This window comes from Clostridium hydrogenum (assembly GCF_021432385.1).
Classification (GTDB): Bacteria; Bacillota; Clostridia; order Clostridiales; family Clostridiaceae; genus Clostridium_S; species Clostridium_S hydrogenum.
The window spans coordinates 1,175,858-1,637,230 of the sequence record NZ_JAEACT010000002.1 but is presented as its reverse complement, the minus strand read 5'-3'; the positions used below and the strand labels follow the sequence as shown (position 1 = coordinate 1,637,230).

The following is a 461,373-nucleotide window of genomic DNA, read 5'->3' as shown; positions in this document are numbered from 1 at the left end:
TTTATCTCCTTTAATACACCATCCATAGCCTCTGTTATCTTCAAGTCCTAAAGTATGATTAGTTGTCATAGCTCTAAAAGAGGCATAGGACATAAAATTATTTCCTTTATTTATAAGCATATTTGAAAATTTACACAAGTCCTCTATATTAGAAAATAATCCTGCATGACCTGATATTCCATCAAAAAATCTTCCATTTTCATCATGGCATATCCCAATAAAAGGCTTTTTAGTATTACTATCGATTTCTGTGGCGGCTATATTCGAGCCTTTAGGATTAAATGACGTTTTCTTCATTTTAAGAGGATCAAAAATGTATTTTTTGCACAAAACATCAAGTCTTGCACCACCTATTTTCTCAAGTATATATCCAAGCAAAATATAACTAAAATCACTGTATATACATCTTGTACCAGGTTTATAGTCAAGCTCCAGTTTACATATATAACTTATAGCATCCTTATAGTTACTGCAAAGTTCATATAAATTTCTAAAAGGTACAAAGCCAGCAGTATGTGTAAGCAGATTAAATATGGTTATATTCTCCTTATCTTTTCCTTTAAATTCACTTAGATAATAGTTTACATTATCATAAACTGAAATAAGTCCCTTTTCTAAAAAAAGCATAAATAAAGTATTTGTGGCGACAACCTTAGTCAAAGAAGCTAAATCGAACACGGTATCTTTATTCATAGGTAAATTTTCTGGGTATAAACATCTGTTTCCAAAGCTCTCTACTTTTATTATGCCCGCTTTATTTCCCACCGCTGCTACTGCACCTGGAAAATCTCCTTTTAAAACTCCATTCTTTATAAGATCAAAAGCCCTATTAAGCTTATCTGTATTAATAAACATAAAACTCACTCCATCCCTATCTAAGCCAAAAGTGCATAATTAAAAAAGATAGTAATACGAAAACTGCGAAAATAGCACAAAAAATAGGCAATAATATCTGAATAGCTGCAATAGTCAACGCTAAAAAATCTTTGAATCGGATTTTTCTTTTTTCAATAGGTATATTTTCAATGGCAACCTCTTTTTCATTACTTTTAAATTTAATAATAAACACCCCCTAATATAAATGACATGCTACAAAATGATTTTTATCAATTTCTTTATACTCTGGAATTTCCTTTGAGCATCTCTCCGTGGCATAATTACATCTTGTATGAAATTTACATCCTGCTGGAGGATTTGCTGGACTTGGAATATCTCCCTTTAAAATTATTCTATTTTTTTTAAATTTAGGGTCCGGTACTGGAACTGCTGAAAGAAGAGCTTTTGTATATGGATGCAGTGGATTTTTAAATAATTCTTCTTTACTTGCAAGCTCAACCATACTTCCTAAATACATAACTCCAACTTTTTGACATATATATTCAACAACACTAAGATCATGAGATATAAAAAGGCAAGAAAATCCTTTTTCTCTTTGAAGTTTAACAAGTAAATTTATAATCTGTGCCTGTATAGAAACATCTAGTGCTGATACAGGTTCATCCGCAACTATAAATTTAGGATTTAATATAAGTGCACGAGCTATTCCTATCCTTTGCCTTTGACCACCAGAAAATTGGTGTGGAAATCTCTTTATATGGTATGGAGCAAGTCCACATGCTGTTATCACTTCTTTAACTCTTTCATCAATTTCACTTTTGGTGCAAATACCATGATCTATTGCTGCTTCTCCAACAATTTCTCCTACTGTCATTCTTGGATTTAATGAGCTATATGGATCTTGAAATATCATTTGAATTTCAGGTCTTATCTTAAGCATACTGCTTTTATTCATGCTAAAAATATCCTTGCCATTATATAAAACTTCTCCATCTGTTTTATCCATAAGCCTTAATATGGTTCTACCCGTTGTTGTCTTACCACAGCCTGATTCACCAACTAATCCCATAATCTCATTTTTTCCAATATCAAAAGATACATCATCAACACTCTTTACATATCCCGTAGTTTTTCTAAAAAACCCACTTTTGATTGGAAAATATTTTTTTAAGTGTCTAACTTTTAAAACAGCCTCTTCCAATTATTTTCCCTCCTCATAAAGCCAGCATGAAACATAGTGTCCTTCTCCAACTTCTTTTAAGCTTGGTTTCTTCTTTTTACATATATCTTTTGCCATATTACATCTTGGATTAAAATAACATCCTTCTGGCATAGCTAATGGATTCGGAACCTGCCCTTTAATAGAATATAATTCATTTTGAAGTTTATTTATTACAGGTTTTGACTTTAAAAGTCCTATAGTATACGGGTGTCTCGGATTTTCATAAAGTTCCATAACAGGCGCCTTTTCAACTATTTTCCCTGAATACATTACAACCACATAATCTGCCATTTCAGCAACTACTCCTAAATCGTGAGTTATAAGTAAAATAGATGTATTTATCTTTTCTTTGAGCTCCCTCATAATATCCAATATCTGCGCCTGAATAGTAACATCTAACGCTGTTGTTGGTTCATCTGCTATTAAAAGCTTGGGTTTGCACGCTATAGCCATAGCTATTACAACTCTTTGTCTCATTCCACCACTTAGCTCATAAGGATAGCAATTTATTATTTCTTCTGCTCTTGGTACTTTTACCATTGAAAGAAGCTTTATAGCCTCTTCTTTAGCTTCCTTTTTGCCGATTTTTTTATGTAATATTAAAACCTCTTCTATTTGATATCCTATGGTAAAAACCGGATTCAACGAAGTCATAGGCTCTTGAAATATCAAAGCTATTTGATTTCCTCTTATATCCCTTATTTTATTTTTGCTCATAGCAAGCATATTTTCACCTTTAAATACTATTTCTCCACCTTCTATTTTGCCTATAGGTTTTGGGACTAAACTCATTATAGACATGGCAGTCATGCTTTTCCCGCAGCCCGATTCTCCAACTATTGCCACAGTTTCTTTTTCCTTAATTTTAAAACTAATATCGTCAATAGCCTTCACTATTCCTTCTTCTGTGTGAAAATAGGTTTTTAGATTTTTAACTTCAAGCAAATCCTTTGCCATTTTATGTCCTCCTATCTTTTTGACTTTGGATCTAGAGCATCCCTAAGTCCATCACCAAAAATATTTATAGCTACAACAGTAAAAAGTATACACACACCTGCTGGAACCCAAAGCCATGGATAATGCTCTAGTTTATATAAATCACTTACTGATTGAACCATATTTCCCCAAGATGGTGTTGGAGGAACAACCCCTAAGCCCAAAAAACTAAGGGAAGATTCTATTAATATTGCACTACCTATATTAAGAGTAGCTGACACAATAATTGATGGAATTGTATTTGGAAGAAGGTGTTTGAATATTTTTTTTCTATCCGTAAGTCCTAGGCAATTTGTAGCAAGCATAAACTCCTGTTCTCTTAAAGTAAGTATTTGCCCCCTTACAATACGGCTTAGTCCAGGCCAGGAAAGTATTCCTATTATGAACATTAAGAAGGGGACTTTATATTGCGCTTTTATATTTAAATCACTAAATAGTGCTGAAAGGGTAATTAATATTGGAAAAAATGGAACACACAAAAAAATATCGGCTATTCTCATAATTATGCTATCGGTTATTCCGCCATAAAACCCAGAAACGGCTCCAAGCACACTTCCAACAAGTATTTCAACAACAACAGCAGCAACTCCAACTGATAAAGATATCCTTCCTGCATACATAAGCCTTGTAAGTACATCCCTGCCAAGTTCATCTGTTCCAAGCAAATGTTTAAGACTTGGACCTATAGTTGGATTATTATAATCCATAGTTTCAGCAGTATATGGAGATATTACAGGTCCCAAAACTGAAAATAAAATCATGAATATAAGGATGCACATTCCTATTAGTGCAAGTTTATTCTTTTTTAATCTCCTCCAAGCCATTCTTGAAGGGCTTATAATTCTTTCATCAGCGTTTATCAGATTTGTATTAATATTCACTTTACTTTCCAATATAATCACCTTCTATTCTTCAAGTCTAATTCTAGGATCAACAATTGCATACGCAATGTCTGCGACCAAATTTCCAAGAAGAGTAAGTACTGCAATTAGCATATTGAAGCCCATAAGTAATTGATAATCTCTATGACTTACTGCCTGAAGTGCTACTCTTCCAATTCCCGGCCAAGAAAATATTTGTTCTGTTATTATAGCTCCACAAAATAATCCTGGTATCCACATTCCAAGTATTGTTATTACCGGAATCAAACTATTTTTAAGTGCATGTTTATATATAACAATACTTTCCTTCAAGCCCTTTGCTCTAGCTGTTACTATATAATCCTGCCTTATAACCTCAAGCATACTTGTCCTCATATACCTCATAAGGCTTGCAACACTCTCAAAGGTTAAAACAACAAGTGGCAAAAACATGTGATAAGCTATATCTCCTATTCTTTTTACACCTGTAGCATTACTACCAGAAGTAGTCATTCCCGATACCGGGAACAACTTAAGATCTACGCATAACCATTTTATAAGAAGTAAACCTGTAAAGAATGAAGGTATTGATATTCCTATAAGCGCTAATATTGTGAAAACTGAATCAAAAACAGAATACTGCTTTGTGGCAGATATAATTCCTATTGGTATTGCAATAAGTATTGCTACTATAAATGCCGCAAAGGAGAGGGCAAAGGAATTCCATATATAGCTTTTAATAACTGTGCTTACACTTTGCCTATAATCTAGTGAATATCCGAAATTACCACTTAAAGCATTTTTTAACCAATTTAAATACTGAACTGGTTTTGATTCATCAAGATGATACAAATGCCTTAATTGAGTCACCTTTGCTGCACTCATATGACTGTTTACACCCATGTTGTCAACTATATCTCCTGGTGCAAGTGAAAATACTAGAAATATAATTATTGAAACGCCTAGAAGTATAGGAATCATTTGTAGTAATCTTTTCACTATATATCGTGACATTTATAATTCTCCTTCCTACTTTACTTCAGCTTTAAATAAATAGTGAGCATAAGAATTATAAGGTAAGAATTTAATTCCGCTTACTCTAGCACTGCTTGCCCATACTGTTTGTGGCTGATAAGTAAATATAAATGGCAAATCTTCATTAATAATTTTATATATTTTTTGCTCTATAGCTGTCTTCTTTCCTTCATCTTTTTCTGCATAAGCTTGTGCTATAAGCTCATCTACCTTTGAATTTGAATATGACATATTATTACTTGGAGCTCCCGTTTTAAAATTTGCTGCTAAATCTGAAGATAATGCATCAGCGCCTAATGAGGTTCCCATTAAATATGCTTCAAAATCTTTTTCATCTGTCTTACTTAAAAGAGTATTAAGATCCATAAGCTGTGGTTCAACATCTATTCCAAGCAACTTATAGTTTGCTTTTATAATTGGTATTTCTAATTTATGTGCAGCATTAGTTGATGATGACATTAAATGAATTATAAATTTCTTGCCATCTTTTTCTCTTATCCCATCAGAACCTTTTTTCCATCCTGCCTCATCAAGTAGTTTATTGGCTTTATCAACATTGTATTTATATTGATTAACATCGTTTGTGTATGATGCATGTGCTTTAGATTGTGGTTCATTTATTATATATGCATTTCCCTTAAACACTGACTTAGCCATTTGTTCTCTGTTTAAGCCATATTCAAGAGCTTGACGTACTCTTTTATCACTAAACTTTGGATCTTTACAATTTACACCTATATAAAATATGCTTGAAGAAGGAAAAGTAGTGTAATCCATAAATCCCATTGATTTTACTTGATCTATATTTTCAGGCGTACCATTAAAGGTATCTATATCAGTTTCTCCAGAAGTTAAATTCTGCATTTTATTTTCCTCGGTTGTAGCTTTAAATATTAAATTTTTAATCTTAGGCGTACCCTTCCAATAATATTTATTAGCTGTAAGATCAACTTCTTGTCCTGGTATATATTTAGTAACCTCATATGCTCCACAGCCTATAGGTTTTTGAAGTTTTGCCTCAATACCTTTAGTATTTCCTGGCGTATAGTCACTTCCAAAATAATCTTTTGAAATAATAGTTGTACCTATAAGATACAATATTGAAGAGTTGGCCTTTTCAAGTGTAACTGATATTGTGTGTGGATCTTTAATCTTTATTCCTTCAATATCCTTAGCAGTTCCTGCTTTAAAAGCTTCTCCACCTTTAATTGGTATTGCTTTACAATCTACTGCTCCAGAAAAGCTAGGATCAAATACTAATTCTAATGAAAATTTAACATCCTCAGCTGTAAGCGGCTTACCATTACTAAATTTAACATCATCTCTTAAATGAAAAGTATAAGTTAATCCATCACTGGATATATCCCAGTTTTTAGCTATACCTGAAATTGGTTTTCCATTATCATCAAAGTCAACAAGACCATCACTAACTGCATCGCTAATATAAGCATCAGTAATAGTTTGAGCATAAAAGCTAACAAAATTTCCCCCTGGTACATCACTTCCAATTATTAATGTATCCTTCCTATTTTTAGCTGCATCTGGAATCTTACTGTTATCAGAAGCTTTATTTACTTTTATAACATTTTCTACTTTGGGTTCAGCATTATCCTTTGCAGTGGAATTACCAGTGGAACTACCTCCACATCCAGTAAGCCCTATTGAAGAAATCACAGCAGTTATTACAGAAAAAGTGACTAATTTTTTTTTCATATTTTTGCCCCCTTAATTTATTTATTTTTATTATTGGCTATGTTTTAAATAAGTGTTGATTTTCACACTTATTTAAAACATAGCTTCCTTTAATATGCTTAGCTATTTTTATTATTAAATTTTTTTATAGTTTTCATTTAGAATTTACTTCAATGGCCTTTGTTACAAATCCATTTTCTTCTTCTAACAATTTTTGAGCTTTATCTTTGTCAACACCAGCCTTTAGCATTACAATAGCAACTTTAGGATTAAACTCAGACTTTTCTAAATATTCTTTAGCTTTTTCCTTTTGTACATTTGTAGCATATTGAATTATTCTTACTGCTCTATCTAATAGTTTTTTATTGCTAAGTTGAAGATCAACCATAAGATTGCCATATACTTTTCCAAGCTTTATCATTGCTGCAGTAGTTATCATATTAAGAACAAGTTTTTGTGAAGTGCCAGCCTTCATTCTTGTTGAACCCATAATAACTTCTGGTCCTACAACAGGATTAATTTTAATATCTACTTCTTCATTTATTAATGAATTTTTGTTATTGCTTATTCCTATAGTTGCAATTCCATTTTTTTTAGCTTCTTTCATTGCCCCAATTACAAAAGGAGTTCGTCCACTTGCTGTTATGCCTATTAAAACATCTTTTGAATTCATACCTTTTTCTTTAATAATGCTTCTTCCCTTTTCTTCATCATCTTCAGCCCCCTCAATTGATGCAAAAATTGCTTTACTTCCACCAGCTATAATACCTTGTACTATTTCTGGGTCAGTGCTATATGTAGGAGGGCACTCTGAAGCATCTAATATTCCAAGCCTACCACTTGTTCCTGCCCCAACATAAAAAAGTCTTCCATTATTTTTTAGTTTTTCACTAACAACATCAACAGCTTTAGCAATACTTTGAATTTCTTCTCTAACAACATAAGCAACCTTAATATCCTCATTGTTTATAGAATTAAGTATTTCAACTGTACTCATGGTATCAATATTTTTTGTATTTTCATTTACCTGTTCGGTAATAAGACTTTCTAAATATGAACTCATTTTCACACCCCAAAACTGTAATATTTATTTTTAAAACTTTATTTCATGAATATATTAACATTCGTAAAACAAATTGTCAACACTATTAATAAATTTTTAGTCATTTTATTGACAATCTATTATTATGCAACGTATTATATTGATAATATATCATTATAGCGTGATTCCCATGTGTTTTATATTAATATATTGCAATAATTGTAAAATATACATTATTGTTTTTTGTATAGCTATGTTTTAAATAAGTGTTGAAAATTGATACATTATTGAACATATGCTATAATAAGGCGAAATATACAGTTTTATTGGTATATAATCGAATTTTAGAAAGTACATACTTGTAGTTATTCCAAAGTTAGTATTGTTTTTAGATTAGAAAGGAGGCTATTATGCTTAATTTTGAAATAAATTATCCTTCATCAAATTATAAAAATTATATTGAATCCGTTTATGAATTTTGTAAAAATAATAGATTTTCAATGATTTTAAAGGGGTCTTTAGCAAAAGGTACAGCAACAAAATTTTCTGACATTGACTTAATAATTTTAGGTAACATTGATAGTTATAAAGTTGATGGAATTATTTCACTCTATGGTAATCCAGTAATGACCAATTTTACTGAAAACCCTAAAGGTATATTAATCTTGGTTTATCAAGATAACATTTCTGTTGATTTGGACATAAGGGAAACAATTTCACAACAAGATTTGCAAAACAGTATAGTTCTTTTGAAATATGATACAAACTTTACTATAAATAACAAAGAAACTATAAGAAAACAAGTAGAATCTAATTACATTCCTAATAGACCAGAATGGTATAAGGTATTAAGGTTATTGCATAGAGGAACCATAAAGTATCTATCTAATAAAACTGATAGTGCCTATGGTTTATTAGAAGAAATTAAAGAGAGCCTTATTTCATTGAAAATTACTGATTTAAGTTTTAATAACAACTTTGAAGATGATATAAAATGTATTTTTGATAAACTCTGTAAAGAATTCGAAGTTAATTCGCAAATTGAAGTCCTATTTGACAATCTCTTCAAAGAATTTTAGATAAAGAATATTTTTTTAAGTTGGTTAGTTCCAACACTATTCTAAAACTCAGAATTATATAAAAATGGGTGTGGCAGTTCCACACCCATTTTTAACTTTACAAATAAACTCTTTCATTTATCAATTTAATAGGACTATACCCATTAAGAATACCTTCAATTATATTTTGCTTTAGCAAATCATACGCTTGAAAAATTACTTTGGCTTTTTCAATATCATGATAAACCTTCCAGTATCCTATCAATTTACATTCTTTATCAGGACAATCCACAAAAGTTACCACATCTTCTGTAGGATAGCCTAAAAAAATTCCAATTTCATGTGGACAAGCCTTTTGATATCTCTCACTTAAAAGCTGCATGCACTGCTGAAGGTTCATCTCATTATTATATCCAAATCTATTTAAAAACCTCATGTTTAATTTATCATTTAAATTAGATTTAAGCATTTCATAATTATAAAATATAACAATAGTGCTATTTTGATTTTTTTTCAATTCAAAATAATCAATGTTTAATTTTTCTTTTACTTTACTTTTATATTTATCCCATAATTTATTTAGCCTTCTTCCATTTTCATTAAAAATAATAAGGGAGGCTGTTTTCTGCTTTTTTAAAGTTGGTCCTGAATTACATATTATAATGGATAGTAGATGCTCAAAATCATTATAACTATTAATAATTTTAAAAAACTTATTTACTTTATCTTTGCTCATAAAACAACCTCCTATTAGGGCATCTTAAAAAAATAATATTTCTATTTTGAAGCTAAGTACGCACCTAATTTTTTACAACCTTCCAATCCACCGTCATCTGGTTCATTATTTATTATAAGACTTTCGTGAACAAGCTTTGCTCCATATCCTTCCATTTCATTTTCCCAGCTTGTCATCCAATCACCAGTACCCCAACCGTAAGAACCAAACAAGACAATATTTTTATTGTTAACTTCTTTTGAAACTGATTCTATAAATGGTTCCATTTCAGACTCTTCAAGTTGCTCATCTCCCATGGCCGGGCATCCAAAAGCCACCACATCAGCATTTATTACATCTGAAATTTCTGCTTCCCCAGCAGTAATAAGTTTAACCTCTGTATTTCCAGCTTCTATTCCTTCTTTTATTGCCTTTGCCATAGCTTCTGTATTACCTGTACCACTCCAATAAATAATTGATATTTTTTTCATAATTTAAAGCCTCCCATTAATTTTATTTTCAATGTGTGACCAAGCTCGCTTAGAAAAAATAAGCTTTATGCCTTGTCTTCTTGTTTCTTTTTTTATTATGTTCATTAAAGGGTGTTCTATATAATCTATAAGTACTAAGACTAAATCTATTTCATTTGATATTTTTATTTTTCTATCTCCATGTTTACGTCCTGTCACATGAAATATATTAGAAAATCCACTTTGGGATAATTTATCCTCAATATTTCCGAGCTTATCTCCTCCAACCACCAAAACACTCATTTTCATCTTTCCTTTTTACTTATTGATTATCATTCTCAATTAAGCTTAAAATTTTACACAGCTGCCCTTCCCTTTTCAGTAAGCTTCCATAAATCAATGTTTACATTATCTTTACCACTGCAACAACTCTTCTTTTTTCCTGAACTGCAACAGCCACAATCACAACCAGATGAGGCATTCATATTGTCCCTTTTTATATATCCAAGTCTTTCAAGCTGTGATACCATTTGTTCTACCATACCCTCATCTATTCCAAGCTCCTTTGCCATAATTTTGTTTGAATACAAACCGCCTTCTGAAAGCCTCTTTAAAATCTTCATCATCATAAAAAATCATCCTTCCTTGTTAATATCGTTTAAACAAATCCCATAAGTCTTCCAACTTGATATACTATTACTGCACATATCCATCCAATTCCACAAGTATATGCTACAGCAGCCCATGCCCATTTACTTGAATTTGTTTCACTTTTTATTGCCCCTATAGTTGCGACACATGGAACATATAAAAGGCACATTACCATAAATGACATTGCTGTAAGTGGTGTAAAGGTATTTTGTATTGCGTGAAAAAGATGTACTCCTTCATCTACCCCATAAATTGTTCCAAAGGTACCAACAACGGCTTCCTTAGCTGCAAATCCAGTTATAAGTGCAACTCCTGCCTGCCAAGTTCCAAAACCTGCTGGTTTAAATATAGGTGCTATTAATGCTCCCAATCTTGCTAAAATAGTCTTATCTTGCGCTACACCTGCTGGCAAATTAGTAAGTACCCAAACAATTATACATACTGCTAAAATAACAGTTCCTGCTTTCTTTAAAAAGTGACTTGATTTTTCCCACATGTGAATTAAAATTCCTTTAAGCGTCGGTATACGATAAGGTGGAAGTTCCATAACAAAATATGAGTTTTCGCCCTTAAACACTTTTGAACTTAAAAATTTTCCCATTAATATTGCAACTAAAATTCCTAAGGCATAAAGTATAAATACTATAAGTCCGCCTTCACTAAATATTCCTATTCTTTTATTTGCGAAAAACGCTCCAATAAACAATCCATAGATTTCAAGCCTTGCTGGACATGATATAAAAGGACTTATTAAAATAGCTATCATTCTATCTTTTTTATTTTCAAGTGTCCTTGCTGACATTATTCCTGCAACATTGCAGCCTGACCCAATTATAAGAGATACTGCTGTCTTACCATGAAGTCCAAGCGCATGCATAAGTCTATCCATTACATATGCTGCTCTTGCCATATATCCACTGTCTTCAAGAAGTGAAATTAAAAAGAACATTATCAAAATCATCGGCAAGAATCCCAGAACTGAACCAACACCACCGAAAATACCATCACGAACAAAATCACCTAAAAGCTGCGGTGCTCCTATCCCTCTGAGCGTAAAATCAATATTAGTTCCAAGCTGCCCTATCTTATCATTTACGAAATCTGAAAGTGTTCCATTACCAAGACCTATTGAAATTTGATAAACTGCAAACATAATAATTGCAAATATAGGTATTCCAAGCCATTTATTGGTAACCACTTTATCTATTTTATCAGACGCAGTTTCTTTAATAGCTACATCCTTTTCAACACTACCTTTAACTACTTCACTTATTTTTTCATATCTTTTATCAATTATAAATGCATCTGGCTCATAACCAATGGATTCAGTCAAACTTTGTATGCTGTTTTGCACTTGATTTTTTACAGCATTTGTTTTTGCCCTTTCTTGTACATATTTATTTACATATTCATCATTTTCTATAAGCTTTAACGCTGTCCATGAAGCTGGATAATCTAAAGCTGCGCCACTTTCTAAAAAAGAACTTTCAATTTCTTTAATTTCTTTTTGAACTTTAGGTCCATAATTAATTTTATATAGTTCCTTATTAGAAGAATCCCCAAGTTTAATCGCTTCACTTACAAGTTCATTTATCCCCTGTTTTTTAGGCGCTACAGTTGGAACCGCTGGAATCCCAATAGCCCTTGATAATTTCTCTATATCAATTTGTATGTTTTTATTTTTAGCTTCATCCATCATGTTTAATGCTAAAACAACTTTAGCTCCAGTTTCAAGAATTTGCATTGTTAGATATAAGTTTCTTTCAAGGTTGCAAGAATCAACAACATTGATAACTACATCTGGTTTTTCTTTAAGTATAAAATCACGAGCTACAACCTCATCTTCTGAATAGGCTCCTAGGCTATATGTTCCTGGTAAATCTACTATTGTTATATCTCTTCCTTGAAATTTAAGTTTTCCTTCTTTTTTTTCAACTGTAACACCAGGCCAGTTTCCTACATGCTGTCTTGACCCTGTAAGTTCATTAAATAAACTGGTTTTACCACAGTTAGGATTACCAGCTAAAGCAATTACCAAATCTTTACTCATCATCAAACCTCCAATGTATTTTAAACTTCTCTTACCATAACTTTTTGCGCCATTGATCTTCCAAGTACAAGTCTTGTTTCTCCAAGCTTTACTACTAAATGGCCTATGTCATTATTCATTATCTCTATTATGGTTCCTTTACTAAGTCCCATTTCCATTAATTTCTTACACATAATTTCGCCACCAACTACATCCTTAATTTCAGCACTTCTTCCCATTGAAACAGAATTTAATGGCATGTTTATTTCCTTCATAAAATTCCCCCCTATACAAATTTTTATATAACTTCAACTAAAATATCCTTTGCTTCATTTTTTCTTAAGCTCAAACTATATCCTCTTAATTGAAGCTCTATGGGATCCCCCATAGGTGCTTTTCCTGCTACAAAGATTTCTGTTCCCCTAACAATCCCCATATCCATAATTTTTCTTCTTACTTTACTTTCCGGAACTATTCCAACAACCTTAACCTTAGATTTAATTTCAACTTCATTTAGGCCTATTCCATTTGTCATAATATCACGCTCCTAAAATACTAATAAATTATTTTAATGATTTTGATTATCATTAATTGTTGATAATCATTATCACTGTCTTTATTCTATTACTTTCCAAATGATATGTCAATAGGAAACTTAATTTATAGTTAAGCAATTTGGAAAATTGAAATTGCTAATGCAAAATTCATCCTATTAAATTACAATTTAACACAGAGTACAGAGTACAACGAAGGATGATTTTTCTCCGTTAGCACTGCGAAAAATCTCAAAACTTATTTTTTTATTGCTGCGCAATTGCACCATTGATGGCGCTCAGCGAAGCTGACAACATTAAGTTTAAGATTTACCTGAGAGAAGCGAAAGGCAAATCATCCTTCACTCTACTCTCTACTCTTTACTCTGATTCAAATTATAATTTGCTTATTTCTATATAATCGTAATATAATAAAAATCAACGACACTGATTATTAATACAATAAAATGGGAGGATAAATTATGAGTGAACTTGCAAAAAGATTAAATCAATGTAAAAAACCAACTGGAGAATTAGGGAAAACTGTTGTTGACGATATGAATGTAAGACATTTTGAATTAACAAGCTGGGGCCTTAAAAAAGTACATATTAAAAATAACAATACTGTACTTGATATAGGCTGTGGCGGTGGTAGAACAGTATATGAATTAGCTTCTACAGTAACTTCTGGTAAAGTTTTTGGTATCGATTATTCCTTAGACTGCGTAAAATGGTCTAAAGATTATAACAAAAAATTTATAGATAATAATACAGTTGAAATTCTTCATGGAAGTGTGGAAAAACTTCCATTTGAAGATAATAAGTTTAACATTATAACCGCAGTAGAAACTATTTACTTTTGGCCCCATATACTTGAAAATTTTAAAGAAGTAAAAAGAATATTAAAACAATCCGGGAAATTTGTTATAATATGCGAAATGTATTCTAGCGAAAGATTTAAAGAAAGAAATGATGAACTTGTAGCTACATCAGATATGAAGATTTATACCCCAGAACAGTTAAAAGATTTATTAAAACAGGCTGGTTTTAGTGAAATAACTATAGACTTAGTAGAAGAGAAAAACTGGCTGTGCTGTATATGTGAAAAATAATGGAACCTTTTTTTCAGAGTACGGAGTACAGTGTACAGTGAAGGATGATTTTTCTACGCGAGCGTAGAAAAATCTAAAAACTTATTTTTTTATTGCTTCGCAATCGCGCCATACATGGTGCTCAGCGAAGCTCACAACATTAAGTTTAAGATTTACCTGAGAGAAGCGAAAGGCAAATCATCATTCACTGTACTCTGTACTCTGTCATCTGTACTTTCCTCGACAAATTGTACATCTATAGTACAACTTCCTTTATTATTAATTTTAATACTGTTTGCCTTTTAGCATTTCCGCATATTCTTTTGGACATGATAATAAATATCCACAATGTTTAAAGCCATTCTTTTTAATAATACGACTATATTTATATTTTTTTAAACGAAAAATGCATAAACGTGCTGGTTCTTTAGTACCATATAAAAATACAACAGATTTCTGTGCTGTTATATCTAATTTAGGCAGTGTAAAGCTATAACAAGCATATGCCAAATTTTTGACGTTTTCTTCCGTTATATGGCGGCATACTTCAATCATTTGATTACCTAAACCAGGAAAAATATTATCTAATTTTTCAATAGCATTTTCTGGGTTTTGACGTATATTACTGCAAATATTGCAGAATTTTTTTGCTGCGATTTTTTTTAATAATGGTCCAAATTTAAAAAATGGTCCCCCTTCTAAGTATACTTTATTTATAAGAATTTCATTTCGCTTATATATCTCAAATGCAATAATAGCCCCTAATGATGTTCCCAGTATAAAATCTAATTCTTTAATATTACTATCCTTTAAGTAAGCAAGTATTTTATCTGCTTCGTCTTCAACTGATAAAAATATAGAATTTTCATCTACATCATGTCCATCTAATGTTGGCATAATTATAAAATAGTCCACTTTTAAATATTCTGTTAAAGTCATAAAAATTCCTGGTGTCACAAACATGGCATGTATAAGCAAAATTTTGTGACCATTAGGATTCCCTGTAGTTTTAAATTTCATACAATATCATCCTTTCGAACGTGATATATCTCCTCCAATATTCTAGTTTTATGTTAATTCTCCTTTCATAAAAAAGATTAGTTAGTCTAACCTAACTAATCTGCCCTATATGTACTTTTATTTTGTTGTAATCCCTGCAATATATCTGCAGCAAATTTATCTGGAAATCTTAAGCAGTATTCTCCATGTCCAGAATCCATAATTTTTCTAAATTTTACATTAGTCCATATTTTCTTTACATACTTTATATCTAAGGCGCGGTCTTTTTCTTCTCTTTCACCATACCAATATTCTATCTTAGTATCAAGCATTGGTAATGGATCTGGCATTAAATAATTGTTACAAGATTCAAATACTCTCCAAATTGACTTTCCATTGTAATGACGCAGTGCTTTATAAAATCCATCAATTACTTCATTTGTGTACTTATCTGGTGGAAAAAATCTCTCTACTAATTTCTTGCTGCTTCGTCCCAATTCAAGCATAATAAAATCCCTAACTACTATAAATCTAGTAACAAGCCATGGTAATTCATATGGGGTCATACCTCCATCAATAACAGCATACTTTACTTTAATCCGATTATTAGCAAGCATGTGAATAGCTAATCCACCTCCCATTGATAATCCATAAAGACCATCAATTTTATCATATCCTTTATTAAAGAGCCAGTTTTCTGTCTCACATACAACCTCTTCTACACTTGTAAAATCTTCTTTTATAGATAAATCATGACCTGTTATCGCTGGTATTATTACATGAATTTTTTCTGCCATGATTTTTATTGATTTCTCATACATATCCCATGTCATACAAGAACCATGAAACATTAAAAGTATTTTTTCATTTTTGCATCCAAACTCATGAAATTTCATTCTGATTACCTGCCTTTCAAACAAAGTATATCAGATTAAAACGCAAGTCTCAAATTTTCCAAGACTTAGTGCTACTCTCTTCTTCTCTATTCATCATTTCAATCCAATTTATAACCGTATCCAGTAACAATTTTGTATTTCCCATATTACAATGATTTGCAGCATCTTCCTTTTCCGTAAATAGTCTAAATGTTAAAGAATGTACATTAGTTAGTGCATCCATTTCCTCTTTAAATAATTTATAATCTATAAAATGATCCTTATTAGCTCCTATAACCAAAACATCCTGTGTAAGCTTTTCTCCAACATCTATCATCTGAAATTTATTTAATTTCATAATATAATCATATGGTGTCTTAGCCTCATATGCGTACATTCCATGTTCTGCCCCCCACTTTACCATTTCATCTTTACTCATTGCAATTTTGAATGCAAAGTTAATAATTCTCTTTGCCTTTAATTTCATGCATATATGCAAAAATGACTTTTGACTTCTATTTGCCATAGCCATTATTACATGAAGAAAGTTAGGGAAAATTGACCATGCCACAACTCTTTTTATTCTCTTTTCAAAAGCAGCGGCACGAGGAGCTAGCATACCACCAAGAGATGCGCCCATTATTGTCACATCACAAAGCTTTAAATAATCCAAAATCGCACTTACTGGTTTTTCCCACTGATAAGTAAACGGCTTTCCTTGTACTCTCATAACTCCACCTTGACCTGGTCCTTCAAACAAGTAAACATCAAAGCCATGTTCAGCTAAATAAAGCATAGCAAAAAATAACTCTTCAAAATAAGAATCATTTCCACCATGAAGTATAATAGTATCCTTCTTTTCTCCAACGGCTTTAGTATACATAACAGGAAGTTCAACCTCTTCATAAGGCACTTCATATTTTTTAACTGTCCCGTCTTCAAAATACTCTTTATAATAATCATAAAAAAGTTTAGAAGCCTTCATATAATATTTCTTTTTATCTGAATCACCATCATACATAAAAAATTCACTCATTCTATAGTAGGCAATTGCTTCTTTAATTCTATCTTCTGATATAGCAGTATCCCCTAATTTAATCAATTCCTTTTTCCAAGTTTCGCTATTATGAATTTTACCTGCTACTTTTTTAATATCTTCTATGTCACCTTCATTCCACATAACTACACGATTTAATTGATAATTAAAATTTGGATCTTTATTTAAATTATATAAACCCCTTGAAAATGTTATTTTATTCTTTTTCATTTAAAACTCCTCCCATCAAAAAAAGACATTGCTAACTTAAAAGCTATGTCTTTATTTTAACTTCTGCATTCATAATTTACTTGCAAATAAACGCTATTCTATTATAATATAGTTCATGGTGTTTTTTAATTCTTTAGCTGTTACTCCAAACATTGTCTTATTTGTATTTGCAAAATGTGAAGAGCTATTAAATCCTGCCTTAATAGCAGCATCTGTAATATTATATCCCTTGTTCAAATATTCATAAGTCTTTCTCATTTTTTCAATTACTAAAAACTGATTTAAAGATATTCCAACCTGTTCCTTAAATAAATGCGATAACCGACTTTTTGATAAAAATACATGTTTTGCAAGTTCATCTAAAGTGCCCTCAGATATGGAATCTATACAATTTAAATATTCTACAACACTTTCTATTCTATCATCCTTCTTTAGAACTATTTTAACTTTAATATCACACAATTCCATAATTTTCTTAAAAGTTTTCTTATATTCACGTGCAATATTTTCTTTCTTAGCTTCAATAAACTTGCCCCATATTTTTACTATCTCTTTCACATTTTCTTTAGGCAATGCGGCAAAATGTTTTTCCGTAAAATATTGCTTTTGAAATTCTTCAGCAATATCTGAAGTTTCATCAAATAGGAAAACAACAACTTGCTGATTTTTACTATCTATAGTATGCATAACATTCGAATCAATTAAAATTCCATTGCAGCTTATAATTTTTTCTTCAACCCTGCAGCTTATTTCATCCTTCAAACTTATAATTAAATGTTTTGCAAAATGTCTATGCAAGTTAGGATCACTATAATCATCTAACAATAAAATATGATCCATGGAACTATATATTTCTGTCAATTTCATCACTTTCCAATCTAAAAATTCATTAATTATAAAAAATATAATTAAATTAAATCCGAACCATCTTTTCCTAAAAACCGTTTTATTTGAAATACATGTAAAGCAAAATTGCATGTATTGTACAAAAAGCTTGGCATTAAAAATTCTTCCTTTCTCTAACTATTTTTTATCTTATCATAATAACATCTTTGCTGTACATATCCTTATTGCAATTATCCCACCGGCGCTATTAATAATTCTATAAGCTTGTATACATATCTTTACAACTTTACAAGATGTGCTATAATATGGTTGTCTATAGATAATCATATTATACAACGGAAGGAGACTTAACCATATATGAAAAATTACAAAGAATTATCTAAAAATGAATTTAACAAAGAAGCAAAAAAATTCGATCATGCAAAAAGTACAGACATTTATAAAATGTGCCAGGAAAGCTATGGTTCCTTGCTTGAAGAAACAAATAAAGAATGTTTTCATTCATTACTTGATGTAGGATGTGGCACTGGTAATTCTATTGAGAAACTTTATAGCGAAAATTCAGAACGAAGCTATACAGGCATTGACCTTTCAGAAAATATGATAAAGATTGCCCGTAATAAAGAACTTAAAGGTGTAAACTTTCTGGTAGGAGATGCGGAAAATCTGGCTTTTGAAGAAAACAAATTTGATGTAATTATCTGTAAAGAAAGCTTTCATCATTATCCAAATGTAAATAACTTTTTTGAAAGTGCATATCGTGTTTTAAAACCAGGTGGACGTATGATTATTCTTGATATGACAATCCCTTTACTTGGAAGATGGATTGATAATCATATTATTCTTAAATTAATAAATACCGGAGATGTTCATATTTATGGACTCAAAGAAGTAGAGGAGTTATACAAAAATGTAGGATTCAAAATTGAACGTCTCGAAAAAATTGGTAAAATGAGGTTTATTAGTACAGGAAGAAAAAAATAATTCAAAGGTTTATTCATCAGAAGAACTCACATCCTTCCATTATAGCGCTTTTATCCACTCAATCGTCTTATTAAATGCATCCATACGGCTCTTTAAACATTCTTTTGGATATTTTCGTTCTATCTTAAACATTTTAGCTTTAGACGCTGATAAAGGGACAAGGATGTGGCTTGCTTTTTCACAGCAAATTTCTTCCGCTTCATATTTCCACTTCTTCGTTTTAAGACGATTCATCATATAACGTACAGAATCACTGCTTGGCCAACAAAGATCTTCTTTAGCATAAATAAACAATATATTGCCAATTTACTTTATTATTCTACACCTATACATTTCTTAATTGCTTCCACCCATTCATTTGGTTTACATGCTAGCAGTTCTTCATGCTTAAGATTATGCTTAACAATATGAGGATTTTTAAAATGCTGCTCATATCTTTTTAAATATATTTCTCCCATTTCTGCTGCATAAATGCAATGTACACTAGTACCACTAACATCTATACCATCTTCCATTTCCGTTATAAGATCATAATAAAATTGATTTTCCATACTTCGTTTTGTCACAAAATCCAGCTTTTGCCCTCCTGCTCCCAGCATAATATGCATGAATTTTTTCATATATTGTTCATCAGTATGCTTTTTCATGTACCAAGCAATTAGCTTATTAATTTTTCCTTTATGAATAATATACAATTGGCACAAATATTTTTGTTTGTATTTTTGCCTTAAATTTATCTTCTTGATCCAAATCAGAACTACCCAAAATTCCATGATTCATATGAATTTGTTTCCTTTGTATGAGTAATCCTACAAATGATCCTCCAAGCGAACATCCATATACAGCATGAACCTTTCCATTAAATTTATCTTTTATATAAGCTTCTATTTTTTGAGTTTCTGTAATCATATTAGGAAATTCTGTTTGCTCAGTTTCATCAAAACCATCATATGATACGCATACCACATAAAATGACTTTGTCAATAAATCTATAACATGATCATAATTATTTTTCCAATGGCAACATGTTCCTGGAAGCAAAAGAATAACTGGATTATTTTTATTGCCAAACTCATAAAATTTCATATTCTATTCTCCTATATGTTTTTATTGATAATGATAATCAACTTCAACTATATTTTACCATTCCTTAATAAAATCTTCAAGTTATTTTAAGTTATAGATATACCATTGTGAAAAAAGCACAATCGCTATAATAACGAATGTGCTTACGTTTACTTTAACTTATCTCTATTTTTTAACAAAAACATTTTGTGAAATTGAACTTTATTAGCTAATATTTTACACCTTTCCAATAAACAGGTGTAAAGACCTCAGCTATTTCAGGTAATTTTACCTCCTTAAGTGCCCATTTCTTAAATTCTTCAAAGCCTGTACGATCAACAATATATCCAATATGTTCTTTTCCACCTGGTGCACTAGGATCTATATAATGTTCTACATAATCATAAGTATTTAAAATAATTTTTATAATACTTTCTTCATCTACCCATTTTATAAAATCTTCTCCCAAACGAGGATTTTTCTTTCCCGTTCTTCCGAGGAGTGTAAGACGATAATACTTCTTCTCGCTTCTTGTCCATGCACCCATAGGACAATTTAAAACACATTCACCACAGCCAATGCACTTTTCAGGATTTCTTTCAACCTTATAGTTAACCTCTTTCAGTGCTCCTACAGACTTCTTTTTGCATACTCTAACGCAAGCACCACAGTCAACACACATATCTTTTTCATACTCTGGCTGGGTCATTCCCATAATACCAAAATCATGCATTCTAACCTTTGCACAATCATTTGGACATCCAGTTAATGCAATCTTAAAATGCAAATCATTTGGGAATATAGCTTTTTCGATTTTCTGTGCAAAAGCCGTAGTATCATAACAAGCATATGGACACACACGATTACCAACACAAGCTGTAATATTTCTCGTTCCTGATGCACTGTAGCCTGTCCCTTTATCCTTTTGATTTATATTTAAACCTTCAATAATTGGCTGCAAAAGTTCATTAACCTTGGTCATATCTTCAAATTTTATTCCTGGAATTTCAAAGCCTTGACGACTAGTAATGTGCAGCGTACCATCTCCATAGGTTTCAGATATATTTTGAATCATAGAAAGAAATTTAGCCTCTAAATGTCCCCCTGGAACACGTATTCTTGAAGCAGTAAAGCCTCTTTTTTTAGTAACACGGAATGCATTTTTCTTTAACTGTTTTGTGTTTATATCCATCCTTTTTCCCTCCTCACTTAATCAATTAATTCTTTACCCTTGGTAAAATTAAAAACAGGACCATCAAGACAAACATACACATCATCAATCTTACAGTGACCGCATTTTCCAATTCCGCAGCACATTTTTCTTTCCTGTGAAATCCATATGTTTTCTTCTTTAAAACCTACGTCTAAAATTCCCTTTGTACTAAACCTCATCATAGCTGGAGGTCCAACAACAATAGAAACTGCTTCACTTACATCTTTTAATTTTAGTTCTGGAATATATTTAGTAACAAGACCTTCTGGATACGTATTATCCCCATCGGCAGAATCAACAGTTAATATAACCTTTATATTCTTTTTCCACTCTTCAAAATCTTTTAAAAATAATATATCCTTTGGAGTTTTAAAACCTGTTATTAGTGTAACTCCTTTAGTTTCATCTATATGCTTAGAAAAGTAATCTACAACACCTCTAACAGGAGAAACTCCTGTACCACCAGCTATTATTACAATTTCTTTGCCTTTATAATTTTCTATATCAAAACCATTTCCATATGGCCCTCTTAAAAACAACTTGTCCCCTTCGTAATGCTCAAAAACTTCATTTGTAACTTTTCCAACGCGTCTTATAGTTAAATCCACAGTATCTTCACCTATGCCACTTACTGAAATTGGAGCTTCTCCATATTTAGGTATAGAAACTTCAAAAAATTGTCCTGGCTTTACTTCTCCTTTATAAGACATCCTAAAAGTATACTCTATATTTGTATGTTTAATTACCTCTTTAATTTCTGAAAGAAAAGGTACATACTCATTTTGTTTCATTTCCATCTACCTCCTTAACTGCTGCTTCTAGCTTGTTAATACAATTTGAAAAGGAAATATATTCAGGACAAATATCATCGCACCTTCCACAGCCGACACACATGTGATAGCCGTTTCTCTTTTTGTAATCATAAACCTTATGCATTACCTTGAATCTCATTCTTTGTCCATTGTTTTTACGGTAAGCACCTCCGCCAGCAACATTTGTAAAGCCGTCCACCATGCAAGCTGCCCATACTTTTCTACGCTCTCCAACCTTTCCATTATCAGTATAGAAGATATCCTGCATTGTAAAGCATGTACAAGTTGGACATACAAAATTACAGCGTCCACAATTAATACATCTGCTGTCATATTCATCCCACATTTTAGAATTGAATATCTTAGTTGAAAGTCCCTCGGGGACATTTATCTTTGTTTTAGTTTCCTTTACATAGGAAGGAACGACTTCAAGCTCTTTACATCCATCATTTGCAAGGAACTTATTCCAGCTGTCCTCACGACTATCTACCAAAAACTGTCCATCCTTTAGTTCTATACTTGCATCATAATTGTCACTTTTATTTGTTCCCATATCAACGCAGAAACAGCTTTCAAAAGCACTTTCACATGGCATTAAAACAAATTTCACTTTTTCACGAAGACGCTTATAATAATAGTCTTCAAAACCATTTTTTTAATACATTTCATCTAACCTTTTTACGGCATGAAGATCGCAACTTCTAAGAAAAATTATTGCTCCTTTTTTTGGCGCCTCTGCTTCCTTTATATTTTCTTCAGTAAAAAAGAACAAAGTTTGTGAAATAGGAAGTAAAACTTCTTTAAAGGAATAATCAGATTTAAAATCGAATACGATTTCTTCTGCTGTTTCTACCTCCCCATAACGAATCCTATCCGTATCAGAGAAAGCCCCTTTATCCTTAAGTCGCTTTGGTGCATATATCAAATATTCCTTTTTCCATTCTTTAAGCAAATCATTTAAATTTTCAGTTGTTAGACGATAACCCATAAACTTGCCTCCTTCTTTATTTCTTGTTAAAAACATAACAAAAAACAAAAAAAATTGCCGTGATTTTTATCACGGTTGCTTAAAATATTTCATAAGTTTATCACGTTCTGGAATAATAAATTCATTTCTTTTTACAATAACTAATTTCTTTTCTGTCAGCAATTTCAAGTGCCTTGATACAGTTTCCCTTTTTGAGCCAAGCATATCTGCTAAATAAGTAATGCTAAGTTCCATATTAATTCGAACTCCTTCCTTGCAAGGAACCCCATAATCACCGGACAATTTCCAAAGCTTAGCAGCTATCTTTTTATCACCTCTTATTGAATTAGATGTATTTTTTAACTGCCTGTATAACCTCCTTACTTTAACAGCCATAGAATCCATAATTGCTTTTGTTAGTTCAAAATCCTCTTTCATAATATCTATCAGTTTATCTTTAGGAAAATATAGTGTGATAGCTTCCTCCAATATTTCACAATTTATAGAAGAAGTCATATTTTGAAATATAGCCTCATTAAGCATTTTACCTTTTCCAAACACAAATATAACCTTTTTTTCTCCCATACTGTTGATTTTATACAAAGCAGCCAAACCGCTAATTACAATATAAATATATGGTACATATTCCTTATCCATAAAAAGCTGTTCACCTTTTGCTAACTTTCTTATTTTTCCACAAGCCTTTAAAGCACAAAAAGAACTTTCATTTACATTTTGAAATACTTCTGCAATTTTAAATGCCTCTTCTAACTCTATCATATGTATATCCACCTTTGAATCTCATTTTTCTATTTACAATTTAACATATTATACAAAAAATAAAAAGCACATATGTTACGCAATTAACAGGTTCATTTTTGAGGTGCAATTTATAAAATTACATGAATTTTCACAACAAAAGCGCAGATGTTCTCGCATCTGCGCTTTTACTATATAAATTAATACTTATTAGATACAAATATTTATTTTTTAAAAAATTCTATACCTGTCTTTGCTTCTTTCATGGTCTTCTTTATATAATTAATGCTTTCATTCAATTTTTCTGTTTCCCAATCGTCAAGCTCTGGTGCAATTCTTTTGATTATTCCATTTTTGCCAATTAAACATGGCATACTAAATGCTACATCACCATCATGTCCATATTCACCTTTAAGAGTTGTACTTGCAGGATAGATACTTCTCTCATCCAAAGCAATACATTTTGCCATAGTAACAGCAGCTTGTGAAACCCCTGCATTAGTCCAACCCTTAGCATTTAAAACATCATAAGCAGTCTTAACTACTTCTTTTTTTAGCTCATCTGCCGTAAGTTGTTTTACGTCATGGTAGTAAGATGCAAAATCTTTATAACTTATACCAGCAATATTAAGCTTACTTAAAACAGGAAATGCTGTCATACCATGTTCTCCCATCATGTAGCCTGTTACAGATTTAGGATCAATATTATAAAGATTTGCAACTGTCTTTCGTAATCTAGCTGAATCAAGCATCGTTCCTGTTCCAAATATTTTTCCATTTGGATATCCAAATTCATTTTCAGCAATATATACCATAGTATCAAGTGGATTTGTAATAAAGATAATAATAGCGCTCTTTGTATATTTTGTAATTCCAGTCATAACCTCACGAATTACAGCAGCATTGTTTGTAGTTAAAAGAGTACGGTCTTGCATTGCTTCAGGATTATTAGGATCTTTTAATATACTTGGTCCTGCTGCACATATAATAATATCGGCATCCTCACACTGCTCGTAGCCACCACTGGTTACGTCGATATTGTTCATATATGTAAGTGCTGTAGCATGACTTTGATCCAGCGCTTCACCTCTAGCTACTCCATTATCTATGTCTATAACTCCTATTGTTGCAAAAAGTCCAAGCTTCATAGCATCTGCAATAACATAAGATCCAACATGTCCAGCTCCAACAACTACTAATTTTAATGATTTCATACTCAATCATTCCTTCCAACTATTTTTATTTATGTAATTTTAATTAGTATAACATAAATCAAATATTTTATATTATTTAATTAGGAAAGATTTGCAATAAGAATAAACAAAGTTCTATTATTTAGTATTATATCATTTAGATAAAAAACTCCCACATAGCAGTGAGAGTTTTTGATTTTACTACTTTATTTAGTTTCCATAGCTAATAGTAAACATCCTGTAATACCTGCATTATCTTCAAGAGCTGGAGGTACAATGTATTCATCCAAATTAGGCATAGCAACATAATTTTCCATAAGTCTTTCTAATTCTTTTCTAACTAAAGGGAAAAGTTGAAGTTGTTTCATTACTCCGCCGCCTAAAATAATACGTTCTGGACTTAAAATTAGAGTATATGTCATAAGTGCTTGTGCAATATAATAAGCTTCCATTTCCCAAACTTCATTTTTATCGGCTAATTCATATGCCTTTGTTCCCCATCTTGCCTCTATAGCTGGACCAGCTGCCATTCCTTCTAGGCAAGTGCTATGGAATGGACAATTTCCTTCATATTTGTCATCTTTATGTCTTCTAACTAATATATGTCCCATTTCTGGATGTCCAAATCCTTCAAGAAGGTTGCCATTAACTACTGCTCCTCCCCCTATTCCAGTACCAACTGTCAAGTAAATACAGCTATCCAATCCTACTGCAGCACCTTTCTTTAATTCCCCTAAAGCAGCTGCATTTACATCTGTAGTAAAACCAACTGGAATATTGTATTTCTCTTTTATAGCTCCTACAAAATTATAATTAGCCCATCCTTTTTTTGGTGTGTTAGTTATATATCCATAAGTTTTTGATTTTTTATTTACATCAATAGGTCCAAAAGATCCTACACCTATAGCTTTCAATTGAAATTTATCAAAAAATTTAAATACTAATTCCATAGTTTCAGCTGGAACTGTTGTTTTAATGCTTACCCTTTCTAAAATATTTAAATTTTCATCACTTACAGCACAAACAAATTTTGTTCCACCTGCTTCAATAGCTCCATACATAAAATTAACTCCCTCTTTCGTTTTTGTTCATTATTGATTGTTTTTGTTCACTTTTTAAAATACCATCTTGGCAAAATATTGTCAATAGAATTTACTATTTAATAACTTGGATAATTATACGATAAATAAAGATAAACCATTGTAAAACTTGAAATTCATTTGTACCAAAATGCCGTCTTCTGGGCATTATGGTGCAAATGAGTTTTAATAGTTGAACTGGTATATCTATAACTAGAAACAACTAATAAGGAGGTAATGTTAACATGGATGTTAAAGAAATCAGAGGCTCAAGTCTACAAAATTATCGCAGCAAAGTTGTTACACAAAAAGGCCAAGATAAAACCAATGCTAAAAGCGTTGAACCTAAGTACTCAGGAGCAGATACCTTTGTCAAATCTACAGAGGATAAAACAGAGCCTTCAACTTACAAACTTGCAAAAAAGAAACTTTCAGCAAAAGAAGTTCAAGAATTAAAGGATGCTGAAAATAACTCTAAAACAGAATTTGTAAAGCAGTTTATAAATGATACTATAAATAATCAGAATAAATTGCTTGGAAAATCAACTGAAAGTGGAATACCTAAAATGTCAAAAGATACTTCAGACTTGCTTACTAAAATATTTGGCTCATTAGAAAATGCATATCCAGAAGTGGCAACAACACCAGAAGATGCAGAAAAAGCAATATCAAAAGGCGGTGCTTATTCTGTGGAAGCGGTATCAGATCGTATTATGACTATGGCAAAAGCTTTAGCTGGAGATGATCCAAATAAATTACAACAAATGAGAGATGCAGTTGAAAAGGGCTTTGCACAGGCAGGTTTGGATTTTAAAAGAGCAACTACTAATGATCTTCCTCAAATCTGCATAGATACACATACTGAAGTTATGAAAAGATTTGATGAACTTCAAGGAAAAACTAGCGCACCTAAAGACAATAATTCTAAAAACAATTAAACTAAAAAACAGTTCAAATAAGTGAAGGTTTTTAACGATTATACCGAAGTTAAACACCTTCACTTAAATTTTGTTACAACCTACTATAAAAAAGTCACTTTTTCTTTAAAAGAATCCGCAACCACCTTTCCATCCTTTATCTCTACAATTCTATCTGCTTTTTCTGCAATTCTATTATCATGAGTAATTACAATAAATGTTGTTTTCATCTTTTCATTAATTCCCCTTAATAATTTGTATACATTTTCTGTAGCTTCAGAATCTAAATTACCCGTAGGTTCATCTGCTAAAACAATTTTAGGATTATTAATAAGTGCTCTTGCAATAGCTGTCCTCTGCTGCTGTCCACCAGAAATATTATTTGAAAAATTGTTTTTTACTTTACTTAACCCAACCAAATCTAAAAGTTCATTAGCTCTTTCTAATATTTCCTTAGAAGGTTTTGAATTTCCAATCATATATGGCATCATAACATTTTCAAAAACAGTAAACTCAGGAAGCAAATAATGAAATTGAAATATAAATCCTATAGTTTTATTTCTAAGTTCTGAGAGCTCATTTTTTTTCATAGTATCTGTCCTTACTCCATTAATATAAATTTCACCTTTTGTTGGCTTATCCAAAGTTCCCATAATATTTAATAAAGTACTTTTTCCACTTCCAGAATCTCCTATTATAGAGTTAAAGGTTCCCTCCTCAAAAGAAATATTTATATCCTTTAGAACTTTTGTCTTTATAACTGTTCCATAAACTTTACTTACATCATTTAAACTAACTATATTAGGCATTTCTAATCACCTCTATCGGATTTAATTTTGATGAACCCTTTGCTGGAATAAGTGAAGCTACCACTGCCGATAATACTGCGACTATTGAGGATAAAATTATAAACTTATAGTCTATATAAAGTTCAACAAGTGGAGTACCATCTGGATTTAGTACAAATTTGCTAAACATATATCCTAAGCCAATACCTATAAGTACTCCTATTATTGCTCCCATAATACCAAGTAATAAACCTTCAAATAAAAATATAAAGCTTGCCTGCCTATCCTTAATTCCCATTGCTTTAAGTATCCCTATTTGCTTAGATTTTTGAACAACAGTTACAACTAATACACTAGCTATTCCTAAAACTACCGAAATCATAACAAAAACTTGAATCATTATGCTGGAAGCACTTTGACCACTTAATCCACTTAAAAGAGAAGCATTTTGAGCTTTCCAGTTATCTACCTTTACAGTCTTACCAATTTTTTTAGAAAGACTATCCGCTATTTCATCTGCCTTAAATACATCTGAAACCTGCATTTCTATTCCAGTAATCTTATCTCCTGAAGAAAACATATCAGCTGCAGATTTTATATTAGTAATTAACCAACTTTTATTTATGCTAGCTACCTTTAAATCATAAAATCCAGTTATTTTAAGTTTCTTTACTTGACCTGAATTTGTAATTATCTCTATATTATCATTTAAATTCAACCCTAATTCTGCTTTTAAATCTCTGCCTACTAATGTTTCAAATTTATTCGCAGGAAATTTTCCTTCATATATATTATTTTTCAAATTATAAATTTTATCAAAATCATCAATCTTAACACCTCTGATTAAAACAGAATACGTCTTATTTTCCAATTTTATAAGTGCTGGATTGTCTAAAACTGGAGAAATATTTTTTATCCTACTATCTGCTTTTTCCACTTTATCAATTACACTTTTATAATTTCCTATAAGATTATCCGGAAGCTTTGATGTTATGGTAATTTGAGAAGAGCTTCCAATTGTTTTATTTATAAGACTTTTTTGTAGTCCTTGTATTAATGAACCTATAAATATTTGTACTGATACTCCAACAGCTATGCCTAAAACTATGAGTACAGTTTGACTTTTTGTCGATTTTAAAAATCTAACAGCAATTTTAAATGGCAGTTTCAATTTATTTCCCTCCCTATTTCGGTCATAATAATAATTATTATTATATAATAATTATTATAGTTTAAATACATATATATTGCAACACTAAATATTTGAATATTTTCAGTTATGTAGTATATAATTAAACAAATAGACAATTGTAAATAAAAGTGTAGTAAAGACTAAACATAAAATGAGGTGTTTTGATATATGACCAGTATTACAGATGAGTTTATTAATAAAATTGAATCATATGGATTTAAAGCAGGAATTATTTCTATTAAGCACATAGAAGAAATACAAACAGATATAGCAAAAATAAATAAGGAATATAAAGATGTAAATACTTCCATAGGAAAATATTTAAAAGCATTTGATTATAATTCGATTAAAGAATTTTCAAAGGCAGCGTCAATTATAGTTATAGCAGTTCCTCAACCTATGAACAGAATATATTTTACATTGGGAGGTAAAAAAAGACCTGTGATAATGCCTCCTATGTATTTGTTAAATTCAAGTATCGAGTTAGAAGAAAAACACAAGAAAATAAGTGAAGTGACTTTAATTATTGAAAATATACTTTCAGATAGAAATTTAAAAGTAAAGAAAATTAACCTTCCATGTAAACTTATCGCATCAAGAAGTGGACTTGCTGAATATGGGAAGAATAATATTTGCTATATAAATAATGAAAGTAGTTTTTATTGGATGGGTGTATACATATCAGATATGCCATGTGAAAAGGATTCTTGGCAGAAATCAAAGGTCATGGATATATGTGAAAAATGCAATTTATGTTCAAAAAATTGTCCTACAGGAGCAATATCAAACGACAGATTTTTGATACGTGCAAGTAAATGTGTTACATTGCAGAATGAAAGTGAGAAAGATTTCCCAATATGGCTAAATATAAAAAGTCATAATTCTATAATAGGATGCATAAGATGCCAAATTGTTTGTCCTATAAATAGAAATCAAATTAAGGCCATAGAAGATTTAGTTGAATTTGATGAGAAGGAAACAAGAATGATATTAACAAAAGTTCCATTAAGTGAACTTTCAGACATAACATATAAAAAACTTGAATTAATTAATTTTGTAGAATACTATGATTTACTTGCTCGTAATTTAAATGTTTTAATAGGTAAATATATAAATTAATGCACAATTCACAGTTGTGAATTGTGCATCGTGAACTGTGAATTGAAAAATATTGCTATCAGGATAAACTTAGAATTTGCAATTTTTAAATTTGCAAATTGCCTATCTATAGATATTACTAAAACAAGTTTATTAGAATTTTATTAATCAAGTTGAAAGTTCTTTTTATCTCCTCATAATCATCTATTACTCCGTTAATTTCCATATACAATATTTTTTCATTAGGTTTATTTCCTTTTCGAATTTCCAAACAAAATAAATTTTCTAATTTTATTAATTCATCAATTTCCTTATCTTGAAATACTTTGTCAAACTTTTCCCTATTATTAGTTCTTATTATATATTTATTAAAGATATCATTATCTATTTTTATGCTTTTAAGTTTATTCAAATAAGCAACAGGTGTATATATGTCCCATTTTCTCCTTACTTTAAATACAAAGTCATTTTGGGTATTATAGGAAGCCGTTATTTGTGTATTTATCCCACTCTTATCATTTGCCCTTCTAAATGCTTTATAAATTATAGTTCCATTTTGATTTTCTATTTTTATACTTTGTTCTTTTATTATGCTTCCCTTCTCAAACACTCCGCCTTTCTCTAGTGCAAATTTTCTCCAAACGCTAGAACAAGTCCATCCAAACATATCTGATATACTAGGTTGATCAAAATCAGACATAAACCCATCTCCTCATTTTTTTAGTTGACACTAATATCCATTAGTTCCTTTTTTCAGTCTTATAATACATTAACGGTATTATATAACAAAATTATTGTCAAGTATAAGTTATGGGGATGTCGCACAAATTTATTTTATAAACAAATGTTAAATAATCTTAGGGCAAAAGCTCCTTGCTTTTTAAAATCTACATATATGTAAAAACACCCCCTATAATAAGCAGATTTCATTTTCTAATCCGCTTATTATAAGGGGAGCATGTTAATTTCTCCAAACTATTTTAAACTTTAAGTAATCCTTATCTATAGTTGAACAGCATGAGACTTGAAATTTGCAACTACCAAATTTATCCTGACAAATTACAATTTGTCGAGGAGAAACGGATAGTTGAAAATTGATAGTTAAGGAGGATTTACCTTTCGCTTCTCTCAGGTAAATCTTAAACTTAATAGTGTCGGCTTCGCTGAGCACCATGTATGGCGCGATTGCGCAAGCAATAAAAAATGAGTTCTTAGATTTTTCGTAGCGCTAGAGGAGAAAAATCATCCTTAACTATCAATTATCCACTATCAACTATCAACTGCATTAAATTGTAATTTAACAGGATAAACCTGCTATTTGCAATTTTCAAGTTTTACAACAGTATGTCTTTAGTAGTTGCTGTCAAAATAGCTTATAAGCTTGTCTACTTTTGGGCTTCCAATTCCTGTTACAAGATCATAACCGGCTTCAGCACTATAGTCACCATTACTTCCGCTTGTTATATCATGGTAGTCAGTATTATAACCTGAACTTGTGGCAGCATAAATATCTGTTAAAAAGTCATAGCTATCAAGAGAATATCCAAGACTTTGATCGATTAATGCTACAACACCAGCTAAACTTGGAGAGCTAAGGCTTGTACCACCAACTTGAAACCAACCACTTTCTCCTTGATCTGGTGTAGTATCATAAACAGCTGCTCCAGTATTAGGATCGGCTACCCATGATATATCAGGGTTACCACGGTAATCTCCAACTACACTAGATACACTTTGTTGATAATCAGGCATAGATACATAATCACTTACACCACCGCCTGAACCAGACCAACCAGATTCGCTTTCATATGTTCCAGTTGCATCCAAGTTTAATGTAGTTCCACCAGCAGAAACAACATATTGAGACGACGCTGGCCATTCTACTCCAGAACCATCATCACCAGATGAAGCTAAATAAGTTATTCCTGAATGATTAAAGTATGAATCATAATTGCTTTCACTATATGATTCAGAACCACCCCAGCTATTTGATACGACTTGAGCTCCATGAGAAGTAGCGTATTTAATAGCATCCATTAAATAAGTATTAGAAGGAGATTTTGCAACTACTAAAAGAATTTTAGCACCTGGAGCAATAGCATGAGCCCATTCAACATCCATAGAAGTTTCTAATGCCCATCCTCCATCAGTCTTTGTAGGTTTTCCATCAGGATAAGCAATTGTTAAATTAGCACTTGAAAGACCAAACTTAGATGAAAACGCATTTAAATCCTTTTGCATAGTAGGACTTCCATAAGCATCTACAATAGCTATTGTTTCTCCAGCTCCTGTATCAGAAACATTGCTTACACCATAAGCCTTTCTGATTTGGGAAGGGGTATAGCCTACAGGTCCTGAGGCTGATGCCCTCTTAATCTTTATTGTTGTTCTGCCTTCCCAGGAAGAATTTACTTTTGCGTTAGTTACCTTACTAGTTGAACTAGCAAAAACACTTTGTGGTAAAAGTATTGTACAAGAAATAAGCCCCAATAAAATAAGTTTTTTTAATGATTTGTTCATAATGAACGCCCCCTTTTTATTATTTTTTCTTAAAATTTATGTGGATACAATATTTTAATCTTTAGCAATTAAGTAAAATATATTTTTTATTTTAACTTCATTGGATTTTATTAAAATAATGTATTTATATGGATTGTATCACCATCTATTGCAAATTTCAATACATTTATTAAAATTTTTCTTACGTAAATATAAAATCATTAATAAACAAACTCAAACTATATAAATTAAATTATTTACTTAGATATACAGAAAGAGAATAATTTCTAAAATATAAAAAGCCTAAAGTAGAAATTTTCTTAAAATACATTTTCTACTTTAGGCTAAAATTTTTATTTCTTTATTTTGCATTTAAATTAAAACATCTAATTCTAAATCAAAACTAAAACAAGTTTCATTTTTACCATTGCTTTCCACTCGGATATTTCCGCCCATTCTTGTAATTACTTCCTTAGCTATGGATAAACCGAGTCCTGCACCTTCTTCCTTATGAGATATATCTACTTTGTAAAAACGATCAAATATAAATGGCAAATCTTCTTTTTTAATCATAGAACCTGTATTATGCACAAATACTAGGGCCCTTCCCTTTTCTTTTCTTGCAGATAGGGTAATAGTACTGTTTTCCTTAGCAAATTTCAATGCATTATCAATCAAGATGGTCAGTACCTGACCAATACGATCAATATTTCCTTTTACATATATAGGAGCTTCACTTTTATTTACAATTAATTGCATATTCTTTTCTTCTACTAAAATTTGAAACTTATCCTGCTGATCATATAATATATTTGAAACTTCAACAACTTGCATATCAAAAGGTGCATTACTTGATTGCAATCTCGACAATTCAAATAAGTCATTTACAAGTCTATTTAACCTTTCAACTTCATTATAAATAATTTCATAAAAATGATTTTTCTTTTCATCATCTTTAACCATTCCCTCTTTAAGTGGAATAATTAATCCTTTTACAGCTGTGAGTGGCGATCTTAATTCATGTGATACATTTGCTACATAATCCTTTCTAGTTTGTTCTAATCTTACAGCTTCAGTAATATCACGAAAAAGCAGTACTGTACCCACAATGCTGTTGTCTTCAGAACGTATTGGAGATCCTGAAATTAATATGCTTTTCTCTTTGAAGGAACACGTAGTTATTTCTGTTTTTTGATTTTCAATTGCTGCCAAAGATATTTCCTTCATCATTTCATACAATGGCTCTTCTAATTCTTGCAAATCACTTTTAATCTCAAACATCTTTTCAAAGGTTGTATTTTTCAAATTAACTTTTTGCTCCAAATCAAAGCCAAGCAATCCATCACTCATAGAATTAAGTATCTGCCTTAGCAAATCTCCTTCTATCATAAGTGAAGTAATTGTTTTAGAGAGCTCCCCTGCTAATTGATTTAGTGTAACTGCCAGTTGTCCAGCTTCTCCACTATAGTTACCTTTTGCCCTAACTGAAAAATTGCCTTCTGACATAGCAATTGCAACTTTTTTCATTTCCACCAAAGGGCTAGCCATTTTTCTAGATGCATATAAAGCTATAGGGCATACAACTACTAAGGTAATAAGCATAGAACAAAGAATTCCTGTATTCACTCCAAATATTATTGTATTAGTAATTTTTATTTTTTCTTCAATATAATTTCCATAAAGACTATAAAGCGCAATTGTTAGTCCTATTGACGCTAGTATGAATACTACCATGACAATAAAAATAATCTTAACAAATGAACTACTTATATTTAAATACTTTTCTCTTTTTTTCATACTCCTGCCTCAAACTTATATCCCACACCATAAACCGACTGTATGTGCTCCGCATAATCCCTAGGTAAATGTGAACGAATTCTGTTAATATGGGTATCTATCGTCCTCCTATCTACATAAGTATAGTCAGCTCCCCATACCTTATCTAATATCTCATCTCTTGAAAGCACTGTACCTGGATTTGATACAAGCATAAATAATATTTCAATTTCCTTTGGAGTAGCATTAATTGAAGTGTTATTTAAAAGTAACTTGTAGGTTGATACATTTATTTCTAAATCACGAAATCTAACAACAGATGCTACCTTTTTTACATTTATATCCTCTAACCTTCTAAGTACAGTTTTAACTCTCGCAACCACTTCTCTCGGATTAAATGGCTTTACTATGTAATCATCTGCCCCAAGCTCGAGACCTAAAAGAATATCAATTTCTTCACCTTTTGCAGTTAGCATAATAATGGGAATTTTAGATACCTTACGTATTTCTTTACACACATCAATTCCTGATAAATATGGCATCATAATATCTAAAATAACTAAGTCAAATTTTCCATTTAATGCTTTTTCCAAAGATTCTTTTCCATCATACACACTTGTATATGAAAAGTTATCTGCTTCTAAATATATACCAAGAGATGTGTGGACTGCTGTATCATCATCGCATATAAGAATATGTGGCATTTTAACTTCCCCCCATCCATTATTTTATAAGAACTGCAATTCCTATTAACCCTGGGCCTACATGCACTCCTAGCACCGGGCTTATTTGACCTCTTATTTTTACTATACAATCGGGAATCAACTCTTCTAATTTAGCTTTAATATCTGGCAATTCTGTTCTCTCTCCACTGCACATAAGTGCAATCTCTGCTTTTTTTCCAAGACTTGCAAATTGAGTTACCAGTTCAATAACCTTCTTAATGCATCTTTTAGTACCACGTTCTTTTCCAGCAATAATATATGTGCCCTCTTCATCACAGGTAATGATTGGTTTTATGCCAAGTGCTGAGCCAAGCATAGAGGCTACACGTCCAATCCTCCCACCTTTTCTTAAATATTCTAGTGTTTCAATACAAAAGAAAACTTTTGAATTACCATACTCTGACTCCAATAATTGTGTAGTTTCTTCATAGCTTTTTCCTTCTGCCAAATGATTTGCTGTTGAAATGGCATACATCCCACTTGCAATAGCTATATTCTTTGTATCGAATAGATATGTCTGAATTCCCTTTGCTTTAAAATCCTCACTGACTAATCTAATAAGATTAAAAGTTCCACTTAGCTTACTTGAAATACTGATAGATATAACTTTATTATACCCATCAGCAATTATTTTGTTAAATACTTCTTCTACATCAGCATATTCTGGAAGTGAAGTAGTTGGAATTTCTATACTGAGTTTTTTATATATTTCCTCCGGAGTAATGTCAATTCTATCTCTATATGATTGTCCTTTATAATTTATTCTAAGTGGTAATACGTAAATTGGGTACTTTTCCACATACTCTTCTGGCACATCACATGCAGAATCAACTAAAATTGCAAATTCATAATTTTTATTTTTTAAAGTGTCATTTTGTATTTTGCTATCCATTAAATATAACATTCCCTTCGTAAAATCTACTATAATTCTCATTTATTTTAATTATATTTAATATATAAAATAAATTCCACAAACTTAACATTTGTTCACATTTGTATATATTTATATTATGCTTTATTTAGTGAAAGGCTATGTTTTAAATAAGTGTGAAAATCAACACTTATTTAAAACATAGCCTAAAGAAAAAAATTTCATCTAAATTTGCTTCTTATTAAAAATTGAAATAGAACCTATAATACAACCTGCTATTAAAGCGCATGAAATAAAAATGGGATAATATAATTCTGATACCTTTACAGATTTCGTAAGCAACGCTGCATTGTAAGCCGTAAGAGAAAAAGGATTGTATTTTTGAAGTTTAGGGAAAGCATTAAGAAACATTAAAATTGCAAGAGCTATGCCCGTTATAAAAAGGCTTCCATAACTGCTTTTTACAAGAACCCCGCCTAATAAAATTACAGCTAATAAAAACACTCCAAAGAGCCATAAACAAAATATTGAAAAGAACAAATTATGCATTTCGTGATTTTTAAATAAATATGCTGTATATATGAAAGCCATTGCAAAGGCTAAGGTATAACTTATCGTCCAAATAATTATCATAGCAGTGAATTTTGACAATATAACTGTGCTTCTATTTAAACCCTTCGTAAGCATATTTATTAAAGTACCTTTAGATAGTTCATTTGCTAAAACACCACTAAATATTAAGGCGGCAACAATTAACCCCATCCCAGAAATATTTTTAAAAAATTGTTTCCAGGAATCAATTGCAGCTGGCTCTGGCATAGATATTTTCATTCCATCTTGATTAGCATAGGAAATAAGTTTGGGCATTAATTTTGCTGCAAGAGGACTCATCATTCCAAAGGCGAAAAAAACAGCTATAATAATAAAAAATTTATATGTCCTTACACTTTCTAGAAGTTCCTTCTTTAAAAATGCAATATAATTTTTCATTGTGTCACCTCCATAAACAAGTTCTCCAGTGTTGGTTCCATTATTTCAAATTTAATTGGTGTTATTTGCTTTTTTGATAATAAATCAATTAAAAATTGACCACCGCTTTTTATATTTGAAACTTTAACTATGATTTGATTTCCATCCCTTTTCACTTGTACTTTTGAAGCTTTTAATTCTTCACATTCATAAAAACAAATAGCATCTCTTTCACTTATAAAATCTATAATAAAAGAATCTCTTCTATATTTCTCTTTTATCTCCGAAAGAGTACCTGAAAGTGCAATTTCCCCCTTATTTAAAATAGCAACATGATCACAAATACGCTCGACATCAGAAAGAATATGTGTTGAAAATATTACTGTAGTTTTTCCTTTTACAGACAGCAAAATATCAAGAATTTCCTTTCTACCAATTGGATCAAGTGCCGAAGTAGGTTCATCACAAATTAATAATTTAGGCTCATTTAAAAGTGCCTGTGCAATTCCAAGCCTTTGCTTCATACCACGGGAAAAACCTCCAATTCTTCTATTTGAATTTGAAATTCCAACTAAGGAAAGAAGTTTTTCGCTTCTTTCCTTTATTTCATTTTTTGTAAGTCCAGTAATCTCACCGCAAAGCTTAAGATACTCCGTAGGTTTCATATATCCATAGAATTGAGGAACATCTGGAAGATAACCTATATTACGGTTAGTTTTTGTTTCACCATATTTTACTTCTTCACCACATACATAAATATTTCCACTGTTAGGCTTCAAGAGTCCAAGCACCATCTTCATAGTAGTAGTCTTTCCCGCTCCATTTTGCCCCATAAAACCAAATATTGAATGTTCCGGAACTTCTAAATCTAACCCATTAAGCACTGTATTACTTCCAAAGCTTTTATGAAGTCCTTTAATTTCTAAAATATTCATTATTCATCACCTCTGCCTATTGTAAAATAAACAATAGGACCTATAAATTCAAAAATTAGAACTACTATTATCCACATTACTTTATTTCCAAAACGATAATGGGGGTGCTTTAGTACATGAATCAGGGCTGTAACCGCCAAAGCAATTTCGATTATAGCAAGCGGAATTATAAATGGTAAATATTCTAAAAGATTACTCATTTTTATGCCTCCTCACAATTATTTTTTAGCTTTTCTACTATACTTTTAAAACGTGAATTATCCTTAAGCACTGCAAAATTGGCATTACCTATTACAGAATTAAGCATGTTTTCTTTTATAGTCTTTTCATCAGTTACAGGATTTACTCCAAGATCAAGCTGCAAAAACCAATCATCCAATAAATCAAAGAAATCATCCCCATGCAGTTTAATGGGATAAATATCGCCTAATGAAATTTCTGTGTATTTATTTAGTATATCCAAAGCTTTATCTTCTTCTCCTAAATTTGCATAGCCCTGCGCTGCACATATATAGACCTTTAATAAAAATGTTGGGTGAAGCTTTTCCATATTAAAAGCCTCTGTAACTTTAAACACCCTTCGGAATATTTCTTCATATTTGTCTTTATCATTAGTATAAAAAGTGCTGTAAAGATTAAAAGCATCAATTAAACTCAGTACATATTGGTACATGCTAATCTGCAAAGTTTCTTTGGCATTTTCATTTTTACCAAGCATTTGATATGCCATCGCTGTTATGGTTTCATTAGGCATCATTACCCTATTATTTGAATCTTCCAGTAATTCAAGTGCACCTTTTGGATCAGCAGTATATATACAACAGACAGCCTCTATTTTTAATGCATTTGTAGCTAATTCTACATCTCCACTTTCCAACTTTACTCTTACAAAAAGCTCCTTTACTTCATGCAATAAAGCCATTTGCTCTTCTCTATCTTTTAAAAGAAAACTATGATTGAGTAGAAGAATTCCCATTTGAAGCAAAAGTGGAAAACATGAATAATATTTTTTTATAATTTCGCGGCAGTGCTTTATAACTTCATCAAAGGGTTTCTCTGCAAAATCTGCTGCTAATTTATGATAAAGCTTATTTATATCTTCTTTTGTCATTTGTGGTTCATATCCAATTAATTCATCAACACTGATGTTAAAGTACGCTGCAAGCTGCGGCAGGAAAACAATGTCAGGATAGCTTGAGCCTGTTTCCCATTTAGAAACCGAAGCCTTTGAAACTCCAATATAATTTGCAAGTTCTTCTTGTGTTACTCTCTTTTCTCTTCTTTTATTTACAAGTACCTTTGCTAAATTTATTTCTTTCATAGGACCCTCCTTATAGGTATAGCAGTTTAAAGAGCAAGATTCCAAATACCAAATGTGTCATGTTAAATTGTAATTTAACAGGATAAACTTGATATTTATAATTTTGATTTTTCAGATAGTATCTCTATGCCTATATTGTATGCAAAAAAAATCAACCACTCAATGGATTTGTGGTTGATTTAAGTTAAAAAAGTCAACTAATAAGAAACAAAAAGACAAATAGGACAGCATAAAGCTGCCTTATTTGTCTTTTTTAAAAATTGCTTTTATTATATTTACAATACCCTTAATAATCCCTAGATATTCAGAAATATTATTCTTAGCCTCCACCGCAGATGCTGTTGTTTCTGTTACCACTTCAGCTACAAGCTTTGCATTTTCTGTTATATCCAACATATTTTCAGAAATTTTAGGAAGGTTGTCCATAACCTCTGAAATATTCTTTTCATTTTTATCAATAATTAAATTGACTTTTGAAACTATTTGAAATAATTTATGAATAAGAATAATTAAATATAATAAAACTGCTACAAATAACACGGCAAGGCAAACTAAACCTAAAGTTGATAATTTAATATACATAGCACACCTCTAGTTATTTACGGAATTATCCTCTTCAAGATTTTCTTCTTTATTAGAAACTTCCTCACTTGAAGTCTCCTCACACTGAGTGCAAGTTTCATCTTTTTTTGCTGCTTTTGATTTCTTTTCTGCAAGGTATGTTGATATTTTTTCTCTTGCTTCAGAAATATTTGATTTCACTTCACTATTCTTATCCTTAATGCTATTTTTTACATTAGCTGCATTTTCTTTAATTTTAGAATTTACTTCTGAAGTTTTTTCAACTATATCTTTACGTGCTTCTTTTCCAGACTTAGGCGCAAATAACAAGCCACTAGCTATTCCTGCTGCTATACCACTAAAAGCGCCTATAGCAACCTTTTTAGCTTCTTTTCTTCTTTGTTCCTTGATTTTTTTCATTTTTCTATTCTGTAGTATTTCTTTTAACATTCCAATCACCTCATTATTATATCTCGTGTAGCGTATGCTACACGGATTGATTCTATTTAATTTATACATTGATTATATATAATCAATGTAGTTTATATTTTGTTTATATCTTTTCATATAATTTTCCTCTGAGAACTTCTAATTCTCCTTTAAGTTTTCTGTTTTCTTCTTGAATTTCCTTAATCTTTTTATCTTTTGCAAGTATAATAATATCTTTCGACTTATCAGTTTTATTATATTTAAGTTTTTGTTTTATAACTTTTTCAGTTTGTTTGTATCTAAGTTCTTCAATTCTTTTCTTAATTTCTTCATTTTTATATAAAAAATTTTTAGATACTCCACTTAAATTAGATACACTATTAAAATTAATTTTATGTTCGCCAAGAGATAGTTCTCTAATGGCTTTATCTACTTTTTCTAATGTCATTTTAGTTTTATTTTGAGCATATTCTTTCAATCCTTTAGTATTTCCAGCCATCTTATGCTTCCTCCCTTGACTTACCATTTTTATGAATAATTTTCTGCTCTTTAACTCTTATCAATGTATCTTCTAATAATTTTAAATACGTCTTATTCTTTTCTGCCCATAGTTCTCTACCACATCTATTACTTACTTCTATTTGAGATTTTACTTTTTCAATTTCTTCCTCATATTCAGGAATATTTTCAACTGTAGTGCAGAAACTAGCACAAGTTAAACAATGATTCATTTGTTGTTTACAAGGTAATTTAGAAGGTTTAAAACATACTCCAAAAGGTACTCTAACTGCATCTAAATTCTTTTTAACATACTCATATCTTATTAAATTTTCACCTGCGTCAGAATTTAAATCTATTTTTTCAAGCTCATTAGTTTTAGTATCAACTTTAAATAGTTCTAAATCCTCCGTATTCTTCCACTTTTCATAAAGAACATTTTCTGTTACTGTTGCATAATGAACCGTCATTTGAAGACTCTGATGCCCTAATATTTGTTGTATAATGCTAATGCCCATACCTTGTTCTACATATTCTTTAGCCCTTGTATGCCTTAATGAATGAAGTCTAAAATGATATAACTCACCATTGACATCTAATATATTTTTCTGCTTAATTAACCTTTGAATTGTAAGCAGTAAAGATTGCTTACTTAATGGGATTCCTTTTAATTTTCCTTCATAAGTATTGAATAAATATTTCTTAGGATTATTTTCATCTGTACTTAATTCCTTAGCTTTATCATTGGCTTTTTGAACCATTTCAGCAACCTTATCTCTTATAGGTATTTTAAGTTGTGCTATGCCTGTTTTAGTTATTTCACCACAAAGGTAGTAGTTATAAGTTTGCTCTTTGTTATTCCAAATCTGTTCTAAACAATTATTAAATCTTAGATTTAATATATCAGTACCACGCCATCCTGTTTCCCTAAGCAAGATATAAATAGGTATAAACTGTGGTCTATCTAAATGCATAATATTATTATCTATTTGCTTTAATATAGGTTCTGGGATAAATTTAGTTCTATTTAAAGAATCTGCAAATTTCTCTATCTTTGGCATATCATCTTTAAATACGAGGTAATTTATTTCTTTTTGTGGAGCTGTTTCAAATTGAGCCAGTTGAATATATTCTAAAAAAATTCTTATTTGAGATAAATATCGATGTTTTTCGTGTGTTGAGGCGTTTGCTTTATCTTGATATAAAAAACTTACATATTTTTCAATATCTGTTCTTGTAAGACTTTCTATAAATCCATCTTTATATCCCAATGAATAATAAAATTTAAAAAAATATCTTAAATAAACTAAAATATTAAAACAATGGTCAAACGACTTCTTCCATATTATATGTCTAAAATACCGTTTTACTGTTTCTTTATAATACTCTGGAATTTCATTAAAGTTCAATGATGAACTCTTTCTATTTTGAGTAGCTCTTATCTTTAAACCTTTAATATTTTTTGAATACCATATATCTTTTTCAGTTTCTTCTCTGTCATCATAGTAATTTTGAATAAAATCTATAACATACAATATGTTATTCATCTCAGTAGCATTAATTTTTCCCTTATCTGATATCTTAAATCCTACATTCATAAGATAATTTTTAAATTTAAACTTAAAATCATCACCATTTATAATATTAAAAGTTATACATCTTAAATAATAACTATTAAGAAAATCACTAAAATGTTTTAATGTTGAAGCTAAACATACTATATAGGAATTTTTCAGTAAATTTTCTTTAAAACTATATATAATATAAAATTTCAATTCATTCTTTAGAGCTTCATTATTTATATTAGAAAAATTAATATTTTTATAACTTCTTATAACTTTTCCAACGAAAAAGTCCTTAGTTAAATCCCATTTATCATTTTTCAACCAATATCCATTATCTTGACTAAGATACTCAATGATTTCTTCATATTTACTTTGTTGATTACTTTTAATATCTTGTATCTTCACACTATTCATCTCCTTCGTTGTAAATATCTAAGTCCAAATTAGGTTGAGTTTTATTAAACTCTTCCGTTATTTCTTTTTCTGAAGGATGAATATATGTGTTTAAAGTAGTATAAATATTTTTATGACCAGCTCTTATTCTAAGTAACTCTGGTTGCCAACCTGCCATTCTAAGAATGGTTAATGAACTATGTCTAAACATATGTGGCGTAACGTATATACCAGTTTTCTTTTTAAGTGTTCTAAATAAATTATCAACGTCAATATAGTTCATTGGTTTATATTGATTATTACCACTTATCTTTATAAAAATATGATTAGTTTCAACTTCCTCAGTATGATATTCAGCTATATATTCCATAAACATATCAGCAAGATTTTGAGATATATCTATTCTTCTTGGACTTGATACCGTCTTTATCTCAGCATTATTTTCAAGTTCTCCTCTATCTTTAAGGTCGATTATCATATCACTTATATCAAAATCTTCAATCCATAAGGATAAGGCTTCGCCTATCCTAAATCCAGTCTCATATAAGAGTAATAACAAAAATTTATCTCTAAAATTATTGCAAGTATTTATGAGCATTGTAATTTCTTCTTTGGTTAAAGTTTTAGGTTTAGATTTTGGTATTTTAAGTTTTAATATATTACTTGTAACTTTTTTCTTATCATAGGCTATTCCATATAAGAATCCTTTAAAGTTTCTACTTGGAGTAGAAACGAATTTTTTAAGCCTTTCTGAAATATTATTGCTATACTCTTCATGCCTTAAAATATAGTCGTAGAACATTAAAACCGTATCTATTATAATATTTATAGTCCTTGGACTTCTTGCTGAATCTATTTTGTTAGTAGGTATTACTTTTAAACTCTTATAAGGATTCTGCAACCAATTAACAAACAATGATAAATCATCTATGGTTATATTTTGAAAATCTAATTTCCTTTGTTCTAAATATTCAAAATATAATTTTAAATGTTGACAATACATTCTTAATGTATTTCTTGCATAATTAGTGTTATCTTTAAACCTTATAAATTTTAAAATTGGTTCAATAGGTAACCCCTCATCATCAGCTACAAAGTATCTTTCCTTATCGTCTTCTGTTCTTACTCTTACTACTTCCATTTTTCTATATTCACTCCTATGATTTACTTATTTCAATCATAGTTTTTACTATAACAACTTTAATTATTCTAACTATCTATATAGTAATTTAAGTCATATTTTTATATAAAAGTAGTACATAAAATACTGTAAATACTATTTAATTTCCTACACTATATTCAATTGATCAAACAAATTGGGTTTTAGGCATAACTATATCAGAAGCAGAAATTTATAAACCGCTTCAAACTTTATTATATGCTTTAGTAATGCTAATAGCACTAATGATTATTTTAGTTTCAATTGATGTAATTATATTTAGCAATTATATAACCAAAAACATAAAAAAAGTTAATACCCTTTCCGAAACTATTTGCAGTGGAGATCTTACACAGAATATAACTATAAATTCTAATGATGAGCTCGGTTCAATGGCATTAAACTTAAATACTATGGCTGAAAATTTAAGAAATGTATTTAAATCTTTTGGAAACAATCTTGATAATATTGTTGGCACTGCAGAAGAATTAACTGCCAGTACTGATCAAACTGAAGCAGCTGCAGAGCAAGTTGCTTTAACAATGCAAAATATTTCTACCGAAGTAGAGTCTTTAGCAAACAGCACAAAAGAAATTTCTTCATCTGTAGATAAAATTCATTCTTCTATTGGAAATGTTAAAGATAATATAAATATCACTGCTAATCTTTCAAGTTCAGCTTCCACAACTGCACAAAATGGAGATAAAATTATAAATGAAGCCATTGATCAAATTAGTGAAATAGAATCATATGTAAAAGACACTGCTGAAATTATAAATACTTTGAGCGATAAATCCAAAAGAATTGATAGCATAACTGCTCTTATAAACGATATAGCTTCACAAACAAATTTATTAGCTTTAAATGCTGCAATTGAAGCCGCTAGAGCTGGAGAACACGGAAAAGGCTTTGCTGTTGTCGCCGAAGAAGTTAGAAAGCTATCAGAAGAATCAAGCAATGCTGCTCATGAAATTGAAAATTTGATTGGTGATATTCAAAATGAAATAAATAATACTGCCAAATCTATGGAGAATGGTACTCTTGCAGTTGAAAAAGGTACTCATTTAATTCAAAATGCAGGGAATTCCTTCCACGATATAGCAACATCAATAAAAACAGTTTCAACCAAAATAAATGAAGCTGCTCATGAAATTGATAGTATTTTTAATCACTCAAATGTAATGGCAAACAATGTATCAAGTATCTCAAATTCAGCAAATGTAACATCGGATAGCATTCAAAATATTGCAGCTACTTCTGAGGAGCAATCCGCTTTAATGAAACAAGTTGCTGAAGCAGCTGAAGCTTTAACCCAAATAGTTGTTGAATTGCAATCTCATATAAACAAATTTAAAATTTAGCATTCGAGCGCTTTATCTATAAAGGTATACCACCTTGAAACTTAAAATTTATTTGTACCACAATGCCGCCTTTTGGGCATTGTGGTACAAATAAATTTGATATATCTATATCAAAAAACCACTTACAAATTCAACTTGTGAGTGGTTTTTTAATAGTCGTTATTTCTGCTTTTTGATAACAAACATTCCAGGATAAGTTTCTTCAGTATATTTTGTCCTTTTTTCTTCATCTTCTAATATTTCATTCAATCCATCAATATCATCTATTAATTCTAAATCAACTTCTTTATCATCTGTATTAACATAATCATCATCATAATCGTTTAAAAGCTCATTTTCATTAACCAAATTAGTCTCTTCTGTTTCTTCTTCATCAAGTTCTTCTTCATATTTTTTAATTTCAGTCTCATCTTCTATTACATCATCTATTCTTATTGAACGCGTATCAAACCCATCAATATTTAAACATTTTCCGCAGTTGTTACATATTTTTTCTGGGTTTAAATCGCACTTATCACATTCACCGCAATCATCACATACTTTATTTGAATTAAGGACACAAATTTTTTCCATAAAATGCACTACCCTCTTTACAATTTAATATTTGGAACATAATATAACTTCGAGTTTCCATGAAATTATATTATAGCAAAACTAGTGAATTAATTCAATAGATTTTTTATAGAATATTATTTTCATCAATAAATCTTCCATCTTCTCTATCTGATAATATTTTGTTAGCAGCTTCAAGGGTTATTTTAGGAAAACTCATAAGTTGCATTATAGATGCAGTATTTAGATTAATCATCATAGCTTGAGTATTTAAATCTGAAAAAGAAATTTTAGGTGCAGTTACCCTCTTATTTTCAATCCATAATTCCTTTGGAACATTTTGACCAATGGATATCTCACCTTTTATAACTTTGCTGCATAAAGCTTTTATATGTTTTCTATATTGTAGTATCGAATTGCTCACAGCTTCTGCCATTCCAAACATTCCTTCAATTGCAATTTGCTCATATATCCTTCCTGCGTCATTTTCAATAGTTTTCCCAGCAGTTATATTTATAAATATATTAATAATTCTTTCCTTATCCTCTGGAAAATATTCACACCAATTTTCTATGAAATTAATTAGCACAGGTGAATCCTCTTTTATTCTATCAGCCAAATTATACATAACCCATAAAATTTTAATTAGAACATTTTCATATGGACTAAATACATCTTTAATATCTGCGTTAGCTGGCAGCGTTTTTATTAAAAATTTATTATAAATGTGCCTATAAGTATAATTTTTTTGCAGGATTTTATCCGTACATATATTATACAAGATAGTTGCCACAACTCCCTCGCATGAGAGCATTTCTGCCCCTGTTTTAAGCTTAGTTGCATCAAAATTGGGCGAAACCTGTTCAAGTAACAAGCTATTTTCTATACTTAAGTTATCAACTTTAGGCATAAATTTTTTATATATAAAATTATTTTTAAAAACGCCCTCATACCTTAAATCTTTATCAAAATTGCATATCCAAAGCTTCAAAAAATTACATTCAAAATTAAAATTGTTACGTTTTATTTCTAGATACCTTGGTACATTTTCGCATGTTACACGTTCAAATTGTTCTGCAAACCCTTCGTCAAAAGCTGTAAAATAATCTGTTATGCACTGAGAAAAATGAGGTATAGAGGATTTACCATGTGGAAAATTAGGCAATAAATTTTTTAACATAGTATGAGCCAATTCATGAGTATAAATGTACAATTCACCATTTAATACCCTCTCTTCATCAAGTACTAAATCAACATAATTAAGCTCTGGAAAATATTCATAAGACTCGCCTTCTTTTATATGTAATCCGGTTCTAGGAAAACACCCTTCATTTTCAGAAAGATATAAAACATTGGGGCCATAAACATTTTTAGATAAATTTCTGCTGCACTGGAGAATTTTTATCATAGATTTAAAAAAAGGATGATTAAGCTCTTCCATTATTATGTTATAAAGCTTTAAATCTTTGGAAAGCTTACTTCCTCTAAAGTTATTTGGATTTTCAGCTTTAACTATACAAATTTTCTCTTGCGGATTTGGAAATATAAATTCATCGTAATTTAACACGTTTTACCACCTTCTTATTTTTTTGCTTTTCCCAAATTATGAAGATTCTCTTTAAAACTTTCTCTATTATCATAAGAAAGCCTTCTATAGAGCGATGCTGCTGTTATATAAGCATTTATTCCAAAAGTAGTTGCCGAATATTTTCCTGAAGCTTCTTTTTCAATTAAACCAAGCGATAAAAGATCTCTTATATGATGATGAAGATGCCCTCCCGTCATACCTGTAACTGCAGTAAGTTCACTGCTGGCAAGTTTATTTCGTGATAATTGTTTAAGTATAAGGATTCTTTGTTTAGATGCTAAAGCACTACAAAGTTTTGCAATATCTTCATCATTTTCTTCTAAGCATAACGTTTTAAAACTTGTTAAATGAGCATTTACACCATGTTCTTCATCTGGAATAATAGCCTCAAACATAATCCAATCATCCAAGCTATATTTTAACTTTAAAGGTTCTAATATTTTTTCTATTTTATTCAGTGCATCTGTAAATTCATTTTTTATTTCATTTTGATTTTTTGTATTTTGTGGGAATACTGCTTTTTCCAATCTTTCTAATCTTTTAAGTATATCTTTTTCATCCATATAAAAATCTCTTTTCTTGTATATAATTTTATATCTAACTGTATATAATTATATACTTAAATATACATGTAGGCAATAAAAACTTATAGATATAGCAGTTTAACCAGGAAAATTGTCGGCACATTAAAAGTCACTTATAGAAAATATTTATAAAAAGAAAAATACAACCGTATGTAAAACATATATGGTCGTATCTTTCTTTTTAGGTATAACAGCAACATTACTATATATCTTAATAGAAAAATTTTTTCGTAATAAATTTTACTCATCTTTTAAATTTGAAAATAAATTTAGCGCATTATCACGATAAACAGCACGATGCTGATCATTATCAAGTAAATTAGTTTTATCTAAAGCATCAGCCAATACAATGCATCCAGCTTTTGACGTATAGGGATAATCACTTCCATATAGCAGATGATCAGCACTAACAAGTTGTAAAAGTGCATCCAATTGTCTAGGAAGACAAACCCCAGCTACATCAAAATATAAATTTTTTAAAGCATTATATATATCTACCTTATCTTCATTTGTCTTAATCGATGTCATTTGAATTGCACCAGCAATCCTATCAGCAAGTATTGGCAAAAAAGCACCAGCATGAGGAATAATAAATTTAATATCGGGAAACTTCTTTAATGTCCCTTTTAATATCATATTAATTACAGTACGAGTTGTATCAAAGAAAAATTCCATCATAGGAATAGGCAAATCTTCAACAACATTTTCAGGAATACTACTAGGTTTATTGGGATGAATAACAACCACAGCTTTATGCCTGTTTAACTCTTCAAATATAGGATCTAAACAAGGATTTCCTAAGTATACCCCATGAGTATTAGTAGGTAAAGCAAAACCATCCACATGTAAAATATCTTTTGCATATCGAATTTCGTCTATACTATCTTTTACATCAGGCAATGGCAAAGAAGCAAACAAACCAAATTTATCAGGATATCTTTTTACAAGTTCTGCTCCCTCCTCATTTACTTTTCTAGCTAAAATTTTAGCATCGGTTTTATCTCCAAAATTAATATGCGGTGATGATATTGATAGCATGGATTTAGATATACCAAGCTGTTCCATTGTTTTTAAATGCTCTTCTGGATCCCATTTAGGAATGGGAAATCCGTCTGGATTTTTTTTACCACTATTTAACAAGGCATCCTTATACGCTTGTGGCAGATAATGCACATGCATATCTATTTTAGGTATACCATCTCCTTTATAATCTCTTATTAAATTTTCTAAATTAATTTGCATAATTTTCTCCTCCTATATTTTAAATAATGTGAAAGAGTTTTGAATCATTTAAAAATTGCAGTATAAACAATTCATTAGCTTTCATTAGTATTTTTCAATATTTGATTAAAGTCAGCACTTGCAGCTCTTTCAGCCATTAACTGCAAACCACCCAAAATAGTATTCTTAGTTTTTATATCCATTCCTGTTGTGATAAAGTTTTTCCATTTTTCTAAAGATGAAAATATTTCTTCTTTGCAATCTCTTGCTTTATCAGTTAAGTAAAGTCTTTTAACTCTTTTGTCTGTTTCATATTGTTTTCTAATTAAAAATCCTTTTTGGCTAAGTGATTTTATTGATTTTGCAGTTATTGTTTTATCAATAAATAATAATGAGGATAATTCTTCTTGATTAATACCTTCATTATCATATAGATTTGATAGAAAAATGCATTCAGAATAACTAATATCAATATTTCTTAGAGCATTACTTATGTAAGCTTGAGACTGTCTGTTTAATACGCCTACAAATCTTTCAATATTCATTCTTTCCATGTTCACCCCCATTTTTTTATTTAGTTGAATAGTTCAACTATAATATAGCGTATTTAGTTGGATAATTCAACTATTTTTTCTTTAAATACAGAACATTAGTTTGCATGCAAATAATACTTATGGTATAATTTTTCATATAAATAAAATTTGTGAGGTGTAATAATGGCAGTGTATAAAGATAGAGACGTGCAGAGTGAAATTTATGAATTTATAAGGCAAGAAGTATTAGACAAAGGTTACCCTCCATCAGTAAGAGAAATCTGTGCCAAGGTAGGTCTTAGTTCAACTTCCACAGTACATAGTCATTTATCAAAGCTTGAAAAAAAAGGATTAATAAAAAGAGATCCTACAAAGCCTAGGGCTATAGAAATAATTAAAGATCCAATTGCGAAAAAAGAAATGATAGATATACCTATTATCGGAAAAGTTCAGGCAGGACAGCCTATTCTTGCCGTAGAAAATATAGAGGATTATTTCACTATACCTTTAAACTTTGTTAGAGGAAATGATGATTTATTTATTTTAAAAATCAGTGGCGAAAGCATGATAGAAGCTGGCATTTATGATGGAGATTTAGCTATCATTGAAAAGGCAAGTTATGCTCAAAACGGAGAAATAGTTGTTGCATTAATTGAGAATGAAGCTACAATTAAGAGATTTTTTAAAGAGGAAAATGTAATAAGGCTTCAACCTGAAAATCATACTATGAAACCTATTATAGTTAAGGACTGCAAAATTGTGGGCAAATTAAAAGCTATCTATAGAAAATATTGATTAAAGCAAAGATGCAGCCACATGTAAAGCATATGGTTGCATCTTTATTTTGAAGATTACTATATTTATAGATAGTAAGACAGTCTGAATTATTTAATGTATTGTTAGTAAGCTTTAGACATTCTAATTTTCTTTTAACATAAAATATTGGCGATATGCTTTTAAGTAGCTAATTCCTGAAAATGCACACATAATTAGTGGAAGCAATTTAATAATTACAAATGGTGTTTCAAATAAAAATGCTTTCCAAAATAGTGAGCTTTTCATATTCCAAAGTCCTTTATTATATAAACTATATAAACTTGAATCTTTGTATGTCATATAGCAAATTATCAAAAACATAACTATTAATGATAGTGAATAGTTCATTAATCGCTTATAATAATAAATTTTTGATTCCTGGTCAGAAAAAATATCCTCATGACCATCAGCTAACTTTTGCCAATATTGAATACTTCCAAATCTTGAACCTCTTATATGTTTCCATCCGAAATCTTCATATATTGCTTTGTATTCTTCAAACTTTTCTACTGACATATAATTTTGATAATCCAATCGTATAACATAGTCTTTGCTAGTATTTTTAAATGTATATACTCCTAGTGAGCTAATGTTTGAACAGAGATAACCCATTTGTAATTGGTTATTTAACCATTTCTCTTCCTTAATAATATTGAAGAACTGTTTAACTTTCTTCATCTCACTCTCTCCTTTCATACAAAGATATAATATTAAGTAATCTCTCTCGCTCAATTTTTAAAATTTCCATTCCTTCATCTGTGATTTTATAAACCTTTCTTCTATCAGTTTCACCAGCCACTGGCTCAATCCAACCATGTTTATTTAGATTTTCAATTGCGCCATACAAAGTTCCAGGGGCTAATTTTACAGTACCTTTGCTCATTACTTCAATCTTTTGCATAATTGCATAACCATGAAGTGGCTGACGCAAAGCTAATAAAATATAATGCATAGTTTCAGATAATGGTAACAGGGGATGTTTCATATTTTCACCTACTATTCAGTTTGACTATATAGTTTAACTGAATACTATTATAATACAGTTCAACTGTATAGTCAAACTGAGTAATAAATTTTATTCCTTGTTTTTCCTTTAGATATTCATCAGCAATTCCTTCCGCTGGCGCTGGAGAATAATTTCTCTTTCTAGCTCAGATACCACACCAAATATAATATAGTAAAAAATGTGACAAGTAATCATAATAATCCATCAATTATGTTAGCATATAGAATTGCAATATTATTTAGGACTACTATGTAAGATTTATATTGTTTGAAAGAAAGTAAGAAGTTGGAGGATAAGAAATGTGAAAAGTAGAAATCTAGAATATTTAAGAAACATAATTGATTAAAAATAGTAATGAGAAAAAATCCTCAACATTTTTTATAAGTTGAGGATTTTTCTTCTTAATTATATATTTTACAGCTCTCGTAATGTCTACGTCAATTTTCCTGTTTTTATAATCAATAGCTTTTATTTTGCCGATAACAATTTAGATAAAGCTATAAGTATACCTATTTTAGCGTGATCAAAAGTAAGTCCACCTTGAAGATATCCAATATAAGGTTCTCTTATAGGTGCATCAGCAGATAATTCTATTGAAGCTCCTTGAACAAAAGCACCAGCAGCCATTATAACTTGATCTTCATAACCAGGCATATCCCATGGTTCACATTCTGCAAAAGAATCTATTGGAGACCCCTTTTGAATTCCTTTTATGAAATTGATAAGTTTATTTTTGTCATTGAATTTAATAGATTGAATTATGTCACTTCTCTTATCATTGTATTTAGGCAAAACTTCAAACCCTGAAAGTTCCATTATTCTTGCACAAAATACTGCACCCTTAACTGCCTCCATAGCTACATGTGGAGCTAAAAATAGTCCTTCATAAAGCTGTCTCATGACACCAAAGGTTGAACCACACTCACCACCTATACCAGGTATTGTAAGTCTATAGGAAGCCTGAGTTACATATTCTTCTTTTCCTGCAATGTATCCACCTGTAGGAGCTATTCCACCACCTATATTTTTTATAAGTGAACCAGCAACAATATCTGCGCCAACATCTGTAGGTTCTTTCGTATCTATAAATTCACCGTAACAATTATCTACAAAAACTATAACCTCTGGGTTTACAGTTTTAATTTCCTTAATTATTTCACCTATTTCATCAACACTTAAAGATTTTCTCCATCCATAACCTGTTGAACGTTGAATATGAACTAGTTTAATACTCTTATCTTCTCTAAGCTCACTTTTTACTTTTTCTATATCTACTTTTTCGTTTTTTAAGGCTATCATTTTATATTTAACGCCATATTCTTTAAGTGAACCAACCTTCTTATCATCGTCACCAATACCAATTATATTATGAAGTGTATCGTAAGGAAGTCCGCAAACAGAAAGCATTGTATCATTAGGCCTTAGATTGCCAAACAAAGCAGCTCCTATTGCATGAGTTCCATTTACAAAGTGTGGTCTTACAAGCGCACTTTCTGTATTAAATATTCTAGCATATACTTTATCCAAAGAATCTCTACCTATATCTCCATAGCCATATCCTGAAGAATTTGTAAAGTGAGATTCACTTATATTTTCATCTTGAAGAGCCTTCAAAACTTTTAGCTGATTAAATTCTCTTATTTCATCATAAAATTTAAATTGATCCTTTACATCCTCTAAAGCTTTCTCGTATAAATTAAATACCTCTTCGTTTATTTTATATGTATCCATTAGCATTTGTTTTGTAGAATTTAACATGTATTTTAACCTCCAAATTTAACTAAAGATAAACCACTTGAAACTTCAAAATTAATTTGTATCAAAATGCCATCTTCTAGGCATTATGATGCAAGTTGATTTTAGTAGTTGAACTGGTTTTATCTAATATATGTTATCATAATAAAAAAAAATAGGCAAATTGTATTGCCTATTTTTAGGGGTATTTTTAGTCCTCTTGTGGCATTTGATTAAATAGTATTGGCTTTAAAGGTGTTATAGTTGAAACAGCATGCTTATATACCATCATCTGCTTATTATCACAATCTAAAATTATAGTAAAACTATCAAAACCTTTAACGTTTCCTCTTAATTGAAAACCATTAGCCAAGTGAATTGTAACTGGTATTTTGTTCTTTCTTGCATTGTTTAAAAATATATCCTGTAAATTATTTGTTGACTTATTATTGTTATTATTCATGTTATTCAACCTCCGCTTCGTTTTAATAATTTATTCTATAAAAGATCATAAAATCCTTTAATTTTAAAGTACTATTTAAAAATTATTTACAATAAATTCTATTATATCATCCTCAGTATCGTATAAATCTTTATTTATCCACTGTACTCTTTTATCTTTTCTAAACCAGGTAAGCTGCCTTTTAGCATAATTTCTGCTGCCTTTTTTAATAATTTCTATGGTTTCATCTAACGTAAATTTGCCATCTAAATAGTCAAGTACTTCTTTGTAACCTATGCCCTTCATTGACTGCATATTTGAATTATAACCCATATCTCTTAATTTTATAACCTCATCAATAAGTCCATTTTCAAACATTTTATCAACTCTTAAATTAATTCTCTTATATAGCTTTGCTCTATCCATGGTAAGGACAAAATATTTAATATCATAAGGTATATCATATATGTCTACATCCTTATTTATTTCACTTATAGTCTTTCCTGTGACTTTATATACTTCTAATGCTCTAATAACTCTCTTTAAATCATTTGGATAAAGCCTTTCATAAGATTCAATATCTACACTTTTAAGCAGCTCGTGAACATATTCTTTTCCTTTATCCTCTGCTATTTCTTTTAAATATTCTCTGTAAGTATCATCACGAGAAGCTCCAGTAAAATCATAATTACATATTAAGGAATTTATATACAGTCCTGTTCCACCTGCAACAATTGGGCATTTACCTCTTTCAATAATATCATCTATAGCATTAACTGATTTATCTTTAAACTCAGCAACACTAAATTCTTCTGATGGATAAACTACGTCAATTAAATGATGTATTACTCCATCCATTTCATCTTTAGTAACCTTTGCAGAACCTATATCCATATACTTATAAATTTGCATTGAATCTGCTGAAATTATTTCTCCATTTAACTTTTTTGCAACTTTAATAGATATATCTGTTTTTCCAACAGCTGTAGGTCCAGCTATAATAAGAAGTTTTTTCATAAACTAAAATCATCCTTTACTGAATTCTCTTAAATTTCTTTTCGAGATCTGTAACTGTAAATTTAATTATTGTTGGCCTCCCATGAGGGCAATTAAAAGGATCGTCTATAAATCTTAAATCATCAATTAAAGCTTTCATTTCCTCCATGCTAAGCTCATGATACGCCTTTATAGCAGCTTTGCATGCAGTAGTAGCTATCTTACCATACTTTACTTCAACAGTTTCTCCACTGCCCATGGCTTTTAAATTATCTAAAATACTTAAAAATAAATCTTTTACATAAGGCTTACCCAAAAACATTGGCACTTCCTTAATAAGTATGGTATTATCTCCAAACTCTTCACATTTAAAACCTGCATTTTGAAATATACTTTCATTCTCACTATAGTACAAAAAGTCATCCGGCAAAAGCTCAATCACAGCTGGTTCAAGTAAAACCTGTGAAACAACCTCCCCATTTTTTATTTGATTTCTATATTTTTCAAAAAGTATTTTTTCATGTGCAGCATGCTGGTCAATAATATAAAGTCCATCTACTCCCTCTGTCAAAATATAAGTGTTATAAAATTGACCAATTACTTTAAGTGGCTGAAATTTAGGTATCTTTTCTTCAAAATTATCTTCAACCTTTTTCTGAGGTAATTGTTTTATTTCAACGTCAGGTTTTTTAAAATTATTTTCAAAATTTGAAACCTTATTCAAATTATCATTATTTTTTATATAATTATTATCCTTAATGTATTTGGACTCATTTTCCATAACATTATAAGTTTCAACATCACTTTTTAAATCTATAGGGAGTTGAACTATAACCTTTTCTTTTTCCTCTTCTTTTTTATTATAATTCTTTAACTCGTCAATTGCGACTTCCTCTTCTTTTATTGTATCAGTTTCATAGCTTTGTTTTAAACTTTCGCGAAGAGCCTCATGTACAGTATCAAAAACTATTTTAAAAATTTCTCTTTCATTTCTAAATTTAATTTCTGATTTAGTTGGGTGAACATTTACATCGACGAACTCAGGGAAAATATCTAAAAATATAACGAAAAAAGGAAATTTATTTATCATCATAAAAGATTTAACAGCATTTTCTACAGCTGTAGTAATTAATCTATTCTTTATATATCTATTATTTACAAATATGCTTTGATTATTTCTACTTCCTCTACTAATTTCTGAATTTCCAACGTAACCATGAACAGATACTAAATCCGAGTGCCTTTCAAAGGGTATTACATTATCTGTTATCTTCTTTCCGTATATATCACGAAGGACGTCAATTAAGTTTGGAGAGGAATATGTAGTAATTACCTTCTTTTCTCCATTAGTTAGTTTAAAGGATACGTTACTATGTGATATTGCAAGTCTTGTCACAATATCAGAAATAACTGCCGCCTCTTTTTGAGGTGATTTTAAAAATTTTGATCTTGCAGGAACATTATAAAATAAATTTTTAACTTCTATTGTAGTACCTATACTGCTGCCACAATCTTTAACATAATTAATATTCCCTCCGCTTATAGAAATTTCCCTTCCAAAATCGCTTTCTAAGCTTCTAGATTTTAATATAGTGTTAGATACCGATGCTATACTTGGAAGTGCCTCTCCCCTAAAGCCAAGGGTGTTTATGGCATATATATCTTCAATTTTAGAAATTTTACTTGTAGCGTGTGGCATAAATGCTTTTTCAACATCATCTTTATAAATACCCGAGCCATCATCAACAATCCTTATGAGAGTTTCGCCACCATTTTCAATTTGTATATTAATAATCTTGGCTCCTGCATCAATACTGTTTTCTACAAGTTCTTTTACAACTGAGGAAGGTCTTTCAATTACCTCACCAGCTGCAATTTTATTAGAAGTTTCTTCACTTAGTAAATTAATTCTCCCCAAAGCTTTTACCTTCTTTACTTATAGATTCTTAGCACGTTTTACAAGTTCATATAACTTGTTCATGCTTTCCATAGGATTCATTTCCATAACCTCTAGTTTTGATAAATCCTTAATCAAATTATCCTTTTCTATAGAAGTAAAATCTAATTGAATTTTATCTTCAGCTTTAACTTTTTTAACATTTTTAGTTTCTTTTACTTCACTAGCTTCCTCCAAAGGTTTATTTTCACTTTTAATTTTTTCTATACAATCAAAGGCCGCTTCATTATTATCTGTCTCAAGTTCCTTTAATATTTCCCTTGCCCTTTTAATAACATCCTCTGGAAGACCAGCAATTTTTGCAACTTCTATTCCATAAGATTGGTCTGCTCCGCCCTTTATTATTTTTCTCAAGAAAATTATATCCTCTTCAAATTTCTTTACGGCTATTGAATAATTTTTAAGACCTTTTATGCTGCCTTCAAGCTTAGTAAGTTCATGATAATGAGTTGCAAATAAGGTTTTAGCTTTTATATTGGAATTTGTACATATGTATTCTATTACTGACCATGCTATACTTAATCCGTCATAAGTACTAGTTCCTCTTCCAACTTCATCAAGCAATATTAAACTTTTATTAGTCGCATTCTTTAATATATTTGAAACTTCCCACATCTCAACCATAAAAGTACTTTTACCAGCAGCCAAATCATCAGAAGCACCTATCCTTGTAAATATTTTATCGCATATTGATATTTCTGCTTTTCCTGCAGGAACAAAACTTCCTATTTGAGCCATTAGTACTATTAACGCAACCTGCCTCATATAAGTTGATTTACCTGCCATATTAGGGCCCGTTATGAGCATTAACATATTATCCTCTGTATCAATTTCAGTATCATTAGAAACAAATTCACCAGTTTTAATTACATTTTCTACAACAGGATGTCTTCCCTCTTTAATTTTAATAGCTCCGTTTTCTGTAATTATCGGCTTGCAATAATTGTTTTCACGTGCCACTTCAGCAAAGGAACTTAAGCAATCAATTTCAGAGAGAATTTTAGCACTTCCTTTAATTCTATCAATTTGCTTCTCAAGCTCATCCCTTACTCCTACAAAAATTTCATATTCAAGAATAACAAGTTTTTCTTCAGCACCTAATATTTTTTCTTCCATCTCTTTAAGTTCTGGAGTTATATATCTTTCACAATTAGCTAGGGTTTGTTTTCTTATATATTTACCTTCAGGAACTAAATTTAAATTAGATTTTGTAACTTCTATAAAATATCCAAATACTTTATTGTAACCTACCTTTAAAGATTTAATACCTGTTTCTTCCCTTTCCTTATTTTCAAGGGAAGCAATCCATTCCTTGCCATGAGCTTTTGCAAGTCTTAACTCATCAACTTCACTGTTATAGCCATCTTTAATTATATTTCCCTCTTTAACTGACAAGGATGGAGTATTTAATATGGCTGCATCAAGTAAGCTGTATATATCACTTAAATCATCAAGTTCATTTTCCATTTTGCAAAGAAGCTCTGAGCTAAAATTTTTTATTATGGCTTTTACTTCTGGAAGCTTTTTTATAGAGCTTTTAAGAGATAACATTTCTTTTGCATTTACACTTTTTGTAGAAATTTTACCAGCTAATCTTTCAATATCATATACTTCCCTTAAGGCATCTTTTAATTCAACATGATTTCGAGCATCATTTAAAAGCTCATCTACAGCTTCTAATCTTAAATTTATTTTATTTGTATCAATGAGGGGCTGCTCAATCCATTTTCTAAGCTGTCTAGCTCCCATTGCAGTACTTGTTTTATCTAAAACCCAAAGAAGAGATCCTTTTTTACTTTTGTCTCTTAAAGTTTCTGTAAGTTCTAAGTTTCTCCTTGAATTTGAATCAATGCTCAAAAAATCAACAATATTATAATATTGAATTTGATCTAAATGTGTCAAAACAACTCTTTGAGTATCCATTATATACTTTAAAAGTGCATTTGCTGAGTATTTAAGTTGATCATTAATATCTAATTCTGCATAATTAGAAAACTGTGCCTTTAAATGATTTTCAGCAAATTCTTTAAAATAATTATCTTGAAATTCCGTATTTGAAATAACAAATCTTTCTTTTATATCCTCTATTAATTTAGTATCAATATTTTCTTGAACTAAAATTTCCTTTGGTGAATACTTTGATATTTCATTTAATATAACATCTCTATCAAATTCAGTATACGTACAGTTAAATTCTCCTGTAGATATATCTGCAAAACACATGGCCGTTATATTGTTTTCTGTGTATATAGACATAATATAATTATTTTTTGTATCCTCTAAAAAAGAAGAATCCGTATATGTTCCAGGTGTTAATACCTTTATTACATCTCGTTTTACAATTCCCTTTGCTAGTGCAGGATCTTCAAGCTGCTCTGCTATTGCAACCTTATAACCTTTCGATATAAGTTTACTTGCATAAATTGCATAGGCATGGTGAGGTATACCACACATAGGCGCACGTTTTGGAAGTCCACAGTCTTTTCCTGTAAGTACAAGTTCAAGTTCCCTTGATGCAATTTCAGCATCTTCAAAGAACATTTCATAAAAATCACCTAATCTAAAAAACAAGATGCAATCCTTATAGTTTTCTTTTACACTTAAAAATTGCTGCATCATAGGAGTTACTGACATAATATTACCATCCCTTGTTTATATTTCTTCTCCCACTAAAGAAAAAGATTGTGCCTTCGTTATTTTTACATTAACAAGCTTTCCTACATTTTCAGCTGAGCCTTCAAAGTTAACGAGTTTTCCTGTCCTTGTTCTTCCCATTAATTTATTTTCATCAGTTCTGCTTTTTCCTTCAACTAAAACTTCAACAGTTTTTCCTTCATAATCCTTATTTATTTCTGCACAGATTCTATTTACCGTTTCAACTAATCTATTAAATCTATCATGCTTAACATCTTCTGGAATTTGATCCTTTAAATTAGCCGCTGGAGTACCTTCTCTTATTGAATATAGGAAAGTAAATGCAGAATCATATCTAACCTCTTCAATTAAACTTAAGGTTTCAAGGAAGTCTTCTTCTGTTTCGCCAGGGAAACCAACAATTATATCTGTAGTTATAGCAACGCCTTTTATTTGTTCTTTTATTTTTTTAACTAAGGATGAATAGTATTCTCTATCATAATGCCTATTCATATCCTTTAATATTTTAGTAGAACCTGATTGTACAGGAAGATGAATGTGTTCACATACTTTATCACATTCTGCTACTGCTTTAATAACCTCATCTGTAAGGTCCTTTGGATGTGATGTCATAAACCTAATTCTCTCTAATCCTGGTATTTCATTTACCCTTCTTAAAAGTCCTGCAAAATTAATTTCTTCTTCTAAGCCTTTTCCGTACGAATTTACATTTTGTCCAAGAAGTGTTACCTCCTTATAACCTTCTGCAACTAATTTTTTTATTTCATTTTCTATATCTTCCGGCTTTCTACTTCTTTCTCTTCCTCTTACATAAGGTACTATACAATAGGTACAGAAGTTATTGCAGCCATACATAATTGTTACAAAGGCTTTCATAGTACTTTCTCTATCAATAGGAAGTCCCTCAACTATAGATTCTTCCTTATCCCATATTTCTAATATAGCTTTTCTATCTTCTTTGACTTTCTTTAAGTATTCAGGAAACATTTGAATATTGTGAGTTCCCATAATAATATCAACAAAAGGAAATCTTTTTCTTATAGCCTTTGCCATATCATTTTCCTGCATCATACAGCCACATACTGTTATTATGAGTTCTGGTTTTTTATTTTTTAACTTTCTAAGTAATCCTAAATTACCATAAACCTTTAATTCAGCATTTTCTCTAACGCAGCATGTATTAAATATAATAAGATCAGCATCTTCTCTATTTTCAGTTTTAGTGTAGTCTAATTTTTTTAGCATACCAGATAATTTTTCAGAATCCTCTTCATTCATCTGACAGCCCCATGTTTCAATATAGAATTTATTCATATTTCCTCCTATTAGTTATCAAATTAAATTTATCTTTATTTACTATTCATTAATTTAAATATCAATGTAGTATTATACCATATTTAAGCTAATAAATGAATAACTAAAAAAGCTTAAGAGAATACTAAGATTGTAACTATAGAAAATAATAATTTCTCAAAAGGAGGTTTTTCATATGTATGATGCAAAGCTTCTAGAAAATGACGAAGACAATCAATCAAAAATTTTGACCGGCAATTGCATTAGTGATTTGTGTTACTTTGAAAAGTATCCAAATGAAAGGTTACTGTGTACAAAAACATCCTATGTACCAATAGAAGGGCTAATAAATAAAGGCTTAAAGTAAAAAGTAACAGAGAAGTAATAAATAATGTTTTGTTACTTCTCTGTTACTTTTTTCTCCCATAGGGAGCAGCTGCTTTTTTGAGTAAATCCTACACTTTTATATAGATTAATTGCTACTGTATTATCAGTATCTACTTTTATATAAGCTTTATTATAGCCTATTCTTTTTAAACAGTTTAAAATATATTTAAGGAAATACCTACCATATCCTTTTCCTCTATAAAACTTTAATATTCCAAAATTGACTACTGTAGGTTCACCATCTTTAACAATAAACTGCCCATAGCCAATATGAGAACCATCCTGCTTTATAAAAAATGAACCATCATCAACATAATAATCTTGAACTTCATCACAGTATATGTCATCCACAGTAATTGGTATACGACCATTTTTTTGAAAGACTTCATTTTGAATAAAACATCTAATTTCTTCTTCTTCTCTTTTTTTTAACTTCTCTATACTAATTGAATCAAGTTTTGGAAGTTCAAAATATTCCTTCAAATCAATTTCAAGTTCATAATTACTTTCTACTTGATAAAAATTAAGTTTTTTTAATATATCATAGTTGTATAAATTTTTTTCACATCTATATGATAACATTTTTGCATATTTAAATGAATTAATAAGTGATATATATGTGCTAATATCAAAAATATATTCTTTTGTTATGTTCATTGCATTAATTTCATATTGATATTTAGAAATTCCGCTTTTAATCCACATAAAACCTATATATTTATCATTTGATTTTAGCAAATGCACATTTTTCTTTATAATAAGTTTTTTCAGTAAGTTTTGCCTTTTAAATTCATCAACAAAATCTTGATTGAGTTCATTAAATGTACTTCGTTTTGAATTTAAATCTATTAAATATTTAAAATTATTTTTGTTTAAACTTTCACAAATATACATAGCTACCTCTTAATTTTTTCAATATAATTTATATAATAAGTATATAAAAAACTGGATTATAATGTCAAACCTTAAATCACATTTTTTTTAAATACTTAATATAATCATCTATGAATTTATCCTCACATTCACTATAAGTTATTACTTTATTGAGTTTCTTCATATATTTACTTTCTGTCCAACTTTTATGTTTTATATACCTCTTACTTCCAAGTTTCCAAAACTTATGTGGAAATATTATGAGAGAGAGCATTATCTCTAATTCTTCCTTGCTAAGCTTATTAATAGCGATATATGCATCAATTATTAATTTAGCTTTATTAAAATCCCAATTATATTCTTTTTTAAACATGAGTCTTCTAATCATTTTTCCTAAATCGCTAATTGCAAAATCTATTACAATACTATCTAAATCAATTATATAGTATTTATCGTCTTTTTTTATTATATTCTGATAATAAAAGCTGTTATGACATATATTTTTAACTTGTTTAGAGTTTTTAGCTAATTTATAATAAGAAGATTCGTTTAAAAGCTTTATTGAAAATAGTCCTCTTTCACAGCTTTTATCAATGAATTTTTCGTAATTTTCATCAAATTGATTTTTAATTCTTTTTTTGTTAATTGCATTTTTAAAATTATTCATATCTTTTATGCATTTCATAAAAAATGTAGGCCAATTTTTTGTATTGCTTTTTATATATAATTTCGATATATCTATTTTTTTTGATGCAGAATGAAAATTAGCTAAAAGCTTGGTACAATTCACAGCTTCATTAATATCATCCATATTACACTCAACACCATCAATCCACTCAGTAATATAAAATAGAAAGCCTTTATAATGTACAAAAAATTCATGATCAGTTGTCTTTATATATTGAGCTGTATTATAAAAATTGTTTTTTTTCAGTTCTTCTACTAAGTAGCTGCCATTTTGAGCCTTTTTTCTACCATGTTTCATTCTTTTTAAACAAACAATACCCTTATCTGTTCTTATTTGATATGCGCTTCTAGCTTTTCTTATATATATAATTTTAAAATTATACCTACATAAAACTCTTTTAAGCATTTTTAGCTCTTTATTTTTGATTCCATCCATATACTTAATTTCTTCAGAATCAACCATAATATTTCCTCCTAACTTGGAATATACACTAAAATATATTATGGTTTAATTAAGGTTATTACAAAATAAAGGGGATGCCGCACTAAATTATTTAATTTGTGCGACATCCCACTTTCTTTACCTAACGTATTCTCTTGCTAATTCCTTTACGGAAACTGGTTCATTAAATATACCCCTTTTTACCTCCGTGGCTATCATATTTTTTGCCTGTAAAAATTCAGTTAGATAATTGCAAGCATTCCAGGGGTTTATTTTATGGCCACAAGTAAATACATCAACTGCTGCATAACCAAATTCTGGCCATGTATGAATAGTTATATGCGATTCTGAAATAATTACTACACCACTAACACCTTGAGGGCAAAATTTATGAAATGCAACTTCTCTAATCTGTGCACCAGCTTTTATTGCAGAGTTAACCATTGCTTTTTCTATCTTCTCTTCATTGTCTAATACTTCTTCATTACAACCATATATTTCAGCTAATATATGGCGTCCTAATTCATTCATAAAAATCAACCTTTCCTGTCTTTTATTTATATAAAAAATGCGTGTAATATATATGAAAGATTTAACAAATCAAAACTAGCTTCTAAATCTATACTTATATTACACGCATTTTTCTTAATTATTCAATTTATACAAATTATTTTTTATTCTTCAACTTCTCTTATGCTTAAGCCTATTTTTTTATTTTCTGCATTTACATCAATTATCTTAGCTTTTATTTCTTCACCAATAGCTAAAGCATCAGATGGTTTTTCAATTCTCTTATGACTAATTTCAGATATATGAACTAATCCATCAACTCCAGGTTCAAGTTCAACAAAAGCACCAAAGCTTGCAAATCTAACAACTTTTCCAAGTACTACTGAACCAGAAGGATATTTTTCTTCTATATTTTTCCAAGGATCTTCAACTAATTTTTTTATACTTAAAGATAACTTGTGATTTTCTTTATCTACACTAAGAACATATACTTTTATTGTATCTCCTATTTTTAAAGCATCTGCTGGTTTATTAACTCTTCCCCATGATATTTCTGAAACATGTAAAAGTCCATCTACACCATCGATATCAACAAAAGCACCAAAATCAGTTAATCTTTTTACTTGACCTTCTAATGTCTGGCCTTGTTCAAGCTTATCCCAAACAGCTTTTTCTGATGATTCTTTTTCTTTCTTTAATATTTCTCTTCTTGATCCAACTATCTTAGTTTGTCTTCTCTTATCTACAAATTCAATTATTTCAACTTCTAAATCTTTGCCAACATATCCTTCAAGATTATCTACATGGAATAATTCAATGTGTGATGCTGGTATAAATACTCTTATTCCCTTAAATAAAGCTACTATTCCACCTTTTACAGTTTCTTTAACTCTTACAGTTAATTTAGTTTTATTTTCAAAGGCATCTTTAATTTCTTTATATCCTTCTTCTCTTTGTATTTCTTTTACGGATAATACTACATAATTGTCATCATCTTTTAATTTAATTACTTTTGCTGATATAGTATCTCCTACTTTATATAAATTTTTAAGTCCTTCATCTGAGTGTTCAATTTCACTTTTTGGTATAATACCATCTCTTTTATATCCTACATTTAAATATAATGCATTATCAGAAACCTGAATTATTTCTCCACTTACATGTGCACCAGTGTATACTGCATTTTCATTTTCAGCTATAAATTTCATAGCGTCAGCCATTTCATTATTTGTTTCATTTGTTATATTGTTTTCGTTCATTTTATTAATTGCCTCCTCGATAATCCAATCAGGTGTTGAAGCGCCTGCTGTTACACCTATTTTGATTTTATTAGTATTTTTTAATATTTCCACAGGTATTTCACCTGAATTTTCTACATGAATTGTATTTTTGCAGTTTTCCTTGCAAATTTCATATAATTTAGTAGTATTTGAACTTTGTTTACCGCCAATAACTACCATATAATCTACTTTAGCTGAAAGTTCTTTTGCAATTTTTTGTTTTTCGGATGTAGCATTGCATATTGTGTTGAATGCAATTAATTCTTTTGATTTATGCAATAACTTTAGTACAACCTTTTCGAAATTTACTATTTTTTCAGTAGTTTGTGAAACCACACAAACTTTTGATTTAACAGCTTCTAAATTTTCTCCGTTTTTTGATATAATAGCTTTATTATCACACCAACCATTTATTCCAACAACCTCAGGATGATTTTTATCTCCAACAATTACTATTTCATAACCGAGTTCACTATACATTTTCACCTTTTCGTGAATACTTGAAACAAATGGGCAAGTGGCATCAACAATTTTAATTTTCTTTGAGTTAAGTAATTCAATTGTTTGCTTTGGGACACCATGTGATCTTATAATTAATACATCATTTTCATTTAGTTTATCGATATCAGTCATTTCTATTGCATAAATATCATTGCTTTTAAGATATTCTACAACATCATTATTATGAATCAAAGATCCTAAAGTATAAATTTTTTTATTATACTTTTTTTGAGTCTCTATTGCCGTTTCAACAGCTCTCTTTACTCCGAAACAAAAACCAGCTTTTTTAGCAAGTATTATTTCACTCATTCTATAGTACCACCTTTTAATAAAAAGTTACATATTTTTAGTTATATAATTTGAAATATACAAAACCACTTCTTCTATATTCATAAATGAAGAATCAATTTCAACTGCATCTTCTGCTTTTTTTAGCGGACTTGTTTCCCTATGTGAATCAATGTAATCTCTCTTAATAATATCATTTAATATATTATTATAATCAACTTCCACATTTTTTGCTATTAATTCATTATATCTTCTCTTTGCACGTTCTTCTGGACTTGCAGTTAAAAAGAATTTAAAATCTGCATTTTTTAAAACTACAGTTCCTATATCTCTTCCATCCATAATAACATTATATTTTTCAGAAATTTGCTTTTGTAGACAAACTAACAGTTCTCTAACTTCAGGTACTGCAGAATAATTAGAAACATTCTTGCTTATATTAGGCATAACAATTTCTTCGCTAACGTCCTCTTCATTAACTATCAATTTATCTTTGTCAAAATGCATTTCTAAATTTTCAATAAGCTGACATAATTTTTGTGTTTCACTATAATTTATATTTTCTCTAATTGCCATTAAAGTAACAGCTCTATACATAGCACCTGTATTTATGTACATGAGGTTAAACTTTTTTCCAACAAGTTTTGCTATAGTGCTTTTACCGGCTCCGGCTGGTCCATCTATTGCTACACTTAACTTCAAAATCAATTCCGCCCTTCACTATAAATAAACCGTTAAAATTGAAATGGTTTATCGATATTAACTTAAAGCTATTAAAAACTTTCCATATTTATATATGCTATACATCTACCGAACTATATATTCTATAAAAATATATGAATTCCTTTATTTTTTTGACAAAATATAATTTTTATTTTAAGGCTATGTTTTAAATAAGTGTTGATTTAAAATATAGCCTATTTTAAAGAACTTCCTGCCAAATAGCCTGTAGATAATGCAATTTGCAAGTTAAATCCTCCAGTATATGCATCAACGTCAATAACTTCACCACCAAAATATAAATTTTCAATTAATTTTGACTTCATTGTTGAAGGATCAATCTCTTTTACATCTATGCCTCCTGCAGTAATTATTGCTTCATCAATTGACCTTAAACCCTTTATATTAAATTCAAGTTTTTGCAGCAGGTTAACTATTTTTTTTCTTTCTATTTTAGTGATAGAATTAACTTTTTTATCAGGATCTATTTCTGATAATTCAACTATAACCGGTATTAACTTACTTGGAAGTAAATCATTTAGTGAATTTTTAAAAGCTTTATTGGCATACTTTGAAAAATCACTTTGTATCCTTTTATCAAGTTCATTTTCAGACAATGCTGGTTTTAAATTTATAACTGCCTTTAAATTCTTGTTAAAATTAACTATCCTACTTCCGCTTAAAACAATAGGACCAGAAGCACCATAGTGAGTAAATAGCATTTCACCAAAGTTTTTATATAGCACCTTATTATTTTTTACAATGCTAAATTCTACATTTTTTAATGAAAGTCCCTGAAGGTCTTTTATCCATTTTTCTTCAAATTCAATAGGAACTAAAGATGGAACAGGTTTTATTATATTATGCCCAACTTTTCTTGCAAAATCATATCCATCTCCTGTAGAACCTGTTTGAGGATATGATAAACCACCTGTACATAAAATAAAATAATCTCCTTTTATAGTTTCACCTTTATCAGTTTTTACACTTTTAATTATATTATTTTCGCAGTTAATATTTACTACTCTTGAATTTAAAATTACATTAATTTTTTTATCTTCAATTTTTTCTTTAAATATTTTTATTATATCAGAAGACTTGTCAGATTCAGGGAAAACCCTATCTCCCCTCTCAACTTTTAATTTGAGTCCAGCCTTTTCAAATAAATCCATAGTATTTATATTAGTAAAAGTATATAATGCGCTATATAAAAAATTAGAATTTCCAGGTATATTTTCAAAGAATTCACTTATATCTTTATAGTTTGTTATATTACATCTGCCTTTGCCAGTTATAAACATTTTCTTGCCAAGCTTATCATTTCTCTCAATAAGCGTAACTTCATGCCCTTCTGAGGCAGTTATTGCAGCCATCATACCAGCAGGACCGCCGCCAACAACTATTACTTTTTTCATAAACTTCACCTCTTTATTTCTCTGTACATAAGTTTAAAGAGTAGATTATAAAGTTTATCTACTCTTTAAATTTAAATCTTATTATATTATAAACATATAGATAAGCCAGTTCAACTAATAAAATGACAAAGTTAATTTTAATGCTATTTTATTAATTAGATGATAAACTAGGTTGTCCACTTCTACCTATCCTCTATAGCTTTATATGAATACACTCTATATTCTTCCCATATACTTTCCAAATCACTAAAAGTGCTTGATATTTTATTCTTCTCTTTTAATCCAACAGCAACAATTAATGCATTAATTACGCTCAAGGGTGCCACTAAGGAATCAACAAAAGAAGCCATATTACTTTGTGCAATAAGAGTATAATCTGCTTCAGTTGCAAGTGGTGAGAGTAAACTATCTGTTATAGCAACTACTTTGGTATTCCTTGATTTTGCAAAAGTTAATGCTTCTATAGTTCTTGCAGCATACCTTGGAAAACCAATCCCTATTAATAAATCATCAGAGGATATATTTATAATTTGCTCAAAAATATCACTCATACCACAATTTATAACATGTACATTATCTAAGATTAAATTTAAATAAAATCCTAGAAATTCTGAAAGAGCAGTTGAGCTTCTAAGTCCAATTATATATATTCTCTTTGCTTCAAATATACACTTTATTACTTCATCAAAAGTCTTATGATTAATCTTTTCAAGAGTTACTCTTATGTTTTCCATATCTGATTTTAAAACGCCTTTAAGCGAATTTTCTTCTGATATAAATGCATTTGATAATTCAATTCTTTGAACAGTTGTAAGTTTATTTTTTATTAATTCTTGAAGTGCTTTTTGAAGCTTAGGATAACCACTAAATCCAAGCTCATTAGCAAATCTTACTACAGTAGATTCACTAACACCAACACTAATTCCAAGCTTTGCAGCCGTCATAAAAGCAGCCTTGTCATAGTGTTTTAATATATATTCAGCTATTAGCTTTTGACCTTTACTTAACCTCGGAAATTTCACTTGAATTGTTCTCATTAAATCGTGTTTTTCATTTTCCATAAATATCAAATCCCCTTCTAAGAAGTACAATGAATTTTAAGTAATCATAATAATTCATTTGATTGTAAAATGAATTATTTATTTCATTCTAACATTAAATTCACACATATTCAATATTTTATTCATTTTAAGATGACTTAATATCATAAATTCATTAAATAGTCTATTTCTTCATTACTTAAATATCTCCATTCGCCTTCTTTAAGATTGCCTAAATTAATTTTGCCTACAGAGGTTCTTTTAAGTTCAATAACATGATGATGAATTGCCCTGCACATTCTTCTAACTTGCCTTTTTTTACCCTCATGTATAACAATTTTAACTCTTGCATTTTTTCCTTCAATATTTTCAACACTGGCTTTTGCAAGTGCAGTTGTATATCCTCCAATATCTACTCCATTTTCAAGAGAATTTATTTCCGTATCAGTGGGTATACCTTCAACTAAAGCTATGTATGTTTTATTTACATTTTGTCTTGGATGCATAACCTTATTAAATATTTCTCCATCATTGGTTATTAGAAGTAAGCCTGAGGTTTCATAATCAAGTCTGCCTATGGGAAAGATTCTTTCTTTAAGCTTTAAAAGATCTATAACTGTTTTTCTTCCCCTATTATCACTTGAGGCAGTGATATATCCCTTAGGTTTATTTAAAGCAATATATACCTTTCTTTCTTCCATTTTAATTGGTTTTCCATCAAGTTCAACATAGTCCTTATTACAGTCTACCTTAAAACCAAGCTCAGTGATAACTATCCCATTTACTGTTACCCTGCCTTCTTCAATTAATTTTTCGCATTTTCGCCTAGACGCTACTCCACAGCTAGCCATAAATTTTTGTAATCTTTCATTCATATTAATTATCATCCTTACTCTAAAGCCATTTTTTTTTCTTAAAATATACTAGCATAGATACTACTATCGCAATCATAATAACCCATAAACCTTGGTATGCATAATGCCATTTTAGTTCTGGCATATTATCAAAATTCATTCCATACACGCCTACTAAAAAAGAAAGAGGAATAAATATTGTTGAAAAAATAGTTAGAAATTTCATAACTTCATTCATCTTATTGCTTACACTTGATAAATATGTATCTAGCATGCCCTCGATTATATCTCTAAATAGTTCTATAGAATCTATAACTTGTATAGTATGGTCATAAACATCTTTAAAATATACGCTAGTATCAGAACTAATAAAATCAGATTCGCCCCTTTGAAGTATATTGATAACTTCCCTAAGTGGCCATACTGATTTTCTTATAAAAATCATTTCTCTTTTCATATTATATATTTCTGTAAACACTTCATTTGTTGGATTTTTTAAAAGTTTTTCTTCAAAAGTTTCTATTCTATCCTCAAACTTTTCAAGTGCAACAAAGTAATTATCAACTATAGAATCAATAATAGCATAGGCTAAATAATCTGTACCAGAGCTTCTCAATTTATTGCCAGAAGTTCTAAGCCTATTTCTTAAATTATCAAAAACATCGCCTTTTAATTCCTGCTCTTGAAAGGTAATAACTACATTTTTCATACAAATTAAACTTACCTGCTCAACTACTGGTACATTTTTTGAATAATATATCATTTTTAAAACAACGTAAATATAATTATCAAACTCTTCAATTTTAGGTCTTTGATTGGTGTTTAGAATATCCTCCATTACAAGAGGATGTATTCCAAACTCTTTACCAAATTTTTCGTATAAGCCCATATCCTCAAGACCATCTACATTTATCCATGTTACGGAATCAGAATTTTTATATTTATAACTTTCTTCAATACTTTTTAAATTTCTCTCGTCAAATACTTCTCCTTTATAATCAATAACACTTATTTTTGAACCTTTACCTGTACTTTTCCCTACATGAACAAGACTGCCAGGCTTCAAGCCTCTTTTTTTTGAAATTCCTTTCATGTATCTATATCTTGCCAAATAAATCACCACCAACAATGCACTTTTTTGTTGCTAAATGCCTAAAACATATTTAGAATAATATTATACTATATTATTTTAATATTATCCAAAAAATATAAATGTTATAAAAATGGAGATGATAATTGGTGAAAAAGTCTAATATTACACTGGGAATTATTCTTATTTTTGTTGGAATAATATCAATATTACACAAACTAAATTATTGGGGCATATTCTCCTTTAGAATAACTTTGGGATTAGTTCTTTTATTTATAGGTTTTATTTTTGAATTGAGTTATTTTACAGGAAGATCAGGTTCTGGCAATTTAGTTCCTGGTGGAATATGCCTTACTTTAGGATTATTTTACAGCATTAAGCCATATATTAATTTTTATCATTTTGATTTTTCATGGCAAATATTTGCGTTAGCTGTAGCAGTTGGGCTGTATCAACTATACTATTTTGGAAATAAAGATAAAGGAACTTTAATTTCTGCAGTTGTTATAACAGTGCTTTCTATAGGCTCAACTGTGCTTCGTATATTTAATGCTGCAATGCCTGTTTGGTTAAATTCAGGCTTAATGTTATCAATATTCCTTGTTGTAATAGGCATTTATATAATATATAGAAGCTTTAAATAAAAGATTAAAAGTGAAAGGAGTTCTTTTTATGTCCCAAGAAGAATTGGTTTATAATGGATGGTTAAAAGTTTATAACAAAGAGGTTAATGGTAGAATCTATGATGTACTTCAAAATTATGATGCTGTCGCTGCTTTTATAACAGATGAATTTGGAGACATTTTGATGGTAAGGCAATTTAGACCAGCAGTTATGAAAGAAACCTTAGAAATACCTGCGGGCTGCCTTGATATAAAGGGAGAATCTCCTGAAGAATGCTTGGTTAGGGAGCTAAAAGAAGAAACAAATTTAATTGTAGACAAAACTGCTTTGAGTAAAATTATATCCTATACTCCCATGCTTGGTTTTAGTAAAAGCATTTTGCATTTATACCATGTAACCGTAAAAAAATCAGATTTAAAAACAAATATAACTCATGATGAAGATGTAAAAGAAGTTTTATGGATAGATAAAAATACTTTTAAAGAATACGTAAAATCAGGTAAAATTTTTGATGGTAAAACAATACTAAGTTATTTATATGTTATGAATAAAAATATATTTGATTAAAGCTTTGCTAGCTCAACTATAGTAATTTTATAAGGGTGGTATGTAAAAATGTTTAAATTTGATATTCCAAATGCATCTTGGATATGCAAACCTCAAAACTATAGTGCTTTAAAAGATAAAATTATAATTAAAACTGAACCCAACACAGACTTATGGCAAAAAACATACTACAATTTTGAGCATGATAATATACCAGCACTTTTAACTAGTACAAGTGAGAAATATTTTTCTTTTACAATAAAAACGTCTTTTGACAGCAAAAAGCAATTTGATCAATGTGGTGTGATTATTTATCAAGATAGTAACAATTGGTTTAAAGCCTCCATCGAATATGAAAATGAAACGTATCAAAGATTAGGAAGCGTAGTAACTAATAATGGATATTCCGATTGGGCAACTACAGATATTGATGCTAAGTTTAAAACTATGTACTACAGACTAAGTAGACGTGAAAGTGACTTTTGCATCGAAAATTCAAATGATGGTATTACCTTCAAACAAATGAGAATTTTTCACTTGTTCAAAGGAAACAGTGAAATTAAATTTGGCGTATACGCTTGCAGTCCATCAGATTCTTCTTTTACAGCCACTTTCACTGATATGTCAGTAACAGAATGTCAGTGGAAGAAACATCAATAATATAATACTTAAAAAATACGAATTAAATCAATTCACAATTCACGATGCACAATGCACAATGAAGGATGATTTTATGTAGCAAAGCTACATAAAATCTAAAAACTTATTTTTTTATTGCTTTCGCAATAGCACCATTTATGGTGCTATTGCGAAGCTTATAATATTTAAGTTTAAGATTTACCTGACGCAAGGAAGGCAAATCATCCTTCATTGTGCATTGTGAACTGTGAATTGTGAATTGATTAAATTAGTTCGCAATAATTATATATTTTCAAACAACTTAATACAGTGATTTTAATAATTTTGTTTATATTTTAGGCTATATTCTTATTTTAGAATTGATAATTTCATTTGCAGTATTCACTGCATTCTCAGTATCATTGAAGAAACAACCATGTCCGATGTCAGAAACCATTCCTGCACTTCTCATCAACTTCATAGGCTGCTCATTAATTTCTGAATAAAGTATTAAAATATGTTTTTCTTTACATTTTTCCTCCATTGTCTTTAAAACATTAAATGCTGTAGCATCCATGCTTGGTACATATCTCATTTTAAAAATGATAATTTTAGGATTACTTTCAATTTCATTCATAGTATCAATAAAGGTATTAGCAATTCCAAAGAAAAGAGGTCCACTAATTTCATACAACAATATCTCAGATCCCAAGTGCTCATATAATTTATCTGTTTGCTCTAAGATAAGTTCATCACCTTCAATTTCTTCCAAATTATCTTTATAGTACTCGCTGCTGTTTTCAATTTGCGTACTTTCAGACATCCTTTTAACAAATAAAAACATTGCAATTACCATACCAATTTCTATTGCTACTACCAAATCAAATACTACAGTAAATACAAATGTAACAATTAATACTGCCACATCGCTTTTTGTTGATTTTAATAGTCCTTTAAATGAACGCCATTGACTCATATTATATGACACAACAATTAAAATAGCAGCAAGTGTAGTCATTGGAATCAATTTTGCAAATGGCATAAAAATTAACATGATAGCTAAAACTACAATAGCATGTACTATTCCTGCTATTGGTGTACGTCCACCATTTTTTATATTTGCAGCTGTTCTAGCTATGGCCCCAGTTGCTGGAATTCCACCAAAAAGTGCTGATGCAATATTGGCTACGCCTTGTCCTATAAGTTCCATATTAGAATTATGTTTTTTACCAATCATACCATCCGCAACAACTGCTGACAGCAAAGATTCAATACTTGCTAAAAAAGCAATTGTAATAGCTGGTCTTATCAATTCTTTAATTATGTATATATTTATGTGAAATTTACTAAAATCAATAAACGTAATTGAATTTGAAATATGTCCAAATCTACTTCCAATCGTATCAACAGGCAAATGAAAAAACTTAACCACTAAAGTCGCAATTATTAATGCAATTAATGAGCCTGGAATTGTTTTATTAATTTTAGGCCACAATATGATAACTAAGAGAGAACCTAACCCTACAAGCATTGTAGTAATATCAATCTTTGAAATATTAGATAAATATGCCTGCCATTTACCCAAAAAATCAGATGGAACATTTTTAATTGATATTCCAAGAAAATCTTTTAATTGAGTAGAAAATAAAGTTACTGCTATACCACTTGTAAAACCAGTTGTTATAGTATATGGAATGTATTTGATTACACTACCGAATCTCATAAATCCAAAGAATATCATAAATATTCCTGCCATAATAGTAGCAACTACTAATCCTTCGTAGCCGTACTTTTCTATTATCCCAGAAAGAATAACTACAAAAGCAGCAGTTGGTCCTCCAATTTGAACTCTACTGCCGCCTAGAAATGATATAAAAAATCCAGCAATAATTGATGTAATTAATCCCTTTTCCGGAGTTACTCCCGATGCAATACCAAGTGCAATTGACAGCGGAAGTGCAATAATTGCAACAATAATTCCTGAAGTTATATCTTTCATAATTTGATTTTTACTTAATTCAACATTCCTATGTTTAATGATTGAAAAAAGTTTTGGTTTTAACATTTAATCACTCCTAATTCTGTGGAACTAAATTAAGTTTCACATTTATAAATCCTTATCTTTAGTTATGCTGTACCAAAAATTATGCCAAATGTTATCAAAATGCTGTTTTATATCTTTAGGATGATATATTAAAACACTTGAAAGTAATCCATGTATAAGTGAAAAAAACATTAAGCTAATTTCTTCTTCTGAGGCCTTTTTTATAATACCTGCTTCAATTCCATTTGATATAAGTTTTCTAACAACATCATATCTTTCCTTAGACATTAAATGAATTCTTTCTAGCAATTCAGGATCAATAGATTCAGGTGGAAATAGCAAAAGTCTTTTCCAAAAAAGCAGTTTTGTTTGAGAATTATTGAAATAATCTAAAATTCCCAAAAAAATTCTTTTTAAATCATCATTTTCTTGATTAATTTCAAAAAAGTATTTCTCCATTTCATTTTCTATTACCTTATGTATAAGCATTTCCTTATTTTCAAAATGAGAATATATAGAAGCCTTTTTTATTCCAACAGCTTCGGCTACCTCATTTAAAGAAAAGCTACTGCCTTGCTTTGAAAACAATTCAAAGGCCGAACTCATTATCTTTCTTTTTGTTTCCAAATGTATCACCTCTTTTCATAATTACTGCCTACCTAACGGAAGGTAGGCAGTAATTATATTAATCCTTTATTTATAGTTTGTCAAATGTTACTTAGCAATGTACATGTTTTTAAAGAAAAGATTCTATGCCAGAGGTTTGATGTACGACTCTATCTATGTTAGGAACCAAACCTTATCCTATCTTTATTTGTGGGAATACCGTTAACAACTTTTTTCCACTCACCATCTTGGAATACCTCATATTGTTTAAAAGCACAAGGCAATCCGTTTGCAGTAGACATATCACAGCTATCCATAAGCTGAAAATGCAGATGTGGCATATAAGAATTTCCTGAATCACCCACTCTGGCAATAACTTCGCCTTTTTTTACACTCTGGCCAACTGAAACCTGAATAGACCCTGTTTGAAGATGAACTAGTGCAGCATATACTTGGTCGCCGCATTTCATAATGATGTAGTTGCCGGCAACTGATTGCATGTCGTCTTTCTTCGGATTGAAATAATGAGCAATTTTATAAGCGTAAGACATATCTGCAAGCAAATTTGTTCGTTCTCGTTCTTTATAACCATCCTTTGCTTGGACAACGATTCCGTCGCAAGGTGCATATACTTCTTGGCCCCAACAATAATATTCATTTAAAGGAACACCAAAAAGTAGATATTGCGGTAAACTGACATGATAGGATGGTAAACCTTTCCTTTTCCAATCCACTTGTAAAAAGTCATAAGCATATCTTGTTCCTAACTTATTTGTACCGTGGCTCGGAATTTTTGTCCCCGGAGTATTGGGAGAAAGCCATTCTCCCCTCAAAGGGAACTCTACAATTATCGGTTTATGCGCTCCAAACATCTCATCACTCCTATCCACCTGTATTTAGCTACATTATTGAAAATTATTAGTGCAAAAAGAGTAAGTGCCAGTACGATACTTGTACTCATTAGCTTTACTCCTTGCTCTACTTATAGAAGATTTTTCTAAGTTCGTCAAAGTATTCGTCAAGTATTGTAATGATATGCTTATAATCCAAATTTGAAGTTTGCGAATTTCTAATATCCTCCAATATTTGATTAGTAAAACCTATATTAGACCAAAGGATAAACTGCTTGCACTTTTCTATATCCAGACCAGTCCTAAACTTAGAAACATCAATCATATCAAATATTTTATGGTCGCATGATGAGTGCTTTATTTTAGCTCTACTCTCAAGTGCTTTGTTGACTTCATCAGAGTTTGTCACAACAGAAAGTTTGTTAAAATCAAGAATCCAAGGATATTGCTTAATCAAATCAATTTGAAGTAGATAGGATTGGTGCAATCTTTCAAAAATATCTTTTTCCGAAAAATCCATTTTCGTAAAATACTCTTTATTAAGAAGTTCGGTAAAGTAATCATACACAAACAGAAAAAGCTCCTGTTTATTATTTACATAATGAAACATTAATGCTTTAGAAATCCCTGCTTCTTTCGCAATTACATTTGTTGAAGCGTTATCAAATCCTCTTAGCACAAATTCTTTCAAGGCTGCATTCAAGATAGCATCGCGTCTTTGAAATCCTAAATCCAACAATTTTGTAGGCATCTTAAGTACCCCCTTTAAAAATATTATCTATTATTTACCTAAAAGGTCAATATTATTGTACTGCTATTTACCTAAAAGGTCAATGGACTTTTGCCATTGATTTCCGATATTTTCATGTATCATTTTTCTACACTTGCCAAAGGTTCTTTGATTTTACACTACACTTTGGTTCACATTTTTTAATATTTTAGTATAAAATAATTTTACCTTGTCATGCCAAAAATAGCACCAGATATATATGGTATCAGCCAAATAAACCATACTAAAATGCTAAACTTATGAAAATTCATCTTTGCTTTTTCATCACCTTTAATTAAAACAAAGGTTGCCCAAATTGCATGGAAAGTCATTAATATAATTGCAATTAAACCTGTTATTCCATGAAAATTAAATTGAAAACCGCCTGAAGCTATTTTACTCATTAAGGTTGTACCTGCCGTATCAAAAATCAAACCAATCCAAAATATTGCTAAATGCCACGTTTTTAATTTTCCCTGTAGCTTTTCACTCCATACTCCTATTGTATAAAAAACAAGTGCTAAAGTAATAGATGTTATTGCATAAATTAACATACAAATCCCTCCTATCTCATTAGATTTTTTTAATTTAACTAATTATAATGAATTTAAATCCATAGTTTTTTTGCATTATTTTAGCATATTATAATATATAATAGATTCTTTGTAAAGTTATTATTTACAAAGAATTATTATCTACAATATAAAAACAGCCAGAAGTTTCTGGCTGTTTTTAATAGCTCCTTGATTTTAAATTTTTTTCACTAAAGATATACCAGTTGAAGCAGCAAAATTACAATACATTACACTTTGTCTTTATAAAAATCTTCTTTGTTATAAGTCATATTTCTCTTTTTTATCTTACTTTCTGCTGCTTCTTCAAAAGCATCTTCTGCTTTAACACGTTTTGTTTCTGAATCTGTTTTTTTAGCATTTTGACCCTTCATAGTATCACTTCCAAATCATTATTTATTTTGGCTATGTGTGCATAGTTCTTGGTGAAACATCTAAATTATTGAGCTTAGGTACTGATTCCTTGGCTCTTTTATCTTTGGTCTTAGCCATTTCTTGCTCTTTAGCTTTTTGCCTATCAATTATAGTTACTTTATCTTCGCTTTTCATTTAATCGCTCCTTTCTTGCTTTATTATTTCTTTTCTTGTACATAAATATTTATCTCTACTATTAGAAATTTAAATATTTTTCAGTATACTAAAACAAAATTAGTAAAAAATATTTTATATACTTTTAGTTTTTATGAAAAAATTATTGGAGTATTTATACAATGTATATAAAGCAATGCAAAACTTAAAAATGATTTAAGCTTGAAATTATTAAAATTAATATGTACAAGGAGGAAATTAAATTGAAAAAGGTTGTAAAAAGAGCTCTAATATTTTCCTTTATAATTATGTTAACAATTTTTTTTATCATTACAACAATAATTAAATCAAATGGCACTAAGCTCGATACATATATTTTATTACGTTTACAGATAAACAGAATATTTAATCCTAATTCCATCAATAATAAATCAATAAAGAAAATCAGAGCAACTTTAAATAATGAAGAAAAAAAATGGTCTAAAAAACCTATACAATTTTCTAACATAAAAAACTTTACAGTAGTAGCCAATTCAAAAAAAATACCGGTGCGTATATATACACCTATAAATGCTATTAATACGCCAATAATTATTTATTCACATGCTGGCTTTTGGGCTGCCGGAAATCTTGATACAGAAGATAGTGTTTGTAGAAAATTATCTAAAAATTCAAATGCAATTGTTGTATCTGTAGACTATCGTCTTGCCCCTGAGAATCCATTTCCAGCCGGAGTTAATGATGTATATAATGTACTTCAATGGACCTACAAAAATGCCAAAAATATAAATGGTGATGAAAAACGTATTGCACTTGTTGGCGATAGTTCAGGTGGAAATCTATCGGCAGCTGTTTCGCTAATGTCACGTGACAAAAATGGTCCACATATAACTTGTCAGGTGTTAATTTATCCTCCTACAAATATATATAAATTAAATAGTAACTCATGGTCTTATTTCGCTAATGATATTAGTATTTCACTAAAAGACATGCAAAAATATATAGCTTTATATGTTCCTAAAAAAGAAAATAGAAAAGATCCCTATGCATCACCTCTTTTAGCTAAAGACTTTAAAAACTTACCAGATGCACTTATAATAACAGCTGAAGTTGATCCACTTAGAGATGAGGGAAAGGCCTATGCTGAAAAATTAAAAAATGCAGGGGTTAAAGTAGTCTTTATACAATACAATGGGGTTTGTCATGGATTTATTACAATGGATAAAATTACAAATAAGGCTGACGAAGCCTTAAATCAAGTTTCAGTATATTTGAAAAGGGAATTTAGCAATCACAAATAATGCAGTAGCTAACCTATAGGAGCATGTGAAAAATATAGGTATTCTTTTTTATTATCAGCTCTATAGGCTTTATGTGCGGTATAGTAAAACCTATAGAATACCTTTTTTCACATCCTCCTATATATTATCAAAAGAGCTGTGTACTAATTTCTTAGATCACAGCTCTCTTTATGAAAATTATTTTCTTGTTCCTGCAAAACTTGGTGCAGTTGTGTTAGGCTCATTAAAATATTTTCCTGGCGTTGATAAGTCAAAATATAACTTAGAATCTTCTGTAACACCAAAATCTTTATTTGATCCTGTATCTTTAACTTTATTTAAAGCTTCTCTAAATAAAGCATTATGAGCTTCTTCACGATTTAACAAGAAATCTATAGTATTCCTTACTTCCTTGTCGTTTATTTGACGATATAAGTATTCATACACAACTTTAGCTCTCTGTTCCGATGCTATATTGGAAAGTATATCTGCTACAAGATCTCCTGTAACCGTTACATAATTTCCACTCCATGGTGCTCCAGAAGAATTCACTAAAACTGGAGCCAATCCAGCAAGAACATGAGTTTCAATTTCTCCTGCTCCAACACTTTCATGATTTACATTGTGACCATTTAGTAAATTAATAGTTTCAACAACTATTTCCATATGACTAAGTTCTTCAGTTCCTATATCCAGAAATAAATCTTTTATTGCTTGATCTTTTACTCTAAAGCTTTGCGATAAATATTGAAGTGCTGCCTTTAATTCACCATTTCCACCTCCTAATTGTTCTTGCATAAGAACTGCATATTGTGGATTTGGCCTCTCAACCTTCACTTGCAAATTATTTAAAAATTGCTTTTCATGTTTAAACAAACTAAAGCACCTCCCAAAGAATTATTCTCTTTAGTGTTTGTAATACTTATATATTTATACTTAATTAAAAATTAAGCTTATTTTAAATATAGATAAACCAGTTCAACTACTAAAATCAATTTGCATCATAATGTCCAGAAGATGGCATTTTGATAAAAATTAATTTTAAAGTTTCAAGTGGTTTATCTTTAGTAACATTATTTCATCATATTTCATAAAATATAAGTGGTTATATTCATTTGGAGGTTAATATGTATATACGTAATAATTATAGCTGCTGTCCATATATGATGGATTTTTTAAGAGAAAACAGTACTGAAGTCCAGGCAAACTTGGACCCTAGAATTAGTATCTGTGAACAATTTGCAAATATTCTTCAAGGTAAAATAACAGAATCTAAGCCAGGTTCATGTTCTGTAGAAAAAGATAGAAGTAATTTAAGGGTAACTATTTCAGGAATACCAGTAAAATCAGTTCTTAAAGGTGAATTTTCTTTTCAAGGTTTAAATGCATCAGGGAGAGCTTTAAATTTAGGCGAAACAGTTGTACTTGAAGATGAACTTAATAGGTTTTTAACTATTCTTAAAAGAAATGGAATTGAAATTTCAGCTGTACACAATCATTGGATATATGATAATCCTAGAATATTATATGTTCATTTTCAGTCAATAGAAAATCCTTTAAGCTTTGCAAGAAAAGTAGCAGAAGCTTTTAAAGTTCTTAAATAAAAATGTCAAATAACTTTACTTAGTATACAAATCTTAAAATGGATGAAAATTTAGTTTTCATCCATTTTTTGTATTAAAATCAACACTTATTTAAACCATAGCCTAATAAATAAATTATAAATTCATCTTTCTCATCAATGCTTAAACCTTCAACTAAATTTATGGCCTCTGCAGAATTGGTTTTATATGTATTTATAATATCAGCATATTTAGAAGAGGCTATTTTATTTACTTCTTTAGAGCTATTTGTGCTTACAACTTCGATATTCTCGCCACTTGTAGGTGCAACTTTAAGTATTTCTTCTTTAACACTTTCATTTAATACTTTAAGCTTATTTACTGAAAGCCATCGTGCTACTACTTTATCTGAAGCAAGTTTCACTTTTTCTTTGCATTTTTCATCTACAAGTTCATTAAAAAAGTCTCCTGTGTGACTATCTACTTTCACGAAAATAACCTCAATGCCCTTTTTCATAAGCTCATTCATTTTATTATAATAATTTATTGAAGATTCTTCTCTTCTTTCCCAAAAACCAGTAGCATGATGGCTTATACCTTCATAATCATGAAAAATGACTACTCTTTTTTCTCCATTTTCTAAAGCATATTGTGTAGCCTTTACTGCTGCTTCTAGTTCACCAGCAATTTGTCTTATGTTTTTTTCACTTTTATCTTTTCCAGAATTACTTTCAATGTATTCAACAACATTATTTTTAACTGCAACAAAGCCATAGGCATACTTTTCAGATTCAACATTATAACTGCCATCTACATAAATATGCAAGCAGTCCTTTGGATAGTTTTCTTCAGACTTTTTAAGCATTTTACTTCCTTCACTTAGATAAGCTTCGGCACTATCCCTGCTTTCAAAACTTTTATACTGTGCGCCTTTTACTCCTTTTACGTACTTTAAGCATTCAGCCCAGGTATTAACAATTTTGTCCTTTATCTTAGTATTATTTTGAAAATCAAAACCTTCTTTTATAGCATAAACTTTTTTACCCATATAACTTTTCTCCTTATAAAATAGTTAGGCATATTAAAAAAAATAATAGGTCCAAATTGAGAGATAGTTTTGTGTAATGCAAGGAACTGTAACACGTTAATACTGGTTGTCTTAACGTGCTACAGTGACGAAGTATTACGCAAAAATAGCCAAACGTTGGACTTGTTATTTTCTTTAAGATGCCTAAGCTTATTTTGCCCATTCATTGTTTGCCCATTCCCCTCTATTAAATAATACTTCTTTGTATATATCAAATTTTTCAGCTTCATAATTTTTTAGTTTTTTTACAAGTCCATAGCTTTTATTCAAGGATAAATCACCTTTTTGCCCTGTAAGTACCCATAAAATTCTCTTATTTTGTGGTTTGCAGGTTAAATCCTTTTCCCCCATTCCATCTGTAAAATATACTAGTAAATGGTCTCTCATATTGTGCTTGTTAATATATTCAAAAACTGGTGAAAAACTGGTTCCACCTTTAGTATCAATTTTCTTTTTTAAATCTTTTTTGCTATGAACTTTGTAAACTCGCCTAACAACATTATCACATTCTATTATGGTTAACTCATAATCATTTTTTGACATTATATTAATTATTTCTACAATTGCTGTATCAAATTCACCATCCGACATACTTCCACTGACATCTATTGCAACGGCAATTTGAATAATGTGATTTGACAGTTGCCCTCTTAAATCAAGCCTATCTTGCTGTCTTCTATTTCTCCTTGTAATAGTTTTTCTATACTTATGCGGAAGAGTTCCAACTATTCTTCTTAAATAATCCTGCCAAGATATTTCTGCCTTTTTATTAAGATTTTTAATAAACTCTTCTATTTTAGCGGGCAGCTTACCTTTTGCAGAATTTCTAACCATCTTAGTTGTCACTTCATCAATTTGCTCCATATCATATTTGCCTAATGATTCGCTCCAAATTTCATGCGAATGAGACGCATCAAACTTTTTATAAACTTGCCCGGAATTATTATTTTCTACCTTTTCGCCTTTTTCATTTATTCTATTATTTATACTTTTTTGAAGTTTTTCTGCATAATATTCAAGAGTCTTATCATATTTTAAATCTACATTATAAGCTAATCTTACATTTTCTATTGTTAAAGAAAATGGTGGGAGATTATTTATATATTGATTTATTGAAATATCCATGGCAGTATTTACGGCTGTAGTACTATATTTTTTTTCTAGGATGCTAGATTGCTTAATATGATTGTACATTATATGATATATTTCATGTTTAATTAGAGCCTGCATTTCATTCAAATTACACTGCAAAAAAATATATGGATTAAAATAAATAATAAAATACGAAAGCGAGGCTTTAGTTTCACATGCAGACGCAATATCTAATCTAATCTCCCTCTTTAGTTGTATTAAAAAAAGTGCAAAAAAGTTATCTTCTCCATTCATCATAGAAAATGTAACTTTTTCTATAAGCTTAAAGAAATCTTTTCTAAAGTCCTTATCTTCTTGAACCTCAGTACCAAGCTTCAAAGTTCTTTCATATAAATCTTTTATAGTAATATCTATTTCGCTATTCAATAAAATCAATCCTTTATTCTTCTATATACATGGAGAAAAAATCTTCAATAAAATCATCATCATTTAAAAAATCATTATACAAATTTTCATCAAAATCACTTTTTATGCTCTGCATTATACCCATTTTCAAGTCATTTGGATAACAGTTTAAAAACTTTGAAAAAATATTTACTTCTTTCTTTCTTTGAGTTAAATTGCTTAAATAGAACAAAGCATTTCTGGCAGTTAAATAGAGCCTTGAATGGCTTTCATTTTTTAGTCTATTCTCCAATTCTTCTGTTATATAGTCATTCTTAAATATTTCTTCTGGTTTTATTATAGGGTTTTTATTTTCTTCAATATAATTTAAAAAATCTTGTGAAATAGCAGCTCCAACATTTCCCTTTACAACATTATATAATATATTCAAAGATATATTTTCTTTTTCCTTTAAAAACTCCCTATATATATCCGAAACTCTAACCCAACTTCTAGGGGTAGCTTTAATTGATTCTTTGGAATTTGGCGTATGCAGGTATTCTGGAAAGCTAGCTATAAAATTTATTATATCTTCGTGAATTCTTGTTTGACCATTCACCCTTTCCATTCCCCACTTAATCCAGTTGTTCACATCAGATTCCATGTAAATCCATACAAATCTATCTTCTTGTGCTGGGTCCATATCTGAAACTTGATATTCAGTATCTTCAAATTCATCATATTTATTTGAAGGATTCATAGCAGCTATAACTGTAACATTATCCTGAAGCTTATATCCATTAATTTCTCTATTAAGTATTACATTCATTATTTCCTGCTGTACGCTATGTTCACACCTATTTATTTCATCAATAAATAAAAGTATTTTTTGATTTGGATTTTCTGTGAGTACCCTGTCTATTTCCACAAATTTAAAATATGCTGCATATACCGTAGCGATTTTTTCAATCTTTTTTCCATTGTCATTAACCGTATATTTTTCAACAGATGGTAGTCCACCTATTTCTCCTTCTTTTAATAGGTTTCCATCTATATTAACACAATAATAATTTTCTTTTTCTGCAAATAAATTAACTAAAGCAGTTTTTCCTATACCACTTTCACCAACAAGAAGAGGTACTGAATTGCTTTTTATAACTAATTTAATACTGTTCATCGCATCTGTAAAATTCATTTTTCTGCTCCTTACATTGACAATTTGAAATCAATTAAATACATTTTTGCTTTTTTACTTCCATATTCATGTATTAATTTTATCTTATTTAAATTTAAAGAATTCAACTTTAAAAAATCTATTATAAAATCCTTATTTACATTTTCATATCCTACTTTTTTAATAATTATATCTCTTATATTTTCATATTGTACATATTTAGCTGAATTAATATTTTCTGATATAAAAATCTCCTTTTTCTCTTCTGTTACATTATTTAAATATAATATTGCTTCAGCATTTTGCTTTACTGCAAGTTTTTCAACTTCTATGCTTGGACTATCTATGTATTTTATTGCTTTCCAATTTAATTTAACAGCTTCTATCATAACTTTTTCAGTTGGATTTTTAATATACTGCATTGCATCCCAATCTGAATTTATCGCAAGTAATTGCTGTTCTTCATTTGGATTTTTAACATATTGAATTGCCCACCCTTTTGAGGCTAAAGCTTTTTTTATAACTTCTTTTGAAGGCTTTTTTATAAGTTTCAATGTATTCCATGCATTTTCAACACAATATAAACACATCTCTTCATCAGGTTCATTTACTTCCCCAATAAACCAAGGGTCTTTTTTTATTTTATCCCATGTATCATTATTTGAATAACTTTCGCTCATAGTTAATTGCTCCTTGTATAATAAGTTTTAGACTTTGTTCTTTGGCTATGTTTTAATTAAAGTTTGGTTCAAGGTAATTATAACACATTCTTTACATAGGTATACTACTTGAAAAATCGAAATTGCTTATCTATATCTTTAATCCCATATATCTTTAAATTCATCTTCAATTTCTTTTTTTCTTTTTTGTGTATCAGCTTCATTTATAATTATTTTGCCACAATTTATATAGAGTGAATCACCAACCTTGGTTCCAGTTGGCAATTTACTTATTTCTATATTAATCATAGTTCTATTTTCTTTTTCACAAACTGCAAAGTTTTCTTCAAATCTATCTACTATAACAATCATTTAGTTTACCTTCTTCCATTATTATAACTTCCAGGTTTGCAATTAAATTTTATTGAAGTTCCATCACTTGTGCATACAATAGTTCCATCTTCATCAGTCCTATAAAGTGGTATATTTCTATTCTTTAGTTTTGTTACAGTCTCTTTATGGGGATGCCCATAGTCATTATCTTTTCCGCAACTTACTACCGCGTATTTAGGATTAACTTTATCTAAGAATTCATCCGATGTAGATGTGTGACTTCCATGATGTCCTAATTTTAAAACATCTGCACTTAAGTCATACCCAGCCTCAATCATATCTTGTTCATTGGAACTTTGGGCATCTCCTGTAAATAAAAACTTGTTATTCTTGTAAGTTAATTTTATTACAATAGAATAAGTATTAAAATCTCCCTTAATTCTATTTATAGGACCGTACACAACACATTTAGCATCTCCAACATTAAAAGTAGTTAAAGGATCTGGATCAGTTGCTTTTAAATTTTTAGCCCTCATTGCTTTTATAACATCTCTAAAAGTTCTAGTTGAGGTAGATACTTTAGGCATATAAATTTTACCTATATCAAAATCTCTAATGACAGCATCAGCACCACCTATATGATCTTCATGAGGATGAGTCAATACAAGATAATCTATTCTTTTAATCCCCTGATTTTTTAAATACGAAATTAATTTATCTGTTGAAGCATTAGTACCTGTATCAATAAGCATATTTTCATTATTTTTTTGAACTAAAATACTATCTCCCTGCCCTACATCTATATAATGAACCTTAAGTTTCGCATTATATGCATTAGTTACACTCTTACTCCCATTATTAACATTTATACTACAGCCCGAAAATCCAAATAGTAATATAAGGATAATAGAAATACCACAAAAAAGTTTTTTCAAAATTATCAATCCTTTTCTTTAATTTAGGCTTATTGTAGCAAAACTCTACATTTTTTTCAACTAAGGCAGCTTAAAGAAAATAACTAGTCTACCTTTCGGATATTTTTGCTAAATAAACTCTTAGCTTTCCCTTAACAATATTTATCTATACGTGTTTATTTTAAACCTATTTAAAACATAAACATTTTTTAATAATTGAAATTTATATGTTTAAGTTAGTAACAAATGTGTTATAATATAAATAAAGAAAGTCATTAGGCTTTATGTTTATTGAATATAAAACGTTATCTAAAACGCACTTAGTGGAATGGGTGCGTTTTTAGTTTTTTGAGTTTTTATTCTCAGCATTTACATCTGTTTCTATCTTAACTATATCTTTAACGTTTGTTTTACTTTTTACACTTATTTTGTCTTTTAAATAAGTTGCTATAAATACCATAGCTGTCATACCTGACGTTGTAATGCAAATCATTGCTACAAGAATAACTCTATCACTCAAATTATCACCCCCATGTTGTCAAATTACCTAGTGACTTCCTTTTGGATTAGAAAAACTTACTGGGAGTAATATTAACATCTTATACTGTTTTCCTATATCTATATTATTCCATATTTACATTTATATAATCATTTTTAAGGCAATAAATTATTACAAAATATTGTAAATCATTGAAAAAATATATATAATAATATCATGGTATATAAATCCATTTTTTATAATAAATCAAATTAATGAATAGAGGGATTTACTATGAATGAAATACTATATGCAAAGAATCTTACTAAAATTTATGACACGAAAAATAAAATAAAAGTTTTAAATAACGTTAGTTTAACAGTTAATAATGAGGATTTCATATGTATAATGGGTCCATCTGGATCAGGAAAATCTACTTTTTTAAATGTACTATCTACAGTAGACAACCCTAATACTGGAATACTAAAAATTAATGGAAAAAAAATATATGAAATGTCTGATTCCGAAATTGCTAGACTTAGGTATGAAAATATAGGTTTTGTTTTTCAAGATTTTAATCTTGTCGATTCCATGACTATAAGTGAAAATATATCTCTTCCCCTAGTACTCGCCAATAAAAACAAAAAAGAGATTAAAGAAAAAACAGAAGAGCTTGCAAATAATTTGCACATTTTTGAACTTCTCTATAAGTTTCCCAATGAATGTTCTGGAGGGCAAAGGCAAAGGGCAGCCGCCGCAAGAGCGCTAATTGCAAATCCAAAATTACTTATAGCAGATGAACCAACAGGAAACTTAGATACCAAGAATTCCCATGAACTATTAAAAATTTTTCAACAGCGTAATAAAATATGCGGTACCGCAATACTTATGGTTACACACGATTCAATGATTGCAAGTTACTCAAAAAAACTTATATTTTTAAGAGATGGTAAAATTGAACAAGTTCTTGAAAGAAATAATCTAACTCAAAAAGAATTTTTTTATAAAATTGTAGACATAACCTCTAAAGAATCACAAAACTTATTTGATGTTATATAATATGGGAGGTTTCACATATGGGCATATATTTTTTTGTTTTTAATAGACTGAAAAAAAATATAAAAGTCAATCTTTTATATTTGATATCTATAATATTTCCAATAGTAATTATATTTAATCTTATGAATGTAATTAACAACAGCAATCTTTTTGTTAATGGTGGGATAAAATCAGAAAATAGTTTATCTCAAGACATAATATTTTTGTTAGTACTACTTGTATGCATATTTACTTTTTACTCCAATTCGTATTTTGTTATGTCTAAAACAAAGGAAATGGGTATTATGGAACTAAGCGGTTCATCGTCAGGGAAACTTGCAAAAATATTGCTCTTTGAAAATACTATCATAGAGGTAATAGGTGGTGCAGTAGGAATATTGATTGGAATAGCCACAGAGCCACTTTTTCTTTTAATTATGTATAATGTGCTAAAAAAGTCTGGGCATTTATGGATGATATCTCCTACGGCAATTTGGGGAACTATAGCAATTTTATTACTACAGCTTGGCTATGTTACTTTAGGCGATTATTCTTATGCATCAAGTAGAGAAATTATTGATTTATTAAATGCACATAAACAAGTACGATCTCAATTTGCTCATGATAGTACTATTTTGATATCTTTTTCTCAATTTTTCTCTATGTTCAATTTAAAGAAAAAGGATACTGTGAAAAAAGCAAAAACTTTTAACTTAAAAATAGATAAATATTTAATTGTTTATTTATCATCAATAATACTTATTTTTTTATGTCCTAAATATATAAATCTCACTACTGCTGCAATAATTGGGATTGCATTTACTATATATGGTATACCTGCTCTTTTAATGAATTCCATACCCCAAAAAATATTAAAACTTAAAAAGGAAAAGTACCTGAATGATAAAATAAAGTTAGTATCACTTAGCAATTTATACGTTTCCCTAAAACAATTAAAATTTCTACTTATAACTTTAGCTCTTACTATAGAAGTTCTCTTATTTTTTATAGCAATCTCAGATTCACCTACTGTAAAAACTGTGTGTGTAATCGCATATATTACAGTTATAATATTAATTGCTGGAAGTATTCTATATAAAACTATTATTGAAAGCAACAAAAAATCTCATACCTTTATACAGTTGTCTTTAATTGGTTACACAAGCAAAGAAATAGACAAGATAATAAAAGATGAATTTAAAATATATTACTCTATAGTTATGGCACTTCCACTATTTCAAATATTAATATTTTTTATTTTATTTTCAGAAAACGCAATACTATCTCCATATTTGTTGTCAATAATGTTATGTTCTTTTATATTAGTATTCTTTGCTGCAGCTATAATTTCTTATAGGACATATAAAAAATTAGTTTTCCAAAAAGGAACCCTAAGATTTTTATAGTAAAATTAATAAAACGGAGTACAGAGTACAGTTAAGGATAATTTTTCTCCGCTATAGATATATCAGCTCAACTATTAAAATTTATTTGCACCATAATGCCTAGAATACAGCATTTTGGTACAAATAAATTTTAAGTTTCACAATGATATATCTTTATCGCTACGAAAAATCTTAAAACTTATTTTTGATTGCTTACGCAATCGTGGTATTACTGTCGTCAGTGAAGCTGACAACAGTTAAGTTTAAGATTTACCTGACGCAAGGAAAGGTAAATCATCCATCACTCGGATTGGCCCCCCAGAATGGGAATAATTTATTCAAATACTCGCTAATTCTTAGAATTTCATTTTTTTGATATGGTACTGATTTTCAGTACCATATCAATATTATAATCTTACAACTAAATTCTCTTTAAAATTAGAATTTTTTAGATTGTAAAAACCATCAGGTGTTTTATAACCTATTGCTGAATGTATGCGTTTAGTATTATACCCATTAACATAGTTCATAATGGTTTCCTCAGCCTCTTTAAAGTTTTTAAATAGTTTTCCTGCAAGACACTCATCTTGAAGATATCTATGATATGATTCTATGTGAGCGTTGTAATTAGGACTTTTAGCTGGTATTCGCTCATGTGTTATTTTTTCACTAATGCACAGTTTTTCAAAATCATGTGCAATAAATTGAGATCCGTTGTCAGTGCGGATTATTAAGCTTTCTGATTTTCCTTTGATTTTGCGCGAATATAAGGCTTTTAACACTGCTTCTTTAGCACTTTCTGAGTTAGGTGATAAAGATAATACACATGAAATAATACTTCTGTCAAAGATGTCTATTATAGATGCCAAGTAGGCTACTTGTCGTGTCTCGGCTATATAAATGTACTTCGTATCCATTTCCCACAAAGTATTTGAAGTTTTAATTTCATGGTTTTTACATATACGCTTATAATGTTGTATATGCTTTCTTTGTGCCCTTAAAACACCCATTAGAGCCATCAGTCTATACACTTTCTTTTTGTTTATTTTTAGATTATATGTTTCCCTTAATACTGCTGTGACTTTCTTATATCCATAAAACTTTCCATATTGATCATTCAGAATGTCCTTAATGTATTTTTGAATATGAATGTCATAGACTTTTTTACAAAGTTCGTTATTGATATAACTAAATCCAGGTATGACTCCGTCATTCCTTTTAATTGGTTTGAATGGTTGGTCTATCAGGCTTCGCCAACGATAATATGTTGATGATTTTAATCCAATAATATTAAGCAACATTAAAGTTGGAGCTCCTGTAGAAATCCAGTCATTTGCAAAGATAAATGGATCAAAAAGATTCAAATCTTTTTTTTTAACATATCTTTTAATACAGCAATTTCTAGTTCTAGTTCCCTTTTTTCTTTCGTAAGCAATGCACATTGCTTTTTGTAATCAGGTATTGGACCATCAAGTTTTTTAGGCTTTTTTTGCATTAATGTTTGCCCATACTTGCGATAGCAAGACTTCCACCTAGAAAGTAGTCCAGGATTAATATTATATTTAGCTGCCACCAACGAATTGCTACCATATTGGAGAGCCTCTTCTACCATGTTCACTCTTTCTTCTTCTGTATATTTTCTTGTAAAATTCATAAAGACCTCCTCTTAAAGCTCTAAATTAATTCTAAATTATCTGAGTGAATTATTCCAGCTTTATGAGGGGGCCTATGAGCACTGTACTTTGTACTCTGTACTCCGTACTCTATTTTTACTGTTTCCTTATTATCATATTCTTTCAACTACCAAAGTAGTTCCTTGACCTCCACCTATACATAATGTGGCAAGTCCTTTTTTAGCATTTCTATTTTTCATTGCATATAAAAGTGTAACTAGTATTCTTGCTCCAGATGCTCCAATTGGATGACCTATGGCAGTTGTTCCTCCGTTTACATTAACTTTACTCATATCAAGTTTTAAATCTCTTGCTACAGCCATGCACTGTGCTACAAAAGCTTCATTTGCTTCTATAAGGTCTATATCATCAACTGTTAAGTTAGCTTTCTCTAGTGCTACTTTAGTTGAATAATATGGCGCATATCCCATTATTGCAGGATCTAAACCTACTGAAGCATATGATACTATTTTAGCTAAGGGCTTAACACCTAATTCTTTTGCCTTGTCTGCACTCATAACGACTACTGCTGCAGCACCATCATTTAAACCTGAAGCATTACCTGCCGTTACAGTTCCAGCTTTTTTAAACGCAGGCTTCAATTTTGTAAGATTTTCAATAGTAGTACCAAATCTAGGTTGTTCATCTGTATCAACTACAATTTCTTCTTTTCTAGTTTTTACAGTTACAGGGACTATTTCTTCTTTAAATAATCCTGCTTTTATAGATTTCTCTGTCTTTTGCTGTGATTCTAATGCAAATTTATCCTGCTCTTCTCTTGATATTTTCCATTGCTCTGCAATATTTTCAGCTGTAATTCCCATATGGTAATCGTTAAAAGCATCCCATAATCCATCTTTTATCATTTCGTCAACTAACTTTGTATCTCCCATCTTGTTTCCCCATCTTGCGGATTCAACTAAAAATGGAGCTCTACTCATATTTTCCATTCCACCAGCAACAACTACATCTACGTCTTCAGCTTTAATCATTTGTGCAGCTAAACTTACAGCTCTTAAACCTGAACCACAAACCTTGTTAATTGTAAAAGCAGGTACATGTACTGGAAGTTCAGCTTTTACAGCCGCTTGCCTTGCAGTATTTTGTCCAAGTCCTGCTTGAAGAACGTTACCAAAAACGACTTCATTTACATCACTTGGCTTTATTCCTGCCCTATTTACTGCTTCCTTTATTACTATTGACCCGAGCTCTACTGCTGCTAAATCTTTAAATGCCTTTCCAAATGCACCTACGGGTGTTCTTACTGCACTTGCTATTACTACTTCTCTCATATTTTTCCTCCTTAGTATTTATTAGCTTATTAAAAATCAAGTTTCTCAAGTTTTAGTTTTTTCGTATTGCTGTAATTTATACATTGTAAATTTTAAAAAATTGGAACAAAAATATAAATTTCAAATATGTTAATAATAGATAGCATTTTATAATTGCTAAAATAAATTAGGAGGTTTTTCAATGGATTATGAAATTATAGATTGTATTGATAGTGGAACAGAATATTGCCCTTGCCATTTAGCTGAAACTGGTGACTGCATACTCTGTTCACAACTAAAGGGAAAAACTTCTTGTGACTGTGTAAATTGGAAAGGCGTATGCATATACCAAGAATACATTTGGAACGGAAATAAAGCTAAAAAAGAAAGAGAGTCATATCCTTGCAGTATTATAGATAAGAAATTAGTAGGTAATAGCTTAATCATATTTACAATATTTGCAAAGCATAAGCTAGTTAATGATTTATTATCCCCTGGAAGCTATGTATTTTTAAGAAATCCTACTCAAGATCAATATTATGATGTTCCCATATCAATAATGGAGGCAAATCAAGAAGAAAACACTTTAAAATTTGCAATTGAAATAAAAGGTATAAAGACAAAACACTTAGCCGAACTTAATGAAAAAGATACTATTTTAGTTAGAGGACCATATTGGAATGGTGCATTAGGAATAAAAAACATTAATAACTGCAAAGATAGCTCTGCTTTAATTATTGCAAGAGGCATTGGTGAAGCGCCGATGATTCCTGTAATGAAAAAACTTTATTCTAATGGCAACAAAATTTTACTTATAATTGACAAAGCAAATTACGATGAAGTATTTATTCAAAAGTACCTGAAAGAATGCAATGCCGAAGTGTATTACTGCAATATGCTAAGTAAAGGTAATCTTACTTATGAATTTATGACATTGCTTTTAGAATGCATAAAAAATAAAAATATAAATTTAATTCACATTTCAGGTGCAGACATACTTATAAATAGAGTTCTTACGGTTATAGATGATAACCTTAAAGTTTCTTGCTCAAATAATGCTAAGATGTGCTGTGGAGAAGGAATATGCGGAGCATGCACTGTGAGATACAGTGGTCATAAACTAAAAAGATTGTGTAAAATACAGATTGATCCAAGGTATTTATTTAAAAACAGGAGATATATCTAAAGTGAAACTACTGCGAAACTTAAACTATTTATGTTCCACAATACCAATATTCAAGGGATTATGGTGCATATATATTTTATAGTTGAGCTAGTTTCACTAAAGATAAACCACTTTGAAACTTGAAATTTATTTGTACCAAAATGCCGTCTTCTGGGCATTTTGGTACAAATGAATTTCAATAGTTGAACTGGTTTAGCTATATATATTAATATTATGGAGGAAAATTATATGAAGGTAATTATTATTGGGGCTGGATGGGCAGGTGCTGCTGCTGCAATTACAGCAAAAAAAGCTGGAGCTGATGTTACAATATATGAAAAAACCGACATGATTTTAGGTCTTGGCAATGTTGGTGGAATAATGAGAAATAATGGCCGTTATACAGCTTCAGAAGAACTCATAGCTCTTGGAGCTGGTGATTTAATTAAAATAACTGATCATGATTCTAGGCATAAAAATATCAATTTTCCGGGACACCAGCACGCCTGGCTTTACGATGTTAACATAATAGAAGCTGACGTCAAGAAATATTTATTATCCTTAGGAATAAATTTACAACTTATTAAAAGGGTAATTGATGTAAAAAAGAGTAATAACAAAATAGATGGCATTTATCTTTCTGATGGTTCCTATATTGAAGGTGATGTATTTATTGAAACAACTGGTTCTACAGGACCTATGGGCAACTGCCTTAGATATGGAAATGGCTGTTCTATGTGCATTTTGCGCTGTCCTGCTTTTGGCCCACGTGTAAGCTTAAGTCAAAGAGCTGGCATAGATGATCTTAAAGGGGAAAGAGAAGATGGAGCTTTTGGCGCCTTTAGTGGTTCCTGCAAACTTGCTAAAGAAAGCCTTGCTCCAGAGATTGTAAAAGAGCTCGATGAGAAAGGTGTCGTAATATTAAAGGTTCCACCTGAAGATATAAATTTAGATAAACTTAAAATAAAAGTTTGTCAGCAATATGCCTTAAAAGAGTTTGCAGAAAATGTAATACTCCTTGATACTGGACACGCGAAACTTATGACTACCTTCTATCCGCTTGAAAAGCTCAGAAAAATACACGGACTTGAAAGAGCTAAATATGTAGACCCTTACGCTGGTGGAAAGGGAAATTCTATAAGATATTTATCGGTTGCTCCACGAACAGATGATATGCGAGTTAAAGGTTTAGATAATTTATTTTGCGGCGGAGAAAAGAGCGGTCTTTTTGTAGGTCATACTGAAGCTATATGTACGGGAAGTCTTGCCGGCTGTAATGCTGTAAGATATGCATTAAATATGCCTCTAATGATTTTGCCAAAAGAAACAGCTATCGGAGACCTCATTTCTTATGCAAATTATAAACTTTTAACTGAGGACGGAATCAAGACTAGATATACCTTTGCCGGTGCAGAATATTTTAAGAGAATGAAGGAAATAGGATTATACACAACTGATATAGTTGATATAAAAAATAGAATTGAAAAACTCGGTCTTACTGGAGTATTTAATCAAAAATTACTTTAACAAAATAAAATTGCAAAGGAGATGATGTCCTTTGCAATTTAGTTATATATACCATTTAAATTCAACGATTCTTCTCCAAATCATTAATATTTACACTCCTAGTATGAAGTGTGTGACTCCACTCCTTATTATCGCTACTAAAAATTGCCTCTATACAAATTGGCAACCATGTTATCACATATAATGGCATTATTATATAATAAATTAATATTTTAAAATCAAATTTATTTTCAAAAATTAATAAAACTGGCACATATAAGTAAATTAGTGCAGCGACTACAAATGTAATTATATTGTATACATTAGTATCTGCTGAATATGCATTATAATTAAAATTACTCACATAATCATAAGATCCTAGACAAAAATTAGCCGCACCAACTAAAGTTGCTATGCCAAATAAAATAAATAAAATTGGTTGAATAGTATATAGCGCACAATCAATTGCTGTAAAACTTCTTTCTTTAACCCCTCTTTTTAAAAGTTTAAAGAAATATCTACTGCATACATCTGCGAAACCTTGCATCCATCTTTTCCTTTGTCTCCAAGATTGAGCTAATGTAAGCGGCTTTTCATCATATACAATTGCATCATAAGCAAAATCAACCTTATAGCCATTAGCTATTAATTTACATGTAAATTCTAAATCTTCTGTTAGGCAAGTTGCCTCCCAACCGAGTTTTTTTAGAATATCAATGTCTATGCAACATCCTGTGCCTCCTAATTGACTTGAAATTCCTAAATTATTTCTTGAAAGTTGCGCCATTCTATTATTTGCCCAAAAAGTTATAGAATAACTTCCTGTAATCCAAGTATCTCTAGGATTTTTACTATCCAAATATCCTTGAATTACTTTACAGCCTTCACAAAGCTTTTTATTCATTTCATTTAAAAAATTTTTAGAAACAAGATTGTCAGCATCAAAAATGCATACTGCATCGTACTTTTTATTCATTTGTGAAATTTTATGGAACATCCATTCTAAAGCATATCCTTTTCCCTTTTTTTTATTATCTACCCTTTTATAAACTAAAGCACCTGTTTCCATTGATTTTTGAGCGGTATGATCAGTACAATTATCCGCAATTACAAATATATCATACAAATTTTTAGGATAGTCTAGGCTATTTAAACTACTTAGTATATCATTAATGACTACTTCTTCATTATGTGCAGCTACTACTAACGCAAATCTTTTTTGAGGCTTAAATGAGTGCAAGCTCTTTTTTTTGTAAAGCCCAAAAAAAGAAATACCTAAATAATACAAAGAAAAAACAAAAACAGTTTCCGTTAGGATATGTAAAAAAACAATCATTAAATCTCTAAGTCCTTCCATCTTAATCCTCCTTAAATCAATGCAAAAATAACGCATTCACTTTTACAGTTATTACCATTAACTTAATTAAATCACTCTGGCATATAATTGTCAATTACATATATCTTTTCATAATATGTTGTTTTTTATACAAACAATTGTTATTTTATTTAAGATGCCTTAAAACCTTTTAACCGTTATATATAAGCATAGTGCTAATGCTAACATACCTATTAAATTATCTAAAAATGATCCTGTATGTACAAATTTTAAGGAGAACTTTTTTTTAATTGGATAGATAAGCTGAATTCCATTGTTAGTAAGCATATCTGAAAACATATGCGAAATAAAACCTAACGAAAAATATATAAACATATTTCCTATAACAAATCTTACCCCTAAAGAAAATAATATTAGTCCTAATAAGCTATGAGAAAAGCTTCTGTGTTTAGTTAATTTACTAAATAAAATAGACGTGCTAAGTACAACTAAACCATATGTTATTTTGTCACTTGGTTTATAATTAATCTTTATATTATTTATTGGAATACCGGCCTTATAAAATATAAATATAGCAATTAGAGATATAAGTACGGTATTAATAATAACTTTACTACTAAAATCACTTATTTTACTAGTTTTAATATCAATATCTGGTGCTAAAGCACCAATTAACCCGAGAGCTAAACCTGTTACTATAATTTCTGGTGATGCTTTATTTACAGAAAGCACAGTTGCCGAAGCTGCAAGTCCTATACTCATATGTGTTTTTCCTGTCATAATAAAACTCCTTTATATTTAGTCGTAGAACATTTGTTCTTACACTTCTATTATATCATAAAACCCGCTATTTTCCTAGCTTTTTGCGATAAAATATTATATTTTTTCAACTTTAATTTGATTAAAATAGCTTTAATTTTTAAAGTGTTTATTTGCATTAATACAAAAAAATTACAGAAGGTTTTTATATCCTCCTGTAACTTTTCTTAAATTAATTTAATCCAAATTCTAAGCCTTTTGAAATTACTTTTGCTATTTTATAAACTAATACCAATTTTGCTGTTTGCATTTGAACATAAAAATCACAATCATTGTCATAATCCTCATCATTTACTATTGCACTTATTGCAATATTACCAACCCTTATATTTTGAAGTAATTGTGATGGTACTGGATCCTTTTTTAAAATTATTTTACCTACATCCTTACTATTTCCAACCTCAGAAGCGATAACAATTATAAATGGATCATTATATCTTGATTTTATCCTAATTATATTTTTTATCACATTTTTTCTATCCGATGTTAAAATTACTCTTGTAGATGTAAGCGGTTTTTTATTTTCTTTTAAGAATCTTTCAACTAAAGGTGCTAAAAATTCGCCGTCGATATTATTAGACCCTATACATAAAATAACTATTTGCTTTGAATTTTTTATACAGTTTATATTTTTTATTATGAACTCACCAATTTTTATTTCAGCGTGCTCATCATTACTATTAATTTTTTCATATCTATTATTTACCATATTATTCATCCTCCAAAATTTAAAGTACGGCCGCATATAAAATACTTGTATGCGGCCATTTATATAATTCTCCTTGTAAATAATTGTTTTCGTAAAATTATAATGTATATTTATTTTACAAAAACTAATCATACGATTATTACAATTGATTTAACGCTCTTATAAGTGATTTAGCAATAATCTTTGACATATTGTAAATCATCCCCAAATCGGAGCTTTCCATTCTTTTTTGAAAGTTATAGTAACTTCCATATTCCACAATGCCAGTTATGCTTAAGTTGCCAACAGTAACAGCATTTTTTTTATCCCATGATCTTGCGGTCATTGACTTACTGTCTACCAGTATAGTTTTTAAAGCTTCAGGTTTTCCTATTAAATTTGATATGCTGATGTACACAGCTGCATCAATAGCAATTATATATGGATTATCATATTGAGATTTGATTTCATTAATTTTTTCTTTTAAGTTAATTGCATCAACAGGATTTTCAAGAGTTCCATATACATTTGAAATATTATTTTCTTCTAAAAATGTACCTACAGTTGGTCCAAGTGAATCTCCGTTTACCTTGTTTGTTCCTATACATAAAATAACTATGTTTTCTTTATCCTTTATTTGTTCATAAATGCTCCTTCCAATTTTATCTTCTGCCTTATAACTATAGTGCTTTGCATTAAAATTAATTTTCAACAATTCCATTTGTTTCTCCCCCTTTAATTTTGATTAAAACTTTTTTTTACAATTTTAAAAATTTTAACTTTCCTCCTTCCTTATAACTTTTTCATAACAAAAAAGCCGCACGCATTTTTGATTTGCATACAGCTTAGTCGGATTTAAAATTACTAAAAATAATAATCTTCTTAATCCAAAAACATATTAGTTACTTACAAAGTTAATTATTAATTGTGTCTACTATTTCTTATATGTATTTTTAAAAAAATATCTGAGGAATCTTAAAATTTTTTTTATTCCAGTTCATTAGTTTTATCATTCAACTTTCTAATCCAGGTTTTTATAGCACTTGGATTTCGTTCCCTTATAAGAAATACTCTAGCACCTCTTTCAAAGTCTATATTTGAAGGCGCATCGTATCCTGTACATCTTCCATACCCTAAGGCTATTTTGTTTTTTATTGTAATATAATCATTTGTGTGATCATGACCTACAAATATTGCCTTTACATCTCCCATTTCTAAAATTTTATTGAATAATCCTGTATTTAAAATTTGAGTGCACTCTTCCTCATTTCTTTCTCCACTGAGTACAGTTTTTGAAGAAGAATTTTTATATTCTTGTATTGGTATATGAAAAAACATTATTGCTGGTATATTTCCTTTAAGACTCATAGAAGTTTTTGTATACCAATTGATTTGATCACTACTTATAAAACCATAGCCTCCAAGTGCATAAGTTCCAGAATCAAGCATATACATATTAAAAATTGGATCAGTGTTATTAGAATTATTTACGAGTATATTATAATTGTAAGAACAGTCTATATTATATTTATATTTTTTATATAATTTCATCATTGCTTCCCTACTAAAATTATTGCTTTCATTATCATGATTACCAAGAACCGCTGCCCAATAAATTTTCCTATCTTCCATAGGTCTAACAATTTCTCGTATAACTTTTTTTGTATCCTTAAAAGAGCAGTATCTTCCGTCTATATTATCGCCAGTTAAAATAACAAAGTCTGGTTTTTCTTCATCTAAAACCTTATTCATAAGTTCTAGTGTTTTTACATTGAGTGGAACCTTTTCATGGATATCTGTAAATTGAACAATTTTAAAAGTTCCACTTTCCTTAAATTTCAATTTTGGTTTTACTAAAGAATTAGTGTATCCAACTAAATTTAAAGATAAAATACAGCAAATTAATATTTTTAAAAGCTTATTTATATTTTTTTTCTTTTGCTGTGTCATTATTTTATTCACTCTTTCCTTTTATCACCATCCTCATTTTCTCCATTAAGCTCATCATATAGTCCTTTAAATAATATTGGAGAATATAAGTTAGCCGAATTTTGGGGATTTAACATCATACTCATCATACTTAATCTCATTATTTTATTTTCAAGTTCTTTATCATTTTCTTTCATTTTATCACCCCATAATATTTTTTCCCCAATGGCTTAAAAATATTATTTTTTAGGATGTCTTATTATAAATTTAAACTACATTTATTTTTAGGTTTACATTAGATGCTATTTACATAATATTTGTTATGTAAACTAGTGCCAAAAATAATACTTTTTTTGATATTTTTATCATAAATGCAAAAAAAAGCATTAGAGTTCTATTCCTCTAAGCTTATTTAATACATAAATTTAAAATATTGCAGTGTAAAATCAAATATCCTTTAGTATGAGTAGTAAAATGATGCTAGTTCTTCATGCCACATTATCAAAATTCCGTAGGTACGGAGGAATTTTTTCCTTAAACCACTGTAATTGCTAAGTAAGAGCGTTTTGGAACAATTTAAATAATATCTTATAAATCTTAGAGGAATATTCTTAAAAGACTTAGAACTTTCAATCTGTTTGAACCTTAGTGAGTTATTGAAAGTTCTTAGGATTTTGAGAATATTCCTCTTAGATTTATTGATGTTATTTAATGTTCCAGAATGCTCTTACTTAGCAATATTTTTACTCTCCCAAATATGCTTTTTTAATGACATCACTATTTAAAAGTTCTTTTGCATTTCCTTCATTTACTATATTACCTGTTTCAATTACATATGCTTTATCTGCAATAGAAAGAGCCATACGTGCATTTTGCTCTACAAGTAAAACGGTAGTTCCAGCTTTGTTTATTTCTTTGATTATCTCAAAAATATCTTTTACAACTAAAGGTGCAAGTCCCATAGATGGTTCATCCAAAAGTAATATTTTAGGGTTAATCATAAGTGCTCTACCCATAGCAAGCATCTGCTGCTCACCACCACTTAAAGTACCTGCCACTTGCTTAGCCCTTTCTTTTAATCTAGGAAATTTTTCAAATACCTTTTCATAATCCTTTGCAATACTAGCCTTATCTTTTCTTATATATGCTCCAAGTTCAAGATTTTCCATTACAGTTAAAGGGGCAAAAACCCTTCTTCCTTCTGGAACATGTGATATTCCTAAATGCGGCATTTTATAGCTTGGAAGATTACTTATAATCTTATCCTCAAAACTAATTTCTCCAGATTTTATAGGCACCAAGCCCGATATAGCTCTAAGTGTAGATGTCTTTCCCGCACCATTTGAGCCAATAAGTGTAACTATTTCTCCCTCATTTACTTCAATGTTAATATTTTTGAGAGCATGAATTGCACCATAATATACATTTAAATCTTTAATTTTAAGCATTAGTGTCCTCCTCTCCCAAGTATGCCTCTATAACTTGTTTGTTAGTTTTTATTTCTGCTGGAACACCTTCTGCAATTTTTTTACCATAATCTAAAACAACAATTCTTTCACATAAGCTCATAACAAGCTTCATATCATGTTCTATAAGAAGTATTGAAATTTTAAATTCATCTTTTATCCACTTTATAAGTTCAGCAAGTTCCTGCGTTTCCTGAGGATTCATTCCAGCTGCCGGCTCATCTAATAAAAGTAGTTTCGGACTAGCTGCAAGTGCCCTTACTATCTCAAGCCTTCTTTGTTCACCATATGGAAGGTTTGCTGCTAATTCATCCTTTTTACCATCAAGCTTAAAAATCTTAAGTAAATCTAATGCCTTCTTTTCTATTTCTTCTTCTTCTTTAAAAAATCTAGGCAATCTTAAAATTGAATCAGCTATATTATATTTCACACGAAAATTAAAAGATATTTTAACATTATCAAGCACGGATATTTCCTTAAAAAGTCTTATATTTTGAAAGGTTCTTGCCATTCTCTTTTTTGTTATTTCATAAGGCTTTATATTAGTAATATCTTCTCCTGCAAATTCAATTTTTCCTTCTGTTGGGTTACGAACGCCTGTAAGCATATTAAATATAGTTGTTTTACCTGCACCGTTAGGTCCTATAAGTCCAATTAGCTCATGTTCCCCAATTTCAAGAGAGAAATCTGAAACCGCCACAAGACCACCAAAGCGCATAGTAAGATTTTTAGCATTAAGCAGTGGCATTTTTATCCCCTCCTCTAGTCTTTCTCTTCAATAATTTAGATGGTGACATACCTTTTGCATTTAAAATCATTATAACTATTAAAAGTATTGGATAAATAACCATTCTTAAATCTCCAAAACCTCTAAGACCTTCTGGAAGATAAGTAAGTACAGCAGTTGAAACAATACAGCCTGGTATACTTCCAATGCCTCCTAAAACTACATAGGTAATGAAGTCAACTGATTTAAGGAAATTAAAAGTTGTAGGTTCAATATACATCATATAGTGAGAATAAAGCCCACCTGCAACTCCTGCAATAAATGAACCAATAACAAAGGCCATTATTTTATATTTTGTTGTGTTAATTCCCATAGCTTCAGCTGCAATTTCATCTTCACGGACAGAAATCATAGCTCTACCTTGTGACGAATGAACTATATTATAAATTACAAGTATTGTTATAATCATTGCAAAGAATGTCCATGCAAATGTAGTTTTTGGTGGAATTCCTGTAAGTCCTTGTGCTCCACCAATCTGAGGAATATTTTGAATTATAACAACTACTATTTGGCAAAAACCTAATGTTGTAATAGCCAAATAATCTCCTTTTAACTTTAAGGTTGGTACACCTATTATAAAACCTATTAATCCAGCAATTATTCCACCGCCAAGAAGTGCAATAATAAAAGGTAAATTAAGCTTTATTGTTAACATTGCTGATGCATATGCACCTATTGCCATAAATGCCGAATGCCCTATAGTAAACTGTCCAGTAAAACCTAATATTAAATTTACACTCAATGCTAAAATTACATTAATACAAATCAATATAATTATTCTTGTTCCATATTGATCAATTATATTTTGATTAATAACAAAAGAAAGTATTACAAAAATAACTATTGAAGCCGCAATAAAAATTCCAAATTTTTTCAAACTATTTTTAAACATAATATTCACCTACACTTTCACATTTGGTTTTTTACCTAAGATACCTGAAGGTTTTATAAGTAAAATTACAATTAATATTGCAAAAGCTATAGCATCTGAAAGCTTAGATGATATATATACCTTTGTAAACGTCTCTGCAAGTCCCATTATTATGCCTCCAATTACTGCCCCAGGAATTACTCCAATACCACCAAGTACTGCTGCAATAAACGCCTTTAAACCAGGCATTATTCCCATATAAGGATCAATCCTTGAATAAAGAATACCAACCAATACTCCAGCAGCACCAGCAAGTGCAGAACCAATAGCAAAAGTTACTGATATAATATTGTCAATATTTATTCCCATTAAAGCAGCTGCATCATTATCAAAAGCTGTAGCTCTCATAGCTTTTCCAACTTTAGTTTTAAATACTATTATTTGAAGCACAACTGCCAATATAATCGAAATCAAAATAATAAGTAAATGAAGTGAATCTACTCTTAAAGACCCTATTTGTATAATTTTTTCAGGTAATAAATTTGATGGATAAGTTCTATAATCTGGTCCAAATATAAAATCCAATCTACTTCCATTTTCAAGAAGCAAGGACATTCCTATGGCTGTTATAAGCAAAGAAAGTTTTGGAGAATTTCTTAGTGGCTTATATGCAATTTTTTCAATTATTACTCCTAAAATAGCTGCTCCTATCATGCCTACAAGCAAGGTAGGTATAAATGGTAGTTTAAATTTTACAGCAGCAAAGAATCCAAAAAAAGCCCCCATCATATATATATCACCATGTGCAAAATTTATAAGTCCTATTATTCCATAAACCATAGTATAACCAATTGCAATTAACGCATAAACACTTCCAAGTGCTAGCCCATTAATAACTTGCTGTAAAAATTCCATCTGCTTTCCCCCATTCCTATCTTGTATAAAATTTTATTACATGGCATTATTTAAAAAATGCCATGTAATATATAAACTATGGTTGAATTTTCTTTACAAAATCAAAATCATTATTTTTAACATTTATAATTACTGCGGCCTTAACAGCATTTCTGTCTTTATCAAAAGTAATCTTACCAGATACTACAGTACCACTGTAATTTTTAAGTGCATTTTTTATACTTTCTCCGTCTGTTTTACCAGCTTTTTTAATTGATTCAATTAATACTTTGCCAGCATCATAATTTAAAGCTGCCATTGAATCTGGAGTAGTATTGTATTTTTTCTTATAGCTATCAATAAATGTTGTAACTTCTGGTGAAGTATCTTTTGCTGAATAGTGGTCAGTAAAGTATGCACCATTTACGGCATCTCCACCAACTTTAAATAAATCCGCTGAATCCCATCCATCACCACCAAGGAAAGTTGATTTAATTCCTTGTGCTCTTGCTTGTTTTGCAATCATTCCTACTGTTGAATAATAATCTGGTGCAAATAATACATCTGCATTTTTATCCTTTATTTTTGTAAGCTGAGCATTAAAATCCTGATCATTTGTATTATAAGTTTCAGAATCAACTATATTTCCGCCTGCTGCTTTAAATGCTTTTTGGAAATTATCTGCAAGTCCTTTAGAATAATCATTTCCATTATCATAAAGTATTGCTGCTGTTTTAGCTTTTAAATCTCCACTTGCAAATTTGGCAATTACAGTACCTTGAAAAGGATCAATAAAGCATGTTCTATAAATATAATCTCCAGCTTGTGTAATCTTAGGATTAGTACCAGTTCCTGTAACCATAGGTATTTTATTTTGCTGTGCTATTGGTGCAACTGCATTTGCACAAGTACTTGTAAGAGGTCCTACTATTGCAACAACTTTATCTTCATTAATAAGCTTTTGCGCAACATTTACAGCAGATGCTGGTTTGTTTTCATCATCACCATAAACAAATTCTATTTTCTTACCATTAATTCCACCTTTGTCATTGACCTCCTTTTGAAGCAAATCAAGTCCATTACGTGCTGACTTACCATAAGCTGAAATTGAACCAGTAAGTGGAGTTACAACCCCTATTTTTATTTCTCCACTTGATGAACCACCACTTCCAGCAGCACCACATCCTGAAAAAATACCAATTGACATTGCCAATGTTAATCCTAAAGCAATTTTCTTTTTTATCATAAAAAGCCCTCCCAATAAAATAATAAAATTTCACTTATAAATTTCGCAATATTGCAAAAATTAATAGTATGATTTTTTTTTGAATAAAAGTTTATTTTCCCCCCTAGCGAAATTTATAAATTTAATTAACTAATCGAATTTTCATTAATTACAAACTAGTTAATATTTTCTGAATTATTGTTAATAATAATATCACAATTTAATTACATATTCAATATTTTTTTGATATATTATTAATAATTATTTTAAATTTTATTAATATTTTTGATTATCTAACTATTTTTTAATAGTTTATCATTTAGCTTTTTTCTAAATATATGTAAAAAGCTCAAGTACTAGAACTTAATCCATGTATGTTATAATATTTACAAGATTCAAAAAATTGTATTGTTGTACTAAAAAAAATCAAAAAATAAAAATTACTACAGTAACCTTTTACTATAGTAATTTTTAATTGCTTTAATATGTTTTATAAACTTATTCGTAATTATTATCTTTTTACGAGTCTTCTTCATTAGCTAGTTTCTACTCTTAATATTTTTATTTTATTTATTTGGTACAATAGTTATAAAAGCTCTAGATATGTCTATGCCCCTTTCATTGATATAATATTAAAAATAAGTTATTATATATAATATGACAATTATATAGATAAGGAGTGTTTTGCCATGTCTTTACCAATAGAAAATAAAAAGTATACGTATGCTGAATATTTAACTTGGCCAGAGGAAGAAAAATGGGAACTTATTAACGGCGAGCCTTATATGCAAGCAGCTCCATCATGGCAACATCAATCTATATCAAGAGAATTAATGCTGCAATTTGGTGAATATTTACGTGATAAAACGTGTCAAGTATTTGCTGCTCCATTTGATTTAAGGTTGCCTTGTGAAAATGAAAAGGATAGAGATATTACTAACGTTTATCAACCAGATTTGCTAGTAGTTTATGATAAAAGCAAATTAAAAGGAACTGGATATTATGGTGTACCTGATATGGTTATTGAAATACTATCACCGGCTACGGCTAGGATTGATAGACTACTAAAATTTAATATGTACGAAAAAGCAGGTGTTAAAGAATATTGGATAGTAGAACCAGATACAAAACTTACAAGTGTATTCATTCTGCAAAGCAACAATAAATACGAAAGACCTGAAATATACACTGAAAATGATAATGTAAAAGTATCCATATTTTCTAATCTTGTTATTGAACTAGAAAAAGTTTTTGATTTTTAAAATTATGTATATATTAATTGTTCATAATTTTCATTGCCCGCTTGCTAATGCCTCTATTAATTTTTTAGAAATGTAGCAGTCGCAATAAGCTTATTTAATACGTAACTTATAATTAATGCGAACAAACTTAATCAATTCACAATTCACAGTTCACAATGCACAATGAAGGATGATTTGCCTTCCTTGCGTCAGGTAAATCTTAAATTATAAGCTTAGCTTAGCACCATAAATGGTGCTATTGCGTAAGCAATAAAAAAATAAGTTTTAAGATTTTCTGTAGCTTTGCTACAGAAAATCTACCTTCATTGTGAATTGTGCATCGTGAATTGTGAATTGATTTAATTCGGAATCTTTATTACTTGTGTATAAAATAATTTTTGTGCGACAGCCCCAATCGCTATTTTTCATCATCATTCAATTACCTTTATTATATTTAAAAATGTTTTGTTTACAGGTGTGTCTATGCCGTACCTTTCTCCAAGATCACATACAGCTTTAGAAAACATATCTACCTCTGTTTTTCTTCCAGCCAATATATCCTGACACATTGAGGTTTTCCCTTTTGGCTCACAGCTATCTAAAATTTTGCACCAATTTTCTATATCAGCTTTATTAAGGTTAACTCCTGTTTTTCGAGATACCTTTACAACCTCCTGCATTAATGACAGCATAAGCTCTCTTGCCTCTTTGCTTTTCTGAAACACTCCATAATCCGCTTTTAAAACTGCAGATGCCGTATTTATCCCTACATTAAACATAAACTTTGACCACTGTGAATGAAGCATATTTTCTGGTATTTCATAAGATACCCCTGCCCTTTCAAAAAACTCCTTCACAGCCTACTGCCCCCATTCCTATAAGTGCTGCATTTTCTATCCTTTTCATCATAAAATTTCGCCCCCCAATTAAAAAATATACAATTAATATTTTATTCTTAACATATGGATATTTCAACCAAAATTTGCTTTAAAGTGATATGAGTCAAATTATATAAAGTATGACCTTGTCACTAAATATCTCTTCTATTTGCTGCGTAAAAAATTCCTTCATGTCTTGCAAGGCTTCTTTGTTATAAACAAACTTTCCATATCCAAACTGTCCATGTTTGTATTTTCTCTCTTCATCTACCATTGGAAGCGTTGTTTCCGGAAATACCTCTGATATTATATTTTTTGCTCTCGTCGTATACCTATGTGATATAACTTCAAAGGTTACAGGATATTCTAAATCCTTTGGAAGCTTAGAATTTAAATCTAAAAGCATTTTCTTATAATCTTCCTTAAAGCCTTCATATAAAAATACTGGTGCTATTATATACCCTATCTTATATCCTGCTTTTGCTACTTTTACACTAGCTTCTATTCTCTTATTAATAGGGGCAGTTCTATTTTCGTATTCGCTTATAACTCTATCTGTGTTTATGGTAAATCTTACTTCCGTATTACCATTATGCTTTGCATCGAGCAGTGTATCTACATCATTAAATTTTGTAACAAACCTAAATCTTCCATTATTACTTTTTCCAAAAAACTCTATACTCTTTTTTAATATATTAGTATAAGGCTCAATAGGTATAGGATCTGATGTAGCAGACCCCTCAAATATGGTTGTTTCCGGCAGCCTTTCATTTATATATTTTTGAGCTTCATTTAGTATATCCTCAACATTTACATTAACCTTTATATATGGCTTATCACCTAAATTTGTGTTTAAGTAACAATACTCACATTGTCCAATGCAGCCAGATACAAGTGGCAATTGATAATGAGCAGAAGGCTTACAGGATTGAAATTTAAAGCCTTTTTTTACTCCAACCACTAAGGTATTTTTTCCTTCTCTATAAAAGTCATATAAATTTTCACCTGGAATATGCTGCTTTACTTTATTTGAGGATAGGTTTATTATCTCAATGTTTGGATTTTCCTTAAATCTACTATATATATTCTGACCTATTTCATAATCTAAAGAACTTTTTTCAAATATTACTCTTTTAGGAATAAACATATTTTTAGCCTCCCTTTTAAAATATATTTTTTCTTTTTATCAAATTTTATACATGCCATTCAATGTAAACTTAGTATCTTAGCTAGTAAAATGGAAATATTTTATAGCCGCTCTTGCCATAATATGTATAAGTGATATAATATATATCAAGATGATAGTTTAACTATCAGGTACTATTTTTTAAGGAACTACTTCATTGTGAATAATGAGGAGGTGCAAAAATGGATCTTATTGAAAAAAGAAAAAAAGAAACCGAGCAGCAAAAAGACAAAAGGAAAAAGCTTGTTGTAGCTGCCGCCGTTAAAGTATTTATAGAAAAAGGAATTGAAAACACCAAAATGACAGATATAGCTGAAAAAGCTGAAATTGGAATTGCCTCTGTATACAGATACTTTAAAACAAAAACTGAAATTGTCATTGAAGCGGCCATTAGCTTTTGGGACACGGAAATAAATATTTTTCACGATACTTTAGAAAACGATTACGATAAACTAAGTGGGCTAGAAAGAGTAAGCAAAATACTTGATATTTTTATTAAAACTTACACGAATCACAAGTACTTTTTTAGATTTATAGAGGACTTTGATAACTATGTAGTTAAGGAAAATATAGCAAAAGAACGACTTTCTTCATATGAAAAAAATATATTAAAACTCATGCCGGTAATGATAGACGCCTTAGAATTAGGCAAAAAAGACGGCTCAATAAATCCAAATATAAAAAGCGAAAAATTTTATATGACCATAAGTCACACTTTAATTAGCCTTTCTCAAAAACTAATTTTAAGAAATATAATATTAGACAGTGATAATTATTTTGAAGGAAAGGCTCAATTAGAATTAGTTAAAGATATGGCTTTAAAATATATTGAAAATAAAAATTATGGGGGAATGCAAAATGAATAAAAAGTTTTCACCGTATATTATTGGACTTCCAAACTTAGGCGTAGGTTTACTTTGGGCTATGAACATGACCTTAATTCCCATGTTAGTTGCTACCTTTAATGTTAGCAATTCAAAATCTGCTTTCTTAATAACCATGGGGTCATTTACAGGAATTTTTGTACAGTACCTTTCAGGCTTGTTAAGTGACAGATCCCACTTTAAAATGGGAAGAAGAAAACCTTTTATGATAATGGGTTCTATTGCTACAACTATAGCTATGTGCGCTATGCCATTTTCTAAAAGTTACTTAACGCTTTTTGTAATCGCTTTCATATTCTATTTTAGTTTGAATTTTTATCAAGGTCCCTATTACTCACTAATTCCTGAAACCGTAGAAGAAAATCAGCTTGGTCTTGCAAACGGTTTTTCTAAGGTTATAAGCGTCCTTGGTGGTGCCTTTATATTTGTAACTGGTCCTATACTTTGGTCAAGTTCAAGTTCTTTAAATAAAAATCATGCTCTTCCCTTCCTTGTTGCTGCATTTTTAGGTATAATTACTGTGATTGTCACGGTTCTATTAGTCAAAGAAAAGCCTATTTATACTGAAAAGAAAAATATAAAATTAGCTTTTGACTTTTATAAGTTTCCCTCTGCCATGAAATTATTCCTTGCTATGTTTTTTATATACATGGGCTACGGCGGCATAACACCTTTCTTTGTAAAATACTGCATTAATAATTTGCATATAAGTGAAGGTACGGCAAGCTTTTCACTTCTTTTACTAACTATGACCGGAGCTATCTTTGCCTATCCCCTTGGTGTGCTTTCAGATAAAATTGAAAGAAAGAAGGTCATGCTTTTTGGCAGCTTAATATTTACACTTTCTCTCTTGGGTGGTTTATTTGTAACTACTACTTCTGCTTTATATATAATGATGTGTTTTATTGGCATTGGTTTTATAGCAATACAAGTTACTTCCTATTCAATTCTTGCTGAAGTAGTGCCAACCGAAAGACTTGGAGAATTTATGGGGATTTTTAATTTCTTCGTATCCTTTTCACAATTTATCTCTGGAAACCTAATGGGTTTACTTCTCGATACTGTAGGTTACAAGGCATTTTTCCCACTATCAATACTTTGGCTCGTTATAGCCTCTATAATACTCTCAGTGAGCAAAATAAAAAAATATGACACTTCACTTTCTTTATAAAAATAAGCCTATATTTAGGTAAGCGTGAAAATCAATACTTATTTAAAATATAGCCAAAAATAAAATTGGAGATGACTTACATGGAAACTAATAATTTAAAGGAAGAATTCTTTTTTAAAGGCAATGAAATAGGCTGCTTATTAATACACGGCTTTAGCTCCACCCCTGCCGAAATGAGAGAACTAGGTGAAAAGCTTAAAACTGAAGGTTACTCTGTTTTAGGCGTAAAGCTAGCAGGTCATGGAACCTCACTAGAAGAATTTGAAACCTCAAAATATACCCACTGGATTAATTCTGTCAAAACAGCTTATGATAAGTTAATAGCTTCCTGCAGTAAAATATATATAATAGGTCATTCTATGGGTGGTGTATTAGCTTTAAACATAGCTGAAAATTATCCCGTAGACAAACTTGTATTATTGGCACCAGCCCTAGTAAACAAAAATAAACTCACAGTATTTCTCCCTATTTTAAAGCACTTTATAAAATACACCGAATGGCCTCCAGAAGAGCGACCCGAGGAAGAACGCAAATACTTGCTTGGTTACAACAAAATCCCTTTAGCCTCTGCCTGTGAACTAAGCAAACTTCAAAGGGCAACAAGAACTAACCTAAATAAACTTGACAAGCCTATACTTATAATTCATTCAACAAAGGATAACGCAATAGCTGAAAAAGGCATTGACATAATCGAAAGAGAAGTCTCCTCAAAAGAAGTTAAAAGAATACTTCTAAATAAATGTGCACACAATATCACAATAGAATGTGAAAAAGAAACTGTGTTTAAAGAAGTTATTAAATTTTTGAAATAAAGATAAACCATTTCAACTAACAAAATTAATTTGCATCATAAGCCCAGGAAACGGCATTTTGATACAAATTAATTTTGAAGTTTCAATTGGTTTATTTTTATTAACATCGAATGTTTATAAGGACATTCCTTTACAATAGTTGAAGTATCAACTGTTTCCAGGTCGAATTTTAAAGCATGATTCTGCCAAAACTTTAATGTAGCCTTTAAAGTAGTTATATCCTTTATAGTAGTATCTTCTGGCTCCCTCACCGTATATTCTCCCGGAAACATAGTTATTAAAAAGTATTCCTTGTTATTTGCCTGATTCTGCTTCAAACAAATTACACACTTATTTACTTCTTTGTTCTGTTTACCTACTACAAATTTTGTATAGATACTTCTTCCAATTCTTTTTGCATAAAACACCTCTTCATCCCCATTTATTTCTACCATTTCGCTAAATCCAATGTTATAAGGAAATTCAACTACAAATGCCTCCAAAGACTTTGTAAGATTTTGAAATGTTCCATCATTGTTGCAAATATCTATTAGCTTTGTATATGGTACTATAAAGCTATTCCTATGCACTTCCATATGTTTTATAAACTTATTTGTAATTATTATCTTTTTATGAGTTTTCTTTTTCATGAGCTAGTTTCCATTTTCTTCTTCAAATCTGCATTCTCAATCTTATTATTATCCATTTCACTCATCTCTTTCTAGTTGTTTTTCATTAAATATTATTGCCAACTAAGAAAGATTCATACAAACATTTGTTCTGATTTTGCAATAAAAAATACCTACAGCTGTTATATCAATTTATACTTTATAACAACTGTAGGTATAACTTATTTAATTGATGCTTCATAAATTTCATTAATTGAGTTTGCTAATATTTTATTAAATTCTTCTTCAGATTGCTCCACAGTTAAGTCTTGCAATAATGCCCTTGAAAAACTAGCAATTAATCCAGAGTTTTCAGCTAATTTTTTATTTGCTTCACTTTGGCTGTATCCACCTGATAAAGCAACAACACGAACAACATGGGAATCTTCCATTAGATCACTATAAAAATTATCCTCTGTTGGTATTGAAAGTTTAAGCATCACTTTTGTTTTTTCATCAAGTCTTGATAACTGTTTTAAAATTTCAAGCTTCAAAAGTTTTTCTGATTCTTTTTTGGAAGTACTATGGATATCTACCTCTGGTTCAACGATTGGAATTAACCCGGCATCAAAAATTTCTTTGGCAACTTCAAATTGCTGATTAATTAGTATTTTGATTCCATAAGGATCTGCTTCTTTAATAACAGAACGCATCTTAGTTCCAAAAATATTTTTTTCTACTGCCTCCTTTAAAATGTCCTTCAAATTATCTATTGGTTTCATAAGCTCTACACCATTTTGAATTTCTGCTAGGCCCTTATCTATTTTTAAAAAAGGCACAATATTTTTTTGTTTCCAAAGATAATCAGCAGTATATTCTCCATCAATAGTACGGCGCATTGTATCTTCAAATAATATAGCCCCCAAAATATACTTTGAATTAAAAGCAGGACTTTTTATAATACGCTTTCTCATATTGTGCACCAAATCAAACATATCCTTATCATTAGAATAGCTGCTATTTGCAATGCCATATTGCTGCAATGCTTTTGGAGTACTACCTCCACTTTGATCTAAAGCCGCTATAAATCCTTTACCTGTATGCATCCTAATCATTTGTTCTTCATTCATAATTTTTCCACTCCTATACATAGATAAACCATTTTAAGTTCCAAGGTGGTTTATCTTTAATCATTTATTTGCAATTTTAAAATTCTTTATCTTTTAAAAGAAGATTAAAATTATTAATAGATAATAATTATTAATTAATTATTATTCTATTACAAAAACAATCTTAATTCAATACTTTATTAAATAAATTATTGAAAATAAACATTTTAGATATACAACAAGAAATAGTAGAACTCAAATTTACTAATTCTATGTTATTTTGCTACGATATAAATAAAAAAATACTTATAATTTTGCATAATAAGATTTCAGTGGGCATCGAGCCCCATGAAACTTCGATGCACTTCTATCGAAGTCACGTTAACAAAAGACATGATACAAATGCACCATGTCTTTATACCAAGTTATTTATGATTTTGCCAATAGGTTTGAATTGTATCTATAAGAGTATTTCTATCAATTTCTCCAGCAAGATATTTCTTTAAGGCAACACCTACATTAGCTGAATTATCTGTAGGCAAATAACAATTAATCAGCTGCATTACTTTTCCCTTTGACTCATAATCAACTATAGATTTCGCTAAGGGATCTGTTTGCTTTAACTTGTTGTTTTTAAATACAGTAATAACTCCTGCCTTATTTACCATAAAATCTTGACCAGATGTACTATAGACCATCCAATTTAAAAATTTCTTTGCAGCTTCCTGTTGTTCAGTTGAGTTATCCTTTTTGTCTACAACTATATACTTTGTTACACCTGCAGTAATTTCACTATTTCCGTAATCTGAGCTATTGTTACTTATTGGCAAAGGAATAAATCCAAAATCTTTATTTCCATTACTATTGTCTAAAATTTCACTTGATGCCCAGTTTCCCATATACCAAAATCCAACATCCCCTTTTCCAATTATTTCTGCACATTTATTATAAGATGGCGAAAGAGGATTGCCTTTGTATATATTATAATTTTTCATTACATCAAAAGTATCTAAAAGTCCATTTATTTTAGCATCATTTTTTAATTGTGTACTTCCTGCTTTAATGCTATCAATATACTTATTTATACTTTTTGCGTCTTTTGCCTGAGCAGAGTATGCTGTTGATAGAAAATGATCTCCTAAAGACCAGGTTTCATTAGTTATTACTATGCCTTTTTTTCCTGTAGATTCTACTTTTTTAAAGGCTTCCTCTAAACTCTTGGTTGTATTAATTTTACTAACATCAATACCAGCTTCAGATATAACTTTTTTATTGTATATTAGTCCAATGCCCTCTAAGGCAAATGGGAAGGCTACAATTTTTTCACTACTATTCTTTGATATATCCGTAGCTCCACCTGAAATATCTTTAACCCAAGTTTCTTTTGATAAATCTGCTAGGTTATCCTGAATATTTTTAATATTGTTTGGATCAATTAGTGTCATAGTTGGGGCATTTCCACAGGCATACATAGAATTTAATTTATCGTAATAGGTCTCTGCTTGACTATATTTAACTATTTTTATATTTATTCCTGGGTTTTCTTTAGAAAATTTTTTAGCTGCAGCTTCTAATGCCACTTGAATTTCAGGTTTTGAATTTAATAAAGAAATATTTACAACTCCAGTATTGCTAGTATTTGTATATCCACAACCTGACAGCATAGACACAACAAGAACAACTAAAAATATAATATATAATATTCTCTTCATTATTGTATCTCCTCATCAATCTTAAATTTTTCTATATTTGCTTCCAGTTCCTTAACTATAGTTCCAATTCCAATGCTTGATTTTCTTAATTTTTCCACCATAGTTAATTGATCCTGTGTGGAGGCTGTAACTTCTTCTGTTGCTGCTGCACATTGCTCTGATATACTTGATAAGGTCTCAACAACTTCCAAAACATTATTGCTAAAAGTACTGATATATTCTATTAACTTATTAAAGGTTTGTATATTTTCCGTAATACTCTTATCTGCAAAAGTAATGTCACTAAACAAATTTATTGTTTTTGTTACTGTTTCTGATTGTAATTTCATAGCTTCAACTAAAGAATTCATTAAATTTGTAGTATTATTAGTCTTGCTCCTTATATCTTTTAGTATTGTTGAAATTTCATTAGCGGCAGTTTGTGATTCATTAGCCAGTTTTCCAACTTCTCCTGCTACAACTGCAAATCCTTTTCCACTTTCGCCAGCTCTTGCTGCTTCTATAGATGCGTTTAGTGCAAGTAAATTTGTTTGAGCCGCTATATCTCCAATAGTACCTATTATTTTATCTACATTTACTACAGAAGTTTCTAATTCATTTACTTCTTTTACCGTTTCTTTAACTATAGACTGCTGCCTATTTGTACTAGCTTCTAAAGATTTAATATCATTTTGTCCTCTATCTAACGCCTCTTCTGAATTTTTTAAAGCATTACTTATTTCTATTATTTTAATACTTAATTCATCCATTTTTGTATCTAAATCTTGTACATTAACTAATACTTCTTCCATTTTATTAGCTTGGGAAGTAGCACCAACTGCAACCTCTTCCATGGCTTTAGATATATCTTTACTAACGTCCTCCGTAGAACTTGAAATACTATCTAAATTTTCTGATGCTTCTTTTAAATAATCATTCTTTATATATATATCCGATGTCAAATTCTTTAATGAACTTATCATTGCATTGAAGCTATTTCCTATTTCAACAATTTCCTTAGCCCCATTAATATCAGCTTTAACCGTCAAATCCCCATCAGCAACCTTTTTAGTTAAAATGTTAAGTTCAGCTATAGGTGTTACAAGTTTTTCTGCATTCTTCCAAGCTATAACAATAATACCTGCTACTAAAATTATAAAAAGAGGTACAGCTATTTCTAACACATAAATAAACCCTGCATAAAGTTCGCTAGTTGGAATTGTAGTCATTGTTCCCCAGCCTAAGGATGGAATATAGTTGTAAACAGCTTCTTCCGATTGTCCTTTTATACTATAGGTTGAACTATTCATATTTCCTCTAAGTGCACTTTCAGCGGATTTTTTTAGTCCATCAGAACCGCTATCTATAATATTTTCTTTCATAATCTTTGTTTTATCAGGATTAAATGTAATATTTCCTTTTCTATCAAAAGTATATATCACTCCATGCTTCGCAAAGAAAATATTTCCTATAACTGAATCTATGCTTGATACATTCATTTCATTTACAATTGTTCCAATGACATGATTATCTTTTTTTACTGGTGCAGCAAATACAATAATAGGATTATTAGAGTTTTTATCAATAAATACATTACTTACATATGTATTTCCTTTAATTGCTTCATTAAAATATGATTGATCTTTAATGTTTAAATTTATAGAGCCTAGTCCATCGGTTAATACATTTCCTTGAATATCTGCATACATTATGTTTAGTATACTGGTATCCCCTGCTAATTTAGCTTTAAACTCAGTTTGAATATCGCTCAAATTTCCACTGCCAACTACTTGTGACCCAGCTAAATCCTCTGCCAGTAATATATTATCGTCACCCCACTTGTCAACGTTCTCTGTAGCCATACTTGAAATTTGTTTCATTGCGCTAATTTGATTACTATGAATTGAATTCTTAATTATTATAAAAAATATGAAGCTAAATACTGCTAGAGGAATAATTCCTATAAATAAAAAAGTTGTCAAAGACGTCCTCTTTAAGCTGATGTCTTTCTTATTAACTACAGTTTCTGTTTTGTTTCTTGCTGTATTAACCATAACTACTATTAGCCCCCTTTTCAATCACTTAATTATCTTAACTTTAATTTAGAATCAGCTTAATAGTGTTACCGACTCAACTATTAAGTTATGCATGTCTCATAATGCCCAGAACATGGTATTTTGAAACATGTATAACTTAAGTTTCGGTACGGTAACCCCTTATTCAAATTAATATAATTAAAGCTGATTAAAGATTAAATTCTGTAGATTTATCGATAGTAACTGTAATAGCTTTAGTTAAATTAGCTTTAAATACTTTTTACAATATTTAACTTGATGTTATTTAATATTTGTTTATTTTTATATAGATATATCAGTTCAACTATTAAAACTAATTTGCACCATAATGCCCAAAAGACGGCATTTTGGTACAAATGAATTTTAAGTTTCACAATGGTATATCTTTAATCACCTTAATTATAAAAAAATAATTATGACAACAATACGCCATAATTATTTTTCATTCAAACTTAATGCTTTTTTCTTTGTTTTCTAATTCACTTAAAATATTTTTCTAGTTCTTTTATATCCTTTAAATCAAAAATGTCTATTGCAATAACATCGATAGTTTCCTCAGGCAATTTCTTTATATTCTCTCTATATTCCTTTGGAACCGTGGTAAACTTTTTAACAAGTAATTTTATAAGAATTTCAGCCTTGCCCTCTGCTTTTCCTTCCTCTTTCCCTTCAGCTATCCCTTCTTCTCTTCCCTTAGCTCTTCCCTCTTCTATTCCTTCTTCTCTTAACATTCTGCCTATTTCGGTCATACTTATCACTCCCATAAATTTTTTCTTAGAATAGCTATCTCCGAACTTTTCAAATAGTGCATACAATAGAGATAAACATTGTAATTTTTCCGTATCCTCTGATATATTTTCTGCTAATTCTATACTTTTAATTGTTCTTTCACTTCTTGACTCTTTACCGCTCATTAGTGGTACCAATGTTAATGTTAAAATATCCTCATTAGTTAAATGTTCGCCGTTATTTATTTTTTCTGCTAAATATTTTAATTTAGCATCTCCATCTAAGTTCTTCATAAAAAATGCCTCAATACCATACTTTATACTTCCAGCATCAATATTAGTCTCTACATTTTCTATGTCTGCTGAATAGATAACTATTGTTCTAACTTTTCGCTTTTCTTTGTAAAATAAAGAAGCATCATAATATAGAAATCTTTTTATGTCATCCCTTTTATCTGTGGTTTGAAACTCAAAATGAAGATAATTTCCATCCTCCGTATAGAATAAGTAGTCCGTGTAATTTGTTTTTATATCTATATTTTTAATTTCCGTTTCAGCTGGTGCAGTTATTTTTGCATTTATTCCAAAAAACTTCACAGCATTATCCTTGAAAAATTCCATTGCCTTCTTCAAAACTGCATCCTCAATCTTATTATAATCCATTACACTCATCTCTTTCCAGTTGTTTTTCATTAAATATTATTTCCAACTAAGAAAAATTCATGCAAACATTTGTTCGTATGTTTTTATGATACCTACAATAATAAAAAATACCACATAATTCAAAGTTGAACTGTGGTATAACTTATAAATTTTTATTTTGATCCTTTTATTTCCGCTTTTAATCTATTGAAATATTGGTCCATAAACTCAAGTCTTTCTCTACCAATTTCTTTTGCTTTTTCTGTATATAATTTATTAGGAACCTTTTTAAATTTAACCTCATATTCAATAAAAGGTGTATGCTTGGAAACATCCTTAAGTCTTCCATTTTGAACTGTATTAGCTTGAATATATTCATCTAGAGAATCATTTACTGTTAATCTCTGCCCAAATTGTCCTGCAAGCATAAAGGTGCGAGCAATTCCACTTGCGCCTATAACATCAAGTTTATCAGCATCAAAGAGTATTTTGGCTTCTATTGTTTTAGGCTCATTTCCAGTTCTAAATCTATGAGTTATAATACAATGCTTTATCGCTTTAATCTGTTCTTCTTCATATTCTAATTTTCTTAATATATTTTCCGCAACAACACTTCCTAAAACAGCATGATCAATTTTGCCTGTTTTGTCCTCACTTTCTTCTACCCTTGCGATATCATGTAATAATGACGCCGGAATAAGAACTTCTAAATCAACATCTTTCTCATATTTTGCAAGTAATAAACAAAGATTATAAACTCTAAACACATGATCTAAATTATGTGCTGAACATGTAAGTTTATCTTGAACAATTTTTATGATTTTTTCATACTTCATCTTTGTAGTCAATATCCCCATCTCCAATTTGTAAAATACTTATAAGGATATACCACCTTGAAACTTAAAATTTATTTGTACCAAAATACCATCTTCTAGGCATTTTGGTGCACATGAATTTTAATAGTTGAAATGATATATCTATATATTGGAGTATATCAAACATATGTTCGTATGTCAAATTATTCTATAAGTTATTTTTTAATTCTATATCCTTTTGAAGTTCTTTTAGGAATAGGAATCAATTTATTATTTTCATAATACCTTAGTGTTTCCACATTAATGCCAGATATTTTGGCAATCTCGCCTCTTAAATAATACTTCATATCGCTTTCCTTTCCCCTTTTAATTTTTATTTATAAAAGTTTTAATGATAACTTTTATTATTAAAGATAAACCACTTGAAACTTCAAAATCAATTTGTATCAAAGTGCCGTCTTTTGGACATTATGATGCAAATTGATTTTGGTAGTTGAACTGGTTTATCTATATTTTAATACCACCTTAAAAAAATAATTATGACAACAATATGTCATAATTATTTTTCTTTCAAACTTACTGCTTGTTTCTTTGCTTTATAATTCACTTAAAATATTTTTCTAATTCTTTTATATCTTTCAAATCAAAGATATCTATTGCAATAACATCGATAGTTTCCTCAGGCAATTTCTTTATACTATCTCTATATTCCTTTGGAACAGTCGTAAACTTTTTAACAAGTAATTTTATAAGAATTTCTGCCTTGCCTTCTGCCTTACCTTCTGCCTTGCCTTCCTCTTTTCCTTCTTCTCTTAACATTCTGCCTATTTCAGTCATACTTATCACTCCCATAAATTTTTTCTTAGAATAACTATCTCCAAACTTTTCAAATAGTGCATACAATAGTGATAAACATTGTAATTTTTCAGTATCCTCTGATATATTTTCTGCCAATTCTATACTTTTGATTGTCCTTTCACTTCTGGACTCTTTACCGCTCATTAATGGTACTAGCGTTAGTGTTAAAATATCCTCATTGGTTAAATGTTCACCATTATTTATTTTTTCTGCTAAATATTTTAATTTAGCATCTCCATCTAAGTTCCTCATAAAAAACGCTTCAATATCATACTTTATACTTCCCGCATCAATATTAGTCTCTACATTTTCTATGTCTGCTGAATAAATAACTATTGTTCTAACCTTTCGCTTTTCTTTGTAAAATAAAGAAGCATCATAATATAGAAACCTTTTTATGTCATCCCTTTTATCTGTGGTTTGAAACTCAAAATGAAGATAATTTCCATCATCAGTATAAAACAAATAGTCTGTGTAATTTGTTTTTATATCTATGTTTTTAATTTCCGTTTCAGCTGGTGCAGTTATTTTTGTATTTATTCCAAAAAACTTTACGGCATTATCCTTAAAAAATTCCATTGCCTTTTTCAAAACTGCATCCTCAATCTTATTATAATCCATTACACTCATCTCTTTCCAGTCATTTTCATTAAATATTATTACCAACTAAAAAAGATTCGTGCAAACATTTGTTCTGTTTTTGCAATAAAAAATACCTACAGCTATAATATGAGTTTATACTTTTTAATAGCTGTAGGTATATTCTTATTCATATACTTTTTCTAGTACAATTCCTTCCTTAAAGCCTCCACGCTCTTCTCTTTTTCTAGCTCTTTTTTTCATCAAATCCTCTTCACTGTAGCCCATATTTTCAGCTAGTCCAAATAATACCTCCATGACATCTGCTAATTCCTCTAAATTCTTATCTTCTAAAAATTCATTTACTTCTTCTTTTAGTTTTGTCTCTAGCAATTTATAATGTTCTTCTTTGCTTACTTTTCTTATATCAAACTTCTTTCCTGACGCCTCTATTACAGCTGGTATTTTATCACGAACCAATTTGTTGTAAACTTTCATTGTAACTCCTCTTTTCCATTTCTATTTATAATTAGTTTTATTGATCTTTCTGCCTCAGCTTTTATAATCTTATTTACATGGGTTCTTTTTATCCATTCTAAAGTATCAATGCTTTCTTTATATGAAAACGCAGAAAAACACATTACACTTTTCCATACAATTATATAATCATCAGAATAAGCTTTTAAAATTTCTAATATGCTCTTGAATACTTTTAAACTTGCCAATTCTCTGTTATAGAAAATAAGAAATCCTATGGCATCTAGGACCTCATATATTTTATATTTTTCTTGTGAACTAAGTGCTTCCATAAGCACCTCAAAAATAGATTTATCCATTCTAGCTAAGCTTCTAGCAATAATATCTCTTGGTAATGGATAACTGACTTTTTTAGATACCCTATCAGGTAATTTTTTATATTGATTGCTTCCTATTTTGCCCAAATACTCTACCATAAGCTTTGCCGCAGTAGCATTACCTTTTTCAAGCACAGAGCATATTTCAAGCTTTGTGTACAAACTTTTTTCAATACATAGCCGCTCTAATAGTGTTTGTATAAGCTTTACATTACTGCATCCAAATTTCATATATAATACGCGAATAGCTGCGGTTCTTTTTGCTGGTAATTTTGTATTTATACCGTCAATTAATTCGTCGTAGGATAAATTCATTAATTCATCGATATCAAATTGATCTGCCACTCCTCTTTTCCTAAGCTGCTCTGCAGTGCTTTTCATAAAAACCCTCACTTATTGTTTTATATCCTTCAAATCAAAGATATTATTTAACAGTTTCTTAAATTCACAAATACCTGTTTTTCCTTTTGAGAATATGAGTTTAATCTTTTTCACTAATCTTGTATGGTAATATTTTACATTTTCTTGTATCCAATCAACAAAATTATACTGTTCAAAAGAAATTGTATTATCATAAATTGAAGATTTAGTAGAATAAATATTCAAAAATAACAACTTGTAATTTAGTGCTATATAAAATATTGAATATATTTATAATATTATTTAAAACATCTCTGAATTTTAATATTACTAGCAGGGAATGAAATTTCTATCAATTCTGACTTATTACTACAAAACAATAATATGCAAGCTCTTAATGTTATATTATCTATTCTGCTTTGAAAAACAAAATAACCTCCATTATCCTTACCAAAATCATTTTGAATTTGAAAGTTTCCAATATTAATTGTAACCTTCTTAAAATAAAGGTAGTCAAAAATATTTACTGTAACTGTATCATCTCTTACTATATATTCTGTATAAATTAAGCATTTACTTTCGCCTAAACTTGGAAATAATTCTTCAAGTAAGGATGTATTATTATTATCTATTAGTTCAGTAAATTTGTGGTTTAAAGAAAGTTTATTTAATTTTAGTATTTGATTCTTCATCTTTAAAAACTCAAAATCATTGAAGTAAGTTTTAGCAAACATAGGCATTAAAGTTTCATTAAAGTTTTTTTCACGCATCTCTTCATCCATAAATAGCAATCTATCTGGAAAAGCTCCTATTAAAACCTGCGTATTTTCTTTTGATTTATCATTAACTGGAATAACAAAAGAGTCCATAGGTGAATTTATAATAAAATTCCTTCCATTTCTTGTACATGTTAACAGCTTGCTACCATACCAAGTGCAATCTAACATAACAATAGTTTCCTTTTCTTTTAAATTAATGTTAGGATGAATATAAAAAAAGTTATCAATAAAAGAAACAAGATAAGGAATACTTTCTTCCGTTCTACCTTTATCAACTAAACAAAAATAAATTCCCTTTAATGCATCAACATTATTAATATTCGCATCTCCTAATGAAAAAAATTTCAAGTACTCCCTGTAGGCATCATCGATTCTACCAATACCTCTTAGAATATTTGCTTTTAAAAGATAAGCTGGTGAATAGGTATGTTTTAATTCTATTGCTTTATTTAAATGTGTAATTGATTGATCAAATGGTTTCAATTCACTTATCTCATAATGCACTTTGTAATCACTGTCATCCATTTTTAGGCAATATTCATAATATTCTAAGCATTCCTCTTTACTCTTGTGTATTTTTTTACAGACATGTCCTAAATAATATGATAATTCATAAGGCAATCCAGTTTTACACGCATTACTTGCTTTAATAAAGTTTTTATATGACTTATCATATTTTTTTAATTTATAATAAATCAACCCCAAATATAAAAATATATCATAATCATTTCTGTAATTTTTAATATATAAATAACTCTCTTCTTTCGCTTTATGATAGTCTTTATTTTGAATCATCAACCATATTCTATACTTAATAAAGTTATGATTGAAACATATTAGCTCATTTATTAAGCTTATAGCCTCATGGTAACTCCCCTGTTTAATATGTAAAATAATCAAATCTATTTTATCTTTTGCAATTGTATATTGCAATTTTTCTTTTTCTAGGCTTTGCAAAATATGTACAGTTTTACTTCTTTTATTTTTATCATCACCAACTATTATCTTTTCATTGCTAACACATTTGGAAACTAAATATTCTACTATTTCTTTATTTATTGATCCTCTGATTGGTCTTTCTAAAGAAATTTTTGCATAAATTCTTAAAAATAGTTGTCTTGAATCAATATCTTTATAAGAATTTTCTTGTAACCATTTGAAAATACTATATTCAGCAGTTTCTTCCTGATGCTGCGTTGTTATTTCATCGAAATTTACATCAATAATTTGTTCAAATGAAATCATATGTTTTGCAAGACATCCTTCTAGATTCTTCTTTATTGTTGTAATCTCCTTAAAACTCCTTCCTGCTTTCTTTGCATTTTTGTAGTCATCAATTTTATTTATTATATTTTTAAAATCTTGATTCCATGTTGATGATACAAAACAATATTTTTTTCCATCTATTATTTTTGTTGATTCCAATAACTTCTTTACATTACTAGGAGTAAACATATAATCTTTAACCTGAACACACAATTCAGTATGCTTAAATAAAATTGTAAAATCATTTATCGTTTCTAATGTCATTGAAATAAATTTGTTATCTTCTATATATTTAAATAGATAAAAAATTGACACACAATCCTGAAATAATATACCCCTACCATTAATAGGCCCCCCAGTATTTTCTTTATCGTAATAACTCATCTTTTTGCTAACCCCATTATAAAATTAAATTACTATAATAGGTATCCTCCCATTTTAATAGTTTTAATTTATAGTTCATTTCTCGATAGATGAAATTGCACAATCCAATTTCCTCTATCATAAAAAGCACTTGGTTTTCTCCAAATTTTGAATGTCCCTGAAATTCATTTCCATACACTATAATTTTATGATTCAAAAATAAATCTTCAAAAGTTCTTTTATACTGTTGAAAATCCTCTGCTATAATCTTAACTTCTGATTCCATTAGAAAAGCTGCTATTATGCCTATATACTTAGCTTGCATAATTGAGAACTTTAGCTGATGTAAAAGATGTTTGGTGTCGCCGATAATTCAGTTTAACAGTTACATTTTTATAAGTTATTAATTGCTTGAAAATCTTTTATATTCATTATATCTCAATTTATAAATAGAAATTATTACTCAACATTTAAAATGCAAATTGTTACATAAAATTTTCTTATCCGCTTGCTACAAAGCTCTTTCAGAATCATCAGTATGTTTCTCCCAAATAAGCTCCTCTAAAAACTCCTCCATCAACCTAGTAGCACTCGGCAAAAATGGTATTCCTCCAATATTCACTTTTTCAATACTCTTATATAATGGATGCTCCAAATACTCTTCTTCATTACCATAAGGGAAAAGCACAAATGCACCAACTATACATCTTTCAAATCTTCCTGTTTGCTTATTTTCATAAACTATAGCATCCCTGTACTTATGCATAGTGTTGATATCCTCTTCCTTGGGTCCTGATTTTTTTTCATACTGGCTGTCTTTTATAGCTCTATCTAGCTTATACTTAGCATCAAATATGTAATTATATTTTATCTTTTCACCAATCTTATCTATAGATAGTACATTGTCTGGCTTTTGCCCCACAGTTTCTGAGTTCATTTTCAAATTGTAAGAAAGCATAAATTTCTCGTGAGTTTCAGCATTCTCATATACCACTTTGGACTCTTCGCCTTTTTTTAAAGCTACAAAAATCCCATTGTTCTTTACTTTTACTGTATCATTAGAAATCAATGTATATTTCTTTCTAAGTAATGCATTTATCTTTATAAAGCACCAGTATTCATATAGCAACGGCAAATCTTTTACATTAAGCTTAAAGATTTCTCCTTTTAAGGTTAATCCCTTCCGCAGCATCAAATAATATTTGTAAACATCCTTATAACCTAATGCCATTTTAAAAACCATAGATGAATTTTCTCTAAACTCATATTCTCCTACATCCTTTAAAAATGTAGTATTTAAAAATCCCTGTATTGTCTTTATATAAACTTCTAATTGCTCTACAAAAGATTTATCTACATCTCTTCCAAGCTTTAAATATTTTTTTCTAAGTTCCATAAGCTTAAATAAGATTCCTTGAACAATATATTTTAAGAATCTATTTTCATTAGTATCAATAGTTACTCTTTTATTAATTTGTAAAGCTTCTACAGGAAGAAGCTTATTCCCTTTTTTAATAATCTTTTCTGGCTTCTTCTCTAACCACTTTATAGTTTCGCTTGTTACACTTTTTATCTTATGATAAGGAACAATTTGCCTTTCATTAACTAATGAATGATGAGGCATAATTGTAATAATATTTATTGATTTTTTTAATTTATCAAATATATAGCTTAAAATACTGTAATATTCACTTAATGATGTTCCCCTATTCTTACTTAATCCACTTATAGAATAAGTTCTTCTAAGAAAATCAAAGGCTAGATTATAAATTTCTTCGTTTACATCCTTTAAAATATTTATGTAATCTTTTCTATAATCTATTTTTGTAGGAAATACTTCTACTTGCATAATAAAATGATTTTTTCCATTAACCTTTATTACTAAATCAGAATAACCTATTTCTCCCTTAAAGCTTATAATACCGCTTAAACTACCACTCTTATTTTTAGTTATTCTATTTCGTATATCCTTATTTGCGTGATAAAAGCTTATGTCTATATCCTTATCTTTCTTTTCTATGATTAATTCATAATTTTCATATTCAAAGAAATAAGCTTTCTCCGTATCCAGTATTAAATTTATATTATCTTCTTCATAAGTTATTTTAAATCCATTACTATCCGTGTCCTCATTCTCTATTTCAAATTTTCTGTTTTTGCCTTTTATGGTGAAGTATATTTTATCTGTTTCTAAAACTATCAGTTCTTCTTTTCCATTACCAAAAGGTTGTGAATCCATCTTTATTAAACCTCCACAGCATTTTTAATATTTTTTCAGAGGATATAGGATATTTACATACACTTTCTTTTCTACTAACATCTTTAAGCTTTTTCTTATCATCTTTCATATAGTCATCCATTTTCTTTAAGGTTTCTTCTTCTACATAATCAGCACTAAGATTACTTGTATTTATATTAGAAAAATTTATAAACAGCTTAAATAAGCATTGTTCTGTCTCACTACTACTTCCACTAATTCTAGGTAGTATCTTTTGCTTTATAGCATAGTCTAAGGCTTCATGTAAATCCATTATTCCATCACTCACTGCATAAATTACATAAAATACCACCTCATCTCTAACTCTATAGGCAAATTGCATATCGCATTCCTCTAAAACAATATTTATTTCTTTAAGTTCATCTATAACTTCTTTAGCTATTTCCTTCTTTTCTTTACACTCCGCTATTTTTATGTATTCTGAAAGAAGAAGTTTGTTCGAGTAAATTTTAGGATTCATTTCTACTTGTTTTCTGTCAAAATCATAATCCATGTTAATTCCATTAAATTCTATAGTATTTGCTCTATCTAATACCTTTTTACTGAATGGGAAAGTAGTCTCATCCATATTTACTGTACCGACTATATACAAATTTTCTGGAATATACAACTCTCCATATTCTTCCACAGCATCTGTATCTCCGCCAAAAAGTTCTCTTCTTATAAGCTTATCTGTAATTACTTCTAAGGCTTTCTTATCCCTTGTTTCCATTATAGATAATATATCGCTAAAGTAATACTCCACTCTAGCTAAATTCATTTCATCTAAACAAACGAAGTAAGGCACTTCTTTATGATTCATAGCATTTCTAATTATATTTATAAATATTCCAGGCTGAAATTCGCCATCTATATTCCTATATCCTATTAATTCCGATGCATCAGACCAATCTGGTCTTACTGGTATTAAATTATAAGTTCCATCATCTTTTGAAGCTCCTATTGCCTCTGCAAATAGCCCTATAAGTTTACTTTTCCCTGTTCCAGAGATTCCATATAAAATAACAAATGGTTTAGTTTTCAAGCATAAATATAGGTTTTTTATAATATCAATGCTGTATTCATAACCCTTTGCTGATATGTAATTATGAATGAACTCAATTACCGTTTTAGTATCAAATTCTTCTTCTAAACTTGAAATTTTCTTTGATATCGCTGTTTTAAATATATCAGTTTCTTTATTATTTACTGCTGCAATTTCTCCCATGCTATCTGAAAAATCCAAGGAACTGCCCAATAATATATTTTTAATAATCTCTTCTGCATTCTCAAAACCTTTTTCAGTTAATTCACTAAAAGCTTTAATAGATTTTTCAACATTAGATTTTTGTTCTATCTTTGTATCAAAATCCTCAATGTATAAGGGATGACTTAATATATTAGTCCAGTTAACTCCTATTCTTTGATTAAAACTTCTAGTACTATCTTCTTTGTCTATATCCACCCCATTATAGACAAATTTATCTTTATCTTCTTCAACGTAATATTCTCTAATTACATCTCCAACTGCAACTATCTGTTTAGTTGGAGCATATGCCAGTATTTTAGAACCTATTTTAATTTCGCTAGCCGTTTTTAGCGTTTGATTTATAACATTTGTCCTATCTAAATTATTAATGTAACTTATAACAGCACATTTATTTTCCAAACAACACTTCCATACTTTAGGGTTTTTAGGATTAATGTTATAAAGATAATATTGTTTAGACATCTCATTTCCCCCAAGATTTTTTTCTAAATAATATCTTTCAAGCTTGTACTTTAATGTATCAATAAGTTCTTCCTTATCCTCATCAGTAAACTCATCCCAGAGTTCTTTGTTAAAGCTTAAATATTCAGTCTCATCTACATATTCTTTTAATATATAACCTTTTTTGCTTATAACAGCATACGGATTTTCATTCATTACATCTCTTACAATCTTTAAGCTTAAGCTATCTATACTTCTCTGGATTTCGGAGTCAGAAGTTTCCGCTGCAAAACCCTGCTTATACCTTTCAATATATATATCTTTAATGTAAGAACAAATCTCCTCATACACGGCTTTTCCTTCAAAGTCTGCAAGTTCTAATAATGCTATTAGTAGGAGTATTTTATAAGATTTCTGATAGTTTCTATTTATGCTTTCCTCTTTAGTTCCAATATATTTAAAGAAATCCTCTTTTAATAATTTATTATTCTTTTCTAAAACAACATTTTCTACGTTTTCCTCTTCATTAAATTTGTAATTATCATCAGTAATCAGTTCAACTCTAAAAGTATTTAGTTTATCTGTTTTATAAAATTCTATATACTCCTGTGGCTTTTCTATGTTTGGATTTTCGTTGTATTTAAATATGTATTTATAACTTTTATTTAGCTTTTCTTTTATATAGTTTTTAATCTCTTTTCTAAAAATGAATTGATATGTATCATCTCTTTTATCAGACTTTACATTTCTAAATAGTGCTTTAAATTCTTTACCATCAACTAATAAAATAACTACTTCATTCTCACCTTTTTTTAATTCTTTTCTATTTATAGCTCTAAAATATTTATATATTTCATCTTTAGGAAGCGTTGTACCATGTCTAAAAATTGATTTATCAACTACTTTTTTGCCTAATATATCTATATCTTCTTTGCCATTTACCTTTACCCATCCGCCTAATCGACCTTCCATAATTTCACCTACTTACAAAGTATATTTAATGTAATTATATTAATTGCTTATTTAGCATAAAATTTAAAATTATACCACTATATTATAATATTTTAGATATTTTTAACAGTAAAAAAATGGAGGTTAAAAAAACATAAACTGTACTTTCCAGAGCACATACAACAAGCATTAATTAAAAGAGTTTTCTTTATTTCATCCTAAAAAAATAATGCTCATATATTATTCCCCATCATTCTTAAATTTTAATCATTGCTACATTTCTTTACTTAATCCTTTATCCCTTCATCACTCCCACAACAACCCCCATTATCTTTGCCTCATCACTTTTTATCTGAATAGGCTCGTACTTCTCGTTTTCAGGGACTAAAAGTATTGTGCTGCCCATCTTTAAAAGCCTCTTAAGCGTAGCATTGTCACTATCAACCGCAGCTGCAACAATCTGACGGTTTTCAGCAGTGTTTTGCTTCTTTAAAACCACTATATCTCCGTTATTAATATCTGCTTTTATCATACTGTCACCTTTAACCCTAAGTGCAAAATACTCATCTAAGTCATTAAACCAAATCTTTGGAAGAAAAATTTTCTTATCACTTCTAGAATTCATGTGTATTGGAAGTCCAGCTGCTATATCACTGTAAACATCAATAGAGCGCAGTTCATTTTCTAAATAAGGAGTATCAATTTTATTTTCATTTATAGTTATTTCTCCGCTAAAATCAGAATCGCTTGTAATAGTACATTCTTTTCCACATTTCAAGTCAACATATTTTTTACTTTCTACGCTTTGAGGAAGCATGCTAGCATTAAACTCAGGTATATCATCTACCTCCTCAAAATCCTTGTTTATTATGGTACATTCATTTCCATTAGAAACAACTCCATATTGACATTTTGAGCAGTTGCTCATGTAGCTTTCAAGTTGGCTTAATGCTACTGAATCTAGTGTGCCCTGCCTTTTTATTTCAGCAAATATATATGGGACTTTAGTATTATTAATATAAATACTTACGCAAACATCAACAAAACCTAATTTAGAAAAACTGTTAACCTGATACTCTATATCAATAAGTTCCTTTGGATAACCATAGCTTTCCTGAAGCTCTTTTATAAACCATTGTCTTACAATTTCCTCATTTGAATATAAATCCGATATTTTATCTTGAAATGCATATTTTTCATGAGGTATATTATAAAAGCTGCTAAATCTAGAGCCATCTTCTATCCTTAAATATTTAGAATAAATATCACCGATAAATCTTGATGGTTTTCCTGAACTACATAAATAGAGCTTTTCTGTCGCTCTAGTCATCCCAACGTACAAAAGTTTTCTTTCTATGGATTCTTGAAGACTTTGCCCTTCATCCTCAGAATAAGTTATATACGGAATAACTCCTTCATTTATACCAATTAAAAATACTACCTTAAATTCCAATCCTTTAATAGAATGCATTGTAAGAAGTTTTATGTTGTTACTATCAAAATCGTCATTATTGCCACCTATTAATGTACAATTCAATTTATTGTTATTTAAATAATTTTCCACCCACTTAAGTTGATTCTTATTTTTTGCAGCTATTGCTATATCTCTTAGGCTATAAGTTTTAAGAAGCTTATTTATGCTTTTTAGAATATATTCACCTTGCTTCATCTCATCTTTAAAAGCTTTATACACTGGATAATCACCCTGTTTATCTATAAGTGATGGTTTTACAAAATTATCGTCTTCAACTATGTTTATATCATTTTCAATTAAGCTGTATGCAGCTTTTGATATCTGCGTTGTAGTTCTATAGCTTTTAGCTAGTATATTACTTTTACCCGTCATATCAAAACCCAATGATGTAAAACTTCTTCCTCTAACAAGCCACGCCTGTGGATAAATACTTTGAGCAGTATCAATAACAAACATGAAGCTAGAATATGCTTTTTTTAGCTGGAGACATTTTAAAAATTCCAATTGGACTCTCGTCAAATCTTGGCTTTCATCTACTATTACATGAGTATATTTGTGAATTTGTGATTTTTCAACTTCTTCTAATGCCAAAAGTGCCATATCTTCAAAATCAATAAAACCTTCTTTTTTTATTTTTTCACTGTAAAGTACCATTAAATTGTATATAGCTTCTCTTGTTTTTGAATTTTTAAGTAACTTTTGCGGTCCGTCATTACCACTTTTAGCTGCTCTACCAATTCTATCTGCGTTTTGATATTCTTCAAGTTCCATATAATTGCAAGCTTTTATCCACTCAATTTCATCCATCAGAAACTTTAAATTATTAACACTTAATACATTAACATCAGTATATTTTTTCTTAATTTCTGCAATTGCCTTGTTAAAAGTACTTCGCTTTAAATCATTTGATACAAGTTTATAATTTCTCTTACTACTTTTTTTGTAGTACTCAAATATTATTTTATGCAAATTATAAATATCAACTTTTGAATCATCTATTGCAAGCAAGTTCCCATATTGAAGCTGATTTTCTTCCTTGTGCTTTGTATATATATGATTAATATATTTTACTAGGGTTTTTGTGTATGTAACCATTAAAATCCTATCGTTATTTTCCAAACAATAATTATACAATAAGAAAGGTACCCTATTTACAGCAACTGTTGTTTTCCCCGAACCTGCTGCTCCTCTTATAAGTGTATGTCCAGATGGCTTGGACTGAATTAGCTTTTTTTGTTCTAAATTTAATTGCATAGCATTTGCCCCCTTTTAAGTCTATATAATTACAATATTTAATATTTATTACCATTTTTTATATTTATATTTTACTACAAATTTACAAAAAAATCTTATTAATCTACTAAATTGTAAATTATTTTTTTGTCAAAAAAAAGCACCTGACATTTTGCCAAGTGCATTTTAATTATTAATTTCCCCCAAATCTTTACGATTCACTCAAAAGACTATTTGCCGAAGCGGTTATTTCTTCGCTGCTTGCAGTTATTTCTTCAATAGTAGCAGAAATATTAGCTACAGATTCATTTACAGTTTGCATATCCTTCTGAAGTTTATTAGAAATTCCCAATATATCTGTAACTAAATTAATCATATGCGATTGATCCGTTTCAGTTGATGATGCTACTCTTTCTGATTCATAAGCCAATTTTTTAACCTCACCTGCTACTACAGAAAATCCTTTTCCTAATTCTCCTGCTCTTGCTGCTTCAATGGATGCATTTAATGCTAAAAGATTTGTTTGGCTTGCAATATCTACAATTTCTCCTGAAGCTTTTGAAAAATTATTTAGCTTTTCCTGCATATCACTAACACTATTTCTAAGTACTCTTGAAGTATTTAAAACTTCTTCCATACCATTAGAAATTTTATTTATCGCTGTTGTAGTTTCCTGATTTCCAGCAGTTACTTGCTCTATAGAGGAAATTATCTGTGCTACCTTTTCCTTTAGGAGCTCAGAGCTTTTTAATCTCTCTTCTGATAATTTATTAACTTTTTCAAGTAACTGCATTTGTTCCTTTTGGGAATCCAATTTTTCCTGCTCATTTTCAACTTCTTTTCTATTATAATCAATGCAGTTGTCTGGAACATTTAAACCATTAAAAATTGCTTTTGCCATATTCTTGCAAGTTCCATAGCCACAAGCGCAGCAATTTATATTTCTTTCCTTTTCCGTATGTTTATTTAAACCTTCAAATATTTCATTATACTCTTCAGCTGTTGGTTCATTAATATGGACAGAAACTTCACTTTTGCTGTATTGTCTTAAAAAATCCTCTACTTTAAGTTTTTTATCAAACATTTTGTATAAAGAATCTTTTCCTTTTTTAATTGAAAACTTATCTCTTTCACTTAATTTAATTTTTTTCAATTTATTAAATTTATTGTTGATACTATCAACTTCGCTCATTGTAGTAGCTGAAGTATTTGTAGTTGCAGTACCAAAATTGCAGCCATTAGAACAATTTAAAATATCAACAATAAAAGGGATTTCCTCACCTTTTATTGCACGCTCTTTAAATTGATCTAGGTATTTATAAGAATTGTGTTGTCCCTCTACTTGACTTATCCAAGCTCCATCAATTCTGCTTTCAACATTTTCTCTTAGGCCCCCAGGTCTGCTAAATAAAAATCCAAGTTCGCAGCCAATATCGTCAAAATTACAACTTTCAAAGCTATCTATATTTATATTATTATTTTTCAAATACTCAAATAAATTTTTAAAGGTTACATTGTATTTTACATTTCCATAGGTATTTTTATCATGAATTTCATCAGATTTGCTTACGCAAGGCGATAGAAAGGCAATATCATCTTTAATATTTTCGTAATTTTTCATATAAATTGCAGTACATAGCATAGGACTTTGAATTGGCGCTAAGTATTCTATTAATTCTGGCTGATATTTTTGTATGTAATTTACAACTGCTGGGCAGGGTTGAGAAATAATAGATTTTAATTTCTTATTTTTAGCAGCTTTTAGGTATGCCCATACGGTTATATCTGCACCCAAAGAAACATCATATATGTAATTGACACCTATTGATTTAAAATATCCAAATAACTTTTTATAATTGTCTATATCTACTTTTATGGCTGGAGCAACTATTATAGATATTTTTTTACCAGCTTTTAAATCATTAAAAAATTCTTCTGTGTCATCATTAAAGCCTCTTGCATTATGAGAACAGACCTTTATACACTCTCCACAATGTATACACTTTTCTTCATTAATTTTAACTCTATTTTTTCCATCTACTAAGTATGCAATATTTGCACCTATGACAGGACACTCCGCCACACATTTATTGCAGCCAACGCAGTCCTCTTCTTTTAAGTATATTAGATTATTAAAATCATACATGATACTCTTCCCCCTTATGTAAAAAATATATTTATACCATAGTTGTGTAGCAACTTACAAACAATCTTATATATTTATTCATTGTTACACGTTTACCCATTTATTTAACAATACAGCTAATATTTTCCCTCAAGTACGCAATATTGTCAATAAAATATTTTCTTTACAATTAAGGATTTTTATAAGAAGATATTCAGTATAACAAGCTTCCATCAGTTTGGAATTCTTACAAGCAGTTTTCTAAAGCTCTCCTCAAACCTCTCATCATCCTCTGCCGTTCTCTTTCTCGGCCCTTTCATGTGATTCTTAGAAGAAGCTCTCCTAGCCTTCTTTGCCAAATGTCTTTCCATTAACATCTGATCTATATTGTCATTTGTGTACCACTTTCCAGATTGATGAATAGCATATGCACCCTTTCCAAGTGCCATTGCCGCAACACCATAATCCTGTGTTACTACTGCATCACCCTTCCTCGCAAGATTAACAAGGGCAAAGTCAACAGCATCTGCCCCTGCTCCAATTATCTTAATATCGCTGTAATCAGAATGCAAAACATGGTTTGTATCACATAAAAGAGTAACTGGAATTTTCATTTCTTTAGCTACTTTCTCTACAATACGAACTACAGGACAAGCATCCGCATCAACATAAATTGTCATTTAGTCACATCCAATCAAAATTTTCTTTACTTCTTTTTATCAGAACAGTTTGCTGCATCTATTGCTATTACAAGCAGCAGGCCCATTATTTCATCTGCTGGATCATGAAAATCCATTACATAAGTATCTCCCCAATGTAAAAGTTCTTTTGAAATATGCATAACAACGGATGAGCCTCTATAAACATCATAATCCCAACCAAGAAAATCTCCATCCACACTCCAGCCACTGCAATCCACCTCATAGCTAGGTCTAAAAAAGGTAAGTTTCTTCTGAATTGAACCAACTATTCTGCCACCTATTTCTATTTCAAATCGTGGAAGGAAGGTTAAAAGCTTTTGGTGAATCACTCCAACTTCATTATCATATCTGTCATATACGTGTATGTGATGTCCAAGTGCAAAAAACTCAGCTTTTACAAAATATTTTGGTGTCTCACTATCATCATATACATCATAAGTATCTGTTAAGGAAAAGACACGCTGTTTTATCATTAATTGCATATTATTCACTTCCATTCTCAGTATATCTATATGTATATTTTACTATAAATTATAAGAAAAGCACATACTAAAAATGCCAGTAACAATTAAAATCGGCACTGGCATTTTTAAAATAATTTATTTTTTTAATGCTCCTAGTTTAAATCTCCCCAATCACTTTCTCCCGACACCTTAATAATCCCATCAAGCATTGCAATTAACTTTTCCTTTTCTCCACTCTCATTAGTAACGACTCTTAAAATAGGCAAATCTATCTCTTTTAATATTCTATCCTTAACAGTATCTCTTCTTCTTTGCTCACTGCTATTCATATGGTATTCGTATCCATCAACTTCTACAACAAGTACTGGCTCTTTGTCTAGCTTATTAAATATTAGGAAATCCACATGTGTCCACGGATTTTGAATAAATGTTTTTTCCTTATTATTAAATTTTGTGTAATCTTTCACTATAGAATTTAATGGTATGTGAAGAACACACTTAAATGAAGCATACTGAGGATAATTTAGTACTTCTTCTATTACACTGTACATTAAGTTTTCAGATTTATACTGAGAGATATTTTTTGTTGAACTCATTATTTTTAAAAGTCTCAGAGAATACTCACTATATAGCAAATCAAATACTGAAATCTTTTGGCTTTCAACCACAGCATTTTCTAAAGAATTATATTCTATGTATCTAATTAAATCACCAATATTACTCCCATGGCGTTTAAAAAGCTTATTTGATGTAACTATTATAAATTCCTTTACAGCACGTGATACTGCCACATTTATTAAGTTCTCATCATCCACAAATGGAGTTATATCATTTACTACTGTTGAAAATATTATTGTATCTTTTTCTCTACCTTGAAACTTATGTACAGTATCAATTTCTATATTTAAATTTTCAAAGTATTTTTTTGCTTCTACAGCTTGCTTTCTATATGGACATATAATTCCAACACTGCTGCAATCTCCATACTTATTCTTATTTGCATTAATAATCTCATCTCGTATAACTTCTATCTGTCTTAAATTATACCAACTGCCGCTGCCATTAAGTTTATCTTTACGTGCATGATTACCCGGAGCTGTCTTATAAATTTTTAAAGGAATATCCTTGTCTTTTTCTTTAGTCATAATTACAAGCTCATTATCATAAAACTTTTCATTGCAGAAACCTATTATCTTAGGATGACATCTATAATGCTCACATAATAAGGTTCTTGGCAGCTTATCTTTATAGAGTTTAATTAAAGATGATATAATGCTGTATTCACTGTAATTATAAGCTTCATTAATATTAGTCTCGTAGAAAAATTCATCACTTTTTTCCTTTATATCAGAAGGGACAATTTGCGGCAGCTGCTTTACATCTCCAACGATAACAACATTTTTGCAGCAGGCAAGTGCAAGTGATGCGGTTACTAAATCCACCTGCGAAGCTTCATCAATAATTAAATAATCAAACAAATAATTTTCTGGTATACATGTCATTATTGAGTTTGTAGTACTTAATACTATTGGATAATCCTTTATAAAACTTTTAAAATTGTACTTAAAGCTTTTTATTGTATATCTCCTTCTACTTTCTTTGGAGTACCTTTTTTCAATATAAGCTTTAAATAATTTTGAAGATTCATCTTTAAATTCCTTCATTAGAACATCATAACTTTTACCCTTTAAATCATTTTCTAAAGCTGCTATTTCTTTTTCTAAATCTTCAATAATTCTATTGTAATAATCTCTTTTAAGTGAATTTACTACTATATTTTGTTTTTCACTTATGTACTTAAATTTATAAATTCCATAATCAACAAACAGTATTGCTTTAATTAGTAAATTCATTTTTTTGTTTCTTAACATAATCCTCTCAAAATAAGGCAAAAAACTTAATATTAAATTGCTTGGCCACTTTCTAAAAACTGAATAGCTTGATGTAGTTATATATTCCTCATTAAAATTAGCTTTAAAATATTTTTGCTCAAGCTTAAATTTCGAAAGTTTTTCCTTTAATTTAACCATTTTATTCTGTTTTTCCAGCAGATCATCTAAAGTACTATCCATATTTTTTAAGCTGTCGCATAAACTTTTTTCTTCTTCAGTTTCTAATTTCCAGTTTCTTAAATCTGGCAAATCAACTTGCTTATTCTCAAAGAAATCAACTTTTTTATCATTTCTTCCAAGCAGTGCATTAATAAAACCATATCCATCTTTCTCTAGTTTTTCATAAACATTAGCTGTTGCAGAATTATTTCCAGAAACAACTCCAACATTTTTACCGCTATAAACAAGATTAGCAATAATATTTAATATAGTTTGAGTTTTCCCTGTTCCAGGAGGTCCTTCAATAATACTTATGGAATTTTGGAGTGCTGCATTTACAGCTTTCTCTTGACTTATATTAAACCCGAATGGAAATATTACAGCTTTTTTATTTTTATGGCTTTTAATATCCTTTCCTTCTAAATATTTAGAAAGTACACTATCAGAGCTAAGCTTGGCTATTTTCTTATATTGATCAAATAATAAAGTTCTTCCATCTTCCATTACACCTACATGCATTGATAATTTTTTTAAATACTCAAAAGCGGCTTTAGTTTTATTTGATTTTAGGCATGAATTTTCATATCTTACTTCTGATTTATGATGAATTTCCGTTTTCCCACCATCTTCAATTACCCTAACGTACTCTCCAAAATCAAGCACCTCAGCTGTTTCTCTTACTGGAATATCAGAAATATATACAATACAATCTTTCAAGCTAACTTTTCTAGGTGCTTTAAATATTTGTACATTAGAAGCATTATAGCTATACGACTTTTTTCCATTTGAATAAGCTATGTCCACTTTATCTTCAAAAGACTTTAAACAATCAATTTCTTTGGTTTTGTCTTCAAACTCTTTTGTTTTACTATTTTTAATTAAAATCACATTCGTGTATATGTCCATTTAGTTCTCCTTCAAGTCCATTGTCTAAGCAATGGTTCACAGTATTACTACCTTTTATACATCCTATCTATAAACCAATAGAATATATTTTACTTTGAGCTTTTTTAACATCATAGTTATATTTTACTACAAAATTATCAAAAATTAACAATAATATTACATCAAGTAAGTTAAATATTTTTTCAATAAAAAAAAACACACCTGACCACCGCCAAGTGCTAATTTAACTATTTTTTATAAGTAACAATCATGTGTTTAGACATAATCCTTCCAAGCAAATAAAACATATTTCCAAAAAGCCTTTTAAATATTGAGAGAGGCACACCAGCCGCATACGCTCTTTTAAGCCTATTTTCTTCCTGCCAAAATATTCCATCTTGTGTTTCATATTCTGAACCCTTAACATAGTCAAAGCTCATTCCTCTAAATAAATTATATGGTATCAAAATTGGATATGATGGTGCATGCAGCTTTTTACTTGCAGTATCTTCATAAAATTTTCTTGCAGCAAATTCTGCTTTTCTTTTATGCTTTTCTGTCGGTACATAATTGTTCCAGCTAACTGAACTTATGGGGAGCACATAACATCGATTAAAACCCAAGGCTTTTATAGTTCCTGCCATATTTTTTGTCGAATTTGCAGCTCCAACACCACCTGTCGTTGAAATTACTAACCCTTTTTTATTAAAATATCTAGGCCTATGAAGCATAAAGCATAAGTGATCTACAAAGTTTTTAGTAAGCGCAGGCATTTCAAGATTATAGGTAGGTGCTGAAAAAATGATGCCATCACTTTCTTCAATTTTATCCATGACTTTTTGAATAATTTCGTTGTGCGGGCAATAAATATGTCCCTTCCTAAAGCATAGGCTGCAGCCTGTACAAAATGGCAAATTCAAATCCTTTAAATGAATTTCTGTAAATTCTATTTGACTAGACATAGATAGTAAATTTTCTTTTACTAGGTTAGTTAGCTTCCAGGTGTTACCCTTTCTTGCTCCACCATTAATTATAAGTATTTTCATCCAAGCACTTCCCTCCAAACAATTTATCTATTATAAAATCAATAAAAGCTTCCCTTTCCTCTTTTTCATTAAAACCAAAACCCAAGCTTTCTTTACTAGTATCTTTCCTTAAAAATGCTGCCTGCAATATGGAGGTTAAACTAAACAGCAGCATTAATTTTTCTTCCTTAGTTATGTTGCAATCCCTTATAGAAAACGAGAAGCCCATGACTGTTTTCATTGTGTTGTCCAGCATACTTGGCATATTCATATCTCCCAATATAGAAATTTTAGAAACTGAAGGATTTTCAATTAAAAAATCTACAACTAATTTTGCAACCTTCTTAAGCCTACTAATTGGATTTGGTTCTTCCTTAATTTCTGGTTTAAAGGTTTTAATTACATTGCTTATAATCCTTTGAACACAAATTTCAATTAATTTATCCTTAGATTCAAAATGATAATTAACCAGACCTATGCCAACCCCTGCTTTTTTTGCAATTGTACGAGTTGTTATTTTAGTGACATCTCCATTTGCTTCTTGTATTAAATCTATTGTAACCGAAATTATTTTTTCTTTTGCTAATTCTGATTTATTCATATTCTTCTCCGTTTCTGAACAATGTTCAGTTTTATTGTATGCTAAAATATGGTTCTTGTCAAATAAAATGAACTATGGAACTAATATTGATTATTTAATACGGAATTTCGGCGTAGTACAGAAACAATACTTATTACTAAAATCATTAAAATTACTGCATTAATTGTTAGAAAATAATTATATATTGTGAATCAAAGATGCAGTGGATTAATCAAATAGCCTTTGGTAGGTGTAGGAAAAAAATGATGTTAGGGAATAGTGGCGAAAAAATTTCTAAAATAAAATTTGCCGCTTAGTTTTATTAATTTTATTTAGGATTTTGAGCCGCTATTCACTAACATCATTTTTCTACACATACCAAAGGCTATTTGATTTTGCACTACACTTTGCTTCAGAATATTTTAAGTTTAAATCTTAAATTTAACCATGTAATCATTCAATTCATTTGCAGAATTAGATAATCCCTCAATTGATTTTATGGTTTCTTCATTGGCTGCATTTTCTTGATTAACTGCTCTATCTACTTCACTAATTTGACCATATATTTCCTCTATAAGTTTGGTTGCAGCATTCATTGCAGTTATTACTTCATCAAGATCTTTGCCTTGAAGTTTAGAGCTATCGTACATATTCTTGGACAGATGCGCAAGAGTTTTAGTACTTTCAAGAATATTATCAAATTTCTCTTGTATTACACTAGACTGTAATTTTATTTCATCAATATTATCCACTGTCTTTTTAACAGCTAACTTTGAATTATCAGATTCTACCAAAATATCTTTAACAACTTTTTCAATATTTTCGCTTTCCTCACTGCTTCTTTCCGCAAGCTTTCTTACCTCTTCTGCAACCACTGAAAAGCCTTTTCCAGCTTCACCTGCTCTTGCAGCTTCAATAGCAGCATTCAATGCGAGTAAATTAGTTTGTTCTGATATTCCCTTTATAACATCTAGTATAGACATTATTTTTTGTGTTCCATCTACCAAAGTTTCAACAGCTTTATTTGTGGTAGAAGAATTTTCAACTGTTACTTCTATTATATTAGACATGACTGAAAGAGTATCTTTACCTAAAAGAACAGTTTCCTGAACTTGCTTTGAATTTGTATCTAACTCCTCTGAATATTTCAAAACTTCCTTGGTCACGCTTTGTACTCCAAGTGCTTTATTGTAAGTATCACCTATATGATTTGAAACGTCCATGGAATTATTTTTAATAACATCCGTACTAGCTGATATTTCTTCATTTGATGCAGATGTTTCTTCAGCTACAGCAGAAATATTATTTGTTGCATTATAAATTGAATTGACTGCTTTGGAAACTTTAGAAACAATTTCAGCCATATACTTTAAAACAACGTTAATATCTTTAACTGTTCGTCCAATTTCGTCTTCCATTTCTAGGTTTATTTCATTTGTTAAATCTCCTGCTATAACCTTTTTAGTTGTAGAACTTATCTCATTAAAATAACTTTTAAACATATCTGTATACATTTTAACAATAATTAAAGGAAGTATAACAGCTAACAATATAACCAAAAATAATTGTAATCCCTTAAGTTCAATATATTTATAGTTGTTCATGTAAAACATGCAAGTAAGCATCCCTGATGGACATATTATGGTAAATAGAAAAGCTGATAATAGTTGATCCACCATTTCTAAATGCAGTGGAGTTTTTTGAAGCTTAATATTCTTTATTTCTTTTACACTATTAAAAGCTACGGTTTCATTTTGTGATATTAAGTAATACATAGAAACCAAGGGCAATCCTGTTAATGCATATATTATCCATATAAATATAAAATTAGCTGTATTCTCTTTGCCTAACAAAAATAATGGCAAATCAGTAATCAAAGGCACTATAATTGACCATCTTATAAAAATAATTAAACATTCTACAAAGGGAAGCTTATACGAATTAATTTTTCCTCTTTTAAATAGCTCCTCATGGGCTTCACCATTATTTATGTATTTAATAGATTTAACCATAGGTGCCATGCAAATAAATTTTACTATAATACCGAATGATACAGCTATTAACCATGATACAATTCCTAAGATTAAAAGTAATCCTCTATTTTCTTTTCCCACTTTAAAGGTATAAAGCATTAAATAACTTAAAATTGGTGTTGGTATTAAATTAGTTATCAATTCTTCTTTGATTAAAGTTCTCCAAAACATTTTTTCAAGTTTCTCATTCATAATAATTCTGCTATTAAAACTTTTAGTACATAAAACGTTTTATATAGATTAATAGCATATTTTCACCCCTTTTTTATAATTTTATAAATACACTTAATATAATGGAAAATAATATGTCATAATACTTTTATCGTAATTATTACATTTTTTTGTAGTGATATATTTATAAAATCAACTATTTTTAAGTGAAATATAAATTTCTAATATTTAACTCTAAATTTTTTCTCTCCATCTACAACTTCAATCTTTCTACTAACCATATCTTCTACCCTAGCAAATCTATTTCCATTCCTTATTTTCGATAAAAATTCATCAACTGCAAACGCTTTTCCTTGAACTTCAATTTTAACTGTTCCATCCTCACAATTTTGTACATAACCTGTTACATCATAACTAACTGCTGTATATTGAACAAAATATCTAAAACCTACTCCTTGAACTCTTCCGCATACCTTCACTAAATATCTTTCCATAAAACTCGCCCCCAAATATATTGAAACTCTATATTAACTTTTTATTTTATATATTATAACATTTTCTACACATTTATATTATATAATTATGGGTATAATAAAGATATCTATTATAGCTAAAAGTAAATCTAGTATTGTAATTTTTTTAATTAAATACAAAAAAATATTAAATTTATTTTGCTACTATTAATTTCTTGTGATAAAATGTATACTTGTAGTAATAAATATAAATAAAAATAAAATTATTGGGAGGTCTTTATGGAAGATTTAAGATTAACTCACGAAAGACAAGAAGTACGCAGTTTCATTCAACAAGTTTATCTATGGATGACTTTAGCCCTTTTAACTACTGCTGGAGTTGCATTTGCAGTATCAGTTTCTCCATCTTTAGTTGAAGCACTTTTTGCAAATAGATCACTTTTCTTCGTTTTAGCCATAGCTGAAGTTCTTATTGTTGTATTTTTATCAAGAGCAATTAACAAGATGTCAGCACAAACTGCAACTGTAATATTTTTTGTATATTCAGTTGTTAACGGATTTACATTTTCATGGATATTCCTTGCTTATGATTTAGGATCAATTGCAAGTGTATTTCTAGTAACTGCAGGAACCTTCGGTGTTATGTGTGCATATGGATATGTAACAAAAAGAGATCTTACAAGTGTAGGCAATATATGCTTTATGGCATTAATAGGGCTCATAATTGCATCCGTAGTTAATATCTTTATAATTAATGATACTTTTTCATTAGTTATATCCTTTATAGGCGTCATTGTGTTTGTAGCCATTACTGCCTATGATACACAAAAGATTAAAAGGATGGCATTAAATCTAAGCTATACTGATGATTTGGAAGCCAAATCAAAAGGAAGTATACTTGGAGCTCTTACATTATATCTTGATTTTATAAATCTTTTTATTTATCTTTTAAGATTATTTGGAAAGAAAAGATAGAAATTTATCTAAATTTAAGGCAAGAACTTAATTATAATTAGGTTCTTGCCTTAAATTTTATTTTTATTTAAAACATAGCCATTTTATTGAATGTCAACTCGAAATATAGTAGCTGTGTTATGCATATCTTCATCCCACTTGGCAAACACTTCAAATATATATTGACCCCTTTTAACTGGAAATTTAAATTCATATCCTTTTCCAGCTCTATATATTTTACACTTTTTGTATTTGACATTATCACCTAAGATTTGATATATGGCCACACTTTTAGGATTCCATGGAACTGAAATATTAAGTATATCATTAGGTTTAGCCTCAAATTTTGTGGTATTCACTCCAACGGTATATTCACCTTGTGTTTCATAACTACTTCCGCCTTCTTTAGGTATCCAATTATGATCGCCAAGGGAAGTTGGAATCGATTTATCATTATACCTTATAGTAGTTTTAGGTGCCTTGAAAGGTATCTTTATAAATACGGGAGCCAAAATATGATACCCAGCCAAGATAAATAAAATAATACAAATCGTTATTATTTCCTTACGATATTTTTTAATTTTATTCATCTCCCCCCATACTAAAACTAAAATATTCCTTCATAATAATGTAATTTGTTATTTATATTCTTTTGCCAACTTTTCAAAAGCAGGTAAAGATCTTATAATTTGATCTGTAGTTACACAGTAAGAAATACGCACATGGGAAGGACATCCAAAGTCATCACCAGGAACTAAAAGCAAGTCATATTTTTTTGCTCTTTCACAAAATGCATATGCATCTTTTTCTAAAGCTTGAGGAAACAAGTAAAACGCCCCATCTGGCTTTACACACTTATAGCCAAATTTTATCAAATTATCATATAACAAATCTCTGTTTTTCTTGTAAATACTTATATCTGCTGTTTCGTTTGCACATTTTGCCACTACCTTTTGAAATAAGCTTGGTGCACATACAAAGCCTAGTGCTCTACCAGCTCCACAAACAGCAGCATATACCTTTTTAGACTCTTCCATTTCATTTGGAACAACTATGTAACCTATTCTTTCACCAGGAAGTGATAAAGATTTACTGTAAGAATAGCATACAAAAGTATTATCATAGTATTTTGTTAAATAAGGAACATTTACATCATCATATGCTATTTCACGGTAAGGTTCATCAGAAATTAAATAAATAGCATGACCATATTCCTTTGATTTACTTTTAAGCAATTCTGTAAGCTTTATTATAGTTTCTTCAGTATAAACTACTCCTGAAGGATTATTGGGAGTATTTATAATGACTGCTTTTGTTTTTTCATTTAAGTTTTTTTCAAACTCTTCAAAATCAATTTGAAAATTTTCTATTTGTGCAGGAACCACTACAAGTTTTCCGCCAGCAGCTTCTACAAAGCATCTATACTCTGGGAAATAAGGTGCAAAGGTTATAAATTCATCTCCCTTATTTGCTAAAGCTGTAAAACATATATGTATAGAAGCAGCAGCTCCTACTGTCATATATAAATTATTAGCATCAAAGTTTGTTTTAAATCTTCTATTTATAGATTCTGCTATAGTAGCCCTTACCTTTGGATCTCCTTGAGCACTTGTGTATCCATGAATATCTACAGGATTTTCATTTTGTAAAATATCTAAAATAGCATTTTTAACTACCTCTGGTGCGGGAACATTAGGATTTCCAATACTAAAATCATATACATTTTCTGCTCCTACTTCTGCTGCTCTCTTCTTTCCAAATTCAAAAATTTCTCTTATTACAGATTTTTTACTTCCTAATTCATACATTTTTTCTGATATCATATATAATTCCTCCTAAAATTTTATACACCATTTACAACGTTAATTGGCTTCTCTCCAGCCGAAACCCTGCTAATATTTTCCCACACACCTTGATGCATTCTTCTGAAAGCGCCTTCAGTTGTACCTCCAATATGTGGTGAAAATAAAATTTTATATTTTAATTCTTCTTTAATATCTAGCAGCGGATTATCCAGTTTTACTGGTTCTGGAGATAAAGTATCAAGACCTGCCCCTCCAAGCTCACCTTTTATTAAGGCATTCTTTAAAGCTTCACCATCTACTATTTCTCCTCTTGCTGTATTGATTAAAAAAGCTGTTTTTTTCATTTTAGCCAAAAATTTTTCATCTATCATATTTGTAGTTTCCGCTGTAACAGGAACATGTAAACTAATTATATCACATTCACTAGCAAGTTCATCCAAATTCTTGTATTCTACGTTATATTCTTTTTCTATTTCATCTGAAGCCTTTCTTCTACTGTAATAATAAAGCTTACATCCAAAGCTATTAAGTCGTTTAGCTGTTTCCTTAGCAATAGCACCAAATCCTATAAGCCCAACAGTGCAGTCTGCTAATTCTACAACACCTTCTAGCATCATGCGCTCTTTCGTCTCTATTTGCTTACCTATTCTTACCTTTCTATCGCCATCTAATACATTTCTTAACAATCCAAGCATTAAAAGTATAGTCTGCTCTGCAACTGCACCAGCATTTGCCCCTCTGTTATTGCAAACATAAACATTCAACTTTTTCGCTGTTTCAATATCAATTTTATTAAATGCCACACCTTCAGAATGGATAAGCTTTAAGTTAGGCATATTGCTTATCAATTTTTTGCTTACCTCTTTAATTGCATCTGCAAAAATAAAATCCGCATCTTTTGCTTTAGCAAGCACTTCGTCATCTGAAGTAGCTTGTTCCATAAATATAAGTTCCATATCTTTTGGCACTTTACAGTACTTTATATACTTTTCCACACGTTTTTTATTGCTAAATATCAATGTTTTCAGCTTAATCACCTTCTTAATCCTTATACGTATCAATTTATTATATTATATATTATTTTAATACTTTTTCATATACTTTCATATTATTATACCATTTTCATCCATGACATTATCATTGAAATTACAGTATTAAGTTGTTAGGAAATAATTATATATTGTGAAAAAAGCTGTAGTGGGTTAATCAAAGAACCTTTGGTAGGTGTAGGAAAAAATGATGTTAGGGAATAGTGGCGAAAAAATTTCTAAAATAAAATTGTATAAAACTTAGCGGAAAATTTTTTTAAGCTTTAGAGCTTTAGATTGTCCGAGCGTGTTTTTGCGAGTTATCGAAATCTCTTAAGCTTTAAAAAATTTGCTGCTTAGTTTTATTAATTTTATTTAGGATTTTGAGCCGCTATTTACTAACATTATTTTTCTACACCTACCAAAGATTCTTTGATTTTGCACTACACTTTAGTTCGCAATATTTATTAATCTTATTACATTTTCAGAGGCTTTTTCAATATTTTCCTCTCCAGCTTTAAGAGCCTCCTCAATAGAAGTAACTCCTCTCATTATTCCAAATATTGAATCTATACCATTGTCATATAAATCGTCTATATTATCTCCAACTTTTCCCGCAAGCGCAATTACAGGTTTTCCATATTTCTTAGCAACACTTGCTACTCCTATTGGAGTTTTTCCAAATTTAGTTTGATAATCTATGCTTCCTTCTCCTGTAAAAACAAAATCACAAAGTTTAACCTTTTCCTCTAAGCCTGAATATTTTATAACTAAATCAATTCCCTTTTTTAACTTTCCATCTAAAAATGCTACAAGTCCAGCACCAAGACCACCTGCTGCTCCTGCCCCGGGCATATTTATAACTTCTTTATTGAATTGCTCTTTTATAATAGCTGCATAATGTTTTAAATTTTCGTCCAAAATTTCAATCGTTTCTTTTGTGGCACCTTTTTGAGGTCCAAATATATTTGAAGCTCCATTTTCACCACAAAGAGGATTATTTACATCACAGGCAACTTCAATTTCTACCTTGCTTAATCTTTCGTCAAAGTCAGATAAATCTATTTTCTTTAACTTTCCAAGGCTGCCACCGCCAAAGCCTATTTCTTTTCCATCTTCATCCAAGAACTTTGCTCCAAGGGCTTCTATAGCTCCAGCTCCGCCGTCATTAGTTGAGCTTCCGCCTATACCTATAAGTATTTTTTTTACACCTTTATCAAGGCAGGCTTTAATAAGCTGACCAGTACCATACGTAGTTGTAGTTAATGGATTTCTTTTTTCTTTTGGAACTAAATGAATTCCACTAGCACTTGCCATTTCAATTACTCCAACTTCTCCATCTCCCAAAATTCCGTATTGTGCCTCCACTTCGTTTGAAAGAGGGCCAAGTACCTTCATTGTATATACTTGCCCATTTGTGGCATCAATAAGGGACTGCATTGTGCCTTCCCCTCCATCCGCCATTGGAACATGTACACAATTAATTTTATTATTAACCTTCTTTATTCCTTTTTCCATTGCTAAACAAACTTCTTTTGCAGTCATACTCTCTTTAAAAGAATCTGGTGCTAATACAATTGTAAAATTCTTCATAAGCCAATCTCCTTGAATATGTTATCCTTACTCTTTTATTAGTTTTCTTGTGCAGCAGTATCTATAGCAACTTCTAGTGCCTTTACCATATTTAAAAGACTCATACTAGGCTGATTTTTATAATTTAATGCTTGCTCTGGAAGATATGGTATATGTATAAAACCACCTTTAACCTTATTATATTTTGTGCTTATTATATGCATAAGACCATAGAGTAGTTGATTACAAACAAACGTATCTGCTGAATTTGATACAGAAGCCGGCACGCCAACTTTTCTTATATTTTCTACAATATCTTTTATTGGAATGGTGGAAAAATAAGCTGCAGGACCATTTGGTGCAATCAATGTATCAACTGGCTGATTACCTTCATTATCTGATATTCTTGCATCGATAATATTAATTCCAACCCTTTCAACAGTTATTTCACTTCTTCCTCCAGCTTGTCCAATACATATTACGACATCAGGTTTAAGCTCTTCCATAGCCTCTTCAAGTACTTTTATGGATTTATAAAATACTGTTGGTATTTCCTTAGTTACAAGTTCTACCTTCTCAAACTTTCTATTTTTTAATTCCTTAATAACTTCCAAAGCAGGATTTATATTTTCTCCTCCAAAAGGATCAAATCCTGTCACCAATACTTTTTTCATTTTGTTAATTCCTCCTTCTTTGTACTTTGTACTCTGCTCTACAAATTGTAATTTCATTGTTTCAACTGTATATCTATAAAAATTACTTGTCAAGTAAAAAAGACTGTACCACTAAAAAATTAATTAATATGCCTTAACTAATTTTTAGTGTTAAAGATAAACCACCTTGAAACTTAAAATTTATTTGTACCAAAATGTCGTCTTCTAGCCATTATGGTACAAATAAATTTTAATAGTTGAAATGGTTTATCTATACAATCTCTTCCAAACTAAAGTTCAAATTTTTGCATCATTTCATTAAGATTTTGTGCAAGCACTGCTTGGCTTTGTGCCGTTAATGCAACTTGCTCTATTCCCTTAGAGGTTTCGTTTATACTTTTCTGTATAGATTCAACATTCTTATATGAATTTTGAGTATTGCTTGTCATAGTTTGCATTGCTGAGGATACTTGGTTTACAGACACATTAATCTCCTTTACCATTAAAGATATTTTTTGTGACATTTCACTTACAAACTCTGAATCACTATTATATTGAGTTCCAACATTTGTAAACATATTAAATTGTGTATTTACATCATTTTGTATAAACTCCAGTATCTCCTTGCTGTTATTGGATAAATTCTCAAATGCATTTTGAACCTTTAATACAACGTCCTGAATTTCTTCTACAGCAGCACTGGATTCGTCTGCAAGTTTTCCAACCTCAGTAGCAACTACTGCAAAACCTTTGCCGCTTTCTCCCGCCCTAGCAGCTTCAATGGATGCATTAAGTGAAAGTAAATTAATCTGTGCCGCAATATTCTTCACTGTATTTGCCATTATTGTTATTTTGTCTACAACTTTGCCGTCTTGTATTGCTTTTAGTATCTTTTCCTCTTTTTCAACATATATATTATTTGATTTTTCAACTGCCGCTTTACTATTTTTTTGAACATTAAAAGCTCTTTCCTTAAATTCATTAGAATTTTTGCTACCTTCTTCTGCTTCTTTAGATAATTCATTTATATTGCCATTTACTTTTTCTACAGATGTATTTACTTCTTCCGATGCAGCATTTATTTCTTCTGTACCTTGTACTATTTTATTTATTTCCATATCTATATTTTGCATCATTGAATAAAATTCTTCAACTGCCGCAGAAAGCTCCTCACTTGAAGCACTTATTTCTTCCGAATCACCTACTATTTTACTAACTAAAGTACCTAAATCTTTTTGCATAATAGCCGCCTCACGAGCAAGTTCACCAATTTCATCTTTCCTACTTATAAGGTTACTAGAAATTTTAGCATTAAATTTACCATTAGCTACAAATTTAAAATGATCTACAACCTCTTTAAGTGGTTTAGAAATTCTTTTATCTACATAAATGTATATTATTATGCCAAATATCAATAATGCTATTATACCAACCTCAACATTATTTGTAATAAACTGATTTTTTACTATATCGCTTAGTGTTTTACTCTTTCCTGTAAATAGTATTCCTATTACCTTGTTTTCTGGTCCAATAATGGGAGTATAACGAGTTATATAGTTTCCTCCAAGTATATTTGCTTCACCAGAATAAATTTTATTTGAAAGCACAATTTTTGATATAGTGCTGTCAAGTTTAGTTCCAACAGCTCTTTTGCCATCTTTTTTTACTGTTGTAGCAATTCTAATATCCCCTAAAAAAATTGTAGTTTCACAACCTAAGCTTGATTTTATATAATCCACAACTCCATTAGAATCAAGCCTAAATCCTGTTGATATAACACCCACAATTTGTCCCTTGTCATTTTTTACTGGAACACCCGACCTAGCTGCCAATTTAACTGATGTTCCACTTTCAATTTGTGAATTTGTATTACCACTAAGTGCTTCTTTTACATTTTCTTGATTTGCAACGCTGTCTCCTTTTTTATTGGGATCATGAGTTCTAGCTAGAACCTTTCCACTTTCGTCAGTAACTGTAACAAAATCAATTCCTGCCCCTTTTACAAGCGGATTTAAAAGTTTTAATATATTTTCAGTATTCCCTTCTTCTATAGCTTTTGCTACTTCTCTATTATTTGCTAATTGATATCCTAAACTCAAGGATTGCTTTTTCATATCTTCAATCTTCTTACTAAATACATTGCTTGCTTTTGTAACATCATCCTTAAAATTCGAATCTACATAAGCATCAAATTTCAACACATTTTCAAATGCGATTATAGCTACAAGTATGCATATTATCAATGAAATGACAGCAACTATTTTAAGCTTTATTGATTTTAATTTCATCATAACACCCCCATATATACTCAACTCACGGGGCATTTTCTGCATTTTAAAAATTTTCAGAAAATGCTCTTTAAATATTAATTCGACATTATCATCCTAATTCCTTTATTTTTTAACATTTTACAACAATGTCACATACACGTGAATTATATTTATGGAGGGTTAACTATGCGATTAATTAATTTGTATAATCTATTTCCGAAGATTTTATATTTATGCTGCAATTACTAGTTGATTTTACAAAATTAAAAGTTATAGTCAATTTAAAATTATAAGCTACTTTTTTCAAAGAATCTTTTCCATCTCCTGCTATATGCCCTTCAGAACTCAAAGCCATTGGTATGGTGTATACAAGATTACAATTTACATTTGCTGCTGTTAAATCTACACTTGGCGCTAAAGTGGTAGCACTATATGTTAAACCCTTAATTATATAATAGCTATTTGAAGCAGGATTATTTATAAGTGCTGTTTTATCAGAACTACTTTTACTATTTACTGAGTTCAAAATATTATTTACATAAGCATTAACTTTTGAATCTAATTGGCTTTTTAAACTGGACTCATTAATTCCTTTTAAATTAACGCTTGCAAAATCATCAAGTTTAGAGTTTTGAATAATAGAGATAGTCCTTTCAAATCCAGATTCTGAAGCATAATAAGCTGAATTTATTTTATTATAAGCATTAACCTGTGTAGTTGTATTTATAGTCAAAGTAAGCAATGCCATCACAATTACCATTATAAATAAAGTTAAGACTAATGTTATAATTAATGCTGATCCTTTTTTTTTATTTCTCATAGCCTTTTTCCTTTCCACTTTAATTACTGCTTACTGTTTCAGCATCTAGTATAGAATTGATATCTTTAAGATTTCCATTATTATTATCAAAATTTATTCCACCATTACCACCATTCCAATTTTGGCGTTGAGGAGAATCAACGACAATTCCCTTTGAAATAATGATGCCTGTAAAGGCTGGTATAATGTCTTTAAAGGTTATAACGTCATCACAATATATTAGACCTTTAAAATTAAAGTTTTTATTCCAATCATAATTTCCATTTGAATCCTTTGAGCTTATTGTAAGTGGTCCGTGGCATATTATATATTCATAATTTGACAAACTTATACTGCAAGCTTGTACTGCTCCTTTATAATCAGGTAGTGGTTTAGGCACTCCCGCCGCTATTTCATTATTACTTAAGCCTTTAAAATAGTGAATAGAAGAAGCATTTATATTAGGATATTTTGAAAAGTCAATGTTTGGTTTTAAATTATTTAGCGACATAGCTTTTATGCTACTTTTATTGTTAGAATCAAACATACCGCTCCAAACATCACCACTACTAGGATATTGTGAAGTTTTATTTAAAACATAACTCCCACTTAAATTACTTGGTGCAGAATAATTATCATTATAATAAACTTTACAATTGTTTATTGGACCAGATGTACCAGAAAAACTAGGAACATCAAATACAGCTTCCTTACCGCATATAGCTATACCGCTATTTCCCCAATCCATGCTGTCAGCTTTTATTGCCAAATTTCCTTGAATATTGCTAGATGCTAAATCCGATCCAACAAAATTTTTACATTGAAAAAACAAGTTATCATTGGTTCCTGTATTAATTGCTACACCGTTTGTAGCCTTCAAATCAAAATCACCCGACGAAATTACATTGATTACATTTCTTTCAAGGAAGTCCAAATCCATATTAGAACTAGGCGTAGGAGTTGGTGTTGGTGCAGGAGGTGTTTTCACTGCTATTTTTTCATCACTTGGACGTTTTACACTTGATGATATAGTGAATTTTTCATAAGTATTTTTCTTTTGTGCCGTTAAAGTTACATATACTGTGCCAGGATCAGTTTTAGAATCAACTTTAAAAGCTATACTGCTTATATCATTTGCTATCTCCTTCCCTGATTTATCAAGTGTATTAGTAGAATTAGGGTCTAAACTATAGGTTGCCATAACTGAACCATCAGCATTATTTAAAATTAACTTATTAGAATTAGTACCTGTATCTGGAACTGAAGCGGCTGACCTTACATCCTGTGTAATTGAAGTCATTACCCTTCTTGCATCATATTCAATTGTTGTATTAGCCTCTTGAATATTATAAAGCTTAAGCATACTTTCAAAAAAGAGGCCCAATGTAGTTGTCAATATGGCAAATATGGCCACACAAGCCATTAATTCAATTAAAGTAAATCCTTTCAACTTTTTATAATTTTCCATAACTAATACCTCTTTAACGTTACATATTCAACCAGAAATTTGTCCTTGCTTTTACTGTCAAAAACTGTAGTATCTATAGTAATCATATTGTCCTTATAAGTAAATACTATTTTTATTACATGATCAAACTTTGTTGGCACTGACGAAAAATATGTCTTTACAATTCCATCATATTTTTCAGGAGAACTTGAGCCTATTGAACTTGGTATTTCACCACTTATTGCTGAAATTGTTGCTCCACTTTTCCCACTCTTACTTGTAAATGTGCCGCCTGAAGAATCATCTGAATAACACAGGTATTCATATTGTGGTTCTGATTTAATATCTGATAAAGCAGAAAAATCATATGTCTTGTAATATTCCATAACCTTTTGTGCAATAGCTGAATTTTTAATTTTACATCTCATATTAGAATTATAATCAGTTATTGTTATAATTACTGTTGAAACTGATACTAATACTATTACTAAAATTGCCATAGCCGCTATGATTTCAACAAGAGTTAATCCACTATACTTCTTATTTTTCATAGTTCCTCCTATTTTCCTGTGCCAAAGTTATATTGAATACTTTCTTTATCTTTACTAACAATATAAAAATAATTTGCAGTTACACTAAGTGTAAGTTTTTTATCTTGAGAATTGTTACTATCTTGAGTAGCCTCATTATTTAAAGTTATATTTGCATCATTTATTTCTGAAATTCTGTTAGTTGATTCAATACTGCTTAAAAATTTCATAATGCTGTCTTTATCATTTCCAGTTACATTTATGTTTACAGGAATTTCAATTAAATCCCCATTTTTTTCAGAACTATTATTACTACTTGCTTGATCTTTTTTATTATTAGAAACTTCTGTGAATGGTTTAGCATCTCCAAAAACTATACTTGACACAGTAACCTTGCTATCAGAGGCTATATTTTGTATATCATATTCAATCTCAGGATTTCTCTCATTAACCGGTAGTTTGCTTTTAGAATCATCATATTTCTTGGAAAGTTTTTTTAAGTTTTTTTTCATATTTACATTTTGTATTCTAAGCGAGTACATTTCGTCTACTCTTGATGATAAACTATCTATAGTTTGTTTGCTTTGACTTATGGAATTTAATGATGGCAAAAGTATAAATTGAAGGTATATAGCTGCCACAATAACTGCACATAGTACTACTAATATTTTTTTATCTCTTTGCGTTATTTTCTGCATCCGAACCATCTCCTAGATTTACAATAAAGTTATAAACATTATTATTAGCATTAGAATTATTATTTTGCGAATTTGTTACACTCATAAGTCTTGCATTTTTATAGTTATTTGACATTTGAAGATTTGCAACCAAAGCCGCTGGTGCTTTACTATCAGCAGTTTCTCCAGATAATACTATTCCATTATTATCATCAAAGGATATAGAATCAAATTTTATATCTGATGGAACATACTTGTTTATTTCATCAATTTTTTTATTTAGCATTACTTTACTTTTAGTAAGCTTATCCACAAGTTTAATTCTAGAATTATAAGTAGCAATCTTTTTCGTCAATGAATCATGCTCAGCTTGCAGTTTATTGAGTCCTTGAATCTTGAATTCATCATTTTTTTGCTTATTTGCGTAGCTATGCGCTACAGCTATTGGGATTGCACTTGCCGCAACAAACAAAACTATTAGGCCAGCAACTGAAGCTTTAAAGAAATTAGAATTTACAATACTTGTCTTAAATTTTCTTTTATTATCTGGTATTAAATTTAATTCCTTTTTACTTTTTCTTAAAATAGCTCCATAAACATTTGAATAATATTTAAACTTACTTCCATCCTTAAAGTTTATTTTTAAATTTATATCTTCCGCACTATCTATTACAGACACATCCGTATCCATAAAATCTTGAAGGTAAGCTTCTACTCCATATACCTTTGCACCTTCTCCAACAACAAATATTTTGTCCAAGGTCTTCTTTACTTTACCGGCAGTATAAAACTTAACAATTCTATCAAAAGCCCTAAAAATTTCATCAAAATTATTTATGATGTCTTCATACATTTCTCCAGAATAACTTTGTTTTGCAAAATTAAATTTTGACATAAAATAAAAATAGGCCTTCTCATAATCAATATTTAAATTTTGTGCAATTTCCTCTACTGCATTTGAAATTCCCTTATTGATTTCTTTTTCAATGAAAATTTTTCCATGATCAAGTATTACAATACTGCTGTTTAAATTTTCTATATCAATAATACCTATATTGTTTATTTCTTTATTTTTATCAAAATAATTTTTAAAGACTCTCGAAATACTTATTGGAAGTATATCTATAGCCTTTAATTTCATTCCAAGTTTTTCAGTAAGTTCAACATAGCCATTAACCTTTACTCTTGGAACCGCAGCAACAAGAACTCTAAATACTTTCTTTTCCTCCGTATTTATTTTATCTATAATTTGATAATCAATATAGTAATTTACTCCTTGCCTAGGAAGATACTGCCCTATTTCCATAATTGCAGCTTTTCCAACTTCTATTTCTTGCATTATGGCTATTTCTGTATGTCTTATTATGGTATCTTGTCCTTGAATTGTATATACTATCCCATCTGCAGTAATCTTATTAGAATTTATAAATTCCTTCAACACATCAGCAATGGCTTCTACATCAACTATCTTATCATCTTCCATTGCTCCTTTAGGTGTATTTATAATTGCACTTTGAGATATCTTTCTTATATCACCAACTAATATTTTTATGTATCTATTTTCTATTTCTACAGACATAATATCTTTTGCCATAACGCTCCCCCTTAATATAGAAAACTACCTGAAACATTGAAATTGCAAATACGAAATTCATCCTTTAGATTAGGACTTGAATCAGAGTACAGAGTACTCTTCTTTAAAATTTCCCTATATACCAGTTTACAATTCCGCTTCCAAATAATATGGTAAAAATTGAACTTATTGCTATAAACGGGCCAAAGGGTATGTAATCTTTTCTTTTCTTTTTTCCAAGTAAAATTAACGCAACTCCTATTACTCCACCTATTACTACAGATAAAAACAACATAAATATAATATTCTTAATTCCTAGGAAAAGTCCACAAACAAGGCATATTTCCGCATCACCAAAGCCCATTCCCCTTGTAAGAAGTATTATGATTAAAATAAAGCCTGCTCCAATGATGCCTCCTAATATATAATTTAAAATAGAAAATTCGTTTATAAACTTCATTTTAAATAATACAAAATTTAAGATAGATAATAATATAAAACTTATTATTCCTGTAATTATAGTTGAATTATATACATCTGTGGTATCCCTATCTATTAATCCTATAACTATAATTAGTGCAGCAAAAAAACAAAATTTAATTGTTTCATAGGTATAACCATATTTTAAATAAATAGCTAAAAAAATAATCCCAGTTACAAATTCAACTAATGGATATCTATAGGAAATTTTGCTTTTACAGTATCTACATTTTCCTTTTAAAATTATCCAGCTTATTATTGGAAACATATCATACCATTTTAACCTTTTACCACAATTCATACAGTGTGAAGGCGGAAAAGCTATAGACTGTTCTAATGGTATTCTAAAAATGCAAACATTTAAAAAGCTTCCAATTATAGTTCCGAGTACGAAAATAAAAATATATATTATAAACATAATTTCTCCTTAAGACAATTCACAGTTCACAATGCAGGTAAATCACCCTTCATTGTGAATTGTGAATAAAAAAAGTTGTTATAAAAATACATTTGATATTTGTAATTTCATTATTTCAACTTGTTTATATTTATTACTTTGCTGTTTTCATGAAATTTAATAATAACCAGAAAAATTTGCCCAAGTATTACTATTATCATTAATTAGATTTTCAAGGGTATTTTCATCTGCAGTTGCTAAGCCATTTGTCACACCACCACCAGATAATTTTAAATTTCCATCTGCATTAATTGCCGCACTATATGTTGTAATACTGCCACTATCTGAATTTGCTTGAGCTGTTTTTATAACATTAAGTACTGCTTTTGCATTACTTTTTACTGTTGCTATTTTTGATCTTTGCATATATCCTACTATGTTAGGAATTAAAATTGCTGCAAGAATTAATAGAATTGCAACTACGGCTATAAGCTCAATAAGAGTAAATCCTTTTTTCTTTTTTCCCTTTTTTATTATCTTCATTTTCTTTCCCCCATTTTGGTTTATATTTAACAGATTCAAAGGTAAATATTTTAACTGTCCCCCCTTTTTAGGAATTATAGATATACTACTTGAAAAATGGAAATTGCAAATACAAAGTTTATCCTACTAGCAATGTTTTTCAATTCACAGTTGACAATGCACAATTCACAATGAAGGATGATTTGCCTTTCGCTCTGCTTAAGGTAAACCTTAAATTTAAATATTGTCAGCGTCTCTCTGCACCATATATAGTGCGGTTGCGTAAACAATAAAAACATATGTTTTAAGATTTTTCTACGCTAGATAGAAAAATCATCCTTCATTGTGCATTGTGAACTGTGCATTGTGCATTTAAAAAATTGTTATAAAGCTACATCTGTTATTATCAATTTTGCTATTTCAACTGGTATACCTTTATAGATAAACCAGTTCAACTACCAAAATCATTTTGCATCATAATGCCAAGAAGATGGCATTTTGATACAAATTAATTTTGAAGTTTCAAGTGGTTTATCTTTATAAAGAGTTCAAATATGAATCTGCTATATGCAATATGAAACTTGAATTAGAAACACTATTATACATCTGGAAAATTGGAAGTATTATTGATACAACTATAAATCCTACAATAACTGCTAATAAAATTATAATTAATGGTTCTATAAGCGTTGTCATTTGTGCTACTGTTGTTTCAACTTCTTCGTCATAAAATTCAGCTACTTTTTTTAATACATCTTCTAGATTTCCAGATTCTTCTCCTATTTTTATCATTTGTGTGAGCATTGGTGGAAAAATATTTTTCTCCTCAAAAACCATTCCAATGCTGGAGCCTTTTTTTATATCTTCTTTTACGGCTTCAAGAGAATTTTCTATAAATTTGTTATCTACTATTTTCCCACATATCTCTATGCTTTTTATAAGTGGTATACCACTGGATACAAGCATTCCAAAGGTTCTTGCAAATCTTGAAGTTACAATTTTATAGATTACCTTTCCAACAATGGGCATCTTGATTTTAAATTTATCTAGTTTTTCGCTATTAAAACTATATTTTTTAGCTATTTTAAGTAAAATTACAATTACCGGAATACACAAAATTATAAAAATGAAATTATGTACTACAAAATCACTAAATCCCATTGAAACTTTGGTTGGCCATGGTATATCACTTTTACCAGAAATGTTAACAATATTACCAATAAGCATAGGAAGTATCTTAATGGCTAAAAAATTTACAATAATAAAAGCAAAAATAGCAACTACTATAGGATAAGTTAGAGCTTGTTTTACTTTTTGTCTCTGCTTAAATTCACTGAAATAATATTCAGACATTCTATTCATAATTTCATCCAGGTTTCCACTGGATTCACCTGCAGCTATCATATTTATAAGTAAACTTGGAAATTCCTTATATTTTTTCATTGAATCCGCTAGGCCTTTTCCTCTTTCCACTTCATCAAATACTTTTGAAATAACCTTTTTAAGTTTTTTATTTTCTGTTTGCGCTCCAACTATATCAAGTGCTTTATTTAAACTTATACCTGCATTTAGTACATAGGAAAGTTCCCTGCAAAATATTGATATATCCTTTATACTTACCTTTGAAAATATATCTATATCTGCATTTAGACCAACTTCATTTTCTTCTCTAATGGAAATAAGCCAGCAATCTTTTTTTCTTAAATAAGCTGCAACTCCATTTTCATCTTCTCCTTCTATTCTTCCCTTTTCTATCTTCCCTTTTATTGTTTTAGCTTCATACAAGTATACAGGCACAAAATATTCCCCCTTGATTATACCGTTTCAACTACTAAAACCAATTTGCATCATAATTCCCATAAGATGGCATTTTGATACAAATTAATTTTAAAGTTTCAAGTGGTATATCTTTATTAATTCTTTAAAAATGCTATTTTTACTAATTCATCTATAGTAGTTTTCCCACTATAAACAAGCCTTTCACAAGATTTTCTTATGGTATTCATTCCATTTTTTATTGCTTGTTTTTCAATAAAATCAATATCAGGATTTTCAACAATCTTTTCTCTCATTTCTCTTGTTATTTCCATTATTTCATAAACTCCAGTTCTACCTAGATATCCAGTACCATTGCACTTAGGGCATCCTCTTCCTCTATATAAAGTTACTTTCTCGCTTTCCTCGGCTCCAAGTATTTCCTTTTCATAGGCTTTTGCTTCATACTCTTCTTTGCATTCAGGGCATATTGCTTTGACAAGCCTTTGAGCTATTATTCCGCTGATGGAATTTGCCACAAGGTATGGTTGAATACCCATATCAAAAAGACGCATTATTGATGAAGCAGCATCATTTGTATGTATTGTACTCAATACTAAATGTCCAGTTATAGCTGCTCTTACAGCAATTTCTGCTGTTTCACTATCTCTCATTTCTCCAATCATTATTATATCTGGATCCTGTCTTAATATTGATCTTAGGCCAGATGCAAAAGTAAGACCTGCCTTCACATTTACGTTTACTTGATTTATACCATCAATCATATATTCTACTGGGTCTTCAACTGTAACTATATTTCTACGCTCATCGTTAAGTTCATTTAGAACTGCATAAAGAGTTGTTGATTTACCACTTCCTGTTGGTCCTGTAGCAAGTATAATTCCGTATGGACTTTTAATTATATTTTCTAGCTTCTTCATACTTTCCTCATCCATGCCCAAGCTCTCTTTACTTATATTTTTACTATCATTTTTTAAAATTCTTATTACAGCCTTTTCACCGAAAATAGTTGGCAGGATTGAAACTCTTAAATCAATATTTTTTCCATCAACAAACACTTTCATTCTTCCATCTTGAGGAAGTCTTTTTTCCGCAATATTTAAATTTGATATTATTTTTATACGTGTCATTATGGCCTGCAGTGATTGTATTTGAATTCTCTGCTTTTCATGAAGTTCGCCATCGATTCTATATCTTATTTTTATATATTTTTCAAAGGGTTCTATGTGTATATCGCTACTTTCAAGCCTTATTGCTTCTTTTATTATAAAATCAACAAGCTTAACTATTGGGGCATTGTCTATACTATTTTCCGAATTACTATTTATGCCCTCTATTTCTTTAACATTTATCTCATAATTTTTAGATGCCTCTATTGCTGCCTTTTCAATTTTTTGCGATGTATAGTAAGTTTCTATTGCTTTTTTTATTTCAGTTGATGTAGCAATCATTGGAACAACTTCATAACCAGATGCAATTCTAACATCATCTAAGGCAAACATATTCATCGGATCACTCATAGCTACATTTAGCTTGTCCCCATTAAATGATATTGGAATTACATTATATTTTTGTGCGAGTCCCTCTGGTATAGTTAAAACCGCTTTTTTATCTATAAAATATTCATCAAAATATGCTTTTGGTATCCCCATCTGCATTTGAAGAATGTCCACTATTTCTTCTTCTGTTACAATTTTTTCACTTACTAGTATTTCTCCAATTCTTTTTCCCCTATGTTTTTGCTTTTTAAGGGCACTTTCTAGCTGATTTTCTGTTATTACTCCATAATCAACTAACAAATCACCAAGTTTTTTTTTCATCATATATTTCACCTTCAACATTAAACGCAAATTAAATTCAAAACATCTTTTCCAATTAATTCATATGCACTTATTTTATTGCATATATTCATTATATATCTTTTTTATACAATTACAATATATGTAATTATTTTTTTACTTTAAATTAAACATTTTTACAATAATTTATACTTTTGGTTATAAAGTTTAATTTTATTTTTAATTTAGTTTAATTTTCCATTTTTAAATAATAATATATTGCGTTTTTTATGCCAATGCTATAATCTATAAATAAATATAGTAACCTTATACACAAAATGTAAAATATGTTTTTTGAAAGAGGTGTAATTTTTGACTTTTAACTTTATGAAAGAAAAAAACTCTGATGGCAAATTAATATTAAGCTTACTTTTTTTAATAGCTTGCATAACAGCCTTTTGCATTGGCGCAAATTTTAGTGTAATAAATGATGGCTTTTGGCACATAAAATCTGGAGAATATATCTTAAAAAATGGCTTTATACCAAAGACGGCTGTTTTTTCTTGGTACGGTATCTCAAATAATTTAAAATGGATAAATCATGAATGGCTTTTTGGAATATTTGCTTATCTAATATATTCCATTGATGGCTTTAAATCAGTAACTATATTTATGGGGCTGTTTAATTTTATTGTTTCAATTTTAGTTTATATCTATGCTTACAAAAGATGCAAAAAACCATTTATAGCCTTAATATGTATGTTTCTATACACTCTGTTTAGTTTTTACACAATGTCATTTAGACCTATGATGGTATCTAGAATAATTATTCTTCTTTTATGCATTTTTTTAGAGGATAAGAAATTCATTCCAGCAATTATAGTATTAATATTAGGAGTAAACATACAAGGTGGATTATATCCATTATATTTATTTATTTTTGGATGCTATTCACTTTTTAAGCATTATAAATACTTCCTTGTTTCATTTATATGCGTAATGTTAAATCCATATACATATAATATATATTTATATGATCTTAATTTATTTTCATCCTTCAAAAATAATCCTGTGATATCAGAATGGACATACACTCAAATTTATAATTATAAAACTTTATTATTTATAATCATTGTAAGTGTATTAATATACTGGCTTTCAAAAGTGTCTATTAGGAACGTAATATTTTCTGGAGGACTAATATTTCTATCCGTGACCGCAGTAAGACAAATACTATTTCTTTTTTTGCTGCTACCTGCCATTATTTCACCATATTTTGAAGACAGCATATACGTTTTTTGTAGAAATTATATATCAATCAAAAAATTTAAAATACCAGCTAAAAAAAGCACAAAACATTTTCAGCGTATTATAATTTTCTTAAAAAATAAAATTAACAAGCTCAATGCTTCTAAAGAAAAGGTAATTAGGAATATTTGTTATTTTGTAATATTAACCTTATGTTTTTTTAGTTCCTTAGCATTTTTAGATGACTATACAACTAAACTTTTTGTACTTCACCAAGATTTTTCCATTAAACTTTCTAGTATTGATTATCCTATAGAAGCCTGCAATTATATAAATAATCATCCAGAAATTAAAAATTCTAGATTATTTAACGACTATAATACAAGCCCTTATTTAATTTTCAGAGGGATTCCTACTTTTGTAGATACAAGAACAGATATATTTATAAATGGCTTTAATAAAACAAATTCCTTTATGGATCAGCACAATGCTTCGATAAATTATGAACAGATGCTGCTTGTATTGAAAAAATATAATATAGATTATGCTATTCTTGAAAACAATCAAATTAATACAAGAATACTAAAAAGAACATCTATACCAACTACAGTATATCAAGATGATTATTATGTTATTGTAGAAATAAATAAGGGACAGCTTAAAAAAGCTATAGATGGGAAAGACTTTTTTAATTAAGGAAAACTCTTATAAACCAAAGTACAAAGTACAGAGTACATAGTACAATGAAGGATGATTTGCCTTTCCTTACGTTAGGCAAATCTTTAACTTAACTGTTATCAGCTTTGCTGACAACAGCAATGCAGTGATTGCGTAAGCAATCAAAAATAAGTTTTAAGATTTTCTGTAGTAAAGCGGAAGAAAATCATCCTTCTTTGTACTTTATACTTTGTACTTTGAAAAAATAGTTTTAGCCTGCTAATTGTTTCCAAACAAGCTTATTACATTTTTAAACACAGCTTTATTTTCAAGTATTTTCTGTTCACTGCCAACTGCACAAATACAATTTTCCTCCATGCATTTGTGAATTAAATCGGAATACTTTCTAATATCAGAAGCATCAGTTCTTAATATTTCATCTCTTATATTTTGAACATATTTTATATCAGCTCCCGATAAATAATGTACAACTGTTCTCTCACATTTTGATGCATTACTTAAAGGCATATCAAGCCCACTTATAGTTCCAAGTATATATTTTGTAATTTCTCTGTCGTCTTCATTAAAACTATCTATATACTCATAAAAGCTATCAAAAGCTTCTATAGTTTGAGTCAAGTTTGGATCCCTATATGAGCAAAAACTCATGTTTCCAGTTGCCGAAAATGATGAAAACACGCCGTATGCCCCACCTTGAACTCTTACCTTGTTCCAAAGGTAGTTGTAATTGGCAATTGTTTTTATAACCGATAAAACTCCACTATTTTTAAACTTAAGTTTTTTAAAGTTATAGCCCTTTGCAACATATTGAACCTTAGAAGCCATAGTAAAACCTTCATTAAGCTTTTCTAATTTAAATTCATATTTATTTTTTTTAGGAGCATTGTTTCTAATATTTCCCAGAAAATTTCTTATTTGTTCTTGGACATTAGCAAAAGAATCCTTATCTCCAGCATAACCAACTAACAAATTATTTTTGTCAAATATCAACTCTGAAGTTTCTTTTAAATTTTTATATATATTGGCTTTCTTATCTTCAAAATTTTTATCTAAATCATGGATAAAATTATAAAAATCTATTCCAGATGATAATTCAACGTATTTAAAAGCCTGTGAATAATATGAGGCCACTCTAACTGAAGCTATTCTATGAGCTCTAGCTTGCATAGACATATCAAGTCTTGATTTTAGTTCACTAATTAATTCTCTAAGCCTACTAAAATCATCGTATATACTATTATTTATAATTTCCAGTAAAAGTTCAATAAGTTTTGGAACCTTGTTATCTAAAACCTTAGTTCGTACTGTAAACTCTGGAATATACTTATCTATTTCATTAACGCTGCCATATGGTTCAACGCTAAAATCTACTCCACCTATATGAGTATTAACTTCATTTGATAAATCCTTAAAGTCATATTTACTTGTACTCATTCTACCTATTAAAATTGATAAAAGTGAGACATAACCAATCATGTTGTCTGGAACTACAGTGGTATCAAAATAAAAATTTATATAACTTATACCTTTAGTGTTTAATGGAGTATATAAAATAGTTGTTCCTTTTTCATCATATTTTTCCCATTCACTATAATCTGCTTTAGGATTAATATCTTCAATGGAAAGCATAGGTATTTTATCTAAATCTTCCTTTTCATCAAGAGTTTCCTGCCTTGTTATTAAACTATCATTTTTTTCTATAATTTCTTTTAATTCATCTTTTGAAAGTTCATTCTTAAATTTTAACAATTCATTTTCTAAGTTTTGAATATTTTCTTCTTCAAGTCCCCTTTTAGGTTTTACTGTAATAAATACACTATGATTATTATTTAATAAATATTTTTCTATAAGCTTTTCAAAATAGTTATCTTTTATTCCAGCTTTAATCTTTGCAAGCATTTGCTCAAATTTTAAATTTTCAAAGGGTTCACCACCATGAAGCATTCTATCTAATATTTTTTCATTGTATTCAAGTCCCTTTGGGAAACCGTCATAATCAGCTTCACGCATTTCAAATTCTCTTGCATTTATAACCGCCTCAATTAGCTTTCTATCTATACCTTTAGTAGATAATTCTTTTAATACATCAAATACTAAATTTTTAAACTTATCCTTTTCAGGTAAATTAGAATCTTTTAATATTATACTAAAGGTTGGCTGCAATATGGAGTTATCAATTGCTCCAAATACGTCCTTCCCTATATTAGCTTCAATTATGGCTCTTTTAAGTGGTGAAGATGCTGTTTCTAAAAGGATACTTTCTAAAATCTCCAAGCCAAAATTAGTTTCGTTATCTAATATGTTACCTGTACAAAAACTCAAGCTGAAAAAAGTTTTATCAATTTCGTCTTCATTATTTGAAATAGAGTATTCAATTTCTCTTTCTTCCATCTTATCAAAAGCTTTCTGCATTTCAATATCATTTTTTATATCCATTTTATTGAAATAAGATAAGTACTCATCATTGATAAACTTTAATTCCTTTTCTAAGTCAACATCGCCATAAAGATATATTATGCTATTGGATGGATGATAGAACTTTTTGTGAAAATCAATAAATTCCTCATAAGTAAGTTTAGTTATTTCATCGGGATTACCGCCAGAATCAAAGCCATAAGTATTATCCTTAAATAATACTTCATCAACTTTTCTCAAAAGAACAGATATGGGTGAAGAATACACTCCCTTCATTTCATTATAGACAACACCCTTATAATGAAGTTTTTCATCTTCACCTTCTATATCATAATGCCAACCTTCCTGCATTAAAATTTCAGGATATTTATATATATTAGGATAAAAAACTGCATCAAGATAGACATCCATTAAATTTCTAAAATCCTTATGATTTCTACTTGCAACTGGATACATTGTTTTATCTGGATAAGTTGCTGCATTTAAATATGTGTTTAATGACCCTTTTAATATCTCTACAAATGGCTCTTTTACTGGGAATTTTCTAGACCCACACAAAACTGAGTGTTCAAGAATATGTGGTATGCCCTTACTGTTCTCAGGTAACGTTTTAAAAGTTATAGAAAAAGTTTTATTGTCATCTTCATTTTCAATACTTACAAGCCTTGCACCACTTTTTTCATGGTAAAAAACTCTACCTTTTGATTTAATTTCATCTATTTGCATTTCTTTTCCTAATTTAAAGCCACTATAACTTTCTCCAATTTTAAATTCCATTAAGTCTCCTCCAACTTTTCTTATTAAAGATATACCACTGTAAAGCTTAAAATTTATTTGTACCCAAATGCCGTCTTCTGGGCATTATGGTGCACATGAATTTTAATAGTTGAACTGGTATATCTATATATAATATATTGTGCCTAAAACTAATTGTATCATACTTTAAAATTATTGCGAAGTAAGTGTAGTCCATGATATTAAATAAAATTAATAAAACTAAGAGGGAAATATTTAAAAGCCTAACATGTTCCAATAACTCGCAAAAAGCGCTCAAACAATTGGAACATCTAAGTCTTTTAAATATTTCCCTCTAATTTTTATTAAAATTTTATTTAAACTACCCTGAACTACACTTACTTCGCATTTACAGTGGTTTAAGGTAAGAACACATACCAGAGGCTTGGGCTTAAGCCCATTAAGATTCTTGAACCTATATTATTAATTTATAGTGCTCCATTTCAAAGACATAAATTAATCAAAAGTATTAGTGTGCCTACGGAATTTTGGTGTAGTGCAAGAAAGTAGTTTTTAAATTGTTATAATTACTGTTTTGGGTTAGAAAACAATTATATATTGTGAAACAAAGATGTAGTTGGATTAATCAAATAACCTTTGACAGGTGTAGAAAAAAAATGATGTTAGGGAATAGCGTTGAAAAAATTTTTAAATAAAATTGTATAAAACTTAGGGGAAAATTTTTTGAAGCTTTAGAACTTTAGATTGTTTGAGCTAATCTTTGCGAGTTATCGAAAGCTCTTAAGCTTAAAAAAATTTGCCGCTTAGTTTTATTAATTTTATTTAAGATTTTGAAATGCCATTCACTAACATCATTTTTCTATACCTGTCAAAGGTTATTTGATTTTGCACTACACTTTGCTTCACAATATTTAACTGCTGTATATGTCGTAGCCAAACCATTTCTTTGATAGTTTAGCTAATGTGCCATCCTTTTTTAACTCATTAAATGCTTTTTGAAATCCATCTCTAAGTGATTTATCTTTTTTCCTAAAGGCAGCTCCAATTGGCTCCTTGGTTAAAGTTGTTTTTAATTTTTTATACACACCTTTTTCTTTTTGACTATAATAATCTCCTACCATTGGATCTGTAACAACTGCTGATATTCTACCACTTTTAAGATCTAAAAAAGCATCTGGTGTAGAATTGTATTTTTTTATATCCTTAATTCCAGAAATCTTACTTAAAACATTCTGTCCAGTACTTCCAGCTTCACAACCAATAATTTTTCCTGGAAAATCTTTTTCACTTTTAAGTTCATTATTGCCTTCTTTTACATAAACCGCATTTCCACCATATACTATTGGATCTGAAAATAGCATTGTATTCTTTCTTTCATCTGTAATACTAACTGTTGACATTATAACATCAAATTTTTTCGCATTAAGTGCTAAAAAAATTCCATCCCATGCATTTGAAACAAGCTTAACCTTAACTCCAAGTTTTTTACCTATTTCATTTGCAAGATCAACTTCAAATCCAACTGTATTATCTTTTTCATCTCTAAATTCCATTGGCGGATAATCATCATGCATTCCAACAAGAAGAGTACCTGACTTTTTTACTTTATCTAATGAATCCTCTGAACTACTGGAATTATTTTGCGTGCAACCTGAAAAAATAAGCACTGATATACATAAAACTAAAACTAAACTAAAAATTTTCTTAAACATTTTGCCACCCTCTACTTAAATAATTCTTAATGATTATTTATATTACCACAGAATGTTTAAAAATGCAACATAATGAATATTTATGCTTTAATTTTACTTCTAACAAACAAACTCATTAATTGCCCAATATACTGAATTTGAACAGTAGCAGACATTTTTGACTTTCCCGAATTTCTAGTATCGAATGTATACGGAACCTCTATTAATTTATTATAGTTACACAAAACCAGTATTTCCATAAGTATTTTCCAACCTATAGGTTTTAATTTAGCCCCACTTAGTATAGACTTTTTTATCATAAATATACCACTAGTTGGATCTGAAACTCTTCTTAGCTTCTTAAATAAAATTTTACCCATATATCTAGCTGAAGCTGATACAAATTTCCTAAATAAATTAAGTCCACCATCACTACCACCATTAACAAATCTACTTGGGATGACAATGTCAGCTCCCCTATAAATTTCCTCTAACATTTGTTTAAGTATTTCAGGTGGATGCTGCAAATCCCCATCCATAACAGCTATTATGTCTCCAGACGCAATATAAAATCCATCAATTACAGCTGAGGATAATCCTCTTTTATTTTCTCTATGCTTTAACTTAACTCTCCTATCTTTATTTGCAAGTTCCAAAATAATATTAGTTGTTTCATCTATACTATCGTCTACAAATATTATTTCATATTCAACATCATTTAAGTTTCTTTCTATCCTTTTTACAAGTTCAATAATATTGTTTTTTTCATTATATATAGGAATAACAACAGATAGCATCCCCCATGCCCCCCTTTTGTATTTTTTCCACTTTTTATATTATTACTTAAATTATACCTCACCTTAGTTTTTTTTCAATATTGTTTTACATGGATAATAAAAACATGAGATATTTCACTATAATTAATTGAAGTATCATTTAAAATTTTATATCTAGTTGTTCCCTTTCTCTAATTTTGTTACAATATCACTGTATACATAATTATGAGAGGAAGTTTTATTTTGGCTTTTGATTTTAGATCAGAAAAAGATTTACTTGGTGAAATTGAAATTCCTAAAGCTGCGTACTTTGGTATAAATGCTAAACGTGCAGCCTTAAATTTTAACATAAACAGTACTACGGTAAATTTAAATTTAATTTATGCTATTGTTACAATAAAAAAAGCTGCCGCTCTAGCACACAAAAATATTAAAGAAATGAAACCAGAAAAAGCAGACGCTATAATTAAAGCTTGTGATGAAATACTAGATCACAAATTTGATAATCAATTTATAACAAATTTTCTTCAAGGCGGTGCTGGTACATCAACAAACATGAATATAAATGAAGTGATTGCAAATAGAGCTATTGAGCTTTTAGGTGGTACAAAAGGAGATTATTCAATTGTGCATCCTATTGATGATGTTAATATGTCTCAATCAACTAATGATGTTTACCCAACTGGTCTTAGAATTGCAGCTATAAAGCTTTTAAGCCCACTAACTGATGCCCTTTCTTCCCTGCAAGAAGCTTTGCAAATAAAGGAAAGTGAATTTGCAGATAAAATTATGCTTGGAAGAACCGAACTTATGGATGCTCTTCCAATTATGGCAGGTCAGCAGTTTGGTGCTTATGCCAAGGCAATTGCAAGAGACCGCTGGCGAATTTATAAAGCCCATGAAAGACTTCGAGAAATAAATATAGGCGGCACGGCAATTGGAACTGGCTTAAATGCATCTGAAGCTTACATATTTGAAGTAACAGACATACTTCAAGATTTAACAGGGCTTGGAATTGCAAGAAGTGATTATTTAATAGATGTTACTCAAAATATGGATGTTTTTGTTGAGGTTTCTGGTCTTTTAAAGGCTGCCGCAGTAAACTTAATTAAAATATCTAATGATATTAGGCTTCTTGGAAGTGGACCTAAAGGAGGCTTTTCAGAATATATAATTCCTGAGGTTCAAGCTGGTTCTTCAATTATGCCTGGTAAAGTCAACCCTGTAATCTGTGAAATGATGGCTCAGGTTTCAATGAAGGTTATAGCAAATGATACTGCAATTACGCTTGCTGCTTCCTATGGACAGCTTCAACTAAATGCATTTTCCCCACTTATAGCTGAAGGAATTCTTGAATCACTAGAGCTTTTAACAAATTCAGTTAATATTTTTAATGATAAGTGCATTAAATTACTTAAAATTAACGAAGCTAAATGCAAGGAAAACTTATATAACTCTACTGCTGTAGTTACAGCTTTAATTCACCATATTGGCTATGATGCAGCTTCAAAGATTGCTAAAAAAGCTATTTTAGAAAATAAGACGATAAAAGAAATTTTACTTAAAGAAAATATTTTAAATGAAATTGAAATTGAAAAAATACTTAATCCCTATGAAATAACAAAGCCAGGCATGCCTGGAAAATAACTTATGAGGTGATTTTATGAGCACACTTAATTCTACTCCACAGGGTGAAAGAATACACATTGCCTTGTTTGGAAAAACAAATGTTGGTAAATCAAGTATTATAAATGCTTTAACAGGTCAAAACATAGCACTTGTATCTGAAATTAAGGGAACTACAACAGATCCAGTTTACAAAGCTATGGAACTTTTGCCTTTAGGCCCAGTCATGATAATAGATACCGCTGGACTTGATGACGAAACTACTTTAGGTGAACTTAGAAAAAAGAAAACAATTGAAGTTTTAAATAAAACCAATATAGCTTTACTTGTAGTTAACGCAGAAACAGGTTTAACTCCTTATGATAAAGAAATTTGCTCTGAAATAAAGGGAAAAAACATACCAATAATAGGCATCATCAACAAGATAGATAAAATCGATGTTCAAAAATTAAACATTGAAAAATATAAAAAGGAACTTGGAATTTCATTTATACCTGTTTCCGCAGCTACCAATACTGGAATATCAGAGCTAAAGGCTGAAATAATAAATTCAGTTCCAGAAAATGAAGATAAATTTAAAATTGTTGGAGATTTAATTTCTCCAGGAGATTTTGTAGTCCTTGTAACACCTATAGACAAGGCGGCCCCTAAGGGTAGATTAATACTTCCACAACAGCAAACCATAAGAGATGTACTTGAAAGTGATGCCATGGCAGTTGTAACAAAGGAATTTGAACTTAGAGAAACTTTAAATGATCTTGGCAAAAAACCAAAACTTGTTATAACAGATTCTCAAGTTTTTTTAAAGGTTGCAGCAGATACTCCAAAGGATATTTTGATGACTTCCTTTTCAATTTTAATGGCAAGGTATAAAGGCAATTTAACAGAGCTTGTGCGAGGTGCAAAAGCAATTGAAAACCTAAAGGATGGCGACAAAATTCTTATTGCAGAGGCTTGCACCCATCATCGTCAGTCTGATGATATTGGAAAAGTAAAAATTCCAAGATGGCTCAGGCAAAAAACAGGAAAACAGCTTGAATTTGACTTTGCAAGCGGCTTTTCATTTCCTGACAATATAACTGATTATGCACTTATAGTCCACTGCGCAGGATGTATGCTAAATAGAAAAGCTATGCTTTACAGAATTGATGAGGCAGTTAAACAAAATGTACCAATAGTTAATTATGGTGTTCTAATTGCTTACGTTCAAGGAATTTTACCAAGAGCACTAAAGCCGTTTCCTATGGCAAACCGTATATTTAATACCGCGAAGCATTAAATCAGAGTACAGAGTACAGTGAAGGTTGATTTACCTCTCCTTACGTCAGGTAAATCTTAAACTTAAATGTTGTCAGCTTCGCTGAGCACCATTAATGCCACGATTGCGTAAGCAATCAAAAAATAGGTTTTAGATTTTCTGTAGCAAAGCGGAAGAAAATCATCATTAACTGTACTCTGTACTCTGTCATCTGTACTCTGAAAAAAGGTTCGTATTTTTTATTTATTGTTGATTATCTCAAATGTGGTATAATATTCGTGTAACTTTAAGTGAAACAAAATTTTTCACTTACTCAAGGAGGATAAAAAATTGATAAAAATCGGAGAATATAACGAGCTAAAAATCGTAAGGAAATGTGATTTTGGCTTTTATTTAGATGCTGAAACTGGCAAGACTAGTGATGATGTTCTTATACCGCTAAAGGAATTTGATGAAAAAGAAGTATCTATAGGTGATGTTTTAAATGTATTTGTTTACAGAGATTCAAAAGATAGACCTATTGCCACTTTAAGAAAACCTTATGCAAAAGTTTCTGATCTTGCATATTTAAAAGTTATTTCAAATACAAAAATAGGTGCTTTTGTAGATTTTGGTTTGGAAAGAGATCTTTTTGTGCCTATGAAAGAACAGCAATATCTTCTTGAACCTGGCAAATCTTATTTATTTTATGTTTATGTCGATAAAACTGGTAGACTTGCAGCAACTACTGATATTGAAGAATATCTTGAACCTGCAGATGAAAGTTTCATAAACATGGAGGTAAGTGGAACTGCATATGGTTTTCAAACTAATGGCAGTGTAAAGGTTGCAGTGAATAACAAGTATATTGGTGTAATCTTAAAAAATGAATATTTTAATAGAATCTCTCCAGGTGAAGAACTTAATGATCTTAGAGTAAAAAAAGTATTTGAAGATGGCAAACTTTCTTTAACTCCAAGAAAGTCTCCTAAAAATGAAAGACTTGCTCTAGAAGATACAATTTATGAATATTTAAAGTCTCACAACGGTTTTATGGAGTTTAATGATAAAAGTTCACCAGAAGATATAAAAAGAGTTTTTCATGAAAGTAAAAATTATTTTAAAAATGCACTTGGTGGATTAATGAAAAAAGGCTTAATTATTCAAGATGAAACAGGAACTAGATTAAAGCAATAGTGTCCTTAGACATTAAATAAATTAATAAATCTAATGGCAAAATCCTTAAAATTCTAAGAAATTTCAATAACTCGCTGGTCGCTCAAACAAATTGAAATTTCTAAGAATTTTAAGGATTCCACCATAAGATTTATAGTAATTTATTTAAATCGTCTAAGGACACTATCACTTTAATCTTACAATTAACATTAAGGAAAAAATTCCTCCGTGCCTACGGAATTTGGGGTAATAGCAATATCCGCATCATCAGGGGCAAAGAAAATTGTGGCTTAACAATTTTCTTTTTTTACCTCAAATTCCTTTGTATCCAAATTTACAATTCGTGTTCTAATATCAGACTTTGATATGTATATTGGTTCTCCATCACTATTAATACAATAGGAGATTGGGATAGATATTCCGCAGTTTCTATATGAACCGTCTGCATGACTTGTGCCCATTATAATTGTATTATATGTTTTAGCGATGTTTTTGGCTTCATTTACCCACTGTTCAAACTGTTCATCACTAAACATTCCTACACCAATTGGATGAGCAATAAAATTAATATCTACTGCTTTATTTTTTAAATCTCGCATCCCTTTTAATATCTCCATACATAGCAAATATCCAATATTTATACCATTATAGTTGATACATAATGGTGTATTTAACTCCACATCTTCCTCTGGTAGAGTTTTGTGTCTTTCTAAAACTTTATCTCCAGTATTACTTATTATCACAGCCATATCTTTATTGTCCTTACGATATGATGTAATTATCATGACTTTACTTTCCTTTGCAATCTTACAAGCGTCCTCTAATACCTTTTCACTTGAAATATAGCCTTCTGGGTAAAGTATAATGTCTATTCCTTTATTAACTTTTATATCATTCTCAAGTTGAACTAATCCTTTTTCATGAATAGGTTGTCCTATTAAAATTCTCATATGCTCCCACCCTTTAGTTCTTATATTACCACATTTTAAATTTTTAGGTAACATCTCTTCCATAATTTAATATTATACTACTATAGTGTGCTATAAGGCATCTTAAAGAAAATAACAAGTCCAACTTTCGGCTATTTTCGCGTAATACTTCGTTACTATAACACGCTAAGACAACAAGTATTAACGAGCTATAGTTCCTTGTATTGCACAAAACTATCTCTCAATTTGGACTTATTATTTTTTTAAGATGCCTAAATTACTTTTTTCAAAATATTATGGATAAACCTTTTCAACAACTAAAGGTATACCATGTAAAATTTCAAAGGGTTTATCTCTAAAAGGAGATTATATTATGATTAACTGTTATGAAAATAAAAATGAAAAAACAGTAAACGAACACCCTTCTGATTCACTTTGTTGTGAATCTAGCATTCCTTTTCCTCCAATTGAGGTTGAACGTCCAAATACTTCCTATGCAAATTTATTATATGATGCTTATGCTTCCAGCGGAAACAGCGAACTTCAAGCTATAACACAATATATATATCATCATGAAACCATTGAAAACGAGCGTGTTTCTCAAGCACTCATGTGTATAGCTATAGTAGAAATGAAACATCTTGACGCTTTAGCAGGTCTCATAACGAAGCTTGGATGTAAGCCTGCCTTTTTTAATAGTAATAAAAGTTGGTTTTATACTGGCGAGTTAGCATATATAGACAATGTAAACTGCTGCAAAAATACTGAATGCGGTAAAAACTATGATCACCTATGTCAAAAAATCAAAGCTGATATACTTGGAGAAAAAGCCGCAATTAAAAATTACAAGGCTTTACTATGTCAAATAGGCGATATGAAAGTAAGAAAGGTCATTGAGAAAATAATTTCTGATGAAGAAGTTCATGTTTATATATTTAAAAGAATTCTTGAAGACTGCTGTGATCCGTGCTACTACACGAAGTAAGTGCATCGAAGGATATTAAATAAAATTAATGGAAATATTAGTGTGCTTGCGGAAATTTCAAGGTGGTTTATCTTTAGTGCAGAATCAATAATTTTTTAATTTGCTTATGCCTTAAATAAGTATAAAAATCAACATTTATTTAAGACATAAGCTTTAATTTCTCAATCAAAATAAAACAGCTCTTCAAATTTTTTATCCAAAGCAATACACAACAGTAAAGCAAGTTTGGCTGTGGGATTAAACTGCCCTGTTTCAATAGAACTAATTGTTTGACGTGATACACCTACTAATTTCGCCAAATCATCTTGTGAAATGTATTTTTCAGCTCTTGCAACCTTTAACCTATTCCGTAATATTAATTCATTATTCATATACTTGCCCTTCATCCTAAAACTTCACAAATATATCCTACCATTATAATTGTAGCCAATACACTAAAAACTATACCAAATATAATCTCATGTTTTTGATGTAGTTTGATACCTTTATAGAAATGTTGTGTTCCCATGCTTACTAAGCATATACTATACGCATCATACCAAGGTTGCTTTGCAATAATTTTTACAGTCATTAAAATTAAGCAAAATACCAAAATTGAAAAAACTGCTATCCCACTTCCCTTTTGTACTACCTGCAATTGCATCTCATCAAGAGTATTAGTTTTTTTACTTTGAGCTTTTCGAAGGATTTGCTCTTTATTCATTTCTATCACCTCATTATTATATCTCGTGTAGCGTATGCTACACGGATTGATTCTATTTAATTTATACATTGATTATATATAATCAATGTAGTTTATATTTTGTTTATATCTTTTCATATAATTTTCCTCTGAGAACTTCTAATTCTCCTTTAAGTTTTCTGTTTTCTTCTTGAATTTCCTTAATCTTTTTATCTTTTGCAAGTATAATAATATCTTTCGACTTATCAGTTTTATTATATTTAAGTTTTTGTTTTATAACTTTTTCAGTTTGTTTGTATCTAAGTTCTTCAATTCTTTTCTTAATTTCTTCATTTTTATATAAAAAATTTTTAGATACTCCACTTAAATTAGATACACTATTAAAATTAATTTTATGTTCGCCAAGAGATAGTTCTCTAATGGCTTTATCTACTTTTTCTAATGTCATTTTAGTTTTATTTTGAGCATATTCTTTCAATCCTTTAGTATTTCCAGCCATCTTATGCTTCCTCCCTTGACTTACCATTTTTATGAATAATTTTCTGCTCTTTAACTCTTATCAATGTATCTTCTAATAATTTTAAATACGTCTTATTCTTTTCTGCCCATAGTTCTCTACCACATCTATTACTTACTTCTATTTGAGATTTTACTTTTTCAATTTCTTCCTCATATTCAGGAATATTTTCAACTGTAGTGCAGAAACTAGCACAAGTTAAACAATGATTCATTTGTTGTTTACAAGGTAATTTAGAAGGTTTAAAACATACTCCAAAAGGTACTCTAACTGCATCTAAATTCTTTTTAACATACTCATATCTTATTAAATTTTCACCTGCGTCAGAATTTAAATCTATTTTTTCAAGCTCATTAGTTTTAGTATCAACTTTAAATAGTTCTAAATCCTCCGTATTCTTCCACTTTTCATAAAGAACATTTTCTGTTACTGTTGCATAATGAACCGTCATTTGAAGACTCTGATGCCCTAATATTTGTTGTATAATGCTAATGCCCATACCTTGTTCTACATATTCTTTAGCCCTTGTATGCCTTAATGAATGAAGTCTAAAATGATATAACTCACCATTGACATCTAATATATTTTTCTGCTTAATTAACCTTTGAATTGTAAGCAGTAAAGATTGCTTACTTAATGGGATTCCTTTTAATTTTCCTTCATAAGTATTGAATAAATATTTCTTAGGATTATTTTCATCTGTACTTAATTCCTTAGCTTTATCATTGGCTTTTTGAACCATTTCAGCAACCTTATCTCTTATAGGTATTTTAAGTTGTGCTATGCCTGTTTTAGTTATTTCACCACAAAGGTAGTAGTTATAAGTTTGCTCTTTGTTATTCCAAATCTGTTCTAAACAATTATTAAATCTTAGATTTAATATATCAGTACCACGCCATCCTGTTTCCCTAAGCAAGATATAAATAGGTATAAACTGTGGTCTATCTAAATGCATAATATTATTATCTATTTGCTTTAATATAGGTTCTGGGATAAATTTAGTTCTATTTAAAGAATCTGCAAATTTCTCTATCTTTGGCATATCATCTTTAAATACGAGGTAATTTATTTCTTTTTGTGGAGCTGTTTCAAATTGAGCCAGTTGAATATATTCTAAAAAAATTCTTATTTGAGATAAATATCGATGTTTTTCGTGTGTTGAGGCGTTTGCTTTATCTTGATATAAAAAACTTACATATTTTTCAATATCTGTTCTTGTAAGACTTTCTATAAATCCATCTTTATATCCCAATGAATAATAAAATTTAAAAAAATATCTTAAATAAACTAAAATATTAAAACAATGGTCAAACGACTTCTTCCATATTATATGTCTAAAATACCGTTTTACTGTTTCTTTATAATACTCTGGAATTTCATTAAAGTTCAATGATGAACTCTTTCTATTTTGAGTAGCTCTTATCTTTAAACCTTTAATATTTTTTGAATACCATATATCTTTTTCAGTTTCTTCTCTGTCATCATAGTAATTTTGAATAAAATCTATAACATACAATATGTTATTCATCTCAGTAGCATTAATTTTTCCCTTATCTGATATCTTAAATCCTACATTCATAAGATAATTTTTAAATTTAAACTTAAAATCATCACCATTTATAATATTAAAAGTTATACATCTTAAATAATAACTATTAAGAAAATCACTAAAATGTTTTAATGTTGAAGCTAAACATACTATATAGGAATTTTTCAGTAAATTTTCTTTAAAACTATATATAATATAAAATTTCAATTCATTCTTTAGAGCTTCATTATTTATATTAGAAAAATTAATATTTTTATAACTTCTTATAACTTTTCCAACGAAAAAGTCCTTAGTTAAATCCCATTTATCATTTTTCAACCAATATCCATTATCTTGACTAAGATACTCAATGATTTCTTCATATTTACTTTGTTGATTACTTTTAATATCTTGTATCTTCACACTATTCATCTCCTTCGTTGTAAATATCTAAGTCCAAATTAGGTTGAGTTTTATTAAACTCTTCCGTTATTTCTTTTTCTGAAGGATGAATATATGTGTTTAAAGTAGTATAAATATTTTTATGACCAGCTCTTATTCTAAGTAACTCTGGTTGCCAACCTGCCATTCTAAGAATGGTTAATGAACTATGTCTAAACATATGTGGCGTAACGTATATACCAGTTTTCTTTTTAAGTGTTCTAAATAAATTATCAACGTCAATATAGTTCATTGGTTTATATTGATTATTACCACTTATCTTTATAAAAATATGATTAGTTTCAACTTCCTCAGTATGATATTCAGCTATATATTCCATAAACATATCAGCAAGATTTTGAGATATATCTATTCTTCTTGGACTTGATACCGTCTTTATCTCAGCATTATTTTCAAGTTCTCCTCTATCTTTAAGGTCGATTATCATATCACTTATATCAAAATCTTCAATCCATAAGGATAAGGCTTCGCCTATCCTAAATCCAGTCTCATATAAGAGTAATAACAAAAATTTATCTCTAAAATTATTGCAAGTATTTATGAGCATTGTAATTTCTTCTTTGGTTAAAGTTTTAGGTTTAGATTTTGGTATTTTAAGTTTTAATATATTACTTGTAACTTTTTTCTTATCATAGGCTATTCCATATAAGAATCCTTTAAAGTTTCTACTTGGAGTAGAAACGAATTTTTTAAGCCTTTCTGAAATATTATTGCTATACTCTTCATGCCTTAAAATATAGTCGTAGAACATTAAAACCGTATCTATTATAATATTTATAGTCCTTGGACTTCTTGCTGAATCTATTTTGTTAGTAGGTATTACTTTTAAACTCTTATAAGGATTCTGCAACCAATTAACAAACAATGATAAATCATCTATGGTTATATTTTGAAAATCTAATTTCCTTTGTTCTAAATATTCAAAATATAATTTTAAATGTTGACAATACATTCTTAATGTATTTCTTGCATAATTAGTGTTATCTTTAAACCTTATAAATTTTAAAATTGGTTCAATAGGTAACCCCTCATCATCAGCTACAAAGTATCTTTCCTTATCGTCTTCTGTTCTTACTCTTACTACTTCCATTTTTCTATATTCACTCCTATGATTTACTTATTTCAATCATAGTTTTTACTATAACAACTTTAATTATTCTAACTATCTATATAGTAATTTAAGTCATATTTTTATATAAAAGTAGTACATAAAATACTGTAAATACTATTTAATTTCCTACACTATATTCAATAAGTTTACTCGACATTATGACAAGTTTTATTGTCACTTATATTTTATTCCTATTAATTGTTTCTGTCAAGTTTTCTTGTCAATAAAATAGAAAGGCAGAGAAATCTCCCTGCCTTTGAATGTAAAACTTATCCTTATAAATTACAATTTGTCGAGCAGAGTACAAAGTACAGAGTACAAAGAAGGATGATTTACCTTTCGTTTCTCTCAGGTAAATCTTAAACTTAAATGGTGTCAGCTTCGCTGGACGCCATCGATGGCGCCATTGCGCAGCAATAAAAAAATAAGTTTTCAGATTTTTCGTAGTGCTAACGGAGAAAAATCGTCCTTCATTGTACTCTGTACTCTGTACTTTGTACTCTGAATTAAATTGTAATTTATCAAGATACATTTGGAATTTATAATTTTGCTGTTTTCTTTCTAAATCCTTTAGTTAATGACACAGTTCTTCCTATTTTGCTTATTTTAAGAGAAATACATTGTCTGCAATGACCTGGTGTATCATTGACACATATCTTACCGGGATAAAGAGCATATAACTTCCTGTACTCTCCTTCAGTGACATTAGGCATTACAACATTAGCTCCTGCTTTTAATGCTATTGATCTTCCCTCTGGTACTAAGGATTCCATTGCAGTTGTAGCTGGTATATTTATATCTAGCATAAGCAATCTAATCAATGCCATTACTTTTACGCTTAAATAAAAGTCACCTTTTTTTTCATTTCCAAGCGGAGTGTCCTCATTTGGTATAAAAGGTCCAACCCCAAGCATATCAGCATCTATTTCTTTAAAAAATAATATATCATCAGCTAATGATTCTATTGTCTGATTTGGTAAACCAACAAGACATCCAGAACCAACTTCGTACCCTAGTTTTTTTAAATCAGCTAAACATCTCTTTCTATTTTCATGGCTCATTCCTGGATCTAAATCTTCATAAAGCTTTTTATCTGTAGTTTCAATTCTTATTAAGTATCTGTCTGAATTAACTTCTCTGTAAGCTTTATATTCTTCAAAGGTTTTCTCACCTATACTCAAAGTTATAGCTAAATCCAACTTTTTTATTTCACTAACTATATGTTTCATCCTAGAAACTGTGTAATAATCATCTTCTCCAGATTGAAGTACTACAGTTTGATAACCATAACCCTTAGCTTTTCTTGCAAAATCTATTATTTCTTCTTCAGTTAACCTGTATCTTTTAAGCTTTGAATTGTCCCTTCTGAGTCCGCAATACATGCAATTTCTTTTACATATATTTGAAAATTCAATAAGTCCTCTAAGTTCAACTTCATCTCCAACATACTTTTTTCTAACTCTATCTGCGGCAGAAAAAAGTTCATTCATATGTTCTTCATCTTTTAACAATTCTATTATTTCATCTCTTTTTAAATCATGTGTTTTTTCTGCTTTTTCTATTAGTTCAATTATTTTATCCATCTTTTCTCCTTTTAAAATTTACGGTTCAATTATTTGAATAGAAGGGTTAACTAACACCTTATTTACAGTTTTAATAATGAACTCTTCATCAATATCGCACAAATTATTAAAGGATACATCTTCTAAAGTTCCATACATAATTTCATATGTCGATAATTCTTTAGCAAACTGAATAGACCTTTCAAGCTCTAATGCTCTTTTAAGCTTTAAATTCTTGCCTATTAATTGTATTTTTTCAAAACTAAAATATCCAGATAGTTTTTTTACATCCGCTATTACATTAGCAATTAATTCTAAACTTTTATTAATATTTTGTTTTGAAGTACCCATACATATAGTATATAATTTTATGCCACCTTCATTTTTTATTTTACTATATACCTCATATGCGAGTCCATACTTTGTTCTTATTTCATCATATAAAAAACTACTTGTTCCTTCTCCAAAAATACTATTAAATATTCTGAGTGCTTTAATTTCTCTTTCGTTTAAATTACTAATTGGATATATATATTGTATTCTAGCACCTTCTATTTCTCTTTTACTATAAAAAGTTCCCGAATTATTTGTTTCATATTCATATTCCAAATGTGCTTTTTCATTTCTTTTAAAAGAAAGCATATATTTTCCAATGACTTCCATTATTTCATTTTCTGAAAGTGAAGAAACCACACTTATAACACAATTAGTTGGCAAATAATATTTATTATAAAATTCTTTAATGTCATCAATTTTAAAATTTTTAATCGTTTTTTCTCTTCCAATTATGCATTCTTTTATTCTTATTTTATTAAAGGCATTTTTTAAAAGTTCATCCTCGCAAAATTGCTCTTTATCATCTTTCCATTCCTTAAGTTCTTCACATATTATATTTTTTTCTTCCTCAAAGCCTTCTTTTGGGAAAGTAGGATTTATTAAAATATCACTATATAGTTCAAAACCTCTATGAAAATCTTTTGAAAGTGTAGTTCCATAATAAATTACGTATGGAAAATTCGTCATTGCATTATTAAAGCCAAAAATATTATCAAATAACTCATTTATCTCTTTTTCATTTCTAGTTTTAGTTCCTTTAAAAATGCAGTGTTCTACAGCATGGGCAATTCCATACTCACTTTCATTTTTTTCAACAGAAGCTCCTGCATTAAATGCTATACAAAAAGAAGTTATTTCTCCAATTTTATATTCATATACAACTTTTACTCCATTTATAAGTATGTTTTTTTTCATTCTTTATCACTCCGTTTCATATAAACAGAGTACAAAGTACAGATGACAGAGTACAGTTAAGGTTGATTTACCTTTCCTTACGTCAGGTAAGTCTTAAACTTAAATGTTGTCAGCTTCGCTGAACAACATTAATGCCGCAATTGCGTAAGCAATGAAAAATAAGTTTTAAGATTTTCTGTAGCTTTGCTACAGAAAATCATCCTTCACTGTACCCTGTACTCTGAACTCTGTACTCCTTATTCTCTACTCCTCAATAATATATGGTATTGTTGTTACTGCTATATTTCTTCTTTTAAGAAGGACACTCTTTACAAAAAGTGCTGTTTGGTTATGAAGAAAGTTTAGCCACCATTTTTTCACCACAAACTGAGGTATAACTACTGTTATAGTATCCCTTGGCGTTGTAACAAATTCTTCCGATTCAATAAATTTTACCAAAGGTCCTACAAGACTTCTATATGGGGATTTCTTTATAACAAGTGGTATATTTAAGTTATACTCATCCCATCTTTTCTTAAGCTTTTCTGTTGCACCATCATCAACAGACACATGAAACACTATTATATTATCTGAAATACATCTTGCATAATTTAGTGCCTTTAAAAATGACTTATTTAAAGTATCTATTGGCAATATCATATAATTTTTTTGAACAGCCATATCTATCTGTTTTGGTTTCTCATCAAGCGGCAACTTTAACTGGCCAGCAACTTTATTATAATGCTTCTTTATACTTAACATCATAAATACAAGCACTGGGACTAGTATTATAACTATCCAAGCACCTTCTTTAAACTTTGTAACGCCCTGCATTATAGCTGTTATTCCTGCTAATACTGCTCCAAGCCCATTTATAAAAGCCTTATGCCTCCATGCTCCTTTTTTACTTCTTATCCATTTCATAAACATTCCCGTTTGTGATAACGTAAATGATATAAAAACTCCTACAGCATATAATGGTACTAGTAAATGTGTATCCCCTTTAAATAGCAAAATAAGAATAATCGCTGCAATTGAAAGTAACACTATTCCATTAGAAAAACTAAGTCTTTTTCCTCTCTTAGTAAACTGTCTTGGCATATATCCATCTTTAGCTATAAGCGCAAGCAAAAGAGGACATCCAGCAAAAGATGTATTAGCAGCCATTACAAGTATTATTGCCGTCATTGCTTGAACAATATAATACATTATTCCCTTACCATAAACCATTGCTGCAACTTGTGATAAAACAGTTATATTTGAATTTGGCACACCTTTATACAAGGTTGTTAAAAAAGAAACTCCTCCAAATATTATTAGTATTACAACTCCCAGCAAAAGAAGTACTTTTTCCGCATTTTTTTGAGATGGTTCTTTAAAATTAGGTATTCCATTACTTACTGCTTCTATACCCGTTAAAGCTGTACATCCTGAAGTAAATGCTTTTATAAATATAAATAGGGTTATATCTCCTGTTACATTTGGAATTGATAATACTGGAGTTGGCCTATATCCAAAAACATAATATCTTACTATACCAGTAATTATAGTTATAAACATTACAGCCATAAATATATAAGCAGGTATACCAAACATATGTGAAGACTCTCTAAGTCCTCTTAAGTTTCCTATTGTCATAAAAATTATAAGTCCAATTGTTATTATAACTTTGTAATTTAAAAGCTCTGGCACAGCTGAAGCTATTGCTGCTGTACCTGCAGAAGTACTAACAGCGACGGTTAATACATAATCAATTGAAAGGGAAGCTGCTGCAATAAGTCCTGGTGCTACACCAAGATTATCCTTTGCAACTATATATGATCCTCCTCCATCTGGATAATTTTGAATGGTTTGTCTGTATGAAAAAACTAGTATACATAAAAGTAATACTATCAATCCTACAGCAAAAAGCATATATTTATATGATAATATTCCAAGTAAAGGTATGAGAACATAAAGTATTTCTTCTCCAGCATAAGCAACAGAAGATATCGCATCGCTTGCTAAAATGGGAAGTCCCCAAAAAACATTAAATTTCTCTGATTTTAATTCTTCGGTTTTAAGTGCCTGTCCTATTAATAAGTTTCTAATTTTCCCAAACATACTGCCACCTCTTATATTTAAATACACTACTTCAAAAATAGAAATTGCAAATACCATGTTTATTCTGACAAATTGGTATTTGTATGGCAGAGTACAGATGACGGAGTACAGAGTACAGTGAATGATGATTTACCTTTCACTTCTTTCAGGTAAACCTTAAACTTAAGTGTATCAGCTTCGCTAAACACCATGTATAATGGGATTGCGTAAGCAATAAAAAAATAAGTTTTAAGATTTTTCTACGCTCGCGGAGAAAAATCATCCTTCATTGTACTCTGTACTCTGTACTCTGTACTCTGTACTCTGTACTCCGTACTCTGAGTTAAATTCTAATTTAACAAAATACATTTTGCATTTGTAATTTCTATGTTCCAAACTATATATCTTTAGTATGTTTGACTATTTTAAAAACTTAGCCTTTTATTTTATTTTCAACAAAGTTTAGCATCATGCCTTCTTTAAGTTTATTTGATACAGCTTCACCCTTTATCTTTTCAACCAATTTAAGTCCAAAATAGATTGCAGTGGCTGGTCCTCTACTTGTTATAAGTTTATCGTCATCAGCAACTATTTCCTCTACATAATTACACTTTCCAAGTTCATCCTCATATCCAGGGTATGACGTTATATTCTTACCATATGTTATTTCTGCCCTTCCTAGAACAATTGGACCTGCGCAAATTGCGGCCACAATTTTATCTTCTGCTTGAAACTTTTTTACTATTGCTACAACTTTATCGCTATTTTTTAAATTTTCTGCTCCAGGCATTCCTCCTGGTATAACTACTCCGTCATACTCATTTTCATTTATTTCTTCAATTAATTTATCAGCTTCAACACTTATTTTGTGCGATCCAGTAACATTTTTTCCTTGAAGTGAACAAGTATCACAAACTATATCTGCTCTCCTTAAAACATCTACTACTGTAAGTGCTTCAATTTCTTCGAACCCTTCTGCAAGAAATAATAAAATTTTACTCATAACTATCCCTCTTCTTTCATTAAATGCTATGTTTTAAATAAGTGTTTATTTTCACTCTTATTTAAAACATAGCCTTCATTAAAGTAACTTTCTTAAAAAACTTATTCTATTTTAAGTTCATCAATAGAATCCTGCATGGCTATGGCAATAAGACTTTTACCTTTACCACCTCTATTTTGCATTTTTATATCTTCAATGCTAAATTCATTTTTATCATTCATTTTTGATGAAATTATAATTTTTTTCATATTTTCTCTAACAATAAAGCCATATTTCACAAAATCATCTTCACTTAAGCTAATTCCAGTTACACCTCCCGCAACTCTTCCCATTGCATTTACAGCATTTCCACTAAATCTAATGCATACGGCTTTTTCAGTAATTAAAATTATATCACTTTCTCCATAATTTTCAAATTCCACATTTACAAGTATATCATCTTCATTTCTGAATTTATAACATACAGTGCTTAAATATTCACCATTAAACTCACTTAAGGATGTTTTCTTTACAAAACCATTCTTACTAAAGAAATAAATAAATTTATTCTCATCAAATTCACTTACAGAAATAACCTTTAATATTTTGTCTTCTTCTTTAAAATCATCTATGATGCTTGAAATATTGATACCATCCTTTGGCAAGTTACAAAGCATATAAGAAGGAATTTGTATTACTGTGCCACTGCCTGTAAATACAAGTAGCTTTTCATTAGATGATGTAGTTACTGCTGCTTTATCACGTTTTGATGAATTTGTTTTAATTAAGCCTAACTTGTTTATCTTGACTTCAAAAGTACTATCTAAGCTTTCATCTATAAATTCATATTCTGTTACTTTATTTTTATTACTTAAATTAAATAGTAACATTGACTGAACATTTCTATCCATACTGTCAAGCTTAGGCTCTTTTAATGCAAAATCCATACCTGCATTAGTTTTTATTCTTAAGTATTTTTCTTCTCTTTTTCTATCTATAAGAATTGCTTTTAATATATTTTCATTTTTTCTAAGTTTCAAAGCTATAATTTTTGAATATGAAGAAATAAATTTATCCATACTTGTTTTTTTAATTCCGCCAAGATCAGTTAAGAATATTACATCCATGCACACGTTCATATCTCTTACAGAATAAACATTGACTATTTTTTCTTCATCTAAATTAATACTCTTTATTATAGTATCAATTTTCTCCCCTTTTTCCTTCCACCTACATTCAGGTATAGCATCTCCTTTTATCTTATACATATTCCCTTTATCAGTAAAAAATAATACATTATCTACTGTGTTAGATTCAAGTAAAAATTTGTTGAAATCCCCTTCTCTATACTCGATACCTTCAACTGCAGTATTGGATCTAGAATATGTTTTTTGAGGTATTCGTTTTATGTACCCTTCATTAGACATTGTTACTACTGTATCTTCTACTACTGCAAATTCTTCAACATCTATTTTGGCTTCTTCATCATTTTCAATTATCTCGGTACGTCTTTTTTCACCATACTTTTCCTTTATATGAAGAAGTTCTGATTTTATTACCTTAAACAATTCTTTTTCACTATTAAGGATACTATTAAGCCTTTTTATAGTTTTTTCAAGTTCTCTATGCTCTTTCTCAAAAGTCTTAATCTCAAGCCCTGTAAGCCTATAAAGCATGAGTTCTACAATTGCAGCTGCCTGCAGTTCTGTAAAACCATATTCTTTAGCAAGGTTTTCTTCTGAGTCCTTTTTTGATTTCGATGCTCTTATGGTTTTTATAATATCATCCATAATATCTATAGCTTTTATAAACCCCTCTACTATGTGGAATCTTTTCTCCGCTATTTCAAGTTCTCTCTTGGTCCTTCTTGTAACTATATCTTTTCTATGCTCTACATAGTGTCCTATAATAGTCTTTAACCCCATAGTTTCTGGTTTTCCGTCTGCTATTGCAACCATATTAAAGTTTATATTACATTGAAGTTCTGTCTTTTTAAACAAATACTTTAAGACTTTATCTGCTGTTTTTTCATCTGCTGCCTTTTTTAATTCAATTACTCCTCTTATACCAGTTCTATCAGATTCATCACGTATATCGGTAATACTTTCTAAAACCTTCGAATGCTTTTTATCCGCTGTCATTTCTGAAATTGTTTGAAGTAATTTTGCCTTATTTCTTTTGTATGGAAATTCACTTATTATAATAGCTAATCTCCCATTTTCAAGCCTTTCTATTTTAGTTTTCGCCCTTAAGGTTACCTTTCCTTCACCAGTAGCATAAGCTGCCTCCAATGAATTTCTTCCAATGAGTATCCCTCCTGTTGGAAGATCTGGGCCTTTTATATATTTCATTAAATCTCTTGTTGTCAAATTTCTGTTATCAAGACAAGCAAGTACTGCATCTATAGTTTCATTTAAATTATGAGGGGGTATATTAGTTGAAAGTCCAACTGCAATTCCAAAGGCTCCATTTACAAGTAAATTCGGATATGCTGCTGGTAAAACTGATGGTTCCTTTTCTGAGCCAGAGTAGTTGTCTACCATATCAACTACTCCTTTATCCAAGTCTTCTAACATTTCAAGTGCAATTGGAGTAAGTCTTGCTTCAGTGTAACGCATAGCAGCTGCACTATCACCATCTATACTTCCCCAGTTTCCATGTCCATCAATAAGTGGATGTCTTGTTGTAAAATTTTGTGCCAGAATTACCATAGATTCATAAACAGAAGAGTCTCCATGTGGATGATACTTTCCTAGAATATCTCCAACTATTCTTGCCGATTTAAAGTACGGTTTATCTGGAAATGCTTTTAGCATATATGTACCATACAATATTCTTCTATGCACTGGCTTAAGACCATCTCTTACGTCTGGAAGGGCTCTTTCTTTTGCAACCTCCACAGCATATGGAAGATAATTTTCTGGCATAGCTTCTTCTATTGGAATTCTCACTATATTATTGTCTTGTGGTATATTTATTTTCTTTGACATGTCTTACTTCCTTCCAATCAATTAAAATTCAGCGTATTTATACATATAATTTTTTCTAGGTTCAACTACGTCTCCCATAAGCAAAGATACCATTTTTTCTGCTTTTGCCGCATCCTCAATAGTTACCTGTTGAAGGGTTCTTGTTTCTGGATTTAAAGTAGTTTCCCATAGTTGATCTGGATTCATTTCTCCAAGTCCTTTATATCTTTGTATTAAATTTCCTTTTCCTATTTCTTTTCTTGCAGCATCAAGCTGTTCATCACTATAGGCATATTTCACAATTTCTTTTCCCTTTACGGATTTGTATACCTTGTAAAGTGGTGGAAGCGCTATAAAAAGATGTCCATTTGATATAAGCTGTCTCATGTATCTATATACGTATGTCATCCATAAAGTTCTAATGTGATATCCATCTACATCGGCATCACTCATTATTATTATTTTATTATATCTTAAATCTTCTTCTTTATAATTTTCAAGAACACCAGTTCCAACAGCAGCGTTAAAAATCTTAAGTTCTTCACTTCCTAGAACATTTTCAAGCTTTTGCTTTTCAGTATTCATTATTTTTCCCTTTGAAGGCATTATACTTTGAAATCTTCTATCTCTAGCTTGCTTTGCACTTCCTCCCGCAGAATCTCCCTCAACTATTATAAATTCACAGTACTCTGACTCTTTAATAGTGCAAACTGCTACTTTTCCTGCTAATGGTGAAGTTCCTCTTCCTATCTTCTTCTTTTCGGCATCATTTATTTTTTTTATTCTATCTCTTCTTGCCGCTGCATCTACTGCATTTTTCATTAGCATTGTTGATAAATCTTTATTATCTTCAATCCATTCGCAAAATTTTGTATAGGTTAAATCGTTCATCATAGTATAAGCTTCATTATTTCCAAGTTTAGTTTTTGTTTGTCCTTCAAATATTGGATTAGTCAGCTTTATTTTTATTATTGCCGTCATTCCTTCTCTTATATCGTCGCCTTCAAATTCTTTATCCTTTTCCTTTAATATGCCGAGTTTTTTTGCCCATTCTTTGAAAGCTCTAGTCATACCTGTTTTAAATCCGGATTCATGAGTTCCTGCTTCTGTTGTTGGTATATTATTTACGTAACTTGCAATGTATTCAGTAGTCGAATCTGTAAATTGAATACAAACCTCTGCATAAAGCTTTAACCCGCTTATTTCTCTTTCTCCTTCAAATAAAATTGGTTCACTATGAATAGGAGTTTTACTTTCATTTAAATATTCTATGAAGTCTAAAAGTCCTCTTTCGGAATGATATTCTTTTTTTATTTCTTCATCTTTTCTTCTATCGATTAAAATTAACCTTATTCCCTTATTTTGAAATGAAAGTTCTTTTAATCTTTCATCTATTATTTCAAATTTAAATTCTGTTGTACTAAATATATCTTTATCAGGTTTAAACGTAACTGCTGTACCTGTTTCATCTGTTTTTCCCAGTTTCTCAAGCTTAGTTACTGGTGTTCCAGGCATATTTCTCTTTAATGCTTTATCATATGCATATTCAAACCTCTGCTTGTATACATATCCATCTTGTTTAACTTCAACCTCTACCCATTCAGAAAGTGCATTTACAACTGCTGCACCAACACCATGAAGGCCTCCTGAGGTTTTATAATTTTTATTGTCAAATTTTCCTCCTGTATGTAATTCTGTATAAACCATTTCCACTCCAGATTTCTTTTTCACTGGATGTATTCCCGTAGGTATACCTCTTCCATTATCAGTTATGGTTACACTTTTGTCCTTATTTAATATTACAAAAGCTGTGTCCCCATAGCCATTTGTAAGCTCATCTATAGCATTATCTAATATCTCCCATATACAATGATGTAGTCCCTTACTTCCTGTTGAACCTATGTACATTCCTGGTCTTATTCTAACTGGTTCTAATTTTTCTAAAGATGTAAGTGATGTAACATCATAAGTATTATTATTCTCCATCTTGTCTTTCCTCCATTACCTACTGAATAACAAAAATAAAGTAATGAAACTAATTCCATTACTCTTGTTATTTTATATGTTTATTTTAAAATCGTAAAGTATTTTTTTATTTATTGTCTGAAATCATGAATACACAGCCAAGTCTAATGAGTGCTCTTATACTTTCATCATCTATTTTACTTTTAAGGTTAAGTTTTTTTATTTCACCCTTTGAAATCTCAAGTGCCTTGTTTTCTTTCAAATAATTTTTTTCTAATTTGTAGTTATTTTCAACAAAGTTTATACTTGATTTTATTATTTTAAGTATTTTTTTTATAATTTTCTCATTATATTCCTCTTTTTTTATCGTATGAAATACATTAAAATTTAGACCATAGTAATCTTCCTGTAGTTCTACATCTTTTTCTTTAAATAAATATATTATATATGAAATTCCTATAATTAAAACTACCAAGGCTGAATATATGAGTACGAGCACAACCGCATGATTCATATAATCCCCTCCAAAAATATTTCATGTGCTTATAATATTATATGCCGTTATGCCTATACCTTTTACGATAATATTTTTTTTAAAATCTCATCTTCATCAATAATCTTTTTTGCAAGCTCCCTATTTTCTTCAATATGCAAGTAAGTGTATCTTGATGGTTTTATAGTTGGTGCCATATCTACTGCTTTCTTAAAATCTGCTTTTTTTAATTTTAAAGTTTGAACATAATTGAAAAACCCTGTGTCATAAAGAACCTTTTTTATTCTTTCATACCGATGCATTTGAACTTTTGACATTATATATGTTGCTACTCCTACTTGTATTCCATGAAGATTTGGAGTTTCAAGAAATTTATCTAAAGCATGCGAGATTAAATGCTCCGCACCACTTGCTGGACTACTATCTCCTGCTATCTCCATTGCAATTCCATTCATTGTTAGTGAGTCTACAAGTTCTTTCAAAAACATGTCATCCTTTATGCCCTTAAATTCTGTTCTAACAAAACTATTTACTGCCTTTTTAGATATCATAACTGCAAAATCATCTACATACGTTTTACCATTTTCCTCTTCAAATTTCCAGTCCTGAAGTGCTGTTATATTAGAAACTAAATCTCCAATACCTGAATATATAAATTTTTCTGGTGCACCTTTTAATACATCTATATCTACTATTATCCCGTAAGGCGTTCTAGCTGGTACTGATGTCCTTTTTCCATTTAACATTAGTGACGCACCAGCACTTGAAAATCCATCATTTGAAGTTGATGTAGGAATGCTTATAAAAGGCATTTTTCTAAGGAAAGCCATGTACTTTACTGCATCAATAGCTTTTCCTCCCCCAACTGCAATTAATCCATCTATATCATTTGATATTTCAAAAGCTTTAATTCCTATTTCCTCAAAATCTATACTTGTAACTGCTCCCATATTTTTTAATTTAATTCCTGCAGCTAATATGGATTTTTCTATATCGTCCCCAAACAATTCGTATATTCCATCGCCATAATATAAAGCTACATTTTGAAATTCACCTTTTTTAATTATTTCTCCAATATTTTTGATATTCCCTTTTCCAACTTCTAGTATTGAAGGTATGGATATTCTATGATCTTCTTTTTTAGTCATTGTTTTCACCTCTTAATATATTTTCAACCTTATACCATATGTCATGAAAATTTTTAAATTCTATAAACTTTTTATTTTTTTCACGTAAAAGCTCTGAAAGATTGCCTCTTGCAAAAACAACATCAGAAATAAGTGCTGCTTTTAAATCTGGTTCACTGTCTCCTGCATAAAAAATTAAATCATATTTTTCTTTTAATTTTTTAACAACCTTTTCTTTATCTATTCCATATATGTTTGAATAAAATTCACTTGTTTCATCCAATTGAAAGTGCAAACCATTATCTTTAAATATTGACTTATTTGAATATATTGTAACATTCTTAATTTCTTTGCTTTCAAATAATCTTTCAATATAATAACTAGTTCCTGCACTTACAACTGCAAAATCTCCACCGCTTGCTTTTACATTATTAATAAATTCTTTTGCATATGGATCTATACTTATTTCCATGATATCGTTAAGGATTTCTTTTTCGCTCCTACCTATATTTTGAAATACATATCCTAAATAATCTATATCTCTTATCTTTTTATTTCTCCAATCTTTATATAAATTCCTGCATTTTTCTTTTAAATATTTATCCATTATTATTTTATAAAAATCTTTTTCAGTAAGCGTTCCATCAAAATCTGATACAAATATAAAATTTTTCATTAAACATTCCCCCCTTGTTTATGTATACTATTATATTATATTAATTATTGGCTATGTTTTAAATAAGTATTGATTTTCACACTTATTTAAAACATAGCCTTTTTATTAAGAAAGTGCTGCAAAATTAGTATTTAACTAATTTTACAGCACTCTCTTACTTATATAATTATTTTAAACCGTCTTCATAACTTTGAACCATTTTTTTAACCATTTGGCCACCAACTGAACCATTTTCTCTTGAAGTAAGATCTCCATTGTATCCTTGTTTTAAATTTACTCCTACTTCATTTGCAGCTTCCATCTTAAATCTATCTAACCCTTCTTTAGCTTCTGGAACTAACTGCCTATTTGATTTTCTTGACATATTAAACTCCTCCTCATTTATTTTGTATTATAAACTTAAACTTTCATTTAAATTTACGATATAAGTTTGTGTAGATATGAAATATATATCCTATAAACTTTAATACATTATTGTAACTTGTTTCAGCTAATTACTGATAGTACCATTTCTCGACATTATAGTATCCTTATATAGATTTTACTTATGTAATAGTTTTGTAACCATGTATTGTTTTTTTGTAACCATTTGCAGCTCATTTGGTGGTACATTATAAGTAACTTAATTATTTTATATTATTTTTTGTTAGGTGGTAGAAAAAAATGAGGAATGTCATTACTCGCAGCGAAAAAACTTACAAAAAAACTTTATATTTATGTATTGTTCTCATATTACTTTTCTTTACCAGTTTTTTTTGTTTTTACTTTCTATTTTCGAAGTTTTTGTTTCAATCAAATAATTCCAAGTCAATTTCATATAATAATGAAACTACAAAAGCTTCTATATCTAACTATAGTTTAGGCTTAGCTAAATCTGCTGTTTCTATAGATCAAAAAGCTTTTAATACTGTATCTAAAAATATCAAGTTATCTTGTTCAGCTAATGCAATTAACCAATTAAGTAATGATGGTATAAAGGCCGAAAATGCCTTTGTGAATGATGGCAAAAAAACAGTTTTTTTGACCTTTGATGATGGTCCTTCAACAACTGTTACTCCTCAAATTCTTGATACATTAAAAGCTTACAATGTACACGGTACATTTTTTCTAGTAGGTCAAAATATTCAATTAAATAACAACTCCGTAACCCTTGTTCATAGAATATATAACGAAGGGAATGCAATAGGAGACCACACCTATAGTCACGACTTAAGGGCACTATATCCACATAATAAGCTTGATGTTAATGTTTTTATGAATGAAGTTGACAAAACTCAAAATTTATTAAAGGGTATTTTGGGACAAGCATTCTTTACAAGAGTAATAAGGATGCCTGGCGGATATATGTCAAGAGTATATTATAAAGATCCTTGTTTAACAGCTTTTAATAATATTTTGAGGAAAAGAAATATGGTGAGTATCGATTGGAATTCATATGGTTTTGATGCAGAAGGTAAATGGAAAAATTCAAATGAAATATTCTCTTATATAAAAAGTACTATTGGTACAAAAAATAAGGTAGTGATCTTAATGCATGATACATATGGAAAGGAAGAAACAGCTAAGGCACTGCCAAGAGTTATAGAATACTTAAAATCCCAAGGATATGAGTTTAAAACCTTAAAGTGAAAGTTTTTAACTTTGGTAGGCGTAGGGAAAAAATGATGTTATAGATAAACCACTGCGAAACTTGAAATTCATTTGTACCAAAATGCCGTCTTCTGGGCATTTTGGTGCACATCAATTTCAATAGTTGAACTGGTTTATCTATAACATCATTTTTCTACGCCTACCAAAGGTTATTTGATTTTGCACTACACTTTGGTTCTCAATATTTAAAAATTGCCTTTTCTAATTTTATTATAATAATCAATCACATGTCTTTCATATTCTTCATCCATTAAATAAGATTTCAATGCAAAATCAGCTGTTGATTGATTCATTGCAACTGGAATATCATATAATACTGAAATTCTTAAAAGTGCTTTTACATCTGGATCATGCGGCTGTGCTGTAAGTGGATCCCAGAAAAAAATCATAAAATCAATTTTACCATCAACAATAGCTGCACCTATTTGTTCATCTCCACCCATAGGACCGCTTTTAAATCCTTTAACCTCTAATCCTGTTCTCTCAGAAATAAGCTTTGCTGTAGTGCCTGTACCACAAAGTGAATGCTTGTTTAAAATATCTTTATTTTCGCTTGCCCACTCTATTAAAGCTTCCTTTCTATTATCATGTGCTACAAGTGCAATTTGTTTTTTACGCTTAAGTATATCACTCATTATTTATCCCCCTAGCAAAATTAAAAATAAATCATATTCATGTTTATTATAGCATATTTTATAAAAGTTGGCATACCAATGCTTTAATATTTTTTATTGACAATTATATAAGTAGGTGATAACATTTAATTGATAATTGTTTTCATTTAGGAGGTATTTAATTTGAGCTTATGCGAATTAAAGACTGGTCAAAAAGGGATTATAAAAAATATAGTTGGAGATAAAAGTTTATCAAAAAGATTATATGCGCTAGGCTTCATTGAGGGAACTGAAATTATATTAAAAACTTCTGCACCTCTAGGTGATCCTATTGTTGTATCAATCAGAGGCTTTAAAATAGCAATAAGAAAAAATGATGCCAAAAATATATTTTTAATGGAGGCATGAAATGATAACAGCTGCACTTATCGGCAATCCCAACGTTGGCAAAACTACATTATTCAACATATTAACAGGTTCAAATCAGTATGTTGGTAATTGGGCAGGAGTAACTGTAGATAAAAAAGAAGGTTTTTTAAATAATTCCATAGAAATAGTAGATTTGCCTGGAATATATGCAATGGACACTTTCTCTAATGAAGAAAAAGTATCAAAAAACTTTTTACTAAATGAAAATGTTGATGTAATTATAAATATCGTTGATGCATCTAATTTAGATAGGAATTTATATTTAACAACACAACTAAAAGAATTTAAAAAACCAATAATACTAGTATTAAATATGATAGATGTAGCAAACAAAAAAGGCTTTGATATTGATTATAATAAATTATCTAAAGAATTAAATGTGGAAGTAGTTCCTATAATTGCTGCAAAAAACAAAAATGTAGATATAATTAAAAATTTATTATTAAGTGGAGATTTTTCGACTAATTCGGCTGATAATGACTATCATTTTCTGTCGGAAAAAGAAACTTACTCCTACATAGAATCTATTTTAAAAAAATGTGTTACTAAATCAGGATCATTATCAAATTCTTTTACAGAAATATTAGATAAACTATTTTTAAATAAAATTTTAGCTTACCCAATATTCGCCATTATAATTTGGTTGATATTTAAGTTTACTTTCTCATGGGTTGGTGGTCCTCTTCAAAATATAGCTGATGATTTAGTTAATAACTCTTTAATACCTGGCTTGCACATATTAATTTCTTCATCAAGTCCTTGGTTTAGTTCATTGCTCATTGATGGCATAGTTGGAGGTGTTGGCTCAATAATTGTCTTTCTCCCAATTATACTTACATTATTTTTTTGCATATCAATTCTAGAGGACAGTGGTTATATGGCAAGAGCTGCTCTTTTAATGGATATAATTATGAGAAAAATGGGACTATCAGGTAAAGCCTTTATCCCACTAGTAATGGGATTTGGTTGCAGTGTTCCAGCTATAATGTCAGCTAGAACTTTGGAAAGTGAAAAAGATAGAAAAATGGCTGCTTTAATCGTACCTTTTATGTCATGTAATGCCAAACTGCCAATATATGCTTTATTAACAGCAGCACTATTTCCAAAACATCAAGGTTTGATTATAGGATCATTATATTTATTTGGAATTATAATAGCATTCATTGTTGGAAAAGCTTTTAAAAACACACTATTTAAAAAAGGTGAAGAACCTTTAATTATTGAATTACCTGAATATAGGATACCGGAAATCAAAAATTTGCTCACTCATACTTGGGAAAAAGGCAAAGGATTTTTAAAGAAAACTGGTACAATAATTTTCTCAATTTCAATTATTATTTGGCTACTATCTCATTTTGGTTTTTCCGGCTTTGTTGATATACAAAACAGCTTTTTAGCAGAAATTGGACATGTTCTAATAATATTCTTTGCCCCACTTGGATTTGGCACATGGCAAAATTCAGTTGCTCTAATAAGCGGTTTGGCGGCAAAAGAAGTTGTTGTAAGTACTATGGGAGTCTTATATGGTTCAAATTTGCCTATTCTTCTTCCAAAATTATTTACTCCAGTTACTGCATATTCATTTTTGGTTTTCGTTCTTTTGTATCCACCTTGCATTTCTGCTCTTGGAACCATGAAAAAAGAATATGGCAATGCAATGGCTGCTTTCACTATTATTTATCAAATATGTGTGGCATGGATTGCTGCATTTATGGTATATCATATTGGAATTTTACTATAAAATTTAGGAAGGTGATTTTTATGTTAATTGAAATTATTATAACAGCTGCAATAGTTGTTGCTGCAGTACTTATCTTTGTTAGAAATATGAAAAAACAATCACAAGGCTGCTGCAATTGTAGTGCTTGCTCATCAAAAGATAAATCCTGCTGCTGCAATTCTAAAGTAACAAATAAATAAATGGCTATGTTTTAAATAAAAATAATATTTGACCTTAACCCATCATATTGTTTAATTGTAATAAATTTTTGAGGATAAACAATATGATGGGTTTTAATAATGCTTACGATAGAAATAATGCTGTAAAATATGCATTAACTTATGCTTTAAGACCAAATCCAAAATACAAATACTTTCCACTAATTAATGATAAAAGCGGTGACTGTGCTAATTTTGTATCCCAATGCCTTCTTGCAGGAAATTCTAAAATGAACTTTGATCATAATAACCAATGGTGGTATCGCTTCAGCAGCGCCTCTAATACAAACACTGATACCTGGTCTGTATCTTGGGCAGTTGCACATTCACTATATTATTATCTAAGAAACAATGAAAATTCCAAATCCCAATTTACAAAAGGATTAGAAGTTTCAAACCCAAGTGAGCTTGAAATTGGTGACCTAATCTTTTTTCAAGATAACAAGGGAACTATATTCCATTCATCAATAGTTACTTCTATTTATTATGGAAAACCTTTTATATCCCAGCACTCATTCCAGGCTAGAAACATATATTATATGAATTCCTACAAAGCATCAAAATACCATTATTTAAAGATAATTATTTAAATATTGCGAACAAAGGTGTAGTGCAAAATCAAATAACAAGGGACAGGTACATTAAAAATAATGTGGTCTACGAGTATCTCGAAATCTTAAATAAAATTAATAAACCTAAGTGGCAAATTTTCCGAAAACTTAAGAACTTTCAATAACTCGCTGAGAGGAAGCTCAAACAATTGAAAGTTCTAAAGTTTTCAAAAAATTCCCCACTAAGGTTTATACAATTTTATTTAAAATATTTCTTCGACACTCGTATACCACATCATTTTTTTAATGCACCTGTCCCTTGTTATTTTGATACTTGTACCACACCTTTATTTCCAATGTTTAAATAAGTTCGTATTACAAAGTTTAGATACAGGAACTTTTGGTAGTTGAGCTAGTTTAAATAGATATTAAAAACTTACCCAAACAAGGGTGTAGTACAAAAACTTAAATAATAAGTGGGAGCTCTGCATAAAAAAATGATGTGAGGAATAGCGTTGAAGAAACATTTAAATAAAATTTTATAAATCTTAGGGGCTAAATCGCAAAAGTCTTAGAAATTTCAATTGTTTGAGCTGCCTCTTGCGAGTTATTGAAAGTTCTTAGAATTTTGCGATTTAGTCTCTTAGATTTATTAATTTTATTTAAGGTTTCAAGATGCTATTAATCACATCATTTTTATGCAGAGCTCCCACTTATTATTTTGTTTTGCACTACACCTTTGTTCGCATTATTTTTACATTTTAAATTTTGATACAATTTCTTTTAATTTTTGAGCGCTTTGCTTATTTTCATTTACGCTTTCTTCAATATATTTCACCTTGTTTACTATATTAATTGATTTTTCAGCAATACTTGTAACTTCATTTGCACCATCATTTACAGTAACTGCTATTTCAGATATAGCTTTTGATATACCACCTATTGAAGCATCTAATTGTTTAGATGTTGTACTAAATTCATTCATTAAGGAATTTACTTCTTCAGAATCTTCATTATATTGTTTACCAGATTCTATGAATTTACTGTAATCCTTTGAAACATTTTCATCAACAAAATTTAAAAGTTTAGCTGACTGAACATTTAATTCATTAACTGAAGAATTAACTATTTGCACTACGCCTTGTATTTTATTTGCCATTTCTCCTGATTGCTCTGCAAGTTCTCTTACTTCTTCCGCAACTACAGCAAAACCTTTTCCCGCTTCCCCTGCTCTTGCTGCTTCTATAGCTGCATTTAAAGACAATAAATTAGTTTGCTCTGTAATTTCTAATATAGATTTTGCTAAAATATCTATTTGTTTTACTTGTTCAGACTTTTCCATAGCATCTTCAAGCTGTAATTTTACGTTATTATAAATATTATCTGCTGATTTTTTTGAATCAACTGAATCTTTTATAATTTCTCTTGACCTATTAAGAACATTATTAGCTACCTCATTGCCTTGCGCTGCTTTTTCTGTTATTGAATTTACTGAAGTTGTAATTTCAGCAGTTGCTGCAGATATCTCCTCAACTGTTGCTGAATTTTCCTCCATTCCTGCTGACAAGCTTTCTGTCTGCATTGAAGTTTCATCAGCATATCTTTTAAGTTCTTTAGTTAATTTTTCAACATTTTCAGCATTATTATTTAAAGCTTCTGAATTTTCTATAATACTTTTTAATATCTCTCTAAAGCTACTTCTAATTTGTATAACTGATTTAAAAATAGTTCCTATTTCATCTTTATGTTTTTCATATTTACTAAACTTACTGTTGTAAACAAGATTTAAATTTGCTGTATCATTAGCAAGTTCTGCTATACCTAATATTGGATTAGCTATTTTTCGTGAAACAAAAGCACCAAAAGCGCCAGCTATTACTATCATTATTAATGCAATTATGACAGTGCTCCTCATTGTATCATTAACCGGTCTCATTACTTCATTTCTAAATGCAACAAGTACTACAACCCAATTTAAATTTGGAATTTTATAATAATAAACAATCTTTTGCTGACCTTTATCTGTATATTCAACAAAATTACTGCTTGGAGCTGTTCCATTCATTACAGTTTTATAAACATCCTTCATCTTACCATTGCCAATAGGTTTTCCAATATCACCGCTTTTTTTCGCATTATATAAAATCTTTCCTGCCTCATCTATTATATATATATAACTTGATGGTGAGCTTGATGATTTTACATTTTTTAAAGACTTTGAAAAACTCTCCCCTGCAACAGACGAAGCTGTAACCCCTATAGTTTTACCATTATAATTAACAGGACTTGCAAAAACTATTACTGGCTTTCCAGTAGTATTTGAATATATGGTGTTACTAATTGCATCTTCACCACTAAGTGCTTTTTTTGCATAATCTCTATCACTATAGTTTTTCCCAATGGAGGACTCTTCGCTATCTGACACATCCTTCAAATCAGAATTTAAGATAAATGTATGCGAAATATTCCCAGCGTTCTTAACATAGTTTTTTAACCATTGATTATTGACGTCTACTTTATCTTTTGTTTGCAAATTAGCAGCATCCACTGTACCATTTCTTAAAGCCACCATATCATTAACAGTTTTTTCTTTTTCTACATTAGCATTAACCGTATTTACAACTTGGCCCATCAATGATTTTAATTCGCCTTTACCCTGCTGATTTATTGTATTTGACACTCTAGAATAAAAAATTAAAGAAGTAATTGTTATTGAACAAAAAACAAGTACTAAAATTGAAATAGTTAATTTTTTTTTGATTGACATTCATCTTCCTCCAATACTTTTATAAATTCCCAATACCATTTAGTTATATTTGTCGAAGCAGGCACATATTTGTCGATATATACACATTAAATTTACCACAAACTTAAATAATTGTATACATTGACTGTAATTATCCTCTCTTTTTCTCTATTGATAAAATAATAATTGTGCTTACAATGCACAAAATCCCCATTAATTCCACACAGGTAAATTTTGTATCAAGCCATAGTACAGCTAAAATAGTTGCTGATAAAGGTTCTGCACAGCTTAACACACCAGCTTCACTTGCTTTTATGTAAATTATACTTTCAAAATAGCAGTAAAATGGTATAAGTGTTCCAAGTAGAATCACAAAAAGCACAGCCAAAATTCCATTGATTGAAAAGTTTCCCTGAAAATTTAATGGAGAATGAAAAAAGCTAAATACAATTCCCCCAATTAACATAGCCCAACCAACGACAACTGTAGAGCCATATTTCAAAAGTAGTTTTCTTGGATATACTGTATAAAATGCCACAGTAACAGCCGCACTTACTCCCCAAAACAAAGCTGATTTTGATATGGACAATCTATGAAAATTTCCATTAGTTGCAAGCAGGAATGTTCCTATAAGTGCTAATATTACTGCTAAGGTTTCTCTTAAATCAGGAACTTTCTTACTTATTATTGCTGAATATAAAACTATAACTACAATTCCCAAATTTTGCAGTACTGTTGCTGTTGCAGAATTTGAATACTTTATTGACGTAAAATACGAATATTGAACTCCCAGCATACCCAAAATTGAAAATATAATCAATGAAAAAGCATAATGCTTATTTCTCCAAATTTTAAATACATTTTTGTCACCCTTAATACATGCGATTGCAAGTAATCCTAGACCTGAACATAATAATCTAATCTCTACAAGCCAATCGGTATTTACTCCTACTTTTTGAAATAAATACTGTGCAAATGTTCCTGAAACTCCCCATAAAGTTGCTGCAAATAGCACAAAAGCTATTCCCTTTACCCGAACCTTTGATTTTGCTGCAATTTCACCACTGTACATAATTATTCCTCACAATCCTTAAGTTTAGTTGTCTTTTCTATAACAATGTGCCCTTTCCATTTTCCTGTCTTAAATCTTATTAAATACAAAATCCCGCGTACAAGCCAATCTATATACATTCCCAAGAATATTCCAATTAGACCAAATTTAAAAGTTACACCAAGTAAATATCCAAGTGTAATTCTAAATGCCCACATCCCTATAATTGATGTTACCATTGTATATTTTGCATCTCCTGCTCCCTTAAGCCCTGCAGGCAAAACAAATGCAAGTGACCATACGATAATTGCAAAAGCATTTATTACTAGAACTTTTGAGCATAAATTAATAACTGCAACATTATTTGTAAACAGCCCTGGTACATGCTTTGAAAAAATAATAGATATTGCTCCAACTATTGTTAGAAGTACTGTAGAAAGTTTAACCAAATGGGATAAACATTTTTCAGCTTCTTTTTCATCACCTTTTCCCATATATTGTCCAACTAATGCGGTTGCCGCAATAACAAGAGAATTACCTGGTATATTAATAAAATTTGCAATTGAATTAGTAATAGTATTTGAAGCCATGGCTATAGTTCCCATATCAACTATAAAGATTTGCATTATAAGTTTTCCACCATTAAACAAAAGTGATTCAACGCTTGCTGGAACTCCTATTCCAAATATTGGTTTTAACAATGCCTTATCAAGCTTAAACTGCCTTAACTTCTTTAATTTTATTATTCTAGATCCCCTCAATAAAATTGTAATTATAATAATTCCACCTATTGTCCTTGCTGTTGCTATGCCAAGTGCTGCACCAGTAATTCCCATTCCACCAATAATTATTTTATTTCCAAATTTTAAGCCATTTATAAAAGTCCAACTAAATCCCACATTTAAAATATTCATAAATATAGATATTTTCATTGGAGTTTTAGTATCACCAGCTCCCCTAAGTATACCATTTGAAACAAGATCAATTGTTATAAGTGGATAAGTAAACAATGTTATTCCAAGATACTTATAGCCATCTAAAATAACTTCTTTTTCAGCAGCTCCAAAAAGCGCTGCAATAATTGGTTTTCTAAGTATTAGCATTATAATCGTAATTACAAGAGATATTCCAACACTTGAATAAAGAGCTTGTTTTGTAGCATCATTTGCTTTTTTTATATTTCCTCTTCCAATGTACTGTGCTACAACTACTGTTCCACCAACAGCCAGAGCTGAAAAAAAAGCTATAAATATATTGTTTATTGAGTCAATCATTCCTATGGCTGAAACCGCCTCTTTACCAATATGTCCAGCCATCATTGTATTAATCATTCCCATTAATGTTACAAATAGTTGTTCTGCAAATATAGGAAGTGTCAAATTCATAACATCTTTTCTTAACATTTTCATTTACACAAATCGCCAACCTTATCTTATATGTACTCTGCTCTATAAATGCCCTCCAATCCTATAAAATACGCTTACGTAGCAAGACATAGCAAAGCGATATGAAAATAAATTTACATTTCATATCGCTTTTATTTAATATTTTAGATTACCATGCCGTTATAAACTTAAATTACTACATTATGTACTGATTTATCCACGAGTATCATTATACTCCACTTATAATCAATTCTCAATATTTTAATATAGAGATATCTTTATAGATATATATCTGAAAATTCAATTTTTGTTTTTCTATCGCTTTCTTCAAAATTATTATCATTGTTAATAGAATTTTTTGAATTATCTTCTACCAATTTTGATGGCAATTGTACTATAAATTCACTTCCTTTATTTATCTCACTTTTTACAAAAATCTTACCACCTTGTATCTCAACTAATGATTTTACAAGTGATAAACCTATTCCACTGCCTTCTGCATTTCTTCTAAATGAACTATCCACTTGAACAAATGGGTAAAATATTTTTTGAAGCATATCCTCTGGTATTCCTGCCCCTGTATCCTTAACAGAAATCTCTACAAAATTATTTTTATCATGCAAATTTACAAGAATTTCTCCTCCTGATTCAGTAAACTTTATTGCATTTGATAACAAATTTAATATTATTCTTTCCATTTTTTCCACATCAATCGCTATTATTTTTTCTTCCACATCAGTGTCGAATATAATATTAATATTTTTTTGACGCGCAAACTCCACAACAGACAAGGTTATATCCTCTACTTTTTCAACAACATTGAAATTTTGCAAATTAACATCATAAAAACCTAATTCTATTTTATTCATATCAATTAAATTGTTTATCAATCTTATAAGCCTAAAACAATTTTGTTTCATGATTCCAGAATACTTGACAAAGGTATTAGTTGATGCTTCCATGCTGCCATCATCATAAAAACTTTCTAATAGCTGAACTGCACTATAAATTATGTTAATTGGTGTTTTTAATTCATGTGAAATAGTAGAAAATAATTGGGTTTTTAGTCTGTTATATTCGTTTGATTCTTTTAACAAAGTATCTTTCTCTGATACTTCAATTTCAAGATCTTTCGAAAGTTTTCTTAATTTTAATTCCTCGTATCCTATTTTCGAAAGTGAATTTGCAATAATAAATAACATTTCAGCAGCGGCTCTTATATTTCTAGTAGAAGTAATTTTTATTTTCTTTGATGCCTTTACAAAATTAGTTACATCTAAATTAAGTTCCTTAGCCTTTTCTATGTAAGTCTTTTTATTCTTATTGCGAATTAAAACTTGCCCACCTAAAATTGTTCCCATATGTTTTCCTTCAATTAAGATTGGAGCCGCAAAATCTATTAGACCGGCATGACATGTGTATATGTATGGTTTACCAAGCTTGGCAGCCTTTTTACCACCAAACTTATGCGAAAGTGCACATAGTTTGTCCCCTTCTTCTGTTGAATGTATAAAATCACTGCAAAAACTTGTGTACGAACTTGGCTTTGTAATAGGATTTCCATCCTTATCAACAGTTACACTAGCTATATCCATACTAACTGCAAAATTATCTTGAAACTTCTGCAAAAGTTCAATGTCAAGTACATCCATTAATTCAATATTATCCAAATTAGTATCATATGTACATTTATCCATAATCAAGATCTCCTATGCATATTTTAATTTTCATCATTATAAGTAAAATCAATATTCATATGCAGCTTATAATTAATTACCATATGTTGCTGTATATGTACACATATAATTATATTTGAATTTTTTTCCTTGCACAAGAGGTATTTCATTAATAATCATCTATTTAAGACAAAATTTCTGCATAATTTACAATTTTTTAGAAAATTCTTCCAATATCTTTGCGTTAGAATTAAGTTCTTGTATTGATGCATTAATTTGCTCAAACTCTGAAACTTGCTTTTCAAATAATTCACTAGTCTGATTAATATTATTTGATACCTTACCTATTGAGTTTTCAATACTTTTTAAAACTAAATCAATTTTTTTTATTGATTCAGCACTTGAATTTGACAACTTTCTTATTTCCTGTGCTACAACACCAAAACCTTTTCCTAACTCACCAGCCCTTGCTGATTCAATTGCTGCATTAAGACCAAGAAGATTTGTCTGTTTTGAAATGCTTTGCACAAAGCCTAGCACCTCATCTGTACTTTTAGCTGCTTCAATTGCAGCGACAACTTCAGCGTTTACATTTGAATTTAATTCAGCTAATTTTTGAACCCCAGCTACTAAATTAGAAACAAGTGTTGATATTTCCGTTAATTGAACTGCAAGATTTTCCGATAAATCGCTTACTTTCTTACTCTTCTCTAAACTTTTACCAGCTACTATAATGCCCTTAACTTCATTATTTTCCCCTTTAATTGGTACTGCATATGATTTAAAAGGGACACCATAAATCTCCTTCGGCACCCTTTTTATTACAGTTTTTCCGCTTGTCAATGCATCATAAACGGCTCCACCTTTAGGTATTAAAGCACCTACTTCAGATTTAATTGGTAAATTATCACTAGAAAAAACATACAAATACTTTTCCCTATCAGCTATTGCCACAGATATTTCACCATCAAAAATTACATTTAAGTATGGTATTAAAATCTCTAAAGCTTCTGTTTCCTTATTTTTTTCCATATTATTCTCCCCTTTTCTCGCCATTTTTACATAAGCGAAATTTCTTTAATTATAGCATATTCGGTATTATTTTTATATATTACAGCTTTCATTTTAAATGGTATTGCCACTAAGCTTTCACATTTCACACAAATACCCAAAAGCTATTTATTATTAAATTTTTATTAAATAAAACCACTTATTTATGTCAATATTTTATTGTTTATTAAGTCAATTTACAAATTCCATATAGAATACGCTGAATTTTTAAAAAATTACTACTCTTTTATCATATATCAATGTATAATAAATATATTGGGAATTATGTTATGTGCATCCTTAAAACATTTACGACAAAATTTAGGAGGTATATAATGAATTTAAAAAGCATAAAATCAAAAACATTAATTATTTTAACTCCTGCAATTATCATTGGTATGTCTATTTTATCTTCGGTAAGTTACTACACGAGTAAAAAGCAAATCCTAAATGATGCTTCAATAAAAATGAATAATAAACTGGATTTTGTTATTTCAGACATTAACGACAGATTAGATAGACATGCTAAAATAGCAGAAGCTTTAGCAAAAACCGCCGAAACAAATACAAATACTTTATCAAAGGAACAATATAAAAAATATATAATGAAAATGACTGCTACAAATTCTGAAACCTTTGGTACTGGTATATGGTTTGAACCATTTAAATACGATTCAAAATTAAAAAACTTTGCTCCATATGCTTTTAGAAATAATGGTACTATTGTATACTCCGATGATTATAATAACCCTACCTATGACTACACCAAAAACGATTGGTATCAAATAGGTAAAAATACATCCAAGAGTTATGTTTGGAGTGATCCCTATGTTGATGATGTTACTAAAGTTTCAATGGTAACAGCAACTGCACCATTTTATGACAGCAATAACAACTTTCTAGGTGTAGCAACAGGTGATATAAATTTATCTACGCTTCAAACAATGATTAAGAATATTAGGGTTGAAAAATCAGGGAAAGCTTTTCTAATTGACAGCAAAGGAACCTACATAGCTACTTCAGACTCAAAAAAAATACTAAAAGCTAAAATTACCGATGACACTAATGAAAGTATAAAAAATGCTGGTAAATTAATGCTTTCCAATAAAAATGGTGAAACTACATTCAATATTTCTAATGAAAAATTAAATGTGTATTATGCTTCTGTACCTGAAACTGGTTGGATTGCAGCTATAGTTGTACCACAAAGCGAGCTTGATGCTCCTGCAACTAATTTGCTTTTTAAATCAATTTTCACCACAATTGCAGTTATTTTAGTTAGTATTATATTAATTCTAATGTGCACAAACTATATTATTAAAAAACTAAAAAAGGTAAATATGTTTGCAAGTTCTATAGCCGCTGGCGATTTAACACATAGAATTAAGTTTGATTCTGAAGATGAAATTTCTACAATGGGAAATTACCTTAATAAAATGGCAGAGGATATGAAAGAAATTATACAAGCTATTCTTGCCAATACTTCTGGCATGAGTGCTAGTAGCGAAGAACTTTCAGCTACTACAGAAGAGCTGTCTGCAAAATATGAACTTATAAATTCATCTGTAGAAAAAATTAATACTTCCATAAGCGAATCAAGTAAATCTGCCATAGAAGTAAGTTCTACTATTCAAGAAATAAATACAACGATTGATAAACTTACAGGCGAAACAAGCTCTGGTAAAAACTTATCCAGTTCAATCAAAAATGAGGCTTTAAAGGTAAAAGAAATCAGTAAGACTAGGAGTTCAAACAGTACTATTCTATATAAGGAAAAAGAAGAAAAAATATTAGCTGCAGTTGAAGCTGGAAAAATAGTAAATGAAATTATAAATATGACTGATATAATTTCAAGTATTTCTGAACAAACAAACATGCTTGCCTTAAATGCGGCAATTGAAGCAGCTAGAGCTGGAGAGCAAGGCAAAGGTTTTTCTGTAGTTGCAGAAGAAGTTAGAAAACTATCTGAGCAAACTTCTGATACTGTTGTGCATATTAAAGATACTATATCAAAAGTTAAAACTGCCTTTGAAAATTTGTCACAAAACTCTAAGGACTTACTAAGCTTTATAGATGAAACTGTGACAAAGGATTATAGTAGTTTTGTTAAGACTGGTGAACAATATGAAAACAACTCAAACACAATAAATGAATTATACGAAAAAATTTCACTAAGAACTATTGAAATAAATAATGCAATCTCTGAGGTTAGTACTCTAATTCAAGATACTGAAGCTGTAACCTTAAATTCATCAGAAAGCTCAAAAGAAATACTTTCTAGTGTTCAAGAGTCAACTGCTGCTATACAGGAAGTTGCAAAAATGGCAAGTGAACAATCTGAAAGAGCTCAAGATTTATTTAATCTAGTTAATAAGTTTAAAATAAATTAGCAATATTTTAAAGAGAACATTAATGAGGCTGCTGCACTAAAATTATTTAGTGCAGCAGCCTCATTAATGTCCTCTTTTTTTATCCTTTTTCTTTTGCTGTTTTAATTGGAATCTTATTTTTTCAGCTTCTTCTCTCTTTATTTTTGCTGTTTCTTTTCTTTGCTTTTTATTATTTTCAAATTCCAATTTTAATGCGTTTTGCGCTTTAGTTCCTAAACCACAATTTTGGACTTGCTCTTTTATCTTTCTTTGAAGCTTCTTTGGATTAAGTTTTTTATTTTTAATACCTATATCCTTAATTGGAGAACTAAATTTAATTGAATTATATCTTCTCAATATAAATTCATATACTTCCCCATCCTTTGGTTCGCTGCCAAATACTACCTTAGCTACTTCCAAATTATCCTCAAAACTTTTTTCAAAAACACCTACCCAAAATGGGTCTTCGTAAAACACATTTAAAGTAATCTTCATTTCTTATTCCCTCGCTTAAATTTTATTTCAAGAGAATGGACAACCTCGAGGGCAGGTTACTTACATATAAAATGCGTTTGGACTACCAACCAAACTGTGTTTTTATCTCCTACTAAAGATATACAACCTGGAACATTGAAATTGCTAATACCAAATTCATCCTTATGTCAATATTTTTAATTCACAGTTCACAATGCACAATGAAGGATACACATACTAGGGGTTTGGGCGTAAAGCCCATGTAGGTTCTTTAACTTAGTAGAATTACTTTCAATAGTAGTGCAATAAAACTTTGTATATTAATAAACTTTCGTCAGGCAAATCTTAAATTATAAGCTCCGCATAGCACCATAAATGGTGCTATTGTGTAAGCAATAAAAAAATAAGTTTTAAGATTTTCTGCAGCAAAGCGGAGGAAAATCCTCCTTCATTGTGAATTGTGCATCGTGAACTGTGAATTAAAAAATATTGCTTTCAGGATAAACTTGGAATTTACAATTTTAACTTTTAAAATTGTTTATCTATACTATTATATACAATTCCTAGTTGAAATATCAACCTTAAAATCAACCTATAATAACATAAATATATAGGTTATTTCCTTTAACGGATATCATACAATTTATGTAAATTACAATTATGACTGTAGAATTGTACAATTTTTACGATAATTAATTATAACTATATCTATATTTTTAATTATAAAGGAGTTGTAACTATTGAACTTACTAAAAAAATTACAATCACACATAAGCTATAAAATAATCGCTCCAATTATAGCTTCTTGTGTACTGTGTATTTCTATTACTTCATTTGTTTGTATACAAAAAACTTCAAATTTATTAGAAAATGAATCTAAGTCTAAACTTATTGAAATATCGAAAAATAAAGGAAATGAAATAAATAGCTTACTCACAGATACAGAAAACTCGGCTAATAATATATCTAGTTTTATAACTTCATCTTACGATGAAAACAAAGCATCAACGGATTCAAATTACAGCAAACAATATATTGATTCAATAAATGCTTACATAAAAAAAATAGGTTTAAGTAATAATAAAACCTTAGGAATTACATTAATATTAAACCCTGAAATAACAAAAAGTTTATATCAAATTTGCTATGAAGGTGCCATTGGAAGTAATGATTTAAAAGAAAGAGATAAATTTAAAATAACTGATTTTGATGAAAGTAAGCCTTCAATGGGATGGTATTACAATCCAGTAAAATTAAAAAAAGCCATATGGAGTGATCCTCATCTAGATGCTGCTGGCAACTCTAATGCTAATAAAAAAGATATGAGGATTTCATATACAAAACCAATTTTTAAAAATGACAAATTAGTTGCTGTATTAGCTATAGATTTATTTTTTAATGATTATATGAAAATGATTAATGAAATCAAGGTTTTTAACAATGGCTATGCATCCTTATTAAATAATAACTTAAATTTTTTAGTCGACAAAAAGTACACACAAAAAAATAACCTTGAACAAATTGATAATGGTGCTTTAAAAGATAAATTAAGCATCATGAAAAATCAACCTGAAGGAACTGTGGAAGGCACTTTAAATGGTAAACAAACTTTACTTGCCTTTAGTAAATTAAAAAATGGAAACATCCTATTATTAAATGTTACCTTTGATGATATTTTTAGTGAACTATCTAATTTAAAATTTTTCATCATAGTACTTGCTATAATTTTAATTGCAATTTTCTCTTTCATTGCATTACTGATTGGAAAAGTAATTGCAAAGCCAATTGTGGCTACTACCTCTTTTGTTAATAAAACAGCTAAATTTGATTTAACAAATGATAGCAGTTATGACTTTCTTCTAAACTATAATGATGAAATTGGAACACTAATTAAGTCTTTTGTAAACATGAAAAAAGAGCTAATAGCTTTAGTGAAACAAATAATGGATTCTTCACAAAATTTGAGTGCTTCAAGTGAAGAACTATCTGCAACTGTTGAAGAAATGTCATCAAAATTTCAAGAAATAAATAATCAATCAAAGATAATATCTGAAGACGTCATGAGCACAAGTTCTTCTTCAGAAGAAATTACAGCATCAATTGAAGAAATAAATTCTCATATAAACGAATTATCGAATAAATCAACTGATGGTAAAAATACTTCAGATAGTGCAAAAGTACGTGCTTCTAAAGTTCAAAATGAAGTTAATTCTTCAATTAAAAAACTAAATAAAGTATGTGATGAAAAGAAACAAAATATTTTATTATCTATTGAAGATGGAAAAGTAGTTAAGGATATAACTATACTTACAAATACAATAGCTGATATAGCTGAGCAGACTAATTTACTTGCACTAAATGCATCAATAGAAGCTGCTAGAGCTGGTGAGCACGGTAAGGGCTTTGCTGTAGTTGCAGACGAAGTTAAAAAACTTGCTGAACAGTCCTCAAATACTGTTACTAATATTAAATCTATTACCGAAAAAGTTGAAAATGCATTTAAAAATCTATCAAATACTAGCAGTGATGTATTAGAATTTATCCAAAATGATATTTCTACACAATTTAATGAATTAAATACAATGGGAACTAGCTATTATAATGATGCAAATTTTATAAGTGGAATGTCCAGTACTATTGCCACAATGTCCCAAGAACTAAATGATACAATAGATCAAATAAGCCAAGCTGTTCAAAATACAGCTGTACTTGCCCAAAATTCTTCCGAAAATGCAAGTATAATTGATGATAGCATAAATGAAGTTTCTGAAGGCATAGATCAAATTGCTAATACCGCCCAAACTCAGGCAGAAATGGCATTATCCCTTAATGAAATGATTCAAAGATTTAAGCTTTAGAATACTACGAACAAAAAAAAAGAGTACGGAGTACAGAGTACAAAGTACAGTGAAGGATAATTTTCTGTAGCAAAGCTACAGAAAATCATAGAATTAATGCTGTTCAGCGAAGCTGACAACATTTAAGTTTAAGATTTACCTGACGCAAGGAAAGGTAAATCATCCTTCGTTGTACTCTGTACTCTGTACTTTGTACTCTGTTTTTTAAGTATTATGGTTGACATTTTTTGCTTGTTAATATATTATTGTAAATGCAAATAATTTGCAGCATAAATTTTAGGAGTGATTTAATGTTAAAAAAATTCTTTTTCTCACTTATACTTGTCGTAGCTATATTTTCTTTCACTGCATGTAGCACTGCTACAAATTCGAACAATTCAAATAAACTAAAAGTTGTCGTTTCTTTTAATGCAATGAAAGAACTAACATATGCAATAGGAAAAAATAAAATCGAAATAATTAATATGACACCTAATGGAACAGAACCACATGATTTTGAGCCAAAAACTAGAGATATATTAGCACTTCAAGATGCTAAAGTGTTTATATACAACGGTTTAGATATGGAATCTTGGGTAGATAAAACCTTGAAATCTATAGATAATAAAAATTTAATCAAAGTTGAAGCTTCTAATGGAATAAAGCCTATTAAAAATACAAGTTCAAATGAACACGGAATTTATGATCCTCATGCATGGCTAAGCTTAAAAGCTGCTGAAATTGAAAGCAAAAATATTAAAAATGCATTAGTTAAAGCTGATCCTAAAAACAAAAATTATTATGAAAAAAACTATTCAGATTTCAAAACACAAATTGATAATTTATATGACGAATATAATAATAAATTTAAAAATATAAAAAATAAAAGTTTTGTCACTGGACACGCTGCTTTTGGTTATCTTTGCAGAGACTACGGTTTAAATCAAGAAAGTGTTGAGGATGTTTTTGCAGAAGGTGAACCAAGTACAAAAAAATTGGCGGATTTGATTACTTATTGCAAAAAAAATAATGTAAAAACAATATTTGTTGAAGATATGGTAAGCCCTAAGGTTTCTAATACCTTGGCTAGAGAAGTTGGTGCAAAGGTTGAAAAAATTTACACTGTCGAAAGTAAGGAAGACGGAAAAGATTACCTACAATCAATGCAATATAATCTAGAAAAAATTTATAGTAGTTTACAATAAAAACATTTTGAAAAGGCTATATTTTAAATAAGTGTAGTGCAAAATCAAATAACATGGGGCAGGTACATAAAAAATACACCTGCCCCATGTTATTTTAATGGTTTCACTACATTTTTATTTCTGTGCAATGTTTTTCAATTCACAGTTCACGATGCACAATAATTGATGATTTTTCTCCTTTAACACTACGAAAAATCTTATAACTTATTATTTTCAAGATTTTCTGCTTCAGCAGAAAACCATCCTTAAGCCACTGTAATTGGGAAGTAAGAGCGTTTTGGAACGATTTAAATAGCATCTTATAAATCTTAGAGGAATATTCGAAAAATCCTTAGAACTTTTAATTTGTTTGAACTATAGTGAGTTATTGAAAGTTCTTAGGATGTTTCGAATATTCCTCTTAGATTTATTGATGCTATTTAATGTTCCAGAATGCTCTTACTTCCCAATTTTATTCTTCGATTAATCTATAGCCAACTCCAACCTCTGTGTATATATATTCAGGCTGCGCTGGATCCTTTTCTATTTTTCTTCTAAGGTTAGCCATAAAAACCCTTAAAGATTGAGTTTCATTTCCAACTGATGCTCCCCATATTTCACGTGTAATAAAATTGTGTGTTAAAACCTTTCCTGAATACTTGCAAAGCAGTGCCATTATTTTATATTCTATGGGAGTTAAGTGAACTTCCTTTTCATCTATTTTTACTTTTCTTTTAGTAAAATCAATGCTCAGGCCTTTTACATTAAATTTTTCTAACACTTTTTCCTTTTCGCCACTTGTTACCATACGATGCCTAAGCGATACGCGAATTCTTGCCAAAAGCTCACTTATGCCAAAGGGTTTTGTAAGATAATCATCTGCCCCTGCATCTAGCGCTTCAACCTTTTGCCTTTCATTTTCTCTTGCAGAAACAATTATTATTGGAATACTTGACCATTCTCTTACCTTCTGTATAACCTTAATTCCATCAATATCTGGCAGCCCCAAATCTAATATAATTAAGTCAGGATTATTGGACATTGATAAAGCTATTGCTTCATTTCCTTTATCTGTTTCAATATGCTCATAACCTTGTGCTTCTACGGCTGCAGTTATAAAATTTCTTATAGGTTTATCATCTTCAACTACAAGAATATATGCATTATTCCCCATCAACATTTTCCCCACTTTCTTTAGGTATATTAAAACTAAATATAGCTCCCTTGCCTTTTTTGTTTATAGCTTTTATCTTACCACCATGAGCCTCAACTATTGATTTACAAATGGCAAGTCCAAGTCCTACGCCCCTTCTTGAATCTGAAACTTTGCTTCCATTTGTAAAAAATCTATCGAATATATGTGGAAGTATTGACTCATCTATACCCGTTCCATTATCAATCACATCAAATATTACATCATCTTTTTTCTCATAAACTTTAATTTCTATAACTGAGTCATTTGGAGAAAATTTAACAGCATTATCAAATAAATTAATTATAACCTGCTCAATTAAACTGCCATCCATTGGAACCATTATAACTTCTTCTGGAATACTAACTTTAATTTTATGATTCTTAAAATATTTAGAACTTCTCTGAACCGCTTCTCCTACTACTTCTTCAACTAATTCTATATTCTTTTTAATTTCCACTTTTCCTTCATCAAACTTAGTCATGCTAAGTAAATTTTCAACTAATCTTATAAGCCACTCAGTATCATCATAAATTCCATTCAAAAGTTCTCCCTTAGTATATTCTGATATAAACTCGCCATTTTCTAAAATCGTACTAACTGCACCTTTTATTCCTGCAAGTGGACTCCTTAAATCATGAGAAATTGACCTTAAAAGATTACTTCTAAGCCTTTCCCTTTCAATTTCGACCTTAGAATTTTCCTGCTCACTTGAAAGAATTTCTCTATCTAGCGCAATAGATATTTGGCTTGTTACATTTTCAACTGTATATTTTTGTTCTGGAGTAAGAAAGCCTTCTCTGCAAGAAACACCAATGACTCCAAGTACTTTATTTTGAATTTTAATTGGAATATAGTAGCCCTTTGCTCTATAAAAAGTATCTGTACCAGCTCCTGATTCTTTACCATTTATGTAGCTCCAATAAGCAGTTGCATTTTCATCCTTATTTAAAAGTGACTCATCTTTTTCACCCGGATTTTTTGTATAGATAAATGGTGTAGATAATTTATCGTCTCTAACTAAATAACCAACTACTGTCCTATTTACAAGCCTAGATATATATTTTATACCTACAGAGACAACTTCGCAATCGCCCGAAGCCCTCAAAAGCTTACCACTAACTCTATACAAAGTTTGAGTTCTTTTCTCCCTAGCCCTTGTATTTTTAGCTTCCATTTGAATTTTATTAGTAAGTTTTCCAACAATAAATGTTACAACTAGCATAATAGGAAACGTTGCTAAATAGCTTTTATCGTAAACTTGAAAAGAATATCTAGGTTCTGTAAAAAGGTAGTTAAAGAGCATAACTCCAGCAAGTGATGATATAATGCCAATAAAATATCCTGAGGTAGTCATGTAAACAATTATAACACCTAGGATAAATACCATAATAATATTTGCTTCACTAAATCGCATATAATCCAAAAATGCTGCTACACTTGTTGCCATTCCCATAGTGATAATGGCTTTTATTAAATCTTTTATAGATATATTCGTTTTAGGCTTAATTCCTAATACTACTTTTTCTTCCTTTTTCTCATACTTGGAATTTGGTATAGCATAAACATCTATATATGAATTGCCTTCCATTAATTTATCAACTATATCCTTGGCATAAAAATGCAACAATTTGCTTGTTTTCTTATGATTTTTTCCTATTATTATTTTTGTTATATTTCTAAATTCTGCATACTGAATTATTTGTTCAACTAAATTATCTCCATATATAGTTACAACTTCTCCACCTAATTGTTCTGCCAAATTAAAATTTGAATTCAATCTATCTTTATCTTCTTTACTTAACTTAAGAGATTTTGTTGTTTCAACATATAGTGCAATCCATTTTGAATGATATACCTCTGACATTCTTGCAGCTGTTCTTATAATTCTTTGTGAAGATGGTGATGGACCAATGCAGGCCATTAGTTGGTCTGAAGTTGGCATTACAGTTATTTCTCTTTTGGATAGCCTAGCACTTTCCACCTCATAATTAACCCTATCTGCCGTTCTTCTAAGTGCAATTTCTCGAAGCGCATATAAATTGTTCTTTGTGAAAAAATTATTAAAAGCTCTTTTAGCCTGTTCTTTTTTATATATCTTACCATCGCTGAACCTCTTTAAGAGTTCATCAGGCTCAATATCAATTATCTCAACCTTGTCGGCTTCATCAAATACTTTATCTGGAATAGTTTCCCTTACGGCCACATGTGTTATACTAGCAACCACATCATTTAAACTTTCTATATGCTGAACATTTACAGTGGTATAAACATCTATACCTGCATCTAAAAGTTCTTCTATGTCCTGCCACCTTTTTCTATTTCTCTGCTCTTTTGCGTTTGTATGAGCAAGTTCATCAACTAATATTATTTCAGGCTTTCTTATTAAGGCTTTATCAATATCAAATTCATTTAAAGTAACTGATTTATAATTTATTACCTTAGTTTTTATTTTTTCTAAGCCTCTTGCTAAAGTCATAGTTTCAACCCTAGCATGAGGCTCAATATATCCTATCACTACATCCTTTCCTAGTTGCTTCATGTCATGTGCTTCCCTGAGCATTGCATAAGTCTTTCCAACACCTGCCGCATAACCGAAAAATATTTTTAACTTTCCCCTCATAGCTTTGTTTTCTTCCTTCTCTATTTGATTTAAGAGATAATATGGATCCGGTCTTTCACTAGAATACATTATTTTTACTCCCATTTTTATAATTATTATTAATATTCAATATAAAGTAAATTCTATTCTTTCATAAAGGTCAAATTTTCTTTATCATCAATATTATATAATTTTATTCTGTCCCCTTCAAATTTTCCCTTTAATTTTGATGCACCATAATAATTAATTTTTTTCTTATCAAAGTTTACTTCTATCCTATTATCCCTTATAACATATTTTCCGCTGGTATAAAATGCCTCTTTATAAGATTTAATTATCATGGTACACTTATTGTTTTTATATAAGACTAAATCCGTATTATCTTGTACACAATTGTACCTACCCAAATATGGATTACCATTATATCCATTATCCTCATTTAACCCGTGCAATATCCATGCTGCAATAATGACAACAATAATTATTGAAAAAATTACTTTCTTTTTCATAATAAACCACCCAATTTTATTAAATAGTTTAAACCCTAATTTCTATTTATTTAATATAGTTGCTACTTCCAAGTTTACTTTTAGTACATTTACTCTTGGTTCTCCAAGAAATCCAAAAGTCTTATTACTTGTGTATTCTTTAACTATTTCCCCCAATTTACTTTCACTTATTCCTGTTGCTTTAGAAACAGCTGGTATTTGTATTTCAGCTGCCTTAGGACTAATGTCTGGATCAAGACCTGAAGCAGAACTTGTAAGCAAATCAGTTGGAATGTCTTCCTTTTTAACTCCTGGATGAGTTTTTAAAAAATCTGCTATATCATTTTTTACTCTTTTAGCTAAATCCTTATTTGAAGGAGCTAAATTTTGAGAACCAGATGCTACTCCAGTATACGCTACTTTTCCATCCTTTCCAGGCTTTAGATCTTCTTTAGTATAAGTGTTGTAATTTACTGCTGAAACTCTCCCCCTAAAGAATCTCTTATCAGTAAAATCTTGACCAAGAAGTGCTGAACCAACTTCTTTTCCCTTATATTTTATAATACTTCCGTTTGCTTTATTGTTAAAAAACACTTGACCTATTCCTGTTATAAATAATGGATATATTAAACCACAAATTACAATTAAAACTATACTCAATCGAATTGCTTTTGTCATAGTTTTCATATAAAAAACTCCTTTCCCTAACCCAAATTAAAAATTCTAACTAATGGAGTAGTAATAATCATATCCAATAACTTAATTCCTATGAATGGTACAATAACTCCTCCAAGTCCGTATATTAACATATTTCTTAAAAGCATAGTTTCAGATTTCATTGGTCTGTATTTTACACCTTTCATTGCTATAGGTATTAAAAGTGGTATTATTATTGCATTAAATATTAAAGCAGATAGTATAGCACTATGTGGTGTAGAAAGTTTCATTATATTCATAACCTGCATCTGTGGTATAGTGGAAACAAATATTGCTGGTATTACTGCAAAATACTTTGCTACATCATTAGCTATGCTAAAAGTTGTAAGTGCACCTCTTGTTATTAGAAGTTGTTTACCTATTTCAACAACTTCAAGTACCTTTGTAGGATCTGAATCCAAGTCAACCATATTAGCTGCTTCTTTAGCTGCCGTAGTTCCGCTATTCATGGCAAGACCAACATCTGCTTGTGCTAGTGCTGGTGCATCGTTAGTTCCATCTCCAGTCATTGCAACAAGTTTGCCTTCAGCTTGTTCCTTCTTTATGGCCTCTATCTTATCCTCTGGTTTACATTCAGCTATAAAGCCATCTACTCCAGCTTCCTTAGCAATAGTTGCTGCTGTTAATGGATTATCACCAGTACACATTATAGTTTTTATTCCAATTTCACGAAGCCTTTCAAATCTTTCTACAAGTCCAGGTTTTACAGTATCTTTAAGATATATAACACCATAAATTTTGTTATCTACACATACAACTAAAGGAGTTCCTCCAAGTTTTGCTACTTTATTAACTGCTTCGTCTAAATCTATTGGTATCTCACCTTTAAGTCCAGTAACCCTATTTTTTATTGAATCATAAGCTCCTTTTCTTACTTCAGTACCATCCTCAAGATCTATTCCGCTCATTCTAGTTTGTGCCGTAAATTCTATAAAATCTATATCCTCATATTTCTTCTTATCAATTGAACTTCCTAGTTTATTTCCAAGCTCAACTATTGATTTTCCTTCTGGAGTATCATCCTTTAAGGAACACATTACAGAATAATCAATAAGCTTATTTTTATCTGCATTTCCTACAGTTATAAATTCTGCTGCAAGTCTATTACCAAAAGTTATTGTTCCTGTTTTATCAAGTATCATAGTATCAACATCACCGCAAGCCTCAACAGCTTTTCCTGACATAGCTATTACGTTAAATCTAGTAACTCTGTCCATACCAGCTATACCAATTGCCGATAATAATCCTCCTATAGTTGTTGGTATAAGGCATACTAAAAGTGCAATTAAAGTTGAAGTTTGAATTTTTACTCCTGTATATTGAGCCATAGGATATAAGGCAACTAAAACAATCAAAAATATTAGTGTAAGACTTACAAGTATTGTGTTAAGTGCAATTTCATTAGGAGTTTTTTGCCTTGATGCGCCTTCTACAAGGTTAATCATTTTATCAAGGAAGGATTCTCCAGGTGTTGCTGTTATTTCTACCTTAAGCCAATCACTTACAACCTTTGTACCACCTGTAACTGAAGCAAAATCTCCGCCTGATTCTTTCATAACTGGTGCTGATTCACCTGTTATGGCAGATTCATCTACAGAAGCTATTCCATCAATTACTTCTCCATCATTAGGAATTATGTCTCCATTTTCAACTAGAACTATATCACCTTTTTTAAGTTCATTTGCATTTATAATTTTTACTTTTCCATTTGAATCTAGCAATTTTGCTATAGTATCTTTACGCGTCTTTTTTAAGGTTTCAGCCTGTGCCTTACCACGTCCTTCTGCCACAGCTTCTGCAAAATTAGCAAACAGAACTGTTATAAAAAGTATTACTGCAACAATAAAATTATATATTCTTAAATTACTTCCTACATCTCCAAATATTTTAGGAAAAATAGTTAAGATTATAGATACAATGAATCCTATTTCAACTACAAACATAACTGGATTTTTCATCATATATTTAGGATTTAACTTTTTAAATGATTCTAAAATTGCTGAATTTAATATATCTTTTGTAACAAATTTTGATTTTTTATCTTTCATAATATCTCATCCCCCTTATAGTGTAAGATGTTCAGCAATAGGCCCTAGTGCTACCCCTGGAAGAAATGTTAATGCACCAATTATGAGCACAATAGCAATTAAAGTTATAGTAAATATTGCATTATCTGTCTTAAAAGTTCCTGTACTTTCTGGAATAGCTCTCTTAGCTGCTAAAGAGCTTGCCACTGCAACAAGTATTATCATTGATAAATATCTTCCAAGGAACATTACTACACCAGTTGTAGTATTCCAAAACATCGTATTACTACCTAAGCCTGCAAAATTAGATCCGTTGTTTGCAGCTGCACTTGTATACTGATACAATATCTGCGTTAAACCGTGAAAACCAGGATTTGATATTCCTGCCAGTCCCTGTTTTGTCACTAGTGCTAAAGAAGTAAACATCAATATTAAAAGTGGATGAATAATTATTGCAAATGCAACTAATTTAATTTCTTTACCTTCTATCTTTTTTGATAAAAATTCTGGTGTTCTACCAACCATAAGCCCACACAAAAAGACTGTAAGAATAGCATACATAATCATATTCATAAATCCAACACCTTTTCCACCAAATATGACATTAAGCATCATATTCATAAGTGCTGTAGCTCCACCAAGAGGTGTTAAGGAATCATGCATATTATTTACTGCACCAGTAGAAGTTGAAGTCGTTGCATTTGTATATAAAACTGACCCTGCAATACCAAATCTATCTTCCTTGCCTTCCATATTACCCATAGCTTGACTTAAACCTACACGTGCTAAAGCTGGATTTCCTGCCTTTTCCGCACTATAACATATTGGCAAGAATATCAAAAATAGTATACTCATTGCGACAAATATTGAAATAGCTTGCTTTTTCTTTTTAATCATATGTCCATAACAAACTACGGTTGAACCTGCAAATACTAGCATAGCGATTATTTGAACTGCATTTGTAAGTGGAGTTGGATTTTCAAATGGATGTGCTGAATTAGCTCCAAAAAAACCTCCTCCATTAGTTCCAAACATTTTTATAGATTCAAGGCTTGCAACTGGTCCAAGTGGAATATCCTGAAGCTTACCTTCTATAGTAGTTACTGTTTTATTTGCCGCTAAAGTTTGAGGAACTCCCTGTGAAATAAAAAACACTGCAAATACAATAGATACAGGCAATAATATTCTTGTTATTATTCGTACATAATCAACATAAAAGTTGCCCATTGTTTTTTTTCTTCCTGCAAGTCCTCTCATAAACGCAAGTGCTATAGCAAGTCCTGTTGCCGCTGCAAGAAACATAAAGAAAGTTATTACTATCATTTGACTGAAATATGAAACCCCAGATTCTCCACTATACCCCTGAAGATCTGTGTTAGTTAAAAAACTTATTACTGTATTAAAGGTTAAACCTTGTTCCATTCTACCTATGTGATTTGGATTTAATAAGCCAATTGATTGAATTCTTAAAATAATATAAGCAAAAATTGCTGCCACACCATTTGATGCAAGTAAAGCTGCAATATACTGTTTCCATGTCATTTCCTCTTTTGATATTCCAGCAATTTTATAAATACAGTTATCAACTTTATCCAAAACAGGATCTAAAAAAGTTTTTTCATGCTCTGCTACTTTATAAATATATTTTCCTGTTGGAATACAAACCAAAACAAATATAAATAGTATTATTGCCATTTGTAATATTTCCATAATATAAACCTCCACTAGCTAAAATTTTTCTGGATTGAATAATGCATAAAATAAATAAATAAACAACAAAATGATTACTATAACTAAAAGTATCATTATAATCCCTCCAAAATTATCATTTAAAATAAAATCAATTAACTTAACTTGAAATTACTTTTTCACACCAATCTATAAAAAATTTTAACAATACAAAGCCTAACACAATAGAAATTATAAATATTATATCTAGCATTTTATTTTCCCCCCCTTGCCTTTCTTTTCTACATATTATCATCATAAATATAAAATCGGAGTTAAGATTTGGAGGGTTGTATAAAGATTGTATAAAGATTTTTATGTAAACATATACATTTCTTTGAAGGTCAGATGGTATAAAAAAGAGGCTGCCATACAAAGTTATTTAATACATAACCTTGTATGGCAGCCTCTTTTTTATATATTCTAATAAACTGGTGTACAACTATCTGCATATTTAGGATTCTTAGCAATAGTCAATTCAAAGAACAATTCCTTTATCTTTGCGCACACATCTCCCTGCTTGCCCTCTCCTATTACTCTATTATCTACCTTAACTACAGGAGTAACTTCCATTGCTGTTCCACTAAAGAACATCTCATCTGAAGCATAAAGTTCTGTCCTTGAAATACTTCTTTCAACAACCTCAATGCCAAGTTCTTCTTTTGCTAGCTTCATAACTAAATCCCTTGTTATACCTTCAAGTATATTATCAGATGGTGGAGGTGTCACCAATTGTCCCTTTTTAACAATAAATAAATTTTCTCCTGGACCCTCGCACACATGATTTGTACTAGTTAAAAATATAGCTTCATCATACCCCGCTTCCGCTGCTTCAAGTGATGCTAGCGCTGAATTTAAATATGCTGCTGTAGCCTTTGTTCTAGGTGGAAGCATATTATCTTCAAGTCTTCTCCAAGATGATACACAAACACTTAATTCTGGTTTTCCAGCATATTTATCTAAAGGTTGACAATAGATTAGTATTCTATTATCGTCATCTAAAAGTGTAGGTCCTATGCCTTCCCCACCCTTAAAAGCAACTGGTCTTATGTACGTTGTTTGCTTGAAGTTGTTTTTCTTTAAAAGTTCGATAGTCCATTTACAAAGTTCTTCTACTGTATAATCCAAATTAATATTTAAAGATTTGCAAGATTGAAGAAGCCTAGTATAATGTTCCTTTAATTTAAACCCATAAAGCTGATTATTTTCCCCATCAAAATAAGCTCGAATTCCCTCAAAGCAACCCAATCCATAATTGAATACTTTAGATCTAATACTGATGCTAACTTCACCCTCTTTTACTATCTTTCCTTGGTAAAAAACATATGATTCTGACATTTAAAAAGCCCCCCTAAATTATTTATAATAAAAATGGAACAAACTTAAAGTCTATCCATTTTAATGCATAATATTTTTTTTAAAATTATACTACCAACTATATGTTAAGTCAAATTTTTCTCTTTTGACATACTGGTATAATTTTTTCTTAGTTTTTTTAATGCTAGGTATTTTACTTCTGACAATTTCTTAGGTGAAATATTGATTTCCTTTGATATACTTCTAATTGTATTATTTTCAATTATAGATTTATTAATTATATATTTTTCTAAATCTGATAAACCATTATTTAATTCTCTGCTAATAATTTCTAAATATAATCTATCTTCAACTTTTTTATAATTTAAATCTTCATAATTAATATTATCAAAAAATTCTAAATTTTCTTCAGTAAAAACATTGCTATTTAATGATAAAATATTATTTAAGTTGCTTAATCTTAACATTTCTTTTACGTCATAATTATTAATTTCAAAATTACTAATATTGGGATTATCTTTTATTATTTTAAAATTAACAACATGAGAAACAATATGTTCCGGAATCTTAACAAAGGTATATTTATTTTTTATCTGAGAAATCAAAGTATACTTTACAATATTGTAAGCATATGTAGAAAACTTAACTTTAATTTCTTTATTATAGCTATTTATAGCTTTTATTATCCCTATTATACCATCTTGCATTAAATCTTCTTTAGATAAATTCTTATTTTTAATGCAAAAATTCCTTACCATTTTACTTACATACTTAAGGCATTCTTCTATAACAAGACTTTTTGCCTCTTTATTTCCTTGTTTTGCTTTACGTACATTGTCCAATAACTCATCATCATTCATTTTATACCTCGCTTTTAAACACAAAGTACTTCACTTAAATAATTTAATAGCTTTTTACGTATTCTATAATAGCTTCTTTCTTTTATAAACATCCTATCTTGAATTTGCGTAACACTTAACTTACATTCATATTTTAAACTTACATATGTTTTTTCTTCATCTTCTAACCCATCAATTATTTCTTCAAAATGCTTATTTTTAAACTTTATTTCAGCTATTTTTCTCTCTATTTCTGCTATTTCAGCTTCAGCATCAATTCTTATTTTATTTTTATTTTCATTATAATATTTAAGTTTGCTCTGATATGCTAGCATGTTATGCAATTCTATATAATATTTAATTATAGCTTTTTCAATTTTTTTATCTTGAATTTTGTTTCCCATGATTACCACTCCTTACTTAATATGTAACTTAATATAAACATTATATAATATATTGTTTATATCATGCAACACATTTTTTATATTTTTTCCAAAATTTATATAATGAAAGCTTATCTGCTTTTGTATTTATAAAATATGGTATATAATATCTATACATAAGTAAATTATAATTATTTTAAGGGAGATGAACTATACTTGGATAATAAATTATTAAAGGATCCTCTAGAAACCTTCGGACAATACATAAAGCGAATTAGAGAATTACGAGGCTACTCCCAAAGAAAATTATCTACAATTACCTCCTTAAGCAATACAACCATTTCTAGAATTGAAAAGGGCGGAGAAAATGGTATTGAAAATCCTGATATATTCACTGTTATTAAACTAGCTGAAGGTTTAAAAATAAACAAAGAACAAATGCTTATAGCTTCTGGTTACCTCGATAAAAAGGAACCTGAAAATAGTCAAAATATAAAAGAAATTATTACTGCTGGACTTTTAAAACTTGGCTGGGCAAATTCTTATGAAGATATTAATGAACAAACCCTTACCTTCATTGAATTTACATTAAAAAATTATGGTATAAAAGATAAAAAAATTATTTAAAATGCCTATTGTTAAATTTTATTTTCAATTCACCGTTCTCATTAAATTCGCATTTATTTTCCTTTTTTCGTAATCTATCTTCTTTATTTTAACAACAAATTTTCCTCCTATGACAGGTGAAAAGTTCGTCCAATTAGGAAAAGGGCATAAGCAATTTATTCCTTTTCTTAATGTTAAAAATATACCATAATCTTGAATACCAGTTACTATACCTAGATACTCTCCTCCCTTGTTCAAAGATTTAATTAAAAAATCATATGGATCCTCTTTTGCTTCTTTTAAAGAAATTTTTATAATATTATTTTCTATGTCCATTTCTTTAATTATACCTAAAGCCTTATCACCTATCTGAACACATTTACTTATATCATCAATATATCCATAATCAATTTCATTTATTGGAACACTACTTTCAAGTCCGTAACAATCTACTATACAATTATTTTTTCCTATACCTGTAACTCTAACTTGTACTTTTTCTCCAATCTTATGCTTTATAAGTTCTATACTTTTTCTAAGTTCCATTGCTTCCTTCCTAGATGCCACAGCAATTTTGTTATCTTCATCAAGTTCTTTTACAATAAAATCAATTTCTGCCCCTATCATACTTCGTATTACTTTTTTGTCATTTCTTGAAATGTTCATATCAGTTGAAGGTATTATTATTTTATATTCTCCATAAAAAACAACTCCACAGTCTAATCTTTTATTATCATTTGTTTTAAATGATTCTGCTGCTGCTAACATGCCATTTAATATTTTATGACTTTGTTTTGACGCAATAATTTCATGTAAAACTTTATTATAATTAAAATTTGTCATTTCACTCAGCTCCTTTACCTCTTTAGCATAGATTCTACACTATTTAGATTACAAGAAGCTTACCAACTTTTTTACATATTTATGCCATACTTATTGACTAATATATGGTTTATCTATATCTAACACTGGATTCCTTTAAATATTCCATTACCTTTTCTTCTCTTTCACTTTCCAAATCTAACAGTTTTATTAGTATATTTTTAATACTAGGAGAGGACTCTACAATTCTGTTATAGAGATTTTCTTCTTTTTTATTATACTCATATATAGTATTTTTCTTTTTAAGCCACTGTAATTTTTCTATACCAATTTTTAACTTTTTATATTCATAAAAGGTTTCTACATCTTCAAGCCTATTATTAATAGTATTAATTATCACCCAAAATATGTCATCTTCTATTATTATTCCCCTGTTTATGTCTTTTTCTATTTCACTTATTAAACTTATAATTTCTTTATTACTAAGTTTTCCAATATTTTTATGCATTTTTTTACAACAACTAACATTGATAAAATTACTTTTTTCATTTAACATGTTATATATCCTCCTAACATTAACAATATTGTAGAATTTTTATGTATTTTTAGTATATCACCAAATATTTCTCTATTAGAGAAACAATACCTCATTTTATACTAATTTTTTTACCATATTTAAAGTATATGTCAAAAAGTTATTTTACACCGATTTATATTTTTACATTTTTGTATATTTAATTATAAATGTTATTAAATTTATCATTTTTTTGAAAGGAGACCTATGAGTCCTGAGATTGGAATTAAAATACGAAAATTAAGAAAACAAAAAAATTTAACTCAAAAAGAGCTTGCTTTTAGAATAAATAAGAGCAATGGTTATTTATCTGATATAGAAAATGGTAATAAGCTGCCATCAATTAATGTATTGTATAATATAGCTTACCATCTAGGGACTTGTCCTAGTAGCTTATTAGGTTGTAAAAAAATAAAGTGCCAATATTGCACTAAAAAATACAACAGATAATTCAGCTTTTACAGTAATTAAATATTACAAACCTTTATTCAGAGTACAGTGTACAGTGAAGGATGATTTTTCTCCGCTAACGCTACTAAAAATCTTAAAACTTAATTTTTTGATTGCTTACGCAATCGCGGAATTAATGTTGCTAGGCGAATCTGACAACATTTAAGTTTAAGATTTACCTGACGTAAGGAAGGTAAATCAACCTTAACTGTACTCTGTCATCTGTACTCTGTACTCTGGTTTAATGGTTCTCAAAAATTAATTACTAAAAAATTTTTTCGTGGCCTTATTCCCTTTAACCTCATTGGACAATAGGTAATCAACATATACTTTAACATCATTCTCAAAAATCTCAATTTTACCTATCTTATCATCCTTCTTTATTGGTGCATTTATGTCATTAGAAACTTTAATTTTTACTTTATAATTCTCATTATTCTTACATGGAAAAATAATGTCATGTGGAGCATATAATTTAAGCATATCTTTGCCATTACTTATTTTTTTTTCATATAACTTATCACCTTTTGAAACTATTTTCTTATAACTATAATTTTTAATTATATAATCATACATCTTCTTAGTTTCTTTCCATCTTGGAGTACAATTTAGTACAACAAAAATAACATCATGTCCTCCTATATCTACAGAGGTCACAAGGCATTTTCCAGCCTTGCCTGTATATCCTGTTTTAACACCATTAGCTCCTGGAATTTGATACAGTATCTTATTTATATTATGGTATCCTCTAGTAAAGCCATACTGTGACGCAGCAATATCTTTTGTACTAACTATATCATTGAATATTTTATTTTCCTTTGCTTTAGCTGTAATAAGTGCTAAATCATAGGCTGTACAATAATGAAATTCACGATCAAGACCATGTGGGGTTTCAAAGTGAGAATTAACAGCACCTATTTCACAGGCATATTCATTCATAAGTTTAATAAAATTATCAACATTTCCTCCTATACCTTCTGCTATAGTTATTGCTGCATCATTTCCTGATCTGAACATAAGTCCATATAACAATTCTTTCAATGTAATTTCTTCTCCTAGCTTATATCCTACTACAGATCCCCTTATTGCTGCTGCTCTTTTAGATACAGTAAATTTTCTATCTAAATTTCCATATTTAATTGCAACCAAAGCCGTCATTATCTTGGTAGTACTTGCCATAGGCACTATACTATTTGCATTTTTTTCATAAAGTACAGCCTTTGTATCACTATCCATTGCTATTGCACATCTTGCATCTACATTTAATTTTCCCACTGATACTGCTTTTACTGCTATTTGATTTGAAAAAATAATTATTGATAAAATTATTGATAAAATGAATTTATATTTGCAAGTTTTCAATTTAAACACTTCCTTTAATGGTTTACTTTAGTTTTTAATTTACATAATTCTAGTTATGTATACTCTAGTAGTCCTCTTGTTTTATTTTTTCTTTTTATGATTATAATTATGTATTTACTCATAAATTTAAATGATTAAAGTTAGGCAATTTTGGTTATAATTATTAATATATTTTCTTTGGAGGTTTAAAGCATGTACATTATTTTATTAATAGTTGCAATAATTTTTATACCATTTCCAATAAAATTAGGTTTTACCTATATAAATAATAAGATTACAGTAAATATATATAATTATAAAATTAATATCGATAGAGAAAAAAAAAGAAAAGCTAAGTTTAAAATAAAATTTGAAATTAATCTTAAAGAATACATACAAGAAATAAAGCATCTACATTTTAAAGCAAGTATGAAAACTAATATCGATGTAAATGTAGGATTAGATGATGCTGCCAAAACAGCTGAATTATTTGGTTTTATAAATTATTTTATTCCAGTTATATATATTGAATTGGAAAAGTTTTTTAAAATAAAAAAATATGATTACAATGTAACTCCTAATTTTAAAGAAAGTATATTTGAAATTAAAATTAATAGTATAATTTGGATAAGTATAGTAAAAGCTATATATATATTAATTCATATGCTGTTAGCTATGATTAAACTTCATACTGGACCTAAAAAAATTAATCACAATTTATTTAATTTTTCTAGGTAAAAGATGTAATATGAAGTTTAACATATATCCCTATAAGTCTATATCGAGGTATATGTTAAGCCTATAATCATATGCATATATTGCAAAATAAATTTTAAATTAATTGCGTAATTTAACTTACGCTAAATTTTAGGAGGAATTGAATTATGGATAGTCACCCTATTGAAAATTTAATGAAAAGTACAATGGAAAATATTAGAGAAATGGTCGATGTTAACACCATAATTGGAGATTCAATTACTGCAGACGATGGTACTCTTATAATACCTATATCAAAAGTTTCTTTTGGTTTTGTATCAGGCGGCACTGAATTTGCTGCTGAAGATAATAATAATAGTCATAATACTGAAGGATTAAAAAACTATCCTTTTGGAGGAGGTTCTGGTTCAGGAATTTCCATTAAACCAGTTGCATTTCTAGTTATTAAAAAGGATTGCATAAGATTATTGCCTTTAACTGAACAAACTACTTGTGATAAAATTGTTGATTTAGTCCCTCAACTTATGGATATGGTTAAAAATATGTCACATAAACATAAAAATTGCGAAGATGATAAAGAAAAAGATAAGTGCTGTAAATCAAAAAAAGATAAATACGATGATGATGATGAAATCATTGATTAAGGCATCTTAAAAAAAATAACAAGTCCAAATTGAGAGATAGTTTTGTGTAATACAAGAAACTGTAACTCGTTAATACTGGTTGTCTTAGCGTGTTATAGTGACGAAATATTACGCGAAAATAGCCGAAAGTTGGACTTGTTATTTTCTTTAAGTTGCCTAAAATTACGCTGTCACAATTATTTATGCGACAGCTTAATTAATTTTATTATTCATTATTTATATCTTCTTCTGTATTTAAAAAATTTTCTATATTAGGCAATTCATCTATATTACCAATAGAAAAATTCTTTAAAAATTCATCCGTTGTGGCATATAAAATAGGTCTTCCCGGGACATCTAATCTTCCACATTCTTTAATTAATTTCTTTTCCTGAAGCGTTAATATTGCCCTGTCACTTTTTACTCCTCTTATCTCATCAATGTCTATTCTTGTTATTGGCTGCTTATATGCAACTATTGCTAAAGTTTCAAGGGCTGCTTGGGAAAGTGACTGCCTTGAATTTGTTTTCAAAAGTTTACTAACAAATTCACTATTCTCTGGTTTTGTTACAAGTTGATAACAATCATTAATACATATTAATTTTATTCCTCTAAAGCTATCATTATATCTTACCATCATATCTTCAATAATTTCTTTTGTATACTTTTCATTACAATCAATTACAGAAGATATCTGCTTTAATTTCATAGGTTCTCCGCTCACAAATAAAACGGATTCTATTACAGACTCATAAAGACTTAAGTTTGAAACTTCCTCTATTTCAAGTTGATTTATATTAACTTTCTTCACTTACTTCAACCCTTTCTATATATATATCATTAAAATTGTTTTCCTGATATATCTTTACATTTCTTAATTTAATTAACTCTAAAAGAGCCATAAAAGTAACAACAATCTCTAATTTATTTGAGCATTTTTTAGCTACACCAGAAAAATAAATCGTTTTGTTTAAAGATAAGTTTTTTAATAAATCATCCATTTTATCTTCTACTTTATATGCATCAACAGATATTTTATTCAAATAGTTATTATCTCTATTTAATTTATTTTCATAATCATTCATAAGTTTACAAAATAAATTATAAAGCTCAAGCATAGTAGTTCCCTTAAAAATATCAGAATCTAAAGCAACTTCACTATTTTTTTCTTCTATTATCTCTGGTTTTTTAGAAAAAACTATTCCACTTTCACTTTCTTTTTCCCTTAAAAATTCTGCAGCCGCTTTAAATTTTCTATACTCCAAGAGCTTGGACACAAGTTCTTTTCTTGGATCCTCCTCTTCTTGTTCCTCTTCTTCTTTTTTAACTTTTGGTAAAAGCATTTTAGATTTTATTTCCAATAATGTGGCTGCAATAACAATAAATTCAGAAGTGCTCTCTAAATCAATATCTTTCATTTCATTAATATACTCCATATACTGATTTGTTATTTCATGTATCTTAATATCATATATATCCATTTCATTTTTTTTAATAAGATGAAGTAACAAATCAAATGGTCCTTGAAAGTTACCAATATTTATATTTAATATCATTTAATATCTCCCCTGGACATTCCCCAAAAGGTGGAATGCAAAAATAGCTGTGAAGTTTAACTTCACAGCTATTTTAACATATACTATATGGAATTATCAAATATCCTATTTAAATCCTTCTTTAAATTTTCTAAAAATCCACCCTTTTTTATATCCCTGTCACAATATATTTTAACTCTTCCAACAGGTTTGTTATTCATGTAGTATTCACAGTAACCTATAACACTATCTTTTTTTATAACCTTTGCTTGCTTATCTATTGTAAAATAGCACTTTTTAGTTATTTTACAATCCGCACCTTTTTGTGTTATAATGCTTAAATCATCTTTAGCTTTTGCAATAAAAAATTTATCACCTTTTTTATTTAAGCATACTTTTTCTACAGTTCCATCCTTACTTACAACTTTAGTTTGAGTAAATTTAGAGAATCCATAATTCATAAGCATGCTCGCATCTCTGTTTCTCACTTTAAATGTAGGTGCACCCATAATAACTGCAAGCATTCTAACGCCATCTCTTGTAGCTGTGGCACTTATACAATATTTAGCTTCATCTGTAAAACCAGTTTTAAGTCCATCACAGCCCTTAAAAAATCTTACAAGTTTATTATGATTAACAAGACCTATTGGACTCTTTCTTCCTTCACTAATTGTCTCCATATAAGTTCCTGTATATTTCAATATTTTTGTATGCTTCAAAAGTTCCCTTGACATAATTGAAATATCATATGCAGTTGTCAAATGCCCATCTGCACTTAATCCTGTACAATTTTTAAATTGAGTATCTTTCATTCCTAGCTCATTGACCCTTTTATTCATCATATTTACAAAATTATCTTGGCTTCCACCTAAATATTCTGCCATGGCAACCGCTGCATCATTTCCTGAAGCAATAGCTATTCCTTTTAGAAGTTCTTCAACAGTTCTAACTTCACCCGTATCTAAAAGCATGGAACTTCCGCCCATTTTTTTTGCATTTTCACTTATTGTAACACTATCTGAAAGTTTAATTTTACCACTGTCAACTGCTTCCATAGTTAAAAGCATAGTCATAATTTTAGTTACTGATGCTGGGGCAAATCTTTCATGAGAATTTTTTTCATAAATAATATTTCCACTACTAGGTTCAAGTAAAATAGCGGATTTAGCATCAACATTAATACCGCTTTGATTCTCAGTATTCTTTTCTGATTGATTACTTTTTTGTGGTTCAAATGCTCTCACCGATACTGGCAAGCAAATACTTTGAAGAAAAACCAAAATAAGAACTATAGTACACGTTAAAAATATTTTTTTTCTCATTTTATGTATCATCCTTTCTAGAGATTTCAATTTCAAATTTATTTTTACCATGTTATAAGAAATTATCACAAAACGAGAAAAAATATTTAACACCCTAATTGAAACACTATTTTCTAAAATAGCTAGTAAACATCAGCTTTTCCAGCATATATCAAAACTTATATTTCCTTAACAATCTCACTTACGAATCTAATAAATTTATCTTTAACTTTGTTTGAAGTTTCTATAACTTCTTTATGATTTAAAGGCTGTTCAAGTATTCCTGCTGCCATATTAGTAATACAAGAAATTCCTATAACTTTAATCTTGCAATGATTTGCTGCAATAACTTCTGGAACTGTTGACATTCCAACTGCATCTCCTCCAAGTACCCTAATCATCTTAATCTCAGCTGGAGTCTCATAACTAGGTCCTGTCATCATAAAATAAGTACCCTCAACAACATCAATACCTATTTTTTTTGAAACATTTTTTGAAAGCTCAAACAATTCCTTATTGTATGCACTTGACATATCTGGAAATCTTTCTCCCATTTCATCTACATTCTTTCCAATAAGAGGATTGTTACAAGCAAAATTTATATGATCTTTTATGAGCATTAAATCTCCAGGTTTAAATGAAACATTAACCCCTCCAGCAGCATTAGTTACTATAAGTTCTTCTACTCCAATCATCTTCATTATGTAAATAGGAAGTGCTAAATCTGCCATTTTATTGCCTTCATAATAATGAAATCTTCCCTGCATCATTACAACGTCTTTTTCACCTAATTTTCCAAAAACAAACTGACCTGCATGACCTTTTACTGTTGATACAGGCAAATAAGGCACGTCACTATACTTTACAATTATTTTATCCTTAACTTGATCTGCTAAATCGCCAAGTCCTGATCCAAGTATTATTCCTATCCTCGGAGTTGTTTTAATATGATTTTTTACATATTGTGATGCTTCTTTTATATATTCAATATTCATAATTTTCCTCCTTTATAATACTCTTAAAACTTTCTCCATATAAACTATTTTCTATTTTCAAGCAATCTAAAACTGTCTTTCCAATATCGCAAAAGCAATTTCTTATTCCAATGTTTTGTCCTGCTTTTACGCTGTCACCATATATAAGTACTGGTATGTATTCCCTTGAATGATCTGTACTTTTTGTAGTAGGATCACATCCATGATCAGCCGTAATAATTAATATATCCTCTTTCTGCATTTCATTCAATATTTCTGGTAACCTATTATCAAAATCTATTAAAGCCTTTGCATACCCTTTAACATCATTTCTGTGACCATACAGCATATCAAAATCAACTAAATTTGTAAATATTAATCCCGGTTTATTTGCTTTCATATACTCAATTGTCTTGTCGACACCATCCATATTGTTTTTAATATGTACAGCCTCTGTAATGCCTCTTTTATTATATATATCTTCTATTTTACCAACTGCCATAACATTTAAATTTTTTTCTTTTATATAATCAAGCATTGTTTTATCAAACGGATCTAGTGCAAAATCTCTTCTATTTGAAGTTCTTGTATATGATCCATTACCACCTGTAAAAGGTCTTGCAATTACTCTTCCAACAGTTCTTTCACCTGTAAGCATATTTCTTGCAACTTTACACATTTCATATAATTCATTTATAGGTATAACATCTTCGTGAGCTGCTATCTGGAAAACACTATCAGCAGAAGTGTAAATTATAGGAAATCCTGTTTTTACATGTTCATCTCCTAATTCATTTATAATTTCTGTTCCAGAAGCTACCTTATTCCCAAGTATTTTTCGTCCTATTTTATTTTGAAATTCATCTATTATATCCTTTGGAAAACCATTTGGATATGTGTTTAAAGGTTCTTTAAGAACAACTCCTGCTATTTCCCAATGTCCTGTTACCGTATCTTTTCCTTTAGAAAGCTCATTGCATTTTCCAAAACTTCCCGCAGGAGCCTCTGAAGCTTTAATTCCTCTACTTCCAGTTATATTTCCAAGTCCTATTTTACACATGTTAGGCAAATCAAGCCCACCTAACGAATTAGATATATTACCAATAGTATTACTACCTACATCGCCATACTTATTGGCATCAGGTAATTCTCCAATCCCGACACTATCAAGTACAATCAAAATTACTCTTTTAGCCATAAATAATTCTCCCTTCAAAGTAAAATTTAACATTTCAAAAGTTTTCATATATAGTATATCCATAAATCATTGTAAATGCAAAGTAAAAGTGTTTTGCAGCGATTTAAATAATATCTTATAACTCTTAGAGAAATATTCTTAAAAAACTTATAACTTTCAATTTGCCTGAACTAAAGATAAACCACTTCAACTATTAAAATTCATGTGCATCATAATGTCCATAAGATGGCATTTTGATACAAATTAATTTTAAAGTTCTAAGCGGTTTATCTTTATCGTTATTTTTAAGCTCTGGGATGTGTTCTTTTGTACACTTCAACAATTTTAGCTTTTTTATAAATTCCTGAATAAATTTGTGTAGTTGCCATATCTCTATGTCCAAGTAGTTCTTGTATTGTTTTAATGTCTGCACCATTCTGAAGTAAATGGACTGCAAAAGAATGCCTTAAAGTGTACGAATTAATTCTTTTATTTATATTTAACTCACTAGCATATAATTTAACTAATTTCCAAAACCCTTGTCTTGTCATTTTTGTTCCTTGAAGATTAAAAAATACAAAATCTAAATTATAACTATTTAATTTACCCCTAATTTTGTAGTAATTTTCCAAACATTTCACTGCATAAGATCCAATTGGAATAATTCTTTCTTTTTCTTTTATTCCCTTACACTTTATATATGATAACTTCAAATTAACATCGTATACAGTTAAATTAAGCATTTCAGTAACTTTTATTCCAGTTGCATACATTACCTCAAGCATTGCCCTATCTCTTATTCCTTTATCTGTTGATTGATCCGGTTTTGACAAAAGCTTGTCAACTTCTTCAGTAGTTAGTATTTCGGGTAAATTTCTTTTTATTTTCGGTGCTTCATACTGAATAACCGGATTATCACTCTTTATTCCAAGCTTAATTGCAAATTTATAAAGATTTCTAATTGAAACTATACTTCTTACAATTGAACTATTTGCACGTCCACTTTTTTGAAGATATTGTACATAAGCCATTATTGTAACAACTTCAACCTCTTCAATTTTTTCCTCTCTTGCTTTGACAAATTCATAGAACTTTTTTACATCTCTAATGTACGCATCAAGCGTATTTACACTTAAGTTTTTATTTTTTAATTCATCAAAGTATTTATCTACGAAACTACTCATATGTATACCCCCAGTAAACTTGAGTAAAGTTTTTATTTTTCCTTGTACATATATGTTATCAGCTACCAAAATCAATTTACTGCTTAAATTTACCTAAGTAGCATTTCAAAATAATACATAAACCTTAAAACAAACTGTCTACTATTAACCATATTGTATACAAAATCACTTCCACTACCTTCATTATGATTTAAAATAAAAAATACAATTATTTTATCAACTAATTCTGGCAGTAGCATTCCTATAATAATCAATATGAGAAAACACTTTATAAAATTTATAATAATTACATAGAGTTCATTTTCTTCTCTCAACAATTAGCACTCCAAACATTAATTGCTATAAACTTTATAACATTCGGTGTACAATAAGTCTCAAATAAAAATCCAACAAACATAATTAAAATTATAAAAGTAAATACTAATGAATATGATCCCAAATTTGAAAATAATCTTTTTCCAATGGGAGTATTAGAACTATCTTTTATAAGCTTAATAGAAAATTCCATAGCAATTACAGAAAGAAATAAAATGCATGGGATATAAATTAAATTTTGAGGTATTATAGCAAGCATTGCCATGCCTATGCCCTTAACACCAAAACCACTTATAAAAAATGAAACCGTAAATCCAAGTGTAAATCCCTTCAATACATCAATAACCAGTATTATTGGTATACCTATCATTGTTAATCCTAAAAACCATATAACTAGAATTAGCGGTATGTTATTTTTAATTGCTTCAAAAAAAATCCTCTTATAACTTCCAGCATCTATACTCTTATTTTTCGTAAAATCAATCAAATAACTTAATAAATTATTTTTTTCAGGAGATGACATATATTTAACAATATACACCCCTATTACAAAACCTATACCTATACATAATGCACTTAATATATACAGTAAAAAATTATCCTTAAAATGACCATTTATTAAATCTTTAAAATTAATTTTTTTCATAACACCACTCCTTTTGTTAATCACTTTTTGATAAATAAATATGACTAACAAAAGGATTTTATGCACACTTATTTTGTACTCATTAAAATCGACTCATTCTCCTATAAATTATTATATACATTATTGAAATATTTAGCAACTTACACCTTGGAGGGTTTTAATATGACTTACTTATTTCACAATTTTTTTAAGTATTTCATTTCTTTCATTTTGCATTAGAAATTCGACACCATCAATAGTAATTTCGTTTGAATCATTTATCATACCACTATTATCAAGTTCCTCCATAAGTATCCTAAATTCAGTTTGTTTTATTCCTTTTTCCTCAAGATATTTTTCGCTTAACTTAATATTGCTATTTATAGCCTCTAAAATAGTCAAAAACTTTTGAGATTGTTTCATAATTTATTCACCTATTTTATTATTCTTATATTTATAAGTATGAATTAGTTCATTAAGTTATTCTTATCTTTGAATCAAAAAAAGCAGAAGAATTTAATCTCCTACTTTAAATTAAAAAATGAAAAATTTTTAGCTCTTAGCATGGGATGACTATCAAGTTCTCCTAATTTATAGCCAACAACATGCATAATACTTGTAAATACAAACAAAAATGCTAATACAGCGCAAATTGATACCAATCTTTTTCTTAATTTTTTTCTTGTCATATTATAATCCCCCTTAAATTAACTTCAGTAAAAAGCTAGCTAACTCATTAACCACATTATTATCATTATTTTTAGAATAAAATGCTATAAGAAAAATTATTACCTTTTCGTTTATTTGTTCGTATTTATTTGCCATCGCTAAAATTTTATTTTTTACTTCTAGCATTTTACTTGTATTGTTTAATTTTGTATATAATTCTATTAAATCATAAACTATCTTATAAAATAAGCTGCAATTTTTTTGTTTTTCACAAAGCTCTAAAGCTTTAATATAATATTCTTCCTCTAGTTTTTCTTCACTAAGATATTTATAAATTTTACCAGTTTCATGATAAAACTCTGAAATATAACTATTGTTAGCATTAATCTTAGGTAAATCTTTAGTTAAAATTTCAAGATTTTTATTTATTTCTTTGGTGTCATTTAACTTGATATAATTGCTTATCATATTTATTCTTATATGAACTTGCTTTTCCAAATCATTTTTATATATAACTAATAGTTCATTAAAATTATATAATGAATCTTGAAATAAACTCATTCTATATAAGCAATTTGCTTTAACATTTTTTATCTTAAACATTTTATTTAAATCATTTCTATCGACAAGATTTTCAGCTTGATTTAATTTTTCTAAAGCCTTATCCCAATCGCCTAATTTTTTATATCCAAGTCCACTATTATATAAAAAGACAACAGAATATTCATTGGTCATATCTTTGAAATGTTCTAAAGCAAATTCACAACACTTAACAGATTCTTTGTAATTATCTACATAGGTGTAAACCATTGAAAGTTTCCTTAATAATGCAAGTAATGTTTCAGTTACTTCAGCCTTATTAATTAATTCTAGTGCTCTTTCATAATAATTAACACTTTTATAAAAATCATTTTGATTATAAAAATAATCTCCAGCCAGTTCATATATTACTATTTTCTTGTCTCTAATATCCCAATTAATTAAAAATTCTTCTGTTTCTTTAAGCTCTTTAACAAAGCTATCATCTTTACAAACAACTAAAGCTCTTAATTCACTTATGTATTTATCAATAACTTTGTTAGCTTGCTCTAATTCACTTTCTAACAGGTACTCAATAGTTTCAGTAACCTTAAAATGTTTTTTACGTGCTATTGCATTCAAGTTTTTTATAATTATCTCTGCTGTCTTTTTAGTTATGTTAGCCTTATTAGTTTCAATTTCACTAATTAAATTTCTCGTTATATCTTGCCCAGAAATCTCATCTTGCCTTAAATTATATTTTACTCTAATCGCCTTTAATTTGTCACCAAAAGTTAAAATAAATGTATTGCTAGAATTCAAAATGCATAACATCCCTTCCATTTTATCTTATATGGTTATAATAGCATATAATTCCATATAAGTAAATACGAACAATTACAAAATTGTTTGTATTTTATTCTCTGTATGCATAGTTACCGTAAGCTATACAATAGCTGAAACCGCTTCGTTTTCCCAATTTCCAACATACTTTATTAAACTATTTGTATCATCATATCTTTTCCATCCTTTTTCTGGACTATATAAATGATTTCCAACTTTAGCACTATTATCAGCAGTACCATTTAAATTGCTCGTTCCCACAACTCCACCATCATCTGTAGACACGCTATCAAGTAATTTAACATTCCCAATCTGCTTAACAATCCTATTTAATTTTGAATTTTGATTAGTTGCCGCAAATGCCTGTGAGAAGCACCCTAAAATAACAACTAAAAATACACTTAAAGTAATTTTAAATTTTTTCTTCATTTTGTTTCCTCCTAATATTATGTATTATTATGGTTTTAAACCCATATTATTATCGTATCTGAATATTTTTTCTTAATACTAAAATTTAATCATTTATTAAACTTATTTTTTTACTTTTCTCTCCACCTGTAATAATCCCATTTAGCATCTTTAATTGTTAATTATTGATTTTCCAAAATTAAATTTCTATCATCATTCTCACTCAAAGTTCAATCCATTTAATACTTTCTATAACTAATCTCAAAGCTTTTATTTTTTACGCAATAAAAAACCTCCAAAATTCATATTTAATGAACATTGAAGGTTTAGCTTTAAAGCATATATAATATTGGTTGGTTTGAAAAACAATTTGTTGCTACAGAAATATAGCTTTAATTGCAATCAAGTAATTGATTTCACTAACCTAGCTAACTTTATTTTGCAATCTAAGCTTGTCTGCAATCATAGCTATAAATTCGCTGTTTGTAGGCTTTCCTTTTCCGTTATGTATAGTATAACCGAAAAGCTTGTTAATTGTTTCAACTTGACCTCTAGACCAAGCTACTTCTATAGCATGTCTTATTGCTCTTTCCACCCTACTTGCTGTAGTATTATATTTTTTTGCAATTGATGGGTATAACTCTTTTGTTACTGCTGATAACAATTCCATATTATTTACTACCATTGTAATTGCTTCTCTTAAGTACATGTAGCCTTTAATATGTGCTGGCACACCTATTTCATGTATTATAGCAGTTATCTCTCCTTCTAAGTCTATAGGTGCATTAGAGGAATGCTCCTGTGTACTCATCATGGAAGAGTTTACATTTCTTATTCCTTGGTCTTGATATGGTATTGCTGATTTCTTTTCATTTGAATTTGATATAATGTTATTAAACATTTCTCTTATTCTTTTTATAAATACCTCCATATCAAATGGTTTTACAACATAATAATCAGCGCCTAAATTTATTGCCCTCTGAGTTATCTTATCTTGTCCTACTGCTGATAATACTATTATCCTTGGCAATTGACTTAAGTTCATATTATTTAGCCTTTCAAGAACTCCAAGACCATCTAAATGAGGCATTATTATATCCAGTACTACTAAGTCTGGTTTTTTCTCCTCTATTAATCTTAAGGCTTCAATTCCATCCTTTGCAATTCCTATTACTACAATATCACTTTGATTTAGCAAATAATCATTAAGAATATTACAGAATTCCTTATTATCATCTGCTATTAAAACACTTATTTTTTCATTTTCCATTGTTGACTCCCCTTCACATTAAGTTTACCATTATTTAACAACCCTATTATAATATATTCGACAAAACTATTATATTACCTTCAAGGGATTAAAAATTTTTACCAATACAAATACTTAAATTCAATTTATATCTTTTTTTCCATTTTATTACTAAAACAATAAAAAATCAAGTTGTAACTAAATATATTTGTATTATAAAATAGTAAAAATTCAATAAAAATAAGATTTAGTGCTGAATGATTTTAACTTTTCAGGACTAAATCTTAACAATAATCCATATATTATCAGCATATAACAATTATATACCTACTCTTTAAAATATTCCAGCATCTTTGAGCATCCATTCTATATATATTCCATATCCAACATCTGGCTTATTAATAAGAACATGGGTAACTGCACCAACAATCTTATTATTTTGTATTATTGGACTTCCACTCATTCCTTGAACAATTCCTCCAGTTTTTTTCAAAAGTTCAGAATCCGTTACTCTAATTAGCATACTTTTAGGTCCTGGAGACTCTTGTGGATATAATTTTTCTATATATACAGAATAAAGTTTTGGCTCATCGCCATCAATAGTAGTTAAAATTTTTGCTTCACCGGTTTTTATCTCGTTCCTAAGTCCTATTTCCATTTGTTTATTTAATTTGTTGCTGAAAACATTACTGGCACCCTTTCCAAAAATACCGCACATTGTATTGTTTTGCACACTGCCGATTGGATTATCTTCATTTACAAATATACCTCTTATTTCTCCTGGAGTTCCTTTAAATCCCTTCCTTATAGATACTATTGAAGAATTTAATAAATTACCACTATTTACTTTTAACATTGTTCCTGTATCCACATCTGTTATAGGATGACCCAATGCGCCAAATTGATTAGTCTTACTATAATAAAATGTCAAAGTTCCAACACCTGCTGTAGAATCTCTAACCCAAAGCCCAATTTTATAATTATTATCTTCACTTTTTACTCTTGTTATAACTTTAGTTATATACTTACCTTTTCTCTCTAAAGTTAAACTAATTTTGTTGTCTTTGGCCTTATTTATTTTATTGCCCAAATCCTGTATATCTAGTATATTTTCGCCATTTACTTTTATTATGCTATCACCAATTTGAACACCCTCTGCAGCCGCTGGACTTGGTATTTTACCATTAGAAGTATTAATATCACTAAATCCAACAATTAACACCCCTTTAGTATTTAATTTTATTCCAATAGGCTGTCCTCCAACATTAAGCTTAATCCTAGGAACAGATTTTACACTAACAGACTTTACAGGAAGTATTCCAAGTATACTTATGTCTACTTTTTTAATTTTTGATTCTCCTATACTTGCTACTTCTTTATATCTGTCAAATTCAAATAAACTTGTTTTTAAACCATTTTCTCCTTGCCTTACAAAAACTGTATTAGGTATATCTTTAACCTTTGCATAAGCTAATATACACATTATTATTATAGGAGTCAAAACACAGCATAATATTTTTATTACTTTTTTCATGTTTTTAACCTCCCTTTTCTTATGTTTAAAGATAAGCCAATTGAAATTACAAATTTATTTATACCAAATGCGATTTTCCTCACATTTTGATGGATATAAATTTCCGTAGTTAAAACGGTTTATCTTTACTCTTAAATTTCCCATTTTAAATTTTAATTATGCTATTATTATGTTTCATTTAAAGGCAACTGTTCTATTAAATTTCTCATAATTACAAAAAACACAAAAAAACATGAATTTAAAGTTCATGTTTTTTGTAGTATCGCTGTAATCAAATGCTTATTTTCACATTTATTTACATTACTATTTTTTAATAGCTATGTTTTAAATAAGTATTGATTTTAACACTTATTTAAAACATAGCCTTTTTATTTCAAAATTTGTTTTTTTCTTTTATCTGCTATAGCTATCATTTCAGCTGCATGATCAATTGTAAGCTTAGTAACTTCGCTTCCTCCAATCATTAAAGCTAAAACTTGTTTTTTCCCTTCTGAATCTAACTTTTTAATTGTAGTATATGTTTTACTATTATCAGTATTTTTAGAAACTAAAAAGTGTACATCAGACATACATGCAATTTGCGCCAAATGAGTTACACAAAAAACTTGATGTTTTTTAGATATAACATACATTTTTTCTGCAACACTTTGAGCTATTCTTCCACTTATACCAGTATCAATTTCATCGAAAATAACAGATGGAATTTTATCTTTGTCAACAAATACAGTTTTAATAGCAAGCATTATTCTTGAAAGTTCTCCACCTGAAACTACTTTTTCAAGCTGTTTCAAAGGTTCTCCTGGGTTAGTTGATATTAAGAACTGAACTCTATCAGCTCCGCTATTTGAAATGTTTTCCTCATTAAATTCAATATTTATTTTAAAAGTACTCTTTTCAAGACCTACATAATTCAATTCTTCTTTAACTTTTACCTCTAGCTCTTGTGCAAGCTTCACTCTTAATTCATGCAGTACTTTGGCAGCTTGTATAAGTTCATCATAAGTTTTATCTTTTTCAAGATTTAATTTTTTTAAGACTTCCTCTTTATTTACAAACTCATCATATTGTATTTGTAATTTTTCCTTATAATCTAAAATATCTTTAATTGTTTTACCATACTTTTTCTTGTAATTATCAATTTGAAATAATCTGCTATTTATATATTCAAGTTCTTTTTCATCATAAACCACACTATCTTTAATTGCTTTTATGTCTTGTGCAATTTGCTGTATACTATAATAGGTTTCTTCTAAGTCATCTGCAATCTTTTTAATTTTTTCACTTTTGCCTTGAGCACTTCTGAGTTTATTTATAATATATCCTTCAAGATCATAAATTGACTTACTATTTTCATTTCCATCATAAAGAATTTCTGCAGCTTCTGAAAAAATTTTAGATATGTTTTCACTATTTGATATAACAGAAAACTTCTCTTCTAATTCTTCATCTTCACCTATTTTGAGCTTTGCCTTTTCGATTTCATCTATTTGATACCTTAAAAAATCTGAAAGCTTTTCATTTTCTCCATTTTTTCCTATTAAGCTTTTAATTTTACTCTTAATATTTAATAATTTATCATAGCACAATGCATATTTGTTTTTGCTGTTTAATATAGACTCTTCTCCATAATTATCCAAATACTGCATATGATTATTAGAATCTAATAAATTTTGATTTTCATGTTGTCCATGAATATCTATTAAAGTATCACTTATATTTTTAAGCATAGAAACTAATATGGATTTCCCATTAACTTTTGTTATACTTTTACCAGATTTAAAAGTTTCCCTGCTTATTATAACTATATCTTCAAATTCTACATCTAGTTTTTTAAGTTCCATTTCTGTTCTATCATTTTCAATTGTAAATATAGCTTCAACAAAAGCTCTTTCCTCACCAGTTCTTATAAATCCCTTATTAGATTTTCCACCTAAAACATAATTAATAGCATCAATTAATATTGACTTCCCGGCACCAGTTTCTCCTGATAATATATTAAAACCCTTATCAAACGTTACTGTAATTTTTTCTATAAGGGCAAAATTTTCAATGTTAATTTGCAGGAGCATCCTTCAGCCTCCTATTCATTCATCATTTTTTTCAATTTTTGAACAAGTTCATATGCTTTATCCATTGATCTTACAAGTATAAAAATTGTATTATCACCTGCTATAGTTCCAGCAATTCCCTCAAAGTTTAAAGAATCTATAGCTTCTGCTGCTGCATTTCCCGATCCAGATATAGTTTTAACAACAATGAAATTTCCTATATTCTCCACATTGAGAACTGTTTGTGAAAAAATAGCAACAAGCTTGTTTGAAAGAAATCCTTCCGTTGGTGATATTGTAGCATATTTGTATCTTCCACTTGGTGAAAGTACCTTAATCAATTTTAATTCTTTTATATCTCTAGATACTGTGGCTTGTGTTATATCCATTCCGCTTTTTCTAAGTTCATCTGCTAGTTCTTCTTGAGTTTCTATATTTTTTGAATTTATAATTTCTAATATTTTAGCATGTCTAGATATTTTCATTATTAATCACCCTCACATTCATTAGTTTTAAGTATAATTTTTTTTCTTAAAACCTCAAAATAATCATAGTCATTTAATCTTATTAATTTACATTGATTTTCGAGACTATTTATCTCTACAAAATTAACATCACCTATTTCCATAGGCTTTTGACCATCCATTGATATAAATGTACTTTTATTTAAATTTATATCATAAACGTTTATATTACTTTTTCCATTTACTATAATTGTCTTCATGTTTGATAACTGAGGACAAATTGGTGTTATTGATATCAAATCAAGTTCTGGATAAACAACTGGTCCACCAGCAGACAAATTATACGCAGTTGATCCAGTGGGGGTTGAAATAATAATTCCGTCTGATTTAAAATCCATGTAATACTTTCCATCTACTTTTATCTTATACTTTAATATTCTTGACAAAATTCCTGTAGATAAAACAACTTCGTTTAAAGCATAAAATTCTTTTCTTATTTTATTTTGAATATAACTACATTTAAGCATCATCCTATTTTCAATATAGTATTCCCCATTATATATTTTTCTTACTGCTGTTTCAAATCTGGCTAATTCTACGGAAGTCAAAAATCCTAAGTGTCCAATATTCACACCAAATATTGGTACTTCTAAAGCAACTAAATTTCTAGCAGCACTTAAAATAGTACCATCACCACCTAGGACTATAAAAATATCTGGCACATCATTACAATAATTTTTAATGTTTTTTAAATTATCATAAAATTCCACTTCAACTTTACTGTTTTGTTCAGTTAATATTTCCTTAATATAATTTCGTATTTTTCTATCACTATCTTTACTATTATTAATATTAACTCCTATTTTTTTCATCAAAGTTTCTCCTAATCAAGATTTTTGTGTGCCTTTTCAACAATTAAATTGACTTCTTCATCATTAAATTCACCATTTAACAGATTTTTATTTTTAGAAAAGTATATTAAATATTCTATATTTCCTTCAGGCCCTTTTATAGGTGAATGATCTAATCCAATTATAGCAAAATTACTTTCTTTTAAAAACTGGACTACACCATTTATAACTTCTATATGAATTTCAGGCTCTCTTACTACACCTTTTTTGCCTACTTTTTCTCTCCCTGCTTCAAATTGCGGTTTAATTAATGCAACTACTTCTCCATCTTCATCTAACAAATTTACAACTGCAGGTATGACCTTTTTTAAAGATATGAAGGATACATCTATACTTGCAAAATCGCCATGCATTCCTATCTGCTCCTCAGTAACATATCTTACATTTGTTCTTTCCATACAAACTACCCTAGGATCAGTTCTAAGTTTCCAGGCAAATTGTCCATAACCAACATCAATGGCAAATACCTTTTCTGCACCATTTTGCAACATACAATCCGTAAATCCACCTGTAGATGCACCTATATCAAAACATATTTTTGAATTTAAATTAATATTAAAAGATTTCATTGCCTTTTCAAGTTTATATCCGCCTCTACTTACATATGGCATTTTTTCGCCTTTAAACTCTATATTTGAATCTTCTTTAACTTTTTCACCGCATTTATCTATTCTAATATTATCAACATATATTTCTCCTGCCATAATGCTGGCTCTAGCTCTTTCTCTAGATTCAAACATTCCCTTTTTAACTAAAAGTAAATCTAATCTTTCTTTGCTCTGTGACATATTTATCCTCTCTTCTTTATACAACCGTTTCACATAAAAGTAAGTATTTTATTGAATATGCTATCTACATCTAAACCATATAGTTTATATAAGATATCTGGCTTACCTTGAGTAACAAATTCATCTTTAAATCCTAGTCTTAAAACATCATTTTTATAATTTTTACTGTTTAAATATTCAAGTACACTGCTTCCTAATCCTCCATGAAGGACATTGTCTTCAACAGTTACAAATTTATAATTTTCTCTTGCTAAACTATCTAAAAGCACTGTATCGATTGGTTTAACAAAATCAGCACTTACTACAGTACATTTTATGCCCATTTTTTCTAGCTTTCTTTCTGCGAGTACAGCATGCTGAACCATTTTACCTGCAGCAATTATTGCAATCTCACTACCTTTAGCTATAATCTCCCATTTACCTTTAACTAATTCTGGTAAAGAAGAAAACTGAACTTCTTGTGAATCAGTTCCTCTTGGGTACCTAATTGCTATTGGATAATTTTGTGTAATCGACCAATTTAACATAGCCTTCAAGTCATTCGTACATTTAGGTGCCAGTATAGTCATATTTGGTATATGGCTAAGATAGGATAAGTCAAATATACCTTGATGAGTTTCACCATCTGCTCCTACAATACCTGCCCTATCAATTGCAAATACTACAGGAAGTTTTTGTATACATATATCATGAAGCACTTGATCATACGCTCTTTGAAGAAATGTAGAATATACAGCAAAAACTGGTTTATATCCTGCAACCGCAAATCCAGCTGCCATAGTAGCCGCATGCTGTTCTGCTATTCCAACATCAAAAAATCTCTTAGGAAATCTTTTTGAGAATTCACACAAACCTGTTCCATCTGGCATAGCTGCTGTAATTGCAACAACTTTATCATTTTTCTCCGCAATGTTAACTAAAGTTTCTCCAAAAGCTTTTGAGTAGGTATAACCTGAAGAAGAGCATAATTCGCCACTTTCACAATCAAAGGGCCCTATGCCATGAAATTTATTAGGATTTTTTTCTGCATAATTATAACCTTTACCTTTTCTCGTAATAACATGAATTATTACTGGCTCGTTAAATTCTTTTGCCTTTGTTACTACATCTGTTAACTCTTCTATATTATGTCCATCTATGGGTCCTAAATACTTTATTCCAATGTCTTCAAAAAACATTCCTGGTACAACAATTTTCTTTATTCCACCCTTTATTTTCTTTAAAGAATCAGCTACCTCTGATCCAATATTAGTTTTTCGAAGTTTAAAATTAACTTCTTCCTTAAATTTATTGTATTTTGGATCAATTCTAATTTTGCTCAAATATTTAGAAATGCTTCCAACATTCTTAGCTATAGACATTTGATTATCATTTAATATTACTATGACCTTAGTTTTTCTATCGCCAATATCATTTAAGGCTTCTAGGGCCATTCCCCCAGATAAAGCTCCATCACCAATAACCGCCACAACATCATATTTTTCATGAGACAAATCTCTAGCTCTTGCAATTCCAGCTGCTGCTGATAAAGAAGTACTGCTGTGACCAGTATCAAAAATGTCGTACGGACTTTCATTTCTTTTTGGGAATCCACTAATTCCACCATATTCTCTTAAACTATCAAATTTGTCTTTTCTTCCAGTTAAAATTTTATGTACATACGACTGATGCCCTACGTCCCATATTAACTTATCTTTACTAAAATCGAAAACTTTATAAAGACTTAGAGTGAGTTCAACTACACCTAAATTGGATGCAAGATGACCCCCTGTTTTCGAAACTTTATCAATTAAAAACTGTCTAATTTCATCTGAAAAATGATTTAAAGTTTTAATATCCATATTTTTAATATCATTAGTACTATCATATTTATCAAGTATTTTGTACATCATCATCTATCCTTTGCCACCAAACAAACTAATTTTGATACCTTGGAAACTATTAAATTGCTATTATTCATAGCATAAGTTTTTCCCATGGATTTTCCACATATTGTAGCCGAGGCTATAACAGCTCCAACAACAACACTTATAATCGCAGTTGGTGTATTTTTTAAATTCAAAATTATTTTCGTTGTAATAATAGCTCCCATTGAACCACTTACAATCCCACATATATCCCCAACAACATCATTACAAAAACTTGAAACTTTATCTGCATTTCTAATCATTCTAATTGCCACTTTTGCACCATGAATTTTTTTAGCCGCCATAGCATGAAAAGGTGTTTCATTTGCCGCTGTGACAGCAATTCCAATTATATCAAATGTTATTCCAATACAAATTATAAAAATTAGCAAAATAAAAGCTACTAATGTATTAACTCTATTTAGTAGCGAATCCGTTAAAAGAGAAATACTGCTACTTATACTAATTGACCATAAAAAAATTTTAAATAGCCATTTATTTCTATCTCTAGCATCTCTCTTATTTTTATTTTTTGCCACACCCATTCCTCCACATATAGAGATAAACCACCGTGAAACTTTAAGTTTCTTAAGTTAATGTATACAATTTTTAACTTAAACGTAGTTTCACTATATATATAAATTCAAATTTAACGTTTTACAATATGTGGTAACAAAATAAGTAAATCTTGCGGCATAGGTTCAGTAGGATTTCCCTTTTGATAACCTTACGTCGCCATAAGGCAGTTTCCTTTTACTATCAAAACTAAACTGTCACCAATTTTAGGACTGAATTGCCACTAAGTCCGCACTGCAATCCCTATTTTGCCTCATACAAACAGCCTAGGGGTTTTCCCCAACAGTTAGGCATTTCCATAGCCTCTTTTGCAACAGAGGTTTCAGAGTTCAATAAACTAAATATTTCGGCCTAAAATATTTAGCCTGTTTTATCTCCTCTCCCACTACCACTCAAGGCAGGCTACACTGCACATAGCTTTTCACCACATTGCAGGTTTAATCCAAAATCGTATATACAGCGACTAACTATATATACAAGAATTGGTCTCCACAAGAGTAGGGTCAGAATCACATGCCATTGTGAGTGCCCCAGCTCTCTTACTCCCAGCACAAGCCCAAGACTGGGCATTCCTAGGCCAGCACCAGAAACTTCATCGATGTGCCCTTTAGCGGATTTTTAGCCCCGCCTTCAAAAAATGCTTACCTGACTAGAATACTGCACCACATATATTAACTAAAATTATATCATATTAATTATAAATATTCAAAATCATCAAAGTTATTTAATAATAATTTTACTTTTTTCTTTCAAGCAAAAATTCAGTTATTTTCTTTAAGCCCTCTGTATCACCATTTATCTTGTCTAATATACTAATACATTCTTCAGTTAAATCTCTGCAAAGCTTTTTGCAAACATCTATACCATATGTAGTAACATAAGTTGTTTTATTATTTTCTATATCACTTTTAGCTTTTTTACCCATTATGCTTGAGTCACCAATAACATCTAAAATATCATCTTTTATTTGAAAAGCTAATCCTACTTTGTCTCCATATTCACTAATTAGTTTTACCTCTTCTTCTTTTGCTCCTCCTAAAACGGCACCACTTAATACTGCCGCCTTAATCAATTCACCTGTTTTTTTCTTATGCATAAATTTTAGTTCATCACTACTTAAGTTCTTTCCTGAGCTTAATATGTCTACAGTTTGACCGCCTATCATTCCAGATGCGCTGGCTGCCTTAGATATCAGATAGCACGCTTTTATTGCATTGTTATCTTTTTTATTGCAATACTCAAACATTAAATTCATAGCTTCATTTAAAAGTCCATCACCTGCTAAAAGTGCAATTGCTTCTCCAAACACTTTATGATTAGTTGGTTTACCTCTTCTTAAATCATCATTATCCATACAAGGAAGATCATCATGAATTAGAGAATACGTATGTATCATTTCAATTGCAGCTGCAATTTCTATAACATCCTTGTAATTATCTTTATATATGCTGTATGCATTTATAAAAAATAAAGGTCTAATTCTTTTTCCACCAATATTTAAGCTATAACTCATAGCCTCATATATTTTTTTATCATAACCTTCCCTGTTATTAAAATAAGTTTTTAAATAAGCTTCTACCTCACTTTTTAAAATCTCATTATTCATTTGTATCGCTCTCCTTCAAGAAATCTTTCTCACCATTTTCTGTAAGAACTTTGATTTTTCCTTCAGCTTCGTTTAATGTTTTATACAATTTATTATAAAGTTCCATTCCTTCTTCATAATGCTTTAAGGTTTTTTCAAGGCTTAAATTTCCATCTTCCATATCAGCTAATATCTTTTCTAATTTTTCCATCATACCTTCATAACTATCTTTTTTTGAAGCCAAACTAATTACCTCCCTTTATAATAGAGTACAGAGTACAGAGTAGAGAGTACAGTTAAGGTTAATTTTATGCTTACGCAGAAAATTTAAAAACTTAATGGGCTGCGCCCAAACCACTAGACTAAAGACAAGTTTTTATAAGTTTAAATATTTATAAAGCGCAAGTAGAATAAATCCACCTTCACTGTAATCTGTCAGTTGTACTTCGTGTTATTTTCCCTATAGACGTTTCTACTCTGCCGTCTTTCATTATAATTCTAACTTCACTATCTTCTTTAAGTTCATCAATACTGTCAATGCATTTTCCAAGATTATTTTCAATTATTGAATAACCTTTATTTAAAATATTATGAGGATTATTTGCTTTTAAAACAGACTGGCATTTTGTTAATTTCTGTTTTTCAATTTCAATTTTATTTTTAGTTTTTATAAGTAGCAAATTATATAACTTATCTATATTAGAATATCCATTTGCTATAAAAGCCTCTGGACTATACTTTTCAATTAATTTTCTTTTGATACTTAATTCATTATGCCTATTTTCAAAATAGTATTTAATTTCATTATCAAAATTCTTTTTCATGCTGCCTAATTTATCATTCAACTGTGATAAATCCTGCACCGCAATTTCTGCAGCAGCCGATGGTGTTGGTGCTCTCTTATCACTAACAAAATCTACGATTGTAAAATCAGTTTCATGTCCTACGCCAGATATTATAGGTTTATTTGAACTATAAACTGCATAAGCAAGTTTTTCATCATTAAAGGCCCAAAGTTCTTCTATAGAACCTCCACCCCTTGCCATTATTATAACATCTACATCATCTATTTTATTTAACTTTTCTACAGCCGCTACTAATTCCGTAGCAGCATTAATACCTTGAACTAAAACAGGGCATATAAGTAAATTTACATTCTTATTTCTTCTTGTAGAAACATTTATTATATCTCTTATTGCAGCACCAGTTCTAGAGGTTATTACTCCTATTCTTCTTGGATGCTTTGGTATAGCTTTTTTATGCACATCACTAAAAAGTCCTTCCTTAAATAGTTTTTCTTTAAGGTTTTCAAAAGCTATATATAATTCACCCATGCCTTCAAGCTCTATTTGTTTACAATATAATTGGTAAGCTCCATCCTTAATATAAACAGACACTCTTCCCTTAACATTAACCTTCATACCATTCTCTGGCATAAATTTTAAGTTTTCAGCATCACTTCGAAACATTATGCAATTTATTTTTCCACCATCATCTTTAAGTGAAAAATATATATGACCACTGCTATGAAGCTTAAAATTTGATATTTCTCCTTTTATGTATGCGTTACCCAAAATAAAATCACTGTCAATGACCTTTTTAATATAATTATTTAATTCTGAAACGGTTAAAGTCTTAATATACATTTATTTAAGCGCCTCACAAACATTTAAAGCAAGCATAGTTGTAGTCATTGAACCAACACCACCTGGTACAGGAGTGACAAATGCTGCTTTATCTATTACATCATTAAAATCAACATCACCTTTAAGCTTTCCATCAACAACAGTGGTTCCAACATCAATAACAATAGCACCTTTTTTAACAAAGTTTTTATTTACGAAATGTGGTTTTCCTATAGCTGAAACCAATATATCTGCAGAAGCACATACTTCTTCTAGGTTTTCAGTTTTCGAATGACAAACAGTAACTGTTGCATTTTCATTTAAGAGAAGCTGGAAAACAGGCTTACCAACAATATTGCTTCTTCCAATTACAACTGCATTTTTGCCACTTATATTTATACCAGTACTTTTTATAAGTTCTATTATGCCTTTAGGTGTACATGGTACAAAGGCTTTTTCACCTCTATAGAACTTACCTGTATTTTCATACGTAAGGCTATCAATATCCTTTTCTGAATTAATTGATGAAGTCACATTTTTTTCATTAATATGTTTAGGCAAAGGTAATTGCAACATAATTCCATCTACATTATTATCTACATTAAGTTTAGTAATTACTTCTACTATTTCACTTTCTGTAGTTTCTTCATTCATAGTTATACTTTCAAATTTAATGCCAAGCTTTTCACAAACTTTTCTTTGATTATCTAAATAAAATTTAGAACCGCCATCATTTCCAACCATTAAACTTACCATGCAAGGAACTCTAAGCCCATTTTTAATTCTATCGTTTATAAATTGTATTATTCTCTCTTTATACTTTTGTGCCTGCAATTTCCCATCAATTATCTGCCCCATAATCTGCACCCCACTTTATATTATTATTCTTCGATACTTTTTATCAAACTTCCAAGTACCCCATTTACAAAAGACCAAGATTTTTCTTCTGAATAACTTTTGGCAAGTTCTACAGCTTCATTTGCAGACACTTTTACTGGTATATCTGCTTCATATAATATTTCATAAAATGCTAATCTAAGTATGCTTAAATTTGTTTTAGATATACGTTCTATTTTCCAGTTTTTAGAATTTTCTTTAATTTTCTCATCTAAACTATTTTCTTTTTCTATTACTCCCTTTAAGATTCTTTCCACATATTCAAAATCTATATCTTCATCTTTATTTTCCTCTTTATAATTTTCTATAACTTCTTCATAATTATTTTTATTAATTGAAATCTCAAATAATAATTTCATGGCCAATTCTCTACTTTTTCTTCTATTCATAAATAACTTCCTCCTAGTATATAGTTAAACTACATCCTTATATAAATCCAAAGATTATATTACTATATATTGTGTTAAACTTCCATAGTTTTTTTAATTTAGGCATCTTAAAAAAAATAATAATTCCAAATTGAGAGATGGTTTTGTGTAATACAATAAACTGTAACTCGTTAATACTGGTTGTCTTAGCGTGTTATAGTGACAAAGTATTGCGCGAAAATAACCGAAAGTTGGACTTGTTATTTTCTTTAAGATGCCTTAAGGAAGAATATTTGTATATAGTTATATTTTTGAACTCCCACAAGTAAAACACCCTCGCATTTTCGTGAGGGTGTTTTGCACTACTTTTCACTTTCTTCTGAAACTTCTTCATGTTCTTTTACAATTGAAACATTCTGAATAAAAACATTTACTGCTGAAACTTTTAAGCCAGTTAAACTTTCAACCGTTTTCTTAACATTTTCTTGAACTTTAGCTGCAACCTCAGGTATTTTTAATCCATACTCGATTACAACATATAGTTCTATTGAAGCACTCTCTTCTTCAATATTAATCTTTACACCTTTAGTAAAATTCTTTTTGCCACTTAGTATTTGAGTTATTCCGCCTGCAATGCCTGAACTCATTCCAACTACACCTTTTATTTCAGACGCTGCTAAACCAGCAATTACTCCTACTACTTCATCTGATATCTTAATTATACCCATATCTAAATCCTTTGATTCATCTTCCATTACTTGTTACCCCCTTAGGCTTTAATGTTTTTATTATAACGCCTTACTTTAATCTAAGTGTATTATATCAAATTACTATTTTTTTTACAAACTGCTTTTTTTTAATAGTAAAAAAAATTGCAGCCGTAATAATTAGTTGATACTAAAACTAAAAAATGCGAACCAACTAAATCAAAGTACAGAGTATAAAGTACAAAGAAGGATGATTTGCCTTTCCTTACATCAGGTAAATCTTAAACTTAACTGTTGTCATCTTTGCTGACAACAGTAATGACGCCATTCATTAAGCAATCAAAAATAAGTTTTAAGATTTTCTGTAGCAAAGCGAAATAAAATCATCCTTCACTGTACTTTGTACTCTGTACTTTGAATATTTGCCTTAAACTTGTACAAAAATCGCATAAGTAAGTTTTTATTGAGTAACTGGTAGAACTTCTATGTTTCTGATTTTAGTTACATTAGTAACTGTTTCTTTTATGTCTCTAAGCTGAACATCTGTTAACTTAGTACTGCTATTTTTAACTGTTATTGTAACTTTACTATCTGAAATTGAGCACAATGCATCTTTAAAGCCCTTGCTTTTTAATAATGTTTCAACTTTATTGCATTTTGAATCATCATCTGTTAAAAGCATAAGTTTTTGCTGTGCTTCATTTCTTTTATCAGCGCTCACGCTTTTATCATCAATTATACCTTTTAAAGTTTCAATTTCTCTTTGGTCTTTTTGTCCCCTGTCTAATCTTCCTTCAGCAAATAAATCTGATTTACTTGCTGTGCTTTTACTTGAATTGTCATTTAATGATATTGCACTCTTATTATCATTATCTAAATCTGTGTTATTTACATAAAAAAGCGGACTTCTAAATTTTGTTGCCAAAACCCCCGCACATACTATAAGTACCAAAAGTGTAACAATAATAATAGCTTGTTTTTTATTCATTATCTTATCCCCCCATCTAATCTTCTAAAAAATTTATATGCTTGTTCACATTTTTATATGACAAACAATAATAATCTATTTTATTTTTTCATCGGATACACATTTACCTTATCAGAAGTTATTCCAAAGAGATCCACCACTGCATTAGTTATATTAAGCTTAACTACGTCATTACTTGCACCTTCCGCCACAACACATACCCCAGTTATAGTAGGTTTGTATTCTTTTACAATTAGTGGAGATTCTTTATCACCATCCTTAGAAGTTACAACTGTATTTCCATCTGAAGTTTGTGTTGTAGTTCTTTTTCCTCCTGAAGTATCTGTTTCATCAGTTACTGAATTAGATTTATTTTCATTAAATGCTGGCACTTGTTCCTCACTGCTTGAAAAATACATCATAACTTCAACATTACCAACACCATCTATTTTTTCAAGTGTATCTTTTAGCTTATTTTCCATACTTGTTTCATAATTTCCAGAACTGGAATCACTACTATTCGCTTTCACCGGTTGCTTTTGAGTATCATTATTTTGTAGTGTCATACTGTCCGTGGTTTTAAAAAAGCTTGCAACAATAATTATAAGTACAGCTATTAGCGCTACAATAATGAAATTTGAAAATTTCTCTTTTCTATTTTTCTCATTCTTTAAATAATCCAGTAGCTTTTTAAAATTCATTATATCCCCTTCCCATAATATTTATAGTTTGTACACATTTATTTTTTCTGTAGGTATCTTTATTTCGTTACTTATGCAATCCCTTATTTTTACGCTTACGCTATCATCAACATTTTTATTTGCATTAGCATTTTTAGAATCTTCACCTATTTGTATCTTTTTTATTTTTTCAACCCCGTTTTCCTTTACACCAACATTAATTGAAGTTATGGAAAAAAGCCCTTTTTCTTTGTCCATTTGAACCTTCGAATCAACTGTATAAGTATCATTAGGATATTTTTCTTTTAAAACTTTTGTACAAGTATCATCAACATTTTTTTTAAATTGATCCAATGTATCCTGCTCGTCCTTTTCAACATAGCTCTTAATATCTGATTTATAATCATTATTATTGAAACTTTTTTCTTCTCTACTTATATATACATTTAAATCAGCTTGTTTATTCATCATTTTTATAATTGGTCCAACAATCACCGCCATCAATATAAGCCCCATAACAAATTTTGCATAATTTTTCATTTTATTTTCAGGCAAAATCATCTCTACAGCTGTAATAAATATTACTGTGGTACATATAGTAACAATCCAACTTCTTAATGCATCTATCACGTATATTCACCTACCATTTAATAAGCTTTTCCTGCCGCAATTATAATAGCTATCATTATAAAAAACATTACAGAAATGCCTATAACACATGATGCTATGAGTATTAATGCATCTCCAACATTTGCTATACATTCAACAAGTCTTTTATCACTTATTGGTTGCACTAAGGCTGCTGTAAGTTTATGCAAAAAAGCAAGAATAAAAATTTTTATTATAGGAAAAAGCAGCATCACAATTAAAATAATTAATCCTATTGTTCCTATAGCATTTTTTACAAGTCCGCTATAACCTACTACTGTTGAAATAGCATCTGATAGACATTTCCCCACTACTGGTACAAAATTATCTACTGCATATTTTGCAGTTTTAGAAGTAACCTGATCTATAGACTTAGAATTAATACCTCGTATTGTTATAATCCCTATAAATATAGTCATAACTATACCTTGAATCCATAAAACTACTTGTTTTAACAACTTTGAAAGCTGATCCACCTTATAATCTTCAGATATACTGTTAACAAATTGAAGCACAAAAATCATGGTTATTAAAGGTATTAATATATTTTTAAAAATATTTGAACTTATGCTAATTGCGATTAGTATAACCGGATCAAGCAAAGTTGACTGAACAACATTTCCAGTGCCTGCAAGAAGCATAAAAAGTACAGGAACCAATGTATTCATCATATTTGTAGCATCTTCAATTGAGCTTCTGGCTTCACTAACACCTGAATAAAAGCTTCTTGCTAAAATTATTATTATAATTGAATAGCAAGCAAAATATGCTATGTTTGTTACACTTTCTGAGGAAAAAGCTTTTTGAAAATTAGTAAGCAATGCACATATAATACATATTACAATTAGCATTGAAATTAATCTTATACTTGCAACTATATCTCGAACAGAATAAGTAATCATTGCTTTAGCTAAATTTTCAAAAGATATTCCTCCGTTACCACTTTTTACGTATTCTTTAACAAAACTTTCTATATCTACATCTCTAAGTAACTCATATTTAGTTTTTACTTTAGACATATAATCATATAATTGCTGAACCTTAGTATTGTCATTATTTTGCAAAGTTGCATTATTATCCGTTGAAGCTTGTACACTTAATGGATATAAAAAAATGGATATAAATATTAAAATAACAAATATTTTTTTCATATTACACACCTACATAAGCTTCAAAATAGAATCAAGTACACCCATAAGAATTGGTATTGCTAACACCAAAATAAGAATCTTGCCAGCAAATTCAACCTTTGAAGCTATATTATTTTCTCCTGAATCTCTGCATATCTCACTGCAAAACGAAGCAAGATAGGCAATTCCCAAAATTTTAAACACTGTTGTCATATAGACAAAATCTACATTAGCTTTTAATGCCAGCTTTTGCAAAAGTTCCATTACCGCCGTTATCTTTGAAATCATGAATAAAAAAATTGCAATTCCAACAACTAAGCTTATTAGAACGGCTATTTCTTTTTTCTCATTCTTAAAAACTAAAGTAATAGACAATGCAATAAATGCAAAAGCAACTATTTTTATAATCTCCATATTAAATCACCTATAACTGAAACATAGTTTTTACGGTACTAAATAATTTACTTATAAGATTTATAATCATCATTAAAATAATTATTATCCCAGCTAGGTTTGCTATCACCGCAAAATCTTCTTTTCCATTAGATTTTAATATTTTATCTATTATTATCATAAGAATTCCTACAGCTGCAATTTTAAAAATCAAACTTACATCAAGCAATGCGACACACCCCCTATACAAGCATAATTACAACCATAGCCCCTAAACAAAAACCTAAACATCTATACATTTTCACATTTTTTTTCATAATAATTTCTGCCTCTTTAATTCTCTTTTTTATGTTTTCAATACTTAATTCAAAAACCATAAGTTGTCCTTCAATATCGGTTTCTCCAAGACTTTTTGACAAATCAAGTAAAATTGTTTCATCTTCTTTTGTAATACTAATTTCATCTTCATATAATTCAACTGCTAATTTAAAAGCTTCATATACATCATTACAGTTTCTATCACTTAAATTACTAACTATTACTTTAAAAAATGAACTATACGGTTCTAATGCTTTATTAGCTACATTACTAAGCGCCTGTATTAATGGAGTATGAGTATACAGTATTTCGTTTCGGAGTTGATATAAGCATCTTTCTATTTCATTCAATTCCTTTACTCGATTTTGAAATTTTTCAGCATATAGGAATCCACAAATTGTAGATGCAAACAAAACAACGATACCACCCAAAATTTTTATCATTAGGCAAAATTCCTCTCTTTCATGGAATTTTTAAAGTTATAAATATATTCAATGGTGCCAACATTTCTTCTGCAACTTAGCACTATTGCTTTTGTAAAAACTTTATTTTGTGTTATATCTTTAAAAACATCCCTATCATATAAGTCTTCAATTCCATAACCGTGAATTGTAGTTATAATATTTACCCCACAGTTTACTGCCGCTAAAATACTTTTCATATCATCATAAGTACCAATTTCATCACATACAATCACTTCAGGTGCCATACTTCTTATAGCCATCATAATCCCTATACTTTTAGGACAGTTATCCATTATATCCGTTCTAATACCAATATTCATTTGTGGAATTCCATTTGCACATGCTCCTATTTCACTTCTCTCATCAATTACACTAACCTTTTTACCTTCAAAGCGAAAATTCATCATACCATCAGATAAATTTCTCGTTATATCTCTCAAAATAGTAGTTTTACCACATCTAGGCGGAGAAATTATTATAGTATTTAAAACCCTATTATTTTCAACTATTTCCTTCATAATGTTATTAGAACATCCAATAATCTCCTTGCACACTCTTATATTAATGGATGAAATATATTTAATTGTCTTAACCTTTGATCCTTCCATAATGCATTCTCCACAAACCCCAATTCTATGTCCACCTTTTATAGTTATATATCCTTGCTTTAGTTCATCTTCAACTGCATAAATGGAATATCCACTCATTTTGTTTAACATTCTTTTCATATCTTCTTCTGTTGCTTTAAACCTACTTATGTACTCCTTTTCTCCAATTTGAATAATAAGAGGCTTGTTTACTTTTATCCTTATTTCCTGAAGAACATCATAGTTTTTTATACTTTTAATTTCATTCCTTATATTTTCAGGAAGTATAAAAAATATATTTTCTAAGTTTACCAATATCTCTTCCTCCTTTCATACTTAATTTGTATTTATAAACTATATAAATTATTACAAAAAATAAAAAATGCATAAGAATTAATTTAATAATTCTTATGCATTCAAAACTTTTACAGTTTTATAAACCATTTTAATACTCTGGTAAGTTCATCTTTATGAGATTAAACTCTTTCCATGTACTCTCCAGTTCTAGTATCAACTTTTATTGTTTCTCCTTCATTTACAAATAAAGGAACTCCAACTACTGCTCCTGTTTCAAGAGTTGCTGGTTTTAAAGTATTTGTTGCAGTATTTCCCTTTGCTCCAGGTTCACATGAAGTTATTTGAAGTTCTACAAAGTTTGGAGCTTCAACTGAAAACGCTTCGCCCTTATAGAATTTTATTGATGCAAACATATTTTCTTTTAAATATTTAATTGCAGATTCAACTTGTGCAAAGCTTAAAGGAATTTGCTCATATGTTTCTTGATCCATGAAGTAGTATAATTCACCATCTGAATACAAGTATTGCATTTCCTTTCTTTCAATTGTAACATCCTGCAATTTTGCTGTTGGATTAAATGTTGTTTCTGTAACTCCTCCAGAAATAACGTTTCTTAACTTTGTTCTTACGAAAGCGGCTCCTTTTCCTGGTTTTACATGTAAAAATTCTATTACTGTAAACACTTGTCCATCATACTCAAAAGTAGTTCCCTTTCTTATTTCACCTGCTGATATCATTAGGTATCCCTCCAAAATATTAATTCATTATATATTATTGCATTTTTGTGTGAAAATCATACAAAATTTTATAAACATATTAAATTTTTAGGTGACTTTGATATAACTTCACAGCCATCTTCTTTAACTAAGATTAAATCCTCTATTCTGACTCCACCAAAACCAGGTATATATATTCCAGGTTCATCAGTAACAATCATTCCAGCTTTCAAAGTCTTAGTTCCTCTAGGACTAAAGGATGGTTCTTCATGAATCTGTCTTCCAACACCATGGCCAAGACCATGACCAAAGTTTTCACCATATCCATAAGATGCAATTATATCTCTTGCAATCTTATCTACATCTTTACATAAAACTCCACTTTTTATAGCAGGAATAACTGCTTCATTAGCTTCAAGTACTATATTATAAATTTCCTTCATTTTATCATTTGGCTTACCTATTACTATTGTTCTTGTCATATCTGAGCAATAATCATCATATATACATCCAAAATCTAATGTAAGAAAATCACCACTATTTAGTACTTTATTTGTTGCTTGGCCATGAGGTAAACAAGATCTTTCTCCACTTGCAACAATAGATGGAAAAGATAAATCACTTGCTCCCATTTTCTTCATAGTAAATTCTAACTCCAACCCAACTTCTCTTTCAGTCATTCCTAGTTTTATAAAATTAAGCATATGCTCAAAAGCTTTATCAGCAATATCTGCTGCTTTTTTTATTCTTTTAACTTCATCTTCATCCTTAACTATTCTAAGTTCTTCCACTGCTCCTTTTAATGGAACAAATTCAGCCTTTAAATTTTCCTTATATGTATTGTAGGTTGAAAATGAAAGAATATCCTCTTCAAAACCTAGTCTTTTAATTCCAAGTTCTTCTGTTATTTCTCCCAAAAATTTTGAAAAAGCCACATTATATTGTCTAACTTCATAATCCTTTACCTGTTGTCTTGCTTGTTCAGTAAATCTTGAATCTGTTATAAAAATAGCCTTATCCAAAGTAATTATTGAGAAACTTTCGTCCCCAGTAAAACCGCTCATATAGTTTCTATTAGGATCACCTACAAGTAAAACTCCATCTAAATTTCTAGCACCCATAGCTTTTCTTAATTTTTCTATTCTACTTTTATACACTTTAACGTCTCCCCTCTGAATTAATTATATATTTACTTTGCAAATAGCTAATTCAGCTGTCAAAGTCCTTATTTTAGGATTTCACTAAGTTAAATGGCATATTTACAAATATTTTTAGCCATTACCAATAAATTATATCACGTTTACTAATTACGAACAATGATATTTTATCAAAACTTATATATATTTGCAAATTTATTTTCATTAATTTTTCATAAAAGTAAGCATTATTTGTGTTATCATTCCTAAATTTGATTTTTTTACACTAATATTTCTAACTTCTACTAAGCTTTTTTCTCGCTTTAAAGCATTTATTATATTAGACGCATTACTTAAATCATCATTTAATGCTACAGTAACATCTATTGCCTTAGAATTGTTGTTAAATCTCATATCTTCAACTTCTAACTTTTCATATTTTTCTATTATACTAAGCACTTCTGAGTATTTTATATCACTTGGTTTATTATTAATTTTATTTACATAAATTTTATTGTTAATTTGATTATACTTTGTTTTTATACTATTATTTATAAAATACTCACAAAAAATAGTAATACTAAGCATACAGATTATAAATATTTTACTTTTCACCTTTTTCTCCTTCAACTATAAAATTATACAGATTATTATTTTGAGATTTTGAAATACTTATTATTTTAAAATTTTTTTCTATTTCTAAAACCACATTTTTTAAATCATTATTATTTAAACTAAAATTGCACATACCATTTTTTATTTCCATGTCACTCAATTTTTTGCATTTGGCTTCTTTCGTAATATCATTAAAAATATCAATATTTTTAAAGTTTTTCTTTTTAGTTTTTAAACTATCATTACTAAATTTATTATAATCCATTAAATTTTCACTATTAATTGAGTCCTTATAATTAGACTCATTCATAAATATTTTTATACAAAATATCAAATTTAAAACAAATAATGCACAAATTACAAAACTAACAATTTTATTTTTTAAAGCATACTTCTTTTTTTTAATTTCATACGGCAAAAAATTATTTTCACTCATATTACATTTTCTCCTTAAACAATTAACTTTAATACTTTATTCCTATCTATTTCATTTAGAAATTCAACCTTGCTTATTTTCTTTAATAAATCAATTATGTTAAATTCTTCAGTAAGTTTTCCTGCAACATAAACTTTCTCTACATTTTTTGAATTTATATTATTACTTATTAAAAACTTTTCTATATATTCCTTAGCATTATATATATTGTTATTTTTATTCGAATAAATGCCGTTAGCAAATATATTCTTATTCTTTATAAATAAAATATATAAATTAGAATTATAATTAAAACATATCAAATAATTATGCTCTTTAATACATTTACTGTAATATTTAAGAAAACAAATTTGAATTATTCTAACAGCTTTTAAGTTTTGAGTTTCAACTAATTTGTTTATAAAATTTAAATTATCTTCCCTTAAGTAAAAAACAATTACCTCTACAAATTTATCTAATTCCCTTAATTTTTTATAATTAAAAAGAATTCTTTTTTCGTTACTATACAAGTAGCTAAGCTCACTATTAATAAGCGCATACAGTTTTTCATCACTAACCTTAGGAATTTTAAGATATTTTATATATATTTCTTCACCTTCTAAAACTATATATGCCTTTTTGGAAGTTAAACTAAAGTATTTATTTACATTTTTCATTTTTTTTAAATTAAAATCACTTATTTTTTCATTAAACTCATCCTTAACCTTATTGAGTAAATTTAAACGATATTCTCTAATATCATTATTATCTAAGGAATACACTATCTTATCTATCATGGTATCATTCCTCCATTTTCATTTAACTTATTGCAATCGCTTCCTTTGGTATCTTCATTAATTTGCAAGGACTTTTGAGTTTCAATTAAATATTTCTTTCTTTGAATTTCTATGCTAATTAAACTTAAAACGATTATTGTACACAGAAGTCCAATTACAAGACTATATACTAAGCTGAAGCCTGATTGCTTTGACTTTTTAAAATGAAGCATCTCATATACCTTCTTCCATCCTTACAGGTTATAAATATATAAACCAAGTTGTTATTTCTAACAATATTAAAATTTTTTATTTTAAACATTACATTATTAGAAGTCAATTTTATATTGTATCTATAGTAATCAACAATTAATTTTTCCGAATATTTATCAAATTGTATCAAGTTATATTCATCTGAATTTTTATTTATAGCTATTGCTCCATTTTTAATTTCCACATCGCCTCCATTCATTAGATTTTCCATTATTAGCATTCCTTCAGAAACATATGAATCTTGATTTTGTATTTCAATTTGTTTAGAATAAAAATTCACAAAATTGAATAGTATTAAAATTGTAAAAACCATAAAAATACTAAAGATAAACAATGCTGTTGTTGTTTCTATTAGAGTAAAACCTTTAACGTATCTTACTTTTCTAATGTGCATGTATAAACTTTTTCCTTTCCATAAAAATCAAGGTACATACTTAATTTAATTTCCTGCTTTTCTCCGAAAGCTCCATTTGAACTTAAAATTAAATACGGCTCTTTATTTGCTTTATTATTTGAAAATAAAGAATCTAAATTTATAACTTTATCATCCTCATAAATTTTATCTTGTGCTACATAAACTTTTCCATCAGCAATTAATTTTTTAATATCTTCTGAAGTAGCATTTATACTAATCTCCTTTTTCAAACAATCCATAAAATACATACATTTTATTGTTTCATAATTTGTTTTACTTATTTTCATTTCATTTACCTTAATCGCAATTGAAAATAATATGAGTATAGAAAATATACTTACACTACAAAGTAGTTCAATTAGGGTAAATCCTTTTTTACTCTTCAATTCTCATACTCCAATCACCAACAGACACAGTAATTTTATGTAATTTATTATTTCTATCATAATATATAATTGAGAATCCCCTTTCATTTATCATTCCATCTTCACCTATATCTATTCCACCATGCGGAAGTTGAATAGCTTTCAATTTAAAGGTTTTAGGTGAATCCAATTTATCAACTATTTCACCTTTTACTTGATTTTTGTAAAAAACAAGAGAATTTAAATTGGGATTTACAAATATTTCTCCTTCTATTTTTTCACCCTTGCAGTAATACCTTGCATTGCTTATAAAAGTTAAAATCCCATTGCTAAAAGCTTTTACTTCTACTTGATTTTTTATATTATTATAATTTCTAATGCAAATTACTCCCATAGACGCTGTAACCATAAGTATTGCAATTACACACATAAGTTCAATCAATGTATAAGCTTTTTTACTTTTTCGTAAAAATATACGTATCATTTTTGGCATTTACTTGTACCTCATAGCTAATATTCTTATACTTTAAATCAATGTTAATATCATTATCATCACTAGGCTCATCAACATAAAAATCAATATCTTTAATTTTTATATTTTCTCTTAAAGTTTCTTCTACATTATCTTTTTCGAATGCATTATTACTTTCCATATAGCTTTCCATTGCTGATGAAAATACTAAACTACCTGTATCCTCTGCCTTAGCATCATGAGTTTTTTTCATATACCCTAAAACATTAGGCACTAAAATTGAACTCAATATAGTTATTATAGCTATGACTGCTATAAGTTCTATTAACGTAAATCCTTTAATTCTTTTCATTTTATACCCCTTAAAAATGTGATATATAGTGAAACTAGCTCAACTATAAACTATATATGCACCATAATCCCTTGAAGATTGGTATTTTGGAACATAAATAGTTTGAGTTTCGCAGTAGTTTCACCCTAGATATACCAGTTCAACTATTGAAATTCATGTGCACCATAATGCCTAGAAGACGGCATTTTGGTACAAATAAATTTTAAGTTTCGCAGTGGTTTATCTTTATCTAATTGAATTCATAATATTTATTATTGGAAGCAAAATAGAAATAATCACTCCTCCAACAAATATTGCAAGCAATACTATGATAACTGGTTCTATAAGACTTACTCCACGCTTTACCGCATCACTAATTTCATTTTCATAAATTCCAGCTGTATTTTTAAGAATTTCATCAAACCTTCCACACTCCTCAGCCATTGAAATCATATCTATAATAAACTTGGAAAATATATTCAACTTTTTTAAACTTTCTGCCATTGCCATACCATTTTTGATATCTATACTGCTGCTTAAAATGGCTTCCTTAGCATATGAATTGTGAACGACTTCTGCCGATACTTCCATTGCCCTTGTTATTCCCACTCCACTTTTAATTAATATTGCAAGTGTGGATATAAAGTTCTTTTCCAATATCTTTTTATAAATTTTACCAAATATAGGCATCTTCAACTTTAATTTATCTATGGCTTTTTTTACATTATCTATATTACAAATTTTTCTTATTACAAATATGCTAATAAAAAGCATAAATATCAAAACAATTGAGTTATTTTTTAAAAACAAGCTTGTATTCATTATGCTTTGCGTAATACTTGGTAATTTTGCCCCTAATCCATTTAAAGTATCTGAAAACTTTGGTATGATATCTATAGTTAGTAATATTATTAAAAATATTGTTGTTATTAAAATTACTGAAGGATATATAAGTATATTTTTTATCTTTTCCTTTATAATATATAGATTTTCATAATAGTCTCCAACTTCTTTAAATACTTCTTCTAGGCGTCCAGTTTCTTCAGAAACCTTCATCATTTCCCTGTAAAAAATAGGAAAGTCATCACCACATTCACATATGCTTTCATAAAGATTTTTTCCGTTTTCAATACTATTCTTTATAATAATAATCTTTTTTCTTATACTGCCATTAAGTTTAGAATATAACATATCTAAGCTTTCACATACATTAAAACCTGCACTCATCATATATCCCATCTGCCTTGAAAAAATATACAATTCTTTTAATTTAATTTTAACGGTTTTAACTCTTTTTAATTTGTAATCTACAACATAGTAATTTCTACTTCTAAGTAATCCAAAAAGTTCTTCCTCATTGTTAGCTTTTAAATACCCTTGTATCCTTTTTCCACTTATATTTAGAGCACTATATTTAAAAATACTCACGATAAAACCACCTATCCTAATCCATCAACAATTTTTACTACCTCATTAAATGTAGTTTCTCCTTTTACCACAAGCTCATAGGCATTATCCTTTAACAATTTTGTTCCCTTTTTAATAAAATACTTTTTAATTTCATCTAAATCATCAGTGCTATTTATGATGTGCCTGCTTTCTTCATCTAATGCCATAACTTCAAAAACAGCTTTTCTACCTGCATAGCCTGTATAATTACATTTAACGCATCCCCTGCCTCTAAAAAGTTTATCTTTCGGCTTTAAATTTAATATTTCCATTTCGTGAAAATTAGGTTCATATTCCTCCTTACAGTGCTTGCATATTTTTCTAACTAAGCGTTGAGCCACAACCCCACTTAATGCGTCTGAAATTAGATATCTTTCAATTCCCATGTCTCGAAGCCTAGAAATAGCTGAAAATGTATCATTGGTATGTATTGTACTTAAAACTAAATGACCTGTTATAGCTGCTCTTACTGCTATTTGTGCTGTTTCTTCATCTCTTATTTCCCCAACCATTACAATATCAGGATCTTGACGCAGTATGGTTTTAAGCCCAACCGCAAAGGTAAGTCCTATTTTTGAATTTACATTTATTTGATTTACCCTATCCATAAGTATTTCTACTGGATCTTCTATTGTGACTATGTTTTTTTCTAGAGTATTTATTTTAGATAATATAGAATAAAGGGTAGTTGTTTTACCACTTCCTGTTGGTCCAGAAATTAAAATTATACCATTAGGTTTATCTATTATTTTCGATATTTCTTCTTTTTTATCATAAGTTACTTCTTCAAATGTAAGCAGCGATTTTTCTTTATATAGTATTCTCATTACTATTTTTTCTCCGAATATAGTTGGCATTGTAGAAACCCTAAAATCATAGCAAACTCCATTATTGTTGTATTCAATTCTACCATCCTGTGGATTTTTTTTAATTGTAATATTCATTTTTGCTTTTATTTTTATTCTTATCAGGACAGATTCGTATGCTTCTTTAGGTATTTCCATAAGTTCTGTTAACATTCCATCGACTCTTATTCTTATATGAACTATGCTTTTAAATGGCTCTATGTGTATATCACTTGCATTTTTAGTTAATGCTAAACATATTATTGAATCCGCAAGACATACAGTTGGAATATATTTGCCGTTAATATTTTCCATACTTTTATCACTTTTATCTAAAGCTTTTTCCATTTTTATATCTTGAATTGCTCTTTGACCCAATTTAATACTGCTATATATATTTATATAATTTTCAATTTGAGTTTTATCTCCCTTAAATATGACTATCTCTTTTTTTAATATAAATTTTAAATCTCTTACAGCATCCATGGTAAGGCTTTGGTATGCTGCTATAGAAACTTGGTTTTCTTTAAAATCGAATGGAAAAACCTTATATTTTAACATTATCCTCATATCTATTCCATCAAAATTATCTTTTGCAATTTTATAATCATCAAGGTCAACCAAAGTGGCTTTATTTAAATTGTACATAATTACCTCCTTGCTATTTTTATTATTGTCAATATTGTAAAAATTAAACATTACGATAAAAAATAATTAATTTTGTTTTACTTATCTTAAATGATATACTAAAATAATAGTATACTTACTCTACTTTAATAAGATTTTAGAGGGCACTAGACACTCTAGAACTTCGCTGACCTTTAATGGGTCACTTTAACGAAAGGAATTGATACAATGGCTTTAGACGGAATATATCTTTACAGCATTTTATGCGAACTAAAAGATAAAATAATAAATGGTAAAGTAACAAAAATAAATCAACCAGAAAAGGATGAGATTAATTTAACAATAAGGACTACAAATAGTACTAATGAAAAACTTTTAATTAGTGCAAGTTCCTCATACCCTAAAATACATATTACAAATATAACTAAAACTAACCCAATTAAAGCTCCAATGTTTTGTATGGTACTTAGAAAGCATCTATTAAACTCTAAAATTTTAAAGGTTGAGCAAATAAATTCAGATAGAATTATAATTATGGACTTTGAAAGCGTAGATGATCTTGGCTTTAATAGTATTTATAGGTTATGCATAGAAATAATGGGAAGACACAGTAATATTACCCTTATAAGACAAAGAGACAATATAATAATGGATAGTATTAAACATCTTACTTTAGATGTAAATCGATATAGAACACTTCTTCCAGGTCTTGAATTTGTATATCCACCTGAAAGTACAAAATTAAATCCCTTTGATTTTTCTTTAGAAAATATAAAAAAATATATTGAAGAAAATAAAATAAATTATTCCGAAAAAATGTTTTCAGCATTATTCACCGGGGTTAGCGCTATACTATCTAAGGAATTGTATTTTCGTTTAGAAGGCACCAATGACATTTCAGAGATACATTTAAAACTAAAAAATATTTTTACAGATATAAAAAATGGTGATTTTTATTTTGCATCTTACTATTCAAATAAAATAGTAAAAGATTTTTATTGTATTAAATTAAACTCTTTAAATGAACTTTCTGAAAAAATATATACTTCACCTTCTAAACTTCTAGACGAATTTTATTCTGAAAAAGATAAAGTTGATAGATTAAATAGCAAAAGTTCAGATTTGCAAAAAATAATAAAAAATAATCTTGAAAGATGCCATAAAAAAGCTGAAATTTACTTAAAGAAATTAAAAGAGTGTGAAACTAAAGATACTTATAGGATATGTGGGGAACTTCTTACTGCAAATATATATTCTATAAAAAAAGGTGAAAAATCAATAGCTTTATTAAATTACTATAGTGAAAATAATGAAAATACGACTATTAAATTGGATGAAAATAAAACTCCATCTGAAAATATTCAAGCGTATTTTAAAAGATATAACAAATTAAAGAAAACTGAGGAAAATGCAATTATACAAGTTGAAAGTAATAATACCGAGATAGAATATTTACAATCTGTACTGACTAATTTAGAAAACAGTGAAAATTATATGGAAATAGACGAAATCAGACGTGAGTTAATTGAAACTGGATATATAAAATTTTCTAAGAAAAATAAGGATAAAAAAAGTAAGCCTTCTAAACCAATGCATTTAAAATCAACGGACGGCATAGATATTTACATCGGAAAAAACAATTATCAAAATGACTATCTAACCTTAAAATTTGCTGATAAAAGGGATATATGGCTTCACACAAAAAATATTCCTGGCTCTCACGTTATAATAAAAAATTATGGAAACATTCCTGACAGTACTCTCATAGAGGCTGCGGGTTTAGCGGCATTTTACAGTAAAGCAAAAGAATCTTCCAACGTTGCTGTAGACTACACGGAAGTAAAGAATGTGAAAAAACCTTCAGGTGCAAAACCTGGTATGGTAATTTACTACACAAATAAGACTATATACATTAACCCAAAAGGATTAGAAGAGTAATATTTAAACATTGTGAACAAAGTGTAGTGCAAAACCAAATAACAAGGGACAGATACATTAAAAATAATGTGGTCTACGAGTATCTCGAAATCTTAAATAATAAGTGGGAGCTCTGCATAAAAAAATGATGTGAGGAATAGCGTTGAAGAAACATTTAAATAAAATTTTATAAATCTTAGGGACTAAATCGCAAAAGTCTTAGAAATTTCAATTGTTGAGCCTGTAAAAAATTTTGTGTAAACTGAATAAAAGTCACTCTTTCTTGGCAATAATTTAGATAAATAAATTACAATTATTTACAAGAAGGAGTGCTTTTTTATGTCGAATATTTCTAAAGAAATTTTAAGAAATTATATTAATGAACAGAATTTTAAAAGTCCAGATGATATTTTAGCTGCCATGAAGGATATGTTTAAAGATGTACTTCAAGAAGCCTTAGAGGCTGAAATGGATACACAGCTTGGATATGACAAATACGATGTTGCTGAAAAACAAACCCAAAATAGTAGAAACGGCTACTCAAAGAAAACTTTAAAATCTGAACTTGGAACAGTTCAATTAAATGTACCACGTGATAGAAATGGTGAATATGAACCTAAAATCATTCCTAAATATCAGAGAAATATAACTGGAATTGAGGATAAGATTATGGGACTTTATGCAGCTGGAATGACTACAAGAGATATAACAGAACAAGTTAAAAATCTTTATGACATTGAATTATCAGCTGAAATGGTATCAAATATAACAAATAGAATTATTCCAGTAGTTTCAGAATGGCAGAACAGACCTCTTGAAAAAACTTATTCTTTTGTATTTATGGATGCAATTCATTATAAGGTACGAGAAGATAAGCAAATTGTAGTTAAGGCAGCTTATGTTGTATTAGGTGTAACTATGGATGGAAAGAAAGAAGTATTGGGCATATGGGTAGGTGCAAATGAAAGCAGCAAATTCTGGCTATCAGTATTAAATGATCTTAAAAATAGAGGCGTTAAAGACGTCCTTATATTCTGTGTAGATGGTTTAAATGGCTTCAAGGAAGCCATTGGTGCAGTATATCCTTTTGCTAAAATACAACGTTGTATAATACATCAGCTAAGGTCCAGTATGAAATATATACCATATAAGGATAGAAAGGCTTTTGCATCAGATTTAAAATCTGTCTATGGAGCAGTAAATGAAGATATTGCGCTTGAAAATCTTATGGCTATAAAAGAAAAATGGCAAAGTAAATATCCTAATGCAATAAAAAGCTGGGAAGATAATTGGGATAACTTGATAACTTTCTTTGCTTTCCCTGACTTTATACGTAAGATTATATATACAACCAATGCAATAGAAAGTCTTAATAGTCAATTTAGAAAAGTAACTAAAACAAAACTCATATTCCCTAATGATGATAGTCTTATGAAAATGTTGTACCTTGCTACTCAGAAGGTAAGCAAGAAATGGACTCGTGCATATGAAAATTGGGATCTTGTTATAAGCCAACTTAATATATTATTTAGTGAAATCTTAAACAAAGGAGCATAAATTGGGGACTCTGTCCCCAAACCCCTGAGGTTTATCGCTTTAGTTCTCCCAGAAACGGATAAAACGGATAGTTTAAAACCATCCGTTTCTGTAAAGAACACTAATATCCGCTCAGGTTGCTCCTCAGCATTGCCTTATCCTGCTATTAGCAAGTATATTATTGACCAAAATTGGATATAATATACAATGTAATGCTGAATAAACAATAAACTTTGAAAAATTTATTTTACAAAATTTTACAAAAATATCATTTCGAAATTATTTGTCTAAAGAAAGAGAATACACATAATTATTTACACGGCCCAATTGTTTGAGCTGCCTCTTGCGAGTTATTGAAATTTCTTAGAATTTTGCGATTTAGTCTCTTAGATTTATTAATTTTATTTAAGGTTTCAAGATGCTATTAATCACATCATTTTTATGCAGAGCTCCCACTTATTATTTTGTTTTGCACTACACCTTTGTTCGCAATAATTTTAAGTTGTGAAGAAAAATCCATCAATTCTATAATTTTGTTTATTATCGTAAACTTTAAATTTATATAAAAATTTCATGTCATTTAAATTATACACATATATATTTTTATAATCACAAATATAAAGCTTATTATTTTTAATTTCTAGTTGAGCTAAATTATGATTAAATTTAACTAGCTGCTGCTTATTTGTAGCAAGGTCAAGTATTGTAAGTTCATTTCCTACATTCGTGACTGCATTATAATGTGTAATAAAAAGCTTATTTTTGTACTCTTTTATGTGATCTGGGTAATATTCATTTAAGCTTATATTAGTAATTCTGCAAGTATCAATATTAAATTTTGATAGTATCCTAGAAGGTGTTTTTCCATCCTGAGCCATCATATGAGTAAAAAATATATCCTTTCCAACATTGACGCTGTCAAAGACAGATTGATCACTTTGAAATTTTATAGTTTTCTTTACTTGTAAGTTATCTGGATTTATTATATTTATAATTATTGACCCACTTTTGTCATCAGAATCACTAAATGCATACAACATATTTCCGTTAAAAGCTAAATGTTGTACCAATCCTGATACGCTTAATTCTTTTTCCTTCTTTTTTGTTTCAATATTATATTTTGTAATAATTGATCCTTGAAGTGGACTATTTGAAGTAAAAATATATTTATCCTTAGCAGCTATTGTAAAAATCCCCTCAGCAATGTTATAAGTATCGTATACATTATTTTTTAAGTCAAACTCAACAGCTTTTTTGCTTCTATTTGAATATCCACCTATAGAATTTGTATAAACCTTATCTTTATAAACTATTGGTGATAAAAATCCAGAATTAATATCTACACAATTTACCTTGTTCTCGGATACTATCTTTCCTTTTAAATCGTATATATTTAAATAGCTAGTATTGTTAAATGTAGATGACTCTATTACTCCTATATCACCCTTATAAAAATCTATTTTATTTATTACTTTATTATTTGAACTACTACATGCTGTAATAAATAGCATTGATAAAATCACATAAAAGATTTTTTTTATGGCATTTTTCATTTCACATATATTGTTGTAACATCAGATTGATTAGGAAGATCTACTGGTATTATTACACCTGGTATACTTGAGTCAGCGTCTATATTTATACCATATAAGTCATGAAAAGCTGCCCAAACAAGCTGTGAGCAATAAAAACGACTTCTTGTACTTGTATTAAAGAAATTCCAATTATACGGTTTACCAACCTGCTCATCACACCATTGAGAAGCTTCAGCATCTTGAGTTATTGTAGTATCTTTTACTGTAATCCCTTTAACTGCATTGTATCTTGAATTCCAAGTATTAGGAAATCTAGCAACGCCATTCTGCATTGATTCAACTGTTGTAGAAGGAGTCAATACTATACCTGCATGTCCATAATGAAACCCTAATAAATTGCTATCACTTGTGACTAATATTACTCCACTTCTGGTAGGATATGTGTCATCACTGTTTTCACTTAACAAATTTGCACTATTAGAAGCACCAGTTTTTTTGTCAGTTTTATATAGAGTTTTCCTATCCTTTGTTTTGCTTATAAATAAATTATATGCTTGATCTACCTTCCATTGATTACTACTAAGCACTTTTTGCTGTTCCGTGCTTATAGGATTTTTAATTGTTTTCGCATTAATATTCGTAGTATTTATGCTAGCAAATATTAGTGCTGTGCAAGATAAAATAATGATTTTTTTCAATTTCATAACATTCCCTCCTAAAATATACTATATCCATTATTATACATTGTTTTTAGATATAGTAAAGTATTTTTTTGTAAAGTAAATGTTATTTTTTATTTTATCAGCATAAACAAGTATCAAATATACTAAGAAATTCTATTAAGACTTCTTTTGTAAAAAAATAAAATTCCTAGATTACACACCTAGGAATTTTAAAACTATTCTACTTCTCTTTCAGAAAAACTTTTCTTAGGAAGACATACATTGAGGATAATACCAACTATTGTTGCAAGAGCAACTCCAGATATTTCAATAGTTGAACCATTGAATGGGAATTTAATTGAAGCTCCACCGACTCCTAAAACTATTATTGCAGAAGTTATTAAAAGATTTCTCTTTTGAGAAAAATCCACTTTATCATCAACAAAAATTCTATAACCAGAAGATGCTATTATTCCAAATAGTAATATACTTACACCACCTATAACAGGATAAGGCATGTTTGCTATTGCTACAGCAACTGGTCCTATAAATGAAAGTATTATTGCTATTACAGCCGCAACTCCAATTACCCACACACTGTAAACCCTTGTAATTGCCATTACGCCTATGTTTTCACCATAAGTTGTATTTGGAGGTCCTCCAACGAAGCCCGCAAACATGGTAGCTAATCCATCACCTAATATTGATCTATGTAAACCTGGATCTTCAGTAAAATCTCTACCAACTACATTATTTGTGACATAAATGTGACCTATATGCTCTGCTATTGTTACAAAAGAAACAGGAGCCATAATTATCATAGCATTAATATTGAATTTAGGCGCCATAAAAGGTGGCAACTGAAATAATTGTGCAGATAATATACTATGTATAGTTTTATCTGAGACTACTCCAAGTACTATTGCTAATATATACCCACAAATCATAGCTATTAATATTGGAATTACACCTAAAAATCCTTTAAAATACATTGAACCTATTATACCAATAGCAAGTGTTACTATGGCTACTGTTATCCATGCCCACTTAGGCACGCCTGGTGTTATTGATGAAGTTGAACTTAATCCTGCCCAGCTTATTGCACTACCTGCGAGACTAAGACCTATTACGATTACTACTGACCCAACTACTACAGGTGACAATATCTTACTTAACCAATCACTACCTACAAATTTTATTATTGTAGCTACTATTATATAAACAATGCCCGCAGCAATAACTCCCGAAAGCATTGAACTTGGCCCATAATTTTTTGAAGCTACTGTCATGGGTATTATAAAAGCAAAAGATGAACCAATATATGCTGGAAGTTTTGCTTTAGTACATAAAATGTACAAAAGAGTTCCCACTCCACTGCAAAACAAACCTATCGCTGGATTCATACCTGTAAGTATTGGAACTAAAATAGTTGACCCTACCATTGCAAATAAATGCTGAAAACTAAGTGGTATAGTTTTAAGTATAGGCATTTTTTCTTCTACGTCGATATACTTTTTCATAAATTTTCCTCCTTTAAGCCCATATGGACTATAAAATGATGCTATAATTCAAAAATGCTAACCGAGTCATTTTCATCCAATTCAGCAACCTTAACAGAAACCATTTCACTTTTTGATGTAGGAACATTTTTTCCAACATAATCTGCTCTTATTGGAAGTTCTCTGTGGCCTCTATCTATTAATACAGCAAGCTGAACTGCTTCAGGTCTCCCAGCATGAATAATTGCTTCGATAGCTGCCCTTGAAGTTCTTCCTGTATACAATACATCATCAACTAATATTACTATTTTCTCTTTAACTGAAATCTCTATACTCTCACTTTTAACTATTGGTTGAGTATTTATCGTAGTCAAGTCGTCCCTGTATAAAGTTATATCAACACTTCCTACAGGTACTCTTTTTCCTTCTATGCTTTCAATCATATCAGCAATTCTATTTGCAAGAGGAACTCCTCTTCTTTTAATTCCAACCAGTATTATATTTTCTACGCCCTTATTTTTTTCTATAATTTCATGAGAAATTCTAGTAAGGGTTCTTTTCATTGCCTTTTCATCTAAAAGCACTGCCTTTAAAACCATGATATCACCTCCTAATATAGATAAGCAAGCTGAAACATTTAAATTACTAACACCAAATTTATCCATACAAACTGGAGTTTCACCCAGAGTACAGAGTACAAAGTACAGAGTACAGTGAAGGTGGATTTACCTTTCGTTTCCCTCATGTAAATCTTAGAACTTAATTGGTTCAGCTGCGCTAAACACTATATTTTAAGCGCTTTGCGCGCATTAAGTTTAAGATTTTTTGTAGCGATAGCGGAGAAAAATCATCCTTCACTGTACTCTGTACTCTGCTCGACAAATTGTAATTTGTCAGGATAAACTTTGCATTTAAAATTTCAATGTTCCAAGTGGTTTATCTTTAAATAAACAATATAATAAAAAAAGCCGACACAAAGGTCGGCATTATAATACAACTTATTAATTACCTTACGACCTCACAGGATCATTTAAAGGATAAATATTAAATAATAACTTTACTTATATTAACACATGTTCACAATTATTTCAATTACTATTTATAAAAATTTAAAATAAAATTAAAACTTTATAAAAGCTTTAATATTTTTTTGAAATAATCAGGAAGTTCACTACTAAATTCTATATAATTACCTGTGGATGGATGAATAAAGCCAAGTTTCCTAGCGTGAAGCATTTGCCCCTGTAAATTAAATTTCTGTTTCTTATAACCATAAACAGGATCTCCTACAATTGGATGTCCAATATATGCCATATGAACTCTTATTTGATGCGTCCTTCCTGTTTCAAGTTTGCATTCAATAAGTGTATTATTGGCATACCTCTCTAAAACATTATAATGAGTAACGGCATGCCTTCCATCTTTTACAACAGCCATTTTAATTCTATCTACTGGATGCCTTCCAATTGGCTTATCTACCGTGCCACTGTCTTCTTTAATCACACCTTCTACTAAAGCATTGTACACTCTGTTCATAGAATGTTCCTTAAGCTGTGCAGCCAAACTATTATGAGCAGCATCATTTTTAGCTACTACTAAAATCCCAGATGTATCTTTATCTATTCTATGAACAATCCCAGGTCTTAAAACACCATTAATTCCAGATAAATCTGTGCAGTGATATAAAAGTGCATTTACTAAGGTTCCTGTATAATTTCCTGGGGCAGGATGAACAACCATTCCCTGAGGTTTATTAACCACAATAACATCTTTATCTTCATATAAGACATCTAAAGGTATATTTTCAGGCTCAACATCTAACTTCTCGTTATCTGGAATAGAAAATTCGACAACATCATTTAACTTTAATTTATAGTTACTTTTTTTTACTTTACCAAAAATTACAACATTGCCTTCTTTTATAAGGTTTTGAATATATGCCCTGGATTTATCTTCCATCTTTCCCGCAATAAAAACATCTAGCCTTAAGTTTACTTCATCTTCTTCTACTAAAAATTTCATGCAACTCATTTTTTACTATCATTCCTTAATATGCATATCATAAGGAGAACTGTTCCTACAACTACACACATATCTGCAAAATTAAAAACTGGATAAGAATATACATCTTTATAGTGGAAATATATAAAATCAACTACGTGCTTATACAAAACCCTATCAAATAGATTTCCAACGGCTCCAGCTATTATAAGACTCAAAGCAGTTCTCATTATCTTACTTTTAGGTCTGTATTTCAAACGATAATATATAATTCCACATAATATTATGAAAGTAAAAATAATTAAAAATACAGTTTTACCGCTAAATATGCTCCAAGCTGCTCCTTCGTTTTCCCTATACATAAAACTAAAAAAACCTTTTATCAAAACTATTTCTTGAGTATTCTTAAATGCATTTAAAGCCCATATTTTAGTAAGCCTATCAATCAGAAAGCCTACTACTATGATAACTAACTCCATTAAATTCCTCCATTAATCAATCTGGAAGTTGATTTTTATACTGTTCATTGCTTATACTATCCATTTTATCTACATATTCTGTATCATCATAATAATATCCTGCTTCATCTTCAAGCCTATTATAACTATCAACAGCATCATAACTATCTTCCAAATCAAATTCAATATTATTACTGTTGCCTTTGTATCCTACACCAAAAGGATATTTAAGGACCTCTTCTTCAACTGGTCTATCATTAATATCTCTAGGTTTTATACTGCTTAATCTTTCCTGACATTCAACACAATTTTCTGCATATGGTATGAATTCTAGTCTTTCTTCATTTATTGGTTTACCACATTGCTTGCAAATTCCATATTTATGCTCTTGTATTCTTAAAAGTGCATTATCAATTTTTTTCAAAATATGAACTTCATTTTGCTTAAATGCCATTCCCTTCTCCATATCATTTATCTCTGTCGCAACATCTGAAGGGTGATTATCGTAAAGTGATAATTCTGAAGCTATTTCTGCTTTAGAATTTATAACCTCATTTTTCTTCATTTGAAGTATTAAATCTTTAACATTTTTTCTTTCCTTAATTAATTTATTTTTATAATATTCTAATTTATTATCATCCATAATAATCTTTTCCTCCAATACTATGGATAAACCATTTTAACTACCAAAATCAATTTGCGTCAAAATGCCCATAAGACAGCATTTTGATACAAATCAATTTTGAAGTTTCAAGCAGTTTATCTTTAATTGTTTATCAAAGTATCCTCTTTAGATTATTATTTCAAATAAAAAAAATATTATAATAAATTAATCATATTTCTTAATATTGTAGTTGAATTTTTTATTGCAATTGGTTTAAATTTTTCATAATCCATGCTAGCACCATTATTTGCATTATCAGAAATAGATCTTATTACAATAAAAGGTATTTTATTCAAGTATGCAGTATGCGCTATACTTGCTCCTTCCATTTCACATGCCATTCCATTAAATTCATCTCTTAACCATCTTATTTTCGAAGGATCAGCAATAAATTGATCTCCTGACACAATTCTACCAACAAACACGTTGTGTTCTGTAAATTCTTTGCAGGCTTCTTTAGCTTTTTCTATTAAAAGCTCATTACATTTGAAATCAAAAATATCCATATTAGGAATTTGTCCATGTTTATCTCCAAAAGCAGTTGCATCTACATCATGTTCCACAAGATTATTTCCGATAACAATATCTCCTGGATAAACATTATCTCCAATTCCTCCTGCAATACCAACATTAATTATGTAATCCACATGAAAATCATCTGCTAAAATTTGAGCACATATAGCTGCATTAACTTTACCTATTCCACATCTTACAATTACTACATTTTTATTTTTAAGTATTCCAAAATTAAATATCATGCCTGCTTTATTCTCTTGTTTTTCAATTTTCGCTTCTTTTATTAATAATTCTACTTCCTCGTCCATTGCTCCAATAATTCCAATATTCATTTAAAATTCCTCCATTTATTATACTTTTAAATTATATATAATCATTTACATTAATATTTACTTTAAACTTATTACAAAGCAAATAAATCAGAGTACAAAGTACAAAGTACAGAGTACAATGAAGGTGGATTTACCTTTCCTTGCGTCAGGTAAATCTTAAACTTAAATGTTGTATGCTTCTCTCTGCACCATATATGGTGCTATTGCGTAAGCAATCAAAAATAAGTTTTAAGATTTTCTGTAGCAGAGCGAAAGAAAATCTTCCTTCACTGTACTTTGTACTTTGTACTCTGTACTTTGGATAAAGATTTACAATTTTTATATTTTATGAAACAATCTCTTCTTACTTAACAAAAAAACTCTTTATTTCATTTAAATCATTTGTAAAACTTTCCTCATTTTCGTCAACTAACTTAGCCTTTTCTAGATTAGGCTCCTCAATTTTAGCGCTTTCAATTTCCTTTGAAGTTACGCTTACTTCACTTTTTACTGTAGCTATATTATAATTTTTCTCGAAATCACTTTCAAGACTATTAAACATATCAAGTTGCGCATTTATAAAGTTTCTATATTTCGATTTAAATTTTACAAACTCTTGCTTAATTTTATCATAATCTTCATTAATTTTTATTACATCACCATTGGCCTTATCTACCATCTTTTGCGCTGTATCATTGGCACTTTTTAGAATTAAATCCGATTCTTTTTTTGCAGCCTGTTTTGCTTGTTCTGCTGCATTTTGTGCTAATACAAGGGTATTTTGAATTGTTTCTTCTATATGAGCATAATGTTCAAGTTTTTCACTTAATATAGCATTCTTTTCCTTCAACGTAGAATTTTCTTTGTAAATGCTTTCATAGTTATCAGCAATTTGATTTAAAAATTCATCTACTTCATCAGTATCAAAACCCCTTAATGTTTTTTTAAATTCCTTGCTAGTAATATCCATCGCTGTTAATCTGCTATTACCCACTTTATCACCTCAATTTCATAAGTTTTTCAAATTTAAAATGCCTTATCTTAAAAATAGTGCAATAATTAATCTTTCAATAATTTGAATCACAATTAAAGCTATAACAGGAGAAAAATCAATCATAAATCCTGGTGCAATTCGCTCTTGAATGGCTCTAAACGGTGCTAAAATTGGCTCTGTTATATTTCCTATAGCCTGCCTAACACTGTATAAAGAATCACTTGGAACAAAGGATAATACGCAATCGATAATTATAATCCATTCCAATACCCTAAACAAAACAATTATTAAGCTTATAACCATAATTTTTTCCTCCATTATGAATTTAACTTTAAGTTTTTAATTAATAAAGATAAACCACTTGAAACTTTAAAATTAATTTGTATCAAAATGATATCTTCTAGGCATTATGATGCAAATTGATTTTAATAGTTGAGCTGGTATATCTATACTTTATTTTGTCCAATTGAATATTCCTTTATTAGACAATTCACTTTTCAAATCTTTTGTAACATCAACATTTGAAGGAGATAGTATATATACACCCTTTTCTATTTCTTGAAGTTCACCATCTAAAACATAACTTGCACCACCCATGAAATCAAGCAATCTTTGTGCAATTTTAGGTTCTAATTCAGAAACATTTACTACAACAATCCTTCTGTTTTTAAGATCATCACAAATTTGTGTAGCTTCATCGTAATCCTTAGGTTTAACAATTACAACCTTAACAGAATTTGCGGTATGTATGTTTACTACTTTATTTGGTTTTTTGTTTTGTAAGAAACTATTGTCGTATTCCTCTTCCTCTTCAAATGATTTTTTGTCTTCAACTTCATTTTCCTCAATTTCATCGTATTCATCCTCTTCATTTAAACCTATAATTCCCATAACCTTACTTAAAACTTTATTTGCCATTTGTTTACCCTCCTATTTATTATAATTTCTCTTTCCAAATATACCTTGGCCTATCCTTACAACATTAGCGCCCTCTTCAATAGCAATTTTATAATCTCCAGACATTCCCATAGATAGATATTTCATTTCAATATTTTTTAAATTCTCATTTTTTAGTTTATTAAATAAAACTTTCATCTGAGAAAAATATTTTCTATTACTTTCTTCATCGCCTATTGGTATTACTGTCATAATTCCCTTAATTTTTACATGAGTACATTTTTCACATTCTTCTAATAATTCATCAAGGTTTTCCATCAAAATTCCACTTTTGCTTTCTTCTCTTCCAATATTTATTTCTATAAGAGCATCTACAAAAATTTTTTCATTTGAGTACCTTTTTTCTAGTTCACTTAAAAGTTTTACACTATCTAAAGAATGTATTAAAAATACTTTACCAACAATATATTTAACCTTATTAACTTGAAGATGACCAATCAGATGCCATCTAACATCTTTTTCAAATTCATCATACTTAGTCAAAAACTCTTGAACCCTATTTTCTCCAAAATCTCTTATTCCACAATCGTAAGCTTCCTTCATATCTTCGACAGTTTTCGTTTTAGAAACTGCAATAAGTTTTACATCTGGAGGAATATTTTTCCTTATCTCCTCTATATTATTTGCAATGTCCAAGTTAATCGTCTCCTTACCTAAAAATAGGATTTAATAAATATAATATTCTCCATAAAATCAAAAAATCCTTTATAAAACAAATATTTTTTTTAATCTATTTAAATAAAATAAAATTTAAATGTTATTTTATTACTTTTTACTATAATACAACCTATTTTTACTTAATGGTATAATCTTTTACTCTTACATCGCTGGAAAATATTCTGATATCTGGATTAGTTTCCAAATCAATAGTTATATTTCCCTCGCCCCTTAATTTCAAGTAGTTAAGATATCCTCGTTCCGAAAGCATATAATCTTGCAACTTATCCATGTCACCAATAGCTCTTATATCAAATGGTGCTCCTGTTTTAATTCCATTAACTAAAATAAATTCAGCATTACAATATATCTCACTATTACTTAAAATTCTCTGACCATTTATAGAAATAGCCTCTGCCCCTGCACATCTTAAATCATTAACCACATATCTTATATCATGATCATGAATCATATCTGCTACAGTATTAAAATTTTTTACAGTACCAGTAAATTCACCACCACCATCATTAAGTGTTATTTCTATACCTTGACCTTCTATATCTACATTTCCAACAGCCATTTTATCTAAATCTAGTTCATCTTTCATTTGCTGATTTGTTGAAGACATATCATTTGTTGTTTTAGTAAGATCATTTATTTTTTGGTTTAAATTAAAATATTGCTCTTTTAAATCATTTATATCGCTTTCTAATTTACTTCGATTCCTATATGCATCTTGGTATTGTTCTGAATTAAGATATACTTTTTGGTCTACCTTTTCGAAATTCATATTAGATGATATTAATATTCCGACAAAGATTGAGGCAATAAAAATAAACACTGAAGCTTCATTGTTTTTCATTCAATCACCTCATTAGTGAAATTTAGCCTTTTCTAATAACTTTCTTCTTATTGATGCAAAGTTATTAAATATTCTAGTTCCAAACACAATAACAGCAGCTAAATAAATAGGCAAATTTAGCTTATCACCTAAAAATACTAAAGCGACAGAAAGAATTGCATTTCCAAAAAAACCTGATATAAAAACATCAGCCTTATATTGTTTATCAAGCCCAGCCCTAATTGCTCCAAATACTGAATCAAGGCAGGCAAAAATTGCAACTGACAAATATGGTGAAAATTTATCTGGTATTGGGACGTTCAATACAACCCCTAATATAACTCCTATTAACAAACCAAAAACGGCAATCATACACAATCACATCCTAATTATTTATTTGATGGTTTAGCAAAATCAAATTTTATTATTGCATTTGATTTCTTTATAGTAATTTTATCAACTTTATTATAATCTATTTTATAATTTGCGGGTATACCAGAAAAAACTCCTGGATAAGATAAAGCTGAATAAAGAAGTTTACTATTTCCTACGGCTTTTATTGTTATTTTTTCATTAGGAGATATTCTAACATCACCAATAAATATATCTGAGCCACCGCTAGAACTCTTAATTCCTGTTGTTGCAGTAATTCTAACATCATTCACAGAAATTGCTTCAGCCTGAGAAAAATTAAGTTCATTAATTAAATCTACAATATCTTCTCCTTTAATAAGATCCCCACTATCTAAAGCACTTGAAGAATCACTGTTTGAATGTGACAAGCTTTGTGGCGTTATAACAATTTCTACACCTGGACCAACTGCATCTACATTACCAAGAATTAAATTATCTTTATTAAGTTCATCTAATATTTGTTTATTAGTAGTACTACTGCTAGCTGCTGCATCCTGATATCCACTTACCTGTTTATTAAGTTCATCTACTTTCTTTTGCAAGTTAGCTTTTTCTTTTGTTAATTTATCTATATCTTGAGATACTTGAGGACTATTTGTATTAGTATTGCCTTTATCCTCCTGCATACTTGCAATTTTAAGTTGATGTGATAACATAAAGCCAAGTATACAACACACAGCGGCCACTGCTATCTGTGAGCCAACTTTTTTCATCAAAAAACCTCCTAATTTTGAATACAATATACTGGATTTCCATTAAAACTAACATCTACATAACCTTTTTTGTCTTTAAGATTCTCTGAATTTATAATATTTATTGCTTTATTAATTTTACTATCTAATCCATCTACTCTTCCCAAAATTATACTCATGTTATTGACATATGCTTTTAAATTTAAAACATCTGAAATATCCACACTAGTTATTTTCAAATTCTTAACATTAATAACTATATCGGTAAGTTTAGATATTACATCTATTTTTCTATTATCATCACACGGTATAACCTTTCCTATTTTAGCATTATTAGTGTTAAATCCCAATAACTTAATAAGGTTCATCCCATTTAAATTATCTTTTTCTTCCAATACAACACCATTCTTATCTATAATAAGATATTTGTTATCCTTCTCTGCATAAAAAGCAGCTTTTCTTTCAGTAACTGTAATATCAATTGTATCTGGTAATTTCTTAGATATACCAACATTCATTATGTAAGGGTTTTGTTCAATGTTAACTTTATTTTTTTTCAAACTTACATAAAATATATTAGTTCCTTTTTTAATCTGGGACAATCTTACAATTGTATCAGTGTCTATTATACTATTGTTGTGCACCTCTATATTTTTTATATTAAAATAAGGTAACTTTAAGCATAAGGTCACAAGAACAGAAACCAGTATTACTCCAAATAAAATTACTTTTTTTCTTCTTATTTTTTTTCTTCTTCTTTCAATAAGTTCATTTTTTTCTTTTTTCATAAATCCACCCTATTCATAAAGAAACATTTATAAATTAATAATTGCATCAATAACTAAAGATAAACCACTGTGAAACTTGAAATTCATTTGTAACAAAATGCCGTCTTCTTGGAATTATGGTGCATATCAATTTCAATAGTTGAACTGGTTTATCTGTATAGTGAAACTCCCCTGAAACTCAAACTATTTATGTTCCAAAATACCAATCTTCAAGGGATTATGGTACATATATAATTTGTAGTTGAGCTAGCTTCACTATATACATTATATAATATATAATTTCATTAATAAACTACCTTTTTGTTATAATTTAAATTATATCAAAAATTTTATAATATTTAAAATAATATTCATTGAAAATTAAAGGTTGTACAATAACAACTACTAATTTTATAGTAAACTAAAATTATTACAAAATAACTTAATCAATTCACAATTCACAGTTCACAATGCACAATGAAGGATGATTTGCCTCCCTTTCGTTAGGCAAATCTTAAAATTTAAAGTTTAAATGCCTCGCTTAGCACCATAAATGGTGCTACTGCGTAAGCAATAAAAAAAATAAGTTTTAAGATTTTCTGTAGTGAAACGGAAGAAAATCATCCTTCATTGTGAATTGTGCATCGTGAATTGTGAATTGATTTAATTCACAATATTTAAATATTTTTTTCAGCCACTTCATGGTGAATTTTGTATTGATTAAAATTTCACGTGGTTTGTGATGATATATTTAGTAATATGCCTACCGCTATTAAATTGAAAAGCAGTGACGATCCACCATAACTTATAAATGGAAGTGGTACACCAGTTACTGGCATTGAATTAGTTACAACCGCTACATTAATGATTGCTTGAACTGCAAGTACAGAAGTTATTCCTATTGCAAGCAGCGTACCATAAGTATCTCTGGATCTCATAGCAATTCTTATTCCTCTTTGTATTAATACTATAAACAAAATTATTATAAATACACAGCCTATTAAACCAAGTTCTTCTCCTATAATTGAGAAAATAAAATCGTTATACGGTTCTGGTATGTAATAACACTTTTGTCTGGATTGTCCCAGTCCTAGTCCTTTAAGTCCTCCTGAACCTAGTGCCAAAAGAGATTGACAAATCTGATAACCTTCTTTTTGCGAATACTTCCAAGGGTCCAAAAATGCCAAAAACCTTGTATGCCTATATCCAACCGACATTGTAAAATATATACCTAATGGAATAACACCACAAGCCAATATAGAAGCTATGTGTTTTAGCCTTGCTCCACCAACAAACATTATAATAATACTTACTACCATTATTACTGTTGCAATACTTAAGTTTTTTTCAATATAAACTAAGCCTGCAAAAAAAGCTGCTATTAACAAGTACACAATGAAATTAGGGAAAAACTTTTTTATTCTATCCCCATTCTTTTCGATAGCCTTTGCAAGAATTAAAACTATGACATATTTTGCTATTTCAGAAGGTTGAAGATTAAATCCTGGAATCGGTATCCACCTTCTAGCTCCATTAATTGGATGGAAGGCTAAAACAACTAAAAGTAATATAATTGTAACTATAATTAACTTTCCAGTTATTTTTTTTAATTTGTGATAATCAATCTTTTCTACAATAAAAAGCGCCACTAATCCCATTATAGCTGCAAGTCCCTGCTTCTTTAAGAAATACATGTCATCATACTTAAAATTTTTGCTATTTAGTGCACTATATGAGCTTGCACTATACACCATAATAACCCCTATGGCAACTAATAATAAAACTGTCGCAAGAAGTATAAAATCTACTTCAACCTTTTGTAAAAGTTTTGTTTTTGCCATATTCTAATCCTCCCATAAATTATTATCCTATTGATAAACCAGCTCAACTATTAAAATTCATGTGCACCATAATGCCTAGAATATGGCATTTTGGTACAAATCAATTTTAAGTTTCACAATGGTTTATCCTATATCAATGACAAAAATGAAATTAAACACAATATAACTGTTGCAATGGAAAATACAGACACAACTTTAGTTTCATGCCATCCAAGTTTTTCAAAATGATGATGTATAGGTGCCATTTTAAATATTCTTTTACCAGTAAGTTTAAAAGAAGCAACCTGTAATATTACGGATAAAGTTTCCATCAAATATATTCCACCTACAATTATAACCAATAAAGGAAGTTTTAATACTATTGCTACTGCAGCAACAGCCCCTCCAAGCCCAAGCGACCCTGTATCGCCCATAAAAATTTGTGCTGGAAAAGAATTATACTTAAGAAATCCTAAAAGTGTACCTACAACTATCCCACAAAAAACAGATACAGAATATTGATGCCATGAAAAACTTACTACTCCAAAAAAAGTCATAACAAGTATCGTTACCGAAGAAGCTAAACCATCCAATCCATCTGTAAGATTTACTGCGTTTGTAACAGCAACAAGAAAAATAGTTACAAATAAAACATATATAATCGGATTACAAGTCCAAGTTATTTTTAAAAATGGAATAAAAATATCTGTTCCAAAACTTTTACAAGCATAACAGCTAAGAGCAATTGAAACAATGAACTGAAGTAAGAACTTTTGCTTTGCCGTTAATCCTTCATTTTTCTTATGTATAATTTTAAGCATATCATCAAGTAATCCAATAAGTGCAAAAGCTAAAAAAGTTACAAAAACAAAAATCGAATTAGAATTTATATTATCGTGCATAATAAGCATAGTAACTATAGCTGTTGTTATGAAAATTATTCCCCCCATAGTTGGTGTTCCAGCCTTTTTTTTATGGCTTTCTGGTCCCTCTTCTCTTATATTCTGTCCAAACTTCAATTTATGTAAAATAGGGATAAATAAAGGTCCCTGAAGTATAGATATTAAAAACGCAACTAACACTGAATAAACAATTACTCCCATTTTATATCTCCTTATCTAGTCATTAATTCCTTAAGATTTTTCACTATATTTTCAAATTTCATACTTCTAGATGCTTTTACTAAAATTACATCACCATTTTTTAAAATTGCATCTAAATATTTTATCAAATCTTCCATATTTGAAAATGCATTATAATTTTCTTTGCCATAACCTTCGCTATATGCTTTGTTGTAGTCCCCCATGGTTATAAGTTCATCTATTCCTTGAGTTTTAGCATATTTTCCTATATCAAAATGTGCTTCGTAAGATTTTTCCCCAAGTTCTCTCATAGTTCCAAGTATTGCTATTCTTCTTTTACCTTCCACAGTATTTATAACATCAATAGCCGCTATCATGGAATCAGGACTTGCATTGTAACTGTCATCAACAATTGAAAACTTTTCTCCTTTAACTATATCAAGTCTCATTGACGTCATTTTTATGTTTTTAATTCCACTATTAATTTCATCATAAGTTAATCCCATTTTCCTACCACAAGCTATTGCAAGCATTGCATTTTGTATATTGTGTTTTCCTGGAACTAAAATTTCAATATTATCAAAGTTTACACCATCTTTTTCTCTTACACTAAATTTTGATCCATTTTCATTAACTTCTAAATTAAATGCTTTAAAATCACCTTCACTATCAACTGCTGCTTTTATAACCTTGTATTTTGAAGAATGGATTGTACTTAAAAGATCATTATCCTCATTTACAATCAAAGTACTATTTTTATCAAAGAAATCTGTTATTTCAAGCTTAGCCTTTAATATGTTTTCCCTTGTCTTTAAATTTTCAATATGTGATATACCAATATTAGTCATTAGTGCAATATCTGGTCTTGCTGCTTTAGCCATTTTGTGTATTTCATTAAAATGACTCATGCCCATTTCCAAAACTGCAACATCATATGTATTATCTAAATTAAAAATCATAAGCGGCAAACCTATTTCATTATTAAAATTACCTGCTGTTTTAAAAACCTTGAATTTACTTTGAAGAACAGCTGAAGTTATGTCTTTTGTAGAAGTCTTTCCTGTAGATCCAGTAATTGAAACAACCTTTAAATTTTTGAGAGTACTTCTATAAAATTCAGCTAAATCAAGAAGTGCTTTTCCAGTATCCTCTACTAATATTATTGACAATTCTTTATATTTATCTACTGCCCCAAATTTAACTTCATCTATTATGCAAAGCGAAGCACCTTTTTCTGCTGCCTCAGCTATAAATTCATTTCCATTAAAATTTTCACCTTTAAGAGCTATAAATATTGATTTTTCCTCTATTTTCCTCGTATCCGTACTTACTTTATTAAAAGTAGTTTGAGTACCTTTTAATATTAGTTTACCTTCTACCGCTTTTACAACTTGATCTAGTGTAAGATTTTCCAATTAAAACAGCTCCTTTATTAACTTAGCAATTACTTCTCTTTCATCAAAGTGAATAGTTTTATCTTTTAATATTTGATAATCTTCATGTCCTTTTCCTGCTAAAACAATGACATCATCCTCTTTAGCCATCTTTAAAGCCTCTTTTATAGCTTCTTCCCTATTTTCAATAGTTACATAATTATCTTTTTTTATGCCAGCTGTTATATCTCTTATAATTTCTTCTGGTTTTTCACTTCTTGGATTATCTGATGTAATTATTGCAATATCACTCATTTTTGAACCAATTTCACCCATAATAGGCCTCTTAGTTTTATCTCTATCTCCACCACAGCCAAATACGGAAATTAATCTTCCTTTTGTAAATTCTCTTGCAGTACTAAGTATATTCATGAGTCCATCCGGAGTATGTGCATAATCTACGATAACATCAAATTTAAGATTGTATTTATTTGTGACTATTTCGCATCTTCCCGGTACAGAAGCAAGTTTTTCTAAACCTAATTTTACTTTTTCAAGTGATATGCCTTCATTTAAACATGCTGCCGCACTGCACAAGGCATTATAAACATTATACTTTCCAGGTATACTCACAAATGCACTTATTTTATTTCCATTATAATTTAAATCAAAACTTGTTCCCTTAGAGCTCATATTTATATTTTCTGCTCTAACATCAGCTTCATTTTCAATTCCGTATGTTATTTTTGAATTTTTAACATCATTAAATACTTTTTTCCCATATTCATTATCTATATTTATAATAGAATTTTTGCTATTTTCAAATAGTATCATTTTTGCTTTGTAATAATTTTCAAAAGTTTTATGAAAATCAAGATGATCCCTTGTTAAATTAGTAAATATACCTTCATTAAAAGTTATTCCAAAGACTCTATTTAAATATAATGAATGCGAAGATACTTCCATAACACAATACTCTATTCCAGCTTCAACCATATCATGAAATAATTTTTGAAGTTCCATTGATTCTGGTGTTGTTCTATGTGATTCTATTTTTTTATCACCAATATAATTTGCTATTGTTCCTACAAGCCCAACTTTATATCCAGCATTTTCAAGCATTGATTTCATTATATATGTAGAAGTAGTTTTTCCATTTGTTCCTGTAATACCTATAAGTTTAAGTTTCTTTGCTGGATTTCCATAAAAATTAGCACTTAAAAGTGACATAGCCTTTCTTCCATCTTCAACTTTAATTACAGCTGCGTTCGTAATATTTTCAGGCACCTTTGTGCATATTATAGCTTTTGCTCCATTTTCTAATGCTTTTCCTATGTATTTATGTCCATCTGTTTCATAACCTTCAATACAAAAAAACAAACCATTTTGTTCTATTTTTCTAGAATCATAATGCATATTCGTTATTTCTTCATCAACACTTCCATTTATAAGTTCATAACTTACACCAGCTAAAATTTCTTTAAGTTTCAATAAAATCACACTCCCTTTAAAATTAATTTACAATTCACGATGCACAATTCACAATGAAGGATGATTTTCTGTGGTTTCAGAAAATCTTAAAACTTAATATTTTAAAGATTTTTCTCCGCTCGCGGAGAAAAATCAACCTTCATTGTGCATTGTGAACTGTGAATTGTGCATTAGATTAGTCTTCTACTTCTTCCAACGTAATATTTAAAGTGGTTCCCTTATGAACATGACTATTAGGTTTAATATCTTGATCATCAACCACTCCTGATCCTGAAAACTGCGCTTTAATTCCAAGGCTACTTAGAACACTTTCAGCATTAGCCTTACTATAGCCTGTCAAATCTGGTACTACAATATCACCATTACTATTATAGTTTGCACTATCACCTGTGTAAAGTATAATTTTGGTTCCTTCTTTAACAACTGCACCTGGAAGTGGTGAAACATTTGTAATATATGCTCCGCTTCCTTCAATACTATAATCTAAATTTAAATCTTTGAGTTTCTTTATTGCATCCTCTTTTTTCATTCCCCTAATATCGGGAATAACTACATCTTTAAGAAGACTCTTTGCTGTATCATCACTTGATGCATCTGGTTTTATATTAAGATAATTAAATATGTCATTAAATAACTTTTGGCCTACTGGTGCTGATATTTGACCTGCATAATAATTTGATGGATCTGGTTCATCTATTGAAACAAAAACTGTTACCTTTGGATCATCTGCTGGTGCCATACCAACAAATGAAGCAATATATTTTCCTGATTCATAACCTCCACCTTTAGGATTTGGTTTTTGTGCAGTTCCTGTTTTACCTGCTATATGGTATCCAGCTATATACGCTTTCTTACCACCGCCTTCTGATACTACCTTTTCTAAATATCCCCTTAAGGTTTTAGTAACATTTTCATCTATTATTTTTGTTTTGTTGTAATCACTATATGTCTTGTCTACAATTTCTTTATTAGATGAATCACGATGAAGTATGTCCTTCATAACATGTGGTGTAATAAGATATCCACCATTTGCAACAGCATTAAATGCAGTAATATATTGCATCATGGATACAGTATCTGTTTGTCCAAAAGCTATAGTAGCTGCCTCAACCGGTCCTATTTTATCTGTTTTTTTAATGATTCCCTTAGCTTCACCAGGAAGATCAACTCCCGTTTTAGTACCAAAACCAAATTTTGATATATACTTATTTAAATTTGCTCCTCCTAATCGTTCACCTAGCGTCGCAAACCCAACATTACAAGAATTTTTTAAAATGTCAACAAAAGTTTCTGCGCCATGTCCTGTACGCTTCCAACAGTGAATAGTTCTATTTGCTATAGTTATTGAACCATTACAATTGAATTTATCATTTTCGTGAACAACTCCCTCTGACATAGCAGCAACTGAAGTTATAACCTTAAAAATTGAGCCCGGCTCAAAGGTATCACTAACGGCTCTATCCCTCCACTGTTTTTGAAGTTCGTCACTAGTTTTAGTCTTGTCCCATGGATTATTTAAATCATAATCTGGTTTGTTTGCTAAAGCCAGTATTTCGCCATTTTTAGGATTTGTTATAAGTATTGAAACTGCCTTAGCCTTATTATTAACCAAAGCCTCGTCTGCATATTTATCCGCAAAATATTGCATGTTTTTATCAATGGTTAATTCAACATCTTCTCCATCAACAGGTTTTGTATACTCTGATATAGTGTATGGCAGATTTTTACTATTTTTATCAAGTTCAGCGATTCTCACTCCTGGAGTACCTTTCAAATATTTATCATATTCAAGTTCCACACCTGTAAGTCCATCACCATCAGAATTAGTATGTCCAATTACCTGTGACAATAAATTATTATTGGGATAATATCTTTTAGTATCTGGTGAAACAATGACACCATCTACCTTCAAAGCTGAAACCTTATCTGCTTTTGACTTTTCAACACGTCTGGCAAGTATTGCAGATCCCATAGGTCTTCCATCATGAAACTTCCTATTTAGCTGTTTTAGAACATCTTCCTTTGGTATTTCAAGTGCACTAGTCAATTTATTTGCAAGCTCATCTAAAGTAATATTTTTTTTCTTAGTGATATAATTTTTAATAGTATTTAAATCTAAATCGACTCTATACTCATTTCCACTCACTGCAAGTTCTTGTCCAAATCTATCCAGTATTTCTCCTCTTTTAGCTGCTATTTTAACCTCACTTGTCCACTGTTCTATAGCCATCGCTTTGTATTTAGGAGACATCAAAACCATAATTCTGAAAAGACTATAAAACAAAAAGCAGATAAGTACTATAAATATTAAAAATACCCCAAGTAATCTGCTTTTAATAGCTGCTTTATCAACCAAAAACTTTTTTGCCAAATGGCTACCTCCATAAAAATAACTTGCTCATTATAACCTCAAATATATTTTTACTTTTGTTATTTGTATTGCCATCTTTTTTTACCGTAATGCTGTTCTTACTTAAATTAACGTGAACCACATTAGAATCATTTGGCTGAATCATATGTAATTTTTCAGTTGCATTCTTTTGTATTTCTTTTATGTCATCATAGCTTGATAACTTATATTTTAAATTTTCATTTTGACTTGTTATATTTTTCTCTTCATTCTGCAAATTTAACAATTTATCCTGCATAGTATAAATTTCAGAATACCTATATATTATGGTTATTCCCATAATAAATATAATGACTATTGACATAATTATTCTTGCTTGACTCTTAAGCTTCAAGTGTTTTTTTCTTCTCAGTACTTCTCTTTGAGATTCCCTTATTTTTTTATACTTTTCTTCTTCTGAATTTTCATATGTTTTTCTTTCTGGTACCAGCGCAGTATTTCCATTAACTGAGAATTTTTTATCTGCCATTATCATTTTATTCACCTCTCATCATATTATAACCATTAACTATATAATTTTTTCTGCCACCCTTAATTTTGCACTTCTACTTCTTGGATTATCATTTACTTCTTCTTCTGAAGGTTCTATAGGTTTTCTTGTTATTATTTCAATTTCAGGCTTTTTGCCGCATACACATATTGGCATATCCTTAGGACATGTACAAGGATCTTTAAGTTCTTTAAATTTATTTTTAACAATTCTATCCTCAAGAGAATGAAATGTTATTATACACATTCTTCCACTAACATTTAACTTATTTATTCCATCCTCTATAGTCTTATTTAAAATTTCAAGTTCCTTGTTTACCTCAATCCTTATTGCCTGAAAAGTCCTTTTAGCTGGATGTGGTCCTTCCCTTCTAAATCTTGCTGGAATTGCACTTTTTATTACATCAACTAACTCTAATGTAGATTTTATATCTCCTTCTTTTCTTTTCTCTACAATAAAACCAGCAATTCTCTTTGCAAATTTTTCTTCACCATAGTCTTTTATTACCTTATAAAGTTTTTGTTCATCATAGTTATTAACTACATCAAATGCAGAAAATTTACTATCCTTATTCATTCTCATGTCGAGAGGTGCATCATGCATATAGCTAAATCCTCTTTCCGGTTTATCAAGTTGGTAAGATGATACCCCAAGATCCATTAAAATACCATCAACCTTTTCTATATTTAAATCTTCTAATATGTTTTTTATATTATAAAAATTGTTATGTACATAAGTTACATTATTGTAATCCTTTAATTTCTCACTAGCAGCTTTTAAGGCATCAGTATCTTGATCTATACCTATAAGTCTTCCTTTTTGTGACAATCTTTTTAATATTTCACTAGAATGACCAGCTCCACCAAGTGTGCAATCTACATAAATTCCATCCTCTTTTATTTTAAGTTCTTCTATTACTTCATTTAATAGTACAGAAACATGTTTAAACTCCATTGCTATTCTCCTTATCATATTCCAAGTTCACTCATTTTTTCGGCTATTGCATCCATATCTACGTCCGAATCATTGTATTCATTCCATTTTTCCTTGCTCCATATTTCTATTCTTGTTGATACTCCTATGCTAACAAGTTCTTTATTTATAGTCGCATATTTAATTAAATTTTGTGGTATCAAAGCTCTGCCTTGTTTATCTATGCTAATTTCATTTGCTCCTGAAAAGAAAAATCTAACAAATGCCCTTGCATCCTTGCTAGTAAGCGGTAATTTTTTTAATTTTTCCTCAAGAACTTTCCATTCATTTAAGGGGTAAGCATATAAACAACCATCTAATCCTTTTGTAAGTACAAAATTATCTCCTATTTCTTCTCTGAATTTCGATGGAATGATTATTCTGTTTTTACTATCCAATGCATGTTCATATTCACCTATAAACATTTTTCCACCCCATTGTGTATTTTTTACACCACTTTCAACCACTTTTAACCACAATCTATATATTCTATAATAATATAAATATTCCTTCTTTTAAAGTGAAAAGTTTAAAATTTTTAAAGTTTTTTTTGAAAACTTTCTTATTATTTAACAATAGAACAAACAAACTTATGAATATCACATAAAATATGGAAATTTTAAAAGTGAAACATATCCTAATTAAATTATAATTTGAATCATTGTACTCTGATTTAATTTCTAGTTTGACAATATATCTTAAATCTTAAGAATAAAGTTTAGAAGTAGCTTTTGCTTAAGTATGTAATTTTATTCTGTCATATAGATATACAATCTGGAACATTAAAATTGGAAATTCCAAGTTTATCCTGGCAGCAATATTTTTCAATTCACAGTTCACGATGCACAATTCACAATGAAGGATGATTTACCTTTCGCTTCTCTCAGGTAAATCTTAAATTTAAATATTATCAGCTTCGCAAGCACCATATATGGTGCTGTTGCGTAAGCAATAAAAAATAAGTTTTCAGATTTTTCTACGCTTACGTAGAAAAATCATCCTTCATTGTGCATTGTGAATTGTGAATTGAAAATATTAGCATAAGGATACATTTGGTATTTATAATTTCAATGTTTCAAGTTGTCTATCTATATAGATAAACAATTTTAAAAGTTAAAATTAATTATACCAAATTCATCCTGTTAAATTACAATTTGTCGAGCAGAGTACAGAGTACAGTGTACAGTGAATGATGATTTACCTTTTGCTTTGCTTAGGTAAATCTTAAACTTAATGTTGTCAGCTTCGCTGAGCACCATGTATGGCGCGATTGCGCAGCAATAAAAAAATAAGTTTTCAGATTTTTCGCAGTGCTAACGGAGAAAAATCATCCTTCGTTGTACTCTGTACTCCGTACTCTGTGTTAAATTGTAATTTGTCAGGATAAACTTGGAACATTGAAATTGCAAATACCAATTCTATCCTGCTAGCATTAATAAAATTCACATGCCCAAGCCCCATACCAAAGTTTTCCTTTAAACGTTTATTTTTTCCTGTTGCATTTGAAAGTATTTTTATGGGGTTCAAGAATCTTTATGGGCTAAAGCCCAAGCCCCAGGCAAAAGTTTTCCTTTAAACGTTTATTTTTTCTGTTGCATTTGAAAGTATTTTTATGGGGTTCAAGAATCTTTATGGGCTAAAGCCCAAGCCCCAGATATGTGTATTGAATAAATCCCCATTCTAGAGTATAATTTATAAAGATTATTAAGTAGTGTATATTTAAATGGTAGATATTGAAATTTTAATGGAATTACTTTACTAAATTTAAATATTACGAACCATTATTCAGAGTACAACTGACAGAGTACAGAGTACAGTGAAGGATGATTTTCTTCCGCCTTGCTACAGAAAATCTTATAACTTATTTTTTGATTGCTTACGCAATCGCTATATTATTAATGTTGTTCAGCAAAGCTGACAACATTTAAGTTTAAGATTTACCTGACGTAAGAAAAGGTAAATCATCCCTAACTGTACTCTGTCATCTGTAATCTGTACCCTGAATAAAGGTTCGCAATAATTTTAATTTATGATTAAATTAATTATTCAATGTGAAAACTTCATTAAAATTGCATATCCATATTAATATACTTCAAGAAAGGAATGTTACGTATAAATGAGATTAGGAATAGTTGGATTGCCTAATGTTGGTAAAAGTACTTTATTTAATGCTATAACAAAAGCCGGTGCAGAATCTGCAAATTATCCTTTCTGTACAATAGAACCTAATGTAGGAGTTGTGGCAGTTCCTGATAGTAGACTAGATGTACTTGAGAAAATGTATACTTCTAAAAAGAAAGTACACACAAGCATAGAATTTTATGATATAGCAGGCCTTGTAAAAGGTGCAAGCAAAGGTGAAGGTCTTGGTAATAAATTTCTTTCACATATAAGAGAATCTGCTGCAATAGTTCATGTTGTAAGATGTTTCCAAGATGAAAATATTGTTCATGTTGATGGAAGTGTTGATCCCATAAGAGATATTGAAACCATTAGTCTTGAATTAGTATTTTCCGACTTAGACATAATTGACAAAAGAATAGAAAAAACAATAAAAGCAGTACGTTCAGGTGATAAAAAAGCAAAAGAAGAAATGGCTATACTAGAAAGAATAAAAAAGCAACTTGAAGAAGGCAAGCCTGTTAGAACTCTTGAATTTACAGATGATGAAAATGAATTTGTAAAAACTTTATTTCTTTTAACATCAAAGCCTGTTTTATATGCTGCTAATGTTTCTGAGGACGATGTACTTTCTGGTAATATGGAAAATGAACTTGTAAAAAGAGTTGAAGCACTTGCAGAGAAGGAACATTCAGAAGTTATACCTATTTGCGCAAGTCTTGAAGAACAGCTTTCTTCACTAAACGATGAAGAACAAAAGGAAATGTTAGATGAATATGGACTTGAATCTTCTGGATTAGATAGATTGGTAGAAAAGAGCTATAAATTACTCGGACTTATGAGCTTCTTAACTGCTGGACCAGATGAAGTTAGAGCTTGGACAATAGTTAATGGAACAAAAGCTCCAAAAGCTGCAGGAAAGATACATACAGATATTGAAAGAGGATTTATCCGCGCAGAAGTAATTTCATATGATGACCTTGTAGCTTGCGGTTCCGAATCTGCTGCAAAAGAAAAAGGACTGTACAGACTTGAAGGTAAAGATTATATAATGCAGGAAGGCGACGTAGTATTTTTCAGATTTAATGTTTAAGCAATTCATAATTCACGATGCACAATGAATGGAGATTTTCTGTAGCAAAGCTACAGAAAACCTTAAATTTAATTTTTTTATTGCTTTCGCAATAGCACCATAAATGGTGCTAAGCGAAGCTTATAATGTTTAAATTTAAGATTTACCTGACGAAAGGAAGGCAAATCCTCCTTCATTGTGCATTGTGAACTGTGAATTGTGAATTGAATTCAGTGTTTTCTTGTACCAACATACTTTCTAAATTCACTTTTTGCCGCTTTTATCATATCTTCCCACTTAGTATCCATAAGAACATTTACTGCATCTTCAATATTTTTCATTGAATAAATATCAAAATCTCCTTTCAATACTTCCTCTTCAACTTCGTTATTTAATACTATACTATCAACATTACTTTCTGGAATTAAAACACCACATTTTATAACATCATGCATTTTGCATACCTTATAAAATCCTTCTATTTTATAATTAACTCCTCCAATTGGCTGAACCTCACCAAATTGATTTATTGAACCTGTAACAGCTATATTTTGCTTTATTGGAATCTTTGATAGTGCTGATAGCATACATACGGCCTCCGCAACAGAAGCACTATCGCCATCAAGCTTTCCATAAAGCTGCTCAAAACATAATCGAAAATCAACTGGCAGTCTGTTGTGACCTCTAAAAATTTGGTTCATCAATCCTTTAAGTATGCTAATTGATTTACAATGAATTTCTCCACTAAGTGAATTTTCCTTATTTATATCTACAATATGTCCTTCACCTTTATGACAAATGCATGTTATCCTAATAGGTTTTCCAAAAGCTGCATATCCTAAGTCTATGACTGACAACCCGTTAATTTGACCAATTTTGCTTCCTTCAACTTCAAGTAATATTTTTTCCTCTTTATACCTTTCTGAAATTTGCCTTTCAACTAATTCCTCCTTATAGACAACTTTTCTAACATGCTCTCCTGTTATGGTTTTACAATCTTCCCCTTTAGCTAATTCATTTGAAAAAGTAAGTACTTTTGAAATATCAGCATAATCATAATAATACTTATTTCTATTTTCAGCCTTTCTAGCTAGATATTTCGATATTTCCTGAATAGCTGAAAAATCTAAACTTTTTAACTCACTCTCAGTGGAGCACCTATTTAACGTTTTAACTAGAGCCTTTTTACTAGAATCACTTACAATTATAAGTGGATTGTATTCAGCCTTAACCTTAAAGAGATTTCTAAAATCTTCATCCAAATTATATAGTAAATTATAGGATTCATAGTTTCCTATTAGTATAACTTTAACTTTAATAGGAATAGGTTCTGGTTTAAGTCCATTTAATGAAATAGCTTCAAGATATCCATTATTATAATTCAAATCGACCATGCCACTCATAAGTATTTTTTTTAGATAGTAGTATGATAACCTACATGAAAGTAAGTTATTTATTCTAATTATAAGACATCCACCATTTGCCTTTAGAATTGAACCAGCTTTTATTAAACTAATATCGGTCATATAAGTTCCATTGTTACTTTCATACTTAATACTGCCTATGAGATTTTCAAGATTTGGATCATCCTCATAAATAACTGGAACCTTATCATTTCCACTGTTATCAACAATTACATTTACATAATATTTTGATAATATTTCTATTATTTTAGCTTCATCATTTTCGTAGCTTATTGTGTAATTTTTTATTAAATCATTTTCTATTTCCATACATATCTTATCTATAAAGTTGCGGGCTTCACAATTTTCGTAAAGCTCATTGGTACACTTCTCTTTTAAACTTTGAGTTTTAAGGACAAAAAAATCCTTAAAAAACTTTTTAAGCATACCTATTTCATCTTCTTCTACTGCTTTAAGTTTATCAAATATCTTTCTAGCCTTTTTTTTAAGTTCTTTTATTTCTTTTAAAATATTATCCCTTTTCTCCATATCAAGCAATTCATATTCTTTTTCTGTCATTCCGCTGCCATCTTTAATTGGAATAAAATTAAATCCTGCTTCAGAAATTTTAAGCTGAAATCCGCTTTTTTTTGCATCTTCCACTATTTCATTTACAATCTCTTCCTTTTTATTTTGAATGCTATTTATTATTTCTTCTTTTTCTTTATTTTCATATTCATTATAAAATTCATAAGTCAGTTTTAAATACATTTTTTTTATTTCATCTATATATTGTACTAACTTGTTTCCGCATCCTCCTGACATCTTAAGGCTAGTGATATTTTCAGAATTATCTTCCGTAATATAACATATATCCATTGGTTTATACTCTAGATTTAATACTTTGCTTATATAATTTGTAATTGTATTTAACTTATCTCTGCTAAAACCATCAACTATATATATATTATATCCTGAGTCATTTATATGAAGTCCACTTTTTATATTACTGTATAAAGTATCATACTCCTCAAATTCAACTTCATCATCTGCATGGATAATGTTTTCTTCCAAATTACTATTATAAATTACATCATTAGGAGTTAGTTTTCTATACATGCCTTAATCCCTCCTCTCCTTATAATAATATTCTAAATATGTAATTGTATTCACAAATTCATTAACCTATGTTATAATATACAAAAGAATATTTGATGCACTTATTGGAGCCGTTGCACTAAAATTTAGATTATTTATTCAATTAATTATTAATGCAATAGTCCCTTAAATTCAGCATAAAGGAGTTTTTAATATGAGTTTTAAAGAAAAATTGCAGCAATCCTATACTGATAGCTTTTTAAAAAAGAATGGTGATAGATTAACTCAAGTCCAGGGTAATGTAATTTCAGTAAAAATCGAAACTAAAACCATTTTATGGATTTTTCATAAATTGATAGCAACTGTTTTAATTAAACCTGACAGAAGTAAGACAATTGTTAAATGCGTTTACAAAAGAAACAGGTGGTTTAAAAAAATAGAATTTATGACTTTAAATCAAGGAAACCTTGTAATTGTTCAAGGTCTTAAAGGTATAAAAGGTAAAAAAAGCAAACAATCAAGCGAAATTATTGAGATTATGAATATCCGAAATTTAACTACAAAAAAAGATTTAGTAGCTACTGATGGTCAAAGCGCTCCAATAAAGACAACTAGAAAAGTTAAAAGAATGAAATAAAGTTACATAAAAAAGCAGTGAATTCACTGCTTTTTATTATTTCATTGTGCATCGTGCATTGTGAATTTGTTACTTATTATTGAAATACAAGTAAACACTATTTACAAGTGAAATAAAACCAGAAAAGAATATTACTATAACCCACTGAAATAAATTCAAAGGTGATGTATGAAATACACTTTGCATAAACGGAATATATGTTACAATTAAAAGCATTGTTATAGAAATACTTACAGCACCAACCAAGTATGGATTAGTAAATAATTTTATTTCAAATATAGAATGTTTTTCTGACCTACACTCAAAAACATGTATAAGTTGAGACATAATCAAAGTACCTAACGCTATTGTTCTACTTGTTCTTAAGGTATATCCCAAATACAGCGCAATTACAAAAGATAATACAGTACAAACTCCAATGAGGCATCCTCTTATAACTATTTTTTCAGCAAGTCCCCGTGAAAAAATACCTTCATTTTTACTTCTTGGCTTTTCCAACATTATATCCTTATCTGCAGGATCAACACCTAATGCCAAAGCTGGAAGACCATCTGTTGCTAAATTTATAAGTAATATTTGTATTGGCAAAAGTGGAGTATCTAAATAAAATAGTGATGCTAAAAACATTGTAATAACTTCACCCAAATTGCAGGATAATAGATATCTTATAAATTTTCTGATATTATTATAAATTACCCTACCCTCTTCAACAGCAGAAATTATGGTTGCAAAATTATCATCAAGCAAAATCATTGCTGAAGCTTCTTTAGTTACATCAGTTCCCGAGATTCCCATTGAAATTCCTATGTCAGCCTCTTTTACTGCTGGCGCATCATTAACACCATCACCTGTCATTGCAACTATTTTATTATTGCTCTTAAATGCCCTCACTATTTTAAGTTTATGTTCTGGACTTACTCTTGCAAATATCTTAATTTTTCCCGCAAGGGTTTTGAGTTTTTCTTCACTTGTTTTATCTAATTCTTCTCCACTCATAACTTCAGATATATCATTGCAAATATCAAGTTCTTTTCCAATGGCAAAAGCAGTGTTCTTATGATCTCCAGTAATCATAATTGGAGTTATGCCAGCAGTTCTGCATTTTAAAACAGCATCCTTTACTTCAGGTCTTGGAGGATCTATCATACCTGCAATACCAATGAAAATTAAATCTTTTTCTTTATGTGCCTCTGAAATATCTTTATCTTTATATGCACAAGCAATGCATCTAAGAGCCTTTTTAGACATATTTTCAAGTTCTCTATTAACCTTTGCCTTATATGAGGAAGTAAACAATTGGACCTCTCCATTTATATATATATATTTACATCTTTCTATAATTCTCTCAGGCGCACCCTTTACATAACAATATATTCCCCTAGAACTTTTACTTACAACAGACATCATTTTTCTAGTTGAATCAAATGGAATTTCACTTATTCTATTTTCGTTACTTAGAAAACTTTTAAGAGCAGAACTATCATTAAAAAATGCTCGTATAAGTGCCGTTTCTGTTGGATCACCAAATAAACATTCATCAATGCTTTTTTTAGTAAAATTATAATCGCAATCGTTGCAATAAATAAAACTTCTCTTTAAAAGTTCAAAATTGCTTTCACTATACTTGTCCTTTTCATAAAGTCTATCATTATAATATACTGCCTTTACAGTCATTTTGTTTTGTGTAAGCGTTCCAGTTTTATCACTACAAATTACAGATGTACATCCCAGAGTTTCAACAGCTGGCAATCTTCTTACAAGAGCATTTCTTTTAAGCATTCTTGAAACTCCTAATGCAAGTGCAACAGTTACTATAGCCGGAAGACCTTCTGGAATAGCTGCCACAGCCAAACTTACACCAACAAGAAACATTTGATATTTATCCTGTCCTCTCATTATTCCAAGTGCAGTTACAATAACACAAATAAGTATACAAATAACCACAAGTATTTTACCAAGAGAGGATAACTTTTGTTTAAGCGGAGTCTTTTCGTCATCTATATTTTCAAGCATATTTGCTATTTTACCCATTTCTGTATCCATGCCAATGTTAGTTACTTTAGCCTGAGCCTTGCCAGTCAAAACTATTGTGCCCATATATATATTGTTATTTTTTTCATTTTTATAAACTCCAACTGATTCACCAGTTAAAAGCGATTCATCTACTACTATATTAGTACCTTGCAAAATAATAGAATCCGCTGGTACTCTATCACCACTTTCAATTAAAATAATATCCCCAGGTACAAGTTCTTCCGCATTTATTATCTTTATTGATTTTCCTCTCAAAACTTTTGATGTTGGTGCTGTGAGCTCCTTTAATGCTTCAAGTGACTTTTCTGTTTTAAATTCTTGAATAAATCCCATGGCTGCATTTAGTACTATTATTATAAGTATTGTTATAGCATCAGCCTTTTCACCCATAAATCCTGATATAATTGTTGCTGCAATCAAAACCCATATAATAAAATCATTAAACTGTGATAAAAATATCTTTATGGCAGATATTTTTTTTCTTTTTTGTATTGCATTAAGCCCATATTTTTTTCTTCTTTTTATCACTTCTTCTTCTGACAATCCCGTTATTAATTCATTTTCATTAATCACCTTATCACCCTCTACTCTCTTTAATCGCAAACACACTTGATTAAATTTTTAGTAAAGATATACCAGTTGAAACAGCAAAATTACAATTTGTCGAGGAGAAGCCAAAGTACAAAGTACAGAGTACAAAGTACAATGAAGGACGATTTTCTCCGTTAGCACTACGAAAAATCTCAAAACTTATTTTTTTATTGCTGCGCAATTGCGCCATTGATGGCGCAGAGAGAAGCTGACACCATTTAAGTTTAAGATTTGCCTGAGTAAAACGAAAGGCAAATCATCCTTCTTTGTACTCTGTACTTTGTACTTTGTACTCTGCTCTAAAAATTGTAATTTAACAGGATAAACTCTACATTTGCAATTTCAATTTTTCAAGTAGTATATCTATATATAAATAATTTATGCTTGTACATATATAATTTATGCAAAAATGGACTACAACTCTTTACAATTACTCTTTTAGAATATAAAATAAAGAAAGGCTAAAGATAAAGATAATTGTATTTATTGCCTTACTCAGATAAACCGTTTCAAATAAATTTAGAATTTTAAATGGTTTATCCCTAGATAAACGAAAAGGATGTGTAACAAATGAAAGATGTTATTTATGTAACTGGACATAAGAATCCAGATACAGATTCAATATGTTCAGCAATTGCTTATGCTGAATTAAAGAACAAAATTGGTTCTAAAACAGCAATTCCAATACGACTTGGAGAACCTAGTCGTGAAACTCAATTTGCATTAGACTATTTTAATGCTCAAGCACCAGAATTAATGCCTACTTTAAAGTGTCAGGTTTCTGATTTAACTTTTGATAATACTGCACCTATATCCTCTGAAATATCTTTAAAAATGGCATGGTCAATTATGAATAAAAGTAATGTAAAAACCTTGCCAATAGTTAATGAAAATGGAAATTTAAAAGGAATCGCTTCAGTATCAAACATTACATCAACATACATGGATATATGGGATAATAATATTCTAGCAAAAAGTAATACTACAATTGAAAATATACTAGATACACTTTCTGCAAAAACAGTTTTCTTAAATGAAGAAAATCCTAAATTTCCTGGTAAAATAGTTGTTGCCGCAATGCAGCCAAGTAGTGCAGAAGAACATATTGAAGAAGGAGATATTGTAATTTGTGGTGATAGAAAAGATGCTCAAGCTACTATTATCGATTCTAAAGCTTCACTTATGATAGTTGCTGGAAATCATAAAGTAAGCGATGAAATAATTAGTAAAGCTAAAGAGGCTCATACTTCTATAATATCAACACCTTATGATTCTTTTACAACTTCTAGACTTATTGTTCAAAGCATACCAATATCTTATGTAATGAATACAGAAAATATAGTTTCCTTTAGAACTTCTGATCTTGTTGAAGATATTAAAGATGTTATGCTTAATACAAGATATAGAAGTTATCCTGTAATTGATGAAAATGAAAATGTTGTAGGATCTATATCAAGATATCATTTAATTTCCCAAAGTAAAAAGAAGGTAATTCTTGTAGACCACAACGAAAAATCTCAAACAGTAGATGGACTTGAGGATGCAGAAATTCTAGAAATTATTGATCATCATAGAATAGGTGGAATGCAAACAGGAAACCCAATATACTTTAGAAATCAACCTGTTGGCTGTACTGGTACAATAGTTGCATCTATGTTCTTTGAACATGGAATAAGACCATCAAAAAAAGCTGCCGGATTATTATGTTCAGCTATTATTTCAGATACTCTTCTTTTTAGATCACCAACTACTACTGATACAGATAGAGAAATGCTTAAAAGACTTTGTGAAATAGCAGGTATAAACGCTGAGGATTACGCTAGCGAAATGTTTAAGGCTGGTACTTCTCTTGACGGTAAGACTGTAGAAGAAATATTTAATACAGATTATAAGATATTTACTATTGGTGGCAAAAAAATTGGTGTTTCCCAAGTAAGCACAATGGACTTAGAAGGTTTTGAAAAATATAAAGCTGAAATGCTTGAATATATGAATCAAAAAACAGATTCAGAGAATTTCGATATACTTCTACTTCTTTTAACAGATATAATAAAAGAAGGTTCACTTGCTTTTGTAACTGGAACTGATAAGGATTTGGTTGGAAAAACATTTAATGTAACATTTAAAGATAATTCCGCATACCTTCCTGGAGTTCTTTCAAGAAAGAAACAAGTAATCCCTCCAATTACAAACACAATAGAAGCACTTTAGGATAAAGCAGAGTACGGAGTACAGAGTACAAAGTACAGTGAAGGATGATTTTCTTCCGCTTTGCTACAGAAAATCTTAAATAAAACTAAGCGGCAATTCAACGAAAGCTTTTAAGCTTTCGCGCTGAATTGCCGCTTAGTTTGTTATACTACATTACTCTGGTCCAAGAATCTTAATGGACTTATGTCCACACCTCTGGTACGGTTATCTTCACCACTAGTTTCTAACATCATTTTTTTCACTAGCCCAAAATTCCGTAGGCACGGAGGAATTTTTACATTAAACCACTGTAGCTTCAAAGTAAGTGTAGTTTAGGATAGTTTAAATATTTCACTCTTAGCTTTATTAATTTTATTTAATATCATAAACTACACTTACTTTGAAACTAAGCTATTTACCATTCCCCACATTTCATCAGCAGTTTTTACACTTTTAGATGAAATTTCGTAAGCTCTCTGTGCTTTTATCATATCTGTCATACTTGTTGCCAAATCAACATTTGAGCCTTCAATATAGCCTTGTTTTATTTTAGAACCAGTTACTTGATTCATTTGTACACCCTGATTTGGAACAAATAAATTATTACCAGCGGAACTCATAGAATTATCTCCAACTGCATTATACAAATTTATCTTTCCGATAGAAGTAATATTGCTTTGTGTATCTTTAATTCCAACGCCGCCATCTTCTGTAATAACAATATTGCTATTAGTAAATTTAACAGAATTAGGATTTACGCCAGCATTATATTGAATATCTAATAAGTTACCATTTCCATCCACCAAATTGCCATTGTCATTTATGGAAAATTGCCCATTTCTTTCATATGCTTTAGAACCATCCTGAGTAGTAACTCTAAAATACCCTTCACCGTCTATAGCAAAATCCGTATTATTATTTGTCTGAGTTATAGTACCTTCACTATTATCTCTTATCCAGCTATCAGCCTTAACTCCAGTTCCCGTAGATGGTGTCTTGCCACTAGAAACAGGATAACCATCTTTCTTTAAAGTTTCATACATCAAATTACTAAAAGAAACTTGCTCGCTTTTATATCCAACGGTTTCCAAGTTTGCTAAGTCATTAGATATTGCATCTAGTTTCTCTTGATTTGCATACATACCACTTGTACCATTCCACATAATTCTAAACATAAATGTTCACCTCTTAAGCTTATACTTTTCCAACTTCATTTACAGCCTTACTAACAGTTCCGTCAATCTCTTGAACTACTTTTTGATCACTTTCAAATTCCCTCATGGCAGTCATCATATCTGTCATACCCGTCATTATATTTACGTTAGATCCTTCAAGTGCTTTATTTTCAACATTTACAGTTGCATTTCTAATTGGATTTTGCCCAGTATACAAATTATCTCCAACCTTTTTTAATGTACTGTAGTCATTAAAATCAACTAAATCTAATTTATAAGCTGGTTTACCATCAACTGCCAAGTTGCCAAGATTATCACATGCAACTGTGCCATTTCCTATATTGATTCTTTCATCAGCACCAGTATTAAGATTAGTTCCCATAACATAATCACCAGAATCATTTACAAGATATCCATTCATATTTACATGAAAATGACCATCTCTTGTATAGTAATTCTGTGCTCCAACGCCATCTCTGTAAACTGTGAAAAAGCCTCTACCATCTATAGCAAAATCTTTATCACTGTTAGTTGCTTGAATGTCTCCACCTGTAAAATCCGTTGTAGTATCATCTATTTTACTACCTAAATTTAAAGTTCCAAGTATCGTCCTCTGGTGAACACCATTAACCTGTTTAGCATAATTCTGTATAGTTGCATCGTCATATGCCTTTGAAAATAAATCATCACTCTTAAAGCCAACAGTATTTGCATTTGCTAGATTATTACTTAAAACGTCTTGTTTAGCTTGCTGTACTATCATTCCAGATACAGCTGTATAAAAAGATCTTACCATAATTCTAAGCACCCTTTCTGTAAAACATTTATATACCATTTCAACTACCAAAATCAATTTGTATCAAAATGACAAGAAACCGGCATTTTGATACAAATTGATTTTGAAGTTTCAAGCGTATATCTCTATTTATATCCTTTAATATCTTGTGGATATTTCATTCCATAATGATATGCTTGATTCTCAATTTCTCCACGACTCATCGTATGACCAGAATTAATGCTAAACATTACAATCGTAGTAAATAGCATACCTATCCCTATTCCTAGCAAAATTTTTCTATCACAAATCAAATTTAATGCTTTAACTATTTTATGTATAATTTTTGAATTAATAGGACTTCCCCCTTACCTATATTGAGTTCTTTTGAAATTTCATCTACTGAATAACCCCTGTCCATCATTTCCTTTACTTTAACTACTTTTTTATCTTTACTATCACTAACTTCAGCAGCATCCTCAACATTTTTATTTTCTTTCCTACTATCTTCACCTACTAAAACATCTATGTTTTTATTATCGTATACTAATTCATTCTTTTTAGTTATATTTTTAACTTTTTCCAATTGCACAATTTTTTCTTTTAATACTTCTATTTCTTCTTGCAATTCCAAAACAGTTTCTGCAAAATCTTTTCTCAGCTTTCCAATTTCCACATCATAATTTTTAATATTACTTTCCGCATTTTTAAAATTGTCTTCAAAATTTTCTACTTTATTTTCTTTTTTAATAGCCTTTATATTTATAAAAATCAATGCTATCCCTATAATTAATAGTATTAGTACAGACATGAAATCCTCTCCAAATTAATTATATTTTAATTTTTTTAGCGCATTTTTCAAATGCAGTATTGCCCTTGTATGCAATTGACACACTCTAGATTCTGATACACTTAATACATTTCCAATTTGTTTTAAAGTAAGTCCTTCATAATAATATAACGTTAAAACAACTTTATCTTTTTCATTTAATGTATCCAATGCCTTTGTTAAATATTCTATTTCTTCTTTTTCTTCTAAAGTTCTTTCAGGGCTTGGACTTTTTTCATCTTCTATTGTACCAATAAGCGGCATATCATCATCTTCTGAAAATATCAAATCTTCTAATGATACTACAGATATATAATTAATATACCCTTCTATCTCCATTACATCTTTAAGTTGAATGCCAAGTTCGCCAGCTATTTCTTTATCTGTCGGTTCACGAAGAAGCTTCTTTTGAAGTAATTCCACTACTGCATTATACCTATTAAGCTTGTCCATTGCTCCTTTTGATATGGGGCTATTTTTTCTAAGTTCATCTATCATAGCCCCTTTGATTCTTATTGATGAATAAGTTGAAAACTTCATACCTTTGCTTTCATCAAATTTATTCATAGCATCCATAAGACCTATCATTCCATAACCCACTAAGTCTTCATAATCAATATATTTACCTTTACCTATTATAACTCTTGATGCTATATACTTTACAAGTGGTATATATTTTTTTATCATCTCTTCTCTTCCATCAACAATACCGGCTACTGCCATATAAAACCCTCCTACCTTTTTTTCATACGCTCTCTCATAATATCAAACGTATATGATATTATATTTTCCCTTTGCCTACCATCTATTTCATTGAACTCAATTCCACAAGAAAACTCACCATTTTCAAGTTTAATACATCTTACACAAACACCTTCAGCAACAATTTGCTTATCATGGATGTCAAATTGAACTATTACAAAACTCCCAAGCTCTATGTTGTCTTGTACTAATAGTTTCATACCTCCACCGCTTAAATCAACCATAGTTCCTTGTAAAAATTCTTCTACTTTTCCTGAAATGCCTTTTACCAAAGATTCCTTGAAATTCTCCTTATCAAAAACCTTATAAAATACCTTTTCAAATAATTCAATTCTAAAATTTCTTCTTCTTTGTATTTTTTTTATTTGATCCTCTTCAGGTATACTAACTAATATCATAGGTATATTTTTTTCTTTTTTTCTTCCAATAACCTTTGTTTCAAATGAATATAAACTATCTTCAGTACTATATATTACTTCAACTCTATCGTTTTTTACTAAATTTGCATAACTACCATTTGCTATTGGCAAACTTATAGCTATGTATTCTTCAGTTATATCCTGAACATTACTTTTGTATATATCTTTATCCCATATAATTTCACATTTGTTATTAACACTAATACTATTGTTATACATACCTACAACTCCTTATGAAAAAATATTAAAAATCTTTTTGAATAACCCCTCTATTCCTACACCATTTTTTCCATAAGTTAAACCTTCAATTTTTTTAGCTATTATTTCTATGTCCTTTGAAGCATTGCAATTAGGGCTGCTTATAACAACGGGTTTCTGATTCCTCACAGCTTGAACTAATTTACTATCATCTGAAACACTCCATAAGAACTCTGTTTCAGCTTTAATAAATTTATTTACAACACCTGCAAATTTTTTGTATGTCTCAACCCCCTCTTTATGAGTAAATGCCCTATTAATTATAATTTTAGCATTTGATTTAATTTTAAAGTGTACTACTGCTTTAAATAAACTATATGCATCTGTAAGAGATGTTGGCTCAGGTGTAGTTACTATCACAAGTTCATCTGAACATGCTATAAAACCAAGAACACTTCTATTAACACCTGCCCCAGTATCCATTATTATATAATCAAGATCATTTAAATTGCAAAGCTTTAACAAGAAATTATCAATTTGTTCTTCCGATAATTCATTTATTTTTGCAATCCCTGATCCCCCAGGTAGAAGTTTAACACCATATGGTCCAGTTATAATAACATCATTTATGTCTTTACCATTATAAATTACATCAAAAATATTATATCTAGGTAAAAAACCCATAAGAACATCATCATTACCCATTCCAACATCTGCATCAAAAATCAACACTTTTTTGCCCATTTTTTGTAGTGTAATAGATAAATTTACAACTATATTACTTTTACCTACACCACCCTTACCAGAAGTCACTGTAATAACTTTTGTGCCATTAGGTTTTTTATGCATATGATCTCTCATAGCCATTTCTCTGAGTCTCTGTGCCTGATCTAACATACAGTATCCTCCCCCAATATAAGACTGCTTATTTCTTCTACTGTTAGCGTTTTTATATCATCAGGTACATTTTGTCCTGTTGTAAAATAACTAATTGGTTTGCCAGTATACTTCAATATGTTTATAACTGATCCATAAGTTGTGGTTTCATCCAATTTTGTAATTATAACATTTTGAAAATTAATTTTCTTATATCCACTTACTATTGACTTAATATCATTATCTTTTGTTGTACAGCTTAATACAAGATGTATATTTTGGCTATGAGTTCTTTCGATAAATGCCCTTAGTTCGGATATCTGCATTTCATTTTTACTGCTTCTTCCTGTCGTGTCTACTAATATTATATCACAATCTTTCATACTATTAATAGCCTGATCCATTTCCTTTATTGTTAAAACAACACTAAAAGGGATATTCATAATATCAGCATAAGTACGAAGCTGTTCAACTGCACCAATTCTGTATGTATCTACTGTAATAAGGCCAACTTTCTTTTTTTCCATAAGCGAAAATTTTCCTGCAAGCTTAGCAATGGTTGTTGTTTTTCCAACTCCTGTTGGACCTACCAAAACCATAACTCCATTTTCTTTGGGCACCGATAACTTTATGTGTTTCTTAACAATATTTTTTAAATCTTCTTCATTTCCATCTTGCAATTCTGTGAGTAATTCTTTAATAACTTCCTCATTCATGTCGGAGTTCTTAAGTTTTAGCATTACTGAATTTTCTTCTTCAGAGCTTTTCTTAACGAAACCACTTATTAGATTTTTCATCTCTTGCATTTCATTTAGCAATTTTTCTTCTTTAGCATTTTGAAAATAACTTGGCTTTGATGTTTCTAAAGCCATTTTTTGTTCTTGATTCTTTGCTCTTTCAGAATGTTTCTCCATTGCTTTTTTTAATGCAGTGATGCTGTCTTCCTTAGTTGAGTTTTGAATTTTGCCATAATCATTATCTTCTTTTTCTGAATTATCAACAGCTGCAGTTACCTCTATAACCTTTTTAGATAACAATCCACCTATTCCCGGTTTTCTTATTTTTCTACTACTTATTATAACGGCATCTATCCCAAGATCATTTTTAATCTTAGTCATTGCCTCATTCATATCTTTAACTAAGTATTTTTTTATTATCATTATAAACTAACAACTCCTTCAGTTCTTATCTCAACATCATTAGGAATTTCATTTAAAGATATAATATTTATATTTGGGAAAACCATCTCTGTAAGTTTTCTAAAAGCTGGTCTTATTTTTGGTGATACTAATATAGCTGGCTGATTTTCATTAAATTGCACTGTATTTATAACATTCTTAATTGAATCTAAAAGTTTAGTTGTTGTATCTGGGTTTATAGCAGGGAATGATCCATGCACTGATTTTTGAATATTATTTTCAATAAGCTTTTCAAGCTCTGGCGTTACAGTTGCCACTGTAATACTATTCCCACCATCTAACATATTATTGCAAATTGTTCTTCCAAGTGCCATTCTTACATATTCAGTTAATACCTCTATATCTTTTGTTGTTCTCGAATTATCCGCAAGACATTCCATTATAGTAACCATATCTTTAATAGGCACTTTTTCCTTAAGCAAGTTCTGTAAAACCTTTTGAAGTTCTCCAATTGTAAGTAAATCTGGTATAAGTTCCTCAACAACAGCAGAATATTTGTCCTTCATAGAATCCACTGTTTCCTTTACTTCCTGTCTTCCAAGAAGTTCATATGAATGTCCTTTTACAGTTTCAGTAAGGTGAGTAATCATAACAGTAACTGGATCTACAACAGTAAGTCCTTTTATTTCAGCATCTTCTCTTTGGTCGTTATTTATCCAAATAGCAGGGAGTCCAAAAGTAGGTTCAATAGTTTTAATTCCTGGAATATCTGTACCTTCTTCCATAGGATCCATGCATAAAAGCATATTAGGCATTAATTCAGAACGTGCTACTACAGTACCCCTTATTTTAAAGACATACTCATTTGTGTTAAGCTGCAGATTATCTCTTATTCTTATTGGCTGAACTACAATACCCATCTCAATAGCGCATTGCCTTCTAACAGATGCAATTCTCTGAAGAAGATCACCACCAGAAGCTTCGTCAGCAAGTGGAATGAGACCATATCCTATCTCAACTTCCATAGGTTCAACTGAAATTAAGCTCATTACATTCTCAGGTTCCTTATTTTCAGTTTCTATAATCTTTCTATTTTCATGTTCAACTTCCATAATTTTTCTACTAACTTCATCCTTATAAAGTAAATATGCACATACACCTGTTGCTACCGCAAGAATGAAAAATGCAAGATGAGGAAGTCCAGGTATAATACCTAAAACTAAAAGTACAAATGCTGCAATTGCTAGAACCTTTGGAAAAGCACTTAATTGACTAACAAGTTCATTTCCAAGGCTTCTATTGTTCTTTGATCTTGTAACAAGTATACCTGTAGAAACAGAAATTAAAAGTGCTGGTATTTGGCTTACAAGTCCATCACCAATTGTGAGCCTAGTGTAATCCTGAGCTGCTTGTGTTAATTGAAGATTACGCATAAGTACACCTATTACAATACCGCCAATAATATTTATTACGCATACTATAAGTGCTGCTATTGCATCTCCCTTTACAAATTTAGAAGCACCATCCATAGCTCCAAAGAAGTCTGCTTCAAGTTGCAAATCAGTTCTCTTTTTTTTAGCTTCATCTTCCGTTATTAAGCCTGCATTTAAATCTGCATCAATAGTCATTTGCTTTCCTGGCATAGCATCTAATGTAAATCTGGCTGCCACTTCAGCAACTCTTCCCGCACCGTTGGTAATTACAATAAATTGTACTACTAATATTATCAAAAATATTATGATACCAACAACATAATTACCACCAATTACAAAACTACCAAAAGCATTTATTATTTCTCCAGCATACCCTGTACTTAAAATTAATCTTGCAGATGAAATATTAAGTGCAAGTCTAAAAAGAGTAGTAATAAGCAGTAATGTTGGAAATACGGAAAATTGCAAAACTTCTGTCGTAAACATTGTTATAAGTACAATTATTACAGAAAATGCTATGTTAATGGCAATTAAGACATCTAGCATGCCAGCAGGCAGTGGAATAATCATCATTAAGACTATTCCGACAATCACCAATGATACTATGACATCAAAATTATCCTTTAAATTTAAATTTAATTTTCTGCCTTCTTCCAATGTTATCACCTTTACCTTTTATTTTTTAATTTATATACCACTGCTAATATTTCAGCAACTGTTTGGTACATATCCATAGGTATCTCTTGATCCACCTCAACTTTAGAAAATAGTAACCTAGCCATTGGTTTATTTTCAATTATAGGCACATCATTTTCCTTAGCTATTTCCTTTATTTTAAGTGCTGTTCTATCAGCTCCTTTAGCAACTACCGTAGGCGCACTATCTATACCTCTTTCATATTTAAGTGCTACCGCTAAATGGGTTGGGTTAGTAATAACAACAGTTGCATCTGGTACCTTAGTAAGCATTGTTCTCGAAATAATTTCCCTCATCTTTTGTTTTCGTTTTCCCTTAATTTCAGGATCACCTTCGTCCTGCTTAAATTCATCTTTAACTTCCTGCTTTGTCATTTTCATATCCTTGTTAAATTTATACTTTTGAAAAGCAAAATCTCCTGCAGCTATTACAATCATAATCATACTTATTTTTTTGAAAACATCAGTTATATACGATAAATAATTGCTTGGTATATAATTAATTATTAAATTATTCATATTTACAATATCACTATAATTATTCATAAAAAACTGATATCCAACAAAACCAACTACTATAACTACCAAAATGTCCTTTAATACTCCAACAAAGGTTGTAATTGAAAACATTCTTTTAATACCCTGTACAGGATTTAGCTTTCCAAAATTAGGCTTTAACCCTTCTGTGATAAACATAAAACCTGTTTGTAATAAGTTTCCCGCAATTCCAGCAATCATAATTGGTACAATGAATATAAGTATATTTTTGCCTCCATTAACAATTGCAAACTTAAATATATTACTTAATTTTTCTTCTGTTAAATTTGTTGTAAGATAGCTTTGAAAAAAAACAGCAAACATATTTCTGAGGTTTTGAAAAATACTATTTCCAAAAATACTTAAAACAGCTGTAATTGTAATAAGTGTAGTTGCCAATGTCACTTCCCTACTTCTTGGAACCTGGCCTTCCTTTTTTGCCTTATTAAGTTTTCTAGGCGTTGCGCTTTCGGTTTTATCACCATCAGCAAAAATAAGTGCTGCAGGAATAAGTTTATAAAAACCCTTGTATATATCAGGAAGCGCTGAAAAAGAAGATATCATAAGTTTAATGATAATTGGTAATATCATAATAATACATGCAAGTCCAAGCAATATCTTTATAGGAACTCCAAGTACCATTACATTTAATTGTGGTACAGTTCTAGATACAATACCTAATATTAAGTCTGCCATCAAAAGAACAAGTATAATAGGCAATGCAATTCTAATTCCTATAATAAAAAACTGAGTAAATACATTAAATGCAACCATTACACTTTGATCATTTATTACAAAAGTACCTAACTTAACAGCAGCAAAGCTATTTACAAGTTCTTTAATAAGCATTATGTGTCCATCAATTGTAAAAAATAAAACTACAGCAAATAAGTTAAAAAGTCTTTCCATAATTGAAGCATTAGTTTGTGTTGTTGGGTCGTATGCTGACATCATTGAAAATCCCATTTGAAAATCAATGAACTGTCCTCCAATTCTAGCACATACAAAAATTAAATTTGCAAAGAACCCCAATATAAGACCTGTTAAAATTTCACACATACACTGCCACATATATACAAGTCCGTTGTTAAGCACTGTAGCATTGGACAAATTTATATATGGAGCAATAAAAAAAGCAAGAGCCATGGAAAGTATCATCTTACCTGTGTTAGGAAAGCTTTGAGGAAAAATAATTCCTAAAGCTATAAAAAAAGCAAAAACTCTTAAAAAAATTAGGAACAACGAAGTAAAATAAGTAATATTCACTTTTATCCCACCTAACGGGTTATATTAGTAATCATATCAAATATTCTTGACATAAAACCTGTCATCATATGCAACATCCAACTTCCTGTAATAAATAATACCGCAATTGCAGCTAAGAGCTTAGGCAAAAATGTAAGTGTCTGTTCTTGGATTTGAGTTGTTGCTTGAAATATACTTATTATTAATCCTATGACAAGAGATACTATAAGTACGGGAGCCGAAACCATTATTCCCGTATATACTGCATCCTTCATTACTGTTATTATCATATTTTCTGTCATTTATATCACCTCGAAAAGCTCAAAACAAGAGATTTAACAAGAAGATACCATCCATCAACCATTACAAATAAAAGTAGTTTAAATGGCATAGATACCATAGCCGGCGGAAGCATCATCATACCCATTGACATTAATATACTTCCAACAACTAAATCTATTATAAGAAATGGTATATATAGTAAGAACCCAATAGTAAATGCTGTTTTTAATTCACTTGTTATAAATGCAGGTATAACTACATGCATAGGTAAATTTTCTTTTGTATACTTATTTTTTGAATTATCAAGCTCTACAAACAATTCCTGATCTTTTTTATAAGTATTTGCAACCATAAACTTTCTCATAGGCTTTTCAAGCTCTGCAAGTGCAGTATCTTGTGATATTTTACCGCTCATATATGGTTGAATAGCATTTTTATTTATTGTGTTATAGGTTGGCATCATAATAAACATTGTAAGGAATAAAGCTAATCCTATTAATACCTGATTTGGAGGCGACTGCTGTGTTCCCATTGCATTCCTTAAAAATCCAAATACAACTATTATTCTTGTAAAACTTGTTGTTAATATTATTATAGAAGGTAATAATGTTAACACAGTAAGTACAACAAGCAGCTTTATGTTATCTACAAAGTCTTTAGGATTACTTGAGCTATTATCTATTGAAACACTTACTTTAGGTATAGACATAGTTTGAGAAGTTGTTGGTGCCGCATAAGCTTTATTGCCAAAATAAATTGCACATATTAAAAACACCATAAACATTATAATTTTCTTATTTTTCATCTCAACCTTCCTTTTTAATCCTTAGCTTTTTCTGAATCTCTTTTAAAAATTCATTAACATTTTTGTATTCTGGAAGCTTTTTATTTTCTCCAATGGAATTTAATTCATCCTCGTCAATTTCCATTAAAATCTCAACTTTAGCATCACTACTTGATAACACGTATCCCCTCGATCCAATCTTTGCAACTACAAGGCTACTTTCCTTTGAAAGAGGCGTTTTCTCTAAAACTTTTATATATTTACCATTTTGCATACCTTGAAGCTTATTACCACCATATTTTAGTGATATATAAATCAAAATTATAATAACCGGCAAAAATATTACTAGTTTTAATATCATTAATGCTGTAGCTTCCATATCATACCATCCTTAAAATATAATAGTTTATTGAATTAATAATTCACTGAAATAAACGTTAGAAATTACTCCATTTTTTAGATGTGGATTTACATTATCTAGAATTTGTTTTTTAATCTCTTCAACTTTTTTTGGGTCTGAAAAATCTGCTGCTTTTTGGTTTCTAAGTATTTTAACAATTTCAGACTCTAATATTGGTGCTTTTATATCTTCCTTAGTATCTTCAAGTTCACTTTTAAGCTTTGAATTACTTGAATCATAACCAAGAGAAACTTTAACTTTAATATATCTTTGTGCATCTTGATCTGCCAAATTAGTCAATATTTCTTCAAAAGTATAAGTTGCTTCTTCATTACTTTGAACTGCTGCTTGCTGAACTTGAGCTGTTTTAGTAGTACTACCTTTCTTTGCAAATACTGCAAAATAAGCCACTGCACCAGCTAAAGCCAATATTATTACTATCAAAAGTATTATTATTATTTTTGATCCCTTTCCACCTTTTTTACCTTCTTCTTTTTTCTCATTTTTAGCCATTATTGCTCATCCCCTTTATATATCATTAGCAATTATCTATATTAGAATTTAATATAAATCTATATGTAAATTAATTTTTTTCTCCAATTTAGAATAACTTATTTTAGGATGAAAGTATATATAATTTTAATGCATTAATATTTACTTTCATCCTAAAAAGCTATTATTTGTATATGCCTTTTAAAATACTTCTTTTAAATTCAACGATTTTACTTATTACTTCATCAACACTTTCTTCAACAATATACTTGTTTCCGTTCATAAGGGTTATTACTGTTTCCGGTACTTCCTCTATTTTTTCTATTTGACTGTCGTTTAAAAATACTTCTTTTCCATTCATTCCTATAAGCTTTACCATAAATTCACCCCTTTTGCACTACACTCCCATTAAATAAAACAACTCACTATCTTATAAGACCTACAAGAGTTTGCAAAGTGTCATCTCCTGTTGTTATAGTTTTTGAATTAGCTTGATAAGCTCTTGATGCAACAATCATATCAGTAAACTCTTTTGCAAGGTCTACATTTGACATTTCAAGCGCTCCATTTACAACAGTACCATAACCACCAGAATTATCCGCTGAAATAATTGAATTATTATAAGCAGTCTCATTCTTAATCTCAGCAGCTGCACCAGATCTTAAAATTGGATCTCCAGAGTTTGGAGATGTAGTTAAATAGTTGCTACCAGCTCTATTTAATCCTCCAGGATTTGAGAAGCTTGCCATTGCAAGTTGACCTATAGCCGCAATTTTTCCATCACTTAAAGTAGCTTTTATTACTCCATCTGTTCCTATACTAAAACTATTAACTTTTACATCTTTAACATGAACCTTCTTCTGTGCATCTGAATAAAATTCTTTAACAGAGCTAGGTATTCTTAATGTATGCAAATTTGTTCCATCAGCTCTTAAATCCGAATCACTACTATCAACAAATGCAACATCACCAGCAGAAATATAGCTAGATGCAGGCAATGTTGAAACTGCCGCAGAAGCCCTACCAATTACAGTTGAAACTGCTGAAGTAATTGTACTCTTAGCTCCAATAATTGAAGATCCAGTAAGACTACCTACTGTACTTGCACCTTGTGCTCTTGAAATACTAACTACATCTCCAAAATATTGAGTCGTACCACTAGAAAACAATGTATTTCTTCCCATCATTGAATATCCAAGAACTCTATGTCCATCTGAAGTTAAAAGATTTCCTTCATTATCAAGTTGAAAAGAACCATCTCTAGTATATGATACCGATGTTCCAGCAGGTATAGTTCCCATAGTATGTTTTTGAGCATCTATCTTAATACAATCAGCTTCATTAAACATTGTTCCGCCAGCAGCAACCATAAAATAATCGCCTTCTTGGTCAATAGCACAATCAAGATTTCTATTTGTAACATCCATTGACCCCTTAGATGTATCTGTAGAAATACTTGCAACATTTACTCCAAGTCCAATCTGTTCTTCATTAGTTCCACCATAGTTTCTACTTGCTGAAGAAGCACTTTTCATAGTTTGGCTTATATTATCTGCAAAATTCACCGATTGAGATTTATAACCAGTTGTATTTGAGTTGGCAATATTATTACCAATTACATCCAACTTTTCTTGATTTGCTCTAAGTCCACTAATTCCAGAGTTTAACGATCTTAACATAAAAATTACCTCCCAATTAATCTACCATAATATTTACTCAATTACATATAAGCTTTAATATTAGTCACTGACTTATGTGGTTGCATATACCTTTGCTTCTATCATTCCACAAAGGAAGCTTCCTTTATTAACTATTTAGGTCCAGCTTATAACAAAACCACGCTGTCTATATTTGTAAACACATTGCCTTTACTGCTACTTTTATCTACTGCAGTAATTATAGTTCTATTTTTAATACTTGTAACTAATGCCACATCCTTATATAAAATTAAGCAATCCTTTGAACCTTTTTTATTTGCCTCATTTATACCTTCATTTATTTTCTTCATATCATTTTCATTTAAACTAATGTTTCTGTCTTTAATTCTTTCAGCAGCATGATTTGAAATACTAAATCCTGTATTTTTATCGATATTTTCATCCAGTATTTTTTCAAATGCTGAGGCTTGTTTATTTGATTTATTTTTTACAGCTGCATTATATAAACTGTTAGAAATATCTTCAACCGAATATATTTTGCCATTCACTACTCTATAGGACATGATAATCACCTACACTAACTCTTTGTAGTACTTGACTGCTGAGCCTTCTGAGTTTCATTACTCAATTCCTCTTGCTGAGTATCTTGTACATTCTCCCCATCATTAACTCCAGATATATCAGTGTAATCAAATGCTTGAACTCTAGGAACTGGTTTCTGATTAGTTTGATATACTATATTTCCATTTGCATCTTTAACTACGTTACCTTTTGAATCAAGCTCAGGTTGATATACAGGGTTGCCATTTGAATCATATACTAATTTACCATTTGAATCAACTTCTTGTACCTTTACAGGCTCTGTTACGTAAACAGGATTTCCACTTGCATCTTTAACCTGATTACCTTCTGAATCAAGTTTAGGTTGATACAAAGGATTTCCATTGCTATCAAATAGCTCAGTATAAACTGATATATTGTCACCATTTCTAACAACACTTTTAACAATCCCCATATAAGGGTTACCATTTTCATCCACTTGATTAATATTAACGCCTTTTCCAATAAGACTTGAAGCACTATTAAAAGTCATTGTTCTATTCAAATTTAACATTTGTTCTACACTAGAAAACTGTGCCATTTGAGCGACAAATTGTGTAGCATCTTCTGGATTATCTGGACTTTGATTTGCCATTTCTGACATAAGTATCTTTACAAAAGCATCTTGATCCATAGTATTTGAAGTATTTCTTACTATTTTTGTTCCATTATTAGTTACACTTTGACTTACAGAAACAGTACTTAAAGAATTAAAATTATTTCCCGTATTAGCCATATTTTAACCTCCTTAAACTAAAATATCTACATTACTGTTATTGGCATCATTATAGTTTTCTTCATCGTCTATCTCAGTCACGCCTTGATATGAAGCACTATTATTTTTTTGTTTATCACTTTGATTGCCACTTTCATTGCCTTGTTTACTATTCTGACCGCCAAAATAAGTTGTATCATCGTATATATTTACAGAAAAATCCTGTATTTTTATATTTTGATTATTCAATTCCTTATTAATATCAGCTAAGCTAGAATGAATAAGAGAATAGGTTTCTTTATTGGCAGTTTGTATACTTGCTTTCATTTGATTATTTTCCACTGTAAGTTTAATTATAACCTCGCCAAGTTCCTTAGGGTTTATTTTAACTGTAAGCTCTTTCATATTGTTTAAATCCATATATTTAACAGATTGTACAAGGTCTTGAACAAAAGTAGCTTTGTTTATTGTAGGGACTTCCCCACTTACGGACGCTGCATTTGTGTTTACACTAGAAAATTGATTCATGAAAGCAGTTACTTTTGAGAATTGATTGTCATTTTTGTTATTAGATAAAAGATTATTTAAAAATTCATCTCCATTATCTTTGCTTGTTGAAACATTTAATTTAGAATCTTGTTTTAAATTTGTTTTGTTTTCTTCTAAATTATCTTCTGGTGAATAAGAAGTATATCCTGCATCATTTGCATCTGTATTATCTTTGCTGTCATTTGAAAAATCATTATTTTGATCATTTGAGTTCATCTGTTTATTCAAATTATTGCTTACTTCATTTGTTTGCATTTGATTTAAGCTTGATTTGCTGCTTACTACTGTTGAACTCTCATTTGTGTTTGTTACTGTTGAACCTTCCTTTAACTTTGATTTAAGCACATCTATTATGCTGCTGATTAATTTGCTATGCTCATTAGCATCATTAAATTTTTGGTTTAAAAGCATTGAAGCATTTACTTTTCCATCCAAAATATCTTGTATTTTAGATACTAAATCCATGACATCTTTTTGAACACTCTCTGGAATTTTCAAATTATTCATTTGAGTTTTCAGCTCATTCATATCCATTTGTTTACCATTCATGGCATTTAAAATTAAAGACATCATTTTTTCAAGATCTATCCCATTATCATCAGCATACTTTTTTATATTGTCAACATCTTTATCTAATTCCTTAATTTTGTCATTGTCATCAGAATCATCTTTTGCGCTGGCAACTTTTTGGCTTTTAGAATCATTAACATTACTTTTTGATACACTTGAATCTACATTCTTGCTACTATCGTAATTTTTTTCGCCTTTACTACTATCTTGTCTTCTACTATCATCCTTATAACTAGCTTTATTATTAACAGGATTATTATTAGAGTAATCATTAAGATAGGTATCAAACGAATTACTTTTATCACTACTAGAAATTCCTTTACTATTTGACGGTGTGCTTTGTGTATTTCCTAAATCAAAAGTTTTCAAGCTATTTACTGTACTCATTTTCTCACCTCCCTTCACGCTTCCTTATGTAACCATATAAAGCCAATTCATCATTAAAATTTTGCTCTATAATTTTTTGTTTTTTATCAAAATTCTGCTTTTGCTTTTCTTTTAAAGCTTCTACTGTTTTTCTTTCGATTTGCTTTTTTATAAGTTCCTGTCTTTTTTCCTCAAGGACCTTTGTTTTTGTTTGTAATTCATCACTTGTTTCGTCAATACATACTGAAACAGCATTAAGGTAATTTTGCATAATTTTTTGTTCTATTACAGTACCCGTAATCCTTACTTGGCTGTATTTAGAGTAACTGTCCTTTAAATTCTCAAGTTTATTTTCAACACTAATCTTATCATCTTGAGCCTTTTTAAAAACAATTTTTCCTTCCTCTTCTTTTTCAAATTTCAAATCCAAAAGCTTTTGAAGTCTAAAGTTAAATCTCTCCATATTTATCCACCATTAAACATCTTTTTTAATTTATCAATATTTTCGTTAAAGGTTGTAACTTCTTTTATTCCCTGTTTCAAATAAGAATTTAAAATATCATTATAAGCTATAGCAGCGTCCACTTTTTTATTGCTACCTTTAGCATAAGCACCTATGTTTATTAAGTCCTCATTATTCTTATAGGTTGCAAGAAGATCCCTTGCAAGTCCTGCTGCCTTTTTGTGATCGTCATCAGCAATTTCAGACATCAATCTGCTTATGCTGCTTAAAATATCTATAGCCGGATAATGATTTTTACCAGCAAGTTCTCTTGATAATACAATGTGACCATCTAGTATACCTCTAACAGCATCTGCTATTGGTTCATTAAAATCGTCACCATCAACTAATACTGTATAAAAGGCAGTTATGGATCCCTTATCTGACATACCAGCTCTTTCCATAAGCCTAGGCAATTTTGCAAAAACAGATGGTGTATAACCTTTTGTTGCTGGAGGTTCTCCTATAGCTAGTCCAACTTCTCTTTGAGCCATTGCAAATCTTGTAACAGAATCCATCATTAAAATTACTTTCTTGCCTTTATCCCTAAAATATTCTGCAATTGCAGTAGCAGTAAATGCACCTTTAAGTCTTACAAGTGCAGGTTTATCTGAAGTTGCGCATACAATTACGGATTTTTTCATACCTTCCTCGCCAAGATCTTTTTCCAAAAAGTCTCTAACTTCTCTTCCTCTTTCACCAATAAGTGCTATTACATTTACATCTGCTTTTGCTTCTCTAGCAATCATACCTAACGTTGTACTCTTACCAACACCACTACCTGCAAAAATACCAATTCTTTGGCCTTCTCCGCAGGTTAAAAAACCATCAATTGCCCTTACTCCTGTTCCTATAACCTCAGTTATTCTTCTTCTTTTTAATGGATCAGGTGGTTCTGTATCAAGCCTATAATAAACTCCCTTATCCACATTATCACCTGTAAGTGAATTTCCAAGTCCATCTAAAATTTTTCCTAAAAGCTCATTTGAACACTTTACACTCAAAGGTCTACCAGTAGGAACAACTTTGCAGCCAGGTGATATTCCTACAAGTTCCCCTAAAGGCATGAGTATTACATCATCTTGTTTAAAGCCAACAACTTCGCATGGAATAGGATTATTTTTTTCATTATAAATAATGCAAACTTCTTCAACAAAAGCTTTAATACCTTTTACTTCAATCGTAAGACCAATTACTTGACTTACAACGCCCTCTACATATTTTGTCTCACACTCTTTAACACTTTTAATTAAAGTTCCAAAATCAATATCAATCATATAATCACCCATATTATAGATAAATTAGTTCAGCTACCAAAATCAATTTGCACCATAATGTCCAAAAGACGACACTATGGTACAAACAAGTTTTCAGTTCTCAAATGTTTTATCTTTACTCGGTTTTTAGTAGTACTTCCTTTATCTTTACAAATGCATCATCAACGCTAACTTTCACTTTACCATTATCTTTTTCTATAATTGCAAAACCATCCTGCAAATAGTTATCTTCTACAACAAATATCTCTCCGTTGTATGGGATTTCTTTCTTCCATTTGTCACTAATTTCACTTATACTTTTCTCGTACTTACTATTGCATTTAATAATAATAGTTTTTGAATTCTTTGAAATTTCAATTGCATCATATACCATATTATTTATAGCATCATTTTCTGTAATGCGTTCTTTTAAAATATGAGCTGCAATTTCAATTGCTAATTTTTTTATTTCTTCTTCTTTACTCTCAAAATATTTACTGCATTGATATTTTGCACTTTTAACAATATTTGAAGCATTTTGCTCTGCAAGGGATTTTAAATTTTCTATTTCCATTTTTCCTTTTACAACAGTATCATTATAGGCATCTTCATACCCTTTTTTTCTGCCCTCATCTAAACCCTTTTTATAGGCTTCATTATATGCATTTTCTTCTATATTTCTAGATTCCTGAATTGCATTATTTCTTATAGCATCAGCCTCCATTTTAGCATTTTTAATTATGGCCGATGCTATATTTTCATATTGTTCGTAAGTAGCGTCACTAACTACCTCTTTTTTTACTTTTGAAGATGTTTTTATATCATCAATAGCAATAATCTGTTCTGTACTTTGCGTAGAAACTCTATTATTGTTAATAACCTTACATGATAATAGCATCTTCTCCACCCCTTGAAATTACTATTTCGCCTGCATCATCAAGTCTTCTAATTACACTAACAATCTTCTGTTGTGCTTTTTCAACATCTACAAGTCTTACTGGTCCTAAGAATTCCAAGTCTTCCTTTAAAGCAGCAGCGGCTCTCTTTGATTGGTTTCTATAAATTGCATTTGAAACTTCTTCTGAACAGCCTTTAAGTGCCATACCAAGTTCTTTGTTATCAACTTCTCTAAGAACTCTTTGTATTGAAGTATCATCCAATGTAATAATATCTTCAAATACAAACATTGACTCGTTGACTTTCTCTGCAAGTTCTGGATTTTCTTTTTCAAGCCCTTCACGAATATTTTTCTCTGTAGTTCTATCAACCTGATTTAATATGTCAACTATAGTTTGAACTCCTCCTATAACAGTAACATCAGATCTAACAACAGAGGATAATTTACTATTAAGAACTTTTTCTATTTCCTTAATTACCATTGGCGATGTATTACTCATTGTTGCAAGCCTGTATGCAACATCACTTTGAACATCTTCTGGAAGCGCAGATAAAATCTGTCCTGCTTTATCTGATTGTAAATAACAAAGTATTAATGCAATTGTTTGTGGATGCTCATTAGTTATTACATTTAACAATTGATGAGCATCTGCTTTTCTAGCAATAGAAAAAGGTCTATATTGCTCTGTAGCCTCTGCAACCTGTTCTAAAATTTCTTTAGCTTTTTGCGTTCCTAGTGCTTTTGAAAGTAAATCACGTGCATAATCTATGCCACCCTCCAGAATATAATCCTTGGCCTTATTCATATCTATAAATTCCTGAAGTATTTCATGCTTAACATCAGATTTAACAGAGCTTATATTAGCTATTTCATAAGTTATTCTCTGGATTTCCCTTTCAGGGAGTCTTTTAATTATATTAGCTGAAGCTTCAGGGCCAAGAGTAATGAAGAGTATGGCAGCTTTTTGAACACCTGATAATTTTACATCTTTACCAGCCATAACCTATCACCTCTCCTCATTTGCTAACCAAGCTTTAATTATATCTGCTACTTGTTCTGGCTTAGTTGTTGCATACTTTTTAATTTCTTTTTCTATATGTGAATTAGCATCTTCTGTTTCAAAATTAATTGGTGCAAATTTTTGCGTTTCACTTTCATTTTCTTCATCACCAATCAGAACATCAAGGCCCTCAGTCTCTTCATCTTCTTCATCTTCAAGAGCCTTAGCTGCTCTTCTCTTCTTAATTGCACGTATTACTAAAAATGCAATCAAGCCTAATAAAATTGCTCCGCCTATACCAAGACCTATATAAAGTTTTTGATTCTGAGCTGCTTGTTCAGCCTTCTTCATATCATCTAATGCTTTTTGTGCATTTTTCTCAGCAGTTTTATCAAAAGGCATTCCAACAACACTTATAGAATCTCCTCTAGTATTATCAAATCCAACTGCATTTCCAACAATATTTGAAACATTATTTTGTGTATTTGAATCAATAGTTCCATCAACTACCACGGAAATAGTAAGTCTCTTTACATCTCCTGGTGATTTTACAGTTTTAGTTGTATCACTACTAACATCATAATTTGTTGTAGTATCGGTATTTGTTGATGTACTGTTTCCAGTTGAATTGGTAATTGTATTGCTTGTACTACTACCAGTATTATTGCTAGTAGGACTTCCTGAGCTTCCATTAGCTCCTGTAGTTGATGAGCTCTGTGAATGCTGACTAACTACTACTGGATTTCTAGTATCCTTTTGATTTGTAGGATTATTATAATAACTTTGTGAATCCGTTTCTTGAGCATCAAAATTTAAATCAGCATTTACTTTTACCTTAACTTTTCCCTTACCATAAACTGCCTCTAATGCATCTAAAGCTTTTTTCTCATCATCACTTTCAACCTGCTGCTCTGCTTTGGCCCTATCATCTGAAGATGTTGTACCATCATCATTGCTATTGCTTTTGTACAAATCCTTGCTTAAAAGATTCATTTTATCGTCAATTACTGTAATATTCTGTTTAGGTAAATTTTTCACGCTACCTGATACAAGACTTATTATTGCCATAACCTGACTTTTACTTAAGGATTCTCCTGGCTTCATCTTAACTGTTACAGATGCTGTAGCAGAAGTTGAATCCTTAACAAATACAGAATCTTGAGGCATAACAAGACTTACTCTTGCATCATCAACACCATCTAAACTTTTAATACTTCTCTCTATTTCTCCTTGCAAGGCTCTTTGATATTCAACATTAAACTCAGCATCAGTTGTTCCAAATTTTCCACTTGAATTATCAAAAAGTTCAAAACCTGTACTTCCATCTTTTATACTTGTTGAATATTGTAATCTCAATTTATCAACTTCACTTGCAGGAACATAAATTGTATTTGTACTTGAGTCTTCTTTATGTGTAACTTTATCATCATCCAACTTTTGCATAATTGCAGCCGCATCTGTGGAATCCAGCTTCGAATACAATACAGCATACTTAGTTGTAGTTGTCGTTTTAATAAGTACAACTAATGCAGCCAAAATCGCAACAAGTAAGATTACAAATACCATTTTCTTCCTTTTACTAAGTTCTTTCCACTTGTTAAGCAAGTTTTTAAAAAACTGCGACAGTTTATTCATTACCAGCACTCCCAACTATATCTGCGTTCTATTAAGCTCCTGATATGCATCAACTAATTTATTTCTAACTTGAATGGCGAGGTCAAGTGACAACTTAGCCTCTTCTGTTGAAAGCATTACTTGATGTACGTCAATATCATCTCCTGCCACAAATTGATTGGTTGTATTTTCAGCATCAACTTGTTTATCATTTACAGCTGATAGTTGCTGTTCAAGAATATTTCCAAAACTTATATTATTATTTCCATTTGCATTCTGATTATTTTGTCCACCTTGAAGGACATTCATTACATTACTTGGTATAAATTCATCTACTCTCATAAATTTCTACTCCTTATTTACCAATTTCTAAAGCTTTTGTAAACATACCCTTTTCATCATTAATTGCAGTTACATTGGCTTCGTAAGCTCTAGTTGAAGCCATCATATCTGCCATTTCATTTAAAACATTAACATTTGGCATTTCAACGTACCCATCAGCATTAGCATCAGGATTACCTGGATCGTATTTCATTGTAAAAGGGGTTTGATCTTCTTGTATTTCTGTTGGTCTTACTCCCAATAATTTTTTTTCGTATTGACCATTTTGTGAATTAAGCACATTGTCAAAATTCTCTTGAAAAACGGCTATTTTTCTTCTATAAGGTCCCCCCTCTGGTGTTCTTGTTGTATCAACATTAGCTATATTAGAGGATATTGTATCCATTCTCAATCTTTCAGCTGAAAGTCCGCTGGCACTTATATTAAACGAATCAAAAGCGCTCATTGTTTTCTCTCCTTTTCTTTAATTTTTACTTTCCACTTATAACATCACTTGTCATAGAAATTCTTCCATTGATCTGACTTATAAGTGCTTCATACATTAATGTATTTTGTGCCTCATCAGCCATTTCAGTATCTATATCAACATTATTTCCATCTTCATTCATACTTGTAGAATCATCTTGCTTCACCTGTATTTGGCCAAAGCCTTGTCCATCATTTATATGTCTAGAGTCTGTAGTTTTCATTTCAAGATTATCCTGAGAATTTTTTAAACTATCTTCAAATGTAACGTATGATCGCTTATAACCAGCTGTGTTTACATTTGCTATGTTGTTTGATATTGCTTTTTGTCTTGTTGATGCCGCATTAAGTCCTTGTTTTAACAAATCATATGTAAATTGACTTTGTGATATATTAGATGTGTCCATATTCTCATTACCTCCATTTATTTAGTCTTGACCATAACCTTTATTTTATGTGACTATATTCTTTAAAATACATTATACAACTTAAGTTCGACATATTCGCATTTGTTTGTCGATTTTAAATTAAAATATATATTTTATTAATGCTATAATAAACATATTAGACAAGAAGAACAAAATTCCTCCTCTAATACATAAAATAAATATGTTTTTCCATAATTTATATTGTTTTTAACATTTTTTTCATTTTTTTTTAGTTTTTTTTGTGTAGTACTAAATTCACTACAAATTTTATTTATATATATTATTATATTTAATTTTTAATAAATTTTCTACAATAAATTTAAAATTTATTTGAAAAATAACGAAATAACTTTTTACTTTACATTTAAATTTTTCTATAAAAGAATTTGTTCAACAAAATCTCCTAATTTATTTGTTCTGTTCCCTAATCCATTTCTCTGTTTCGTAAATACCTTCTTCAATTGTATATCTAGGCTTCCAGTTCATTAAATTTCTAGCTTTTGAATAATTACATTTCAATTTCATGATTTCACTTTGTGGATGTATATGACTAACATGCCTAATAGGCACTCTATTTTTAGATATAATATCAGCTAATTCATTTATGGTAATATCTCTTTCGGTGCCAGCATTTATTATTTCTCCATTTACTTTGTTATTATATCCTGCTTCAACTACAAACTCCGCACAATCTTTTACATATAATAAATCTCTAGTTTGATTACCTGTTCCATATATATTTATAGGCTCACCTAAAACAGAATTTTTGATGAATATAGCTACAACTCCACCTTCTCCACTTGTTTTTTGAAAAGGTCCATATGTATTAAATGGTCTTATAACTACGCTTGGTAAGCTATATGCATTATAGTAGGAAAGTACCATGTTTTCCGCCGCAATTTTACTACCTCCATAAGGGGATACCGGTTTTACTTTATATTCCTCATCAATTCCATAATCACCAGCAGCATCGTAAACCATGCAAGTACTCATAAAGACAATTTTACATGGATGTAAATTTTCTTTTTCATCAAGAAGCCACTCTGAACCTTGCATTTTACCATTTTGACCAAACATTTGTTTTTTTGCTCTTTCAAGGATGTTAAACGTTCCAACGGTGTCATTAAAAAATGTAACGGCAGGTTCATCTATGCTATCTTGAACATTTATAGAAGCAGCAAGGTGGTAAATTATATCATATTTTTCTTTAAAAAGCTCTTCTAGGCTCTCATCGCTTTTTATATCTCCTTTTATAAATTTAAACCTTCTATTTTTAAACTCTTCTATATTTTCAATTCTTCCATTAGAAAGATTATCAAAAGCAGTTACAGTATGACCATCATTAAGAAGTTTCGCTGTGACCCATCTTCCAATAAATCCAGCACCACCAGTAACAAGTATATTCATAACTTCAACTCCAATTTAAATATTTTTTATAGCTTTAATAAGTTTATACTCAACTACATCTGCCGCTTCTACATATTGATGGTTCTCAAGGTACTTATTTATTTTTTGCAGATACTTAGAATTATTATCAGAATTAAAATTCATTTCAATCTTGTTTTGCACAGCATAATCTACCATAGAATTTATGTCATTTATCGCCGAAGCTAAAATTTGCACTGCATCATCAAAATCCGAAATTATAAATTTTACCCAGGATACTCGTAATTTTTCAATAATATTCTGAGACTTTGTTTTTACAATATAGTATTCCACCTTAAAGCGCACCACCATCATCTATATTTTTCATCATAATATAACATTTATCCGCAGCATATAAATAAATATTTAATTTTCTTTCTAAATATGGTTTAGGAGTTAAAAATTCAATATTATCTATTGAAAATTTTAAAACCTCCATATAAAAATCAATACTTTGAAGTTTACCTTCTAAATTATTTATACGTTCCTTTTTTATTTCTTCGTCACAATCTTCATTAATTGTTGCAATTATACTTTCACATATAAAAATAATGTTTTTTAATTCAAGTTTTAATTTTTCTATAAAACAAATTATATTCTTTTTATTAATATTCTCACATAATGTTACTTTATGCAACTCTTTTATTAAATATTCAAAGTCCCTTTTAGGGTACTCCGAAAGATTTTTGTCATAATAATCCTCAAATTCTATGTTTTGTGCCCCATTTATATTTAATCCTTCTTCAGAACCATTTAAAAATTCTATTTGAGGGTTATTCCTTACTATTTCTTCCATAACATCCCTCATTGATATAAAACTTGGCTTTGTATAAACATCTTCGCCTTTATTATTTTTAACTTTTACGTAATCAGGTGATTTTTCAAATTTATCATCACTTATAGAAGAGTAAAAAGTTGCACCTTCAGCATAACTTTTATTTCTGCTGTAACATAAATCTTGACCTAAAAATATAATAGGATTACAGCCAAGCCTAACTAAATTGTAAGCCATAACATTTGCAATAGAACTTCCACTAAATTGATCATACATATCCAAGTTTAAAAACTTTCCCATATACGTATCCATATTTACTTGATTCATAAGGAACTTGTATTCTCCTGTTTCTTTAAGAACATCACTATTAACCTGAAGTGAGTAAAACAAACTTACCTTTTCGTTTATGGATAAATTTTTAAATAGTGCTGCTTCAGTGTAATTTCCATCCATTGCACCAGCTATATGTGCTTTTATACCGTTAGCCTCAAGTACAGATATTCCTGATCCAACAGCAACAATAAGTACATTATCTTTTAATTTTTTTAATTTCTCCATATTTTTTGTTATAGATGGACCAGCTGCACAAACCACCGCAGGAACCCCTTTTAAAATATTTTGGAGTACTTTAACAGAGCATGTTTCTTTTAAATGTTTAATATTTTCAGCATAATTTCCATACCATAACTTATCAAAGTGATTAATTGAATTAATATTTACAACATACGTATTAAACTTTATTCTTAGCCCTTCAATTATTTTTTCATAAAGTGGATAATAAATAGCTTTATATAGTGGAGAAATTACAAATTTAATTTTTAAGCTTTTTAATTCATTTATTACATTTTCAAATATGTACATAATTTTTGAAATTTCTTTTCCAACATAAAATACTATATCTTTCGTACTATTTACCATAAAATCAATATTTATATTTTGAAGCATAACTTTAAATATATCCTCGTCCGGCTCAATTATTATATAAGTTCTTTTTTCGTCTTTTTCAAGCATTTTTTTTAACTCATGACACAGCCCAAGACCAAATATAAATATAATATCAGCATCCTCGCTAAAAGCATTATTACATATGCATTCTGACATTTTTAATGGATCTACTCTACTATACAATCTATACTTTTTACCATTGTACTTTTTAACTATATTTAGTTCCCCGTTTGCACTTTTTTCAATATATGCACTTTTGTTATCTAAACTTACAATTTTATTATATGTAATACTATCTATATCCTTTAAATAATTTAAATTTTTATCATATATTTCTTGCAACGTATCACTCCCTATCATACTAAACCATTACTTTTTAAAAGTTTTCTCACTTCTTCCTTTTCAATAGGATCTATATCTGACGAATTATAACTTTTTACTTTTGCACTTTTAAATTTACTATAATATTCTTTTATCCCACCTGAATACATTGGCAAAACAACATACATATTTTCTAAATCAAATGCAAATTCTGCTTCTTCCTTAGTCATAAGTTCCTCAAATTTTCTTTCACCAGCTCTTAACCCTATAGTTTTAATATGTACATCTTCTCTTTTTATATTTAATTTTTTAATTGTTTCTTCAACTATTACCTCTGCAAGATTGCCTAGTTTAATGACAGGCATTTTTAAAATAAATGCTTCCCCACCTTTAGACTTTTCTGCTGCTTCCATAATAAGCTTAACAGCAGAACTCAATGTCATCATAAATCTCGTCATTTTGGGGTCTGTTATAGTAATTTCTCCGTAATCCTTAATTTGTTTTTTAAAAAGAGGTATTACAGAGCCTCTTGACCCCATAACATTTCCAAATCTAACTACAACAAATTTTGTTCTTGCAGTTCCCTTACTATAATTAGCTGCTTGAACAAGTTTTTCCGCAAGAAGCTTTGTAGCTCCATATGAATTAGCTGGATTAATTGCCTTATCTGAACTAGTAAATAGCACTGTTTCAATATTGTGATGTGTTGCTGCTCTAATGACATTTTCCATGCCTATAATATTAGTCTTTATTGCTTCCCCTGGATTATATTCACATGCCGGCACATGCTTCATTGCTGCTAGATTAAAAATTATATCTATACCACTAGCCGCCCTTTCAACTCTGTCATAATCTCTTACATCACCTATTAGAAATCTAAGTCTGCTTTTATCTTTTATTTCATTTTGCATTACAAATTGTTTATATTCATCTCTGCTAAAAATTCTTACAACTTTGGGATTTTGCTTAATTATTTCTTCAGTCAATTTTTGACCTATAGTTCCAGTTCCACCAATTATTAATATTTTCTTGTCAGTAAAATATCCCACAAAATATCACCTTACCTTTTTTGCGTAAGGCATCTTAAAAAAAATAATAAATCCAAAAGTTGGACTTGTTATTTTCTTTAGGATACCTAAGTATATTTTATCACATATTTCTACATTTTAATCACCAAAATATGATGTCACAAAAAAAACAATTATACCTTAGTAATAAAAAATGCGAACCATTTTTCAGAGTACAGATGACAGAGTACAGAGTACAGTGAAGGATGCTTTTCTTCCGCTTTGCTACAGAAAATCTTAAAACTTAATTTTTGATTGCTTACGCAATCGTAAAATTAATGTTGTTCAGCGAAGCTGACAACATTTAAGTTTAAGATTTACCTGACGTAAGAAAGGTAAATCAACCTTAACTGTACTCTGTCATCTGTACTCTGTACTCTGATTTAATAGTTCGCATTAATTTTAAATGAAAATTAATTAATTATTAATCCCACATATTTTAGCTAAAGCTCTACTTTTAGACTCTAGTATTAATATTTTGACCTAAATTGGGTTGTGCGGCTTTTTCAATATCTAATGTATTTTGGTCAAGAAGGTTCACTAGATTATTTCCGTTATTTTCAAATCCATTTAATTGCATTTTAATTAAGTCAACATTTATAGCTGTGCCAACATTTTCATTAGTTTTAATAGTAGATAATTGTGCTAAATTTACATCCATTTCTAATCATCTCCTTTTATGTGTTTAATTATTTATCGTTTAGGACGTTTTAAACTTTAAATATCGTCTTAGCCTTCATTATATTTTAACAGTGTATCCCTTAATTCTCTTAATGTAAACCTTACATTTTTAAAGTTTATATTTTCCTCCTCATTATGTAGTAAATTTAAATTATATTTTGCATCCATAAAACCAGGAAAATATTCTAATGCCTTATTTAAAAAATCTAAGCTAGCCGTTCTATTATTTTTCAGTAAATATATTGCTCCTATATTATTTAATGCTGCTCCGTGATTTTCTTTTAATTTTATAGTTTTAAAAAAATTATCTAATGCTAAATCTAATTTACTTTTTTTTATATAGTACAAGCCTAATAAAAAATAAATATTATAATACTCATAATTTGGGCTAAGTATTTTAAGTCTTTTAAATCCTTCCTCGTAATTTTCTAATCGAAACATCATAGAGACAAAATCACAAGTATTAATATATTTAGGAAGTTTCCTTCTATTAATTGCATTTTCTATATAATCAATACTGTACTGCTTTAAAACCAATCTTTCACCTAACTGCATATTTTTTAAATTAAATGACACGCTGTTATTACTTCTTCTAACCATAACTAGAGGCTCATCTATATAACAAAATCCACCCTCTTTAGCAAGCCTAAGCCATAAGTCCCAATCTTCAGCATATTCTAAGCTTTCATTAAACTTATTAGCTTTATAAAAAAACTGCTTTTTTATAAGTACTCCACTAGTTGATATATAATTTCTTAAAAACTCATAACCTAAAATTTCTTCAGGGTCTGTTTGTATTCCTTTTGTTATTCCGCTTATTACCTTACTATTTTCATCGATTTGGACATAACTGCAATATGACAATATATATTTATCATCAAATTCATCATTCAACTCGTGAAACCTTTTTATGGATTTTTCAATTAAATACGGTAATGCTAAATCATCTGAATCAAAAAATAAAATATAGTCTTCCTTTGATTTACTAGCACCATAATTTCTTGAAAATGATGGTCCCTTATTTATTTTTAAATCAAATATTTTTATTATCTCACTTTTTTTCTCTATATTATTCAAAATGCTTAATGTATTATCTGAACTATTATCATTAATTAATATTATTTCAAGTGGAAGCACGCTTTGCTTTAATATACTATCTACCGTTTCTTCAATAAATTTTTCACAATTATAACATGGTATTATAACTGATATATTCATATTATCATTCCTTTAAATCACAAACTCAAATTTTAGTATGTATTCACAATAAGATTTTTCATAAATTATTATAATTTAAGCAAATACTCTATATAATCCTTCATAGAACACCTTTGTATTATTATTTCCCTGCACACTTTTCCATACTGCTGTAATATTTCTCTATTTTTTAAAATATATAATATTCTTTCTTCTGCACTAGCAATATCTCCCTTGTTTATGATAAAGCCATTTACTGCATCTTTTACAAATAAATTTACCCCACTAACATTTGTAACAATAGGAACAATCCCATTACCCATGGCCTCAAGCATAGCCAAACTTGTGCCTTCATAATCAGAAAGGTTTAAATATACATCTATTTTATTCCAAAAGCAATCCATCTTAGCATAAGGAATCAATCCATACATCATTATTTTATTTTCAAGCTTTTCTTTAATAATAAAAGCTTCTATCAAATCATAATATGGACCAGCTCCAGCTATATGAATTTCATAATTAACCTTTTTTGATTCTAAAAGCTTAATTAATTCTAAAAGATAATCGCATCGCTTTTGCTCTTTAACTAATCTGCCAGCAAATCCAATTTTAATTGGTTGACCTTTGCAGGAGTATTCCTTTTTTATATTGCTAATTTCTATAGGTGATATCTTAAACACTATATTGTTCGTTCTTTTAGGCAAATTTTTTATTAAACTTTCGCTTATTTCCTGACTTACACATATGAAGTTACTAATTATCTCTTGATAAATAACATTTTGATGATATATTATATCTGCATCCCCGTGTAAAACCGATATTACTTTTATATAATTAGGATAGATTTTCTTTAAAATATACGCTATTTGTAAAATTTCAAATGAATCATTATTTATAATTGTACAAGGTAAATATTTTATAACTTCATTACAAGCATTTACTAATGCATTAATATAATTATCCTCATCAAAGTTTAAATTTATAATTTTGTAATCACGTGTATTTTCAATCTCAGAAATTGCATTTGGCTTTAAATTTACTAGATAAGACTTTGAGTTGAAATTTTTAAGCCCCCTATTTACTGTAATTGACCAGTTTTCTATTCCACCGAGTATTAATCCACGAGGCAAAGTAATTAATATATTTTTTTTATTCTTTTCAACATTATTTATTTTTTTTATTTTATTGGTAAAATATAAAAAATTAGATTCTAAAAGTTCCTTAATAAGACTATTTACTTCAGTATAGTTTTCTTCCGTAACTAGATTATAACCGTTTAACTGCTTAGATATTTCACAATAAAACATACTTGCAATTACTATAAAATATTCTTCCATATCAAGTTCTTTTAAAATGTCAGGGGATTTTATCTTCTTTCCTAAAAAAGTAGTTTCAAATTTCTTTGTATTATTGTCTAGAAAAAAAATCACATTAAAGCCAAAACTTTTAAGCATCTCATATGCTCTTTCTCCAGCTTTAGAGGCTCCAAAAATTATTATTTTTTTATTTTTATACTTCATAACAAGTATATCCTTTCAAATCACATTTAAAACACTATATAATCAATTAGATTGTCATAGCCCTTACTTTTTAAATAATCTGTTATAGCAAATCTACCCGGTTCCGAGGCAACAACAACTTTAACCTTTTTATATTCATTAATGATTTCATATGGAGATTTTACAACTTTATCACAAATTACTGTATTCCATTTTTCTTTCATGCCATCAACAAATCCATCAATTTGAAATCCATTATCTTTAAATACTTGGCATAAGCTTTTTCCAAGCCCTCCAGCCCCCCATATATATACTTTGCGGTTATCTAATTCAAATAAATTTTTAATTTCTTCTTTTTTTATTTCATACAATATTTTATATACTTCCAAATCACTTGCTGCGCATATAGATTTATCACTTATACGAATTCTGCATAGAATTTCATTAAAATTGATTATTTTATGTCCAGATTTATTTAGCTCATAAAACAACTTGTAATCTTCACCTATCCTAAAATCTCCATATCCATATTTTTTTATAACTTCACTTCTTCCCATTATAGACGAATTTACCAAGCAGCAGTACCAATATAATTTTTCATGCATATCCTCTTGTGTAAGTACACTATTAGTTTGCTTTTCAATATAATTTTTGCAATACATATATCTTTCATTATTTGAATTCTCACAAAAATAATCAATTAATGATCCAACTATACAAAAGTCATTATTTTTATCTAAAAAATTTTTTTGCTTCTGAAATCTAGTTATATCATAGATATCATCCGAATCCACCCTTGCAATGTATTTACTGCTCGTTTTCATAAGTCCATAATTTGATGCCTTACCTATGCCAACATTTTTTTCAAGTTTATAATATTTTATTCTCGCATCTTTAAATCTTTTTATAATTTTCTCTGTATCATCTGTTGAGCCATCATCAACAATTATAAATTCAAATTCCCCAAAAGTTTGATTTAATATACTTTCAATTGTTTCTGAAATATACTTTTCAGAATTATATGTACACATTAATACAGAAAGGTTAAACTTATTCATAACATCATCCCTCAACTATATCCTTTCTTTGCAATTATTTGTTCAAATACATTAACCAACTCTCCCGTAAGCACTTTTCTATTAAATTTGTTAATTTCATCATTATTGAATTTGTTATACGTTTTGTTTTTTTCCCATGCACTATAACATTTTAAAATATAATCTTTTATTCCAATTATATTTCTATATTCAAAGTTTTCACCTGCATTTGTTTCATTTAACAATTTACTAGCTACGCTATCTTTAGGTGATAACGCCAATATATCTTTTTTTAATCTTAAATATTCAAATACTTTGCCTGGATATAAGGATTTTACTTTTTCATCTTCACCTATAACTAGCAACAGTAAATTTCCTTTATTAGCATTAATCAAGCTTTCAATATGCGGCATATATGACTTTACTTTTATTACATTATATATATCTAATTTTTCAATTTCCCTTTGCATCTCATTTTCTATTTTCCCAATAAACTCTATATTTAATTTATCTCCTTCAATTTTATTTTCTTTAATTAACTCATTAACAGCTTCTAAAAAAGAATATGGATTCCTTTTTAAATAAAAAGATCCATTTGAAATTATAGTAAATTTTTCGTTATTCTTTTTATCATAATTAAGAAAGCGGAAATCATCTTCATCAAAACCATTTGTAATATTAATAATTTTTTGTCTAGATATTTTAAAATTCTTAATATAATTTTCGACTGCCATTGGCGTAACCGCAATAACTTTATCTGCACTATTTACTACGTTTTTCTCCATTTCTCTTTCAAGTTTAAAATTTATATCATTTTTATCTTTTTGGGTATATGGGTTATATGTCCATTCATCTCTAAAATCCGCAACCCATGGTATATTATATTTTTTATTTAAATAATATCCTGCTATATGATCCGAATAAGGTCCAGATGTAGTATATATCATATCAATATGCTTAAAATTAATAATTTCTTGAATTTTTTCTAATACCGAATTAACCCAAGATATATTAATATCAGGTATTAATATTTTCGTTCTATTTTTTCCACCGCTATCCTTAATATAATTTACAAAACTAATCATTAAGTTTTCATCATCGACTAACCCATATAGTAAATTTATAATTTGCTGAACCTGTTGTTTGTTTAACCTTTCAGTATTAAAAAATTCATCATCAATTCTAATTATCCTAGTACCTTGTGGTATTTCCTTTAAAAGTGTCTCATCCTTCTCATCCTGTGAAAAATTTTGCCCACATGTAATTACTATTGGATTCCATCCATAATCCCTTAAGTATTTTACAAATTTTAAAGTTCTTTGAACTCCAGACCCACCAATAGGTGGAAATATATATGAAATTATTAATACTGTTTTTTTATAACTTATATCATCATTATTTGGTGTATGGTCTTTTTTATTATATATAAGACTAAAATTATTTTTGTATGCTTTTTTAAACTTACTATCTAAATTTATATTTTTATAATTATCTATATTACACATTTTTTCTATGCAATAATCTTTTTTATATGTAGTATCATTTACATCAGCATAAAAGAAAATATAAATTTCCTGTAACCCATAATCTTTTAATTGTACTGATATTTCATCATAGTACATACTAGAAATTATAATTTTAAAATTTTTATAATTAATTATTTTTTTAGGATCAATAATTTCTATGTTGCAAAATTTTTTTCCAATTTTATTTAAATTATTATCACTAAAAAAACAAATTTCATATTTATTTTTTAAAGTCTCATAAGCAATTTTACCTAAATTAGATGCTCCAAAAATAATAATTTTATCTTTCTCCACTTTTAAATCCTCACAGTTAAAATTTATTTAATATCATTTATTAAGCTATTTATATTTTTCATTTCTCTTTCAAGTGAATAGTTATCTATTATAAATTTTCTATATTCTTCAGAATCATAGTCATCTGTTTCAAGTTTTTCTATACACTCATCTATGCTGCTCCAAACGTATTTTCCGAATTGTTTTTTTGCTCCAAAAAAATTATGTATCAATGGTTTTATCCCTTCTGCCATAGCCTCCATAACACCAACAGGGTTTCCCTCCCAAAGACTTGAGGAAATTATGTAGTTTTTATCTTCCAACCAAACATTTACATCATTTCTCCATCCAGAATATATAACATTATTTTTAATTCCAAGTTCCCTTAGCATTTGTTTAAAATATACTATATATCTTTCATCATTAAATTTGCCCGCAATATAAAATTTATACCTAGAATCTCTGTCCACAATTGCTTTAATTGTATGCAAAAGTAGCATAGGTCCCTTTTTAAAATTTATATATCCAACATATGCAATATTAAACCCTTTTTTTCTAGGCTTAAAAGCAAACTTCTTCAAATCTATTCCATTGTATATAATATTGATTTTTTCTTCACTTATGCTTACTTTACTTAATACATTATCCCTTACATGCTCTGCTACAAAAATAACCTTATCAACATTATTCCAATTAACATTATAAATAGTACTACCGAAAGCTTCATAACTGTGAAGTCTACATATAATCTTCTTATTTTTAGCAATTTCTAATTTACTTCCATAAACTATCAATTCATCGCACCATTCAAACCAACATATATCAGCCCATACCATTGCCTTGTCCATCAATGAATAATCCTCATCCACCAATATTTTTTTTACGTTATAATCTTTTTTAAGCGAATTAACTATATGATCTAGAAATGCATCTCCCCTATTTACACAAAAAAAGGCTATATTCTTCAAATCATTGGATTTAGGTAAATTTATTGAATCCTTAGGTTTTAATTTTCTTAATTTATTTTCATCTATGTCATATATGTAAATATGATTTTCATCTATTTTCAAATCTACAGTAAGCTGTTTCGTTATTTCTCTAAAATACATACTGGCTATTACAATATAACAGCTGCTACTATACTCAACTTCCGTTGGTGAAATTATTTTAATACCATCTATATAATTTCCCCACTTTTTCTCATCATTATCACAAAAATATTTTATTTTATATTGATTTTTCAAATTAAAAAATGCCATTTTACCTAATTTTGAGGCGCCAAAAATAATAATTTCTTTTACATTATTCATAACTTTTTCCATTCCTCCTAATAAAATTCAAAATTCAGTTTGGGCATCTTAAAAAATAGCTGAAGGTTATACTTCTCATTTTCTTTAAAATGCCTCATACCATATCCAATATTTTTTCAACTATTCTTAAAGTTCCCTCTCCATCTACCAAATTTCTAGCTTTTAAAGATATTTCTTTTCTCTTACTATAGCTCTTGCTCAATTCTCCTAGCTCCCCTACAATTTTTTCCTTATTTATTTCGTTATGCCAGCCAAGATTCTTTATTATTTGCATATTGTCAAATTTCTCTGCAACTTTAGTTTGATTTTCCGCTATTATAACAGAAATCGAGGGAACTCCTATTGAACAAAGCTCATACAAGGTACTTCCTGCAGCAGATATACAAATATCGCTTTTTTCCATGAGTGCTCTCATATTTGCATTATAATAAAAATTTATATTTGAATATGTTTCATAGCTTTTAAGCTTATTTATATATTCATTATTAAAAGCTGGACCTACGACTACATGAAAATTATATGGTTCATCCTTTAAATAATATAGAGTTTTAAGTGTAAGTAAAAAAGGATCTGAACCACCAAAAGTAATCATAATTTCCCGTGCTTTTCTTTTTATATAGTTAATATTTGAATTTCTAAACTCTTCTCTAAGTATTGTATAATTACAACCAAGTAAATAACTAGTTCCAACATTAAGTTTATAATCCAAGTCTTCAGCATTTATATTTTGATTTATGATCATATCTGTATTTTTAAAATTATAAAGACACATATCATCTATATATATGGTTTTATTAAACATTTTTTTAGTTTCAATAAAATAATCTTCAGTAACATCATAACTATCTGTTATTAGGATATCTGCTTTTAATTCGGCTAAATCTTCTAAAACTTTATCATCCCTTATAAATAAAATTTTAAAACCTAACACTTGAATTTTATGTACACCATCAGCAAATTCTCCATTTTGATTAAAAGTTTTATCTTGTAATTCTGTTCTGCATACAAAAGCAACATCAAAATATTTTTTTAATTCTTTAGCTAAAGTAAGTGTTCTCATAATATGTCCCATACCAATATTAGGTCCACCATCAGTTCTAATCAAAATCCTCATACTATCACCCCTTTTCTTTAGTGAAAGTTTTTGACATCGCTTGGCTCGTTAAAAGACTAACTTTTTCGCTGCGCGAAAAGTGAAGGGTTTAACGACGTTACACTTGTTAAAAGTTAACTATTTTATCTGCGATAAAATGTAAATGTTGATTTTCCTCCGCCTTGCTGTGGAAAATCTTTTAACTAGTCGGCTTTAATATTATCTGCATTATCCAAATTTTTTTCACAAGTTTGTATTGAGGATACTATCATTCTTAAAATGGAATTGCACTTTTTTGAAATATTATTTACTTCTTCTATTTTAAATTCTTCGCTATATTCAATAAGCTCCAACCAATACAAAGTTTCGTTACATTCTTTTAATGCAATACGGAATTTATGGATGAAATCCTTCTTACTTTCAGAATATTTTGCTTCTATAATGTTAACCCCAATACTAGTAGCCGATCTTAAAAATTGTTTAGATATAACATATTCATTCTTAGCCAAAAGATGCTTGTAAATATTAACAGCTTCCACTGCAACATTAAAACTTGCTTCCATCAAAACAGATTTTTTCACTATCTTCACCTCGTAATTACAATTATATTAAAAATTGTAACCACAATCTTTATCTTTTAATCCTAATTTTCTTATTTTTCGGAGTAAAACGAAAAAATATTCCTTAATCTTTAACCGCAGGTTAAAACCTTCACTCACTTTTATTCTACTAAGCTCCAAGCTAGCGGTGTTCCTTTTTTTACATCTAGCTTTGCCTTTTTACCTATCACATCTTTTATATACTTAGTTTGCAATCCAAATGCCGGTCTTATACTCTTAATATTTTCATTTGTAAATATTTCGCCTTTTTTTATATCTTTTATAACAAACAAGGATCTAGAATGCTGCCTACTATTTTTTTGTTTTTCCGTAAGCTCATAAGTTACTTTTCCTAGAGCTTTTTCAACTTCCCTTATATTTTTTACCATATCATAAAATTCCTCTGGTTCCATAGAAAATGCTGAATCAGGCCCGCCATCGTTTCTGCTTAAGGTAAAATGTTTTTCTATAACCGATGCCCCTAGAGCAACAGCAGCTGTCCCAACAGAATTACCCATAGTATGATCTGAAAGTCCAACACTGCAATCAAATGTTTCTCTCATATTTGGTATTGTTTTTAAATTTATATCTTCAAATGGTGATGGATAAGAACTGCTGCATTTAAGCAAGATTACATTTTCATTGTTCATTCGCCTGCAAGCATCTATTGCTTCATAAATCTCTCCAATTTCTGCAATCCCCGTTGACATTATAACTGGTTTTCCTTTTGATGCTATATATTCAACAAAAGGTATATCTGTAAGTTCAAAGGATGCTATTTTGTAAGCGGGTACCTCTAGATTCTCAAGAAAATCTACCGCAGTATTATCAAAGGGAGATGAAAAGCATATAAGTCCTTCTTCTTCAGCAATTTTTTTTAATTTAGGCTGCCACTCCCAAGGAGTATATGCAGTTTCATATAACTTATGCAGAGTTGTTCCATCCCAAATTGTACCCTGCTTTATTTGAAAATACTCATTATCCGAATCAAAGGTTATTGTATCTGGTGTATAGGTTTGAAGCTTTATAGCATCTGCACCTGCTTTTTTTGCAGCTTTAATAATTTCTACTGCCCTATCAAAATTTTGATTGTGATTTGCAGACATTTCTGCTATTATGAAGGTTTTTTGTCCTTCTCCTACTTTTACACCATTTATATTTATAATTTTATTCATAAACTCGTTGCCCTCCTTAACCAATTCACAATGCACAATGGAGGTTGATTTATCTTCCTGTCGTCAGATAAATCTAAAATTACATAAAAAACAAATAAGATGTTCAGCTAGCTGAACGAAACAATAGAATTTTATCTGAAATTGGTGTCAACTATAAGTTTTAGATTTTCTGTAGTTAAAACGGAAGAAAATCATCCTTCATTGTGAATTGTGCATCGTGCATTGTGAATTGCTATATAAATATCGCTTCATCATATCTAAGCATAGTAATTTCTTTAAAATCCTCAAGAGGTTCTATATCTTCACCATTTTTCATCTTATTTAAATACAATGCATAATTTCCACCTGCTTCAAAAGAAAGCGGAACTCCTCCACCAAAACGTGGATTTATTTCTATAAAGTAAACTTCATTATTTTTATTTAGTATGCACTGGATTGTAAGTGGACCTATTAAAAATTCGTTTTCTCCTATGCCATTTAATTTATTACACAATTCTTTAACTTCTCTAATTATTTTTTCATTTTTAATAGTTCTGGATTTTGATACTTCTCCTGCTCTAACTTCAATTCTCTCCCTTGGAATTGAAAAAATGACATTACCTTTTAAGTCGCAAAGAACATCTATAGTAAACTCAATGCCTTCAATAAATTCTTGAACAATTGGATTTTCTACATATTCTATAAAAAATTGAAGTTCCTTTTTATTTTTTATTTTAAATACATTGCTACTTCCCATACCATCAAAAGGTTTTATTATTAGTGGAAATTTAACATTATCTGGTACTTCTTCTTTGAAATAAGTTTTAGGGCAGCATATATTATTAGCTTTAAAGAATTCGTAGGTTTTAGATTTATCATTACATATTTCAATAATTTTTTTACTGCTCAATAATAATTTAGTACCTTTTCTTTCAAAAAGTTCTCTACAATTACAAAGCAACTCAAATTCTTTTTCATATAAAGGTATCAAATAGTCTATTTTCTCCTTATAACATATATCTAATAGCTGCTCAACATATCCATCCTCATAATATTTTTTTACCTTATAAAATTTATCAAGAAAACATGATGCAGCTACTAAATCTCCAGCATCAGTTCCTATAACACTAGAAGCTATCTTAAGTTTTTTTATAAGTTGAATTCTTTTGCCAACTGCTGTTAACAGTATCTTCATTAGACTTCTCCTATCCTACACTTGTTTTTGCTTTATTTCAAAATTTAAATTTGCTATATCTTTATTTTTATCTAAAAAACTAATAACATACTTGGCAGTCACAAATTCATCTTGAAAATGATTATAGATTTCATTAACTAATTTAAAATCGAGTTCAGTATCTACACACAATCTATAATCTTTTTGATAAAATTCACTGCCTTTTACATAACCAATTTTAAATTCTTCAGGATGCTTATACATATATAAAGTTACATGCTCCTTATACATGGTATTATCAGCATCCAAGTCATTATTTTTATGTACCTTATCAAAAACCCTATCCAAAGCTTTCTTTGAAAAAACTTCAACATCAAAACCTCTAACAAAAGTATCTGGAACATCAAGTCTTACATAATCATAATCCTCATACATAAATTTTGTTATCACATTGTCGACTATAACAGGATCTATTAATGGACAATCTCCTGTTACTCTTATTATAATATCCTCTTCAGATTCCTTGTATTTATCAGAAACATCTTTATATCTTTTTAATACATTCTCTTCTGATCCCTTAAATACATCATAATCATATTGTTCACATTTATTTATTAAACTTCTTTCTTTTTCTGAAAGCGAAGTTGCTACCACAATTTTATCTATGTATCTTGATTTCTTTAATCTATTTAAGGTATATATAATCATTGGCTTTCCTAAAATAGGTTTAATTACTTTTCCAGGAAGCCTTTCAGAACCCATTCTCGCCTGCACAATACAAATAATTTTTGACACAATAACACCCCTTACATATAGTTAAACTGCCTAGAACTTTGAAATTATAAATAATAAGTTTATCCTGACAAATTAGAATTTAACTCAGAGTACAGATGACGGAGTACAGAGTACAGTGAAGGATGATTTACCTTTCGCGTGGCTTAGGTAAATCTTATATTTAAATGTTGTCAGCTTTGCTGATCACCATACATAATACAATTGCACAAGCAATAAAAAAATAAGTTTTTAGATTTTTCTACGTTCACGTAGAAAAATCATCATTCATTGTACTCTGTACTCCGTACTCTGAATTAAATTCTAGTTTATCAAAATACATTTATTATTAGTAATTTCTATTTTTAAAGTTGTCTATTATATTTAATATTTCCTTTAAGTTTCTAATTGTAAAATCCGCTTCATACCCTTTTTCTGCTTCTAACTTCATATTATCTCCCTGCTCTCTTATAATTCTAGCAGTAAAAATCCCAACTTTTCTCGCACCGATAAAATCCTTAACTGGATTATCACCTATGTAAATAGCCTCATCCTGCTTACAATTAAAATATTGGAGCATTTTTTTATATGCATATTCATTTGGTTTCCAATATTCTCTTCCAAAGTCATCTGTTACAATTATTTTATCGAAATATTTTTCTATATCTAAACATTTAATCTTATTCCACTGAACTGATGCCTTTCCATCTGTTATCATTCCCAACTTATAATTATACTGCAATTTCATTAAAACTTCACGGGCATCCTCATATAATTCAAATTTGCCTTTTGCATTTCTATATATTTCAACTAACTTCATTATCTGTTCATTAAAATTGTATTTTTCACAGAGCTTATCAAAAATTGCTCCCCTACCATGCTTTTTTAAAAGTTTCAGCATTGTATCATATAAGTCTTCAATATCCATTACATATTTATTAGATAAGTATTTTGCTACTTCTTTAAATCCATTTTGGACAAACTGAAATTCATCATATAAGGTATCATCTAAATCAAATATAAGTAATTTTATCATACTTTTTACATCTCCATTGACTTAAAGATAAACCAACTTGAAACTTAAAATTTATTTGTACCAAAATGCCGTCCTTTGGGCATTATGGTGCACATAAATTTTAATAGTTGAACTGGTTTATCTATATTTTGATTTCTTTCTACAGTAATATTATATATAAAAATAGACATCATTGGCTTTAAATTAAGCTTCTGACGTCTATTATATTATTTTTTAATTTACATATTAGATAAATTTTTAAATTCATCTATACTATCACATTTCACTGCAAATTTAAGCCATATTTTTAATATATCAGCATCTTTTTGTGAATAAATTTTCTTCTTGAAATCTTCTGGTACAAATCCTTTATCATTTAAAATTTCTACTATAGCTTCCGCTTTTCCTTCTATTTTACCCTCTATTTTACCTTCTTCCTTGAACTCTTTATCCAAATCAAATTTTTTCACCATATCCTTAAGAAATATCTGATTGCTTTCATTTAATTGTACTTTTGCCATCTCTTTATACACCTCCATTAAATTATTTGGATTACTTTGAGCTATAACCGACATTATAATTTCATACAATGGGTTTTTATTGTTTTTTATATATTCATTCATCCACTTATTTAATAAATTGATGTTTTTGTGTTCTAGTTGAAGTAATTTTAAATATTCTCCTTCTTCATCTGGTAACTCTCTCATTACAAGCAACTGAATTTTTATGTCTGTATTTTCTATATAATATAGTCCTTTTCCTTCACATACTACATCTATACTTTTTTCTTTTAAATACTTTATTAATTTTTTAGGCTTCTTTGTAGAAGTTAACGTTATTGTTATTTCGTCTATATCTATGCTATTAGTATTTTTTGATAATGCTTTATACAAATATGCATATGCCTTTACCTTATAATAGTCATCTATTGACAGATAATCTGTTGGCGATTTATATTCAAATATATTATATTTAGCTAGTATTTTTCCTATGCTCTTATTTATATATACATCTTGCAACTTCTTTATTATCACCACATCTATTTTTAGCGGCTCTTCAGTTAACTGATGCTCTTCTTCAAAATTTAAATATTCTTGATATTCCTTAAATTCAAGTTGTATTGCTGCTGCAAAAGCTGGATGCCATTTTATTTTTTCACTTGCCACTGTAATCACTGCCTCAACTTTTATTTACCTCTTAATTTATTATATCATACATATTTATAGCACACCATAAATATCTCTTTATTGTTTATCTTCACATTAATTTTTAAATTTCAAGCGGTTTATCTCCAGTAACATCCACCATAAAATCTTTTTTTGGAATATAAACACCCATAGTATTAAATCTTTTCATTTTAACCACCTGAATAAAAAGAAAATATAAAAAAAACAATTCTCAACTTAAGAATTGCTTTTTCTATAGATATACCAGTTCAACTACTAAAATCAATTTGCACCACAATGCGCAGAAGATGGCGTTTTGGTACAAATGAATTTCAAGTTTCACGGTGGTTTATCTTTAGTGTAACATGAAATTTATAATGTATACACTTCCTATTATTTTACATTTTGTAATATATTTAATACTTCTTGTGGAAATTTATTGGATTGAGCCATCATAGCTGTTCCTGCCTGCACTATTATACTGTCTTTTGAATATCTCATCATTTCAGCTGCTACATCTGCATCCATTATACTGCTATCTCCAGCTTGAGTTTCTTCGCTTATTTCACTTCCATTTGTAATACTAGTGTCCAACCTATTTTCCAAAGCCCCAAATTTGTTTCTAGCACTATTAACAGAACTAATAGCCGAATCTATAATGTCCATGGCTTGACTGCAGCCACTTGAGGTTGTAACATCAATGCTAGTTAATGCATTTCCTGAAGCATCTTTAATACTAGCTGCCTGAAAATCAAAGGTTGGTATATCTATAGTTTCTCCTATATTAGAACCAATCATACATTTTATACTTCCGCTTGCCGAATTTAATAAATTTACATCATTTATATTCGTACTTTTAGCCAAATGGTCTATTTCATTAATAAGGTTACTTACTTCAGTTTGAGAATCACTTCTATTATCACTATTGTATGTATCATTTTTATTCTGAACAGCTAATTCTCTAATTCTATCCAATAATGAACTTATACCACCTAAGGCACTATCCGCAGTCTGAACAAGATTTATAGTATCCTGAGCATTAGAACTAGCTTTTTGAAGACCTCTAAGCTGCAAATTAAAATTTTCATCCTTTGCTATTGCATAAGGATCATCCATTGCATTATTGACTCTAAGACCTGATGATATAGTATTCATTGCTTTAGTCTGATCAGTAAGTGCAGATTTATATTTTGTAAAAATATTAAACGACCACATGTTATGACCTACTTGCATTTTAATCAACTCCAAAATAATAATTATAATTATTTAGATTATCGTATATATTTGTTTTAACTTTAGGTTTCTATATAATTTCTAGTTAATCAATTTTACTTATACATTCAATCATATCTAAATACATTTTTTCAAGGCTATTTGTAATTTTCCACCCAAGTATATGCTTAAAAATTTATTGCACAAACATTTTTCCGTAATAAATTTTCTTGTAAAGAATGTGTTTTCACTCTAAGTGCATATTTAAATTATTTATAATCTCACAAACTTTAATCGCCCCACTTTTATCTAAGTGATCTGTATCTACAAAATCTGTATCATTAAATACATTTATATCATTAAAATCAACAAGATGAATTATCCCATCAATTGAATTTAATGCTGATATGTATGATTCTCTATATTGTTTTAATAAATATTTTTTATAGAATTTTGTACTTGGAAATACAATCATATAAACTGCAATGCTTTTTTCATTACAATAATTCACAAAAGAATTTAAAATTTCTATATTTTCCTTATAGGAAGTTACATATTTAATTGCCTTATTATGAAAGGCTGTTCTTTCACGTGCACAATCTTCCTTGCTGATATCATCAATTTCTGACCATTTACAATCCTTCATTTTTTCTAGTTCATATCTTAATTTAACTCTATTTCTTCCTTCAATAAAGTATTCACCATTAAACTTTTTAAATATATCTTCACACAAAAAATCAACTATGATTTTAATATTAAATATTTTATCCTCATATAAATTTAAATTTACACTTTTAGAAAGTTCTTTGCAATTATGTAAATCTTTAAATATTGGATAATAGACATCTGCTATACGCATTAATTCTGGCTCCTTTGTAAGTGACAAGTCTGAATAAAAAGAATAGTATCCCGTTCCAATGAATACCCTTTTTATATTTGAATTTTTACTCACTATGTATCTTCCAATTAAACATGAATAATAAATATCCTGTGAAGGTAATGACAAATTAACACATGGACTTTTAATAAGACTTTCTTCAACACCAAACCGTGCATAAGATGAACCAACAAAAATAGTTTCAATATTATCCTTTAAAGCACTTTTCAAAGAATTTTTTAAATAATAATAATCATAATTATAAAAATACTTTTCAATAGCATAATTATAAAATTTATTTAGTATATCTTCCCATATAATCACATTATCTAATTCTTTACTCACTTCATTATAATTATCATATTGTTTTGATATCAAAAACAAATCATCTTTTTCTAGTTCTTGTATGCTTTTAATTTCTTTTATATTAATATTGCTATTTACAAAAGCTTTTAGCAGTGTTAAATAACTAAAGCTTTTTACCATATAACATAAATTCACATATATCATTCCTTTACTTCTAAACTCAATAAAACTTTTTTGTACATACTAAAAATAAATTAGCACAATACTTAGGTATTTCTTCTCCTAATGCATAAAACGCTTTAACTGCGTCTATTCCAAGATTATACATTTGTTTTTCTGATAAGGGTTTTAAGTATACTCCACTTATTGCAACAACTCTTAAGTCTGCATCTTAGCAATGCTACTTTATCATTTCAACTTTATCATTTCAACTGTATCAAATCTTCTATGCCCAACTAAATAGTCTTTTGGTGTAAATTTATCATAGCTTTAAAGAATCCTCATCTTATATCCCACCATATTCCTCCAACTTTTTAACTTCTTCATCCATCATAACAACTTCTTCAAACTAAATTCTTAATGATTCATATTACTTTTATAATATTTATTTTTCATCTTCCCAGTATCTATTATCTTTTATTAATTCAAAGTATTCCTCATCTAATATTCCAACTAATATACTATCATAATATTTATTGTTTTTAAAAACATGCTTTTTCCTTACTCCTTCTTCCTTCCATCCACATCTCTTGCAATATAAATTCTTAGATTTCTCATTATATTCAACTATATCACCATCAAGTCTCTTAAGATTAAGCTCTTCAAAAGCGTATCTCATTACTGCCATAACAGTATCCGTTCCATATCCTTTACCCCTAAACTCTTTATTACTTATTTTAATACCATTAAATGCATTTCTATATTTCCAATCAATATTCCATAGTCCAGTCATTCCAATTACACCATCATGTTGTGTCTCTATCATCCACCTCAAAGTACTTTTATTTTTAATGGAATTTTCATACCATATTTGTTGTTCATATCTTGAAACAGGAAATGCCCATCCACCAACTAATCTCTCAACTTCTGGATCATTCATTACATCTCGTAAATTTTCTAAATCTTCTTTTTCTATTGCTCTTAATACAACTTTTTTTCCATAAATATTCATCTAAGACCTCCACAAATAAAATAATCTATATTTTTTATAATTATTTTCATATCATCAATGTTATATCTTTGATCAATTGGAATAGGAATTAAATTTTTTACTAATTTGTACTCAAAATATCCCCTACTCACTCTATTTAATACTTCTTTCCAATATGTAGCTATATAAATATTTTTTTTTATTAGAAACTCCCTCAGTCCATTTTTATTAATAAGAAAAGGATATACCATAGGAGCATCTAATTTTTGATTTTTTATATAAATTTCATTATATTTACACAAATTTTCATGTAAAAACATAAAATTATCATTTCTAATTTTTTTTATATTGTCGTAATTTATACTAGCCAAAACCCTTTTCGTTAGGTTTGACATAAATTTAATATCCTCATTACCTAATATTTTTTCATTTTCCTTAAAAATACTATAGCTATCTTTAGCGGTATCATTATCTATCCTTTTTAACATGTGCTGAAATCTTTTATAAGATTCATCTAAATCGATACTTTCTTCTAATTTTTTATCAGTATATAAATATCCACCATCTGAAACTCCAAAAAACTTTCTAGCAGAATAAAAAGTATCCTCATTTTTTATTGGTCTTTGAAAAAAGGCTTGTGTATTATCTATAATAACATTCTTATACGTATTTAACAAAAGTTTCACATTTTCTATATTGATGCCAAAATAATTAACATATAATAATGACTCATCGTTTTGTAAACTTTTATTAAAATTAGGTTTAAAATCTTGGTTTATGCTATAAAATTCATATATAATGTTTGATTTTTTTAATATCTGTATAACAGAATTACATATATAATATGGCAAATATACTTTTTTGTAATTTTTAGCTTTTAATATATATAGCAAACAATTTCTACCATTATTTAATTTTATCGCATTTTGATGGTACTCACCATTGTTACTTAACTCTAGCTCAAAAAAACCACCAATTTCTTTATTTTTATCCATTTTCAGCCTCTATCCTTTATGTTAATTCAAATTCATTTAATAATTCTTTTATTTCATCTTTAGAATTAAACATTAAAACATCTATTATAGAAAGATTATTAATAAATTCTTTTCCAAATTGATTGTACTTTACTTCTTTCATCTTTATAAAATTAAGTTGCACATCATTTTTTTCAAATTCAATCCTAGAATACAGTTTTATTCCACCTACGGCATTAATATACCAACTTGAATTTAAACATTTGTTTATATATATAAGTCTTTCTTGAGCTTTCAGCCCACTATGATTATCTATGTTTGATGATATAATAAAATTTGTTTTTATATTTGTATAATCACAAATTAATTTTATACTGTTGGAATTAAATTCAGAAACCTTTAAATTTGGATAATCAAAAATACATTTCACTAAATTATATGTTTCATCAAAATATGGTGCCTTTTTATATGCAAACTGCAACGTTTTTAAAAACTTCTCTTTTTGATATAAAAACTTGTCAGAATAATATCTCTCATTTATATTTTTATATGTACTATCATTTTTAACACTAATAGAAAAATAACTTTCCCGATCATTTACTTTGATCTTATTTCTATTAATCCATCCTCCTTTTATATATTGAACATCATCATATATCACAAATAAATCAACAAAATTAATCAATTGAAAGTATCCCAAGTAAGGAAACAAATAAGGTTGCATTATTCCAATCTTCATGTTAAACACTCCAAAACTAATTTTATAATTTTATACTGCGTCTTATTATCTAGTGAATCATACATTGGCAAACATAATATTGTTCTTGCAATGCTATTTGAAACTTTTAAATGTTCATTATTCAGATAATATAATGTATCTAACGATGGATAAAAATACCTTCGAGCATAAATATTATTTTTTTCTAAAGTCCTTTTCACTTTTAACAGCTTTTCTTCAGTCTCAAAAACAATGGGAAAATAGCTATAATTATAATTACAATTTAAATTATGTATCTGTAATTTCACATCATTTCTATTATAAAAAGCATTAGCATAAATTTCATAAACTGCTTTTCGATTTTTAAAAATTTCATCCATGCTGTTTAGCATACACAATCCCATTGCTGCCTGAAATTCGTTCATCTTGGCATTTATACCCAACTCATCAATTTTCTCAGGACCCTTTATTCCAAAATTTATCATCAATTTAGCTCTCTCATATAAATCATCATTATTTATTATTAATGCCCCACCTTCAATAGTATGAAAAACCTTAGTAGCATGAAAGCTTAATATTGATATATCACCATAATTGAGTATACTCTTTTCTTTATATTTTACTCCAAAGGCATGAGCTGCATCATATATTACCTTTAAATTATGTTTCCTTGAAATTTTTTGTATTTCCTCAACATCACACCCATTTCCAAAAACATGTACTGGAACAATAGCTGAAATTGTATTAGATATTTTACTTTCAATCTCAGCACAATCAATATTAAAACTATCTTTATTAATATCTACAAATACAGGTTTTAACCCTTCCCATACCATACTACTTGTAGTTGCTACAAAAGAAAACGGTGTAGTTATAACCCCATCTGATAAATTTAAAAGTTTGTATGCCACTTGTAATGCTAGTGTTCCATTAGAAACAAGTATTATATTTCTTACACCTAAATAATCTTTCAACTCTTTCTCCAATTGTTTTGCAAATTGTCCATTATTTGTAACCCAACCAGTTTCATATATCTTATCAATGTATTTCATATATATATTTTTATCAGGAAGATATGTTTTCGTTACGTTTATCATTTTAATCACTCATTTCAATTTAATATCTAATACTTTTTTAATCGCATAATTATAACATTCATACAATTTAATTTTTTGAGCTATTTTAAATTGACTACTCTTATCTTCATCGCTTAATATACATATAAATAAATATATCCATCTTGCAACAACTTGTTTATAATTTATCAACTTTTCATTATTGCTATATTCAATTATTAAGTTAAACCACTCCAATAATCCATTACATATAAGTTCTACCCTATTTTCATTTTGACCTTCATGTATTCTAAAATAACTTAAAGCTTCTGATATATAAACTGCATCTCCTTTCAATAATAAATTAATCCAAGAAGCTACATCAATTATTGATATATATTGTTTTCCTCTATAATTTCCAAATCCACAATCAGCAATATCTTTTTTTCTAAAAAGAACTGTGGTAGGCTCACCTACAATATTAGTCATTGAATGAAAAATCATCTGAATCAATTGATTTCCCTTTATAGTCCCCGTACTATCAAGCAATTTTTTAGTTGGTGCTATATCCTCTTTTTCATTACCGTCTTTATCGATTACTTTCCTATAAGATGTAACCAAAGAAATTTTTTTATTCTCAATAAAATAATTCATCATCTTTTTTATTTTATCTTTATGAAAAACATCATCATCCATAAGATAGTTAACAAATTCACCATTACTAAGTTTAAAACATTTCAAACCATTATTTACTCCATAATTACCAAGGGGACCACCATTGCTATAATATTTTATATTTTTATATTTTTCTATGTACGGTTTAATCACATTCTGTGTTTCATTATTAGTGCTATCATCACCAACTATTATTTCTATATTCTTATAACTTTGATTTATAGCACTTTCTAATGCAATCTTAAAATAATTTGGTCTATTATACGTAGCTATTAATATGCTAACAAGTGGAAAAATATCTTTAGAATATTCCTTTAAAAATATTTCATTATATTCTTCAAACTTATTTGGTATAACTTTGTATTTTTTATTTATTGTACACCAAGATTCATCTTGCCTGGGCACAACTATTTCATATCCTAATTTTATAAATTCTATACATTGTGCTGTATCATAAAAATACATATCATCAAATAATTCTTCTCTCCACCTTACATCATATTGTGTCGCCATAAACGCACTGCCAATGACTTTTACTTTTTTATATTCTTCTTTTATATTACGTTCTATAATTTCCTTTTTATTATTTTTTTCTACATAATAATATTTGCCATACTTATTCGTAGACTCTTGCCATATACCACTAGTTGGAATGGTCTCAGTTCCAATAATACCAAGCATGCCTATTTTTCTGTTTTCCAAAAAAATCTTAATTACATCAAATAATATATTTTTATTTTGAAAACTAACTAACTGGTTAATATAAATTTTATACTTAGCATCAGAAGAATTTAAAATTTCATTATAAGCTTTTGTAATATTATTTGTATTTGCAATACTTCTAATTTCAATTTCATATCCATCTGGTATAATGAGCTTACTTATCTCATTTTTCTGATTTGCATCAAAAATAATACATATTTTCTTATCATCCATTAAACATCCTCCACAATTCACCAAATTATATCTTCTTCTAAAATTTCAGCAAATTTTTTCGCACCTTTAATATTTAAATGCGATCCATCATAATAATCACTTTCATCAAATTTATCAGAATAAAAATAATCTAACATTTGAAATTTATATTTATTTTGAAGTTTATTTATAGAATTATAAAATCTGTTACTAGAATTACTATCATAATATTGTGTATACAATTTACTTGCAGGACACACTACGACTATTGGTTTAATATTTCTTTTGTATAAAAAATTTAAATACTCACCTAATATTTTTTCATTTTCTATAACTGTATCTGGAAAATTATTACTTGATTGTTTTTGTGCTAAATCTCTTTGATTTAAAATATCAGCTTCATTTATATTTCTTATAAAATCTTTAGCAAAAACATTATAGTGATAATAATTTATTGAATAAATTTGTTTATAAATTTGATGAAGCATCTTAATCCCTCTTACATTATCATAATTATGGGTTTTTTTTATTACTTCAATATATCTATGTAATATTCCAGCATTCTGTTTAGAGAGTGATAAATCATTTTCAAAGCTGTAATGACAAAGCGAAATTATTACATATTTCAAATTACTAATTGCTTTATTGAAATTCATTGCAAATTTTACTATTTCATAGTCAAAATATATGTCTTGGCTAGGCAGAGCAAAATTAAAAGTTTTCCTTTTCATAAAAGGAGGATAAAAACCAAATACCGCATAGGAAATCCCAGTAACCATTACTTCAATATCTTCACTTTGCATAAATTCTTTTATTAGATAATCAAATCCTTCAGGCTGCAGCTCATGCTCAACCTTGAAAGATAGTTTTAATTTACTTACAAATTCTTCAAATTGCATTTCAAAATTACTTTTATAATTAGAATAACACTGAAATTTGACTTGACAATTTTGTTCATAAACTCTAGATAAAACATTTTCCAATTCCTTATCTTTATAAAAAAATATACTTATTCTGTTATATATATTTAATTTATTAAAATTCAAACTAAGCTTAAATAAATTAATTATTTCTATTTTGGGTTCTATAACTATAATCCTATTATTTTCAGAAGTTTTTTCTGCTAGTGACAAAACATGATCTCCTAAGGCTAAACCAAAAATTAAAATAACTTCATCCCTTTCTATTGTGCCTAATTCATTTAAAAATTTATTTATTTCCTCCTCAACACTAGTTTTAATACCAACATAGCTTACTTCTTTGTCTTTTTTTATAGAAATTATTTTTTTATTATCATCGCTATCCTCTATATTAAAAACTTCAGTATTTTGCAAAATTACATTAGAAATTACAGCTATCAAACTTTTTTTTGAATCTTCTTCAGAAATATTATTATATAATCTTAATATTTCTTCAATGTTGTCACTTATATATTTCTTATCCCTATACTCAGTGAAATTTAAATTTTCAAGTTGATCATCATATCCTATATTATTTGCATTTTCTAATGCTTTTAATAAAATTTCTTGTAAAAAGCCAATCTTCCCATGATTAACTTCTTTTATTTGTGCAATTTTATTTTGTATTTCTATTTTCAAATTTTTGTCTGTACAATATAAATTAGCATATGTATATATGCCTTTAGCTTTAGTATATGCTTTTTTAACTTCATAAATATATGCCAAATTATATAGCAAATCAAAATTTTTAATATCTAGTATTAACCCTTTTACTAATATAATTTCAGCAGCTTCTAAGTCGTTTCGGAGTATTTTTACAATTGCTTTATAAGAATAAATATCTACATCATATCTAATTTTTTTTTCATACTCTTCTATAAGCATTTCTGCCTCTTTTATTTTTCCTTCATCTATGCACTTTTCAATATACTTTAAAATTTCATTTTTCAATTCTGACTTCTTACTCATACTTTGGCCATCCCCAATATCTTTTTTATAAATGTAAGTTTTTCTTTCAAAATCCTTCCTCTTCTCGCTCAGTATTGTAAATTAACCATTTTAAATTTCATAATTGTTTATCTCCACAGAAAATTTTGAAAAAATGTATTCTATAATTTTTACCGCATTACACATAATTCCTTATGGGCTACCCGAAAAAAATAACACCTACATTTTAACATACTCTTATAAATTATATTTCTATCTGTAATGTACTTTTTATTGCATTATCAAAACACTCATATAATTCTTTTAATGGCAACTTGCTTAAATCCTTTTCTTCAATAATGCTATCAAAAAGATATTGACTTTTTTTGATCCAATTTATCATATTATTTTTTTCAGCTTTTTTTGCTATATATCCAAGTTCAATAGAACTATTTATCAAATTATACCATTCAGTAGCACCTAATATTTTTACATAAAGTATCTCACTTCGCATTTCACCATGAAATCGCCTTTTACTCAAGGGATCTGGTATATATACAGCCTTGCCTTTTGATAATAATCCTAACCATGTGGCGATATCTAGATTGCAATAGTATATTCTTCCATAAAATTCTCCAAACATTTTGCCTTCTAAATCTTTTTTCTTAAAAAGCACACATGTTGGTTCTCCAATTAAATTTAACATATTCTCAAGAATAAAATTTCTAAAAATCTTACCATCTAGAATTGTTGGACTATCATTAAGCTTTTTAGTTTCAAGAATATCATCAAGCTCATTACCATCTTTATCCATAAGCTGACGATAAGATGTAACTAAAGTTATGTCATTAAATGCTATGTAATAATTCATCATCACACTTATCTTATCTTTTCTATACACATCGTCATCAATAAGATAATTTATATATTGTCCACAACTTAACCTTAAACACCTATTAAAGTTTTTGATAACACTATTATTTCTTTCACTGTTTTCAATTTCATTATTATCTACTTTTTCCTTACTATTTCTTCTATATTTTATACATGTATATCTTGCCATATATCGTTTAATCATATTCTCCACTTCATCGTTTGTACTATCATCACATATAATTACTTCTATATTTCTATAGGTTTGATTTAATACTGACTTTAAAGCTATTTCCAAAAATTTAGGTTTATTATAAGCTGGTATCAAAATACTAACTAATGGAAATATCTTTTTAGAATATTCATCAAGAAAAGCCTCTCTATATATATCATACTTTCCAGTAGTTTCTACCAAACCACAATCATGCATGCACCAAGGACTTTCTTGTTTTGGTACTACTATTTTATATCCTTTTAGTATATATTCAACACATTGAGATAGATCATAAAAATGCAACCCTGTAAAAATATCTTCTCTCCATTGTATATCTTGATTTGTTGCCAATAAAAAACCGTCAACACTTTTTACTTCAACATAATTTCCTTTTACTTCGTTAAATTTAAGAGGTTTCATTACGCCGGTATGATTTTCATAAACTGCACCAAATCTTTCAAAAGCCTCCTCCCACTTGGCATTTGTAGGAATAACTTTTGCTCCTGCCATACCAATTATTCCTATTTTTTTATCATCATTAAAAATTTTTATAATATCCTCAATAAAATTTTTATTTATGATAAATACATCTTGATGAAGATACACTTTATATTGAGCATCACTTGCTTTCATTGCCTCATTATATGCAGAAGCTATGCTTTTTGCATCTTTTATAGCTAACGTTTGTATTTGAAAACCTTTTGGTATATTTAAATTGTTTATGTATTTTAAGCATTCCCCATAAAACTCTGAATCATTAACACATGAAATAAAACATACTTTTTTATGATTCATTAATATTTCTCCTTTTACTGATGTTATAAACTTGATTATTTCTGGATTTATTCATTAATCTTATCCATTTATCAATCTGGACATATCAATATATTCCCACGATCTTAAATGACAATATTGTGAAAATGTTTTGTATTTTTCACAATCATATTTATCTTTTTGCCATCCACTTAAATACACACATGAGCTTAAATTATAATCCTCTGGTGTTAAAGCTATCTTATTTTTAAAATTCATGTTATCAAATTTAATAGCATCACTATAATTTTCAACATTTGCTTGAATTATAATATCTTCATAGTTTACTCTTTTTAATCTTCTATACCACTTATTCCGTGCCTCTTCTTCTGTTTTGCAATGTTGAAAATATATTTTCACATCACCTAAGAATGCAATTGGATATTCCTTATCTTCTTCCTTAATAAACTTCAACTTTAATTTGAAATAATATTTTAAATCGCCTACTAATTTTATAAAATCGCTTGTTTGTACATACGTCCATAGTAACGGTGATGAATATTCCATTCCACTCTTCTGATATAAATACCCTCCCCAACAATTATTCGAAATTATGGAAACATTTAAATTCTTAAATTGTAAATAGTATTCCAACTCAATTTTTTTAAGATTTAAATGCAATATACCGTATTCATCACTGGATATTTCTCTATTAATTAATTTAGGTATATCAATCTTAATTTCATTTTGTGAAAATATTGTTTTGGGATTATAATTTTCATTAATTAAAATTTCTCGTATTTTATCTTCCTTTATACTATCAATAACTATTACATCTATTTTGCAATTTTCTAACTCATACAAATATGTTTGCTTTCCTAAATTAATATTTTGTTTGTTATTTGTAAAATATAATTTATTAAACTTACTTTTTCCTATAGTCACTATTTCATAATAAACATTTGTAATATCATTAATAGAATTATCTATGACATCTTCTAACTTATTTTTATAGTTTTGAAATTCATTAATTAAATTTTCAAGTGATTTTTTGCTCATATTTTTATTTTCAAATGCTTCAACAATCTCTATCAATATATCTGCCATAAAATTTGAAGTTTCAAAAAATGCTTGTAAAAACCTATTAAACGTGTTAGCTTGCTTTATATCTTCATTTATTTCTACTACTAAATCAATTGTTTCATTAATAGGCTTAATCAGTTCATTATTAACTATGTCACTATTAAATGAAACATCATATTTGCATACTATTTCTATGAAAGAAACTTTTTCCTTCAATTTATTAAGTTTGTTCTTTAAATATTGTGAATACATATTCTCACCGCCCTCATACTTTTTATAACATTCAATTCTATATAAAAAGTCCTTTCTCTTTAAGCTCATTTTCGGCATTATCTGACAAATCTTTTGCTTGTTCATTTTGTGCCCAGTCAAGAAAATCCTTAATACCTGTTTCTATATCAAATCTAGGCTTATATCCAAGTATTTCTCTTGCCTTACTAATATCTGCATAGCAATGCCTTATATCCCCCATCCTATATCTTCCTGTTATTACAGGTGTTAGATTAGGATTAATATATTTTGTAAGTATCTTAGCTAATTCAAGAACTGTTGTACCTTTTCCATTCCCTATATTAAATATTTCATAGTTTGCTTTTTCACTTTCAAGGGCTAATACAGTTCCATTTACTACATCTTTAACATGAACAAAATCTCTGCTTTCTAATCCATCCTCATAAACTTGTATTGGTTTATTATTTCTAAGTCTTGATGTAAATATAGATAAAATTCCTGTATAAGGATTATTAAGTGATTGTAGTGGACCATACACATTTTGATATCTTACTATTGAACATGGTATTCCTAATGTCTTACCCATAGTCATACAAATTTCTTCTTGTGTTTTTTTACATATTGCATAAATAGATGATGTTTTTAACATAGATTTCTCATCCGTAGCACATAACTCTAATTTTTGCCCACACATTGGACAACTAATTTCCCATTTTCCCTGTTTTAAATTTTCAATTTTCCGAGATTCCGGATATATATTATCACCACATTTGGAACACTTATATTTTCCTTCTCCATATACAGCTCTTGAAGAAGATAATATTACCTTATTAACATGTTTTTTTTCATTAACCAATATATCCCAAAGCATAGAAGTTCCTTGAATTGTAACATCCGTATACCTTTGTATTTCATACATTGATTGTCCAACGCCTGTTTCAGCGGCCAAATGCACAATCTTATCAGCTTGTAAAACTGCTTTTTTTAAACTCTTTCTATCTCTAATGTCTGCTTTTATAAATGTTGTTTTCTCTTTCATCCAATTTGGAATTTGTTTATTTTCCCCATGAATCTGGGGACTTAAATTGTCATAAATAATAACATCATAATTTTTTTCTAATAATTTTTTACACAAATGAGTTCCAATAAAACCAGCTCCACCAGTAACCAAAATTCTTTCTTTCATTCAAACCTCTTCTTTCAATTTGTATTATCCTATTCTACCTAATATATAGAAAATTTAAGAATTAATTTATTTAGAAATATATGTTTTAGCCTTATCAAAACACTTATATAACTCTTTAATCGGCAATTTATTTAAATTATTTTGTTTTGAAATTAAATCAAATAAATATTTACTTCTTTTTAGCCACAATGAAATACTATATTTAGCCTCACTATCCTCTAAAATTCCCAAATTTAATGAACTTGATATTAAATAATACCATTCCATAGCACCCAAAATTTTGACCGACAACATCTCACTTCTCATTTCACCATGAAATCTCATTTTGCTTAACGGTTCAGATATATATACAGCTTTTCCCTTTGACAACAAACCTATCCATGTAGCAACATCCACAATACAATAATATAATCTTTCATCAAATTGTCCAAACATTTTTCCAGCCAAATCCTTTTTTCTAAAAAGTACTGTAGTTGGTTCCCCTATTGAATTAATCATACTTTTAAAGATAAAACTTTTTAAAATTTTTCCTTCAATCATGGCTGTTTTCTCACTAATTTTTTTAGTAGCCAAAATATCTTTAAGTCTATTCCCCTTTTCATCTATAATCTGACGACATGATGTAACTAAAGTTATATCGTCAAATGCTATATAATAATTCATCATCTCGCTTATTTTATCTTTCATATATACATCATCATCCATGAGATAATTTACATATTCCCCAGAACTTAAATTTAAGCATCTATTAAAGTTTTTTATAGCATTATTATTTCCTTCGCTATTCCTAAGTTTATCATCATCTTCTTTTAAAAATATGTCTTCTTTTTCTCTTATATTTCTTCTATATTTTATAAATGAATACTTATTTATATAAGGCTTAAGCATATTTTCTACTTCATCATTTGTACTATCATCACATATAACTATTTCTATATTTCTATAAGTTTGTTTTAAAACGGACTTAAGACCTATCTCTAAAAACTTAGGTTTATTATAAGCTGGTATCAAAATACTAACTAGTGGAAATATCTTTTTAGAGTATTCATCAAGAAAAGCCTCCCTATACACATCATACTTACCCGTAGTTTCTACAAATTCGCAATCATGTATGCACCAGGGATTTTCTTGCTTTGGTACCGCTATTTTGTAACCTTTTAGTGTAAATTCAACACATTGAGATACATCATAAAAATGCCATCCTATAAAAATATCTTCTCTCCATGTTATATCTTGATTTGTTACTAATAAAAAACCATCAACGCTTTTTACTTCTACATAATTTTCTTTTATTTCATCAAATTTAAGAGGTTTCATAACACCAGTATGATTTTCATAGACACAGCCGAATTTTTCAAATGCTTCCCACCACTTAGCACTTGTAGGAATAACTTTTGCTCCAACCATTCCAATTAGTCCTATTTTTTCATCACTATTAAAAATTTTTATAATATCTTCTATAAAATTCTTATTTATAATAAAAACATCTTGATGAAGATATACTTTATATTTAGCATCACTTGTTTTCATTGCTTTGTTATATGCAGAGGTTATACTTTCTGCATCACTTATTGCCAATGTTTCTACTTCAAATCCATTAGGTATATTCAAATTATTTATGTACTTTAAACATTCATCATAAAGTGCTGAATCATTAACACATGTAATAAAACATATTTTTTTTTGATTCATTTATTTATACTTCTCCTTTTAATTTTAATATAAATTCGTCTATTTCTGGATTTATACCCCTAATTTTTTCAAAATAAGTGAGTGATAACTTTTTCTCTCCAAGTTCATATAGAAAATACGCCAAATTATATATAACATCTGAGTTGTTAGTATTATATTCATAGGCAGCTTGAAAAAGTGGTATTACATTATCATAAAGACCCTTTTCATAACATTTAGCTGCAACAGAATTTAGTACTTCATCCTTTTTTATAATATCCTTTGCTGTGCTAAATAATATATCTTCTAAATTTATATGTGAAGCTTTTAAAAGTTCATATACTTTTTCTCTGCTTTCTTCTACTTCTATATTATTTTCTATTCTTCTTAATAAAAATTTAAGTTTACGCTGTAATTCATTGCTATTTCCCTTTTTTTCTATTTTATATGCCACTTTCTCACCCTCCATAGATTCATTTTCTATATTCTCACCACTGAAAATATATTCTTTTACTTCATTTTCATACTTAATAATCAAACCATCAATATTTTTATATTTTGCTTTAGTTAAGCTTTCTATGAGTTTTTCAGTAGTTACACAATATTTTTTGTCTTTAGCCAATGGTTTTAACTCTACAAATATTTTTCCATTATCGGCTAAAATTTTTTTCATTTTATATAAAATTTCATTATTTTCAATTCTATCTAGAAGTATATGATTTATAAAAATATAATCAAATTTAATATTACTAAAATAACCACATATTTCATCTATATTATATACATCTTCATTAAAAGCATCTACTAAAAAGTCTGCTTGTTCTAGCGCTTTTTTATTTGTATCTACACCATATAATTCTGCATTCTTATATTTATTTTTTAAATAAAGTAAAGTTGCTCCACATCCACATCCTATTTGAAGAACTTTAAACTTCTCATTTGGTGATTTATCCACTAATCCAATTAAATTTCTATTGAGTTCCATATTTTTAGCAGAGGTAAATCCCCATTTTTCTTTAAACTTCGCTTCATTATTTTTAAGCAATTTTGAATACCCTTTGTTTTCCTTAAAAGACGTTCCACCATAATGATGAATAAAAGTATCATTACATAACATTAATTTATATCCTGCTTCTCTTATTCTAATTGAATAATCATCATCTTCGTAATTACCAGGAGAAAAAATTTCGTCTAATAAGCCTATTTTTTTAATAACCTCTCTTTTTATAAGCATACAGAAACCTATAAGCTTTAATCTTCCCTCCCACTTATTAGAATCTGAAATATTGTAATTTGTAGCAAAACTTTGCATTTCCTCAATCGATCTATAATCTGTTTCTATTGTTTGATAATAAGGACAAGAGTTTGAAACAGAACTAACCGCGCCAATTTCATGTGAACTATAAAGACAAGTTGTTAAATTACTAAGCCAATTTTCTGTCACTACAACATCATTATTAAGTAAAAGAATGCTTTCTCCATTTGATATTTTTATTCCTTGATTACATCCTTTGGGGAACCCAAGATTTTTATCATTAAATATAGTTATTATATCCTTTTGGCTTTTAAGCCATTCTTTTGTACCATCATTAGAGCAATTATCAACTATTATTAATTCATAAGAGCTTTTTGCTGTATTATTTCTAATGCTTTCTATACACTGTTTTGTGTAATTAAGCTTGTTATATGTTAATATTATAATACTTGTAAGCATAGTAATTTCTCCTAAAGTAATTTTTTATCTGTTTAATTATATATTCATAGTATAATTATTATCGAAATTTGTACAATTATCTTTAATAGATAGGTAACTGTCATTCAAGAATCATCATCATATTTCCAATGTTTGATACGATTTTCATATTTACTATACAAAATATTTTACTGTACCACTATAGGAATAAAAACTATAAAAATATCCTTTACTATGATTTAATGTTATAACTAAAACCATAGTAAAGGATATTTTTATATGCTCCAGGTGTTTTAAAATAGTAGAAAAAGTCATTGCGTGATACTAACTTCGTCGCCTTATTCCATGGAATCTTTTATTAATTTATGGCACAATAACTACTGTAACCTTTCCTTTTTCATAAAATACACTTTAGCTTCTACACAAATGCCAAAATTCAACTATATATAAATACTTTTTGCTTTTTAGCGTATTCCTCAATTTGAGCTTTACAAAATTCGTACATGTCTTTATCCTTATAGTTTTTATACCAAGAAACCGTCATATTTATAGTTTCCTCAAAATTGAGTGCTTGCTGCCAGTTTAAAGCTTCCCTCGCCTTGCTACAATCAAGCATGAGTAAGTTTGCTTCATGAAGCTTTTCTAACTCAGAAATATCCTCCCAGTGACCTTTTCCATAACTCTTTATAATCTCATTAACTACATCCTGTACTTCCATATTTAAAGTTTCATTTGGTCCAAAGTTCCAAGCTCCTGAATACTTTAAAGGCTCATTGTACATCTTAGCCGCAAGGAGGATATATCCGCTTAAAGGCTCCAATACAAACTGCCAAGGTCTTACAGCATGAGGACTTCTAATATTTATAATATCACCCTTTTCAATAGCTTTAATACAATCTGGAACTATTCTATCCTCTGCAAAGTCTCCCCCACCTATAACATTTCCTGCTCTAACTGAGGCTATAGCCTTTCCATGTTTTGAATAGTCTTTTACATTGAAAAAAGAATTTCTATATGATGCTATCAAAAGCTCAGCACAGCCTTTACTTGAGCTATATGGATCATAGCCTCCCATAGGGTCAGTCTCCTTGTAACCAATATGCTGCTCTTTATTTTCATAACACTTATCCGTAGTCACCATTATTCCAACTTTGACCGTTTTACATTTTCTAATTGCCTCAAGGACATTAAGTGTTCCAATCACATTAGCTTCATAGGTTTCCTTTGGATTCTCATAGGATTTTCTCACAAGTGGCTGTGCCGCAAGGTGAAATACAAATTCAGGTTTATATGTATTAAATACTTCTTCAAGTCTTTGTGAATCTCTAATATCACCTCTAATATCAATAACTTTACTATTTAATTCGCAAAGATTAAAATTATCATAAGCTGTATATGGATCAAGAGAATAACCTATAACATTAGCTCCTAAATCTTTTAGCCATATAGAAAGCCATGAACCTTTGAAACCAGTATGTCCTGTAATTAATACATTCTTTTTTAAAAATATATCTTTTAAATCCATTTTCAAACCTCCCATCTATATTTCTTTCTAAAAACTCATCTCGCCATAGCAACCACGTTTCTATAACTACTTATCACTAAATGTTTTTGTCATTCCTACCTTTAAATCGATTTTAGGATTCCAACCTTCTAATTTTTTACCATTTGAAATTTTCATAACTTCCCTATGCCTATATTCTCTTTTTCCCCATTCAATATTCACTTTCTTATTAACAGTATCCTCAAAAACTTTGACTACATCCTTTAATGAATAAAATTTTTCTGGTGCCACTAAAAAATCTTCATTATAATGTTCTGGCATCTTAATAATTGATTTCATTGCACATATTATAGCATCAATTACATCATCTATATAAACAAATCCCATTTCCTGTTCACCCTTAGACATTTTTAAACTTTCGCCAGTTTCTGATATTCTATTTAGTGTACTTAATAACTTTGGTCTAAAATCCTTAGGACCATATGTATCACATAATTTTAAGGTTATCATTCTCAGTTCTGTAGCCTCAGTATAATATTTTGCCAAATCATAAAATGCCTGTTTTGTTGCAGCATATAAATCTACAGGGTTATATTGTTCAGAATTATAATTTTGCCAATTTGTTCCTATATTAATTAGATATTTAACATTTTCATTTTTCATGGCCTCAAGTAAATATAAACCTAATGAAATATTACTATTAATTAAGTTATTAATATCTTTTGAATTATGTTCAGCAACAAAATAAGCTGCTAAATGAAATACTACATCAGGTTTTACCCTGCTTATTATTTGTTGCATAGTTTCAATTGTACCATTATATTTACATATATTTATCTTGTCTTTAAAATCACCAAACACACTAGTGTTAGATGTTTCCCTTACCAAAACATATACTTCTACATTTTCTTTAATTAATCTATTACATAAATTGGCTCCCACAAATCCAGTTGCCCCAGTAATAAACGCCTTAATCATCAAATCTCCCCCTCAACAAAATTTATTCATGTTTAAAAATAAATTTACTATCAAGTTCGTCAATAGACATTTGATTCTTGTCTTTTTCTGAAATTATAGGATTACTTATTTTCCAATCTATATCTAAAGAATTCCACCTTATCCCACCATCTAAGTCAGCAGAAAAAATATTAGACATCTTATAACACACTACAGTATTATCCTTTAAAACAGCATAGCCATGTGCTAGCCCCTCAGGTACATACAGGGCATAGTTGTTTATATTATTTAAAACAAAACCCTCCCACTCACCATATGTTGGCGAACCTTTTCGTATATCTACAACAACATCAAGTATTTCTCCGTTAACACAAGAAACAACTTTTATCTGTGGAAGAGGTGGACATTGAAAATGCAATCCTCTAATAACATTTTTTTTAGAAGTTACTATTATTTCCTCATTAAACTCATCATGAAGTCCAAGTTCTTTAAAAGTTTCACTATGATATGGTTTAACTAGTGTTCCTCTATCATCTTTAAATATATTAGGCTCTATCAAAAAACAACCTGCTAATTTAGATTCTTTAATAATTTTCATAATTGCCTCCAATGTAAAATATAAATTTTAGTCATCTATAATAGACTTCCAATAAGCAATATGCTCATCTGTTTCAAAATATTTATAAAACTGATTTATAGAACTTTTAGATTTTTCTTTTAAAATATTCCTACAATTAAATATTTTGTTTTCAATTATCTTCTTATCCTCATCAAAAAGTTTATCATTTATACTATCTTCAAAAAGTTTCTTATCTTTGCCTAAACATGCTAAAAACCAATTATATGGTGCATCACCAAATACTTTCTTAAAATCAAACAATTTTTTTTCTAGATTTAACACTTCATCATATACTACTGAAAGTCCATTACAAGTTTTCTCAATGGAATATGTATTTATAACATGATTTCTAGCATTTTCTCCTATTTTACAGGCTACATCTGGATTACTATATAAATATTTTATACATGCTGCATAATCTTCAATACCATTTGCTAATAATCCCGTTTCCATATGCTTAACAATATACTTTTCCGTACATTGGTTTAATACAACAACTGGTAACCCAAAAGCCATAGCCTCCAACAATGCATTTTCCGTCGTTCCGAAATGATATGGGTTTAGTGGATAAGCAAAAATATCAAATTTAGATAATTCATTATAAATATCATTTGTATAACCTGTAAATTCAAATTTATCTTCTATTCCTTTTTCTTTGGCTTGAGCTTGAATTTTTTGCTTATTATCATCATCTCCAACTAAAACATATTTTACATTAAGTATATCAATAGAAGCACAGTAATCTATAAAATTAGGATGAATTTTAGAATAATTTAATGTACCACAATAGCCAATAACAAATTTATCATTTTTTCTAGTATAATCTTTTTTTAACTTTAAATTAAACTCTCCAGAACTATTAACTACACTACAATTTTCTTCTGCATACTTTCTTTCTGTTTGTGTCCATAATGGATTTTCTAATGAATATTCCGAAGTAAATAAAAATTTATGTGGAATTTTAACAAACTCAAATGGTAAACTTGGATAATTGCAACCTGAAATATGGCTCCATATTATCAATCGAACTGAAACCTTAGGAAAATCCTTTAATAATTTTGCTATTAGTGGATGATGCCACCATTCAATTTGAACAATATCCGCTTTCAACATTTCATTTTCAATATATTTCAAGCTTGAAGAACAGCAAATATCAACACCACTATCCTTGCATATATTTATGAAGTTCATCTTTTCTGGTTGCTCTAAAACTATTATCTTATGTTTGAAATTACTGTTGTTATTTTTCTCTTCATAGCATGAAATACCAGATAATACTTTTCCAACTCCTCCACCCATATGAGGTGTTATATGTAAAATTAATGGCATTTTAAACTTTCACCTCCTAAAATCTAAAATTAGCTATTTAATTTTAATTCTTTCTTGAGGAACAGCATATAAAATACTATCTGTACCACAATATGAATGAAGCCTATGATAAAATTTATATCCTTCAAGTTTTTCTAGGAGCATATTAGGAATTTCTATTAAGCTTTCTTCATTGTGATAAATTGTTACAGCTATTATAGGTCTATTCCTTGCTATTGTTTCTAACGCACCACTTAAAATCTTATATTCCATACCTTCTGTATGAATTTTCATAAACGTAACTTTTTTTTCTCTTAAAATATCATCAACTTTTACGAGTTCAATTTTAGTACTTTCCAAACTATTATCTTCTTCTTTGTTTATAAATCTGCAAGCTTTATCCCTATTTACCAAGAATGCTGACAACTCATTTTGCAACCCTAATCCATAAGGGTATGTTAATATATTTTTACTAATATTTTTTTTCAAAGTATCAATATATTGACATAACATTTTATAATTTTGTGGATCTGGTTCAAACGCAATTATTTTACTAAATTTACCTTTAACACATTTTAAAAAACTATCTATTATATCACCATCAGACGCACCACAATCTATGTAATATTCGTTGTCCTTTAATTCATAAGGAATGCTTTTGGTAAAATACATATCATTGCAATTAGGTTTTGCATTTTCAAATAATACCTCTTCTCTTCTTATTCTCCAATATAAAACTTGTACATAAGAAGCTTTAGAAATATCATCCTCCAAATTATTGTAAAAGCTAATCAACTTATATTTTTTTTCCAAAGTTAAATTTTCAAAATACCATCCATTTGTCATCTTCATACTCTTTTTATAATATTCCGATACATCCCAAAAGCTTACAATTTTCTCACAATTAATTGATTTTAAAAAACCAGCAATCTCTTTAAAAGGAAACTTAACAATGCATATTGCAAATACAGCATTCTTCTTATCTTTCTCTAGAATTTCATCTGGTGAAATAACTTTAACGCCATTAATTTTTTTATTATGAACAGAAGGATTTTTATCAACTATATATTTGGGTACAATATTAATTTTACTTAATAAATCTACCGCCATTATCCCTAAGTTTCCAGCACCATATAAAATTATATCCTTATTTGCTATTTTATCCAAAAAATTAATTTTATTCTCTGAAGTATCTAAAACTTCTTTCAGTAAAGCATCAGCTTTTCTTTCATTATATCTTATAAAATTCATTTTTTATTCACCTTTTTCTTAAAAGACTCTTCAAATACTTTTTCTGATACATCATCAAGATAATCTACGGAGACGTAATCAGGATACATGCACTGCTTACAAACATCATGGGATCTTCTTTTTTTTAATAGTTGTAGTATTTGAAATTTTCTAAGTTCATCACCATTCCATATTTCTTTTAATGTTTTTTCTTTTACATTTCCAAGCAATATTTTTTGTTCCCAGTCATTACAGCATACACCAACATTACCATTTGCATTTATTGACATAAAGTAAAATGGTAATGGGCAAACTTCTTTCTTAACAAGTTCTCTCCCCCATACATTGACTTCACCTTCATGTATGCAGTCATTTTCAAAACCAGGCCAACACGGAACAACTTTTTCAATAAAATATTCATCACATATTCCATTAAAAAGTTTAAAGAAAGTATCCTTATCCTCCTGAGTTAAACCAGTATCCACAATCTTAACATGTACTATACACTTATTCCTATGTTCAAACAAATATCTTATATTTTTCAAAAATCCATCAAAATCTATATCTACTCCAGATACTTCACTATATTTTTCTTTTGTTATACCTTCAATTGAAATAATTATTCTATCCAATCCAGATTCAATAAGTTTATCGCTTAAGTTCTGATTTAATAAATACCCATTTGTAGTGAGTTCAACTTTTTCTGATACTTCTTTTAGCTTTATATATTTTATCATTTCTCCAATATGATGATTAAGTAGAGGCTCACCATCTTTCCATAACTTAATACACTTTATTTGAGCATCAAATTCAGTTAAATTATCTATTATTCTTTTAAATAAATCAAAATTCATTATCTCTCTCAATTGACCATTTTTTTTCCGCAATTGTTCATTTCCAGATGGGCAAAACTTACATTTAAAATTACAGACATTTGCTGGATCAATTTGAACTACAAATGGAATTGGTAACGGAATTACTTCTGACAAATCATTACGACCTGAAAGTACAATTTTAGATTGAAATTTTGACATACTACCACCTCTTTTAGAACCTTATACTATATTTACTTAACCCTATCCAACAATTCACTTGCATAATCATCTATATTATCAATAGTAGCAAATTCTAATTGCTTACATTCTGAACATATATTATGCTTATCCTTCTGCATTTTTAAATGAGACATACGTAACTCTTTCATAGCTATGCCTTCCCATATTTCCTTAACTGAATTTTGCCTAACATCTCCAATAACATTTGTGTGTTGCCAATCGATAAAACAAGAACTAACACTTCCATCAGAATTTATAGACATAGAATAAAAAATATACGGACAAACTTTAACTCCTTTAATTTTTTGGTTGTACAGTCCAGTTTTAAAATCTGATTTAACATCAGTAATATCAACATTGGGCCATATTGGAACAACTTTTTCTATAGATATTTCATCGCATATATTTCCGAATATTTCATAAAAGCGTTCTTCTTCATTTTCAATATTTACATCTGTTGTTTTAATATGTATTCTACAGTTTTTACGATTTTTATAGAGATGTCTTATATTTTCAACATACCTATCAAAATCAATTTTTACACCAGATACCTCAAGATATTTTTCTGCTGAAAGTCCCTCAACAGAAATATTTATAGCATCCACCCCTGATTCTATTAGTTCTAAGTTTTTTTCAGGACATAATAAAGATCCATTGGTAGTAAAATCAATGCTTTCTGCTACGTTCATTTGTTTTGCATATGCTATCATTTCAGGAAGCCTTTTATTTACTAAAGGTTCTCCATCTTTATACAGTCTTAAAACTTTCAATTTGTTAGGAAACTGTTTTAAATCGTTGATTATTTTTACAAACAAATCAAACTTCATAACCTTACTATCAGACTTATCTTTGTTTCGATTAAAACAAAATTTGCATCTAAAATTACATGATGATGACGGATCCACAAATATATGAAATGGCGTTTGCAGCGGAATAACCTCTTGAAGTTTTGTTCTGTTCTCTTTTCTTATCCTAGTATATTTTTTTGCAAACATAAATTGGCTCCTTTCCAATTAAAACTAAGCAATCACTACATATACGCTTTTAACTACTAAACTTGATTTGCACCATACCACCGAAAATACGGCATTTTGGTGCAAATTGATTTTGAAGTTTCAAGCGATTTATATCTATATCAATTTAAATAATAATGAATATTTTTTCCATTCCTTATCGCTATCTATTATTTCGTTAAATTTTCTATCATGGCTTTCTATTAGTTCACCACTTTCTCCTAACTTTTCACATGCTCTTGCTAGATAATAATGAGCAAATGCATGTTCAGGATACTTAGTTGCAACATTATAAAAAAATGCCTTTGCATCATTTAGTTTTCCAATTCTCATATTATAATTATTTACAAAATTTAAATTTAAGTTAATATAAAAGGCTTGTTCACTTATGTGTTCAGCTGAATATTCAGGAGTACTAATAACACTATGGAACGCACTCGGCATACTTGTGATAGCATCTTCCTTATTAATATATCCATTTTTGACGCAAATATCATAAAGTCGACTACCATGAAATGGCGTAGCCGTAAATATACTGCTCATATCAAATCCAACTTCATTTACAAAGTCCACAGTTTCTCTCCTATGCTCATCAGTTTCACCTGGCAATCCCAAAACAAGATAAGCCTTTACTGTAAAATCATATTTTCTAAGATTTTTGACTGCTGACCTAATTTCATCTAAAGTTAACGGTTTATCTATAATTTCCTTAAGTACATATTTAGAACCGGATTCAATAGCAAGGTTAGCGGATTTCAATCCAGCCTCTTTTAAAAGCCTTGCCATGTCATCATCAATAAATCGTACCGAAAGACCTGACTCTGCCTCTAATCTTAATTTAAAAGGAGCTAATTCTCTTAATATTTCTTTTGAGCGTTCTTTTGTTGCTAAAAATTGATCATCATCAATACTTAATATATCCATACCATAATTATCAATCATATTCTTTACATGCTCAATTACCCTTTTTGCGCTCATTTGCCTTATTTTTTTACCATGTGTCTTTGCTGCACAACAAAAAACACAATTAAATGGGCACCCTCTTGTCGTATGTATAGGAAGTACCCTGTCTTCACCCTTTTTTAAATCTGCATTTACCTGCCAACCACGTGCTCCATATTTTGATAAATCTATAAGAGAAAAATCTATAAATGGAAGTTGATCCAAGTCTTCTACAAATGTTAACTGCGGTATTTTGCCAGCTTTAATAGAGTTTCTGGTAATCCAAGAAACATGATTATCAACTAACTCATTTATATTTTCTGCTTCTGAAAGTTCTAATATTGGTATCTCACCTTCAGCATAACACGCTGCATCAATATTTTCAAATTCATCAAGTAACTGTTTATATAAATTTGTTGCAACAATTCCACCAATAAAAGTAAAAATATCCTTATCAAACTCTTTTACAATATCAAAGTATTTTTTTATATATGGATATAAAAGACTTGTTAAAACAGAAACTCCAACTAAATCAGGTTTAAATTCTTTTAAACATTGTTTAATACTTTCCTTAATTTCTTTACTTTCCATGTAGTTAGAACTTAAATCTAAAATTTTTACATCAATACAATTTTTAGAATACTCCTGCAAATACGATGCAATTGACAATACACCATATGGTACGCTCTTGGGAATTATATAATTTTTTTTGTACTGTATATCATAAAATTCATTAGCTGGTACAATAAACAATATCTTTCTATTTCTTATACTTTTCACATTTACCATCCTATTCTTAATTTATTATAAATTCTTATGTCTTTCTTATTTATATAGTGTAATTAAATCACATTTTTTTTAAGCTTATTACAAAACTTTCTGTCAGCATACTAGTATATACCTCATTATCATTTCCACTTATCATTTCTAATTTTTCTTTTATAAACTTGACAAAACTATCATCCAAATTAAAAAACTGTGGTATTACTTTTTCACATTCATATCCCAGACTATTAGTAAAATCTAAAAAATCATTTAAATTACACATATTTTTCAGTTCTTTGCCAATGTCTAAGTTATAACCACAATTATTCATAAAACTACTCAATTGGAAAGAATTATTTAATTTTAAAATTAATTGGCCCCCTCTTCTAAGACAATTACCAATATTTTTAAATGTCCTATATATATCGTTATAAAAGTTAATAGGTTTTTCGATTAATATATAATCAAATATCTGTTTATCAAATTTTTCATTTATGAACTCAATTCTGTCAACCTCAACAATTCCATCACTAATTGTTTTTAAATCTATCCAATACTTTGCATCTTCTGTATACGAATGTAACTTCACATCAAACAATCCGTTTTCTCTAAGCAAATTTTTAACTTCTAATAAAGGGGTTCCACATAGAACATCTATCCCTAACACGTTAATTTCATTATTAAAATCATTATTTATATTTAAACAAGAAATCATTTCAGATTCAAAATTTGCAACATCGCTCCAAGCATCAACCCCATAATATTTATCTTGAAAGTTTTTTTTGCCTTTTTCTATTGATTTTAAAGCAAATCCATTTCCTTTATCATTTATCTTTCCTGCATGGCATACAAAAACATCTTTGCATAATATAGTTTTGTATCCAGCTCTGCGTATTCTAAAAGATATATCATCATCCGCAAAATCATGTAAAAATCCATAATCAGGATTTCCAACAATATCAATACATTCTTTTTTATAAAGAGTACCTATAGTTATAAGCCTAAGCCTTTCATGCCATAATCTAGGATTAGAAATATTATATTTTTTAGCTTTTTCCTGCATATCATCAAAATCAGAATAATTCAAATCGACAGCTTGCATATTACTTATACTATCTGCTACTGGAGTAACCATTCCTATCCTTTCATCTGACATAGCACACTTTAACATATTAGAAAGCCAATTGCTAGTAACAAAAATGTCATTAGCTATTCCTACAATATACTCACCTTTTGAATTATAAATTCCCTCATATCCGCCATACCCTGCCCCAATATTTTTAGTTATCTTAATTACTTTTTTTCTCGGATGAATTACCGACTTAAAATATTCATACGTATCATCATCTGAACCATTATCCACTAAAATAAGCTCATAATCTACATCTTTAGTATATTTAAGAATACATTCCACACATTTTTTTGTGTATTTTTCAAGATTATTATAAGCTAATACAAAAATACTTACTAGCGGTCTATTTTCTTCTAATATTGTGCCAACCATATTATGCCTTACTCTAAAAATGCTGTCATTACCATTAGGCGCACTTTTCATATCTGTGTTCTTTATTATAGTCTCATAATTAAATTTTCCCATAGCATCATTTATCCTTACAATAGCTAACTTTACCTCATTTTCTAAATTGCTGTCCCTTGTAATCTCTAAAATTTCATTATACTGCTTTAAAGCATCATAATAATTTTCTGTAACCTCATATACATATGCTAGATTATACATAGCATCGATATAATTTTTATCTATTTTTAAAGCAGCCTTTAAGCAGTTTTTAGCTATATCAAAGTTATTAACCTTAATACAAACAATACCTTTCATATTCCAAAATTCAGCACAATCAAAAAATTCATCGTTATGTTCTGTAATTAAATCTAGTGCCTCTTCAATATTATTATTTTCGATTTTTTCTGCAATAATTTTTAATATTTCCAAAATAATTTCCACCTACCATTTTATTCAGATAAATAATTAGCCAATAAAATCATGCTTTGTAAATTAACTCATATGGTAAAATTGCAATTTAAATTACCATCTTATCCAAGGAGCCTGTTTAGTTTTATATAAATACTCTAATGCTTCCTTATCCCTCAATGTATCCATACATTTCCAAAAGCCGGTATGTTTATATGCCATTAATTGGTCTTCCTTTGCTAAACTTTCAAGTGGTTCTCTTTCAAAAACCGTCATATCATTATCTATATATTTAAACACATTAGGTTCTAATACCATAAAACCTCCGTTAATCCATCCACCATCCTCTTTACTTTTTTCTGTAAACTTATTAATTCGTTTATTACCATCTATATCTAATACACCAAACCTCCCACCAGGCTGTATAGCAGTTATGGTGGCGATTTTGCCATTATCTTCATGAAATTTACAAAGTTCAGATAAATTCACATCAGAAACTCCATCACCATATGTAAGCATAAACCTTTCATTATTTACATACCTTTGTATTTTTTTTATTCTTCCACCAGTTTGCGTTTCTAGACCTGTATCTACTACAGTAACCTTCCATGGTTCTGCCACATTATTATGTATTATCATATTATTGTTATCAGAAAAATCAAATGTAACATCGCTTCTATGTAAATAGTAGTCTGCAAAGTATTCTTTAATACAATATCCCTTATATCCACAACAAATAATAAATTCATTAAACCCGTAAGATGAATAATATTTTAATATATGCCATAAAATTGGCGAACCGCCTATTTCAATCATTGGTTTTGGTTTAAGATGGCTCTCTTCACTAATTCGAGTTCCAAGTCCTCCCGCCAAAATAACTACTTTCATATTATAAACACCACCATTTTCTACAATAAACTAACTTTTATTCTTGCCTACTTAATTACCAAATAAATACAATTATCTTTTGTCTATGAGTTTTTACTACAGTACTGTATTTTTTTCTGCACCACATTTATACATTTTTCTTATATAATTATCGGCATTTAAATATAAAAATTTAGATACTTTTTACAATTAAATAATTTTTATTCTTGTTTTTACATATCATGGGTTATATCAAACTATTCCTCTAATATTTTATGTTTTATTTAGATCAAATTTTTTTTAAATATAGATAAACCATTTCAACTATTAAAGTTCATGTGCATAAAAATGTTCCCCTTATTATAGATAGATTTATATTTATTTAATCTGCCTATAATAAGGGGAACATATCTAATTATTTAATGTAACAATCTTGTAGTTGCAATTGCTGTATATTACCAATTTTTTTAATATGCATTATGAAATCCTAATGTACTGCATAAATTACTGTTTCCCATGCTTGATCTTCCCAATAATGTCTTAAATATAACTTATAATTTGAATCCATAGAATATATTAATTTAGGTATTTCCCATAAATCAGATATAATATGATATACACAAACAGCTAATTTAGGCTTATCCTTTATAATGTGATTTTTGGCACCATTTAATGCATTAATTTCTTCACCCTCAATATCCATTTTTAAAAATGTAATTTTTTCCTGTATATCTTCATCTAAAGATACTATTTCAATTACATCTGTTTCTCCATTTGCATTTATCGCACTACTAGCTGAACCTTCCTTTGAAAAAGTCACTTTACTTTTTTTCAATCCAACTCCTGCTTGCCTTACTATAATATTTTCATATTTAGAAATATTGTTTAGGCATTCTTTAACATTTTCCGGTGATGGCTCATAAATATATATTTTTTTGTAGTTACAATAAGATTCTATATAGCTTTCTGAAGTATCACCTGTAAATCCACCACAATCTACAAAAACTTCATTTTCGTCACACTTAATTATTTCTTTATCAAAGTATTGAGCATTATTGCTGTCAAAGGCATCATTTATAAATTCCATTGCACAGGTTAACCTAAATCTACACAAATTAGTTAGCACTCGTTTTGATTCTTCATCTTCGAGTTTTTCATAAAGCCATAAATATTCTTTACAATTTTCTTTCATGTCATTTAATGTAAAATAATATGCACCACTAGTGCGTCCCTTTCCGTATCCACCCATAGGCATATTAGCCAATTCATTCACTGGAATATTATATCTATTACTAAAATTTAACATGATATCTTTAACACTATTATTGTCAATATATTTAAATATAGAATATATATCTTTTAAAGCTTCTTCTATGGTAAGAGAATTATCAACATTAAAATTTATTGAATTTAATATTTTTTCATTCCACTCTTTATATCTATCATATATTTCTTTCTTATATTTTTCTATAATATATTTATTACCATTAAAAATTCCATTTACATAATTTATAAAATCTTCTTTTAATAATGTTGTCTCATTCTTTATTGACATGTCTACTATTAATTCATTATTATTATTCATAATATTTACTAAAATTTGTAGACGTTCTATAACTTCTCCACTTAAATCAACTAAATTATTATACTCATTACTATTATCCAGTTTTCCTTTTAAAAACCTTATTTCACCAATCATATTGGAAATATCCACAGCTTTTTTTATACAACCTTGACTAGTATCTGCTTCATCCATTAATCCCTTAGTACAAAACAATAAATATAATTTACTTATTATGCTATCCCACATTCCTTCATTTCTAATATACTCCTGTATTTCATAGCAGTTTTTTCTCATTAAATTCTCATTTTTTGCTGCATCTTCAAGTGCCTTGGTAATAGCATCACAATCCTCAACCGGCACTATGCTGCTGTACTTTTCAATGTCACTTATTCCATCCACATCAGTAGATACAATATAACATCCATTTAATCCTGCCTCTGAATATACATGAGCACAACTTTCTAATATAGAAGTCATGCAAAATATCTTTGCTTTTTTATACTCATCATTTAAAACATTTTTATCTTCTATTCTCCCCAATACCTTTACTTGTGCAGCAAATTTAACATTTTGTTTTAATTTCTCTAAAGTGGGTAAAAAATCTTCCTCAATACCTCCAACCAATCTCAATTCCCAATCAGGTAAATCTGCTTTTAAAAATGCTTTTATTAATGTTTCTGTTCTTTTTTGATTAGTGCCCAATCTTCCAACACTTAAAATTATATTTTTCTTTTCTTCATAATTTACTTTTGGAACTTTAACAAATTCATAACAACCATTTCTTAAATATTCAGTTTCACAATTATACAACATGTTTATTAGATTTTGAAGGTTTCTATCCTCAACAGTAACTAAATCGCTGATTTCTAATAAATTTTTAAAATATTCTTGGTCAGCTAAATTTTGAAGCCAATATCTATTCATATCTAACTTTAAATAAATTTTACCCTTAGGATTAATATATTTATAAATTTTACTAATTGCATCATAGCTATTATACGGTCCATACAAAAAAACTATATCTATATTTTTAGCATTCTGCTCCAAATATTCCTTTATATCTACTAAATAGTCTCCACTTTTTTTTATATTAATACAATTAATACCCTGAAAATGCTTGTTTAGCAATTTTTCATTTATTCCATAAGATATAATACTTGCTTCAAAATCATACTTTTCTTTCATTAAAATTGGTACTAGACATACATCTTTAAATATTTGATCATCGCTTATAACAAGTGATGCTTCAACAGAAGATATTAGTGCGATTCTTTTTTTCATATTTACCTCTCACCTCATTATGTAATAACTATTCTTATGTTTCTCTATTTCTACCTAGCATTCTTCAAATTAATTTTATTGCTTTAATTCTACCCACTGCCAATTTATAATTTCCACATTTTTTATAATACTTTACTGCCTCATTTAAAATTCCGAGGCACTCATATATTACTCCAATATTGTAATTTGCTAAATACGAATTTACACCTTCAATTTTACACTCTTTGCTATTTTGACATTGAATAAATTTATTTACAGCTTCTTTAAACATTGCATTGTTCATATAAATAAGTCCCATAACAAAATTAAAGTCAGATTTACTATTATAAAATTCTTCATATTTTTTTAATATTAAAGCTTCTTTGTATTTTTTTAAATTAATTAATGTATATCCATAACTTTCAATTAAATCTTGAACATATTCATATTTTGCATCAATTCCAAGTCTTATTGCAGTTGAAAGATTAACTTCTGCTTTTACATAGTCTTTTTCCATAAAAAAAGTTTTTCCAAGCTGATACTGTAAATATGGATCATCAGAAGCCATTTCAATAGCTTTTTCTAACAATTCCTTATTCCTTTTAATTTTGTTTGTTCTATTAAGTATTTCTTTCTCATATCCAATATGATTAGCATATACATCTATATTTTCTGTAGTATAATTTTCTCCAGTTATCGATACTACTTGCTCATGTATTATACCTTCATATTTAAAAAATTTTTTATTAAAAAGTCTATTAACTCTTTCAAAAAATTTCTTTTTACCGCTTGAATCCTCAAATGTGTTAATTCTTTTAATTCGACCAACTACATTTTTGTTTTTATTTATAAATCTTGAAATATCCTTTTTATTAAAGAAATTAACTACCTCATCCGCATCCAAAATTAAAATCCAATCATTTTTAGCCTTATTTATAGAAAAATTTCTAGCAGCTGAAAAATCATCACACCATTCAAAATTAAAAACTTTATCTGTATACCTTTTGGCTACTTCCATAGTTTTATCAGTAGAACCTGTATCAACTATTATTATTTCATCTACTTTACTTTTAATGCTATTTAAACATTTAGGAAGATTTTCTTCTTCGTTTTTTACAATCATACACAAAGAAATCATAAAAATATATCAACTCCAGAAATCTTTTATTATAATTTTCATATAAATTATTTATATATTTTTTTTGCAAGCTCTCACTATATATTGATAAGCATAGTATTGATTTTTGACATCATTATTGCAAATTTTACCTAATGACTCCATAAAATCAATATCCTCTTGCGAAGCCCCTATATTGGTAAAATTTATTTCTTTAATTTCATACCCAGCTTCAATAAACATTTTGCCTATTTCATTTAAAGTAAAAAATCTTACATGTGTTCTATCTAATATTCCTGCATCCTCGTAAGTCCAATTTCCATTTAATAAATTTCTAATGACACTATAATGCATAACATTAGGAATACTTGTTAATATTTTACCATCTTCTTTCAAATACTTCTTTATATTATTAAGTACCTTCCACGGATCATACAAATGCTCAAGTACATCTGCAAAAATAATATAATCGAAATAATTTTCCTCGTAATTTAAATTTTCATTTTCTATATTTTCAGCCTTAATATCTGCAATAAGCTTACCAATGTCTGCTGCATTTTCATTTAACTCTATACCATATATTTCAGCATTTCTATATCTATTTTTTATTTCTAACAATGTAGCTCCACAAGCACAGCCTACTTCCAAAACTCTTATAGGCTTATCGATTGGTTCATCAATTAAATTTATTATCTCATATCTAGTAAATGAAGAATAAGATGGATCAAACCCCCATTTATTTTTAAATTTATTTCTATTAACGTTCAATATTGCGTTATATTCATTATTATTTTTCTTAAATGACACACTTCCAAAGTGATGTATAAAAGAATCTTTACATAATATAAGCTTATAGCCTGCTTTTCTTATCCTATATGAATAATCATCATCTTCATAATTTCCCGGAGTAAATATTTCATCAAGTACTCCAATTTTGTTAATTACACTACTCCTTATAAGCATACAAAAGCCTACAAGTCTAATTCTTTCTTCCCACTGTATAGGGTTACTAATATTATTTCTTCTTGCAAATTCAATCATATCATCAGTATTTTCATAGTTAAAACTTATGGTTTGATAATTTGAGCAGGAATTTGTTACCGATCCTACCGCTCCTATATCTTCACTACTATATAGTGCTATATTAAGATTTTTTAGCCAATTAGGAGTAACAATAGTATCATTGTTTAATAGCAAAACATTATCTCCAATAGCACAATCTATTCCTTGATTGCAGCCCTTAGGAAAACCTAAATTTTTATCATTAAATATAACTTTTATGTCTTTTTGCTCTTTCAACCATTCAATTGTTCCGTCGGTAGATGCATTATCAACAATTATAATTTCATAAGATCCCTCATTTGTATATTTTCTTATGCTATCTATGCATAATTTAGTGTATTCTAAATTATTATATGTTAATAAAATAATGCTTGTTATTTTACCTTTTATATCTTCTTCAAGCTTACCATTTAACTGGTTTAATGAATAAAATATTACATCTCTCATTTCAGAACTTTTATCGCATATTTCTAAAGCTCTCCTATAATATTTAATGGCAAGTATAACGTCTCCCTTAAGCTCATATGTATATGCCATATTATATATAATATCAAAATTATCATTACTTATTTCAAGTGCGTCACTTAATATTTTTTGTGCATCCCCAATTCTATTCTCTTTAATCGCCACAATAGACTTCATTGAAAAAATATCAACATCATCCTTGATACTCTTTTCATATTCTTTTATTAGGTCAAGTGCTTTTTCTAATTGATTTAAATTTATACATTCTTCAATACACGCTTTAACTTCTGATTTGCATCTATTCATTTCCCCATTTTCTTTATTCATTAGTAGCCTCCCATTAATTTAATTCTTAGGCTATGTTTTAAATAAGTGTTGATTTTCACACTTATTTAAAACATAGCCAATTCTTAAAATACTTCAATTAATATCATAACTTTTATTATTTACCCTATTACTTTCATACCCTTTTTTTCAATAATTTTATTAAATTCATTTAGTATATCCACAAAATTATTTTGAACTAAAAATGCTCTAAATTCATTTATTCCCTCACCAATAATATTATTAGAATCAAATGCACACTCCATATATTTGTTGATTGCTTCTATTTTTTCACCTTTAGCTATATATATTCTAGCCATAATAAGTTTTGGAGCATAACTTCCCCTGCCATTTACAGATATAAATTCTTTTGTTTCTCCTATGTCGAGGCACTTATTTAAATTTTCTATGGCTTTATCATATTCTTGCACTCTAAAATAACAATTTCCAAGCATATAGTACATATCAACAAAGTTTTTAAATGCATTATCTTTAATCATATCATTAATAAACTCTATGCATATTTTATATTCCTCCAAGTTATAGTAGCACTCTGTCATTCTTTTGGCCATATCAATTTCAAATTCTGATAATCCAAATTTGCTAATACTATATGTTAATTCATTACATTTAAAAAAATACTTTAATGCTTTTTTATATTCACCTTTCATTTCGTAGCAACATCCAATATTATAGTAAACAAACGGATCTTTAGGTTTCTTTTCTTTTTCTTTAAAAAGTATTTCAAGATTCCTGCTTATTTTATCTTTTTCAGCTACATTGCTTTCTAAATATCCATAATGAATAACCTTACAAATGTTTGAATCTAATTCTTTTACATGGTTAACGATATCCTCAATATTTATCTGCTCATGTATAGCACCTACATACCTATATCCTTTATTTTTGAAAATTTTGCAATAAACTGCAGAATATAATATGGTATTTAGATTAATAATATTATACAAAGGAATTTCAAAACCTTCTAATACTGAACTTTCTAATTCATCCCTGACAAGCTTTGGATCACAAAGCAACTTTTCATCAGCATCAAGCATTAATATCCAATCACCTGTGGCATTTTCTAGTGAAATATTTCTTGCTTCTGAAAAATCATTATTCCATTTATGTCTTATAATCTTAACTTTATCACCGAATTCTTTAATTATTTCTATTGTTTTATCCGTAGATCCTGTATCAACTATAATAGCTTCATCAGCTAATTTTAACGCATTTTCTAAGCACATTCTAATATATTTCTCTTCATTTTTTACTATCATGCATAAACTAATTTTCATGCTATTGCCTCCAATATAAAATATATTAATTATATCGATTATTATTTAAAATTCTTTATATAGATATACCAGCTCAACTATTAAAATTCATGTGCAGCATAATGCCTAGAAGACAGCATTTTGGTACAAATGAATTTCAAGTTTTACAATGGTTTATCTTTATTAAGACAATTGCTTGCATAAAAAAAGTCCTTCGGAAAACCGAAGGACTTTTTTCATAATTATTGTAATAATTTCAAAATCTGTTGAGGATTTTGGTTTGCTTGTGCAAGCATTGATTGAGCAGCTTGTTGAAGAACATTCTCTTTTGAGTAGTTCATCATTTCTTTTGCCATATCAACGTCTGTAATTCCTGACATTGCTGTTGTTAAGTTTTGTGACTCTGTAGTTAAGTTGTTAATTGTGTGATCAAGTCTGTTTTGGTATGCACCAATTTTTGATCTTGCTGCTGATACTGTTTGTATAGCTGCATTTATAATTGAAATAGAAGCAGTTGCACTAGTTGAGTTACCTACACTAACATTAGCTGCATTTACACTTAAAACTGCAGATCCTATTGATATGTTAGTTAATCCTATTGTTATTTGATCATAAGCATTTGAAGTTGCTCCAATTTGGAAAGTTAAAGTTCCTGTTGAACTTAATAAGTTATTTCCGTTGAAGTTTGTAGAATTTGCTATATGGTCAATTTCATCTGCTAATGTTGCAAGTTCGTTTGTTACAGCAGTTCTATCATTTGTAACATTAGTATCGTTAGCAGCTTGAGTAGCAAGTTCGCTCATTCTTTGAAGTATTGACTGAGTTTCATTTAATCCACCTTCAGCTGTTTGTAATAATGATATACTATCTTGAGCATTGCTTGAAGCTTTATCAAGTCCATTGATTTGAGCTTGCATCTTTTGTGATATTGAAAGACCTGCAGCATCATCAGCAGCCTTGTTTATTCTTGATCCTGAACTTAACTTTGCCATTGAGTTTTGAGCACTTTTTGAATTAGCATTTAAGCTGTTTATCGCGTTTTGTCCTGGTAAATTATGGTTTATTATCATGATAAATTCCTCCTTGGATTTTAGTGGGAATCCTTTCCCATATTTTTTTCATAAGTATTAAAATTTTATAACAATTTATTTTTTATGTTTTTCTAATACTTATTTTATTTATCGCCCACACTATTTTTTACTTTACAGTTTTTGATATTTTTTTTGCCAAGTGTATATATTATTTAATTCAAAGGTTTATTTTTTATATAAAAAAAGACTGTCGCACTAACTTTTTAGTGCGACAGCCCTTTATAATTATTGTAATAATTTCAAAATCTGTTGAGGATTTTGGTTTGCTTGTGCAAGCATTGATTGAGCAGCTTGTTGAAGAACATTCTCTTTTGAGTAGTTCATCATTTCTTTTGCCATATCAACGTCTGTAATTCCTGACATTGCTGTTGTTAAGTTTTGTGACTCTGTAGTTAAGTTGTTAATTGTGTGATCAAGTCTGTTTTGGTATGCACCAATTTTTGATCTTGCTGCTGATACTGTTTGTATAGCTGCATTTATAATTGAAATAGAAGCAGTTGCACTAGTTGAGTTACCTACACTAACATTAGCTGCATTTACACTTAAAACTGCAGATCCTATTGATATGTTAGTTAATCCTATTGTTATTTGATCATAAGCATTTGAAGTTGCTCCAATTTGGAAAGTTAAAGTTCCTGTTGAACTTAATAAGTTATTTCCGTTGAAGTTTGTAGAATTTGCTATATGGTCAATTTCATCTGCTAATGTTGAAAGTTCGTTTGTTACAGCAGTTCTATCATTTGTAACGTTAGTATCGTTAGCAGCTTGAGTAGCAAGTTCGCTCATTCTTTGAAGGATTGATTGAGTTTCATTTAATCCACCTTCAGCTGTTTGTAATAAGGATATACCATCTTGAGCATTGCTTGTAGCTTTATCAAGTCCATTAATTTGAGATTGCATCTTTTGTGATATTGAAAGACCTGCAGCATCATCAGCAGCCTTGTTTATTCTTGATCCTGAACTTAACTTTGCCATTGAGTTTTGTGCACTTTTTGAATTAGCGTTTAAACTGTTAATCGCATTTTGTCCTGGTAAATTGTGGTTTATTATCATAATAAACTCCTCCTTGGATTTTAGTGGGAATCCTTTCCCATATTTTTTCATTAAGTATTAAAATTTTATAGCAATTTATTTTTTATACTTTTTTATGTTTTTCTAATACTTATTTTATTTATCGTCCATATTTTTTTTAACTTTACAGCTTTTGATATTTTTTGCCAAAAATATGTATCATTTAAGTCGAAGGTTTATTTTTTATATAAAAAAGACTGTCACACTAATCTTTTAGCGCGACAGTCCCCTTATAATTATTGTAATAATTTCAAAATCTGTTGAGGATTTTGATTTGCTTGTGCAAGCATTGATTGAGCAGCTTGTTGAAGAACATTCTCTTTTGAGTAGTTCATCATTTCTTTTGCCATATCAACGTCTGTAATTCCTGACATTGCTGTTGTTAAGTTTTGTGACTCTGTAGTTAAGTTGTTAATTGTGTGATCAAGTCTGTTTTGGTATGCACCAATTTTTGATCTTGCTGCTGATACTGTTTGTATAGCTGCATTTATAATTGAAATAGAAGCAGTTGCACTAGTTGAGTTACCTACACTAACATTAGCTGCATTTACACTTAAAACTGCAGATCCTATTGATATATTAGTTAATCCTATTGTTATTTGATCATAAGCATTTGAAGTTGCTCCAATTTGGAAAGTTAAAGTTCCTGTTGAACTTAATAAGTTATTTCCATTGAAGTTTGTAGAATTTGCTATATGGTCAATTTCATCTGCTAATGTTGCAAGTTCGTTTGTTACAGCAGTTCTATCATTTGTAACGTTAGTATCGTTAGCAGCTTGAGTAGCAAGTTCGCTCATTCTTTGAAGTATTGACTGAGTTTCATTTAATCCACCTTCAGCTGTTTGTAATAATGATATACTATCTTGAGCATTGCTTGTAGCTTTATCAAGTCCATTGATTTGAGCTTGCATCTTTTGTGATATTGAAAGACCTGCAGCATCATCAGCAGCCTTGTTTATTCTTGATCCTGAACTTAACTTTGCCATTGAGTTTTGAGCACTTTTTGAATTAGCGTTTAAACTGTTAATCGCATTTTGTCCTGGTAAATTGTGGTTTATTATCATAATAAATTCCTCCTTGAATTTTAGCGGGAATCCTTTCCCAAAATTTTTATTTTTTTATGTATAAGATTTAAAATCTCATGGCCACTCAATTTTAAATCTTATACATTGCTTATACTATTTTATCGGTGGTGATTTTTAATACTTTATAGTTTTTAATAAATTTTTTTATTAAAAAACATCGAATTTCCGGAAAACCCATTATAGTATTTTTTTCTAATAAATTTATCCTTGTTTATATTATCTAGTTTTCCTTTTATATCTCGCATGTTTTGCACTGTAAGTTCTTTTATTTTATCATCTAATTCCATAATATCTGTCTTTTTTAATTCTTCAACTATTTTTTCTTTTGTATAAAATTGAGGGTTTTTCTTAAAAATTTCAATTATTGCTTCTCTATCTGAAAACAAAGCCTCAAGTCCCTCAAATTTTCCGTTATTAAGACAGTCTAAAATTTCTAAAGTTTTTTCCCTAAACTTTGTAACCAATACTTCAATATTTTCCATAATTATTACTCCCTTTCATAAATGCATAAAATCACATTTATGAAGAACTACCTAACATTGACGAGAAATAATTTTGTTGAGAACTTAACTGTGATAATGCAGACTGCAGTGCACTAAATTTCTGATTATACATCTTTGCATCATTTGTCATCTTATCTTTAAAATCCGAAACAGCATTTGCTTGATCTTTTAACTGCTGGTATAATATATTTTTTGTTTCGGAAAGCGTATTTGGCATTCCTGCTTCCATTAAAAGTATACCTTGGTTACCATTTTTATCAACATAAGTTCCAGCATATTTTTGTGATATATCACTAAGCCTTTGAAATATACCTTCTTCGCTGCTTCTTTGATTAACAGCTTGACTAACTGCACTGCTATTTGTTGAAGTATCTACCCCTAAAGCACCTGAATAGGTTGGATAAGTAGTTGATGTTTGAGTAAATAAATTAACTACTTGCTGAGGATTATTTTGCAATGCTTTTGTAAGTGCTTTTACATCGAGTGTAAGTTTTCCACCTTGACTAGGATCATCGGATGTAGATAATCCTACACTTGCCATAGTAAGGTTATTTCCATTTACAGGAGTATAAAAAGCTTGTCTCATAGCACTTAACATATCGGTTAAGTTACCATCATTGGCCAATAGTCCCTGTTGAGCTTTTTGATTCCAAGCTGTAATTTGGGTGGCAGTCATTTGTGATTCCTGGCTTGAAGTTAATGGCTTATAACTATAATCCTTTTTTTCAGTAGTAACACTATTAATACCATCGATTAAATTATTATAGTCATTAACAAAGTTTTGGATCTTATTTACAACTGAAGATACATCTTGGCTTACATTAATGCTAGTAGTTCCAGTAGCCGTTACATTATAGGTTACTCCATCAATTGTAAAATTATTTGATGATGAATCAGGAACTGCAGTTGCAGTACCTCCTGGTTCTGTTAGTGTAAAGCTTCCATTTGTACCAGCTGTACCCTTTGTAGAACCTATAATTTGTGATGTTGTTGAACTTGAAACTCCCATTCCAAATAATGCATTAAGAAATGATTGAGTATTACTCTCAGTATTGGCATTCTGTGTAGGATCAGAAATAGTATTTGTAGTATCAATTGTAAGAGTATTACCTGTACCAGTAGTTTTATCTTGTATACTAAAATTTTTAGTTAATTCACTATATTTAAAAGTAGCGTTTCCAGATAAGTTGGATAGATCATTCATAACTTGACTCAAAGTTTTATTTTGGTTAGCACCCAAATCATAGCTAACTTGAGTACCATTTACCGTGAATGAAATTGTTCCTGAAGTTGGTGCACCACTTATATTTCCCAAAACTTGAGACAAAGTTGCTGAATTAGAAATAGGATTACTAGAATTTGTTAAAGTCGGAGAATTTGTTAATTGTGCAGCTGTAGCCAAGCTTCCTACATTTAATGTATACGTTCCTTGTGTAACATCATTTGAAGCAGAGGCTGTTGCAACTGATGCTGTAGTAGATGCTGCAGTATAAGCAGAATATCCACTTGATGATAGTATATAATTATTTGATAATACATCAAAATAATTACTGCTAAAATTCTGCATATTTGTTATTATTGATCTATATCTATCCTGTGTCCACTGTGACTGTTGTTGTTGTGCTAGTAAGCTATTAAGTTTAATAACATCTGACGCCATTGATTCGTTTACCATACTATTAACATCAATTCCAGACATTTGTGAAACTAATCCTTCAGAATAAGAACCGGAGGTTGAACTACTTCCGCTCTTACTGCTGCTAGTTGATGTTGAATATTTTGAAGCAGTCGAATCACTTCCACTTAAGTCATTTGTACTATATGCAACTGCATATGGGTTGGTTGCGGAAGTTGTACTAGATATCGTACTCATATATAATCACTCCTTTTAAAAATAAACCACCTTGAAACTTGAAATCTATTTGTACCAAAAGCCGTCTTCTGTGGATTTTGGTACAAATAAATTTAAATAGCTGAAACATTTTATCTCATATGTTTTGAAATTTTGTAAGCTTCATTCCAAGTAGCTTTCACTTCTTCAATTAGTGGAATAACAGAATCAAGCATTTGTAAACTTTTTTTAATATTTGCTTGAACTAAACCATCTATAATGAATTTGTAAACTGACAATAGCTTAGGTCCCCATTCTCCAGCTTGACTTAAGTCAAGGGTTGCCATTAGTTCATAAAATATGTCCTGTGTTTTCTTTAAATTTTGATTACATTTTGCATAATCTTTATCGGCTAAAGCTTGTCTACCAATCTTAACAAATTTCACAGCACCATCTAAAAGCATTAATAAAAGTTGATCTTTTGAAGCAAAGTTTACACTATTTTGTTTATATTGATTATACGCATTCTTAGCATACATTATTATGCACCTACTTTCTAATATCTAAAAATCTTCCCAAGTCGTTATTATTTTTACTATCCTCTTTGAATCCTTCAACCTCAATTGTAGTTTCTTTTTTTGCAGTTACTACAATTTTAACATTTTCTGATTTTTTCTGATTTAAACTAAATTTTCTATTCTTATTCTTTTTTTCATCTTCTTTGTATTTTTTTATTCCTTTAATTTTGCTTTTTGATCGAACCTTATCTGCTCTTGTGATTTTTTGTATTTTATCTCTTGAATTTAAATCTATTTTGTTTAATATATATTCCATGATTAAACCCTCTAAATAAGCTAAGCTTTTTTATTTAAAATTAGCCCATTTATTTCACACATACTTGCAACCATATCTAAAAACTGTTTTGAAGGTATTTCATTAACTACTTCATTGCTACTATTGTCAACTACCTTCATAATCATAACTTGACTAAAATTTTTGTCTGGTTCATATTCTATATGTGTAGCTTTATCCTTTAGTAATTCATTTACCTTGTCTGCTGCTTTTTTTGCATCTACGGCACTTATAGGTTGATTTTTACTTTTTGTACTATCTGCACCTAAATCATTATTTCCTTGAAGGCTATTATCATAATTAGCTTGTGCTTGCTGAGCACTAATGTTTACATTGCTATCAAGATTATATGAATTTTGTCCTCCTTGACTCAATAATTTAACATCCATATTAACACCTCAACTTATTTTTTTATAATTTTTAATATATCATTATTGTTAGATGATATTGATTTTTTATTTTCTTCTATAACCTCTTTGTATAATTCTTTTCTAAGGATAGTTACTTCTTTAGGTGCATTAATAGCTAATTTAACAGAACCATCATCAATTTTAACAACAACAACCTCAATATCATCTCCAATAAGAATAGACTCATTGTTTTTTCTTGTAATAACAAGCATTTTTATTCCTCCTTTAAAAGAGGGTATTTTATAGAATATTTTGCATCATCTAATATTAATTGTTCCCCTATTTTTTGTTTAATATTTATAATTATAGGAGCTTTTAAATTTGTAGTTACTTTTTTTATATTATTATTAAAACAAACTGTACTTAAAACAACTATGTCTTCTTCTTTTTCTACTTTTAATTCATTAATTATATGTTCTTCTAAATTAAATTCATATTCCTTCATCGCATAAAATGGTGAAACTACAACTAAACCTATTTCAAGATTCTCAATGGAATGCAACATGCTAAAAACATTATTTTCTTCTATAGGAAATATAATAAATTTTTTTAAATCTTTAAAACCTGGTAAGCCCTTAGGAAAATCTATTACATCTTTTTCATCGTATTCTTTAGTTCCATGATACTTAGTATATAATTTCATATTTTACACTCCTATTACATATAATCTACTAACGTATGCTGCAATATTTTAGCACTTGTTTGAAGTGATGCTTGGTATGTCGTTTGAGCTTGAGCAAATTGCATTGTCATTTGAGCATAATCAACATCATCAGTATTTGCTAAAACTTGTGTTAAACTTGTATTTTCACTTTGATTTTCATTCTGTACACTGGTCATTCTGTTTTCAAGAGCACCAACTTCTGTTCTTACGCTTGAAACATTTTTTATTGCATCTTGAATATTGCTTAAATCTGTTCCTATGACATTACTAACATTTCCACTATCTAAATCACTTGTTATGGTATTTAAAACATCACTTAAATTTAAACTAGCTCCAGAACTACTTTTATATTCCATTACATCATCAGCTGTCACATTATAATTTATTGTAACACCCTTTGAAACTTCAACACTTAGCTTTGACTTTACCATGGTCATTTGATTTGCCTGGATAGGCGTTGTTCCATCCGCATTTATATAGTTAAGCTGCTGATTTCCACCAACCGTAGTAGTACCTGTAGGTTTACTTTCACCACGATTTCCACCAAATATGTATTTTCCATCGTAACTTGTATTTAGTATTTGTGACAACTGACCAATATTAGTATTTATTTCATCCTTTATGCTTTGCCTTTGATCTGGTCCATAGGCTGCATCACCTACTGAAACCATAAGCTCATTTATTCTCTGCAAAACACTATTTACTTGTCCCAAGCTAGTATCCGTAACGCTTAACCATTGAGTTGTATTATTTATATTTGTAGCATATTGTTTATTTTGTGCCATTTCAGTATTTATTTGCATTACCTGTGAAGCTCCTAATGGATCGTCAGATGCCTTGTTTATAAGCGTTCCACTAGACATTTGTCTTTGATAAATGCTCATATTTTCAAGGTTGTTATTTAAATCATACATAAAATTATTAGAAAGCATACTATTTGTTACTCTCACAATTATCTACCTCCCACTATCTTATTAATCCAATTACCGTATCTAGTAATTGACTTACAGTAGTAATAACTTTTGCATTTGCCTGGTACGCATGATTATATTTCATTAAATTTGTCATTTCTTCATCAAGAGAAACAGCGGACACAGAATCTCTTTGCTGTGTAAGACTTTGAAGCTGTGACTTTTGATTTTTAAGCGTTGTATCTGCTTGATTAACTTCAACTGCCAATTTGTTTATTACATCTGTATAGTAAGCATTTGCAGCAGTTCCCCCAGTAGCATTTTGCAGTGTATTTATGCCATTGCTATCAGCACCCCAGCCCTGATTTAAAGTAGAAAAAAAGTCACTTCTTTTAGTAGTTGAATCAATACCCAGAATATTTAAATTTACATTTTGTAGTTGTGCTATTGCTAAAGCTCTACTTCCATCAGTACTACCTGAAGTACCATTTGTGCTTGTATCTTTTCTTGTTTCTAATAACATTGGGTTATCTAGCAATTCTTTGTTTATAGTAATATTTGCCGCTGTTATGCCTGCTTCATCATTTGCAATACTATACGTTGTCAAAGTATTTTTTCCATCAGTTCCAACAGTATACTTAGCTGCATCTCCATTAACAAAGAATGGCTTAGTTGTATCGCTTGCTTCTGATGTAGTTCCACTTTCTACTGCATTAACAGCAAATGCAATTGATTTAGCTAGTTTATTTAAATCATCTGTATATTTATCAATATCCGATTGAACAGACATAGTTCCCTTAAGTGATCCATCAGTAGTTGTAAATAAATTCAATGAACTAGGATTTTTACTTAGGTCTATGGCATCAGCAGCAGTAGTGCCGCCTTTTATAGCATTTCCATTTACATCCTCTGATAATCCTATTGCAGCTCCATCCTGATTAGCCCATAAAATTCTATTTTGATCGATATTATTTAAAGTGTCTGTATCTGTAATTTTAACATAAACATCTACTTTGTTTTTATCACTTGTCATATCACCATTTTTATAGTAAGTTATATCATAAACATTTGGAATCGCAGCACCAGTTGAATCTTTAGCCTGCTGAATATCACTTATATATGAAAGTCTTTTTCCTTTAGTGCTATCTACATTTGAAACTAAGGAAGTACCAGAAAGTTGACTTCCATCAGCAGCTGTAACAACAACTCCATCATAAGTCTTATTAGTAACATCAACCTTAAAGAATGAACTTAAGCTATTTAGTTTTGAATCTCTTTTATCCATAAGGTCATTTGGTTCAATCCCTGCACCCTTAGTTTTTATTGTTTGTTGATTAAGGTCATCTATTGAATCTAAAGTAGAATTAATAGTAACAACTTCGTTATCGAGTTCACTGTGACAATTGTCTTTTAAATCCTGCAGTTTTTGATATGTGCTATTTAACTGATCTGTAAGTGTTTTCGTCTGTTGTACTACTAAAGTTCTAGCTGAAGAGCTTTGAGGATCATTAGCTAGATTTTGCCATTGAGTAAAGAAATTAGAAATCATGCTTGAAATCCCTGTACTAGATGGCTCATTCATAATATTTTGAAGTTCACCTAGGTATTTATCTATTGATGAACTTGTGCCCTGCATGCTTGTTTGATTTCTAACTTGATAATCAAGGAATTCATCCTTTATTCTTATTATATCCTCTACATTTACGCCCATTCCTGCTGGCTTATTAACTCCAACATTGTTATCACTAAGTGATTCCATGTCCACTCTTTGTCTTGTGTATCCATCAGTATTGGCATTTGCAATATTATGTGAAGTTACATCCAAGGCAGTCTGCTGTGCATTAATTCCTAGGCTTCCTATATTAAGTGTTGAAAATAGTCCTGCCATTATTACACCCCTTTTTATCTTCTAATTTTCCCATAACCATTATAGGTCTTAGCATTGTTTTTACCTGGGCTAAATATATTTAGCATCTTATTTGTAAATATTAGCCCTTGTTTAAATAGAACTTGATTTGTTGTATTTTGAAATTTAGCCTTTTCGGCAATTTGTTTTACAAATACTATATTCTTTTCAAGCTCTTCATCATTATATTTTTCTGCTATATCCTTCATAGTCTTATTGCCTAAAAGTTTTCTGCGTTCAACCTCTAGCTTTGCAACGGCAATATTTGCAGCTTCAATTTTTTTTATAATACCTTCAAGTCCAAATACATCTTTGTCCAAATATAGTTGATGCTGCTCTTCTAAAAGTTCAAGTAAGTCATTTAAAGCACTGCTTTCTTTAAGAATTAATTCATTAAGTACTTTATTCATCTTAAACCTCTCTTCCTTTTATATAATCTACAATCTTTTGTGCAACGAGCTTTGAATCTCTTGTATATGTTCCATTTGTAACTTGATTTCTAATGTACTGAAGTTTTCTATCATCTTGATTTATTGGTAAATCAATCTTTAAGCTGCTTAAGTTTTTAGCTGCAGAAGAAATTTCTATACTGTCCTTTGTAGGAACAGCTTTTTTTGTGCTTTCATTTACATTTTTTCTTGTGTAAAAATTAATTACGTTTTCTGCACCTACTCCATTTATTTTCATAACAATACACTCCCTAAAAGTTAAAATGCATTTTAATAAAAATCACTTTAACCAAAATCTCCATGTTTTTATTATCGTATTCTAAGATTTAAAGTTTATACAGCGCAATTAAAAAAAATTTATATAAAATAAGACATGTCGACTAAAACTTAATAAATCTTCAAAAATATGCACCACACATAAAAATTCTCGAAAAAATATTTAAGTTATAAATCAACATGCCACTAACATATAAAAACTTTCAATCACCTATTAATTTTCTAATTAAAATTGCATAGCTGTACTATTTCCCTAAACTTTTTATTCTTTCTTCATTGCTTACAATACTTGTAATTCTAACTCCAAAATTCTCATCAACTACAACTACTTCGGCATAAGCAACCTTTTTACCATTTACGAGTATTTCAACGGGTTCTTCTGCAAGTTTATCAAGCTCAATCAAAGAACCTGTTCCTAAATTTAAAATATCTTTAATATTTTTCTTAGTTCTGCCAAGTACAACCGAGATTTCAAGTGGTACATCTAAAATAAGATCAATATTCTTTGGTGCCCCATAAATTTCAGAAGGCGCTAAAGTTTGAAAAGATGCCTTATTAACTTCCACTGGTGGCTGCGCATATTGATAAGGCTGCTGATATTGAGGCGGTGCCTGAGTATACTGCGGCCCTGATGCCTGCTGCTGTGTTTCCTGTCCCATACTATAACTTTGAATAGTTGGTTCAGGATTTACTTTTACTGTATTGGTTTCTACAGGTGCTGCTGGCTTTTCTGGCGCTGATTTTTGAGCTTCAGGTTCCTCAGTTTTTTCTCCTCCGCCCATCATTATTGATATCATCTTTCTTGCTGTTTCCATAGGAAGTATCTGCATAATTTGACTATCTACCAAATCTCCTATAGTCATTTTAAAAGCTACTTCTACAATATTCTCGTCTTCTTTTATATTCTCTGATAAAGGTTCTGTTTTTGAATCCCATACCTTAGAAGTAGGAGGTGATATATTTACCTCACGAAGTAACATAGTTGCCATTGAAGTTGCAGCAGAACCTATCATTTGATTCATGGCTTCTGAAACTGCACTTAATTCTATCTCTGATAAAGTCTCATTTACAGCTTTACCATCTCCGCCCATCATAAGATTTGCAATAACCGCAGCATCTGTAACCTTCATAACTAGAAGATTTTCTCCTGCAATTCCGCTTGTATACTTAACATCCAACGCTACATTAGGAACTTCAAAAGTTTCTCTAAGCGTATTTAATTTTGTAACACTTACAACAGGTGTTGTTATATTAACTTGCTGACCAATTATTGTTGATAATGCTGTCGATGCAGAACCCATGGAAATATTGCCTATTTCACCAAGCAAATCTTTTTCTATATCATTTAAGATTTCATTATTTCCTTCATTTGTATCTGGCTGCTGTCCTGAGTCAGAATTGCTCCCGTCTCCATTTAAAAGAGAATCTATCTCTTCCTGTGAAAGGAATCCATCACTCATAATTTTCCACATCCTTATCTATATTATCTAATATCTTAACTCCCATATTTTTTCCTATGACACCTGGTGCACCAACATAATGCAATGCATCATATATATATATAGGAATAGGACTGTTGCACTTATTATCCAATGTTATTACATCACCAACAGATAACCTTAGGAAATCTTCCACAGTTATATTTGTAGCTCCCAATTTAGCAGTAACTGGAACTTCAACTATGTCTAATCTCTTTCTCAGTCTTTCACGTGATTCTCTAACAACTTCTTCATTATTTTCTTGATATAAGTTCTGAACAATAAACTTATCAAGAACTTTTTCTATACTCAAATATGGTATGCACATATGTATAAAATTATGGTTCATTCCCATATCTGTAGAAAAAGTTATAAGTGCAACGGGTTCATGAGGACCTAAGGCTTGATTAAGCGCTGGATTTGTTTCGAGCGTTTCTATTTCAGGCTCAACATTGACCACATCACCCCACGCTAATTTCAAGTTATCAATTAACCCCTTATTAATTTTTATAATAATATTTTTATCAATATCAGTTATTTCTCTCGTCTTGTTATATTTTCCATTACCGCTTCCTCCCAATAATACATCAAGTATTTGATATACAAATTGAGGATTAGTTTCAAACAAAATTGTTCCACTAAGAGGTGGCATCCTGAATATTGTCAAAAACGTAGGGTTAGGTACAGAGTGAATAAATTCCTCATAAGTTATTTGCTCTACGGATTCTATTTTAATTTTTACATTATTCCTTACTTGCGCCGTTAAATAATTTGATATTATTCTCGCATAGCTATCGTGAATATGTTCAAGAGTCCTCATATGTTCCTTCGTGAATTTTTGAGGACTCGTAAAATCGTACAGCTTTACTTTCTGCTTTTCTTCTTCTTTAGGAAGTTCATCTGGTTGAATCTCCCCAGAGGACAAGGCAGATAACAGAGCATCTATCTCACTTTGTGACAAAACGTCTGCCATAGTTTTCCCTCATTTCTTCTCATTACTAATTTCTAATTAACTTATCAATATCAATAAGTGTTACTATTCTATCCTTAAAGTTTATTATACCCTTAACATACATTCTTTTATTACTATCATCAATTTTTTCAAGAATACTCTCATCAATATCAAGCACTTCATCAACTTGATTTACAGAAATTCCAACAAGTTCATCTTCTAATTTAAGTATTATAGTACTCTCTTGCTCATCATCAGATTTTTCTACATCTAGTAAAAGATTTATATCTAAAAGTGACAAAACACTTCCTCTTATATTTATGAGTCCTTTTACATAATCTGGAGCCTTTGGTACTTTAGTAACTGTCATACTTTCACCTATAGTCTGAACTTTAGATGTTTCTACTGCAAATTGCTCATCATTAAGTTTAAAAATAACCACTTGCATTTAATATCACCTCCGACAATTTACTCAAAAATGTATATTTTATTAGCCTAAAGCTTTTTTTATTGCTTCAAGAACTCTGTCTGCCTGGAAAGGCTTAACAATAAAATCTCTAGCTCCCGCTTTTATTGCATCCATTACCATTGTTTGTTGTCCCATAGCTGAACACATAATTACTTTAGCACTTGCATCAAAGCTCTTTATTGCCTTTACTGCTTCTATACCATCCATATCAGGCATAGTTATATCCATTGTAACAACATCTGGTTTTTCAGCTTTGTAAATTTCTACAGCCTTTAATCCGTTGCTAGCTTCACCAACAACTTCAAATCCATTCTTTTCAAGTATATCCTTTATCATCATTCTCATAAAAGCAGCATCATCAACAATTAACACTCTTGCCATTTTTCATAACCTCCAATTAATTTACTCCTAAACTGTTTAATATCTTTTCTAGTGAACCGGGCACTGGTATATAATAAAAATGCCCATTAATATTTTTTGTTTTATCTTGTAAAAATACTGTTTCCAAATCAAGCACATTATCATCATATTGCCCTGATTCTATGAAAATAGTTGAAAGCATTGCCCCTAACATATCATAGGTTACAGCAGGTACCGATGGAAGCATAACTAAATTTGTAAGCTTTGCTATAGCATTCATATATGAACTAGATATTATGTTTCCAATTTCACATAATACAGAACTTCCTATTTCAGTAAGTTCATCATCCTTCTTACCTGTCAGTGATTCAACTATTTCCATTGCTGTTTCTCTCTCAAAAACGAAAAGTATATTTCCCGGAGTATCTCCAAGAACTCTTACTATAACTCCAACTGCTAATTTTTCATCACTTATCTCTGAAAAAAGTGTCTCAAAAGGAATAATGTTTACAGCTGGTACTGTCATATCAACTTTTTTATTTATGAGTTGTGATAATGCTGTTGCAGCATTACCTGCTCCAATATTACTTACTTCTTTTAACGCATCTAATTGCATTGGAGACAATTCCGAATAATTCATTCAGTAACCACCTCCTACACCAATGCGGCAACATCTAGGATTAATGTCACTAAACCATCACCAAGTATAGTGGCTCCAATATACTCTTTAAGCATTTTCAAGGTTTTGCCAAGAGGTTTTATTACTATATCTTGTTGGCCCATGAGTGAGTCTACAAGTAATCCTGCCATTTTTTCTCCTACTTTTACAATTACTATATAAACTTTCTTACTCTCTGATTTAGGTAAACCCAATTTTTCATTAATTCTTATAATTGGAATAACATTTCCTCTATAAATTATAACTTCCTTATTATTAGTCTTCTTGATTTGACTTTCATTATAATCTATTACACTATCTATAGCATTTAGAGATATTGCTAAATTTTCTCCTCCAACCTTCACAAGAAGTGCTGTTATTATTTGAAGTGTTAAAGGAAGTTTAATTGTAAATGTAGTTCCCTTTCCTTCTTCTGACTTCATGTCAACAGTTCCACCAAGTGCAGAAATCTTGGTTTTAACTACATCCATTCCAACGCCTCTTCCAGAAAGGTCTGTAACTTTATCATTAGTACTAAAGCCAGAATCAAATATGAGATTCATTATCTCATTTTCATCCATATTTTCGGTACTAATTCCTCTTTCTTCTGCTTTTTCCCTTACTTTTTCTACATTAATACCATTACCATCATCTTGAACTTTTATAACAGCTTTAGTTCCTTCTTGATATGCTATAAGTTTTATTTTTCCAATTGGATCTTTTCCTCTAGCAATTCTTTCTTCTTTTGTATCTTCTATTCCATGGTCAGCAGAATTTCTAAGTAAATGGATGAGTGGTTCTCCTATTTCGTCTATAACGGTTCTATCAAGTTCAGTATCTTGTCCTTCAATTATAAGTTCCATCTCTTTATTTAATTCTACAGAAAGATCTCTTATAAGTCTTGGGAATCTATTAAATACGGTATCAAGTGGAAGCATTCTTATTTTCATAACCAAATCTTGAAGATCTGTAGTAGTTCTTGCAACTTGCTCTAAAGTTTCATTTAACTCAGTTAATTTATAATTTGAACTTATTTGTTCAAGCCTTGTTCTATTTATAACTAATTCTGATACCATATTCAAAAACTTATCAAGTCTTTCAAGATCTACTCTTACAGATTGATGAACTTTTTTATGGGCTCCTTCTGTACTCTTTTCTGCAGGCTTTGGCTTAGCTTGAGATTTTACATTTTCCTTTTTTACTGCCGGTGTTTCCTTCTTTTCTTGTTTTACTTCTTCTTTTTTATTTTCGTTACTAATCTTCAAATCATTACTATCTATTTTTTCAATTATAATACTATCTATTTCTGAAATTTCTCCCAAAACATTTTCTATTTCTTCTTTAGTCTTATGAGTTAAATATACAAGTTTTATTTCAAATTCAAAATTTTCTGCTTCTAAATCTTCTGTAGAAGGAATTGATTTAATAATTTCCCCCCATTCTTCAAGGCTTTTAAATATTAAAAATGCTCTTGCAGATTTTAAAAGAGTTGTCTTGCTTAAATTAACTTCAATTGAAAAACAATTATATCCTTTTTCAATAGCCTGCTTAACAACACTTAAATCATACTCATTTAAATCAACTACAGTTAATGCCTTATTATCTGTTTCTTCATTTGAAGTTTCATTATTTTGTGCCACTTTTTCTTCGCTGCTTTCGCTTAATCCTGCAGCAGCTTTTTCTGATATTGATTCAAGCTTAGTTATAATATCATCTACTGGAATTTCTTCTTCTTCACCATTTTGAATATTGTCTACCATTTGTTCAAGAGTATCAAGACATTTAAAAAGTATTGTTACAACTTGCTTTGTTACTTTAAGTTCACCATTTCTAAACTCAGATAAAACATCTTCCATCTTATGAGTCAATGCTGCCATTGTATTAAAGCCCATAGTAGCCGCCATACCTTTTATTGTATGAGCAACTCTAAATATTTCGTTTAACTTATCTACATTTTCTGGTTCTTGCTCTAGTATGAGTAATGCTTCATTTAATGTTTGCAAATTATCCATAGATTCTTCCAAAAATATGGACAAATATTGTGATGTATCCATAAATTCCCCTCCTTACAACTTCCTATAAATAAAGGTAGAAGCCTTTTCAAAACCATATTCTTTATAATTATATATACTTTCTGTTGCTCCTACAAAAAGCAATCCACCTTTTTTTAATGATTGACTAAATTTTTTATAAATTTTTTCTTTGACATCTTGATTAAAATATATGACAACATTTCGACACACTATTAAATCAAAGTCACTTTCATATGAATCTAATATTAAATCGTGCTTTTTAAATATTATCATACTTTTTATACTTTCATCAATAATATATTTATCGCCCATATTCTTAAAATATTTATGCAAATCTTGTTTTTCTACATTTTTTATTTCAGATTCTAAATATTCCCCTGTTTTTGCCCTGTTTAAAATAGTAGCATCAATATCAGTTGCTAAAATTCTAGCCTTATTATAACCGAGTTTATCTAATATAATTGCTATAGAATATGGTTCAGCTCCAATGGAACATGCGGCACTCCAAATTTTTATGTTAGAAGTATTTTTAGATATAATATTTCGTATTTCATTTTCAAATTCTTTAAATAGTTCTGGATTTCTAAAAAACTCTGTTACATTTATAGTTATAAAATCCAAAAATTTTTGTCTTTGATTTTGATCTTTTTTAAGCATTTCAACATATTCATCGATATTTTTTGCACCAACTCTTGAAATTAAACTTAATATTCGCCTATGAAGTTGATTTTCTTTATATGCAAATAGATCTATGCCAAAATCTTTTAAAACCCATCTTTTGAAATCTTCTAATTCCATTTCTACCTCCTAATTCCATTGATTACATTTATAATTTCATTTGAAATATCATCTATTTCTGCTACTATATCAACTTTCCCTGTTTCATAAGCGGCTTTTGGCATGCCATAAATTACACAAGTTGATTCTGCTTCACTAATGGTTATACCACCATTATCTTTTATAACTTCGGTTCCATTTGCTCCATCTTTGCCCATACCTGTTAATACAACACTTACAATATTAGATCCAAAAACTTTTGATGCTGAAATAAATAGCTTATCAACTGCTGGTCTAACTCCCCATATTGCTGGATCTTTATTAAACTTTATTCTGCCAGAAGCATCTACCTCCATATGGCTTCCACCTTGCGCTATATATACAACATCAGTTCTATAAATTTCGCCGTCTTCCGCCTCTTTTACTTTAATTTCACTATTGTCATCAAGTCTATCAGCAAAAGCTTTAGTAAAGCCTATAGGCATATGCTGTACTACAAAAACAGGAACCCCAATATACTTTGGTAATTTTGTTATAACCTTGTATAATGCTTTAGGTCCACCAGTGGATGCTCCTATTACTACAGCATTAATTTTTGCAGTTCTATTGGTAATATTTAAATTTCTAGCTACGTTGCTATGAACTTTTATTTTCTCAATTACATTAGTTTTTTCTATGTATTTTGCCGTTCTAACCTTTTGTGTAAGTATATCTTTAATTTTAAGTAATTCAAATGATGTTCCACCTGTTGGTTTTTCCATAAAATCAAAAGCTCCAAATTCTAAACAATCCATAGTAAGCCTTGCACCCTTTTGTGTTACACTGCTTAATACTATTACTGGTATATTAATATTTTGTCTTCGCATTTCCTTTAGTGTCTCAATTCCTCCCATAACAGGCATTTCAATATCAAGTGTTATTACATCTGGTTTTATATCTTTTAATTTAGATAATAAATCTTTACCATTGAAAGCTGTTTTTACAACTTCAATGTCTTTTTCACCGTTAAGCATATCAGATATCAATTTTCTCATAAGTGCAGAATCATCTACTACAACTACTTTTATATTTTCCATATGCCATCACCTCAATTAAATTTCTTTAATGCCTAATCCAACAGTCCTAATTTGAACGACTCCATTTGATGTATCAAATATCATAGTTCTACCTTTATTTCCACCAACATCTTCACCTAATATTGGTATTTTAAATTCATTTAAAGCTGCCTTAACTGCAACACTATTCCTACCGCCTATATCCATATTCATCTTTTTATCTGAAAAATTAAACATAGATGCGCCACCTGCAATTTTAGCTTTCATGTTCCTTAACACTCCACCATTTTGCTCTAGTTTTTTAATAAGTATAGGGACACTAAGATCTGCAAATTTATGTGGATTTGTAACCTTACTAAATTGAGCACTATCAGGGAGCATTATATGTGCAAGTCCGCCTATTTTATTTTGTGAATCATATATTGCTATACCAACACATGAGCCAAGACCAACAGTTATAATTTTCCCAGGAGAAAATGTTATATTAAGATCCGCAATTCCTACCCTTATTTCCTTAACTTCTTCCATATTTTTACCCAAGCCACTAAAGTAGCTTCTTTTCCTCTTCTGTTAATATTTTTGCCATATTGAGAAAAATTATTATTTTATTGTCACTTTTCACTAAACCCTTCAAATATCCTTTTGAAATGCCATTTACTACTTTAGGTGGTTCTTCTAATTCGTCAAGTTTTATATCTTTAACTTCTGATACAGCATCAACAATAATTCCAATTTTTCCATTTTCATATTTTGTAACTATAACTTTTGAATTCGGATCAATATCTTTATTATTAAACTTAAATCTTCTAGCAAGAGATATTACCGGGAGTATCTTTCCTTCATAGTTAATAACCCCATCTACAAAACTAGGAACATCAGGTAATTTTGTTGTTGGCTCATATCCTAAAATTCTTTCCACTTCCATAATATCTGTAGAATAATACTCATTATTTACTTTAAATATAAGTATCTTTAATTCACTATTATCCATTTATTACCCTCCTACAATAATAATTTGTCTACTACAAGTTCATCATGGTGATCTATATATACATGTATGTTTTTGCTAGGGTTTTCAATAGTTGTCTCCCTATTTCCAACAATGAATACAGTATTAGGATACGCTATTTCAGCATATATATGTCCTTTAGGTGCAACTGCTAATTTTGTAACAACACCACCTATACTACCTACAACGCCGCATCTTATTTCATCCTTTGCCCTAACAAATCCACCTCTAGCCACAGCATCCTTATTTAAAAAATTAATACTATTATTAGCTATAATGTTGGATATATATTCACCTTTTCCAGTAATATTAATATTACCGGAACTTTGTATAGTGCAATCTTGACAATACGTAATATTTATACTGGCCGGCATTGTCAATACACTGTTTAAGCTTTCAATTTCATTTTCTATCTCTTTATCTAAATAATTTAACTCTTCAGCTTGCTTTATATATACTGGAGCAATACCTAGGAATTTTTCATTAAATATCTTCACAAATTTTTCATTTGGATCATTTGCAAGTTCAATATAGTTTTTACATATTTTAGGTATTGATTTAAATTTGCTTTCCAATAATATTTTTATTATTTCTCCATCAGATGAGAAATTTTTATTTGCATTATACTTTTTAATCTGATATACAGCGTCAATTATTTCACTAATACCTTTTTTTACATTGTTTAAAACTTCTATCTTTCCTAATGTATTAACATCTTCTCCGCCGCTGTAGATTTTAGACAAAATAGCATTTTTGCCAACAGTTATATCTCCCTTTGCTTTAAGCTCTGCACCCTCAACATTATTTTGGACAATTATATCATTTTCTGATTCAACTTTCATCCCTTCAAGCACACTGCCCATAATATTAACTGCACCATTAAATTTAATATTGCCAGTTTTTAAATCAACATCAGAATTTACATCATATACATCAACTACTGTAAACCTGTTTGTTTTAAATTCAGCTTTTCCACTTTTAAGTGCTACAACAGTATCTTCACCTCGAAGTTCACATCCATCTCCAGCAGCAAGCTGCAACTTTTTAGCGCTTTTCCTTTTTATATCATTGCCATATATATCTTTACCATCATGCCCTTGTGCGCCTTCTCTTCTAGTTGCCATCACACTGCCCTCTGACACAGAACTTACAAAGCCAATGCTTTTGAAATCTATATTTCCCGCTTTATTTTCTTTATATTTATTTCCATTACTAACATCAAATTTAATTTCTAGAATATCATCTTCATCATCTTTAACTTTTAATCCTCTAGCAATAAGAAGTTGTCTAACCCCTTCTTTTGCTGTACATTTTTTTAGATTTTCTCGAACAATGCCATATACAATATTCTGCTTTTTTAATTCTTCCACTATTTCACTTTCAGTATATACAGGGGATGCTTGTATATTAATTACTTCTGATTCTAAAAATATAGAATTAGCCTCAGGTTGGTCCTTTAATTTTAATTCTTTTTTATTTACATATTCGATGTCCAAATATGCTTCCGATTTATCAGGTGATACTGAAATTTTTAGGATTCTTTGTGGTTTTTCAATAGTTTTAAAACTAACTTCTACAACACTTGAACTATTTATTTCTTTTCTTCCTGATACTTGGACACCATCGATTGAAACATTTATATTACCAGGAATATTAATTGTGGCTTGTTTACCATTATTTATTGGATCTTTCACCTGAATTTGTCCATTCAGTATAGTAACAGTCCCATTACTCGAACTTTTTTCATTTTCTTCTTGGTTACTGTTTTTTTCTTCTAGTTCAACTAATATCTCTGCTTTTTTTCTAAATAACCCCGTTTTTTTATAAACAACCTCATATTTAAGTTCTTCTTCTTTAATGCTTAATTCCATGCACGCATTTTTAATACATTCCTCAACCGTAGATCCTGTAAAAGATTGTTTTTTCATAATAATACACTCCCATGATCTTTATAATAAAATTATATCACAAATTTTTATACTTTTTCACTTATTTTGACCTTATTCACTATTTTTTTATCGTTAAAATTTACTAATACTTTATCCTTTTTTGAAATAATGGATTTAGTTTTTAAATTTAAATTTAAGCCTCATTAAATTTTGCAACATATTCATTTATATATTTATCATAAGCTCCATGTATATTTTTTATAATTTCATTATTTGCAGAAGATAGTTCTTCTTCTTCAATTTTACTTACAGGAAGCACTTTAGGGGATGTACCTGATATAAAAACGCCATCCATTTTAACCATTTCTTTATAATTTATTTTTTTCTCTAAAACTGTATATCCAAGACTATTGGCCACTTCTATAATTATATCTCTAGTTATTCCTGGAAGCACCTCACTTTTAGGAGATGTGTATATGCTTGTATTTTTAACCATAAAAATATTTGATTTACTCCCTTCAGTAATATTGCCATTTCTATCAACAAGTATTGCCTCAAAAACACCTTTATCTCTTATTAATTTATCCACGTTTTCCCTAAAACTTAAATTAATTATTTTAGCATTAGGATTATTTCTCTCTCCATGATAAAATACTGTATCCACGCCATTTGCATATTCTTTGTCACTAGGATAATGATGTGAAACAAAATATGCATAAAAAGAACATTCATCTAAAATATAATTAAAAACTATTTTAACATTTCCTATTTCATTACCATTGACTTTAATTAATTGAAGTATTTTATCTTTCACTTTATTCTTAGACATAGGTAACTTCATATTTGAAATCATTGCGGAATTTTCAAGTCTCTCTAGATGTTTTTCAAGGAATAATGGAACTCCATCAATTACTCTAATAACTTCATATAAACACTTACCATTTTGGGTAAATGTTTCATCAAATTGAGTTATATTTTTCACTTCATCATTAAATAAAAAATAATTATTTATTGCTGTCTCCATTTTTAAACCTCCCTATAGATAAAACGTTTCAACTAGCAAAATCAATTTGCACTGTAATACCTAGGAAGCGGCATTTGGGCACAAACTAATTTTGAAGTTTAAATAAATCTATTTTTAACGCCATTTAAGCGCTTCTATGTTATCACTTTTCTTTTTAGGATTTACAAGATAAGGATGACCAACTAATTTAAATAAAGGCATATCTGATAATGAATCTGAATACATGTAAGATTCCTTAAAATCAACTTCTATATTATCTTTTTGAAGTTCTTCCATAAGTCTTTTTACCTTTTCTTCACCCTTACAATTTTCGCCTATAATTTTTCTTCTAAATTCTCCGTTTTCATTTGTAAAACGAGTTCCTATTATTTTATCAACTTCTTTTAAATTGTACAATTCATTTAAATAGAATTCCGCAGAGGCCGAAATCAAAAATATCTTATATCCTTCTTTTTTTAATTTTTTCATTGTATTTATGGCATCCACATATAATATCTTTGAAAACCTTTTTTCATAAAATTCCTTTACATATATCTTCATATCTTTTTCCTTAATGCCATCTATAAAAGATATAAAATTTTCCTTTGCGGTTCCTGCATCTACAGCTCCTATAACAAATAAAAATGCTGAAAATAAATTTTTAGGTAAATGCATAATAAGTTTAGGTTTTTTTCTAATCATAAATAAATAAAATTCAAACAATGTTTCTCTTTTAGTGAGTGTATAGTCTACATCAAATATTGCCAATTTTTCCATAGAATCGTCTCCTAGATAATTTTGAAGTTTCACAATGGTATATTTTTAAATATACCGTTTCAACTACCAAAATCAATTTGCATCATAATGCCCAGAAACCGGCATTTTGATACAAGTTAATTTTGAAGTTTCAATTGGTATATTTTTAAAAAGGTCGATGCAAAATGCATCGACCTTTAATATCTATAAAGAAAAATCTATCACATTTCAATTTCAATAAAAATTCTTATATAGAAAAGCATTATAATTAAAATAAATTTAATCCCTGCTACTTTTAGTTGTTTTCAACAATACTTTCATAGTATTTTGAAGCTGCATCAAACTCGTCATCTTCTGGAATTACAAGTTGACCTTCTTCACCTTCTACTTTAAATAAATAAACAGACTCATTTTCTGGATTTTGAACTAAAACAAATTCATTGTCATTATATACAAATCCATCTACAACCTCACAAGAAATTGTGTTACCATTTTCATCTTCTAAATCAACCATCATTGGTTCATGTTCATGGTCACCACAACCGCATCCGCATCCACAATCATCATGACCGTGTTCACTTGTATGTTCTTCTCCGCAGCCGCATCCGCAACCACATGAGTCTTTTACTTCATTTTCATTCATATAAAAAATACCTCCTTAAAAGTGTTATGTTATAATAATACCCTTATTTGACCAATTTTAAAAGGGGGTTTTAAAAAAAAATTTATATTTTGACAAAAAAAGAGCCCGTAGGCTCTTTTTTATTATTGCTGATTAGCTAATCTCTTGTAACTTTCAAGTCTTTCTTTAGCATCTTTCTCAGTCTTAGCATATAATTCATCTGCTTTGTCTGGGAATACTTTCTTTAATGAAGCATATCTAACTTCACCAAGTAAGAATTCTTTGAAATCTCCAGTTGGTTCTTTTGAATCTAAGCTGAATGGATTCTTTCCTTCTTCTTTAAGTAATGGATTGAATCTGTAAAGAGCCCAGTATCCGCAATCAACTGCTTTCTTTTGTTCTAATTGGCTGCATCCCATACCAGCTTTTAATCCATGGTTGATACATGGAGAGTAAGCTATGATAAGTGATGGACCATGATAGTTTTCAGCTTCTTTTATAGCTTTTAATGCTTGATTCTTGTCAGAACCCATAGCTATTTGAGCTACATATACATATCCATAGCTCATAGCCATCATTCCAAGATCTTTCTTCTTAGTCTTCTTACCTGAAGCAGCAAATTGAGCTATAGCTGAAGATGGAGTTGATTTTGATGATTGTCCACCTGTATTTGAGTAAACTTCTGTATCAAATACAAATATGTTTATATCTTCTCCACTTGCAAGTACGTGGTCAACACCGCCGTATCCGATATCGTAAGCCCATCCGTCTCCACCGAATATCCATTGAGATCTCTTAGCTAAGTAATCTTTATTAGTGTAGATTTCAGTAAGAGCTGGACTAGCATTTCTTTCTTTTTCAAGTAATGGTAATAACTTATCTACAACTTCTCTTGAAACTTCTCCGTTTTCTTTGTTTTCAAGCCAGTTTTCTAAAGCTGCTTTTAAATCAGCACTTATATCTGAATTGATTGCTTCTTTAGCAAGGTCTGCTAATCTTTCTCTTAATTGAGATGTTCCAAGAAGCATTCCCATTCCATATTCAGCATTATCTTCGAATAATGAGTTAGCCCATGCAGGTCCTTGACCATTTTCATTAGTTGTATATGGCATTGAAGGAGCACTACATCCCCAAATTGATGTACAACCTGTTGCATTAGCAACTAACATTCTATCTCCGAATAATTGAGTTATAAGTTTAGCATATGAAGCTTCTCCACAACCTGCGCAAGCACCATTGAACTCAAGAAGAGGTTTCTTAAATTGGCTTCCTTTTACAGTGTATTTGTTTGCAACTTCTTTCTTTTCTGGAAGAGATACTGCATAATCAAAGTATTTTGCAACCTCTAATTGACTTTCAGCAGGCTTCATAACTAAAGCTTTTTCCTTAGCTGGACAAGCTTGAGCGCAGTTTCCGCATCCTGTACAATCAAGTGGGCTTATAACAATACCAAAGTGTAATTTTTCTTCAGATTTAACGCCCATTGCATCTTTAACTTTCATTCCAGCTGGAGCTTTTGCAAGTTCTGCATCAGTTAATAAAGCTGGTCTAATTACAGCGTGAGGACATACAAATGAACATTGGTTACATTGAATACACTTGTCAACATCCCATTCAGGAATATTTATTGCAATTCCTCTCTTTTCGTAAGCAGCTGTTCCAACAGGATATGTTCCGTCTTCTTTACCTGTGAATGCACTTACTGGAAGTTTGTCTCCTTCTTGTCTGTTCATTGGTTCAAGTATGTCAGTTATGAACTTAGGTTTTGCTACTTCTTCTTTAACTTCATCTTTTGCATCTGCCCATGAAGCTGGAACTTCTATCTTAACAATAGCACCAACACCTTGGTCTATTGCAGCATTGTTCATATCTACAACTTTTTGACCTTTTTTACCATAGTTTGTTACAACTGCATCTTTTAAATATTTAACAGCATCTTCTACTGGAATGATGTTTGCAATTTTGAAGAAAGCAGCTTGACAAATCATGTTTACTCTTCCGCCAAGTCCTATTGCTTGAGCAATCTTTATAGCGTTTAATGTGTAGAAATTGATGTTGTTCTTAGCGATATATTGTTTCATTGAAGCTGGAAGTTTTTCTTCTAATTCTTCTGGACTCCAGATTGTATTAAGTAAGAAGTTTCCACCTTTTTTAAGTCCTGCAAGAACATCATACTTATGAACATAACTTTGGTTATGACAAGCAATGAAATCTGCCTTATCAACTAAATATGGTGATTTTATTTGTTTTTTACCAAATCTTAAATGTGATACTGTTATACCGCCTGATTTCTTTGAATCATAAGCAAAGTATCCTTGAGCAGACATTTCTGTATGGTCTCCTATGATCTTTATAGCACTCTTGTTTGCTCCAACAGTACCATCTGAACCAAGACCCCAGAACTTACAAGCTTTAGTTCCTTCTGGTGTTGTATCGATTTCGATATCTGGAACTGCAAGTGATGTATGAGTAACATCATCATTTATTCCTATAGTAAATCCATCTTTTGGTGCAGCTGCTTTTAAGTTTTCAAATACTGAATAAATGTGAACTGGTAATGTATCTTTTGAACCAAGTCCATATCTTCCTCCAACTACAACTGGTCTTGTTTCTGCATTGTAGAATGCTTTAACAACATCAAGATATAATGGTTCAGCTTGAGAACCAGGTTCTTTTGTTCTATCAAGAACAGCAATTTTCTTAACTGTTTTTGGTATATATTTCATGAAGTGCTCAACTGAGAAAGGTCTGAAGAGATGTACTTTTAATACTCCTACTTTTTCTCCTTTAGCTCTTAAATAATCAATAGTTTCTTCTACAGTATCACAAACAGATCCCATAGCTATGATTATTCTATCAGCATCTTCTGCTCCATAGTAGTTGAATAAATGATATTCTCTACCAGTTATTTTGCTTATTTCTCCCATGTAGTGTTCAACTAGTTCAGGAAGTGCATTATAAAATTTGTTTTGTGCTTCTTTTCCTTGGAAGTAAACATCTGAACCTTCATTACTTCCTCTTTGAACTGGGTGATCTGGATTTAACGCATTTCTTCTAAATGCATTAACAGCATCCATGTCTACTAATCCTCTTAAATCTTCATAATCCATTACTTCAACTTTTTGAATTTCGTGTGAAGTTCTAAATCCATCAAAGAAGTTTATGAAAGGAACTCTTCCCTTTATAGCTGTTAAATGAGCTACTGCTGATAAATCCATAACTTCTTGTACGCTTCCTTCAGCAAGCATAGCGCATCCAGTTTGTCTAGCAGCCATAACATCTTGGTGATCTCCGTATATATTTAAAGAGTGAGTAGCTAAAGCTCTAGCACTTACGTGGAATACTCCTGGTAAAAGTTCTCCAGCTATCTTGTACATATTTGGTATCATCAAAAGCATACCTTGTGAAGCAGTATATGTAGTAGTTAATGCTCCTGCTTGTAGTGATCCATGAACCGCACCAGCTGCACCTGCTTCTGATTGCATTTCCATAATTTTAACTTTTTGTCCAAAAAGATTTACTCTTCCTTGTGTTGCCCATTCATCTACATGCTCTGCCATTGGTGATGATGGAGTAATTGGGTAAATTGCTGCAACATCAGTAAACGCATATGATATATGAGCTGCGGCAGTATTACCGTCCATTGTTTTCATTTTTTTCATATTGTATACCCCTTCCTATCAAATACAAATATTTTATATTAGGAATTATGGATAAATATCCTAGATAAAACGTTTCAACTACCAAAATCAATTTATATACTAATACCAAGGAAACGGCATTTGTTACAACTGAATTTGAAGTTTCAAGCGGTTTATCTCTAGATAAACCAGTTCAACTATTGAAATTCATGTGAACCATAATGCCTAGAAGATGGCATTTTGATATAAATGAATTTCGAGTTTCACAATGGTATATCTTTATATCCATAAAAGCTTAAGAGTTTGTTACATTTTTAACTATACTATAAAAAGCAATTTTATCAAGACTACTTTTGAATAAATATCGTCATATAAATTAAAATATGCTTAGTATTTCTTCTTTATTTACAATATTTCTCCCTTTTGCATTTTATCGTAATTAGTTTTAATTACAATTCAGTTAAGCCCTTATTTATGTTACTACTTTATTTTACTTTTTTCAATAAGGCATTTTAAAAAAAGATGCTGACGCACTAAAATTATTTTATACGCAAAACTTAAACATTTTTAGTGCGACAGCCCCAAACATAGCCAAATAAAATATTACTTTTTTATAAAAATTTGAGTCCAATATATTTGACCTTTAGAATTTTTAGTAAGGCCAACTCCTATTTCATTATACTGTTTTCCAAGTATATTTGCTTTATGACCTGGTGAATTCATCCATCCATTCATAACAGTGCTAGGATTTATATATCCATATGCTATATTCTCTCCTGCGGCTGAATATACTATTCCATATTTTGTAATCAGTGAAAATGTTGAGCCAAAAGTTGGAGATTGATGTGAAAAATAATTTTTGTCTGCCATATCCTGTGATTTAGCTCTTGCAACCCTTGAAAGTTCCCAATTGTATTTTAATGCTGGCAGACCAACCTTGCTTCTTTCGATATTAACAAGCCTAGCAACTTCATTTTCTTGAACTTTTATTTGACTTATATCTGGTATTTTTATAACCTGACCTGCAATTATCATATTAGGATTAGCTATACTAGGGTTTAAAGCAACTATTTCTGCAACCCCACTTTGATTTGCCACTGCGATTTTCCACAGGGTATCACCAGTCTTAATTGTATAATTATAAGTTTGCTGCTGCATTTTTGAATATACCTTATTCGAAAAGAACATTGATAAGATAAATGCTGTGATAAAAATAACTTTTAGACTTTTTTTCATAAATATTCTTCCTTCCTAAATTTTTTATATTTTATTTTTAGGAATTTAGTAAATACTATACCTATAAAATTGTTATAGTACAATTTTTTTATAAATGTAATACTAAAAAAAAGGAGATAATTAAATGAAAAGTTTATTAAATTCAAAAACAGCTGAGAATCTTGCAAAAGCATTTGCCGGTGAATCTCAAGCAAGAAGCCGATATACTTACTATGGAAAAATTGCCGACAAAGAAGGTCATAAACAAATCGCTGCTATATTTTATGAGACTGCCGATAACGAAATGGCACATGCAAAAATTTTCTTTGATTTTCTTGTTCAAGGTCTAGGTAAATCTACTGTAAAGGTTGATGCTGATTACCCTGTTGCTTCTGGAAACACAGAACAAAATCTTCAATATGCCGCAGAAGGTGAAAAGGCAGAATGGGGAACTATTTATCCTTCTTTTGCAAAAACTGCTAAAGATGAAGGATATCCAGAAATAGAATTTGCATTTAATCAAATTATTACTATAGAAACAGCTCATGAGAAAAGGTATTTAGATTTAAAAAGTAGTCTTGCAAATGGAACCATATATAATAGGAAAGAAAAAGTTTATTGGAAATGCAGAAATTGTGGTTTTATTTATTTTGGAACAACAGCACCAACTGTATGCCCAGCTTGCAAATATCCTCAAGGGTACTTTGAAATTATGTACAATACACAAAGCTAAAAGCAGAGTACAAAGTACAGAGTACAGTGAAGGTTAATTTTCTGTTATACAGAAAATTTAAAAACTTAATGGGCTTGCGGCCCAAACCTGCTATAAATGTCAGCAAAGCTGAACATTTATAATTCTTTTATAAGTTTAAAGATTTATTTTCCTAAAGGAAAATAAATCATCCTTCACTGTACTCTGTCATCTGTACTCTGCTTTTCTGTTATACAACACTAATTAATTTATTTCTTATATTTATCGATTACTGATATTATATTTTCAACACCATTTTTAACAGGACTATTATTCATTGCATCTATATATTTATTTTTTGTTTTGTGTAATTCATCTAATTTTTTTATAAGTATTTCTTTATTTAATTCTTCTTCTTCAATTACCATGCTATAGCCATTTTTTTCAAAGGAAGCTGCATTTAATATTTGATCTCCTCTGCTTGATTTTTTTGAAAGTGGTATTAAAATATTAGGTTTTTTTAATGCTAAAAGTTCAAATATTACATTTGCTCCTGCTCTAGATATAACCAAATCTGACGAATTCATAAGATGAGCAAGTTCTTCTGATACATATTCAAATTGTTTATATCCTTTAACCTGCATAAGCTCACTACTTAAATTACCTTTGCCACAAATATGGATTACATCATAATTATTCAATAATTCTTTTAAACTTTCACGTACAATATCATTTATTATTTTAGAACCCAAGCTTCCTCCAATAACTAAAATAATAGGTTTTCCACCTTGAAATCCGCATATTTTAATTCCTTCGCTTCTGCTTCCTAAAAACAATTCTCTTCTTATTGGAGTTCCTGTTAAAATCCCCTTATTTCCCTTTATACTTTTAACAGATTCAGGAAATGTAACACAAACTTTAGTACAGTATGGAACCGAAATCTTATTTGCAAGACCTGGCGTTATATCAGATTCATGTGCTATTACTGGTATTTTACACAAATGAGCTGCAATAACTACAGGAACCGAAACAAAACCACCTTTTGAAAAAACAACATTAGGCTTTTCTCTTTTTAATATAGCTATTGCTTGAAATACACCCTTGATAACCTTAAATGGATCTGTAAAATTCTTAATATCAATATATCTTCTAAGTTTTCCACTTGATATAATATAGTATTTTATTTTTTCCGCTTCAATAATGCTTCTTTCAATTCCATCTTTTGTCCCAATATATGCAATATCGTAGCCCATTTTTTCCAAGTTTGGTACAAGTGCTAAATTTGGGGTTACATGCCCAGCACTTCCTCCACCAGTCATTACTATTTTTAATTTATTCATCAAAGTCACATCCTTAAAAATTTACACTAAATATTATAGCATAAATTAATGCAGAATTCACAGTTCACAATACACAATGAAGGTTGATTTTTCTTTCTTTACCTTAATACTAATATAATATGTTCTTTAAAATTGGTTAAAATAATATCATAGATATACCGGCTCAACTACCAAAATCACTTTGCATCATAATGCTCAGAAGATGGCGTTTTGATACAAATTAATTTTGAAGTTTCGCATGGTTTATCTCTACAAAAACAAAAGGGAGGTGGAAAATATGTCACACAAACATTTAGTTCAAGAAGCTACAGAAGGTTTAAACACTTTCAAAATGGAAGTTGCCAAAGAATTAAATGTTCCATTAAGTGAAGGCTACAATGGCAATCTCACTTCTAAACAGTGTGGCTCTGTTGGTGGCGAAATGGTAAAACAAATTATCGCTGATTATGAATCAAATTTATAAAAAATTATGTAGTTTATTTGTAAATAATTAACTTTTTCTAAAATAAGTCTTAAATATAAAAGCGTACAGTAAATGATTTAATTCATAGCTGTACGCTTATTTTAGCATGCCTTATGCACTTGTTTTTCTAAAACTTTTAATCTGAAGCTGCAAACTTCTATTTCCCATATATTCATTAATATCAACAGAAAAAACAAAATCTAATACTATATCATAACTGCCTCTTCCAAATAAGCTATCAAATTTAGCCTTCCCATATTCATTAATTATTAGTTCTTGAAACTCATTAATTTTTTCAAACATTATACCATCTATACATTTGTTCCTGCTTTTTAAGCTTAACTTTAAAACATTTTTATTTTTTCCTAAAATACGTGCATTCAATACTTGTACACCCCGTTCAGCAAATAGAGGTTTTGAATTTCCTTTTCCAAAGGGTTCAAGTACATTTATTTCATCAACCAACTGCATAGAAATGTTATTAAACGGAAGCTGCATATCAATTGTTACTTTTGGTATTATGTCTTCATCTGATAACGTACAGTTTTCATTTAATTTTTCTCGTAATAAATCTATTTTATCTTCATCAATTGATAATCCCGCAGCTAATGGGTGTCCTCCAAATTTACCTAAGATATCTTTACATTTTAATAACTCTTCAAACATATTGAATTCTTCTATTGATCTTCCAGAACCTTTTGCTCCATTTTCAGATTTTGTAAGTACTATTGTTGGCAAATTATATTTTTCTCTTATTCTTCCTGCGATTATTCCAGCAATACTTTCGTGAACCAAAGGAAGAAAAACTACAAGTACTTTATCTTTAGTCATATTATTAGCTTCAATCACTCGTATTGCCTCTTCTAGTCCAGAATTGGTTAATTCCTGTCTTTTTTTATTTAAATTAAATAATTTGTTTGCTAATTCCTCTGCTTCCACATTATTTTCTGTTAGTAATAATTTTATTGCCCATATTGCCTGTTCAAGCCTAGACGAAGCATTTATACATGGTCCTATAACAAATCCCGCCATGTAAACAGTTATTTCCTTGTCCGTTAAATCCGTAACCTTTAGCAATGCTTTTAATCCCATGTTTTTTGTATTTTTAATTCTGCTAAGTCCATTTTTTACAATTATCTTATTTTCGGAAGTTAAATCTACAACATCACATACCGTGGCTATTGCTACATATTGCAATAAATCATAGGTTTCATCCTTTGATATATTAAACTCTTCATATAAAACCTGAACAAACTTAAATGCTACTGCTGCTCCGCATAATGATTTACAAGGATATTCGCAGTCTTTTTGTTTAGGATTTATTACCGCATCAGCTGGCGGAATTATGAATTCTCTTGTTCCGTCACTATTCTCTTTAAATGGAATATCATGATGATCTGTAACTATCACTTTTATTCCAAGTTCTTTTGCCAATTTAATTTGCTCTATAGCCGAGATACCATTATCACAAGTTATAATTAAATCTACATCGCTGTCTTTTGCACTTCTTATGATACTCTCATTTATTCCATATCCTTCTTTAACTCTATCCGGAATGTGAAAATCAACTTTAGCCATGCATCTTTTTAATGCTGTAAATAACACATATGTGCTCATAACTCCATCTACATCATAATCACCAACAACCATGATTTTTCTATTTTGTGCTATCTTTTCTTTTATAATAGTGACGCCTTTTATTAAGTCCTTCATTTCGCGAGGATTATGCAAATTCTCATAGCTAGGATTTATAAAAGACTTTATAGAATCTTCATCGACAACATCTCTATTTACAATAATTTTTGCCACAACTTCACTGATTCCAAACTTTTTAGCTATTTTTTTATAATCAGCTCTTTTATTTTTAATGAACCATCTTTCCAAGTCAATCACCTTTCTACTCTATTACTCCACCGCCTACTAATAAGTCACCTTTGTAAAATACAACTGATTGACCTTTTGTTATAGCTCTTTGTTTTTCTTCAAATTTAACTTTAACTTTTCCATCTTCTGTAGGTGTTATAACTGCTTTAAATAATTTCGCATTATACCTTATTTTCGCTTCTACTTCCATTGGTGCCTCAAGCTTATCAAATGGAATAAAATTATTGTCCTTAGTTACAAGTTCAGTTCCAAATATATTTTCTTCTGCACCAACTACTACTTCATTTTTTGAAGGTCTTATATCAGTTACAAATACCCTTTTTCCAGCTGACAACCCAAGTCCTTTTCTCTGACCTATTGTATAATAAACTATACCCTTGTGCTTTCCAAGAATATTTCCTTTTTCATCAACAAAATTTCCCTGTTTAATTTTTTTTGGACATTGCCTCTTTATAAATCCGCCATGATTATTATCCGGTATAAAACATATTTCTTCACTATCTTTTTTATCAAATACATTAAGTCCTATTTCTTTTGCAATTTCTCGTATTTGTTCTTTTTTATAATCTCCACATGGCATTAAGGTATGTTCCAATTGGTACTGAGTCATGTTGTACATCATATAAGTTTGATCTTTTTTAGGATCCTCTGACTTTACTACTGCAAACCTACCATTTTCTTTTGTTATCCTGCAATAATGTCCAGTTGCTACATAATCAGCTCCTAGTGTTTGTGCTTTTTTTAATAGAGCATCAAATTTTATGTATTTATTACAAGCAACACATGGATTTGGAGTTCTACCTTCTAAATACTCATCTACAAAATAGTCTATAACTTTCTCTTTAAATACTTCTGTAAAATTCATTACATAAAATGGTATTTCAAGTCTATATGCAACTCTTCTTGCATCCTCAACTGCTGAAAGTGAACAGCAGCCTCCTTCTTTTTCTGTATAAAAAGTATCATCTGGAGTAAGCTTCATCGTTATACCAATAACATCATAGCCCTGCTTTTTCAGCAAATATGCAGCAACAGAACTATCCACCCCTCCACTCATACCTATTACTACTTTTTTATTCATATATTTATCACCATTACCTTATCTAAAGTGCTACCGTACAGAAACTTAAGTTATACCTGTTTCAAAACACCATGTTTTGGGCATTATGGGACATGTATAACTTAATAATTGAGTCGATAGCCCTATATATTTATATAATTTTACTTCAAGATTTCGTATAATTTTTTTATAGTATAAATGACATCTTCCTCGGTGGTAAATTTTCCAATAGTAAATCTTATAGAACTTTTAGCCTCATCTTCTAAGAGACCTATTGCACGAAGCACATGAGAAGGTTCAATTGCACCAGCAGAACATGCACTACCAGCTGAAGCACATATACCTTCCATATCAAGTCTTACTAAAAGACCTTCACCATCTTTTCCATTAAAACATAAATTTATATTATTGGAAAGTCTTTTTTCATTTGAAGGTCCATTTAATTTAACTCCATTGATCTTTAAAGCTTCCTTTATAAATAAATTTCTAAGTTTTTCTTGTCGTTCAATTTCAGTTTCTAAATCAGCATTTAATATTTCAAGTGCCTTTGCTATTCCCACTATACCTGGAACATTTTCTGTACCACTTCTTCTCCCTCTTTGCTGCTGGCCTCCAAAAATCAAATTATTAATTTTTGTTCCTTTTCTTATGTATAAAACTCCTATTCCTTTAGGCCCATAAAATTTATGTGCAGAAATGGACATTAAATCTACATTCATTTTATTTAAGTCTAATTTGATATGCCCAACCGCTTGAACAGCATCAGTATGAAATAAAATTCCTTTATCTTTAAGGAATTCCCCAATTTCACTTATTGGCTCAATAGTCCCTATCTCATTATTTGCAGTCATAATTGACACTAGTATTGTATCTTTTCTTATATATTTTTTTAGCTGTTCTAAAGAAATTCTACCTTCGGAATCAACTGGAAGATACGTTATTTCAAAACCTTCTCTTTTAAGGTAATCAGCAGTTTCAAGTATAGCATGATGTTCTATTTCCGTTGTTATAATGTGTTTTCCTTTATCTTTATTTGCCATGGCACTTCCAACTAATGCCCAATTATCACTTTCTGTTCCTCCACTTGTAAAAAATATTTCTTCTTCTTTACAATTAAATATTTTTGCTATGGTATTCCTACTCTTATCTATAGCCATTTTGCTTTCCATTGAAAAAGAATATACAGAGGATGGATTGCCATAATATGTATTAAAATACGGCAGCATTTCTTCTATTACTTCTTTTAAAACTGGCGTTGTTGCAGAATAATCCATGTATATTTGTTTGTTCAAAATATCACTCCCTTAGACAATTCACAGTTCACAATGCACAATTCACAATGATGGTTGATTTTCTGCCATCCAGAAAATCTTAAAACTTATAGCTAACGCTAATTTTAAAATTCATTAGTTCAGCTATGCTGAACATCATGTTTTTATAAATTTAAAGATTTATCTTACATACGTAAGATAAATCATCCATAATTGTGCATTGTGAACTGTGAATTGTGCATTGAATTAGAAACGCAGTGAACTTCATTCCACTGCGTTTCTAATTACAATATTAATATATTATATACTACTACTATTCATTAATCAAATATAGGCATTGATAAATATCTTTGACCACTATCTGGAAGTATTACAACTATATTCTTATCTTGAAATTCAGGTCTATTCGCAATTTCTTTAGCTGCAAATAGAGCAGCACCAGATGATATACCTGAAAGTATTCCTTCAGTTCTTACTAGATTTTTAGTTTCTGCAAAGGCATCTTCATTCTTAACTGTAATAATTTCATCAATAAGATTTCTATCAAATACTTTTGGAACAAATCCAGCACCAATTCCTTGTATTTTATGTGGACCTGATTTGCCAAGAGAAAGCACTGGTGAATCATATGGCTCTACAGCAACAATTTTAACATTAGGATTTTTCTCTTTTAATATTTTTGCAATTCCTGTTATTGTTCCACCTGTTCCAACACCAGCAACAATTACATCAACTTTTCCATCAGTATCTTCCCATATTTCTTCTCCAGTTGTTACAACGTGAGCTGCTGGATTTGATGGATTATCAAATTGTTGAGGTATAAACGAATTTGGATTTTCTTTTGATAATTCCTCAGCTCTCTTTATAGCACCTTTCATTCCATCAGCACCAGGTGTTAATACTAATTCTGCACCATAAGCTTGAAGTAACTTTCTTCTTTCAATACTCATAGTTTCTGGCATTGTAAGAATAAGTTTGTATCCTTTAGCTGCTGCTATAAGTGCAAGACCTACTCCTGTATTCCCACTTGTTGGTTCTATTATAATTGTATCCTTATTAATAAGTCCCTTAGCTTCAGCATCATTTATCATTGAAAATGCAATTCTATCTTTAACACTTCCTGATGGATTAAAATACTCAACCTTTCCTAATATGTTTCCTTTATAGCCTTCTTTTTTCTTATGATTACTAAGCTCAACCAATGGAGTCCTACCTATAGTTTCAATAATATTTTTGTATATTTTACTCATTTAAAACACCCCTTATATTTTTATATGGATAGGCAATCTTAAAATTTAAAATTGCATATACCAAGTTTATGCTTACAAATTAAAATTTAACTCAGAGTACAAAGTACAGAGTACAGTGAAGGATAATTTTTCTCCGTGACCGTAGAAAAATTTTAAAACTTATTATTCTTACGTGAATACTAGGAAAAACTATATAAATACAAAGTATTATGTCTAATAAATCTCTATCTTAAATGTCCAGCGAAGCTAAGCAAAAGCTTCTATCTAATTTTAGATTTTCCGCATAAACGGAAAATCATCCTAAATTGTGAATCGTGCACTGTGAATTGTACACTTACTTATATATAGTACATATAATTTGATGTAACAACGCTGTTATAGTTTATTACTAAATCTTCAAGTGTCACTGAATCTACTATTTTATTTATAGAAGAATTTATCTTATCCCAAACATTATTTCTAATGCAACCGTCTAACCTATCTTCTTTAACTATTTGTTCTTCATCTACTTCAACAACAGACAAATCTCCTTCAAGAGACCTTAAAATATCTCCAACTGTTATTTCATTCATACTTTTAGCCAAAACATATCCACCTTGTGATCCCTTTTTACCTTTTACAAGTCCTCCCTTTCGCAAAGAAGAAAAAATTTGTTCAAGATAACCTTCTGATATATTTTGCCTTTGAGATATACTTTTAAGTGTGACACTGTCATTTATTGAATTAAAAGCTAAATCTACCATGGCCTTTAAACCGTATCGACCCTTTGTTGATATCTTCATAATCCTATCACCTATTTTTTAGTTTTTCTATATATTTAGTATGTTTTTATCATATAGCTAATTCATATAATTGTCAAGATTATTTTTTTTACAATTATATGAATTTTATGTAATTATTATTTGAAAAAATTTTCACAATATTTAAATTAAACATTCTCTTTTTAGGAAAATTGCTGTAAAATAATAGTATGCCCATAACATTTATTTTCATACAAAAGTAGGGAGGGGTTTATGTTGATAAAAAAAGAAGTTATAGCAATGATTTTAGCTGGTGGACAAGGCAGTAGACTGGGTATACTTACTAAAAAAACTGCAAAACCAGCAGTTCCATTTGGGGGCAAATATAAAATAATTGATTTTACGCTTAGCAACTGTTCAAATTCGGGAATTGACACAGTTGGTGTACTTACCCAGTACAGACCTTTAGAATTAAATTCTCATATAGGAATCGGAAGTCCTTGGGATTTAGATAGAAATAATGGCGGCGTAAGTTTACTACCACCTTATATGAAAGAAACAGGTGGTAATTGGTATAAAGGAACAGCAAATGCTATTTACCAAAATAGGCATTTTGTAAATTCTTTTTCGCCTGAATATGTAGTTGTATTATCTGGTGATCATATTTACAAAATGGATTATTCCAAAATGTTAGACTATCATATACAAAAAAAAGCAGATGCTACAATAGCAGTAATTGATGTTCCAATAGAAGAGGCTAGCAGATTTGGAATAATGAATACAGATGAAGATGATAAAATATATGAGTTTGAAGAAAAACCAAAGCACCCAAAAAGCAGCTTAGCTTCAATGGGAATATATATATTTAACTGGAAGCTACTTGAAAAATATCTGATTGAAGATGAAGGAAATGAAAAATCAAGCAATGATTTCGGTAAAAATATAATACCGACCATGTTAAAGGATGGCAGAAAAATGTATGCCTACCGTTTTGAAGGTTATTGGAAAGATGTTGGTACAATAGAAAGCCTTTGGCAAGCAAATATGGACCTTCTTTCAGATAATAACGAGCTTAATATATATGATCCTACGTGGAAAATATATTCTGTAAACCCTACACGTCCACCTCAATATATAGGTTGTGATTCAGACGTAAAAGGTTCTTTAATCGTTGAAGGTTGTATAGTTCTTGGTGCAGTTCATAATTCAGTACTATTTCCAAATGTATCTGTAGGTAAAAATTCTATAATAAAAGATTCAGTTATTATGCCTAATGTTACTATTGGAGATAATGTTACTATACAAAAAGCTATTATAGGCTGCAATTCAAAGGTAGCTGATAATATTACTATAGGCGATGGAGAAGAAATAACAGTCATAGGTGAAGATAAAAAAATTAAAGAAGACTTTATAAAATAGATGGGGTGGGTATTATGTTGAACGATTATATGTCAATTTTATGTTTAAATGAAGATGATAAAAATATAAAAGGACTTACAAAGAAAAGACCATTAGCTTCAATACCAATAGCAGGAAGATATAGAATTGTTGATTTCGTTCTTTCAAACCTTGTAAATGCAGGTGTAAGGAATGTTGGTATATTAACTCAGGGGAATTCAAGATCGCTAATAGATCATCTTGGTGCTGGAAAGCCTTGGGACCTTGATAGAAAAATAAATGGCTTATTTGTATTTAACTTTGGTGGCGTTACATCATATTTAAGCGATGTCGAAATGCTAGAAAATAATCTTGAGTACCTTTATAGAAGTCATCAAGAAAAAGTTATAATATCCTCTTCACATATGGTATGTAATATGGATTATGAAAAAGCAGCAAGATTTCATGAAGCATCTAACAGTGACATTACAATAGTATATAAAAAAATTGATGATGGGAAAAAACATTTTCTAAATTGTAATGTTTTAAATTTAGACGAAAATAACAGAGTACTTGGGGTAGGTAAAAATTTAGGAATAGATGATCACCAAAATATATCAATGCAGATGTTCATAATGAAAAAATCCTTACTAATAAACATATTAAATTCTTGTATAAAAACCGGTTTTTGGGCAAGCATTAAAGATTGGATTTATAAGAATTGTGACAAGCTTAATATTAATGGTTATGAATTTGATGGTCACTTAGAATGTATAGATTCTATTCAGTCCTATTATAATGCGAATATGAATATGCTTGATCTTGATATAAATAGAGAACTTTTCTTTAAAAATGGTCTTATATATACAAAGGTAATGGACGAGGCTCCAACCAAATATTTTAATGGTTCATACGTATGTAATTCTCTTATTGCAAATGGATCTTTGATTCAGGGATTTGTAACTAATAGTATTATATCTAGAAGAGTAATTATTCATAAAGGAGCAAAAGTTAGAAATTGTATTATAATGCAAAACTGTGAAATAAAAGAAAATGCCAAGCTTACAAATGTCATAATAGACAAAAATGTTTTAATAGAAGAAGGAAAAGAACTAAAAGGTGATAAGGAATACCCTGTTGTTATAGAAAAAAAATCTCTTTATTAAAAAATTATTTATGTTAGGAGTCGATGCTATGAAAGTTTTATTTGCCTCATCTGAAAGTTTTCCTTTTTTAAAAACAGGCGGTCTTGGAGATGTTGCTTATGCACTTCCAAAAGCTCTCAGAAAACTTGGGATTGATGCACGAGTAATTATGCCTAAATATAGTGATATAGCAGAAAATTTTAGATACAACACCTCTCATATAAAAAGTTTTGATGTTCCTGTTGGATGGAGAAATAAGTACTGTGGTCTGGAATATTACGAATATGACGGTATACCCTTTTATTTTATAGACAATGATTACTATTTTAAACGATCTGGTGCCTATGGATATTATGATGATGGAGAAAGATTTGCTTATTTTTCTAGAGCTGTTCTTCAAGCAATAACATACATGGGAGATTTTAATCCAGATATAATACACTGCAACGATTGGCAAACAGGAATGATTCCTGTACTTTTAAAAGAGCACTACAGAGATTATTCAAACTACAATCACATAAAAACTATTTTTACTATACACAATTTAAGATATCAAGGTGTTTTTGATAAAAAAGTTTTAACTGAGCTCTTATGCTTAAATGAAGGATATTTTCATGAAGATGCCCTAAAGTTTTATGATGGGGTTTCTTATATGAAAGGTGGTCTTTTATTTGCAGATAAAATTTCTACCGTAAGCACTACTTATGCTGAAGAAATTAAAACTCCATATTATGGGGAGCACCTTCATGGAATAATGCAAAAAAGATCAGATGATTTATGGGGAATAGTTAATGGAATTGATTATGATTTAATGAATCCAGAAACTGATAAAAATTTATTTTTCAATTACAATTCCGAAACTTTATATAATAAAACAAAAAACAAACTAGAACTTCAAAAAATGCTCAATTTGCCTGTAAATGAAAATATTCCAATGATAGGTTTAGTTTCAAGACTTGTAAGTCAAAAAGGACTAGATTTAATAGGTTGCATCATAGAAGACCTTTTACAAGATGGGATACAACTTGTTGTTCTAGGCACAGGTGATAAAGAATACGAAGATATGTTTAAATATTTTGCATGGAAATATCCTAATAAATTATCTGCTAATATTTTATTTGATAATAGCTTAGCACAAAAAATATATGCAGCCTCAGATATGTTTTTAATGCCTTCACTTTTTGAGCCTTGCGGTATTGGACAACTTATATCTTTGCGCTATGGTTCGCTCCCTATCGTAAGAGAAACTGGTGGACTTAAAGATACCGTTCACCCATTTAACCCATGCACTGGTGACGGTAATGGTTTTTCATTTACAAATTATAATGCTCATGACATGCTTTATGTCATAAGAAAAGCCGAATATTATTATTATAATGAAAAAGGTAATTGGACAAACCTAGTCAAGAGAGCTATGCATGAAAATAACAGTTGGGATAATTCAGCAAAAATATATGCTAATTTATATAATTCAGTAATTTAAGCATAATCAATATATTATATATAGATAGACAATATATAAATTAAGATTGCAAATACTAGTTTTATACTCACAGATTACAATTTGAAAAGCAGAGTACAGATGACAGAGTACGGAGTACAGTGAATGATGATTTACCTTTCGCTTCTCTTAGGTAAATCTTAAACTTAAATGTTGTCAGCTTCGCTGAGCGCCATATATGGCTCGATTGCGCAGCAATAAAGAAAATAAGTTTTCAGATTTTTTCGTAGCGATAGTGGAGAAAAATCATCCTTCTTTGTACTCTGTACTCCGTGCTCTGTGTTAAATTGTAATTTCTATATTTCAAGTTGCATATCTTTATAGATATACCGTTTAAACTACCAAAATCAATTTGCAACAATATTTACCCAAAACATCATTTTGGTACAAATTAATTTTGAAGTTTCAAGTGGTTTATCTTTAGTTATTTAATTTTGTAAAGGGGATTGATAAATATGAAAAAAACTGTTCAAAAAAAAACATCTTCTCGTAAAGCTGCTGTTTCAGAAACTTCTATAGCAAAAAAAACTGCAGAAATAAAAAAAGCAGCCTCTAGCACCGCTGCTTCTAAGTCTCAAGAAATTAAAGTTTCCAAATCTACTCCACCGAGGAAAACTACAAAAACTACAACTCCCAAATTAAAAAATGATGCGCCTAAAGCAGAAGATCAAACTATTAATTTTACATTTATATTAAATGACAAGAATTCATATTTTGGCGAAAACATATTCGTTTGTGGTAATATTGATGAACTTGGAAATTGGGATACTTCAAAAGCAGTTTCTCTAACTACAGACGAATCTTTATATCCAACCTGGAAAGGAACCGCCACACTACCTCTAAATACTTATATCGAATTTAAATTCGTATCTGTCAGCAGCGATGGTGTTGTAACTTGGGAAGAATCTGAAAACAGAGCTGCAACTATAACAAAAGACAATATTTTATATGAAGGAAACTGGAACTAAATCAGAGTACAGTTGACAGAGGACAGAGTACAGTTAAGGTTGATTTACCTTCCTTATGTCAGGTAAATCTAAAACTTAAATGTTGTTCAGCGAAGCTGACAACATTAATGCTATGATTGCGTAAGCAATCAAAAATAAGTTTTAAGATTTTCCGTAGCAACGCGAAAGAAAATCATCCTTCACTGTACTCTGTACTCTGTACTCCGTACTCTGAATAATGGTTCATATTTTTTAATTTAAGTAAAGTCTTTCTTCTCCCCTGCCACTATGATTTCTCATTAATATGCATAAGTCCCATATTAAATATTCCTTTAATATGGTCGTCATCAAGTGAATAATAAACCACTTTTCCTTCTCTTCTAGGTTTAACTAATTTTGCTTGTCTTAATATTTTCAATTGGTGTGATATTGCCGATTGCTTCATACCTAAAAGATAGGCTATATCACAAACACACATTTCTGAATTAAATAATGCACATATTACTTTAATTCTTGTACTATCACTAAATACTTTAAATAAATCTGACAAATCGCAAAGTTCCTCATCCTCTGGCATATTCGCCTTAACATTTTCAACTATATCAACATGAATTACATTACAATCACATTTATACTCATTATCTTCTATACTCATAACTTCAACCCACCTTATTTTTTCACTGAACATATGAACACATATTCATGTATTGAACATAATATACCACCTTTTATAAAAAAAAGCAACATTCATGTTTGTATCACATTTATTAAAAAAATCATAATATAACTTATAAGCTAATTTATAAAAGAATGGTGATATTAATTATGTGCGGTATAGCAGGATTTGTTAACTTTAAAAAAAATTTAACAGGACAAAATAAAATAATAGAAGCTATGACTGATACCCTGAAAAAAAGAGGACCAGATTCTCACGGCTATTACATGTCTAAAAATGCTTTTTTGGGCCATAGGCGTCTCATAGTTGTCGATCCTAAGGGTGGAAGCCAACCAATGTTAAAAGTTATTAATGGCAAAAAATATGTAATAGTCTACAATGGTGAACTTTACAACACAGAAGATGTACGAAAACTTCTTTTAGAAGCAGGTTACAGTTTTAACTCGTACTCTGACACTGAAGTTTTACTTACAGCTTATATACATTGGGGAAAAAATTGTTTAAAATACATTAATGGAATTTTTGCCTTTGGAGTTTACTCAGAGAATGACAAAAAATTATTCTTAGCAAGAGATCCTTTAGGTGTTAAGCCACTATTTTACACTTTAAAAGATCATACATTAATATTCGGTTCTGAAATAAAAACTTTACTTGCAAATCCTTTAGTTGAACCAATCCTTACTGAACAGGGTTTAACAGAAATATTTGCTTTAGGCCCTGCAAGGGATCTTGGAAGCGGAGTTCTTAAAGATATTTTTGATGTACCACCTGCTTATTACTTAGAATTTACTCCAAATTCTATGGAAAAACATGAATACTGGAAATTAGCAGCTAAGCCTCACACCGAAAATGCAGATGAAACAGCAGATCATATAAAATCTATCCTAGTAGATGCAATACAGAGACAATTATATGCTGATGTGCCTGTATGTACTTTCCTATCAGGTGGATTAGATTCCAGTATAATATCAGCAGTAGCGGCAAAATATTTTAAAGAGAGAGGTAAAGTTTTAAATACCTATTCAATTGATTATAAAGATAACGAATTGTATTTTAAAAATGATAACTTTGTAATAACTCCAGACAGCGTATGGGCAGAAAAAATGCATAAATTTATAGGAAGTTCACACCACAAAATAATAAACAACAATGCTGAACTTGCTCATGCCTTAAAGGAAGCCGTTGAAGCCAATGATATTCCAGGAATGGCAGACATAGACTCTTCACTATATCTTTTCTGCAAAGGTGTGAGAAAAGAAAATATTGTTGCGCTATCAGGAGAGTGTGCAGATGAAATTTTTGGTGGATATCCATGGTTTACTAGAAAAGAAATGCTAGATGCAAATACATTTCCATGGTCAAGATTTGTCAAAGAAAGAAGCAGCTTACTTTCACCTGAATTTAAATCAATAAATCTTCAAGAATTTGTTGATGCAAAATATAAAGATAGTTTAAGTAATGTACCTTATCTTGATACAGATAGCCCTCGTGCTAGAAAAATACGTGAACTTGTATATTTAAATATTAAATGGTTTATGATAACCCTGCTTACTAGAAAAGACAGAATGAGCATGGCAAACAGTTTAGAGGTAAGAGTTCCTTTTGCTGATTACAGGCTAGTGGAATATGCCTATAATATTCCTCCTGAAATGAGATTTTATGGAGACAGAGAAAAAGGGATTTTAAGAAAAGCAGCCGAAGGAATACTTCCACAAGATGTAGTTGAACGAAAAAAGAGTCCTTATCCAAAGACCTTCGATCCTGGATATACTTCTATAGTTCAAAATTGGCTCAAAGAAATACTCAATGATAAAACATCGCCTATTTTGGACATAATTGATTTAAAAACTGTTAAAGAACTTGTAGAAACAGGCGGAACTTCCTATAAAACTCCTTGGTTTGGCCAGCTTATGAAAGGACCACAGCTTATTGCTTATTTAATACAACTAGATATTTGGCTTAAGGAATACAAAGTTAAATTAATATAATTAAAACAGAGTACAGATGACAGAGTACAGTGAAGGATGATTTACCTTTCCTTGCGTCAGGTAAATCTTTAACTTAAATGTTGTCAGCTTCGCTGAACAACATTAATGCGTCGATTGCTTAAGCAATCAAAAATAAGTTATAAGACTTTCTGTAGCTTTCCTACAGAAAATCATCATTCACTGTACTCTGTCAGCTGTACTCTAATTTAGTAAACAATATTTATTGTTTACTAAATTACTGTATCCCCAAGTGCCAATCTTGACTATTATTATTGTCCCAACTACTTCCATCTGTAAAACAAAAATCTAACTTTGTAGCTGTACTTGGAAGAGTGATTGTAGCTTGCCAAAAACCATCTGATCTTTTTGTCATAGTTGCATTAGCAGTACTTGTCCATCCATTAAAACCATAATGTAAAGTAACGTTACTTGAATTAGTTAATTTTCCATTGTAATACAAAGTAAACTGACTCCCCTTTGTTAACGTGCTGCTATCATAATCTACAGTATATCCTGCGCGTGGCGAAAAACTTTTACTACTAGCTGTTACATTTATACTCCAATTAGCAGAACTATTATTATCCCAATTTGTTCCATCTGTAAAGCATAAATTTAAATTACTAGTTGTAGCAGTTGGAACTGTTAATGTAACCTGCCATTTACTATTTCCTAAAGATGTCATAGCAGTATTAGTAGCTGCTTTCCATCCATCATACCCCCAATGTGCACTTACATTTGTAGAATTTTTTAGTATACTATTGCTAGCATCATAAGTTACTGTAACTGTACTTCCAGCTGATGGTGTAGTAGGATTCCAGCTTACTACTGTTTGTGGTGTTGGTATTGGGTTAGTACCATATAAAACAATAATTGAATTTGCTGGAATGTTTCCTGTTATTTGTCCATTTGAAACAGTCAAAGTAGCATTAGCAGTTCCATGATTAGTATAAGTACCATTTGCTAAGCTTGTAGCTGTATTAAGATAAGTACTTCCACCAGCATTTACAATAACTGTTCCTGCAGTGCCACGATCTATTAGCATTGTTTGATTATTGTTTGTCCATCTTAAATACTCACTTTGACCTACCATTGCATTATGAAATTTATTAACAGCTATAACATCAGCATCTTTCCATAAGCCATCACCTTCGCTGCCTATTGAACCTGTAGGCCTATCGAAGAATAAAGGTGTTGCACCTGCTCTTGCAGCTACTATAGCCCATCCCATTTTTCTTTGCCAATCAGTTAAATTTTGACTTACATTACCCTCATAATTATCATGTGTTTCAACAAAATCAACACAATTCTTTGGATTAAGTCCACCCATATTATTTGCTTTACTTAAATCATTTGAGGTTATAGCATCTCTAAGATTATATCCATACGTACTTGCTGTTACATCCATAAAGGATTCATAAGCCGAAATGTTATCTACGGTTCCATCCTGCAAAACTTCACCATAAATATACAAGCTTGATCTATTGTTTAAACTTCCTAAAACATTTTCCCAGTATCTTCCTGCCCATGGTTTGTTTGCATCTAATCCCAAATCTGTTTCTATATGCTTAGCAGCATCAAATCTGAAGCCACTTACTCCTGCATCAATACATTGATTTAAAAATGCAATAGCCTTACTTTGAACAGCAGAACTTTGAGTATTCAAATCTGGCATACCTATACCTTGTTGTGTTACATCTTCTCTATCATTCCAATTACTGCACTGTCCCTCATTATGATATAAGCTAGGATCTTTAAAACTTGGATCAACTGAAGAATCCAATTGGTCAGCATTTCCATTGTTAGCCATATGATTCATTACTACATCTACAATTATATCTATACCATAATTTTTAGCTTGACTACAAAGTGACTTTAATTGATCATAATTTCCAAGTTGTGAATTACCTACTGATTCGTTTGTAGGTTGATACATTAGCCACCATTTTGAAGGATCTGTACTTGCCTCTTTTGTACCTTGTACTGGTGAAACTTGTATAGATTTATATCCTGCTGCTGCTATGTTTGGCAGTTCATTTTGTATAGTACTAAAAGACCAGTCAAAAGCATGTAATATAAGCCCATCCTTTTCATTTGATGGCAAATTACTTGTCTGAGTTGCAGCATGTACAACTAAATTTTGATTTGGTACAATATTAATCTTGTGCGATGGAAAAACTGATATGCAAAAGAGCATTGCAACACTAAGTGACCCTCTTATTATTTTGTTTTTTAATAATTTCATTCTTGTCAAAATAATTCCCCCTTAACATTTTAAATATTTTCATTTTACAAATTAGTAAATTCTTTATTTTATAATTATTAAACTTTATTGAGTTATTTACAAAATAATTTTTATGCAATCGTTTGCACGATTGAGTAAATAAAAATGCATTTATAACAGCTGCTATCTGTTTTAAATATTACTACATATTGTAGACCTTTTCAATACCCATAATTGCATTTTTATATTATTTATTGGTTTTATTTAATAATATTACATTTAAAACCAATATGATAATTTTACCGTATTTTTTTTATTATCTTTTAATTAGGAAGTATTTATATATGTAACTTTTTTTAATTACACACATATAGATAAACAATCTGAAAGATTAAAATTGAGAATTCCAAGTTTATCCTGACAGCAATATTTTTCAATTCACAGTTCACGATGCACAATTCACAATGAAGGAGGATTTTCCTCCGCTTTGCTGCAGAAAATCTTAAAACTTATTTTTTATTGCTTACGCAATAGCACCATTTATGGTGCTAGGCGGAGCTTATAATTTCAATGCTTCAAGTTATTTATCTATAACTGAAGTAGCAAAATCAAAAATTTTTATAAATACGTTAAATAAACCCTTGCACATGACGTAACGTTAGGTGATAATATATGATGTATAGAGATACTACTTGAAAAATCGAAATTGCAAATACACAGAGTTTGCCCTAAAAAATTACAATTTCGCTGCTTCAACTGGTTCTATAATTATGAGGTGATGAGGTTGAAAGATGATTTTTATACCATAGGAGAATTTGCTCAAAAATCAGGTGTTACCTTAAGAACTTTAAGGTACTATGATAAAATAGATTTACTTAAGCCTTCATCCCACAATGAATCTGGCCATAGATTATATTCAAAGCATGATTTTCCAAAGCTTCAAAAAATATTAACCCTAAAGTTTATAGGACTTTCACTGGAAGATATAAAAAATATTATGTCTTCTGACATATATGATGGCAATTTAAAAAAATCATTAGAAATTCAAAAAGAGATTATGAATGAAAAAGTTCATCATATACAAACAGTAATTAGTTCAATAGATGAAACTTTGGATACACTGTCCAATGAAGAAGATTTTAATTGGGATAAGTTCATAAAAATTATTAATGTAGTAAATGAAGATAAAAAATGGCTTGCTCAATATGAAAATGCTTCAAATTTAAGGGCAAGAATAAAAATACATGAAACTTATAGTACAAATAAATATGGTTGGATGGAATGGTTTTTTGATGAACTTACATTTATACCAAATTGCCGTATCTTAGAAGTTGGTTGTGGAGATGGTTCATTATGGTTAAAAAATTTATCAAAAATACCAAAAGATTTAGATATAATTCTTACAGATTTTTCTAGTGGTATGATTAAAGATGCCAAAAACAATTTAAAAAACTTTCCAGGTAAAATTAAATTTAAAGTAGCAGATGTTCAAAACATTCCTTTTCCTAATGAAAGTTTTGATATTGTAATTGCAAACCATATGCTTTATCATATTCCTGACAAAGATAAAGCTCTGTCAGAAATATATAGAGTTTTAAAGAAAAATGGTGAATTTTACGCGTCAACTGTTGGGAAAAATCATTTGCACGAAATGAGGGAAATTTCAGCAAAATTTGATTCCTCGCTTTCCTCATGTAAAAGCTGGACTGCTACAGAAAGTTTTCAACTTGAAAATGGCAAAAATATTATAAAAAAGTGGTTTAATAATATTACTATTAAACGTTATCTTGATAGCTTAATAGTTACAGAAGCAGAACCTCTTGCAGGATATATATTTTCGCTGCCAGAAATCAAAAATATGCTTGTTGACAAAAAAAGAGTATTAAACTTTATCAATTTTATAAAATATGAAATAAGCAAAACAAATGGAATTCTTATCACAAAAGATACAGGATTCTTTAAATCAATAAAAAAATCTTAATTTGAAGGGAAGATAAAATTTATGAAAAATAATAATATTCCATTTTCACCACCAGATATAACAGATAAGGAAATAGCTGAAGTTGTAGAAGTTCTTAAATCAGGATGGATTACATCTGGTCCAAGAGTTGTAGAATTTGAAAAGAAGATAGCTGAATACTGTGAAACTGAAAAAGCAGTTGCTGTTGCAAGCGACACTGCTGGTATGGAACTTGTTTTAAAAGTTTTAGACATAAAAGCAGGTGATGAAGTTATAACAACACCATATACTTATGCTTCAACTTCAAATATAATATGCCACAGAGGAATAAAGCCAACATATGTTGATGTTGCAAAAGATAGTTTTTTAATTGATATAGATAAACTAGAAGCTGCTGTAACCATTAAAACAAAAGCTATACTTACAGTTGATATTGCTGGTCTTCCAGTAGATTATGATGCTATAAGAGCTTTACTTAAGAAAATAAATAGAGAAGATATAGTTTTAGTTTCTGACTCTGCTCATGCTTTTGGAGCAAAATATAAAGGAAGAAGAGTTGGAAGTCAAGCAGATTTTCATATATTCTCTTTTCATGCTGTAAAAAATTTAACTACTGCTGAAGGTGGTGCAGTAACTTTTAATAACAACCACTTCAAAGGTTTTGAGGATCTTTACAAGGTATTTAAGTATACTTCTTTAAATGGTCAAACAAAAGACGCCCTTGCAAAAACTAAGCTTGGTGCTTGGCAGTATGATATCTTAACTGATGGAATGAAATGCAATATGACTGACATGCAAGCTGCTATAGGTCTTGTACAGCTTACACGTTATGAAGAAATGTTAAAGCACAGAGCAGCTTTAGTTGACTTATATGATAAAGCATTAAGCAACAAACCTTGGGCAATCATACCATTTAAAAAAGATGATACATGTGAAACCTCTTATCACTTATATTTACTTAGAATTAAAGATTTTACAGAAGATCAACGTAATAAGGTAATAGAAATGCTTGCTGAAATAGGAGTTCCTACTAATGTTCACTATACTCCTATCCCAATGTTTACTTATTATAAGTCAATTGGATACTCTATTTCTAATTATCCAAATACTTATGACCAATACAAAAACGAAATTACTCTTCCTCTATATTCTACACTTTCAATTGAAAATGCAGAATTCATTATAAGCGAAGTAATTAAAGCTGTTGAAAAAGTAAAATAATTTTAAAGGAGTTTTATAATATGAAAGTAGGATTTTATACATCAAAAAGAGAATACGAAGAAAAACAAAAAGAATTTGATGACGCTATACATGCAGCATTAAAAGATGGTATTTCAACACTTGGTGCTGAAGTAAAAGCCTTAGAAAAAGAAATAGCAGAATTTACAGGTGCAAAACACGCTATAGGTGTTGCTTCTGGAACAGATGCCTTAGTTTTAACCTCTGATATACTTGGATTTAAAGATGGCAGAGAAGTTATCACTTCACCTTTCACCTTCCTTGCATCAACTTCCTGCATAGTTAGACACGGCGGAAAACCTGTATTTGTTGATATAGATCCAGAAACTTTCTGTATAGATACAAATCAAATTGAAGAAAAAATAAATAAGAATACTGTTGGTATTTTACCTATTCATCTTTTCAGTCAAATGGCTGACATGGATAAAATAATGGATATTGCCACCAAGCATGATTTAAGAGTATTAGAAGACGCTGCTGAAGCTTTTGGAATGAGATGGCAGGGAAAAGGCGATTCATTTAAGCACTCAGGAACAATAGGTGATTTTGGAGTATTTTCTTTCTTCCCAACTAAAACTCTTGGCTGTTATGGTGATGGCGGAATGATTGTAACTAATAATGATAGATTAGCAGAACTTGCTAGACAATTCAGAGTTCACGGAGCTTCAAAAAAATATCATTATGATCATGTTGGTTATAATTCAAGACTTGATTCTATTCAAGCAGCAATATTACTTGTAAAAATGAAATATATAAAAGATGCTATATCTAAAAGAGCTAAAATTGCAAGTATATATGAAGAAAGACTTTCTAATTGTGAACATATACGTTTCCCTAAAATTAAAGGAAATCAGTCACCTGTTTATTATGTATTTAATATATTAACAGACAGAAGAGATGAACTTGTAGAATTCCTTAAGAAAAATGAAATTGGAACAAGTGTTTATTATCCAATGCCTCTTCATGTTCAAAAATGTTTTGAATACCTTGGATACAAAGAAGGAGATTTCCCAGTTGCTGAAAAAGTTTCAAAGGAAATACTTGCCCTTCCAATTTATCCTGAGTTAACAACTGATGAAGCAGAATTTGTATGCGACAAAATATTAGAATTCTTTGCAAAATAAAGTGTAGTGCAAAATCAAAGAACCTTTGGCAGATGTAGAAAAATGATGTTAGTGAATAGCGGCTCAAAATCCTAAATAAAATTAATAAAACTAAGCGGCAAATTTTTTAAAGCTTAAGAGCTTTCGATAACTCGCAAAGATTAGCTCAGACAATCTAAAGCTCTAAAGCTTTAAAAAATTTTCCACTAAGTTTTATACAATTTTATTTTAGAAATTTTTTCACCACTATTCCCTAACATCATTTTTTTCCTACACCTGCCAAAGGTTCTTTGATTAATCCACTACATCTTTATTTCACAATATATAATTATTTTTTCATTTAAAGCAATTGTTGTTTCTGTGCTTTACTAAAATTACGTAGGCACTAAAATTTTTTCCTTAAACCATGTGTAAAAATAAGTAAGTGTATTGTAGGATAATTTAAATAAAATTTTATAAATCTTAGGTAAAAAACTTTAAAAGCCTTAGATGTTTCAATTGTCTGAGCTTTTTTTGCGAGTTATTGAAACTTCTTAGGCTTTTAAAGTTTTTCAGCTTAGATTTATTAATTTTGTTTAAAGCATCTTAAAGAAAATAACAATTCCAACTTTCGGCTAGTTTCGCGTAATCCTTCGTCACCATAACACGCTAAGACAACCAGTATTAACGTGTTATAGTTCCTTGTATTACACAAAATTATCTCTCAATTTGGACTTGTTATTTTTTTTAAGATGCCTAATATACTGCGATACACTTACTTATTTTTTGTCAAACTTAAATTTATATATTCTTCTCTTATCAAGTGACCACACAGCATCTGACATAGTTCCTGGTTCAATACCTTCTAGTGCTTTTCTCATGTCAAATAAAGCCGCATCCATATCATCAAGATGATGAAGTACTTCCGCTTCTGGAAACATAGGCTTTTTAGGGCTTCCATATTCAGCTTCATAGTGGTGTGATAAAATCATATGTTCTAATATCATAGATATTTCTGGATCTGCATTAACTTTTTGTGCTGCTTTTCTTATTTTCTCCACGCCTAAGACAATGTGACCAATAAGCTGCCCTTCTACACTATAATCAGTTACAATTCCTAATTCTGAAGATAACATCTCCTCAAGCTTTGCCATATCATGAAGTATTACCCCTGCATATATTAAATCAGTATTTAATGTAGTATAAATTTCACTTACCTTTTCACCCGCTCTAAGCATTGTAGTTGTATGATATAAAAGTCCAGATCTTAACGCATGGTGATTTTTTTTAGCTGCTGGCCAATACATTATTTTATCACCTGCATCATCAAGAACTTCAAGTACAATATTTTTTATATCTTCATTTTTAATTTTATCTATATATTCAAAAACAAGATTATACATTTCCTCTGCTGGATATGGTGCAGATGGTACAAAATCTTCAATTTTTACATTATCTTCTGGTACTGCTTCTCTTATTTTATCTATTTTAAGTTGGAGATTATTTTGCCACTCTATTACAGCTGCTCTTACTTTTATCAAAGAATTTTGCTTATATTTATTTTCATCTTCCTCTGAAACATCCCATACTTTACTGTTAATATCTCCTGTTTTGTCTCCTAACGTCAAATCTAAAAACCTTTTATTATTTGATGAAACTCTACATTCAACTGACTTTATTATGAAAAAGCCTTCTATTCTATTTCCCGATCTAAATTCACTAATTGTTTTTGTCTCCAAAAAAATCCCCTCCGTTCAATTATATATTATAACACTGAAACTCACATTTTTACCAATTTTCCTATACTAAATAAATACAAATATTTTTCCTTTACCTTTAGTTCCGTCACTTTTTCAAGTGCTTTTGAGTAATAATTAATTTGAGCTTTATATCTTTCACGTATACTCTCTATATTTTCTTCCGTAACATAATCTGTTTTATAATCTAAAAGTACTATTCCGTCTTCTTCTTCAAAATATAAATCTACTATACCTTGAATTATTATATTTTCTGCTTCATATTTGTCTTCAATTAAATTTTCATATATATCTGTACTTTTAACTTTCATTTGAAATGGAAATTCTCTATATATTTTCTTTGAAGCAAGCATTCGTTTTGCTATGCTGCTATCAAAAAATTTCATTATTTTATTTATATCTACACTTTCAGCCTGCTTATCCGTTAAGATTTCACTTATAACCATTTCATCAATTTGTTTTTGTATATTATCTTTATTCATTTCCAAAATACTAGCTGAAAACTTTAAATGCTGCATAACTGAATGAAGTGCAGTACCTTTTTCCGAAGGCGTCAAACCTTTTATGTTTTCTAAAAACAATGGTTTTTTTACAAGTGCTGGCACAAACACTCTTGTGCTTTCTTCATTATCCTCTATAAATCTTCTCTTTAATTCCGTAACAGATAATAGGGCTGGAAGTTTTGATGACTTTTCATAAGCATATTTATAATTAAGTCTTCTCTCTATTTCGTTAAAGAAATTACTTTCAGAAGGTGATTCTTTAATACTTTTAAGATAAGAATAAAATTCCTCTACTTTTTTATCCTCTTTTTCACTGATATCATTTTTGCTTTCTTTTAAGATATCTTCTCTTTTTATAAAGCATATTTTCCAAATAGATTCATCAGAAATTAAATTACTAGTATCAGGTTTAACCTCTAGCAAATCTCTAAGTTTTTCTGCAGTTTTATGGCGTATTACAGCAGAACAAATCCAATCTAAATAGCTATTTCCCTTTAAAATAGCCGCTCCGGAAATTTTTTCATTTTTACTTTCCAAATCTGCTGACCATTTTGAAACTGCTTTTTCTATATTATCTACTGCTCCAGTTATTATTAGCTTTTCTCTTGCTCTCGTAAATGCAACATACAGTATTCTCATCTCTTCCGAAAGCGTTTCTACTTTTATTTTATTTTTTAAAGCTTCTTTTATGAGCGTAGGGTATGAAATTCTTTTTTCACTATTTACATAATCTGGTCCAAATCCTAATTCATTATGGAAAAGAATATTTTTATTAATATCTAATAAATTAAACTTTTTACCACAGCCAGCTGCAATAACTATTGGAAACTCTAACCCTTTACTTTTATGTATGCTCATAATTCTAACTACATTTTCATTTTCAGAAAGAACTTTAGCACTTCCCATGTCTCCACTGCTTACCTTTATTTTATTTATAAAATTTATAAAATTAAATAGTCCCTTATAGCTAGTTTCATTATATGCCTTTGCCCTTTGAAAAAGCATTCTTAAATTTGCCTGTCTTTGTGCTCCAGCCTTTACAGCTCCAACATACCCATAATACCCAGTCACTGTATATAAGTGCCATATGAACTCATCTATTGGCATATACAGGGCTTCACCTCTCCAGGTGTTTAGCTTATTCATAAACTCAGTTATTTTAATAATCAAATTTCCTTCTATTTCTTCATTATCGCCTTTTACAGCTTCAAGGAATTTTTCATAAAAGGAATCTCCCTTTAACACTTTAATATCAATGAGTTCTTCTACAGAAAATCCGCCTATAGGTGATTTTAAAACTGCTACAAAAGCAATATCTTGAATTGGATTATCGATTATTTGCAAAAGCGATAAAACTGTTTTTATTTCTGGACTTTCAAAGTATCCGGAATTTGTATCCGCAAATACTGGTATTCCAAGATTTTTTAATTCCTCTGAAAATACAGGTGCAAAACTTTTAGTAGACCTTAACAGTATAACTATATCCTTAAATTCTGCTTTTCTGTATTCTCCGGATTCCTTATCAATAACACAAAAATTACTTTCCGGCTTCACTAAATCAATTATTTTTCTTGCAACTAACCTTGCTTCAAGCATTATATTTGAAACATTTTCCTCTTCATTCTCTGTCTCAGTTATATTCTCTTCTTTATTTTTATTTTTTTCAATTATAAGTAATTCAATTTCTCCACCCTTTTCAGCATTCTCTAAATCTAACTCTTTATATTTTGCACCAGGGTTTAAAAATTCAGTTTCATTGTAATCAAGTTCTCCAATATTTTCCGACATTATTTGCTTGAATATAAAATTAACACCATCAAGTACTTCTTTTCTACTTCTAAAATTCTTGTATAAAAGTATTTTTCTATTTTTTGCAGCCTTTTCTATACTATAAGTATTATACTTTTCTAAAAAAAGCTTTGGATTTGCCTGCCTAAATCTATATATACTTTGCTTTACATCACCAACCATAAAAAGGTTAGGATTATCAAGATTTTTTCTAGATATCGCTCCTAAAATTACTTCCTGCACCATATTACTGTCTTGATATTCGTCCACTAGTATTTCATCATATTTATCCCTTATCTGGAGAGCAATCTTTGAAGGAATTATTTGCCCATCTTCATCCCTATCTGTAAGAATTTCTAGGCACATATGCTCAAAATCATTAAAATCAATTATATTCTTTTTCCTTTTATTTTCACTGTAACGCTTATTAAATTCTATTACAGTATCTCCTAAAGCTTTCATTAAAGGATATAAAGTTTTTATTTCTTCTTTTAAGGTTTCTTTATCTTCTGATAAAATATTATTTTTAATATCAGTTAAATGCTTTTTTACATCATCTCTTATATCCTTTACAATTTTTTGTTTTTCTTTTGGTGCATCCTTTCCGCATCGTTTTAAAGTTTTAAATTCCACTGATTTTAAACTTTCATAAAAACTCTCGAAAGAACTGCTAGCAAGCATCAAATCATCTATCATATTAATATCTAATTTAAAATTTTCGCTGTAACTTTCAAGGGAACTGCAATTTTCAATTATGTTTAATGCCCTTGTCATAGAATTTTTCATTCCAGAAAGTTCTATTTTTATGTTATCTAATAAAATCTTTGCCCATGGAGAAGCTCCAAATTCAAAAGTATCAGCTACATTAAATTTATCTACCATAGTATTAATCCATTCACAAGGCCATGGATTACTCATTGCAAAATTATACAAATTCATGACCATATCAAATAATGCAGAATCATTTTTATTACTGCAATAACCATCTACAAGCTTTAAAAAATCTATAGTTTCATTATTTTTATTATTTTCCATGCTATATTGCGCTTTTAAATATTTTTCTTCAAAAAGATCATTTAAAGTTTCATTTTTTAAAAGAAGTGTTTCCGTTTCATCTCCAACTCTAAAATCAGGATCTATATCAATGCAATGAAAGTTACTTTTTATAGTATCAAGACAAAATGAATGTATTGTGGTTATTTTAGATTTACTTAAAAGTGAAAGCTGCCTTTGTATTATTTTAGAATTAGGATTTTTATAAAGTTTCTCTGCCACTGCCTTACCTATTCTCTCTCGCATCTCTGAAGCTGCTGCATTGGTAAAGGTAACAACTAAAAGCTTATCTATATCTACTGGGCTTTCTTCATTTGTTATAATTTTTATTATCCTTTCAACAAGTACTGCTGTTTTACCCGCACCAGCTGCTGCTGCTACAAGTAAATTGGAACCTCTAGAATTTATGGCTTCAAGCTGCTCTTCCGTCCATTTATTACTCATTACTTATCACCTTCTTCACTTTTAATCAATTTCCACACTTCTTCATCTTCTTTATCCTCTATATATCTATAGGAATTATCCTCAAAATTCATATCAAAGCGGCATACAGAGGAATACACGCAATATTCGCAAGGAGTTTCTTCTTTTTTCTTATATGGATTTATTCTTATATCTCCATCTATCATTTTTTCACAGTTTTTCATTATAATATTTCTAACGTGCCCTGTAAGTAATTTAAACTGCTCCTTATCTATTGCTGAGGATTTTCCAAGACTTCCATCCTTGTTTATTCTAGCTGGTATTATTACAGAATTTCCTTCCATCTCTTTATCCATTTCTTTTATTACCTCTGGATCAGATAAAAGTAATCCTTTCATTTTAAAACTTTTAAGTATTTCTTCCCTTATTTCATCATCAGTTAAATTTTTTTTATTTTTTATCATTGGATCATCCATTTTTAAGTAAAGTATTCCAGCTGGGTATATACTTTCACCCTCATTTTCTAAAATAGCATCTAGATACAAAAGAAGTTGAACTTCAAGACCATAGTATACATCTGATAACTTAAATATCTTATTTCCAGACTTATAATCTATTATCCTTATATAAGTTTCACCATCTTTCTCCATCATATCAATTCTATCAATTCTTCCAGTTAAAACTACCTTTCTTCCCTCTTCAAGCTGAACCTCAATAGGTGGATAGTTACCCCCATTTTCAAAGGAAACCTCATAACCAGCTGGTTTAAAACTGCTTCTTTTATAATGCTCCGAAACAATTTCAGCTGTTCTAGTTAAAACTTTTTTTATTCTTCCTGCAAAATATACATTTTTAGGCGAACTATTGAATATAGAACCTGGATTTTCCTTTAATTCTCTATCTACAATTTGAAATATCATAGTTTCACAAACCTTATCATCTACATCTGCCCATTTAATTTTCTTTTCATCTACTTCTACACAAAATTTATCTATAATCTTATGCATAAACGATCCTATATCTGGAGCTGTTAAATCAAATAGTTTTCTTTCCTTAACCTTAAGCCCATATTGTACATAATATGCAAAAGGACACGCAATATATTTTTGAAATCTTGAAACACTCATTTTAGGATTATTTCCATATAACTTTTCAGCCTTTTCCTTGCTTATAGAAACTACTTGATTTGTATAAAATATGCCTGAAAGCATACGTTTTGAAACTTCTGACCATTTTTCATTATTGGCATACCATCTGTATACATCTCTCCATAAACTGCTTTTATAGTCTTCGTCAACATTTTTTCTAAATGCACCTACCAGTTCATTAAAAGTAGGAATCTCGGAAGCTATTAAATTTAAATTTTCTTCATCTGCTTCTGTTTTAACTATATCACTTTCTTCAATTAGCTTCGGAAATAAAGTTTTTATCCTACTTATTATTATAGATGGCCTCAGTGCCCTACCTTCGAAATCTGACATTGGGTAGCTTAATTTAAGATAATCGCTTAAATTTGTTAAAGAAGTATAAACTAAAAATTGTTCTTCAAAAGCTCTTGTTTTTGTATCTTTTGCAAGTTCTACCCCATTTTGAAGTAAAAAATTTCTATCATTATCAGTTAAAATTCCCTCTTCAATTGAAGCAGCTGGAAAAATCCCATCATTAACACCTACTATAAAAAGCACTTTTATATCATGGCTTTTAAGACGTTCTATGCTGCCAATCATAACTTGATCTAATGAAGATGGTATAAGCCCCATTTCATGTTCTTTAAATCCCATTGCTAAAACTTTAGAGAACTTATCAAGATTTACCTTTTCCTCTCCCATTACTTCAACTATTTGATCCATTAATTCGATTATTATATTCCATATCTGACTATATTCATTTGCAAGGACTTGCTTACCTGCTTCTTTAAATTCTTCTACAATTCTTTCAACTTTTTCTGGAACATTTATTTCACATAAAAACTCAAATAAAGCTCTACAAATATCCCTTGAGTTATTTTTTCTTATTACTTTATTTTTAAAATTCTCAAATGGAACTATTATTTTATTTTTAATTTCGTTTACTTTTTTTAATTTTTCTTCGGCTTCTAGTGTAATCTCATTTTCAAAATCGGAAGCATATATGTTGTACTTCCAGTTTTCTTCATCGAGCCATTTCTTTTTACCTTTTATCCCCGCTGCAAGGACATAATTTTCAATAATATCAATATCATAAGCCTCTATATCTGTAAAACCTGATTTAAGATATCTAAAAACCGCCTCATAGGACCAATTCTTAGTAAACACTTCCATTATTGAATTTATCAATATAATTAAATTATTGTCTTGTATGTTTTTATTTTTATCAATAAAAAAAGGAATATCATATTCTTTAAATATAACTGAAGCTACTTTCTTATAATTGTCTAAATCTCCTGTAACAACAGCAATATCATTAAATCTATAGTTTTTATCTCTACAAAGCTCAATAATTTTCCTTGCCACATTCTCCATTTCCAAAAAGTTATTTGAAGCTTTAGTAATTTTAATTTTATTTGGTACCTCTTTATATACTTCATATGGGAAAGCATATAAATTATTCTCTAGGAAACTTATTTCTTCATTATTTCTAAACCTATAAAATGGTCTTTTATTCAAAAACACAGGCTTATCTAATTTAATATTGAATTCCTTCACAAGCTTTAATAGCTTATTTTCAGTACTAGCTGTAACCGCAAAAATATCTGAATCCTTATATCTCTTTTCTGCATCTATGCACAGGGCAATATTTACTCTCTCACATTTTTTTAAAAGTTTTTCAATTACCCCATACTGCTGAGGTGTAAAACTCGAAAATTCATCTATCCAAACCTCTGCACCATCAAACATTGTAGTATAATCTAATTTTTCTTTTAAGAGAGTTAAATCATCATCTGGATCTATATAATTTTTATGAATAATATTTTCAAATTCACTGTATATAAGATTTAAATCAATTAATTTATTTTTAAGTTCATTGTTTTCCATTTTATTTATTGTGTTTATTAAAGCATCTTGTGTAAGCTCGTATTTCTTAAATTCGCTGATAACTTCAGAAACAGTGCTGATAAATCCCTGCTTTTTTGCTGCTCCCCCAAATACTTTAAGCTCATCTTTGTATTTCTCCATTATATGATATATAAGCATATTTCTACCTGAAGAATTTATGTGTTTTCTAGTTATACCACCAACTTCGTTAAACACCTTATATGCCATTCTTTTAAAACTAATAACCTTTACCCTAAGCGCTGCTTTTTCTCCTATGAGATCTAAAATATTTTTTTCAGTTTGAAAGGAAAATTGCTCCGGTACAATCAAAATAAGAGGCTTAACGCCTCCTAAGTTTATCTTTTTATTTATATTTTCAAGACAAAAATGACTTTTACCGCTGCCAGCTCTTCCATATATAAATCTTAAGCTCACAACCATCACTCCTTAGTCAATGCACAATTCACAGTTCACAATGCACAATGAAAGATGATTTGCCTTCCTTTCGTCAGGTAAATCTTAAATTTAAATATTATAAGCTTCGCTTAGCACCATAAATGGTGCTATTACGAAAGCAATAAAAAAATTAAATTTAAGATTTTCTGCTTCAGCAGAAAATCATCCTTCATTGTGCATTGTGCATCGTGGACTGTGAATTTTTTTACTTATAAATCGGGAATTTCTTGCAAAGTTCAGTAATTTTATTTCTTATTTCTGATAAATCTTTATCTCTATTTTCTATAACATAATCTATGAAATAAGCAATTTGCTTCATTTCTTCTTCTTTAAAGCCTCTTGTTGTAACAGCTGGTGTTCCTATTCTTATACCACTTGTTATAAAAGGACTCTTTGTTTCAAATGGAATTGTATTCTTATTTACAGTAATACCAACTGAATCAAGTAAGTGTTCTGCTTCTTTCCCTGTAATATCTTTATTTGTAAGATCTACTAATATAAGATGATTATCTGTACCACCTGATACCAATCTAAAGCCATATTTTTTAAGTTCATCTGCAAGCACTTTGGCATTTTTTACTATTTGCTTTGAATAAACTTTAAAATCATCTTTTAATGCTTCTCCAAAACATACAGCTTTTCCTGCAATTATATGCATTAGAGGTCCACCCTGCATTCCTGGGAAAATAGTCTTATCAATATCTTTTGCATATTTTTCTTTGCATAATATTGCTCCGCCTCTTGGTCCCCTTAAAGTCTTATGTGTAGTTGTAGTTACAAAATCAGCATATGGAACTGGTGATGGATGATCTCCTGCTGCAACTAATCCTGCTATATGCGCCATATCAACCATAAAGTATGCCCCTACTTCATCACATATTTCTCTAAATTTAGCGAAATCAATTATTCTAGGATATGCACTTGCACCTGCAACTATCATTTTAGGCTTACATTCTAAAGCTTTTTTTCTAAGTTCCTCATAATCTATTTGTTCATCTTCTTTATTAACACCATACGAAACTACATTAAAAAGCTTACCAGAAAAATTAACTGGACTTCCATGTGTTAAATGCCCACCATGACTTAAATCCATTCCCATAATTGTATCTCCTGGTTTTAACATAGCAAAATATACGCCCATATTAGCTTGTGAACCTGAATGCGGCTGTACATTTGCATGTTCTGCGTGAAAAAGTTCTTTAACTCTCTCTCTTGCAAGCTCTTCTACTTTATCTACTACATAGCAGCCACCATAATATCTTTTTCCTGGATATCCTTCTGCATATTTATTAGTTAAATATGAACCCATAGCTTCCATTACTGCCTTACTCGTAAAATTCTCAGATGCAATTAATTCAATATTATTTTCTTGCCTTTCATGTTCCTCATTTATTATTGAATAAACTTCAGCATCTTCCTTTTTAATGTCATCAAAATTCATCTTATTAACCCCCTAGTTTATCTTGAATTTTCAAAGTATTTATGTTTGATTATATACCAAAATAATATAGAATTCAAATATAAATTTGTGTTATAATGTTCATTGGATTAGATACATATGAGAAAGGGTACGATTAATTTATGTATATAAATAGAGTTTTAAATGTTGCTGCCCATGCAGGTAAAATAATACTAGAAAGCGGTGCGGAAACATATAGAGTTGAAGAAACTATGGTAAAAATTTGTACCTCCTTTGAAATAAAAAATGCTGACAGCTTTGTAACCCCTACGGGAATAATGCTTTCCGTTACAAGCTTAGATGGAGAAATTGTTTCTGTTATAAAAAGGATACAAAATAGAACTGTTAGCCTCGAAAAAATATCTAAAGTTAATAATTTGTCTAGGTCTATAAAAAACAACGGACTTTCAATTGATGAAGTTGAGTATGAACTTATTAAAATAGAAACTTCTAAAGGCTATTCAAATGCCGCTCTTATTTTTTGTTCGGCAATTGGTGCAGGCTTTTTTACATTAATATTTGGTGGTACATTCAGTGATTTTTGTATATCTTTATTAATTGGAATTTTAATTAAATGTGCTTCAATTAAACTTGCTTACAAAAGCATAAACGATTTTTTTTCAAATATAATTGGAGGTTCAATAGCTGCATTAACAGCTTTGATATTTTATAAATTAGGAATTGTTGTCAATGTAGATAAAGTAATAATAGGTTCAATAATGTTACTGGTTCCTGGACTTGCTATAACAAATGCAGTTAGAGATACCATAGCTGGTGATCTTTTATCTGGAGTGACAAGAGGCCTTGAAGCTTTTCTTACTGCTGTAGGTATAGCTGTAGGAACAGGTATTATATTTAAAATTTGGATTGCATTTTTTGGAGGAATTCACATATGATATTAAATTCTTTATACGCAATTGTGGCTTGCCTTGCTTTTGCAGTTATATTTAATGCTAAGGGTAAAAAAATGGTTTTTGCTGCTATAGGCGGAGGCCTCGGATGGATGATTTATCTTATCTCCTTGCATTATAACCAATCACAAACAGTTGCTTTATTTGCAGGTGCATTAGTTGTTTCAATTTATGCAGAAATTATGGCAAGATTATTAAAAAATCCAGTGACTGTTTTTATTGCATGTGGTATTATTCCCTTAGTCCCTGGAAATGGAATGTATTATACAATGTATGAAAGTATAAGCGGCAATATTACAAAATCAGTTCATTGGGGCTTTCAAACACTTATGGCAGCCGGTTCAATTGCCATTGCAATAGTTTTCGTTTCATCAGTAACAAAAATTATAAAGCCAAAGAAATTCCCCATATACAAATAATTATTTAACAAACATCATGAGAGTAGTAATTAAATCATCAACTTTTTCTTCTCTGCTCTCATCTCCTATTGTGCATATATTGTTGTATGAAACGCAGTCCTTTGCGTAGTTTTCAAGCATTAATCCACCTATCTTATTTACACCTGCTCTAACTGCTGCAATTTGAATTACTACATCCTTACAACATGCTCCATTTTCTATCATTTTTTCAATTCCTTTAACCTGACCTTCTATTTTTCGAAGTCGTATTACTAAATCTTTTTTACACTTTTCTTCTTTGCTATCCAAATTAAATCACACTCCAATACTTACTATATATCTAATATATAGATAAACCAGTTCAACTACCAAAATCAATTCACAATTCACAGTTCACAATGCACAATGAAGGATGATTTTCTTCCGTTTCACTACAGAAAATCTTATAACTTATTTCTTATTGCTGCGCAATTGCACCATATATGGTGCTCAGCGAAGCTGACAACATTAAGTTTAAGATTTACCTAAGCAAAGCGAAAGGTAAATCATCCTTCACTGTACTCTGTACTTTGTACTCTGAAAAGTATTATTCTTCCTCTTCCTTAGCCTTTATCCCAATTCCAAGTTCATCAAGCTGTTTTTCATCAACTACATTTGGAGCCTCTGTAAGTGGACAGAATGCATTTTGGTTTTTAGGGAAAGTAATGACATCTTTTATATTGTCTGTACCTGCAAGGAACATTATCATTCTATCAAAGCCGTATGCTAAACCGCCGTGTGGTGGTGGTCCAAATTTAAATGCCTCAAGTAAGAAGCCAAATCTTTCCCAAGCACTTTCCTCAGTAAAGCCTAATACTTTAAACATTCTTTCTTGAAGTTTTGTATCATGTATTCTAATACTTCCTCCTCCAAGTTCTTCACCATTTAAAACTATGTCGTAAGCCTTAGCTCTGACTCTACCAGGATCACTTTCAAGGTACTGTATATCTTCATCCATTGGCATTGTAAATGGATGATGTTCTGCTTGAAATCTTCCTTCCTCTTCATTGTAAGAAAGAAGTGGGAATTCAGTAACCCATACAAATCTAAATTCATTATTGTCCTTTAGTAACTCAAGTTCTTTTGCAAGTTCTAATCTAAGTGCACCAAGTGATTGGAAAACCACTGAATTCTTATCTGCAACTATTAATATTAAATCCCCTACTTTTGCATCTAAAGTTTCTAGTATTCCTTTTAATTCTTCTTCCTTAAGGAACTTAGCTATTGGAGATTTTATTTCATCTTCCTTATAAGCTATCCATGCTAATCCCTTAGCTTTATAAGTTTTAACAAATTCTCCAAGCTTATCTATCTGCTTTCTTCCAAGGTTTGCACAGTTTGGAGCTTTAATTGCTCTTACACTTCCGCCATTGTCGATTGCTGACTTAAAGACCTTGAAATCAGAAGTTTTTACAGCTTCAGTTATATCATTAATCTCCATTCCAAATCTCAAATCTGGTTTATCTGAGCCGTATTTTTCCATAGCAATTTTCCAAGGCATTCTTTCAATTGGAAGTTTAACCTCTACTCCTGCTATTTCTTTAAACACTTTGGCTAAAAGTTCCTCATTTACAGCTATAACATCATCTTCTTCAACAAAAGACAATTCCATATCTACTTGTGTAAATTCAGGTTGCCTATTAGCTCTTAAATCTTCATCTCTAAAGCATTTTACTATTTGAAAATACTTATCGTAGCCTGATACCATTAATAATTGTTTAAAAAGCTGTGGTGACTGAGGAAGTGCATAAAACTTTCCTTTAAAGTTTCTACTTGGAACAAGGTAATCTCTTGCTCCTTCTGGTGTACTTTTAGTGAGCATAGGTGTTTCCATCTCTAAGAAACCTTTTTCATCAAGAAAATCTCTTATTACTTTTGCTGTTTTATGCCTAATTTTAAATATGTTTTGCATGTCTGGTCTTCTTAAATCCAAGTATCTATATTTAAGTCTTATGTTTTCAGCAGCATCTAAATTTTCCTTTATGTAAATTGGTGGCGTTTCACTTTCAGATAGTATTTTTACACTTTCTCCTTGAAGTTCAACCATTCCTGTTGGCATATTATGATTCGGTGCTTCTCTTTTAACAACTTTACCTGTAACTGCAATACAGTATTCTGATCTTACAAGGTCAGCCTTATCAAAAGCTTCTTTGTTTATTTCTTCACCAAATACAACTTGAAGTATTCCCTCTCTATCCCTTAAATCAACAAAGACAAGTCCTCCTAAATTTCTTTTTCTTTGAACCCATCCCATAACTGTTTCTACATTTCCTATATGGCTTTCTCTAAAATCACCACACATAATAGTTCTCTTAAGTCCGTTTAAAGCTTCTCCCATTTTTATTCCTCCTACAAAGTGACTATAAATAAACAGCTTGAATTTACAATTTTAACTTTTCAAATTGCTTATCTTTATATATATAAAGTTTCAAGAAAATTTATTTTCCCATGAACCTTTTCATCAATTCTTTTGGTGTATTCTTTTACATCTTTTAAATTGCCAAATCTCTCTATCCTGTTAGTATCTCTAAATATTATTTTGGTTACTGCATTTGCCCCAATGGCTATTATTGTCTGTTTATCTTCTATCATTTGCACATTATATATGCATTCTTTTCCTTCTAAAGAATATCCCACATTTTCCAAATTGCCAACCATATTTTTTTGCCTATACATGTAATACGGTTTCATACCTAAATTATGTGCACACTCTACTGTTTTCTCATGCATAACATTCAATTCATTTTGATCTGGAATTTTCATTTTAATATTATTTAGCACATTTTCAAACATTTTAGAACCTCTTTTAAGCGATAAACCATGTACGGTAATACTTTCCGGCTTTAATTTTAATATTTCATCACAAGTATGAGATATTTTTTCAACATTTTCACCTGGAAGTCCTATAATTATATCCATATTTATATTATCAAATCCAACTTTTCTTGACAAATTAAATTTTTCAATTACATCCTCAGCTGTATGATTTCTTCCAATCAATTTTAAAGTTTCATTATTCATTGTCTGCGGATTAATGCTTATTCTATTTACTCCATATTTTTTCATAGAAATAAGCTTTTCTTCAGTTATGCTATCTGGTCTTCCTGATTCTACAGTAAATTCTTTAACATTATTATGATTTACTAATTCAGTATATATGCTCTTCATTACTTTTTCAAACTGCTCTTCATTTACGGAAGTTGGAGTTCCTCCTCCAAAGTATATACTTTCTATATGCAGTCCTTTTCTTTTTATAAATCTTGATGTTTCCTGTATTTCATGTATCATAGCATCAATATAAGCATCTACTAAATTTTTGCAATGTTGTATTGTATCAGATATAAATGAGCAGTACAAACATCTAGTTGGACAAAATGGCATTCCTATATACACACCAACTAAATTTACATCATCATTTACAATCTTAGCTTCACTTCTTCCAACTTCAATACATAATTTAGTTTTACTTTCACTTGTAAGGCTATGATGCTTAAAATATTCTATTATCTCATCATCAGTTTTATTTTCATCAATAAGCTTTCTAGCTATTTTACTTGGTCTTATACCTATAAGCGTTCCCCAAGGAAGAATTTTACCTGTAACCGCTGTAAAATATTTAAATATACCTATTTTTACATTTGATTTATCTTTTAATGTAGTATCAAAATCATACTTATAATTTTCATTTTTTGAACTAATTATAACGAAATCTTTTTCTACATTTACATTGTAATCATATTCTTCAGAATTTGTCATTTCTACTGCTTCAAAAAACAAACTAAAAATGTGATACACGTCATATGAATAAATTTCATTATTTATTTTAATTTTTATCATTTACACACCTTACTTAAATATTTTTATAAAAATGGATTTGTACGTCTTTCATAGCCTACTGTACTTTGTTGACCATGCCCTGGGAATACTTTAATATCGTCACTCAATATCATAATTTTATTTATAATGCTATCTATTATTTGAGTATAATCTCCACCTGGAAAATCTGTTCTTCCAATAGAGTTATAAAATAAAGTATCACCTGTAAATAAAGAGTGATCAATCAAATAACTCATACCACCTGGAGTATGACCTGGTGTTTCAATACACTTAATTTCCATATTTCCAAAGATTAAAGTATCGCCTTCTTTAACAAACTTATTTCCATTTTCATTTTTACTTCCAAACATCTCTTCTTCTTTTTCTATAAGTTCTGAATCCTTCTCATTTATATAAACATCAATACCATACTTACCTCTAAAACCTTTAACAGCTGCTGTATGATCTGCATGCCCATGTGTAAGCAATATGAACTTCAACTTCGAACCAGTTTTATCAAAAGCATCTAAAAGTAGATTTTCATCATCACCTGGGTCAATTACTATACTTTCCTTCGTATCCTCATCCATTATTATATAACAATTTGTCATGTAACTACCCGCTGGTATTACATCTATTCTCATATTTATATCCTCCCTATGATATGCATAAATTATATTTTAAAATGTCTTTTTACTATCAATTAAAATAGTTACGGGTCCATCATTTTCTATAGAAACCTTCATGTATGCACCAAACATACCCGTTTCAACAACTAATCCTTCATTCCTGCAGGCTTTAACGAATTCATTATAAAGTACCTCAGCTTCTTCACCTTTAAGTGCACTCATGAAATTTGGTCTTCTACCTTTCCTGCAATCGGCATACAAAGTAAACTGGGAAACTATAAGCAGTTCCCCATTAATATCCTTTAATGATTTATTCATTTTACCGCTTTCATCTTCAAAAATTCTTAAATTTATTATTTTATCTTTAATATATTTTATATCGTCATAGGTATCACCTTCAGTAATTCCTATAAGAACATTAATACCAGCATTTATTTTCCCAATAATTTTATCTTGAACCTCTACAGATGAGGATATGACTCTTTGAACTACAGCCCTCACTTCAACACCCCTATTCCCTAACTATTAGTTCTATAAACATCTGTTACGCCAGCTAATCTTTTAAGTTTTTTCATTAATACTGATAGATGGTCTATATCTTGTATCTTCATTTTAACATTTACAAAAGCATAATTCTTTTTCGCTGTTTTTGCATTTATAGATTGCATATATATATCCATTCCTGATATAACTTCTACAATATCTGCTAAAAGTCCCTGTCTATCTTCACCTTTTATTTCAAGCTCAGCTATATAGCTTTCATTTTTAGCCTTTCCCCACTTAACTTCAATGATTCTAGAACTATCTTCCTTAATTAAGTTATTAATATTTGCGCAATCCATTCTATGAACAGACACACCCCTGCCCTTAGTTATGTATCCTATAATTGGGTCGCCTGGTACTGGTGTACAGCATTTAGCAAATCTTACAAGAACATCCGGAACTCCCTTGACTGTAATCCCAAGGTTTTGATTACCACTATCTTTTTTATTTTTCGATTCTTTACTAATTTGTTCTCTTATATCTTTAAGCGTTTCTTCGTTAGAAACAGGTATTTCTTGATGTTTTGATTTATCATAAATTTCTTTAAACCTATCAACTATCATAGAAGCAGTTACGGAGCCAACTCCAACTTCTGCATATATATCATCAAGAGAATTCATATTATACTTCTTTAATAATATTTCAAGCCCATCACCCTTGGCTATTTCGCGGAAATTAAATTCTCTTCTCTTAGCTTCTTTTTCTAAAAGTTCTTTTCCCTTAATTATATTTTCTTCTCTTTTTGCTTTTTTAAACCATGCTCTAATTTTGGTTTTTGCTTGATTACTAGTTACATAATTGAGCCATTCTATATTAGGTCCTTTTGGCAAAGTTGTAGTCATTATATCAACTATTTGTCCTGTAACAAGTTTATAATCAAGAGGAACTATTTTTCCATTAACCTTAGCCCCTACACATCTATTTCCTATATCTGTATGTATTTTATATGCAAAGTCAACTGGGGTAGCATTATGAGGCAAATTTATAACTTTTCCATTTGGTGTAAATACAAATACTTCATCTGAAAATAAATCTATCTTAAAGTTCTCCATAAATTCTTCAGCATTTGGAGTTTCTTTTTGCCAATCCAACATCTCTCTTATCCATGTTAACTTTGTGTCATAGCTTACTTTGCAGGTATCCCCCTCTTGAACTTCATTTTGTGCATTTTCTATTATACCTTCCTTATACTTCCAATGTGCTGCTATTCCGTATTCAGCAGTTTTATGCATATCATATGTTCTAATTTGAATTTCAAATGGCTTTCCCTCAGGTCCTATAACAGTAGAGTGTAAGGATTGATACATATTTGGTTTTGGCATTGCAATATAATCTTTAAATCTTCCAGGCATAGGTTTATACATAGTGTGAACTATACCTAAAACAGCATAGCAATCTTTCATCGTATCTACTAGTATTCTAACCGCCGTTAAGTCGAAGATTTGATCAATTGTTTTGCTTTTATTAACCATCTTCCTATATATACTGTAAAAGTGTTTTGGTCTTCCATCTATATCCGCATTTATTCCTGCATCACCTAAACTTTGCTTAAGTTCATCTACAATCTTCTTTGTATATTCTATTCTTTCTACTCTTTTTTCAGATATAGCCTCAACTAGCGAGTAGTATTCATCTGGTTTAAGATATCTAAATGACAAATCTTCAAGTTCCCATTTTATTTTTGACATACCAAGACGGTGTGCAAGTGGTGCATATATATCAAGGGTTTCTTTTGCCTTTTCCTTTTGTTTTAGTGCAGGCATATACTTAAGTGTACGCATATTATGAAGCCTGTCTGCAAGCTTAATTAATATAACCCTAATATCTTTTGCCATGGCAAGAAGCATTTTTCTCACATTATCTGCTTGCTGCTCTTCTTTGGACTTATACTTTATTTTTCCAAGCTTTGTTACACCATCAACTAAATCAGCAACTTCCTTACTGAACATATTTGTTACATCCTCATAACTGTAACTTGTATCTTCAATAACATCATGAAGTATGCCTGCAGTTATAGCACTTGTATCCATACCCATTTCAGCCAATATACATGCTACTTCAACAGGATGATTTATATATGGTTCACCTGATTCTCTTTTTTGAGTCTTATGTGCCTCAAGAGCAAAATTGTAAGCCTTAATAACAAACTCTTTATCTACATTGTTACAATTTTGATCAATTTTTTCTATCAAATCGGATAATTCAGCCATCTATCATACTCTCCTAAAACCAAAGGCTGGTCAAAAAACCAGCCAATTATTTTCTAATATTATATATAAGTATACATTTTAATAACCAAATTGTAAAGTTTCTCTTAAAATTTTTATACCACTATCCTACGTATTTTAACAAAAAAATTTATTTTTCTAGATATTATATTTAACTAATGACATAACATCATATTCTTTAAGCTTATCTGCACCCTTTAAATCCGTAAGTTCGATTACAAAATCAATTGATGCTACTTCTCCACCTAATTTTTCAACTAACCTTGCAACTGCTTCTATAGTTCCACCTGTAGCAAGAAGGTCATCAACTATAGCAACCTTCTGTCCTTTCTTAATTGCATCTTTGTGTATTTCAAGGACATCAGTACCGTATTCAAGAGAATATTCTTCTCTAACTGTTTCGCATGGAAGTTTTCCTTTTTTTCTAACAGGTACAAATGCTGCTCCGAGAGCATATGCTAAAGGTGCTGCAAACATAAAACCTCTTGCCTCTGGTCCAACAACTACATCTACATTTTTATCCTTAAGATGACTCGCAAAAGCATCTATAGTATACTTGTAAGCTTCTCCATCACTTGTTAATGTTGTAATATCTTTAAAGCTTATTCCATCTTTCGGAAATCCTTCAATAATTCTTATTTTACTCTTTAAATCCATTAGAGCTTCCCCCTTTAATTACGATTTTACATAATTATTTTTAATTTATATATTTGAAAAAAACATATATAGATAAACCAGTTCAACTACCAAAATCAATTTGCATCAAAATGTCCAGAAGACGGCATTTTGATACAAATTAATTTTGAAGTTTCAAGTGGTTTATCTTTAGATATACTACCTTAAAAATCAAAATTACAAATGCAAAATGTATCCTTATGATAATCTTTTCAATTCACAATATTTAAATTTAAGATTTACCTGAGAGAATCGAAAGGTAAATCATCCTTCCTTGTGAATTGAAAAACACACATGTTAATTATAAATAAACAAAATAAATTTTTCAATATGTACGTAAAATATTCTGCCTTCCATTTACTTCATTATTGAGATATTTTCCAATTTGAAGTGCCCTATAGCTATCTTTGGTTGTAAATAGTTCTACTGCAATTCTAGCGTTGTCCATTCTACCAACAGCATTTATAGTGGGCTCAACGGATGAAGCAATAAGTAATGCTGTTTCTATATTAATTTCTTCTAACTTTTTTAATTCTATAAGCGCATTTATGCCATGGTTATTAGTTGTTATCATCCTATTTAGCCCTTCATTTAAAATAACTTCGTTTTCACCATAAACATTTTTTAGTTTTGATACTATACCTATAGCCGCCAAATCCATATACTTATTTATACACTTAATTTCATAATAAGTTGAAATAGCTTCACACAATTTAAAAGTAAGCCCAGAACCAAGTAGCTCCTTAAAAGGATACTTACATCCTTTTTGGTTTGGATTTATAAGTATTATATCATCAAGTTTTTGATATTGCTTATGATAGTCCACCACAATAGCATCTATACCTAATTTTTTACACAAATTAATGCCATCCTTAGAATTTGTTCCACATCCTATAGTAACTAACAAATCTGCTCCAAAATACTTTATACTATTATTTACATGATTTATGTCAATTTCACAGCTTTCACAATATTCATCTGGTATAAAATATTCTACATCGGCATTTAAATATTTTAAAACAAGCATAATAATTGATATGCCCATTATACTGTCTACATCATAGTAACCATATAAAACTATCTTTTCCCTATTATTTATAGCCTTTGCTATTCTGTCTAATGCTTTATGCATCCCTTTCAGTAAAAAAGGATTATGCATGCCAATCAATCCTAAGTATTGTAAATTTCCTTCTGCTTTTCCCATATTTATTCCTCCGAATTTGTAGAAAACAAATATATTATAATGTATTTTGAGCTATTTTACAAATACTTTTTTGACGTAACGCATAAAAAAAACAGCCTAAGGCTGTTTTTTTTAATTCTATTTTAATTCGCTGCTTTTAATTTAGCTTTTTTTCTATCTGATCTTTTCTTAAATATTACCCATAGAGGACTTGCTATAAATATTGATGAATAGCATCCAGAAATTATTCCAACTAAAAGAGGAATAGTAAATTCTCTAACTGATGGAACAAATATATGTACTGACAACACCGAAATAACAACTGTCAATACTGTATATATAGATCTTACTATAGTTTGAGTTAAACTAGTATTAGCAAGCTCTGCAAGTTCCATTCTTCTACTCTTTTTCTGATTTTCTCTTATTCTATCAAATATAACTACTGTATCGGCTACTGAATAACCTACTACTGTAAGCATACCAGCTATAAATGGAGTATTAATTGTTATTCTAAATATAGCATAACATGCTAAAGTAATTAAGATATCATGTACTAATGAAATTATTGCAGCCAATCCAAATTTAAATTCAAACCTTATTCCTATATATATAAGTACTAAAATGTTTGCAATCACTAAAGCCATTATAGCTTTTTGTTCCAATTCCTTACCTACTGAAGCTCCTACTGTTTGGGACGTTAAATCTTTATTATTTAATTTATATTTTGATTTTAAATCATTAAATATTTTACTTTGTGTATTATCAGTAATGGAACCGCTCTTTATTTCAACAGCCTTACCACTATTAGTCTTGTTAACAGTTGCATCTTTTACGTATTTATCTACTATTTTTTGAACATCATCTCTATTAAAAGACTTATTTATATTGACATCCATAACATTTCCGCCGGCAAAATCAAGTCCAAATTCAAGGGGTTTTCCTGTTGTTGCACCATTATAAATCATAAAAGCAACACCCAAGAAAATTATTGTAAGAGATATAGTAAACCAAATTTTCGTACGTTCAATAATCTTAAGCATTATTTATCACCCCTTAAACTTACTCCAAAGTGTGAAGCTTTACTTATCATTCCTATATTAATAGCCCAACTTAAAAGATGTTTAGTAACTATAATAGCCGTAAACATGCTCACAATTACACCAGTTACAAGTGTTAATGCAAAACCTTTTACTGTTCCACTGCCAAGCGTATAAAGTACACAGCCAGATATTATAGTTGTTACATTAGAATCTATTATAGATGACATAGCTCTATGAAAACCAGCATCAAAAGCCGATTTTACTGATTTACCAAGCTTCAGTTCTTCTTTAAATCTTTCAAATATAAGTACATTAGCATCAACAGCCATTCCTATAGTAAGTAAAAGTCCTGCAATACCAGAAAGCGTCAACGTTACTCCTATTTCTACGAATACAAGCAAAACAAGATATGTGAATAAAACTAAGGCTATATCAGCCATAAGTCCTGGCACTCTGTATACAATAATCATAAATATAAATATTATACCTAAAGCAACTTCACCTGCAAGTATACTATCAGGAAGTGCAGTAGCTCCTAAAGAAGCACCAACTACATTTGATTGAACAACTTTAAGTTTTACTGGAAGTGCACCAGAATTTATTATTTCCGCTTTACTTTTTGCATCTTCCAAAGTGCTGAAACCTGTAATCTGTGCATCACCATTTGTAATTACTGAATCAACTGTTGGGGCAGTTAATTGTTGGTCATCCATATTAATTGTTATGACCTGACCCATAAATTTTTGAGTTGCTGTAGCAAATTTTTTAGCACCTGCACTTTTAAGTGTAAGATCGATAATTGGTTTTTGCGTCTGTTGATCAAGACCAGGTGTAGCTTTGCTAACATCGCTACCAGTAAGTATTACCTTTTTATCGGGTCCTACAAAAGTAAGCTTTCCAGTTTTTCCTATAAGATTGACAACTTCATCCTTATCAAACATACCTGGAACATCTATTCTTATTTTATTGTTTCCCTCTCTAGATACGCTAGTTTCGCTTACTCCAAGTTTATTTATTCTCATATTAATAAGTTCTATTGTCTTTTCTAAATCTGATGCTGTGGCCTTTCCTTGAATTTGTTCTACAACAGAAACTCCACCTTGCAAATCAAGTCCTTTTTTAATAAGTTCTCCAAATGACTTAACTCTATAGTCTCCTACATTAAGCCCAAATGCACCAACACAAGAAAGTGCCGCTATAATAAGTACACTCAATACAAGTAAAATTGTACTTTTTCTCTTCATGGTTATCCCCCTTCATTAAGCAATATAATTGCAATGTCATTATAAAATTAATAATTTATATAAAACCTTTGTTTTTTATATAATCTACACGCTTTCTAATTATACTTCTTATGATAAATACCGTCAATATAATTGAACTTATAAAAATACAAATTTAACATATTATTATCTAATTATTAACATTTAAAGTTTATTTTGACATAATCTTTGATTTTAATGCTATAGCACATTCTATTCTCTTTTTCTGCATTTTGCAGCCAATTTCATATGGAGTATTCATATCCTTATTAAAATTATAATTATTAGCCTGGCAACCACCACTGCAATAAAATCTTGCCCAACATTCTTTACATTTTGGCTTATTGTATATATGCGCATTCTTAAATTCTTTTGGTATTTCTGTATTTAACTCATCACTATATATTGTTCCCATTTTAAATTTTTCATTACCTACAAATTGGTGACAAGGATAAATATCTCCTGATGGAGTTATTGCAACATATTCATGTCCTGCTCCACATCCAGAAATTCTCTTATACACGCATGGTCCACCATTTATGTTTATGTTAAAATGATAAAATTTAAATTCATTGCCTTCCTTATGCCTCTTAAGCATTTCTGCATACAATTTGTCATATTGTTCAAAAATCTTTGGAAGATCTTCTTCTCTTAAAGAAAGTGGATCTTCTGCTGGCAAAACTACAGGTTCCACAGATATTTCATCAAAACCTGCATCTGCTAAATGCTTAATATCTTCAAAGAAATCGGTATTATTTCTTGTAAATGTTCCCCTAGCATAATATTGCTTTGATTTATCTCTCATTTCAACCATCTTTTTTATTTTAGGAAGAATTGCATCATATGATCCAGTTCCATCTCTTCTAATTCTAACGTTATCATTTACTTCTTTTCTTCCATCTATACTTAATACTATATTACCCATATTTTTATCAAGATAATCCATAATTTCATCGTTTAACAAAGTCGCATTAGTAGTCATTGTAAACCTTATATTCTTGTTATGCTCTTTTTCCTGCCCTTTAGCATATTCTACTATTTCTTTAACAACATCAAAGGCAAGCAAAGGCTCTCCTCCAAATAAGTCAACTTCAATATTCTTCCTTGGCCCACTATGCTTAATTACAAAATCAATAGCCATTTTTCCTACTTCAGCAGTCATAATTTCTCTTTTTCCCTTGTATTCTCCCTCATCTGCGAAGCAATATTTACATCTAAGATTACAATCATGTGCTATGTTTAAACATAATGCTTTTATGTATGAAGGTTCATCCCCTGACTTCTTAGCTATATTTTCATATAAATCCTCTGAGTAAAGTACTTCTTCTGAAACAAGCTCATTTATTTCTTCCAATGCTTCAGAAATTTCCTTTTCACTATATTTATCTTTTAATCTAGTTATTAATTCTTCCTTAGATTTTAAATTATCTTCATCAAGCAAATCAAAAACTAGTTCATCTACTATATGAATAGAACCGGAATTAACATCTATTACATACATTTCTCCATCTTGTACAAATTTATGAATCAAAGCCACCTTATTTTCCTCCCTAAATTAATGGCAAACAATTTAAAAACTGCTTGTCCATTTATATAACATTTAATTTAATCTTATTTCAAGTAATTTAAAGCAGTAACAAAACCAGTTACTGCTTTAATAGTTATTTACTTTCGCAAGCTAAATTTGCAACTGTGCATGAAGTCTTACATGCTGATTGGCATGAATTTGCACATTCTTTACATCCTGGTTTTTTTAAACTTTCTCTTATGTTTGATTTATTAATGCTTTTTATATGTTTCATTTATAATTCCTCCATTCATAAGCTTTCTGTATGATTATAACATAATTTGCTCTTTAAATAAAGTATTGGTACTGATTTTACGTTTAAATATTAATTCCAAGCATTCCTGAAAGAGTTCCAACTACAAGTGCCAATACAACTCTTATTACATCCCTAGCTTCAAGCTGACTATTTGAACCACAAATAATTGATATAATATAAAAAATTATAATATAAAACATACCAACTAAAAGACCATTTAGCCATCCTTTTTCTCCTGATTTTCTAGAAGAATAAATAGAACCGTACATTATACTTAAAAGAGTAGATATTAATATAACGGCATTAGTTATTCCTTCTGAAAAATGAATTTTAGTTGAAATAAAAGCAAATATTAGAATTATAACAAGTGTAAGTATAAAAGCTCTCAGTATCCCAAAAGATGCTGAAATAAATATTCTTGCATTTTTACCCAATAAAAAACACCTCCCACTTTTTATGTTTATTTCCTTATATTATTTATGTGGACAAGATGTTTTTTATTACTTATTTATATGGATAAATAGCTTAAAAAACAAAGTACAAAGTATAGAGTACAAAGTACAAAGAAGGATGATTTACCTTTCCTTACGTCAGGTAAATCTTAAACTTAACTGCTGTCAGCTTCGCTGACAGCAGTAATAAAGCGATTGCGTAAGCAATCAAAAAATAAGTTTTAAGATTTTCTGTAGCTTTGCTACAGAAAATCATCCTTCTTTGTACTTTATACTTTGTACTTTGTACTTTGGTTTAATGCTTTGCATTACTTTGCTTCTTCAGCTCTTCTTGTCTGAACATTAGCTATAGCACTTTTTTGCATTTTTAGCTTAATTTTATCTGGTCCAGTTTGAATAATAACAAAATCATCTTGTACACTTACAACTTTGCCCATTATTCCTCCACGTGTTATGATTTCATCATTTGTTCTTAAAGTTGAAATCATCTTGTTAAATTTCTTTTTTCTTCTTGACTCTGGAAGCCAAAGTACTAGATAAAATATTACAAGTAAAACTACTATATAACCTCCAATAAATAATGATGATGACATAATACCACTCCTTTTTATTAGGTTATGTTTTAAATACATGTTGATTTTTACACTTATTTAAAGCATAACTTCATTTAGTACGTTTGGCTATTTTTAAAAGAATGTTGATGTGATGTGTTGTTATTTATAAATGAACAATTATTAGGTCTATTTATAACATAAGCTCATATGAACATTCTTTTAAAATATAGCCTTTTATTAAAAATAGGGATACTGTACTCTAAATAAAGGTTTGTAAATGCAGCACCCCCATTTATCTACATTTAAAATAATTTAAGCTCTGCCATCCCAAAGTCTTAATTTCTCCGCTTTAAATTCTTCGAAATAATCACCGTCAATGGCATCTCTTATATCCTGCATAAGTTTATTGTAAAAATACAAATTGTGAAGGACACATAATCTCATAGCAAGCATTTCTTTTGCTTTAAATAAATGCCTTATATACGCTTTAGTATAATGCCTGCAAGCTGGGCAATCACATTCCTCATCAATAGGTGTATCATCTAATTCAAATTTTGCATTATTTAAATTTATTTTACCATGTTTCGTAAATACATGTGCGTGTCTACCATTTCTTGCAGGTAAAACACAATCAAAGAAATCTACTCCTCTTGAAACTGCCTCTAATATATTACTTGGAAGTCCAACCCCCATTAGATATATAGGTTTATCCTGTGGAAGATATGGAACTACTGAATCAATTATCCTGTACATTTCTTCATGTGTTTCTCCAACAGCTAATCCACCTATTGCATAACCATCTAAATTAAGTTTTGTTATTTCCTTAGCATGTTCAATTCTTATATCATCATAAACTCCACCTTGATTTATTCCAAAAAGCATTTGCTTGTTATTAACAGTTTCTGGCAGAGAATTCAATCTATCCATTTCTGCTTTACACCTTAAAAGCCATCTTGTTGTACGGGCTACCGATTTTTCAACATATTCTCTAGGTGAAGGATTTTCTATACATTCATCAAATGCCATTGCAATTGTAGATCCTAAATTACTTTGAATTTGCATACTCTCTTCAGGTCCCATAAATATTTTTCTTCCATCAATATGTGAATTAAAATAAACGCCTTCTTCTTTTATCTTTCTTCTATGTGCAAGAGAAAAGACTTGAAATCCACCAGAATCAGTAAGAATTGGTCTATCCCAATTCATAAACTTATGGAGTCCTCCTAGTTTTCTAACGACTTCATCTCCAGGCCTTAAACTCAAGTGATATGTATTAGAAAGTTCAACTTGACAACCTATTTCCTTTAAATCAATTGAAGATACTGCACCCTTTATTGCAGCTAAAGTTCCAACATTCATAAATACTGGTGTTTCTATAACTCCATGAGGTGTTATAAACTGGCCTCTTCTTACTTTACCACTTTTCTTTAAAAGTTTATACAAAATTTTTTCCTCCTCAAGCTATTTTATAAACATAGCATCTCCAAAACTAAAAAATCTATATTTTTCTTTAACTGCTGTTTCATATGCATTTAATATTATTTCTCTATTACTTAAGGCACTTACAAGCATTATTAAAGTAGATTCAGGCAAATGAAAATTTGTTATTAGTGCATCTACAATCTTATATTTGTAACCTGGATATATAAATATATCTGTCCATCCAGACTTTTCCTTAACCTTTCCATTTTCATCACCTATAGTTTCAAGTGTTCTTGTTGAAGTTGTTCCAACTGAAACTACTCTTCCGCCATTTTCTTTAGTTTTATTTATAATATCAGCACTTTCTTTTGATAAAATATAATATTCTGAGTGCATGTGATGTTCTTCAATTTTATCAACTTTCACAGGTCTAAAAGTACCAAGCCCTACATGAAGCGTTAAGAAAACTATTTTTATGCCCTTTTCTTTTATTTCTTCTAAAAGTTCTTT

432 protein-coding genes and 2 pseudogenes (2 of these 434 only partly in view) are annotated in these 461,373 nt (G+C 29.6%); 56 read left to right on the top strand and 378 right to left on the bottom strand.

What is annotated here, in order from left to right:
• The 7 genes from CUEA01_RS07355 to murQ all read right to left on the bottom strand — a co-directional run.
• Nucleotides 1–855, bottom strand: partial view of a serine hydrolase domain-containing protein gene (locus CUEA01_RS07355; protein ID WP_234120923.1) — the 5' portion only. Its footprint begins 210 nt before the window's first position; 855 of the gene's 1,065 nt are visible here — the first part of the coding sequence; it begins with the start codon at nt 853–855; its stop codon lies beyond the left edge, outside the window.
• A 217-nt stretch (nt 856–1,072) separates the two neighbouring features.
• Nucleotides 1,073–2,038 carry an ABC transporter ATP-binding protein gene (locus tag CUEA01_RS07350; RefSeq protein ID WP_234120918.1) on the bottom strand — a complete coding sequence of 322 codons (966 nt, stop codon included), beginning with the start codon at nt 2,036–2,038 and terminating at the stop codon, nt 1,073–1,075.
• Nucleotides 2,039–3,016, bottom strand: a complete 978-nt coding sequence (locus CUEA01_RS07345; RefSeq protein WP_234120904.1) for an ABC transporter ATP-binding protein — start codon at nt 3,014–3,016, stop codon at nt 2,039–2,041. It lies immediately after the preceding gene.
• 11 nt (nt 3,017–3,027) lie between these two features.
• On the bottom strand, nt 3,028–3,879 hold the full coding sequence (gene opp4C, locus CUEA01_RS07340; RefSeq protein ID WP_234122138.1) for an oligopeptide ABC transporter permease: 852 nt from the start codon (nt 3,877–3,879) through the stop codon (nt 3,028–3,030).
• A gap of 81 nt (nt 3,880–3,960) precedes the next feature.
• Nucleotides 3,961–4,929, bottom strand: coding sequence for an ABC transporter permease (locus CUEA01_RS07335; protein WP_234120901.1), 969 nt, complete (start codon nt 4,927–4,929; stop codon nt 3,961–3,963).
• 15 nt (nt 4,930–4,944) lie between these two features.
• The gene (locus CUEA01_RS07330) at nt 4,945–6,663 is read right to left on the bottom strand and encodes an ABC transporter substrate-binding protein (RefSeq protein ID WP_234120898.1); all 1,719 of its coding nucleotides are present in this window, start codon (nt 6,661–6,663) and stop codon (nt 4,945–4,947) included.
• Nucleotides 6,664–6,796: 133 nt separating this feature from the next.
• Nucleotides 6,797–7,705 (bottom strand): N-acetylmuramic acid 6-phosphate etherase, encoded by a 909-nt coding sequence (gene murQ, locus CUEA01_RS07325; RefSeq protein ID WP_234120895.1) that lies wholly within the window; start codon nt 7,703–7,705, stop codon nt 6,797–6,799.
• Nucleotides 7,706–8,094: 389 nt separating this feature from the next.
• Here murQ and CUEA01_RS07320 point away from each other — a divergent pair, with 389 nt between their 5' ends.
• On the top strand, nt 8,095–8,763 hold the full coding sequence (locus tag CUEA01_RS07320) for a nucleotidyltransferase domain-containing protein (RefSeq protein WP_234120891.1): 669 nt from the start codon (nt 8,095–8,097) through the stop codon (nt 8,761–8,763).
• 97 nt (nt 8,764–8,860) lie between these two features.
• Here CUEA01_RS07320 and CUEA01_RS07315 read toward each other — a convergent pair whose 3' ends face one another.
• Genes CUEA01_RS07315 through CUEA01_RS07285 form a run of 7 tightly spaced genes read right to left on the bottom strand, consistent with a single transcriptional unit; the run spans nt 8,861 to nt 13,142 of the window.
• A complete protein-coding gene (locus CUEA01_RS07315) occupies nt 8,861–9,478 on the bottom strand; it encodes a DUF3793 family protein (protein WP_234120888.1) in 618 nt (205 codons plus the stop codon).
• Between the two features lie 41 nt (nt 9,479–9,519).
• Nucleotides 9,520–9,948 (bottom strand): flavodoxin, encoded by a 429-nt coding sequence (locus CUEA01_RS07310; protein ID WP_234120885.1) that lies wholly within the window; start codon nt 9,946–9,948, stop codon nt 9,520–9,522.
• A 3-nt stretch (nt 9,949–9,951) separates the two neighbouring features.
• Nucleotides 9,952–10,230 carry a DUF2325 domain-containing protein gene (locus CUEA01_RS07305; protein WP_234120882.1) on the bottom strand — a complete coding sequence of 93 codons (279 nt, stop codon included), beginning with the start codon at nt 10,228–10,230 and terminating at the stop codon, nt 9,952–9,954.
• 53 nt (nt 10,231–10,283) lie between these two features.
• Entirely contained in the window at nt 10,284–10,556 is a 273-nt protein-coding gene (locus CUEA01_RS07300) for a winged helix-turn-helix transcriptional regulator (protein WP_234120879.1), read from the bottom strand.
• A gap of 29 nt (nt 10,557–10,585) precedes the next feature.
• Nucleotides 10,586–12,631, bottom strand: a complete 2,046-nt coding sequence (gene feoB, locus CUEA01_RS07295; RefSeq protein ID WP_234120876.1) for a ferrous iron transport protein B — start codon at nt 12,629–12,631, stop codon at nt 10,586–10,588.
• Between the two features lie 17 nt (nt 12,632–12,648).
• Nucleotides 12,649–12,882 carry a FeoA family protein gene (locus tag CUEA01_RS07290; protein ID WP_234120874.1) on the bottom strand — a complete coding sequence of 78 codons (234 nt, stop codon included), beginning with the start codon at nt 12,880–12,882 and terminating at the stop codon, nt 12,649–12,651.
• A gap of 23 nt (nt 12,883–12,905) precedes the next feature.
• Nucleotides 12,906–13,142 (bottom strand): FeoA family protein, encoded by a 237-nt coding sequence (locus tag CUEA01_RS07285; RefSeq protein WP_234120871.1) that lies wholly within the window; start codon nt 13,140–13,142, stop codon nt 12,906–12,908.
• A 480-nt stretch (nt 13,143–13,622) separates the two neighbouring features.
• Here CUEA01_RS07285 and CUEA01_RS07280 point away from each other — a divergent pair, with 480 nt between their 5' ends.
• Complete coding sequence (locus CUEA01_RS07280; protein ID WP_234120868.1) at nt 13,623–14,252, top strand: class I SAM-dependent methyltransferase; 630 nt, start codon at nt 13,623–13,625, stop codon at nt 14,250–14,252.
• 264 nt (nt 14,253–14,516) lie between these two features.
• On the opposite strand, the gene CUEA01_RS07275 is transcribed toward CUEA01_RS07280, so the two are convergent.
• From CUEA01_RS07275 to CUEA01_RS07260, 4 genes are all read right to left on the bottom strand, one after another.
• A complete protein-coding gene (locus CUEA01_RS07275; protein ID WP_234120867.1) occupies nt 14,517–15,251 on the bottom strand; it encodes an alpha/beta hydrolase in 735 nt (244 codons plus the stop codon).
• Nucleotides 15,252–15,346: 95 nt separating this feature from the next.
• Nucleotides 15,347–16,126, bottom strand: a complete 780-nt coding sequence (locus CUEA01_RS07270; protein WP_234120864.1) for an alpha/beta fold hydrolase — start codon at nt 16,124–16,126, stop codon at nt 15,347–15,349.
• A gap of 49 nt (nt 16,127–16,175) precedes the next feature.
• Nucleotides 16,176–17,372: an alpha/beta hydrolase gene (locus CUEA01_RS07265; RefSeq protein ID WP_234120861.1), complete on the bottom strand. Its 1,197-nt coding sequence runs from the start codon at nt 17,370–17,372 to the stop codon at nt 16,176–16,178.
• Nucleotides 17,373–17,465: 93 nt separating this feature from the next.
• Nucleotides 17,466–18,212 (bottom strand): helix-turn-helix domain-containing protein, encoded by a 747-nt coding sequence (locus CUEA01_RS07260; protein WP_234120859.1) that lies wholly within the window; start codon nt 18,210–18,212, stop codon nt 17,466–17,468.
• 363 nt (nt 18,213–18,575) lie between these two features.
• Here CUEA01_RS07260 and CUEA01_RS07255 point away from each other — a divergent pair, with 363 nt between their 5' ends.
• On the top strand, nt 18,576–19,202 hold the full coding sequence (locus CUEA01_RS07255; RefSeq protein WP_234120857.1) for a class I SAM-dependent methyltransferase: 627 nt from the start codon (nt 18,576–18,578) through the stop codon (nt 19,200–19,202).
• Nucleotides 19,203–19,241: 39 nt separating this feature from the next.
• Here CUEA01_RS07255 and CUEA01_RS07250 read toward each other — a convergent pair whose 3' ends face one another.
• The 9 genes and pseudogenes from CUEA01_RS07250 to CUEA01_RS07215 form a co-directional block, all read right to left on the bottom strand.
• The gene (locus tag CUEA01_RS07250) at nt 19,242–19,496 is read right to left on the bottom strand and encodes an acyl-CoA thioester hydrolase/BAAT C-terminal domain-containing protein (protein ID WP_234120855.1); all 255 of its coding nucleotides are present in this window, start codon (nt 19,494–19,496) and stop codon (nt 19,242–19,244) included.
• A 20-nt stretch (nt 19,497–19,516) separates the two neighbouring features.
• Entirely contained in the window at nt 19,517–19,849 is a 333-nt protein-coding gene (locus CUEA01_RS25120) for a hypothetical protein (protein WP_329603970.1), read from the bottom strand.
• Between the two features lie 31 nt (nt 19,850–19,880).
• Nucleotides 19,881–20,288 (bottom strand): alpha/beta fold hydrolase, encoded by a 408-nt coding sequence (locus tag CUEA01_RS25115; protein ID WP_329603969.1) that lies wholly within the window; start codon nt 20,286–20,288, stop codon nt 19,881–19,883.
• Nucleotides 20,289–20,496: 208 nt separating this feature from the next.
• Nucleotides 20,497–21,459 (bottom strand): sulfite reductase subunit C, encoded by a 963-nt coding sequence (asrC, locus tag CUEA01_RS07240; RefSeq protein WP_234120852.1) that lies wholly within the window; start codon nt 21,457–21,459, stop codon nt 20,497–20,499.
• A 17-nt stretch (nt 21,460–21,476) separates the two neighbouring features.
• The gene (gene asrB / locus CUEA01_RS07235; protein WP_234120838.1) at nt 21,477–22,271 is read right to left on the bottom strand and encodes an anaerobic sulfite reductase subunit AsrB; all 795 of its coding nucleotides are present in this window, start codon (nt 22,269–22,271) and stop codon (nt 21,477–21,479) included.
• A pseudogene (gene asrA / locus CUEA01_RS07230) lies at nt 22,258–23,280 on the bottom strand (anaerobic sulfite reductase subunit AsrA). Before asrA ends, asrB begins: the two are co-directional and overlap by 14 nt.
• Before the next feature lie 69 nt (nt 23,281–23,349).
• Entirely contained in the window at nt 23,350–24,036 is a 687-nt protein-coding gene (locus tag CUEA01_RS07225; protein ID WP_407929248.1) for a Crp/Fnr family transcriptional regulator, read from the bottom strand.
• 206 nt (nt 24,037–24,242) lie between these two features.
• Nucleotides 24,243–25,232, bottom strand: coding sequence for a lactate/malate family dehydrogenase (locus CUEA01_RS07220; RefSeq protein ID WP_234120822.1), 990 nt, complete (start codon nt 25,230–25,232; stop codon nt 24,243–24,245).
• A gap of 185 nt (nt 25,233–25,417) precedes the next feature.
• Nucleotides 25,418–26,272, bottom strand: coding sequence for an ROK family protein (locus CUEA01_RS07215; RefSeq protein ID WP_234120819.1), 855 nt, complete (start codon nt 26,270–26,272; stop codon nt 25,418–25,420).
• A gap of 263 nt (nt 26,273–26,535) precedes the next feature.
• Between CUEA01_RS07215 and CUEA01_RS07210 the strand changes: the two genes are divergently transcribed.
• Nucleotides 26,536–27,228, top strand: a complete 693-nt coding sequence (locus CUEA01_RS07210; protein WP_234120816.1) for a hypothetical protein — start codon at nt 26,536–26,538, stop codon at nt 27,226–27,228.
• An 83-nt stretch (nt 27,229–27,311) separates the two neighbouring features.
• On the opposite strand, the gene CUEA01_RS07205 is transcribed toward CUEA01_RS07210, so the two are convergent.
• Nucleotides 27,312–28,016 carry an ABC transporter ATP-binding protein gene (locus CUEA01_RS07205; protein WP_234120813.1) on the bottom strand — a complete coding sequence of 235 codons (705 nt, stop codon included), beginning with the start codon at nt 28,014–28,016 and terminating at the stop codon, nt 27,312–27,314.
• Nucleotides 28,009–29,166 (bottom strand): ABC transporter permease, encoded by a 1,158-nt coding sequence (locus CUEA01_RS07200; RefSeq protein ID WP_234120811.1) that lies wholly within the window; start codon nt 29,164–29,166, stop codon nt 28,009–28,011. Before CUEA01_RS07200 ends, CUEA01_RS07205 begins: the two co-directional genes overlap by 8 nt.
• Before the next feature lie 189 nt (nt 29,167–29,355).
• On the opposite strand from CUEA01_RS07200, the gene CUEA01_RS07195 reads away from it, so the two are divergent.
• The gene (locus CUEA01_RS07195) at nt 29,356–30,306 is read left to right on the top strand and encodes a 4Fe-4S double cluster binding domain-containing protein (protein WP_234120809.1); all 951 of its coding nucleotides are present in this window, start codon (nt 29,356–29,358) and stop codon (nt 30,304–30,306) included.
• A 118-nt stretch (nt 30,307–30,424) separates the two neighbouring features.
• Here CUEA01_RS07195 and CUEA01_RS07190 read toward each other — a convergent pair whose 3' ends face one another.
• From CUEA01_RS07190 to CUEA01_RS07125, 14 genes are all read right to left on the bottom strand, one after another.
• Nucleotides 30,425–30,985, bottom strand: coding sequence for a hypothetical protein (locus CUEA01_RS07190; protein ID WP_234120806.1), 561 nt, complete (start codon nt 30,983–30,985; stop codon nt 30,425–30,427).
• 650 nt (nt 30,986–31,635) lie between these two features.
• Nucleotides 31,636–32,805, bottom strand: coding sequence for a S53 family peptidase (locus CUEA01_RS07185; RefSeq protein ID WP_234120804.1), 1,170 nt, complete (start codon nt 32,803–32,805; stop codon nt 31,636–31,638).
• A 351-nt stretch (nt 32,806–33,156) separates the two neighbouring features.
• Complete coding sequence (locus CUEA01_RS07180) at nt 33,157–34,581, bottom strand: ATP-binding protein (protein WP_234120802.1); 1,425 nt, start codon at nt 34,579–34,581, stop codon at nt 33,157–33,159.
• A complete protein-coding gene (locus CUEA01_RS07175) occupies nt 34,578–35,264 on the bottom strand; it encodes a response regulator transcription factor (RefSeq protein WP_234120798.1) in 687 nt (228 codons plus the stop codon). Before CUEA01_RS07175 ends, CUEA01_RS07180 begins: the two co-directional genes overlap by 4 nt.
• Before the next feature lie 19 nt (nt 35,265–35,283).
• The gene (locus tag CUEA01_RS07170) at nt 35,284–36,177 is read right to left on the bottom strand and encodes a DegV family protein (protein WP_234120796.1); all 894 of its coding nucleotides are present in this window, start codon (nt 36,175–36,177) and stop codon (nt 35,284–35,286) included.
• A gap of 204 nt (nt 36,178–36,381) precedes the next feature.
• On the bottom strand, nt 36,382–37,146 hold the full coding sequence (locus CUEA01_RS07165) for an ABC transporter permease (RefSeq protein WP_234120793.1): 765 nt from the start codon (nt 37,144–37,146) through the stop codon (nt 36,382–36,384).
• Complete coding sequence (locus CUEA01_RS07160; protein ID WP_234120791.1) at nt 37,143–38,060, bottom strand: ABC transporter ATP-binding protein; 918 nt, start codon at nt 38,058–38,060, stop codon at nt 37,143–37,145. Before CUEA01_RS07160 ends, CUEA01_RS07165 begins: the two co-directional genes overlap by 4 nt.
• Nucleotides 38,060–38,260 (bottom strand): PLDc N-terminal domain-containing protein, encoded by a 201-nt coding sequence (locus CUEA01_RS07155; protein WP_234120788.1) that lies wholly within the window; start codon nt 38,258–38,260, stop codon nt 38,060–38,062. Before CUEA01_RS07155 ends, CUEA01_RS07160 begins: the two co-directional genes overlap by 1 nt.
• Before the next feature lie 2 nt (nt 38,261–38,262).
• Nucleotides 38,263–39,381, bottom strand: a complete 1,119-nt coding sequence (locus tag CUEA01_RS07150) for a helix-turn-helix domain-containing protein (protein WP_234120774.1) — start codon at nt 39,379–39,381, stop codon at nt 38,263–38,265.
• A 240-nt stretch (nt 39,382–39,621) separates the two neighbouring features.
• A complete protein-coding gene (locus tag CUEA01_RS07145; RefSeq protein WP_234120771.1) occupies nt 39,622–39,963 on the bottom strand; it encodes a hypothetical protein in 342 nt (113 codons plus the stop codon).
• 9 nt (nt 39,964–39,972) lie between these two features.
• Nucleotides 39,973–40,392 (bottom strand): YtxH domain-containing protein, encoded by a 420-nt coding sequence (locus CUEA01_RS07140; RefSeq protein ID WP_234120768.1) that lies wholly within the window; start codon nt 40,390–40,392, stop codon nt 39,973–39,975.
• A 103-nt stretch (nt 40,393–40,495) separates the two neighbouring features.
• On the bottom strand, nt 40,496–40,870 hold the full coding sequence (locus CUEA01_RS07135) for a DUF6262 family protein (RefSeq protein WP_234120276.1): 375 nt from the start codon (nt 40,868–40,870) through the stop codon (nt 40,496–40,498).
• Nucleotide 40,871: 1 nt separating this feature from the next.
• Nucleotides 40,872–42,848, bottom strand: a complete 1,977-nt coding sequence (locus tag CUEA01_RS07130; RefSeq protein ID WP_234120274.1) for a tyrosine-type recombinase/integrase — start codon at nt 42,846–42,848, stop codon at nt 40,872–40,874.
• Complete coding sequence (locus CUEA01_RS07125; protein ID WP_234120269.1) at nt 42,841–43,968, bottom strand: tyrosine-type recombinase/integrase; 1,128 nt, start codon at nt 43,966–43,968, stop codon at nt 42,841–42,843. Before CUEA01_RS07125 ends, CUEA01_RS07130 begins: the two co-directional genes overlap by 8 nt.
• A gap of 263 nt (nt 43,969–44,231) precedes the next feature.
• Here CUEA01_RS07125 and CUEA01_RS07120 point away from each other — a divergent pair, with 263 nt between their 5' ends.
• On the top strand, nt 44,232–45,347 hold the full coding sequence (locus CUEA01_RS07120; RefSeq protein WP_234120765.1) for a methyl-accepting chemotaxis protein: 1,116 nt from the start codon (nt 44,232–44,234) through the stop codon (nt 45,345–45,347).
• Between the two features lie 159 nt (nt 45,348–45,506).
• Here the strand turns inward: CUEA01_RS07120 and CUEA01_RS07115 are convergent, their stop codons facing one another.
• The 5 genes from CUEA01_RS07115 to CUEA01_RS07095 all read right to left on the bottom strand — a co-directional run bounded on the left by CUEA01_RS07115 (nt 45,507) and on the right by CUEA01_RS07095 (nt 49,846).
• Nucleotides 45,507–45,920, bottom strand: coding sequence for a hypothetical protein (locus CUEA01_RS07115; protein WP_234120751.1), 414 nt, complete (start codon nt 45,918–45,920; stop codon nt 45,507–45,509).
• A 106-nt stretch (nt 45,921–46,026) separates the two neighbouring features.
• Nucleotides 46,027–47,466 carry a hypothetical protein gene (locus CUEA01_RS07110; protein WP_234120748.1) on the bottom strand — a complete coding sequence of 480 codons (1,440 nt, stop codon included), beginning with the start codon at nt 47,464–47,466 and terminating at the stop codon, nt 46,027–46,029.
• A gap of 14 nt (nt 47,467–47,480) precedes the next feature.
• Nucleotides 47,481–48,050 carry a winged helix-turn-helix domain-containing protein gene (locus tag CUEA01_RS07105; RefSeq protein WP_234120745.1) on the bottom strand — a complete coding sequence of 190 codons (570 nt, stop codon included), beginning with the start codon at nt 48,048–48,050 and terminating at the stop codon, nt 47,481–47,483.
• A 261-nt stretch (nt 48,051–48,311) separates the two neighbouring features.
• Nucleotides 48,312–49,313: an amidohydrolase family protein gene (locus CUEA01_RS07100; protein WP_234120731.1), complete on the bottom strand. Its 1,002-nt coding sequence runs from the start codon at nt 49,311–49,313 to the stop codon at nt 48,312–48,314.
• A 74-nt stretch (nt 49,314–49,387) separates the two neighbouring features.
• On the bottom strand, nt 49,388–49,846 hold the full coding sequence (locus tag CUEA01_RS07095; RefSeq protein WP_234120729.1) for a MarR family winged helix-turn-helix transcriptional regulator: 459 nt from the start codon (nt 49,844–49,846) through the stop codon (nt 49,388–49,390).
• 162 nt (nt 49,847–50,008) lie between these two features.
• On the opposite strand from CUEA01_RS07095, the gene lexA reads away from it, so the two are divergent.
• Nucleotides 50,009–50,620, top strand: a complete 612-nt coding sequence (gene lexA / locus CUEA01_RS07090) for a transcriptional repressor LexA (RefSeq protein ID WP_234120726.1) — start codon at nt 50,009–50,011, stop codon at nt 50,618–50,620.
• 123 nt (nt 50,621–50,743) lie between these two features.
• On the opposite strand, the gene CUEA01_RS07085 is transcribed toward lexA, so the two are convergent.
• From CUEA01_RS07085 to miaB, 8 genes are all read right to left on the bottom strand, one after another.
• Complete coding sequence (locus CUEA01_RS07085; protein WP_234120715.1) at nt 50,744–51,319, bottom strand: DUF2812 domain-containing protein; 576 nt, start codon at nt 51,317–51,319, stop codon at nt 50,744–50,746.
• Between the two features lies 1 nt (nt 51,320).
• The gene (locus CUEA01_RS07080; RefSeq protein ID WP_234120712.1) at nt 51,321–51,626 is read right to left on the bottom strand and encodes a PadR family transcriptional regulator; all 306 of its coding nucleotides are present in this window, start codon (nt 51,624–51,626) and stop codon (nt 51,321–51,323) included.
• Between the two features lie 489 nt (nt 51,627–52,115).
• Complete coding sequence (locus CUEA01_RS07075) at nt 52,116–53,405, bottom strand: methionine gamma-lyase family protein (RefSeq protein WP_234120709.1); 1,290 nt, start codon at nt 53,403–53,405, stop codon at nt 52,116–52,118.
• 187 nt (nt 53,406–53,592) lie between these two features.
• Complete coding sequence (gene hfq / locus CUEA01_RS07070; RefSeq protein WP_234120698.1) at nt 53,593–53,844, bottom strand: RNA chaperone Hfq; 252 nt, start codon at nt 53,842–53,844, stop codon at nt 53,593–53,595.
• A 75-nt stretch (nt 53,845–53,919) separates the two neighbouring features.
• Nucleotides 53,920–54,840 (bottom strand): tRNA (adenosine(37)-N6)-dimethylallyltransferase MiaA, encoded by a 921-nt coding sequence (gene miaA, locus CUEA01_RS07065; protein ID WP_234120685.1) that lies wholly within the window; start codon nt 54,838–54,840, stop codon nt 53,920–53,922.
• Between the two features lie 16 nt (nt 54,841–54,856).
• The gene (gene mutL / locus CUEA01_RS07060; protein WP_234120682.1) at nt 54,857–56,737 is read right to left on the bottom strand and encodes a DNA mismatch repair endonuclease MutL; all 1,881 of its coding nucleotides are present in this window, start codon (nt 56,735–56,737) and stop codon (nt 54,857–54,859) included.
• Nucleotides 56,738–56,755: 18 nt separating this feature from the next.
• A complete protein-coding gene (gene mutS / locus CUEA01_RS07055; RefSeq protein WP_234120679.1) occupies nt 56,756–59,410 on the bottom strand; it encodes a DNA mismatch repair protein MutS in 2,655 nt (884 codons plus the stop codon).
• A gap of 18 nt (nt 59,411–59,428) precedes the next feature.
• A complete protein-coding gene (gene miaB, locus CUEA01_RS07050; protein ID WP_234120677.1) occupies nt 59,429–60,745 on the bottom strand; it encodes a tRNA (N6-isopentenyl adenosine(37)-C2)-methylthiotransferase MiaB in 1,317 nt (438 codons plus the stop codon).
• Nucleotides 60,746–60,920: 175 nt separating this feature from the next.
• Here miaB and CUEA01_RS07045 point away from each other — a divergent pair, with 175 nt between their 5' ends.
• The gene (locus CUEA01_RS07045) at nt 60,921–61,091 is read left to right on the top strand and encodes a hypothetical protein (protein ID WP_234120653.1); all 171 of its coding nucleotides are present in this window, start codon (nt 60,921–60,923) and stop codon (nt 61,089–61,091) included.
• A 32-nt stretch (nt 61,092–61,123) separates the two neighbouring features.
• On the opposite strand, the gene CUEA01_RS07040 is transcribed toward CUEA01_RS07045, so the two are convergent.
• From CUEA01_RS07040 to corA, 9 genes are all read right to left on the bottom strand, one after another.
• On the bottom strand, nt 61,124–62,005 hold the full coding sequence (locus tag CUEA01_RS07040) for a GNAT family N-acetyltransferase (protein WP_234120650.1): 882 nt from the start codon (nt 62,003–62,005) through the stop codon (nt 61,124–61,126).
• A gap of 76 nt (nt 62,006–62,081) precedes the next feature.
• Complete coding sequence (locus tag CUEA01_RS07035; RefSeq protein ID WP_234120648.1) at nt 62,082–63,134, bottom strand: CotS family spore coat protein; 1,053 nt, start codon at nt 63,132–63,134, stop codon at nt 62,082–62,084.
• Between the two features lie 117 nt (nt 63,135–63,251).
• Nucleotides 63,252–63,644, bottom strand: a complete 393-nt coding sequence (gene speD / locus CUEA01_RS07030; RefSeq protein ID WP_234120646.1) for an adenosylmethionine decarboxylase — start codon at nt 63,642–63,644, stop codon at nt 63,252–63,254.
• 143 nt (nt 63,645–63,787) lie between these two features.
• Nucleotides 63,788–65,713 carry a bifunctional 4-hydroxy-3-methylbut-2-enyl diphosphate reductase/30S ribosomal protein S1 gene (locus tag CUEA01_RS07025; RefSeq protein WP_234120645.1) on the bottom strand — a complete coding sequence of 642 codons (1,926 nt, stop codon included), beginning with the start codon at nt 65,711–65,713 and terminating at the stop codon, nt 63,788–63,790.
• Between the two features lie 27 nt (nt 65,714–65,740).
• Nucleotides 65,741–66,394, bottom strand: coding sequence for a (d)CMP kinase (cmk, locus tag CUEA01_RS07020; protein ID WP_234120642.1), 654 nt, complete (start codon nt 66,392–66,394; stop codon nt 65,741–65,743).
• A gap of 215 nt (nt 66,395–66,609) precedes the next feature.
• Complete coding sequence (locus CUEA01_RS07015) at nt 66,610–67,827, bottom strand: BaiN/RdsA family NAD(P)/FAD-dependent oxidoreductase (RefSeq protein ID WP_234120623.1); 1,218 nt, start codon at nt 67,825–67,827, stop codon at nt 66,610–66,612.
• Between the two features lie 182 nt (nt 67,828–68,009).
• Nucleotides 68,010–68,888, bottom strand: coding sequence for a MurR/RpiR family transcriptional regulator (locus CUEA01_RS07010; protein WP_234120620.1), 879 nt, complete (start codon nt 68,886–68,888; stop codon nt 68,010–68,012).
• Between the two features lie 143 nt (nt 68,889–69,031).
• Complete coding sequence (locus CUEA01_RS07005) at nt 69,032–69,742, bottom strand: pseudouridine synthase (RefSeq protein ID WP_234120617.1); 711 nt, start codon at nt 69,740–69,742, stop codon at nt 69,032–69,034.
• A 19-nt stretch (nt 69,743–69,761) separates the two neighbouring features.
• A complete protein-coding gene (gene corA, locus CUEA01_RS07000; RefSeq protein ID WP_234120615.1) occupies nt 69,762–70,832 on the bottom strand; it encodes a magnesium/cobalt transporter CorA in 1,071 nt (356 codons plus the stop codon).
• A 128-nt stretch (nt 70,833–70,960) separates the two neighbouring features.
• Here corA and CUEA01_RS06995 point away from each other — a divergent pair, with 128 nt between their 5' ends.
• Genes CUEA01_RS06995 through CUEA01_RS06985 form a run of 3 tightly spaced genes read left to right on the top strand, consistent with a single transcriptional unit; the run spans nt 70,961 to nt 72,641 of the window.
• The gene (locus CUEA01_RS06995; protein WP_234120612.1) at nt 70,961–71,455 is read left to right on the top strand and encodes a hypothetical protein; all 495 of its coding nucleotides are present in this window, start codon (nt 70,961–70,963) and stop codon (nt 71,453–71,455) included.
• A 28-nt stretch (nt 71,456–71,483) separates the two neighbouring features.
• The gene (locus tag CUEA01_RS06990; RefSeq protein ID WP_234120610.1) at nt 71,484–72,002 is read left to right on the top strand and encodes an NUDIX hydrolase; all 519 of its coding nucleotides are present in this window, start codon (nt 71,484–71,486) and stop codon (nt 72,000–72,002) included.
• A 48-nt stretch (nt 72,003–72,050) separates the two neighbouring features.
• The gene (locus tag CUEA01_RS06985; RefSeq protein WP_234120608.1) at nt 72,051–72,641 is read left to right on the top strand and encodes a DUF1349 domain-containing protein; all 591 of its coding nucleotides are present in this window, start codon (nt 72,051–72,053) and stop codon (nt 72,639–72,641) included.
• 319 nt (nt 72,642–72,960) lie between these two features.
• Here CUEA01_RS06985 and CUEA01_RS06980 read toward each other — a convergent pair whose 3' ends face one another.
• The 7 genes from CUEA01_RS06980 to CUEA01_RS06950 all read right to left on the bottom strand — a co-directional run bounded on the left by CUEA01_RS06980 (nt 72,961) and on the right by CUEA01_RS06950 (nt 77,990).
• The gene (locus tag CUEA01_RS06980; RefSeq protein WP_234120606.1) at nt 72,961–74,664 is read right to left on the bottom strand and encodes a SulP family inorganic anion transporter; all 1,704 of its coding nucleotides are present in this window, start codon (nt 74,662–74,664) and stop codon (nt 72,961–72,963) included.
• Between the two features lie 42 nt (nt 74,665–74,706).
• Nucleotides 74,707–75,270: a TetR/AcrR family transcriptional regulator gene (locus tag CUEA01_RS06975; protein WP_234120604.1), complete on the bottom strand. Its 564-nt coding sequence runs from the start codon at nt 75,268–75,270 to the stop codon at nt 74,707–74,709.
• A 158-nt stretch (nt 75,271–75,428) separates the two neighbouring features.
• Nucleotides 75,429–76,121: a M23 family metallopeptidase gene (locus CUEA01_RS06970; protein WP_234120601.1), complete on the bottom strand. Its 693-nt coding sequence runs from the start codon at nt 76,119–76,121 to the stop codon at nt 75,429–75,431.
• 106 nt (nt 76,122–76,227) lie between these two features.
• Nucleotides 76,228–76,851 (bottom strand): TetR/AcrR family transcriptional regulator, encoded by a 624-nt coding sequence (locus CUEA01_RS06965; protein WP_234120599.1) that lies wholly within the window; start codon nt 76,849–76,851, stop codon nt 76,228–76,230.
• 203 nt (nt 76,852–77,054) lie between these two features.
• Nucleotides 77,055–77,423 (bottom strand): HsmA family protein, encoded by a 369-nt coding sequence (locus CUEA01_RS06960; protein WP_234120596.1) that lies wholly within the window; start codon nt 77,421–77,423, stop codon nt 77,055–77,057.
• Between the two features lie 248 nt (nt 77,424–77,671).
• Nucleotides 77,672–77,815 (bottom strand): hypothetical protein, encoded by a 144-nt coding sequence (locus tag CUEA01_RS06955; RefSeq protein ID WP_234120593.1) that lies wholly within the window; start codon nt 77,813–77,815, stop codon nt 77,672–77,674.
• Between the two features lie 31 nt (nt 77,816–77,846).
• Complete coding sequence (locus CUEA01_RS06950) at nt 77,847–77,990, bottom strand: hypothetical protein (protein WP_234120590.1); 144 nt, start codon at nt 77,988–77,990, stop codon at nt 77,847–77,849.
• 242 nt (nt 77,991–78,232) lie between these two features.
• Here CUEA01_RS06950 and CUEA01_RS06945 point away from each other — a divergent pair, with 242 nt between their 5' ends.
• Nucleotides 78,233–79,270, top strand: a complete 1,038-nt coding sequence (locus CUEA01_RS06945; protein ID WP_234120588.1) for an alpha/beta hydrolase — start codon at nt 78,233–78,235, stop codon at nt 79,268–79,270.
• Between the two features lie 177 nt (nt 79,271–79,447).
• On the opposite strand, the gene CUEA01_RS06940 is transcribed toward CUEA01_RS06945, so the two are convergent.
• Entirely contained in the window at nt 79,448–80,125 is a 678-nt protein-coding gene (locus CUEA01_RS06940; RefSeq protein ID WP_234120578.1) for a manganese catalase family protein, read from the bottom strand.
• A 251-nt stretch (nt 80,126–80,376) separates the two neighbouring features.
• Between CUEA01_RS06940 and CUEA01_RS06935 the strand changes: the two genes are divergently transcribed.
• A complete protein-coding gene (locus CUEA01_RS06935; protein WP_234120577.1) occupies nt 80,377–80,853 on the top strand; it encodes a DUF1259 domain-containing protein in 477 nt (158 codons plus the stop codon).
• 79 nt (nt 80,854–80,932) lie between these two features.
• Here the strand turns inward: CUEA01_RS06935 and CUEA01_RS06930 are convergent, their stop codons facing one another.
• The 7 genes from CUEA01_RS06930 to CUEA01_RS06900 form a co-directional block, all read right to left on the bottom strand.
• Nucleotides 80,933–81,859 carry a ribonuclease H family protein gene (locus CUEA01_RS06930; protein ID WP_234120574.1) on the bottom strand — a complete coding sequence of 309 codons (927 nt, stop codon included), beginning with the start codon at nt 81,857–81,859 and terminating at the stop codon, nt 80,933–80,935.
• 189 nt (nt 81,860–82,048) lie between these two features.
• Nucleotides 82,049–83,416 (bottom strand): vWA domain-containing protein, encoded by a 1,368-nt coding sequence (locus CUEA01_RS06925; RefSeq protein WP_234120570.1) that lies wholly within the window; start codon nt 83,414–83,416, stop codon nt 82,049–82,051.
• 13 nt (nt 83,417–83,429) lie between these two features.
• On the bottom strand, nt 83,430–84,569 hold the full coding sequence (locus CUEA01_RS06920) for an AAA family ATPase (protein ID WP_234120567.1): 1,140 nt from the start codon (nt 84,567–84,569) through the stop codon (nt 83,430–83,432).
• Between the two features lie 11 nt (nt 84,570–84,580).
• Nucleotides 84,581–85,228, bottom strand: coding sequence for a hypothetical protein (locus tag CUEA01_RS06915; protein WP_234120564.1), 648 nt, complete (start codon nt 85,226–85,228; stop codon nt 84,581–84,583).
• A gap of 138 nt (nt 85,229–85,366) precedes the next feature.
• Nucleotides 85,367–85,579 (bottom strand): DUF3006 domain-containing protein, encoded by a 213-nt coding sequence (locus CUEA01_RS06910; RefSeq protein ID WP_234120561.1) that lies wholly within the window; start codon nt 85,577–85,579, stop codon nt 85,367–85,369.
• A 5-nt stretch (nt 85,580–85,584) separates the two neighbouring features.
• Nucleotides 85,585–86,475, bottom strand: coding sequence for a ComEC/Rec2 family competence protein (locus CUEA01_RS06905; protein WP_234120558.1), 891 nt, complete (start codon nt 86,473–86,475; stop codon nt 85,585–85,587).
• Nucleotides 86,476–86,794: 319 nt separating this feature from the next.
• Nucleotides 86,795–86,974 carry a hypothetical protein gene (locus CUEA01_RS06900; RefSeq protein ID WP_234120554.1) on the bottom strand — a complete coding sequence of 60 codons (180 nt, stop codon included), beginning with the start codon at nt 86,972–86,974 and terminating at the stop codon, nt 86,795–86,797.
• Nucleotides 86,975–87,226: 252 nt separating this feature from the next.
• Between CUEA01_RS06900 and CUEA01_RS06895 the strand changes: the two genes are divergently transcribed.
• A complete protein-coding gene (locus tag CUEA01_RS06895) occupies nt 87,227–87,991 on the top strand; it encodes an ABC transporter ATP-binding protein (protein WP_234120551.1) in 765 nt (254 codons plus the stop codon).
• 17 nt (nt 87,992–88,008) lie between these two features.
• Nucleotides 88,009–89,376: an FtsX-like permease family protein gene (locus CUEA01_RS06890; RefSeq protein ID WP_234120549.1), complete on the top strand. Its 1,368-nt coding sequence runs from the start codon at nt 88,009–88,011 to the stop codon at nt 89,374–89,376.
• A gap of 386 nt (nt 89,377–89,762) precedes the next feature.
• On the opposite strand, the gene CUEA01_RS06885 is transcribed toward CUEA01_RS06890, so the two are convergent.
• The 3 genes from CUEA01_RS06885 to CUEA01_RS06875 form a co-directional block, all read right to left on the bottom strand.
• Nucleotides 89,763–90,719, bottom strand: coding sequence for an IS3 family transposase (locus CUEA01_RS06885; RefSeq protein WP_234117968.1), 957 nt, complete (start codon nt 90,717–90,719; stop codon nt 89,763–89,765).
• Nucleotides 90,716–91,009 (bottom strand): transposase, encoded by a 294-nt coding sequence (locus tag CUEA01_RS06880; protein WP_234120546.1) that lies wholly within the window; start codon nt 91,007–91,009, stop codon nt 90,716–90,718. The genes CUEA01_RS06885 and CUEA01_RS06880 overlap by 4 nt, the downstream gene beginning before the upstream one ends.
• 132 nt (nt 91,010–91,141) lie before the next feature.
• Nucleotides 91,142–92,320, bottom strand: a complete 1,179-nt coding sequence (locus CUEA01_RS06875) for an acetyl-CoA C-acetyltransferase (RefSeq protein WP_234120530.1) — start codon at nt 92,318–92,320, stop codon at nt 91,142–91,144.
• A 181-nt stretch (nt 92,321–92,501) separates the two neighbouring features.
• Between CUEA01_RS06875 and CUEA01_RS06870 the strand changes: the two genes are divergently transcribed.
• Nucleotides 92,502–93,485 carry a sulfide/dihydroorotate dehydrogenase-like FAD/NAD-binding protein gene (locus tag CUEA01_RS06870; protein WP_234120527.1) on the top strand — a complete coding sequence of 328 codons (984 nt, stop codon included), beginning with the start codon at nt 92,502–92,504 and terminating at the stop codon, nt 93,483–93,485.
• A gap of 228 nt (nt 93,486–93,713) precedes the next feature.
• Nucleotides 93,714–94,991 (top strand): FAD-dependent oxidoreductase, encoded by a 1,278-nt coding sequence (locus tag CUEA01_RS06865; protein WP_234120523.1) that lies wholly within the window; start codon nt 93,714–93,716, stop codon nt 94,989–94,991.
• Nucleotides 94,992–95,052: 61 nt separating this feature from the next.
• Here CUEA01_RS06865 and CUEA01_RS06860 read toward each other — a convergent pair whose 3' ends face one another.
• The 11 genes from CUEA01_RS06860 to CUEA01_RS06810 all read right to left on the bottom strand — a co-directional run bounded on the left by CUEA01_RS06860 (nt 95,053) and on the right by CUEA01_RS06810 (nt 105,006).
• Nucleotides 95,053–96,327 carry a glycosyltransferase family 2 protein gene (locus CUEA01_RS06860; protein ID WP_234120520.1) on the bottom strand — a complete coding sequence of 425 codons (1,275 nt, stop codon included), beginning with the start codon at nt 96,325–96,327 and terminating at the stop codon, nt 95,053–95,055.
• Between the two features lie 159 nt (nt 96,328–96,486).
• Nucleotides 96,487–97,086 (bottom strand): metal-dependent hydrolase, encoded by a 600-nt coding sequence (locus CUEA01_RS06855; RefSeq protein ID WP_234120507.1) that lies wholly within the window; start codon nt 97,084–97,086, stop codon nt 96,487–96,489.
• 211 nt (nt 97,087–97,297) lie between these two features.
• Nucleotides 97,298–97,834 carry a DUF1256 domain-containing protein gene (locus tag CUEA01_RS06850; protein ID WP_234120504.1) on the bottom strand — a complete coding sequence of 179 codons (537 nt, stop codon included), beginning with the start codon at nt 97,832–97,834 and terminating at the stop codon, nt 97,298–97,300.
• 139 nt (nt 97,835–97,973) lie between these two features.
• On the bottom strand, nt 97,974–98,534 hold the full coding sequence (gene yyaC, locus CUEA01_RS06845) for a spore protease YyaC (RefSeq protein ID WP_234120501.1): 561 nt from the start codon (nt 98,532–98,534) through the stop codon (nt 97,974–97,976).
• 266 nt (nt 98,535–98,800) lie between these two features.
• Nucleotides 98,801–99,775, bottom strand: a complete 975-nt coding sequence (locus CUEA01_RS06840) for a metallophosphoesterase family protein (protein WP_234120491.1) — start codon at nt 99,773–99,775, stop codon at nt 98,801–98,803.
• Nucleotides 99,772–99,939 carry a hypothetical protein gene (locus tag CUEA01_RS06835; RefSeq protein ID WP_234120483.1) on the bottom strand — a complete coding sequence of 56 codons (168 nt, stop codon included), beginning with the start codon at nt 99,937–99,939 and terminating at the stop codon, nt 99,772–99,774. The genes CUEA01_RS06840 and CUEA01_RS06835 overlap by 4 nt, the downstream gene beginning before the upstream one ends.
• Nucleotides 99,940–100,485: 546 nt before the next feature.
• Complete coding sequence (locus CUEA01_RS06830; RefSeq protein ID WP_234120480.1) at nt 100,486–101,190, bottom strand: ABC transporter ATP-binding protein; 705 nt, start codon at nt 101,188–101,190, stop codon at nt 100,486–100,488.
• Nucleotides 101,183–101,956 carry an ABC transporter ATP-binding protein gene (locus CUEA01_RS06825; RefSeq protein WP_234120478.1) on the bottom strand — a complete coding sequence of 258 codons (774 nt, stop codon included), beginning with the start codon at nt 101,954–101,956 and terminating at the stop codon, nt 101,183–101,185. The genes CUEA01_RS06830 and CUEA01_RS06825 overlap by 8 nt, the downstream gene beginning before the upstream one ends.
• Entirely contained in the window at nt 101,943–102,887 is a 945-nt protein-coding gene (locus CUEA01_RS06820; protein WP_234120477.1) for a branched-chain amino acid ABC transporter permease, read from the bottom strand. Before CUEA01_RS06820 ends, CUEA01_RS06825 begins: the two co-directional genes overlap by 14 nt.
• 9 nt (nt 102,888–102,896) lie before the next feature.
• Nucleotides 102,897–103,781: a branched-chain amino acid ABC transporter permease gene (locus CUEA01_RS06815; protein WP_234120471.1), complete on the bottom strand. Its 885-nt coding sequence runs from the start codon at nt 103,779–103,781 to the stop codon at nt 102,897–102,899.
• 76 nt (nt 103,782–103,857) lie between these two features.
• Nucleotides 103,858–105,006, bottom strand: a complete 1,149-nt coding sequence (locus CUEA01_RS06810; protein ID WP_234120469.1) for an ABC transporter substrate-binding protein — start codon at nt 105,004–105,006, stop codon at nt 103,858–103,860.
• 668 nt (nt 105,007–105,674) lie between these two features.
• On the opposite strand from CUEA01_RS06810, the gene CUEA01_RS06805 reads away from it, so the two are divergent.
• A complete protein-coding gene (locus CUEA01_RS06805) occupies nt 105,675–106,247 on the top strand; it encodes a Uma2 family endonuclease (protein WP_234120461.1) in 573 nt (190 codons plus the stop codon).
• Nucleotides 106,248–106,657: 410 nt separating this feature from the next.
• On the opposite strand, the gene CUEA01_RS06800 is transcribed toward CUEA01_RS06805, so the two are convergent.
• Both CUEA01_RS06800 and splB read right to left on the bottom strand, forming a co-directional pair.
• Nucleotides 106,658–107,083, bottom strand: coding sequence for a ketopantoate reductase family protein (locus CUEA01_RS06800; protein WP_234120459.1), 426 nt, complete (start codon nt 107,081–107,083; stop codon nt 106,658–106,660).
• A gap of 145 nt (nt 107,084–107,228) precedes the next feature.
• Nucleotides 107,229–108,251 carry a spore photoproduct lyase gene (gene splB, locus CUEA01_RS06795; RefSeq protein ID WP_234120457.1) on the bottom strand — a complete coding sequence of 341 codons (1,023 nt, stop codon included), beginning with the start codon at nt 108,249–108,251 and terminating at the stop codon, nt 107,229–107,231.
• Between the two features lie 221 nt (nt 108,252–108,472).
• Between splB and CUEA01_RS06790 the strand changes: the two genes are divergently transcribed.
• The 3 genes from CUEA01_RS06790 (at nt 108,473) to CUEA01_RS06780 (ending at nt 111,157) form a co-directional block, all read left to right on the top strand.
• Nucleotides 108,473–109,156, top strand: coding sequence for a TetR/AcrR family transcriptional regulator (locus CUEA01_RS06790; protein WP_234120455.1), 684 nt, complete (start codon nt 108,473–108,475; stop codon nt 109,154–109,156).
• A complete protein-coding gene (locus tag CUEA01_RS06785) occupies nt 109,149–110,345 on the top strand; it encodes an MFS transporter (protein ID WP_234120447.1) in 1,197 nt (398 codons plus the stop codon). Before CUEA01_RS06790 ends, CUEA01_RS06785 begins: the two co-directional genes overlap by 8 nt.
• A gap of 80 nt (nt 110,346–110,425) precedes the next feature.
• A complete protein-coding gene (locus CUEA01_RS06780) occupies nt 110,426–111,157 on the top strand; it encodes an alpha/beta hydrolase (protein WP_234120445.1) in 732 nt (243 codons plus the stop codon).
• 68 nt (nt 111,158–111,225) lie between these two features.
• Here CUEA01_RS06780 and CUEA01_RS06775 read toward each other — a convergent pair whose 3' ends face one another.
• The 25 genes from CUEA01_RS06775 to CUEA01_RS06660 all read right to left on the bottom strand — a co-directional run bounded on the left by CUEA01_RS06775 (nt 111,226) and on the right by CUEA01_RS06660 (nt 142,018).
• Nucleotides 111,226–111,786 (bottom strand): hypothetical protein, encoded by a 561-nt coding sequence (locus CUEA01_RS06775; protein WP_234120443.1) that lies wholly within the window; start codon nt 111,784–111,786, stop codon nt 111,226–111,228.
• A 200-nt stretch (nt 111,787–111,986) separates the two neighbouring features.
• Nucleotides 111,987–112,874, bottom strand: a complete 888-nt coding sequence (locus tag CUEA01_RS06770; RefSeq protein ID WP_234120441.1) for a fructose bisphosphate aldolase — start codon at nt 112,872–112,874, stop codon at nt 111,987–111,989.
• A gap of 404 nt (nt 112,875–113,278) precedes the next feature.
• Nucleotides 113,279–114,565 carry an ABC transporter substrate-binding protein gene (locus CUEA01_RS06765; protein WP_234120439.1) on the bottom strand — a complete coding sequence of 429 codons (1,287 nt, stop codon included), beginning with the start codon at nt 114,563–114,565 and terminating at the stop codon, nt 113,279–113,281.
• On the bottom strand, nt 114,565–116,598 hold the full coding sequence (locus CUEA01_RS06760) for a methyl-accepting chemotaxis protein (protein ID WP_234120437.1): 2,034 nt from the start codon (nt 116,596–116,598) through the stop codon (nt 114,565–114,567). Before CUEA01_RS06760 ends, CUEA01_RS06765 begins: the two co-directional genes overlap by 1 nt.
• A 500-nt stretch (nt 116,599–117,098) precedes the next feature.
• Entirely contained in the window at nt 117,099–118,040 is a 942-nt protein-coding gene (locus CUEA01_RS06755) for a DUF4351 domain-containing protein (protein WP_234120434.1), read from the bottom strand.
• Between the two features lie 122 nt (nt 118,041–118,162).
• Nucleotides 118,163–118,846 carry an HD domain-containing protein gene (locus CUEA01_RS06750; RefSeq protein ID WP_407929234.1) on the bottom strand — a complete coding sequence of 228 codons (684 nt, stop codon included), beginning with the start codon at nt 118,844–118,846 and terminating at the stop codon, nt 118,163–118,165.
• A 173-nt stretch (nt 118,847–119,019) separates the two neighbouring features.
• Nucleotides 119,020–119,151 carry a MerR family DNA-binding transcriptional regulator gene (locus CUEA01_RS06745; RefSeq protein ID WP_234120425.1) on the bottom strand — a complete coding sequence of 44 codons (132 nt, stop codon included), beginning with the start codon at nt 119,149–119,151 and terminating at the stop codon, nt 119,020–119,022.
• Nucleotides 119,152–119,407: 256 nt separating this feature from the next.
• Nucleotides 119,408–120,283 (bottom strand): DUF4351 domain-containing protein, encoded by an 876-nt coding sequence (locus CUEA01_RS06740; RefSeq protein ID WP_234120424.1) that lies wholly within the window; start codon nt 120,281–120,283, stop codon nt 119,408–119,410.
• Between the two features lie 144 nt (nt 120,284–120,427).
• On the bottom strand, nt 120,428–120,739 hold the full coding sequence (locus tag CUEA01_RS06735) for a nucleoside triphosphate pyrophosphohydrolase (protein WP_234120422.1): 312 nt from the start codon (nt 120,737–120,739) through the stop codon (nt 120,428–120,430).
• Nucleotides 120,736–121,476, bottom strand: a complete 741-nt coding sequence (locus CUEA01_RS06730) for a hypothetical protein (protein WP_234120420.1) — start codon at nt 121,474–121,476, stop codon at nt 120,736–120,738. Before CUEA01_RS06730 ends, CUEA01_RS06735 begins: the two co-directional genes overlap by 4 nt.
• Before the next feature lie 12 nt (nt 121,477–121,488).
• Nucleotides 121,489–121,701 carry a hypothetical protein gene (locus CUEA01_RS06725; protein WP_234120412.1) on the bottom strand — a complete coding sequence of 71 codons (213 nt, stop codon included), beginning with the start codon at nt 121,699–121,701 and terminating at the stop codon, nt 121,489–121,491.
• 53 nt (nt 121,702–121,754) lie between these two features.
• On the bottom strand, nt 121,755–123,884 hold the full coding sequence (locus CUEA01_RS06720; RefSeq protein ID WP_234120410.1) for a tetratricopeptide repeat protein: 2,130 nt from the start codon (nt 123,882–123,884) through the stop codon (nt 121,755–121,757).
• A 16-nt stretch (nt 123,885–123,900) separates the two neighbouring features.
• Nucleotides 123,901–124,188, bottom strand: coding sequence for a hypothetical protein (locus CUEA01_RS06715; RefSeq protein WP_234120408.1), 288 nt, complete (start codon nt 124,186–124,188; stop codon nt 123,901–123,903).
• A 186-nt stretch (nt 124,189–124,374) separates the two neighbouring features.
• Nucleotides 124,375–126,102 (bottom strand): restriction endonuclease-like protein, encoded by a 1,728-nt coding sequence (locus CUEA01_RS06710; protein WP_234120406.1) that lies wholly within the window; start codon nt 126,100–126,102, stop codon nt 124,375–124,377.
• Nucleotides 126,080–128,803 carry an McrB family protein gene (locus CUEA01_RS06705; RefSeq protein WP_234120404.1) on the bottom strand — a complete coding sequence of 908 codons (2,724 nt, stop codon included), beginning with the start codon at nt 128,801–128,803 and terminating at the stop codon, nt 126,080–126,082. Before CUEA01_RS06705 ends, CUEA01_RS06710 begins: the two co-directional genes overlap by 23 nt.
• Before the next feature lie 274 nt (nt 128,804–129,077).
• Nucleotides 129,078–131,510, bottom strand: a complete 2,433-nt coding sequence (locus CUEA01_RS06700) for a S24 family peptidase (RefSeq protein ID WP_234120402.1) — start codon at nt 131,508–131,510, stop codon at nt 129,078–129,080.
• Between the two features lie 190 nt (nt 131,511–131,700).
• Entirely contained in the window at nt 131,701–133,635 is a 1,935-nt protein-coding gene (locus CUEA01_RS06695; protein ID WP_234120399.1) for a [Fe-Fe] hydrogenase large subunit C-terminal domain-containing protein, read from the bottom strand.
• 212 nt (nt 133,636–133,847) lie between these two features.
• Nucleotides 133,848–134,294 carry a YaiI/YqxD family protein gene (locus CUEA01_RS06690; RefSeq protein ID WP_234120397.1) on the bottom strand — a complete coding sequence of 149 codons (447 nt, stop codon included), beginning with the start codon at nt 134,292–134,294 and terminating at the stop codon, nt 133,848–133,850.
• Between the two features lie 26 nt (nt 134,295–134,320).
• Nucleotides 134,321–134,812, bottom strand: coding sequence for an LURP-one-related/scramblase family protein (locus CUEA01_RS06685; protein ID WP_268906145.1), 492 nt, complete (start codon nt 134,810–134,812; stop codon nt 134,321–134,323).
• 119 nt (nt 134,813–134,931) lie between these two features.
• Nucleotides 134,932–137,736, bottom strand: a complete 2,805-nt coding sequence (locus CUEA01_RS06680) for an AAA domain-containing protein (RefSeq protein ID WP_234120382.1) — start codon at nt 137,734–137,736, stop codon at nt 134,932–134,934.
• 67 nt (nt 137,737–137,803) lie between these two features.
• Nucleotides 137,804–137,935 (bottom strand): hypothetical protein, encoded by a 132-nt coding sequence (locus CUEA01_RS24890; protein ID WP_268906144.1) that lies wholly within the window; start codon nt 137,933–137,935, stop codon nt 137,804–137,806.
• Nucleotides 137,936–137,963: 28 nt separating this feature from the next.
• Nucleotides 137,964–138,761, bottom strand: coding sequence for a flavodoxin family protein (locus CUEA01_RS06675; RefSeq protein ID WP_234120380.1), 798 nt, complete (start codon nt 138,759–138,761; stop codon nt 137,964–137,966).
• Nucleotides 138,742–139,341, bottom strand: a complete 600-nt coding sequence (locus CUEA01_RS06670) for a TetR/AcrR family transcriptional regulator (protein ID WP_234120378.1) — start codon at nt 139,339–139,341, stop codon at nt 138,742–138,744. Before CUEA01_RS06670 ends, CUEA01_RS06675 begins: the two co-directional genes overlap by 20 nt.
• Before the next feature lie 407 nt (nt 139,342–139,748).
• Nucleotides 139,749–141,545, bottom strand: a complete 1,797-nt coding sequence (locus tag CUEA01_RS06665) for a methyl-accepting chemotaxis protein (RefSeq protein ID WP_234120376.1) — start codon at nt 141,543–141,545, stop codon at nt 139,749–139,751.
• Nucleotides 141,546–141,745: 200 nt separating this feature from the next.
• The gene (locus tag CUEA01_RS06660; protein WP_234120374.1) at nt 141,746–142,018 is read right to left on the bottom strand and encodes an acylphosphatase; all 273 of its coding nucleotides are present in this window, start codon (nt 142,016–142,018) and stop codon (nt 141,746–141,748) included.
• Between the two features lie 258 nt (nt 142,019–142,276).
• Here CUEA01_RS06660 and CUEA01_RS06655 point away from each other — a divergent pair, with 258 nt between their 5' ends.
• Nucleotides 142,277–142,972 (top strand): Bax inhibitor-1/YccA family protein, encoded by a 696-nt coding sequence (locus tag CUEA01_RS06655; RefSeq protein ID WP_234120372.1) that lies wholly within the window; start codon nt 142,277–142,279, stop codon nt 142,970–142,972.
• An 83-nt stretch (nt 142,973–143,055) separates the two neighbouring features.
• Here the strand turns inward: CUEA01_RS06655 and CUEA01_RS06650 are convergent, their stop codons facing one another.
• The 15 genes from CUEA01_RS06650 to CUEA01_RS06580 form a co-directional block, all read right to left on the bottom strand.
• The gene (locus CUEA01_RS06650) at nt 143,056–143,541 is read right to left on the bottom strand and encodes a hypothetical protein (RefSeq protein WP_234120364.1); all 486 of its coding nucleotides are present in this window, start codon (nt 143,539–143,541) and stop codon (nt 143,056–143,058) included.
• A 48-nt stretch (nt 143,542–143,589) separates the two neighbouring features.
• Nucleotides 143,590–144,774, bottom strand: a complete 1,185-nt coding sequence (locus CUEA01_RS06645; RefSeq protein WP_234120362.1) for a pyridoxal phosphate-dependent aminotransferase — start codon at nt 144,772–144,774, stop codon at nt 143,590–143,592.
• A gap of 20 nt (nt 144,775–144,794) precedes the next feature.
• Nucleotides 144,795–145,751 carry a 2-hydroxyacid dehydrogenase gene (locus CUEA01_RS06640; protein WP_234120360.1) on the bottom strand — a complete coding sequence of 319 codons (957 nt, stop codon included), beginning with the start codon at nt 145,749–145,751 and terminating at the stop codon, nt 144,795–144,797.
• A gap of 483 nt (nt 145,752–146,234) precedes the next feature.
• The gene (locus CUEA01_RS06635) at nt 146,235–147,377 is read right to left on the bottom strand and encodes a glycerate kinase family protein (RefSeq protein ID WP_234120358.1); all 1,143 of its coding nucleotides are present in this window, start codon (nt 147,375–147,377) and stop codon (nt 146,235–146,237) included.
• A gap of 38 nt (nt 147,378–147,415) precedes the next feature.
• The gene (gene pcp, locus CUEA01_RS06630; protein ID WP_234120350.1) at nt 147,416–148,030 is read right to left on the bottom strand and encodes a pyroglutamyl-peptidase I; all 615 of its coding nucleotides are present in this window, start codon (nt 148,028–148,030) and stop codon (nt 147,416–147,418) included.
• Between the two features lie 269 nt (nt 148,031–148,299).
• Nucleotides 148,300–150,297 (bottom strand): methyl-accepting chemotaxis protein, encoded by a 1,998-nt coding sequence (locus CUEA01_RS06625; protein ID WP_234120348.1) that lies wholly within the window; start codon nt 150,295–150,297, stop codon nt 148,300–148,302.
• A gap of 178 nt (nt 150,298–150,475) precedes the next feature.
• Nucleotides 150,476–151,099, bottom strand: coding sequence for a hypothetical protein (locus CUEA01_RS06620; RefSeq protein WP_234120346.1), 624 nt, complete (start codon nt 151,097–151,099; stop codon nt 150,476–150,478).
• Nucleotides 151,100–151,118: 19 nt separating this feature from the next.
• Complete coding sequence (locus CUEA01_RS06615; protein ID WP_234120344.1) at nt 151,119–152,546, bottom strand: PilW family protein; 1,428 nt, start codon at nt 152,544–152,546, stop codon at nt 151,119–151,121.
• Between the two features lie 2 nt (nt 152,547–152,548).
• On the bottom strand, nt 152,549–153,076 hold the full coding sequence (locus CUEA01_RS06610) for a type II secretion system protein (RefSeq protein ID WP_234120342.1): 528 nt from the start codon (nt 153,074–153,076) through the stop codon (nt 152,549–152,551).
• An 8-nt stretch (nt 153,077–153,084) separates the two neighbouring features.
• Nucleotides 153,085–153,753, bottom strand: a complete 669-nt coding sequence (locus CUEA01_RS06605; RefSeq protein WP_234120340.1) for a type 4a pilus biogenesis protein PilO — start codon at nt 153,751–153,753, stop codon at nt 153,085–153,087.
• Entirely contained in the window at nt 153,728–155,326 is a 1,599-nt protein-coding gene (gene pilM, locus CUEA01_RS06600; RefSeq protein WP_234120333.1) for a pilus assembly protein PilM, read from the bottom strand. Before pilM ends, CUEA01_RS06605 begins: the two co-directional genes overlap by 26 nt.
• Nucleotides 155,327–155,429: 103 nt before the next feature.
• Complete coding sequence (locus CUEA01_RS06595) at nt 155,430–156,203, bottom strand: prepilin peptidase (RefSeq protein WP_234120326.1); 774 nt, start codon at nt 156,201–156,203, stop codon at nt 155,430–155,432.
• 156 nt (nt 156,204–156,359) lie between these two features.
• On the bottom strand, nt 156,360–156,725 hold the full coding sequence (locus tag CUEA01_RS06590; protein WP_234120324.1) for a prepilin-type N-terminal cleavage/methylation domain-containing protein: 366 nt from the start codon (nt 156,723–156,725) through the stop codon (nt 156,360–156,362).
• 516 nt (nt 156,726–157,241) lie between these two features.
• Nucleotides 157,242–158,501 (bottom strand): type II secretion system F family protein, encoded by a 1,260-nt coding sequence (locus CUEA01_RS06585; RefSeq protein WP_234120322.1) that lies wholly within the window; start codon nt 158,499–158,501, stop codon nt 157,242–157,244.
• 116 nt (nt 158,502–158,617) lie between these two features.
• Nucleotides 158,618–160,303, bottom strand: coding sequence for a GspE/PulE family protein (locus tag CUEA01_RS06580; RefSeq protein ID WP_234120313.1), 1,686 nt, complete (start codon nt 160,301–160,303; stop codon nt 158,618–158,620).
• Between the two features lie 342 nt (nt 160,304–160,645).
• Here CUEA01_RS06580 and CUEA01_RS06575 point away from each other — a divergent pair, with 342 nt between their 5' ends.
• The gene (locus CUEA01_RS06575; protein ID WP_234120305.1) at nt 160,646–162,202 is read left to right on the top strand and encodes a hypothetical protein; all 1,557 of its coding nucleotides are present in this window, start codon (nt 160,646–160,648) and stop codon (nt 162,200–162,202) included.
• 240 nt (nt 162,203–162,442) lie between these two features.
• On the opposite strand, the gene CUEA01_RS06570 is transcribed toward CUEA01_RS06575, so the two are convergent.
• From CUEA01_RS06570 to CUEA01_RS06560, 3 genes are all read right to left on the bottom strand, one after another.
• Complete coding sequence (locus CUEA01_RS06570) at nt 162,443–165,376, bottom strand: insulinase family protein (RefSeq protein ID WP_234120303.1); 2,934 nt, start codon at nt 165,374–165,376, stop codon at nt 162,443–162,445.
• A gap of 890 nt (nt 165,377–166,266) precedes the next feature.
• Nucleotides 166,267–167,067, bottom strand: coding sequence for an ABC transporter substrate-binding protein (locus tag CUEA01_RS06565; RefSeq protein WP_234120301.1), 801 nt, complete (start codon nt 167,065–167,067; stop codon nt 166,267–166,269).
• An 80-nt stretch (nt 167,068–167,147) separates the two neighbouring features.
• Nucleotides 167,148–167,843: a polyprenol monophosphomannose synthase gene (locus tag CUEA01_RS06560; RefSeq protein ID WP_234120299.1), complete on the bottom strand. Its 696-nt coding sequence runs from the start codon at nt 167,841–167,843 to the stop codon at nt 167,148–167,150.
• A 204-nt stretch (nt 167,844–168,047) separates the two neighbouring features.
• Between CUEA01_RS06560 and CUEA01_RS06555 the strand changes: the two genes are divergently transcribed.
• From CUEA01_RS06555 to CUEA01_RS06545, 3 genes are all read left to right on the top strand, one after another.
• Nucleotides 168,048–169,469 carry an aspartate ammonia-lyase gene (locus CUEA01_RS06555; protein WP_407929233.1) on the top strand — a complete coding sequence of 474 codons (1,422 nt, stop codon included), beginning with the start codon at nt 168,048–168,050 and terminating at the stop codon, nt 169,467–169,469.
• 16 nt (nt 169,470–169,485) lie between these two features.
• Nucleotides 169,486–170,727 (top strand): [FeFe] hydrogenase H-cluster maturation GTPase HydF, encoded by a 1,242-nt coding sequence (gene hydF / locus CUEA01_RS06550; protein WP_234120295.1) that lies wholly within the window; start codon nt 169,486–169,488, stop codon nt 170,725–170,727.
• Nucleotides 170,728–171,036: 309 nt separating this feature from the next.
• Complete coding sequence (locus tag CUEA01_RS06545) at nt 171,037–171,882, top strand: CvfB family protein (RefSeq protein WP_234120286.1); 846 nt, start codon at nt 171,037–171,039, stop codon at nt 171,880–171,882.
• A 269-nt stretch (nt 171,883–172,151) separates the two neighbouring features.
• Here the strand turns inward: CUEA01_RS06545 and CUEA01_RS06540 are convergent, their stop codons facing one another.
• Complete coding sequence (locus CUEA01_RS06540) at nt 172,152–172,811, bottom strand: hypothetical protein (RefSeq protein WP_234120284.1); 660 nt, start codon at nt 172,809–172,811, stop codon at nt 172,152–172,154.
• A 352-nt stretch (nt 172,812–173,163) separates the two neighbouring features.
• Here CUEA01_RS06540 and CUEA01_RS06535 point away from each other — a divergent pair, with 352 nt between their 5' ends.
• Nucleotides 173,164–173,775 (top strand): ferritin-like domain-containing protein, encoded by a 612-nt coding sequence (locus CUEA01_RS06535; protein WP_234120282.1) that lies wholly within the window; start codon nt 173,164–173,166, stop codon nt 173,773–173,775.
• 161 nt (nt 173,776–173,936) lie between these two features.
• Here the strand turns inward: CUEA01_RS06535 and CUEA01_RS06530 are convergent, their stop codons facing one another.
• From CUEA01_RS06530 to CUEA01_RS06460, 15 genes are all read right to left on the bottom strand, one after another.
• Entirely contained in the window at nt 173,937–174,146 is a 210-nt protein-coding gene (locus CUEA01_RS06530) for a helix-turn-helix transcriptional regulator (protein WP_234120280.1), read from the bottom strand.
• Nucleotides 174,147–174,157: 11 nt separating this feature from the next.
• Nucleotides 174,158–174,478, bottom strand: coding sequence for a DUF6442 family protein (locus tag CUEA01_RS06525; protein ID WP_234120278.1), 321 nt, complete (start codon nt 174,476–174,478; stop codon nt 174,158–174,160).
• Nucleotides 174,479–174,581: 103 nt separating this feature from the next.
• Nucleotides 174,582–174,956 carry a DUF6262 family protein gene (locus CUEA01_RS06520; RefSeq protein WP_234120276.1) on the bottom strand — a complete coding sequence of 125 codons (375 nt, stop codon included), beginning with the start codon at nt 174,954–174,956 and terminating at the stop codon, nt 174,582–174,584.
• Between the two features lies 1 nt (nt 174,957).
• Complete coding sequence (locus CUEA01_RS06515) at nt 174,958–176,934, bottom strand: tyrosine-type recombinase/integrase (protein WP_234120274.1); 1,977 nt, start codon at nt 176,932–176,934, stop codon at nt 174,958–174,960.
• Nucleotides 176,927–178,054 carry a tyrosine-type recombinase/integrase gene (locus CUEA01_RS06510; protein ID WP_234120269.1) on the bottom strand — a complete coding sequence of 376 codons (1,128 nt, stop codon included), beginning with the start codon at nt 178,052–178,054 and terminating at the stop codon, nt 176,927–176,929. The genes CUEA01_RS06515 and CUEA01_RS06510 overlap by 8 nt, the downstream gene beginning before the upstream one ends.
• A 560-nt stretch (nt 178,055–178,614) precedes the next feature.
• A complete protein-coding gene (gene hydE / locus CUEA01_RS06505) occupies nt 178,615–179,658 on the bottom strand; it encodes a [FeFe] hydrogenase H-cluster radical SAM maturase HydE (protein WP_234120268.1) in 1,044 nt (347 codons plus the stop codon).
• A gap of 18 nt (nt 179,659–179,676) precedes the next feature.
• A complete protein-coding gene (locus CUEA01_RS06500; RefSeq protein WP_234120267.1) occupies nt 179,677–180,888 on the bottom strand; it encodes a M16 family metallopeptidase in 1,212 nt (403 codons plus the stop codon).
• Between the two features lie 243 nt (nt 180,889–181,131).
• The gene (locus CUEA01_RS06495; RefSeq protein WP_234120266.1) at nt 181,132–182,970 is read right to left on the bottom strand and encodes an APC family permease; all 1,839 of its coding nucleotides are present in this window, start codon (nt 182,968–182,970) and stop codon (nt 181,132–181,134) included.
• Nucleotides 182,971–183,382: 412 nt separating this feature from the next.
• Nucleotides 183,383–183,952 carry a DJ-1 family glyoxalase III gene (locus tag CUEA01_RS06490; protein ID WP_234120265.1) on the bottom strand — a complete coding sequence of 190 codons (570 nt, stop codon included), beginning with the start codon at nt 183,950–183,952 and terminating at the stop codon, nt 183,383–183,385.
• 101 nt (nt 183,953–184,053) lie between these two features.
• Nucleotides 184,054–186,921: a DNA topoisomerase IV subunit A gene (locus tag CUEA01_RS06485; RefSeq protein ID WP_234120264.1), complete on the bottom strand. Its 2,868-nt coding sequence runs from the start codon at nt 186,919–186,921 to the stop codon at nt 184,054–184,056.
• Nucleotides 186,922–186,942: 21 nt separating this feature from the next.
• Entirely contained in the window at nt 186,943–188,886 is a 1,944-nt protein-coding gene (locus tag CUEA01_RS06480) for a DNA gyrase/topoisomerase IV subunit B (protein WP_234120263.1), read from the bottom strand.
• Between the two features lie 106 nt (nt 188,887–188,992).
• On the bottom strand, nt 188,993–189,379 hold the full coding sequence (locus CUEA01_RS06475; RefSeq protein ID WP_234120262.1) for a hypothetical protein: 387 nt from the start codon (nt 189,377–189,379) through the stop codon (nt 188,993–188,995).
• 62 nt (nt 189,380–189,441) lie between these two features.
• Entirely contained in the window at nt 189,442–190,506 is a 1,065-nt protein-coding gene (locus CUEA01_RS06470; RefSeq protein ID WP_234120261.1) for an iron-containing alcohol dehydrogenase family protein, read from the bottom strand.
• Nucleotides 190,499–191,161: an MtnX-like HAD-IB family phosphatase gene (locus CUEA01_RS06465; protein WP_234120255.1), complete on the bottom strand. Its 663-nt coding sequence runs from the start codon at nt 191,159–191,161 to the stop codon at nt 190,499–190,501. Before CUEA01_RS06465 ends, CUEA01_RS06470 begins: the two co-directional genes overlap by 8 nt.
• 166 nt (nt 191,162–191,327) lie before the next feature.
• The gene (locus CUEA01_RS06460) at nt 191,328–191,525 is read right to left on the bottom strand and encodes an alpha/beta-type small acid-soluble spore protein (protein ID WP_234120253.1); all 198 of its coding nucleotides are present in this window, start codon (nt 191,523–191,525) and stop codon (nt 191,328–191,330) included.
• Between the two features lie 419 nt (nt 191,526–191,944).
• On the opposite strand from CUEA01_RS06460, the gene CUEA01_RS06455 reads away from it, so the two are divergent.
• Entirely contained in the window at nt 191,945–192,790 is an 846-nt protein-coding gene (locus CUEA01_RS06455) for a polysaccharide deacetylase family protein (protein ID WP_234120251.1), read from the top strand.
• Nucleotides 192,791–192,996: 206 nt separating this feature from the next.
• Here CUEA01_RS06455 and CUEA01_RS06450 read toward each other — a convergent pair whose 3' ends face one another.
• The gene (locus tag CUEA01_RS06450; protein ID WP_234120249.1) at nt 192,997–193,446 is read right to left on the bottom strand and encodes a methylglyoxal synthase; all 450 of its coding nucleotides are present in this window, start codon (nt 193,444–193,446) and stop codon (nt 192,997–192,999) included.
• Between the two features lie 162 nt (nt 193,447–193,608).
• Here CUEA01_RS06450 and CUEA01_RS06445 point away from each other — a divergent pair, with 162 nt between their 5' ends.
• From CUEA01_RS06445 to CUEA01_RS06430, 4 genes are all read left to right on the top strand, one after another.
• A complete protein-coding gene (locus CUEA01_RS06445) occupies nt 193,609–193,833 on the top strand; it encodes a FeoA family protein (protein ID WP_234120247.1) in 225 nt (74 codons plus the stop codon).
• A gap of 1 nt (nt 193,834) precedes the next feature.
• Complete coding sequence (gene feoB, locus CUEA01_RS06440; RefSeq protein WP_234120244.1) at nt 193,835–195,595, top strand: ferrous iron transport protein B; 1,761 nt, start codon at nt 193,835–193,837, stop codon at nt 195,593–195,595.
• Between the two features lie 20 nt (nt 195,596–195,615).
• Nucleotides 195,616–195,774 (top strand): FeoB-associated Cys-rich membrane protein, encoded by a 159-nt coding sequence (locus CUEA01_RS06435; RefSeq protein ID WP_234120241.1) that lies wholly within the window; start codon nt 195,616–195,618, stop codon nt 195,772–195,774.
• 74 nt (nt 195,775–195,848) lie between these two features.
• Nucleotides 195,849–196,382 carry an amidase domain-containing protein gene (locus CUEA01_RS06430; RefSeq protein ID WP_407929247.1) on the top strand — a complete coding sequence of 178 codons (534 nt, stop codon included), beginning with the start codon at nt 195,849–195,851 and terminating at the stop codon, nt 196,380–196,382.
• A gap of 715 nt (nt 196,383–197,097) precedes the next feature.
• Here CUEA01_RS06430 and CUEA01_RS06425 read toward each other — a convergent pair.
• From CUEA01_RS06425 to CUEA01_RS24885, 5 genes are all read right to left on the bottom strand, one after another.
• Nucleotides 197,098–199,110, bottom strand: coding sequence for a methyl-accepting chemotaxis protein (locus CUEA01_RS06425; protein ID WP_234120239.1), 2,013 nt, complete (start codon nt 199,108–199,110; stop codon nt 197,098–197,100).
• Nucleotides 199,111–199,240: 130 nt separating this feature from the next.
• Nucleotides 199,241–200,161: a DMT family transporter gene (locus tag CUEA01_RS06420; protein ID WP_234120237.1), complete on the bottom strand. Its 921-nt coding sequence runs from the start codon at nt 200,159–200,161 to the stop codon at nt 199,241–199,243.
• Between the two features lie 2 nt (nt 200,162–200,163).
• On the bottom strand, nt 200,164–201,549 hold the full coding sequence (locus CUEA01_RS06415) for an MATE family efflux transporter (protein WP_234120236.1): 1,386 nt from the start codon (nt 201,547–201,549) through the stop codon (nt 200,164–200,166).
• 254 nt (nt 201,550–201,803) lie between these two features.
• The gene (locus CUEA01_RS06410; protein WP_234120234.1) at nt 201,804–203,222 is read right to left on the bottom strand and encodes a sensor histidine kinase; all 1,419 of its coding nucleotides are present in this window, start codon (nt 203,220–203,222) and stop codon (nt 201,804–201,806) included.
• A gap of 186 nt (nt 203,223–203,408) precedes the next feature.
• Nucleotides 203,409–204,233 (bottom strand): methyl-accepting chemotaxis protein, encoded by an 825-nt coding sequence (locus CUEA01_RS24885; RefSeq protein WP_268906143.1) that lies wholly within the window; start codon nt 204,231–204,233, stop codon nt 203,409–203,411.
• Between the two features lie 353 nt (nt 204,234–204,586).
• Here CUEA01_RS24885 and CUEA01_RS06400 point away from each other — a divergent pair, with 353 nt between their 5' ends.
• Nucleotides 204,587–206,641, top strand: coding sequence for a methyl-accepting chemotaxis protein (locus CUEA01_RS06400; protein ID WP_234120232.1), 2,055 nt, complete (start codon nt 204,587–204,589; stop codon nt 206,639–206,641).
• 63 nt (nt 206,642–206,704) lie between these two features.
• On the opposite strand, the gene CUEA01_RS06395 is transcribed toward CUEA01_RS06400, so the two are convergent.
• Nucleotides 206,705–207,115: a YjdF family protein gene (locus CUEA01_RS06395; protein WP_234120229.1), complete on the bottom strand. Its 411-nt coding sequence runs from the start codon at nt 207,113–207,115 to the stop codon at nt 206,705–206,707.
• 719 nt (nt 207,116–207,834) lie between these two features.
• Here CUEA01_RS06395 and CUEA01_RS06390 point away from each other — a divergent pair.
• Together CUEA01_RS06390 and CUEA01_RS06385 are read left to right on the top strand one after the other, a co-directional pair.
• Entirely contained in the window at nt 207,835–209,952 is a 2,118-nt protein-coding gene (locus tag CUEA01_RS06390) for a methyl-accepting chemotaxis protein (protein WP_234120227.1), read from the top strand.
• A 290-nt stretch (nt 209,953–210,242) separates the two neighbouring features.
• A complete protein-coding gene (locus CUEA01_RS06385) occupies nt 210,243–211,136 on the top strand; it encodes a metal ABC transporter substrate-binding protein (protein ID WP_234120225.1) in 894 nt (297 codons plus the stop codon).
• Between the two features lie 451 nt (nt 211,137–211,587).
• On the opposite strand, the gene CUEA01_RS06380 is transcribed toward CUEA01_RS06385, so the two are convergent.
• The 10 genes from CUEA01_RS06380 to CUEA01_RS06340 form a co-directional block, all read right to left on the bottom strand.
• Complete coding sequence (locus CUEA01_RS06380; protein ID WP_234120223.1) at nt 211,588–212,289, bottom strand: response regulator; 702 nt, start codon at nt 212,287–212,289, stop codon at nt 211,588–211,590.
• Nucleotides 212,279–214,999, bottom strand: coding sequence for a sensor histidine kinase (locus CUEA01_RS06375; protein ID WP_234120221.1), 2,721 nt, complete (start codon nt 214,997–214,999; stop codon nt 212,279–212,281). Before CUEA01_RS06375 ends, CUEA01_RS06380 begins: the two co-directional genes overlap by 11 nt.
• 53 nt (nt 215,000–215,052) lie before the next feature.
• Entirely contained in the window at nt 215,053–215,418 is a 366-nt protein-coding gene (locus CUEA01_RS06370; protein WP_234120219.1) for a hypothetical protein, read from the bottom strand.
• 42 nt (nt 215,419–215,460) lie between these two features.
• Nucleotides 215,461–216,084, bottom strand: coding sequence for a K(+)-transporting ATPase subunit C (locus tag CUEA01_RS06365; RefSeq protein WP_234120217.1), 624 nt, complete (start codon nt 216,082–216,084; stop codon nt 215,461–215,463).
• 17 nt (nt 216,085–216,101) lie between these two features.
• A complete protein-coding gene (kdpB, locus tag CUEA01_RS06360) occupies nt 216,102–218,162 on the bottom strand; it encodes a potassium-transporting ATPase subunit KdpB (RefSeq protein ID WP_234120215.1) in 2,061 nt (686 codons plus the stop codon).
• Between the two features lie 15 nt (nt 218,163–218,177).
• Nucleotides 218,178–219,851 (bottom strand): potassium-transporting ATPase subunit KdpA, encoded by a 1,674-nt coding sequence (kdpA, locus tag CUEA01_RS06355; protein ID WP_234120213.1) that lies wholly within the window; start codon nt 219,849–219,851, stop codon nt 218,178–218,180.
• Nucleotides 219,852–219,869: 18 nt separating this feature from the next.
• Nucleotides 219,870–219,947 (bottom strand): K(+)-transporting ATPase subunit F, encoded by a 78-nt coding sequence (gene kdpF, locus CUEA01_RS25270; RefSeq protein ID WP_407929246.1) that lies wholly within the window; start codon nt 219,945–219,947, stop codon nt 219,870–219,872.
• 345 nt (nt 219,948–220,292) lie between these two features.
• On the bottom strand, nt 220,293–221,207 hold the full coding sequence (locus CUEA01_RS06350) for a branched-chain amino acid transaminase (protein WP_234120205.1): 915 nt from the start codon (nt 221,205–221,207) through the stop codon (nt 220,293–220,295).
• Between the two features lie 104 nt (nt 221,208–221,311).
• A complete protein-coding gene (locus CUEA01_RS06345) occupies nt 221,312–222,046 on the bottom strand; it encodes a sigma-70 family RNA polymerase sigma factor (RefSeq protein WP_234120204.1) in 735 nt (244 codons plus the stop codon).
• 14 nt (nt 222,047–222,060) lie between these two features.
• Nucleotides 222,061–222,429, bottom strand: coding sequence for a DUF1492 domain-containing protein (locus CUEA01_RS06340; protein WP_234120202.1), 369 nt, complete (start codon nt 222,427–222,429; stop codon nt 222,061–222,063).
• 195 nt (nt 222,430–222,624) lie between these two features.
• Here CUEA01_RS06340 and CUEA01_RS06335 point away from each other — a divergent pair, with 195 nt between their 5' ends.
• On the top strand, nt 222,625–223,035 hold the full coding sequence (locus CUEA01_RS06335; RefSeq protein ID WP_234120200.1) for a helix-turn-helix domain-containing protein: 411 nt from the start codon (nt 222,625–222,627) through the stop codon (nt 223,033–223,035).
• A 24-nt stretch (nt 223,036–223,059) separates the two neighbouring features.
• On the opposite strand, the gene CUEA01_RS06330 is transcribed toward CUEA01_RS06335, so the two are convergent.
• Nucleotides 223,060–223,857 carry a 30S ribosomal protein S1 gene (locus CUEA01_RS06330; protein ID WP_234120199.1) on the bottom strand — a complete coding sequence of 266 codons (798 nt, stop codon included), beginning with the start codon at nt 223,855–223,857 and terminating at the stop codon, nt 223,060–223,062.
• A 109-nt stretch (nt 223,858–223,966) separates the two neighbouring features.
• Nucleotides 223,967–224,392 carry a hypothetical protein gene (locus CUEA01_RS06325; RefSeq protein WP_234120196.1) on the bottom strand — a complete coding sequence of 142 codons (426 nt, stop codon included), beginning with the start codon at nt 224,390–224,392 and terminating at the stop codon, nt 223,967–223,969.
• A gap of 225 nt (nt 224,393–224,617) precedes the next feature.
• Here CUEA01_RS06325 and CUEA01_RS06320 point away from each other — a divergent pair, with 225 nt between their 5' ends.
• On the top strand, nt 224,618–224,860 hold the full coding sequence (locus tag CUEA01_RS06320) for a helix-turn-helix domain-containing protein (RefSeq protein WP_234120194.1): 243 nt from the start codon (nt 224,618–224,620) through the stop codon (nt 224,858–224,860).
• Between the two features lie 258 nt (nt 224,861–225,118).
• On the opposite strand, the gene CUEA01_RS06315 is transcribed toward CUEA01_RS06320, so the two are convergent.
• Nucleotides 225,119–226,222: a D-alanyl-D-alanine carboxypeptidase family protein gene (locus CUEA01_RS06315; RefSeq protein WP_235699816.1), complete on the bottom strand. Its 1,104-nt coding sequence runs from the start codon at nt 226,220–226,222 to the stop codon at nt 225,119–225,121.
• 192 nt (nt 226,223–226,414) lie between these two features.
• On the opposite strand from CUEA01_RS06315, the gene CUEA01_RS06310 reads away from it, so the two are divergent.
• Together CUEA01_RS06310 and ytfJ are read left to right on the top strand one after the other, a co-directional pair.
• Entirely contained in the window at nt 226,415–226,939 is a 525-nt protein-coding gene (locus CUEA01_RS06310) for a DUF2953 domain-containing protein (RefSeq protein ID WP_234120192.1), read from the top strand.
• 146 nt (nt 226,940–227,085) lie between these two features.
• Nucleotides 227,086–227,562 carry a GerW family sporulation protein gene (gene ytfJ, locus CUEA01_RS06305; RefSeq protein ID WP_234120190.1) on the top strand — a complete coding sequence of 159 codons (477 nt, stop codon included), beginning with the start codon at nt 227,086–227,088 and terminating at the stop codon, nt 227,560–227,562.
• Between the two features lie 205 nt (nt 227,563–227,767).
• On the opposite strand, the gene scpB is transcribed toward ytfJ, so the two are convergent.
• The 47 genes and pseudogenes from scpB to CUEA01_RS06075 all read right to left on the bottom strand — a co-directional run bounded on the left by scpB (nt 227,768) and on the right by CUEA01_RS06075 (nt 265,690).
• Nucleotides 227,768–228,352, bottom strand: a complete 585-nt coding sequence (gene scpB, locus CUEA01_RS06300) for an SMC-Scp complex subunit ScpB (protein ID WP_234120174.1) — start codon at nt 228,350–228,352, stop codon at nt 227,768–227,770.
• Complete coding sequence (locus CUEA01_RS06295) at nt 228,339–229,097, bottom strand: segregation/condensation protein A (protein ID WP_234120172.1); 759 nt, start codon at nt 229,095–229,097, stop codon at nt 228,339–228,341. The genes scpB and CUEA01_RS06295 overlap by 14 nt, the downstream gene beginning before the upstream one ends.
• A gap of 83 nt (nt 229,098–229,180) precedes the next feature.
• Nucleotides 229,181–230,410, bottom strand: a complete 1,230-nt coding sequence (locus CUEA01_RS06290) for a D-alanyl-D-alanine carboxypeptidase family protein (RefSeq protein WP_407929232.1) — start codon at nt 230,408–230,410, stop codon at nt 229,181–229,183.
• 146 nt (nt 230,411–230,556) lie between these two features.
• The gene (locus CUEA01_RS06285) at nt 230,557–231,372 is read right to left on the bottom strand and encodes a purine-nucleoside phosphorylase (RefSeq protein ID WP_234120160.1); all 816 of its coding nucleotides are present in this window, start codon (nt 231,370–231,372) and stop codon (nt 230,557–230,559) included.
• Complete coding sequence (locus tag CUEA01_RS06280) at nt 231,362–232,549, bottom strand: phosphopentomutase (RefSeq protein WP_234120158.1); 1,188 nt, start codon at nt 232,547–232,549, stop codon at nt 231,362–231,364. The genes CUEA01_RS06285 and CUEA01_RS06280 overlap by 11 nt, the downstream gene beginning before the upstream one ends.
• 284 nt (nt 232,550–232,833) lie before the next feature.
• On the bottom strand, nt 232,834–233,712 hold the full coding sequence (xerD, locus tag CUEA01_RS06275; protein WP_234120150.1) for a site-specific tyrosine recombinase XerD: 879 nt from the start codon (nt 233,710–233,712) through the stop codon (nt 232,834–232,836).
• 89 nt (nt 233,713–233,801) lie between these two features.
• Nucleotides 233,802–234,026 carry a hypothetical protein gene (locus CUEA01_RS06270; protein ID WP_234120148.1) on the bottom strand — a complete coding sequence of 75 codons (225 nt, stop codon included), beginning with the start codon at nt 234,024–234,026 and terminating at the stop codon, nt 233,802–233,804.
• Nucleotides 234,023–234,673, bottom strand: a complete 651-nt coding sequence (gene spoIIM, locus CUEA01_RS06265) for a stage II sporulation protein M (RefSeq protein ID WP_234120146.1) — start codon at nt 234,671–234,673, stop codon at nt 234,023–234,025. Before spoIIM ends, CUEA01_RS06270 begins: the two co-directional genes overlap by 4 nt.
• Nucleotides 234,674–234,844: 171 nt before the next feature.
• Nucleotides 234,845–235,075 (bottom strand): hypothetical protein, encoded by a 231-nt coding sequence (locus CUEA01_RS06260; protein WP_234120137.1) that lies wholly within the window; start codon nt 235,073–235,075, stop codon nt 234,845–234,847.
• A 101-nt stretch (nt 235,076–235,176) separates the two neighbouring features.
• The gene (locus tag CUEA01_RS06255) at nt 235,177–235,341 is read right to left on the bottom strand and encodes a hypothetical protein (protein WP_234120135.1); all 165 of its coding nucleotides are present in this window, start codon (nt 235,339–235,341) and stop codon (nt 235,177–235,179) included.
• A 13-nt stretch (nt 235,342–235,354) separates the two neighbouring features.
• On the bottom strand, nt 235,355–236,662 hold the full coding sequence (locus CUEA01_RS06250; RefSeq protein WP_234120128.1) for a transcriptional regulator: 1,308 nt from the start codon (nt 236,660–236,662) through the stop codon (nt 235,355–235,357).
• Nucleotides 236,663–236,785: 123 nt separating this feature from the next.
• Nucleotides 236,786–237,112 (bottom strand): hypothetical protein, encoded by a 327-nt coding sequence (locus tag CUEA01_RS06245; RefSeq protein WP_407929231.1) that lies wholly within the window; start codon nt 237,110–237,112, stop codon nt 236,786–236,788.
• Between the two features lie 403 nt (nt 237,113–237,515).
• Nucleotides 237,516–238,361, bottom strand: coding sequence for a sporulation transcription factor Spo0A (gene spo0A / locus CUEA01_RS06240; RefSeq protein ID WP_234120126.1), 846 nt, complete (start codon nt 238,359–238,361; stop codon nt 237,516–237,518).
• 313 nt (nt 238,362–238,674) lie between these two features.
• Nucleotides 238,675–239,874: a SpoIVB peptidase gene (spoIVB, locus tag CUEA01_RS06235; protein ID WP_234120124.1), complete on the bottom strand. Its 1,200-nt coding sequence runs from the start codon at nt 239,872–239,874 to the stop codon at nt 238,675–238,677.
• A gap of 368 nt (nt 239,875–240,242) precedes the next feature.
• On the bottom strand, nt 240,243–241,943 hold the full coding sequence (recN, locus tag CUEA01_RS06230; RefSeq protein ID WP_234120122.1) for a DNA repair protein RecN: 1,701 nt from the start codon (nt 241,941–241,943) through the stop codon (nt 240,243–240,245).
• An 11-nt stretch (nt 241,944–241,954) separates the two neighbouring features.
• Nucleotides 241,955–242,407, bottom strand: coding sequence for an arginine repressor (locus tag CUEA01_RS06225; protein WP_234120119.1), 453 nt, complete (start codon nt 242,405–242,407; stop codon nt 241,955–241,957).
• A gap of 2 nt (nt 242,408–242,409) precedes the next feature.
• Complete coding sequence (locus tag CUEA01_RS06220; RefSeq protein ID WP_234120117.1) at nt 242,410–243,258, bottom strand: NAD(+)/NADH kinase; 849 nt, start codon at nt 243,256–243,258, stop codon at nt 242,410–242,412.
• An 11-nt stretch (nt 243,259–243,269) separates the two neighbouring features.
• Complete coding sequence (locus CUEA01_RS06215) at nt 243,270–244,085, bottom strand: TlyA family RNA methyltransferase (protein WP_234120115.1); 816 nt, start codon at nt 244,083–244,085, stop codon at nt 243,270–243,272.
• Nucleotides 244,086–244,114: 29 nt separating this feature from the next.
• Nucleotides 244,115–245,974 carry a 1-deoxy-D-xylulose-5-phosphate synthase gene (dxs, locus tag CUEA01_RS06210; protein ID WP_234122135.1) on the bottom strand — a complete coding sequence of 620 codons (1,860 nt, stop codon included), beginning with the start codon at nt 245,972–245,974 and terminating at the stop codon, nt 244,115–244,117.
• A gap of 2 nt (nt 245,975–245,976) precedes the next feature.
• Nucleotides 245,977–246,537 (bottom strand): hypothetical protein, encoded by a 561-nt coding sequence (locus tag CUEA01_RS06205; RefSeq protein WP_234120113.1) that lies wholly within the window; start codon nt 246,535–246,537, stop codon nt 245,977–245,979.
• Nucleotides 246,538–247,304: 767 nt separating this feature from the next.
• A complete protein-coding gene (locus tag CUEA01_RS06200) occupies nt 247,305–248,174 on the bottom strand; it encodes a polyprenyl synthetase family protein (RefSeq protein ID WP_234120111.1) in 870 nt (289 codons plus the stop codon).
• The gene (locus CUEA01_RS06195; RefSeq protein WP_234120109.1) at nt 248,167–248,397 is read right to left on the bottom strand and encodes an exodeoxyribonuclease VII small subunit; all 231 of its coding nucleotides are present in this window, start codon (nt 248,395–248,397) and stop codon (nt 248,167–248,169) included. The genes CUEA01_RS06200 and CUEA01_RS06195 overlap by 8 nt, the downstream gene beginning before the upstream one ends.
• Nucleotides 248,398–248,575: 178 nt before the next feature.
• Entirely contained in the window at nt 248,576–249,799 is a 1,224-nt protein-coding gene (gene xseA, locus CUEA01_RS06190; protein WP_234120107.1) for an exodeoxyribonuclease VII large subunit, read from the bottom strand.
• On the bottom strand, nt 249,800–250,636 hold the full coding sequence (locus CUEA01_RS06185; RefSeq protein ID WP_234120098.1) for a tetrahydrofolate dehydrogenase/cyclohydrolase catalytic domain-containing protein: 837 nt from the start codon (nt 250,634–250,636) through the stop codon (nt 249,800–249,802).
• Between the two features lie 23 nt (nt 250,637–250,659).
• Entirely contained in the window at nt 250,660–251,064 is a 405-nt protein-coding gene (gene nusB, locus CUEA01_RS06180) for a transcription antitermination factor NusB (protein WP_234120087.1), read from the bottom strand.
• Nucleotides 251,065–251,405: 341 nt separating this feature from the next.
• Nucleotides 251,406–251,798 (bottom strand): Asp23/Gls24 family envelope stress response protein, encoded by a 393-nt coding sequence (locus CUEA01_RS06175; RefSeq protein WP_234120085.1) that lies wholly within the window; start codon nt 251,796–251,798, stop codon nt 251,406–251,408.
• Between the two features lie 412 nt (nt 251,799–252,210).
• The gene (locus tag CUEA01_RS06170) at nt 252,211–252,738 is read right to left on the bottom strand and encodes a SpoIIIAH-like family protein (protein WP_234120083.1); all 528 of its coding nucleotides are present in this window, start codon (nt 252,736–252,738) and stop codon (nt 252,211–252,213) included.
• Between the two features lie 80 nt (nt 252,739–252,818).
• Entirely contained in the window at nt 252,819–253,418 is a 600-nt protein-coding gene (gene spoIIIAG / locus CUEA01_RS06165; RefSeq protein WP_234120074.1) for a stage III sporulation protein AG, read from the bottom strand.
• A 21-nt stretch (nt 253,419–253,439) separates the two neighbouring features.
• Entirely contained in the window at nt 253,440–254,027 is a 588-nt protein-coding gene (gene spoIIIAF / locus CUEA01_RS06160; RefSeq protein ID WP_234120067.1) for a stage III sporulation protein AF, read from the bottom strand.
• A 17-nt stretch (nt 254,028–254,044) separates the two neighbouring features.
• Nucleotides 254,045–255,196: a stage III sporulation protein AE gene (gene spoIIIAE, locus CUEA01_RS06155; protein ID WP_234120065.1), complete on the bottom strand. Its 1,152-nt coding sequence runs from the start codon at nt 255,194–255,196 to the stop codon at nt 254,045–254,047.
• A 9-nt stretch (nt 255,197–255,205) separates the two neighbouring features.
• The gene (spoIIIAD, locus tag CUEA01_RS06150) at nt 255,206–255,589 is read right to left on the bottom strand and encodes a stage III sporulation protein AD (protein ID WP_234120063.1); all 384 of its coding nucleotides are present in this window, start codon (nt 255,587–255,589) and stop codon (nt 255,206–255,208) included.
• Nucleotides 255,590–255,599: 10 nt separating this feature from the next.
• Nucleotides 255,600–255,797 (bottom strand): stage III sporulation protein AC, encoded by a 198-nt coding sequence (gene spoIIIAC, locus CUEA01_RS06145; protein WP_234120061.1) that lies wholly within the window; start codon nt 255,795–255,797, stop codon nt 255,600–255,602.
• A gap of 13 nt (nt 255,798–255,810) precedes the next feature.
• Nucleotides 255,811–256,329: a stage III sporulation protein SpoIIIAB gene (gene spoIIIAB, locus CUEA01_RS06140; protein WP_234120059.1), complete on the bottom strand. Its 519-nt coding sequence runs from the start codon at nt 256,327–256,329 to the stop codon at nt 255,811–255,813.
• Complete coding sequence (gene spoIIIAA, locus CUEA01_RS06135; RefSeq protein ID WP_234120057.1) at nt 256,329–257,252, bottom strand: stage III sporulation protein AA; 924 nt, start codon at nt 257,250–257,252, stop codon at nt 256,329–256,331. Before spoIIIAA ends, spoIIIAB begins: the two co-directional genes overlap by 1 nt.
• A 161-nt stretch (nt 257,253–257,413) precedes the next feature.
• Nucleotides 257,414–257,971 carry an elongation factor P gene (gene efp / locus CUEA01_RS06130; RefSeq protein ID WP_234120055.1) on the bottom strand — a complete coding sequence of 186 codons (558 nt, stop codon included), beginning with the start codon at nt 257,969–257,971 and terminating at the stop codon, nt 257,414–257,416.
• A 68-nt stretch (nt 257,972–258,039) separates the two neighbouring features.
• Nucleotides 258,040–259,107 (bottom strand): M24 family metallopeptidase, encoded by a 1,068-nt coding sequence (locus CUEA01_RS06125; RefSeq protein WP_329603968.1) that lies wholly within the window; start codon nt 259,105–259,107, stop codon nt 258,040–258,042.
• 204 nt (nt 259,108–259,311) lie between these two features.
• Nucleotides 259,312–259,701 carry a hypothetical protein gene (locus CUEA01_RS06120; protein ID WP_234120053.1) on the bottom strand — a complete coding sequence of 130 codons (390 nt, stop codon included), beginning with the start codon at nt 259,699–259,701 and terminating at the stop codon, nt 259,312–259,314.
• The gene (locus tag CUEA01_RS06115; RefSeq protein WP_234120051.1) at nt 259,691–260,137 is read right to left on the bottom strand and encodes a hypothetical protein; all 447 of its coding nucleotides are present in this window, start codon (nt 260,135–260,137) and stop codon (nt 259,691–259,693) included. Before CUEA01_RS06115 ends, CUEA01_RS06120 begins: the two co-directional genes overlap by 11 nt.
• A gap of 14 nt (nt 260,138–260,151) precedes the next feature.
• Complete coding sequence (locus CUEA01_RS06110) at nt 260,152–260,913, bottom strand: hypothetical protein (protein WP_234120050.1); 762 nt, start codon at nt 260,911–260,913, stop codon at nt 260,152–260,154.
• Nucleotides 260,910–261,125: a hypothetical protein gene (locus CUEA01_RS06105; RefSeq protein WP_234120047.1), complete on the bottom strand. Its 216-nt coding sequence runs from the start codon at nt 261,123–261,125 to the stop codon at nt 260,910–260,912. Before CUEA01_RS06105 ends, CUEA01_RS06110 begins: the two co-directional genes overlap by 4 nt.
• The gene (locus tag CUEA01_RS06100) at nt 261,083–261,445 is read right to left on the bottom strand and encodes a competence type IV pilus minor pilin ComGF (RefSeq protein WP_234120045.1); all 363 of its coding nucleotides are present in this window, start codon (nt 261,443–261,445) and stop codon (nt 261,083–261,085) included. Before CUEA01_RS06100 ends, CUEA01_RS06105 begins: the two co-directional genes overlap by 43 nt.
• A gap of 27 nt (nt 261,446–261,472) precedes the next feature.
• Nucleotides 261,473–261,559, bottom strand: a pseudogene (locus CUEA01_RS25265) (prepilin-type N-terminal cleavage/methylation domain-containing protein); the annotation flags it as partial.
• Nucleotides 261,541–261,966, bottom strand: coding sequence for a type II secretion system protein (locus CUEA01_RS06095; RefSeq protein WP_234120044.1), 426 nt, complete (start codon nt 261,964–261,966; stop codon nt 261,541–261,543). The gene CUEA01_RS06095 and the pseudogene CUEA01_RS25265, both read right to left, overlap by 19 nt.
• Nucleotides 261,956–262,438 (bottom strand): pilus assembly FimT family protein, encoded by a 483-nt coding sequence (locus CUEA01_RS06090; RefSeq protein WP_234120042.1) that lies wholly within the window; start codon nt 262,436–262,438, stop codon nt 261,956–261,958. The genes CUEA01_RS06095 and CUEA01_RS06090 overlap by 11 nt, the downstream gene beginning before the upstream one ends.
• Nucleotides 262,401–262,769: a type IV pilin protein gene (locus tag CUEA01_RS06085; protein WP_234120041.1), complete on the bottom strand. Its 369-nt coding sequence runs from the start codon at nt 262,767–262,769 to the stop codon at nt 262,401–262,403. The genes CUEA01_RS06090 and CUEA01_RS06085 overlap by 38 nt, the downstream gene beginning before the upstream one ends.
• A gap of 225 nt (nt 262,770–262,994) precedes the next feature.
• Nucleotides 262,995–264,176 (bottom strand): type II secretion system F family protein, encoded by a 1,182-nt coding sequence (locus CUEA01_RS06080; protein ID WP_234120040.1) that lies wholly within the window; start codon nt 264,174–264,176, stop codon nt 262,995–262,997.
• Nucleotides 264,177–264,187: 11 nt separating this feature from the next.
• The gene (locus CUEA01_RS06075) at nt 264,188–265,690 is read right to left on the bottom strand and encodes a GspE/PulE family protein (RefSeq protein WP_234120038.1); all 1,503 of its coding nucleotides are present in this window, start codon (nt 265,688–265,690) and stop codon (nt 264,188–264,190) included.
• Between the two features lie 207 nt (nt 265,691–265,897).
• Between CUEA01_RS06075 and CUEA01_RS06070 the strand changes: the two genes are divergently transcribed.
• Nucleotides 265,898–267,607: an Rqc2 family fibronectin-binding protein gene (locus CUEA01_RS06070; protein ID WP_234120036.1), complete on the top strand. Its 1,710-nt coding sequence runs from the start codon at nt 265,898–265,900 to the stop codon at nt 267,605–267,607.
• Nucleotides 267,608–267,925: 318 nt separating this feature from the next.
• Nucleotides 267,926–269,143: an IS256 family transposase gene (locus tag CUEA01_RS06065; RefSeq protein ID WP_234120032.1), complete on the top strand. Its 1,218-nt coding sequence runs from the start codon at nt 267,926–267,928 to the stop codon at nt 269,141–269,143.
• Nucleotides 269,144–269,619: 476 nt separating this feature from the next.
• Here the strand turns inward: CUEA01_RS06065 and CUEA01_RS06060 are convergent, their stop codons facing one another.
• The 25 genes from CUEA01_RS06060 to CUEA01_RS05940 all read right to left on the bottom strand — a co-directional run bounded on the left by CUEA01_RS06060 (nt 269,620) and on the right by CUEA01_RS05940 (nt 293,255).
• Nucleotides 269,620–270,645, bottom strand: coding sequence for a hypothetical protein (locus CUEA01_RS06060; RefSeq protein WP_234120030.1), 1,026 nt, complete (start codon nt 270,643–270,645; stop codon nt 269,620–269,622).
• A 26-nt stretch (nt 270,646–270,671) separates the two neighbouring features.
• The gene (locus CUEA01_RS06055; protein WP_234120028.1) at nt 270,672–271,361 is read right to left on the bottom strand and encodes a YiiX/YebB-like N1pC/P60 family cysteine hydrolase; all 690 of its coding nucleotides are present in this window, start codon (nt 271,359–271,361) and stop codon (nt 270,672–270,674) included.
• Between the two features lie 194 nt (nt 271,362–271,555).
• Nucleotides 271,556–272,839, bottom strand: a complete 1,284-nt coding sequence (gene uraA, locus CUEA01_RS06050; RefSeq protein WP_234120026.1) for a uracil permease — start codon at nt 272,837–272,839, stop codon at nt 271,556–271,558.
• A 41-nt stretch (nt 272,840–272,880) separates the two neighbouring features.
• Entirely contained in the window at nt 272,881–273,417 is a 537-nt protein-coding gene (pyrR, locus tag CUEA01_RS06045; RefSeq protein ID WP_234122133.1) for a bifunctional pyr operon transcriptional regulator/uracil phosphoribosyltransferase PyrR, read from the bottom strand.
• Between the two features lie 529 nt (nt 273,418–273,946).
• A complete protein-coding gene (locus CUEA01_RS06040; protein WP_234120024.1) occupies nt 273,947–274,849 on the bottom strand; it encodes an RluA family pseudouridine synthase in 903 nt (300 codons plus the stop codon).
• Nucleotides 274,846–275,298: a signal peptidase II gene (lspA, locus tag CUEA01_RS06035; RefSeq protein ID WP_234120015.1), complete on the bottom strand. Its 453-nt coding sequence runs from the start codon at nt 275,296–275,298 to the stop codon at nt 274,846–274,848. The genes CUEA01_RS06040 and lspA overlap by 4 nt, the downstream gene beginning before the upstream one ends.
• A gap of 16 nt (nt 275,299–275,314) precedes the next feature.
• Entirely contained in the window at nt 275,315–275,920 is a 606-nt protein-coding gene (locus tag CUEA01_RS06030; protein WP_234120013.1) for a TraR/DksA C4-type zinc finger protein, read from the bottom strand.
• A 176-nt stretch (nt 275,921–276,096) separates the two neighbouring features.
• Complete coding sequence (locus tag CUEA01_RS06025) at nt 276,097–276,789, bottom strand: 5'-methylthioadenosine/adenosylhomocysteine nucleosidase (protein WP_234120005.1); 693 nt, start codon at nt 276,787–276,789, stop codon at nt 276,097–276,099.
• A 343-nt stretch (nt 276,790–277,132) separates the two neighbouring features.
• Entirely contained in the window at nt 277,133–277,738 is a 606-nt protein-coding gene (locus CUEA01_RS06020; protein WP_234122132.1) for a DivIVA domain-containing protein, read from the bottom strand.
• A gap of 66 nt (nt 277,739–277,804) precedes the next feature.
• Nucleotides 277,805–278,065 carry a YggT family protein gene (locus CUEA01_RS06015; RefSeq protein ID WP_234120003.1) on the bottom strand — a complete coding sequence of 87 codons (261 nt, stop codon included), beginning with the start codon at nt 278,063–278,065 and terminating at the stop codon, nt 277,805–277,807.
• A gap of 150 nt (nt 278,066–278,215) precedes the next feature.
• Nucleotides 278,216–278,680, bottom strand: a complete 465-nt coding sequence (locus CUEA01_RS06010) for a cell division protein SepF (RefSeq protein ID WP_234120001.1) — start codon at nt 278,678–278,680, stop codon at nt 278,216–278,218.
• Between the two features lie 12 nt (nt 278,681–278,692).
• Nucleotides 278,693–279,355 (bottom strand): YggS family pyridoxal phosphate-dependent enzyme, encoded by a 663-nt coding sequence (locus CUEA01_RS06005; protein ID WP_234119999.1) that lies wholly within the window; start codon nt 279,353–279,355, stop codon nt 278,693–278,695.
• 157 nt (nt 279,356–279,512) lie between these two features.
• Nucleotides 279,513–280,238 carry a DUF881 domain-containing protein gene (locus tag CUEA01_RS06000; protein ID WP_234119997.1) on the bottom strand — a complete coding sequence of 242 codons (726 nt, stop codon included), beginning with the start codon at nt 280,236–280,238 and terminating at the stop codon, nt 279,513–279,515.
• Between the two features lie 12 nt (nt 280,239–280,250).
• Nucleotides 280,251–280,589 (bottom strand): small basic family protein, encoded by a 339-nt coding sequence (locus tag CUEA01_RS05995; protein ID WP_234119987.1) that lies wholly within the window; start codon nt 280,587–280,589, stop codon nt 280,251–280,253.
• A 17-nt stretch (nt 280,590–280,606) separates the two neighbouring features.
• Nucleotides 280,607–281,344, bottom strand: coding sequence for a DUF881 domain-containing protein (locus CUEA01_RS05990; RefSeq protein ID WP_234119985.1), 738 nt, complete (start codon nt 281,342–281,344; stop codon nt 280,607–280,609).
• Nucleotides 281,345–281,355: 11 nt separating this feature from the next.
• The gene (locus tag CUEA01_RS05985) at nt 281,356–282,111 is read right to left on the bottom strand and encodes a cell division protein FtsQ/DivIB (protein ID WP_234119973.1); all 756 of its coding nucleotides are present in this window, start codon (nt 282,109–282,111) and stop codon (nt 281,356–281,358) included.
• Between the two features lie 707 nt (nt 282,112–282,818).
• A complete protein-coding gene (gene ftsW / locus CUEA01_RS05980; RefSeq protein WP_234119963.1) occupies nt 282,819–283,931 on the bottom strand; it encodes a putative lipid II flippase FtsW in 1,113 nt (370 codons plus the stop codon).
• 128 nt (nt 283,932–284,059) lie between these two features.
• Nucleotides 284,060–285,013 (bottom strand): phospho-N-acetylmuramoyl-pentapeptide-transferase, encoded by a 954-nt coding sequence (gene mraY, locus CUEA01_RS05975; protein WP_234119958.1) that lies wholly within the window; start codon nt 285,011–285,013, stop codon nt 284,060–284,062.
• 11 nt (nt 285,014–285,024) lie between these two features.
• Nucleotides 285,025–286,407 (bottom strand): UDP-N-acetylmuramoyl-tripeptide--D-alanyl-D-alanine ligase, encoded by a 1,383-nt coding sequence (locus tag CUEA01_RS05970; RefSeq protein WP_234119954.1) that lies wholly within the window; start codon nt 286,405–286,407, stop codon nt 285,025–285,027.
• Nucleotides 286,408–287,856: a UDP-N-acetylmuramoyl-L-alanyl-D-glutamate--2,6-diaminopimelate ligase gene (locus CUEA01_RS05965; RefSeq protein ID WP_234119952.1), complete on the bottom strand. Its 1,449-nt coding sequence runs from the start codon at nt 287,854–287,856 to the stop codon at nt 286,408–286,410.
• A gap of 175 nt (nt 287,857–288,031) precedes the next feature.
• Nucleotides 288,032–290,227, bottom strand: a complete 2,196-nt coding sequence (locus CUEA01_RS05960; protein ID WP_234119950.1) for a stage V sporulation protein D — start codon at nt 290,225–290,227, stop codon at nt 288,032–288,034.
• Between the two features lie 4 nt (nt 290,228–290,231).
• Nucleotides 290,232–290,741, bottom strand: a complete 510-nt coding sequence (locus CUEA01_RS05955; protein WP_234119947.1) for a septum formation initiator family protein — start codon at nt 290,739–290,741, stop codon at nt 290,232–290,234.
• A gap of 33 nt (nt 290,742–290,774) precedes the next feature.
• On the bottom strand, nt 290,775–291,710 hold the full coding sequence (rsmH, locus tag CUEA01_RS05950) for a 16S rRNA (cytosine(1402)-N(4))-methyltransferase RsmH (RefSeq protein ID WP_234119937.1): 936 nt from the start codon (nt 291,708–291,710) through the stop codon (nt 290,775–290,777).
• A 14-nt stretch (nt 291,711–291,724) separates the two neighbouring features.
• Nucleotides 291,725–292,153, bottom strand: coding sequence for a division/cell wall cluster transcriptional repressor MraZ (gene mraZ, locus CUEA01_RS05945; protein ID WP_234119934.1), 429 nt, complete (start codon nt 292,151–292,153; stop codon nt 291,725–291,727).
• Between the two features lie 871 nt (nt 292,154–293,024).
• Nucleotides 293,025–293,255, bottom strand: coding sequence for a hypothetical protein (locus tag CUEA01_RS05940; protein WP_234119933.1), 231 nt, complete (start codon nt 293,253–293,255; stop codon nt 293,025–293,027).
• A gap of 589 nt (nt 293,256–293,844) precedes the next feature.
• Between CUEA01_RS05940 and ychF the strand changes: the two genes are divergently transcribed.
• Nucleotides 293,845–294,942 carry a redox-regulated ATPase YchF gene (ychF, locus tag CUEA01_RS05935; protein ID WP_234119932.1) on the top strand — a complete coding sequence of 366 codons (1,098 nt, stop codon included), beginning with the start codon at nt 293,845–293,847 and terminating at the stop codon, nt 294,940–294,942.
• A gap of 209 nt (nt 294,943–295,151) precedes the next feature.
• Here ychF and CUEA01_RS05930 read toward each other — a convergent pair whose 3' ends face one another.
• Complete coding sequence (locus tag CUEA01_RS05930; RefSeq protein ID WP_234119928.1) at nt 295,152–297,443, bottom strand: AAA family ATPase; 2,292 nt, start codon at nt 297,441–297,443, stop codon at nt 295,152–295,154.
• A gap of 193 nt (nt 297,444–297,636) precedes the next feature.
• Here CUEA01_RS05930 and CUEA01_RS05925 point away from each other — a divergent pair, with 193 nt between their 5' ends.
• Nucleotides 297,637–298,059: a hypothetical protein gene (locus CUEA01_RS05925; protein ID WP_234119927.1), complete on the top strand. Its 423-nt coding sequence runs from the start codon at nt 297,637–297,639 to the stop codon at nt 298,057–298,059.
• A 69-nt stretch (nt 298,060–298,128) separates the two neighbouring features.
• On the opposite strand, the gene CUEA01_RS05920 is transcribed toward CUEA01_RS05925, so the two are convergent.
• Nucleotides 298,129–300,666, bottom strand: a complete 2,538-nt coding sequence (locus CUEA01_RS05920; protein WP_234119924.1) for a calcium-translocating P-type ATPase, PMCA-type — start codon at nt 300,664–300,666, stop codon at nt 298,129–298,131.
• A 588-nt stretch (nt 300,667–301,254) separates the two neighbouring features.
• On the opposite strand from CUEA01_RS05920, the gene CUEA01_RS05915 reads away from it, so the two are divergent.
• On the top strand, nt 301,255–302,895 hold the full coding sequence (locus CUEA01_RS05915) for a putative manganese-dependent inorganic diphosphatase (RefSeq protein WP_234119914.1): 1,641 nt from the start codon (nt 301,255–301,257) through the stop codon (nt 302,893–302,895).
• A 374-nt stretch (nt 302,896–303,269) separates the two neighbouring features.
• On the opposite strand, the gene CUEA01_RS05910 is transcribed toward CUEA01_RS05915, so the two are convergent.
• The 101 genes from CUEA01_RS05910 to CUEA01_RS05410 form a co-directional block, all read right to left on the bottom strand.
• The gene (locus CUEA01_RS05910; RefSeq protein ID WP_234119912.1) at nt 303,270–304,049 is read right to left on the bottom strand and encodes a flagellar hook-basal body complex protein; all 780 of its coding nucleotides are present in this window, start codon (nt 304,047–304,049) and stop codon (nt 303,270–303,272) included.
• A 19-nt stretch (nt 304,050–304,068) separates the two neighbouring features.
• Nucleotides 304,069–304,845 carry a flagellar hook-basal body complex protein gene (locus CUEA01_RS05905; protein WP_234122131.1) on the bottom strand — a complete coding sequence of 259 codons (777 nt, stop codon included), beginning with the start codon at nt 304,843–304,845 and terminating at the stop codon, nt 304,069–304,071.
• Between the two features lie 125 nt (nt 304,846–304,970).
• Nucleotides 304,971–305,117, bottom strand: coding sequence for a hypothetical protein (locus CUEA01_RS05900; RefSeq protein ID WP_234119911.1), 147 nt, complete (start codon nt 305,115–305,117; stop codon nt 304,971–304,973).
• Nucleotides 305,118–305,152: 35 nt separating this feature from the next.
• Nucleotides 305,153–305,635 (bottom strand): DUF6115 domain-containing protein, encoded by a 483-nt coding sequence (locus tag CUEA01_RS05895; RefSeq protein WP_234119909.1) that lies wholly within the window; start codon nt 305,633–305,635, stop codon nt 305,153–305,155.
• Nucleotides 305,636–305,650: 15 nt separating this feature from the next.
• Nucleotides 305,651–306,376: a FliA/WhiG family RNA polymerase sigma factor gene (locus CUEA01_RS05890; protein WP_234119907.1), complete on the bottom strand. Its 726-nt coding sequence runs from the start codon at nt 306,374–306,376 to the stop codon at nt 305,651–305,653.
• A gap of 11 nt (nt 306,377–306,387) precedes the next feature.
• Nucleotides 306,388–307,053, bottom strand: a complete 666-nt coding sequence (locus tag CUEA01_RS05885; protein WP_234119905.1) for a flagellar brake protein — start codon at nt 307,051–307,053, stop codon at nt 306,388–306,390.
• A 12-nt stretch (nt 307,054–307,065) separates the two neighbouring features.
• Nucleotides 307,066–307,929 carry a MinD/ParA family protein gene (locus CUEA01_RS05880; RefSeq protein ID WP_234119898.1) on the bottom strand — a complete coding sequence of 288 codons (864 nt, stop codon included), beginning with the start codon at nt 307,927–307,929 and terminating at the stop codon, nt 307,066–307,068.
• Nucleotides 307,923–309,068, bottom strand: coding sequence for a flagellar biosynthesis protein FlhF (flhF, locus tag CUEA01_RS05875; RefSeq protein ID WP_234119890.1), 1,146 nt, complete (start codon nt 309,066–309,068; stop codon nt 307,923–307,925). Before flhF ends, CUEA01_RS05880 begins: the two co-directional genes overlap by 7 nt.
• Nucleotides 309,068–311,146: a flagellar biosynthesis protein FlhA gene (gene flhA, locus CUEA01_RS05870; protein ID WP_234119888.1), complete on the bottom strand. Its 2,079-nt coding sequence runs from the start codon at nt 311,144–311,146 to the stop codon at nt 309,068–309,070. Before flhA ends, flhF begins: the two co-directional genes overlap by 1 nt.
• A 2-nt stretch (nt 311,147–311,148) precedes the next feature.
• Nucleotides 311,149–312,978, bottom strand: coding sequence for a fused FliR family export protein/FlhB family type III secretion system protein (locus CUEA01_RS05865; protein WP_234119886.1), 1,830 nt, complete (start codon nt 312,976–312,978; stop codon nt 311,149–311,151).
• A gap of 11 nt (nt 312,979–312,989) precedes the next feature.
• Nucleotides 312,990–313,259, bottom strand: a complete 270-nt coding sequence (gene fliQ, locus CUEA01_RS05860; protein WP_234119873.1) for a flagellar biosynthesis protein FliQ — start codon at nt 313,257–313,259, stop codon at nt 312,990–312,992.
• A gap of 5 nt (nt 313,260–313,264) precedes the next feature.
• Entirely contained in the window at nt 313,265–314,044 is a 780-nt protein-coding gene (gene fliP / locus CUEA01_RS05855) for a flagellar type III secretion system pore protein FliP (RefSeq protein ID WP_234119871.1), read from the bottom strand.
• A gap of 1 nt (nt 314,045) precedes the next feature.
• Nucleotides 314,046–314,402, bottom strand: coding sequence for a flagellar biosynthetic protein FliO (gene fliO, locus CUEA01_RS05850; protein WP_234119856.1), 357 nt, complete (start codon nt 314,400–314,402; stop codon nt 314,046–314,048).
• Nucleotides 314,403–314,429: 27 nt separating this feature from the next.
• Nucleotides 314,430–314,936 (bottom strand): flagellar basal body-associated FliL family protein, encoded by a 507-nt coding sequence (locus tag CUEA01_RS05845; RefSeq protein ID WP_234119854.1) that lies wholly within the window; start codon nt 314,934–314,936, stop codon nt 314,430–314,432.
• A 163-nt stretch (nt 314,937–315,099) separates the two neighbouring features.
• On the bottom strand, nt 315,100–315,294 hold the full coding sequence (locus CUEA01_RS05840) for a flagellar FlbD family protein (RefSeq protein WP_234119852.1): 195 nt from the start codon (nt 315,292–315,294) through the stop codon (nt 315,100–315,102).
• A 46-nt stretch (nt 315,295–315,340) separates the two neighbouring features.
• Nucleotides 315,341–316,594 carry a flagellar hook-basal body complex protein gene (locus tag CUEA01_RS05835; protein ID WP_234119850.1) on the bottom strand — a complete coding sequence of 418 codons (1,254 nt, stop codon included), beginning with the start codon at nt 316,592–316,594 and terminating at the stop codon, nt 315,341–315,343.
• A gap of 146 nt (nt 316,595–316,740) precedes the next feature.
• Entirely contained in the window at nt 316,741–317,136 is a 396-nt protein-coding gene (locus CUEA01_RS05830) for a TIGR02530 family flagellar biosynthesis protein (RefSeq protein WP_234119848.1), read from the bottom strand.
• Between the two features lie 14 nt (nt 317,137–317,150).
• Nucleotides 317,151–317,909: a flagellar hook assembly protein FlgD gene (locus tag CUEA01_RS05825; protein WP_234119846.1), complete on the bottom strand. Its 759-nt coding sequence runs from the start codon at nt 317,907–317,909 to the stop codon at nt 317,151–317,153.
• Between the two features lie 12 nt (nt 317,910–317,921).
• Nucleotides 317,922–319,394 (bottom strand): flagellar hook-length control protein FliK, encoded by a 1,473-nt coding sequence (locus tag CUEA01_RS05820; RefSeq protein ID WP_234119844.1) that lies wholly within the window; start codon nt 319,392–319,394, stop codon nt 317,922–317,924.
• 4 nt (nt 319,395–319,398) lie between these two features.
• Nucleotides 319,399–319,836, bottom strand: a complete 438-nt coding sequence (fliJ, locus tag CUEA01_RS05815; protein WP_234119841.1) for a flagellar export protein FliJ — start codon at nt 319,834–319,836, stop codon at nt 319,399–319,401.
• A gap of 2 nt (nt 319,837–319,838) precedes the next feature.
• A complete protein-coding gene (fliI, locus tag CUEA01_RS05810) occupies nt 319,839–321,152 on the bottom strand; it encodes a flagellar protein export ATPase FliI (protein ID WP_234122130.1) in 1,314 nt (437 codons plus the stop codon).
• Nucleotides 321,153–321,267: 115 nt separating this feature from the next.
• On the bottom strand, nt 321,268–322,029 hold the full coding sequence (locus CUEA01_RS05805; RefSeq protein ID WP_234119839.1) for a FliH/SctL family protein: 762 nt from the start codon (nt 322,027–322,029) through the stop codon (nt 321,268–321,270).
• On the bottom strand, nt 322,013–323,029 hold the full coding sequence (fliG, locus tag CUEA01_RS05800) for a flagellar motor switch protein FliG (protein ID WP_234119837.1): 1,017 nt from the start codon (nt 323,027–323,029) through the stop codon (nt 322,013–322,015). Before fliG ends, CUEA01_RS05805 begins: the two co-directional genes overlap by 17 nt.
• 6 nt (nt 323,030–323,035) lie before the next feature.
• Nucleotides 323,036–324,664 (bottom strand): flagellar basal-body MS-ring/collar protein FliF, encoded by a 1,629-nt coding sequence (fliF, locus tag CUEA01_RS05795; RefSeq protein ID WP_234119835.1) that lies wholly within the window; start codon nt 324,662–324,664, stop codon nt 323,036–323,038.
• A gap of 15 nt (nt 324,665–324,679) precedes the next feature.
• On the bottom strand, nt 324,680–324,985 hold the full coding sequence (fliE, locus tag CUEA01_RS05790; protein ID WP_234119833.1) for a flagellar hook-basal body complex protein FliE: 306 nt from the start codon (nt 324,983–324,985) through the stop codon (nt 324,680–324,682).
• Between the two features lie 13 nt (nt 324,986–324,998).
• Nucleotides 324,999–325,430 (bottom strand): flagellar basal body rod protein FlgC, encoded by a 432-nt coding sequence (flgC, locus tag CUEA01_RS05785; RefSeq protein WP_234119831.1) that lies wholly within the window; start codon nt 325,428–325,430, stop codon nt 324,999–325,001.
• A gap of 25 nt (nt 325,431–325,455) precedes the next feature.
• The gene (gene flgB / locus CUEA01_RS05780) at nt 325,456–325,857 is read right to left on the bottom strand and encodes a flagellar basal body rod protein FlgB (protein ID WP_234119822.1); all 402 of its coding nucleotides are present in this window, start codon (nt 325,855–325,857) and stop codon (nt 325,456–325,458) included.
• 429 nt (nt 325,858–326,286) lie between these two features.
• Nucleotides 326,287–327,285, bottom strand: coding sequence for a dTDP-glucose 4,6-dehydratase (locus tag CUEA01_RS05775; RefSeq protein WP_234119820.1), 999 nt, complete (start codon nt 327,283–327,285; stop codon nt 326,287–326,289).
• A gap of 15 nt (nt 327,286–327,300) precedes the next feature.
• Nucleotides 327,301–327,597: a hypothetical protein gene (locus tag CUEA01_RS05770; RefSeq protein ID WP_234119811.1), complete on the bottom strand. Its 297-nt coding sequence runs from the start codon at nt 327,595–327,597 to the stop codon at nt 327,301–327,303.
• A gap of 1 nt (nt 327,598) precedes the next feature.
• Nucleotides 327,599–329,365: a motility associated factor glycosyltransferase family protein gene (locus tag CUEA01_RS05765; protein WP_234119809.1), complete on the bottom strand. Its 1,767-nt coding sequence runs from the start codon at nt 329,363–329,365 to the stop codon at nt 327,599–327,601.
• A 14-nt stretch (nt 329,366–329,379) separates the two neighbouring features.
• The gene (locus CUEA01_RS05760; protein ID WP_234119807.1) at nt 329,380–330,393 is read right to left on the bottom strand and encodes an SDR family NAD(P)-dependent oxidoreductase; all 1,014 of its coding nucleotides are present in this window, start codon (nt 330,391–330,393) and stop codon (nt 329,380–329,382) included.
• A 475-nt stretch (nt 330,394–330,868) separates the two neighbouring features.
• Nucleotides 330,869–331,072 (bottom strand): putative motility protein, encoded by a 204-nt coding sequence (locus CUEA01_RS05755; RefSeq protein ID WP_234119798.1) that lies wholly within the window; start codon nt 331,070–331,072, stop codon nt 330,869–330,871.
• 68 nt (nt 331,073–331,140) lie between these two features.
• A complete protein-coding gene (locus CUEA01_RS05750; protein WP_234119789.1) occupies nt 331,141–332,310 on the bottom strand; it encodes a glycosyltransferase family A protein in 1,170 nt (389 codons plus the stop codon).
• A gap of 68 nt (nt 332,311–332,378) precedes the next feature.
• The gene (locus CUEA01_RS05745; RefSeq protein ID WP_234119788.1) at nt 332,379–333,809 is read right to left on the bottom strand and encodes a glycosyltransferase; all 1,431 of its coding nucleotides are present in this window, start codon (nt 333,807–333,809) and stop codon (nt 332,379–332,381) included.
• 26 nt (nt 333,810–333,835) lie between these two features.
• Nucleotides 333,836–334,846: a glycosyltransferase gene (locus CUEA01_RS05740; protein ID WP_234119768.1), complete on the bottom strand. Its 1,011-nt coding sequence runs from the start codon at nt 334,844–334,846 to the stop codon at nt 333,836–333,838.
• Between the two features lie 11 nt (nt 334,847–334,857).
• On the bottom strand, nt 334,858–336,645 hold the full coding sequence (locus CUEA01_RS25110; RefSeq protein ID WP_234119766.1) for a glycosyltransferase: 1,788 nt from the start codon (nt 336,643–336,645) through the stop codon (nt 334,858–334,860).
• A gap of 23 nt (nt 336,646–336,668) precedes the next feature.
• Nucleotides 336,669–337,946 (bottom strand): glycosyltransferase family 4 protein, encoded by a 1,278-nt coding sequence (locus tag CUEA01_RS05730; protein ID WP_234119764.1) that lies wholly within the window; start codon nt 337,944–337,946, stop codon nt 336,669–336,671.
• Nucleotides 337,947–338,028: 82 nt separating this feature from the next.
• The gene (gene pseG / locus CUEA01_RS05725; RefSeq protein WP_234119762.1) at nt 338,029–339,048 is read right to left on the bottom strand and encodes a UDP-2,4-diacetamido-2,4,6-trideoxy-beta-L-altropyranose hydrolase; all 1,020 of its coding nucleotides are present in this window, start codon (nt 339,046–339,048) and stop codon (nt 338,029–338,031) included.
• A gap of 182 nt (nt 339,049–339,230) precedes the next feature.
• A complete protein-coding gene (locus tag CUEA01_RS05720) occupies nt 339,231–339,608 on the bottom strand; it encodes a four helix bundle protein (protein WP_234119760.1) in 378 nt (125 codons plus the stop codon).
• A gap of 140 nt (nt 339,609–339,748) precedes the next feature.
• Nucleotides 339,749–340,801 carry a pseudaminic acid synthase gene (gene pseI / locus CUEA01_RS05715; RefSeq protein WP_234119758.1) on the bottom strand — a complete coding sequence of 351 codons (1,053 nt, stop codon included), beginning with the start codon at nt 340,799–340,801 and terminating at the stop codon, nt 339,749–339,751.
• A 232-nt stretch (nt 340,802–341,033) separates the two neighbouring features.
• Nucleotides 341,034–341,975: an ATP-grasp domain-containing protein gene (locus CUEA01_RS05710; RefSeq protein ID WP_234119756.1), complete on the bottom strand. Its 942-nt coding sequence runs from the start codon at nt 341,973–341,975 to the stop codon at nt 341,034–341,036.
• Nucleotides 341,976–341,990: 15 nt separating this feature from the next.
• Nucleotides 341,991–342,749, bottom strand: a complete 759-nt coding sequence (locus CUEA01_RS05705; RefSeq protein WP_329603967.1) for a glycosyltransferase family protein — start codon at nt 342,747–342,749, stop codon at nt 341,991–341,993.
• Nucleotides 342,750–343,074: 325 nt separating this feature from the next.
• Nucleotides 343,075–343,761, bottom strand: a complete 687-nt coding sequence (locus tag CUEA01_RS05700) for an HAD family hydrolase (protein ID WP_234119754.1) — start codon at nt 343,759–343,761, stop codon at nt 343,075–343,077.
• A gap of 218 nt (nt 343,762–343,979) precedes the next feature.
• A complete protein-coding gene (locus CUEA01_RS05695) occupies nt 343,980–344,906 on the bottom strand; it encodes a 3-isopropylmalate dehydrogenase (protein ID WP_234119751.1) in 927 nt (308 codons plus the stop codon).
• A gap of 393 nt (nt 344,907–345,299) precedes the next feature.
• Nucleotides 345,300–346,139, bottom strand: a complete 840-nt coding sequence (locus CUEA01_RS05690; protein ID WP_234119748.1) for a flagellin N-terminal helical domain-containing protein — start codon at nt 346,137–346,139, stop codon at nt 345,300–345,302.
• A 226-nt stretch (nt 346,140–346,365) separates the two neighbouring features.
• Nucleotides 346,366–347,496, bottom strand: a complete 1,131-nt coding sequence (locus CUEA01_RS05685) for a hypothetical protein (RefSeq protein ID WP_234119746.1) — start codon at nt 347,494–347,496, stop codon at nt 346,366–346,368.
• Between the two features lie 409 nt (nt 347,497–347,905).
• The gene (locus CUEA01_RS05680; protein ID WP_234119744.1) at nt 347,906–348,472 is read right to left on the bottom strand and encodes a GNAT family N-acetyltransferase; all 567 of its coding nucleotides are present in this window, start codon (nt 348,470–348,472) and stop codon (nt 347,906–347,908) included.
• A complete protein-coding gene (locus CUEA01_RS05675) occupies nt 348,469–349,446 on the bottom strand; it encodes a hypothetical protein (protein ID WP_234119742.1) in 978 nt (325 codons plus the stop codon). Before CUEA01_RS05675 ends, CUEA01_RS05680 begins: the two co-directional genes overlap by 4 nt.
• Nucleotides 349,447–349,462: 16 nt before the next feature.
• On the bottom strand, nt 349,463–350,164 hold the full coding sequence (locus CUEA01_RS05670; protein ID WP_234119740.1) for a WbqC family protein: 702 nt from the start codon (nt 350,162–350,164) through the stop codon (nt 349,463–349,465).
• Nucleotides 350,161–351,240: a DegT/DnrJ/EryC1/StrS family aminotransferase gene (locus CUEA01_RS05665; protein ID WP_234119738.1), complete on the bottom strand. Its 1,080-nt coding sequence runs from the start codon at nt 351,238–351,240 to the stop codon at nt 350,161–350,163. Before CUEA01_RS05665 ends, CUEA01_RS05670 begins: the two co-directional genes overlap by 4 nt.
• A 9-nt stretch (nt 351,241–351,249) precedes the next feature.
• Nucleotides 351,250–352,809: a glycosyltransferase gene (locus CUEA01_RS05660; protein ID WP_234119736.1), complete on the bottom strand. Its 1,560-nt coding sequence runs from the start codon at nt 352,807–352,809 to the stop codon at nt 351,250–351,252.
• 17 nt (nt 352,810–352,826) lie between these two features.
• Nucleotides 352,827–354,716 carry a tetratricopeptide repeat protein gene (locus tag CUEA01_RS05655; RefSeq protein WP_234119735.1) on the bottom strand — a complete coding sequence of 630 codons (1,890 nt, stop codon included), beginning with the start codon at nt 354,714–354,716 and terminating at the stop codon, nt 352,827–352,829.
• A 223-nt stretch (nt 354,717–354,939) separates the two neighbouring features.
• Nucleotides 354,940–356,556: a glycosyltransferase gene (locus CUEA01_RS05650; protein WP_234119733.1), complete on the bottom strand. Its 1,617-nt coding sequence runs from the start codon at nt 356,554–356,556 to the stop codon at nt 354,940–354,942.
• A gap of 60 nt (nt 356,557–356,616) precedes the next feature.
• On the bottom strand, nt 356,617–357,918 hold the full coding sequence (locus tag CUEA01_RS05645) for a DUF1919 domain-containing protein (RefSeq protein WP_234119731.1): 1,302 nt from the start codon (nt 357,916–357,918) through the stop codon (nt 356,617–356,619).
• Nucleotides 357,887–359,014, bottom strand: a complete 1,128-nt coding sequence (locus tag CUEA01_RS05640) for an SDR family NAD(P)-dependent oxidoreductase (RefSeq protein ID WP_234119724.1) — start codon at nt 359,012–359,014, stop codon at nt 357,887–357,889. Before CUEA01_RS05640 ends, CUEA01_RS05645 begins: the two co-directional genes overlap by 32 nt.
• Before the next feature lie 66 nt (nt 359,015–359,080).
• A complete protein-coding gene (locus CUEA01_RS05635) occupies nt 359,081–360,706 on the bottom strand; it encodes a glycosyltransferase (protein ID WP_234119716.1) in 1,626 nt (541 codons plus the stop codon).
• Between the two features lie 4 nt (nt 360,707–360,710).
• A complete protein-coding gene (locus CUEA01_RS05630; protein WP_234119713.1) occupies nt 360,711–362,399 on the bottom strand; it encodes a glycosyltransferase in 1,689 nt (562 codons plus the stop codon).
• 415 nt (nt 362,400–362,814) lie between these two features.
• Nucleotides 362,815–363,903: a CDP-glucose 4,6-dehydratase gene (rfbG, locus tag CUEA01_RS05625; protein ID WP_234119711.1), complete on the bottom strand. Its 1,089-nt coding sequence runs from the start codon at nt 363,901–363,903 to the stop codon at nt 362,815–362,817.
• Between the two features lie 66 nt (nt 363,904–363,969).
• Nucleotides 363,970–364,860, bottom strand: coding sequence for an NAD-dependent epimerase/dehydratase family protein (locus CUEA01_RS05620; RefSeq protein ID WP_234119701.1), 891 nt, complete (start codon nt 364,858–364,860; stop codon nt 363,970–363,972).
• A gap of 22 nt (nt 364,861–364,882) precedes the next feature.
• A complete protein-coding gene (gene rfbC / locus CUEA01_RS05615; protein WP_234119699.1) occupies nt 364,883–365,437 on the bottom strand; it encodes a dTDP-4-dehydrorhamnose 3,5-epimerase in 555 nt (184 codons plus the stop codon).
• Between the two features lie 27 nt (nt 365,438–365,464).
• Nucleotides 365,465–366,787 (bottom strand): glycosyltransferase family 4 protein, encoded by a 1,323-nt coding sequence (locus CUEA01_RS05610; RefSeq protein WP_234119696.1) that lies wholly within the window; start codon nt 366,785–366,787, stop codon nt 365,465–365,467.
• Between the two features lie 33 nt (nt 366,788–366,820).
• Nucleotides 366,821–368,017 carry an FkbM family methyltransferase gene (locus CUEA01_RS05605; protein ID WP_234119686.1) on the bottom strand — a complete coding sequence of 399 codons (1,197 nt, stop codon included), beginning with the start codon at nt 368,015–368,017 and terminating at the stop codon, nt 366,821–366,823.
• The gene (locus tag CUEA01_RS05600; protein WP_234119683.1) at nt 368,014–369,030 is read right to left on the bottom strand and encodes a radical SAM/SPASM domain-containing protein; all 1,017 of its coding nucleotides are present in this window, start codon (nt 369,028–369,030) and stop codon (nt 368,014–368,016) included. Before CUEA01_RS05600 ends, CUEA01_RS05605 begins: the two co-directional genes overlap by 4 nt.
• Nucleotides 369,031–369,062: 32 nt before the next feature.
• Complete coding sequence (locus tag CUEA01_RS05595) at nt 369,063–370,046, bottom strand: radical SAM/SPASM domain-containing protein (protein ID WP_234119681.1); 984 nt, start codon at nt 370,044–370,046, stop codon at nt 369,063–369,065.
• 135 nt (nt 370,047–370,181) lie between these two features.
• On the bottom strand, nt 370,182–371,786 hold the full coding sequence (locus CUEA01_RS05590) for a B12-binding domain-containing radical SAM protein (RefSeq protein WP_234119673.1): 1,605 nt from the start codon (nt 371,784–371,786) through the stop codon (nt 370,182–370,184).
• Between the two features lie 67 nt (nt 371,787–371,853).
• Complete coding sequence (locus tag CUEA01_RS05585) at nt 371,854–373,719, bottom strand: glycosyltransferase (protein WP_234119670.1); 1,866 nt, start codon at nt 373,717–373,719, stop codon at nt 371,854–371,856.
• A 93-nt stretch (nt 373,720–373,812) separates the two neighbouring features.
• Nucleotides 373,813–374,586, bottom strand: a complete 774-nt coding sequence (gene rfbF, locus CUEA01_RS05580) for a glucose-1-phosphate cytidylyltransferase (protein ID WP_234119668.1) — start codon at nt 374,584–374,586, stop codon at nt 373,813–373,815.
• Nucleotides 374,587–375,052: 466 nt separating this feature from the next.
• On the bottom strand, nt 375,053–377,410 hold the full coding sequence (locus CUEA01_RS05575; RefSeq protein ID WP_234119666.1) for an FkbM family methyltransferase: 2,358 nt from the start codon (nt 377,408–377,410) through the stop codon (nt 375,053–375,055).
• Nucleotides 377,411–377,474: 64 nt separating this feature from the next.
• On the bottom strand, nt 377,475–378,512 hold the full coding sequence (locus CUEA01_RS05570; RefSeq protein ID WP_234119664.1) for a glycosyltransferase: 1,038 nt from the start codon (nt 378,510–378,512) through the stop codon (nt 377,475–377,477).
• 66 nt (nt 378,513–378,578) lie between these two features.
• The gene (locus tag CUEA01_RS05565; protein ID WP_234119662.1) at nt 378,579–380,360 is read right to left on the bottom strand and encodes a glycosyltransferase; all 1,782 of its coding nucleotides are present in this window, start codon (nt 380,358–380,360) and stop codon (nt 378,579–378,581) included.
• Nucleotides 380,361–380,479: 119 nt separating this feature from the next.
• Complete coding sequence (locus CUEA01_RS05560) at nt 380,480–381,655, bottom strand: glycosyltransferase (RefSeq protein ID WP_234119655.1); 1,176 nt, start codon at nt 381,653–381,655, stop codon at nt 380,480–380,482.
• A 221-nt stretch (nt 381,656–381,876) separates the two neighbouring features.
• On the bottom strand, nt 381,877–382,704 hold the full coding sequence (locus CUEA01_RS05555) for a flagellin N-terminal helical domain-containing protein (RefSeq protein WP_234119653.1): 828 nt from the start codon (nt 382,702–382,704) through the stop codon (nt 381,877–381,879).
• A gap of 246 nt (nt 382,705–382,950) precedes the next feature.
• Complete coding sequence (locus CUEA01_RS05550; RefSeq protein ID WP_234119651.1) at nt 382,951–383,778, bottom strand: flagellin N-terminal helical domain-containing protein; 828 nt, start codon at nt 383,776–383,778, stop codon at nt 382,951–382,953.
• Nucleotides 383,779–384,032: 254 nt separating this feature from the next.
• A complete protein-coding gene (locus CUEA01_RS05545; RefSeq protein WP_234119649.1) occupies nt 384,033–384,860 on the bottom strand; it encodes a flagellin N-terminal helical domain-containing protein in 828 nt (275 codons plus the stop codon).
• A 152-nt stretch (nt 384,861–385,012) separates the two neighbouring features.
• Nucleotides 385,013–385,363 carry a flagellar protein FliT gene (locus CUEA01_RS05540; RefSeq protein ID WP_234119647.1) on the bottom strand — a complete coding sequence of 117 codons (351 nt, stop codon included), beginning with the start codon at nt 385,361–385,363 and terminating at the stop codon, nt 385,013–385,015.
• A gap of 37 nt (nt 385,364–385,400) precedes the next feature.
• Complete coding sequence (gene fliD, locus CUEA01_RS05535; RefSeq protein ID WP_234119633.1) at nt 385,401–387,257, bottom strand: flagellar filament capping protein FliD; 1,857 nt, start codon at nt 387,255–387,257, stop codon at nt 385,401–385,403.
• 110 nt (nt 387,258–387,367) lie between these two features.
• Complete coding sequence (fliS, locus tag CUEA01_RS05530; protein ID WP_234119626.1) at nt 387,368–387,754, bottom strand: flagellar export chaperone FliS; 387 nt, start codon at nt 387,752–387,754, stop codon at nt 387,368–387,370.
• Between the two features lie 10 nt (nt 387,755–387,764).
• On the bottom strand, nt 387,765–388,049 hold the full coding sequence (locus CUEA01_RS05525; RefSeq protein ID WP_234119624.1) for a hypothetical protein: 285 nt from the start codon (nt 388,047–388,049) through the stop codon (nt 387,765–387,767).
• A 20-nt stretch (nt 388,050–388,069) separates the two neighbouring features.
• Nucleotides 388,070–388,456, bottom strand: coding sequence for a flagellar protein FlaG (locus CUEA01_RS05520; protein ID WP_234119607.1), 387 nt, complete (start codon nt 388,454–388,456; stop codon nt 388,070–388,072).
• 14 nt (nt 388,457–388,470) lie between these two features.
• The gene (gene csrA / locus CUEA01_RS05515) at nt 388,471–388,689 is read right to left on the bottom strand and encodes a carbon storage regulator CsrA (protein ID WP_234119605.1); all 219 of its coding nucleotides are present in this window, start codon (nt 388,687–388,689) and stop codon (nt 388,471–388,473) included.
• Nucleotides 388,690–388,691: 2 nt separating this feature from the next.
• Nucleotides 388,692–389,120 (bottom strand): flagellar assembly protein FliW, encoded by a 429-nt coding sequence (gene fliW, locus CUEA01_RS05510; RefSeq protein WP_234119603.1) that lies wholly within the window; start codon nt 389,118–389,120, stop codon nt 388,692–388,694.
• A 14-nt stretch (nt 389,121–389,134) separates the two neighbouring features.
• Complete coding sequence (gene flgL, locus CUEA01_RS25105) at nt 389,135–390,091, bottom strand: flagellar hook-associated protein FlgL (RefSeq protein ID WP_234119601.1); 957 nt, start codon at nt 390,089–390,091, stop codon at nt 389,135–389,137.
• Between the two features lie 16 nt (nt 390,092–390,107).
• Nucleotides 390,108–391,940, bottom strand: coding sequence for a flagellar hook-associated protein FlgK (flgK, locus tag CUEA01_RS05500; protein WP_234119598.1), 1,833 nt, complete (start codon nt 391,938–391,940; stop codon nt 390,108–390,110).
• 14 nt (nt 391,941–391,954) lie between these two features.
• Entirely contained in the window at nt 391,955–392,368 is a 414-nt protein-coding gene (locus CUEA01_RS05495) for a flagellar protein FlgN (RefSeq protein WP_234119589.1), read from the bottom strand.
• A 1-nt stretch (nt 392,369) separates the two neighbouring features.
• Nucleotides 392,370–392,645, bottom strand: a complete 276-nt coding sequence (gene flgM, locus CUEA01_RS05490; protein ID WP_234119587.1) for a flagellar biosynthesis anti-sigma factor FlgM — start codon at nt 392,643–392,645, stop codon at nt 392,370–392,372.
• A gap of 283 nt (nt 392,646–392,928) precedes the next feature.
• Nucleotides 392,929–394,143: a flagellar motor switch phosphatase FliY gene (gene fliY / locus CUEA01_RS05485; RefSeq protein ID WP_234119585.1), complete on the bottom strand. Its 1,215-nt coding sequence runs from the start codon at nt 394,141–394,143 to the stop codon at nt 392,929–392,931.
• Nucleotides 394,136–395,134 carry a flagellar motor switch protein FliM gene (fliM, locus tag CUEA01_RS05480; RefSeq protein ID WP_234119583.1) on the bottom strand — a complete coding sequence of 333 codons (999 nt, stop codon included), beginning with the start codon at nt 395,132–395,134 and terminating at the stop codon, nt 394,136–394,138. Before fliM ends, fliY begins: the two co-directional genes overlap by 8 nt.
• A gap of 25 nt (nt 395,135–395,159) precedes the next feature.
• Entirely contained in the window at nt 395,160–395,561 is a 402-nt protein-coding gene (locus tag CUEA01_RS05475) for a chemotaxis protein CheW (RefSeq protein ID WP_234119582.1), read from the bottom strand.
• Nucleotides 395,562–395,603: 42 nt separating this feature from the next.
• The gene (locus tag CUEA01_RS05470) at nt 395,604–395,963 is read right to left on the bottom strand and encodes a response regulator (RefSeq protein ID WP_234119579.1); all 360 of its coding nucleotides are present in this window, start codon (nt 395,961–395,963) and stop codon (nt 395,604–395,606) included.
• A 16-nt stretch (nt 395,964–395,979) separates the two neighbouring features.
• Nucleotides 395,980–396,582, bottom strand: coding sequence for a chemotaxis protein CheC (locus CUEA01_RS05465; protein WP_234119577.1), 603 nt, complete (start codon nt 396,580–396,582; stop codon nt 395,980–395,982).
• A gap of 14 nt (nt 396,583–396,596) precedes the next feature.
• Entirely contained in the window at nt 396,597–398,654 is a 2,058-nt protein-coding gene (locus tag CUEA01_RS05460; RefSeq protein ID WP_234119576.1) for a chemotaxis protein CheA, read from the bottom strand.
• A gap of 12 nt (nt 398,655–398,666) precedes the next feature.
• Nucleotides 398,667–399,431, bottom strand: coding sequence for a CheR family methyltransferase (locus CUEA01_RS05455; protein ID WP_234119574.1), 765 nt, complete (start codon nt 399,429–399,431; stop codon nt 398,667–398,669).
• Nucleotides 399,432–399,433: 2 nt separating this feature from the next.
• Nucleotides 399,434–400,486 (bottom strand): protein-glutamate methylesterase/protein-glutamine glutaminase, encoded by a 1,053-nt coding sequence (locus tag CUEA01_RS05450; RefSeq protein ID WP_234119565.1) that lies wholly within the window; start codon nt 400,484–400,486, stop codon nt 399,434–399,436.
• Nucleotides 400,487–400,501: 15 nt separating this feature from the next.
• Entirely contained in the window at nt 400,502–400,993 is a 492-nt protein-coding gene (locus CUEA01_RS05445; RefSeq protein ID WP_234119563.1) for a chemotaxis protein CheD, read from the bottom strand.
• A gap of 16 nt (nt 400,994–401,009) precedes the next feature.
• Nucleotides 401,010–401,456, bottom strand: a complete 447-nt coding sequence (locus tag CUEA01_RS05440; protein WP_234119556.1) for a chemotaxis protein CheW — start codon at nt 401,454–401,456, stop codon at nt 401,010–401,012.
• Between the two features lie 11 nt (nt 401,457–401,467).
• Nucleotides 401,468–403,402: a flagellar assembly protein A gene (locus tag CUEA01_RS05435; RefSeq protein WP_234119554.1), complete on the bottom strand. Its 1,935-nt coding sequence runs from the start codon at nt 403,400–403,402 to the stop codon at nt 401,468–401,470.
• Nucleotides 403,403–403,556: 154 nt separating this feature from the next.
• A complete protein-coding gene (locus CUEA01_RS05430) occupies nt 403,557–404,387 on the bottom strand; it encodes an aminotransferase class IV (protein WP_234119534.1) in 831 nt (276 codons plus the stop codon).
• Nucleotides 404,388–404,501: 114 nt separating this feature from the next.
• The gene (locus CUEA01_RS05425; RefSeq protein ID WP_234122128.1) at nt 404,502–405,143 is read right to left on the bottom strand and encodes an HAD-IB family hydrolase; all 642 of its coding nucleotides are present in this window, start codon (nt 405,141–405,143) and stop codon (nt 404,502–404,504) included.
• Nucleotides 405,144–405,417: 274 nt separating this feature from the next.
• Nucleotides 405,418–405,765: a DUF1292 domain-containing protein gene (locus CUEA01_RS05420; protein WP_234119532.1), complete on the bottom strand. Its 348-nt coding sequence runs from the start codon at nt 405,763–405,765 to the stop codon at nt 405,418–405,420.
• Between the two features lie 122 nt (nt 405,766–405,887).
• Nucleotides 405,888–409,406 (bottom strand): pyruvate:ferredoxin (flavodoxin) oxidoreductase, encoded by a 3,519-nt coding sequence (gene nifJ, locus CUEA01_RS05415; RefSeq protein WP_234119530.1) that lies wholly within the window; start codon nt 409,404–409,406, stop codon nt 405,888–405,890.
• Nucleotides 409,407–409,988: 582 nt separating this feature from the next.
• Nucleotides 409,989–410,621, bottom strand: coding sequence for a CAP domain-containing protein (locus CUEA01_RS05410; protein WP_234119528.1), 633 nt, complete (start codon nt 410,619–410,621; stop codon nt 409,989–409,991).
• Between the two features lie 124 nt (nt 410,622–410,745).
• Between CUEA01_RS05410 and rbr the strand changes: the two genes are divergently transcribed.
• Entirely contained in the window at nt 410,746–411,333 is a 588-nt protein-coding gene (rbr, locus tag CUEA01_RS05405; RefSeq protein ID WP_234119514.1) for a rubrerythrin, read from the top strand.
• 227 nt (nt 411,334–411,560) lie between these two features.
• On the opposite strand, the gene CUEA01_RS05400 is transcribed toward rbr, so the two are convergent.
• A complete protein-coding gene (locus CUEA01_RS05400) occupies nt 411,561–412,631 on the bottom strand; it encodes an undecaprenyldiphospho-muramoylpentapeptide beta-N-acetylglucosaminyltransferase (RefSeq protein ID WP_234119512.1) in 1,071 nt (356 codons plus the stop codon).
• Between the two features lie 277 nt (nt 412,632–412,908).
• On the opposite strand from CUEA01_RS05400, the gene CUEA01_RS05395 reads away from it, so the two are divergent.
• Nucleotides 412,909–413,094 (top strand): alpha/beta-type small acid-soluble spore protein, encoded by a 186-nt coding sequence (locus tag CUEA01_RS05395; protein ID WP_234119510.1) that lies wholly within the window; start codon nt 412,909–412,911, stop codon nt 413,092–413,094.
• 111 nt (nt 413,095–413,205) lie between these two features.
• Here the strand turns inward: CUEA01_RS05395 and recJ are convergent, their stop codons facing one another.
• The 5 genes from recJ to CUEA01_RS05370 all read right to left on the bottom strand — a co-directional run bounded on the left by recJ (nt 413,206) and on the right by CUEA01_RS05370 (nt 419,341).
• Nucleotides 413,206–414,978 carry a single-stranded-DNA-specific exonuclease RecJ gene (recJ, locus tag CUEA01_RS05390; protein ID WP_234122127.1) on the bottom strand — a complete coding sequence of 591 codons (1,773 nt, stop codon included), beginning with the start codon at nt 414,976–414,978 and terminating at the stop codon, nt 413,206–413,208.
• 13 nt (nt 414,979–414,991) lie between these two features.
• Entirely contained in the window at nt 414,992–416,059 is a 1,068-nt protein-coding gene (gene mnmA / locus CUEA01_RS05385) for a tRNA 2-thiouridine(34) synthase MnmA (protein ID WP_234119508.1), read from the bottom strand.
• A gap of 140 nt (nt 416,060–416,199) precedes the next feature.
• A complete protein-coding gene (locus tag CUEA01_RS05380; RefSeq protein ID WP_234119506.1) occupies nt 416,200–417,330 on the bottom strand; it encodes a cysteine desulfurase family protein in 1,131 nt (376 codons plus the stop codon).
• A 299-nt stretch (nt 417,331–417,629) separates the two neighbouring features.
• Entirely contained in the window at nt 417,630–418,559 is a 930-nt protein-coding gene (cysK, locus tag CUEA01_RS05375) for a cysteine synthase A (RefSeq protein WP_234119504.1), read from the bottom strand.
• Between the two features lie 338 nt (nt 418,560–418,897).
• The gene (locus tag CUEA01_RS05370; protein ID WP_234119502.1) at nt 418,898–419,341 is read right to left on the bottom strand and encodes an RrF2 family transcriptional regulator; all 444 of its coding nucleotides are present in this window, start codon (nt 419,339–419,341) and stop codon (nt 418,898–418,900) included.
• A gap of 234 nt (nt 419,342–419,575) precedes the next feature.
• Between CUEA01_RS05370 and CUEA01_RS05365 the strand changes: the two genes are divergently transcribed.
• The 4 genes from CUEA01_RS05365 (at nt 419,576) to CUEA01_RS05350 (ending at nt 424,290) form a co-directional block, all read left to right on the top strand.
• The gene (locus CUEA01_RS05365) at nt 419,576–420,718 is read left to right on the top strand and encodes a glucose-1-phosphate adenylyltransferase (protein ID WP_234122126.1); all 1,143 of its coding nucleotides are present in this window, start codon (nt 419,576–419,578) and stop codon (nt 420,716–420,718) included.
• A gap of 14 nt (nt 420,719–420,732) precedes the next feature.
• The gene (gene glgD, locus CUEA01_RS05360) at nt 420,733–421,842 is read left to right on the top strand and encodes a glucose-1-phosphate adenylyltransferase subunit GlgD (protein WP_234119494.1); all 1,110 of its coding nucleotides are present in this window, start codon (nt 420,733–420,735) and stop codon (nt 421,840–421,842) included.
• Nucleotides 421,843–421,870: 28 nt separating this feature from the next.
• A complete protein-coding gene (glgA, locus tag CUEA01_RS05355) occupies nt 421,871–423,304 on the top strand; it encodes a glycogen synthase GlgA (protein WP_234119492.1) in 1,434 nt (477 codons plus the stop codon).
• A 473-nt stretch (nt 423,305–423,777) separates the two neighbouring features.
• Complete coding sequence (locus CUEA01_RS05350; RefSeq protein WP_234119490.1) at nt 423,778–424,290, top strand: CBM20 domain-containing protein; 513 nt, start codon at nt 423,778–423,780, stop codon at nt 424,288–424,290.
• A 265-nt stretch (nt 424,291–424,555) separates the two neighbouring features.
• On the opposite strand, the gene CUEA01_RS05345 is transcribed toward CUEA01_RS05350, so the two are convergent.
• Nucleotides 424,556–424,924: an ArsR/SmtB family transcription factor gene (locus tag CUEA01_RS05345; RefSeq protein WP_234119488.1), complete on the bottom strand. Its 369-nt coding sequence runs from the start codon at nt 424,922–424,924 to the stop codon at nt 424,556–424,558.
• Nucleotides 424,925–425,094: 170 nt separating this feature from the next.
• Between CUEA01_RS05345 and asnB the strand changes: the two genes are divergently transcribed.
• Nucleotides 425,095–426,933 (top strand): asparagine synthase (glutamine-hydrolyzing), encoded by a 1,839-nt coding sequence (gene asnB / locus CUEA01_RS05340; protein WP_234119479.1) that lies wholly within the window; start codon nt 425,095–425,097, stop codon nt 426,931–426,933.
• A 235-nt stretch (nt 426,934–427,168) separates the two neighbouring features.
• Here the strand turns inward: asnB and CUEA01_RS05335 are convergent, their stop codons facing one another.
• Entirely contained in the window at nt 427,169–429,175 is a 2,007-nt protein-coding gene (locus CUEA01_RS05335; protein WP_234122125.1) for a carbohydrate-binding protein, read from the bottom strand.
• A 763-nt stretch (nt 429,176–429,938) separates the two neighbouring features.
• Between CUEA01_RS05335 and CUEA01_RS05330 the strand changes: the two genes are divergently transcribed.
• From CUEA01_RS05330 to CUEA01_RS05320, 3 genes are read left to right on the top strand one after another with little or no spacing between them, the layout of a single operon-like run.
• Nucleotides 429,939–431,135 (top strand): MerR family transcriptional regulator, encoded by a 1,197-nt coding sequence (locus CUEA01_RS05330; RefSeq protein ID WP_407929230.1) that lies wholly within the window; start codon nt 429,939–429,941, stop codon nt 431,133–431,135.
• Between the two features lie 21 nt (nt 431,136–431,156).
• The gene (locus CUEA01_RS05325; protein WP_234119469.1) at nt 431,157–432,335 is read left to right on the top strand and encodes a DegT/DnrJ/EryC1/StrS family aminotransferase; all 1,179 of its coding nucleotides are present in this window, start codon (nt 431,157–431,159) and stop codon (nt 432,333–432,335) included.
• 20 nt (nt 432,336–432,355) lie between these two features.
• On the top strand, nt 432,356–433,477 hold the full coding sequence (locus CUEA01_RS05320) for a DegT/DnrJ/EryC1/StrS family aminotransferase (RefSeq protein ID WP_234119467.1): 1,122 nt from the start codon (nt 432,356–432,358) through the stop codon (nt 433,475–433,477).
• Between the two features lie 737 nt (nt 433,478–434,214).
• On the opposite strand, the gene CUEA01_RS05315 is transcribed toward CUEA01_RS05320, so the two are convergent.
• The 4 genes from CUEA01_RS05315 to glyA form a co-directional block, all read right to left on the bottom strand.
• The gene (locus CUEA01_RS05315; RefSeq protein ID WP_234119464.1) at nt 434,215–435,174 is read right to left on the bottom strand and encodes a 3'-5' exoribonuclease YhaM family protein; all 960 of its coding nucleotides are present in this window, start codon (nt 435,172–435,174) and stop codon (nt 434,215–434,217) included.
• A gap of 41 nt (nt 435,175–435,215) precedes the next feature.
• Complete coding sequence (gene addA / locus CUEA01_RS05310) at nt 435,216–438,980, bottom strand: helicase-exonuclease AddAB subunit AddA (protein WP_234119459.1); 3,765 nt, start codon at nt 438,978–438,980, stop codon at nt 435,216–435,218.
• Nucleotides 438,980–442,408: a helicase-exonuclease AddAB subunit AddB gene (gene addB, locus CUEA01_RS05305; RefSeq protein ID WP_234119457.1), complete on the bottom strand. Its 3,429-nt coding sequence runs from the start codon at nt 442,406–442,408 to the stop codon at nt 438,980–438,982. The genes addA and addB overlap by 1 nt, the downstream gene beginning before the upstream one ends.
• 226 nt (nt 442,409–442,634) lie before the next feature.
• Nucleotides 442,635–443,870 (bottom strand): serine hydroxymethyltransferase, encoded by a 1,236-nt coding sequence (glyA, locus tag CUEA01_RS05300; RefSeq protein ID WP_234119455.1) that lies wholly within the window; start codon nt 443,868–443,870, stop codon nt 442,635–442,637.
• Nucleotides 443,871–444,010: 140 nt separating this feature from the next.
• Here glyA and CUEA01_RS05295 point away from each other — a divergent pair, with 140 nt between their 5' ends.
• Nucleotides 444,011–444,784, top strand: a complete 774-nt coding sequence (locus CUEA01_RS05295) for a threonine/serine exporter family protein (RefSeq protein WP_234119452.1) — start codon at nt 444,011–444,013, stop codon at nt 444,782–444,784.
• Nucleotides 444,781–445,218: a threonine/serine exporter family protein gene (locus CUEA01_RS05290; RefSeq protein ID WP_234119450.1), complete on the top strand. Its 438-nt coding sequence runs from the start codon at nt 444,781–444,783 to the stop codon at nt 445,216–445,218. The genes CUEA01_RS05295 and CUEA01_RS05290 overlap by 4 nt, the downstream gene beginning before the upstream one ends.
• Here the strand turns inward: CUEA01_RS05290 and CUEA01_RS05285 are convergent, their stop codons facing one another.
• The 16 genes from CUEA01_RS05285 to queA form a co-directional block, all read right to left on the bottom strand.
• The gene (locus CUEA01_RS05285; RefSeq protein WP_234119448.1) at nt 445,219–445,506 is read right to left on the bottom strand and encodes a metal-sensitive transcriptional regulator; all 288 of its coding nucleotides are present in this window, start codon (nt 445,504–445,506) and stop codon (nt 445,219–445,221) included. It abuts the gene before it with no gap.
• A 277-nt stretch (nt 445,507–445,783) separates the two neighbouring features.
• A complete protein-coding gene (gene aspS / locus CUEA01_RS05280; RefSeq protein ID WP_234119446.1) occupies nt 445,784–447,574 on the bottom strand; it encodes an aspartate--tRNA ligase in 1,791 nt (596 codons plus the stop codon).
• A gap of 74 nt (nt 447,575–447,648) precedes the next feature.
• Nucleotides 447,649–449,073 carry a coproporphyrinogen III oxidase gene (locus CUEA01_RS05275; RefSeq protein WP_234119437.1) on the bottom strand — a complete coding sequence of 475 codons (1,425 nt, stop codon included), beginning with the start codon at nt 449,071–449,073 and terminating at the stop codon, nt 447,649–447,651.
• A gap of 23 nt (nt 449,074–449,096) precedes the next feature.
• On the bottom strand, nt 449,097–449,696 hold the full coding sequence (locus tag CUEA01_RS05270; protein WP_234119435.1) for an MBL fold metallo-hydrolase: 600 nt from the start codon (nt 449,694–449,696) through the stop codon (nt 449,097–449,099).
• 36 nt (nt 449,697–449,732) lie between these two features.
• On the bottom strand, nt 449,733–450,182 hold the full coding sequence (gene dtd, locus CUEA01_RS05265) for a D-aminoacyl-tRNA deacylase (RefSeq protein ID WP_234119432.1): 450 nt from the start codon (nt 450,180–450,182) through the stop codon (nt 449,733–449,735).
• A gap of 17 nt (nt 450,183–450,199) precedes the next feature.
• Nucleotides 450,200–452,434 (bottom strand): RelA/SpoT family protein, encoded by a 2,235-nt coding sequence (locus CUEA01_RS05260; RefSeq protein ID WP_234119416.1) that lies wholly within the window; start codon nt 452,432–452,434, stop codon nt 450,200–450,202.
• 156 nt (nt 452,435–452,590) lie between these two features.
• Complete coding sequence (locus CUEA01_RS05255; RefSeq protein WP_234119414.1) at nt 452,591–453,109, bottom strand: adenine phosphoribosyltransferase; 519 nt, start codon at nt 453,107–453,109, stop codon at nt 452,591–452,593.
• Nucleotides 453,110–453,452: 343 nt separating this feature from the next.
• A complete protein-coding gene (locus CUEA01_RS05250; RefSeq protein WP_234119412.1) occupies nt 453,453–454,331 on the bottom strand; it encodes a DHH family phosphoesterase in 879 nt (292 codons plus the stop codon).
• Between the two features lie 122 nt (nt 454,332–454,453).
• A complete protein-coding gene (gene secF / locus CUEA01_RS05245; RefSeq protein WP_234119410.1) occupies nt 454,454–455,350 on the bottom strand; it encodes a protein translocase subunit SecF in 897 nt (298 codons plus the stop codon).
• On the bottom strand, nt 455,350–456,594 hold the full coding sequence (secD, locus tag CUEA01_RS05240) for a protein translocase subunit SecD (protein ID WP_234119408.1): 1,245 nt from the start codon (nt 456,592–456,594) through the stop codon (nt 455,350–455,352). The genes secF and secD overlap by 1 nt, the downstream gene beginning before the upstream one ends.
• 190 nt (nt 456,595–456,784) lie before the next feature.
• On the bottom strand, nt 456,785–458,149 hold the full coding sequence (gene scfB / locus CUEA01_RS05235; protein ID WP_234119399.1) for a thioether cross-link-forming SCIFF peptide maturase: 1,365 nt from the start codon (nt 458,147–458,149) through the stop codon (nt 456,785–456,787).
• A 124-nt stretch (nt 458,150–458,273) separates the two neighbouring features.
• Nucleotides 458,274–458,414 (bottom strand): six-cysteine ranthipeptide SCIFF, encoded by a 141-nt coding sequence (gene scfA, locus CUEA01_RS05230; RefSeq protein ID WP_234119391.1) that lies wholly within the window; start codon nt 458,412–458,414, stop codon nt 458,274–458,276.
• Nucleotides 458,415–458,497: 83 nt separating this feature from the next.
• Nucleotides 458,498–458,869 carry a TIGR04086 family membrane protein gene (locus CUEA01_RS05225; protein WP_234119382.1) on the bottom strand — a complete coding sequence of 124 codons (372 nt, stop codon included), beginning with the start codon at nt 458,867–458,869 and terminating at the stop codon, nt 458,498–458,500.
• Nucleotides 458,870–459,195: 326 nt separating this feature from the next.
• Nucleotides 459,196–459,480, bottom strand: a complete 285-nt coding sequence (gene yajC, locus CUEA01_RS05220; RefSeq protein ID WP_234119380.1) for a preprotein translocase subunit YajC — start codon at nt 459,478–459,480, stop codon at nt 459,196–459,198.
• Nucleotides 459,481–459,753: 273 nt separating this feature from the next.
• Entirely contained in the window at nt 459,754–460,884 is a 1,131-nt protein-coding gene (tgt, locus tag CUEA01_RS05215) for a tRNA guanosine(34) transglycosylase Tgt (RefSeq protein ID WP_234119378.1), read from the bottom strand.
• Between the two features lie 18 nt (nt 460,885–460,902).
• Nucleotides 460,903–461,373 carry the 3' end of a tRNA preQ1(34) S-adenosylmethionine ribosyltransferase-isomerase QueA gene (gene queA / locus CUEA01_RS05210; protein ID WP_234122124.1) on the bottom strand. Its footprint extends 555 nt past the window's final position, so the window shows 471 of its 1,026 coding nt (coding positions 556–1,026); the start codon falls outside the window, past its right edge; it ends in the stop codon at nt 460,903–460,905.

What these genes read in the sequence shown, in the direction of transcription:
- CUEA01_RS07345 (WP_234120904.1), bottom strand. Translation starts at nt 3,016, where the DNA reads ATGGCAAAGGATTTGCTTGAAGTTAAAAATCTAAAAACCTATTTTCAC.
- opp4C (WP_234122138.1), bottom strand. Translation starts at nt 3,879, where the DNA reads ATGGCTTGGAGGAGATTAAAAAAGAATAAACTTGCACTAATAGGAATG.
- CUEA01_RS07335 (WP_234120901.1), bottom strand. Translation starts at nt 4,929, where the DNA reads ATGTCACGATATATAGTGAAAAGATTACTACAAATGATTCCTATACTT.
- CUEA01_RS07330 (WP_234120898.1), bottom strand. Translation starts at nt 6,663, where the DNA reads ATGAAAAAAAAATTAGTCACTTTTTCTGTAATAACTGCTGTGATTTCT.
- murQ (WP_234120895.1), bottom strand. Translation starts at nt 7,705, where the DNA reads ATGAGTTCATATTTAGAAAGTCTTATTACCGAACAGGTAAATGAAAAT.
- CUEA01_RS07320 (WP_234120891.1), top strand. Translation starts at nt 8,095, where the DNA reads ATGCTTAATTTTGAAATAAATTATCCTTCATCAAATTATAAAAATTAT.
- CUEA01_RS07315 (WP_234120888.1), bottom strand. Translation starts at nt 9,478, where the DNA reads ATGAGCAAAGATAAAGTAAATAAGTTTTTTAAAATTATTAATAGTTAT.
- CUEA01_RS07310 (WP_234120885.1), bottom strand. Translation starts at nt 9,948, where the DNA reads ATGAAAAAAATATCAATTATTTATTGGAGTGGTACAGGTAATACAGAA.
- CUEA01_RS07305 (WP_234120882.1), bottom strand. Translation starts at nt 10,230, where the DNA reads ATGAGTGTTTTGGTGGTTGGAGGAGATAAGCTCGGAAATATTGAGGAT.
- CUEA01_RS07300 (WP_234120879.1), bottom strand. Translation starts at nt 10,556, where the DNA reads ATGATGATGAAGATTTTAAAGAGGCTTTCAGAAGGCGGTTTGTATTCA.
- feoB (WP_234120876.1), bottom strand. Translation starts at nt 12,631, where the DNA reads ATGATGAGTAAAGATTTGGTAATTGCTTTAGCTGGTAATCCTAACTGT.
- CUEA01_RS07290 (WP_234120874.1), bottom strand. Translation starts at nt 12,882, where the DNA reads ATGAAGGAAATAAACATGCCATTAAATTCTGTTTCAATGGGAAGAAGT.
- CUEA01_RS07285 (WP_234120871.1), bottom strand. Translation starts at nt 13,142, where the DNA reads ATGACAAATGGAATAGGCCTAAATGAAGTTGAAATTAAATCTAAGGTT.
- CUEA01_RS07280 (WP_234120868.1), top strand. Translation starts at nt 13,623, where the DNA reads ATGAGTGAACTTGCAAAAAGATTAAATCAATGTAAAAAACCAACTGGA.
- CUEA01_RS07275 (WP_234120867.1), bottom strand. Translation starts at nt 15,251, where the DNA reads ATGAAATTTAAAACTACAGGGAATCCTAATGGTCACAAAATTTTGCTT.
- CUEA01_RS07270 (WP_234120864.1), bottom strand. Translation starts at nt 16,126, where the DNA reads ATGAAATTTCATGAGTTTGGATGCAAAAATGAAAAAATACTTTTAATG.
- CUEA01_RS07265 (WP_234120861.1), bottom strand. Translation starts at nt 17,372, where the DNA reads ATGAAAAAGAATAAAATAACATTTTCAAGGGGTTTATATAATTTAAAT.
- CUEA01_RS07260 (WP_234120859.1), bottom strand. Translation starts at nt 18,212, where the DNA reads ATGGATCATATTTTATTGTTAGATGATTATAGTGATCCTAACTTGCAT.
- CUEA01_RS07255 (WP_234120857.1), top strand. Translation starts at nt 18,576, where the DNA reads ATGAAAAATTACAAAGAATTATCTAAAAATGAATTTAACAAAGAAGCA.
- CUEA01_RS25120 (WP_329603970.1), bottom strand. Translation starts at nt 19,849, where the DNA reads ATGAAAAAGCATACTGATGAACAATATATGAAAAAATTCATGCATATT.
- CUEA01_RS25115 (WP_329603969.1), bottom strand. Translation starts at nt 20,288, where the DNA reads ATGAAATTTTATGAGTTTGGCAATAAAAATAATCCAGTTATTCTTTTG.
- asrC (WP_234120852.1), bottom strand. Translation starts at nt 21,459, where the DNA reads ATGGATATAAACACAAAACAGTTAAAGAAAAATGCATTCCGTGTTACT.
- asrB (WP_234120838.1), bottom strand. Translation starts at nt 22,271, where the DNA reads ATGAAACAAAATGAGTATGTACCTTTTCTTTCAGAAATTAAAGAGGTA.
- CUEA01_RS07220 (WP_234120822.1), bottom strand. Translation starts at nt 25,232, where the DNA reads ATGAAATCATTAAAATTAGTAGTTGTTGGAGCTGGACATGTTGGATCT.
- CUEA01_RS07215 (WP_234120819.1), bottom strand. Translation starts at nt 26,272, where the DNA reads ATGTATGGAGCTATTGAAGCAGGTGGAACAAAATTTGTTTGTGCTGTA.
- CUEA01_RS07210 (WP_234120816.1), top strand. Translation starts at nt 26,536, where the DNA reads ATGGATGTTAAAGAAATCAGAGGCTCAAGTCTACAAAATTATCGCAGC.
- CUEA01_RS07205 (WP_234120813.1), bottom strand. Translation starts at nt 28,016, where the DNA reads ATGCCTAATATAGTTAGTTTAAATGATGTAAGTAAAGTTTATGGAACA.
- CUEA01_RS07195 (WP_234120809.1), top strand. Translation starts at nt 29,356, where the DNA reads ATGACCAGTATTACAGATGAGTTTATTAATAAAATTGAATCATATGGA.
- CUEA01_RS07190 (WP_234120806.1), bottom strand. Translation starts at nt 30,985, where the DNA reads ATGTCTGATTTTGATCAACCTAGTATATCAGATATGTTTGGATGGACT.
- CUEA01_RS07185 (WP_234120804.1), bottom strand. Translation starts at nt 32,805, where the DNA reads ATGAACAAATCATTAAAAAAACTTATTTTATTGGGGCTTATTTCTTGT.
- CUEA01_RS07180 (WP_234120802.1), bottom strand. Translation starts at nt 34,581, where the DNA reads ATGAAAAAAAGAGAAAAGTATTTAAATATAAGTAGTTCATTTGTTAAG.
- CUEA01_RS07175 (WP_234120798.1), bottom strand. Translation starts at nt 35,264, where the DNA reads ATGCCACATATTCTTATATGCGATGATGATACAGCAGTCCACACATCT.
- CUEA01_RS07170 (WP_234120796.1), bottom strand. Translation starts at nt 36,177, where the DNA reads ATGGATAGCAAAATACAAAATGACACTTTAAAAAATAAAAATTATGAA.
- CUEA01_RS07165 (WP_234120793.1), bottom strand. Translation starts at nt 37,146, where the DNA reads ATGAAAAATTATATTGCATTTTTAAAGAAGGAACTTCTAGAAAGTGTA.
- CUEA01_RS07160 (WP_234120791.1), bottom strand. Translation starts at nt 38,060, where the DNA reads ATGAATATTTTAGAAATTAAAGGACTTCATAAAAGCTTTGGAAGTAAT.
- CUEA01_RS07155 (WP_234120788.1), bottom strand. Translation starts at nt 38,260, where the DNA reads ATGAGTAATCTTTTAGAATATTTACCATTTATAATTCCGCTTGCTATA.
- CUEA01_RS07150 (WP_234120774.1), bottom strand. Translation starts at nt 39,381, where the DNA reads ATGAAAGAAATAAATTTAGCAAAGGTACTTGTAAATAAAAGAAGAGAA.
- CUEA01_RS07145 (WP_234120771.1), bottom strand. Translation starts at nt 39,963, where the DNA reads ATGTATATTAAATTATCAACTTTAGGTTTAGTTTGCCTTGCCGTGTTA.
- CUEA01_RS07140 (WP_234120768.1), bottom strand. Translation starts at nt 40,392, where the DNA reads ATGTTAAAAGAAATACTACAGAATAGAAAAATGAAAAAAATCAAGGAA.
- CUEA01_RS07135 (WP_234120276.1), bottom strand. Translation starts at nt 40,870, where the DNA reads ATGGCTGGAAATACTAAAGGATTGAAAGAATATGCTCAAAATAAAACT.
- CUEA01_RS07130 (WP_234120274.1), bottom strand. Translation starts at nt 42,848, where the DNA reads ATGAATAGTGTGAAGATACAAGATATTAAAAGTAATCAACAAAGTAAA.
- CUEA01_RS07125 (WP_234120269.1), bottom strand. Translation starts at nt 43,968, where the DNA reads ATGGAAGTAGTAAGAGTAAGAACAGAAGACGATAAGGAAAGATACTTT.
- CUEA01_RS07120 (WP_234120765.1), top strand. Translation starts at nt 44,232, where the DNA reads ATGATTATTTTAGTTTCAATTGATGTAATTATATTTAGCAATTATATA.
- CUEA01_RS07115 (WP_234120751.1), bottom strand. Translation starts at nt 45,920, where the DNA reads ATGGAAAAAATTTGTGTCCTTAATTCAAATAAAGTATGTGATGATTGC.
- CUEA01_RS07105 (WP_234120745.1), bottom strand. Translation starts at nt 48,050, where the DNA reads ATGGATGAAAAAGATATACTTAAAAGATTAGAAAGATTGGAAAAAGCA.
- CUEA01_RS07100 (WP_234120731.1), bottom strand. Translation starts at nt 49,313, where the DNA reads ATGCAAATTAATTTAGAAAATTTAATAAGAGATTATAAAGGAGATGGT.
- CUEA01_RS07095 (WP_234120729.1), bottom strand. Translation starts at nt 49,846, where the DNA reads ATGGAAAGAATGAATATTGAAAGATTTGTAGGCGTATTAAACAGACAG.
- lexA (WP_234120726.1), top strand. Translation starts at nt 50,009, where the DNA reads ATGGCAGTGTATAAAGATAGAGACGTGCAGAGTGAAATTTATGAATTT.
- CUEA01_RS07085 (WP_234120715.1), bottom strand. Translation starts at nt 51,319, where the DNA reads ATGAAGAAAGTTAAACAGTTCTTCAATATTATTAAGGAAGAGAAATGG.
- CUEA01_RS07080 (WP_234120712.1), bottom strand. Translation starts at nt 51,626, where the DNA reads ATGAAACATCCCCTGTTACCATTATCTGAAACTATGCATTATATTTTA.
- CUEA01_RS07075 (WP_234120709.1), bottom strand. Translation starts at nt 53,405, where the DNA reads ATGTTAAATTCTACAAAACAAATGCTAATGGATACATATAAAATAAAC.
- hfq (WP_234120698.1), bottom strand. Translation starts at nt 53,844, where the DNA reads ATGAATAATAACAATAATAAGTCAACAAATAATTTACAGGATATATTT.
- miaA (WP_234120685.1), bottom strand. Translation starts at nt 54,840, where the DNA reads ATGAAAAAACTTCTTATTATAGCTGGACCTACAGCTGTTGGAAAAACA.
- mutS (WP_234120679.1), bottom strand. Translation starts at nt 59,410, where the DNA reads ATGTCAGTAACTCCTATGATGCAGCAATTTTTAAGTGTAAAAGAAAAC.
- miaB (WP_234120677.1), bottom strand. Translation starts at nt 60,745, where the DNA reads ATGAATAAATTCTATATTGAAACATGGGGCTGTCAGATGAATGAAGAG.
- CUEA01_RS07045 (WP_234120653.1), top strand. Translation starts at nt 60,921, where the DNA reads ATGTATGATGCAAAGCTTCTAGAAAATGACGAAGACAATCAATCAAAA.
- CUEA01_RS07040 (WP_234120650.1), bottom strand. Translation starts at nt 62,005, where the DNA reads ATGTATATTTGTGAAAGTTTAAACAAAAATAATTTTAAATATTTAATA.
- CUEA01_RS07035 (WP_234120648.1), bottom strand. Translation starts at nt 63,134, where the DNA reads ATGGTTGATTCTGAAGAAATTAAGTATATGGATGGAATCAAAAATAAA.
- speD (WP_234120646.1), bottom strand. Translation starts at nt 63,644, where the DNA reads ATGAATGAATTAGGACGCCATATATTAGCTGAAATATATGGTTGTAAT.
- CUEA01_RS07025 (WP_234120645.1), bottom strand. Translation starts at nt 65,713, where the DNA reads ATGAGTGAAATAATACTTGCTAAAAAAGCTGGTTTTTGTTTCGGAGTA.
- CUEA01_RS07015 (WP_234120623.1), bottom strand. Translation starts at nt 67,827, where the DNA reads ATGAAAAAAGTAATAGTTGTTGGCGGCGGTCCTGCTGGTATGATGGCT.
- CUEA01_RS07010 (WP_234120620.1), bottom strand. Translation starts at nt 68,888, where the DNA reads ATGGAAAATGAAAAACACGATTTAATGAGAACAATTCAAGTGAAATTT.
- CUEA01_RS07005 (WP_234120617.1), bottom strand. Translation starts at nt 69,742, where the DNA reads ATGAATGAAAGATTACAAAAATTTATGGCTAGCTGTGGAGTAGCGTCT.
- CUEA01_RS06990 (WP_234120610.1), top strand. Translation starts at nt 71,484, where the DNA reads ATGTCCCAAGAAGAATTGGTTTATAATGGATGGTTAAAAGTTTATAAC.
- CUEA01_RS06985 (WP_234120608.1), top strand. Translation starts at nt 72,051, where the DNA reads ATGTTTAAATTTGATATTCCAAATGCATCTTGGATATGCAAACCTCAA.
- CUEA01_RS06980 (WP_234120606.1), bottom strand. Translation starts at nt 74,664, where the DNA reads ATGTTAAAACCAAAACTTTTTTCAATCATTAAACATAGGAATGTTGAA.
- CUEA01_RS06970 (WP_234120601.1), bottom strand. Translation starts at nt 76,121, where the DNA reads ATGTTTGGAGCGCATAAACCGATAATTGTAGAGTTCCCTTTGAGGGGA.
- CUEA01_RS06965 (WP_234120599.1), bottom strand. Translation starts at nt 76,851, where the DNA reads ATGCCTACAAAATTGTTGGATTTAGGATTTCAAAGACGCGATGCTATC.
- CUEA01_RS06960 (WP_234120596.1), bottom strand. Translation starts at nt 77,423, where the DNA reads ATGTTAATTTATGCAATAACATCTATTACTTTAGCACTTGTTTTTTAT.
- CUEA01_RS06955 (WP_234120593.1), bottom strand. Translation starts at nt 77,815, where the DNA reads ATGAAGGGTCAAAATGCTAAAAAAACAGATTCAGAAACAAAACGTGTT.
- CUEA01_RS06950 (WP_234120590.1), bottom strand. Translation starts at nt 77,990, where the DNA reads ATGAAAAGCGAAGATAAAGTAACTATAATTGATAGGCAAAAAGCTAAA.
- CUEA01_RS06935 (WP_234120577.1), top strand. Translation starts at nt 80,377, where the DNA reads ATGTATATACGTAATAATTATAGCTGCTGTCCATATATGATGGATTTT.
- CUEA01_RS06930 (WP_234120574.1), bottom strand. Translation starts at nt 81,859, where the DNA reads ATGGGTAAAAAAGTTTATGCTATAAAAGAAGGTTTTGATTTTCAAAAT.
- CUEA01_RS06920 (WP_234120567.1), bottom strand. Translation starts at nt 84,569, where the DNA reads ATGAATTTTACAGATGCGATGAACAGTATTAAATTAGTTATAAAAAGC.
- CUEA01_RS06915 (WP_234120564.1), bottom strand. Translation starts at nt 85,228, where the DNA reads ATGAGCGAAAGTTATTCAAATAATGATACATGGGATAAAATAAAAAAA.
- CUEA01_RS06910 (WP_234120561.1), bottom strand. Translation starts at nt 85,579, where the DNA reads ATGATTGTTATAGTAGATAGATTTGAAGAAAACTTTGCAGTTTGTGAA.
- CUEA01_RS06895 (WP_234120551.1), top strand. Translation starts at nt 87,227, where the DNA reads ATGAATGAAATACTATATGCAAAGAATCTTACTAAAATTTATGACACG.
- CUEA01_RS06890 (WP_234120549.1), top strand. Translation starts at nt 88,009, where the DNA reads ATGGGCATATATTTTTTTGTTTTTAATAGACTGAAAAAAAATATAAAA.
- CUEA01_RS06880 (WP_234120546.1), bottom strand. Translation starts at nt 91,009, where the DNA reads ATGAATTTTACAAGAAAATATACAGAAGAAGAAAGAGTGAACATGGTA.
- CUEA01_RS06875 (WP_234120530.1), bottom strand. Translation starts at nt 92,320, where the DNA reads ATGAGAGAAGTAGTAATAGCAAGTGCAGTAAGAACACCCGTAGGTGCA.
- CUEA01_RS06870 (WP_234120527.1), top strand. Translation starts at nt 92,502, where the DNA reads ATGGATTATGAAATTATAGATTGTATTGATAGTGGAACAGAATATTGC.
- CUEA01_RS06865 (WP_234120523.1), top strand. Translation starts at nt 93,714, where the DNA reads ATGAAGGTAATTATTATTGGGGCTGGATGGGCAGGTGCTGCTGCTGCA.
- CUEA01_RS06860 (WP_234120520.1), bottom strand. Translation starts at nt 96,327, where the DNA reads ATGGAAGGACTTAGAGATTTAATGATTGTTTTTTTACATATCCTAACG.
- CUEA01_RS06855 (WP_234120507.1), bottom strand. Translation starts at nt 97,086, where the DNA reads ATGACAGGAAAAACACATATGAGTATAGGACTTGCAGCTTCGGCAACT.
- CUEA01_RS06850 (WP_234120504.1), bottom strand. Translation starts at nt 97,834, where the DNA reads ATGGTAAATAATAGATATGAAAAAATTAATAGTAATGATGAGCACGCT.
- yyaC (WP_234120501.1), bottom strand. Translation starts at nt 98,534, where the DNA reads ATGGAATTGTTGAAAATTAATTTTAATGCAAAGCACTATAGTTATAAG.
- CUEA01_RS06835 (WP_234120483.1), bottom strand. Translation starts at nt 99,939, where the DNA reads ATGAAAGAAAATGATAAAGAACTTGAAAATAAAATAATGAGATTAAGT.
- CUEA01_RS06830 (WP_234120480.1), bottom strand. Translation starts at nt 101,190, where the DNA reads ATGCTTAAAATTAAAGATTTAAATGTATATTATGGTGCAATTCATGCT.
- CUEA01_RS06825 (WP_234120478.1), bottom strand. Translation starts at nt 101,956, where the DNA reads ATGCCACTGCTTAATGCTAAAAATCTTACTATGCGCTTTGGTGGTCTT.
- CUEA01_RS06820 (WP_234120477.1), bottom strand. Translation starts at nt 102,887, where the DNA reads ATGTTTAAAAATAGTTTGAAAAAATTTGGAATTTTTATTGCGGCTTCA.
- CUEA01_RS06815 (WP_234120471.1), bottom strand. Translation starts at nt 103,781, where the DNA reads ATGGAATTTTTACAGCAAGTTATTAATGGGCTAGCACTTGGAAGTGTT.
- CUEA01_RS06810 (WP_234120469.1), bottom strand. Translation starts at nt 105,006, where the DNA reads ATGATAAAAAAGAAAATTGCTTTAGGATTAACATTGGCAATGTCAATT.
- CUEA01_RS06805 (WP_234120461.1), top strand. Translation starts at nt 105,675, where the DNA reads ATGTCTTTACCAATAGAAAATAAAAAGTATACGTATGCTGAATATTTA.
- splB (WP_234120457.1), bottom strand. Translation starts at nt 108,251, where the DNA reads ATGTTTATTCCTAAAAGAGTAATATTTGAAAAAAGTTCTTTAGATTAT.
- CUEA01_RS06790 (WP_234120455.1), top strand. Translation starts at nt 108,473, where the DNA reads ATGGATCTTATTGAAAAAAGAAAAAAAGAAACCGAGCAGCAAAAAGAC.
- CUEA01_RS06785 (WP_234120447.1), top strand. Translation starts at nt 109,149, where the DNA reads ATGAATAAAAAGTTTTCACCGTATATTATTGGACTTCCAAACTTAGGC.
- CUEA01_RS06780 (WP_234120445.1), top strand. Translation starts at nt 110,426, where the DNA reads ATGGAAACTAATAATTTAAAGGAAGAATTCTTTTTTAAAGGCAATGAA.
- CUEA01_RS06775 (WP_234120443.1), bottom strand. Translation starts at nt 111,786, where the DNA reads ATGAAAAAGAAAACTCATAAAAAGATAATAATTACAAATAAGTTTATA.
- CUEA01_RS06770 (WP_234120441.1), bottom strand. Translation starts at nt 112,874, where the DNA reads ATGAATGAAGAACAAATGATTAGGATGCATACAGGTAAAGGATTTATA.
- CUEA01_RS06765 (WP_234120439.1), bottom strand. Translation starts at nt 114,565, where the DNA reads ATGAAGAGAATATTATATATTATATTTTTAGTTGTTCTTGTTGTGTCT.
- CUEA01_RS06760 (WP_234120437.1), bottom strand. Translation starts at nt 116,598, where the DNA reads ATGGTTAATACAGCAAGAAACAAAACAGAAACTGTAGTTAATAAGAAA.
- CUEA01_RS06755 (WP_234120434.1), bottom strand. Translation starts at nt 118,040, where the DNA reads ATGAAAAACAACTGGAAAGAGATGAGTGTAATGGATTATAATAAGATT.
- CUEA01_RS06750 (WP_407929234.1), bottom strand. Translation starts at nt 118,846, where the DNA reads ATGGGGATATTGACTACAAAGATGAAGTATGAAAAAATCATAAAAATT.
- CUEA01_RS06745 (WP_234120425.1), bottom strand. Translation starts at nt 119,151, where the DNA reads ATGAAGTATTATTTAAGAGGCGAGATTGCCAAAATATCTGGCATTAAT.
- CUEA01_RS06740 (WP_234120424.1), bottom strand. Translation starts at nt 120,283, where the DNA reads ATGGATTATAATAAGATTGAGGATGCAGTTTTGAAAAAGGCAATGGAA.
- CUEA01_RS06735 (WP_234120422.1), bottom strand. Translation starts at nt 120,739, where the DNA reads ATGAAAGTTTACAACAAATTGGTTCGTGATAAAATACCAGCTGTAATA.
- CUEA01_RS06730 (WP_234120420.1), bottom strand. Translation starts at nt 121,476, where the DNA reads ATGAAAAGCACTGCAGAGCAGCTTAGGAAAAGAGGAGTGGCAGATCAA.
- CUEA01_RS06720 (WP_234120410.1), bottom strand. Translation starts at nt 123,884, where the DNA reads ATGAGTTATTACGATAAAGAAAATACTGGGGGGCCTATTAATGGTAGG.
- CUEA01_RS06715 (WP_234120408.1), bottom strand. Translation starts at nt 124,188, where the DNA reads ATGCAAGCTAAGTATATAGGCATAATAGCAGCTTTTCTAATGGAATCA.
- CUEA01_RS06710 (WP_234120406.1), bottom strand. Translation starts at nt 126,102, where the DNA reads ATGGATTCACAACCTTTTGGTAATGGAAAAGAAGAACTGATAGTTTTA.
- CUEA01_RS06705 (WP_234120404.1), bottom strand. Translation starts at nt 128,803, where the DNA reads ATGGAAGGTCGATTAGGCGGATGGGTAAAGGTAAATGGCAAAGAAGAT.
- CUEA01_RS06700 (WP_234120402.1), bottom strand. Translation starts at nt 131,510, where the DNA reads ATGCAATTAAATTTAGAACAAAAAAAGCTAATTCAGTCCAAGCCATCT.
- CUEA01_RS06695 (WP_234120399.1), bottom strand. Translation starts at nt 133,635, where the DNA reads ATGTATGATTTTAATAATCTAATATACTTAAAAGAAGAGGACTGCGTT.
- CUEA01_RS06690 (WP_234120397.1), bottom strand. Translation starts at nt 134,294, where the DNA reads ATGACAATTTATGTTGATGCGGATGCTTGTCCTGTAGTTCGTATTGTA.
- CUEA01_RS06685 (WP_268906145.1), bottom strand. Translation starts at nt 134,812, where the DNA reads ATGGAAGTGAATAATATGCAATTAATGATAAAACAGCGTGTCTTTTCC.
- CUEA01_RS06680 (WP_234120382.1), bottom strand. Translation starts at nt 137,736, where the DNA reads ATGGACATATACACGAATGTGATTTTAATTAAAAATAGTAAAACAAAA.
- CUEA01_RS06675 (WP_234120380.1), bottom strand. Translation starts at nt 138,761, where the DNA reads ATGAAAATACTTATAATTAATGGTGGAGCAAGAAAGGGTAACACCTGG.
- CUEA01_RS06670 (WP_234120378.1), bottom strand. Translation starts at nt 139,341, where the DNA reads ATGAATAAATCAGAATTAGCAAAAGAAAAAATAATTTCGGTTACAATA.
- CUEA01_RS06665 (WP_234120376.1), bottom strand. Translation starts at nt 141,545, where the DNA reads ATGAATGAGAAACTTGAAAAAATGTTTTGGAGAACTTTAATCAAAGAA.
- CUEA01_RS06660 (WP_234120374.1), bottom strand. Translation starts at nt 142,018, where the DNA reads ATGGAAAGATATTTAGTGAAGGTATGCGGAAGAGTTCAAGGAGTAGGT.
- CUEA01_RS06655 (WP_234120372.1), top strand. Translation starts at nt 142,277, where the DNA reads ATGGAAGATTTAAGATTAACTCACGAAAGACAAGAAGTACGCAGTTTC.
- CUEA01_RS06650 (WP_234120364.1), bottom strand. Translation starts at nt 143,541, where the DNA reads ATGAATAAAATTAAAAAATATCGTAAGGAAATAATAACGATTTGTATT.
- CUEA01_RS06645 (WP_234120362.1), bottom strand. Translation starts at nt 144,774, where the DNA reads ATGATATCAGAAAAAATGTATGAATTAGGAAGTAAAAAATCTGTAATA.
- CUEA01_RS06635 (WP_234120358.1), bottom strand. Translation starts at nt 147,377, where the DNA reads ATGAAGAATTTTACAATTGTATTAGCACCAGATTCTTTTAAAGAGAGT.
- pcp (WP_234120350.1), bottom strand. Translation starts at nt 148,030, where the DNA reads ATGAAAAAAGTATTGGTGACAGGATTTGATCCTTTTGGAGGAGAAAAT.
- CUEA01_RS06625 (WP_234120348.1), bottom strand. Translation starts at nt 150,297, where the DNA reads ATGAAATTAAAATCAATAAAGCTTAAAATAGTTGCTGTCATTTCATTG.
- CUEA01_RS06620 (WP_234120346.1), bottom strand. Translation starts at nt 151,099, where the DNA reads ATGAGAAATAAAAAAAAAGGATCAGCATTAATTATAACATTAGTCTTA.
- CUEA01_RS06615 (WP_234120344.1), bottom strand. Translation starts at nt 152,546, where the DNA reads ATGGAAAATTATAAAAAGTTGAAAGGATTTACTTTAATTGAATTAATG.
- CUEA01_RS06610 (WP_234120342.1), bottom strand. Translation starts at nt 153,076, where the DNA reads ATGAAAAATAAGAAGTATAGTGGATTAACTCTTGTTGAAATCATAGCG.
- CUEA01_RS06605 (WP_234120340.1), bottom strand. Translation starts at nt 153,753, where the DNA reads ATGCAGAAAATAACGCAAAGAGATAAAAAAATATTAGTAGTACTATGT.
- pilM (WP_234120333.1), bottom strand. Translation starts at nt 155,326, where the DNA reads ATGGCAAAAGATATTATGTCTGTAGAAATAGAAAATAGATACATAAAA.
- CUEA01_RS06595 (WP_234120326.1), bottom strand. Translation starts at nt 156,203, where the DNA reads ATGTTTATAATATATATTTTTATTTTCGTACTCGGAACTATAATTGGA.
- CUEA01_RS06590 (WP_234120324.1), bottom strand. Translation starts at nt 156,725, where the DNA reads ATGAAGATAATAAAAAAGGGAAAAAAGAAAAAAGGATTTACTCTTATT.
- CUEA01_RS06580 (WP_234120313.1), bottom strand. Translation starts at nt 160,303, where the DNA reads ATGATGAAAAAAAAACTTGGTGATTTGTTAGTTGATTATGGAGTAATA.
- CUEA01_RS06575 (WP_234120305.1), top strand. Translation starts at nt 160,646, where the DNA reads ATGAAAGAAAAAAACTCTGATGGCAAATTAATATTAAGCTTACTTTTT.
- CUEA01_RS06570 (WP_234120303.1), bottom strand. Translation starts at nt 165,376, where the DNA reads ATGGAATTTAAAATTGGAGAAAGTTATAGTGGCTTTAAATTAGGAAAA.
- CUEA01_RS06565 (WP_234120301.1), bottom strand. Translation starts at nt 167,067, where the DNA reads ATGTTTAAGAAAATTTTTAGTTTAGTTTTAGTTTTATGTATATCAGTG.
- CUEA01_RS06560 (WP_234120299.1), bottom strand. Translation starts at nt 167,843, where the DNA reads ATGCTATCTGTTGTTATTCCTATATATAATGAAAAAAACAATATTATT.
- CUEA01_RS06555 (WP_407929233.1), top strand. Translation starts at nt 168,048, where the DNA reads ATGAGAGGAAGTTTTATTTTGGCTTTTGATTTTAGATCAGAAAAAGAT.
- hydF (WP_234120295.1), top strand. Translation starts at nt 169,486, where the DNA reads ATGAGCACACTTAATTCTACTCCACAGGGTGAAAGAATACACATTGCC.
- CUEA01_RS06540 (WP_234120284.1), bottom strand. Translation starts at nt 172,811, where the DNA reads ATGAGAATTTTAATAGGACAACCTATTCATGAAAAAGGATTAGTTCAA.
- CUEA01_RS06535 (WP_234120282.1), top strand. Translation starts at nt 173,164, where the DNA reads ATGATTAACTGTTATGAAAATAAAAATGAAAAAACAGTAAACGAACAC.
- CUEA01_RS06530 (WP_234120280.1), bottom strand. Translation starts at nt 174,146, where the DNA reads ATGAATAATGAATTAATATTACGGAATAGGTTAAAGGTTGCAAGAGCT.
- CUEA01_RS06525 (WP_234120278.1), bottom strand. Translation starts at nt 174,478, where the DNA reads ATGAATAAAGAGCAAATCCTTCGAAAAGCTCAAAGTAAAAAAACTAAT.
- CUEA01_RS06520 (WP_234120276.1), bottom strand. Translation starts at nt 174,956, where the DNA reads ATGGCTGGAAATACTAAAGGATTGAAAGAATATGCTCAAAATAAAACT.
- CUEA01_RS06515 (WP_234120274.1), bottom strand. Translation starts at nt 176,934, where the DNA reads ATGAATAGTGTGAAGATACAAGATATTAAAAGTAATCAACAAAGTAAA.
- CUEA01_RS06510 (WP_234120269.1), bottom strand. Translation starts at nt 178,054, where the DNA reads ATGGAAGTAGTAAGAGTAAGAACAGAAGACGATAAGGAAAGATACTTT.
- hydE (WP_234120268.1), bottom strand. Translation starts at nt 179,658, where the DNA reads ATGGATAAAATAATTGAACTAATAGAAAAAGCAGAAAAAACACATGAT.
- CUEA01_RS06500 (WP_234120267.1), bottom strand. Translation starts at nt 180,888, where the DNA reads ATGAAAAAAAACATACTTATAAATGGAGTAAAAGTTGTATATGAATAT.
- CUEA01_RS06495 (WP_234120266.1), bottom strand. Translation starts at nt 182,970, where the DNA reads ATGTTTGGGAAAATTAGAAACTTATTAATAGGACAGGCACTTAAAACC.
- CUEA01_RS06490 (WP_234120265.1), bottom strand. Translation starts at nt 183,952, where the DNA reads ATGAGTAAAATTTTATTATTTCTTGCAGAAGGGTTCGAAGAAATTGAA.
- CUEA01_RS06485 (WP_234120264.1), bottom strand. Translation starts at nt 186,921, where the DNA reads ATGTCAAAGAAAATAAATATACCACAAGACAATAATATAGTGAGAATT.
- CUEA01_RS06480 (WP_234120263.1), bottom strand. Translation starts at nt 188,886, where the DNA reads ATGGAGAATAATAATACTTATGATGTTACATCACTTACATCTTTAGAA.
- CUEA01_RS06475 (WP_234120262.1), bottom strand. Translation starts at nt 189,379, where the DNA reads ATGAATCATGCGGTTGTGCTCGTACTCATATATTCAGCCTTGGTAGTT.
- CUEA01_RS06470 (WP_234120261.1), bottom strand. Translation starts at nt 190,506, where the DNA reads ATGACTAAAAAAGAAGATCATAGAATATCCATACCTTCAATACTAGAA.
- CUEA01_RS06465 (WP_234120255.1), bottom strand. Translation starts at nt 191,161, where the DNA reads ATGAAAAATTTTATATTTGTATCAGATTTTGATGGAACGCTTACTGAA.
- CUEA01_RS06460 (WP_234120253.1), bottom strand. Translation starts at nt 191,525, where the DNA reads ATGTCAAGAAAATCAAATAGGCAGTTAGTTCCAGAAGCTAAAGAAGGG.
- CUEA01_RS06450 (WP_234120249.1), bottom strand. Translation starts at nt 193,446, where the DNA reads ATGAGTGATATACTTAAGCGTAAAAAACAAATTGCACTTGTAGCACAT.
- feoB (WP_234120244.1), top strand. Translation starts at nt 193,835, where the DNA reads ATGATAACAGCTGCACTTATCGGCAATCCCAACGTTGGCAAAACTACA.
- CUEA01_RS06435 (WP_234120241.1), top strand. Translation starts at nt 195,616, where the DNA reads ATGTTAATTGAAATTATTATAACAGCTGCAATAGTTGTTGCTGCAGTA.
- CUEA01_RS06425 (WP_234120239.1), bottom strand. Translation starts at nt 199,110, where the DNA reads ATGTCAATCAAAAAAAAATTAACTATTTCAATTTTAGTACTTGTTTTT.
- CUEA01_RS06420 (WP_234120237.1), bottom strand. Translation starts at nt 200,161, where the DNA reads ATGTACAGTGGTGAAATTGCAGCAAAATCAAAGGTTCGGGTAAAGGGA.
- CUEA01_RS06415 (WP_234120236.1), bottom strand. Translation starts at nt 201,549, where the DNA reads ATGAAAATGTTAAGAAAAGATGTTATGAATTTGACACTTCCTATATTT.
- CUEA01_RS06410 (WP_234120234.1), bottom strand. Translation starts at nt 203,222, where the DNA reads ATGGATAAATGTACATATGATACTAATTTGGATAATATTGAATTAATG.
- CUEA01_RS24885 (WP_268906143.1), bottom strand. Translation starts at nt 204,233, where the DNA reads ATGGAAAAAAATAAGGAAACAGAAGCTTTAGAGATTTTAATACCATAC.
- CUEA01_RS06400 (WP_234120232.1), top strand. Translation starts at nt 204,587, where the DNA reads ATGAATTTAAAAAGCATAAAATCAAAAACATTAATTATTTTAACTCCT.
- CUEA01_RS06395 (WP_234120229.1), bottom strand. Translation starts at nt 207,115, where the DNA reads ATGAAGATTACTTTAAATGTGTTTTACGAAGACCCATTTTGGGTAGGT.
- CUEA01_RS06385 (WP_234120225.1), top strand. Translation starts at nt 210,243, where the DNA reads ATGTTAAAAAAATTCTTTTTCTCACTTATACTTGTCGTAGCTATATTT.
- CUEA01_RS06380 (WP_234120223.1), bottom strand. Translation starts at nt 212,289, where the DNA reads ATGGGGAATAATGCATATATTCTTGTAGTTGAAGATGATAAACCTATA.
- CUEA01_RS06375 (WP_234120221.1), bottom strand. Translation starts at nt 214,999, where the DNA reads ATGTATTCTAGTGAAAGACCGGATCCATATTATCTCTTAAATCAAATA.
- CUEA01_RS06370 (WP_234120219.1), bottom strand. Translation starts at nt 215,418, where the DNA reads ATGAAAAAGAAAGTAATTTTTTCAATAATTATTGTTGTCATTATTGCA.
- CUEA01_RS06365 (WP_234120217.1), bottom strand. Translation starts at nt 216,084, where the DNA reads ATGAAAACTATGACAAAAGCAATTCGATTGAGTATAGTTTTAATTGTA.
- kdpB (WP_234120215.1), bottom strand. Translation starts at nt 218,162, where the DNA reads ATGAAAGATAAAAAATCAAAATTTGTTACAAAAGATATATTAAATTCA.
- kdpA (WP_234120213.1), bottom strand. Translation starts at nt 219,851, where the DNA reads ATGGAAATATTACAAATGGCAATAATACTATTTATATTTGTTTTGGTT.
- kdpF (WP_407929246.1), bottom strand. Translation starts at nt 219,947, where the DNA reads ATGATACTTTTAGTTATAGTAATCATTTTGTTGTTTATTTATTTATTT.
- CUEA01_RS06350 (WP_234120205.1), bottom strand. Translation starts at nt 221,207, where the DNA reads ATGTCAGAATCATATGTTTTTTACCAAGGAAAGATAGTAAAAGAGGGT.
- CUEA01_RS06345 (WP_234120204.1), bottom strand. Translation starts at nt 222,046, where the DNA reads ATGAATGATGATGAGTTATTGGACAATGTACGTAAAGCAAAACAAGGA.
- CUEA01_RS06340 (WP_234120202.1), bottom strand. Translation starts at nt 222,429, where the DNA reads ATGGGAAACAAAATTCAAGATAAAAAAATTGAAAAAGCTATAATTAAA.
- CUEA01_RS06330 (WP_234120199.1), bottom strand. Translation starts at nt 223,857, where the DNA reads ATGACAAATTTTAATTATAATAAAGTTTTACATGAAATTATTGCGTCA.
- CUEA01_RS06325 (WP_234120196.1), bottom strand. Translation starts at nt 224,392, where the DNA reads ATGTTAAATGAAAAAAGTAATTTTATCAATGTTAGTTGTTGTAAAAAA.
- CUEA01_RS06320 (WP_234120194.1), top strand. Translation starts at nt 224,618, where the DNA reads ATGAGTCCTGAGATTGGAATTAAAATACGAAAATTAAGAAAACAAAAA.
- CUEA01_RS06310 (WP_234120192.1), top strand. Translation starts at nt 226,415, where the DNA reads ATGTACATTATTTTATTAATAGTTGCAATAATTTTTATACCATTTCCA.
- ytfJ (WP_234120190.1), top strand. Translation starts at nt 227,086, where the DNA reads ATGGATAGTCACCCTATTGAAAATTTAATGAAAAGTACAATGGAAAAT.
- CUEA01_RS06295 (WP_234120172.1), bottom strand. Translation starts at nt 229,097, where the DNA reads ATGATATTAAATATAAATATTGGTAACTTTCAAGGACCATTTGATTTG.
- CUEA01_RS06290 (WP_407929232.1), bottom strand. Translation starts at nt 230,410, where the DNA reads ATGATACATAAAATGAGAAAAAAAATATTTTTAACGTGTACTATAGTT.
- CUEA01_RS06285 (WP_234120160.1), bottom strand. Translation starts at nt 231,372, where the DNA reads ATGAATATTGAATATATAAAAGAAGCATCACAATATGTAAAAAATCAT.
- CUEA01_RS06280 (WP_234120158.1), bottom strand. Translation starts at nt 232,549, where the DNA reads ATGGCTAAAAGAGTAATTTTGATTGTACTTGATAGTGTCGGGATTGGA.
- xerD (WP_234120150.1), bottom strand. Translation starts at nt 233,712, where the DNA reads ATGAGTAGTTTCGTAGATAAATACTTTGATGAATTAAAAAATAAAAAC.
- spoIIM (WP_234120146.1), bottom strand. Translation starts at nt 234,673, where the DNA reads ATGAAAAAAATTAATTTTAAAGATTTAATAAATGGTCATTTTAAGGAT.
- CUEA01_RS06260 (WP_234120137.1), bottom strand. Translation starts at nt 235,075, where the DNA reads ATGAAACAATCTCAAAAGTTTTTGACTATTTTAGAGGCTATAAATAGC.
- CUEA01_RS06255 (WP_234120135.1), bottom strand. Translation starts at nt 235,341, where the DNA reads ATGACAAGAAAAAAATTAAGAAAAAGATTGGTATCAATTTGCGCTGTA.
- CUEA01_RS06245 (WP_407929231.1), bottom strand. Translation starts at nt 237,112, where the DNA reads ATGAAGAAAAAATTTAAAATTACTTTAAGTGTATTTTTAGTTGTTATT.
- spo0A (WP_234120126.1), bottom strand. Translation starts at nt 238,361, where the DNA reads ATGGAAAATGAAAAAATAAGTGTTTTAATAGCAGATGATAATAAGGAA.
- spoIVB (WP_234120124.1), bottom strand. Translation starts at nt 239,874, where the DNA reads ATGAAAAAAGTAATAAAAATATTATGCTGTGTTTTGACTCCTATAATA.
- recN (WP_234120122.1), bottom strand. Translation starts at nt 241,943, where the DNA reads ATGCTCCTGCAAATTAACATTGAAAATTTTGCCCTTATAGAAAAAATT.
- CUEA01_RS06225 (WP_234120119.1), bottom strand. Translation starts at nt 242,407, where the DNA reads ATGAAAATATCTAGACATGCTAAAATATTAGAAATTATAAATTCAAAA.
- CUEA01_RS06220 (WP_234120117.1), bottom strand. Translation starts at nt 243,258, where the DNA reads ATGAAAAAAATAGGAGTTAATATTAATAATAGTAAAGATAGTGATAGA.
- CUEA01_RS06215 (WP_234120115.1), bottom strand. Translation starts at nt 244,085, where the DNA reads ATGTCACAGAGCAAAGAAAGATTAGATTTACTTTTAGTTAAAAAGGGA.
- dxs (WP_234122135.1), bottom strand. Translation starts at nt 245,974, where the DNA reads ATGTACAAAATACTTGATAAATATGATAGTACTAATGATATTAAAAAT.
- CUEA01_RS06205 (WP_234120113.1), bottom strand. Translation starts at nt 246,537, where the DNA reads ATGGGTGTGGCAAAAAATAAAAATAAGAGAGATGCTAGAGATAGAAAT.
- CUEA01_RS06200 (WP_234120111.1), bottom strand. Translation starts at nt 248,174, where the DNA reads ATGAATAATGAGATTTTAAAAAGTGAGGTAGAAGCTTATTTAAAAACT.
- xseA (WP_234120107.1), bottom strand. Translation starts at nt 249,799, where the DNA reads ATGTATATTAAGACTTTAACCGTTTCAGAATTAAATAATTATATTAAA.
- CUEA01_RS06185 (WP_234120098.1), bottom strand. Translation starts at nt 250,636, where the DNA reads ATGGGGCAGATAATTGATGGGAAATTGCAGGCACAAAAGTATAAAGAG.
- nusB (WP_234120087.1), bottom strand. Translation starts at nt 251,064, where the DNA reads ATGAATAGAAGAAAAAGTAGAGAATTGGCCATGAAATTATTATTTGAG.
- CUEA01_RS06175 (WP_234120085.1), bottom strand. Translation starts at nt 251,798, where the DNA reads ATGGAAGATGAATCAAAGGATTTAGATATGGGTATAATTAAGATATCA.
- CUEA01_RS06170 (WP_234120083.1), bottom strand. Translation starts at nt 252,738, where the DNA reads ATGAATAAAAAACAAGCTATTATTATTGTTACACTTTTGGTACTTATA.
- spoIIIAG (WP_234120074.1), bottom strand. Translation starts at nt 253,418, where the DNA reads ATGAATTTTAAAAAGCTACTGGATTATTTAAAGAATGAGAAAAATAGA.
- spoIIIAE (WP_234120065.1), bottom strand. Translation starts at nt 255,196, where the DNA reads ATGAAAAAAATATTTGTTATTTTAATATTTATATCCATTTTTTTATAT.
- spoIIIAD (WP_234120063.1), bottom strand. Translation starts at nt 255,589, where the DNA reads ATGGAGATTATAAAAATAGTTGCTTTTGCATTTATTGCATTGTCTATT.
- spoIIIAB (WP_234120059.1), bottom strand. Translation starts at nt 256,329, where the DNA reads ATGATAAAAATTTTGGGTGGTATCGTTGTTTTGTTTGCATCTACAATT.
- efp (WP_234120055.1), bottom strand. Translation starts at nt 257,971, where the DNA reads ATGATATCAGCAGGTGAAATAAGAAAGGGAACTACTTTTGAGTATGAT.
- CUEA01_RS06115 (WP_234120051.1), bottom strand. Translation starts at nt 260,137, where the DNA reads ATGAGTGAAAATAATTTTTTGCCGTATGAAATTAAAAAAAAGAAGTAT.
- CUEA01_RS06110 (WP_234120050.1), bottom strand. Translation starts at nt 260,913, where the DNA reads ATGATAGATAAGATAGTGTATTCCTTAGATAATAATGATATTAGAGAA.
- CUEA01_RS06105 (WP_234120047.1), bottom strand. Translation starts at nt 261,125, where the DNA reads ATGCTTCATTTTAAAAAGTCAAAGCAATCAGGCTTCAGCTTAGTATAT.
- CUEA01_RS06090 (WP_234120042.1), bottom strand. Translation starts at nt 262,438, where the DNA reads ATGCCAAAAATGATACGTATATTTTTACGAAAAAGTAAAAAAGCTTAT.
- CUEA01_RS06085 (WP_234120041.1), bottom strand. Translation starts at nt 262,769, where the DNA reads ATGAAAAGAATTAAAGGATTTACGTTAATAGAACTTATAGCAGTCATA.
- CUEA01_RS06075 (WP_234120038.1), bottom strand. Translation starts at nt 265,690, where the DNA reads ATGTACAATTTAAATAAAGCCACTTTGGTTGACCTTGATGATTATAAA.
- CUEA01_RS06070 (WP_234120036.1), top strand. Translation starts at nt 265,898, where the DNA reads ATGGCTTTAGACGGAATATATCTTTACAGCATTTTATGCGAACTAAAA.
- CUEA01_RS06065 (WP_234120032.1), top strand. Translation starts at nt 267,926, where the DNA reads ATGTCGAATATTTCTAAAGAAATTTTAAGAAATTATATTAATGAACAG.
- CUEA01_RS06055 (WP_234120028.1), bottom strand. Translation starts at nt 271,361, where the DNA reads ATGAAATTGAAAAAAATCATTATTTTATCTTGCACAGCACTAATATTT.
- uraA (WP_234120026.1), bottom strand. Translation starts at nt 272,839, where the DNA reads ATGAAAAAGTATATCGACGTAGAAGAAAAAATGCCTATACTTAAAACT.
- pyrR (WP_234122133.1), bottom strand. Translation starts at nt 273,417, where the DNA reads ATGGTTTTAAAGGCAGTGCTTTTAGATGAAAAGGCAATGAAAAGAACC.
- CUEA01_RS06040 (WP_234120024.1), bottom strand. Translation starts at nt 274,849, where the DNA reads ATGAGTTGCATGAAATTTTTAGTAGAAGAAGATGAAGTAAACTTAAGG.
- lspA (WP_234120015.1), bottom strand. Translation starts at nt 275,298, where the DNA reads ATGGAGTTAGTTATCATAGTAGTAGGCTTTCTGATTGATAGGCTTACT.
- CUEA01_RS06030 (WP_234120013.1), bottom strand. Translation starts at nt 275,920, where the DNA reads ATGGATGATAATAAATTAGAATATTATAAAAATAAATTAATTAAGGAA.
- CUEA01_RS06025 (WP_234120005.1), bottom strand. Translation starts at nt 276,789, where the DNA reads ATGAATATTGGAATTATTGGAGCAATGGACGAGGAAGTAGAATTATTA.
- CUEA01_RS06020 (WP_234122132.1), bottom strand. Translation starts at nt 277,738, where the DNA reads ATGGATATTACTAGCAAGGAATTTAAAAAAACATTAAGGGGTTTTGAT.
- CUEA01_RS06015 (WP_234120003.1), bottom strand. Translation starts at nt 278,065, where the DNA reads ATGGTTATAAGCTTAATAATTGTTTTGTTTAGGGTATTGGAATGGATT.
- CUEA01_RS06010 (WP_234120001.1), bottom strand. Translation starts at nt 278,680, where the DNA reads ATGGCAAATAAAGTTTTAAGTAAGGTTATGGGAATTATAGGTTTAAAT.
- CUEA01_RS06000 (WP_234119997.1), bottom strand. Translation starts at nt 280,238, where the DNA reads ATGAAAAACAATGAAGCTTCAGTGTTTATTTTTATTGCCTCAATCTTT.
- CUEA01_RS05995 (WP_234119987.1), bottom strand. Translation starts at nt 280,589, where the DNA reads ATGATTGCCGTTTTTGGTTTGTTAATAGGAGTTATATTAGGGGTTGTA.
- CUEA01_RS05990 (WP_234119985.1), bottom strand. Translation starts at nt 281,344, where the DNA reads ATGAAAAAAGTTGGCTCACAGATAGCAGTGGCCGCTGTGTGTTGTATA.
- CUEA01_RS05985 (WP_234119973.1), bottom strand. Translation starts at nt 282,111, where the DNA reads ATGAAAAAAGAAAAAAATGAACTTATTGAAAGAAGAAGAAAAAAAATA.
- ftsW (WP_234119963.1), bottom strand. Translation starts at nt 283,931, where the DNA reads ATGGCAAAAACAAAACTTTTACAAAAGGTTGAAGTAGATTTTATACTT.
- mraY (WP_234119958.1), bottom strand. Translation starts at nt 285,013, where the DNA reads ATGGGAGTAATTGTTTATTCAGTGTTAGTTGCGTTTTTAATATCTATA.
- CUEA01_RS05955 (WP_234119947.1), bottom strand. Translation starts at nt 290,741, where the DNA reads ATGATAATGGCAGATAAAAAATTCTCAGTTAATGGAAATACTGCGCTG.
- rsmH (WP_234119937.1), bottom strand. Translation starts at nt 291,710, where the DNA reads ATGGAGTTTAAACATGTTTCTGTACTATTAAATGAAGTAATAGAAGAA.
- mraZ (WP_234119934.1), bottom strand. Translation starts at nt 292,153, where the DNA reads ATGTTTATAGGTGAATATGAACATGCATTGGATAGTAAAAACAGAATA.
- ychF (WP_234119932.1), top strand. Translation starts at nt 293,845, where the DNA reads ATGAGATTAGGAATAGTTGGATTGCCTAATGTTGGTAAAAGTACTTTA.
- CUEA01_RS05930 (WP_234119928.1), bottom strand. Translation starts at nt 297,443, where the DNA reads ATGTATAGAAAACTAACTCCTAATGATGTAATTTATAATAGTAATTTG.
- CUEA01_RS05925 (WP_234119927.1), top strand. Translation starts at nt 297,637, where the DNA reads ATGAGTTTTAAAGAAAAATTGCAGCAATCCTATACTGATAGCTTTTTA.
- CUEA01_RS05915 (WP_234119914.1), top strand. Translation starts at nt 301,255, where the DNA reads ATGAAAGATGTTATTTATGTAACTGGACATAAGAATCCAGATACAGAT.
- CUEA01_RS05910 (WP_234119912.1), bottom strand. Translation starts at nt 304,049, where the DNA reads ATGTTTAGAATTATGTGGAATGGTACAAGTGGTATGTATGCAAATCAA.
- CUEA01_RS05905 (WP_234122131.1), bottom strand. Translation starts at nt 304,845, where the DNA reads ATGGTAAGATCTTTTTATACAGCTGTATCTGGAATGATAGTACAGCAA.
- CUEA01_RS05895 (WP_234119909.1), bottom strand. Translation starts at nt 305,635, where the DNA reads ATGTCTGTACTAATACTATTAATTATAGGGATAGCATTGATTTTTATA.
- CUEA01_RS05890 (WP_234119907.1), bottom strand. Translation starts at nt 306,376, where the DNA reads ATGGCAGTAGCCGGTATTGTTGATGGAAGAGAAGAGATGATAAAAAAA.
- CUEA01_RS05885 (WP_234119905.1), bottom strand. Translation starts at nt 307,053, where the DNA reads ATGTATAACAATAGTATTAGTGTTAATAACAAATGTGAAATTATATGG.
- CUEA01_RS05880 (WP_234119898.1), bottom strand. Translation starts at nt 307,929, where the DNA reads ATGTTAGATCAGGCACAGAGACTCAGAGAAATGGCTATGAGAGATCAT.
- flhF (WP_234119890.1), bottom strand. Translation starts at nt 309,068, where the DNA reads ATGATAATAAAAAAATACTTAGTTAAAGATATGAATGAGGCAATGACT.
- fliQ (WP_234119873.1), bottom strand. Translation starts at nt 313,259, where the DNA reads ATGACAGAAAATATGATAATAACAGTAATGAAGGATGCAGTATATACG.
- fliP (WP_234119871.1), bottom strand. Translation starts at nt 314,044, where the DNA reads ATGAAAAATAAGAAAATTATAATGTTTATGGTGTTTTTAATATGTGCA.
- fliO (WP_234119856.1), bottom strand. Translation starts at nt 314,402, where the DNA reads ATGGAAGCTACAGCATTAATGATATTAAAACTAGTAATATTTTTGCCG.
- CUEA01_RS05845 (WP_234119854.1), bottom strand. Translation starts at nt 314,936, where the DNA reads ATGGCTAAAAATGAGAAAAAAGAAGAAGGTAAAAAAGGTGGAAAGGGA.
- CUEA01_RS05840 (WP_234119852.1), bottom strand. Translation starts at nt 315,294, where the DNA reads ATGGTAAAGCTTATAGGAATGAATGGAAAAGAAGTATTTTTAAACGAC.
- CUEA01_RS05835 (WP_234119850.1), bottom strand. Translation starts at nt 316,594, where the DNA reads ATGTTAAGATCGTTAAACTCTGGAATTAGTGGACTTAGAGCAAATCAA.
- CUEA01_RS05830 (WP_234119848.1), bottom strand. Translation starts at nt 317,136, where the DNA reads ATGTCCTATAGAGTAGTGAATGGCAAAATATATTCGGTTGAAGATATT.
- CUEA01_RS05825 (WP_234119846.1), bottom strand. Translation starts at nt 317,909, where the DNA reads ATGGCTAATACGGGAAATAATTTTAATTCTTTAAGTACTGTTTCTGTA.
- CUEA01_RS05820 (WP_234119844.1), bottom strand. Translation starts at nt 319,394, where the DNA reads ATGAGTACAGTAAATAGCTTGAAAACTTTTGATTTAGGAAATACACAA.
- fliJ (WP_234119841.1), bottom strand. Translation starts at nt 319,836, where the DNA reads ATGGAGAGATTTAACTTTAGACTTCAAAAGCTTTTGGATTTGAAATTT.
- fliI (WP_234122130.1), bottom strand. Translation starts at nt 321,152, where the DNA reads ATGATTGATATTGATTTTGGAACTTTAATTAAAAGTGTTAAAGAGTGT.
- CUEA01_RS05805 (WP_234119839.1), bottom strand. Translation starts at nt 322,029, where the DNA reads ATGCTATTATCATGTAAGGTTATTAACAATAATAGAGTTTCTACGCAA.
- fliG (WP_234119837.1), bottom strand. Translation starts at nt 323,029, where the DNA reads ATGGCTGGTAAAGATGTAAAATTATCAGGTGTTCAAAAAGCTGCCATA.
- fliF (WP_234119835.1), bottom strand. Translation starts at nt 324,664, where the DNA reads ATGAATAAACTGTCGCAGTTTTTTAAAAACTTGCTTAACAAGTGGAAA.
- fliE (WP_234119833.1), bottom strand. Translation starts at nt 324,985, where the DNA reads ATGAGAGTAGATGAATTTATACCAAGTAATGTAATGAATGTCCTTCAA.
- flgC (WP_234119831.1), bottom strand. Translation starts at nt 325,430, where the DNA reads ATGAGCGCTTTTGATTCGTTTAATATAAGTGCCAGCGGACTTTCAGCT.
- flgB (WP_234119822.1), bottom strand. Translation starts at nt 325,857, where the DNA reads ATGGACACATCTAATATATCACAAAGTCAATTTACATATGATTTGTTA.
- CUEA01_RS05775 (WP_234119820.1), bottom strand. Translation starts at nt 327,285, where the DNA reads ATGAATATACTTGTTACTGGTGGTGCTGGATTTATTGGAAGATGGGTC.
- CUEA01_RS05755 (WP_234119798.1), bottom strand. Translation starts at nt 331,072, where the DNA reads ATGGATGTAAATTTAGCACAATTATCTACTATTAAAACTAATGAAAAT.
- CUEA01_RS05750 (WP_234119789.1), bottom strand. Translation starts at nt 332,310, where the DNA reads ATGAATATATCAGTTATAATACCATGTTATAATTGTGAAAAATTTATT.
- CUEA01_RS05745 (WP_234119788.1), bottom strand. Translation starts at nt 333,809, where the DNA reads ATGAAGTATAAAAATAAAAAAATAATAATTTTTGGAGCCTCTAAAGCT.
- CUEA01_RS05740 (WP_234119768.1), bottom strand. Translation starts at nt 334,846, where the DNA reads ATGAATAAGTTTAACCTTTCTGTATTAATGTGTACATATAATTCTGAA.
- CUEA01_RS05730 (WP_234119764.1), bottom strand. Translation starts at nt 337,946, where the DNA reads ATGGAAAAAGTTATGAATAATGTAAAAGAAATTATTATTTTTGGCGCC.
- pseG (WP_234119762.1), bottom strand. Translation starts at nt 339,048, where the DNA reads ATGAGGATTTTGATTAGAACTGATGGTGGACCTAATATTGGTATGGGA.
- pseI (WP_234119758.1), bottom strand. Translation starts at nt 340,801, where the DNA reads ATGAATAAAATTATAAATATAAATGGTGTAAAAGTAGGAGAAGGACAA.
- CUEA01_RS05710 (WP_234119756.1), bottom strand. Translation starts at nt 341,975, where the DNA reads ATGAAGATACTGTTAACAGCAGTTGGCAAAAGAATTCAACTTATAAAA.
- CUEA01_RS05700 (WP_234119754.1), bottom strand. Translation starts at nt 343,761, where the DNA reads ATGATAAAATTACTTATATTTGATTTAGATGATACCTTATATGATGAA.
- CUEA01_RS05690 (WP_234119748.1), bottom strand. Translation starts at nt 346,139, where the DNA reads ATGCAAGTAGGTCATAACATGTGGTCGTTTAATATTTTTACAAAATAT.
- CUEA01_RS05680 (WP_234119744.1), bottom strand. Translation starts at nt 348,472, where the DNA reads ATGAATATTTATGGAAAAAAAGTTGTATTAAGAGCAATAGAAAAAGAA.
- CUEA01_RS05675 (WP_234119742.1), bottom strand. Translation starts at nt 349,446, where the DNA reads ATGGATAAAAATAAAGAAATTGGTGGTTTTTTTGAGCTAGAGTTAAGT.
- CUEA01_RS05670 (WP_234119740.1), bottom strand. Translation starts at nt 350,164, where the DNA reads ATGAAGATTGGAATAATGCAACCTTATTTGTTTCCTTACTTGGGATAC.
- CUEA01_RS05665 (WP_234119738.1), bottom strand. Translation starts at nt 351,240, where the DNA reads ATGATAAACGTAACGAAAACATATCTTCCTGATAAAAATATATATATG.
- CUEA01_RS05660 (WP_234119736.1), bottom strand. Translation starts at nt 352,809, where the DNA reads ATGGATGATAAGAAAATATGTATTATTTTTGATGCAAATCAGAAAAAT.
- CUEA01_RS05655 (WP_234119735.1), bottom strand. Translation starts at nt 354,716, where the DNA reads ATGAGTAAGAAGTCAGAATTGAAAAATGAAATTTTAAAGTATATTGAA.
- CUEA01_RS05650 (WP_234119733.1), bottom strand. Translation starts at nt 356,556, where the DNA reads ATGAATCATAAAAAAGTATGTTTTATTTCATGTGTTAATGATTCAGAG.
- CUEA01_RS05645 (WP_234119731.1), bottom strand. Translation starts at nt 357,918, where the DNA reads ATGAGCTTAAAGAGAAAGGACTTTTTATATAGAATTGAATGTTATAAA.
- CUEA01_RS05640 (WP_234119724.1), bottom strand. Translation starts at nt 359,014, where the DNA reads ATGAAAGAAAGAATTTTGGTTACTGGTGGAGCTGGTTTTATTGGAACT.
- CUEA01_RS05635 (WP_234119716.1), bottom strand. Translation starts at nt 360,706, where the DNA reads ATGAATCAAAAAAAAATATGTTTTATTACATGTGTTAATGATTCAGCA.
- CUEA01_RS05630 (WP_234119713.1), bottom strand. Translation starts at nt 362,399, where the DNA reads ATGCTTACAAGTATTATAATATTAACATATAACAAGCTTAATTACACA.
- rfbG (WP_234119711.1), bottom strand. Translation starts at nt 363,903, where the DNA reads ATGGATTTAAAAGATATATTTTTAAAAAAGAATGTATTAATTACAGGA.
- CUEA01_RS05620 (WP_234119701.1), bottom strand. Translation starts at nt 364,860, where the DNA reads ATGATTAAGGCGTTTATTACTGGGGCAACTGGATTTGTGGGAGCCAAT.
- rfbC (WP_234119699.1), bottom strand. Translation starts at nt 365,437, where the DNA reads ATGAAAATTATTAAAGAATCTAAATTAGCAGGTTGTTTTTTGATAGAG.
- CUEA01_RS05610 (WP_234119696.1), bottom strand. Translation starts at nt 366,787, where the DNA reads ATGCCATTAATTTTACATATAACACCTCATATGGGTGGAGGAGTTGGA.
- CUEA01_RS05605 (WP_234119686.1), bottom strand. Translation starts at nt 368,017, where the DNA reads ATGAATTTTATAAGATATAATGAAAGAAAAGCTGATGCTTTACTGAAA.
- CUEA01_RS05600 (WP_234119683.1), bottom strand. Translation starts at nt 369,030, where the DNA reads ATGTCAAAATTTCAATCTAAAATTGTACTTTCAGGTCGTAATGATTTG.
- CUEA01_RS05595 (WP_234119681.1), bottom strand. Translation starts at nt 370,046, where the DNA reads ATGTTTGCAAAAAAATATACTAGGATAAGAAAAGAGAACAGAACAAAA.
- rfbF (WP_234119668.1), bottom strand. Translation starts at nt 374,586, where the DNA reads ATGAAAGTAGTTATTTTGGCGGGAGGACTTGGAACTCGAATTAGTGAA.
- CUEA01_RS05575 (WP_234119666.1), bottom strand. Translation starts at nt 377,410, where the DNA reads ATGAAAAAAAGAATCGCACTAATATCTTCTGTTGAAGCATCACTTGTT.
- CUEA01_RS05570 (WP_234119664.1), bottom strand. Translation starts at nt 378,512, where the DNA reads ATGATTGTAAAAAACGAAGAAGAAAATCTTCCTAAATGTTTAAATAGC.
- CUEA01_RS05565 (WP_234119662.1), bottom strand. Translation starts at nt 380,360, where the DNA reads ATGAATAAAGAAAATGGGGAAATGAATAGATGCAAATCAGAAGTTAAA.
- CUEA01_RS05560 (WP_234119655.1), bottom strand. Translation starts at nt 381,655, where the DNA reads ATGAAAATTAGTTTATGCATGATAGTAAAAAATGAAGAGAAATATATT.
- CUEA01_RS05555 (WP_234119653.1), bottom strand. Translation starts at nt 382,704, where the DNA reads ATGATAATAAACCATAATTTACCAGGACAAAACGCGATAAACAGCTTA.
- CUEA01_RS05550 (WP_234119651.1), bottom strand. Translation starts at nt 383,778, where the DNA reads ATGATAATAAACCACAATTTACCAGGACAAAATGCGATTAACAGTTTA.
- CUEA01_RS05545 (WP_234119649.1), bottom strand. Translation starts at nt 384,860, where the DNA reads ATGATAATAAACCACAATTTACCAGGACAAAATGCGATTAACAGTTTA.
- CUEA01_RS05540 (WP_234119647.1), bottom strand. Translation starts at nt 385,363, where the DNA reads ATGGAAAATATTGAAGTATTGGTTACAAAGTTTAGGGAAAAAACTTTA.
- fliD (WP_234119633.1), bottom strand. Translation starts at nt 387,257, where the DNA reads ATGAGTACGATATCTAGTACAACTTCCGCAACCAACCCATATGCAGTT.
- fliS (WP_234119626.1), bottom strand. Translation starts at nt 387,754, where the DNA reads ATGTATGCTAAGAATGCGTATAATCAATATAAACAAAATAGTGTAAAC.
- CUEA01_RS05525 (WP_234119624.1), bottom strand. Translation starts at nt 388,049, where the DNA reads ATGGAATATATATTAAACAAAATAGATTTAAATTCAAGAGATAAAATA.
- CUEA01_RS05520 (WP_234119607.1), bottom strand. Translation starts at nt 388,456, where the DNA reads ATGGATGTTAAATTATTGAGTCAAGGAGGACAAAATTCATATAATCTT.
- csrA (WP_234119605.1), bottom strand. Translation starts at nt 388,689, where the DNA reads ATGCTTGTTATTACAAGAAAAAACAATGAGTCTATTCTTATTGGAGAT.
- fliW (WP_234119603.1), bottom strand. Translation starts at nt 389,120, where the DNA reads ATGAAATTATATACTAAGTATCATGGAACTAAAGAATACGATGAAAAA.
- flgK (WP_234119598.1), bottom strand. Translation starts at nt 391,940, where the DNA reads ATGGCAGGACTATTTTCAACACTTAATATAGGAAGCCTAGGAATTAAT.
- CUEA01_RS05495 (WP_234119589.1), bottom strand. Translation starts at nt 392,368, where the DNA reads ATGAATAAAGTACTTAATGAATTAATTCTTAAAGAAAGCAGTGCTTTA.
- flgM (WP_234119587.1), bottom strand. Translation starts at nt 392,645, where the DNA reads ATGAAAATAAATGGAGTAGGTGCAGAAAACGTAATTAATTTTTACACA.
- fliY (WP_234119585.1), bottom strand. Translation starts at nt 394,143, where the DNA reads ATGAGTGATGGATTCCTTTCACAGGAAGAGATAGATTCTCTTTTAAAT.
- fliM (WP_234119583.1), bottom strand. Translation starts at nt 395,134, where the DNA reads ATGGCAGACGTTTTGTCACAAAGTGAGATAGATGCTCTGTTATCTGCC.
- CUEA01_RS05475 (WP_234119582.1), bottom strand. Translation starts at nt 395,561, where the DNA reads ATGCAAGTGGTTATTTTTAAACTTAATGATGAGCAATTTGCAGTAGAA.
- CUEA01_RS05470 (WP_234119579.1), bottom strand. Translation starts at nt 395,963, where the DNA reads ATGGCAAGAGTGTTAATTGTTGATGATGCTGCTTTTATGAGAATGATG.
- CUEA01_RS05465 (WP_234119577.1), bottom strand. Translation starts at nt 396,582, where the DNA reads ATGAATTATTCGGAATTGTCTCCAATGCAATTAGATGCGTTAAAAGAA.
- CUEA01_RS05460 (WP_234119576.1), bottom strand. Translation starts at nt 398,654, where the DNA reads ATGGATACATCACAATATTTGTCCATATTTTTGGAAGAATCTATGGAT.
- CUEA01_RS05455 (WP_234119574.1), bottom strand. Translation starts at nt 399,431, where the DNA reads ATGGAATTAGAAGATTTCAAAAGATGGGTTTTAAAAGATTTTGGCATA.
- CUEA01_RS05450 (WP_234119565.1), bottom strand. Translation starts at nt 400,486, where the DNA reads ATGGAAAATATAAAAGTAGTTGTAGTAGATGATTCTGCACTTATGAGA.
- CUEA01_RS05445 (WP_234119563.1), bottom strand. Translation starts at nt 400,993, where the DNA reads ATGGAAGAAGTTAAGGAAATAAGGGTAGGAATTGCGGATCTTAATATA.
- CUEA01_RS05440 (WP_234119556.1), bottom strand. Translation starts at nt 401,456, where the DNA reads ATGGATAATAGTGAATTAAAGATACTTATATTTAAAGTAAATAATGAG.
- CUEA01_RS05435 (WP_234119554.1), bottom strand. Translation starts at nt 403,402, where the DNA reads ATGAAAAAACAATCTTTTACAGGATCTACGGTTGAGGAATGTATTAAA.
- CUEA01_RS05430 (WP_234119534.1), bottom strand. Translation starts at nt 404,387, where the DNA reads ATGGAGACAGCAATAAATAATTATTTTTTATTTAATGATGAAGTGAAA.
- CUEA01_RS05425 (WP_234122128.1), bottom strand. Translation starts at nt 405,143, where the DNA reads ATGGAAAAATTGGCAATATTTGATGTAGACTATACACTCACTAAAAGA.
- CUEA01_RS05420 (WP_234119532.1), bottom strand. Translation starts at nt 405,765, where the DNA reads ATGAATGAAAATGAAGTAAAAGACTCATGTGGTTGCGGATGCGGCTGC.
- nifJ (WP_234119530.1), bottom strand. Translation starts at nt 409,406, where the DNA reads ATGAAAAAAATGAAAACAATGGACGGTAATACTGCCGCAGCTCATATA.
- CUEA01_RS05410 (WP_234119528.1), bottom strand. Translation starts at nt 410,621, where the DNA reads ATGAAAAAAAGTCTAAAAGTTATTTTTATCACAGCATTTATCTTATCA.
- rbr (WP_234119514.1), top strand. Translation starts at nt 410,746, where the DNA reads ATGAAAAGTTTATTAAATTCAAAAACAGCTGAGAATCTTGCAAAAGCA.
- CUEA01_RS05400 (WP_234119512.1), bottom strand. Translation starts at nt 412,631, where the DNA reads ATGAATAAATTAAAAATAGTAATGACTGGTGGAGGAAGTGCTGGGCAT.
- CUEA01_RS05395 (WP_234119510.1), top strand. Translation starts at nt 412,909, where the DNA reads ATGTCACACAAACATTTAGTTCAAGAAGCTACAGAAGGTTTAAACACT.
- mnmA (WP_234119508.1), bottom strand. Translation starts at nt 416,059, where the DNA reads ATGAATAAAAAAGTAGTAATAGGTATGAGTGGAGGGGTGGATAGTTCT.
- cysK (WP_234119504.1), bottom strand. Translation starts at nt 418,559, where the DNA reads ATGAGTAAAATATACAAAAATATTATTGAAACTATAGGTAGGACTCCA.
- CUEA01_RS05370 (WP_234119502.1), bottom strand. Translation starts at nt 419,341, where the DNA reads ATGAAGATATCAACAAAGGGTCGATACGGTTTAAAGGCCATGGTAGAT.
- glgD (WP_234119494.1), top strand. Translation starts at nt 420,733, where the DNA reads ATGTTGAACGATTATATGTCAATTTTATGTTTAAATGAAGATGATAAA.
- glgA (WP_234119492.1), top strand. Translation starts at nt 421,871, where the DNA reads ATGAAAGTTTTATTTGCCTCATCTGAAAGTTTTCCTTTTTTAAAAACA.
- CUEA01_RS05350 (WP_234119490.1), top strand. Translation starts at nt 423,778, where the DNA reads ATGAAAAAAACTGTTCAAAAAAAAACATCTTCTCGTAAAGCTGCTGTT.
- CUEA01_RS05345 (WP_234119488.1), bottom strand. Translation starts at nt 424,924, where the DNA reads ATGAGTATAGAAGATAATGAGTATAAATGTGATTGTAATGTAATTCAT.
- asnB (WP_234119479.1), top strand. Translation starts at nt 425,095, where the DNA reads ATGTGCGGTATAGCAGGATTTGTTAACTTTAAAAAAAATTTAACAGGA.
- CUEA01_RS05335 (WP_234122125.1), bottom strand. Translation starts at nt 429,175, where the DNA reads ATGAAATTATTAAAAAACAAAATAATAAGAGGGTCACTTAGTGTTGCA.
- CUEA01_RS05325 (WP_234119469.1), top strand. Translation starts at nt 431,157, where the DNA reads ATGAAAAATAATAATATTCCATTTTCACCACCAGATATAACAGATAAG.
- CUEA01_RS05320 (WP_234119467.1), top strand. Translation starts at nt 432,356, where the DNA reads ATGAAAGTAGGATTTTATACATCAAAAAGAGAATACGAAGAAAAACAA.
- addA (WP_234119459.1), bottom strand. Translation starts at nt 438,980, where the DNA reads ATGAGTAATAAATGGACGGAAGAGCAGCTTGAAGCCATAAATTCTAGA.
- glyA (WP_234119455.1), bottom strand. Translation starts at nt 443,870, where the DNA reads ATGAATTTTGATGACATTAAAAAGGAAGATGCTGAAGTTTATTCAATA.
- CUEA01_RS05295 (WP_234119452.1), top strand. Translation starts at nt 444,011, where the DNA reads ATGTATATAAATAGAGTTTTAAATGTTGCTGCCCATGCAGGTAAAATA.
- CUEA01_RS05290 (WP_234119450.1), top strand. Translation starts at nt 444,781, where the DNA reads ATGATATTAAATTCTTTATACGCAATTGTGGCTTGCCTTGCTTTTGCA.
- aspS (WP_234119446.1), bottom strand. Translation starts at nt 447,574, where the DNA reads ATGGGAGAAGCTTTAAACGGACTTAAGAGAACTATTATGTGTGGTGAT.
- CUEA01_RS05275 (WP_234119437.1), bottom strand. Translation starts at nt 449,073, where the DNA reads ATGATAAAAATTAAAATAAATAATGAAATTTATTCATATGACGTGTAT.
- CUEA01_RS05270 (WP_234119435.1), bottom strand. Translation starts at nt 449,696, where the DNA reads ATGAGAATAGATGTAATACCAGCGGGTAGTTACATGACAAATTGTTAT.
- CUEA01_RS05260 (WP_234119416.1), bottom strand. Translation starts at nt 452,434, where the DNA reads ATGGCTGAATTATCCGATTTGATAGAAAAAATTGATCAAAATTGTAAC.
- CUEA01_RS05255 (WP_234119414.1), bottom strand. Translation starts at nt 453,109, where the DNA reads ATGGATTTAAAGAGTAAAATAAGAATTATTGAAGGATTTCCGAAAGAT.
- CUEA01_RS05250 (WP_234119412.1), bottom strand. Translation starts at nt 454,331, where the DNA reads ATGGGAAAAGCAGAAGGAAATTTACAATACTTAGGATTGATTGGCATG.
- secF (WP_234119410.1), bottom strand. Translation starts at nt 455,350, where the DNA reads ATGCTTAAGATTATTGAACGTACGAAAATTTGGTTTACTATATCTCTT.
- secD (WP_234119408.1), bottom strand. Translation starts at nt 456,594, where the DNA reads ATGAAGAGAAAAAGTACAATTTTACTTGTATTGAGTGTACTTATTATA.
- scfA (WP_234119391.1), bottom strand. Translation starts at nt 458,414, where the DNA reads ATGAAACATATAAAAAGCATTAATAAATCAAACATAAGAGAAAGTTTA.
- yajC (WP_234119380.1), bottom strand. Translation starts at nt 459,480, where the DNA reads ATGTCATCATCATTATTTATTGGAGGTTATATAGTAGTTTTACTTGTA.